Here is a 461,373-nt window from a genome sequence, read left to right as displayed (position 1 = left end):
ATCTCGCCAGTTTTGGTCGTAAAGACATAGCCTTTTATTCCTACGATGTCGCCCAGGTCAAGCAGGTGCTTCCACACTTTGTCGTAGAGGGATTTGTCTTCTCCTGGGCTGATGTCGTCCCGTTTGATATAGATCTGAATACGGCCTGTGCTGTCCTGCAGGCTGGCAAAGGAGGCTTTACCCATGTCCCGGCGGCTCATGAGGCGGCCGGCTACACATACATTGGCAAATTCGGCGGCATTGGATTCCCCCATGTAATGGGCCTTGATATAAGCGGCATTGGAATTCACGGGATACAAAGGGGCGGGGTAAGCGTCCACTCCCAGCTTGTTCAGCTCTTCCAGCTTTTCCCGGCGAATGATCTCCTGCTCTGACAAATTTGATGTGCTCATAGTCCGAAAATGATATAGAAATGGCGGCAAAGGTATAAAAAATGCAGCATAGGTCATCAGTTCAATGCCAGCAGCACCTGCCAGGCTTCAGCCACTTTACCCTGGCTGAGCAGCTTTTTGGCATAGGCATGCAGCTCTTTTTCCATTTCGTCGGGATTGACAGAATAATATTGGAATATATTTTTCAGGGTGTCGTCATGAAAGGCGGGGTCAATGGTGGGTAGTTCGTGCACATTGGCCAGTTGCCCCAGGTCATTGCCGCTGAGGATGGTACTGTTGCGCAGCGGAGACGGCAAGGCGTCGATGCCGATGCCCAGCTTTGTGTTGGGCTTCTCCACCTGGAAAAGATTATGCTCGTCCACCCTGCAGTACCAGTCGCCTCCCAGGCGGGCTATGTGATGGATGCGACGCTGGTCGATCATCTTTTTTTCATCGTCCAGGATGGCGTCATCGATGTGCATGCACAGGGCTTCACAGATGACGAGGTTGCCCGCGCCGCCCTCTTCACCCAGGGGCTTGATCTCGATGACCTTGCATTCGATCTTTATCTTGCTTTCTTTTACCATGGGAGGGCGTACCCGGGTAGCTGGCATTTCCGTAAGTCCTGCCTTGAGAAATTCGTTGGTCCCCTTTGGGTATTCACAGCTGGCGAGGCTCGTCTGCTGCACCATGTCGTAATCCACTATGTTGATTACCACTTCCGGCACGTCCAGCACATTGTGGAGGGTGTGCTTGGTGGTATTGTCCCTTACCCGCCGTGCGGGGGAAAAGACCAGGATCGGAGGGGTGGAGGAGAACAGGTTGAAAAAGCTGAATGGGCTCAGGTTCACCTGTCCGGAGCTGTCGATGGTGCTGGCAAAGCAGACGGGACGGGGCGCCACGGCATATTGCAGAAAATTTTGCCGCAGGACGGGGCTAAGGGAGGCAAGGTCGAGTGTCATAAGCGCTTCTTTTTTGCCAAAAGAGAGAAGGTACTGTCTTCCCGTACGATGGTATTGGCGAGGATCCCCAGTCCTTCTACTTCCAGCTCTATCTTATCGCCTTCCCGCAGCCACTGTTCTGTATAGTTGGGATCGTTGAGCTTGCCGGTGCCGTTCAATTCCAGGAAGCAGCCCGTGCCGACCGTACCGCTGCCGATGATATCCCCCGGGTAGAGGTCCACGCCATAGGAGGCTCTTTCAATGATCTCGGCAAAGGTCCAATCCATATCGGCCAGATTTCCATCGCTGACCTGTATATCATTGACCCGGCACTGCATCCGCAGGTTCCAGTTCTTGCCCGTGTGTCCTTCCTTACAGGGTACTTCGAAAGGCTGCAGCTCATCCAGGGTCACCAGCCAGGGGCCGGTGACGGTGGAAAAATCCTTGCCTTTTGCAGGTCCCAGGTTCAATAACATTTCTTCCATCTGCAGTCGCCGGGCACTCATATCATTCATGATCATCAGCCCCCCGATGTACTCATCTGCCTCTTCCGCGGGGATATTCCTTCCATGGCGGGCGATGACGATGGCTACTTCCAGCTCGAAATCCAGCTTTTCAAAATGATCGGGCATGCAACGGATGTCGCCGGGTCCCTGGATACTATGATGATTGGTGAAATAGAAGATCGGGTATTGATCGAATTCGGGGATCATGGGCGCATTCCGGTTGCGCCTGGCGGCAGCGACATGCTGACGGAACGCATAGCCATCCCGGCAGGAAGAAGGAAAAGGTACGGGGGCCAGCAGTTGGACGCTGTCTGCGGGGACGGCTTTCTTATTACCGATGTGGCCATCCTGTATCGCCAGTTCACCTGCCTGTACCAGCGGGTACAGCTCCTCCCAGTAGTTGAGGAACATGACCATCGTGTTGGGGATGTCGGGATGGATCAGCTCCATATCGTATAACAACCCTTCCACGAAGATGGCCAGTTGTTCATGCTCTTCTTTCAGATAGCTTACGATCCTCATATGCGTATTTTTTTCAGGGAGGTCAAAGGTAATGGAATATTTAAAATGTGCTAGATTTAGGAGATTATGAAGGGAATAAGGTTATTCGTCATTGGTATAATGATATTTGGTACATCCCGGGCGCAGCGGACGGATCATTTCCTGGAGGGGTTGCTGCAAGGCCAGGCTTCTCCGCAGCTGAGGACGATATTAGCGCACCCCGATTCTTTCCGGTACCAGCTTATCTATACACAGATAGACCGGGACGCCCATAACCGGCCACGGTTTCACAGCTATTACTACCGGGTGGACCCATTGGAATATTTTAACCCTGCCAGCACAGTGAAAATGCCGCTTGCCTTCCTTGCCCTGGAAAAAATGAACAATCTTCGAAGCCATGGCATCGACAAGTATAGTCCAATGCTGACGGATAGCGCTTTCAGCGGTCAGCATCCCGTATCCACCGATACCAGCGCGGCTGACGGACGGCCATCTCTGGCGCAGTATATCAAAAAGATCTTTCTTGTCAGCGACAATGATGCGTACAACCGGCTGTATGAATTCTTAGGTCAGCAATACCTGAATGAGCGGCTGTGGCAGATGGGGTATCCCCGTATACGGATCACCCGCCGCTTTGTACCGATGACGGAGGAGGAGAACCGGCATACCAATCCTGTGCGGTTCATGCGGAATGACAGTGTCGCGTATGAGCAGCCGCCTGCTGAAAGTAAAGCAAGGTTCGATTTCAGCCGGCAGGTCTTCATCGGCCATGCTCACCTGGACCGTAACGATTCGCTGGTCCATACGCCCATGGATTTCACCCGGCACAATAATGTGCCCCTGGAAGATGAACAAAGCCTCCTGCAGTCTATATTATTTCCGGAGTCGGTGCCGCCGGCAAAACGGTTTCACCTGACTGCGGAGGATTACGCCTTTCTCTATCGCTATATGTCGCAATACCCTTCGGAGGAGCGGCATCCCCGTTATGACACGGCGGAATACTTCGACAGTTACACGAAGTTCTTCTTTTTCAAGGCGGGCAGGACGCCCATTCCGGGATATATCCGGGTCTTCAACAAGCCGGGCTGGTCGTACGGCTTCCTGACGGATGTGGCCTATATCGTTGATTTTAAGAATAAAGTGGAGTTCATGCTCAGCGGCGTGATCTATGTCAACCGGGACGGCGTTTTGAATGATGATAAATACGAATATGACGAGACGGGCTATCCATTTTTCAGGGAGGTAGGGGAAATCATTTATAGGTATGAACTGGGGCGGAAAAGGAGGCATAGGCCGGATCTCGGCAAATTCAGGCTCTCCTATGCCCCGGAGCGTTGATTGGATGGTTCTTCGTACCTTTGCTGCTTATAACAGGCGAACCATGAAATTCGAAAAGATCCACAATAAAGGGCAGGCTCAGCTGTTCAGGAATCAATATCTGGAAATGCTTACCAAGACGCATCCTTTGGTAATCTGGGGAATGTATATTCCCATTATCAGCTATTTCCTGTATTACAGCTGGGACACGCTGAATAATTCGCTCCCGAGGGTCGCCCTGATCTTTTTGGGAGGGATGTTTTTCTGGACCTTCTTTGAGTACCTGATGCACCGCTGGGCGTTTCATATGGTGGCGGAGAGCGAGCGGGCGAAGAAGTTCATCTATGTCCTGCATGGCAACCACCATCATTTTCCCCGGGATAAAGAACGGCTGTTCATGCCGCCGGTGCCCAGCCTGATCATTGCCTCGGCCCTGTTCGGCCTGCAGTACCTGATCATGGGCACCAATGTATTTATGTTCTGGCCAGGCTTTATTCTCGGATATCTTCTTTATGGCAGCATGCACTATGCCATCCATGCCTGGAATCCTCCTTTCAAATGGATGAAGCCGCTCTGGCGCAATCACCATTTACATCATTACAAGGATGAAAACAAAGGTTTTGGGGTAAGCAGCACGATCTGGGACCGGGTCTTCGGCACCATGTTCGATCTGAAGAAAGAGAAAGAGGATAAAGAGAAAGTAAAAGAGCTGATGTACTAAGTCACCACCTGTCTTCTTCCGGAATATCATTATTTTTTTTACTGAACTGCTTTCGGGTGAGGATCTTTTGCTCCATCCTTTGTATGATCAGTCCGGCGATGATCTTACCGGCGTCTTCCCCTTTGTGATGTTGCAATAAATAACGAAGCCTTGGCTCTTCGATGTCGACGCGGTACAGCAGCTGCACCAGTGCGCCGAAATCGTCCCTGATCAGTGCATTGAGCTTTTCGGCCAGCAAGGCTGTGACTTCTTCCCGGCTGAGGTTTGCTGCCAGTTCCAAACCATAGGTCTGGCGAAGATCCTGCATCCATTCCTTTTGCTGTGTGTTATCGGCCTCCATAGGATAAGCAAGTTAATCATTATTGCTGCATCTTCCCTGCCTCCTGACTATTTTAGAAAGTCTGTTTCCCCTATTGCACCTGATCCCGTCCAATATATTGTATTGATCATTTTAATTTAAAAACATATGGGTATTCCTGTACGCCTCCGCATGCGTGTACCTCATCGTTCCCCGGGCTTATTGATCTGGCTGAGCCTGTTACTGGCGCCGGGTATCCTGTCCGCGCAAAATACCAAGCTCATTATCCAGGGGGGGACGACCTTCTCTGTGACCGGCAACAACCTGGTATTGAATAAAACCGACCTGAAATGCGACGGTGCATTGGATGCATCGAATGCAACGGTGTTGCTCATGGGCAGTAGCAATACGTCGATGGGCGGAACGGGTTCGCCCCTGATAAAAGCGTTGACGCTGAATACCTCTGCTGCAAGTACGCTGACCCTGAACACTTCCCTGCAGATCTCGAATGCCCTGAATTTCGAAAACGGTCTGATCGACCTGAACAACCATCAACTGCAATTGGCGGGAAACGGCGCCCTCCAGGGCGAGAGCGAGGCCAGCCATATTACGGGAGTCACAGGTGGAGCAGTGACTGTATCTGCTACTGGGGTAAACAATCCCAACCAGCTGAATGCGGGCAACCTTGGGGCTGTCCTGACCAGCGGGGCCAATCTTGGTAATCTTACGGTTAGCCGTAGCAGTAAGCCGGCGACGAACCCGGGCAATGGAAGCATTCACGGCATACAGCGGACATTCCTGATACAGCCGCAAAACAACACCGCCCTGAATGCCACGCTGCGATTCTATTACCTGAATGCAGAGCTGAATGGCGATGACCCTTCGACGCTGTCCCTGTGGAAGAGCAGCAATGGGGTCAACTGGATACAGATGGGGGCCGACAGCCGGAATGCCGCCGGCAAATATGTGGAGAAGACCGGGTTGACCGATCTAAGCTACTGGACCCTGACGGACCTGGTCAATCCGCTGCCCCTGGTGCTGCTTTCTTTCAAGGCCTCCTGCGAGGACAGCTATACGCAGATTCAGTGGCAAACGGGCGTCGAGGCAGATGTGGATCATTTCGAGATAGAGAGGAGCACGGATGCGGTGGCCTGGACCACGCTGGGCAAACTGGCTGCAACCAACAATCCCAGCGGCGCGGCTTACAGTTATAAAGACCCGGACCGGAAATCCAGTGTATTCTACCGGCTGAAGATCATAGACAGGTCCGGCAGCTACGGTTATTCTCCCGTGTTCGAGGGGGGGTGCTCGGATATTACGCTGCCATTCTCCGTGTATCCCAATCCCGTACAGTCGGAGGCGGTGGCCCAGGTGGCTGTCAGGGAGGCTTCCCGGGCAACTATCCGGCTATTCAGCATCAGCGGGCAGCTGCTGCTCGGCGCTTCATGGGACCTGCAGCCGGGGATCAACCATTATGTATTGCCTGTCTCGCAACTGGCGGCAGGCACTTATGTGGTGGAGGTACGAATGAATAATGTCTCGCTGCAAACGAAGATCACCAAACAATAAATCAAATACCGCATTAACCTTAAATCTACGAATATGACACAAATCAAGGGATCCCTCCTATCCCTCCTGGCCTTGTTATTGGCGGGGCAGGTTGCCTTACGGGCACAGGTAGCGATCAACACCGACGCAAGCTCACCGGATGCCAGCGCGATGCTGGATGTCAAAAGCACCACGAAAGGGGTGCTGGCGCCCAGGGTAACTACGGCACAGCGTACTGCTTTTGTCTCACCTGCGGATGGGTTGTGGGTCTATGACACGGACACCAAAAGCTTTTGGTATTACAAGACAGGAACGGGCTGGCAGCAGATACCGAACAGCGCCGGTGCGTTGGCCCTGCCTTATTCAGCTACGCTCAATTCTGTCTCCACGTTGTTTGGCCTTACCAATACGGGGAGTGGGATGGCGATAAGCGGATCGAGCACGGGAGGTACGGGCATGTACGGCTCGACCGGCGTCCTCAGCGGGGCCGGCCTGTTAGCTGACAATACCGCCGGAGGGGAGGCTGTGACGGGGAGGACCAGCAGCGGCAGCGGCATTCCTACGGGGGCCGTTGTAGGACGCAATGACGGTCCCGGCTATGGCGTGAGCGGCTTTGTCGCAACGGATAATTCGGGCAACGGCATCGGGGTGATTGGACGGGTAGGCATCAGCGGTAGCACGGGCATTGCCGGTCATTTCGAAAACCTGAATGCCAGCAATGCGGGGACGGCGTTAGAGGTCGTGACCAATGGTACGGGCAAAGGGGCCACGGTGGTCAATACGAACAATGCCAATACTTCGAACATCCTGCATGTGACGTCCAATGGCCCGGGTGTGATCGCCGATCACTCGCAAGGCAATGCAGGGAATTTCTTCATGAACAACACCAGTGGCGTAGGGGCCGGTGTCCGGGGAGAAGTGAATTCCATCTTCGGCAACAACGGCACGGCCGGCGTATATGGGGTGTCTTCCGGCACCGGCGGGTATGGCGGTTATTTCGAGCACAGCAATGCATCGGGGTTTGGGATGGCATTGTATGCCGCCACAGCGGGGCAGGGTGTTGTGGGACATTTCGAGACTTTGCCGTCCGCCAATACACAAACGACCCTGGAAGCCATCACCAATGGCACGGGCCATGGATTGACGGTGGCCAATACCAACACTGCGAATGCATCCAACATATTGCATGTGACGAGCAACGGCCCGGGCGTGATCGCGGATCATTCGCAAGGCAATGCGGGGAATTTCTTCATGAACAACACCAGTGGCGTTGGCGCCGGTGTCCGGGGGGAAGTGAATTCCATCTTCGGCAACAACGGCACGGCGGGGGTTTATGGGGTGTCTTCCGGCACCGGCGGCTATGGCGGTTACTTCGAGCATTCGGAGACGACGGGTTATGGGATGGCCCTGTATGCTACGACCGCGGGGCTGGGTACTGTGGGGTATTTCGAGAATCAGCAGTCCTCCAATGGACAGCCGACCCTGGTAGCCATCACCAATGGCACGGGCTCCGGATTAAGCGTAGCCAATAGCAATTCTTCGAACACATCGAATATATTGAATGTGACAAGCAATGGCCCCGGGGTGATCGCGGATCATTCGCAAGGTAATGCGGGGAATTTCTTTATGAACAACACCAGCGGCGTAGGGGCCGGTGTCCGGGGGGAAGTGAACTCCATCTTCGGCAACAATGGTACGGCCGGGGTATACGGGGTGGCTTCCGGGACCGGCGGATATGCCGGTTACTTCGAGCATTCTGAGCCAACGGGTTTTGGGATTACCCTCCAGGTGGTCAGCTTCGATCAGGGTACGGCAATGGTCGTGGACCATGAAGGCTCCGGTAACCTGGCCATCTTCCAGAAAAGCGGCGCTAATAAGGCCCGCATAGACAATACGGGCAAAGGGTTCTTCGACGGAGGTACACAGAACTCCGGCGCCGACCTGGCCGAAGCCTTCGACGTGGAGGGAGCCTATGCGGACTATGAGCCGGGAGATGTATTGCTCATCTCTACTACTACCGACAGGACCGTGGTCAGATCGAACGAGGCCTATTCTCCCCTGGTGGCGGGCGTCTATGCCACTAAACCGGGTGTGCTGCTGACGGAAGAGTCTGTCACCAGCACTCTGGCGGGTAAGGTCCCTATGGGCGTGGTAGGCGTGATCCCCACGAAAGTGTGTGATGAGAACGGCCCTATTCGCCGGGGGGATATCCTGGTGACTTCCTCGAGGCAGGGCTACGCCATGAAAGCCGACCTGGACAAGGTGAAACCAGGAGAGGCCATCGGCAAGGCCCTGGAAGCATTCGATGGCGCTGCCGGAAAGATCAGGGTATTGGTCAATGTGAAGTGAACAAAGGGCTTTTGTTAATAACGTTCAAATAGAATAGTCATGAAAATCATATTACTCCAGCTTTGTATCGCCTGCATCGCGTTTACCGCGCAGGCACAGGAAACGAATAAACCCCAGCTGCCGCCTGTGCGAACCAGTGATCCTGTGCGACGGCTTGAGGTCGTGCGGACTGCCATCCCGTTGAAAGGCGGGGACCATGCGCAGCAACCAAAGACGGTGCAGCCGGAGGCGGTGCAACCAAAGGCGACGCGCATGGAGGCGGTGCAGACAGTGGCAGTGCCTGTTCGTAAGGCGGATGCGGCTCCTGCCGCTTCTTCCGCCGGAGGGACACAGGATAAGGCGACGAAAGGGAAGGCAGACGTCACGCTGCCATCTTCCCTGTCGGGCAAACAGGCCCGGGAGCAACAGCAGCAGGCTGCCCAACAGCCGCCCGCAGCGGGGGCACCCAAACCATAGGCTCAGAATTTTTCCGCCAGCCCAATGGCCTTTTCGAGGAATTCGTCCCTGCCTTCCCGGATGCCCTGGATGGTGCGTTGCACCGGCACGTCGGGTGTGATGCCTTTCAGGTGATGTTTGCCGCCGTTGTGGTCTTTCACCAGCATTCCTGTCCAGGAGATGCGGTAACCTCCAGGCAAGGTAAAGGGATTGATATTGCCATTGGTGCCGGCCGTGGGTTGTCCTACGATGGTGGCCAGGTGAAAGTCTTTGATAAAGCCCATATAGCTTTCCGCATAGCTGATGGCGCTGCCGTCCGTCAGGAAGAAGATCTTTCCCCCCAGGTGCGGTGATTGGGGGGTCATTTGCCAGCCTCCGCCTTTGTAGGAGACGTGCTGATAATCCGGATAGGTGATCTCGGGGATAAACATCCACTTCGTGTCCTCCGCCGTATCCAGCAGGTGATTGATCAGCTCGTGGTTACTATTGGGATATCCGCGCAGGTCGCAAATAATGGCTTTGGCCTGCGTGAGCTGCGGCATCCAGGCATTGATGGAATCCATCGGCGCTTTTTCGATGTCGATGTAAAAGATGCCGGGCCGGAGCCATCCGGAAGGGCGGTTAGCCTGGGCGCCATACCAGGTTTGCCAGTTGTTGGAGGTACGTACATTGACCGTATGGATGCCATCCGGTCGCTGGATGGTGAGGGTCAGGCTGCTATCCTGGCGACCGATGGGGAGTTCGGCGGCAATCCGGAATGCTCTCAGCTGCGGCGAGCCCGAAACGGTCTGATCGAGGTCCTTGAGATAGGCGGCTGCCGGCTGACCATTGTATGTAGTTACCACATCACCCGGGGAAATGGACGTGCGGAGATTGCTGTCCAGCACCTGCTCGATCAGGAGCTTGCTTTCGGCCTGGACGAAGGTAAGCGGTGCATATGCCCTTTGCACGGTGTCTCTCTGGAAACTGATATAGATGTGACCGTCGTTCAGCGGGGCGGTCATTAATTTAAGGGTTTGCACAAAATCGAATTGCGTCTTGTCCATTGCTGCTTTCCACAGGGCTTTATCCAGCAGCTGCTCCGGCGCGGCGGAGGCATCATCCCAATAGGCAAAGAAGTGGCGGAAAATGTTCCAGGCGATGACGATATCGCCTAACCGGACGGAGAGTGCGTCCCCGCTTACCGAAGCAGGAGCCGCGGCCTGGATGGCCTTTTGAAGGCGGGTAAGCGCAGCCGTATCGGCTGTTGGCCAGGAGTGCTCTTTGTTGCCATACAGGGCAAGGGGAACGTTGCAATCGATGCCGGAGACGAGGGAGGTATGTATCGATTCGCCCGGCCTGGGGTAATGGTCAAATAAGGGCTGGGCGACGGGCCTGTTTTGGAGGCTGGCGCCTTTCACACTGACGATGGAAAAGGCTTTGGCGCCATCCTGGGCATCCTTAGATTCTGTCGCGAATCGATAGCCTGCCAGGTTTTGGTTATAGCGCCATCCTTTGGCTGTCGGGTTGTCATTTTCGAAGCTGCCGTTCTCCAGAGGGACCTCTTTCCATTCTCCGGCTTCTTTTACGGAAAGTCTTATATGGTCTATCAGCAGCGAGCCTTTCCCGCTGAGGAAGGCGCCCATGAACAAAGTATCGGCATTCATATCCGCCTGGCCCGTGAAGCTGTATTCTTTCCATGTACCCGAGGTGGCGGGGCGGTTGTCCATGTTGTAGAAGTAAACCACCTGTCCTTTTTTTGCGATCCTCATCCAAAGGTGACCGGCGCCACCCCAGGTGGAGTCTACTTTCATCCATCCGCTGAGCCGGAATTCTTTTCCTTTGATACGGTCTGCGGAGAAAGTTTGCGAGACGGGAGCAAAACCCTGTACCGCTGCTATTTCCGGTGAAGGGCGATTGACCCGGATGCTTTTATAAACGCTGTTGCTGCTGAGCGCCACGCCCAAATGCTGCCAGGCAATGGGCTTATAATTGTTTGTATCCGGGGGTGTAATGGAGGCGCTGGAAAATGGATCGCCTTGACCTGCTGCATATATGGCGATGGTGGGAGCAAAGGGATGGAACAATTCTTTTAAGGTGCTGATCAGGGCCTTGTCATCCTTTGCTGACATTACTATGCTGCTGCCATAGATGGCAAATTTGTCCCAATCCAGCTCCGCCCCTTCATCGGAGGGGTGGAAATAACGTGCGTAGCCATAGAGGCGGGTGAAGGCAGTAAGATTTTTTTGTTGTTGGTTTGTCATTTGGGCCGGCGACCATTGAGAAAGGAACAGGAGGGCCCATAAAATAAGGAAGGCTTGCTTCATAGTCAAGATTTAGAATTTTTCCATGACGCCCAGTCCGAATAAGGCAAAATCATATTTCACGGGATCGTCTGCGTCCAATGTAATTAAATAACCGGTAAGCTCCAAGGCTGCCTGCCAGTCCGTCTGCGTCCGGGTCATCAATCCGAAGCGGCGGGCTACCCTGGCAACATGAACGTCCAGGGGGCAGATGAGCTGGCTGGGGGAGATCCTTTTCCAGATGCCGAAGTCCACTCCCCTGTCGTCGTCGCGTACCATCCAGCGGAGGAACATATTCAGTCGTTTGCAGCTGGAGTTCTTCTCCGGCGTGGCGATGTGCTTGTAGGTACGGGGTGGGACCTGGTCCAGAGAGAAGAAATAATGATAGAAGCCGGAGAGGTGGTCGGGCGTATGGAGGAAGGCGTCTTCCAGGGAATCGTAATGGGTATAATGATGCCGGAAGAATTCGATGAAATACAGCAGGTCAGTGTCGTTAAAGGTGCGGTGCCGGAAGTTTAACAGTTTTGTTAAATCTTTTTCTTCGTGCTGTAAAATGAATTGATGGGGGGCATTATCCATCAGCTGCATCAGCTGTCGCGACTTGTTGATGATGGTCGTGCGATTGCCCCAGGAGAAGATGGCTGCGAAAAAACCGGAGATCTCGATGTCCGCCTGTTTGGTGAATGCCCGTGGGATGCTGATGGGGTCGCTGGCAATGAAAGATGGACGATTGTATTCATCCACCTTTCTATCCAGGAACGTGCGAAGATCTTGAGGTGTTGTCGTCATGTGGTCGTATCGTTACCCGATGGCTTTGCGGAGATCTTCTATCAGGTCGTCCGCGTCTTCGATGCCCACGCTGAGCCGGATCAGGGAATCGCTGAGCCCGTTCTTTATCCTTTCTTCACGGGGGATAGAAGCATGGGTCATGCTGGCGGGGTGATTGATCAGGGATTCCACGCCTCCCAGGCTTTCGGCAAGCGCAAAGAGGTGGGTGGAAGAAAGTACGCGGGTGGCTGTCGCCAGGCTGTCATCTTTCAAGGTGAAGCTCATCATGCCGCCGAAGCCCCGCATCTGGCGCCTGGCGATGTCATAGGCGGGATGGTCTTCGAATCCGCACCAGTACACCTGCCCTACCTTGGGGTGGCTGCGAAGGAAATGAGCGATCTTTTCACCATTATAACAATGCCGGTCCATGCGTACGTGCAGGGTCTTCAGGCCGCGCAGTACCAGGAAGCAATCCTGTGGGCCGGGGACGGCCCCGCAGCTTTTCTGGATGAAATATAATTTATCGCGGAGGCTGGTGTCATTCATTACCAGGCTGCCGTGAATGACATCGCTGTGTCCGCCCAGGTATTTGGTGGCGGAATGCAATACCAGGTCTGCTCCCAGGTCCAACGGGTTCTGCAGGTAAGGCGAAGCAAAGGTATTGTCCACGCAAAGCAGAATGGAATGTTGTTGGGCGATAGCGGCCACGGCGGCGATGTCGACGATATTCATCAGGGGGTTGGTCGGTGTTTCCGCCCAGATGAGACGGGTCTTTGGGGTGATGTACTGTTTGATATTCGCCGCATCCTGCATATTGACGAAGTGGAATTTGATCCCGGTGGGTTCGAATATTTTTGTGAACAGGCGGTAGGTGCCGCCGTACATATCATTGGCTGCGATGACTTCGTCTCCCGGCAGCAGCAATCGTAATACGGCATCCGTGGCTGCCACGCCACTGCTGAAGCAAAGGCCATGTTTCCCATTCTCTATCGCGGCCATGGCGGTCTCCAGCGCCTGGCGGGTGGGGTTCTGCGAGCGGGCATATTCATAGCCCTTGTGTTTGCCCGGGGCGGACTGTACATAGGTAGAGGTCTGGTAGATTGGGGTCATGATGGCGCCTGTGGAAGGATCGGGCTCCATGCCTGCATGGATGAGTTTGGTTGAAAGCTTCATTGGTGTGGTGTGATTTCTTGAATTTGTAAAGATACCGAAAACCACTAATCCGGTTTAACAAAAGCTTAACCCCGCGGGAGCAACATGACTTTTTACCGTTTCGTCCGATATTTCACAGGTTTCAAATCTTTTTTTACGGTGTTGGGTAACCTAAAGGAGAGTCCGGCATAATACGATGGGTAAAAACTTTATACCGAACGTAAAGTTTGGCTTGACTTGCGCGCTTTGGAACAATAGTTTTACGTTATTAATTGACTTATTCAATAAAAAATTTTAAAAATAACCATTTATGACACCGCGCGTATTCATCCAAAAGACCCTCTTCACCCTCGTCTGTTTTATGACGCTGACGGCTGGAGCCTTTGCTACTGATGGATTTACCATCAGCGAAAAAATACTTAATTCTTTCAAGAAAACCTTTCCTGACGCGCAGCAGGTGAAATGGCTGGAGCAGGCGGACCGATATACCGTCAATTTTTCGGAGAACGGCGTCCTTACCAAGATCGATTATGACAAGGATGGGAACTTTATCAGCAGTCTCCGTTACTACAAGGAGAAGAACCTTCCCATCAACATCCTTTGCCGTCTGCAAAAGAAATACGCCGATAAAAAAGTATTTGGCGTTACCGAGATGACGACGGATGCGGCGGTGGAGTATTATATCAAGCTGGAGGATGATGAGAACTGGATCACTGTTAAATCGAATGCGGACGGGAATATGCAGGTCGTAGAGAAGTATAAAAAAGCTAACTAGTCAGGCACGCTGCCGTGACCAGGTATCGCCAATCGTTGTTTTCAGCCGCATGAGCATCCTGCGGCTGAATTTTTTTGTGCAATACAGCCGGGGCCAGGATCTTCGCCTTCACCAGCTGTCGCCGGGCCTCGTGGATATATTCCTGCAAGGCGGGGTGTTGCATCCAGGAGCGCTGTGGAGGTTCGTAACCTGTCTTATCTTTTCTCCAGACGATCTCTTTGGGCAAATCGTTCTCCATGCTGGTCCGTAGCAGCCATTTTGTCCACCCTTCCCTGATCTTGAAATGGGAAGGAAGGGAGAAGAGGAACTCAACCAGCTCATGGTCCAGGAAAGGCAGGCGCACTTCTACACCATGGGCCATGGAGCTGCGGTCCGCATAGCGCAGCAGCTCTTCCATTCCATTCATGAACGTGTTGTAATACAGTACACCGTTGAGGCGGTCGAAATGCGGGATGTCATAGTAAGAGAACCCGAATTGGCCGACGAAATCCCGGGAAAGGCCTTTGCTGCTGCGTTGTGCGGCTGTTCTTTTTTTCTTCAGGAAGATGCCTGCATAGACCGGGAGGTTGGCGGCCAGCCTGTTACGCCAGGTCCACCGGTCGTCTACTCCGGATTCCCTGGCTGCCTCCAATTCCAGGACGAAGGCTTTCTTGTCATTCCGATACAGCTCCTGCCAGTACCAGTGATAATATTTATGATAGCCGGCCAGGAGCTCGTCGGCTCCCTGGCCGTCCAGTAAAACTTTTACGCCGTGGCTGCCTGCCAGCCCGAATACTTTGAACTGGGCATAGACACTGGAGGAAAGGAACGGCTCTTCCTGGTGGTAGACCAGCTTTTCAAAGTCTTTTACCAGGTCTGTGGCGCAGGGTTCTATCGTGTGGCTGTCGATGGGAAATCGTTCGCTAACGAGCCGGATGAAGCCGGACTCGTCCTTTTCGTAGCCGGGAAAGATGGCTGAAAATGTCTGCAGCCGGCGGGGATGTCCTTTTTGGGCGAAGAGGCTGGCTACGACGGACGAGCTGTCCAGGCCACCGCTGAGGCTGGTGCCCAGCGGCACGTCGCATCTCATCCTGCGCCGGATAGAGGCGGACAGAAGGCCTGTAAACTGTCTGATGGCGTCATCTTCCCCTGGAGAGTAGCTGTCGCCTATCCTGATGTCCCAGTAAAGGGAAGTGGTAAGCTGACCGGAATCGGCCTGATACACCAGAAAACTCCTCGCAGGCAGCTTGCAAATGCCGTTGTAAAAAGTTTCGAAGCCATTGGCGGGGTTCTGGGTATAGCCGATGGTGATGAAGTTGAATATCAGCTTTCTATTGCTTTCCTTTTTTACACCGGCGGCCCAGAGCGCTTTCATCTCGCTGGCGAACAGGAATTGGGTGGCATCCTTAAAATAGAAGAGGGGCTTTTCGCCGAAGCGGTCCCTGGCGGCAAATAACTTTCTTTCGCGCTCGTCCCAGATGGCGAAGGCAAACATGCCGTCGAAGTACTGCAGGCATTCAGAGCCATAATGATCATAGGCCGCCAGGATCACTTCTGTATCAGATGCTGAAGTAAAATGATAGCCTTTGGATTGCAGCAGGCTTCTTAGCTCAAGATAATTATAGATCTCCCCGTTGTGCAGGATGGTATAGCGGTCCAGGTAATGCATGGGCTGCGCGGCTGCGGGGCTGAGATCGATGATCGCCAGCCTGCGATGACCAAGACCTACCTGGCCTGAAGGGTTGATCCAGGCGTCCTCTCCATCCGGGCCGCGATGGGCGATGGCGTCCGTCATTTTCTTCAAGCGCTGCCGGCTGATGTTTGCCGGGTCGGGGGATAAGATGCCTGCGATACCGCACATATTACCAGCTAATGGGGAGTTTTACCAGCACATCATCCCAGTTGATGATGAGCAAGGCGCCCTTTTTAGCTTTTTCAAATTCCATGGAGAAGGCTTCTGCTATTTCAGGCTGCTTTTCCACCGCGACAGTGGTGCGCAGCACGTCTTTGGCCATGTCATAGCGAAAGGCTCCCCAGGTGTCTGTTTCCTTATTCAGGATGATGGTCCATTTGTCCGTATCCACGAGAGCGTAGATCGTGTAGCGGCCTTTCTTTACTTTTTTATTATCGATCTTAACGTCCTGAAAAAATTCAATTTCCGTGGCCTCGTTGGCGCCCAGGCGCCATACTTTGCCATATTCTACCAGGTCGCCGAACAGGTGGCGCCCGTTTTTCTGGGGGCGGCTGTAAATAGCCCGGGCAATGAGGGGGCCGGGGGTCTTATCCTGGATCTTCAGGACGGGATAGTCCACCGGGAAGTAGCACATGTCCATGGGTGATTTGTCCAGGGAGGCGGGTTTGGTTTGGGCATCGGCGTGGTCGAGGCCCATTATCAGGACGGCGGCGAGGACTACATTACGAAGGTTCATAGACATCAATTGATTTATGTATGGCAAAATTATTCAATTTTTCCCACCTAATGGAATAGTGGAGACGGCCGTCAGCTGACTAAAAGCAAAATCCTTAAGCGACGGAAAAAAACGGCTATAACAATCTTTCAGGCTTTCGTATTGTGTTTCGAAGAGCTGAAAGGCCTTTTTTGGGTCGGGCATATGGGTAGCGCGGCGGGCCAGGCCATGGAAGCTGTTGTAGATGCCTTCCCGGGAGCGGTAATGGTAAAGCCAGTTCTGGGACCTCATATAGGGGAAAAGGCGGGCAAAGCGGTCGGGGAACAGGTCCTGACGGCTGGCGAGCTGCTCATAGGTCCTGCCGGTGAAGGCCTCCAGGCTGGCGGGATCGGGGAATTGAGCAGGGTCGTTGGCAAGGAAATGATCGTATACGACATCGATCAGCGGACCGGCATACAGACCATAATCGGCCCTGAAATAGCTTTTGGCTTCACTGGTAATGGGATGCGTGTCGGTGAAAGTGTCGATGGACCGGTGGAGGGCAATGCCGTGGCCTATGGTGACTGGGTAGTCCAGCTTTTTTTTCCCTTTTACAAAGTCACTGATCAGGTTGCCTACTGCTATGTCGGGTATATCGAAGGACAGGTATGCATGTGCCAGATAATTCACAAACACAATTTACTGAATTTCTTTTTGGTGGGACCAACCACCGTTCCTATGGTTTAACAAGATGGTGGCGGATTTTATATTTTTATTAAGAAACCGGCGCTAATGCAGGACTGCAAAGGGTTTCAGGGGTTGTTAAAAATATTCTCCGAAGGACTGTTCACAATTCCTTCATATAGGACGCCGCTCGTGTAGATTGTATTGCAGATGGAGTGTAACCTTTCTAGCTTTGCCTCGTCAAAGGATGTGAGACATTTGATATCGCTCTTTAAAATAAAGAAAAAAAGCAGAAAAAATTTTTGAGGCAGCTGCAACATCGGAGAAAAGGCTGCGTCTTATATGTAGCGTACCGCATGTACCGAAGATGGATACCCCGGGAAAGAACCATCTTCGACAAAAGCAGAGCAGGCTACACGTTCTATACAGGAGGAAATCAAAACAAATTTTAAAAAAATTATAAAAAGAAGAAAAATGAACAAGATTATTTTATCCATCGCTACCGTGCTTATGATGGGACTTAGCGCTTTCGCCAACGGGACTGATGAAACAGATGTAAACCAACTGGCAGTAAAATCTTTTCACAAGGATTTCGGCAACGCAAAAAATATCAGGTGGGAACAGAAGACAGGCTATGTAAAAGTAGAGTTCACCATGAACGACCAGGTACTCTATGCTTACTATAACAATGACGGTCAGATGACGGCCGTTGTCCGCAACATCGTATCCGACCAGCTGCCTATCAGCCTGCTCACGCCATTGAAAAGGGACTATACGGGTTTTTGGATCTCCGATCTTTTTGAGATCGCGGCAGACGAGCAGACGACCTATTATGTGACGCTGGAGAACGCGGACAAGAAGATCGTATTGCGCAGCAACGGGATCGATAGCTGGGAGGTATATTCCAAGACGAAGAAGACAGCGGAACAATAATACACCTATATATACGAACACGAGCTTTATCGTTTGATTTTTAGTTGGACAAAGGCCGGGCAGAAATATCTGTTCGGCTTTTTGTTGTGCGCCTGCACCGGAAAAGCCTGGAATTTAGCGCCCCGTTGATCTTTCAGGCTATTGTCGTATCTTTAAAGACACGACTTTCACTAAAACAGGACGATTAAACCGATGACATGAAACAAAAATTTCTACTTGTCGATGACGACTATGAGGATGCGCATATATTCAGGGAGACATTGGAAAATGTTGACCCGGATATACTTTGTTATTATGCCTTACATGGCCAGGATGCATGGGACAAACTGGAAAGCCAGGAGATCGCCATTCCCGATATCGTTTTCCTGGACATGAAAATGCCTGTCATGAATGGCAGGGAGTTTCTTGAGCTGCTGCGGAACGACGAACGATATGAAAGCATCCCGGTGATCATTTATTCCGATCTTAAGCCGGATGCCTCCTTACTGGCTTATTCCGAAGTTTATCATTATCCGAAGGCGCAGGGTCTGGAAGCATTGAAAAGTATGTTGCGGGAGGCGATGCTTCTGTCCGGGAAAAAAGCTCAGCGGCCGCCGGTGTGTTGAACGCGTGGAAAAGGGGCAGGAAATTTTTCTATGAATTATGATGAAGAAAGCCGGGGATAAAATAAACCGCCCTAGGAATAAGGCGGTTTGTAATGCTATTTTTAACTCAACATGCTAATGTTGGCTAAGGCTTCTCGCCCCCACATACCAGGGGGATTTGGCTACTACTATCAAAGCCCATTACCCTAAACCTTATTCTTTAGACCTGTAAAGTATAATTTCCTATAGAATCCGCCGTAGAATTATGTCTAGGTATAATGTTTTATTCCAATGGAACAAGAAAAAATAAAAGATTTCAGGGCATCTTCTTAGGCGCTCGTATAGAGATAGTATTATAACAAAAATTCATTTTCCCGTTGCACGGCGGATGGCATATTATAAGAAATAAGTGTTATTTTCACAGCATCTATCACCTGACTGCTACTATCCTCTCCTTCCGTCTACTCTTTAAGCCCAATCTATGAACAAGTTAAAAAAACTCTGGAGCTCCCTTGTCTATGCGGGATCTGAAGGACTTGCTGATCACGACTCCAAGCGCGGCATTTGTATTGGCGTAAATCTTATGAGTCTTTGGATCGCGCTGATCAACCTCACTGTCGGATTGCTTTTTTTCATTATGAGCGGCAAACCCCTCGTCCTTTTGGGAAGCTATCTGGAAGCCGCCCTGATCGGCTCGCTGGTATGGATGAATTACCGCAGGTGGTACGATGCCGCCAATATAGGGTTCTACCTGATCCTCAATGCCGCTACTTTTTATTTCAGCAGCCTGATAGGCAAGGCGGTAGAAGCGCAGCTGATGATCGTCTTCCTGATTGGGAGCGTACTCTTCATTTTCGAGAAGATGGCCATACGTGCATTTTGTATCGCGGTGACGATAATGGTATTGGTGCTGCTGGAGATGAACTTCAAGTATGAGTTCGTCAAACCTATCCAGGTGAGCGAGTCATTGAGGTATTTTATGCGGTGGGGTTCTTACGGGGTGATCATTTTCCTGGTGATCCTTATTTTTTATCTGTATGCCAGGAATAATAACCGGCTATTAAACAGGCTGAAGGACTATTCAGGCCAGATCGAGATCAACCTGGAGAAGGAGGAAAAGGAGAACAGGATGAAGACGATCTTTATCAGTAATGCCTATCACGAAGTGCGGGGGTCATTTTTTGGCGTCTTTGTCATCATCCAGATCCTCAGCGAGATGGAGAGTGTTGAGAAGCTGCAGGATTGGAAAAAGCTGATATACAACCTCCGGTCGGCCTGTGAAAACCTGAAAATGGTGCTGAACAATATCCTGGAATATTCCAAGTATTCTTCCGGGATCCATGACCAGGTGTATCCGGAACCGATCAATGTCCGGCTGTTGATACGCAACCTGGTGGATATCGGGCAGTATTCCGCGTCGGAAAAGAAAGTGCATATCCATCTCCATGTGTCGGAAGATATTCCTGAGTTTGTCGATTGCGACCGTTTGAAAATTACCCAGATCGCCACCAATATCATCAGCAATGCGATCAAGTTCACCCGGAAGGAGAGCGAAGTGTTTGTCCGGATCGAAAAAGAGGGCAGCTACTGGAAGATCAATGTGGAAGACGCGGGAGAGGGGATGAACAGTGAAAAGCTGGACCGGTTGTTCGAACAGCCTTTCGTGACGGAAAAGAGCACTGACCAGAACAGGGAGGGGGTAGGCCTTGGATTGCATATCACGCGGCAATTGGTAGAGACACTGAAGGGTAAGATCACTGTCAGCAGCAGCAAAGGAGTGGGGACCAGCATTACTGTTTATATACCGCTGGCGGCGCCGGTGGAAAGGGCCCTGCCCCGCCTGGATAAGCTATTTGTTAATTCTTAGTTTGGGCTATACGGAAACTTATACGAGCGGTGTAAGTAATTGTTTAAGTGTTAAATTCGAACACAAATAAAACCTTATCACTATGCACCTCTACACGATACCGGGGCTGTATTGCCCGTTCTCGTCGACCATCCATCCCGCCATCAATGAAATTGAAGCACATACACAGCAATGGCTCCTCGACTTTAAGCTGATCAGCTCCTATGAGATGCTGACGCAGTATAAACAGCAGCGATTTGCTTCCATGATCGCCCGAAGCTATCCATATGGGGAGTATGTCGATCTTTGTGCCTGGTGCGATCTGAATACTTTATTATTTATTGTGGACGATCAGCTGGACGAGCAGGATATTATAAAAGACAAGCGGGCTTTCCTGCAGTTTGAAAGCGACTTTTTGGAAGTGCTGCAAACCAATAAGATCTGTTCGCTGGAAAAGGACGGTCCCATCCTTACGGCATTGAGCGATTTCTGGCGGCGGATGCTCCTGCGCTCTGGAACGGGCTGGCAGGAAAAGTTCATCCAGGGGATCAAGGATATGTTTGCGGGCGGCATGTGGCAGTTAAGGCATATCATGGATGGCAGGACGCCTGACCTGAATGAATACATCGGCATCCGGCAATACCTGGGGGCGGCCAATCTGGCCACGGATTCGCTGGAAGTGACGGGGAGGATCAACCTGAGCGAAGAAATATACAGGATGCCCCTGGTAACCAAGCTGACGGAGATCTGCCGCAACGCCATTTGTTTTGCCAATGACCTTTTTTCGCTGAGTAAGGAGGTAGCGCAGTCGAACGGCGCCGAATTCAATCTGGTGACCATTTTGAAAAGAAAACACTCCCTCAGCATGGAGAAGGCCATCAGTGAGGCGGCGCGGGTGCATGACAATACGGTCCATGAATTCGTCGATCTGTCAGGAAGGGCGTATATATATGATAAAGAAACTAACTTTATGCTGCATAAATATGTCCATGCCCTTGAATACCTGATGAAAGGAAATATAGATTGGAGCACCAGGGAGACGACCCGGTATCCGCACATTTATCTGAATTAAGTATGGCAAAGCCGAATATTCTACTTGCAGACGATCATAGTATCACCCGAAGAGGACTGAAGCTGCTGTTTGAGCTGTATTTCGGCTACCCGGATATGGGTGAAGTATCCAGCTGCGGCGAGCTGATGAAAGAGCTTTCCAAAAAAACGTATTCTCACCTGGTGCTGGATATCATCCTCTCGGATGGCAGCAGCCTGGAAGTTTTGCCGGCCATCCAGAAGTTGTACCCCGAACTGCGGATCATGATATTTTCCATGCAGCCTGCCGGGATCTATGCCAAGGCGTTGCGGCAATACGGCATCTATCATTATGTGAGCAAAACGATCCATGAGGATGAAACCATTAAACTATTGCGCCGCTTTCTTCAAAATGATCCTCCCGCACCGGATCATGGCGAGTTATCGGGATTCAATAATCCATTCTCCGACTTCACCCCCCGGGAGCTGGAAATACTGCACTATATGCTGAAAGGCACCGGCACCAACGAGATCGCCAGCGCCCTGAACCTGAAATGGAATACGATCTCCACTGTAAAGAACCGGATCTTCGAGAAGACGAATACAGGCAATGTCATTGAATTGAAAGACCTTGCCACCTTATATAAGGTGAATTGATGTTTCAGGATGGCCTGACCAGGCAGATGTCTTTTTGCACTTTAAGATAACGCGTAGGCGAAAGGCCCAGGTAATGCCTGAAGTCATGGATCAACTGAGATTGATCGTAGTAGCCACAGTCATGGATGATGTCGAACCAATCCACTTTTTTATGGCCTGCTGAGATCTGCCGGCCGACCAGCTCCAGGGCTTTCAGAAAACGTTCATAGCGGGTGAGCTCTTTCACGCTGTATCCCAGGCGCTGACGGTGTTTCAATTGTATATTCCTTTTTGTCTGACCAGACCGGCCTGCCATCTCCTTCACGGGACTGCCCTGGATATTCTCTTTCCGCATTTCATCGAGCTGCGCTATCAATGCATCCTGCGGCCGTACATAGGGGCGGGCAAATGCAAGGATACGGCTGATCCTTTCATCCATGGAGGTCATTGGTCTCAATGTTTCCCAGAGCTCCGCAAAACAATTGTCCCGCAGCAGATCATCGGGGTCGGACGGTCGCAGCTCCTGTAGGGCCTTTCCGAAAAAGCGAAAGAACCCGTCCGACCGGAAGTTGACCACCAGCATTTCGGCACCGGGCGGCAGGGTGTAATGTAAGGGTTGTTTTACAGGTCCCAGGATGCTGACCTTATTGATCAGCAGGGTTCGGTGAGGGGAGGTGGTCAGCGCCAGGGGAGCTCCGAAACTGCATACCAGGATGGTCTGGAAGGAAGGGACCAGGATCTTGTGTATAGGTTCTCCGGTGTGATTTTCCGCCACATAAAAGTGGGAGAATACTTCAGCAAACTCGTCAGGGGCGGCGATGCTCCGGGTGAGATATGCATTTTTGCCATCGTCCATTCCGGCAATGTAGTGAAATTCGGGGATCAGGAGAAAAGCGGGGCATAGTCGCGTGCAAAGCTTTTAAAATCGCGGGGAGGATGAGCTGTCACGGCCTCTACAGAAGGGCTGACGGCTGCGGCTTCTCCTCTTGCGTAGTGCGCATAGTCTTCGATCACCCCTTCCGCCTGCCATTGGGGGAAGCCGGCTGACAGCAGGGATTGTTGCATTTGCTCCGGGGTGACATCAATGTAATGCACGGGCTTTTCAAGGACGGCGGAGAGATGGGCAGCCAGCTCTTCGTGGGTGAGGGCTTGAGGACCCGTGATATCATAGGTTTTATACTCGTGTCCTTTATCCAGGAGCGCTGCTGCAGCCATGGCGGCGATGTCCCGGATATCCACCAGGCTGATGCGTGCATTGCCTGCGGCGGCGAAGAATTTTCCCTGCTGTGCAATGAAACCGCGAAAGCCCAGCAGACCTTGCATATAGAGGTTAGGCCGGAGAAAGGTGTAGGCCATGCCGGCATCCTTTATCCTTTGTTCGACCGCGGCATGATAGCGGAGGAAACGGACGGGTGAATCCGGCCTGGCATGGAGCTGGGATAGCTTTACGATGTGTTGTATCCCTGCGGTGGCGGCGATGTCCACGAAGGAGGATTGCAGCTGTTCCGCCTGCTCCGAGGAATTGGTGAGCAGGAAGGCTTTTTCGATACCCTGCAAAGCCTGGCGGACACTTTCGGGGTCACCCAGATCGCCTTGTATGATCTCAGCCTCCGCGGGGAAGGCGTTTGTTTTATCTGAGGTTCGTACCAGGGCTCTGAACGGGATGTGTTTTGCGGAGAGCTGTTTTACGAGTTCGGAACCTACGCTGCCGGTGGCGCCTGTGATCAGGATCTTTGTCTGTGTCATGAATGTTAAATTTTGTCACACAAAGTTCCATCATATGCTGCCGGGAAAATTGTAAGAAAGCGAAGGGGGGGCAGAGCGGCAAAAAAACGTTAGTTTTGCCCCCTTAACCGAACGGGATCGATCCCGGTATTCATCAAGCGGGACAGGGTCCCGCTGGCCGAAAGGCCCATCATTAACCGTGCGTAGGGGATGGGTTAGTTTTCGGAAAAAAACATCCCCGAGCACACAAAAAAATTGTTGAAAATCATGAACAAAGGTCCTATCTCGCAATTCATTCAGCATCATTACCGGCATTTCAACGCTGCGGCGCTGGTGGATGCCGCCAAAGGGTATGAAACGCATTTGCAGGAGGGGGGTAAGATGATGGTTACCCTGGCTGGCGCGATGAGTACGGCAGAGCTGGGCATTTCTCTGGCCGAGATGATCCGCCAGGATAAAGTGCAGATAATCAGCTGTACAGGAGCGAACCTGGAAGAGGATGTCATGAACCTGGTGGCGCACAGCCATTATAAAAGGGTGCCCAATTACCGGGATCTTACCCCGCAGGAGGAATGGAACTTGCTGGAAAACCATTACAACCGCGTTACAGATACCTGTATACCCGAAGAAGAAGCCTTTCGTCGCCTGCAGAAGCACCTGGTAAAAGTGTGGAAAGAGGCAGAAGCCAAAGGTGAGCGCTATTTTCCACATGAGTTCCTTTATAAGGTGGTGCTCAGCGGGGATCTGGAGCAGTATTATGAGATAGACCCGAAGGACAGCTGGATCGTGGCCGCGGCGAAGAAGAATATCCCCATTGTGGTACCCGGCTGGGAAGATAGCACCACAGGTAACATTTTTGCCAGCTATGTGATCAAAGGGGAGCTGAAAGCTACCACCGTGCGCAGTGGTATCGAATATATGGTGTGGCTGGCGGACTGGTACCGTAATAATTCGGAAGGTAAGGGTGTCGGGTTCTTCCAGATAGGCGGAGGCATTGCCGGTGATTTCCCTATCTGCGTGGTGCCGATGATGTACCAGGACCTGGAATGGCATGATGTACCCTTCTGGAGCTATTTCTGCCAGATATCCGACTCCACCACCTCTTATGGATCTTATTCCGGCGCCGTGCCGAATGAAAAGATCACCTGGGGTAAGCTGGATATCAACACGCCAAAATTTATTATTGAAAGTGACGCCACTATTGTAGCCCCGCTGATGTTTGCGTGGATACTGGGGTGGTAATTAAATTAATACCATATGAACGCCAACTCTGAAGAACTATACCTGGAAGCAGAAGCTGATATCAAGAACAACAATTACGCCGAAGCATTCAAGAAATACGAAAGCATCCTGTATGAAGAGCCGGATAGTGCGCCCGCTCATAATTCCATGGGATGGCTCTATAAAACGCAATTTGACGATTATGTCAAGGCGGAAAATCATTTTCTCACTGCCATGCGGTGTGATCCGATGTACCCGCATTCCTATTTCCATGTGGCGGCCCTGCTGATGGACATGGAAAGATTTGATGAGCTGGGGCAGCACCTGGATAAATGCCTGCGCATCCGCACGATCGATAAATCATGGGTTTATGGCCGATATGCCTTATCCGAAGAGCTGAGACAGAACTATAGCAAAGCAGTGTATTATTTCGAAAAGGCGATCCTGGCCAGCCAGAATGACGAGAAGATCAAGGATTACCGCAACGATATCGAGCGGGTGGAAATGAAGACGGAGATAGCGAAGAAGCATACCGCGGCAAATCCCAGTTAGCGACAAGCTGCAAGCTGCAAGCGACAAGCTTGGTTCATTTAAGTTCTTTATGGCTTATTTAAGTCCCACTTGTAGCTTGCAGCTTGAGGCTTGCAGCTCAATTACGACCACTCTTCCCTATCTCTCTTCTCCTGGCGTTTGACGACGCGTTTGGAGATCCGGATACTCAGCTCGTATAGCAGGATAAGCGGCAACGCTACGATGGTCTGGCTCATCCAGTCCGGGGAGGGTGTGATGATGGCGGCAATAAAAAGGATGGCTACATAAGCATATTTCCTGTAGGTCCGGAGAAAGGTAGGCGTTATCAGGCCGATGCTGGTGAGCACATAGCTGACCAGGGGCAGCTGGAATGCCAGGCCCGAGCCAATGATGATGTCTATCAGGTTCTCGATGTAATCGCTTAGCGTAGGCCTTGTAATGATGGTCCCGGGAATCCCGATGGTGTAGTTGAAAAGAAAGCTGAACGTGAAAGGGGCCAGCAGGAAATAACCGAAAGCGATGCCCAGCATGAAAAAAAAGCTCACCCAGAAGATGGCGCCCCGGCTGCTTTTTAATTCTTTGGGGGAAAGGGCTGGTTTTACGAACCGCCATAATTCCCAGAATACGTAAGGGAAGGCCACGATAAAGCCTCCGATGATCCCGACATTGATGCTTGTCATGAACTGGGAGCCGAACTCGGTGGTTTGCAGTTCCAGGCCTTTGACGGATTGCAGGCAAAGGGCATCGCCCAGGTGCAGGGTCTTGCCCAGATTACAGAGGCCCACATAGCTGACAAAGTCATTGCGGATAGGCCCCATGATGATCTTCGAGAAGATCCAGTCTATTTTGATGAAGATGACGATGCCCACGATGACGATGGCAAGCGCCGAGCGGACAATATGCCAGCGCAGCGCCTCCAAATGGTCTATGAAAGACATCTCCTCCCCTTCGGCGTTCCTGTTAAAAAGATTTAAAGCCATAGTAAGCTACAAGCTTCGAGCTGCAAGCTACAAGCCTAGTTTTATAAGCTAACTCATTTATTAATAACCACTTGTAGCTGAAAGCTTGCAGCTTGCAGCTATATTCACTGCCGCGAAGTTAATTTGAAAATACCTTTCTCCGCACGGGTGCATAAAAAAAACAAGCACTCCATTACAGAGTGCATTGTTTACTCCTAACTGACCTATGAAAAAATTCCCCTCTTTTAGCAGAGGAACAATATCTTTTTTCAGGAGTTATCAGATGTTCCGGTTGATTGCCTTACGAGAATAAAGGTGGCCAAAAATTACAGCATGAAAAAGAAATCGGGCCTGTTTAACCACGGGTTAACATACGTTAACCGTAGCCGAGCGCAGCGAAGGGCCACGGGTTGCCTGCCATTTCATAATATCCGGAAGCGTTATTTCAGCACTTTCAGCCGGACCATTTCTATGCGTGTATCGGAGACGTTGAGGATCTCGAATTCGTAATCACCGATGATGATACGATCTTTCAGATGGGGGATGGTCTCATGTTGATTGATGATATAGCCGGAAAGGGTTTCCGAGCCGTTCTGCGGGAGCTCCAAATGGTATTTTTCGTTGAGATAATCCAGCTCCAGGCGACCGGAGAAGATGAATTCATCGGCAGAGAGCTTTCTTTCCTCGAACTCCTCGGTGTCATATTCGTCTTTTATTTCTCCGAAGATCTCTTCCAGCAAGTCTTCCATGGTGACGATGCCGGCGGTGCCGCCGAATTCATCCACTACCCATGCGATGCTCTTTCTTTCGCGGCTGAATTTACTGATCAGGTCGGTGGCGCTCATGCTCTCGGGCACAGCGGGGATGGGATGGAGAATGGTCTTGATAAAAGGCGGCGCTTTGAACAGGTCTAACTGGTGAATATATCCCACTACATGGTCGAGGTTCTCGTCATATACAACCAGCTTGCTTAACCGCGTATCGACGAATTTCTTCCGCGCTTCTTCAATGGGGGCGTTGAGGTCGATGCCGTCGATCTCTTTTCTGGGTACCAGGCATTCCCGGACCTTTACTTTTGGCAGGCGAAGGGCGGCCTCAATAAGGTTTTTATTCAGGCCTTTGGCGTCTTCCTCCGTGTCTCCGGCCTGCTGCATGAAATGCTCCACATCCGTGAGTGAAAAGGCGCCTCTGCGCTCATCCATGCGGACGTTGAAGACATATTTCAGGACCCACTGGGAAATCGCTGCAAAGAATCCGGCGATGGGCGAGAAAAAGCGGCTGAATAGATCCATCGCGCTGGCGAAGAAGCTCAGCAGCGAGTCGCTTTTGCTTCTAAAGAGCGCCCTGGGAATGAATTCTCCAAAAAAGAGGATGAATACGGAGGCCACCAATGTTTCTACAAAAAGGCGGCCTGCATTGACATAGCTGCCGGCATAAGGTATTTTGGTAATGAGCCAGTTCCACAGGGGGAGGAAGGTCTCTCCCACCATCAGGCCAAAAATAACCAGGAAGACATTAAATCCCACCAGGCTGGTGCCCAGGAACTGGGCCGGATGATCCACAAAATTGGAGAGGATGATACCGCTGCTGAGCCCCTGCTTTTTCTTCAGCTCGATGGCCAGCTTGTTGGCACTGGCAAACGCCACTTCGATCCCGGAGAAAAAAGCGATCATTAGCCAGGCTATCACAATCCAGACAAGGGTATGCGTATTGATCATCATAGAGGCTACTAATTTAATCGTAAAAATCGGATTCTCATAGCCCTAAAAAGGATTTGACGGCTTCGTCCGCCTCCCGGCAGGCCTTCTCAAGGTGATCGTTCACAATGATCAGGTCGAAATGATGCTTAAAAGAGATCTCATAGGCGGCTTTGTTGACCCGGGCCATCAGGCTTTCCTGGGTCTCGGTACCCCGGCCTTCCAGGCGCCGGCGCAGCTCTTCCACGGAGGGGGGCTCGATGAAAAGGGACAGGGTGGATTCCGGGAACTGTTCACGGATGTGAATGGCGCCCTTGACCTCGATGTCCAGCAGGGGCGTCTTGCCTGCCGCCCAGATCCGCTGCAGCTCCTGTTTCAGGGTGCCATAATATTTGCCTTCGTAGACCATTTCCCACTCTACGAATTCATTTTGCTGGATCTTATGCTTGAATTCCTCCAGGCTGAGAAAATAGTAGTCGACGCCGTCCCTTTCATGGGCGCGGGGCGACCGGGTGGCCGCGGAGACGGAAAAAGCCAGGAAGTCGTATTTCGCCAATAAATAGCGGGTGATGGATGTTTTTCCCGCTCCGGAAGGAGCCGTGATGATGATGATCTTTCCCTGGCTCATATTCTGGTGATTTGGGCGCCCAGGCGGCGAAGCCGCTCGTCTATATATTGATAGCCGCGATCGATCTGCTCGATGTTCTGGATGACGCTCCTGCCTTCAGCGCTGAGGGCCGCGATCAGCAGGGCCACTCCCGCCCGTATATCAGGGCTGCTCATGGAGATGCCGCGCAATTTCTGTTCCCTGGCCTGACCGATGACAGCTGCCCGGTGGGGATCGCAAAGGATGATCTGGGCTCCCATGTCGATCAGCTTGTCCACAAAGAACAGCCGGCTTTCAAACATTTTCTGGTGGATCAATACAGAGCCCCTCGCCTGGGTGGCAACGACCAGCACGATGCTGAGCAGGTCCGGCGTAAAGCCCGGCCAGGGGTGGTCATAAATAGTCAGCACGGAGCCATCCAGGAAGCTCTGGATCTCATAGATGTCCTGTTCGGGGATATAGATATCATCTCCCCGGAACTCCATTTGAATGCCCAGCTGTTTGAACTTATCGGGTATGACGCCCAGGTTCTCCAGGCTAACGTTGCGGATGGTGATCTCGCTTTGCGTCATGGCGGCCAGGCCAATGAAAGAGCCGATCTCGATCATGTCCGGCAACATGCGGTGCTCGGTGCCGCCCAGGTAGCTGACCCCTTCAATGTGCAGGAGGTTGCTGCCGACGCCACTGATCTTTGCGCCCATCCTGGTCAGCATCCTGCAAAGCTGCTGGATATAAGGTTCGCAGGCGGCATTATAAATGGTGGTGGACCCTTCGGCCATGGCGGCGGCCATGATGATGTTGGCGGTACCGGTGACGGAGGGCTCGTCCAGCAATAAATTGCATCCCTTTAAATGAGGGGCTTCCAGGTGGAAAAGCCCTTCCTCGGGATGATAGTTGAATTGAGCGCCCAGCTTTTCAAACCCGATGATATGGGTATCCAGCCGCCGGCGCCCGATCTTATCGCCCCCCGGCTTGGGGATGAAGGCTTTTCTATAACGGGCGAGCATAGGGCCGGCCATCATCACCGACCCGCGGAGCCTTCCGCTCTTCTGACGGTAGCTATCGCTGCGGAGGTAGTCGATGTCCACGGCATCCGCCTGGAAAGTGCAGGTGTCTGGCGCTGTCCGGTCTGTCTTTACGCCCATCTCTTTCAGCAGCTCGATCAGCAGATTGACATCCAGGATGTCCGGGATATTGGTGATGGTCACCTTTTCCGGAGTGAGCAAAACAGCGCTGATGATCTGCAGGGCTTCATTCTTTGCACCCTGGGGGATGATCTCTCCTTTGAGCTTTTTGCCTCCGATGACTTCAAATGAGTTCATTCTTTTTGCAATAGAAAAAGCCAAGCGGACCATGGGTCCGCTTGGCTTTTATAATTTAATATTAGTATCTTTTTTTCTTGAATTTACCCGGGCGATCGTTGTTCCTGTCGTTGCGGCCATTATTGCTCCGCTGCTGGAATTTCTGATTGCGTTTGCCCCGGTAATCATTGAAATTCTGACGATCCCTCTCCCTGTTCTCGTTAGGGCGGAAGCTCTTCACATACGGCGTGTTGGTGAACTCCAGCTGGCCGGCGGTGAGATTGGTCAGTTCGCTCTGGATGGCGTCATCGTGGACGGTCTCCTTATGCCAGTTGTTATACGCCAGCTTCATATAGTAGGCGACTGCATTGGCAAAGCCATTGCGCTTTTCCGGATTTTCTTCGGCCAGCGCCTTGTTGATGACGATCTCCAGGTTCTTGCCCAGGTGGGAGAACTTGGGATAGCGTTTGGGATATTTCAACGGCTTGGGACGGGCCCGCAGTGTTTCCCGGGTGGGAATGGGATATGGCGAGGATACCTCCAGCTTGAAGTCGGAGATCAGGAAAAGGTGATCCCATAGTTTATGCCGGAAGTCTTCGACGTTCTTCAGGTGCGGATTGAGGAAACCCATCAGCTCTATGACTGCGTACGCGTTGCGTTGTCTTTTTTCTTTATCCTCCAGCGTGACGAGGTATTCGATCATCTTTTGGATGTGACGACCGTATTCACGCATGATGAGGTGATTTCGTGTCGTATTGTATTCCATGTGTTCCATTAAGTCAAAACTACATGAAAATCGGGAATTTCCCAATTGCTGTCTATTGCTGTGGTTTTTGGTTGGATTAGGTGCTTTGCAGGTTTTTGCTTTATTGCTGTTCCCGACAGCTATGAGCCTTCCATCGCTGTACTTTCCTCTCTCCGATCAATTTCAGTAAACATTGAACCAGGACTATAGCCGGGCATTGACGCACTTTTCTCCCGTCGGAAAGTAAGGCTTCTCCAGGCCATAGCTGGTCGGATGGCCGCGGAGGGGGCCAATTGCAGTGGGCGGGATTTGACAAGTGAATGGGCAGTCCAGTGATTTGGCGGATGGGGCGAGTTTGAAGGGGATAAAGGCGGGAGCTTGCCATTCCGGGGCCTTGAGGTCGACCCTGCCCTGGAGGAGCCTTAATTTCGATGGTGGAGATTTTTACATGTGCTCAATAATGTGTTGGCTCAAGTATGATAGGTGCTGACAGAAAGAGAAATTACAGCGACAGAAGGGTTAGGGTCGCCGATAAAAGCGGAGAACGCAAATCCTGGCAAACGCGTAGAAAAACCCAAAAGTCGAAGTACGCACCGCCAGTACAAGTGAGTGACGACTGCCGAATAGCCCCCCCACTGCCGGAAAAAAAATAAAAAAAGCCCCCATGAGCAGGGGCTTTCAAACAGGAAAGGATAACTATTGAACGCTAATTTACATAGACCTTACTGGTGTATTGCCTGTCATGCGAAAGGTCGGTGGCGCGCAGGAAGTACAAACCCTTAGCGGGTGTGGGATGAAGATCCATCCCTATTTCATTGGTTCCTGCGAGCGTGACGGCCATTTGCTGTACGATCAGGCCGGCGGTATTGACCAGTTCCAGCCGGAACCGGCCATTCTGCGGTGTATTAAACCGGAATGACAGGCTATTGGTGATGGGGTTGGGATAAACCTGGTAGCTGATGAAAGCGGCGTCGCCGGGATTCCCGTTCTTACTCACTACCAGCACCTGGGAATAGCCTACTTTTCCCGTGGCGCTGATCTCCCTGAGCCTGAAATAGAGTTTGTCCACATTAGTCTGATCAGGGTTGTATTGATACTGGTATTTTGCTGTAGCACCTGCTGCATCAGGGTTAGCCTGCTGTTCTGCGATGCTGGCGAAGTTCCTGCCGTCTGTCGAGATCTGGATTTCATAGTTTGAATTGTTTGGGTGGATATTGGCCAGCCATTGTAAAAGAATGGCATGACCTTTTGGGGTTGCTGTAAAATCTTGTATGGAGGTGGCCAGTACGATCGAGGGGCACCAATAGTAGGTCAATGTGAAGTCGCCCCAATAGGTGGTCTGGATCTTTTGACTGTAGTTCAGGCCTCCTTCGGTAGTCGTCAGTCCGCCACTGATAGAATAGGACAGGGTCACATTGCCGGCGCCCAGATAGGCCGCATTGCCGCCGAAGCTTTTGGAGCCCGTGATGCCGTTCAGCACATTGTCAGGGCCATAGGTAATGCTGTCATCGGGCTGACCGTATGCGCCCAAAGAATCGGGACCATAATAAGTATGGTACGGCTTGACCACGGTAAAGCCGGGACCTGATACATTCGCCGAAGTGAGCAGGTCGAAAGCATATTCCAGTCTGCCGGTGGGGCTGTATTGGGGGTCCGAAGGATCCAGCAGGGCGGTGGAAGGAGCCAGGTTGCGGGCTCCTGAAATGCTTTGTGCCGACAATTTATAGTCCAGCGTGATGCATCCCAGGTCTCCGATGCTGGGGTTCATTTTTGGAAAAGTGAGACTGGCGCTGGATACTGAAGTAGGGTTGAGTGTAAGGGTATTGACAATGGGAGTGGCGGCTGATCCGTCAGCGCAGGTGCATTGTGCCGCAAGAAAACGAGGAAAAATTACTATCATGCATATACAGACAGTAAAATGGAGCGTGTACACACGGTTCATAAGCACGGATTTTCGTGAGGAATCGGATTAATTAAAATTAAGTTAAATAGGTGCAAGAATGAGGCCAAAGCGGCTTTGTCCGGCCGCGCGGGATCGTAAAAACCACATTATAAGCAATAGCTTAAATTATAAATCATTGATTGTTAATCAGGTTTTTTGCCGATTTTTTATGCACATTACTAGGACTACCTTTGTCTGATGCTCATTCTTTTAGACTGCAGACCTCTCCAGGGGCCCGGCCCTGCCAGTGAAAAGACCCGGTTCCTCCTTTCCTGCGCTGCCGGGCTTACTGAGCAGGAGGGCGTGCAATGGCTATTCCTGCTCAACAAAGGAGGGAGGAGTCTGCCCTTACCGGCGGGGGAGAAGGTGATGACCTGGAAATATTTTTGGGCGATCCCCCGGATCGTGCGGAAGTATCAGGCGGACCTGATCATGATGACAGATGGAAGGCTGGCCGGGGGAACAAAGGTGCCGCAGTGCTGTTGGATACCCGGTAAGGCGGAGGGCAAGGTGATGGAGAAGGTGCGGGCGGCCAGGGCGGTCCTTTGCTTTGCGGATAAGACGGATAAAGAGATTTTTTCGGGGGTCCATGCGGTACCTCCGGCGCCGGATGAGGGGGTGGCGCCGCTGTCTATGGAGGCGCGGGAAGCGGTGAAGGGGCGGGTGTCAGAGGGGAAGGAGTATTTCTATACGGATATTGCAGGGGCGCCGCTGTCGGGCGTGATCAACCTGCTAAAGGCTTTTTCCTTATTCAAAAAGCGGCAGCTTTCGAATATGAAGCTGGTGCTGGCCGGGGAGGGCGATCCGGGGTTGGCGGGAAAGCTGGATTCCTATAAATACCGGCAGGATGTGTGCCTGGTTCCGGCGGTCGAAAGGGATATATTAGGGGCGGCCTATGGGGCCATTAGCCTGGAAAGGCGGGGCAGTCTCAGCATCGATGTACTGAATGCCTGGAAAGTACGCGTGCCTGTGATCACTTCGGCGGCCAGGGAGGCCGTTCTCCGGGTCCCTGCGGGCGATCCGGCTGCCCTGGCGGATGGGCTGAAGTCCCTTTACAAGGATGAAACATTCCGGAACGGGCTGATAGAAAAGGCCGCGCCCGGCGTGGCTGATCTGAGCCTGAGGCGGTCTGTGGCCACGATTTGGGATGCAATCGGGAGAAACCAGTAACTTGCGACTTGCTAAACATTTTATATGGGAAGATCTTCAATTAATATCGATGTTATATTGGATGCCGACAGGGTGCCGGAGCAGATCAGCTGGAACGCGACGGATACGACTGCCGAGGCGGCCCGCAAGGCGAAAGCAATGATGCTGGCCTTCTGGGATGGGGCGGAAAAGACGGCGCTCCGCATCGATCTTTGGACCAAGGACATGATGGTGGACGAGATGGCCGACTTTTTCTACCAGACCTTTATGACCATGGCCGAGACCTACCACAGGGCTACCCAGGATCCGGCGCTTACAAGCGATATGAAGCAGTTTGCAAAGGATTTTTATAATAAGTTCAGGGAACAGCAATTAAAAAGCAACAAGGCCTGAACGGATTCAGTAAATCGCTAAATTTCTTTGGCATGAGTTTAGAACAAAAAGTAATGGCAGAGCTGAAAACAGCGATGCTTGCAAAAAATGAAGGGGCCCTGCGGGGGTTGCGCGCTATCAAGGCTGCGATCATTATTGCTAAAACAGCTGAAGGGGCCGGAGGGGAGCTGAAAGAGGAGGATGAGACCAAGCTGCTTCAGAAACTGATCAAGCAAAGAAAGGATTCCCTGGAGATCTACCAGCAGCAGCAAAGGGCTGACCTGGCTCAGAAGGAGCTGGAGGAGATCGCGGTCATCGAGCGATTCCTGCCGAAGCAGCTGAGCGCGGAAGAGCTGAAAGCGGCCCTGACGAAGATCATTGCCGAGACGGGTGCTTCCTCTCCTGCCGATATGGGCAAGGTAATGGGGGCGGCCACCAAGCAGCTGGCAGGTCAGGCAGACGGCAAAACGATCAGCGCGACGGTGAAGGAATTGTTATCAAAGTAATATGTGGATCGATGTCCTGTTCCTGATCTTTTTGTTGTGGGCTGTATTCAAAGGGTTGCGGCACGGGTTGATCATTGCTGTTGTTTCGGCGCTGGCCTTTATCCTTGGCCTGGCGGCTGCCATGAAGCTATCGGCCACCCTGGCCGGGTACTTGAGGATCCATACTTCCCTTTCGAGCCGGTGGCTGCCGGTGCTGGCTTTTTTGCTGGTGTTCCTGGCCGTTGTGCTGCTGGTGAGGTGGATCGGGCGGCTGATGGAGGCGGCAGTGGATCTGGCGATGATGGGGTGGTTGAATAAACTGGGAGGGATCTTATTGTATGCCATCGTTCATACGATCATACTGAGCGTGCTGTTGTTCTACGCCGTCCAGCTGCGGCTGATTGCGGGGACTACCCTGTCGGCTTCCATCATTTACCCGCATATCCGAAGCTGGGGGCCTGTGGTGATCGACGGATTTGGCGGTCTTATCCCCCTTTTCAAGGGAATGTTCGCCCAGCTGGAGGAATTTTTCGACCACCTGAACAACAGTCTACAAAAGAAGTAGACTATCTGGGCCCCGGATGTGGCCGGAAAGCTTTAGAACTATTTAAAATATTATCGGTTATAGATGTTGTAAATTTGTGGGGTGGGGGGCGCCGGGAATTAAGAAGTAGGTTTTTTTTGCGGTAAATTGCTATTTTTACGAATAATTACCGGGATAGAATTTAATAGCTGATGGAATACGAAATCAAACAAGAAGAAAAATTCAGATTCATCGAGGAAGGGGAAGGCGAGCCGCTGTTATTATTGCACGGTCTGTTCGGTGCTTTGAGCAATTTCACCGGTCAGATCGAATACTTCCGCCAACACTATAAGGTGGTGGTGCCGCTGCTGCCCTTGCTGGAACTGGATCTCCTGCACACCTCGGTGGGGGGGCTGGAGAAATTCGTCCATAAATTCATTGAATACCGGGATTATAAGGAAATCAACCTGTTGGGTAATTCCCTGGGAGGGCATGTGGCGCTGATGTACGTGCTTCGTCACCCGGAGCGGATAAAATCCCTTACCCTGACAGGCAGCTCCGGCCTTTTCGAGAATGGCATGGGGGACACTTATCCCAAGCGGGGAGATTATGAATATATCCGGAAAAAGACCGAATTAACCTTCTATGATCCGAAGATGGCCACCAAGGAGCTGGTGGACGAGCTCTATGAGACGGTGAATGTCCGTCTTAAGGCGCTCAAGATCATTACCCTGGCAAAAAGCGCCATCCGGAATAACCTCGGTGATGAGGTAAGCCAGATCAAACATCCGACCTTACTGGTCTGGGGAAAGAACGATAATATAACGCCGCCTTTTGTAGGGGAAGAGTTTCATAAGCTGATCCCGAACAGCGAGCTGCATTTTATCGACCGGTGCGGCCATGCTCCGATGATGGAAAGGCCGGAGGAGTTCAACGGGATCCTTCATAAATTTTTGCGAAAATTGAACGAGCCGGCAGCGGTAGCCTGATTTATTACGTCTTTGTATAGAGGGATTTTTTACTTTTACTTAATAATACTTCGTCCTGTTGTTAAACAAAGAGATCATATCGGCCTCTATCCCGTCCTTGCACCTGAATGACCCGGTGTCGCAGGCTTTGGATCTGATGGCGGATTTTCATGTCACCCACCTGCCTGTCGTCGTTGAGGATAAGCTGGCCGGATTGGTGAGCGAGGATGCTCTTTTGAATATCGAGGACGATTCCACCCGGCTTTCGCAGCTGGTGGGGAGCTTCTCCAAAATAGCCGCCCATGCCGACGCATTTTTCTTCGAAGCGGTGCAAATGGTGAACGAGTCTGCTTTGACGGTGGTCCCGGTGATTGCCGGTGAGGCGGAATACATCGGATCCATCACGGCTACCGACCTGTTAAGGCAGCTGGGCCGGACCGGCGGCGTCAACGACACAGGGGGCATCATCGTGCTGGAAATGGAAAAGGTCAGCTTTTCCTTTTCGGAGATCAGCAAGCTGGTGGAGACCAATGACGCCCAGATCACGCAGCTGAATACCTATCCGGACGCTTCATCCGGGAATTTCTATATTACTTTACGGATCAATAAGCTCGAGATCTCCGACATTATCGCCACCTTCCAGCGGTATGAGTACCAGGTTAAGTATTATTTCGGGGAAGAATTGTACGAGAACGAATTGCGCAGCAATTACGATCACTTGATGAACTACCTGAACATTTGATGAATTACTAACTTGTAAAGACCTGATGTCCCTCCCCAATATGGCCATAAAGAAGGACCGTACATATTTGATGTTGGCTGTTTTTATCCTCTTCTGTTCTTATTCCCACGCGCAATCTGCCACTGATAGTTCCCGAGCATTTACGGTGGGAAAGATCTATATCACCGGGAACAAAAAAACGAAGAATTACATCATCGAGCGGGAGCTGTACTTCAAGACCGGAGATTCCGTCAGTCTCCATGAGCTGGTGATCTCCTTTCAAAGGGCCCATGACCGGCTGATCAATACCCATCTGTTCAATGACGTGGTCATCTACCTTAAAAGTTTCCGCGGGTACGAGGCGGATATTGCGATAGACGTGAAAGAGCGGTGGTATATCTTTCCCGTTCCTTATTTCAGGCCGGTGGACCGTAATTTTTCAGCCTGGGCCGCCAGGCATTACAATCTCAACCGGGTGAACTATGGCGCAAAATTTACGCACTTCAATTTCACGGGGAGGAACGATCAGCTGACGGCCTGGCTGATCACCGGCTATGCCCGGCAATTCGAGCTGTATTATAACCAGCCTTATGCCGACAAGACCCTGAAGCATGGTTTCGGCGGGGGCTTTAGCTATGCGCAGCAGACGGAAGTAAACGCGCTGACTGCGGGCAACCAGCAATACTTCATCAACTCCGATACCGTCCCCTATGCCGGCAAATACCTTAGCGAAACCTTCTCCGCCTCGGTACGTTATTTCTATCGTCCGGGATTAAAAGTGCGGCATTTGATAAATTTCACGATGGCCAGCGCCCGGATCGACAGTGCTGTGGCAGTGTGGAACCCTCATTATTTCAATCACGACAAGCTAAAGGTGGTCTACCCGGAGCTGGCCTACCGTTTTAACTATACGGACGTGGATTATGTCGCCTATCCGCTGAACGGGATCATTTTCGAAACGGGGCTTACCCGCCGGGGGATCACCAAAGAGATGGATTTCTGGCAATTCTATACCAAGCTGACCCGTAGCTGGCCCCTGGCCAGGAAATTCTGGTTTGGGCTTGAGAATACCAATGTATTGAAATGGCCACTGCATCAGCCTTTCTATAATCAGTCCCTGCTGGGATACGGGGATTTCTTCCTGAGGGGACTGGACCGTTATGTGGTGGATGGTACAGCCGGGATTGTGCTACGCAATACTTTTTTCCGGGAGCTATTCAATTTCAGCATACCTTTCATGCATGTCCGCTCGCATGACCGGATCCCTTTCCGCATTTATGCCACGGCCTTTACAGATTACGGCTATGCGTACAATGCAGACTTTAAAGCTAATTCGTTGGTCAACCGTATGTTATATAGTGGAGGCTTTGGATTGGACATCGTTACCTTCTATGATCTGAACTTCCGGCTGGATTATAGCTTTAATCAATTAGGGCAAAACGGGTTATTTTTACACATCAGAAATGATTTTTAGCTGCAGTAAGCCGTGAGGGAACATTCAAAATGCTTTAGAAATTATAAAAAGTCGGCTTGAAGCTTGTAGCTAACAGCTCAATATGACACGAGGCGAAGCCGACTGCATTTGACCATTGAACAGACATTAATACCAAATGACACGAAGCGAAAGCTGACTGCATTTCACCATTGAAAGACGTTAATTCGAAATGACACGAGGCAAAGCCGACTGCATTTGACCATTGAACAGACATTAATACCAAATGAAAGTAGCCATTTACAGTCGCGTGATCGAATACGAACAGCAGAGCGGGGTTCAGCGATTATTTGACGAATTAATAAGACAGCAGCTTCAGCCAGTGATCCACCAGCCATTCCTGGAAAAGATCGGGTCTGCCTTTATGCTTCCCTCCAATATAGCCAGTTTCCGCGAGTCCAGTGACCTGGACGATTCCATCGAATTCCTCATCAGCTTAGGGGGGGATGGTACGCTGCTGGACACGGTGTCATTGGTGCGGGATAAGAACATCCCGGTATTGGGGATCAATTTCGGCCGGCTGGGTTTTCTGGCGAGCATTGGTAAGGAGGATCTGACAACGGCTGTCAATGCGTTGGTCAACCGCACATTCGTGGTGGACAAGCGCAGCCTGATCCACCTGGATGCCAACAAGCCATTATTTGGGGATGTGCCTTACGGATTAAATGAATTCGCTATCCATAAAACGGATACTTCCCCGATGATCAAGATCCACACGTACCTGAACGGAGAGTTCCTGAATACCTATTGGGCGGATGGCCTGATCGTAGCTACGCCCACCGGCTCCACGGGCTATTCGCTCAGCTGCGGGGGGCCTGTGGTCTTCCCGGAATCGGCCAGCTTTGTCATCACGCCGGTGGCGCCGCATAACCTGAATGTCCGTCCCATTGTCGTGCCGGATGACAATATCATCTCCTTTGAAGTGGAAGGGCGGGCGGAGAATTTCATCTGTGTCCTGGATTCCAGGAAGGAGATCGTGGATAAGCAGGTACAGCTGGCTGTTCGCAGTGAGGCTTTCACCCTGAGCCTGATACGCCTGAATGAAAATAATTTTCTGCAAACCCTCCGCGGCAAGCTTTCCTGGGGGCTGGATACCCGGAATTAGCCGATGCGGCTTGGTTTTTGACCAATGAATGACCTGTAATTTTTACCAGGGCGGACCACAGGTCTGCCGGCCGCAGGCCGATTAAATATGGATTTGAGCCCAAGGGGTTAAATTTTAACAAACCCTTGGGCAAAATGATGTTAGGGATGGGAACGAAAAAAACACAAATTTCGTTTCCTATGAGGACAATGTATTATAATAATTATATGAAGCAGCTGCTGAGTCTTACCGTAATATCATTATTGCTGGGTTGTCTGCGGGTGAATGCACAGGAAGAAGCCATCGTTCAGGAAGGTGAGTATGGTATTTCGGCCGGCGCTTCGCATTATTTCGGGGACCTGAATCCCAATCCACGGTTCAATCGCCCGAATATGGCCCTGGGCGCTTTTTTCCGTAAACAGTTCGGCAATTACGTTGCCCTGCGGATCGCAGGGCATTATGCTTTTCTCGGGTATTCGGACAGGTATAATACCAATAACGAATTCATGCTGCGACGGAACCTCAGCTTCAATACCAATATATGGGAGCTGACGCTGCAGGGCGATTTCAACTTCTACAAGTTCGTACCGGGTAGTCTTTACGACCGATTTACCCCGTATATCACTTTTGGGGCCGGTGTGTTCAATTACGACCCGTATGCTTATTACCGGGGCCAGAAGGTTTATTTAAGACAGCTGGGAACCGAGGGACAGGGTTCTTCGTTGTACCCCGGCCGGAAGCCTTACGGTAGCATGGCGATGTGCTTTCCCCTGGGCGTGGGGGTGAAATATAATCTCAACCGGAATATGAACCTGGGTTTCGAAGTGGTTTACCGCTTTACCACCACGGATTATATAGATGACGTCAGCACCAATTATGCGCCTGACGCGCAGACGCATTTGCTGCCGGATGGCTCTCCTACCCTTTGGTATGCCTTGCAGGACCGCAGTAGTGAGGTGGGGGCCCCTATCGGGATCAAGGGGCGTCAGCGGGGGTATTCCAACCAGCGGGACGGGTATTTGTTTGCGGAAGTTATGCTTTCATTTAATTTGAGTTCGTATAAGTGTCCTGCTCCGGGGGGGCTTTAAGTCTTCTTCCTTTAAGTTTATTGCCATTACTTATTCCCGACAGCTATATGCCTTCCGTCGCTGTACTTTGGGTACCATTGGGCATTTTACCTTTATTGAGCGGATGTCTATTGGGCTATTGTGGCTGGATCGACTAGCCCAAAGTAAGGCTCCTTCAGGCTATAGCTGATCGGCTGGCCGCGGAGGAGGCTAGTGGGGACTTATAGCTGATTGACTAGCCGCGGAGGGGGCCAGTGGGGATTCGATAAGTGGGGGCTCATTGCAGCGGGTGGGATTTGACAAGTGGGACGATTTTGGAGGGAATAAAGATGGCGGCTTGCCATTCAAGGGGCTTGAGAATGTTGATGGAGTTTGCGGCGAAGGCAATGTGCGGAGACGGGGGTTAAGCCATGCCCTGCCGTGGAGGAGCCTTACTTTCCTACGGTAGGGGATATATTTTGATGTTTGGCGATAGTCATCGTTCACAGTAGTAATACTATTAATCGGAGATGGAAAGTACAGCGACGGAACGGTTAGGGCTGGCGAAAAAGCGGAGAAGGCTCAGCGATCTGCCGTGAAAGCAACAGGAGCGGAGAAAGGACGAATCGCCCCGCGACAGTACAAGGGTGCGACGCAACGGCCGCCCAATAGAACCGCCCTGCGGGGCCAATGATGAGAATTTAACAACTCAAACCCCTGAAATCACTATCTTTGAGCCCCTTAAGTGGAACCGAGAAGACCCATCATTAAACGTGCACCGGGGGTGGGCCGAATTTCGGGAAAGTCATACCCGGTGATAAAAAACCATCTATGGAGTCTGAAAAGGCAAAAATAGATCTGCAACGGCTACCCCGTCATATCGCCATTATAATGGATGGCAACGGTCGCTGGGCCCAGGAAAAGGGCCAGGACAGACTATTTGGCCATTTTCATGGCGTCGAGAGCGTCAGGGATATCGTAGAAGGCTGTGCGGAGCTGGGGATCGGTTATCTGACCCTTTATGCTTTTTCCACGGAGAACTGGGATCGTCCGGCTGTCGAGGTCACGGGGCTGATGGAGCTGCTGGTGGAGACGATCCGGAAAGAGGCAGAGACGCTCAGCAGGAATAATATAAGATTGCATGTCATCGGCGATATGACCATGCTACCCGAATATGCCCGTAATGAGCTGAAGGAGGCGTTGGAGATAACGGGAAAGAATACGGGGCTGAACCTGATCATGGCATTGAGCTACAGCTCACGCTGGGAGCTTACGGAAGCGGTGAAGAGCCTCGCCCTGGATGTGAAGGCGGGGAAGCTGGATCCGGCCGCCATTACCCAGGACACCATTCAACAATATCTGTCCACACGGGACTTCCCTGATCCGGAATTGATGATCCGGACCAGCGGAGAGTACCGCATCAGTAATTTTTTGCTATATCAACTCGCTTATGCTGAATTGTATTTTACCAGCGTCCGCTGGCCTGATTTTCGAAAGGAGAACCTATATGAAGCCATCCTCGACTTCCAGGGCAGAGAAAGGCGATTTGGGAAGACTGGCGCACAAATCCAGCAGGAGTCGTCTGCTTCCCAGACCACTTTTTAACAAAGACTTTTAATAAATCCCCTTAATTTGCCGCTCTAAAAACCGACTGGATGCAACGAAGATCACTGATTTGTGTTTTTTTACTAATATCTTACTGCTTACTGAATCTAACTGCTGCAAAAGCCCAGGTTACCGATACGACGCATCCAGTTTCTGTAGATCCCGAATTAATCAACCTTACCAACCCTAAAAATCCTCCCCGTGAATACACTATTGCAGGCATCAAGATAGCCGGAACCAAATACCTTGACGAGACGCTACTCACTTCCATTTCAGGGCTTACAGTAGGTGATAAAGTGACAATTCCGGGCGGTGATAATTTCAGCAAGGCCATTACGAATCTCTGGAAGCAAAATCTTTTTTCCGATATCGAGATCAATTTTACGAAAATTTCCGGCACCAATATTTATATAGAGATCGTTGTGACAGAGCGGCCCCGCCTGTCGAATTTTTATTTTAAGGGGGTGAAGAAAGGTGATGGGGACGATCTAACCACCAAGACCGGCCTGGTCAAGGGGCGGGTGGTCAACGAGAACATGAAGCGTTCAGCCATCCAGGTCATTAAAAAGTTCTATGCCGAGAAGGGTTACCAGGATGCGCAGATAACCATTACCGAAATCAAAGACCCGTCTGTCGCGAATTCCGAGATACTCAACTTCAACATCGTTAAAGGCCCGAAGGTTCGCATCAGCGAGATCAATTTTTTCGGCAACCAGGCTGTTTCGGAGATCAAGCTAAAGAAGCAGATGAAGGATACGCATGAGCAGACCCGGTTCACGCTGTTCCCGCCTCCGGAGGACACGACGTTCGGCGCTCATTCCCGCATGGGCTTCAGAGAATACCTCGATAAATGGGGTTTTTTGTCGTTTACGGGGACGAAGGAATTCCTGGACCCGTACTTCCGGTTCAAGCTGTTCAGCTCGGCGAAGTTCAATGCCACCAAGTATGAGGCGGACAAACAAAAGGTGCTGGACTATTACAACTCGCAGGGCTATCGTGACGCAACGATCGTAGATGACAGGACGATCGTGAAGAAAGGGAAGATGAACGTAGATATCAAGGTGGAAGAAGGGCATAAATATTATTTCGGGAATATTTCCTGGAGGGGCAATACCAAATACTCCGACAGTATCCTCAGCCTGGCGTTGGGCATTCACAAAGGGGATGTCTACAACCTGGATATCCTGAACAAGAAATTGAAGATGTCCCAGGAGGGTGGTGATATCAGTGGTCTGTATATGGATGACGGTTACCTGTTCTTCCATATCGATCCGGTGGAAACGGCGGTATATAATGATACCATCGATTTCGAGATCCGTATGACGGAAGGGCCTCAGGCGACGATCAAGAATATTACGATCACCGGGAATGAAAAGACAAAGGAGTATGTCATCCGCCGGGAGCTGTTCACGATACCAGGGGATAAGTTCAGCCGGCAGGAGCTGATCCGTTCTCAGCGGCAGATTGCGAACCTGGGTTTCTTCAACCAGGAAAAGATCACCCCGGGCGTCAACCCGAACCAGGAAGATGGGACGGTGGATATCAACTGGGGAGTGGAAGAAAAATCTGCCGACCAGCTGGAGCTGTCCGCGGGATGGGGTGGCGGCATTGGTCTCACCGGGACGGTGGGTGTCACGTTCAACAACTTCTCTATGAAGAACATTCTTCATAAATCTGCATGGGATCCGTTGCCCAGCGGGGATGGACAGAAGCTGAGCCTTCGTATCCAGTCCAATGGCAAGGCGTACCAGTCCTATAACTTCTCCTTCACGGAGCCCTGGCTGGGTGGAAAGAAGCGAAATTCACTGACTGTCAGTCTTTACCGCAGCGTCTTCCGTACGGGAGGATACAACTACCGGACGAATACCTATTCGTTCAGCGATACCAACTCATTGAAGAACTTCGGTGTCTCCGTGGCCCTGGGCAAACAGCTGCACTGGCCGGATGATTATTTCACCCTGACGTATTCTGTGAACTATACACAGTACGACCTGAACAACTATCCTTTGTTCACCTCGGCCTTCCGGAACGGCTTCTCCACCAACTTGAGTTTCAAGCTGGCTTTGAGCCGGTATTCGTTGGACCAGCCTATTTATCCAAGGTCTGGCGCCAGCCAGATCCTGAGCGTTCAGTTCACACCGCCTTATTCCGCGTTTGACAGGAGTCTTACGCAGCAGAACAGCTACAAATTGCCGGAATACCATAAATGGCGGTTTACCAGTGACTGGTACCTGCCGATCGGGCAACCGATGGGAGCGGACAAAAGCCGTCAGTTCGTGCTGAAGGCATCTGCCAAGTTCGGATTCATGGGCCGCTATAACAGCAGGCTTGGCTTCTCTCCTTTCGAGCGTTTCCAGGTGGGGGATGCGGGTCTGACCAACAACTTCGGCTTGCTGGGGTATGATATTATCTCCCAGCGGGGTTATCCTGTTTACGAGAACTCCGATCCGAAATTCAACCCTGACCAGCAACAGGCCAGCCAGTTCTTTACCATGTTCAATAAGTATACGCTGGAATTGCGCTATCCTTTCACGACCAATCCCAGCAGCACGATCTATGGGCTGACCTTTTTCGAGGCTGCCAATGGATGGTATAATTACAATGAATACAATCCTTTCCGTCTCCGCAGGAGCGTAGGCGTGGGCATGCGTTTCTTCCTGCCCATGTTCGGCCTGCTGGGTTTCGACTACGGGATAGGCCTGGATCGTATCCAGAATGGCTCTCTGAAAAATGCGACCCGGTTTACATTTATGTTGGGGTATGAACCGGATTAATGCTTATTTTACAGATCCTAAAAATGCACCTATGAGGAAGATAATAATATTTGTAAGCCTGTTGCTGGCCTTTGCGCTGGCCGGGCAGGCGCAACGGATCATCGTTGTAGACACCAAGTATATCCTGGATAAAATGCCGGAATACAAAGATGCCCAGAAAAAGCTGGATCAGATCAGCCTGCAGTGGCAGAAAGAGATCGATGACAAGCAGTCGGCCCTGGATAAAATGTACAAGGATTATGACGCCGAGCAGGTGATGTTGAGCGATACGCTGAAGAAGAAAAGAGAGGATCTGCTTTTCAACAGGGAAAAGGAGGTGCGGGACCTTCAGCGCAAGCGTTTCGGCTATGAAGGCGACCTGTTCAAGATGCGGCAGGAATTGGTCAAACCCATACAGGACAAGGTATACAACGCCATCCAGCAGATTGCGGTCAACAGGATGTACGATTTAATTTTGGATAAAAGTGAAGGAATTACTGTTATATTTGCCGACCCAAAGCTGGACAAAAGCGAGGATATCCTGCGGGCTTTGGGAATTGCCAAATAAGGAGAAGAAGCTTTGGGTGATCGATGTGCCTGGCTATTGTTAAAGTGTCGTTAAGCAAACAACAAAAACAAATAAGATCATGGAACTCCGTTATGTTCCGTGCTCACCAAAAACAAACAACGAACAAATGAAAAAGATTCTTACCGTAGTAGTGGTGGTTATGGGCCTGGTGATGGCGGGCAATTCAACAAAAGCGCAGGCGAAGATCGGCTATATCAGCCTTTCCGAACTGATCCCTGCAATGCCTGAATACAAAAAAGCGGATACGGCCTTGAATGATTACCAGAATGCGCTGGGTCAGAATTTCGAGGACATGAAGAAGGAATATTATGAGCAGGACAGCCTCTTGAACTCAAAGGATACGGCTAAATACACAAAGGCGCAACTGGAACTGAAGAAGAAGAATATGGGTGAAATGCTCATCAAGCTGCAGGGATGGCAACAGCAGGCACAGCAACTGTACCAGCAGAAGCAGCAGGATCTGATCACGCCTATTCAGAAGAAAGCTGTTGAAACGGTGCAGGCCGTGGCCAAGGAAAACGGCTATGCTTATGTGCTGACGAAGGAAGCGCTGCTGGCATCCCCTCCCGCAGATGACCTGCTGCCCCTGGTGAAGAAGAAGCTCGGCCTCAAATAGCGCCACAGGCGCTATGGCCGTAACCGAGCGAAGCGAAGGTTACGAACGAGGAGGAGCAAGGAACGCAGCTCCGACGAAGTTCTCATCATTAGCCGTTCGGTAAATTTCGGAACCCATCGCCGGCGAAATAAATAGGTTCTATTGTACAAATCAGATATTAAATGAAGCGCTGGGCGGCTATTCCCCCGGCGTTTTTTTATACTATGCAATCCTCGCAACCCATCGGTGTATTTGATTCAGGTTATGGCGGCCTCACGGTTCTGAAAGAGCTGGTGGCCCGGCTGCCGCAGTATGATTATACGTACCTGGGAGATAATGCCCGTGCACCCTATGGGACGAGGAGCTTCGAGACGGTGTATCATTATACGCTGGAGTGTGTGCAATGGCTTTTCCGCCAGGGCTGTCCCCTGGTGATACTGGCCTGCAATACGGCTTCGGCGAAGGCGCTGCGGACCATCCAGCAGCATGACCTTCCCCTGATCGCGCCGGATAAAAGGGTGCTGGGGGTGATACGGCCGACCACGGAAGTGATAGGGAAGTATACGAAGACGGGCAAAGTGGGCATTCTTGCTACCCGGGGGACGGTGCTGTCAGGGTCCTATCCTATCGAGATCGAAAAATTCTACCCTTCCATCGATGTGTTCCAGCAGGCTTGCCCGCTCTGGGTGCCCCTGGTGGAGAATAACGAGCATGATAAGCCTGGCGCTGATTATTTTGTGAAAGAGTATATGGAGTTGCTGAAGGCCCAATCTCCTGATATTGACGCTGTGCTCCTGGCATGTACCCACTATCCCCTGATGCGGGACAAGATCGCGCGGCATTTGCCGGCGGGTAGCCAGCTGATCGTCCAGGGCGAGATCGTAGCGGAGAGTCTGGCTGATTATTTGCAGCGTCATCCGGAGATGGAACGCCGGTGTTCCAGGAACGGCCAGCTCCGGTGCTTTACCACGGACTCCGCCGAGGATTTTGACAGCCACGCCAGTATTTTCTATGGGAAAGCTTTACAATCAACGCATATAGTATTACCTTAATAGTTGCATTATGTCCCGTTACCTTTCTCATATCGTGTCCGTCCTGGTGGTCCTGGGCCTTTTCTCCTGCCGGAAAGAGGTCAGCACAGAAAATCCCAATGGTCGCAACGGGACCTTTATGGCACAGATCGATGGGACGCAATGGATAGCTGCTGACAATCAAAAAGGGGCCACCATTGCGGCGGGATTTATCAGCATTACGGGCCTCAGTGCGGACAATAAGCAGCTGGGCATTATCCTCAACGATACGGTCCCCGGGGTCTACACGCTCGACCAGAACACTACTTCCGTTGCCGCGTACGCCAATAAAGACTCCGCCGACCTGTATGCCTACACCTCCAACCAGGGCAGCGACACGTCCCAGGCGGGCGGGACGGTGACAGTGACCGCCATCGACCCGGTGAACAAGACCATTACCGGCACATTCTTCTTCAATGCCTATCGGAACGTCGACGGTAAGGAAAAAAAGATCACAGAAGGGGTCTTCTACAAATTACCCTATAGTTCGTCCCTTCCGGAGGCTAACAAAGGGGATACGATGCATGCAGTCATCGATGGACAGAACTGGATGGCCAGGAGCATCCTGGCTTCAAACTTTTCCAACACGCTGGTTATAAATGGCTCAGCCCTCAATGGGGCACAGGCCATTACCCTTATACTGCCTTTTGATATCGCTCCGGGAGGGCCTTATATGTTCGATAACATGCAATTCACCTATACCGGCGTCTATAGTCCGGTGATCAACTCCACTTTTGGCGCTGCCAGCGGGACACTCAATATCCTGGAAAATGATCCTACTGCCGGAAGGATCAGGGGTAATTTTGAGTTCCTGGCGACTGACCCCACCTTCCAGGACCCCAAGACCTACCAGCTGAGCAGCGGATATTTTTCGGTGCAATATTAGTAAACACTTGGCCGGCCATCTTTTTTTCCCTAATTTTGCCGTCCCTTTCACCGGCGACGGGTATGGTGACCCGTGGTCTTTGATGGAAAAAGTTTTTTCTAATTTATTTAAAATGAACGTATGAAACGTACATTCCAACCTCATAGACGTCGCCGCAAAACTGTTCATGGTTTTCGTAAGCGCATGCAGACTGCCAATGGCCGTAAGGTATTGGCCAGCCGTCGTAAAAAGGGTCGTAAGAAACTGACGATTTCTGACGAATCGAAACTGAAATAGCATTTCCGGCCGGGACGGGTTTTTCCGTCATCGGACCATAGAGCTTATATTGCAGCGAATTAGTGCGAGCTAATTCGCTTTTTTTATTTTAAAATATCTCCCATCCACCGGCGATTCACATTAGGCAGGGGTGAGCGGCTGAAGAGCCGCAAGCAGATCGAGCGGGTCTTCCGTGCGGGCAAGCGCCTGCATGTCTTTCCCTACATGGTCTATTATGTGATAGAACCCCCGGAGGGCGGGCCTGGTCAAGCGGGAAATGTGGGTAAAGGCCGGCCGGGTTTACAGGCCGGATTCGGGGCCAGCAAGCGGAATTTTAAAAAGGCGGTAGACAGGAACCGGATCAAGCGGCTGACCCGGGAGGCTTATCGCCTGCAAAAAGAGCCTTTGGCGCTTTGGGTGGAGGAACGGCGGCTTTCGCTCTGCCTGTTTTTTATTTATACCGGCAAAGAACTGCCCGATCACCGCCTGGTGTCCGGCAGGATAGCTGTAGCTTTGGAAAAAATAGCGAAGGAGATAGGATCATGAGGACCTTACGACGCATATTAAGCCTGCCCCTGATCGCATTGATCAAGCTGTATCAATGGATTATTTCGCCCCTGTTAGGCCCCAAATGCCGCTTTACGCCCACCTGCTCGCAATATGCCCTGGAAGCACTGCAAAAATATGGTCCCCTGAAAGGCGGATGGCTGGCGCTACGCCGCATTGTCCGTTGTCATCCCTGGGGAGGACATGGGGTGGACCCTGTACCTTAGGAAGCTGCAAGCTGCAAGCCTCAAGCTGCAAGCCAGGAGTGCTTAGGTTAACTTTACTTGTAGCTTGCAGCTTGTGGCTTGAGGCTATTTCGCCGGTTTGGCCGGCGAAATGATCCCATTGAATTTATTGATCATTTCGTGCACTTCCTTGACGCTATAAAATTTATAGATCTCCGGGACGGAGCCGGCGTCGAAAGAAGAAGGGATCGTTGTGTAAGGTCCGAATACCTTTGCTGCGGTGGTCTGGCTGACCTTGGCAATATGGTTGGGCAGGATAAAATAATTCTTATTGGCTGCGCTGACGTTCTCGCCGCGAACCAGTTTTTCAAGGCTATCCACCATAGGTTTCAGCTGATCCTGTGTAATACGGTTGCTTCCAGATGCCGCACCTACGCGCTGGAAGCTGCCTACGATGGTGTCATTTTTCAGGTTGGCTATATAAAGCCCATCTTCCGCCACTTCCAGGCTGACCTTACCGGAAGGGGTCTGCGCGTTGAGCGTCACCGGATCGCCGCCGGAGAAGTCCAGGTCCTGTTGATGTAAGGGGCCTCCTTCGCCAACGGTGATATTGGTCTTGGTGTTATCTACCTGTATATCGCTGCCTGCATAGACGATGACCTTTTTCTGATGTCCTTTACAAGCTGCCAGGGAGAGAAGCGCTGCGATCGAAAATGCCGTGGCGGAAAATTGCTGCATATGGTTCTTTTTATCGAATGGTATTCCGGCAGCGTAGTCCTTGCGGGTCACGCTGCCGGTGAGTATGATTTATTTGCCGATCGCGGCCGCATAACGTTCAGCCACCTTATCCCAGTTGACTACGCTCCAGAAAGCGCCCAGGTATTCGGCGCGGCGATTTTGATATTTCAGGTAATAGGCATGTTCCCAAACGTCCACGCCCAGCAGGGGTGTTCCCTTTACTTCGGCTACGTCCATCAGTGGGTTGTCCTGGTTGGGGGTGGAGCTGATCTCCAGCTTGCCGTCCTTTACGATGAGCCAGGCCCAGCCGCTGCCGAAACGGCCCATGCCGGCCGCATTGAATTTTTCCTTGAAGGCGTCGAAGCTGCCGAAGGTGGTATGGATGTCGTCGGCCAGCCTGGCTGAGGGAGCGCCGGTGCTTTTGGGGCTGAGGCTTTCCCAGAAGAAAGTATGGTTCCAGTGTCCTCCGCCATTGTTGCGGACGACAGGGCTGATGGTGCCTGCTTTTGCGACCAGCTCTTCCAGGGATTTTCCTTCGTTGGGAGTGCCGGCGATGGCCTTATTCAGATTGTCAACATATGCCTGATGATGTTTACCATGGTGTATCTGCATGGTGGTAGTGTCGATGTGCGGCTCCAATGCTTCGAATGCATACGGCAACGCAGGAAGTGTAAATGCCATAACGGATGTTTTTAATGTTATCTAAAATTAAGTCTTGTCAATAAGGGCCGTGAGGCCACTGAAGGGGTAGCGAATTTACAGGAAAATGCGCACCCTGCCAAACGGATGGATTACACCCGGAGGTGGGAGGATGTTTAAAGTTTTGTAACTTTCTCGTCTAATCTCTTTTTTATGTATACTATGTTCAAGTGCATTGCAGCTGTCTTTTGTCTGTCGGCAGGGTGTTCTTTCGGGGTAAAGGCCCAGGACAATACGCTTACTGCCAGGGAGAGAAAGGCGGGCTGGAAATTATTATTTGACGGTAAGTCGACTGCGGGGTGGCATACGTATAAGCAGGCGCCCGATGACAGCTGGGAGGTCACTAACGGAGAGCTGCATTGCAAGCAGGAAGGGGTACAGCATCGTGCCGACCTGGTGACGAATGGGAAATATGAGAATTTTGAGCTTGAGCTGGACTGGAAGATTGAAAAGGGGGCCAATAGCGGTGTGCTTTATCATGTGCTGGAGACGCATGAGCATCCCTATGAGACCGGGCCGGAGTACCAGCTGATAGATGATTTCGGGTACCCGGGGAAGTTGGAAGATTGGCAGAAGAGCGGGGCGGATTATGCGATGCATCCTCCGTTGAAGATCGCTACGAAGCCCCAGGGGGAGTATAACCATACACGGATCGTTGTAAATGGAGATCATGTGGAGCATTGGCTCAATGGATTCAAGGTGGCTGATTTTAAGGTCCGGACACCGGAATGGCGGAAGCTGAAGGCCACCGGCAAATGGAAGGATTATCCTGATTATGGCGTGGCGAAGACGGGACTGATCGACCTGCAGGATCATGGTGGTGGGGCGACCTTCAAGAACATCAAGATCAGAAAAATCTAGCTACAAGCTTCAAGCTACAAGCTGCAAGCAAGATCTTTTAAGTCGTGCATGGCTTAATAATGCCAACTTGTAGCTTGAGGCTTGTAGCTTGAAGCTGGAAAGTGCTCGCAGCTATTTCCTGCGTTCGCGAAAGAAGTCCTGCATCAGCGCGGCGCATTCTTCTTTCAGGATGCCTTTTATGAGGGTGGTTTTGGGGTGGAAGGGCCAGGTAGGGATCCGGGCTTCGGGAGATGGGAGCAGGGGGTCATCTGATGGGTTGGACAGGGATGGCAGGCGGATGCCCCGGCGGTAGCCGTTCTTATCGTCATCGGCGCCGTAGATGACGCGGCCGATCTTGCTCCAATAGAGCGCGCCGGCGCACATGAGGCAGGGTTCTACGGTGATATAGATGGAGGCATCCGGGAGGTATTTGCTGCCCAGGAAATTGAAGGCGGAGGTGAGGGCGATGATCTCGGCGTGTGCGGTGCAGTCTGTCAGTCTTTCCGTTTGGTTGTGACCGCGGGCGATGATCTTGTCGTTCAGGACGATGATGGCGCCGATGGGGATCTCTTCTTCGGCGTATGCTTTGCGGGCTTCCTTGAGGGCTTGCTGCATGTAATCGCTGTCATCATTGGTACGCAAAAAAGGAATTTTCCCTATAACGTTGTCATTGCTCATAAAGTCAAAATTAAGCACTAAATCATTGCATTTAATTATGGCGAATTTGCCATAATTAAGCTAAAAGAAAAGAGGCCCCAAGAGGGCCTTTGTTTACATCGGTCAAGTGATTGTCCTTAATTTTAGCGATTCGGATGTTTGTTTAAAGAAGAATAACAGGTTTTTCCGATAGTATCAGTAAGCGGAAATGTATATTCCGGCTTTCTGTCCATACCGAGCTCCCTCATGGTTTCGATGAGTTGCTGAAGTTCTTTAAACTTATTATCACCAAGGTTTTTAAGCTCCTCGGCATTTATTGTTTCCTGAATTTTTTCAGCAATTGAATTCATAATACGAATTTAAATAAATTTTCGTGAATGTAAGAAGGCTTCAGAGCCGTTTCTCAATATGTATTGGCAAATCAAGTCATTATATTCTCTTATAAGTGATTTTAACGCCTTATCGCTGGAGTAATCCTCGATCTTTAGCTTTAAAATATGAGTTAAGGCGGCTACTCCAATTGAAATCTTCAATAAAGTCACGGAAGGGTTTTTCAAGCGAATCGGCGATAGGACCATAATAAAAAATTACGTCCGAATTGAAATATGCTTCTAGCCTTGCCAATCTTTCGTTGAGAATGTCATGAAGCGTTGAATCGAAGATGGGTTTCATCTGATAAAGTTTTCGCAAAATTAAAAAGCAAATCCCGCCGAATTTGAGGAAATTGTTACTGCATTAAACCAGTATAATTATGTCTATCGATCTGCCTGCCATGCGCCGCCATTTCCAGTCGGGGGCTACCCGGTCTTACGATGTGCGGAGAAAGCATCTGCTGTTGTTGAGAGAAAGCCTGCTGCGGCACGAGCAGGCGATTGCGGAAGCGCTGTATGCCGACCTGAAAAAGGGCCGCGAGGAGGTGTATGGCACGGAGACGGGATTGGTGCTGGCCGAATTGAACAATAGCCTTCGACATCTCCGGAAATGGATGCGGCCGCGGCGTGCGGGGACCAACATGGTCAACCTGCCTTCTTCTTCCCGGGTCTATCATGATCCATTGGGTGTCGTGCTGATCATCGCGCCCTGGAACTATCCCCTGCAGCTGGCGCTGGTGCCCCTGATCGGCGCCCTGGCGGGCGGCAATTGCGCGGTGGTGAAACCATCGGAACATGCTCCCGCCACGTCGGCCCTGATCGAAAAAATGCTGGTTGCCCTCTATCCGCCGGAATATGTCTGCGTGGTACAGGGCGAGGGGGCGGGCGTGGTGACGGGGATGATGCAATCTTTCCGATTTGACCATGTTTTTTTCACAGGCAGCATACCTGTCGGGCGGGCCGTGTACCAGCAGGCGGCCAAAGAGCTGGTGCCTGTTACGCTGGAGCTGGGCGGCAAGAGCCCGGTGGTGGTGGAGGCCGATGCCGACGTACCCACCGCTGCCAGGCGTATCGTTCTGGGCAAGTTCATCAATGCGGGGCAGACCTGTATTGCCCCGGACTACCTGCTGGTGCATGCGGATGTCAGGGACCGGCTGATGCATGCCATGCAGGAGACCATGTTGTCTTTTTACGGAGCCAGGCCGGAGGAAAGCAACGATTATGCGAAGATCATCCATGAAAGGAGGTTCGATACGCTGGTGGGCTACCTGTCGGAGGGGAAGATCGTTTCAGGAGGGCGTCATGACAGGACGCGGTTGTTTATCGAGCCCACCCTGATGGAAGATGTTTCGCCGGAGAGCGCCCTGATGCGGGAGGAGATATTCGGCCCTATCTTACCGGTGTTCACCTACCGGAACATGGAAGAGGCGCTGGCCATCGTGCGGCAGCATCCGGACCCGCTGGCTTTTTATCTTTTCACCCGGAACGCCGGAAAGCAGCGCTCCTGGATGGAGCAATTTTCATTTGGAGGAGGATGCATCAACAATACGGTATGGCATTTCGCCAATCATCACCTGCCTTTTGGTGGTGTGGGCTACAGCGGCATGGGAGCTTATCATGGCAAAAATACTTTCGATGTATTTACGCATGCAAAGCCTGTGATGCAAACGCCTGTATGGATCGATCCGTCGATCAAGTATCCTCCTTACGAAGGCAAGCTGAAATGGTTCAGATTTTTTTTCAGGTGAGGGTCGTCGTTAGTATGCGCAATCTTCCAGCTGGCTGGCCGAGAAACTGGTGACGGTGCGTTCTGGGACGAATCCGGCATAGCGCTGCTGCACCTGCAGCAGAATGTCCTCGATCTCCGCAACGGAGGCTTTTTGCACCAGCTGGTTGCGGAACTCCTTGATATAAGGGAAGCCTTTCAGGTAATTGGTGTAGTGCCTGCGCATTTCGAGGATGCCTACGACGGGGCCTTTCCATTCCACGGAACGGAGCAGGTGGTCGCGGATGGCGGCGATCCGTTGTTCGATGGTCGGGGCGGGCAGATGATCGCCCGTCTGCAGGTAATGCTTTATCTCGTTAAAGATCCACGGGTAACCGATGGCGGCCCGGCCGATCATGATACCATCTATGCCGTAGCGGTCCCGGTATGCTTTTGCTTTTTCAGGCGAATCGATGTCCCCATTGCCGAAGATGGGTATCCTGATACGGGGGTTTTCCTTTACCCGGGCGATGAGGGTCCAGTCGGCATCGCCTTTATACAGCTGCGCGCGGGTCCTGCCATGGATGGTGAGGGCTTTGATCCCCACGTCCTGGAGCCGTTCCGCCACTTCTTCGATGTTTTTCGACTGATCGTCCCAGCCGAGGCGTGTTTTCACCGTTACAGGCAGCTTTGTACCTTTTACGACGGCTGCCGTCAGGCGCGTCATGGCTTCCACGTCCTTTAATACGGCCGCACCGGCGCCCTTGCAGACCACTTTTTTCACCGGGCATCCGAAATTGATGTCCACGAGGTCGGGCTGGACGGTGTCGACGATGCGGGCGCTCATGGCCATGGCTTCTTCATCCCCTCCGAAGATCTGGATACCGAAAGGGCGTTCGTACTCGAAGAAGTCCAGCTTCATACGGCTCTTCATGGCGTCGCGGATCAACCCTTCGCTGGAAATGAACTCACTATACATCAAATCGGCCCCATTCTGCTTGCAGACATAGCGAAAGGGGGGATCGCTCACGTCCTCCATAGGGGCCAGGAGAAGTGGAAATGCAGGAAGTTGTATATTGCCGACGTTTATCGCCATCAGGGATGCAAATTTACACTGAAATGCCCAATGGTCAAAGGATAGATGAAGCGTTGTTATTTATGGACAGAAGATTGAAAATACCCTCAGCCTGGAGCCAGCTCGCCTTGTTCCTGCTCCTGCTGGGTGGGAGTATCCTCTTTACGAGCGTGTTTGTAAGCTTGTTGGCGCCCGGCAACCGGAGCGTGAATGGGGAGAAGCTGCTACAGATGATCTCTACCATGGGGATATTTGGCTTACCGGCCTATTTTTATGCAGTGATGACTTCCCGGGAGCCTCCCCTGGACTTTCTTGGACTTCGGAAGACCCCGCACCCGGCTTTTTATGCGCTGGCAGTGGTACTTCTCCTGTTCTCCTTTCCATTTGAGGGCTGGCTGGGGCAGATCAATAAGAACCTGCCGCTGTCCAACTGGATGATCAACATGGAGAAAGAAGCCGAAGTGAAAACGGCAATACTGTTAAAGACCCATTCTGCCATCGACATCGTTATCAATGTAATTGTCATTGCCGCCATTCCGGCTATCTTCGAAGAAGCCTGTTTCCGGGGGGCGTTGCAGCGTATACTGATCCAGATCTTCAAAAGTCCGTGGGTAGGCATTACCGCTTGTGCCATTTTCTTTTCCGCCATGCATTTTCAATTCAGGGGTTTTTTGCCCCGGATGTTCCTCGGGACATTGCTGGGCGCTATCTACTGGTATAGCGGCAGTCTCTGGGCCTCTATCCTGGCGCATTTTTTTACGAATGGCATCCAGGTAGTGGCTGTCTCGTTTTATCCCCGCCTGCTGACGGAGGACCCTTCCGTTCCGCTTTATTGGGCAATTATTTCTTTGGTAATAGTCGTAGGTTTGCTTTCTGTACTACGGCGGCGCTCTACCGCAAACTACGCGGAGGTATATGCGGAGGGCACCAATGACTATGACGGATTTCCGGAATGATGGCCTCCGAGCCGAAGTTCTCAGACGTTTTAACAGTTGACAATGGCATTGAACCCTACTATATTCAAGACCCGATCGCTAACGGCTGCCATATTTGTAGTCGTCATGCTTACCGGGTTGCTTTGGAACCAATGGAGCTTTTTTATTCTTTTTTCCATCATCCATTTCGGCGCCTGGTATGAATACCAGCGGCTGATAGCCGGCATCGACGGACAATATGCCACCATTTCACCTTTTCATCGTTATGGCGTCATGATCGCCGGCTGGTGCCTGATGTGGTATTTTACCAATAAAGGGTATCGCATCGGGAATGTTTCTTTCCATGCCATCGGATGGTGGATGGGGCTGGTGTTTTTATTTGTGCTGCCCCTGGGAGAGATCATTTTTACCCGTGTGCTCAACGTGAGGAACCTATTGTATTCTGCGGCCGGATTGGTTTATATCTCTCTCAGCCTGGGCCTGCTGACACATATGAAGACCATGTTCTACGGGAATATCGTCAGTTTCTGGGGCACTTTGCTCGTGCTGATCATCATTGGTTCCATCTGGATCAATGACACCATGGCCTATATTGTCGGATCGCTGATAGGCAAGACGCCTTTTTCGAAGATCTCCCCGAAAAAAACATGGGAAGGCACCCTGGGCGGCGCTGTCCTGGCGATCGTTGTCATCGGCACCATCGGGTATTTTTTTACCCGTCGTGTCAATGATGGGTTGACAGATTGGTCATGGACGTTGCAATGGGCGGCGATAGCGGCTATTGCCGCCGTTGCCGGTACTGCGGGCGATCTGCTGGAAAGTAAGCTGAAGCGCATGGCGGGGGTGAAAGACAGCGGACAAATCATGCCGGGGCACGGAGGTTTCCTGGACCGCTTTGACTCCTTACTGGTGGCGACCCCTTTTGTATGGCTTTATATGATGTGGCTGTTGTTGTGACAGGACCGCATATGGCTGCCCGGTTGATCCGGCAAATTCCTTAATTTTGCAGGACAAACCACAGGTTTGTCGGCTGTAACCGAGCGAAGCGAAGGTTAAGGACGAGGAAAAACAAGGAACGAAGTTTTGACGAAGTACCTATCTTTAGATTTTTCCGGAAGACGGGCTATATTTTTCAGTTAGCCCGTTTTCCGGACATTTTTCAATTAATTGTAATGACTATTCATCGGGAAGGCTATCAGACGATCACCATTAGCGCACTGGCTTTTGCAGTGATCAACCTGCTCTCTTTTTACTTTATCAGCGCGCATGTGCCCTGGCTCAGCTATCTTATCTTTTTCGTGACGTTGGCCTTGCTGTTATTCCTGATCTCTTTTTTCCGGGTGCCCAACCGGAAACTGTCAAAGGGGGATGACCTGATCATTTGCCCGGCGGATGGCAAGGTAGTGGTCATCGAAGAGATTGTCGACCAGGAGTTTTTTAAGGACCGTCGTATACAGGTGTCCATTTTCATGAGTCCTGCGAATGTCCATCAAAACCGCAATCCCATAGGAGGCGAAGTGGTGTATAATCAATATCATAAGGGAAAATACCTGGTAGCCTGGCATCCCAAGTCTTCCACCGAGAATGAGCGGCACAGCGTGGTGCTGCGCAATGGGCGCGGGGAGATACTGGTGAAGCAGATTGCCGGCGCATTGGCCAAACGTATTGTGAACTACCTGTCTGTGGGACAGAAGGCGGAGCAAAGTGCGGAATATGGCTTTATCAAGTTCGGCTCCCGGGTGGATGTCCTGCTGCCTGTGGGCACCAAGGTGAATGTACAGCTGAACCAGGTAGTGCAGGGCGGTGTTACGGTACTGGCGACGTGGTGATTTAATTGGGATTTTTGAGAGAAATAGGGTATATTTAAATTATGAAGAAGATATTAATACTCGCTACAGCCGCTTTTCTTTTTGCCGGCGTTGCCCATGCTACAAATGGCAAGGAAAAAGGCAAGAAAAAAGAAAAGACCCACAAGACCTGCCCGGGCAAGGAGTGTGGAAAGCAGAAGGGCTAGGTCAGAATATTCTTTCCAGCTCCTTCAATGAACGAATGGTATAGGTTGGTTTTACGGCGGGCTCCTCGCCCACGTGATTGACGTATACCTGGTCGATACCTGCATTCATGGCGCCCTGAATATCCGCCTCCACATTGTCCCCCAGCATAATGCTTTCCCGCTTAGCAGCCCCCGCTTTCAGTAAGGCATATTCGAAGATCTCTTTATGCGGCTTGAGGCTGTTGGATCCTTCCGACGTGATGACCTCCGTAAAATAACCGGAGAGTCCTGCGTGCTGCAGCTTGCTGTGCTGGGTCTTCTCGAACCCGTTTGTTATGAGGTGTAAGACATAACCCTTATCCCGGAGATAGCCCAACACTTCCAACGTATGGGGGAACAGGATATTCCGGGTGGGCAGGGCGTCCAGGAAGAGGACATCCATCTTTCGCGCCAGGGGTTCGTCACCGATCCTGAAATCCAGGAGGGTAAGCCACATCCTCTTCCATCGTAACTCATCCACCTTGATATACCCGTTGCGGTAACGAGCCCATAATTTATCATTATGCACGATGTAACAGCGGTGAAAAAGGTCGAAATCGTGCACACCTCTTTCAGCCAGGTTCAGCGAATGGTATAATTCTTCCAGGGTTTGCCGGCTATTGGCCTCGAAATCCCAGAGCGTATGGTCCAGGTCGAAAAAAAGGTGTTTATATTGCATATTGTATGCCGGGGATATGCCCGTAAATCACGAAGTTATGAATTGTATCATTACCGGAGCCTCCCGGGGATTGGGTAAGGCCATCGCGGAAAAATTCGCCGCCGGCGGATATGACCTTTGTCTTGTATCCCGCAATGGGGACGCCCTGCAACGGACAGCAGATGAGCTGGCGGCAAAATATCCTTCCATCGGGATCCGGTGGCGTGCCTTTGACCTGGCGGATAAGCGACAGGCGCTGGCCTGCGGTGAGTGGCTGTCTGCAGGCGGGGCATCGCCGGATATCCTGGTGAACAATGCCGGGCAGTTCATTCCGGGCAGTGTTCACGACGAGGCCGATGGCGTGTTGGAAAAGATGATGGAGGTCAATCTTTACAGTGCTTATCACCTTACACGTGCATTGCTACCCGCCATGATCGCACGGAAAAAGGGGCATATTTTCAATATTTGCTCCATCGCTTCCCTGAAAGCCTATCCCAATGGGGGGGCGTACAGCATCAGCAAATTCGCCCTGGCGGGTTTTTCAAAGAACCTCCGGGAAGAGATGAAGCCGCATGGTATCAAAGTGACGGCGCTCTATCCCGGGGCGGCCTATACGGATTCCTGGGCGGCCAGCGGGATCGATCCTTTGAGGATCATGGAGGCGGGGGATATTGCGGAGATGGTGTATGCAGCCAGCAGGCTTTCGGCGCAGGCGACGGTGGAGGAGATCGTGATGCGGCCGCAGTTGGGGGATTTGTAGGCATTTATGCAGCGAAACGGCCAGGGCAGCGATCTTTAACTGAGTTTTAACCCTGGCCGGGCGGTGTTGCCTGCCAATCAAAATGTATTTTTACAGTCGTGAGGTATGGATCCTGTTAAATCAATAAAATTATCGGCTATCGGCGCAATTGTACGTCTTCCCTTCATGATCCTGGTCATATTGCTGATGGGCCTTTTTGTGTCCGGCCAGGTGAAGTTCAATACGGTCGTCAGCAGCCAGGAACTCGGCAGGGGTGATTACCTGCAGGTGGAGTACGTCGTTGAGAATGCGCGCCAGATAGATCAGCTGACGCCTCCGGATTTCCAGGGATTCCAGGTGGTGCAGGGACCCATTCAATCCAGCGGGATGAGCATTGTCAACGGCAATATGAGCCAGTACAAATCGCTCTCTTTCGTTTTACAGCCTGTCAGGACCGGTAAGTTTGTCATCGGCGGCGCTTCTGCAACGGTGGACGGCAAGCATATGCAATCCAAATCCATTGCGATCACCGTGAATGCGACCTCTTCGGGCGCGGGGGGCGGCGCTGGCGGCGGCAATACCCGGCCTGTCAATCCCTTTCCTTCCATCAACTGGCCGCCGGATCCGATGGGTGCCCCCAGGGATGTAGAGCGGGACATCGTGCTCAGGCCGGGAGAAAACCCCAAAGAGAAGATCCGCAAGAACCTTTTCCTGAAGGTGCAGGTGGATAAGACTTCCTGCTATGTAGGTGAGCCTATCGTCGCGACCTATAAGCTCTATTCCCGTCTGAGCTCGGAGTCCAGGGTGACTAAGCGTCCTTCGCTCAACGGATTTAGCGTCTACGATATGGTGGACCCCAATACGGATGCTCCTACCGTGGAGCGACTCAATGGCAAGGCATATACGGTCCATGTCATTCGTAAAACACAACTGATACCGCTGCAGCCGGGCACCATCGACCTGGATCCCGTGGAAGTGGAGAATACCGTTCATTTTGTCAAGGGAACAAAGCAGCAGGAAACAAGGCATAGCAGTGGTAACCCATTGCGGGACTTTTTCGACCAGATGTCGGATGACGATGACCTGGGACCGGAGGTGGAGGAAAATGTGACCCTGAATACGAAGCCCGTCTCCATCACGATTAAGCCCCTGCCGGAGGAAAACAAGCCGGCGGGTTTTAATGGCGCCGTGGGCAGCTTCTCTATCCAGTCCTCGCTGGTCAATCGCAATATCACGGCGCAGGATGAAGCGACGCTGCATGTTGTCATCAGCGGCAAGGGCAATCTGCCGGTGATCAATGCGCCACAGCTGACATGGCCTGCGGGCGTCGATGGTTTCGACCCTTCCACCAAAGAAGATATCAATAAAACCGTGGCTCCCATGACGGGGACCAAGTCTTTCGACTATGTTTTTACGCCCAGGGATCCCGGGCATTATACCATTCCGGCCATTCATATCCCTTATTTCGATCCGGCCACGCAATCGTATAAGACGGCGGGTACGGAGCCGCTGGATTTCCAGGTAATGGCAGGCGCTGCAAAAAAGAAAGCACCCGCTGTGAAGGCGGCCCCTGTCACGGAAGAAGAAAGCAATGGCGCGCTGAAGAAATTGATCCAGGATCACCTGGAATGGATCTTTGCCGTATTGATCCTTTCTTTCCTGGCTGTCTACTTATTGAGGCAGAATATGCGTTTGAAAAAGACGGAGCAGGAGCAAAAAGAGGCGGCCGCGAAAAAAGAGGCCGAAGAGCTGTTGGCCGAAAAAGCCCGGCAGGCGATGGCAGCTTCGGTGCAAATGGCCGTTGCGCCCGTGATAGACCCTTTGCAGGAAACCAAACAATTATTTGAGCAGGGGGATTTTCAGGGTTTTTACAGGGAGCTGAACCGGGCCGTGTGGAAAGCGATCTCGAAAAAGCTGGAGCTTCCCGCCAGCGAGCTGAATAAGCATAATATTGTCCGTCAGCTGGAGCTAAAAGGCTGGGACAAGGAAAATATCCTTTCTTTGGAAAGCATCCTGAATGAATGCGAGATGAACCTGTATACGCCGGCGTATGACCCTTATAACATGCAGCTATTGCTGCGGCAGGCGGAACCGGTGCTGCACCGGCTGGCCTGATGATGGAAGGATGTTATTCCGTGTATTTATAGCCCACCCCTCTCACCGAGTGGAAATATTTGGGGTTGCGGCTGTCCTCTTCGAAGTATTTCCGGAAGTTGAGCACAAAGTTGTCGATGGTGCGGGTGGTGGGATAGACGTTGTAGCCCCACACGGCCTGCAGGATCTTTTCCCGGGTGACTACTTCATTCCTGTTCTCGATGAGCAGCTTCAGCAGCATGACCTCTTTCTTGCTGAGCTGGATGCGCTCGCCTTTTTTGGTGGTGGCTTCCTGGGCCTTGAAGTCGATGGTGTTCTTCCCGAAGGAGTACACATCGCCGGCAGAATCCTTTTCCTGCATTTTCTTATTCTTTTCGATCAGCTTGCGGATGCGCAGAAGCAATTCTTCCAGGTTAAAAGGTTTGGTCAGGTAGTCGTCTGCTCCTTTCTTCAGGCCCAGCACCCTGTCGGCACTGGCGTTCCTGGCGCTGAGGATGAGGATGGGCACGTCATTGTTCCGGACACGGATGGTCTCAGTGACGTTGATGCCGTCGATGCCGGGCAGCATGACGTCCAGTATGATCAGGTCGAAATATTCGGAGTCGATCGCTTTCAATGCCTGTGTTCCGTCAAAAGCGGATGTGATCTCATAGCCTTCCAGCTCCAGGTTCAGCTTTAGAGCTTCGTGAAGGTTTTCTTCGTCTTCTACCAGGAGGATGGAGATTTTTGCACTCATAAATATTAAAACGATACTGTAAAAATACTCCCAACCGGGGAATTGTCGGTGACTTTAATCGTTGCTTTATGGTCCAGGGCGATCTTGCGGCAGAGGTAAAGGCCCAGTCCTGTCCCCTGGGCGGTGCGGGTCTGTTCCCGGCCTGTGCGATAGAACTTGTCGAAGATCTTCTTTTTTTCTTCCTCCGGTATGCCGGGTCCTTCGTCTTTGACCTGGAGAAGGATATGGTCTTTTTGTTTCCGCAGCAGGATGGAAATGACGCCTTCCTTAGGAGAATATTTGATGGCATTCTCTGCGAGGTTGCTGACGAGCATTTGCAGCAGGAGGGGGTCCCCTGCGAGACTGCAGCCGGGTTCGATGACGTCTTCCCATTTCCGGTCGGCATAACGGTGACGGAGGTCGTGCACGATGCGTTGTACCAGGGAAGAGAGGTCGAGGTCTTCTTTGGAGCGGGTGTAGCCGCCCCCTTCCAGCTGGGAAGCGATGAGAATATTATTGGCCAGGTTATCCAGCCTGCCTGTTTCCTGGAGGGCTGCCTGGATGATCTTTTGTTGTTTTTGTTCGTCCAGCCGATGTTTCTGAAGGGTCTCGAGGTTGAGCTTGGTGACGGCGATGGGTGTTTTCAGCTCGTGGGTAACGGCCATCATGAAGTATTGTTGTTGCAGCTGTAGTCTTATTTGTCTTCTTACTTCCCGGTAGACAAAGAGGGCGCCTACGAGGATCAGGAGGAGGAAGGTGCTGCCTTCGCCGATGTAACCGGCTGTTTTCCGATCGGCTTCCGCATTGATGGCGTTGAGCCTGGATTCATAGGCGGGATCGTCCAGCTTCAGCTCCTGTAATTTGTAGGTGGCCATCTGCCTGTTCTGTGTTTGCAGGGCGATGAACCACCAGCCCAGCCCGGCAATGATATAGGCGAGCAGCACCCAGTAGACGGTGGTGGCAATGGCAAGGCGTCTTTTTCCAAATAGGTTCATTGCACTTTTTCCAGGCGGACCCCTACGTTCAGGACATGTGGGAGGGGGTCATCGCGCATTATTTGCTGTAGTGTAAAGGAATAGGTACCGGGTTTTGAAAAGCCTGTAAGGGCCAGGTCGCGGACCAGGATGCGGTGTTCGTAAATATCGTCCATGCCACTGCCCTTCCATCCATTGTTATCGGCCAGGGGAAGGTCGGCGCGCAGGCTCTTGCCAACGGTGTCTCCCGGCTTGCGGATGATGCCCTGTATCCAGATATTATTGTATTGGTAAGCATCGGAATGCCGCAGCACCACATAAACGTTGTACCGGTCTGCCGTGTCTTTTGCCTGTATGGTAAAGTCGATGCGGGGCTTGAAGCTGCTGGCCCAGGCCTGACCGGGGATGGTCACGTTCTTTTCAAAAACATCGGAAGGGAGGGGGGTACAAGCTGCAAGCTGCAGGCTACAAGCAGCGAGCAGGGCCATGAGCTTTGAGCTGCGAGCTTTGAGCAAAGAGCTGCGAGCTGCGAGGAAAGCTTCAAGCTTCAGGCTACAAGCTACAAGGGGGGAGAAAAGCTTCGGTTTCAAGGAATTTTATTTGTGTAAAGATAGGTTCAAAGTAAGACTTTTTAAAACGCCTGGCTTGCAGATTGTAGCTTGTAGCTTGTAGCTAAATGTGCTATAGCACATTTAAGACCTGTTCCTTTGCTTTTTCCAGCTCGTCCTTCATCAGCACTACGCATTTCTGGATAGTGGAATCATACGCCTTGCTGCCTGTGGTGTTGATCTCCCGGCCTATTTCCTGTAAGATGAAGGAAAGCTTTTTTCCCTTGCCCTCTTCCGGCTCCTGCAGGATGTTCTTAAAATAATCGCAGTGGTTCTTCAGCCTTACCTGCTCTTCGCTGACGTCTATCTTTTCAATATAATAGATCAGTTCCTGTTCCAGCCTGTTGGCGTCATAGTTCTCCTTGCCGACCTGCTCTTCCAGCAGTTTGGTGAGGCCTTCCCGGATCTTTACCTGCCGGAGGGGTTCCAGGCGGATCACTTCTTCCTGGTGCTTGAGAATATTGTCGATACGGAGAAGGAGGTCTTCTTCCAGGGATGCCCCTTCGTTAAGGCGGTGTCCGTTCAGGTCGTCGATGGCGCTGAGGATCACTTTTTCAAATTGCTGCCATTCTTCATCGGTGAGGGTGTCGCTGGTGGGGGTGATCACTTCGGGTAATTTCACCAGGGTGCTGAGGATATTCGAAGGATCCAGGTTCAATTCTTCGGACAGATCGGCCAGGGCTTTGTAATAAGCTTTGGCGAGGTCGGTGTTGATGCTGACAGGTTTGGCGTTGCCGGTGCCTTTCAGGCTGATGGTACAGTCCAGCGAGCCGCGACCCAGCTTTTCGGAAAGGAGCTTGCGGATGGAGAATTCGAATGGTTTTAGAAAAGCGGGTAGTTTCAGCTGCAATTCAAACTGTTTGCCATTCAGGGATTTGATATCCACCTGGAAGGTTTTGTCTCCTACTGCCTGTTCTGCGCGCCCGAAGCCGGTCATTGATTTCAGCATGTTTATATATTTTATGATGGAAAGTTAACGATTTCCCGCATCTCACCGGGTTGTAAACCATCCAGGGTGATGTTGCCGATGCGGTGGCGTATCAGTCTCAATGTGGGAAAACCGGCCTGCGCCGTCATTTTCCGGACCTGCCTGTTTTTGCCTTCCTGCAGGACGATCTTTATCCAACTGGTAGGAATATGGGCACGATAACGGATGGGGGGATTTCTCACCGGCACCCCTGGTTCGCTGTCGAACAGCTCCACCTGGCAGCGGCGGGTGGTATATGGTTTACCGTCGATATTGATGGTAACGCCCGAACGCAAACGTTGTAAAGCGGCTTCATCGATCTGTCCATCCACCTGTACCCAGTACTCCCGTTCGTGTGCAAATTTTGGATCGAGGAGGCGATGGTTCAGCTGTTTGTCATTCGTGAGCAACAAGAGCCCTTCGCTGTCGAAATCCAGGCGGCCAACGGGATACACGTCGGCGGGCACGGAAAAAAAATCCTTTAATGTCGGCTTTCCTTCATTGGAAGTAAATTGAGACAACACGTTGAATGGCTTGTATACGATGAAATACCGGGACACGATGGTTGAAAAAATTTGAATGAAAATCGGATGGCGGATCCAGGGTTTAAGCAAACAAAAATCCCGCCAGAAGGCGGGACTCTTAGTATATGGATGGGTTAGTAAGTACCGGGAAATAAATTTCCCTACACAATATTAAAAATAATTTTCTCTATCTGAAAAAATTTTCTCATAAATTTTATTCACATTTTTTTTTAGCCTGTGGAAAAGGGAGCGAAGACAGCGTCTTAAAGTCTTCGTTCCGGGCTACCTTCGCACAAATTTTCCATCATGAAATTTCCTTCTCCCGTCTCTGTTCAATGGATCGCCGACTTCCTGGGCGCTCAGCTTATTGGTGATAAGAATGGCCATGCCACCGGCATAAACGAGATCCATAAAGTAGAGAAAGGCGATCTTGTGTTCGTGGACCATCCGAAGTACTATGACAAGTGTATCAGGTCGGCGGCCAGCTATATCATCATTAACCAAGCGGTGGAGCAGCTGCCTGCGGGGAAAGCGCTGCTGGTGGTGGAGCAGCCTTTTGAAGCTTATCTGAAGATCGTCCGTCATTTCCGCCCTTTCGAGCCGGCGGTGAAAATGGTCAGCGATTCGGCCGTCATAGGTAAAAATACGTATATAGCGCCCGGTGTCTTCATCGGCCATCATGTGGTGATCGGTGATGATTGCATTATTCATCCCCATGTCACTATCCTCGACCATTGTGTCATCGGCAACAAGGTGATCATCCAGGCGGGCACCGTCATCGGGAGCGATGCCTTTTACTATAATTCCAAAAAGGACAGGGAGCTGTGGTATAAGAAGATGGAGAGCTGCGGGCGGGTGGTGCTGGAAGATGGGGTGGAGATAGGCGCCAATTGTACCATTGACAGGGGGGTAAGCCATGATACACGCATCGGTGCGGGTACGAAGATGGATAATCTCGTACATATCGGTCACGACACGGTCACGGGCAGGAATTGTCTGTTTGCCGGCCAGGTAGGTATTGCCGGCGCCGTGGAGATCGGCAACGGGGTGATCCTCTGGGGCCAGGTAGGCGTCAGCAAAACGCTGTCTATCGGGGATAATTCAGTGGTATTGGCGCAGAGCGGAGTGCCTGCTTCGCTGGAGGCGGGCAAAGTGTATTTCGGCACGCCTGTGGAGGAGGCTGCGGTCAAGAAAAGGGAGCTGGTGTGGATCAAGCGGATACCTGAACTTTGGAACAGGGTCATGCAAGGTTGAGCACAGCTCAACCGGCCGAAGGCCCATCATAGGCCCTGATAGATGCCGCAGGCATCGGTAGAAGCTCAGCGAGTTCGAGGAAGCAAGGTCTGCTAAGCGGAACTAGCCAGATGAAAGACCATCGAGGGAAGATTGGCGGTTAACAACTCATTCCGGGTTGTAGTCGTACGGCAACGTCTCCGCCAGTTTCTTCCAGGCCCAGTAACCCATATTGATCACGTCCGGCTGGTCGTAAAAATAGCCGTTCTCCTCGATGACGAAGCCATTGAGGAGGTCCAGCGCGGAGATCTCCACTTTTGTATTGAGCGGGAAATTGTGCTCCTGCAGGTATTTTCTGTTGGGTACCTGGTTGGTGTAGCTCACCCTCAGGCGGCCTGTGAGGTTGATCGCCACCTCTCCGCTGTCCACTGAATAGAATTTTGGGTCGTAGGGGTCCTTGATGGTTTTGAGCTTTCCCTTATTGCTGCTGTCCGCCCATTCCAGTATGAACCCTTCGTCCGCCAGCGTGCTGTCGTACCAGCTGCGGATGAAATGAAGCCGGGAGCCGGCATAAGTATAATCCCTGTTGTTCTTCCAGGTCTGCTGTTGCTCAGGCGTTCCCTGCATCTCTTCGAAGAGGGGATAGCCCGCATAGGTGCTGATATTCGTGCCGTACTCGTATACGAAGGAGTCCAGCTGGAATCTTATCTTATAGCCGAGGGCATTATTGGTAACGATCAGCTCTTCTTTCGCTTTTACCCGGAGCTTGTTCCTTTTCTTATAGAAATAAAATTTCAGGGCATCCTTATTCTCCAGGGTGCATTGGGAGGCGAAGGGTGTGGTCCCGATGAAATTATCCAGGAAGAACTGTCCGTATTTATTCCAGCCGTCCTCCACCTCTGCGCTGCCGGTGACGACTGCTTCTCCCAGGCTTTTGTCCGCTTCTTTCATTTCAATGGTGAGACTGTCCTTATCCTTCGTATCCTTATTGATGCGGATGTTTCTCGTCTCATAACCCGTAAAGGAGACGATCATGTCGTATCCCCCATTGGCCAGGCGCATGGAGAAGCTGCCATCATTCTTTGACACGGTGCCTATCGTGGTGTTCTGGCAGAAAACGCTGGCGCCTGCCAGGGCCTGGCCGGATTTTGCATCGATGACCTTACCGGTTATGCTGAAGGTCTTATCCTGGGAATAGAGGGGCAGCGACAACAGGATTAAAGCGCTGTAAAGGAGGGGCCTTAGGAAATGCGCATTCATGGATATCGTTTTATATGGTAAGATAGGCAGGTTATATGGAATTTGAAAGGCGGCAGAGGGATTTTAACATGCGCCAGGCCAGTGTGGATCATTCCGCCTTCAGCAGCCTATACGCGTTGCAGGCGCCCTGTATCGTCTTTTCCAGCGGAGTAAACCGGAAGCCGGGCAGTTGCCGCAGGATCTTGCTATTGTCAAACATGGTCCTGCTTTGTGCAACACGGGCGCTTTCCCGGGTCAGCAGTGGGCGGTGGCCGGAAAACATCGACTTTATCTTTTCCAGTCGCCAGGCGATGGCGCCAAGGAAGGGCGTGGCTTCCCGGTGGGGTGGTTTTTTCTCAAATGCTGCGGCGATGTTATTGAACAGCTGTCTGAAGGACCAGTTGTCTGCATTGAGGATAAAGCGCTGCCCGGTGATATCGCTTTCCAGCAAGGCGACGATGGCCGCAGAGACGTCCGTAACGTCCACGAACCCGTTGATGCCATTGCTGTACCAGGGGAATTCCCTGTATACATTTTTAAAGATCGCGCAGCTGGAGGTATTCCAATCGCCGTAGCCGAGGATGGTGCTGGGGTTTACGATGACGGCCGGCAGGCCTTCGCCGATGGCCCGCCAAACTTCCAGCTCACCGTAAAATTTGCTGATGGCGTAGCTCGTTTGATGCTTGTTGCTTTCCCATTTTTTTTCTTCCGTCACTTTCTCCTCTTTTTTCGTGCGGCCCAGGGCGGCGACGGAGCTGACATGTACGAAACGGTGTATGCCCTGTGCGATGGCTGCATTCACCACATTGGCGGTGCCTTCGATATTGGTGGCATAAAGAGTATGCCTTTCCTTCCTGTCAAAGGAGACCTTTGCCGCTGCGTGGATGACGGCGTCAACGCCCTCCATGGCCTCTTCCATGCCGATGGGGTCCATGATGTCGCCGGGTACCCATTCCACTTTATCCAGGATACCAGGAGCGATATAGAAGGGTTGCCGACCGTCCCGGCGAATGGCCCGGACGGAATATCCTCTTTCTACCAATTCCCTGAGAATGTAAGCTCCGAGAAATCCGGTGCCTCCTGTGACGAGGACCCTTCCTTTGCCCGATGGGTTAAGCGTAATGGGATCCATAGATCAGTGAAGATAGTTATAATATCCTTTTCCGGATTTGCGACCCAGCTCTCCGTCCCGGACTTTCTTTTCCTGGATAGCGGAGGGCCGCAGCCGGGAGGGTTTGCCCATTGCATCATAGACGGAGCAGCTCACGGCATAGTTTATGTCATTGCCGATGAGGTCCATCAGCCGGAAGGGCCCCATTTTAAAACCGGATGCTTCCATTATATCGTCGATGTCGGCGAGGTCGGCGGCGCCATTCTCTACAAGTCGTAGCGCTTCCAGATAGTAGGGTCTTGCAACGTGATTGACAATGAAGCCTGGTGCGTCCTTACACAGGACGGGCGTTTTGCCCATCTGCCTGGCAAGATCCAGGAGGGTGCGGATGACGGTGTCGTCCGTTGTGCGTGCTTTGATCACTTCCACCAGCTTCATGAGGGGGGCGGGATTAAAGAAATGCAGGCCGGCGAATTTTTCCGGATGAGGCAGCTGTTCCGCCAGTGCGGTGATGGACAGCGAAGAGGTGTTGGAGGTAAAGATGGTTTGACTGTCATTGTATTCCGCCAGCCGGCGAAAGAGGTCCAGCTTGGCTTCCTGTTTTTCCACGATGGCTTCGATGATGAGGTCGGCGCGGCAGTCCCGGAGGTCTGCGGCGAGATGCAGGCGTTGGAGGGTCGCTTGTTCTTCTTCGGGGGTGATGCGTCCTTTCTCTTTTAAGGCCCTAACATTCTTTTCGATGGAAGCTTTTCCTTTTTGCAGGACTTCGGCATTAACATCAAAGAGGATCGTTTTGAAGCCGCCTGCCGCAGCTGTCTGAGCGATACCGCTGCCCATGGTGCCTGCTCCGCAAATGCAGATGGAGTGGATCATACAATTAATATTTATACCGCCCCGGTGAATTGCCTGAGGAATCGTACGTCATTTTGCGAATACAGGCGGAGGTCGTTGACCCTGTATTTGAGCTGACAGATCCGTTCGACGCCCATCCCGAATGCGAAGCCTGTATATTTATTGGAGTCGATGCCGAAGTTCTCCAGCATTTTCGGATGTACCATACCGCTGCCGAGGATCTCTACCCATCCCGTGTGTTTGCATACGCTGCAACCGCTGCCGCCGCAGATGCGGCAATTGATGTCCATTTCGGCGCTGGGCTCCGTGAACGGGAAATAGGAGGGGCGGAACCGCACTTTCACATCCTTTCCAAACATTTCCTGCACGAAGAAATAGAGGGTTTGTTTCAGATCGGCGAAAGATACATTCTCATCCACGTACAGTCCTTCAGTCTGGTGGAAGAAGCAGTGGGCGCGGGCGCTGATGGTCTCATTGCGGTAGACCCGGCCGGGGCAAATGATGCGAATGGGAGGCTTTTGTCTTTCCATCACGCGGGCCTGTACGCTGCTGGTATGGGTACGCAGCAGCCAGTCGGGGTTCTGATGAATATAGAAAGTGTCCTGCATATCCCGGGCAGGATGATTTTCCGGGAGATTGAGGGCGGTGAAGTTATGCCAGTCATCTTCGATCTCGGGGCCTTCTTCCACGGAGAAGCCAAGTCGTCCGAAGATGTGCACGATCTGGTTGCGCACCAGCGTGATGGGGTGATGGGTGCCCAGGGGCAAGGGGTCGCCGGGCAGGCTAAGGTCGATGGCGGGACCTGCGGAAGCGTGGGCGCTGTCACCATGGCTCTTCCATTGCTCGTATTTGGCTTCGGCCAATTGCTTGAACTCATTCAATACTTGTCCAAACTCTTTTTTCCTGTCCGCCGGGACATTTTTCATCTCTGCAAACAAGCTCTTCACAATGCCTTTGGTGCCAAGGAATTTGATGCGATACGCTTCCAGGGCGTCTGCTCCGTCGGGTTGGATGCTCCCTATTTCCTGTTTGTAGGCCTCGATCTGTTGTAACAATTGCTCCATGGCGCAAACCTACACCATAATGCCGAATTCTCAATGAGGGGTGAATGGCCGGATACAAGAGAAATATACGTAGGTTTGCTGCCAAAATTGAGAGAATCCATGCCGTCAAACCTGCACATAAGCGATTTCCTGAATCCGGTGAATCTTGCAGAACTATCGCAGGATCAGGGGTATAAGGACGGGCAGATCGGTAAGCTCATCGACGTCCATGATGAATACTTCCCGGATCTGGAAGAGGCAAACCTGGTGATCGTCGGATGCGACGAGGAAAGAGGGATTGGCCGTGACCGCAACCGTCCGCATGCACCGGACACTATCCGGGCGGAGTTTTATCAATTGTACTACTGGCATCCGGACATCCGCCTGGCAGATGTGGGCAATATCCGCTCCGGCGCTACCCTGGCCGACACGTATGCTGCGCTCAAGACGGTGATCGGGGCGCTCACAGATGTAGGAAAGACCGTATTGATCCTGGGCGGATCGCATGACCTTACCATCTCCCAATATTATACGTATGCGGATAGAAAGCATATCATCGAAGCCACCTGCATCGATGCGCTGATCGACCTGGACATCCATTCCCTGCATCGCAGCGATAATTTCCTGATGGAGATGCTGACGGGAGAGCCTAACTACATCCACCATTATAATCACATCGGCTTCCAGAGCTATTATGTGCATCCGCATATGCTGGAGACCATGGACAAACTCCGGTTCGATTGTTTCCGGCTGGGCAGCGTCAAGGACAATATCGAGGAGATGGAGCCCGTCATCCGCAATTCCCATTTGTTCACCTTTGACATCTCTGCGATCGCCAACGCGTTCGCTCCGGCCAACCGGGTGTCTCCGAACGGCTTCAGCGGGGAAGAGGCTTGTATCCTGATGCGTTATGCCGGATTGAGCCAGCATGTCAACACGGTGGGGGTTTACGGCTACCTGCCGGAAAGGGACCGGGATGGACTGACCGCCCGGCAGATCAGTCATATGCTGTGGTATCTCATCGACGGCAAGAGCAGGGGCAGGCGCGAGGCCGCCCTGACGGACCGCGACCTCTTTATAGAATACCGGACGGCTTTTGCGGAAGTGGAGACGACTTTTTTACAGAGCAAGAAAACGCAGCGTTGGTGGATGCAGCTGCCTGACAGCAAATACATCGCCTGTTCCTACCAGGATTACCTGCTGGCCAGCAGCAATGAGATCCCGGAGCGATGGTTAAGGGCACAGGAGAGGGGATAAATTATGAAGCGGGAAATACCTCAATACAAGCTGGATGAGCGGTATCATTCCATCCACCGCACGTCAGAACCGGCGCCGGCTTTCGGTTACCATCAGCTGGAGGCCTCCCTGCGTATAAAAGATTTCGAGCTATATTCCAGTGTGGGACTTACCAGCAGCATGGGCCCTCTTCGCAGTGAATTCTACCGCATCGGGCTAACGTTACGGGGTAGCTGCGATGTTCAGCTGGGTCTGGAGCATTACACCCATCAGCCGGGTACGGTGAATTGTACGTATCCCAATCAGATATTTTCCAAGTCCAATATCAGCAAGGACATCTTTGGCTATTACCTGATGTTCAACCCCACCTTCCTGGAACCCCTGGTTGCGGCCGGGGAGATAGCCGATGAGTTTCCTTTTTTCAATTACTCCGGGGTGCCTTTTTTCCAGGTGAGCCCTTCCGCCGTCCGGCAAATAGAGACCTTGCTGCTGTCGATCAACCGGGAGCTGCAAGCGCACAAGCCGGAAAAAGAGACGGCGATCCGGCTTTACCTTCACCTCGCGTTGCTGGAATTGAAGAGAAGCTACCAGGAGCAGCAGCTGGGCTCCTACAGCGGCGTGCCTGAAGCTACAGCGCTGGTGATGAAGTTCAGGAAGCTGGTGGGGCAGCATTACCTGGAATGGCAGCAGGTGGCTGATTATGCACGTTTGTTATATGTCACACCCAACCACCTCAATCGTACGGTGAAAGAGGTCACCGGACGAACGGCGTCCGCCCATATCGCAGAGATGATCCTGCTCGAAGCAAAAAGCCTTTTGCAATACACCGATCTTCCCGTTGCAGAGATCGCCTGGCGGCTGCAATTCAGTGAACCGTCCTCTTTTCATCGTTTTTTTAAGAAAGGAACGGGTAAAACGCCCCTGGAATACAAGAATGCATGATCGGGTCAATCACCTGCATGATACGGGTAGGGATAAGCCGCGCGGCTTATAGGAAATTTGTATAAAAAATACAAGATGACTACATTAAGTAAAAGCAGGATCGTGATTGCCGGCGGCAGTTCCGGCATCGGATTGGCATTGACAAAAATACTGGCGGAAGAAGGGGCCTCTCTCACCGTATTGGGCCGTGACGTCTCGAAATTACAATCGCTGAAAGACAGTGTTGATGGCGTAAAGACAGTGGCGCTGGACGCGCGTGACCGGGCGTCGCTGGATACCTTTTTCAGCACGGCGGGAGGGGTGGATCACCTTGTCCTTGCGGTCAGCGGGGGTAAAGGCGGCGGGATGTTCAAAGAGCTGTCTTTACAGGAGCTGCAGGAAGGGTTTGACAGTAAGTTCTGGCCACAGCTGCATACGCTGCAGGCGGCGCTGCCATATATGGATCCCGCGGGGAGCGTTACGCTGGTGACCGCCGCCAGTGCGGGGTCTGTGCTGCCGGGTGCATCCGGTCTGGCCGCAATCAATGGCGCTCTGGAAATAATGATCCCCATTTTGTCGGCGGAGCTGAAACCACTCCGAATAAATGCGGTCTCTCCCGGCGTCATCGATACGCCGTGGTGGGATTTTCTGCCGGCAGCAGCTAAGCAGCAGGTGTTCAGCGACTTTGGCGGCAGGGTGCATGTGGGCAGGGTCGGGCGTGCGGAGGAAGTGGCGGCCGCGATCCGGGGTATCATTGCTAACGGCTATATCAATGGCATTACGCTTCGTTGTCATGGGGGACTTCAGTAAGAGGACAGGGGCAAATGTGGGCGATTTTAGGTAGGTTTGAGGAATGAAGCATGTCCCTTTCATCCTGATGGCGGTCCTGTTGGGCCAGGCTTGTTCTCCGGCACGTTCTATCCGCTCTTCCGCGAAGTCCGTATTCTCCCAGGCCGGGTTGGAATCCGCGCAAGTGGGAATCTGTCTCTATGATCCTGCCAGTGCAACCTATCTTTACGAGCAACAGAGCAATAAATATTTCATACCGGCCAGCAATACAAAACTTTTTTCTTTATATGCGGGCCTGAAGTACCTGGGGGATTCGCTGGTAGGGGTCCGTTACCGGGAGACGGACACGGCTATCTTCCTGGTGCCTGCCGGGGACCCTTCTTTCCTCCATCCTGCTTATTCCAGCCAACCTGTGATGGACTTTTTAAAGCGGACAAAAAAGCCGCTGTGGCTTACAGACGCCAATTGGCAGGAGAAGCCCCTTGGCAGGGGTTGGGCCTGGGATGATTACAATGATGATTATATGCCGGAAAGAAGCGCCCTGCCAGTATATGGCAACGTCATTCGCTGGGTGGAGGATACTACCTCGGCATCCTTTTACACCATACCGGACATCAGCTGGGAAGTGCGGTTTTCGCCGGACACGATGAAGAAGTCTTTTTATGTGGAAAGGGACCTGAACAGGAATGCTTTCGAGATCACGGAAGGAAAGGAAAAGCAAAAGACCCAGGATGTCCCTTTTATCACCGAAGGTACGGCCTCGGCTGCCGTCCTGCTGAAGGATACGGTGGGACGGGCTGTTTTTACCCGGCATCAGCTGCCCGGGCCTGATCATCGCAGCGACGTTGTTCCGGGAGGCGCGCATGATCCGTTGCTCCATGTCATCCATAGCCGTCCTGTCGACAGCCTGTTCCGGCCCATGATGTATCGCAGCGATAATTTTTTTGCCGAGCAAACCTTGCTGATGGTGAGTAATGAAAGGCTGGGGAGGATGAATGAAGCCCGGATCATTGACACCTTATTAAGATCCGACCTGAAAGACCTTCCGCAACGGCCGTATTGGGTGGATGGCAGCGGTCTCAGCCGCAATGACCTGTTCACGCCCCGGGACTTTGTCTGGCTATTGAATAAGATGAAGGACGAGTTCGGCCTGCCCAGGCTGAAAGGCATCCTTCCCACGGGCGGGACAGGCACCCTGTCCAGCTATTATAAAAAGGACAGCGGTTATATTTATGCCAAGACGGGGAGTCTCACCGGGGTCGTGGCCCTCAGCGGCTTCCTCATCACTCAAAAGGATCACCTGCTGATATTTTCCATCCTGATCAACAACCACAGCGATCCGGCCGTCCGGAGGAAGATGGAGCATTTCCTGGAGGGGATCCGGGAAAAATATTGACCCGGGAACCCAACGTTGTTTTTCCTGTACCCGTACGTGTTAAGGAGAGGCCGTCCTATTTTTCCGGCTTCCCTTAAACTTTTCTATATGAAAAACAAATTTTACACGCTGATCACCGCTTTTTTCTTTTGCTGTCTGTTGTCCGTCAGGGGCCAGGACAGCTCTTCCTGTACGGCTCAATTCCAGGCATATACCAGTGCCGGGACCGCCGTCAGCTTCCGGGCCCAGGATACCCTGCCCAATATTCAGCATTACTGGTATTTCGGGGATGGGAATGGTACGGGTTTCAGCAGGAACAATTCATTTGTCGTACATGTTTACCAGCAGAATGGCACCTACCGGGTCGTACATGTTATCAGGGATTCGACGGGCGCCGGCTGTTTTGATTCTACCGCGCAGTATGTGGTTGTCAACGCAGCTCCTTCCTGTCCTATCTACCTGTATATACAGGGTGATTCCGCGGGAAATTCACATATATATAACTTTTTTGCCAGCGCTTCCGGATCGTCTACGGATACGATCAGATGGTATATCAATGATACGCTGGTGGGAACAGGCGACAGCCTGCTGAACCGGACCCTGGCTTCCGGACATTATACCATTTGCGCCCGCCTGCATACCGCCTCGGGCTGCACCTCTTCCGCCTGCCAGTCGATCGACGTGTCGAGCGGCTGCGCGGTATCGCCTGTCATTCATTATAGTGTGGATTCCATCGATCCGCAGACGGTGCATTTTACAGCCAGTCCCAATAACTATACTTTTTACTGGACTTTCGGAGACGGGGGGGCCGCATTCGGCAGCCAACCTGTCCATACCTACCCGTTTGGCGGAACCTATATTGTAACACTCCGGCTTTATGGATATAACGGAACCGACAGCTGCATTTCTTTCACCGCCGATTCGGTGCATGTGACGGGAAGGCCTAGCTGTAATGTTCCCTTTTTCTATTTCCACCATCCCGCTGATCCCGGCCAGGTGACTTTCGTCGCCCAGGACAGCACGGTGTCCGATTCGCTTACCTGGGTGATCTGGCGAACCAATGACTCGCTGAACACGGTGATCCTGCATGGGCAGCAACCCACGCATATTTTCACGGATACGGGCTGCTACTATGTTACATTGTATACAGCGACGGCGTCGGGCTGCTATGGTATTACGCAACAGTTGGTTTGTATCGACAGTCTTGGCAATGGGGGCAATAATTCTATAGTCGCTTATCCCAACCCGGCGCCGGGCCAGACGTTCCTGGACGTGCAGCTGGATGAGCGGCATATGATCAATATCAACATATTCAACAGCATGGGTCACCTGGTGCTTGTCAGGAAGCAGGAGGGGTATGCGGGCACGAACCATATCACTTTGCCTACGGCCAGTCTTCCGAAGGGCATTTATTATGTGCAGGTACAGTATGGTGGGATAACCAAGCAAAGCAGGATCCAGAAGCTATAATGAACATTTCGTAACAAGAGCCGATCAATTCTACCATTGCCATCCGGGGAGGACGACATACAAATAGTGATCCGGGGTTGTCAGAAGAACGACCGTAAAGCGCAGGAGCAACTGTACAAGAAGTTCTACCATGCGATGATGACCCTCTGTGTCCGGTATACGGGGAATGGCCAGGATGCGACGGAAGTGATGAATGACGGTTTTCTAAAGGTGTTTAAGCATATCGGAACTTATGAGGCGGGCAAAGCGTCCCTTTATACATGGATCAGAAGGATCATTATCAATACGGCGATCGATTTTCTGCGCAAGCAGCGGGCCTATCTGGATACGGAAGGATTACCGGCCGGAACGGAGGAGCCCGCCATCGATAACGAAGCGCTGAATAAGTTCAGCGGAGAAGCTTTACTGAAATTGATCCGTCAGCTGCCGGATGCCACCGGGCTCGTGTTCAACCTGTATGCTGTGGATGGGTTCAATCACCGCGAGATTGGGACTCTGTTAGGCATCAGCGAGGGCACCAGCCGGTGGCATCTTAGTGAAGCAAGGAAACAGCTAAAAGTACTTGTTAACCTTATGGAAAGCAACCCATGATGGAAAGGCATGACCATATAAATCCATGGGCTGACAAGCTGCAGGACATCCCGGTTCCGGAGATGAATGATGCCTGGAAAGCCATGGAAGGCTTGCTGGAGGAGGAAATGCCTGATCGTGGGAAGAGGGACCGGCGGCGTTGGTTATTGCTGATCATCCTGTTGTTACTGCTGATCGGGGTTTGTAATTGCCCGGGGCGTTTGCACAGGTATATAGGGTTGGGTGGAAGTGGAAGGGATGGTAAGGGCCGGGAAAGCAAGGCGATGAGAGATAGTAGTGAGGGAAAAGGGAAGACTGCCAGCGGGGAATTACAGGGGGACGAGGAGGAGAACAGGAGAAGCCGGGGGAAGGAAGGAAACGTGGCGGGGAATGAGCGGACGACGGGCAGTAGGGAGCATGACGGGCGTAACATAAACAGAGAGACAGCAGAAAATGATACAAGGGCGGAAAAGATGGTGGGGGTCGCCTCAAAAGAGAAACATGCAGGGAGTAATAGAAAGAAGGAGGCAGAAGAAAATAGAGCAAGCCGGAGAAAAGAGGGAAGTGATGTGAACAGGAAGAAGATAGTGGGCAGGAGCGCAAATGGGGAAGAGCCAGGCAGTAACAGAGAGATAGAGGAGAAAGGGGGCAGTACACCTGGAGATAATGTATCCGGCGCCACAGAAAAGAAGAGATCGGAAAGGATCACAGCAAGGAAAAAGAAGAGGCCAGTCAGGGGGGAAAAAATAAAGAGCGCTCCCGCGGGAAAGAACGAAAGGAGCCTGGAAGATGAACTGGCCGGAGGCATTGCCGGGAAGAGGGTCGATGCAGCGGAAGGTAAGGACCCCGGGGGGGTAGCTCCCCTTCCTGTCCGGCCGGCGAAGCCTGACGATACGGCGGGCGGGGGCTTCAAAGTTGGTGATCCGGCCGCCAGGAGGAGCAATATGGATACTGCCGTCCTCGTCAAAAAGACGGTGGCTAAAAAGATGCTGGCGCAAAAAAAGGCTGATAGTGTGGCTGCGGCCGGGAAGAAGGCCGACAGCATGCGGGCCAATTATAAAGGATGGGTAGCGGGCATTGGCCTCAACCAATTCTTTACGGTGGGGCAGCAGGAGCGATCGAACTATAATTCCAGCGGCACTACGGGAGGGATACGCGATTATATCCCTGTACCGATGATCCGTTATTACTTTAATAAAAAGCTTTTTGTCCAGCTGGAAGCGCAATTCAATACGCCTCAGTATACGAAGAAGGACCTGTTGGCCAGCGAGTCGAAGGTGGATACGACGACGATCCCCACCGCAAAGCTTCAAAGCGTCCTCTATATCAAAAAGCTGTTTTATTTCAATGTGCCATTGAGCGTTCATTTTAGTCCGTTCTCTAATTTTTACGTGGGGGCAGGTCTTCAATATTCAAGGTTGACAAATGGCGTTGGGCTTTTCCAGGATAAGGCTTTACCCCGCTATAGCACCGGCGCGGATACTGTCAAAACGTCGAAAGTGCAAAGCTTTAAAAATGACACGACCTATCAGAAAATGAAGACGAATGAATGGCGGCTGCTGCTTGACCTGAGCTATACCTATAAAAAGTTCATTATCGGCGCCCGTTACAACCGAGCGCTCAGCAATTTCATTGATGTCAGGCTCTCTGACACACAGGTGTCCCAGTCGAGGAATAGTTCTATCCAGGTGTATCTCCGTTATATTTTATGGGATGGCCGGAAGAAAAAGCTATCTCCCAAATAGCTTCTCCACGTATTCCTTTCTGAATTCGATATACGTGGGTTCTCCCCCGGGGGTGACATTGGGCTGTTGGGTGGCGAATAACCCTTCTACCAGGGCCTTCATTTCGGAATCTTCCAGGGATTGGCCGGCTTTGACTGCCTGCTGTCTGGCCATGCTGCGGATGAGCTTTTCGCGGCGGGAGAATTTCATGTCGCTGGTGAAATGTTTGAATTGCTCCAGGAGGAGCTCCAGAATTGCTTTTTCATTGCCCTGGCCTGTATCTGCCGGAGTGCCCTGTACGATGAGGCTGTCTTTTCCAAAAGGTTCTATCTGATAGCCCAGGATCTGCAGGTCGGGGGCCAGTTCCTGCAGGAGGATGGCATCCGGAGGAGATAGCTGGAGGGTCGCAGGGAACAGGCTTTTCTGGCTGGGGATCCCTTTACCTGCTGCTGCGGCGGCATAGCGATCATATAGTACTCTTTCATGGGCTGCCTGCTGATGTATCAGGATAAAACCCCTGTTGGTTGGCGTTACGATATAGGTATTGAGCAGCTGCTGGAGGGGGGCCCCTTCGATGGGTGCGATCTTATTACCGGGCCGGGGCATGCCGGGAAGCGACGGCGCTTCCTCCGGAGCTGACACCCTATGAATGGAGGATGCTTCGGCCAGCCCGGGGATGTCCGTATGGGCGGCCTGGGAATGAGCAGGTCCTTCGGTCCTTGCAGGCGCAGGTTCGCCGGGCTTGGCAGGCGTGGATGGCTTTTCGTAAAAGTCTTTCCAGTGTTTCAGCTCGCTTTTTTGCGAGGGCTCGATAAAATGCGCCTGGTTCTTCTTCGTGAAGGTCTGGTAAAGGGAAGAGGAGGTGACGGCCGCTTTTTTCTCGTCGCTAACGGGCTTGCTTACTGCATCGAGCCCCTGGATGGAAGGGTCCAGGTCGAAGTCGAGCGTAGGGGTAACGCTGAATTGTGCGAGGGAGTGCTTTACCGCCGCCTGGACAAAAGCGTAGACGATCTTTTCGTCCTCGAACTTGATCTCCTGTTTGGTCGGATGCACATTGATGTCTACTTGCGCCGGGTCAAGATCGATGAAGAGGACGTATAGGGGGAAGCTGTCCTGGGCGATCATATCCCTATACGCGTTCATGATGGCATGATTGAGGTAGGCGCTGCGGATAAAACGCTGGTTGACGAAGAAGTACTGGTCTCCTCTTGTTTTGCGGGCTGTCTCGGGCTTGCCGACAAATCCATAGATGTTGAGGTAGTCAGTATTTTCCTGGACAGATACCAATTTGGCGTTGTGTGCGCTGCCCAATATTTGTACCACGCGTTGTTTCAGACTGCCTTTTTCCAGGTGCATCAGCTGCTGTCCATTGCTGCTGAGGGAAAAGAAGACGGCGGGGAAGGCCAGCGCCACCCGTGTGAACTCGTCCACAATATGGCGCATCTCCGCTGCATTGCTCTTCAGGAAGTTGCGGCGGGCGGGCACATTGAAGAAAAGGTTCTTCATGGCGATGTTGCTGCCGCGGGGGCAGGCGACGGGTTCCTGGCGGGTGACCCGGCTATTTTCGATCTCCAGGCAAGTGCCCGTTTCGTCCTCTTCTCTTTTTGTTTTCAACTCCACCTGGGCTACGGCTGCAATGGAGGCCAGGGCTTCGCCCCGGAATCCCATGGTGCGGATGTGAAAAAGGTCGTCGATATTTTTGATCTTGGACGTGGCATGCCGCTCGAAAGCCATCCGGGCATCCGTCTCGCTCATTCCTTTCCCGTTGTCCACCACCTGTACGAGGGATTTCCCCGCGTCCTGGATGATGAGCTTTATCTCCGTGGCGCCCGCATCGACGGCATTCTCCAGCAATTCCTTCACCGCACTGGCAGGGCGCTGGATCACTTCACCGGCGGCGATCTGGTTGGCGATGTTATCGGGCAGTAAATGGATGATGTCTGGCAATTCTACCTTAATTTGTGCTGCAATTTACGCCTAATAATTATAAGGCGGCCCAGCATGGAGAAACCTCGCGGATATGAAAATACCTTTTACAGTCCTTTTACTTGTTTTCGGCAGCCTGGCTGCCTTTGCGCAACCTTTAGCCGAGCCGCCCGCCGCCAATGCGGACAGCTGGGTTGACAGCGTTTTCAGGACCTTGTCCCCGGATGAAAAGATCACCCAGCTGATGGTGATCCGGATGTCGGCCATCGACCCGGTGACGCGGGGCCCTCTTTTTTATGATAAGGAAGTGGATTCGGCCGTCCGGAAATACAATGTGGGGGGGATCTGTCTCTTCCAGGGAGGGCCGCAGGCGCAGGCCAGCCGGGTCAATTATTTTCAGGGTATTGCAAAGACCCCCCTCCTTTTCTGCATAGACGCGGAAAATGGGCTGGGAATGCGGATGGACAGTGTCATCGCATTACCCCGGCAAATGATGCTGGGCGCGATGAGCGATCCTTCGGTGGTGTATCAATATGGCCGCCTGGTGGGGGCCCAATGCCGGCGGATGGGCATACAGGTGAATTATGCGCCCGTAGTGGATATCAATAACAATCCGGATAATCCTGTCATCAATGACAGGAGCTTTGGGGAGGACAAGCTGAAAGTGGCCCGATATGGCATACAATACATGAAGGGATTGCAGGATGAAGGGGTAATGGCCTGCGCCAAGCATTTTCCGGGACATGGAGATGTGTCCGTAGATTCCCATCTGGACCTGCCGGTGATCAATAAAAGCATGGCGGGGCTGGATTCCCTGGAGCTCTACCCTTTCCGGGAGCTGTTCAAGGCGGGCGTGGGAAGCGTCATGATCGCGCATCTTTATATTCCTGCCATCGACAATACGCCTAACCAGGCCACCTCCCTTTCGAACAAGGCGGTGACGAAGCTGCTGCGTAAAAAGCTGCACTATGAAGGTATCAGCTTCACAGATGCCCTGGAAATGAAAGGAGTGGCGAAGTTCTATCCTGACGGGAATGCTTCCGTACAATCCCTGATCGCCGGCAATGACATGCTCTGCCTGCCGGGCGACGTGGGCACCAGTCTGGCAAAGATCAATGAAGCGCTGGCCAGCAGGAAGTTGAAGTGGAAGGACATCGATGCAAAGGTAAAGCGGGTGCTATATGCAAAATATAATTACGGGCTGGCGGACCGCAGGGCCGTGGACACGGCACATCTTACAGAAGACCTGAATGAAGGAGTCAGGCATATGCGGCGGCAGGTGGCGGAAAATGCCCTGACGCTGCTGCGCAACGAGGATGCAGAAGTGTTCCCTTTCCAGGCTCCTGCCAGTACGGGCTCGCCTGTTGTCAACAGCCTGGTCGCGCCGGATGGCATGGGAGCACGTCCTGTTATGAAAAAGAAAAAGATCGCTTACATCGGTATGGGGTTGACCGAAGAGAACGAGTTCAGCCGCCGGCTGCGGACGGACTACAATGCGCATGTGTATCTTTTCGATTATTCGCTGGATAGCGTCAAGGCGGCAGCCGCGCTGCAACTGCTGAGCAACCGCTATGACGCATTGGTGATCGGGCTCCACAATTATGCCCGGTTGCCTGCCCGCAATTTTGCCATCAGTCAGTCAGCCGCCTGGTTGTTGCGGCAGCTGGAGGAGCAAAACAAGTCCGTCGTACTGGCATTTGGGAACCCCTATGCGCTGAAAAATGATTGCGGGGCGAGGAACCTGGTGGCTTGTTATGAGGACGATGAGATCACACAAAGCGTGGCCGCGGACTGGCTTGCCGGCAAATTCACGGCAAAAGGCCAGCTGCCTGTCACCGTATGCGAGGGTTATAAGGCCGGTGCGGGGATCCTTCCGGCCCGCGCTATTCTGCCGGCAGCGGATCCCGTGGCCCTGGGGTTCGATGTCCGCCAGCTGGACAAGATCGATGCCATCTGCAAGGAAGCCATCGACAAGCAGGCGGCGCCGGGATGCGTGGTGCTGGTGGCAAAAGGTGGGAAGATCGCTTATGAAAAGGCCTTTGGGTACATGAGCTACGATAAGACAGAGCCTGTTTATACGGAGTCGCTTTATGACATGGCTTCCTGCACCAAGATCTGCGCTACTACGATGGCGGTGATGAAGCTATATGACGAAGGGAAGCTGGACCTGCAGAAGACGCTGGGAGATTATCTGCCCTGGGTAAGAGGAACCGATAAAGCATCGCTGAAGATCTTCGATGTGCTGCTGCACCAGGCAAGGCTGAATGCTTTCATACCTTTTTACAAAGAGACGATCGACAGTGCCCGCCAGGGCGCTCCCCGGCCAGGATTTTATGCTGCCCGGCCGGATAGTGTTTATGGTATCCGGGTGGCGGAGAATATGTATATGCGGAATGACTGGAGAGATACGATGTATACGCGCATACTGCAGAGTAAGCTGGGACCGCCGGACAAGTACGTGTACAGTGACAATGATTTTATTTTTATGGGGAAGGTGGTCGAGGCCATCAGCGGTATGCCGCTGGACGAATATGTGCGGAAGACCTATTATGCGCCTTTGGGCATGAGTTCGTCGGGGTTTAAGCCCAGGGAACGTTTTCCACTGGGCAGGATCGCTCCCACGGCATTGGAGCCTATATTCCGGCAGCAGCAGATCAGGGGGGATGTGCACGATCCGGGCGCGGCTATGTTTGGTGGGGTGGCAGGGCATGCGGGACTGTTCAGCGATGCCTATGATCTGGCTATCCTGGAGCAGATGCTGTTGAACGGAGGGACGATCAATGGGCGTAGTTTTCTTAAGAAGGAGACGATCGATTATTTTACGGCATACCATAGTGGCATCAGCCGGCGGGGTATTGGATTTGATAAGCCGGAGAAGGACAATGCAACGAGGAAGGAGCCGTATCCCTGTTTGTCGGCTTCGGCGCAGACGTTCGGGCATACGGGGTTTACCGGTACCTGTGTGTGGGTGGATCCGAAATATGACCTGATCTTTATTTTCCTGTCGAATAGGGTGAATCCGGTAGAGACGAATCCCCGGCTATCCAACCTGAGCATACGGGGAAGGATACAGGAGACGGTGTACCAGGCGATGGGAGTGGATGCGGGCAAACCGCTGGATGGGCGTGATGCGGGGAAGAAGATAAAGAAGGAAAAGAAGAAAAAGAAAAAATGCTGCGGGATGTAGAGGGAATGTAATGTGTTTTGGGCAAATAGTTTCCAAAATTTTGGCAAGAAGTGTCGCTAGTTTTGCTGGCGGCACTTTTTTATGGGATAAAGCGTGAAGTATGGAATCGGGAACATATGATTTGGAGAGAGGCAAAGAAGACTTTGTTTATTGGTTTTATAGCGAAGGGCCGAGGGGCCGGATAAGAAAGATGGTGCGATTTCAGCCTACGCCGGAATTAGGCAGAAATGCTTTTAATCTTGCTTTTGGAGACTTTGACGAGTCAACGGGGAAAATAAATGATCTGGCAATAAGTAATAATAGCGACCATTTAAGAGTGTTGCATACAGTTGCAGAAGTAATATTGGATTTTATTTGCTTTTGGCCAAAAGCGATCATAAAGATAGAAGGCAGCACCTCATCCCGTACAAGGCTGTACCAAATGGGAATATCTACTTTTTGGCATGAGATCGGCCGGGAGTTTGAGATATATGGTAAAGTTGGGAGGGATTGGGTGCCCTTTAAAAAGGGGGTGAATTACAAAGCGTTTCTCATTTTCAAAAAAATCAGGTAAATTTATAGTGATATGAAGGCCAGGAAAAAAGATGATATTTTGAAACGCAGGGTCACTATAAAGGTGGTTGAAAGTGATTTTGGTAAAATGTTGGATAATGATCCCGTCTTTATCAAAAAAAGAGAGGATGCCGTAAGAGACCTGCTCGAAAACCCTCCCCCCGAGTGGATCCTTAAAAGAATGCGCGGCGAAGACTAGGCGCGATCCTTCTTCTTCGGCGCCGGGATCTTTCCTTCCACCTCCTTCTTATAATACTTACAGGCGGGCCTGAGCCCGCAAACTTCGCATCTGGGCGTACGGGCTACGCAGACATACCGTCCGTGCAGGATGAGCCAGTGATGGGCCACATGCACCAGGTCGCGGGGGATGAGCTCCAATAATTGCTTTTCGGTTGCCAGAGGTGTCCTGGCGTTCACGGTGAGGCCGATGCGGGCAGAGACCCGGAATACATGGGTATCTACGGCCATATTCGGCTGATTGTCCACCACGGAGGTGATGACATTGGCTGTTTTACGGCCTACGCCCGGCAATTCCACCAGCTCCTCCACCGTCAATGGTACTTCCCCATGGAATTTCTCCACGAGCATTTTTGCCATGCCAATGAGATGTTTAGTCTTATTGTTGGGATAGGAAATGCTTTTCACGAGCGGAAACAGCTCGTCAAAAGTGGTTTCAGACAGGGATTGGGGGGTGGGAAACCGCTCGAAAATCGCGGGGGTGGTCATATTGACCCTTTTGTCGGTGCATTGCGCCGACAGTATAACCGCTACCAGCAGCTGGTAAGGGTTGTCGTAGATCAATTCCGTCTCAGCGTCGGGATTGTGTTCCGAAAAGTAGGCCAGTACAAATTGAAAGCGTTCCTTTCTGGTCATTGTCAGCAAATTTCAATGACCGTAAAGTTATGGGGAAATCACGTAAGCATTGCCGGTTCTGGCCAGTGCGTGGAGATCAACCTTAACGAACCGGAGGTTCGTTGTCCAAAGGACAGATATAAGATGTTTCCGGGAAACAGGGTATATTTTTCGGTAACCTGTTTTCCGGAGATCCAACGTTGGTTCAGTGCTGTACAGATTCGGTAGCTGTCTCCCGGGCGTAATTCATGATCTTCAGGATCAATTCCGTGCGGGGAGATACCGTAACTTTATCGAGGCCTTCAGCAGAAGATTGTAATACCTGTAGTTTCTCGCGAAGCATCCAGTCTTCCTTGAGCGCTGTCTCTATAGCAACCGTCAATTCTGGGGAAGACTCTTTGTACAAGTAAAGCAAAAGATCCTCCGGTGTAAAGAGTGTCATAGGCAAAACCATTTAATGTCCTAATAAATTTTCCGAAGCAGTAAAAGTGAAACGTCCAGTATTAAAACGGTTATCGGGTACGCGTTATTGTCCTCCAAAGGGAATTAATTAGGTAGAAAGGGTAATCCTAAAGTGTAAAACTATAAATGTCAGTGTTTTGCAGGAGGGGTGGCTTCCCGGACCAGGAAAAGATCCTCGTTATCCTTTTTCATCCGGTATTTTTCCCTTGCATATTTTTCCAGCAGGGCCGGATTGGATCTTAGCTGTTCCAGCTCGTGCCGGGTGGTAGCGATCTGTTGCTCGTAGTACTTCTTGCTTGCTTCCAGCTTTCTCAGCTCTCCTTTTTCCCTGAAATGGCTGGTGATGAAGTCCCGGGCGTCGAAAAAAAGTATCCAGACGGTGAATCCCAGAGCCGTCAGCACATATTTGTTCTTCAACCAGGCAGGAATATGGGAGAGAAGCTTCATAATAAAAAGCGGTCCCAGGCGCTTTTAGAGCGCCCGGGACCGTAAACTACAAATTATTTCTTGAATTTGATCCTTCCTTTGGGATAAATGCCGCTGTCACCCAGCTCTTCTTCTATGCGGATGAGCTGGTTGTATTTGGCCAGCCGGTCGGTACGGGAGGCGCTGCCTGTCTTGATCTGTCCGCAATTGAGGGCTACGGCCAGGTCGGCGATGGTCGTATCTTCTGTCTCGCCGCTGCGATGGCTCATAATGGTGGTATATCCGTGGGTTTGGGCCAGCTGTACGGCATTGATGGTCTCGGTGACCGTGCCGATCTGGTTTACCTTGATGAGGATACTGTTGGCTACCCCCCTGTCGATGCCTTTTTGAAGGATCTTAGTGTTGGTGACGAACAGGTCGTCCCCGACCAGCTGTACCTTGTTGCCAATGGCTTCCGTCAGCTTTTTCCAGCCATCCCAATCCTCTTCGGCCATGCCGTCCTCAATGGAGATGATGGGATATTTATTTACCCAGCTGGTCCAGTAGGCCACCATTTCATCGCTGGAGAGCTCCTTGCCGCTGCTCTTATAGAATTTATATTTGCCGTCCTTGTACATTTCGCTGCTGGCGGCGTCCAGGGCGATGGCGATCTGGGTGCCGACCTTGTAGCCTGCCGCCTCGATGGCCTGCAGCACTGTTTCGATGGCTTCTTCATTGCTTTGGATGTCCGGGGCGAAACCGCCTTCATCGCCGACATTGGTGCTGTAGCCTTTCTTTTTCAGGACGGATTTCAGCTGATGGAAGATATCCACTCCCCAGCGGAGGCCATCGCTGAAGGTGTCGGCGCCGATGGGAACGATCATGTATTCCTGGTAATCGATCTTGTTGTCGGCGTGTACGCCGCCATTGAGGATATTCATGAGGGGCATGGGCAGCACGGTGGCGTTCACTCCGCCGAGGTAGCGGTATAAAGGCAGCTTGCTTTCCTGGGCGGCGGCTTTGGCTACAGCCATGGATACGGCCAGCAGGGCGTTGGCACCCAGTTTTCCCTTATTGTCTGTGCCGTCCATTTCAATGAGTCGCGCGTCCAGGGAAGCCTGTTCGTTTACAGGGAAACCTATCAGCTGGTCGGCAATAATATCGTTCACATTGGAAACGGCTTTCAACACCCCTTTTCCTCCGTAGGTGCTCTTGTCCCCGTCACGGAGCTCGACGGCCTCGTGAATCCCAGTGGATGCGCCACTGGGCACGGCAGCGCGGCCGCGATGGTTGTTCTCGGTGATCACGTCCACTTCGACCGTTGGATTGCCCCGGCTGTCTAAGATCTGTCTTGCATGAATGTCAGCGATGTAGCTCATGGTTGGTTCGTAGTTTTTTGTTTTGTGTTGGTTGGTAGATTGTAAGCGTAGTCCGTAGGCATCAGGTCGTCAGGTGCCGGAAGATCTCTTCCAGGCTTTGGTTTTCACTTTGCAAAGAAACAATGTTCCAATTGTTTTGCAAAGCCAGCTCCAGCAATTGTTTTTTAACGTCGGTATCCTCCCCTGCCTGTAATTCCCATTCCCGGTCGGCCAGTTTACGAACGGAGGTGACGCCTTTCAATGCCTGCAGCCTGGAAGTCTCCAGGTCCTCTTTGAACGCTACCCGGATGGCGTTGGTGCGATTGTCCAGGCGAAGCTGGCCAAGCGGGCTGTCGGCGATGAGCTTGCCCTTATTGATAATGACGACCCTGTCGCAAAGGGCTTCTACTTCCTGCAGGATATGTGAAGAGAACAATACGGTCTTATTTTGTCCCAGCTTTTTGATGGTATCGCGGATCTCGATGATCTGGTTGGGGTCCAGCCCGCTGGTGGGTTCGTCCAGGATGAGCACTTCCGGGTCGTGCAGCAGTGCGGCTGCCAGGCCGACCCGCTGTTTGTACCCCTTGGAAAGCTGTCCGAGCTTTTTCTTACTTTCCGGGGTGAGGCCTACGGTGGCGATGACTGATTCGATCTTCTGTTTTTTTTCAGGGACGGCGTGGGCATCGGCTATAAAATCCAGGTATTCCCGCACGTACATGTCCGGGTACAGGGGATTAGCCTCGGGCAGATAGCCAATTTTCTTCCGGGTTTCCAGGGGATGCTGTTTAACAGGGATCCCGCAGACGGTGACCTCCCCCTCATCCTGTCCAAGATAGCCCGTGATGATCTTCATGGTGGTGGATTTTCCCGCCCCGTTGGGGCCGAGAAACCCTACAATCTCTCCCTGACCTACTTTAAAAGAGATGCCGTCCACTGCCTTCTGCTCGCCGTAAATCTTTACAAGGTCCTTAATTTCAATCGACATGCTGGTGGTTTACCCCATAAAAATAGGTTAATCCCCCCTATTTATCATACCCGGTCCCGTATTCTCCTTTCAGGGCGTAGTAGCCAAACAGTACCAGGCCGAAGGCGATGGGGATAAAAATACCGATGAAGATGCCCCATTGGAGCTTTGTGCTCGACACCGGATTGCGGGCAATCTCGGAGGAGGCGGTCCTGATGAGATAAAAGAGCGCCACCAGCCCCAGGGCGATCCAGGCTACTCCTAATATCTTCTTTATGGTGTTCATATGCGTTGTTTTTAATGGTTATTCAGCAGATGGGGATTTAGCGGGTATGTACAGCATGCCGATGATCAGGCAGACCGCCGCCACCAGGACGGGATACCACAGTCCCGCCAGCTTATTGTCGGGGTTGATGGTCGTCAGCAGCAGGGCGACATAGGGGGTGAGACCGCCGAACACCCCATTGCCGATGTGGTAAGGCAGGGACATGGAGGTGTAGCGAATGCGGGTGGGGAACAATTCTACCAGGAAGGCGGCGATGGGCCCATACACCATGGTGACATAGATGATCATGATGAAGACGATGCCGATCATTTTCCAATAATCCGCCGTCCCCAGGGTTTTGGCCACCTCGGGCTTTGATCTGGCGCCTGCCTTTCCGCCTGCGTATAGCGTATCTTTTTGCGTTTCGCTGACGGTGAAGCCGTCTTCGTAATGCCGGATGGTGGAAGTGCTGCGCAGTATGTTGCCGGTGGCGCCGATGAAGGCTACATTGCTGCGGATCTCTTTTTCGGCTGTCAGCTCGGTCCGTCCTTTGGTGTCGGAGATGGTCAGCATTTGCCGGAAGAAGAATTGATAGGACAGTACGGCCAGCGCCATGCCCGCGATCATGATCCATTTGCGCCCGATCTTGTCGCTCCATCCGCCGAAGACCAGGAAGAAGGGGCTGGCCAGCACGATGGCCAGGATGAGGATGGTCTTGGCCTGATCGAAGTTGACACGGCAGGTGTTCTCCAGGAAGGTCTGGGCATAGAACTGGCCTGTATAGAAGATGACGCCCTGTCCCATGGTGGCGCCGAACAGGGCCAGCAGGACTACTTTCAGATTGGCTTTATGGCCGAAGCTTTCTTTCAGGGGATTGGTGGAGGTCCTCCCTTCCGTGCGCAGTTGCTGGAACAGGGGGGATTCGCTCATTTTCAGGCGGATGTAGATAGAGACGCCCACCAGTACGATGGAAATGAGGAAGGGGATGCGCCAGCCCCAGTCGTTGAATTTTTCTATGCTGCGGGCCGGGTCCTGGTCCAGGAGGTGCCGGACGAGGAGGATCACGCCCAGGGATACAAGCAGGCCTACCGTAGCTGTCGTCTGGATCCAGGAAGTAAAGTACCCTCTCCGGTGGGCAGGGGAATGTTCCGCGACGTAGGTGGCGGCCCCGCCATATTCCCCGCCCAGGGCCAGACCCTGCAAAAGGCGGAGCAGCAATACGATCAGGGGGGCGGCAAAACCGATGGTCTCATATTTGGGGACCAGCCCGATGGCGAAGGTGGAGCCGCCCATGATGATCAGGGTGAGGAGGAAAGTGTATTTCCGTCCGATCATATCGCCCAGCCGGCCGAAGACAAGGGCGCCGAAAGGGCGTACGATGAATCCTGCGGCGAAGGTGGCCAGGGTAGATAGCAGCGCTGCCGTGGGATTGCCTTTGGGAAAGAACTGAGCGGCGATGACGGTGGCCAGGCTACCGAAAATGTAGAAATCATACCATTCGATGAGGGTTCCCAGCGAGGAGGCGGTGATGATCTTGCGGATGCCGGTGACAGATGTGGAAGCCATGTGATCGTTAGATGATTATTTAGATGATCGTTAAGGTTATGGAATCGTTTGCGTTAAAGCGAAAGTAAATGTAATTAGTTGACGATTAAATTCTAAATTTATGGCCCTTAATTTAATAAACAGTTATCTACAAAAATCTTCGTTCGTCATATGAGCTATCCCTACCAGATCAGGTCCATGGAGCAGTACCAGTCCGAGTATAAGAAAAGTGTCGAGGACCCGGAAGGGTTTTGGGCGGGCATTGCCGGGAATTTCAGCTGGCACCGCAAGTGGGATAAAGTATTGGATTGGAATTTCACGGATCCGCGTGTGAAATGGTTTTCCGGGGCCCAGCTGAACATCACTGAGAACTGCCTGGACAGGCACCTGGCTGAAAGAGGCGATCAGCCGGCCATTATCTGGGAGCCGAATGATCCGGAGGAACATTACCGGATCCTTACGTATAAGGAGCTGCATTTTAAAGTATGCCAGTTTGCGCAGGTCCTGAAAAACAATGGCGCCAGGAAAGGCGATCGTATTTGTATCTATATGCCCATGGTGCCGGAGCTGGCCATCGCCGTTCTCGCCTGCGCCCGTATCGGGGCCATTCACTCGGTGGTATTTGGCGGGTTTTCCGCGCAAAGCATTGCCGACAGGATACAGGATGCGCAATGTAATATTGTGATCACTTCGGATGGGGGGCAGCGGGGGAATAAAGGAATTCCTTTAAAATCGGTGATCGATGACGCGCTGGTGCAATGTCCTTCCGTAAAGAAGGTGATCGTGCTGACGCGTACACGTGTTCCTGTGAGCATGATAAAGGGGCGGGATACCTGGTGGGAGGATGAGATCAGGAAAGTGGAGACGCAGGGAAATCCCGTATGTCCGGCCGAGCCGATGGAGGCGGAGGATATGCTCTTCATCCTGTATACTTCCGGGTCGACCGGCAAGCCGAAGGGTGTCGTGCATACCTGTGGCGGCTATATGGTGTACACCAATTATACTTTTGTCAACGTATTCCAATACCAGCCGGGCGACGTGTATTTCTGTACGGCCGACATCGGCTGGATCACGGGGCATAGCTATATTGTATATGGTCCTCTGAGCGCTGGGGCCACTACCCTTCTTTTTGAAGGCATACCTACGTACCCCGACGCCGGCAGATTCTGGGATATCGTGGATAAATTCAAGGTCAATATCCTTTATACGGCCCCCACGGCCATCCGGAGCCTGATGGGTTTTGGACCGGACTATGTGAAAAGCAAGGATCTCAGCAGCCTGAAGGTGCTGGGCACGGTGGGTGAGCCCATCAATGAGGAAGCCTGGCATTGGTACCATGAGAACATCGGTAAAGGGCGTTGTCCCATCGTAGACACCTGGTGGCAGACGGAGACCGGGGGTATCCTTATCTCCAACCTGGCGGGCATCACCCCGCATAAGCCGGCGCATGCCACCCTGCCCTTGCCGGGTGTTCAGCCTTTGCTGGTAGATGAAAAAGGGGAGCCTGTTCCGGGCAGCGATGCCGCCAGGGACGGTGTGTGGCATGGGGGCGCTTCCGGCGAACCGGTGGCCGGCAATCTCTGCATAAAATTTCCTTTCCCTTCCATTATACGCACGACGTACGGAGACCATGAGCGGTGCCGGCAGACCTATTTTGCCACGTATCCCGGGCTTTATTTCACGGGTGACGGCGCTTTGCGGGATGCGGAGGGCAACTACCGGATCACCGGGAGGGTGGATGACGTGCTGAATGTCAGCGGCCACCGTATCGGTACGGCGGAGGTAGAGAATGCCATCAACATGCATACGGGGGTCGTGGAAAGTGCGGTGGTAGGCTATCCGCATGATATCAAGGGACAGGGGATCTATGCGTATGTCATATTCAACGGGGATAAGAGCGATCCCGTCCATGTTCGGCAAGCGATCGTGCAGACGGTGGCCCGGATCATTGGCGCCATTGCCAAGCCGGATAAGATCCAGCTCGTCAGCGGCCTGCCTAAGACCCGCAGCGGGAAGATCATGCGCAGGATCCTGCGTAAGATCGCGGAGGGAGAGACCGGCAGCCTGGGAGATACCTCCACATTGCTGGACCCCGGGGTGGTGGATGAGATAAAGGCGGGGCGCCTGTGACACCTAGCTACAAGCTTCAAGCTGCAAGCTACAAGGGGGCATAATTAAGCCAAGCTTGCGGCTTGAGGCTTGCAGCTTGAAGCTGGATCAGGTATTAGTGTTGAATGACGACTTTCGTCCCGATGGGTGCAATGGCGTACAGTTCGTCCATGTCCTCGCACTTCAGGGAAATACAGCCATTGGTCCAGTTCTGATAATTGTCCACGGTCATCTCATCATGCGGCCAGGTGCCGTGGATGGCGATGCCATCGCCCGGTTTGGCTGACCGGGGGATCAATCCTTTTGCTTTTCTTTCATTGAACTTAGCCAGGTCTGCCGCGGTGGGGTAATCCAGGTCCATGATCTTATCCCATTTTTCATGGGGTCTTTTCCTCACGATGTGAAAAATGCCTTCCGGGGTTTTCCGGTCGCCCTGCATCATCTTGTCATCCAGGGATTTATTTCCAAAGACTGCCGGGTAGGTGGCGTACCATCCCTGCCTGTCAAAGACTTGCAGCTCATAGTTGCTTTTGATCACCAGGATATATACTTCCCCTTCGGGGTCGGGATGGAAAAAGCGTTTGTGAGCGGTGCGTGTGCGGGCATCTCTGAATCCACAAAGGATCAGCAGGAACAAGCTTCCAAGGAGGATCTTTCTCGAAGTCATTTGCGGCAATTTTACCCTTGGACAACGGCCGCGACATTTGGTTTATTTCTAATGTGGGAAACTTTAACAATATAGCTGCGAGCTGCGAGCTGCAAGCTACAAGCTGCAAGCTACAAGGTTGGTTCTTTTAAGTCTTATATAAGTCTGGCTTGCGGCTTGTAGCTTGTCGCTTGAGGCTTAAAAAAGACAAAACCGGTACTAAGAATAGCACCGGTTACTACTACACATGAGAACTCTTAAAGAATTCTCAGCTTCTTGCTATTGCGTGGGGATCGTCTGAAAATTAACCCCCACGCAATAAGCATCTTATCATCACCAGTTGCCGAACCGTAGTCCTACGGTATAGGGCCGCTGGTCCAATCCTTTCAGGAACATACTTTTGGCGGCATAGGAACCGTACAGCTTCAGCCATCCCATTTGCAATTCCCCGATCCATGAGATCTTCCACGGATCCATGTCGAAGTCGTCGAATGTCTTATACTTTCCGGTTTCCTTACTCTTGAATTTTTGGCGGGAAGAGTATCGATATCCAACGCTCGCGCCTACACTGAATCCGTAGTCATGCCTTCTATGCGGCGTGAAGTTAAAATTAAGCATAAATGGGACAGTTACATAATCTGCGGCCAATTTATTCTTACTATAGTTGATAGTATCCATGACGACTATGGTCGGATTAGTATGAAATTTAATATTTTCCTCATATCGGTAGTTATTCAGTTCGATGCCCAGTCCGTATTTCAGGTTTACCACGTGCTTGATGAGGTTCATGCGCTGCATGAAGATCCAGATATTGACATTCACGGACTTGCCTGTTCGAAGGCGGAACCAGTCCTTGGTGGAGCCGGGTGCGAATTGCTGGGCGGAGGCCGATGAATAATTCGTTTGGTCATTGTAGTTAGCAAACCCCAGGTCCAGGATACCCCAGTTGGTGCTGATATTGGAGGGGCGGTAGGAGTTATGCCGGTGGTAGACGTGAATAGTGCCGTGGTCTTCCTTGTCTATTTTTCCTTTTTTGACGATGATCAGGTTGCCGACGCGGATGGTGTCGCCGGGTGCCGGAGCTACTGTATCCTTTTTTGTGGTCGTGGTTGTGTCCTGTGCATGACCGGACAGGGACAGGCATAAGATTGCTAAAGACAAAAGACGCCTCATATTATTACCTTTTTTTTAGTGAGATCTTAATTTAATGATACTTGAAAGCTTCCGATGAGCACCTTCCGGTCTTCATCTTCCGCGCGGCTGGAGGGTTTTTCCAGGGCCCTGGTCACCTTCCTGAAGATGCCGCGTAACTTATTTTTCTTTGGAGAAGCTCTCTCCTCCATGGATTCGTCCGATGTGTATGCCACCGCATGATCCAGCAGGGCCTGGGTAGCGAAAGAGCCGGCGGCTACTTTTGTGGCCGGGATATTCCTGGTACGGTCAATTGCTTTCGGATCGATGACGGCCAGTTTGTCCGCCGGGTCCGCTTCGCCGACGGGGTTGTTATCCGCCGGCTGAACCTTTATGGAAGCGGTGGCTTTGTCCGGAACGGGCGGGTCTGCTTTCGCCACCACGGGAACGGTTGGATCTGCTTTCGCTGGCGCCGGAACGGCTGCTTCTTTTTCTTCGTTGCCTGTCTGCCGGCGCTTGTATAGGTGTAACGAATCAGCAGCGCGGGGAGTTACAGCGGCCAGATATTTTTTTACGATGGGTTGGCCGGGAGTCGTTTTTTCGCCGGAGGGAGTTGGTAAGGGCGCCTGCGTGGAATGGTTTGTGCTGGCCATTGCTGCAGCCGTGGAATCTTTCATAATGACGGGCGCCTGTGGGGAAGGCTTACCGGCTATGGACCGGCCGGACCGGAAAGGATGAAAGACCTGCAGACCGACGAAGCCCAATACCAGTGCTGCCGCGGCTATACGGGCAAACGGCAGCCAGGCGATCCTTCTCTTTTCGTCCTTTCGGTAAAGGCTTTCTTTGCCGGGGAATACGATGGATGGGTCAGGGATATTGACTGCCAGCTGCAGGCGTTGCAGCTCGATGTTCTTTTCAGGATGGAGGCGGACAAATTCGATCACTGCCTGGCGGGAAGCCTCGTCCAGCTCTCCGTCTACATAGGACAGGAACCACGATTCGTAATTATCCGGGTTGACCAGGGAGAAGTCTTCATGCTGCTGCAGCAGCTCCTTAGCCGGGAAAGCGGGGGTATCATCCGGGTCAATCCTGCATTGCAGCAGGAGCTCCCATTCCTCCTTCAGATCGGGGTGCGCTTCGACGAATCTTTCCACGGCCTGTCTGTCTGCCGGGGACAATTCATTGTCTACGTACAGCAAAAAGAATTCCTCATAATTATTTCGTGTGATCATGAAGTTTATATTAGGTTTTCCAGGCTGACCAGATAATTTTTCAATTGGATACGGGCGCGGTGCAGGTATACTTTTACCTGGCTTTCGTTGAGCCCCGTGATCTGTCCAATCTCTTCATAGGAATATCCCTCATAGTCTTTTAACAGCACCAATGAGCGCTGTGTTTCATTCAGCCGGGCCAGCGCCCGCTCCAGCACCTTCTTCAGGTCCTGCGCGGGAGAATGTCCGATCTTTGCTTCTTCCCTGAACTCATCCCGCAGCTGCACTCTTTTTATTTTCCGGATATGGTCGATCATCTGGTGATAGGCAATGGTGAAAAGATAAGATTTGCTTTTGCCTGTCTCGACGTCGCCCCGGCATTTCCACAGCTTTTCGAAGGCGGTCTGCACCACGTCCCTTGCGTCCTCTTCATGGCGGAGGTTCTTAAGGATAAACCGATAGACGTTGTCCGCGTAGTTCGTGACACAATCATTGAATTCTTTCTCAGTCATAAGCAGCTGCTGTCGGGGAAAGATAAAATTACGCTCATACCGGTAATACGGGCGGATGGAGGAAATGTTACAAAAAGAAGAGGAAAGTAAAAAAAGGGATTATCCCTTGGCGGACAATAGGTTACGTGTAAATGATTCCCAGAGGATGAATTCGGTCTGCGACTTTTTTTCGCAGGATTTGCTGCATTCGCTGCTGCGGTCTGTATCGGGTTCCGCTTTTTTCCGGGAATAGGAAAAAAGAATGAGGCTGGCAGCTGTTACCAGGATCAGAAAGGAAAGACGAAAATAGGTCCTTGATCTCATAGTTAGCCCTGTTTCTCTTATTAGACGAAGGTAGATATTAATTTGTTACAATTCGGGAAAAAATACCCTTAGTTGTACAATCGATGAGAGCTCAACTACTTACCTTTGGCGTCTTAAAAAAACACTCCTTTATGAATCCCTCCTTTGTCAAACGTATAGCCGCGGAATTGGAAGAGATCAAGGCATCCGGCCTTTTTAAAACAGAGCGTATTATCACCAGTGCCCAGGGGGCGGAGATAACGGTGAACAATAAAAGAGTATTGAATTTCTGCGCCAACAATTACCTGGGTCTTTCTTCCCATCCCAAGGTGATCGAGGCGGCGCATAAGGCTATCGATACCCGGGGGTATGGTATGAGCAGTGTCCGGTTCATTTGTGGCACCCAGGATATTCACAGGGAGCTGGAGCAAAAGCTCGCGACTTTCCTGGGGACGGAGGATACGATCCTGTATGCCGCCGCTTTTGACGCCAATGGAGGTATTTTCGAGCCATTGTTCGGGGAGCAGGACGCCATCATCTCGGATGAGCTGAACCATGCTTCCATCATCGACGGCGTGCGACTCTGCAAGGCGCAGCGGTTCCGGTATAAACACAACAACATGGAGGACCTGGAGCAGCAGCTGAAAGCTGCGCAGGGCGCCCGCAGCAGGATCATCGTGACGGATGGGTCATTCAGCATGGATGGCACGATCGCCCAGCTGGACAGGATCTGCGACCTGGCCGATCAATATGATGCCATTGTCATGATTGATGAATCCCATTCTTCCGGGTTCCTTGGCAAGACGGGAAGGGGTACGCACGAGTACCGTGGTGTGATGGGGCGTATCGATATTATCACGGGCACGCTGGGCAAGGCCCTTGGCGGCGCCAGCGGGGGGTTCACCAGCGGGAAGAAAGAGATCATTGAAATGCTGCGTCAGCGGAGCCGTCCCTATCTCTTCTCGAACAGCCTTGCTCCTTCGATCACCGGGGCCAGCATTGCTGTGCTGGACATGCTGAGCGAGACGACGGCCCTGCGGGACAAGCTGGAGTATAATACAAAATATTTCCGCGCTAAGATGAAAGAGGCGGGTTTTGACATCCGGCCCGGAGATCATCCCATCGTGCCTATCATGCTGTATGATGCCGTAGTGGCCCAGAACTTTGCCGCCAGGCTGCTGGATGAAGGCATCTATGTCATTGGCTTCTTCTATCCTGTCGTGGCGAAGGGTCAGGCAAGGATCAGGGTGCAGCTGAGCGCGGGGCATGAGCAGGATCATCTTGATAAGGCGATTGCGGCCTTTACCAAGATCGGGAAGGAGCTGGGTGTTCTGAAGGGGCAGTCTGCTTAATGCAGGAACGCTACCATGCTGATCTCCACGTTGACATTCTTGGGCAGGGTTTTGACCGCATAGGTCTCTCTTGCCGGGAAATCACCTGTAAAATACTTGCCGTATACTTCGTTGACATGCCCGAAATGGCCTATATCGCTCAGCAGGATGGTGGTCTTCACTACATGACCGAAGTCCATATTGGCTGCGGAGAGGATGCTTTTGAGATTGTGCATTACCTGATGCGTTTCCCCGATGATGTCACCGGCAGCTTCCACGTTGCCCGTGGCGGGGTTAATGGCTATTTGCCCGGAGATGAATAGCATATTTCCGGCCAGGACTGCCTGGCTGTAGGGGCCGATGGGAGCGGGGGCGTTGGGGGTACTCACAATCTGTTTTTCCATGTCTCGTAATTTTGCCGTAAGCTACACATAAATCAGCTGCAAGCCTCAAGCTGCAAGCTACAAGCTTTGTTTTATTAAGTGAACCTGGCTTGAGGCTTGTAGCTTGCAGCTTGTGGCTATATTTGCAGTATGAAGATTGCTGTCATTGCGGGAAAGACCGAAGTAAAGGAATGGTTGCCGGGCAAGCTACCGTCTGGATGGGAATGCGTGTGGGTTGACGATGTGGACGGACTGGAACAGCAGCGGGATGCCCACCTTTTTATGGATATGGCTTTTGCTCCTGATGAGATGCGCATTCACCAGCTGAGCCGGCTATTGCCCGCACCGGTGATGATAAATTCCGTGGTGCATACATTACAGGAGATCGGCCAGCCATTCATACGGATCAATGCATGGCCCGGCATGCTGAAGAGAAATATTCACGAGTTGGCGATGACGGCGCCCCCACCGGATTCGGTGCAGGCGTTTTATAAACAATTGGATCTTTCCTATCGTATTGTTTCGGATGTTGCGGGTATGGTCAGCGCGAGGATCCTGGCAATGATCATCAACGAAGCGTATTATACTTTGCAGGAAGATGTCAGCACAAAAGAGGAGATCGATACCGCGATGAAGCTGGGTACGAATTATCCTTTTGGTCCTTTCGAATGGAGCGAATTGATCGGATTGAAAAATATTTATGATCTTCTTAACAAATTGGGCATGACTGACAATCGGTACCTGCCTGCTACGGCTATGAAAGAAGCCTTGGTTGGATTAAAATGTGATTAAAAAAAATTAACAAGAAGCCTGCAAATGGGATTGATCCTGAACATAGACACGGCGACGGAGCAAGGCGGTATCTGTCTTGCAAAAGAAGGGCAGGTATTAGCGATGGCGATGAATCCTGATCAAAAAGATCACGCTTCCTGGCTGCATCCCGCAGTGGAGAAAATAATGCATGATACGGGGCATACCATGAAAGATCTGCAGGCCGTGGCAGTGACGGCCGGGCCCGGTTCCTATACGGGTTTGCGCGTTGGAATGGCCGCTGCCAAAGGGTTTTGCTATGCTTTGAATATTCCTTTGATCACGGAGAATACGTTGAAGGTAATGGCGCTGGCAGCGAGAGAGCAGGTGCCGGCGGATGTGTTATTATGTCCAATGATCGATGCACGGCGTATGGAGGTCTTTACAGCAGTCTACCAAAATGATCTGGAAGAGGTGATGCCTACCGGTGCCATGATCGTGGATGAACATTCGTTTGCACCGTATCTTGCGCATAGACAAATGTCGTTTTTTGGCGGTGGAAGTTGTAAGTGTAAACCTATAATCACTGCATCCAGCGCGACTTTCATTGAAATTAATTACCATCCTGGGTATCTGGGTATTCTATCTTTTTTACGATATTTACAACAAGAATTCACCGGCCTGGCGTATAGTGAGCCCGCTTATACCAAAGAATTCTACACTCATACAAGAAAATGACTATATTGTCATATTGGTAAAAAATGAACATTTTTTTTAAATAGTAGCACCTAATTTTGTTTGATCCGTCTTGTATCTTCTTGAAATCCTTAAAATGGTAATCGCTCATGAGTTTAACGATGAACAACAATAACTATTGGATGGTAGTAAATGCAGAGGGCTCTGACGGGGCTCCTGTAAAAGTTGATTTTTTGAACCTGAAGAAAGGCGCGCTCATTCTTAGGGCGCTGAATCACAAATTGCGTCAGCAGATCATCCGCCTCCTGGATGAGAACAAGAAACTGACGGTGACAGAGATCTACGTTCATCTCCGCCTCGAACAGTCCGTGGCATCCCAGCACCTTGCTATCCTGCGCAGGGCCGGCATAGTAAAAACGCAAAGGGATGGGAAATTCATCTACTACATTATCAACCACGATCGCCTGGGAGAAATTATGAAATGCGTGGATGAGCTGATCGATTAACGTCGGCTTCCTGACCGTCAAATCGGTGAATAATCGCTAATTTTACAGCCATCATTCAAATTATGGCTATGTTTATTAAGCAATTATACACTGGATGTCTTAGTGAAGCCGCCTACTACATCGACAGTGAAGGAGAAGCCGCCATCATCGATCCTTTGAGGGATATCGATGCGTATCTGCAATTGGCAAAAGAGAGAAAGGCAACCATCAAGTACATTTTCGAAACTCATTTTCATGCTGATTTTGTAAGCGGGCACCTGGATCTTTCCAAGGCTACAGGCGCCCCTATCGTATATGGTCCCCGCACGGAGACTGAATTTCCCATTCACCTGGCAAAGGATGGAGAGGTATTTCGTCTGGGCGGCATCACGCTTGAAGTGATGCATACGCCTGGGCACACCATCGAGTCCACGTGTTACCTGGTGCGAACGGCGGAAGGGAGTCCCCATGCCGTTTTTACAGGCGACACGTTGTTTGTAGGTGATGTAGGCCGGCCGGATCTCAGCAGCGGCAACCTCAGCAAGGAAGACCTGGCGGGGATGCTATATGATTCGCTCCGGAGCAAGATACTGCCCTTGCCCAACGACGTCATCGTCTATCCCGCGCATGGGCCGGGCAGCAGCTGTGGAAAGAACCTGGGACCTAACACGTACAGCACCATCGCCGATGAAAAGGAAGGCAATTATGCCTTAAAAGAACAGACAAAGGAAGCGTTTATCAAGGCGGTGACCGAGGGCCTGGACGCACCCCCCAGCTATTTTCACATCAATGCCAGGATCAATAAGGAAGGATATGAAAGCCTGGATGACGTATTGGAAGCCGGGCTTTCGCCCCTGGACCTCCAGGCGTTCCAGCAGCTGGTGAAGGATGAGGAGGCGATCGTCCTGGACACGCGAAAGTCGGCGGTATTCGTCGACGGGTTCATTCCCGGCGCCATCAGCATCGGGCTGGACGGAAGATTTGCCGAATGGGCCGGCAGCCTCCTGCCTTTTGACAAGACCATTTTGCTGGTGACGGCTCCCGGCGAGGAAAAGGAAAGTGTAGTAAGGCTGGCGCGGGTGGGTTTTTCTAAAATGAAGGGGTATCTCGACGGGGGCTATAGCGCCTGGCAACAGGCGGGGCTGCCCATCGATATGATCATCGATGTGGAGGCGGATGAGCTGGCGATGGACATTCCATTTGACGAGAACCTACTGGTGGTGGATGTGCGGCGGGAGACGGAGTTTGCGGACGGGCATGTCAAGGGCGCGCTTAACCTGCCTTTGAATGACCTGGTAGATCCCGGCAGCATGGCTAACCTGGACGAGCATTTCAATATTTACCTGCATTGCGGCGGCGGCTATCGCAGCATCATAGCGGCATCGCTGATCAAGCGGCAGGGCATACACAATATCCGCAACGTGACTGGCGGCTGGGCCAAGATCAAGGACCAGAAAGGCATCGAGATCGAGAAGGAGAACAGTGTGCTGAATTAAAGCGCTACGATCCCATTGCGGATGGCATAGAGCACCAGGCCGACTCTTGTCTTTACATTCAATTTTTCGAACAGGGTATCCCGGTAGCCATCGATGGTACGTGGGCTCAGGTACATTTGTTCGGCAATCTCTTTATAAGTGCATTCCGTGCAGGCCAGCCTCAGGAATTCCAGTTCCCGTTCGTTGAGGGTGAACACGTGGTGTACTTTGTGGTTGACGACGTCAAGGGCGTTGATGGTATGGATCAGCTTGCCTGTGACCATTTCCGAATAATAGAAGCCTTTATTGATCACGGATTCCAGGGCCATCTTCAGCTCGGAGGGTTCCGTGTCCTTGAGGATGTATCCTTTTACACCGTTCTTCAGCATCCGGATAATGGAATTATCCGTGTCATACATGGAGAGCGCCAGGATCTTAATTTCCGGGTAATGCCGTCTGAGCCATAGGGCAGTCTCGTATCCATCCATGTCAGGCATGTTGATGTCGAGCAGAACGATGTCGGGGAGTAAACGCGATTTCAGCTGCCGGATCAGATCATTGCCATTGCCGGCTTCAAATAACACGGAGTATTCTCCAAAACTCCGGATAAGATTAGCTAATCCGTTGCGTAGCAGTACGTGGTCGTCCACCAGAGCGACCGAGGGTTTGAGATTGTTCATTCCGAAAGAGGTTTAGGTTCTGGTATTAGCAGCTTCAACAGGCACGCTGAGTACTACACTTGTGCCATGCCCAAGTGTGCTGCTAATCTTAAAACCTGCACCCATCAGTTGGGCCCGGTTGTACATATTCCTGATACCGAGGCCAAAAGATGCATCCTGATTTAGAGGAGTAAGATCAAATCCTTTTCCGTTGTCTGTTATACTAAGTGTAAGTTCTTCCTGGCTGTAATGTAAATGTATTATAATTTTTTGAGATGCCGCATGTTTAATAATATTGTTAACAGTCTCCTGCAAGATCCGATAAATGATCAGTTCTCGCTGTTTATCAAGGGGATAGCTCTTCCCTTCCGACTCGAAGAGAGTTTCATAATTCCCGGATTTACGGACCATCTCCAATTCGTGCTCAATGGCCCGGACCAGTCCCATGTCGGCGATGTAATCCGTACTGAGGCCATGGGACAGGTTGCGCAGGTCGTAAATAGCCTGCCCCACCAGCTTTTTGGAATCGATGATCTTTTGTTCCAGGTTATCCGGCAGGGAGGGGTCCATGGTGGACAGGTTAAGCTTTGCCAGGCTAAGCATCTGACCGATGTTGTCATGGATCTCCTGGGAGATATGCCGGAAGGTCTGTTCCTGGATCTCCAGCTGGCTTTTCAGTAATTCCCGTTCATAGGAGAGCTTTAGCTGCTCTCTTTCCCGCAGCAGCTTGCGATGACGATTCCGGTAAAGGAATAAAAAGGAGATCATCAGGGCGCCTAAAAGCAATAATGTACTCGTTCCTGCAATCAATGTGATAATGATTTCACGAGACTCCTTTGGCATAGAAACGCTATTATGAAGCAGGAATAAAGTATTAATATAAGATTATTATTAATGCTTGAAAAAAATTCCTTGCCCGTAGCGTCATTCTTCAGGAGGTTGAATAATAAGTCGAAAGACAGGTCGCCCAAGTGAAAGAACAGGATGCCCGTACTGATCCAGAACATGGGGACCTTGCGTAATTCACCTTCCAGGGGATTCAGCAGCAGCTCATAGAAGAACAGGCAGCATAAGATGATCATGAAGAGGCTGCCCAATACGACCGTATAGGAGTGAAACTCAGTGAAGCCCTGTACGAACAGGAGGTTCAGCAGCACTACCATGGGATAGATGGCCATAAAACGGCGGGCCATTGTTTTAAAGGCCGGGTCACGGAGGGTAAGGGAAAAGATATGGGCGTAAAAGATATATTCCAGGGTGGTGGTGATATTAAACAACCAGCTGTTATTTCTCAGACGCAGGATATAAGTCATGTAAGTTCCGATCAATTCCGTGGCTACGATAAAAAGGAGAAAGAAAGGGAACAGCCTGAATGCCGTTCCCTTCAACGCACGATAGGTTAGCAGGCTCACTATAAAGGCGGCCATTTCGAAGTATATAAAAAAGGCAAGGTGGAACATCGTTGATTTGCTTGTTATTGACCGGGGGTTGGGGATGATGGCGGACAATTGGGGGGGCAGAGGCTGCCATGATCGTATCCGGATCCATCGGTGCCGGCCAGCGTGGTGTTTTGCGCGGGCTGTCCGGATGCGGTCGTAGCGTCGGGTGCTACGGGTGGGAATATGTCCTGGTGGCTGCCGTCGGCTGTCGTGACGGTGGGAATGAATACCAGCGTTACCTTACCCTTATAGGCGGGGTCTGGTGTTCCGGGAATGTCCACGTCCTGGGGATATTTCCCAAAATAGATCCGGATACCGTCCCCGCCATGTTCATTGATCAGGGTTTGCATATCGACCAGGGAATCAAGGGAGAACCAGACGGCCCTGGTCTTGTCGGGGGGCCAGCCTTCTTCATTTTTGTAAGTGCCAATGAGCTGCTGTGCAACAGGGGTGGAGATGCGGCTTCCGCCATCGGTGAGTGACGTCATAAAATTCAGGTTTAAATGGTTGACAAATAGGACCTGAATGTAGGAACAAACCGCCGAAAAAAAGCACCTGAACCGTACCCGTTATTTCACCCTTTTTTACACGTATTCCGGCGGGTGGTTTTCGCTGATCCACTTAGAAGCATAATCATTTTTCCACTTATGTTTCCAACGGCGGTGGCTCCAGAGCCACATGTCGGGATTGCGGCGGATGACGTCTTCCAGAAAGCGTACATATCTATGGGTGAGCTCCCCTTCGGGGAGGCTTGCGGTCTCGCAGGATCCGAGCTTCAGGGTTGCATGATAGTAGCCCCGGCGGGGTTTTTCAATATAGGCGAAGACGACCGGTAGCCCGCAGCTGCGCGCTCCTTTTTCCGGTCCGGCGACAAAGGGCGTGGGCTGTCCGAGAAAATCCAGCCACCAGGATTCTTTCGGGTTCCCGGGGGCCTGGTCGGCTACCAATGCCAGCAGGTACTGGGATTGCAGGTGGGGCTGTATCGCTTCCTTCATTTTGTTGGCGGGGAGAAATACATTGCCGGTGCGTGTGCGGAGGCGATAGAACAGCCGCTCGAAAAACTTATTTGTTATAGGCTGGTATACGACCATGATCTTATAATCTGTCAGGCCCGTGAGCACCAGCTGTCCCCATTCCCAATTGAAAGTATGGCCCAGGTGCACCTGGCAGCTGCCGCCCGATGCGTGCAGCTCCTTAAGGACGGTGGTGTCCATGGTAAATCGCTTGTTCAGGAACCGCTGGCTGGCCGACAGCAGCTTGATCACTTCCATGAAAGAGTCGATGAGGTTGCGATAGAATTTTTTGGCGATGCGGGTGCGTTCGGCCGCTGTCTTTTCGGGAAAGGCACGCTGCAGGTTGTCCATCACGACTTTTTTCCGGTAGCCGAAGGCATAATATACCAGGCCATATATTCCGTCAGCCAGGATGTACAATATACGCATGGGAAGAAGGGAGACGAGGTAAAGGAGGCCGTAAAAGAAATAATACATTGAATTTACCCGTTGGCTTGATGTAGGGTTCGGGTAAAGATAGGGCGATCAGGGTTTTATAGGTAACAGAAACCCGTTAATCTATCCACAATTTCCTGTATTCTTCTTTCCAGGGGGCTTTCCAGCGCCGGTGGCTCCAGAGCCAGAGATCGGGGTGCTCGCGGATGGCGTTTTCCAGGTAATCGCGGTAGCGGCGGGTGAGCTCGCCTTCCGGCAGCGCTGCGGGATGGTCGGCCAGGGTGGTAAAGGTTACCCGGTAATATCCTCTGCGGGTCTTGTAAAACTTTACGAACACGGCGGGGATATCGGCTATGCGGGCGCCTCTTTCCGGTCCACGGACAAAGGGGGTGGGACGTCCGAAGAAATTCAGCCAGTAGGACTGTTCGGAATGTGCAGGGGCCTGGTCTGCCACCAAAGTGAGGAGGTATTGGGTATTGCGATAGGGGATGATGGCCCGCTGCATACGGGTGGCTGGCAGGAGGATGGTGCCAGTGCGGCTTCGCAGGTGAAGGAACAGCCGTTCGAAGATCTTGTTCTCCACGGGCATATAGGCCACGATAAAAGGATACCGGCAGAGGAGGGGCATGGCCGCATTGGCGATCTCCCAGTTGAAGGTGTGGCCCAGGTGCAGCTGACATTTGCGTCCCTGGTCATAGAAATTATCCAGGATCTCCGGGTTGTCGATGGCGAAGTGTCGTTTGATAAAAGCAGGGGTGGCGGACAGCAGCTTGATGGTCTCCATAAAGCTATCCACGAAATTCCGGTAGAACTTTTTTTCGATGCGGATGAGCTCTGCCGTTGTTTTTTCGGGGAAGGCCAGCTGGAGGTTGCCCCTTACCACTTTGCGGCGGTAGCCGATGACATAGTACAACACCAGGGCCAGGCCTTCGGCCAGCGGATAGAGCAGCCACATGGGCAGGAGGGACAAAAGATATAGCGATCCATAAACTACATAATACATACGTGTACGATCTACGGTGTATTAACCCAATTCTTTCCTTCTTGTTCGATGTGATGAAGATCTACTTTCACATGAAATTTATTACGCAAATGTCTCGCCAGCGCATCTGCCGCGTAGACGCTGCGATGCTGGCCGCCTGTGCAGCCGAAATTGACGGACAAGCTTTCGAAATCCCTTTTGATATAATCTTCCACTGCGATGTCCACGATGTTGTAGATGCTGTTGAGAAATTCCGGCATACGGGTCTGTTGTTCCAGGAAGTCCTTTACTGCTTTGTCCCGGCCGGTAAGCACTTTGAACTCGGTGATCCTTCCCGGGTTCAGGATGCCCCGGCAGTCAAATACGAAGCCGCCGCCATTTCCGCTGTCATCTCCGGGGATCCCGGTTTTCTTATAGGAGAAGCTGTTGACGTGTACTACCAGCGGCGTCTGTTCTGTGGCCCGCAATGGCTCGAAACGATGGATCACATTCTCTTCCACCATGAGTCCCAGGAGCCTTTCGAACTCCGGCAGGACGATGCCCACCTGCTTGTTGGTGAGGAACCATTTGAAGTTGCGAAGGGCCAGGGGGATGCTGGTGAGGAAATGCGCTTTGCGTTCGAAAAGGCCTCTGAAGCCATAAGCACCCAGCACCTGGAGCAGGCGTATCAGCACATAGCCATTGTACTGGCTGACAAAGCGCAGCCTGTCGATCTTCTTCTCCAGCAGCGTTTCGACGAAGTCCATATAGTGTTCGAGGAGACTGGTTTTCCAGTCATCGGACAGCTCGGCCTTGGCTTGCCATAGCATCGAAGCTACGTCATACTGGAGGGCGCCTTTCATGCCGCCCTGGAAATCGATGAAGTGGGGCTGTTCATCGCGGATGAGGATGTTCCTGCTCTGGAAGTCGCGGAACATAAAATATTTGTGATCCACGTGCGTGAGATAGGTGCTCAGCGCTTCGAAGTCGTCAATAAGCTTCTCCTTGTCGTAAGGGATCTCCAGCGTGTCTAAGAAATAGTATTTGAAATAAAGCAGGTCGCTGAGGATGGCCTGTTTGCCGAATTCCCTGGACGTGATGGACCAGCTGTAGTCCAGGTCTTCGTTGCCTTTGATCTGGAGTTTTGCCAGGGCTTGCAGGCTGCGCCGGAACAGCTCATACACGTGGTCGCCGTGGCCGTGCATTTCCAGTTCGTTCAGCAGGGAGGTGTCGCCAAAATCTTCCTGTAAATAGATGGTGTAGGTCTCGTTGACCGTGTAGATCTCCGGGACGGGGCATCCTCTGGCCCTGAAATGCCGGCTGAAATGAACGAAGGTGCGATTTTCCCGCACATTCTCATTATAGGTGGCGATGTATGATCTTTCGGCTGTGTGGATGCGAAAGTACATCCGGTTGCTGCCTGATTGCGGTATTTTTTCCAGCGTGGTAACAGGGGCCGGATCATAGGTGCGTAATAGCTCCCGGATGTCTTCGATGGTAGTTGTCATAATCGGTTTCTGGGGCGTAAAAATAATGCTATTTGGCGGTGAATTGTCGTTGTCATGGTATCTTTATATGAGGCAATGGATTATATCAGGGAATATAAAAGCTTCATCAATAGCCATAATCTCAACGGGGCTATCCGCATTACGGCGGGGATCACCATTCCGGCCATCCTGCTGAGCTACTTTAATAATCTTTCCGTGGGCATTGCGGTATCTATTGGCGCCATGTGCGTGGCCAATACGGACAACCCGGGTCCCATCCATCATCGCCGTAACGGCATGATCGCCGGCATCATCATTATTTTCATTGCTGCTTTGCTGACGGGAATGGTGTCCGGCTCGGGCCTGCTGACGGGCGTCCTGGTCTTTGTTTTCTGCTTTTTGTTTTCCATGATGAGCATTTATGGCAACCGGGCGAGCTCCATTGGCGTCAATGCTTTGCTGGTCATGGTATTGAGCATCGACCGGCCGCAGCATGGATGGGAAAGCCTTATCAATGCGCTGTATATACTGGCAGGAGGTACCTGGTATACGGTGCTCAGCCTGCTACTCTACAGCTTCCGTCCTTATAAGCTGATACAACAGGCGCTGGGGGATTGTGTGGAGTCCACGGCCGACTATCTCCGTATCAAGGCTTCTTTTTATGCGAAGGAAGTGGACTATGACAGGAGTTACCGGCAGCTGGTGGACCGCCAGATCGACCTGCATGAGAAGCAGGAGCTGCTGAGGGAGCTGCTGTTCAAAAGCCGCGATATTGTCCGTGAGTCGACGCATACGGGCAGGGTGCTGGTCATGATATTCCTGGATATCGTGGACCTTTTTGAGAGGGTGATGACGTCCCAGCAGGATTACCAGCTATTGCATCGCAGCTTCGACGAGAGCGGGCTGCTGTCAGCGTTCCGGGGGGTGATCCTGGACATGGCCATTGAGCTGGATGAGATCGGCGTAGCGGTCAAAAGCGGTAAGCCGTCCGTGGAGACCCCTCATCTTGCCGCCCGGATCAAAAAGCTGAGGGAGACATTTATCCATTACCGGGACCAGCATCGCAGGGCGGAGAACGTGGAGGGGTTCATCGGGCTGCGTCATATACTGGAGAGCCTGGAGGATATCGGGGATCGTCTGCATACCCTGCATGGATATACGACTTATGACCGCCGCCTGAGCAAGGATGATCAGCCGCCCGTGGATTATGAGCAGTTCATCACCCACCAGGACATCGATAAAAAGCTCGTTTTTGAGAATCTCTCCCTGCGCAGCCATATTTTCCGGCATTCATTACGGGTGAGCATCGCTACGATCGCGGGCTATATCATCTCCGGCTTCCTGCCTTTCGGGCATGGGTACTGGATCCTGCTGACCATCATCGTGATCCTCAAGCCGGCCTACAGTCTTACCAAAAAAAGGAATTTCGAGCGGCTGATGGGCACATTGGCGGGGGCATTAGCGGGGCTGCTCATCCTGTATTTCATCCACGACAGGAATGTGCTGTTCGTGCTGATGATATTGTTCATGATCGGGACCTATGTTTTTATCCGGACGAACTACCTGGTCTGCGTGACGTTGATGACGCCCTATGTGCTGCTGCTGTTCCACCTGCTGTACCCCGCCGACTTCAGGAGCGTCCTGTCCGACAGGGTGATCGATACGGCCATCGGCTCGGCCCTGGCTTTCCTGGCCAATATCTTCATCGTTCCTTCCTGGGAGCGGGAACAGCTAAGCGACTATATGATCAGGATCATCGAGGCGAATGCCGCTTATTTACGGGATGTTGCCGGCGCTTTTTTGGGGAAGCCGGCCAGCGTGACACAATATAAGCTTTCACGCAAGGATGCTTTCGTGGCTTTGGCTAATCTCTCCGATGCTTTTGGACGGATCTTGTCGGAGCCTCGGGGCAAGCGGGAAGAGGCGGGGAGGATGCACCAGTTCGTCGTGTCCAATCATATGCTGACCTCGCATATCGCCACGTTGTCTTATTATGCGCTGCCCCAGTCTACGGGATATGCAAATCCCGGGTTGTACCAGCCGGTGGTCGATGGGATACTCGACTGCCTGGAGGATGCTGCTGCAGGATTGAAAGCGTCGGAGAATGGCGTAGATGGGAAAGGGGCGGGGCCTGAGGACAACGGCATGGGAGTGATGGCAAGGCAAGACCTCCGTCTTCTGAACGACCAGCTGAATGCTTTGCTGGAACAACGAAGAGCGGAGCTGGGGAGCGGTCTTATCGACAGCGATACCCGGCGGCAGCTGTCGGGATTAAAGCCTGTGGTGGATCAGTTCAACTTTATTGCAAAAGTGGTATCGAACATCGGCAGATTGAGCCGCGAGCTTTCTCCTGCTAATTATTCCCGCCCAACATCTCCCGGATCTTCAATACCAGTTCCGTCTTCGTGATAGGCACGCCCATGATCTTATGGTAGCCTTTTGCATCCACGAAATATTTGTCGCGGATAATTTTGATCAGCTGGCCATTGTTGATCTCGGGTATCAGCACCTGGCTGAAATTTTTCAGGATGTCGCCCAGGTTCTTCGGGAAGGGGCGCATGTGGCGCAGGTGAGCGTGGGAGACGGCATAGCCTTCATTTTGCAGCTCCGTCACGGCGCTTTTTATGGATCCGTAGGTACTACCCCAGCCCAGGATCAGCAACTCGCCTTTCTCCGGACCGCTGTCCAGCCGTTGTAAGGGGATATATTCGGCTATCTTCTCTACTTTTTCTTCGCGGATCTTTACCATCAGCTGGTGGTTCTCCGGGTCGTAGCTTACGTTGCCGGTGATGTTTTGTTTTTCGAGTCCGCCGATGCGATGTTCCAGGCCGGGGGTGCCGGGTATGGCCCAGGGCCGCACCAGCTTTTCATCCCGGAGATAAGGCTGGAACCTGTCTTCGCCGTGCCCCAGCTCTGTCTTGAATTTCACTTCGATGGGGATCAGGTCCTCGCTTTTCGGAAATTTCCAGGGCTCGGCGCCATTGGCGATATACCCGTCGCTGAGGAAGATGACGGGCGTCATATGGGTGACGGCGATGCGGACGGCTTCGTATACGGCGTCAAAGCAATCGCTGGGAGTAGATGCCGAGATGATGGGCATGGGGCACTCCCCGTTGCGGCCGTAGTAGGCTTGCAGCAGGTCGCTTTGTTCCGTCTTGGTAGGGAGGCCGGTGGAGGGGCCGCCCCTTTGCACGTCTATGATGAGCAGGGGGATCTCCAGCATGACGGCCAGCCCCATGGCTTCCGCCTTTAAGGCCATGCCCGGGCCCGATGTGGTCGTGATGCCCAGGGAGCCTCCGTAAGCGGCGCCGATGGCGGAGGTGATGCCCGCTATCTCATCTTCCGCCTGGAAGGTCCGCACGCCGAATGACTTATGGCGGCTGAGCTCGTGCAGGATGTCGGAAGCGGGGGTAATGGGATAGGAGCCCAGAAAGAGGGGCAGGCCGCTTTTTTGAGCTGCGGCGATGAGGCCATAGGCCAGGGCCTGGTTGCCCATGATGGAACGGTAGACGCCGGGCGCCATTTTTGCCTTTTCCACCCGGTAGGTGGTGGTGAAGGTCTCGGTGGTGTCGCCATAGTTGAAGCCGGCCTGGAGCGCCTTGATGTTGCTCTCGAGGATCTCCGGTTTCTTTCCGAACTTATCTTTCAGGAATTGGATGGTGGTGGCCATGTCGCGGTTGTACATCCAATAAAGGAATCCCAGGACGAACATATTTTTGGCCCGGTCCTTTTCTTTTGTGCCCAGGGTAATTTCCTTCAACGCTTCGCGGGTCATTTTGGTCACGTCGACCTTTATGACCGTATAATTATCCAGGCTGTTGTCTTCCAATGGGTTGATGCCATCGGGGTAATTGGCCAGGCGGAGGTTTTTGCTGTCGAAGCCTTCCAGGTTGGCGATGATCTTCCCGCCTTTTTTGAGGCCTTTCAGGTTGGCTTTCAGGGCGGCGGCGTTCATGGCTACGAGGACATCGCATTCGTCGCCGGGGGTGAAGACCTTGTCGCTGGAGAAACGGAGCTGATAGCCGCTGACGCCGGGGAGGGTGCCCTGGGGGGCGCGGATCTCCGCTGGGAAATCAGGGAATGTAGCCAGGTCGATGCCCAGGAGGGCGGTGTTGTTGGTGAACTGGCTTCCTGTCAGTTGCATGCCGTCGCCGGAGTCGCCGGCGAATTTTATGACTACGTCCTGGAGGACTTCTTCTTTACGGTTCATGAGGCAAAGGTAAGATTTCGGTTGGTTTCGGGATTTCGGGATTTTAGGATGGGGATTTGTTAGGTGCTTTGAAGTTTTTTCTGCTGTGCTATTTGCCGCAGCTATGAGCCTTCCGTCGCTGTACTTTCCTCTCTCCGATCGATTTCGGTGAAACATTGGACCAGGACTATTGCCGGGCATTGAGACATATTTCTTCCATCGGAAAGATAAGGCTCCTTCAGGCCATAGCTGACGGCTTGGCCGCGGAGGGGGCCAGGGGGGATTTCGTAGGGGAGCCGATTGTAGTGGGAGGGATTTGACAAGTGGGACGAGTTCGCAAGTGGGACGAGTTCGAAGGTGATAGAGGTTGGCGGCTTGCCATTCCGTGGCCTTGAGGTCGACCCTGCCCTGGCGTCCGCCTTAATTTCGATGGTAGAGATTTGTACAGCTGTTCAAAAGTACGTCGGCCCAAGTAGAATTGATGCTGACAGAAGAGATAACCGAGCGTAGCGAAGGTTACGGCCGAGGAGGAGCGTGTCGAAGCAGCTCCGACGAAGGACTCAGCGGCAGAAGGGTTAGGGTCGCCGAAAAAAGCGGAGAAGCAAAAACCTTCCAACGCCTATATAAAACTAAGCCCCAGCAAACCTATTCATACCGCAACGCCTCGATCGGATCCAGCCGGCTGGCTTTCAGCGCCGGATAATACCCGAAAAAGACGCCGGTGATAGCGCAGACGAGGAAGGAGAGGACGATGGAAGATTCGGAGATCAGGGTCGGCCAGGACAGCAAGGCGGTGATCAGCAGGGAGGAGACGATGCCCAGGCCGATGCCAATGAGTCCGCCGGTCACGCTGATGACGATGGCCTCTATGAGGAATTGCATGAGGATGTCGATGCCGCGGGCGCCGATGGACATGCGGAGGCCTATTTCCTTGGTGCGTTCCGTCACGGAAACGTACATGATATTCATGATGCCGATGCCGCCGATGACGAGGGAGATGCCTGCGATGGCAGTCAGCAGGACGGTGAGCAGCTGGCTGGTGGAATTCAGGGTGTTCAGCAGCTCCTGCATGGTACGGATGGAAAAGTCGTCGTCCTCGTCGCTGCGGAGCCGGTGGGAGGTGCGGAGGATCTCCGTGATCTCTTTGGTTGCGGTGTCGGAGGTGGCTTCACTGGTGGAGGAAGCATAGATGCTTTGGAAATAAATGGTGGCTAAAATTCTTTTTTGCACGGTGGTATACGGCGCCAGGATGACGTCGTCCTGGTCCTGTCCGAAGCTGCTCACGCCTTTGACCTTGAGCACGCCGATGACGGTGAGGGGGATCTTTCCAAACCGGATAATCTTTCCGATGGGATTGACGCCGGGATCGAATAGGTTATTGATCACCGTTTGTCCCAGGACACAGACCTTGGCAGCTTCGGCTACATTCTGGTCTGAGAAGATGATGCCGTCTCTCAGTATGAGCTTACGAATGTCGAAATAATCCGGGGAGACGCCCTGAAGCTGAGTGGGCCAGTTCTTAGCCCCGTTGATGGCCTGGCCATTGGTGGAGGACACGGGTGACACGGCGCCGAGGAACTCGCTTTTTTTCTGCAGGGCCTTTACGTCCGCGAGGGTAAGGGTCTGCAGGCTGCTGGCGCCCAGGCGGACGCCTCCGGGCATACCCATATTGTTGCTGGCTGGCTGGACGGTGATCATATTGGATCCCATAGATGACAGCTGCTCCTGGATGCTTTGTTTGCTTCCCTGTCCGATGGCTACCATCGCTATGACCGCCGCGACGCCGATGATGATGCCCAGCATGGTGAGGAAGGCGCGGAGCTTATTCCGCTGCAGCGCTCTCAGGGCGACCCGTATGAGATTCAATGGATGCATAGCTGCTGGTATTAATAATCGTCCGATACGGGCAGCGCGGCCAGCGCTTCCCGGGCGGAACGCACATTTTCGTTCTTAAAATCCTTTTGCACTTTCCCGTCGCGCAACAGGACGGTGCGGCTGCTGAAGGCGGCGATATCCGGCTCGTGGGTTACGAAGAGGATGGTCTTACCCTGTTGCTGATTGAGCTCCTGGATCAGGGCCATGATCTCGTAGCTGGTGCGGGTGTCCAGGTTGCCCGTGGCTTCATCGGCCAGGATCATCACCGGCTCGTTCACCAGGGCCCGGGCGATGGCTACCCGTTGCTGCTGGCCTCCCGACAGCTGATTGGGGAGGTGGTCCAGCCTGTCGCCCAGCCTGACGGATTCCAGGGCTTTGACCGCCCGTTCCCTCCGCTGGACTGCGGTGACCGAGGAATCATAGAAGAGGGGGAGCTCTACATTTTCCAGGGCGCTGGTGCGGGCCAGGAGATTGTAGGACTGGAATACAAAGCCGATCTTCCTGTTGCGCAGGCGGGCCAGCTCGTTACGGGACAAGGATCCCACGTCCACGCCATCCAGCAGGTAGACGCCATCGGTGGGCTTGTCCAGGCAGCCGAGCGTGTTGAGCAGGGTGGTTTTACCTGAGCCGCTGCTGCCCATGATGGTGACGAACTCCCCGGGGAAAACATCAAAGGACACGCCTTTCAGGGCCCTGACGACCTCCGTGCCCATCTGGAACTCACGGCGAATGTTCTGTATGGATAGGATCGCGTTGCTCATCTTACTCCACGGCCTCCCGGACGTCTGGTGGGTCTTGCGGGCATGAAAGGACTTTTCGCGGCGGCGCCTGTTTTACCGGAGACTACCTGCTCGGCCCCGGTGACCACCACGTCGGACGGTGTCAATCCTTCCAGCACCTGCACCTGTGTATCGTTGTTGATACCAGTGCGGATCTTTTTCTGCACCAGCCTGGTACTGTCCGTCAGCACCCAGACATGGGCTATCTCCGATGCCTGTGCGCGGGAGCTGTCCCTGACCTTGGCGGTGCTGGTATCTCTTTTCCGCAGCTTGCCGCTGCCTGTGATGCTGTCCGCTCCGGACGCAGCACGATGCATATGGGTTCTTTTTTTCCCGCTGGCGCCGGCCGAGCTGTCGGCAATGATGGTATATTTTTTTGCCAGTGAAGCGTCCGGCTCAAATTTCAAGGCTTTGGCGGAGATAAGCAGCGCGCTGTCGATCTCTTTGGTGTAGATGGTCACATTGGCCGTCATGCCCGGCTTCAGCTTCTGATCGTCGTTGGGGGCGAAGATGATGGTGGTATAGGTCACCACATTGGCCGATGTGACGGGTTTCAGGCGGATCTCTTCCACCGAGCCCTGGAACACATCGTCCAGGAATGCATCCACCGTGAAGGTGACGCGCTGGCCATGCTGTACGTTGCCGATGTCCGCCTCGTCCACGTTGGCCTGCACCTGCATTTTGGTGATGTCTTTGGCGAGGGTGAAGAAGGTAGGGGTATTGAAGCTGGCCGCCACCGTCTGGCCTACGCTGATATTGCGTGTCAGGATTACCCCGTCCATGGGAGAAAAGATATCCGTATAGGAAAGATTTTTTTCGGAGGAGGCCAATTGGGCTTTGGCGCTCTCCACCTGCGCTTTGGCATTATTCAGCAAATAAGTGGCGTTGTCATAATCGGCTTTGGAGATGGCGCCGGTCTTGAACAGCAGCTCCTGCCGGCCGAAGTTGCTCTGCTGGTAAATGAGCTGGCTTTGGGCTGACTGTACCGAAGCCTTATTCTGGTTTACGGCGGCCATGAACAGGGATTTGTCCAATTGCGCCAGCAGCTGTCCCTTCTTAACTTTTGCGTTGAAGTCCGTGTACAGGGCGCTGATGATCCCGGACACCTGCGAGCCTACGGTCACGGTATCCACGGGCTGGATATTCCCCGTGGCCGTGACACTTTGGGAGATATAGCCGATCTGCGGAGCTTCCGTCTGCAATACCACCTGCGCTTCTTTCTTCCGGAAAAAGAGTAGCCATACCGCTGCGATCGCGGCGAGAAGGATAATGATAATGATGATACCGCGTTTGTTCATATTCGTTATAATTTAATCGGCACTCCCCTGTAAAAATCATAGATCCGGATGGTGAGCGCCGCATTGTATTTGGCCTGCACGTATTGCTGATATGCTTGCGTATAGAGGTTCTTCTGAATAAGGTAGTCGACGGTGGCGATGGCGCCCACTTTCAGCTGCTCGTTGGCGATGCGGTAGCTTTCTTTTGTCGCCGTCAGCTGTTCCACCGCCGCGTCGTATTGTCCCTGGGCGTTGACTACATTCACATAGGCCTGTTCTACCTGGAGGCTCAGGTTATTCTTAATGTTCTTTTGATCCAGCTGCGCCTGGTCGATCTGGATCCGCGCTTTTTCCACGTTGGTACGAACGACCCTGCGGGTGAAGATGGGGATGGAGAGGGAAAGGCCTATCTGCTGATAGAAGCTATTGTCCAGCTGTTGAAGAATGCCCGGATCACCTCCGGAATGGTTGGCTCCGATGGAGCCGGAGCCTGTAAGGGTGGGGCGAAATCCGGACTTTGCCAGCTGCAGGTCTGTGCGTGCAATGTCAACATTGATATCGCCGATCTTTACTTCCGGCCTGACTGCCAGGGCTTGCTGCTGGACTTCGCGCAGGTCAGGCACCAGCGCTTTGGATATCAGCGTATCCGGCTCCTGCACCTGAAACTCCACTGCCGAAGGCAGTTGCAGCAATTGCTTGAGCGAGATGATGTTTTGCCTGTGGGTGTTCTGCGCGGTGACCAGCGAATATTTATCATTGGCATTCTGCGCCTGCAGCTGAGCCAGGTCTTTGAGGGCGATGGTACCGACATCATATTTCTGCCGGGCCTGTTTCACCTGTTCGGCCGAGGTGTTCACCAGGTCCTGAAGGTAGATGATGTTTTCTTTTGCCAGCAGGATATTCAGGAAAGCCTGGGTAACGTTGAGCGTAAGGTCATTTTCCTGCTGCAGGATGTCAAGTCCGGCCGTCTGTGTCAGCAGCTGTTTTTCCCGGATATTATTGCGCAGGTACCCACCCTGGTAAACGATGATGGATGAATTGAGGCTATAATTACCATTCTCGGTGACTTTCCTGCCGCCATAGCCGCCGGAGCCGTTGGCCTGTTTGCGATAGGTCAGGTAGCCGGATGCGGCGCCAGCCAGGTCGGGTTCCATCGCGGCTTTTGCGCCGAGCAGGTCCTGCTGTGCGGATGCCTGCTGGAGGCGGAAAGTATTAATGGTGATATTATTCTTAATGGCGTACTCCAGGCAATTCTGCAGGTCCCACCGGGCGGGAAGGTTTTGCAAGGCAGTATCCGTCGTCACTGTCTGGGCTCCTGAGGGATGGATACCAGCAAAAAAGATCAATGATAAGACAGCCGCCTTGCGTTTCCACATATCGACCGGGGTTTAGTTACAGTTGTTGGTGATTGACAGGGAGGGTTTGAGCAAAGGGCAGGCCAGAACGTACCAGGATCCTCCCAGTCCCCCAAATATAGGTCATTTGACGTTTTACACCGGTGGATGTGGCCGCCCTCCTGGCTGCCGGCATGGTATCCTTTTTGAGGCGGTGTCTGAAAAATATATAGGTATGGCAACATTATCAGGCAAGAAGGTCGCTATCCTCACGGAGAACGGCTTTGAAGAAGTAGAGCTTACCAGTCCCAAAAAGGCTTTGGAGGAAGCCGGCGCCGAGGTGAAGATCGTTTCGCCGCAGAAAGAAAAAGTGAAGGCCTGGGACCATGATCACTGGTCCATTGAGCTACCGGTGGATATTCAGCTGGAGAGTGCGCAGGCGGAGGATTTTGATGCCCTTGTCCTTCCCGGAGGGGTATTGAATCCCGATCAGCTGCGGCTGAATAAGAAAGCTGTGGAATTCGCGCAACATTTCCTGGAGAGCGGCAAGCCGGTGGCGGCTATCTGTCATGGACCTCAATTGCTGATAGAGACGGGTCTGATAGAAGGAAGGAATATGACCTCCTATCCTTCTTTGCGTACCGACCTGCAAAATGCGGGCGTGCTTTGGGTTGACAAGGAGGTCGTCACCGACAATGGGCTGGTGACCAGCCGTACGCCCAGGGACCTGGAAGCTTTTAACAGGAAAACCATCGAAGAGGTGAAGGAAGGGCAGCATTCCCCTGTGGCCTATAGCCATTCGACCGCTCACCAGGGGTGAGATTGATCTTTTGGGGGTGTGGATTATTGCCCATAATTTGCTAATTTCGTTAGTATGAAACGCTCGGGCGCCGCAGATCTTCCCTTACATTATGGCTATGTTCCAACCTGGTTGTCCGAACGTATGGCCAAGCTGGGGCTGGCCATTACGGAAGCATTGATCGCCGATTATGGCAAGACGGAGGTGATCCGGCGGCTCAGCGATCCTTTTTGGTTCCAGAGCCTTGGCGCCGTCATGGGTATGGACTGGCATTCTTCCGGCGTTACCACTTCGGTGATGGGCGCTTTAAAGAGGGCTATCAACCCGCACTCGCGGGAACTGGGGATCTATATCTGCGGGGGAAAGGGAAAATTTTCGCGGCAGGCGCCGGAGGAGATACGGAAAGTCTGCGAAAGCACGGGTCTGGATGGCGATGCGTTGGTGAGATGCAGCAAGCTGAGCGCGAAAGTTGATAATACGGCCGTTCAGGACGGGTTTCAATTGTACATGCACAGTTTTGTCCTCAGCGATGAGGGGCAGTGGACGGTGATCCAGCAGGGGATGAGCGAAGGCAATTCGATGGCCAGGCGCTACCACTGGCATTCGGCCAATCTCGCTTCATTTGTAAATGGCCCTCATACTGCCATTTGCGGGGCTAACCAGGGCATGATCCTCAACATGGCGGATACGGCGGCCAACCCTGCCCGTAATGGCGTGCTTACCATCAGCCGGGAGAAGCCGGAGCATATGATGCAGGATATACAGCAGCTGGTAATGCCTTCGCATCATGACGTTCGTACAGAAGATGTGGACCTGAAAAGACTGGGCGCCGTATTATGGCTGGCCCATGAAAAGCAGCCTTCCGATTTCGAAGAACTATTGTTGCTGGAAGGCGTCGGACCGCGTACGTTGCAATCACTGGCATTGGTGAGCGAAGTGATCCATGGAACGCCTGTGCGGTTCAGGGACCCTGCGCGGTTTGCATTTGCGCATGGAGGGAAGGATGGTCATCCCTTTCCCGTGCCTATAAAAGTATATGACGAGACGATCAGCATTTTGCAGACGGCTGTGCATAAAGCAAAGGTCGGGCAGTCCGATAAGAAAGAGGCGATCCGGCAGCTAAGTGAGCTGGCGCGTAAGGCAGAAAAGGATTTTACGCCTACCGGGGGGCTCGACCAGCTCATAGAAAAAGAACGGGACGAGTCCTGGATGCATGGGGGAAGGACCGTTTTTGGCAAAGCACGACCGCCTGCGGGTCGATCCAGGGTCCAGCAGCTGCGTATGTTCTGAGATTGCGTCTGTTCGACGGATACCTATCACCTGGAAGAGGTCTTCCGCTGTCGCCTTACCGGCTTTATTTCCGGATTTTTAGCAATCAATACGTTCGCTTTGCCTTCCGTGGCCTGTACGGACAACCATTTGGACATTAATTTTTTCAATGCCCTGGCCTTTTGCGCCTTTTGTTCAGGGGTGTCAAACATAATCAGAATTCCTTTAACCGTGATCTAAGAGATAAGGCCCTAAAATTAAGGCGCGATCATCGCTTAGATTTTTTCCCCGTGTCGCGATTTAAATTTTTAATGGTTTTATTTAGGGCTGCCCTGTATCGAAACCTTAGATGATTGTAGTATTCGAACGAATGTCCCGGGTCTGGCTTTTGCATTACTTCCAAAAATAATATGTTTTATGCCGGAAGGTCCATCCATTGTCATTTTAAAAGAGCAGGTGCAAGGTTTTAAAGGGAAGAAAATACTGGAGGTCACCGGCAATACAAAAACGATAGATAAGACATTGCTGGCAGGCCGGAAAGTGGTTGATCTCAGGAGCTGGGGCAAGCATTTTCTTATCTGCCTGCCGGAACAAACGATCCGCATACATTTTATGCTTTTCGGGTCTTACAGCATTGATGAAAAGACGAAGGCCCATCCCCGGCTATGCCTCCGCTTTGCAAGGGGCGCCCTGTATTTTTATGCCTGCTCGGTGAAGCTGCTGGAAGCTGCTGCCGATGAGGTCTATGACTGGAGCGCCGATGTGATGAACGATCAATGGGATCCCCGCAAGGCCCGGAAAAAATTAAAAGAGATGCCGGATTCGTTGGTCTGCGACGCTTTGCTGGACCAGGATGTTTTTGCAGGGGTAGGCAATATCATCAAGAATGAAGTGCTCTTTCGCATCCGTGTTCATCCGCTGAGCAAGGTAGGCGCCTTACCGCCCCGCAAGCTGACGGAGATGATAAAAGAGGCCCGGAATTACAGTTTTGATTTCCTGCGATGGAAAAAAGCGTTTGAATTGAGAAAGCATTGGCTGGCGCATACCAAAAAGATCTGCCCCCGGGACGGCAACCCACTGGTGAAAGTAGCCAAACTGGGGAAGCGGCAACGCCGGGCCTTTTATTGTGAAAAATGCCAGGTACTGTATGATTAGTCGGTCTTCAGCAAGCGGACGGTTCCTGTTTTTTCATGTGTGGCAAGGCTCAGCTGGTAGATGCCTTTTCCAAGGCCCTGGAAAAAGAGCAGCGGTAATATATTATTCCCTTTTTGGAGATGCACCGATCGGACGAGTATCTTTCGTCCATACATATCCGTCACCGTGAGCAGGGCGATGGCCGGGGTGTTGGAGGGGACGGTCAGCGTCGTGGTGTTTGTCATGGGATTGGGGTAGGCGGTGAGATCAAGGGCGCCGGAAGGAACGCCGATGCTGATGATGGGGCTATAGGTAAAACGGCCATCCATGTCTGCCATTTTCAGGCGATAAAAATACCTGGGGGCTGCAGGTGCGGGGAGGTCGTCGACGAACGCATAGTTCACCGGGGATCTGCTGTTACCGGATGCCCGGACTTTTCCTACTGCTTCGTAATTTGTTGCGTCTGCCGCACGTTGTATCTCGAACCAGGCTGTATTTTGTTCCAGTAGCGTGGTCCAATGCAGGAGGACGGTGTTGTCCTGGCGCTGTCCGCTGAAAAGGTCAAGGGTAAGGGGAAGGGGGACGGCCGCGGATATATCTATTTCATCGATCACGGCGAAGCTGACGACTGCGCTGGTGCTGCCTGCCTGGGTGAACCTGAATTCCGTGACATTGCTGAAGGCGGCTATGGCGCTGACATCGAAGTTTGTCCAGGTGCTAGTGGTGATGCCCGTAATGGTTTTGATGGCGCCCGTCACGGCTGTGCCGTTGCGATAACCAGTGAGCGTCATGTCTGCGGAGGCACCGGAAAAAAGGTTGACCTTGAGATAAGCATGGTTCAGCTTAAATGCGGAGCCGTCATTACTAAGGGTAGCCAAACTTGTGACGGCGAAGCCCAATGTCGACCGGTTCATCCGGATGCAAACATCACTTGCCCCCGTGACGCCGGCTGAACTTATGGATGCCGATATAAATCCCCCGTCGGTAGACAATGTAAAATTCCAGCCCAGGGAGCCAACATTCGAGGCTGTTGCGGGGGAAGACGCGCCTGCAAAAAGTGCTCCTGTCGTCAGGGAGTTGAAATTCGTGGTGCCTATGGAAGGAGCTGTCGCGTAGCAGGTATGCGCCATCAGGAGGCTGACGGCGAGGATCAGGTGAAATGATGGTTTCATGTTGTTTCATTTTTGTCAAACACACAAGTAAGGGTTTTGCCAACCACTGGAAAAGGGCTGTTGGGTGATGAGAGAAGGGGCATTCCATTCTATTCCGGTCAATATTTCAATGATCTTGTTAGGATGCTGGTCAGCTGCAGGGGCGATGACGGACTGCCTTATATACACGGGCATTTGCGTTTGAAGGGGGCGGGTGGAAAGGCTAAGCTTGCCCCGGGGGCCGGTCGGCCGGGCATTTTCCAGGGCATTGGCCAGGCTGGCGCCGTCGATCTTTCCGGGGATGGTCTGAACGGCGGCGGCCAATGCAAGTCCCGCCTCATAAGCCAATAGGGTAAAAGCATGGGGGTATTCATCAAAGCGTGCCTGGTATCCTTCTACAAATTGCCTGTTGGCTACAGTGTCCAGGTCCCGGGACCAGGTGATGGCGTTGTGCATAGCTGTGCCGTCGGTGATCCCGGAAGGCAAGCCATCCTCCACGATGAAGGGGTTGACCGTCAACGCTATTTTCGAATGCAGGCCCTGTTCGTTGAACAGCCGGAGAAAAAGCTCTCCTTCTTTTCCCGACAACAGCGCATGGGCGTGGGCGGGTTGTTGTGCAATGAGGTATTGAATAAGTGGTCTCACGTCCGGCAAAGGAGCAAAGTTTTTGACGATGTTCAGTTTTACCGTTTCGGCCCCGGCGGCTGCTACGCCCGCCTTAAAAGTCTCATGGAGGCTGTAACCGGCCTCATATATGGACAGATTGATAGCCGGCTCCCCTCCGTATTTCTTTTGCGCCCATCTACCTATTGCCCATTGACTTTTCCAGAGATGCAGGCTGTTGTACAGCAGATAGGGGGACTGCAGGTCGCTGGTAGGGATATCGGCTCCCAGGTTCAGCAAGAGGAGAGGGGTCCGCCGCTGCTCCAACAGCGGTATAATGCTGCGGGCAACTTTAGTGCTGACAACCCCCATCACCAGGTCCACCTCGTCATAGAGCAATAGTTTTTTCAGGGCATCTTCCGTGTCCCTGAGACTTCCTGTCTGGATGAAGGCCGGGTGAGGGGCGAGAACGATGTCCCCGCGCCCGTCACCCCAACCCAGGGCCAACCCCTGCTGAAGATCCTTTTTCAGGTGCGTGAAAATACCCGAGTAAGGGAATAGCCATCCCAGTTTCAGCTGTTGGTTTTTGGGCATACTTATACCTGAAGCCGCCAGAATATCAATCACGGGACGGGAATATGCCCTGGAGGGCGATGATATAATTCACGGCCAGGTAAGATTGCATGATGGTCACCGGCTGGCTGGCTCCCGCAACGGCAGTGACGCCAGAAGCGGCGCCGCCGCCAATATTCAGCGCCGTATTCGGAGCCTGGTTGTTGTAACCGGCGATGGCGCTGGCATTCAGCGTATCGTAAGGCGCCGCCGGCGTATTGACGGTGGCAGTGGGCGCGCTGTCGGTGGCCTGCGCATTAGACGCCTTGACCGTCAGGGTAACTGCAACAGCATGGGTATGCGCAGGCATTTGATTGATCGTGAGTGTTGTGGACTCCGTGCCGCCTACCTGGCCAAGGTCATACATGCTGGCGCCCGGGGCCTGGCCTACGCCCACCGGCACACGGCCTCTGAAGTCCGGCAAGGCAAAAGTGGTCTGGCCATTGCCGCCATAAATGGTGCCCAACAAGGAGAAGAGAGCGGTGTTTTGTGCAATGGACAGCAGCTGTCCCTGGCAGAAGGCCCATCCCCTGGGATTGAAGTTACAGGGCCATAATAGGATCATCGACAAAAATGGTTCCATTTTGTGAAGGTTTGAAAAGTGAGCAAAAATGGTTAGCTGCGAAGGCTGGATGTGGGTATGCGAAGGCGTTAACGCCGGGTCAGGCGGAAAGAGGAAGAATAATGAGAAATATCAGACGGCGTAAATATAGGTTTTTTTCACATATTATAGGCGCCATAATATGCAGCACCCATTAAAGCCATCTTATCGTTTAGAACGACATATACGGGAACTTTTTCCGAGAGGTCGTGCATACGTCCGTTGTTGTCGAAGTTCTTTTCCCAGTTTTCGTTTTGAAGGAGCGGTAAGATCTTCGGGGGAATGCCGCCGGCAAGGTATAGCCCGCCCGTGGCCATCATCTTCAGCACCAGGCTGGAAGCTTCCGTGGCAAGGAAGCGAACGAAGAGGTCCATCACTTCAGCGCATACGGGGTCTTCGTGATGCAAGGCCGCCTGGCTGATGACGGCTGCAGGGTCTTCCGTCGCCATTCTTTTTGTCAGCCATTCGGGAACCATTTCTCTCTTTGCTTCGGTGCAGAAATGGTAGAGGGTTTTGATGCCCATGCCTGAAACCACCCGTTCCCAGCTGACATGTCCGAACTGTTGCTGCAGATAACGGAACAGCTCGATATCTGTTTCATTGCGTGGGGCGAAGTCACTGTGCCCTCCTTCCGTGGCGAAAGGATGATAGGCTTGTCCATCCCAGTAGAGGCCGGCTTCACCCAGGCCTGTTCCCGGGGCGATGATGGCGATGTTGCCACTGGCTGCCGCATCTCCGGGTGCAATGAGGGCCCGTTCGTTTTCCTGCAGGCCTGCCAGTCCGTAGGCTGTCGCCTCCAGGTCATTGATAAAGGCGACGGGTCGTTGTAAAGATCCGCTGAGGGCTTCGCTATCGAGGTTCCAGGAGAGGTTGGTTAATTTGCTCTTGCCTTTGATCACTGGTCCGGCCACGGCCGCGCATATACGATCGGGCAATGCGCCGCCGGAGAAATCATGGATAATATCTTCCAGGGAACGGTAATCTTTCGAAGGGTATCTTTTTTCCTTTTGCAGGGTGAAGGTCCCGTTCTCAATCTTGTACAGCGCTATATTGGTTTTTGTGCCTCCGACGTCGCCGGCCAGGATGGTGGATGAAAGTGTCTTATCATTTTTGAATGCGACAGGGATCCTCAGGTTATTTGCCATGCTGGTGAATTTTGACCGGCGTAAAGTTACATATTGCGGCGGTATTGGCCACCAACTTCATAAAGGGCATGGGTGATCTGGCCCAGGCTGCAATATTTCACGGTCTCCATTAGTTCCGTAAATAAATTCCCGTTATTGACGGCGGCTTCTTTTAGTCTTTTGAGCATCATTCCGCTGTTTTCTTCATTCCTTTTGCGGAAGGACCGGAGGTTGTGGATCTGCTGGTCCTTTTCCTCCGTGGTGCTGCGGATAACCTCTCCCGGCAGCATGGTAGGCGATCCTTTTTTATTCAGGAAAGTATTTACGCCGATGATCGGCAGCTCGCCGCTGTGCTTCAGGCTTTCATAGTAGAGGCTTTCTTCCTGTATCTTGTTACGCTGGTACATTCTTTCCATCGCGCCCAGCACTCCTCCCCTGTCCGTCAGCTTGTCGAATTCGGTCATAACGGCTGCTTCTACCAGGTCGGTGAGCGCTTCCATGGCAAAGCTGCCTTGTGTGAAGTTCTCCGTTCTTGCGCTGCCCAGCTCGCGGTTGATAATGAGCTGGATGGCCATTGCCCTGCGCACGCTTTCTTCGGTGGGAGTGGTAATGGCTTCGTCATAGGCATTGGTGTGAAGGGAGTTGCAGTTGTCATAGATCGCATACAGGGCTTGCAGCGTGGTGCGGATGTCATTGAAATCGATCTCCTGGGCGTGCAGGCTCCTGCCGCTGGTCTGTATGTGGTATTTCAGCTTCTGGCTCCTGCTGTTGCCTTTGTAAAGGTGTTTGATGGCTTTGGCCCAGATGCGTCTTGCCACCCGGCCGATGACGCTGTATTCAGGGTCCATCCCATTGCTGAAAAAGAACGAGAGGTTGGGCGCGAAATCGTCGATGTCCATTCCTCTTGAAAGATAGTACTCCACGTAGGTGAACCCGTTGGCCAAGGTGAAGGCCAGCTGGGTGATGGGGTTGGCGCCGGCTTCGGCGATGTGGTAGCCGCTGATGGATACGCTGTAAAAGTTACGGACGTCTTTTTCGATGAAATAAGCCTGTACGTCTCCCATCAGCCGGAGCGCGAACTCGGTGCTGAAGATACAGGTGTTCTGCGCCTGATCTTCCTTCAGGATGTCGGCTTGCACAGTACCTCTCACCTGGGCCAGGGCTTCCGCCTTTATTTTGCTGTAGACTTCGGGAGGCAGGACCTCATCGGCACTCATTCCCAATAGTCTTAAGCCCAGGCCATTGTTGCCTTCGGGAAGCCGGCCCGGATGGGACGGATTGTAGTAGATGGGTTTGCCGGTCTTCTCATACTTTTTCCGGATGATGGCTTCTGCTGATTCCCATCCACTGATGCTGTCCAGGTATTTTTCACATCGCTGGTCGATGGCAGCATTCATGAAGAAGGCTAACAATATAGGCGCAGGGCCATTGATGGTCATGCTCACCGACGTACGTGGATCACAAAGGTCAAAGCCGCTGTACAGTTTTTTTGCGTCGTCCACCGTAGCGATGCTGACGCCTGCGTTGCCAACTTTGCCATAGATGTCCGGCCGGGGGTCGGGGTCTTCGCCGTACAGGGTGACGGAGTCGAAAGCCGTGCTGAGACGTTTGGCGGGTTGATCGACGGAAACGTAGTGGAACCGTTTGTTGGTGCGTTCCGGTCCTCCTTCTCCTGCAAACATCCGGGTGGGATCTTCTTCTACCCTTTTCAGGGGAAAGCTGCCGGCCGTGAAAGGATATTTTCCGGGAAAGTTCTCCTGGAGCCGCCAGCGCAGGATATCTCCCCAGTCATGGTAACGCGGTACGGCGATCTTGGGTATGGGGAGGTGAGAGAGCGATTCGGTGTACAAGGGCTGCCGGATGATCTTTCCCCTTACATCGTATTCGAAGAACTCCTTTTGATAACGAGCCTTGGTATCTTCCCATTCGTCGATGAGCTTTTTACAGACGGGGAAGAGCTGTTTTTCGAGCTTGGCTTGCTGATCCTGGAGTGTTTGGGCGGCAGGGGACCCGGCGGGCAGGTCTTTGATCACGCCGTCGAGTTTGTAAAGTTTGGAAGCGACGGCGGCCTGTTCGTCCGTCAGCTTATTGTACTCCCTTACCTGGGCGCTGATCTCGGAGAGATAGCGGACCCTGGAAGGGGGGATGATGGTAGATTGGGTGGCCGTATCTTTCAGATGCGGGTGTAATTCGACGGCGGTGAATTTTCCGGATGCTTTCTGGTTTACCAGTCCCATAAGCTTTTCGAAAAGCTCGTTGACGCCGGCGTCATTGAATTGCGATGCGATGGTCCCTATCACGGGCAATTCCCCGTCCCTGGCATTCCAGAGGCCGTGATTGCGTTTGTATTGTTTGCGGATGTCATGGAGGGCGTCTTTTGCGCCGGCCTTGTCGAACTTATTGAGCACGACCAGGTCGGCATAGTCCAGCATGTTGATCTTTTCCAATTGGGAGGCGGCCCCGTACTCGGGGGTCATCACGTAGATGCTCAGGTTGACGTGATCCAGGATGGACGCGTCGCTCTGGCCCACCCCGGCGGATTCCAGGAGGATGAGGTCATAGCCGGCCTGTTTGCAGATGTCGATGGCTTCCTGTACATGGGCGCTGAGGGCTTTGTCGCTGTCCCGGGTTGCCAGGCTGCGCATATAGCAGCGGGGTCCGGCGACGGCATTCATACGGATCCTGTCTCCCAGCAGCGCGCCGCCTGTCTTTTTCTTCGAAGGGTCGACGGAGATGACGGCGATGGTCTTGTCCGTGAAGGTATGGAGATAGCGTCTGACCAGCTCGTCGGTGACGGATGATTTGCCTGCTCCTCCTGTGCCTGTGATGCCAACGACCAGCGGTGCGTCGGCTGGTACTGCGGTGGGATTGCCTTGGGTCCCGTTCTCAGCGTTGGAAATGGCCCTGGCGATCTTTCTTATGTCTTTCCATTCCCCCAGCTTCATTTCGCCTTTAAAGTTCGCCGGGTTGCCATTGAGGGGGAAATCACATTGTTTGATGACGTCCTCGATCATTCCTTCCAATCCCATCCGGCGGCCGTCATCGGGAGAATAGATGCGGGTGATGCCATATTGCTGCAGCTCGTGGATCTCCTGGGGAAGGATGGTGCCGCCGCCGCCGCCAAAGAGGCGGATGTGCCCACAGCCGTTTTGGTCCAGGAGGTCTTTCATGTATTTGAAGAATTCAAGGTGGCCGCCCTGGTAGGAGGTGATGGCGATGCCCTGCACGTCTTCTTCGATGGCGCATTCGACGATCTCCGCCACGGAGCGGTTGTGCCCCAGGTGGATGATCTCCGCTCCCTTTGATTGCAGCAGCCGCCGCATGATGTTGATGGCGGCGTCGTGGCCGTCAAAGAGGGCTGCGGCAGTGACGATGCGGACTTTATGTAAAGGGGTGTAATTCATGGTGTTAATGTTTGGAGCGTCAACAAAATTAAATCAAAAAAACTAACAGTCATTAGTTTTTTAAATGAAGTAATTTTATTTAATGAAAGAGTCAGAATACATAGATAAAAAGTCATTACGTACTGTGATCGGTTCTACTGCGGAGTGGAGCGAACTGGCAAAGGACTGTGTATGCTTTGCCAACGCAAAAGGGGGAAGTATATACATCGGTATTGAGGATGATATGGATGTTCCTTCACCCGATCAGAAAATAGATGAAAATTTACCCGCCAAACTTCGGAAAAGAATTGCAGAACTTACGATCAATGTGGCTACTCATGCGGAAATATTAATAGCAAAAAATGGTGGCCAATTTATTGAGCTTAAAATCTTACAGAGTCTCTCCACAATTGCCAGCACGACTGATGGGCGGTATTACTATCGGGTTTCAGACAAATGCACTCCATTACAACCAGAGGATGTGATGCGGCTGCTTACGGACAAACCTGCATTTGTCTGGGAGACAAAGAAGGTTTCAAATGTCAACAGGACAGATGTTGATGCTCAAAAATTGCAACAATTTGTTGAAGATATAAAGGCCTCAAGTAGAGTTTCTTCATTTGTCAGGGAGAAAACGGCTAATGAATTACTTGACTACTATTTTATGGCAGAAGGTAAGCATTTAACTAACCTGGGAGTGTTATGGATTGGTAAAAGAACAGATAGAGCTAAGTTATTATATGCACCTGTTATTCAATTTTTAAAATATGATGAAAATGCGAATCGAATTAACAAAATTGTATGGGATGATTATTCTTTAAATCCCAAAGAAATGATTGAAGCTGTTTGGTCGCAAATACCGGATTGGAAAGAAGGAATTGAAGTTTCCGACGGGATTTTCCGGAAATTTGTACCAAGTTATGAAGAAGAAGTGATCAGAGAGCTAATTGCCAACGCTTTAGTTCACAGGCCATATACAACCAGAGGGGATGTTTTCATAAATCTATACCCTGATCGCCTGGAGGTTCATAATCCTGGGTTGTTACCGACCGGAGTTACTCCAATTAATATCCTTCATAAAACAGTGAGACGCAATGACCATTTAGCGAAGGTTTTTTATGATTTGAAGTTAATGGAACGAGAAGGCACCGGTTTTGACAAAATGTATGAAATATTGCTCTCTAATGGTAAGGAAGTTCCGGTGCCCACTGAGGGGCATGACAGAGTAACCGTGACTATAAAAAAACGAGTCACAAAAAATGAGGTAATAACGCTGATAAGTCGTGCGAATGATGAATACCAACTCAGGCAGAAGGAAATAATTTGTTTAGGGCTTATTGCCCAGCACACTTCACTTTCTGCCATTGAGTTTTCTAAGATCCTTAACCTTCAACAGCAAAATGCAATTAGAGACTGGTTAGGTCGGTTGCCTGGTCTGGGACTTATTAAGTCCAGAGGCAAAACCAAGGGTGCTGAATACTTTATAAATCCGGATTTCTTAAAAAAGTCAAACTTTAAGGGTAAGACCAATTTGAGAAAGATTGAAGATTATAGATTAAAGGAGCTTATTATCCAGGATTTGGGTGTTTACTCTGCTAGTTCTTTGTCGGACATACATGAAAGGATAGGACGAGAAATTCGAGCCGGAAAATTGAGAGAGCAGTTAAATTCTCTTATTTCGGAAGGTAAAGTAATGCCCAATGGCAGCAAAAAATTCAGAACCTACACGCTTAATTTCTAAAGTATGTGAAATAAGACCAGAAAAACACAACAAAACACAACAAAACCCAAAATGAAAGCTTTTAATTAGTTGATAATCATTATGTTGTGTTTGTAAATATTTGATTAAAAAATAAAAATAAACAGAAACAGATAAGGGTTTTTCAAAACCAAGTCTTTAAAGACTCCTTCATATACCCTAAAAAATCCTTGTTCAATTAACAAAAATCCCTAATTTGAGCTGCGTAAAGTATACATGAAGAAGGTTGCTGCTATACTGCTAATGGGGATTTTGGTTTTCAACTGGTACGGTTACAAGTTGTTGTCCTTCTATTTGGAGAACAGGGCTGACCGGCGGCTGGAAGCAAGCCTGGACGTGGATCGTTATGACGAGTCCCAGCTCATTTCTATTAAGGTCCCTTCTTCGCACCTCTCCTATTACAATAGTACTACTCAATTCGAACGGGTGGATGGCCAGATCGAGGTCGGTGGCATACAGTATAAATATGTCAAGCGCCGGCTGTTCAATGACTCGATCGAGCTGCTGTGCATTCCCAACCATACGGCGATGCGGCTGCAGACCGCACGCAACCAGTTCTTCCAGCTGGTGAACGATATTCAGCAGCATAACGGACAGAGCAAAAAGTCCGATGGTCATGCTGCCCCGAAAGGTTTTTCCCCAACAGATTATGATATGGTGCCTTGCCTGACCATGGGCCAGCCTTGCGCTGTCATCCACTCGCCCGAGATGCGGGCCGGGGCGCCTTCCCTCTCTACCTCCTATCATTTTACGGTGGAGCAGCCACCAGACTTCTTTTCCTGCTAATTATGCCTTGCACAGCGCATTCGTAACTCCGTGAGCAGCGGCGTCGTTGCTGTTTGTCCGGATCATATGCCGGATGCTGTGCGTCGATGGTCTCCCTGTATTAAAAACAAAGTATGTATAGATCCCTGGTGATCGCCTGTATCCTGGCAGGCCTGGTAGCATGTAATAGGAAGAAGGATTATGACAAGGTCTTTAAGGATCCTAACCTGTATTGCGCTACTGTCTACGAATTGAACACGGTGGTGATGGGTAATAATTTTCCACCGATCATTGCTTCCCGGAATTATCTCTACGCCACTGTCGCGGCCTATGAGGTGATAGCGGGCGGCTATCCGGACCAATATTTTTCACTGGCCGGCCAGGTCAATGGGTTGACGCCCCTGCCCAAGCCTGTCGCAGGCAAGCCGGTGGAAGTTGAATTCGCCGCTCTGCTGGCTTTCTGCAAGCTGGGGGAAGCCGTGACGTTTCCCGCGGGAAGCATGAAAGGCTATGTGGATAGTCTGAAAAAGCTGGCAACGGATCATGGCATGCCTGAGAATATGTTTGCGAACTCCATTGCCTATGCCGATACGGTATCTGCCGTCATTATGAAGTGGAGCAAAAAAGACAATTACCTGCAGACGCGGGGCGCCCCGGAATATACCGTTATGGATTCACCCGGACGCTGGGTGCCTACCCCCCCTGCCTATGCATCCGCCATGGAACCGCATTGGAACACGATCCGTCCTGTCGTGATGGAAAGCGCTTCTCAGTTCACGCCGCCCCCGCCTTATAAATTCGACGTGACAAATAAGAACAGCGACTATTACAAAGAAGTGATAAGCATAAAGAATGCAGTGGACAGCCTGACGGAAGAGCAGGCGCATATTGCCGATTTCTGGGATGACAATCCCTTTAAGCTGAACGTGTCCGGTCATCTTATGTTCGGCACCAAGAAATTTTCTCCTCCGGGACATTGGATGAGCATCGTCGGTATTGCCGCCAAAAAAGCGAATGCCGATTTCCCGACCACGGTCTGTGCTTATGCAAAAACCACCATCGCCCTTTTCGACGCATTTATAGAATGCTGGGATGAGAAATACCGGCACAACACTGCACGGCCGGAGACGGTGATCAACAAATATATCGATCCGAACTGGCGTCCCCACTTACAGACGCCTCCTTTCCCGGAATACACCTGCGGGCATTCCACCTGCTCGGCTGCCGCGGCCGAGACGCTTACCAGCATGTTCGGGGACAACTTCAGCTATACGGATACCACGGAGCTGGAGTTCGGCATTAAAAACCGCACCTTCCCTTCCTTCCGGGCCGCAGCCGAAGAGAACAACTGGGCGCGGTACTATGGAGGCATCCATTTTCACCATTCCTGCATCGTCAGTACCGAGCAGGGAAGGAAAATAGGAGAATGGGTGGTGAATAAATTAAAAATGAAAAAGAACGACGTTACATATACAAACCAAAAACTACTACAAAAATGAGAAAGATCGTTTTATCGATGCTGAGTGTGCTGTTAATGATGGTGGCTGCTGAAAAGACGCGAGCGCAGGGATGTGTAGCCATCAAAAGCGCCGGCGGCACTTGTATGCTGTCGCATCCCGATAGCACCGACGAGAGTGGCTGGCAGTTCAGCGCTAGTGGCCGCTATTTTAAATCCTTCCGTCACTTTTCGGGAACTGTTGAGAACAAGGACCGTCAGAAGCTGGGCAATGAAGTGATCAATCACCAATTCAGCCTTGATCTGACGCTGACAAGGATCGTTAACGACCGGTGGTCTTACATGGTAGATGTGCCAATTCTGTCCAACGCCCGTTCTTCGTTATACGAGCATGGGCTGGTGAACGGCGTCAATAACTATAACGAGCGGCATAGCACCCATTCATTCGGGGTCGGCGACATCCGGCTGGCTGTCTATCGCTGGCTGCTGAACCCCAAGATAAGCACCCGCGGGAATATTCAGCTCGGTCTGGGCATCAAGCTGCCTACAGGGGATTACAATTACAAGGACTATTGGTATAATGTAGGGCCTGGAGGTACGAAGGAGCTGCGGACCGTGGATCAATCCATCCAGCTGGGCGATGGCGGCACAGGCTTTACGACGGAGGTGAACGCCTTTTATAATTTCTCTCCCCGGTTTGGCGTGTATGGCAATGCCTATTACCTGATCAATCCGCGGGAGCAGAATGGTACCCGTACCTATCGTGAGACGCTGTCGCCTACGCTGGCCAACGAGGCTATCTGCAGCGTTCCCGATCAGTATATGTTCCGTGCCGGATTCAGCTATAATATTCCCAGGGTCCATGGGTTAACCTTTGCTGCCGGCGTAAGACTGGAAGGGATACCGGTGAATGACCTCGTCGGCGGCAGCGGGGATTTCCGCCGTCCCGGCTATATCTGGTCGGTAGAGCCAGCGCTTACCTACAGGATGAGGTCCACCAGCCTGTATTTGTCCGTTCCCGTTGCCTTTGTTCGTAACAGGACCCAAAGCAATACGGACAAGGAAAATTCTGTAACGTATAACAAACATGTACAGGGAGATGCTGCCTTTGCCGACTATGTGATCAATCTCGGCGTCAGCTTTAAATTATAATAACAGGTACTTTTTGCTTGATTCAATTAAACACCAAAACTGCTAATTAGTATGAAGTGGAAACATTTTAAAAAATTTTACCCGGCGATGCTGACCCTGCTGGTCTTCTATGCGCCGGATGCAAGCGCGCAGACAGACGAGGACGCTATCATGATGACGAAGAATAATTTTTGTGTCGGCGCCACCTATATGCACAGCAGCTGGGACCATTATTGGGAAGGCACGTTCAAGCGCAATAACCAGAATATCGGGACCATGTCCACCCAGATGATCGGGCTGATGGGCACTTATGGCGTCAGCAAAAAATTCAACGTACTGATCAATGCGCCGTATGTATGGACGCATGTTACGGCGGGCACGCTGCATGACCAGCATGGCGTCCAGGATCTTACCCTCTGGCTGAAATGGCTGGCCGTGGAGCAGAACATCGGCAGTGGCGTGCTGTCCGTGTATGCGCTGGGTGGGGGATCTGTTCCCCTGACCAATTATATTGCCGACTATCTTCCCCTTGCCATCGGATTGCACAGCAAGACGCTTTCGGGCAGGCTGATGCTGGATTACCAGCTGGGAAAGTTCTTTACTACCTTGTCAGGCTCGTATACCTGGCGTGACAATATAAAGATCGACCGGCCTTCCTATTACACGACGGAAATGCATTTCACCAATGAAGTGGAGATGCCGAACATGACGCTTTTCAATGTCAGGGCGGGCTACCGCAGCGAGCGCTGGATCCTTGAAGCCGTGGCCACTAAAATGACCACCATCGGCGGATTCGATATCAGGAAGAATGACATGCCATTCCCCAGCAATAAGATGAATGCTACCATGGCGGGCGCTCATTTTAAATATAATTTCAAGCGGGTGGCAGGACTTTCCCTGACGGGAGGGGGCAGCTATACGGTGGCCGGACGAAATGTCGGGCAGGCTACTTCCTATGATGCCGGCGTCTTTTATATCCTGGATTTTTCGTGTAAAAAGAAAAAGAAATAACTATGCGTAACAAGATATTTTTCCCCGCACTCGCTCTCCTGCTGGCAACTGCGGCCTGTAACAAGGATGTCTCGAACAGGACAGCCGATCTGCCAGCCCTGAACCCTGCCGACCAGGATGTGAATGCCGGCACCTGGAAGACCATTTTGCTTTCCCGTGCGGACTCTTTTGCCGTGGCGGCCCCTGCCGCTACCAACTCGACGGCCTATACGGCCGACATGCTGGAGCTAAAAGGCTACCAGAGGAACATGACCAGCGCCCAGGCAGCTGCCATCAAGTACTGGAGCGCCGGCGCTGTCCTGCGCTGGAATGAGGTGATGCGGGGACTGGTGGCGAAATACAATCTTCCGCCTTACCAGCTTCCTGACGGAACCTATCCCATTCCCAGTTCCGCCAATCCTTTTGCCTATCCTTTCTTCCCTTTTTCCAACCCACCCTATGCGGGAAGGGCTTATGCCTATGTCAGCGCAGCCCAGTATGACGCCCTGGTGGCCTGCTGGCATTATAAAATGCTTTATAACAGACCGGCGCCTTACAAGGTGGATTCCACGATCAAGGCGTATGTGACGAAGACTACCCTGCCTTCCTATCCGTCAGAGGCGGCGGTGCTGGCCGGCGTGACGGCGGAGATGATGAAGCTGCTGTTCCCAGGGGAGATTGGCACCATCCAGCAGAAGCTGCAGGAAGCGGAATTGGCCGCGATCATATCGGGCGCTGCTACCCGTAGCGATATTACTGCCGGAGAAGCATTGGGCCGGCAGGTGGCGCAAATGTTCATCACGCGTGCCAGGGGCGATAATGCAGGTAAGGCGGTGGGAACACCTACCGACTGGGCCGGGCTGGTGACCCAGACCGAAGCCAAGAGCCAGGTACCCTGGCTGAGCCTTGAAACGCCGGCGCGCCCTCCCATGCTGCCATTGTTCGGCAAGGTGAAATGCTTTTTATTCGACTCGGCTACGATGGTCAATCTCCGTCCCGGACCTCCTCCCTCCACCAGCAGCGACGATATGAAGTCGGCCACGGCGGAGGTGTATGCCAAAGTGAAATCCCCCACCCGGGACCAGATGAGGATCGTGCAATTCTGGGCGGACGGCGTAGGCACTTCTACGCCTCCCGGCCATTGGAATGCCATTGCTACCGAAGATTTTATCAAGAAGAATTACAGCGAAGTAAGGTGGGCGCGTAATCTTGCCCTGCTGAATTGCGCTGAGATGGATGCCGGCATTGTCTGCTGGGATATCAAATATTTTTATTTCAATCCCCGTCCTTCACAATTGAATGGAGAGATCAAGACCCTGACGGGGGTGCCGAATTTCCCGTCCTATGTTTCAGGACATTCCATGTTCAGCGGTGCGGCTGCCACCATATTGGGGCATATCGTTCCGGAGAGGGCTTCCGCTTACATGGCGATGGCGCAGGAAGCTGCTGATTCCAGGTTTATCGGAGGTATCCATTACAAGGTGGATTGTGAAGTGGGATTGACGGTAGGGCAAAAAGTCGGTAATTACGCCGTCCAACGTGCGACGAGCGACGGTGCTGAATAAACGTTTTAATTGGATCATAAGCAAAAGTTAAAACCCTGCGATTCTTCGCGGGGTTTCTTATGTTTGCCTGGATCGAGGTTGTAGGCTTTTCCGCGGTATTTTCAGCACTTTGCACATTCCCCATTTTAACGTAGGTTTATGATTACATTAACTGTGGAATATGAAATACGAAGTATTGACAACGTCACAATTTATTTCCAAAGGAATTGTCGAATTCGATTTGACGTTGTCAAATCCTCATTTCACGAACTCCATTGAAAAGACGTATGATAGTGTGAGTAAAAGAACCGCCGGCTTACTCCTCCTCTTCCTGTGTTACCTGTCGTCGCTTGCGCAGCCTATCGTTACCACACCTCCCGACAAGATCTACGGGAAATTATTCGTGGACGTACAGATGAACAAAGTATTCGCCGACGGGAAGACCTTTGTGGATTGTATTCCCAAACGCAAGCCGGCGGACATCGTAGCGGATTATGAAACGGGTAAAGCCACTGCGGGTTTTGATCTGAAGAAATTCGTGCAGGACAACTTCGACCTGCCGCTGAACCCTACTGATACTTATAAGACCAATGCCACTGACGATGTGGTGACCCATATCAAGAATTTATGGGCAGTGCTGAAAAGGACCCCGGACAAGGTGGTGGAAGGCAGCTCGCTTTTGCCCTTGCCGTACCCTTATATTGTACCGGGGGGGCGATTCCGTGAGGTCTATTACTGGGACAGCTATTTCACCATGCTGGGTTTGAAAGAAAGCGGCGAGACCGGGATCATCGAGGATATGATCAGGAACTTCGCCTACCTGATCGAGCATTACGGGCATATACCTAATGGTAACAGGACCTATTATTTAGGCCGTTCGCAGCCGCCTTTTTTTTCTGTCATGGTGGAATTGCTGGCGGAGATCAAAGGCGACAGCGTTTACCAGGAGTTCCTTCCTGCCATGGAAAAAGAGTACCAGTTCTGGATGGACGGGAGTGATAAGCTGATGCCGGGTCAGGCTTACCGGAGGGTGGTAAGGCTGAAAGGGGGAGATATACTGAATCGCTATTGGGATGATGCCACCACCGCACGCCAGGAAAGCTGGCGGGAGGATGTGCTGACAGCACAGCGGTCGGGCAGGGACAAAACAGAAATGTACCACCACCTGCGGGCCAGTGCGGAGAGCGGCATCGATTTCAGCAGCCGCTGGTTTGCCGACGGAAAAAATCTTGTGACGATCCGGACGACGGATATGGTGCCTCCTGATCTCAATGCGCTGCTGTACCACCTGGAGCTATCCATTGCCAAGGCCAGGCTGATGAACAAGGATGATTCTGCTGCCGGGGTCTACCGCCGTAAGGCCGTCAGAAGAGGCGAGCTCATCGACAAATACTGCTGGAACAAGCTACGGACCTTTTACACCGATTATAACTGGAAGGCAAAAAAGCAAAGCAATCATATCAACCCGGCTGGGATGTATCCGTTCTGCTTTATCAACGAACACCCGGATTATATGAGTTTTCTGGGAACGAAGGTGGCGGCTGTCATCCGGCAGAAGCTGTTGAAGCCGGGCGGAATTGTTACTACTGAATTCAATACGGGGGAACAATGGGACGCTCCGAATGGCTGGGCCCCGCTGGAGTGGATGGTGATCTGGGGCCTGGACCGTTGCGGCCAGAAGGATCTGGCGGCGGAGATCGCAGCACGATGGGTGAAGCTGAATGAGAAAGTGTTTAAGGAAACGGGCAAGCTGATGGAAAAATACAATGTGGAAGATCTCAATAAAGACGCCGGGGGTGGCGAGTATGCCGGTCAGGATGGTTTTGGCTGGACCAACGGCGTGTTGCTGAAACTGATAAAAAAATACAACCTGCCGAAGGAATGATCAGTAGGCCCAGTAATGCATCAGGCGGTCCCGGTGTTTCCGGAAAAGGTCCAGGCTTTTGTTGACGGGTAAACGCAGCTTGAAAAAAGCCGACTCTGCGATGCCGAAAAGCCCACCTGCCCCGGTCCCGAATGCAAGGCCATACAGGAGCGATTGTCCGAACGGCGGATCTTCCGGCGTCCAGAACCCCTGGTTCCAATAATAACCCACTACAAGCGCACCTGTCAGCGTTGCTGCCACACAGGCGTCCAGCAGCACCGATCTGAAGAATCGTCTTTTGACCTTTATTGTCCCGATGCTGCCTGCGGGGATCTCGATCCTGTCTTTTTCTCTTATGCGCAGGAGCGTGAGCGAAGAATCTGTCATGGCGACGAGCCTGCCTTTAAAATTTCCATTGTCCGTCGAAATGTGCAGCAAGGAGTTGTAGCCAGGGTGATCAAAATCTGTTCCTGACGTGGACTGGCCAAACAACGTATCGGAGCTGCATACTGCGCAGGAAATTAAAAGGGTTATGGCAGCAAGCTTCATGTAGCTGAAATTAGTAGTTTTGCGCAAATTTCCTCATGTCTAAAGTACTTCATTCTGCTTTAATCCTCTGTTTTATACTTACCGGCTGCTCCCAGAACAATGTAACGGAAGACGCTAGTCTGAAACAATATTTCGATGCCGCGGGGGTCTCCGGCAGTTTTGGAATGTTTGACAACGGACAGGGACATTTTACCATCTCCAATCTCTCCCGCTTCCGGGATAGCGCCTATCTTCCCGCGGGGACCTTTGATGTCATCCAGGCGTTGGTGGGGATACAGACGGGGATCGTTAAGGACGAGCATATGCTGATCGGGGTGCTGCCAACGGGAAAAGAGCGGGCGGACAGCAGTCAGCTGCTGATGAGTCATCTGGCAACGGAAGCTGATATGTGCCATGGGGATGAGATGGAGATTCGGGACGCTTTCCGTAGCTCCTGTACGAAGCCATTCCAGGATCTGGCCCGGCGCATCGGTAAGGACAGCCTGAAAAGATGGGTGGATTCCCTGGGATATGGCAATAAGAGCATGGGTAATGCCGTCGATACCTTTTGGCTGGATAACCACCTGACGATTACTTCCGATGAGCAGCTGGGCCTGGTGAAAAGGCTGTATTTCGACCAGCTACCTTTCTACCCCCGTCCTCAAAAGATCGTCCGGCAGATGATGCTGATGGAAAGCAATTCCAATTACCTGCTGAGCTTCAAGACAGGCACGGGTGTCAGAAAGGACGGGCATGCTTTAGCCTGGGTGATCGGGTGGGTGGAGGAGAATAAACATCCTTATTTCTTCGTTTTAAACGTGGATGCGACAGGTGATGGTAAGGGATTGAAAGACAAAGGATTGAGCGTTCTTCGCCAGATCCTGCAGAAAATGGGTTTCTTTCAGGGGAAGAAATAATCGCTTATCTTTCTAAAAAAGGCCTTTATGACAGGCTATATCGTATTTGCCATCGTCGTGGTCACCTGCATTATTGTATTCGCACTTCTGTGGCGGAACAGGAGATCGGAAAGGGCCCGGGCACTGGGAGATATCATTAAGGATCAACCATCTGCGCACGAGCAGGACCTCCTGGATATTTGGCAGGACAATCATTAGTTCATTTGTTGAATTGGGCCCCGGAACGAACCGGAGGTTCGTTGTCTGTAACCGAAAGGTTACGACCGAGAAGGGACAAGGAACGCCGTTGCGCCGAAGGTCTAAGAAACTAGATGTTAGCCCAATTGGGCTAGATTTCCCAAAGCCCAATTGGGCCCAAATTTTGCAAGTTCCGAAGCGCTAAGTTGCTTAAATTGCATCCTATGTTGAAATGGCAACATATTGAATATCTGTTTGGTCTGGGTTCGATTCCCTTGCTGGGGCTGTTGCTGTATACGTTCCTGAGATGGAAGAAAAAGACGAGGGCCCGGATCGGCGATCCTGCGCTGGTGGGGCAGCTGGTTAAGAGTTTCTCGCCCCTTCGTTTTGGAATTAAGGTGGGGCTGGTATTACTGGCCCTTACTGCCGTCATTTTGGGGGCAGCCAATTTCCAAAGGCCGGGCGCCATGCAGAACGTGAATCGCCGTGGCGTGGATGTCATGCTGGTATTGGATGTCAGCAAAAGCATGCTGGCCCGTGATATCAAGCCGAGCCGCCTGGAGAGGGCCAAGCAGCTGCTGACCCGTCTGACGGATAAGCTGGAGAATGACCGTATCGGGCTGGTGGTCTTTGCGGGCAGGGCCTACCTGCAGATGCCGCTGACTACCGACCATGGCGCTACCCACCTGTATATACAAAATGCTTCCCCGGACGTGGTTCCCACGCAGGGCACGGTGATCGGCGAAGCGCTGAAGATGGCCAATACTTCCTTCAACAGTAAAGAAAGAAAATACAAGGCGATCATCCTGCTGTCGGATGGAGAGGACCATGATCCGGAAGCGTTGAAAGTTGCCAGGCAGCTGGCCAGCAACGGCGTGATGATCAATACCATTGGAATTGGTTCGCCGGATGGCTCGCCCATTGTCGATCCTGCCACCAACGAATTGAAAAAAGATGATCAGGGCAATACAGTGATCTCCAAACTCAATGAAGCCGAGCTGCAACAGCTGGCTGATGCAACCAATGGCCGGTATATCCGGATGGATAATCTGGACGATGTGCTGATCACGATGACCCAGCAGTTGGCCAGTGTTGAGCAGAAATCCCTTAGTGATGCGGCATTTATTGATTACATCAGCTATTTTCAGTGGTTCCTGGGAATTGCCCTGGTCCTGCTGCTGGTGGAATATTTTCTTCCGGAGCGCCGCCGGCAAAAGCTGCGTCTTGCCATCAGTACGGTAGTCCTGTTCGTCAGCTGCTCGCTCTCTTCTTCGGCGCAAAAAGAAAATGCGCTGATCCGCAGCGGCAACCGGTATTATAAACAGAAGCAACTGGACCAATCCCAGCAGCAATACGAGGAAGCTGTCAGGAAAGCGCCTGCAAACGCTACCGCGAATTATAACCTGGGGAATGCCCAGTTCCGCAAGAATAACTACAATGATGCGGCCAATTCGTATGGGGCCAGCGTGGAACATTCCACCGACAAGGCTATGCAGGAGAAAGGGTTGTATAACAAAGGGGTAGCCCTTGTAAAGCAGCAAAAGCTCCAGGAAAGCATCGATGCATGGAAGAAAGCGCTGAAGCTGGACGCTGCTGATGAAGATGCCCGGGAGAACCTGCAAAAAGCCCTTCAGCAGCTGAGGCAGCAACAACAATCACAGCAGGAAAAAGAAAAAAAGGATCAGCAGCAGAAGAAAGAGAACAAGGACAAGAAAGATGAGAATAAAGAGGAACAGCCCCAGCAACCCAAGCCGCAGCCCAGCCGGCTCAATAAACAGCAGGTGGAGCAATATCTGAAGACCCTGCAGCAAAAAGAGAAGGAGATCCAGGACAAAATGAACCAGAATAAGGCGAAAGCGCTCAACCAGCCGGAAAAGGACTGGTAATAACTGATAAGAGAATGGTAATTGTCCGGGAGGGTTCTGTATGCTAACTTTACATCATCTATGCAACAATACTGTCATTCCCTTACTGAATATCGTCGGCTGAAGACCCTTGAAGTAAAGATCGGCGATCTGCTGCTGGGAAATTTTCATCCCATCCGGATACAGACGATGACCACCACTGACACGATGGACACCATAGCCACTGTCGAGCAATCCATCCGTTGTATCGAAGCCGGGGCCGAGCTCGTGCGGATCACTGCTCCTTCGAAAAAGGAAGCGGAGAACCTGTTGAACATTAAAAATGAGCTGCGGAGAAGAGGGTATAATACACCCCTGGTAGCGGATATTCATTTTACGCCCAATGCAGCGGAAATAGCCGCCCGCATCGTGGAAAAGGTCCGGGTCAATCCGGGTAATTATATCGACAAAAAGAAATTCGAGTTCATTGAATACACCGATACGGAATATAACGAAGAGATCGACAGGATCCGGGAGCGATTCACGCCCCTGGTGAAGATCTGTAAGGAATATGGCACGGCCATGCGTATCGGGACCAACCATGGCTCTTTGAGCGATAGGATCATGAGCCGGTACGGCGATACGCCGATGGGCATGGTGGAAAGCGCTATGGAGTTCCTGCGGGTAGCGCGGGACGAGCGTTATCACAATATTATCCTCAGCATGAAGTCCAGCAATCCGCTGGTGATGGTACAGGCATATCGCCTCCTGATCCGGACGATGGAAGATGAATTTGGCGCCTGCTATCCGCTGCACCTGGGTGTAACGGAGGCTGGGGATGGCGAGGATGGACGGATCAAATCGGCTATTGGTATCGGTACGTTACTGGAAGATGGCATCGGGGATACTATACGTGTTTCCCTGACGGAAGACCCGGAGTTCGAGATACCTGTGTGTAAGGACCTGGTGAAAAGATATGAGAATGAAAGTCGTTCCGCAAAAACTGCCCCGGCGATACCTCCCGTGGACCAGCTGCCTTATTCTCCTTTTGAATACCGGCGGCGTGCTACGAAGGCTGTCGCGAATATCGGCGACCATCATGTGCCTGTCGTCGTCGCGGACTTTATGCAAGCGGCAAATGTTGACCGGATGGATCTGAAAGCGGTAGGCTATAGCTATGATGCCGTCAGTGACAAATGGAATATCGGCGATGCGGCGGCGGATTATCTATATACGGGCAAGAAGCTGGTCGGCTTCGATCTGCCCGGGACGCTGCGGGTCATCTGCGATCATGCTGCATGGATGCAGACGGACAGGATACATTACCTTCCGTTGTACCAGGGAAAGGAATACCTGGAAACTACTGAGCGTTCCAGCCTGATGAATTTCATTTCCATAGATGCGGCTGACAGTGACCTGTCAGGTATGCTGGAGGCCATCCGTTCTGACGAGACGGCGGTGCTATGCTGCTGGTCCAGCCATCCGCAGCCTATGCTCTCCGTCCGCCGGCTGATGATCGAGCTGATGAGCAAAGGTATTGACTGTCCCCTGATCCTTGCCGTTGAAAGTTCGGACAGCACCATCGACGAGCAGTTGATCCATTTTTCCACGGAGGCGGGCTCTCTTTTCCTGGAAGGTATGGGCGATGGCATCTGGCTGATGAATGACCCGAAAAAGATCGTCAATAACAGGGTCAGCGGACGTACCTACCTGGAGACCAGGAACAATCACCAGTTCATCAATAATACTTCTTTTTCCATCTTACAGGCGACCCGTACCCGTATCTCCAAGACGGAGTATATTTCCTGTCCTTCCTGTGGGCGTACGTTGTTCGACCTGCAGGAAACGACGGCCAGGATCCGGAGCGTCACCCATCATCTCAAAGGCGTAAAGATCGCCATCATGGGATGCATCGTAAATGGTCCGGGCGAAATGGCCGATGCCGATTTTGGATATGTGGGCAGCGGACCGGGCAAGATCACGTTATACAGGGGTAAAGAGGTGGTCAAGCGTGGGGTGGACAGCGCCATTGCAGTACAGGAGCTGATCAATTTACTAAAGGAAAGTGACGCCTGGATAGAGCCGGAGCCGGTGGTCAGCGAAGGGAGGGCGATTTCATGAACCGGATCGACCGACTCCATGCTATCCTGACGCATCTGCAGAGTAAAAGACTGGTAACTGCGCAGGAGATGGCCGACCGATTCAATATCAGCCTGCGGACCGTCTACCGGGACGTGAAGGCGTTGGACGAGTCCGGCGTGCCTGTCATTGGAGAAGCGGGCACAGGCTATACGATCATGGAAGGCTACCGTCTTCCTCCTGTCATGTTCAGCCGGGAGGAGGCAAGCGCCCTGCTGCTGGGTTCCAAGCTGGCCGAACGGTTTGCGGATGAAGCCGCCCAAAAACATTTCAGCGCAGCCCTGTATAAGATCAAGGCTGTATTGCGGGGTACTGACAAGGATTATGTAGAAGATCTCACCGATCATATTGCCGTAGTGACGCGATCGACACCCGTCAGCGAGACCTCTCATCAATACCTGTCTGTATTGCAGCAGGCGGCCGTGCAGAAAAGGGTCATCGATCTGCAATATCACTCTTCCGCCAAGGAAGAGACTACCCTGCGGCAGGTGGAGCCCATCGGGCTGCTGTATTATTCCGCCGCATGGCATCTCATCGGCTGGTGCCGTCTGCGGAAAGGGTTGCGGGATTTCCGGCTGAGCCGAATGCTCAAGGTCGTTGCGCTGGATGAAATTTTCGACGCCTCGTCCCATCCTTCCGTGCATGAATATATGCGTGAGCTGACCAGCGACCATTCCGTCGAGGAGGTCGTCATTCAGTTTGACAAACATGTGGTAAAATATTTGCGGGAACAGAAATACCTCAACGGTTTTGTCTCCGAGGAAGACCTGGGAGAAACCGTTCGTATGAAGTTCATGACGTCTTCCGTTCATTATTTCGGACACTGGCTGCTGACCTATGCCGGCTGTGCCACGGTGGAATCCCCCTCCTCCCTGAAAAACCTTATGAAAGAGCTGGCCGAAAGATTAATTGCCAGGTATGGCAACTACTGACATAGGGCTGTCACTTCTCTGACGTTTCTTTGTAGAAACAAAGAACCATGCACGATCATAAAGAGGAAGTCGCGGAGAAACTCGCTGAAATATATCAGCAGATGGTTGCACATGCCGGCGAAAAGGCAGTGAATACGAAGGATATACATGTTGAAGCATACCTTCATATTGCCTTTAGCGCGCCGGAGAGCAACTGCCGGGAGGTCCGGATGGGCGTCCTTTAACCAAGTCTATTAAAACCTTTTTTATGGGCCTGATCATAAACAATTGCAAGAAAAAAACTTGTGCTGTATTCATTTTTGATGGTTTTGCCGACCAGGAGATCTCCCTTACGACGGCCTGGTTGGGCAGAAAGGGCACTGAGTTTGCCATCGAGACCTTTTCTACCCATGGGCAGCCGGTGACCTCGATGAGCGGGATGCGGGTGACGCCCCATACCAGCCTTAAGATGATGGAGCCGGAGGATTTCGATCTTCTTTTATTGCCGGGAGGCGAGAAGTGGAAAGAGGGGGACAACCTGGAGATCTTCCCGCTGATAAGGGCCACTGTCGGCAAAAGACCCATTGCCGCCATCTGCGGCGCTACCCTTGCCCTGGGTGACCTGGGTTTGCTGGATGATATTCCGCACACCAGCAATTTTCCCGGCTTTTTGAAACATTATTGTCCCGATTATGCCGGGGAGCATCTTTACCAGGCGATGCCCTGTGTCAATGCAGGCAATATCATCACGGCCAACGGGGTGGCGGTGATAGAGTTTGCCTATGAGATCCTCAGGACCTTTGGGGTCTTCGGTGAGCAGAAAGCGCAGGAGTGGAAAGAACTGTATCTCAGCGGCGGAGAAGTAATGTCATTTTTTGAGTAGGGTGGATTAGGTTTGGGAAGGAGAACATATATTGCAGGCATTATGAGTTTTTCCATCCGTCATCTGGAAGAGAATGGTCTGCGCCTTGTGATCCTTAAAGATGAGGCTACGGCGACCGAAGTTGCCTTGCTGCCCGATCATGGCGCTTCCCTGCATGCTTTTACTGTCCGGCTGGCCGCTTCGGCCGGCCTTTTCAATGTGATCGATAATTATCATGACAGCGCTCAGCTGGAGAAAGAGATAGGCATATCCTTTAAGAGTCCCAAGCTGTCTCCCTTCCCCTGTCGGCTGGGGGCGGGCAGGTATACCTTCGAAGGGCAGGAGTACCGGCTGCAGAAGCTGTTCAATGACGGCAATGCCATCCATGGACTATTGTTCAATAAAGCCTTTATTGTCCTGGAGGAGACTGCGGCCGAGACTTCCGCCACGCTGACCATGGAATACCGCTACAATAAAGAAGATGAAGGCTATCCTTTCGACTATGTCTGTGGTGTCCGTTATATATTGCACCCTGACAGTCTGCTGGAAGTGGTGACGACGGTGACCAACCTGGATGAACGGGTCATCCCTATCGCCGATGGCTGGCATCCCTATTTTCAGCTGGGCGGCAAGGTCGATGACTGGGAGATGCAATTTCATGCATCGGCCATCGTGGAGTTCGATCAGCGCCTGGTGCCCACCGGCAAATTGCTGCAATATGATGCCTTCGATAGTCCCCGGCTGATGGGGGACACTTTCCTGGACAACTGCTTTAGCCTGAAACAGGAGATCGTTAGCCCTGCCTGTGAGCTGTTTAACCCGGCCAACGGGCTCCGCGTCTCTTTTTTCCCGGACGCCAACTATCCTTACCTGCAGATCTATACACCGGCCACCAGGCAGAGCATTGCTGTCGAGAATCTCAGCGGCGCGCCCGATTGCTTCAATAATAAAATGGGTCTTACCCTGCTGCAGCCGGGACATTCACAAATATTTACCGCCCGGTATAAGGTCAGCGTCCAGTAAAAAAGTAAATTGCTCACATTAATAATAAAATCGATGAAATTCCTGAAGTATCTTTTTCCCCTATCCTTTGTGTTTTTGATGGCTGGCTGCCTGGACATTGACGAGAAGGTGAATATAAAAAATGATGGCAGCGGTCAGATGGCAATGGATATGGATATGAGCCAGGCCATAGCGATGCTCCAGGAATATATGGGCAAGGATGAGCTGGCTAAAAAGGGGATCAATAAAATGGACACCACGATCCTTATGAAGGATATCGTGGATACGGTGAAATCCCTCAGCCCCGCCAAGAAAGCCATCCTGCGCAATGGCACCATGCACCTCAATGTTGACCTGGAACAAAAAGTCTTCAAGACCCACATGCAATTCCCTTTTAGCAGCTATGGCCAGCTACAGGACTTGTATAAGACGCTGAGCGATGGGTCGCTGGGGAATACCAACCTCTTAGGCGGACTGGGAGGACAGGATATGCAGGGCGCCGGCAGCCCGGATATCAACCAGTTCAACGGTATCTACGACGTCAGCTGTAAGGATGGGGCCATCAGCAAGAAGCTGAACCAGGATAAATGGAAGGCGCTGACCAACGACCCGCAGCTGGCCCAGATGAAGCAGGCTGCCCAGATGGGCGTAGAAATATTATATACTACTACGATCGTGCTGCCCCGCCCGGTGAAGAAAGTGGACAATCCGCTGGCCAAGCTTTCGGAGGACAAGAAGACGGTGACGATCAAATACAATTTGATAGATGTATTCGAGCATCCGGAGCAATTCGGCTACAGTATAGAGTATTGATCCCATAATAAGTACCACGGTTGCCCTGATCTGGCAATTTCCCGCCTGAGGCAGGCGCCATAGCTTTACAGGTATGGGAAAAGGCGCCTCCAGATCTTCTTTTTTTAAGTTTCTCCCTGCCAGCCTGTTTGGCGCCATCATGGCGTTGGCGGGGTTAAGCGCTGGCTGGAAGCAGGCTGCGCGGACCTGGGGGGCGCCGTTGTGGATCAATGAGGTCATCGGCATGGTGGCCATCGTATTATTCCTTGTTCTTGCCGCGGCCTACCTGATCAAGCTAAGACGCTATCCGCCATCGGCGAAAGAGGAGTTCGACCATCCCGTGTCCGTCAGTTTTTTTGCAACCATTCCCATCTCTCTTCTCCTGCTCCCCGGCATTATTCGTCAGTATGACCTTCTTTTGGCCGAATGGGTCTGGGGAACGGGGGCCGTGCTGATGTTCCTGTTCACCTGGATGGTGTTGCGGAAATGGCTGGACCACCGGCAGGATCCGGGTAATGCTTTGCCAGCTTGGGTCCTGCCCGTTGCAGGGACGTTGAACGTACCTATTGTGGGGATGCATCTTCCTATCAGCGGTATCCATGAAATATGCCTGTTGTTCTATGGCATCGGGGTCCTGTTTGCCATCATTCTAACTACGATCATTATATCAAGACTGTTCTTCCAGCCGGCGATGCCTGCGGCGGTGCAACCTACCTTACTGATCCTCGTGGCAACCTTTGCGCTGGCGTTCTCGGACGCTGCGGGGCTTGCGGGACCACAGGATATTACTCCCGGTGTCTTTTTCTATTTCGATCTTTTTTTGTTGCTGCTGTTTGGCAGTAAGATCTTCTTGTTGCCCAAATGCTGTCCTTTCCGGGTAAGCTGGTGGTCGGTGAGCTTTCCGTTGACGGCGATCACGGGGGCTGCTTTCCGGTATAGGGAAATCAATGATGCATGGGTGTTTGGCGTGATCGCCGGCGTGCTGCTGACTTTGTCAAGCCTGGTCATCCTATTCCTCCTGGTACAGACTTTCTGCAAGATCGTCAAGGGGGATCTTTTCCTGCATGAGGCTGCTGCGGAGAAGGCAATGGAAGATCTGTACGGGCCGCCGGCAGGAGGCAAATAGTTGAGCTGTAAATCCCCGGCAAGCGCTAACTTTGCTTTCTTTTAGTAGTTATGATTAAAACAGACTTCCTGGTGATAGGCTCCGGTATAGCAGGCCTGAGCTATGCGATGAAGGTGGCGCAGGCACACCCCGACAAAAAGATCCTTGTCATCACCAAGACAAGAGCGGATGAGACCAATACCAAATATGCACAAGGCGGGATTGCGGGTGTCACAGACCTGGAAAATGACAGCTTCGACAAGCATATACAGGATACGTTGATAGCCGGGGACGGTCTCTGCAACCCTCATACGGTGGAGATCGTCGTAACGGAAGGTCCTGAGCGCATACAGGAGATCATCGACTGGGGGACCCGGTTTGACAAGGATTCCGGCGGAGAGTTCAAGCTGGGTAAGGAAGGCGGCCATTCCGAATTCCGCATCCTGCATCATAAAGATGTTACGGGTAAGGAGATCGAGCGGGCGCTGCTGGAAACGGTGGGCAAGCATTCCAACATTACCATCATCAAGCATTGGTTCGTCCTGGACCTGATCACCCAGCACCACCTGGGCTATCTCGTTACGAAATCCACGCCGGACATTGAATGTTATGGCGTATATGCGCTGGATCAGCATACCAACAAGATCGTAAAGATATTATCCCGCATTACTTTGCTGGCGACGGGTGGTAACGGGCAGGCTTATCGTACGACCACCAATCCGAAAATAGCGACGGGTGACGGAGTGGCGATGGTGTACCGCGCCAAGGGGCGTATCGAGAATATGGAGTTCATCCAGTTCCATCCCACCGCCTTGTATGAGCCGGGCGTCAGCCCTTCCTTCCTCATCACGGAGGCTGTCCGTGGCGACGGAGGGATCCTGCTGAACAACCGGGATCAGGCATTCATGGAGCATTATGATCCCCGGAAGGACCTGGCGCCCCGCGATATTGTAGCAAGGGCCATCGACAGCGAGATGAAGAAAGCGGGTACCGAACATGTCTACCTGGATTGCCGTCATATGGACCAGGTGAAATTCGTGGAACATTTTCCGAATATTTATCAAAAATGTAAATCCATCGGGATCGACGTTGCGCAGCAGCCGATACCGGTGGCGCCTGCCGCGCATTACAGCTGTGGGGGCATTAAAGTAGACGAGTGGGGCCGGACATCCATCAGGAACCTGTATGCGTGCGGGGAATGTTCTTCCACGGGGCTGCATGGATCCAACCGCCTGGCCAGTAACTCGCTGCTGGAGGCGCTGGTGTTTGCCCATCGCTGTTACCTGGACACGGTGGAGAAAGCGGAGAGCATTGAATATAAAGAAAGCATCCCGGACTGGAATGCGGAAGGGACGACGGCGCCGGGTGAAATGATCCTTATTACGCAAAGCCTGAAGGAGCTGCAGCTGCTGATGAGCGACTATGTAGGTATAGTACGGACCAATATGCGTCTTCAGCGGGCCATGACGCGCCTGGACCTGCTGCATGAGGAGATAGAATCGCTTTATGAGACCACCGCGGTCTCGCCTCAATTGTGTGAAGTAAGGAACCTGATCACCGTGGGTTATCTTATTGTTAAGGAAGCGTCTTTCCGGAAGGAGAGCCGGGGTCTTCATTTCAATACGGACTACCCCGAGAAGAGTGCGCTGGTGCAGAATATAGTCTTGTAACACTATATTTGCCCTCATGAACTTTACTCCCATTTCCAAAGCCATGATCTTCGCCGCCGGGCTGGGCACCCGATTTAAGCCATGGACAGATCATCATCCGAAGGCGCTGGCGCCCGTCAATGGGAAAAGCCTACTACAACGAAACATCGAATACCTCCAACAATATGGGATCCGGGATGTCGTGGTGAATGTCCACCATTTTGCGGACCAGATCACAGACGTGCTGGCAGCCAGCAATGGTTGGGGAAGCAGGATCACCATCAGCGACGAGAAGGATGAGGTGTTGGAGACGGGAGGCGGGCTGAAGAAGGCGGGACAATGGCTGAAGGAAGCACCTTTTGTCGTCATGAATGTGGATATCCTCACTGACCTGGACCTGGGCGCCATGATACGGGATCATTTTGAGCACCGGCCATTGGCTACTTTGGCGGTGACGGACCGCGCAACATCCCGCTATTTCCTTTTCGATGACAAGCACCGGCTGCGTGGCTGGAGGAATGTAAAGACGGGCCAGGAAAGATGGGTGGGCGGCGCTTCTTCGGGCGGAGCGGTGATTGAAAAAGCATTCAGCGGCATTCACGTGATCGATCCGGCCATTTTTGGGCTGATGAAACAGGAAGGGAAATTTTCCATGGTAGACGTATATCTTGATCTGGCTGCGGCGCATTCGGTGCGGGGATTCGATCACAGTGGGTCGAAGCTCATAGATGTGGGAAAGCCGGAGGCGGCGGAGAGGGCTTCAAAACTTTTTGTATGAATAAAATTTTCTTACCTCTTCTGTTCGTTGCGTTGTCGGGGCAGGCCTGGGCGCAGCCAGAGGGCCGGCGGCCTGGAACAGGTGCGGATTCCATGATCTTATTGCCCAATGGCTGGAGCCTTACACCGGCCGGGACCAGTCTGACGCTGGGAGACCTGCCTTTGAACATAGCTGTTTCCCCTTCCAGTCGCTGGCTGGCTGTCACCAATAATGGCCAGAGCACCCAGACCCTGCAACTCATAGATGTGGCGGCGGAAAAAGTGGTGGACAGCATCGTCATCCGGCGGAGCTGGCTGGGATTGAAGTTCAGCGGAGATGACAAATTCCTGTATGCGTCGGGAGGCAATGATAACCAGATCCTGAAATATGCGATCGGCGCGGGAGATCATCGGTTAAGGCTTGCCGATAGTTTTATCCTGGGGAAGAAATGGCCGGAGAAGATCTCCCCTGCCGGATTGGATATCGACTATAAGAGGAATATACTGTATGTCGTGACGAAGGAGAACAACGCGCTGTATATCGTGGATCTTTCTTCCAGGGCCGTCGTGAAGAAACTGGAGCTGGGAGGAGAAGGATATACCTGTAAGCTTTCGCGCGACAGGAGAACGCTTTATGTCAGTTGCTGGGGTTGTGACAAGGTATTGATCTTTGATACGGAACGGCGGGTATTTACCGGGGAGGTCCCTGTGGGAGACAATCCGAATGATCTTTGTCTAACGAAGAATGGGCGCTGGCTTTTTGTAGCCAATGCCAATGACAATTCCGTGTCTGTGATCGATCTGCTGCAACGGAAAGTAGTGGAGACGTTGAACGCGGCCCTGTATGCGGATGCCCCACCCGGCTCTACTACGAATGCACTGGCGCTCAGCGCGGATGAGAAGACGCTGTATGTTGCCAATGCAGACAACAATTGCCTGGCAGTGTTTGACATACGAACGCCGGGCGCATGTAAGTCCAGGGGATTCATACCGGTGGGATGGTATCCTACTGCTGTACGGACGATAGGGAAAAAGATCTGGGTAGCCAATGGCAAGGGTTTTTCATCCAAGTCTAATCCGGAGGGGCCCAGCCCGGTGAGCAGGAAGCAGGAAGTGAATTATCAGAAAGGGGATCTTGCAAAGGCGAAGACCGTGCAATATATAGCGGGATTGTTCAAGGGGTCCATGAGCATTATTGCCGAGCCGGACGACCAGCAGCTGGGCGTTTATTCCCGGCAGGTGTACCAGAATACGCCTTACACCAAAGAGGGAGAATTGCTGGCCGCGGGCCAGCCGGGCAATCCCGTGCCGATGAAGGTAGGAGAGCCTTCGCCTATCAAATATGTTTTCTATATAATAAAAGAAAATCGCACGTATGACCAGGTACTGGGAGATATGAAGGAAGGCAACGGGGATAGTAGCCTGGTATTATTTGGCGAGCGGGTTACGCCTAATCTGCATGCGCTTGCGCGCGAGTTTGTGCTGCTGGACAATTTCTACGTGGATGCGGAAGTGAGTGCGGACGGACACAACTGGAGCATGGGGGCTTATGCCAATGACTACCTGGAAAAGACATGGCCTACTTACTATGGAGGAAGAGGGGGGCGATATGATTCGGAAGGCAACAGGGAGATCGCCAATAATAAGGGCGGATTTATCTGGGATCATTGCAAGCGGGCGGGGATATCTTTCAGAACCTATGGAGAGTTTGCGGACGATTATAAGCCAAACATACAAACTTTGAAAGGGCATTTTTGTCCTTATTACACCGGATGGGACCTGACCGTGCGGGATACAACGAGAGTGGGTCAGTGGAAAAGGGATTTCGACTCCCTGCTGGCTGCACAGGCGTTGCCCCGATTTAATACGGTGAGGCTGGGTAATGATCATACGGAAGGAATGAAGAAGGGGCGGCCTACGCCTTTTGCGCATGTCGCGGACAATGACCTGGCGGTGGGGGAATTGGTGGAATATCTCAGCAAAAGCCCTATCTGGAAGGAAAGTGTTATCCTTGTATTGGAGGACGATGCGCAGAATGGTCCCGATCATGTGGATGCGCATCGCAGCCCGGTGTATATAGCGGGAGGATTGGTTAAGCGTCATTTTGTGGATCATACGATGTATTCCACTACTTCGGTGCTCCGTACAATGGAGCTGATCCTGGGGTTGCCTCCGATGACCCAGTATGATGCGGCGGCGACTCCTTTATGGCGATGCTTTTCCGATAAGGCGGATGAGACAGTGTTTCATGCGTTGCCTGCGAATGTGGATCTCTCCGATAAAAATATAGCGTGGAACGAGATGGCTAAGAAGTCTGCGGGCCTTGACCTTACCCGGGAGGATCGGATCCCGGATAATGAGTTTAATGAGATCCTTTGGAAGGGAATAAAAGGGATGGAGGCGAAAGTGCCGGCTCCCAACAGAGCTGCTTTTGTAAGGGTGGCGGAGAAGAGGGATAATGATTAGAGACAAAATAAAGAAGCCGCTTCGTTTTGAAGCGGCTTCTACTTTTAAATATTTTTACCACCGGCCGTGACGGTCACGGTCCCATCCACGGTGTTCGCCTCTGTCGTGGTCGTATCCACCCCGGTCATATCCGCCACGTGCGTACCTTTCCCGTACAAATCTTTCACGGTCAAAACGTCCCCGGTCGAAGTATCCTCTGTTGTCCCTGTAAAAATAAGGGCGATAGTGTTCGTAGTATACCCGGTCGCGGTAGTGGCCGTTCCATACGGGGTAGTTGTAATATGCACACCCGGGGTATTCTGTTTCATAGACGACTGTCGTGGGCGCCTGGGCGCAATTGTCCTGGTTGTAGCCATAATCATCCTGGTACACCGGAGCGGGGGCAGGATATTGCTGATAGACTACCGGCGGAGGAGGGGGAGGTGCAACATACACTCTGCGAACAGGAAGGTTGAATCCGACGTGGATAGATACCTGTGAATAAGCCGAAGTGGCAACCAGGGTGCCGGCGAGGATCGTGGTGAGTACAAGTAGCTTTTTCATAATTGTAGAATTTATTGTTACCGGGATGTTTTTCAAGGTCAGTTCGCATCCTTGTATATAAGAATGAAAAAGCTTTGGGAGATTTAACGGGGGTGTGTTAAAGTTTCCGTAAAGAGATATAATGTATTGATAATGAATTAGATGCGTTAAGCCTTATACCCTGTGATCGCGATGCCAGTGATCGGGTCTGTATCCTTATAACGAATGCGGATGTCTGTCAATCCGGCTGAGAGGTAATCTTCTTCCAGTCTTTCCACTTCGGCGCGGATGGCTTTTTCCTGTCGTGCCCAATCCGGCTGCAGGATCATGACGAGGCGTCCGCCCGTTCTCAGCATGTTGGCAAGGCGGATGAATTCCGTCTGCGGGTCTCTCCAGGACAGATGGGCATTGGTGCCGTAGATGGTATTGAAGTAATGAGACGGATAGGGCAGCTCGTACAGATTGCCTACGTGCAGCTGTAACAGCTGTTGCTCGATGGCGCGTTTGTTCCTTCTGGAGGCGCGCTGGTACATGGTGACGGAGCAATCGATGCCTGCGATGAATCCTGTCTTTAGTTTCCTGGTCACCGCCTGGGTCGTTTTGCCCGGTCCGTAACCAATCTCCAGCAGATGCTGATACGGAAGGATGTTGAGTTGTTCCAGGGTCCAGTCGCTGGCGGCGGACTGGTATCCGGGGAAGAGACAGCTCGACAGCCGGGCCAGGCCGGCGGACGGGAGCGCGTTGGATAAAAGGTTTGCTGACATATGAACGATCTTTCAGTGGTTGGTTGTTTTAATGGCGGCGCTGGTCAGGAGGCGCTTTCTGTGGGTGTATCTTTTTCCGCCTGGAAAGGACCGCGGGGTCCGAAGGGGCCGCCTTGTCCGAAAGGCCCGCAGCGTTTGCCCCATTCCTGCGAAAATTTTTCCCTTTCTTCAGGATTCATGTTCATCCAATGCTGTTTCATTTTGTTCTTCCAATGCTGTTTGGGGCCGCCGCCACCGCGGAAGCCGCCGAACAATATTTTTGAAAGGATCAGCAGTCCCAGGGCCTGGGGGAAAGTGATAGCGGGGAAGTTAAAGAGGGTGGGCAGCAATGCATTCCACAACAGCATAACAATGGTGGAGAAAACGGCTACTCCCACGATAACCATCGCAATAATACCGGCTACCCTTCTCATCCAAAAACGTTTCATGATCTTTTTATTTTAATGATTTATAATTTCGTTGTACAAGGTCATCAGTCTTTCCCGCAGATAGAGCACGGCGTATCTTTTTCTTGATATCAGCGTGTTGATATTTTCTCCAGTATGGTCTGCGATCTCTTTGAAAGAGACATCGCCCATTTCATTCCATACGAATACGTTTCTCTGGTCTTCCGGCAGCTCCTGCAGGGCTTCCTTCAGGGTTTTCCAGAAGAGATTACGCAGGTGAACAGTCTCGGGGTTACTCCCTTTATCAAAGAGGATCTCGGAGAAGTCTGGTCCTCCATCCTCTTCGTTGGGCGTCAGCAGGCTGTCGAGCGAGTCCGGTTTCTTTTTGCGATAGCGATCGATGATCTTGTTACGTGCCACGGCGAATAGCCAGCTACTGACCTGTTCAATGGGTTCTGTGTCCACTGTTGTCGTGAATTGGTACCAGACGTCCTGTAAGATGTCTTCCGCGTCCGCCTCATTGGATACCCGTTGGCGGATAAAGTTCAGCAAGCGCTTGCCGAACGTGCTGATGACCGTCGTGATATTTTTTCCCGTTGGTGAACTCATAACCGGTGATATCGTCAGTAGCTCCTTCATTCTATAAGGTAGACGGATGAGGAGACAGGATATTTTATTTTTCTTGAAAAAAAGTCTAAATAACTCATAACAGGTTGATTTACTGAACTTTTCTTAAATCCTCCCACCGGGTGCTGTACCGGGGGGACCGGAGCTCCTGCCGCATTTTCCAATGTTTATTCATCCCGGAAGAGCCGAATTTGACGCTGTCGTCCCGCATGCTGAAGTTAATATTATCGACGGCATGCATGAGGTTGCGATGCTCATTTTCTGCATGGGGTGCGAAGAGATTACCTTGTATGGAGTCGTCGGGGACCAGGCTGCTGAGCATGATGCCTGCTTTTTTGTATTCTTTGCCGGGTTCGTAGAGTACGTCCACCAGTCCTGTGGCGGCTTTGATCAGTTCGTGGGTGAGGGAGGTGGCCCTGGGGAGGGTGGTGTAGTTGCTGATGGCCGTTCCCCGCCGGAAATCGGTCAGGTGGTCCTGTTCCCTGGGTACGATGAAGACGCTGACCGTGCCGGCTGCGCTTTGCTGGCGCCGGAGCTTTTCGGCGGCCCGGGAGATGTAGGTGGCTACGGCTTCCTTGATCTCGTGGATATCTCTGACGGGGCGGCCGAACATGCGGGTGGTGGCGATCATTTTTTTATCTGTCAGCGCTTCTTCCATTTCGATGCTGGGCTGTCCGCGCAGCTCCCGGATGAGCCGTACGCCTGTGACGCCTCCCATATTGGTATGGGCCCATTCCTCCGGCATATTGGACAGTTCCCAGGCGCTGGTGATACCCCAGTTGATCAGTTTGACCGCATAGGCCCTGCCTACGCCCCAGAGATCGTCTACCCGGGTTTGCCGCAGGGCCAGGCGCTGCTGCTCTTCCGTGGCGAGAACATTGATGCAGCCAGAGCGCTGCTTGTTCTTTTTAGCGAGGCGGTTGGCCAGCTTGGCCAGGGTCTTCGTAGGCGCCACCCCGATGGAAACGGAGATGCCTGTCCATTGTTCCACCGTCTCTTTGATATGCACGGCGTATGCCTGTAGTGCTTCGGGAGGGATATGGCTGAGGTCCATAAAAGCTTCGTCCACTGAATAGACCTCCACTGCGGAGGCTTTATTGCCCATCAGGGATCGCAGGGTCTCCATCACCCGCCAGCTCATATCGCCGTACAGGTGATAGTTGGAGGAGAATACGTTGATATGGTGCTTCTCGATGATATGACGGGCCTGGAAATAAGGAACGGTCATGTCGACGCCCAGCTTGCCGGCTTCGTCGCTGCGGGAGATAATACAGCCATCGTTGTTACTGAGCACAGCAACGGGCTTGTTCCAGAGGTCGGGGCGAAATACCCGTTCGCAGGAGCAATAGAAGCTGTTGCAGTCTACGATGGCCATCATGGTCAAGTAATATTATAGTGAGTGGATGACATAGGTCACTACTCCCCAGACGGAAAATTCCGCTCCGGAGAGGTCGACATCGATGGCTGAAAGCTTGGGTGTTTCCGGCACCAGGCGGATCTTATTGAATGTTTTTTCAAAACGCCGGATCAGCATCTCGCCATTGAGGGTGGCGATGATGACCTTTCCGTTGGCTGCCTTGACGGAACGATCCACGATCACCACATCGCCATTGAAAATGCCGGCGCCGGTCATGGCGTCGCCGCTGACCCGCATAAAAAAAGTGGCGGGCTTGTTCCGCACCAGCTGCTCATTGAGGTCGATGCCTCTTTCCATATAATCGTCCGCTGCCGCACCGAAGCCGGTGGCATTGGCGGCAGGGATCTCCTGTTGCGTGAAATGCTTGCTACCCTTGTAGCTCATGCCAAAAAATTGTTCGAGTTCCATGTGCATCTATTTAGGTTCTTTCCAGGGCAAGAAAAAATAATTTTTAGTATGCTAATTAATTTAGTAAATTTATACTAATTTCCTGATCAATTAAAATTTATTTATGGATACCGGGTTAGTACAACGATCAACTTTTTTCGCCCCGCTGGAGACTATTTCCGGGGGCAGGACGGCAGCGGACCGGCGGGTGGAGTACCTGCTTGTCATCTATCCTTACGGGGACCTGCACGACAAGCTGCTGGAAGAGCAGCAGCAGTTCCTTTTCGACTATGGGCTTGCCATGAAGACGCGGAACAGGCCTCATATCACGGTGGCGGCCTTCCAGGCGAGCGAGCAGATGGAGGAGACGCTGATCCGATGGATACAGCGGATCTGCCGGAGGCATGAAAGCTTTCCCATCACCCTGAACAATTACAGCGGCTTCCCTCCGCATACCATTTACCTGCGGGTGCAGGACCCTCAGCCTTTCCGGCAGCTGATGCAACAGCTGCGGGCGATCGACGATTTTATCCGCAGCTCCGGATGTCCTCCAGTCAACCTGATCAGCCGTCCTTACCTGAGCATTGCGGGAGGGCTGACCGAGCAGGTGTATAATAAGGCGATGGCCGATTATTCCCGGAAGACCTTTCATGAGTCTTTCCAGGTGGAAGAGCTGGTGCTGTTGAGGCGGGAGCACTCTTTCGATGCCTGCCGGACCGTGAATGTATTCCGGTTGCCGCCGGGAACACAGCATTATGATGGGGCAGATCTTTCTGAAACCTATACGGCCTGATGCTGACACTCTTTAAAACAGAAACCATGCAAAAAGCGATCAAACCTGTAGCAGCCGTTCTCAACGAGAACTACAAAAAGCAGCTGGCTACCAACGAATACCTGGTCATCCTTAGTCCCCATGAAGAATTGCGGGCCAGGATACAGCAGGTGAAAAAGGATTTTTCCGAAGCTTACCAGGCTCCGGGCGCTGTCGGTGGTAAGCCGCAGGTGACCCTGGTGCGGTTTACGCAGCTGGCGTTGATGGAAGAGCGCATTGTACAGCGGCTCCGGACCATCGCCATGGGCTATTGTCCTTTCAAGGTGGAGCTAAAAGATTTTGGAAGTTTTCCTTCCCATACCATTTTCATCAATATCACCAGCAAGCTGCCTATCCGCAGTCTGGTGACGGAAGTGAAGGATATTCAACGGCTGATGAAGCTGGACAAGGAGCATAAGCCTCATTTTATCGACGAGCCTTATATCACGGTGGCGCGCAAGCTGCTGCCTTTCCAATATGAGAAGGGGTGGCAGGAGTATAGCCATAAATCATTCACCGGGCGCTTCATTGCCGACAGCATGCTCCTGCTCAAGCGCCGTGCCGGGGACATCGCCTGGCAGATAGCCGAACGGATGGCCTTTCAGAATCTTCCGGTAACTACCCGCCAGGGAGCGTTATTCATGTAGGGACGCTCCGCGTCGACATTTGTTTACCCTGAAAATCGTCACTATGACTGAGCAACAAGGGGATAGGGAGAATACTGCCCTGACCCGCCACAAAATAGTCCGCGCTTCCAGTAAAGAAAAAAAGCCCGAGCCGCCCGAAGAGCAGGATCCGGATCAATATCTAAAAGGAAGGGGCGCCCAATTCAATCCGAAGAACCGGTTCCTTAAGAACGAGCGGGTGAAGGAACATATCGAAGCCATCGACGATTGGTTGGAGCCCAACCCGGAGACCATCTACCTGGAAGAGCATGCTAAAAGCATCGTCAATAAAGTGGATAGCCCGGATGTGGGCATGTGGTACAGCATGAACCCTTACCAGGGATGTGAACATGGCTGTACGTATTGCTATGCCCGTAATGTGCATGAATATTGGGGTTATAGCGCCGGACTGGATTTCGAGCAGAAGATCATCGTGAAGAAGAACGCTCCCGAACTGCTGCGTAAATTCCTTATGCATCCTAAATGGGAATGCCTGCCCATCTCTCTCAGCGGCAATACAGATTGTTATCAGCCGGCGGAGAAGAAGTTCGGCATCACCCGCCAGTTGCTGGAAGTCTGCCGGGAGTTCAACCAGCCGGTGGGCATGATCACGAAGAATGCCGGTATCCTTCGGGACAAGGATATCCTCGCGGATATGGCTAAGAAAAACCTGGTGTCTATCCTGGTGTCGATCACTTCCTTTGATGAGGAGCTCCGCAGGGTGATGGAGCCGCGTACCACGACGGCGAAACAACGGCTGCGCACGATCAGGGAGCTCAGCGATGCGGGCGTCCGGATGGGCGTCATGCTGGGGCCGATGATCCCCGGGCTTAATGAGCATGAGATGCAGCGGATCATGCAGGCGGCGGCCGAGCATGGGGCGACTTTTTCGGCCTATACGTTCATCCGGCTGAATGGGGCTATCAAGCTGATATTTCATGATTGGCTGTATAAGAATTTTCCTGACAGAGCTGATAAGGTGTGGCATTTGATAGAGGCGAGTCATGATGGGAAGGTCAATGACAGCCGGTGGGGTGTGCGTATGCGTGGGGAGGGTAATATTGCGCAGCTGGTGGCGCAGCAGTATGCGAGGTATGCGCAGAAGTATGGGCTCAATGCGGAGCGATGGGAGCTGGATTGTACGCAGTTCAGGAGGCCGGGGGAGCAGATGAGGTTGTTTTGAGGATGATCTTTTCTTCAGGCTAGGATTTCAGGGGCTTTGTTTATTATTGTAAACGTAACTAAAGGATTATCAGCAGATAGTGAAATAGGTCTTTTTGCAGGCTAGTATTTTTTTTGTAATTTACAGACCACAATTAACCCTCTCCATTATGCCTAACAGTAATAGCCAGCCTGCTCCTGATCAGGCACGCGCCTTTGAAAAGGCGGAGATGGATTTGCTGAGAGAAAGCCTTCGGCGTTCATACAAAGAGCGTTTCCTCATGGCTACCCGGTTGTACAAAATCCAGCAGACCATGAGTAAAGCGGTCATAACCCGTAAACCCTATATCAGCAAATAACTTTCATGGATATTTTCGACGAGGAAATATTGAAGTTCTGGGCTGCCTTGCAAAAGAAAAATGTGAGGTATATCATGGTGGGTGGATATGCTACAAACCTTCACGGATACCAACGATTTACAGGAGATATCGATATATGGATAGAAGACACTCCCGTAAATCGACAGCATTTAAGGGCGGCATTTATTGAATGCGGAATGGGTGACTATTTCATGCTTGAGACTATGCAATTTGTCCCAGGCTGGACTGATTTCCGATTGATGAACGGACTTCGTTTGGATATACTGATAAATATGAAGGGGCTCGAAGATTATAGCTTTGATGAATGCCTGGAGATGGCTGCTATCGCCGAGATAGATGATGTCAAAGTCCCCTTTTTGCACATACATCAGTTAATAGCAAATAAAAAAGCAGTAAATCGTCCCAAAGACCAGCTCGACGTAATAGAGCTGGAAAAAATACTTAAAATCCAGGGCGAGGTTTAACCTGATTGCCATAGTAAGGCTAGCCTGTTCTGATAATTAATAGGTGAAGGCAAATGATAAAAGTTATTTTTACAATCAATATTCAACTTTTATATTCCCCCTATAAGCAAATCCTGCATCGGTCCTTTTATATAATTGAAAAAGTGTTGAATAAGCAGGTTTGTATAATGAATCACCTATTTCTACTTTATCCCTGTACTGCTCGAAGTTTGGAAGCCACATATGATTTACAATAGTTCCCCGTTTAAGACTCAAATAGCTATCGCCACGATGCAGATCCTTTAATCCGCTAATAATTCCAGATACTCAACAGCATTAGTTTTTTGATATTTCTTGCTTGAAGGGATTGTAAAACCTTTTGCCGCCAATAAATAAATTTGTTAGAATTGAATTAAATAAAATGCTTTGAAACGCATTTTCTTTCCTTTCCGATAGAACAGAATATTGAACAAATAACCCGCTGTCTAGAAACGAATAGGCAGTCCACATATAAAACATCTTACCATTGCGCTTTTTAGCTGCTAGCCTGGCAATACCTATTTCGCGATTTTCGCTATTCAATTTTGTAAAATTATATTCTGTCATTTGATATTTTTCCTCGCGAAATTCATTTTCTATCTCGGTCCTATAATCTTTCTTTCTCAATGAGTCCTTCATAGCATCATTTACCGCGATTATAAGGCTTAGGTTTCCTTCAGTAGTGGTAAATTCAAAACCCGTGAGCACATCTCCGTATTTAATTGTGTCGATGTGTTCAAAAACATTCGTTTCAAATCTTAAATTCTTATCTTTATAATGCCCCCATTTAATTGTCTTAAGATTTCCACCGACGTTATAAGACCAAAGGCCATTTCGGAACCCCTCATTATAAAATCCCGACTCTTTAAAGGGCATGGCATCATTCTTTTCATAAAAAATAAAGACATTATCTTCAATACCTGAATTAAGCTTTCCTTCGACACAATAATAGTTATCCGCATCCCTATAGGTATAGGCACATTTTTTTTCAGCCTTATCCGTACAGCCCAAAAATGTAATAAGTAATAGAATCGTAAATAAATAAAGAGAAATGGTTATTATGTATGAACTTCTTCTTGCCATGGGTATTATTTTGCCCTTATTTTTGAAATCCCTGCCATCATGCTTAACCAAAGTAATCCAAATGCAATAAGGTCAAAAATAAAGATTGTTATAGCAGGCACGTAAATTTCTCTTACAAAAACCTGGCCCTGCCATTTCGTATAAAGAACCCTGATTTGACCCTGTATATCCTGGGGAAATAACGTTTTTACAGTCGAATATTTAAACAAGATATTTGTCGTATCTATTCTGGATTTATATTCATTAAAATATGATAGACGTATAAAAACTCCATCGCCCTTTTTAGACTCCTTATGCCCAATAATTTCTGCTGTTCCATCTTTTTGCAGTCGCAAAAAAATCAATATGGCCTATAAAAACGAAAAGGTATCCAATTAGTAATATTGATGAGACTATAATAAGGAAATAACCTGTTGCTCTTTCTTTATTTTTCATATGAAGTTTCTGATAAAGACTATTTCACCGCCCCCGGCGTCACCCCAAACTTTTTCTTGAACGCCTTTGTAAAATGCTGTACGGAAGAGTATCCGAAATGTTCGGAAACTTCTTTAATAGGCATGCCGCCCGACAGCAAACCATTGCGCGCCTCATTCAACCTGAAATCGCTGAGATAGCCAAAGACGGACGTATTAAAAACTTCCTTAAAGCCTTTCTTCAGCTTGAACTCATTCAAGCCAGCCACCTTGGCCAGCTCCGTCAATGAAGGAGGGCAGGCCGCATGTTCGACCAGGTAGTCGCGGACAAAATATATGCGTTCTTTGTCATAGGTGGTTTTACAGGCCCTGCGAACTTTCCCGTTGATGTCCTCATAAGCCTGCGCCTGCAGGGACAGTAGCTCTATGCATTTGGATTGCAGGAACATTCGCCGTAGGCCGTCATCCAGCTGCATATGCAGGATCTCGTTGATGCATTGGTGCATGGCAAAGGAGATAGGAAGATTTTGTGCGCAGACATCTACTGCCTTGCTGTTGGCCACCTGGTCCGCAAAATCCATCAGGACGGGGCTGCTGTCTGCCGCCAGTTCGAGAAAGAAATCCTTACTAAACCGGACCTCGAAGAACTTATGAAAAGCGCCTTCATCATATTGGCTGGAGCCAACGAACTGCGGCATATAATGGAGGTTCTGCTGATTGGAAGAAAAGTGATAACTTTTTCCGTTGTTTTCATTCCGGAGAAAACCCTCTCCAGCCAGGGTGAAATGCATTTCAATATGCTCAGGCTCGGAAGAAGTATTAAAATAAGCCCTCTGCCACTCTTTCATCCGCATGTCACCATATAAAATATCAAAATCCTGGACTGACAACTGGACGGACTCGGCGGAGACGAAGGGAAGATCCAGATTTTTGCGCACTTCCCGCACCTTCTGCCGGCCGACCTGCGGAGAAAAGATGCCGGAAAAATCGATGTCTGTCTTTTTCCCATGTTTATCATAAAATGCTACTTCCATAAAAATCCTTTTAATATAAAAAATGATCCGGAAAGTATAAACACTGAGGGGTATATACGCAGTACTTTCGTACGCTAAGATAATCTATCGCCAAAGTTACGATCATGTTTTTTACAGAAGGCAAGTATCACTTTTTTTTCGGAGATGAGACAGGCATCCTGTTCTTTGACGAAGCCCGGAGAGAGATCTGCTATCCCTTTAAGAATTACATCGGTGTGCTGGAACTGGACGAGCGCTATCTCCATCTGCCGGAACAGCTGGGGCTGCTGGTCGACGTGGTCCCACGCAAAGGCGAAAACGGCGAACAGGCTATTCATTTTCTTCATATCCTGGAGCCTGAGTTGTGGAACCTTTGGAAAGACGGCGTCTTCCACCTCGTAGGGAGAAGAAATTTAGTTTATCATTTCCACCAGGCGCTTACTAAAAGGGGAATACCGGACGAGCGGATCTTCACGTACAGTTTAACCCCAGTCAAAGGTCCTCACCTCGCCGTCAAGTTTCCATTTTCGGGGTTGTAAGGTGGTCAGCCAGTCAAGCGGCTCGCCGGGCTGCTGTTTTTTTGCCGCCCTGGCGAAAGACGCACGGATCGACTGCTTTTGTTCACTGCCCAGGATGTCAGGCTGTGCCGAAATGAACAAAGGAGTGCCGCTGCCGGCTACCAGCTCCATCCATTGTTTGTTCCTCTCCCAGGCGATGTCCCTGGTGAGCCCTACGCAATCACCGTCAGCCGCATAGAAATTGTCATGCTGGATCATTCTGAAACCCAATGTGTTGACACCCATTTTACGTGTCCTGTCCCACTCTTTTCCGCTTGTGTCATCCCCGATCCTGCTCAGCTCGAAGACACCGGCGCCCAGATGACTAAAAGTATTGCAGCCTATGATGTAGACGCTGTCACCTGCAGCCTCGCGGATGGCACGGTACAGGTCCAATGCAATCTCCGCTGTGGTGCGGGTCCTATCGTGGAAATGCCATCCGGGGGAAGTAATATCGTCCTTCATCTGGAACCCCCATTTGCCCAGCATGTCATAGGTAGTGAAATCGTGCTTCACCATCTCATAACCCCATTGTTTATATAAGCGCACATTACGCTTGACCCGCTCTACATTTTCGGAAATAGTAGGATCCAGCACGGGAGACTTAGGATCGTCCCTTCCGGGAATGGCTGGCAGTAACAGCGACTTTGGATCGTCATGCGCGGCGCACAATGGCCTCGTCCAGATGCCTGCCCGCATGCCCAGCTTTTGGATATCCGCGGCCAGCTTGTCCATGCCGTCCTTAAATTTATCGTTGGGACGGGAGAAATCATCCATCCACCCGCCATCATTGGGATGCCAGGGTGAATAGTAAGCCCATCCCGCATCTATCACGCTAAATGGGCGGTTGTCGGTATCAGGAGCCAGGTCGGTCATGATCTTCGTCAACTCCAGGATGAGGGCGGGATTGTTATTCCCATAGGCATAGTACCAGTCATTGATGCCATATACGGGCTGACGGCTGAGCCTTGGCTTTTCACATAAGAGATGGCAGAATCGCCTGCCTGTGGCATATTCGTTTTCGTCGCCATGGTTACGGGTGACGATGATCTCCGCGGCATGCAGCGTGCGGTGACCCAGCTGCACTCCCATGCCGCCATTGCGGGTATCCAGCGTCAGCGAGAGCTTATCGGGTTCCGCCTGCCAGTAAGCAATGGACGGGCAACCTGTCTTGACACCCATGCAGGTGGTGGACTTCCCATCATAGGCAATGAAATACCAGGGCATTTTCCTGTTCCTGTCCAGCGGATGGAAGTCCAGGTCACCGTAGGTCCTTTCCCAGTGATCACCCAGGATGCCGGTGGTGCTTTGCCGCGGGTAAGCCCATTCCAGCCGGATAAACTGCAGGGGTTGTGTGGGAGCGTACACCTCTACGGTCATGCCGGCGGCCGAGGACAGACATTTTACCGTGATGTCCTTATAGGTCCAGGAGCTATTGCTGTCCCGATGCAGCACATGCGCTCCATCGTCAAGTATGGCAAAGATCTTTAAGGGCCGTGTTATCTCTTCCGCGGCCGCAGCGGCAAAGCCCGGCCAACGTGAGAATACAAGGGCGCCTACGGCGGTTCCGGACAGCCGGATGAAATTTTTCCTGTTCATAGTTGAAAATACTAAAGAAAAGCATTTGTAGTAACTTGCTGAACGCTAAATATGTCTGCATGCGCTATAAAAGAATGCCCATCGAGATCGAATCCCCGGAGCAGATGGGATATGACAGCATCCGCCATAACCTTTCGGAAAGCTCCTATACGGATACGGTTTTCCGTGACATTGGTGATATGGGCGATGCCCTGAAAGACCTGGTATTGTGCTATGGGTCGCATGCCGGACATGAAGGATTGCGGGACCTGCTGATACAAGGTAGTCCCGTTCTCAAAAGAGAGGATGCGTTGCTTACCATCGGCGCTGCAGGGGGCCTGTTCATCATTGCTACCTCGTTGCTGGAGCCTGGCGATGAGCTGGTCGTCGTCCGGCCTAATTACGCCACCAACCTGGAGACGCCCAGGGCCATCGGCGCCCATCTGCGGTATATCGATCTTCGTTTTGAAGAGGGGTTCGCGCTGGACCTGCAGGCCGTGGAAAAGGCCATGACAGCCAGGACGAAATATATCTCCGTCACCTATCCGCACAACCCTACCGGCGTTTGTTTGGGTCCTGCGGACATGCAGGCGCTGGGGGCCGTTGCAAAAGCCCACGGGGTCTATTTGCTGGTGGATGAAACTTACCGGGATATGACTTTCGGCGAGCCGCTGCCGTTGGCCCCGGAATATGGCGACCATGTGATCAGCATTTCCTCGCTGTCCAAGACCTATGGTCTGCCCGGCCTGCGCATGGGATGGGTCACCTGCCGTGACCAGCGGCTGATGGAGACCTTCCTGGCCGCCAAAGAACAGATCCATATCTGCGGCTCGCCGCTGGATGAAGAAGTGGCTTTTCGCTATGTACGGCATAAAGCAGCGCATTATCAAAGGATCACACAGGACATACGTACGAAGTATGCCATCGTAAAGAGCTGGATGGAACAGCAGGAGGACCTGGAATGGATAGCGCCGCAGGGTGGCTGTGTCTGTTTCCCTCGTATGCGGCGGCCGGAGCGCATAGATATCGACGGGTTCTATCGGCTCCTGTTAGAGCGATACGGAACCTACACGGGGCCCGGCCACTGGTTTGAAATGCCCCGGCATTACATGCGCATAGGATTCGGCTGGCCGGATGCGGGACAATTGGAAGCGGGATTGAAAAGTATAACTGAAAGCATAAAGGCGTCGACAAGGCCATGATCACTACATCGATCGGAGGACGAAGTTCGTCAATCGGGCCTTTTCTGCTTCGATCTGGCTTTTTGCCGTAGTAAGACCGGCTGAAAGGGCGGTGAAGTCTTCGTGCAGGGAAGGAAAGCCGTCCTGCTGGCAATTGTTCTCGAATTGCTGACATCCCGCCTGCAGGGTGGTGAGGCCTACATAGCCCAGCAGGGGTTTTATCTTGTGCACGGCACTCCTGAGGGCGGGGATATCGCCGGAGCGGTAGCATACCATCACTTCTTGCAACAAAGGGCCATATTCATGCAACACATCAGCGAAAGTCTCCTCGATAAGGGCATAATCGCTGTCATACAACTCGTTGATATATTGACTGTTGAAATGTGCGTCAAACGCAAACTCCTGTTCGTTGGGGGTATCGCTCATAGTTGACTAAGGTTAATATCCTAACGCCTAATGTAATATTATTATTACTTAAACCGTTGTCTAAATAGAAATCCTTAATTCCTGTTTTGAGCAACTACTTACTTCTGACCTGTAAATCCTTCTATGAGGATGTCGTCTATTCCGGCCTTGGAGGAGAACCCTCTATTTCCAACCGAAAGCAGACGATTCGTTTTAATCAGTTCATCCTGCTCATCCTGGTCGCCAACTTTGTCTGTGTCATTTCCTATTTCTCTTACGGCTTGTATATCAGCGCCCTGATCAACCTCAGTGCCGCCTATATCTTTATCATGGCCTATCAGCTGAACCTGAGAAGGCATTATTTGTTCGCCCGGCTGCTGTCTGTCCTGAACCTGAACGTTTACCTGGCGGTGATGAACTATATGGAAGGCCTTAACGCAGCGGAATACTTCTATTACTGGCCCTATTTTTTAGTCATCACCTTTATCGTCAGCTTTAAGCGGAATCTGCTGGAGCTGACCTTTGCCTATAGTGTCACCCTTCTTTCCCTGTGGTTCTGCTATACCCAATGCCCCCCGGAAAATCATTACCAGGTGCATATTGCCAATATGTTCACCAAGCTGCATGACAGTAACCTGGTGATCTCCCTGGCGCTTACCGCCTTTTTTTCCTATGCCATCCTGCGTATCAACCGGAACAACGAAGCCGCCATATTAAAAGAAAAACAATTTGTCGATACGATCTACAACACTTCGCTGGACGGCGTATTCATATTGGATGCGGAAGCATTGATCATTACGGATTGCAATAGCCGCGCGGTCGAGTTGCTGGAGATCGGCAACAAGAAAGATATTGTAGGCGCGCCCATGGACAGCCTGTTCACGAAAGAGCATATTAAGATATTCAGGGGCATGGAGCAGCATCCCGGCGAGGCCGGGAAGGGATGGCAGGGCGAATTATCTTTTACCTCTCAAAAAGACAACACGGTGTTCGCCTATGTGAATGTCGTCCCCTTTGTCGATGATACCCATCATTTCTGGAAGATCAGCATCCTGGACCTGTCGGAGATCAAAATGACGAAGTTCGAGCTGATGAAGGCCAAGCAGAAAGCCGAGGTCGCTTCGCTGGCGAAGACCCGTTTCCTGTCCAATATGAGCCATGAACTGCGGACGCCGCTGAACGGCATCATCGGCACTTCCAACCTGCTGCTGCAGGAAGACTATTTGCCGGAACAGAAATCGCACCTGGATGTACTGAGGCTGTCTTCGGAGCACATGATGGTCCTCATCAACGAGATCCTTGATTTCAATAAAATAGAATCGGGGAAAGTGGAGCTGGAGAATGTGCCGGTGAATATCAGGAGCCTGCTGAAAAAGGTGGAAGCGCAGTTCTCCATGCAGGTGCAGGAAAAGGGGCTGACATTTTTGATCGATGTGGATGATAAGCTGGAAGCCGAATTCCTTACCGATGAAACGAGGCTGATCCAGGTGTTGAGCAACCTGCTTTCCAACGCCATCAAATTCACGCAGGAGGGATTCATCACGCTGGGCGCCCGGAAAGTGTCTTCGTCCAGCAAGCGTTCTGTCGTACAGTTCATGGTAAAGGACACGGGCATCGGCATCCCCGCCAACAAGCAGCAGGAGATCTTTGAAAGCTTTACACAGGCGGATACGGATACGACGCGGAAGTATGGCGGGACGGGATTGGGGCTGGCCATTACGAAAAAGCTGGTCAGTTTGTTTGCGGGCGAGCTGCTGCTGGACAGCCGGGAGGGCCTGGGCAGCACGTTCTATTTTTCCGCCGAGCTGGAGATCAACGAAAATGCAAAGCAATATATCAATGACGAAAAGGTCAAGAAGCTGCCTTCGTTCGGAAAGATCCGGGTGTTGATGGCGGAGGATAATGCGGTCAACATGTCTGTCGCCAGGAAGCTGATGAACAAATGGGGCATCGAGGTACATGAGGCCGTCAATGGCCGCGAAGCAGTGGAGAAGTTCAGGAAGGGCGTCTATGAGCTGGTGCTGATAGACCTGGAGATGCCCGAAATGGATGGCGTCACGGCTTTGTCAGAGATCAGGAAAGTGGACCAGGACATCCCTGCCATTGCATTTACGGCGGCAGTATACGAGGATATGCGGGCCGACCTGATGAAAAAGGGTTTTATGGAAGTAGTGCCCAAGCCTTTCAGACCGGAGGAACTGCACAGGAAGATCTCGATGCTGCTGAAGAGCACGGCATGATGCGGGAGTATAAATATATTTTTGAAATATTTTTTGAAATAGTTGGTTAAAAGAGAAAAAGATTTTTATTTTGTACTGTTAAAACAAAAAAATGCCCATGCTTCGACAAACCATTACATACAAACAGGTGATTCGCTGGTCTGCATCAGTGAAGAATCCTATATCCGCGGGGCATGAGGTGCTGTTTAAATAACTAAAAAAAGTTCAGCATACGAAAGCCCCGCCTAAAGCGGGGCTTTTCTGTATAAGAATAATATGGCTACGCAACGAAAATGGAATTGTATTGATCCCATTGTAGGGATACTATGCAAGGGCAGGTGGCCGGGACATGTTCAGATTTGATCTGCAAGCAGCAGCATTGATGATACTGAGACCCGGCGCCATGTGCCGGGTTTATTGTTAATAAATTAAACGGGGGAGGAAAAGATGAAATTTAATTTTAGCCTGAGAGCAAGACAAACAGATGAACGTTATGCATTTGTAAGAACATGGACCGTGGACAAACAGTGGGAGCTGTATGAGGCCCTGCTGTGTATGTCCCTGTATGAATCCTTCTATGACCAGCCGGCAGAGCAGCTTGCCGGGCTGAGGAAACTGATCCGTGACAACGATCCAGTATATGTTGCACGGCTGGCGGTCCATTTCCGGGAGAAGCTGCATCTCCGGACCCTATCTTTTATCCTGGCGGCGGAGCTGTCGGGAATCTGTAAGGATAAAGAGCTCGTCGGCAGACTGACGGGTCGTGTGATACAACATGCGGGTGAGATCCCCGGCTGGCTGGATCATTATGCCCACGTCCACGGGAACAAACGCGGCAAGGGCTTACGGATGACGACGGCGTTGCGGAAGCACCTGGCCATCCATTTCAACCGGCTGGATACCTATCGGTTCGTCCGGCTCACGAAAGCGCAGCAGGCCAGGCTGAGATATGCCTTGTCGCTGGTGCAGCCCAAGGCAGCAGGCAAGGCTCAGCAGGCCTTGTTCCGCAGGATACAGCAGGATAAGCTGCCTGCCCGCAATGCCTGGTTATCCGAATATGAAGCGCTACGCCAACAGAATTATGATAGCCGCGAGATAAAGCAATCCGCTCTCCGGGACAAATGGAAAGAAGGTATCTCTACTTTCCGGATGGGATATGCGGCCTTGCTCGATCATTTGCCGAATATCCTGAAAGCGGGCGTAAGCGGTAAGGTACTGAAGCTGGCGGCGGCCTATCTTGGCAATGAAGCTGCCGTCACGGGCAGCCGGCAGTCGCCGCTGCGATTCGTAGCGGCTTACCGGAAATTACAGGAGATGCCGCAAGGCGGCGCCGCCACGCTGCAGGAGGCACTGGAACAGGCTCTATTGCATAGTGCTCATTACCTGGCCTGCCTGGATGAAAGCGAAAGCACCGTGATCGCCATGGATGTCAGCCCCAGCATGCGGCATCCCGTGAAGGAAGGCAGCCTGGTACAGCGGTACGATATAGCGCCTTTGCTGGCAATGCTGCTGAAGAGCCGGGGTGATAAAGTGACTACCGGCATCATCGGTAATACATGGAAGGTGACTTCCCTTCCCTCCCGGCAGCTGTTGGGAGAATTGGAACGGCTTCATAAAAGAGAAGGCGAAGCGGGATATGCGCTGAATGCCCACCTGGTGATCCAGGACCTGCTGAAGAAAGGAGCGATCGTGGACAAGGTGATGATCTTCACCGATTGTCAGCTGTGGAACCAACGCTCTTTCAATCAGCCCGCGGAAGCGGACCTGGGCCGGCTCTGGAGACAGTACCGCGAACTGGCGCCCAAGGCAAGGCTTTATCTTTTCGACCTGGCGGGCTATGGCAAAAAACCGTTGGAATGCCTGGAAGATGGCGTATACCTTGCGGCAGGATGGAACGAGCAGGTGTTCGGCGTGCTGAAGGCCCTGGAGAACGAAGGCGCGCGGATGGAGACGATTGAAGATATTATAGTATAAGATCATTGGGTTCGAAAAGGAGGAAAATGTAGCCATCCGTCGGCTGGCGGATGCGCTACTTTCCAAAAAATGTATGGTTATGCGTGTTCATGTTTTCAGTTAGGAATAGCACTATAAGTTGAGACGGGCCAAAAGGCCCGAAGGGAAATGTATTGATGAAAATTTAATTGAAAACATGGACACTATAATAGAACAACAAGATCGCATTATAGATGCGAGTAATATTTTTGACAGGAGCTTTTTAGACAGCAAGACACTCTTTATGTTTTGCTATCAACAGCCGCCCTGTATGACCTGGGTGAGCCAGATCGATATGGATAAAGTGCTGGCTTATGTAAAAAAGGTCTACGCACCAGCTGCCGGGGACATTTATCAATATTCGGAATGGAACACGAAAAAACGGCGCCTCGAGGTCTACAGGACCATGATCCTGCTGGAAGGCAGCTATATGATCGAGATCGCTTTCGACTATTGTCAGGTCCTGTATACCTATGGAGATCATGACAAGGCAAAGCAGCTGCTGAGGGAGGTCAGCCGGTTTAAGCGGCGGGAGAAGAAAAGCAGATTCTCCATCGATCTGATCATGAAAGATATCGATGGCATTCAGCTGAAGAACATGGATATCAAGCGGACGAAGCTGGACCTGGGCCTTTATTACGAGGACGATTTCCGGGAAGTGGATGCCCTCATACGAACCCGGCTCAACAAAAAGGAAGATAAAGGCATTGTACTGCTGCATGGCCTGCCCGGCGCGGGCAAGACGACCTATCTGCGGCACCTGGTGGGAACGCTCCGGAAAAAGGTGTTGTTCTTATCTCCTTCCGCAGCGGATCATATCATGAATCCTGATTTTATGGACCTGCTGATCGATAATCCGGACTGTGTGCTGGTGATCGAAGACGCGGAAAATATCATCATGGACCGGAAGGTCAATGGAACCTCATCCGTGTCCAACCTGTTGAATATCTCAGACGGCCTGCTGGCTGACGCCCTTCGGATCCAGATCATCTGTACTTTCAATCAATCCCTCTCCCTGGTGGATGGGGCGTTGATGCGGAAGGGTAGACTGATCGCGCAATATGAGTTTGGTAAGCTGTCCGTTGAAAAGTCGCAGCGCCTGTCGGAACACCTGGGCTTTAAGGGCAGGATCCACCGACCGATGACCATCGCGGAGATCGCTCACCAGGGGGAAAAGGATCAGGGAGAGCTGCAGCGGGTGCAAGTAGTGGGATTCAGACGGCATGCGTATGCTAAGGATGGGGAGCAATTGGTTGAATGATATGTTTGGAATAATGTATGCCCAACCATTATAAAAAAAACGATAAATATGGAAATAGAAATAAATAACCCTATTGAATTAAAAATGAGTGTACTTGAGTCGGAAGATCGACTACCATCAATTAAGTTACTTGTTGAAATAGTAATTAAACATCTGACGGGAACATCATGTTATAATGCTAACGATATATGGGTTGACTGTACTCACTGGGATAAATTTACAAATAAGCTGAACATATTAGGTGATAATACCCAGGAAATAGCACTATTAAATAGCCTGAGCGAGGGTTTTCAAATTAAGATAATTAGCACACCAGAGGGGTATAAGTTTGAATTATTTTGCAAAGAACCGGACATGGGATCAGGTTTATTTGAATTGAGATATTCAAAAAATATAGACGAAGATGAATTGGGGGCAATAAAACAAAGGTTTGATAATTTTCCGCGTTGGTGGTAACGGGGACCACGCAGGCATCCGGCACTGCCATGCACGCAATGACGAACCGGTGGTGGTTGAAAGGACAGACAGGGTACCTTTCCAATACTTCCGCTCCGACTTCAGCGGTGGATGTGACGGGAGCGAACGGGTATTCACAATTAAGAATGCGGACGGCGTATACGCCCAGCTCAACTCCCGCTACCAACGGGAATACCGGGGATATTTCCTGGGACAGTAATTACATTTATATCAAGAGCTCCTGGATGGAAAAGGGCGGCGCTGACTACATTTTAATGAAGGGTGACCTCATTTCTCCACCCGCCTGTACTTCAATTTGTGTAAGGTGGTGTCGCCTGCGATGTTGGTATTAATTATGTTATATTTATCCGCATTCGCTTCATTAAGTACATAGTTGATGCCATAGAGAGGAAGATTCCTGTCAGGATAATGGTAAAAGTTGGATCCTCCTATAAATGTTTTATTATACTTCTGTAAATACGGAATGTCATAAGAGCTGTACATGTCGATCCGCGGAAAACCGTTCACAAACGTATAGTCGGAGAAGCTCCGGCCCGTATTATTGGTCGTGGAAAGGCTGACGGTCTTTTTTCCGGGGTCCACTGCTGTGACATACGTCCCGACCGGCATCATGGGCAAGTCGGGGCGCTCGCCAACAGCGGGGAAAACGCCTTGTACATTCGTCAGCGTATTACTTCCCGCGGCAATGTCTCCTGTAAATGGCGGATTGCAATAGACATAATAGTCCGTATACAGCTCCAGTGCCATGCCGTCATGTATTCCCATAGCAAGATTGTCGAGATAGACCATGTCGTGATCAATGCGTGAAATGATGCCTACGGGATATGTCGGGGCAAATTCTTTGGAGAACTCATGCTGATATGGCTGGTTCCTCGTTAGAATAAAGTCCCCCACCTTAAGTATCCCCGCATCGGAAGGATCGGAGACCTTAAAGCTTGCCGTCCATTTGGAGAGGTCTGTATGGATTACCGGCTTGCCGGATAGAGCCGCTGTCCGCTCATAATGGTTGTTGTACGTGAATCGATACAAAACACCGAGATTGGAAAAAGGGTCCCTGAATGCGTAGCTGTTGCCATAGTATACCGGATCCCGTATGATCCCATTACTGCCTTGCAACGCTGTTTCGGAAGATGATATACCATAATTGTTATTACCCAACACGCCACCGGAATAGTACATGTTGACATTCCTGAAAGAAGGATTGGGGAAGCCGATGCTGCCATTTAGATTCACGGTAACGGGTGGCTCATTGGTATTACCTCCTTCAAAATAATCGTTGGTATTGGAGAGCAGCAAGCGCGTTCCTACATTGCCTGTATAGGACCTGAGCATGCAGTTCCTGAAGGAGACGTCCGAGCCCAGGATAAAAAAATCGGGATAAGGCGTACCAGGCCCATGGGTGGCGAAATCAAATTGACAATCTTCAAAGCTGACAGTGGCATGGCCACTGACGTAGCCGATCCTGAATAACTCTTCCGCGTATATATTGCGGAACGATCCGGGGAAAGATGCGGCATGGATACGGCAAAGCTCTTTTACGGAGCCAGCAAGATTGGCGCCATTGACCAGTGGGACGGCAGCACCATCGCCATTGCGGATCCCGTAACTCATATTATCGAATACGGTATGTGTGCCCCCCCAGCATTTCAGCCTTTCCACGTGACATTCCTTGGATTGGGCCTGTCCCATGGCATAAGCGACTTTATTATAGCTGATGTCGCAGTCGATGACGTCTACCAGCTCTCCGTTTTGCTGGTGGGAAGGCGTTATCATTATCCCCACTATGAAATTGGTGATCGAGCATCCGACGATCTGGACGGCAGTGGACCCGCTCCTGTTCAAGCCGGCAGGGCAATATTTATGGAGCCCGGGGTACATGTCGCTGTTGGAAAGGTAGGCTGTGGAGTCCGAGAAGGGGTCAATCGCAATCCCGGCATAGGGGGAAGCAGGGTTGTCCCGGCATGCGCCATCCGTCCATTTGGAAAGTGGCAGGGTGTCGATCATGATGGAATTGAGCCTGCCTGGAAATTTGAACTGACCCCCTATATAGAGGTCCTTGATCAACACCCCCTTGCCTAGTTGGACCCCGATGGCAAAAGCGTTGTTGAAGGCGGGCATGATATTGGCGGAACCGTTGGCTGCATCCTTGGCATTGATAGGCCCCTGGAGATTAATGCTGACATGCTGGTAGGTATTGCCGGTGAGCCGGGCAATGATGAGGGGCCTGCTGATCTTGTATAGACCGGTGGGAAAATAAAGTGTTCTGCCACTTTGGTCATTACGCAGGATATAGTCAATCCCTTTCTGAATGGCCGCCCAATCGTCGGCTGAGCCATTGCCAATGGCGCCAAACCATTTGACGTTGAGAATATTTTGCTCGATGACCCGCTTGTACCGGAGTCCATTAGCCGCTATAATGGTCATAACGCTGTCATCGGGTGATGTGTGATCCGCCGGGTCCGCGACGAATGATCCCTGTTTCCCCGGGTCTGTCATAAAAAATAACTTGTTTTCCAGGGAGGGTCGGCTGCTCCTGAAACCCGATAGGGTATTACCTATACGTGGAGTACTGTCTGCCGGGTTGCCGGATACGGGTCTTTGGGCACAAAGGGTACCAAATGCAAAGAGCAGCGATAAGAGCCAAACATTGTATTTCATCTAAGAAATGGATTTTTATACTTAACTTAACGTCGCAAAGATAAAAAACAGTCTGTATTACATGGAACCTCCTTCCTGGCCGGCGAGATTAAACCGTCTTCGGCAACTATTCTGGTTGTTTTTCCTGCTTACTATCGCCTACATGATCTGGGCCCGCAATTACCTGCATCCGCTGACCTCAGGAGAGATCGTACAACTGGAGATCGCCAAGACCGTCGATAAAGCCAGTGCCATTATAGATGACTGGAAAAATTCCGGCAAGTACGAGCCGGGGGTTAAGAGCACTTCCCTTGCTTATTTATTCATCGTATTATATACCCTGGCCATCGCGCTGGGCTGCCGGTTTGTTTCCGCCTGCACAGGCAACGAGATATTGACCAGGGGAGGCCGGGGCTTTGGCTGGCTGATCTTTGCGGCTACCATTTGTGATGTCATCGAAAATATCGTCATATCCAGGACCTTGTCCGGACCAGTGTCCCAGGTAAACGTCTCTCTCGCCTATAACCTGGCGCGGGTGAAGTTCTCCATTGTCATCGTTTGTATCCTCTTTATTCTCGCTTCGGCACTCTTCTGGCTGATAGGCCGTCTTTCCAGGGACGAAAAATAAGTACAATCCACTACGGAAATACAATTTTTTGTACTTAGGATCGTTAAATAACTGATCCAATATCACAACCATGTTCAAGCAATTCCTCGTCAATCACTTCCCGGTGCTTGGTAAAGTCAAGCGTTTCGGAAAAGCATGGTATCATGCTTTACAACCAACCAAAAGATCTTATTCCCAGCATGGCGAAGATGTCGTCATCGCCGATTTTCTGAGCAGGTATGACCTGGGGGGGTCTGTTTACGTCGATGTAGGCGCCAATCACCCTTCGGATATCTCCAACTCCTACCTGCTTTACAGAAAAGGGTTTAATGGGATTATCGTGGAGCCCAACCAGGAGCTGGCGGGACTTTTTAAGAAGTTCAGGCCTAAGGACATCGCCCTGGCCATCGGATGCAGCAACGAGAACGCCATCCTTCCATTTCATGTTTCGAAGACCCCGGTGCTGAGCTCGTTCGCCAATACCCGGGATGCCAACGTATATAAGACATTATACCTGCCGGTGATCAGGCTGGATGACGCCATCCGGCACCTGGAATTCGATTTCATCAGCCTCCTGAGCATCGATGTGGAAGGTTTGAACTATGAAGTGCTCCAGGGCGCCCGGAAAACCATCGACAGAGCCCTGATGATCTGCCTGGAGTATGATTCGGACGAAGACCGTCAAAAGTTCAGCCAGGCGCTGGGAGACGGCTTTGAGTTGTATAAGGAAATGGGGTGTAACCTGATCTTTGTCAACAGAAGCCTCAGCGAAAGACTACAAAATGGTGGACAGAAGATCAGGCTGCGGGCCTAGTTTTCAGATACCTCCTACATTATATAATGGCCCGTCTGAACCGGGCCTTTTCCCTTTCTCCCATTCTTTGGATCAGGCCCTATCCCAAGCCCTTTAAAAGACTGTTTTTCAATCGGCAATTAAGATTTATTGAATATTAAAATCCCCTATATTTGCACGGATACGGGAAATCAGTGGAGCGTGTAAGAAATTGTAAGACAATTGGTACAATAAATCCGTGTCAATATTAGTTTTTGTGTCCTATAATCCCAATATTCTTTAAATTTAGTTATTCCTGTGAAGAATAAGTTGAGTGACCTTTTAATATAAACATACTGTAAAGGGTATAAGGAGTAGTTCATATGAATGCTCGCTTGTACCCTTTTCGCTTTTAAGATCCCCCACCCTCTAAAAAACTCATGTTATTGATATTCAATCAGTTATTATCTAAGTATGTGACTGAGGAGGCGAAGCTATGCAAGTAAAGGAGAGAAGCTGGTATGCTGTATATACCAAGCCCCGGTGGGAAAAGAAGGTATATAGCCTGTTGTCGGAGAGCGGGTTTGAGGCCTACTGTCCGCTGAACAAGGTGAGAAAGAAATGGAGTGACCGGGTGAAATGGCTGGAAGAGCCGTTGTTCAAGTCGTATGTGTTCGTGTATATAGGGGAGGACGAACAGACGAAAGTGAGGATGACGAATGGGGTGGTAAATTTTGTCTATTGGCTGGGCAGGCCGGCGATCGTGCTGGATAAGGAGATCCAGATCATCCGGAAGTTCCTGAATGAATATACGGATGTCCGGGCAGAGTCGCTGGACCTGGAAGCGAATGAGAAGATCAAGATACAGCGGGGCGTGTTGATGAACCAGGAGGCAAAGGTGGTCAAAGTACTGAATAATAAGGTGAAGGTGATCATCGAGAGCATCGGCTATTCATTGGTGGCGGTGATCGAGCGTTCGAACGCGATTTTAGTCAGGAAATAAGAATAACAACAATCCTTTTGAATGCGTAATTATCTTTTTTCAAAGTGGAAAGGCGGAGTTGGGTATATGATAGCGATTGCGTTTGCCGGCTGTATCAGTTCCTGCGGCAATACCCGGCAATTGACCTACATGCAGGGCAAATTCGATACCGCAGCTTTAAGCAAAGTTGAGATCGCCGAGCCCGTGATCCAGAAAGGAGACGTACTGAATATCATGGTATATAGCGACAATCCAGTGGCTACAGCCTTGTACAATCAATCTGTCATGGCAATCTCCGGATCAGGCTCTTCGCAGCAAGGAGGAAGTTCAATGGGCGGTGGTGGCCTTTCTTCGGGTTCGTCAGGAGGCACATCTCCCGGTGGAAGTACTCCTTCGACGCCAGGATACCTGGTAGACGAGCAAGGGAATATTCAGTTCCAGAGCCTGAAATTCCTGCATGTAGAAGGATTAACCAAAACACAGCTGCGGGATTCGCTGGATGCCCGGCTGGATGAACGGTTTGGCGGGCCGTTAAAAAATCCATACTACACCATCCGGTTTGTCAATTACCGGTTCACTATGTTGGGTGAAGTCAACAGGCCTGGTGTTTTTAATATTCCGGGTGAGCATATAAACCTTTTCGAGGCGCTTGGTATGGCGGGAGACATGACTTTTTATGGCCGGAGGGATAATGTGCTGGTGATGCGGGTCGCCAATGGGAAACGTGAGTTCCAGCGATTAGATCTTACCAAGCCGGATATCATGATCTCTCCTTATTATTATTTGCAGCAAGGCGACGTTGTCTATTTTGAACCGAATAGGAAGCGGGTGGCGGCCAGTGACCAGGTGACTATCCGTAATGTCAGCATCGCCACCAGCATAGTTTCCACACTCGCTGTCTTGTACAGCATATTCAGAAAATAAATTCGTTTAGCATCCTATGAGTGACAGTGAAATAAGAACGGGCATCCCGGAACATTCATCCCTTCAGGACAACCGATGGAAAATAAGCCCACGGGAATTTATATTCCGGTATCTATGGCTAATACCGTGGATACTGATCAGCGCTTTTGTTTTTATTGTGCTGGCCTATATTAAGGTCCGCTATACGACCCAGATATACCAGGTAAAGGCTTCACTGCTCATCAAGAATGACCGGGATAACGGCGGCGGAGGTAAAGATCCCAGATTCGAGGAATTATTCATGGCTCAGGGGAATGTTAACCTGAATAACGAGGTGGAGATCCTTAAATCAAGGCCAGTTCTAAGTAGGGTTGTGAAAGATATTCAATTACAATCCCTTTGTTATAATAGAGGAAAGGTTAGGAGCAGCCTGATCTACCCGGAGCGGCCGATCAACATACAATTTACCCGTATTGCGGATTCTTCAGCAGATATATCCTACAAGATATTGATGTTGGACAATGGCCGGTTTCTGTTGAATGAGGGTAAGAACCCGATCCCGTTTGGCCAGGAAATTGAGGAAGGTGGAAATCGTTTTCGTATCGATACCACGGCTGGTATGGATTTCAGCAATTATGGCAGCAGGGAGTTCGAGCTGCGGCACCTGTCGATCTCGAGCGCAGTCGAGTCACTTGTCGGAGATCTTAGAGTAGCACAGCCGGCCGATCAGTCCACGATACTGACGCTTACCTTCGATTCTGAAAGTAAGAACCTTGGCAGGGATGTTCTTAATACGCTAATGGCGGTGTATGACACCCTCATCGTGGAAGATAAAACCAAGATCTCCACCAATACGCTGAAGTTCATCAACGATCGATTGTTCGAATTGAACGATACGCTTCGGGGAGTTCAGGGTGTATTGCGCAACTTCATGGTGGAGAACCAGGCTTTTGACATAGAAGGCCAATCAAAAGCGTATTTGGACAAGGTGGGGGAAAGTGGTAAAGAGAAGGTAGCGCAAGCGGTTAAGCTGAGCATAGTCAATTGGCTGATGGACTATGTGGGGGATAAAAAGAATGTTTACGAACTGGTGCCTACCAACCTCGGGATCGAGGAGCCAGCCTTATTACAGATGGTGAGCGAATATAACCGGCTGCAGCTGGAGCGGGATAACTATCTGAAGACAACGTCGGAAAGCAACCAGCTGATACAGAACTTAAATTCCTCCCTGGAGAGGGTCCGAAGGGATATTTACCAGGCGTTGATGAATGTCAAACAGGCATATACGATCGCTCAAAGCCATCTGGAGAAGGAAAATCAGGTATTGCAGGGACACATTACCAGCCTGCCAGGTAAGTCCATGCAACTATTGAATATCGAGCGACAGCAGAAGATCCTGGAAGATCTGTATTCATTACTCCTTCAAAAAAAGATCGAGACGTCCATTTCTTCTGCTTCGACTATATCCAACTCGCGTATCATAGAACCGGCGATCGGATCATCCGTGCCGGTGAGCCCGGATAAAAAGAAGATCTTCACCTTTTACTTTCTGCTCGGCCTGCTGATCCCTGTGGGTATTACGGCGCTCCGCGAGGTGCTGAAGGATAAGGTTAGCGGCAGGGCAGATGTCGAAAAGCAGACCCAGGCCCCTATTTTGGGTGAAATAGGTCATTCCGAAGGTCAGGCAACGCTTGTGGTTGCGCTTAACAGCCGCCGGTTTATCTCGGAACAGTTCCGGATCATTCGTACAAATCTGCAATATATCATCAACAGGAAGGACAGACCTGTGATCATGGTGACCTCTTCTTTCAGCGGAGAAGGGAAATCTTTTATCAGTACCAATATCGGCGCAGTTATGGCGTTATCCGGAAGGAAAACGGTGATCATGGAATTCGATATCCGAAAACCTAAGATCGTTTCCGGATTGGACCTGAAGCGCAAGATGGGGATAACGAACTATATCATCGGAAAGGCGTCGTTCGAGGAGCTGCTGGTGAAGGTAGAGGGCGTTGACAATTTATATGTTATCCCTTGTGGACCGATACCCCCTAATCCCGCAGAGCTTTTGTTGGATCCAAGGCTCAACGAATTAATGGAAGAGGTAATGAAGGCTTTCGAAGTAGTGATCATGGATACGGCCCCCGTGGGATTGGTCAGCGATGCGATCACTTTGGGAAAATATGCAGATTGTACGCTTTACATCATACGGCAAGGCCATACTTTCCGCAAACAGCTGGGAATGATCGAGGACTTATATGTTTCCCGAAAGCTTCCGAGCCTTAGTCTCCTGCTGAACGATGTAAAAGTGGGAGCGGGATATTATGGCGGGTATTACGGGGGAGGATATGGTTATTATGGGGCGTATGGGTACGGTCACGAATCGGGCTATTTCGAAGATGAAAAACGCAAATCAAACACATCCAATATTTTTAGTCCTCTTGCCAAATTATGGAAGAGGTGGTTCGGATAAAACAACACGCAATGTCGGCATTAGAAAGTACCGTTCCGGAACTGGTGATTGAAGCAGGTCATTCGGAGAAACATTACTGGCTGGATCTTTGGCGCTACAGGGAGCTATTTTACATCCTGAGCTGGAGGGACATCAAGGTTCGTTATAAGCAAACAGCTATTGGCGCCGCCTGGAGCATTATCCGTCCTCTGCTCACCATGATCATTTTCACTATCATCTATGGCAAATTGGCTCACTTCGCAAAGGATGAGATCGTGCCATATGCTATTACGGTATATGCAGCGATGCTACCCTGGCAATTTTTTGCCAATGCTCTGGCGGAAGCCAGCAATAGTCTCATAGGCAACTCCAACCTGATCACCAAGATATACTTCCCAAGAATGATCATTCCGGCCAGCTCCGTGATCGTCAGTTTTGTCGATTTTGGAATATCCGCGCTATTGATGATCCTGCTAATGGCCTGGTATCATTTTCTGCCGCCCGTGCAGGTGCTTCTATTGCCCGTGTTTGTGATCATGACCTTTCTTGCTTCTTTCGGGACGAGCTTGTATATCACCGCCCTAAATGTCAAATACCGCGATTTCAGATACATTATTCCTTTTATCGTACAATTCGGCCTTTATATTTCCCCCGTGGGCTTCAAAAGTTCCAAGGTGCCGGAGCAATGGAGGCTGTTGTATTCGCTCAATCCCATGGTAGGCGTCATTGACGGATTTCGCTGGTGTATCGTAGGCGAGCCCATCTATCTTCCCGGCTTCCTGGCATCCTGCGCAGTAATTATTTTCTTTTGCATTATTGGTATCCGGTATTTCCGTAAGACCGAGAAAACTTTCGCAGATAATATTTAAGTGTCATGACCCTTCCAGCAATCAAAGTAGAACAACTGTCCAAAAAGTTCATTATCTCTCATGAAAGCCAGGAACGGTATACATCCCTGAGAGATGTGATCGCCAACCAGGCAAAACGTCTCACCAGGCGTACGCGCAAAGGAGGAAGCGGGCCTGCCAAAGAGGAATTTTTCGCTCTTAATGATATTAACTTCGAGATTTTTCCTGGCGACAGGGTCGGTATCATCGGTCGAAATGGCGCAGGTAAAAGCACGCTGTTAAAAGTGCTGAGCCGGATCACAGAGCCTTCTTCCGGCCGTATTACCATAAGGGGGCGGGTCGCTTCATTGCTGGAAGTCGGCACGGGTTTTCATCCGGAACTGACCGGCCGTGAAAACATCTTTTTAAATGGCGCCATCCTGGGGATGGCCCGTTCCGAAATAAAAAGAAAATTTGATGAAATAGTAGACTTTGCGGAAATAGAGAAATTCCTTGATACTCCGGTGAAAAGGTATAGCAGCGGGATGTATGTTCGGCTTGCATTCGCTGTCGCGGCACATCTCGAACCTGAGATATTGATAGTGGACGAAGTCCTTGCGGTGGGGGACGCCCAGTTTCAGAAGAAATGCCTTGGCAAAATGGAAGACGTAAGCAAGAACGAAGGCAGGACTGTGCTGTTCGTAAGCCACAACATGAATATCATTAAGACGCTTTGCAATAAGTCGATCCTGTTCGCGGGGGGTAAACTTATCAAATCGGGATCTTCTTCAGAAATCGTTAAGTCCTACCTGGATTTTGGCGACCATGGCGACAAAGTCTATACCCATAAAATGGGGGGAAAGGAATTACGTATAAATAATGTAGAAATTAATGGATCCAAAGCTGCGACTGTAGCCCTTCTGTCCCAACTAATTTTTAAAATAGATTTTGAGGCTAGCTCCTTTTCGGGCGACTGTGAATTTTTTATTCTTATTTACAATGATGAAGGCGTCTGTGTACAAGGGATCTTTCAGACGGATACCGGGCAATATGCCGCTGTTCGCTCCGGGGCGGGCAGCATAAAAGTGACGCTTGATAACAACCTCGTTCCGGGCAAATACTATGTTTCGGTGGGAGCCTTCGATCGCTTCAAGAGCTTCCTGGACTGGGTTGAGCTTTGCGAATCATTCGAGGTACAATCTGTATACGATGATGGTCGTATATTCCGCGAACGATTAGGCTTATCACTGGGGAGAGCAACATGGGAGGCGTAGACGTTATACATTGCATAGGAGATAGCCATGCGAGCTTCTTCTCGGGATTTGACGCCATACAACCGGCGTATCCTGAAAGTGCTTCCAATAAATACCCTTTCTTTAAGGGATATCGGCTGGGCTCCGTACTGGCGTATAGCCTGACAAATATCAATACTAAAGAAAAAGGACGGGAAAAGCTTTTTGATCTTGTGAAACAGCTGCCTCGTGCGTCTACGATCATGATGTGCTTTGGCGAAATAGACTGCAGGTGCCACTTGTTAAAACAGGCAGATCTTCAGGAAAGGCCTTTGCAGGACCTGGTGGAGCAATGCGTCAGGCGGTATTTTCAGGTGATCGATGAATTGATCGGCATGGGGTTCAGGATGATGGTTTGGAATGCCATCCCAAGCGCGAACTCCACCAATATAGAATATCCGACCTATGGCTCCATGGAGGAAAGGAACAAGTGCAGCATCTTGTTCAATTCGTATTTAAAAATGGAATGTGAGAAGAGAAATCTTGTTTTCTTGTCTGTATTCAAAAAGCTGATAAAGGGCAATTTAAAAAGCAGGACTGTGTATTTCTTTGACGGAATTCACCTTGGTCAAATGGCAATGCCAATGGTGCTCAGGGAGATCTACAGGGTAGCCCCCGACCTTTTAAAAAAACATTATCCCCTATATGAAATCTTGTTTAAAAACGTTATAGCAAGGGGAAAATGGCTGTTTATGAGTGTTAAACAATTCCTTTCCTTCAGACAAAATGTTCGTTCTATTTCCAGGAAAATTACCGAGGCATACAGGAAGGGATAAGAAAAAACCATTCTAATATTTTGAAGATGGCACTGATCAGTAAAATAGCACATAAGTATAATTATCTCAGGGATTTTTATATTTTCCAGCACCTCGCTATTCCAAGAGTGAGCAAAGAGCGGATCTCCAAATCCATTCTGAAAAAATATCTGCCGGCTTCACCGGTGATCATAGATTGCGGGGCGCATGACGGAACTGATTCTATCGAGCTCAATAGAGTATTGGGCGGCACGCTGCACGCTTTCGAGCCTGTACCTGAGATATTCCAACGGCTGGCGGACAGGACCAGGCAATATCCGCGCATTACGTCTTATCCACTGGCATTAAGCAACAAGTCCGGAATAGATCATTTCTTTGTCAGTGAAGGTGATTCGGATGCCTCCAGCTCGCTGTTACCACCGAAAGATCATCTTATAGACCATACAACAACTTTTTTTAATAAAAAGATAGAGGTTACTACTATCACCCTGGACGACTGGGCGATTAAGTACAATATAGATCATGTCGATATGCTTTGGCTGGACATGCAGGGTTTTGAAATGCAGATGCTGAAGGCTTCAAACAGGATACTTCCTTCCGTAAAAGTGATTCATACAGAAGTAAGTGTTAAGGAGACCTATGAAGGGGTCGGTGTATATGACAAGTACAGGGACTACCTTGAATCATTGGGCTTCAAAGTGGTCGTTGAAGCTATTCCCAAAGGATATGATATGGGAAACGTTTTATTTGTCAGGAGATGAAAAGGGAGATAAAAATTAATTTTACGGATTTTTGGAAGGGGTTCGATAAGGAGAACAATTACTTCGTGCATCTCCTTTCACAACAGTACGAAGTACGAATTGCCGATGAGCCGGACTTTCTGTTCTACTCCTGCTACGGATACGAATATCTCAAGTACAAATGTATCCGGATCAACTTCATTTCTGAGAATCAGCGACCTGATTTTTCGGGATGCGATTACGCGCTCTCCTTTGATATTAATAATGATCCCCGTCATTACCGCCTGCCTTTATATCGCCTTTACATCGACCTGTGGGGGCAGGATTTGAATGTTTTGAAAAACCGCAACGCAGAGGCGATCAGGGAGCAGTGGAAAGCCAAGGACAAGTTTTGCTGTATGCTGGTGTCGAATGGAAATTCAAAAAAGCGCATCAATTTCTTTCACAAGCTGTCTAAGGTCAAGCGGGTGGACTCGGGCGGCAGATATTTGAACAACATCGGGCGGAACGTAGATAATAAGCTTGAGTTCATAAAGGACTATAAGTTCGTATTTGCATTCGAGAATTCTTCTTATCCAGGATATGTAACTGAAAAGGTGATCGAGCCATGCTTTGTAGGCTCTATTCCTATCTATTGGGGAAATAAAGAGATTGCGAAAGACTTCAATCCGGGAAGATTTATCAATTACCATGATTTTAAGGATGAGCGGGCGTTGATCCGACGCATCATGGAGATCGACAATAACGATGAACTGGCGCTGGAGATCATTTCCCAGCCTATTTTTAAGGACGATATGTTGCCGGAAACCATACGGGACGAGAACGTAATGAAGTTCTTCCGTGGGATCATCGAAAGCGGGAAAATGGTTCCAGTCGCTGTCAGCAGTAAGAAACGGCTGCATTTTTTTAAACGAAAGAGCCACCAGTTACGCGAAATGATATTTTCACGTATGGGTATTACGTTCCGGTGAGCAGTTTTATTTTAATATGAGTTTATTCCGTCGCATTCTGACCAGGATAATGGGCGATCAGGGCCCTGCCAATATACGGGACAATGCCCGGTTGATGAGTGATGGTTTCATAAAAGCCGGCGCAGGCTGCAACCTGAGTGCGATGAATGTGATACTTGCAGATAAGCGCCCGGGCAACATTTACCTGGAGATAGGAAATGACTGTTGTATTTGTGGAACGATCGTGCTGTACAGGGCTTCTTCGAAGGTCGTCATTGGAAACAATGTATATATAGGCCCTGGCACTTATGTAGAGTGTTCGGAAAGAGTGACCATCGGGAGCAATGTCCTTATTTCCATGCATTGCAACATAATAGATACAAATTCACATTCGATCCATTCCTCGGAAAGAATGAATGATAGTATAGAATGGCAGAAAGGGCATGCGTACAAAAACTGGAACACAGTGGTGTCATCGCCTGTGGAGATCGGGGACAAATGCTGGGTCGGCCTGCGAAGTATCATATTGAAAGGCGTAAAATTGGGAGAAGGGGTGATCGTGGGGGCCGGCAGTGTTGTAACCAGGTCAGTAAGCGCGTTTAGCCTGGTAGGCGGCAACCCGGCTTGTTTTATAAAAGAAGTAGACTAATAAAAATGGTGTTTTTCCTACCAGATGCGATCGGAGGGGTTTACAGCGTTGTAAACAACCTGCTGGACCATGTTCCTGACCCGGGCAATGTTGCCGTTGTAGCCTACTCCAACGAGTGTGTTCGCCGGGAACAGATAAGTACTGTGAATAATAATGTCAGGCTCATAAAGTTCAGCTATCACTGTAAAGACAATATCTACCACACGGTCGGTGGATTGGGGAGCCTGATCGGCAAAAATAACGACTGTATCATTGCGACGGATATGCTGGAATTGCAAATGGTACAGTTCCTGGGCTTGCGGCAACCGGTGGTTCTCATCGTGCTGGGGGATTTCGGGCATTACTACAGCATCGCAGAAGAGCACGAAGGGGTCATTGACTCATTTGTGGCCATTAGCAGGGAGATCTATGAAAAGCTGTGCCATCTCTTACCGCACCGGAGAAATGATATCCGGCTGGCTTATTTTCCAACGCCCGCCGTCCACGAGAAAAGGACAGCGTCAGCGGCAGAGAACTTACGGGTTGTATATGTGTCCAGGTTGGAGGAAAGAAAGAACCCGCTGCTGATCCCGGAAATCGATGCTATTTTGAAGAGCAGAGGGACGCAGGTAACAATTACCATTGTGGGAGACGGCCCTTTGCGCGGGCAACTGGAGACGGCCATCGGCGGGCGATCTAACTTCAGGCTGACAGGCTTCCTGGACAATCAGCGTCTTCACGAGATCTATAAGGAAAATGATGTTTTTCTGATGACCAGCGAATCCGAAGGTCTTCCCGTCTCCCTGATCGAGGCTATGAAGACAGGCCTGGTTCCTGTCGTAAGTGATATACCTGGCGGGATACGTGAGATCGTGGAGAACGGTAAGAACGGCTATCTGGTAGAAGCCGGTAATGCTCCGGCATTTGCGGAAAGGATCGGGGAACTTGTATCCAACCGTGGACTGTATAATAACCTGTCTGCAAATGCCGTTGAATTTGCCGATAGCACATTTGACCCGATTCGGTGCAGCCGGCTTTATTGGGATATTATTGCAGAGACGTCTAACAGGGATAGGGTCAAGACATACAGGCCGGCACCTCCGGGCGCGCTGGATAAGAAATGGCTACCAAACAGTGTAGTGAGGTTCCTCAGAAATACCAAACTAAAATCGAACTAGATGCCCAAAAGCAGCGCATATATTTCCTTCCTTCGTTCCGCCTATGCTTATGACGGGGAGCTGATGCCCAATGAGCGTTTTTTACAATGGATGGATTCGCGGAGGAATGCTGTCAGGATAGAAATAGAGGAAGTACCCTTCAAAGAGCTGCAGAAATGGTCTTTCGATGAAAAGTCCGGCAACCTGCATCATGAAACGGGGCGTTTTTTTTCCATTGAAGGCATTTGTGTAAAGACGAACTGGGGATTGGTGGAATCCTGGACCCAGCCGATCATCAATCAGCCCGAGATCGGCTTCCTGGGTATCATTACAAAGCATTTCAACGGCGTGCTGTATTTTCTCATGCAGGCTAAGATAGAGCCGGGGAATATCAATTACGTCCAGCTGTCGCCCACGCTGCAGGCCACCAAGAGCAACTATTCAAAAGTACACAAAGGCAAGGCGCCGTTGTACCTGGAATACTTCAACGGAGAGAAAAGCGCGGACGTTTTGCTGGATCAGCTCCAATCGGAGCAGGGTGCGCGTTTTTTGAGGAAAAGGAACCGGAATATCATCATAGAAGTACATGAGGAAATCCCCGTTCATGATGATTTCTGCTGGCTTACCTTGGGTCAGATCAAGAAAATGATGAGTGTCGACAACCTTGTCAATATGGATACGAGGACGGTCATTTCCGGAATAAGCTATGGCACTTTTCCTGTGGAAAGCATTCAGCTCTTCCAGCATTTCATCTCTCCGCCAGACACGCTTGTAAGGGATGGACAGCAGATGTTATTGTCCGCGCTGGATGAAGGCAATGCACTGCTTACGATCGAAGAGATCATTTCATGGATCACCGGGCTTAAAAGTAAATATGAGCTGGAAGTATCGAAGATACCGTTGAATAGAGTTGAAAAGTGGGTGACTACAAGCACGGAGATCCGGCATGAAGCGCATAAATATTTCTCCGTGATAGGGGCGCGCGTGCACATCAGCAACAGGGAGGTGGTGGCGTGGGATCAGCCACTTGTAAAATCAGCCCAGGAGGGTTTGATCGCGTTTATTGTCAAAAAGATCAATGGAGTGATGCATTTCCTTGTGCAGGCAAAGATCGAAGCGGGCAATTTCGATATACTTGAGCTGGCGCCGAGCGTACAATGTCTAACGGGCAATTACAGGAAGGGGTTAAATGAATATGAAGTTCCTTTCATAAATGAGGTATTGAATGCGCGGGCGGAGAATATTCTATACAGGGCAATGCAATCCGAAGAGGGCGGGCGTTTTTACAACGAACAAAATTTAAATATCATCGTGGAGGTAGGAAGCGAGTTTTCCGACGAACTGCCGGAAACTTATTGCTGGATGACGCTTAGTCAGCTGTATTCCTTCATTCGATTCAATAATTATTTAAACATCCAGGCCAGAAGTCTTTTGGCTGCAGTATCATTTTAACATTCGTGAGAAAGATCAGCATTGCAGTAATGGGATGTGCCAGCATAGCCAAACGGCTGATGATCCCCGCTATACAGGGTCTGCCGGAATATTTCGAGCTGGCCGCTATCGGGAGCCGTACCTCCGGAAAAGCCGAAGAGTTCTCAAAAGCGTTTGGCGTGGAGGGTATAGTGGGATACGAGAACCTGTTGAAGAGGCAGGATATCGAGGCAATTTATATGCCACTGCCCACGGGCTTGCATGAGGAGTGGATCACCCGGTGCCTGGAAGCCGGCAAGCACCTCCTGGTGGAGAAGTCCTTTGCCATGGATCTTGGCTCTGCTATGCGGCTGATTGAAATGGCTAAAGAAAGAGAGTTGACCCTCATGGAAAACTTTATGTTCCGCCATCACTCCCAGCATAATTTCACGTGGGAGATGCTTCGGGAGAAAAAACTGGGGGAGATCAGGGTATTCCGGAGCCAGTTTGGGTTTCCTCCGCTGGATAAAGACAATTTCCGGTATGACAAAGCGGCCGGCGGTGGAGCATTATTGGATGCGGGCGCGTATACGGTAAAAGCGAGCCAATGGTTCCTGGGGCAAGGGCTGGAAGTGATCTCGGCAACCTTATACCTGGACCCTGTCACCGGCGTTGATATTTTTGGGAATGTTTCGTTGATCAGCCGGGACAACATCGTCGCGCAGCTTTCATTTGGATTTGATAACTTTTATCAATGCAATTACGAATTCTGGGGTAGCAGGGGGCGGCTGCTGGCTGAACGGGCTTTTACTCCAAAGCCGGCGGAAAGGCCGAAGATATTGCTGGAGCAACAGGGCGAACGCATTGTCCAGGAACTGGAGCCGGACAATCATTTTATGAATATACTCAAGGAGCTTCATAGAAGCGTTGCGGAAAGAGATGGCTCCAGGCACCTGGAGGATATCCTCGATCAAAGTCGCATACTGACGGCCATCCAGGATACGGCAATAAAAATAAAATTATGAAAGTCGCGCTGCTAGGGATCAATGGATATATCGGTAAAAGCCTTGGGTATTATTTGCTTCAGCAGGGATGTGAGGTGCATGGATATGATTTAGCTGACCAGTGCGGCATTCAGGGCATAGTATATGAGAGCCTGGATGTCCGCAGCAAGGAGCAGTTCGCTAAGCTGGATACGACCGTCGACCTTGTCTTTTATTTTTCGGGCATCACCGGAACAGCGAAGGCGTATGAGGATTACGAGGCCTATGTCGATGTCAATGAGAAAGGAATTTTGCATTTGCTGAGCCGCCTGGATGCGACAAAAAGCAATGCGAGGGTAATATTCCCTTCCACACGACTCGTATATAAAGGAGTGAAAGATAAACTATTGGCAGAGGACGACGAAAAGGAGTTTAAGACCATCTATGCTTTGAACAAATGGTTCGGCGAGACCCTTCTTCATCAATACGGCGCCTATTTCGGAAGAGCCTTTACTATATTCCGGATATGCGTGCCTTACGGGAACCTGCTGGATAATTCGTATTCTTATGGAACAGTCGGTTTTTTTATGAATAAGGCAGTCGTGGGGAAAAACATAACGTTATACGGGACGGGCGGCCAGAAAAGAAGCTTTACGCATGTCGGAGACCTATGCAGGCAGATATTTCTGGCAATCAACAAGCCGGAAAGTGTGAACCAGGTCTTCAATATTGCAGGAGAGACCTTCTCGCTTTACGAGGTGGCTGACGCCATTGCAAAAAAATATGCGGTCGGTGTCGAGCTTATCCCATGGCCTGTAATGGATGAAAAACTTGAGAGTGGAGATACCATTTTCAGTGCAGAAAAAATTTCAGGGATAATAGGGTCACCCCTGCAAAATAATTTTAACGTATGGCTGCAAACGATCAAATGAATCCTTTGATCAGTGTGTTAATGACTTCCTATAACCGGGAAAAGTATATTGTGGAAGCGATAGAAAGCGTATTGGCTTCGACATTTAAAGATTTTGAGCTCATCGTTTGTGACGATGTCTCAAAAGACAAGACAGTAGAGATAGCCCGGCAATACGCCGCGAAAGATCCGAGGATAAGGGTTTATGTCAATGAAACGAACCTGGGGGACTATCCCAATCGTAATAAAGCAGCGTCCTACGCCAGGGGGAAATACCTGAAATACCAGGATTCGGACGATCTGATCTATCCACATAGCCTTGAGATCATGGTGAATGTGATGGAGAAGTTTCCGGAGGCCGCTTTTGCATTCTGCGGTAATGAGGTGCAGGACGATTCCAGCCCTTACCCTATCCTGTACAACAGCTATGATGCTTACAGGCAGCATTTCTTCGGCATGGGCGGACTTTTTTATGCCGGGCCCGTAGGGACTATTATACGCCGAAGCGCCTTTGAGGAAGCCGGACGATTTTCCGGAAGGCGGTATATCGGCGATGCCGAAATGTGGATGAAGTTTGCGCTTAACCATCCGGTCGTTAAGATGCAGCCCGGTCTGATCTGGTGGAGGACGCATCCGGGCCAGGAATTTTCTATGGGCAGCCAGGAATATGCCCTGTTGAGATTTGACCTGGACCGGGAGATACTTAACAACCCTCTTTGCCCGTTATCGGAAAAAGAAAGAAAGGCCGCTTTGGGCAATAGCAGGAGGCTGATGGGCCGGAAGATACTGGGATTGCTTGGAAAAATGAACTTTTCGGCTGCCGTCCAGTTGTCGCGTAAGGCTGGAGTCGGCCCTCTTTCGCTGGTGGAGGCAATGATCCCTGTCAACAAGATGAAAGGGACCTATAGAAAAATAGTCAGCAGGCAGTCGCCCGTGTCGATCGTTTAAACCCTTTAAAATATCACAAATGTCTTCTATTCAGACGCTTTTCAGGTATACGGTTTCCAACTTTTTCGTATTTGCGGGGAATCTTCTCCAATACCCTTTTTCCCGCCCTGCCCGCCATCGCCTTTCACAAAGCTATGATGCGCTTATTTATCCTTTTTCGGGCGACAGGAGCGTAGAGCTTTCCGAGATCCTTCAGCATGACGATCTGCAGATCACCGTGGCGCCGCTGAAAGCCCGGCAGCATAACACGACCGAATTCGAGCTGATTAGTGTAGCAGGGATCATCAAAGACAACAAATGTAATACGGTATTCGAAATAGGAACTTTTGACGGCCGGACAACCCGGGCTATCGCCATGAATCTTTCAGGAGGAGAAGGGAAAGTATACACGCTTAATTTACCGCCGGAATCGGACACAGTAAGCCTGCAGACAGGACATATCGATGTCGAGCTGGCTACAAAAGTCGTCAGCGGGGAAAGATTCCTGAATACGCCGCAGGAAAAGCTGATCCAGCAGGTGTGGGGGGACTCCGCTAAATTCGATTTCACGCCTTACGCTGGAAAGATGGATGCAGTTTTCATCGATGGCGCCCACAGTGAAGAATATGCTGCAAGTGATACAAAGAATGCCCTGCAATTGATAAAGCCGGAAGGCGGCGTCATCCTCTGGCATGATGCTCATCTATTTGGCGTCAAACATTTTTTTAAAAAATGGTTAAAACAGCATAATTATCCCGTCTATTTTATCCGTAGGACTACTTTGGCAGTGATGGGGATGAAGAATGGCCAACCTTATGACATCCTGAAAAAATAACCTGTCGAATGAAGATCGTTCATGTCATACCCGGCTTTCTGCCCGAGCATGTAGCCGGAACGGAGGTCTACTGCTGGTCCATCTGCAAATTCCTGCTTGCGCAGGGCATCGATACGGAAGTGGTCATACCCGGTTTCGGCCAGGACCAGAATGCTGAATATGTCTACGATGGTATCCGGGTGATCAAGTATGCAGAGCCAACGAAGCAAACGAGACTACATATTTCCGGGCTTGCCCTGCCAGAAGGGATCAAAGCTTTCCGTGAATATATCCGGGGCGCCCGACCCTCCTGTGTGCATTTTCATGGTATATATGCGGGCATCGGGATCACGGTTCAGCATATTGCGGAGGTAAAAGCACTGGGGATCCCGGTGATATATACAATGCACCTGCCTGGCCATGTCTGCGCCACGGAGACGCTGATCTATAAAGAGAAAAAGATCTGCGACGGCATTATCAGGCCGGTGCGCTGCGCTTCCTGTCATCTCGTACACCAGGGCCACAGCAATACGGTGGCCAACGTAATGGGGGCATTAAGCGGCGTGCTGCAAAAAACAGGGATCGATACGGGATATTGGAACAGTTCGTTAGGGACAGGGCTTGCAGGCGCCAACCGCATAGCGGACATTCAAAAGAAACTGGATCAGTTGGCAGTGAATTGTAACAAGGTGGTACTGTACGCCAGATGGTTCCAGAAAATAATGATCGCCAACGGCTTCCCGGAAGAGAAAACTACCTATGTGCCACCTGCTCTATCCTTTGCCGGTGAGCCGGGCCATACGGCGCCACGTCTCGCTTTCAATTTTACTGGTTCTATAAAGCTGATCTTTATCGGAAGGCTTCACCCACTGAAAGGGGTGGAACTGTTGCTGAATGCTATCGGCAAGCTGCCCGAGGGCAAGATCGAACTAAGCATTTATGGGAAAGGGGACCAGGCTTATATTGACAAATGCCACCAACTGTCCGCTGGCAGGAAAAATATTCACTGGCGTGGATTGCTTTCCAGGGAAGACCTGTTAAGCACGGTGGGCCAGCATGATATGCTTTGTCTGCCTTCAGCTTTCTCCGAAATGTCGCCGCTGGTGATCCAGGAGGCCTTTGGAGCGGGCATTCCGGTGTTGGCGAGTGAAGTATACGGAAATGCGGAATTGATCAGGCATGACAAGAATGGACTTCTCTTCACGTTTAAATCTCTCGATAGTCTTCAGGCCCAGCTACAACGACTGCTGGACGAACCTCAACTTTTGCCTGCCCTCAAATCGGGCGTGAATCCGCCGGTGCTTTTTGATGAAGTAGCCCGACGGTACCTTGAGATCTATAATGAGGTAGGAGTTCTATGAAAAAGATCTGTATCGTTACCACCAGGCATATCAGCTATAACCCAAGGGTCCTGAAGGAAGCGGACACTTTTTACAGCAACGGATATGATGTGGTGGTGGTGACGATCAATAACCATGAACTGCAAAGCAAGTTTGATGAGGAAATGATGCGTGCCAGGAAATGGACCCTGAAAACGGTGAATTTCAGAAAGACCCGGCCGGATGAGAAAAAAAGGTGGCTATACCTATCGTTGAAGCAAAAGCTTTTCCATAAGCTATCCCGATTGACCTTGCATTTTGGGATCGCCGAGCGGGCCGTTGAAAAGGCCTATGACGAATTACTGTTACTGGCGAAGGAGCAGCAAGCTGACATATACATCGCACACCATGCCGAGGCCCTGGGTATAGGGTTTGCCGCCGCGAGGAGCAATCAGGCCCTGTTCGGCTTTGATGCCGAAGACTTTCACACGGGTATGAGCCAGAAGGGCTCCGATCGGATCATTACCTACCTGGAAAAAAAATACCTTCCACATTGTACCTACCTGACGGCTGCCTCCAAAGGCATTGGCGAAGCGTATGTAAAGAAATACGGTATAAAACCTCCTGTCACCATCCTGAATACCTTCCCTGCCTGGCACCGGACGGCTATTGAGCACGAGCCGGTGAGATTCTACTGGTATTCTCAGGTCATCGGGCCTGACCGGGGCCTGGAAGAGCTGATGGAGGCTGCATCCAGGATATCCTCTCCCATGGAATTGCATCTTCGCGGGACATTTAATGATGCAGGGTACAAGGATGTGTTACTCGCGCGGATGGGTACAAAAATGCAGTCCGGGATGGTTTTTTTTCATGAGCCGATACTTGCCGAAGAGATCGTGGCAGACGGGGCTAATTTTGATGTAGGCCTTGCTTTGGAATCATCTGTATCGATCAACAGGGATATCTGTGTCACCAATAAAATATTATCTTATTTAATGTCGGGACTGGCTATTATAGCAACGGATACCTATGGACAAAGGGACGTGCTCAGCCAATTTCCCGGGGCGGGTCGCCTGTGCCGTATGAACAATGCGGATGATCTGGCAACTGCAATGCAGTACTATATCGCTCACCCCTATGAACTGGCGAAGGCAAAAATGGCTGCAGGCCATGCTGCCGACGAAGTCTTCAACTGGGAAAATGAGTCCGAAAAATTATTAAACCACCTTAGGCTTCACCTGTCTTGAAAAAAATTCTCATCATATCCCCTCATTTCCCTCCTTCCAACCTGGCGGCTGTGCATCGCTCCAGGCTTTTTGCACAGCATTTGCCGGAATTTGGATGGGAACCCGTGATCCTGGCCGTGGATGAAAAATATTATGAAGAAAAGCTGGATCATCAGCTCAGCCGGCTGTTGCCGGAAGGATTGCAGATAGAGAAGGTCAGCGCCTTCCCCGTTACCCGGCCAAGGCTCATCGGCGACCTGGGTTTGCGTGCATTCCGGCAGCTGTACAAAAGAGCCAGGCATATTATAAAGGAGCAGGCGATCGACTTTTTATACATCCCGATCCCTTCTTTTTATGTCGCGCTGCTGGGCAGGTGGCTGCATGCTTCCACCGGCGTCAAATATGGCATCGATTATATCGATCCCTGGGTCCATCGTTTCCCCGGCAGCGAGAAATTATTTTCCCGGCATTGGCTTAGCTGGAAGCTGGCCAGTATCCTGGAGCCCATTGCTATAAAGAAAGCTTCCCTGATCACCGGCGTAGCGGAAGGTTATTATAAAGGTGTGCAGGAAAGGAACCCGGAGCTTGCCCCCACCTGTCTGTTCGGCGCCATGCCCTATGGGGGAGAGGCGGCCGACCATTTGAAAGTGAAGGAGCTGCATACGGGTCCTTATCTCTTTCAGCAATCAAAAGGGAAGATACAGCTGGTCTATGCCGGCGCCATGCTGCCCAAGGCCTACCGGCCCCTGGAAGCGATTATGCAGGCCATGGCAAAAGCTCCTTCGGTTTTTGCCGATCTGGAGATCCATTTTATTGGTACCGGGAAGACGCCTAATGATCCGGAAGGATATAATATACGACCCATGGCGGAAAAGTACGGCCTATGGGAGAAAGTAATCTTCGAATACCCGGCACGAATACCTTACCTGGATGTGCTGATCCACCTGGACGCAGCCTCGGGGGTCTTTATCCTGGGTAGCACGGAGCCCCACTACACACCCTCCAAGGTTTACCAGGCGGTACTTAGCCAAAAGCCCGTGCTGGCCGTATTGCATGCACAAAGTACGGCCTGCGAGGTACTTCGAAACACCGGGGCAGGCCTTGTCCTGCCCTTCGAGGGAGAGGAGGGCGTCGATAGTATTTCCGGTATTTTTCCCAGGATATTCCAGGAGTATATTACCTTTCAGCAGCATTTTTCACCCGCCCGCGTTAACTACCTGTTGTTCGACCAGTTCTCAGCGAAATCCGTCACCGGGCAGCTGGCCCAATTATTAAACAAGATCACCGTTGCATGAAGAACCTATTGAATAAGTTCCTGAGACCCTTTCACGCCGAGATCCACGGCATTGGCTATTTAAAGAAACTGGAGAAGAGCGCAGTGAACAGGGACGCCATGCAGGCGCAGGCCGGGATCTTTGGAAAAACAGCCCGCGTCGTATTTGATGTGGGTGCGAACCGGGGACTGGTGACCCGGCAATACAGGGAAATGTTCCCTTCGGCTACCATCCATGCTTTCGAGCCGTTTACGGCGTTCCGGGAAGCTTTCTGGCTGCAAAACCCGGAGAAGGAAAAGATCCATCTGCATGAGCTGGCCCTGTCCGAGAAGGAAGGAGAAGCTGATTTCTTTCTCAATGTCAACAATGACACCAACTCGCTGCTGGAGTCGATCACCATTGGCGCCAGTTCGGATAAGCTCTGCGCAAACGTAGGGGTCCAAAAAGTGCGGACCCTTACCCTCGACAAATACTGTGCGGACAAGGGATTGGATCATATCGATGTCCTGAAGCTGGATACACAGGGAACAGAGCTCTCTATTTTGAAAGGGGGCGAAGCCATGTTACGTGCGCAGAAGATCGGGCTCATCTATACCGAAGCGTATTTTAAACCACAGTACAAGGATCAACCCATGCTGTATGATATCGCCAACTATCTGAAACAATTCGATTATTACCTGGAAGGGATCTATGATCCTTATTACAACGAGCGATTTATGCTTTGGTGCGATGCCATCTTTTTACCGTTGAAAAATAGGGGTTAAATGGCGAAGGGCAAGGTATATGTTCAATTTCCCCGGACGGGCCTTGGCAACATGATGCTGACCTGGACCAGGGGCTATCTTTTCGCCCATCTCAATGAACTGCCCCTGGTGGCGTCTTCGTGGGGAAAGGTCCAATGGGGCGCCTGGCTGCGTTGGGAAAGAAAGAAAAGGACTTATTGGGGATATTTCAGGGAGAGCAGCCTGGCAGAAAAAATAAAGACCCGGTGGCAGAAAAGGAAAGCGCAGATCATAGTAGAGCCGTCTGTCGAGAAAATGGCTGATGCGAACAAGAACGATGCGCTCTATGTATTCGACCAGGTATCTCCCGGCAAAGACCTTTTCGGGCCTTTCCGGGCTCACCGGGACCTGGTGAAAAAGGCGATCTTCGACCAATTGCATCCGACCATGCGGGGGCAACTGGAACGTTACCAGGCGCCAGTCATCGCCCTTCATATCCGGCGGGGGGATTTTAAACTGGGTAATCCTATCACACCTGATTCTTTTTTTATCAATGCCATCCTGCTGGCAAGGGAAGTGGCCGGCAAGGAGCTGCCAGCCACCATCTTTACGGATGCGGCCCCTGAAGAAATAAAGGACGTGCTTTCGTTGCCAGGTGTTGTGATGTCGGAGGACAAGCCGGATATACTGGACATCCTGTTGATGAGCAAGAGTAAGATGATCGTTCTTTCTCAAAGCAGCACTTTCAGCTATTGGGGCGCCTTTCTATCGGATGCGGCTATCGTGCGGCCGGCAGGCGACTGGCAGGGGGAACTGCGTCCTGCAGATGTGAATGAACACATATTTGAAGGTAAAGTTGATTTCAGGGACACGGCTTCCGTACAAAGGCTCAGAGAGGGCCTGCTGACTGTTGCGTGGTGAAATAATATTCCAAGAAACATTGAGAGATTTTTTTCTATACTTAATTTCTGCCGTCATTATTGCCGCCTATATCGGCATGTCCACCCATTTGACCTTTTATGAAGGGGCTTCTGTGGCCTTGCTGATATATAATCTTTTCAGTTTTCTGGGCAATCTGGGCAGAAAGGTGGTGGTGCTGGATATTGCCATCATTCTGGCCAGCTTCACCTGGCTGGTGATGCCCGTGATCTTTTATCACAATTATACGAAGGACGACTATACGGCCCGGATCTTTTACAAGTACATGCCCATCACTTCGGAGGACTATTTTTCCTTTGTTTTTCCCGGAACGCTTGCTATGACGATTGGATACAAGCTGCGGCTGGCGAAATTGCAGATAAATGCTAATTCGGAAGAATATAAGGAAAGGGTCCGGCGCTTTTTCAGGGGGAAAGATAAAATAGGCTATATCCTTATCGGGGTCAGTCTTGTTTCCGGGGTGTTGCGCTATATCTTGCCCGCTTCCATTGGCCGCGTGATATATCTCCTGGAGCACATGTCATTTGTCGGCGTATTCTATATCTTCTTTTCGGAGAACAAGCGGAAAGGGCTTATCCTGGGCGGGGTGATAGGGCTAACGCTTCTGGCTTCCATTAAGACGGGCCTGTTCGGGGAGCTGGTGTATAGTATGGCGCTGTTCTACATATTGATCGCACTGTTCCTGAAACAGATGCATTTCTTTACTAAGCTGACCATTTGCCTTTTGGCCTTTTTTTTCGTATTCCTCATGCAGAACGTTAAAACGGTCTACCGGGCTTATTCCTGGAAGCAAGGGGCCAGCGCGTCCTATTTCCTCGAAGTGATGGGAGACCGGTTAATGGCCCCGTCCATGATGTTCGAAAAAAAGAAATTATTTGCTACGGCGGTACGTATGAACCAGGGCTGGCTGGTGGGGGTAACCATGGACCGCGTGCCCCGGCGTTTCCCTTATGCCAATGGTGAGACCATCGGCGTCTCCATTGCAGCAGCTTTTATACCCCGCGTTTTTTGGCCCGACAAACCTGAATCAGGAGGGAAGTACAATCTGAAAAGATTCTGGGGCTATAACCTGGTGGGCTACAGTATGAATATCGGACCAATTGGCGAAGCCTATGCCAATTTTGGCCGGACGGGCGGCATTATATTCATGTTCTTTTACGGGCTGTTCTTCAATGCCCTGCTGACCTACCTGCTCAAATGGAGCGAGAAGAAGCCTTCCATCCTGTGCTGGATACCCTTCCTGTATTTTTATGCCGTGGTGGTGGAAACGGATGTGCTGACCACCTTCAGCTCCCTGGTAACCGGGGTATTTTTTATGATCGCCTTTATTTATGTATTCAGAAAAGTGACGGGTCTTAACTTATGAGAGTTGCTTTTCTTTTCCGAAAGACGAACCCCATCTTTTTCAGTATCGAGCGCGTCTTTTTCAGTATTGAAGAAGAGCTGCGGCGGCAGGGACTGGAAATTGCAAAATATTATGCGCCCGACAGCGGCCTTTCCCTGAAGAACTTCCGGACTGTATGGCAAGGTTTCGGCGATAAGGGGATGGATATTTACCATGTCACCGGCGATATCCATTATGCCGCGTTGGGTTTTCCAAGCCGGAAGGTCCTGCTGACCATCCACGATTGCGTGTTCATGCGCCAGGCCAGCGGGCTCAAGAAATGGCTGCTGAAGAAACTCTTCCTGGACTGGCCTGTGCGGCATTGCCGGCTGATCACCACCATCTCGGAGGCGACAAAACAGGATATTGTGCGGCATACGGGTTGCAGCCCGGACAAGATCAGGGTCATCCCCAACCCTATCCGGGAAGGCATTTGCCACCGGCCTACGGCTTTCAGGGCAGATCAACCCATCATATTATTCGTAGGCACCACCCCCAATAAGAACCTGGAAAGAACGATCTCCGCCCTGGCAGGCATACCATGCCGGCTGAGGATCATCGGACAGATCAACGCAGAGGTGCTGGGGCTGCTGGAGCAGCATCGCATTGCGTTCAGTACCGGCAGCCGCCTGACAGACGAGCAGATGGCGGAAGAATATGCCGCGGCCGACCTGGTCCTTTTCCCTTCCCTCTATGAAGGCTTTGGCCTGCCGATCGTGGAAGCGCAGAAAACGGGGAGGCCTGTCATCACCAGTGACCTGAGTCCCATGAAAGAGGTCGCGGGAGAAGGCGCTGTCCTGGTAGATCCTTTCTCGGTGGAGTCGATCAGGGCCGGCGTGCTGAAAGTCATCGGCGACCCGGCCTGCAGGGATCAAATAGTAGCTGCGGGGCTGCACAATGCGGAACGCTTTGATGTCGTTAGCATCTCGAAACAATACCTTGCCTGCTATCGCGCCTTGCAGGAAGGTAAATCAGGACCCGTCTAAAACTTTTTTATAATGTGTGGCATTGCAGGTGTTTTGTATTTTTCCAATAAGCCCGTGGACAAAGCTGTCATCCGCCGGATGACGGATGGCATGGCCCATAGGGGGCCCGATGCGGATGGCTTCTACGATGGTTATGAGCTGGGGCTTGGTCACCGGCGTCTGTCCATCATCGATCTCTCTACTGCCGCGAACCAGCCTTTCGCGGACAATTCGGGGCGATATACCATGGTCTTCAACGGGGAAATGTACAATTACCAGGAAGTAAGGGCGAAACTTCCTGAATACGCTTTCCGGACCACGGGGGACACGGAGGTGCTGATCGCCGCGTATGCCAAATGGGGGGCCGACTGTCTGCAGCATTTCCGTGGCATGTTTGCCTTTGCCATCTGGGATCACCAGGAAAAGGAAATGTTTGTCGCCCGGGACAGGCTGGGCGTGAAGCCTTTTTATTATTTCCTCGATAGCGAAAAGTTCCTTTTTGCATCCGAGACGCGCGCCATACTGGCTTCGGGCGCCGTGCCACGAAAAGCTGACCCTGCGGCGATGGCCGATTTTTTCAGCTATCAATCCGTCTCCTTCCCGCATTCGATGATCGCCGGTATACGGCAATTGGAAGCGGGCAGCTGGATGCGGATCAAAGAGGGCCGGACAACTACCCGGGTCTACTGGAAAGTGACGGGTAATCCCGTGGATTTTGATTTCGGCAACCGCAAAAAAGTCCAGGAGAAGATAAGAGCGCTGATGCTGCAATCGGTGAAGAGAAGGCTGGTGAGCGATGTGCCGGTAGGCGCTTTTCTGTCCGGCGGCATCGACTCCAGTGCGGTGGTAGGGCTGATGGCGGAAGCCGGGGATGACAAACCCAATACCTTCAATATTTATTTTTCTGAAAAAGAATTTGATGAATCCGCCTATGCGGAGATGGTGGCCGCTAAATTCAACACGAATCATACACGTATATTATTAAAGCCGGAAAGCTTCCTCGACGAGCTACAGCATGCGCTGGATGCCATGGATACACCCAGCGGGGATGGGGTCAATACTTATGTTGTTTCCAAAGTCATCCGGCAGAAAGGCATGACGGTGGCGTTGTCGGGCGTAGGGGGGGACGAGCTGTTCGCCGGCTATCCATATTTTTCCCAATATCTGCAGCTGCGGCAGAAAGACTGGCTGTGGAAGCTGCCGCGTTTTATCCGGAACCTGGCGACCATCGGTCAGCCGGCCGGCTCGAGGAAACAACGGATGCAGCAGCTGCTGCGCCAGGAAAGCGGTAGCATCGACAAGGCATATCCGGTCTTCCGGCAGATAATTACCCCGGAGTTGATGCGCCGGCTGACGCGCGACGAGGCGTTCACAGCGCCGACAAGTCTTGCAACCTTTCTTGTTTCACATAAAGAGGAGCTGCAGCAGCTGCCCCTGCTGAGCCAGGTGTCTGCAGCGGAATACATGGGCTATACCCAGCATACCTTATTAAAGGATACGGATCAGATGAGCATGGCGGTCTCCCTGGAAGTGCGGGAGCCATTTTTCGACCAGGACCTGGTGGAATTTGTCCTGGCCGTACCTGACGAGCTGAAGAAACCCACGTACCCCAAGAGCCTGCTGGTAGAATCCCTCCATCCCCTGCTGCCGGACGAGATCGTCCATCGTAAAAAACAAGGCTTTCTCTTCCCCTGGGACACCTGGCTCCGGAATGAGCTGCGATCCTTTGGAGACAAACATATCCGCAATATGGCGGAACGGTCATTCATAGATGCCGATCAGCTCCTGCAGTACTGGAAGCGTTTTCTTTCCGGAGACAAAAGTACCCGGTGGAGCGAGCTTTGGCTGTTCATCGTGTTGGAATACTGGCTGGAAAAGAATGGTGTCTCATGCTGAACTTCGCCGTCATAGGATGCGGCGCCATCGGCAGCCGGCATGCCCGGCAGGCTGCTGCTTTCGGCAGGCTGAAGGCCGTATGCGATGTGGTGGAGGAACGATCGGCCCGGATTGGGGAAAGGTATGGTGCATGTCATTATACCCGGATTGAAGACCTGCTGGATGCCGAACAAGACCTGAATGTCGTCGCCATCTGTACCCCTAATGGTTTGCATGCGGCACATACTATCCTGGCATTGGAGGCAGGCTTTCACGTACTATGTGAAAAGCCAATGGCCCTCAGCTCTAATGACTGCCGGCAAATGATCGGGGCGGCCGAAAAGGCTGGTAAAACCCTTTTCGTTGTAAAGCAGAACAGGTTCAACCCACCGGTGGTCGCTGTGAAGAAAATGCTGGACGAAGGGCGGCTGGGGCGCGTTTACAGCGTACAGGTCAACTGCTGCTGGAACAGGGAAGGCGCCTATTACCGGGACTCCTGGCATGGCACCCGCGAGCTGGACGGCGGCATTTTATATACACAATTCAGTCATTTCGTCGATCTGCTGTACTGGCTGATCGGAGATGTGAGGGAAGCCGTTGGCTTTTCTGATAATTTCTCACACCAGGGTTGCGTCGATTTCGAAGATACGGTGGTCTCCTCGTTGCGCTTTGACAGCAGCGCGCTTGCTTCCCTTCACTTCACCATCAACAGCCACAGGAAGAATATGGAAGGCTCGTTAGTGATCGTTGGCGAAAAAGGAACCGTAAAGATCGGCGGGCAATATCTCAATACACTGGAGTACCTGTCTATCGAAGGAGAAGAGCGGGTGGATCTTCCGGCAGGTAATCCTGCAAATTCCTATGGCGACTACCAGGGATCCATGTCCAATCATGACAAGATGTATGGCCATGTCGTCGACGTGCTGACAAACGGGGCGCCTAATCTCTTTGGAGGTAGCGAAGGCTTAAAAACAGTAGAGATCATCGAAAAGATATACCAGGCGGCAAAATGACACCGAAGATCCTCCATATCGGCATCGTGGAAGTGCAGTTTGGCGAAGATGTCACCATCGTGGAGCCCGTGAATCTTTATCGCTGTACGATAGAGGACCACGCGTTCATCGGACCGTTTGTGGAAGTGCAGGCGAACGTCCGGATCGGCAGCCGGAGCCGTATCCAATCCCATAGCTTCATCTGTGAAGGCGTCACCATCGGACAGTCCTGTTTTATCGGGCATGGCGTGATGTTCGTCAACGATACCTTTTCGACGGGCGGACCTGCGGGAGATAGGGAAAAGTGGAAGCCCACTTTTATAGGGGACAGGGTGTCCATTGGCTCCAATGCCACGATCATGCCGGTGACCATCTGCAGCGATGTCGTCATCGGTGCGGGCGCCGTGGTCACCAGGGACATCGATGTTCCCGGTATTTATGCCGGTAACCCGGCGAGATTTTTAAGAGCCATCCATTCATGAACATAGATCAGCGCAGAAAGATATTGGTATTTGCGGATTGGTACGAGCCCGGCTTTAAAGCAGGCGGACCGATCCGGAGCTGTGTGAACTTTGTCCGGTATATGCGGGAAGATTACCTGCTCTATGTTTTTACCACCGACAGGGACCTGGGCTCTACGGCCCCTTATGAGGGGATCAGGACTGACGTCTGGTCGGGTGCCGCTCATCCCCATGTTCAGATCTATTACTGCTCCCCCGCAAAGCTGACCTGGGGAAATATAAAGCAACAGCTGAAGGATCTGCAGCCTGATTTTATTTATCTCAACAGCATGTTCTCTACGCCCTTCACGATCTATCCCCTGCTGATAGCGCAGCTCCACGGCCTGAAAGGCAATATCGTCCTTTCGCCGAGAGGAATGTTAAGGGCAAGCGCCTTACGGTTCAAACCGTTGAAGAAACAGGTGTTCCTGAAGTTATTCCGCTGGACCGGGTTGTACCGTCCGCTGTCCTTTCATGCATCGGACACCACCGAGTTACAGGATGTGCAGCTGCATTTCGGCCGCAAGGCCAGGGTGTCCCTGATCTCCAATTTTCCTGCTGCGCCGCCGGAAACGCTGCGGCCTGTGGAAAAACTGGCCGGCGAGCTTTCCATGATCTTTGTTGGCCGGATCCATCCCATTAAGAACCTGGATTTCCTGCTTAAAGTACTGAAAGATGTGAGGGGCAGGGTCCGGCTGACCATTGTCGGCAGCCTGGAGGATAAGAGCTATTGGGAAGTATGCGATCAGCTGATCCACCAGCTGCCGGGTAATATCGCCGTGTCGTATGCCGGCGAAATACCCAACCAGGAGCTACCTGTCCTTACCAATGCGCATCATATCTTCGTCCTGCCTACCATGGGTGAGAATTTCGGACACGCCATCTTCGAGTCCCTTTCCCTCGGAAGGCCCGTGCTGATCAGCGACCAGACGCCCTGGCGGAACCTGGCAGCAGCCCGTGCGGGATGGGACCTGCCGCTGGATCAACCGGACCTGTTCAGGCAGGCCATTGAAGAAGCCGCAGGATTTGGACAGGAGGAATACAACAGATGGAGCCAGTCTACGTTTACATTCGTGCAGGAACTGATCGCCCAGTCGACCCTGCAAAAGGATTATCTAAAATTATTTAGCCGACAGCCTGGAAGTTGATGAAAAAGCTAGCAATTGTCACCAGTCATCCCATTCAATATAATGCGCCTTTGTTCCAACTACTGGCGGCTCGCGGAAAGGTGGAGATCAGGGTTTTTTACACCTGGGAACAGTCCGGGCAGGGGGCAAAATACGATCCTGATTTCGGGAAGAAGATCGAATGGGACATTCCCTTGCTGGAAGGATATGCATATACTTTTGTAAAGAATACGGCTAAGGATCCCGGCAGCCATCATTTTGGCGGCCTGGTGAATCCGACCCTGCCTAAGGAGATCGCATCATGGCAGGCTGATGCTGTATTGGTATTCGGCTGGAGCTTCCACAGCCATCTCCGCTGTATGCGGCATTTTCATGGCAAGGTGCCTGTAATATTCAGGGGCGACTCTACCCTGCTGGACGAGGTCCCGGGCATCCGGCGGCGGATCAGGCGGTTGCTGCTCCGATGGGTGTACAGCCACGTGGATCATGCCCTGTATGTGGGAACGAACAATAAGCAATATTTCCTGGCCCATGGCCTGAAGGAAAAGGAATTGGTTTATGCGCCGCACGCAATAGACAATCATCGATTCGCCGTGCCGGACGATGTCTATAGCCGGCAGGCGGCCGACAAGCGGTTGCAGCTTGGGATAAAGGAAGATGACCTTGTGCTGCTTTTTGCAGGAAAGCTGGAGCCAAAGAAGAACCCCTTCTTTCTCCTGGAGCTGGCCCGGCGGATAAGCGATCCCCGGTTGAAGGTGCTCATCGTCGGAAATGGCGTTTTGGAAGAGGAGCTAAAGCAGGCCGCGGGCGCCGATGCAAGGATCCTGTTCCTGGATTTTCAAAACCAGCAGCAAATGCCCGTCATATACCGTATGGGCGATATCTTTGTGCTACCTTCCAGGGGACCGGGCGAGACCTGGGGCCTGGGCGCCAATGAGGCCATGGCCAGCGGATGCGCCTTATTGCTGTCCGACAAAGTGGGCGGTGCTGTTGACCTGGTGGATGAAGGACGGAATGGACTGATCGTTGGATCGGAAGATCCGGAAAAAGGCCGGGAATGGGTAGAGGGCCTCCTTGCAGACAGGGTCTTGCTGGGGCGCATGAAAACAGCTTCCAGACACCACGTTCTTCGCTTTTCTTATGAGGCGATTGCCTGGGCCATAGAAAACATTATGACATGGAAGCAAGCAAACAGGTGAACCTGGCCATATACCGGACAACGATCCGGATCGGGGCTTCCCGCTTCCGGCAGGTGAGCTGGTATTTCGTGAATATACTGTTCTTCAAAAATCCGTTGGTTGTCCTCTCGTCTGCCAAAAGGGCCCTGCTGCGCTTGTTTGGCGCAAAGGTCGGCGCGGGTGTGGTGATCAAGCCTTCCGTGAATATAAAGTTCCCCTGGAAGCTGCGGATCGGCGATCATTCATGGATCGGGGAGGGCGTGTGGATCGACAATTTATCGGATGTGGTGATTGGAAACCATGTAGCGCTGTCGCAGGGATGCCTGCTATTGACAGGCAGCCACGACCACAGGAAAGAAACATTCGATTTCCTGACGGCGCCCATTACCCTGGAGGATGGGGTGTGGATCTGCGCCAGGGCTACCGTGCTGGGGGGAACTACCTGCCGGAGCCATAGTATCTTAACGGCCAATTCAGTGTCGGGTGGCGACCTGGACCCTTATACTATTTATAAGGGAAACCCCGCCACTGCGATCAAAACGAGGACTATACTGTGAAAATATCTATCATCACCGCCACGTTCAACAGCGCCGCCACGGTCAGCGACACGCTTACCTGTATCCGGAGGCAACGGTATGCTGATGTGGAGCACATTATAGTAGATGGCAGGTCCACGGACAAGACGCTGGAGATCGTTTCACAATTTTCGCATGTGGCGAAGATCATCTCCGAGAAGGACAAGGGGATCTATGACGCCATGAATAAGGGTATCGGCATGGCTACGGGCGATGTGGTGGGTATACTGAACTCCGACGATATGTATACTGATCCGGAGGTGCTGTCCGAAGTGGCGAAGGCCTTCCTGGACCCGAAAGTGATGACGGTGTATGCCGACCTGCAATATGTGCATGCCGACAACCCGGACAAGGTCCTCCGGACCTGGCATTCGGGAGCATACAGGAAAAGAAATTTTTATTTCGGCTGGATGCCTCCCCACCCTACTTTTTTTGTCCGGAAGGAAGTGTATGACCGGGCGGGGTATTTTAATCTAAGTCTCCGGAGCGCCGCCGACTATGAGTTGATGCTCAGGGTATTGCTTAAACACGATTTCTCCGCACACTATATTCCCCGGGTGATCGTGAAGATGCGGGCCGGCGGAATGAGCAATGCGTCACTGGGCAACAGGCTCCGTGCGAATAAGGAAGATAGATTGGCCTGGAAATTGAATGAATTAGAACCGTATTTTTTCACGCTTTATATCAAACCGTTAAGAAAGATTCACCAATATATAATCAAGTAAATTATGGCAAAAGTCGCGTTAATTACGGGCGTCACCGGACAGGATGGAGCCTACCTGAGCGAGCTGCTTTTAAAAAAAGGGTATATCGTACATGGCATCAAGAGAAGGTCCTCTCTTTTCAATACGGACAGGATCGATCATCTTTACCAGGACCCACATGAAAAAAATGTCCACTTTCATCTTCATTACGGCGACTTGACGGACAGCACGAACCTGATCCGCATCATCCAGGAGACGCAGCCGGACGAGATATATAACCTGGCGGCGATGAGCCATGTGCACGTGAGCTTCGAGACACCGGAATATACGGCCAATGCCGATGGCATCGGAACATTGCGGATACTGGAGGCAGTACGGCTGCTGGGTCTTACGAAAAAGACGAAGATCTACCAGGCGTCCACTTCGGAATTATACGGACTGGTACAGGCGGTGCCGCAAAGCGAGACCACTCCTTTTTATCCAAGGAGCCCCTATGCAGTGGCCAAGCTCTATGGTTACTGGATCACGGTGAACTACAGGGAAGCGTATAAAATGTATGCGACCAATGGGATCCTTTTCAACCACGAATCGCCCCTGCGCGGTGAAACCTTCGTCACCCGTAAGATCACCCGCGGAGTAGCCAAGATCGCCCTGGGGCTGCAGGATAAGATATATCTGGGTAACCTGGATGCCCGTCGTGACTGGGGGCATGCAAAGGACTATGTGGAGGCCATGTGGCGCATACTTCAGCAGCCGGAGCCGGAGGATTTTGTCATTGCCACCGGCGTGACAACGCCTGTGCGTGAATTTGTGCGGATGGCTTTTGCCGAAGTGGGGATCGAAGTGGAATTCAAGGGCAAGGAAGAAAAAGAAGTGGGCATCGTCGTCGCCAGCACCAATCCTGACTTCATCGTAGAAGTGGGCAAAGAAGTGGTAGCCGTGGATGCGCGTTATTACCGCCCCACGGAAGTGGACCTGCTGATCGGCGATCCCACGAAGGCGCATCAAAAGCTGGGCTGGAAGCCAAAGTATGATCTTCCCATGCTGGTGAAGGAGATGGTGAATTCGGATGTACAGCTGTTCCGGAAGGAAAAGATATTAAAAGAGTCCGGGTTTAACATCAAAAATCAATATGAATAAAAGAATCGGCAGTATCGATGGGTGGCGAATTATTGCCGCCATGGGAGTATTGTATGCTCACACCTGGAGCGCTTTCAATACTCCGGCATTCAAGGTAGGCGGTATCGATGTCATGCAGATCCTCAATTTATGGGGGTCCGGCGTGCATCTGTTCTTCGTGATAAGCGGCTTTTGCTTCTACCTGGTCCTTTCCAAACAAGAGACGTATAATTTCCAGACGGCAATAGCTTTCTGGAAAAAAAGATGGCTGCGGATAGCGCCGGCATTTTATGTAGCCTGTACGATATTTGCATTGGCCCATTACGCATGGTTCCCGCATAATCTGCCGTACAGGCTTTTCTTCAATTTTATTTTCCTGCAGAACCATATTCCCAATGCGGAGATCGAAGGAATATTCTGGTCATTGGCGGTAGAATGGCATTTTTACCTGTTGTTGCCCCTGATCTTTGTCCAGATCAACAGGATAGGCATCCTGCGAACAGTTGGCTTGCTTTTTGGCATCCATCTATTCCTGAACCTATTGCATTATAAAGGAATCTTTATGCCGGGAGACGCGTGGTGGTACACTATATTTTGCAATATCGGGCACTTTGGCTGGGGAATATTGATGGGGTACTTTTTCGCCACGCAGAAAAAGGTGCCTTTTTTCTCCAATTGGTGGAGCATATTTGCCGGGTTTGTGATCGCTTATACGGGAAAATTGTTCTTTTACTCGGGGTTTGTAGCCAGAATGCATTCGGCAGGCTTTATCTTTCAGAGCATCGGTCCATTGCTGATGACAATGGGCTTTGCTTGTATGATCTATTCCTGTCTTGAAAACAATACCTTGTCCCGGATCTGGGGGAACAGGTATTTCGCCGGTCTTGGCCGGATCTCTTACAGTTTTTATCTTTGGCACAATTTCATGCTGGAGATCATTTTTACCCACTTTGGAAAATATATGCCCCAGAATGCTGCCGGGGTGTTCTTAACAATATTGCTTGTCCTTGTCGTACTTATTCCTGTCAGTTTTATAAGTTATAAACTGTTTGAATCATTTTATTTTCGACGCCAATTAAATTTAGGAGCCAGAAGAGGATAACAATATGCAACAAAACGATAAGATCTATGTAGCCGGCCATCGTGGAATGGTTGGCTCGGCCATCACCCGGAAATTGAAGAAGGAAGGGTTCTCGAACTTTGTGGAAAGGACCTCCAAAGAGCTGGATCTGCGGAACCAGGCGGCCGTGCATGCTTTTTTCGAAAAAGAGCGCCCGGACCATGTTTTCCTGGCTGCGGCAAAGGTGGGAGGTATTCTCGCGAATAATACGTACCGGGCCGAATTCCTGTATGACAACCTGATGATCCAAAATAACATCATCGATGCGGCTTACCGGGCAGGCGTAAAAAAACTGATGTTTTTGGGGTCATCCTGTATCTACCCCAAGCTGGCGCCTCAGCCGTTGAAAGAGGATTCGCTGCTCACCGGGGAGCTGGAGCCGACCAATGAGCCGTATGCCATCGCCAAGATCGCCGGCATCAAGATGGCTGACGCCTACCGGTCGCAGTACGGCTGTAATTTCATTTCGGTGATGCCTACGAATCTCTATGGGCCCAATGACAATTACGATCTGAACAATTCTCATGTTCTTCCCGCACTTATCCGTAAATTCCATGAAGCAAAGAAGATGGGGGAGCCTTCGGTCGTACTGTGGGGCACGGGCAAGCCGCGCCGGGAGTTCCTTCATGCGGACGATCTGGCGGACGCGTGTTATTTCCTGATGCAGCAATATAATGAACCGGGATTTGTGAACATAGGCACGGGAGAGGACCTGGAGATCGGTGAGCTGGCCCAGCTGATCAAAAGGATCGTAGGTTATGAAGGGGAGGTAAAGCACGATCTTTCCAAGCCGGACGGAACGCCCCGGAAATTGATGGATGTGAACAAATTGCATAAGCTGGGTTGGAAGGCCTCCATCAGCCTGGAGGATGGCATCCGGAAGGTATACGAGGATTTTAAGAGGGATAATCCCTGAGGAGAGATTTTCAGAGAACGCTAAAATTCAATCATGATCAGTGTTTACATTTTTTAAAAGATCCGGCGCTTATATCCCGGACTTCAGCGGGATCGGCTGCGACATGCATTCCCATTTGATCCCCGGCATCGATGACGGGGCGAAGGATATGGAGGATTCACTCCAGCTGATAAGAGGGCTGGTCGATCTCGGCTATCATAAGCTGATCACTACCCCGCATGTGCTGTCGGACTATTATCCGAATACGCCTGCTACCATCGGGGAAGGGTTCCAGGCGGTGCAGGCAGAGCTTCGCCGCCAGGATATGACCCTGGAGTTCCGGGCTGCGGCGGAATACCTGATGGATGAACATTTCACTGATCTGCTGGAGACGGATCAGCCCCTGCTGACCTTGAAGGACAAAATGGTGCTGGTGGAGCTGTCATTTGCTGTTCCGGCCATTAATCTAAAGGATACCCTGTTCCATATTCAGCTGAAGGGTTACCAGCCTGTCCTGGCCCATCCGGAGCGGTATCTGTATTTCGGGGCTAACAAGAGCTGGTATGACCAGCTGAAGGATGCCGGCTGTCTTTTTCAGCTTAATTTATTGTCACTCAAGGGCTATTATGGCAAAGGCTCCCAGGAATTAGCCCAATACCTGATCAAAAAGAAATATGTCGACCTGCTGGGGACTGATCTGCACCACCAAAAGCACCTGGAAAACCTCCGTAGCGCCCGCATTGAAGATGCGGTGAAGAAGCTGCTCGACACCGGAATGATCCGGAATTACACCTTTTAGCCAATTCCAAAAAGTTCATATATTGCCCTTCAAAGCATAAACAAGCTTGCCGCTTCTCTTGTAATAACAGGGTATGAACGTTTTTACGATAAAGGATCTGGAAAATCTATCCGGCATCAAAGCGCATACGATCCGGATATGGGAGCAGCGGTATTCTTTTCTGAAGCCCTGTCGTACGGAGACCAATATCCGTTATTATTGCAGCGAGGAGCTGAAGAGGGTGCTGCATATTTCGTTGCTGAACAAATATGGCTACAAGATCTCGCAGATCAACAAGATGAGCGAGCAGGAGCTGAAGAACAGGATCTTTTCACTTTCCGATGCCGAAGCGCTCCAGGAGAAACTGGTGAATGAGCTGATCGCTCATATGATCGACCTGGACACTGTGTCATTCGAGCGGTTATTGGATGGCTACGTCCTTGGCCATGGGATCAACCGGACCATTTCCCAGATCATCTTCCCCTTTTTGCACCGCATCGGCCTGCTGTGGCTTACCAATCATGTCCATCCTGCCCAGGAGCACCTGGTATCCAATATCATTCGTCAGAAGCTGATCGTAGGCATAGAAAAAGCTGTGCCATTCCGGCAGGCGTCCCGGACGGTGCTGCTCTTTCTCCCGGAGGGTGAGCACCACGAGCTGGGGTTGCTGTATGTACATTACCTGCTGCGGACCCACGGGGCTGGGGTGCTTTACCTGGGGGCGGATATGCCCCTGAAGGACGTGACGTTCGTCAGTAAACACAAGCGCCCCGATTACCTGTATACACATCTCACGGGTATTACCGGCAGTTTCAACCTCGAGAAATTCCTTTCCCAGGTCAGGCAGTGTATCCCGGATATCCCCCTGGTGATCTCCGGTCAGCTGGCCAGGAACCATCTTCGCCCAATACCGGCCGGGATCCATTGCAAGCGGAGCCTTCCGGAAGTACAGGAGTTTATCGCTACGCTTTGATCTTCAATGTGGCAGAGGCTGTCTGCAGGTCTGTCAGCGCTTTTTTCCTCGATTTCCCGCCTTTTTACCTCTTTCGTCAGCCTTTCCCCTTATTTGGCAGTCTTTTTTTTCCTTACCGGCGATCTCGCCGAAGAGGCCTTGTTTTTGCATATTATTCGCAGTAACCAATGCACACAGAAAGGGTGGGAAATAAATCATTGATCTTTCGGCAGTTGTTTTTTTAACTAAACCATTGGACACGAATTATTGTCCTGCATCCGTTTTGTGTTTAAATTTGGGTAGAACTTTATTAAACAATTTTATAACATGGCCACAGTAGAATTCAACCAACTTTTGGTCAATAATGCGGAGTTTTTGAAGCCCTTTGCCATCACTTTGACCCGTGATTCCGAGGCGGCCAAGGACTTATTCCAGGAGACCTTATTCCGGGCCTTAGCTAATAAGGATAAATATAATGTCGGCACCAATATAAAGGCCTGGCTATATACGATCATGCGGAATATCTTCATCAACAATTACCGCCGTAAAGCCAAACAGAATACCATTTTTGATAGTACGCCCAATGATTTCCTGTTAAACTCCGCCCAGCTGGCAGTGCCCGGGGCGGTGGAGAGCAATCTGCGGGTGAAAGATATCCAGACGGCGATCCACAAGCTGCCGGAGATATTCCGTAATCCTTTCCTGCTGTATTTCGACGGATTTAAATACCACGAGATCGCGGATATGTTACAGGAGCCGCTGGGCACCATCAAGAGCCGCATTCACTTTGCCCGTAAATTATTGAAATCGCAAATTCAGCGATTCTAATGTCTAATTGCCCGGGTACTATGCTGGAAGAAGTGATCCTGGTAAACGAGCTTGACGAGCCCCTGGGAGTAATGGAAAAAATGGAAGCTCATCGAAAAGCCCTGCTTCACAGGGCTTTTAGCGTTTTTATCTTCAACTCAAAAAAGGAAATGCTTTTACAGCGCAGGTCGCCGGGAAAGTATCACAGCGCGGGGCTCTGGACCAATGCGTGCTGCAGCCATCCCCGACCGGGAGAAGACACCTGCCAGGCTGCCCGTCGCAGGCTTTCGGAGGAGCTGGGCTTTACAACAGCATTAGAGAAGGTATTCGACTTCACCTATAAATCCACCTTTGACAATGGGCTTACGGAACATGAGTTCGATCATGTGTTCGTGGGATATTATGACCTGGAAGTTCATCCTAACCCTGAAGAGGTAAGTGAATACCGGTTTGTTTCGCCGGAAGCGATCAAGGCGGATCTGGCTGTGCACCCCGCGCATTATACCAGCTGGTTTCACCTGGCTTTTCCGTTGATCGGCGAGTGGACCAAAAGAAACAGGGAACCATAAAGGGTAGTGCTAAGCGCGCTGCTTATTCGCAGAGCTGGATGGTTTCCGTGCTTTCGGTGGTCATCTGGAATTTTATCACCTTGCCGGCCGCCCCGGCGACATTGTAGTGCAGTATCAGCGTGCCGTATTGCATGTCGTAGGCCTCCCACAGATCATCCTTCATCCTGGGGTTGCCCAGGGTTTTGAAAAGACTGCCTCTTTTGGAGCCCAGGAGGGGAATGCTGCATTTGCCCACGAATTTGGCGCTGATCTCTATGTAATGTCTTTTTGTGTAGAAGGAGACGTCCTTATCCTTGTAAAATATGGCGGGGCCGCATTTGGCCTCCGGCGATGATTCATCTACCGCGCTGGTAAAGCAGGGGATCCTGCCTTTTATCTCCGCCCATCCATAGTTGGGCTTCTGGTCATTCACGGTGCCGTTCAGCACATCCACATAAAGGTCGGGGCATTTTACTTTTGCTTTCAGCTGGCCCATGGCAGTCGTTACTGTGATCAGGGAAAGGGTCAAAACGAGTAGTTGCTTCATAAGTATTTATGGCGTTTAGCTATGGGCTTCTACTGCAAATTCCTTGCTAGAGTTGCAGTTTTCCACTTTGGGGAATAATTCCAAAAAGTAAACGGCCACCCTGGGGATGGCCGTCTGTATTTATTTGCTGAGATACATACTTCTGTCTTTGTACAGCTGTCTGAAATAGGGGTCCCGCAAGTCTTTGACGAAGCGGATGGCCTCGCCCGTGGACTTCATTTCGGGCCCCAGCTCCTTATTCACGCCGGGGAATTTGTTGAAGCTGAAGACGGGCTCTTTGATGGCAAAGCCTTTCAGCTTTTTCTCAAATTTGAAGTCCGTCAGCTTATGCTGGCCTATCATGATCTTGGTGGCGACGTTGAGATAAGGGATCTGGTAGGCTTTGGCGATAAAAGGTGTTGTCCGGGAGGCGCGGGGGTTGGCTTCGATGACGAATACCTTTCCGTCCTTGACGGCAAACTGGATATTGATCAACCCTTTTATATTCAGGGCACGGGCGATCTTTTCCGAATAATATTCCAGGGTGGTCACTTCCAGGGGGGTGAGGTTGAAAGCGGGCAGGACGGCATTGCTGTCTCCGCTGTGGATACCTGCCGGCTCGATGTGTTCCATCACGCCCATCACATGGAAGTTCTCACCGTCGAAGATGGCGTCCACTTCGGCTTCCTGGCAGCGGTCGAGGAAGTGGTCGATGAGGATCTTATTGCCGGGAATATGTTTCAGCAGGCTTACCACGGCTTTTTCCACTTCTTCGTCGTTGATGACGATGCGCATGCGCTGACCGCCGAGTACGTAGCTGGGACGGACCAGGACGGGATAGCCGACCCGGTTGGCCACCTGGATGGCTTCATCGACGTCGAAGGCGGTGCCGTAGTCGGGGTATGGGATGCCCAGCTCTTTCAGCATGTCGCTGAAGCGGCCCCTGTCCTCTGCGATGTCCATGCTGTCGAAGGAGGTGCCGATGATCTTAATGCCTTTCTTATCCAGGCGCTCCGCCAGCTTGAGGGCCGTCTGACCACCCAGCTGAACGATGACCCCATCGGGCTTTTCATGCTCGATGATCTCCCAGAGATGTTCCCAGTAGACGGGCTCGAAGTAGAGCTTATCGGCGATGTCGAAGTCAGTGGAGACGGTCTCGGGGTTGCAGTTGACCATGATGGCCTCGTAGCCGCATTCTTTAATGGCCAGCAGTCCGTGTACACAGCAGTAATCGAACTCGATGCCCTGACCGATGCGGTTGGGGCCTGAACCCAGGACGATGATCTTCTTCTTATCGCTGACCTTGCTTTCGTTGGCGTGTCCTCCTTCGAAAGTGGAGTAGAAATAGGGCGTTTTCGCTTCGAATTCCGCCGAGCAGGTATCTACCATTTTATAGACGCGGGTAATGCCCAGGGCCTTTCTTTTTTCGTACATCTGATCTTCCGTGCCGGAGTTCATGATGCGGACGATCTGGTCGTCGCTGAAGCCCTGCCGTTTGGCCGTCTGCAGCAATTCGGTGGGGAGGGTATCAATTTTATATTTGGCCAGCTCCTTCTCGGTGTTGCAGATCTTCTGGATCTCATAGAGGAACCAGCGGTCGATGCCGTTGGTGGCTTTGGAGATGGTGCCCACGGAAATGCCGGCCATCAGCGCATCCTTAATGCGGAAGATGCGGTCCCATTTCGGGGTCTTAATATATTCCAGGAGCTCTTCGGCGTGCATAAGGCTCTTGCCATAATAGCCCAGTCCCACGGCATTGTTCTCCAGGCTCTGGCAGGCTTTCTGCACGGCCTCGGTGAAGCTGCGGCCGATGGCCATGACCTCTCCTACGCTCTTCATCTGCAGGCCCAGGGTGTCATTGGCGCCTTTGAACTTGTCGAAGTTCCAGCGGGGTATCTTCACGATGACATAGTCCTGCACGGGCTCGAAGTAAGCGGAGGTGGTGCCTGTGATCTGGTTCTTCAGCTCATCGAGGGTGAACCCGATGGCCAGCTTGGCTGCGATCTTGGCGATGGGATAGCCTGTCGCTTTGGAAGCGAGGGCCGAAGAACGGCTTACCCGCGGATTGATCTCGATGGCGATGATCTCTTCGGTTTTGGGGTTGAGGGCGAACTGTACGTTGCAGCCGCCGGCGAAGTTGCCCAGGTCGCGCATCATCATGATGGCGGTGTTGCGCATCAGCTGAAAGGCAGTATCGCTGAGGGTCATGGCGGGCGCCACGGTGATGGAATCGCCTGTGTGCACGCCCATGGGGTCGAAGTTCTCCACGGTACAGATGATGACCACGTTGTTGTTGGCATCGCGCAGGAGCTCCAGTTCGAACTCTTTCCATCCCAGGACGGCCTGCTCTACCAGCACCTCATGGATGGGAGAGGCCTGTAGCCCCCTGTTCAGCGCTTCGTCGAGGTCGTCCTTATCATGAACAAAGCCGCCGCCTGTGCCGCCCAGGGTAAAGGAGGGGCGGATCACCAGGGGGAAACCTATGTCCTGTGCGAACTCTTTCCCTTCCAGGTAGGAGTTGGCTGTTTTGGCCGTGGCGACAGGTACGCCCAGCTGGATCATCCACTGCCGGAATTTTTCCCTGTCTTCGGCCTTGTCGATGGCTTTGATGTCGACGCCGATGAGGCGGACCCCATATTTCTCCCAGATACCGAGGTCTTCTGCTTCCTTGGCCAGGTTGAGGGCCGTCTGGCCGCCCATGGTGGGCAGTACGGCGGTTATTTTGTTTTCTTCCAGGATCTGTTCGATGCTTTCCACGGTCAGCGGTAGCAGGTAAACCTTGTCGGCCATCATCGGGTCTGTCATGATCGTCGCAGGGTTGCTGTTGATCAGGATGACCTGTACCCCTTCTTCCCGCAAACTGCGGGCGGCCTGGGTGCCGGAGTAATCAAATTCACAAGCCTGGCCAATAACGATAGGACCGGAACCGATGATAAGTACGCTGGTGATCGAGGAATCTTTGGGCATGTTGGAAAAAATATAAAATTGCGCGAAGTTACGGCAGTGAGGCAAATTTTCCCGATTATTTTATTTCTTTCTGTGTGTGGCGGCCGAGAGCGGCCAGGGTAACCCATGGGAAGGTTAAAAATGCATTAAATGTCTGGTGGACGGGCAAAAAAAATCCGCCTTCAGGCGGATGCGTCTGAATTATAGTATAATTAACTACTAATTGTTGTGATAGGCAGCCAGCTCGATGTCGTCAAGCAGCACGCCGCCTTTCCGGGCAATCGACTTCCGTTCGGCCATCTGGCGACGGTTGTCGTACTTGCTTTTCAGCCGGAAGACCCATTTCTGCTTGGCTTCTTCGCCTTTCAACAGACCGATGACACCTCCTACGGTGACGGCTGCGAAAACTACCATTTTGTTTTTAACCCCTTTCATGACGGTGACTTTATATCCTGGAAAAGTATTCTGATCATAAGACAATATTTCTAAGCCAAAAGCTGTACCAAATTTCAAAAAAGTCCTTCCCTATTAGTAGTATTTTTTCAGGATGGCCGACCTTGACTGATGGAGAATTACTTAGTACCCAAACACCCGGCCGGATCAGGTATATATACGCAGAGAAGATGCATTGGGATTTAACAGCAATGGTTCTTTTTTGTTCAAAAACGGGACGGATTTTCTTGTTTCGGGATAGAAGGCGGTACTTCGGTTCGACTAACTTTGCCTGTATGAAGCATCTACTGATCGTCGCGGCTGCCTTTTACCCTTTTTTATGTTTTGCGCAAGATCTTCCTTCCTCCGGCTATCCTGTGGGCTATTTCCGCAACCCGCTGGACATCCCTATCAAGCTGGCGGCGAATTTTGGCGAGCTCCGGGCCAATCACTACCATATGGGGCTGGACATCCGCACGCAGCAGAAGGAGAACCTGCCTGTGATGGCGGCGGCTGACGGCTACATTGCCAAAGTGGTGATCGAGCCGGCGGGGTTTGGCCAGGCCATCTATATCCGGCACCCCAACGGCTATACCACGCTGTATGCCCACCTGAATAAGTTCTTTCCGGCATTGGCGGCCTATGTCAGCGGCTGGCAGTACAGGACGGAGTCCTGGCAGGCGTCCATCGATATTCCCGCTGACCTCTTCCCTGTGAAGAAAGGCGAGCTGATCGCCTACAGCGGCAATACCGGCGGCTCCCAGGGGCCCCACCTGCATTTCGAGATCCGGCGTACCGCCGACGACACCAATCTGAACCCCCTGTTATTCGGCATGCCTGTGCCGGACAACGTACCGCCCGTCATTCTTCGGTTAGCCATCTATGACAGGTCGCTCAGCACCTATGAGCAGTCGCCGCAGATGTGGCCTGTGATCAGGACTTCGGAGGGAGGCTTCCGGCTGAAGGATAGCCTGGTCGTGGTGACGGCATCCCGGGTAAGCTTTGCCATATCGGCCTTTGACAGCCAGTCCGGCTCCGCCAATCCCAATGGGATCTTCCAGGCCAGCCTCCAGGAGGACGGCGTGCTGCTGACGGCATTCGAGATGAATAACATCAGCTACAACGATACCCGCAAGATCAACGGTCACGTCGACTATAGGACGAAGGAGAAAGGCGGCCCCTGGCTGCAGCACCTGTCCCGGTTGCCGGGGCAAAACGCGCCCTGCATTTACCAAACGGTTGCTGTCGCGGCGGCTGCTCCCGACTTTGCCCACCGGCTTACGCGCCCGGCGACCGACGGCGTGATCGATCTCAGCGACGGCATCCCGCATGCTATCCGTATAACCGTGAAAGATGCCGCTGGCAACACCACCGTGCTGCATTTCCAGGTGCAATATCGTCCTTCTCCCGTGGTGTCGATCATCAGCTCCCCATTGGCCGGGAAGGTCTTTTTTCCGGGTATGCTGGATGGATATGAGGCGGAGGGCGTTGCCTTTTATGTGAGTGAAAAAGCGTTGTATGATTCGGTGCACATCGGATGCAGCATCATTGACTCCGCGCCAGGCAGGCCCTCCCCGGTGTATGCCATCGGCAGCACCGTGATACCGTTGCAGGAGCCTTTGCTCGTGAGGATCAGGTCGGCCAGGGTCAGCAAGGACAGGGTGGTGATGCTGCGTAAGGAAGGGATTAAAAAAGAGGCTGTGCGCCCGGAATGGCTGGGAGATTGGGCTTCCGCCCGTTTCCGGGAGTTTGGGGATTTCTGTCTGGTGGAGGACAAGCTGCCTCCTGTCATTACGCCTATTGGTATACGTGATGGGGCTGTCCTCCGTAAGGTCAGCCGGATCGCTTTCCGGGTGAAAGACGACCTGGGCGGGATTCGGGGCTTCCGTGCCGAATTGGACCCGCCAGCGGACGGACCGGGTGGAAAAGGCGGACACTGGCTTTGCTTTACCAATGACAAGTACCTGGATTTTATTTATATATTGGACGGGCATTGCCCTGCCGGCAAGCATGTGCTGAAAGTGACGGCGGAAGACGTAGCAGGCAACCGTACCATTAAAGAATACCGATTTACAAGATAAACTATGACTCATTTACAGGAAGGAGACAAGGCCCCGGCTTTCACGGGGAAAGACCAGGATGGGAAGAAAGTTTCCTTATCCGACTACAAAGGCAAAAAGGTAGTGCTGTATTTCTATCCCGAGGATGATACGCCCACCTGTACGGTGCAGGCGTGTAACCTGAGGGATCATTATGCGTTGTTGAAAAAGGCGGGTTTTACCATTCTCGGCATCAGCCCGGACGAGGAGAAGAAGCATAAGAAGTTCGAGGGAAAATATGATCTGCCTTTTACCCTCGTGGCGGATCCCGGGCATACGATCATCGATAAGTATGGCGTCTGGGGCGAGAAGCTGCTCTACGGCCGCCGGTATATGGGATTGCATCGCACTACGTTCCTCGTCGATGAAAAGGGCATTATCCGTAAGATCTTTCTGAAGCCTAAAAGCAAGCAGCACGCGGAGGAGATCCTGAAGGCCTGGTCGGAGCTTTAAAGCTGCAAGCTACAAGCCATCAGCTGCAAGCCATAATACCTATAATACGCCACTTGTAGCTGGACGCTTGAAGCTTGTAGCTCCATGTTAAAGCACCCATTCCACTTCCCCAAAAGAGAAATGCCTTTCCAGCACGTCCTGGGTGATGAGTTCGCCTGTTGGGGTGACCCCTTTCACTACTGTTGAGAATACGGCCTGGTCCTTTTTAAGCCGAACGGGTTGGTCCCGCCGGTAGAGGCGATCGTTGTATTGCCGCAACAGGTCGCCTGCGTTACCCTGGATGAGCTCCTGGTAGCGCAGCTCCAGGAAGGTCCCCAGCTCACGCGCCAGGGCGGGGGCATCGAAGCTTTGCCCGGTGATCTGCCGCAACGAAACGGGGTTACGGGCAGTTTCCGGGAAAAGGGTCTGGTTGATATTGATGCCGGTGCCTGCAATGGCATAGGCCCATTGGTCCCCTTTGAAGCTGTTTTCGATGAGGATGCCTCCTGCCTTTCTGTCACGCCAGTAGAGGTCGTTGGGCCATTTAATAGCTGTATCGGCTGCGCCTGCATAGCGGCTGAAAAGGTCATGGCAGGCAAGCGCAACGGCGGCGCTGAGGGCAAATTGTTGTATAATAGGCAGATTAGCAGGCTCTAAGACTGTGCTGAGGATGATATTTTCACCCGGAGTGCTTGTCCAGCGCTTGCCGCGCTGGCCTTTTCCGGCCCATTGATCATGGGCGAAGAACATGGCCCCATGAGAGGCCATTCCCGCATGCACCTGGGCCATGGCATAGTTGTTGGTGCTATCCACTGATCCTAATTCAATAAAAGAGTGCCCGATAGACAAAATGTACTATTTTTGGAATGAGGGGCGCGGGTTAAATAACGCGCTCGCAGCGACTGGACAAAATTAAACCCTGCTTCTCACAATAATTTGATTTGCCGACATTTAAAATATAATTTATCACAAAAACGTTTTGATTATTGGAACAGCTTTCTATGTTAGCTACCCGGAAACGCAATAGTGTAGCCAGATTAACGAGGAATTCGAAAATCTTTAAAACCATCATACAGGCCATTCAGGAGAAAAAAGGAGAAGAGATTGTTTCCCTTGATTTGCGGAAGATCCCCGAAGCTGTAGCGGACTTCTTCATTGTTTGTGAAGCCGGGAGCAGTACGCAGGTGAAAGCGATTGCCGATCATATAGAAGAATCCACGAAGAGCAACTGCGGTGAACTCCCTTATGCGCACGAGGGAAGACAGACCCTCCAATGGGTATTGATCGATTATGTCAACGTCGTCATACATGTCATGCTGCCGGAAAGCCGCCGGTTCTACAAACTGGAAGACATGTGGAGCGATGCACCCCAGGAAAAACACACCGATCAGCATACCAGGTAAGAGAAAAGCCCCGGATACCGACAATTTAACAGGATATTTTACCGTTTACTGGGTTTTTTTTGAACATTTTCGTCATATAGTTCTTATATTATAATTAGCAAAAACAACACGGACAAATACAAATGCCACAGGAAGATTTGAAACAAAACGATAAGTCTGGCTTTCCGCGGTTCAGGCCCAGGGGAGATGACGACAACGGTTCGAGAAAAGGCCCTAAGTTCAGTATCTACTGGATCTGGGGGATCATCGCGGCCGTACTGATCGGCTTCAACCTGTTCGGGGGCCTTTCTCCCGACGCTCATCAGGTGGACGAACTGGATTTCAGGAGGGACATGCTGGCCAACGGAGATGTACAAAAGCTTGACCTGATAAGCAATAAGCAGCTGGTACGGGTGTATATCAAGAAAGATTCTTTGCAGAAACCTTATTATGCCAATAAATTGAAGGGCAGCTGGCCCAGCGGCGTCAACAAGGATGGCCCCCAGTTCGAGTTCAAGGTGACGGACGTAAAGGAATATGAAAAGATATTGCGGGACTACTTTGTGAAGAATCCACAGCTGGAGATATCCGTCAACTCCAAATCGGAAGGAGAATGGTTCGGCCCCCTGCTTAATTTTTTACTACCCCTGCTGATCATTGTACTGATATGGGTGATGCTCATGCGGAAGATGGGCGGGCAGGCCGGCAGCGGCGGGCCCGGCGGGATCTTCAACATCGGCAAGTCCAAGGCAACGCTCTTCGACAAGGGCACGAAGGTGACCATTACCTTCAACGATGTAGCCGGCCTGGACGAAGCGAAGGTGGAAGTGATGGAGATCGTCGACTTTTTAAAGAATCCCAAGAAATATACGGCCCTGGGTGGTAAGATACCCAAGGGAGCGCTGCTGGTGGGTCCTCCGGGAACGGGTAAGACCCTTCTTGCGAAGGCCATGGCCGGGGAAGCGCAGGTGCCTTTCTTTTCCATGAGCGGCTCTGACTTTGTGGAGCTGTTTGTGGGTGTAGGCGCCAGCCGGGTAAGGGACCTGTTCAAGCAGGCACGGGAAAAAGCGCCTTGCGTCATCTTTATCGATGAGATAGACGCCATTGGCCGTGCGAGAGGTAAGAATGCCATCATGAGCAATGATGAAAGGGAAAGCACCTTGAACCAGCTGCTTGTGGAAATGGATGGTTTCGGAGGCGATAGCGGGATCATTGTCCTGGCGGCCACCAACCGTCCCGATGTACTGGATACGGCGCTGCTGCGTCCAGGCAGGTTTGACAGGCAGATCTCCATAGACAAGCCCGACCTGAAAGGCCGTGAAGCGATCTTCAAAGTACACCTGAAACCGATCAAGATCTCCAGCAAGCTGGATATCCATAAGCTGGCCGAGCAGACCCCGGGGTTTGCGGGCGCAGATATCGCCAATGTATGTAACGAAGCCGCCCTGATCGCCGCCCGTAAGGGGAAGGATAATGTAGAGATGGAAGACTTCCAGGATGCGGTGGACAGGGTTATCGGCGGATTGGAAAAGAAGAACAAGATCATCTCTCCCGACGAGAAGAGGATCATTGCATACCACGAGGCCGGTCACGCGATCTGCGGCTGGTACCTTGAGCATGCTTACCCGCTGTTGAAGGTGACCATCGTCCCCAGGGGAGTTGCCGCGCTGGGTTATGCGCAATACACGCCGAAAGAGCAATATCTCTATAACACGGATCAGCTGTTCGACCAGATCTGTATGACGCTGGGCGGACGCGCCAGCGAAGAGCTGAATTTCGGAAAGATCTCTACGGGCGCACAGAATGACCTGCAGCAGATCACCAAGATCGCTTATTCCATGGTCACTGTATACGGGATGAACGAAAAAGTAGGGAATGTGAGCTTTTATGATCCGCAGGCGGAGAATACATTCACCAAGCCCTATTCCGAAGAGACTTCCCGTATGATCGACGAGGAAGTGCGCAACCTGATCGAAAAGGCGTACGAAGCTACCAAGAGCCTGCTGACCAGCAAGGACAGGGAAATGAAGATCCTGGCCGAAGCGCTCCTGGATAAGGAAGTCCTTTTCCAGAGCGATGTGGAAGCCCTCATCGGCAAACGTCCTTACGAGGAAAAAAGGCTGCTGGACGTCGAAGATCATTCCCGTGAAGGTCTGCAGCCTGGCGATAGCAATGGCGTGCCTCCGGCGGTAGTGGTACCCCCGACGGCGGAAGAAGTCAAATAAACAGCGTTGTGATATGAAAGTGTCCTCCGCGAAGGAAAATATTCTAAAAAAGATAAGGCAGGCGTTGAGTCAATCAACGCCTATTCCTTTTCCGCAAAGTGAAGGCCATCATTCTGTCTTTACACCGGCGACGCAGGACCCCGAGATCGAGTTTGCGGAGCAGTTCACCAAATTGCAGGGTAAGTTCATCTTTTGCGTGGACCATCGTGAGCTGGCGGACCAGCTGAAGGCGTTGGTTGTTCATAGCGATCTGACGAAGCTCTACTGCCGTGAGGACCAGCTGAAGGCCCTGCTGAAGGAGCATGCTTTCGATGCTTTTTCCCCGGTGGAGCTGAAAGACTGCGATGCGGCCGTCACCACTTGCGAGTTGCTGATCGCCAGGACGGGCAGCATTGTCATGAGCGCCGGGCAGGTGAGCGGGCGTACCGTCAGCGTGTACGCGCCCATCCATATCTGCATCGCCTATACCGATCAGCTGGTGTATGACATCCGGGATGGTCTTGTAGCGTTGAAGGAAAAGTACCAGGGGCAGCTGCCTTCCCTGATCACTTTTGCAACGGGTCCCAGCCGCACGGCGGACATAGAAAAGACGCTGGTGGTAGGCGTACATGGCCCGAAAGAAGTTTACCTGTTTTTGGTAGACAGGCATTAAATTTATTTCATGGAGATCCCCCCCGGAAAAAAAATCTATTTTCTCTCCGACTTTCACCTGGGCGCTCCCGACCATGCCACCAGCCTGGCGAGGGAAAAGCATATCGTCCGCTTCCTCGAGTCTATCCGGGAGGATGCGGCGGAGATCTTTATCGTAGGCGACCTCTTCGATTTCTGGTATGAGTACCGTACGGTGGTCCCGAAAGGCTATACCCGCATACTGGGAAAAATGGCGGAGATCACGGACTCGGGCATACCGATGCATTTTTTTGTCGGCAATCATGACATGTGGATGAGCGGCTATTTCGAGCAGGAGCTGAATATACCCGTGTATCATGAGCCGAAGACATTTGAGTATAATGGCCGGAAGTTCTACATCGGGCATGGCGACGGGCTGGGCCCGGGCGATCATGGCTACAAGTTCATGAAGAAGATCTTCCGCAATCGTATTTGCCAGGGGCTGTTTGGGATCCTTCCGCCGGCGGTGGGTGTGGGACTGGCCAATTGGGCCAGCCGTCGGAGCAGGGCGGTCACCGGGCAGGCAGACGAGCGGTTCCTGGGAGAAGAGGGGGAATGGCTGATCGTGTATTGCAGGGAGGTGCTGAAGAAAGAGCATTTCGACTATTTTATCTTTGGCCACCGGCATCTGCCCATCGACTTTACGCTCAATGGCAGCCGTTATCTCAACCTGGGTGACTGGATCAGGTACAACACCTATGCTGTATTCGATGGACAGCAGCTGGCCCTGAAGGCGCAATCGCCGGAGATGGACCAAAAGATCATCCGAAAATGAGGGCACTCTATATTACCATACTGAGCATGTTGATCCTGCAGGGTGCATCTGCCCAGCGGGCGTCCGACTTTATGCTGAGCAAAACCATCGTAGGCGACTACACTGATTTTACGGTGGACAACCTGGGCAATATCTATGTGCTGAACGCGGGCAACCAGCTGCGGAAGCTAAGTTCCAATGGAGATTCCCTGGCTATATTCAATGACGTCCGCCGATTTGGAAAAGTCTCGTCCATCGATGTCACCAATCCCCTGAAGATAGTGGTATACTACCGGGAATTTACCATGGTCATCGAGCTGGACAGGTTCCTGAACATCGTCAATACCATCGACCTGAGGAAGCTGAATATCCTCCAGGCCAAGGCAGTAGGGCTGGCCTATGACAACAATGTCTGGGTATATGATGAGCTGGAAGCCAAGCTGAAGCGGATCGGGGATGACGGGACGCTGGTGGACCAGACCACCGATTTCCGGCTGCTGTTTGATTCCACTCCCGATCCATCGCTGCTGCGTGACCAGGGCGGCTATGTGTATCTCTATGACACGGCGAAAGGTGTCTATATGTTCGATCATTATGGAGGGCTGAAGAACCACATTGCCCTCACAGGCTGGAAGGATTTCGACGTGCTGGACAAGAGCATGCTCGGCCGGGACGCTCATTCCTTTTTGCGCTATGAGCAAGGCACGCTGAATTTACAGGAGGAGCCGATCCCTGCTTATGCAGCCGATGCGCGCCGGATCAGGATCACGCCTTCGGCGATCTATGTGCTGAAAAAAACGGGATTGGAAGTGTATTCGAATCGGTAGTGAGCCGGCTCCGGCGTATTTTTGCCCGACAATTGAACTGTAATGCACAATTTCTGGAACCAGATCGTCCTTGGCAATCCGCTTCGCGCCTATATTATTGTTGTCGCCACTATCCTCTTTGTCATCATCCTGAAGCGGTTTATCTCGCGCCTGATAGCCAGGAGCCTTTTCCGGTTGATCCGCCGGATGGGCTCGGGACTGGATAAGTCTGCATTCCTGGACCTGGTGGTGGGGCCTATCGGCACATTCCTGGTCGTGTTCGTATCTGTGTCTTCCCTGGAAAAGCTGCATCTTCCTCCTGACCTGGATTTTGATATTTACGAAGTCAAGTCCAGGACGATCATCCAGGGTATTGCCGTCATCATCATGGTGGTCAGCTTCATCTGGCTGTTGCTGCGGCTGGTGGATTTCATCGCCCTGGTGATGCGTAACAAGTCCCGCCGCAGCGGCGGACCCAGGGATATGCAGATGGTGGTGTTCCTGCGCGATTTCCTCAAGGTGATCATCGGCATCATCGGGTTGCTGATGATCCTGGACTCGGCTTTTAAAGTGGATGTCACCAAGATCCTCGCTTCGCTGGGTCTGGCCGGCGCTGCGGTGGCCCTGGCGGCGAAGGAAAGCATCGAGAACCTGATCGCCAGCTTTGTCATTTTCTTTGACAAGCCATTTACGGCGGGGGACGTGCTGAAGGTGAACAACATTTCCGGTACGGTGGAAAGGATCGGGCTGCGGAGCACCCGCATCCGGACGGATCAGAAGACCTATGTCACGGTGCCCAACAAGCAGATGGTGGACAGCATCGTGGACAACCTTACGCTCCGCACGCAACGGAAGGGCGAGCTGCGGCTGGAGATAGGACTCTCGACTTCTTCGGCGGTATTGGACAAGCTGATAGAAGGACTGAAAGAGATACTAAAGAAAGACACCGTGGAGAAAAGCACGGCATTTCTAAATGATATTACGGCATCGGCCTTTTTGATCAATGTAGATTATTTTACTGCGCCTATCACCCAGGATGAATTCAATGATGTCAAGCAGACCATCAACCTGGATGCGCTGCGTTTGCTGGAGACCCTGAAAGTGGACATTGCCGGAGCCAGTACGGATATACGGCTCAGCGGAGCGGGTCTGTCTGTGGGTTCTGCAAAGTCCTGATCAGCTCTTTTTCCCAGGGGCTGTCTTTGGAGGTGGGTGAGATGCGTCCTATTTCCCTGCCGTTCTTCAGGACGATGAAGGTAGGTATGGCGGTGATATGCATCTCTTCGGTGAGATGACGGACTGTCTTTTTTGCCGGGTCGACGCCTATCAGCGTCACCTGGTCCGCCCGGATGGCGGCAGCATCCGTCAGGGCGCAAAAGCGGGGCAGGAAATATTGCGCTTCTTCGCACCAGGTGCCTGTGAACACGAGGAACTGCAGCTGCGCGGCATTTGCCCGGACTGCGGCTACCGTGGCTGCGTTGGGGGAATAAGCGCGCAGGTTTTGATGAAACCAGGAGAAGGCTGTATCTTTTTCCAGCATATCCCTGCTGATGAGGCCTTTCAGGATCTTATGGGTGCCGTCACTGGAGACGGAGTATTCAGATTCCGCCCGGGTGAGGATGCCCAGGCCGATGATGATGGCGATGAGTAAAAGATGTTTCATTTTCTTTTGGTCTAATAAGGTTTACAATTGCGCTTTCAGTTCGAGCAGGAAGGCCCTGATCTCCTGTAGCCGCTGGATCGTTTCGAATTTCTGGTCTGCTGTCTTGTTCTTCTTAAGAAAATCCTTGGCGCCTTCGATGGTGTATTTCCGCTGCCGGAGCAGGTGATAGATCAGGTGGAGATTCTTGATGTCGATAGGTCTGAAATAGCGATCGCCTTTCTTATTCTTCTTTGGCTGAAGGATGCTGAATTCCGTCTCCCAGAAGCGAAGCAGGGACTGGTTGACACGGAACATTTCGGCCACCTCTCCCATGGTGTAATATTGTTTGCTGAACAGGACCTCGTCTTCGGGGATATTGATCAGATCGGCTTCGGCGGCCACCTGCTTCAGGGATTTGCGTCCTCTTTTGGATTTGGGTTTTTCTTTGAGCTGCGCGCTTTGAGCTGTGAGCTTTGAGCTGCGAGCTGCGAGCTTTGAGTTTTGAGGTGTGGGGGGCGCCTCGGCCTGAGCTGGCGCCGTGGGGGCTTCGAGCGGTGCGCTTTGAGCGGTGAGCACGGGGGCCGGCATTGTTTTGATCTCTTCCGCCTGAGCGATCGGGCGGGGCGTTGGTTCGGGCTTTGGCAGCGGGCCCGGTTCGGGTATGGGTTCCGGTTCGGGAGATGGCTCTGGTTCCGGCGCTATGGGCGGCGGCTCCGGCAGTGGTTCCGGTCTTGGCAGCAGCTCCATTTGCACAAATATGGGCTCTGGCGCAGGACGGGGGGCTTTGAGCTGCGAGCTTTGAGCTGCGAGCTGGGAGTTTTGAGCTTCGAGCTGTGAGCTGTGAGCTTCGAGCTGTGAGTTTTGAACTGTGAGCGGAGAGTTTTGAGCTGCGAGCGGAGCTGGTGCGGCGACAGGAGCCGGGACCGGGGTGGCGCCAGCGGGTGATGCCGTGACCGGGGTTTCTGCCGGTTTCATGGATTTGAAGCGTACCACTACGCCTGCCCGGCGGCCTTCTTCGTGGACGGCCTGCTCTTCTTCCGGCGACAAGCCATGCGCGTTATTTCCCTGTCTCCCATTCTGGGAGGCAGCGGCATTTTGGGAAGGAGCTTGCGGCTCCGCCATAGGAAAATCAAACGCCATTTGGGAAAACTCTTGCTTCATCTCGAAATCATGGGTCAAAAATCGTTCCGGTCCGTTGGTTAATGGCCCTGCGGACACCCGTATCTATTGTGAAGATACGCAGGATTAGTCAAAACTTTGATTGCTGGATGCGGCTAACTTCAACAGCCTGTCGTATTGCTCCGGCGTAATATCGTTGTAGAAATAATAAACGGGATCCACGGGATCGCCGTTGCGGTGGACCTCGTAATGACAGTGGGGGCCGGTGCTTTTTCCCGTGCTGCCTACCCAGCCGATGATCTCGCCCCGTTTGACTTTCTCCCCGGGCCTTACTTTTACCCGGAACATATGCCCATAGAGGGTGCCGTAGCCGTACCCGTGATTGATGACGACGTGGTTGCCATAGCCGTTGCCGGTGTTGCCGGCTACTTCTACGGTCCCGTTGGCCGTGGCATAGATCGGCGTTCCCTGGGGGGCGGCAAAGTCAAGGCCCGCATGGAATTTGGTGGTTTTATATACGGGGTCGATCCGGTAGCCAAAGCCGGACGCTATCCGGCTGAGATCTTTATTGCTGACGGGCTGAATGGCCGGGGTACAGGCCAGCAGCTGTTCTTTATTTTTGATAAATCCGTCTATTGCCGTGTAGGATTTTGCCTGGCTGGCCATGCGGGCGCTGAGCTTGTTAAGGGTGGTAGCCACGGAAGTATAGAGGTTTTCCTGGTCCATGCCCTGCACCAGCCGGATCTCCTGCTCCTGTTCGGCGGCCTTGGCCCGGGCGCTGTCGGGGATGGGCGCCGCCTCGAAAATGGCCCGGTAGACATTATTATCCCTTTTTTCCAGCTCCGCCATCTGGCCCTGGAGCTTTTGCACCTTGTCATTGAGGGTGTAATAGTTATCCTGGAGGGCTTCATTGCGCTGCATGAGCCGCTTCTCGTTGGCGGAGGGGAAATATTTATAGGCTAAAGACACCAGGATCAGCGCGGTAACGACGGCGGCCGACATAAAACCCAGGACACGCAGCAGGGTTACCCGCAGGGGTGTCTCCAGCTTTTCATAGCGGAGCGTATTGGTGTTATAGTAATACTTGATCTTCTTCATCCGCAAACAATGAGATTATCACAGGGTGGGATAGGACAACCAACGGTAAAACAGCTTGATTTAGTGTACATTTGGATGATTCTGCCTTAACCAGGCGCACAAATATAAATGGGGAAAACCAAAAAAAATCAAAAGATTGGATAATCCGTCACTTCAGCCCAACCCGGAGCTGCTCATGGACCTGGTCAAGATGAAGATGCCTTTCGGTAAATATAAGGATACGATCCTCTGTGACTTACCGGTGTCCTACCTGGAATGGTTTCACCGGGAAGGGTTTCCCAAGGGGAAATTAGGCATGCTGCTGGGCACCCTATATGAGATCAAGATCAATGGCCTGGAAAAATTGCTCTGGCCCCTGAGAAAAAGTTTATAATTTGCAAGGCGCATAATCAATTGCTCCATGCAGCCTTATCAAGTGGCCTCAGGTCAATACCCACTATTCGAACGGGCTGTCGACGCCCTTATCGCCGGAGACGCTCCTACCTTACAGGCAATGCTCCGGGAGGACCCTGCCTTGATCAGGGCCCGTTCCACACGCAGCCACCATGCCACCCTGCTGCATTACGTCGGCACCAATGGCGTCGAGGACGAGCGGCAGCGATATCCCCCGAACGCACTGGAAATGCTGCAGCTTTTACTGGCGGCCGGCGCCGACGTGGATGCGGAGGCAGATATGTATGGGGGCGGAGCGACCACCCTCGGGCTGGTGTCCACCAGCATTCATCCTGCTAAATCCGGGCTGATGATCCCTTTACTGGATACTTTATTAGCCGCAGGCGCCGCCATCGATCATCCCGGCGCGGGCGGCAATGGGCAGCTGGCGGTGGTCGCCTGTCTGCGCAATGGGCGACCGGAGGCTGCCGGCTATCTAACGCAGCGCGGAGCGAAACTGGACCTGGAAGGAGCTGCCGGCGTTGGCCGGCTCGACGCGGTGAAGAGCTTTTTCAATGAGGACGGCTCGCTGAAAGATCCGGGTACAAAGACGCAGATGGAATATGGCTTTGCCTGGGCCTGTGAGTTCGGCCATACGGCCGTGGTGGAATATCTGCTGGGCAGGGGGATGGATCCGGATAAGCATATGAACGGGTTGACCGGGCTTCATTGGGCTATCCTGGGCGGTCGCCCGGAGACTATCCAGCTGCTGATCCGACGGAAGATGGATCTTGAAAAGAAAAATATCTATGGCGGAACGGCGCTGGGCGCCGCCTTTTATGCAGCGATCCATAGCGACCCGGTGTACCACTGGCCGGCAGAAAGAGCCGACTATGTCGGGATCATCCGTATCCTGCTGGAGGCCGGCGCACGGATCGAACCGGGGACGCTGCAATGGCTGGAAAGGGAGCCGGGACTGTCTGTCGCTATGAAAAGCCGGATAGGAGAAGTGCTGCGGGAGTTTGGTGCGGGGAGTTAGATTTTAACATTTCCGAAAACTTTCGTATTTCCCGAATTTCCCTATATTTGATCTACGAAAATCAACGTAGATAATCTTCAAAAAAATCAGCTATGATGAAATACCTTCTAAAGACCTCCGGGATGGCAGCCTTGATCCTAATGCTGCATGCTCCTGGTTTCGCACAAGACAAAAATGAGGATGATGCGGACAGCTCCAGCGATAAGCTGGGGAATTATGATGAGATCGTCATCAAGCACAAGAGCAGCAAGGATGCCAAGGTGACGGTGGAGATCAGGGACAATAAAGTCTTTATCAACGGAAAGCCTGTCACCGAATACAATGACGACAATGTATCTGTGCGGAAGAAGAAAGTGATGGTAATGGATGGCCAAACACTCACCTTCGCCCCCTCTCCTTTCCGCAGGCATGGCGGCGCCATGAGCATCGATGGCGAAGGATGGTTAAGCAATTCCAACAGGGCATTCCTGGGAGTGACCACGGAAAAGCCGGATAAGGATGGCGTGGAAGGCGCGGAGATCCATGAGATCTCCAAGGGCAGCGCTGCTGCCAAGGTTGGCCTGAAGGTGGGCGACATCATCACCCGCGTAGATGAGATCACGATCGACGGCCCACAATCCCTATCGGAAGCGATCCACAAATACAAACCGGAGAGCAAGGTGACGCTGACCCTGAAACGGGATGGCAAGGAGCAGAAGATCACGGTGACCCTGGGAAAAGCACCGGGGATGAGTTCCGATAATTTCTACAAAATGCCGGACCTGCAGAATTTCAACTTTGATTATTCGCCAGGAATGCCGGGTGCGCCGGGTGTGCCAGGTGCTCCTATGCCCCGTGGTTACGGCTATTCTTATGGAGGCCCCCGGGCCAGGCTGGGAATCAAGGCCCAGGATACGGAAGACAGCAAGGGCGTCAAAGTGCTGGAAGTAGGTGACGAATCCGCAGCGGAAAAAGCCGGCATCAAGGAAGGCGATATCATCACCCGCTTTGATGGCAAGGAGGTCAATAGCGCTACCGAACTGGCGGAGCTGGCCCGTGCGAGCAAGGATAAATCCAGCATCAAGGTGAGCGTGAACCGCGATGGCAAGGCGCAGGAGCTGGAGGTAAGGATACCGAAGAAGCTGAAGACGGCCGATCTGTAAGGCTGAGGTATATAAAATGAAAGTGGAGGCCCCTCAGTGGGGCCTTTTTTTATACGGTTATGCGGGCAATGCTGGCGTGGGAGGGCGAAGGCAATTCATCCGTCCTGCCGGCATAGTAGGTTTGCCAGGCTTCCTGCGGCTCCAGGATATGGACGGACGAGAACCCCCGAAGCAATAGTTTCTCCCTGAGCTCCTCAGGAGTGAAAAAAGTTTGCCAGGGCTCGCCCAGTGCCGCCGCCTTATCGCCCAGGACGCTGAACTCTCTTTTCCGGGTGAACGTCAGCACCATCTCACTGCCGGCCGGCAGGGCGAACAGCCAGTCGAATACGGCGTCAATGGCCTCCATGGTCAGGTAGACCATGACCCCCAGCCAGGATACAAAGCAGGGAAGTGCGGCGTCAAAGTCAGGACGGCCAGGAGAGGAAGCGGCGGCCCGGTTCAACGCCTCTCCGATGGAGCTTGATTCGAAGTCTGTTGGAATGAAGTATAAGTTGTCGGGGATTGCCAGTCCGGCTTTTTCCAGGAGCTGCCTTTTTTGTTCCTGCGTGGCCGGGTGATCCACTTCGAAGATGCGCAGCTGTGCAAGTCCGGGTGGTTGTCGCCAGGCGTAGGTATCAAGTCCGGCGCCCAGGAGTATATATTGCCGGACACCCCGGGCATAAGCTTCCGACAAACAATCCTCTGCATAGCGGCTGCGCAGCAGGACATGGGAGCGCAGATGCGTGGCTGCCGGATCCTGATATGTGCCCTGGTGCTGAAGGATCTTTTCGTTCCATTCCGGTCCCAGCAGTCGGAGGATAGCGGGGTCATCCAGCAATTTAGGCTGACCATCAATGAGTTGATGTGCAGCCCGCAGACCGGCTACGGCCAGGGAAGTAATGCTGCTTTTATCTTTTTCCATGGGCTAAATGTAGCTCATCTGTTGGGCTGGCGGACCTTCCCCCCAGTTTTTTATCAATTGTTAAATGGGTGGGGAAATCACCCCCGAATATGGTAAATTTGCCGGGATATGTCGATCAACTATGATGCATATGAGATAGTTATAGGCCTGGAGGTTCATGCACAGCTGTTGACCAGGACAAAATTGTTCTGCGGCGACAGTGCAGTCTTCGGAGGAGATCCCAATACGCATGTGAGCCCGGTGACCCTGGGGCATCCCGGCGCCCTGCCTAAATTGAACAGGACGGCCGTCGAGTTCGCCATCAAGATGGGGCTGGCCTGTCACAGCGAGATTGAACGGAATAACTATTTCGCCCGCAAGAATTATTTCTACCCCGACCTTCCCAAAGGATACCAGATCTCCCAGCATACCACGCCTATCTGTATTGGCGGATATGTTCATATCCGCACGGCTGAAGGGGAAAAGGACGTACGGCTTAACCGCATTCACCTGGAAGAGGATGCCGGCAAAAGCCTGCATGATGTGGACCCTGAAAATACCAGCGTGGATTACAACAGGGCAGGCGTGCCCCTGATCGAGATCGTTACGGAGCCGGACCTGCGCAGCGGGGATGAGGCGTATGCTTACCTGACGGAGGTGCGTAAGATCGTGCGTTTTCTGGGCATCTGCGATGGCAATATGGAAGAAGGCAGCATGCGTTGCGACGCGAATGTCTCCATCCGTCTGAAAGGCGTGACTACCCTGGGCACGAAGGTGGAAGTAAAGAACCTGAACTCTATCCGCAACGTGCGGAGGGCGATAGAATTTGAAGCCAGGCGCCTGATCGCCCTGGCGGAAGAAGGCAAGCCGATCCAGCAGCAGACCCGGAGCTTCGATGCGGGTGATGGGACGACATTCCCCCTTCGTACAAAAGAGGAGGCGAATGACTACCGTTATTTTGCGGACCCTGATCTGCCGCCTTTCCAGGTGAGCGACGCTTTCCTGGAAGCGGTCCGTCGTTCCCTTCCCGCATTGCCTGAAGAGCTGGTGGCCCGGTATACCCGTGATCTCCAGCTGCCGGAATACGATGCCAGGGTGATCTGTGATGATAAGGAAACGGTGGATTATTTTGAAAAGCTGATCAAAGAAACCCCTCACTATAAAGCTGCAGCCAACTGGCTTCAGGGACCTGTCTGGTCAGCCCGCAATGAGCAGGGCCTATCGCTGAAAGACTTCCCCGTCACCCCTTCGAACCTGGGCCGTCTGATCCAGCTGGTGGAAGAAGGGCGTCTCAGCTTTTCCATCGCCTCCTCCAGGATCTTTCCCGCCATGCTGAAAGACCCTGCCGGCGATCCTTTGGATATCGCCACGGCCCTCAACCTGCTGCAAAGCTCGGATACCAGCGAAATTGCCGTTTGGGTAGAACAGGCCCTGGCCAAGATGCCCGATAAGGTCACGGAATACCGAAAAGGCAAGAAAGGGCTTATCGGCCTTTTTGTCGGAGAAGTAAAAAAATTGTCCAAAGGCAAGGCAGACCCCCGGCTCACCAATCAGCTATTGCTGGAAAAACTTGAAAACTAAGTCTAATCGGATATACAATGATAAAAAGATATTCAGTCCTTACCCGCAGTGTCGCAGGATTAGTGATCATCGCCCTTTTGTTGTCTGCCTGTCAACAAAAAAAGAAAGGCGGCTTTACTGTCGAGGGAGAATATAAGAATGCGGATAAGCTGGCGTTGATGGCGGGGCCTGTCGGGTATGCCTACCTGCTGGAAGTGCCTTATGGAAAAGAGCAGGCGCCTGTCATACTCGATTCCGCAAAGCTGGCCGGCAACAATGGCCGTTTTTCGCTTTCGGGCACCGTCCGCGCGCAGGAAGTATACGAGGTGGTATTCGGCAATAATGCCCTGGCTGTTCCCCTCGTGAATGACGCGGCCGACGTCAAAATAAATGTGGACCTGGGGAAGAAAGACGATTTTTATGAGACCAGCGGATCGGAAGCCAGCGCGCAACTGAGAGACCTTATCAATTTCTTTGGCAGGAAGAACTTTGAAATGGAGCAATCTATGTCCCAGCTGGACAGCCTGAAAGGCGCCAGTGCCCCGGACAGTGTTTTGCTGGCTGCTACCAATAAGAAGAACAGCGCCATCCAGGAGCTGAATACCTATCTGCGCCAATTCATCAACACGAATAACAATCCGACGCTTTGCGCGCTTGCACTGGGCTGGTCTTCCCGCAGCTTTTCCAAATCCGAGTTCGAGTCGGCGTTGAATGACCTGGTGAAAAAATTCCCCGACCATGTGGCGCTGCGGGGCATCAAGCAGGATTATGAGCAGCAGCTGGCCCAAATGGCCCAGAAGAAAGACAGCACCTGGGTAGGGCGTCAGGCGCCTGACCTGGCTTTGCCGGATCCACAGGGGCGTACGGTCTCCATCTCTTCTTTTAAAGGGAAATACCTGCTGGTGGATTTCTGGGCCAGCTGGTGCGGGCCTTGCAGGGCGGAGAACCCTAATGTGGTGCAGGCTTACAGTGAGTTTAAGCATAAAAATTTTGCTATCCTGGGCGTTTCCCTGGATAAAGAAAAGGATGCATGGCTGGAAGCGATCAAGGACGACCGGCTCAGCTGGACGCATGTCAGCGATCTTAAATATTGGCAGAGCAAGGCCGTGGAAGTTTTCCAGTTCCAGGGTATTCCTTTCAATATACTGATCGATCCCCAGGGGAAGATCATTGCGCAGGGATTGAGAGGGGATGAGCTGGAGAGTAAGTTGAAAGAGGTGTTGAATTAAAAATACCCTTAGGTACGACATAATGTAACATTGCTCCTTGTCATTAACAGGGAAAAGTTAATATTTTGTCGTCCTAAATAAACCTTATGCCTCTAAAATTCAACCTTCTTTTAGTATTTATTTCCATTGCAGGACTTACTCACGCTCAAATCTCCCCGCTGCCGGACGATGCCAATCACTTTTACTGCCCATTACAAGTGGCCGGCGCCTATAATTTTACTACCACCATCGTTCCCAGCCCATCGATAAAGCCCTCTCCGCCCGGGGTAACCATTATTAATAATATAAATGATCGAGGTGAATTCGCTCTTGGATTCCTCGATACGAAAGGAGAACATTCCATCACCATCCACGCTGGTACTGACTTCGGGCCCTACAAATTTAAATATGTGAATACGCTGGATGGCATCAAAGCAAAACTTCCTGCGCCGCCATTGCCGACGCCTCCGCCCAATTACGATGCGGTGGTGACGATCCCGCTTTGTACCACGACCGCTTTTACTTATAACTCACCGCTGGTCTTCTACCAGGATAACACAGGTACGGATTACGGCACGGCTATGAATACTTATGAGTGGCAGGTACCAAAGGGGTGGTTGGTCAACGGTACCGCCTCTACCGGCTCAAATGTTATCCTGGGCGGATCGTTCGCCACCATTACACCGGATGCTCTCTCCACGGGTACCTTCCAGGTCAGGGCCAGGAACAACTGCAGCGCTTCGTTGAAACCCAGCGAGTGGTGGAAGATCAGCATCCAACGGCCGACGATTAGTATTCTGGCCAATAATGTCAATCCATTGTCACTGTCCTGTGGCGATAACAACCCGGTGACCTTCACTATTCAAAACGCTTCGCAAGCTACCTGCGTCACTGGATTCCAATGGAACCTGGGCTCACCTAATGGATGGCTTTATGGGGGATCGGCCGCTCCCGCCACCATAACTACCACTGCCAGCACCATTACGCTGGTGCCTAATATCGGCACCACCCCGCCCGGAAATGTAACGGTAGTGCCGCTGATCAACGGCGCTCCGTCTTCCACCAATTTTATCGAAACTGTCAATTTTTCAAGCGCTATACCTTCCTACGAACTATCGGGAGCCCGTAACGTATGTATCTCCGAGGTATATGCTCTCAACAATTCCCTTGTGCAGGGAAGTTCGGTAACGTGGCAGGTAACGCCCACCGGCCTCGTCTCTGTCACCCCATTAACCCCGACCACGGTGATGCTGACCAGGAATGGGAACCAGGCGGGACCGATTTCACTTGTTGCGTACATTAGCAATCCATGTACTGGTGCGTCTTCGATGGTTTCAAAAGACAATATTTACGTCGGCCTGGCTCCGAGCCTGATAGAAGGGCCCTACGATCCTGAGATAGAGGCAACGGTATCACAAGTCTATACAAATAAGATGTATTACTTTTATGGATATGAAGCGACCACCGATCCGGAGGAGAACTACGCCTGGATGTTGACGCCGCCGCCCGGAAGCGAGAGCTTTCCAATGGGTCTCTCAGGCAACCCGGCCATGACCTCCTTCATCGACCCCGGAAACTATATCCTGACGCTTTCGAAAACGAATGATTGTGGAACAGTTGAAACTACCATAACGATCCATGTAATCAGCCTGGAGGGCTTTTCCGTCAAAGTTTCCCCGAACCCTGTCTCCAATACACTTACCATTACAGCGGAGGCGCCGCCATTCCAGGCTGATGGACAGCGGCCGCTTTCCAAGGCGCCAAAAGCACCATCGAAAAACCAGCTGACTATCGACAGGATCAACCTGTACAATGTTTCCGGAGTGCTGGTAAGATCGATTGTAACCCAATCAGTTCTGAACGTAGATGTTGACGTTAGCAAATTACATCCCGGAACTTATATCGTCGAGGTTTTCAGCGGCAAGAAAAGGAACACTCAAAAGATATCGATCCGGCATTAGTGCAAAGAGGGAGCCTTGTACGAAAGGCTCCCTCTTTTTAAATTCATCTATGCCGGCATTACGGATTCTGATCTCCGGGCTTCAGGCTTTTGTTGGCCTGCATCTCCGCCTGCGGGATCTTTAAATTAAACCTGGGGTCGTTGGCAGGGATCACATAGGCAAACGCAGCCGCATGATTGGAGTTCGTACGATCGATGGGTAGCTGTAATCTTTTCGCATCCAGCCAATCCACACCCAATTCCCCATACAGCTCCTTCCTTCTTTCCAGGAGAATTTCGTCGATGAGGGCCTGACCTGTGTTGGTCGATCTGACGGCGTTGACGTCGCGATCACTTTGCAGGGCGAATAGCACGTCATGGGCATCGGCGTCATCATTTTGCCTGGCCATGGCCTCCGCGTCTACCAGGTACATTTCGGCCACGCGCATGAGGTTGATGGATTCTTCGAGGTCCGTGGTACGCTGCTCCACCACTTCTCCGGTGAACAGCTGTACGCCTTGCCCGGATCCCTTGCCGAACTTATTGGTGGCGGCATAATCAGGCCCTGATGGATCACTGCCGGATTGGAAGAAAGTATTGCGTACATCCGTAGCCGAGAAGTTTTGCACCAGGTCCAGGCTTATATAGAATGCATCATAGCCCGACCTCGTTTGGTCATAGAAGGAGCTGGGGGTCCCATAATAGAGAGACTGTCCGCCATTGGAGGTCGTCTGTGGCAGGCCCCAGATCACTTCCGGGGAGGCCATGTCTTTATAATTGGATCGATAGTGGCTGGCGTCCAGGGCATAGCCGTCTATCGCCTGCTCCGCCGCATGTTGCGCTTCGGCCCATTTTCCCTGCTCCAGGTAGATCCTTGCGGCAAGGCCCCAGGCTACATTGATATTGATCTGATCTTTCAGGTTGCGGGAAGCGCCGAGGTGCTGTAATGCGTAGGCGATATCGCCGTTGATCTGGTCGAATGTCTGCTGCAGGGTACCCCGGGGATTGCCGGGTGTGGAAGTGGTAGCGGGAGTGGTGTAGATGGGAACACCCGGGGCGTTGGGATCCTTGCTGTAAGCCAGCTGGAATTCGCGTGCCAGCTCGAAATAAAAGAAAGCTCTCATGGCGCGCGCTTCGGCAATAATGGTGGCCTTGTCGGCGTCGGCAATGGTAGTGCTGCTTTGCGTGCCGTCGATCAGTATATTCACCTGGTTGATCAGCTCATAGAAATAGTACCAGGTGAACCGGACCCGCCGGTAGGTGGGTTCCCGGTTAGCATTCGCATAATCATAAATGAACCAGTTTTGTCTTGCCATGGTGAGGTCCTTCCCTTTTATGGCACGGGCCAGGCAAATGGAATTGTAGCTGTAGCAGTCATCAGTGCCGCCTGCGCTGCCATCGGTGCTTTGCCACTGAAGACGGAGGTTGCGGTAGATGCCCGTGAAATAGGATCGGACCGATGATACGGAAGCGAATACCTGGGCGCGGTCGCCGCTGTCGGTTGGCAGATTGCCATCGATAAAGCTTTTCTTACAGGCCCCGAACAGCACGGCGAGCGTGAGACCGAGGTATATTGTCGTTAATCTGTATTTATTGTTAAACATACGCATCGTGTTTTGAATTAAAAGGTAAGGTTAATGCCGGCGGACAATGTTTTGAAAGGAAATGCATTGCCACTGGCAAATCCATTGAGGGAAGATTCCGGATCGGAGCCTTGCTTCAGCCCATCGAAAGTGAGGAAATTGTCGGCCTGCACATAGATCCTTGCGTCCTTCACCACTTTCTGCCATTTGTCTGTGCGGATGGTGTATCCAAGCGTGACGTTGCGGAGCCGGAGATAGTCGCCGCTGTACAGGAAGCGGGTGGAAAGCTGCTCTTCGTCGTTGGCGCTGGCGTTCATTTTAGGCACATCGGTAATATCTCCCGCCTTTCGCCATGCTTTTGTTTCATCTGTGTTCATCTGGGCGCCGAAGCCGCTGAATGTGCCGTGCATCAATGAAGCATAATTGTTGTCATAGTATTTTCCACCCAATGCGTAATTGAAGAGGATGCTCAAATCGATGTTGCCGTACTTCAGCCTGGTGGAAAAACCGCCGGTGTATTTGGGAATGCCCGATCCCACCCATTTGCCGGTGGTTTGTGCGAGGGAATAATTATTGGTCTTCACCTGTTTGCCAGTGAGATTGCCGCTGGCATCCCTTTCGTCTGTCCACCAAAGGCCGTGGCCATCGGCAGGATCCACGCCGGCCCACAAAGGGAGATAGTACTCGTAAATGGATTTACCCACCACGTTGCGGAATGCGCCTCTGACAGCGAAAGTGTCGATGCCGGGCAGCAGGGTAATGATCTTATTCCTCAGGTAGGTGATATTCAGATTGACATCCCAGCTGAAGTTTTTGCTTCGAAGGATGGCATAATTAAGGTTCAGCTCTATGCCCTGGTTGCGCACTTTCCCGATGTTAGAGATGAAGGAGCCGAAGCCGACCGAAGGGGATAGGGGCTGGTTGAGGATCAGGTGCTGGGAGTTCTTTGTGAACAGGTCGAGGCTGCCTGTGAACCTGCTTTTAAAGAGCTCGAAGTCGACGCCTATGTTGGCGCTCAGCTGCTTCTCCCACTGGATCTGCGGGTTGGCCAGCTGGTTGAGATAGACGCCCGGATTGGTGAGGTCATTATAACCATAGGCGAAAGTACTGAGATAGGGAAAGTAGGTCCGGAAGCCACTGCCATCCAGCAAGGCATTATTGCCCACGGCTCCATAGGAAGCGCGGAGCTTCAACAGGCCAATCGTTGCATTCCCATTGAAGAGGCTTTCCTTGCTGAGCAGCCAGGAGACGCCGCCGGCGGGAAACACGCCATACCGGTTGCCGGGCGCAAAATTTGAAGAGCCGTCCCGGCGGACGGAGACCTCGGCGAAATATTTGCCCTGGTAATCATACCGGGCGCGTCCCAGCAGGCTCACCAGCGTGTTGGCTACCGTATAGCCGTCGAAGCTTTCCGCCACGGCGCCGCCTATCGGCTGTTGCGCGCCGCTGAATCCAAAGCCCGTCTTTGACCCGTAAAGCGTCTCGAAATTGTATTTGTATGCCTCGTAGCTGGCGATGGCTTCGACGTGATGGTCGCCGAAACGCTGGTCGAACCCCACCATATTATTAAAGGTCCAGGAGGTAGTGAGGTCCTGTTCTTTGTACGTGCGACCGCTGACGGAAGCGGCGTCGCCATAATCCTTGTTCTGGTACCGCAGCTGGTCCACATTGTTCCTGTTGATCCCAAAGCTGGTCCTGAAGTAAAATCTTTTTGTAAAATTCACCTGTGCATATACGTTGAGGTCGGTGAGGAGGCGATCGTAGGTCCAGCTGTCCAGCGCGGTGGTGCCTACTACATTGGCCAGCGGAAGCACGGGCCTGCCTGTGTTGGCGCTCTTGTTGGGATCATAGTATCCGTAATCAAATACGGGATTGCCTTTAATGTCTTTGACGATCCGTCCGCTGTCATCCCGCTCGTAGATGGGGAAGACGGAAGACATGGTCCGGCCGAAGGCTACTACGTCGCTGTAATGGCCGGTGCCCTGGTCGGGATAGTTCTGATGGGAAGTAATGATGGAGGTTCTGGCGCCTATCTGCAGCCAATCGGTGAGATCCGTGGTATAGTTGAGCCTGGCGGTGATTCTGCGGTACTGGCTTTTGGTGATATATCCATCCTGGTCCAGGTAGCCTCCGGAGAAATAGTACCTTGAGCGATCTGTTCCTCCGCTGATGCCCAGGTTGATGTCACGGCGGGCGGGGCTGTTCCTGGTCAATGCTTTTGTCCAGTCGTCATTCCATAGTAGTTTGGCGCTGGCTGCCTCGGCTGTCAGCTTGCCGTCGGGGCCAACCGGCTTGGGGATCGAAGGGCCGAAAGGATTATAACCAAATCCGTAAGGCGAGGTGAGATAGTCGGATGCCTGCTGCGGCGTCATTCCCCAATATTCCATGTAAGGCTGGAAGGTGAGCTCGAACTGTTGTTTGGTGTTCAGGTAGGAATAATCTTTTGTAGCCCGGGAGCTACGTCCATAGAGCGCCGACAAAGTGATGGAAGGGGCTGCATTGCGTTTGCCTGCTTTGGTGTTGATCAGGATGACGCCGTTGGCGGCCCGGGAGCCGTAGAGGGCAGTGGCGGAAGCATCCTTCAATACGGAGAAGTTGTCGATGTCGTTGGGATTGATCATGTTCAGGTTGCCGTCGAAAGGGATGCCGTCGAGAACGATGAGGGGGTCGGCGCTGGCGGCGATAGAGGCGATGCCCCGGATGCGAATGGTGGGGTTCTCACCCGGCTGCCCGTTGTCATTGACCACCATGACGCCGGGAGCTGTGCCCTGTAAGGCTTGTCCAACGGTCGTCACCTGCTGATTGCTGATGGCTTTTGCATCCACTACGGAGATGGCGCTGGTGACCTCGGACCTTTTCTGTGTACCGTAGGCCACTACCACCACTTCCTGCAAGCCGGAGGCCGGGGCCGGCAGCAGCACGATGGTCATCTTCTCTGAAATAGGCAGTTCCTGCGGGGCGAAATTGACGGAGGAGACCAACAACAGTTTTGCATTGGCCGGGGCGGAGATGCTGAATACGCCATCCGCAGTGGTGCTGGTGCCGCGGCGGCTGCCTTTGATCTGTATGCTGGCGCCGGGGACGGGATTGCCTTTTTCGTCCTGCACCTTGCCGCTGATGATCCTGCTTTGGGCCGTCAGTTGGCTGTATAGCAGAATAAGGGTGAAAAAAAGTAAGACTTTTCTCATAAGCTTTTGTTTTTTGAATAATTAGCTAATAGAATGGTTGCCGGTGAGTGGCAACCGGGCAAAGGAGTGTCATGGAAATTCTATATGTCCGTGGACATACGATTATCCTTTTGGAAGTTTAGATAATAACGGACGAGTGAAATACAAAGAAAGGAAGGCGATGTCCGGGGGACTTCGATAGCGTTGATTTGGCATAACAAATAGTTGCTACCGACCCCTCATGTGACCAACGGGTCAGTTGGTTAACAGTGATTTTTCAGGCATGAAACAGCCTGATTCGAAAGTAAAGTATAAAAAATAATAAGGATATGCAATTTTTTAAAATAAGAGGCCGGCTCGTACAGACGAGCCGGCCTCCATGGATCTTTTATGTAAGTGTCCGGATCTTAGTTGTAGCCGGGGTTCTGCTGGCTTTTAATATTGGCATTTGCCTGGATCTCAGACTGACCGATGGGGGATATCCGTCTGTAATCCGCATACGTGATAATCTGTACTTTCGGCGGAATGGACCCGGCATTTTGCGTGCCTCTGTCAATGTCCCATTTCAGCCTGTTGAGATCATAAAGGCGATCGCCTTCAAAAGCCAGCTCTTTTCTGCGCTCAGTCACGATGTCCAGTAAGAGCTGGGCGCCTGTGGAGGCATATCCTCCGAACGACGGGTCACGAAAGGCCATCAGGTCATTCAGGTATGTCCTGGCGTCTGCCTCGTTTCCGGGGAGGGATGATTCGGCGGCGATCAGGTACATTTCCGCCAGCCGGATGACTTTAAGATTATCCCTATCCGATGTGCTGGCGCCATTGGTGTACTTTCCTACCAGGGTGGTAGTCGCTCCTGATTTGGTCAGGCCCGGTATCAAAACAGCTGCCCTGATATCGGTGGCGCTATACAGGTCGACGAGCTGCTTGGACGCATACACGTCCTGGTAGCCTTGATAATAGAAACCTCCCAGGTCATCGGGACCGTTGTTATTAGTGGATGTTACGTCTATTTCGAACAACACTTCCGATTTATCGGATTGGGCAGCCGGGTTTTCCCAGAAGGCCTTGTACGCACCAGCTGAGTTCACCAGGGTAAATCCACTGTTATTGATCACGTCCAGGGCGGCCGTCTTTGCATTGGCGTAGTCGCCCATGTAAAAATAAGTCCGTGCCAGCAACGCCTCGATGGAATATTTGCTCAGGGTAATAGAACTCGTATAGGCAGGGGCGGTCTGGAAGGCTGTCTTCAGGTCGCTGACGATCTGGTCGTAGACCTTCTGGGTAGTCTCTCTTGTAGGAAGCAGCGTGGGATCATAATGCAGGATCAATGGTACGCCCAGGCCCGCCGGATTGTCCGTATAGGGACGGGCATAGATATTAACCAGTTTAAAATAGGTCAGCGCCCGGATGGCATAAGCCTGTGATTTGACGGCATCGACCCCGTTGCCTGTGACCTTGGCATCGATGATCTGGTTGGCGGCGAGAATCGCGCCATAAGCATATTTCCAGCCTCCATCGGGGGTTGCATCGGAAGCGGCAACCTGGTATTGGAACTGGGTCAGGTAGCGTCCTGAATTATTTACTTCAATGAAAATATTGTCGGCCTGCAGGTCGCCGAGGATGGGGAAATCCCTGCCGTACAGGCTGGTTGTCCTAAGCTGCGCATAGGCCCCGTTCAATGCCGTCTGCATGGCCGGGACATCGTTCAACGCCTGTGAGGCAGGGAGCTTATCATGGGGGTCCTGAACCAAGAAATTCTTTGAGCAGGATGTCAGCATCATCGCCGCAATGCTCAGGGTTAGAAATGTTTTATTGACTATATTCTTCATAATGATCTTCTTTTTTTAATTTAAAAATCTCTAGAATCCAACCTTTATACCAGCTGTGACAGATTTCGGCATGAATACCTGCAGATCGGCAATGCCTTCTGCACCTAATTCAGGATCGATGCCAAGGTTCTTGTCGGTGGCGAATGTCAGCAGGTTGGTGCCCCTCACGTACACCATGAGATTGGAGATCTTGGCTTTGCTAAGGATGGCCTTTGGCAGGGAATAGCCGAGCGTGACATCACGCAGACGGATATAATCGCCTTTATACAGATAGCGGGTGGAAGGACGGTTGGAAGACTTATTACCACCGAAGACAATTCTCGGTATGTCCGTATGATCTCCGGGTTTCTGCCATGCCCGCAATTCATTGGTCAGCTGGCCCATGCCGGGCAGCCTTTGTCCCTCGCTGGAAAAATAATTCTCCCAGGTGGAGTAGATATAATTGCCAAAGTTGTAATAGAACTGCGCCGACAAGGAGATCCCTTTGTAGGTAAAGGTATTGATGAAGGACCCGAAATACTTGGGCATCGCAGTCTTACCTGTCAACATGAGGGGGACAATGGCTGAGTTATTGGTAGTTGCTTTATTGGCAGTGTCCGTATACCACAGCGGATCCCCGTTGGCAGGGTCGACACCGGCCCATTTACGGGTGTAATACTCATAAATATTATGTCCTTCCGAAATATTGAACCGGGTATTATGGGGGATGGGCGCTTTGTTATACAGCTTGGTGACCTTGTTCACATTATGCGAAATGTTGAAAGTGGACTCCCAGGTGAAATCCTTCGTCACGACGGGTCTGCCGGTGAGGGAGACCTCGAAACCGCGATTATACATGCTTCCCACGTTCATCAACTGGCCGGAGTTATTAGTGTTCCAGGAAAAGCCTGCGGTGGGTGACAGCGGAACGTTGATCAGCAGGTCCCTGGATTCCTTGTTATAGTAATCGATCGAACCATTCAGACGATCTTTCCACAGGCCGAAGTCCAGGCCGATGTCGGTCTGATAGATCTTTTCCCAGGAGAGGTTAGTGTTGCCTACATTGTCGGGAATGCTTCCGACAGCGCCTCCATAGGCGGTGTTATACGCATAAGTTTGAAGAGCAGAGTAGAAGTTAAAGCCGCTTGTATTGCCCGTGCCGCCATAGGAGGCGCGGAGCTTTAACAGGCTAATCACCGGAATATCCCGAAAGAATTCTTCCTGGTTGATGTTCCATGATCCACCCACAGAATAGAACCCTCCCCATTTATGTTTGTCGGCGAATATGGAGGAGCCGTCACGGCGGTAGCTGCCTGACAGGACATAACGGTCTTTGTAATTCACCACCGCGTTTCCAAAATAGGAATTTAAGGCCATGGCCGTAGGAACGTTATAGGCTGCCGTCGGTGTGCCTGCGTTTGCCAGGTAGATCAATTGGACCGTTTGTGGAAAAGCCTGGCCTGAAGCCTGCAGGTAGGAATTGTTTTGCCTGTGCGCTTCTGTAGCCGCCAGTAGGTCCACATAGAAGTCCTTCGCGCTGGTGAGGTTGACGCGATAGTTCAATTGATTGGTCCAGGTCCAGTTGAAAATTTTCCGGTCGTTTGCCTGTCCCAACCCGCCATAAGTACTACCATCACCATAGATCGGATTCCAGTAAGAATATTCGTCTACATCCAGGTACTCAGCGCTGTAGTTACTTCTGAATTTCAGATTAGGGATGATCTGGTATTCACCCGTGACATAACCCCTGAAATTCGTCTGCTGATCCGAGTATTTGTTCCATTTTGCGGTGACGAGCGGGTTGTAATTGGAGCCTTCAGCAAATTGACCTTCCGGGTCGTGGTAACGAAGGCTTCCGTCTGCATTGTAGGGAGAAAAATAAGGGGGCAGGAAAAAGGCATCGCTGACCGGGCTGGAATATGCCGAACCTCCGGGAGGAGCATGCTGAATACTGCTGCTGCCGCTGACGCCTGCCTTGAAAGTGAGCTGGTCGCTTAGCTTGTTGACCACAGCAATGCTTCCATTGTATCTTTTGAAATAGGTGGCGATGGTGGTACCCTCCTGGTTGAAATAGCCGGCGGAAGCGTAGTATTGCGTTTTTTCGTTGCCGCCGCTCAGGCTTAAATTATATTGCTGCTGCTTGCCAGTGTGGGTAACGACCTTGATCCAGTCCGTATTGGTCTTGGTCCAATTGGGATCCAGGCCCAAGCCGTTGGTGGGGTCGATGATCAACGCGTCCGCCTCTGTATTATCAGCTGCATAACCGGCATTGATCAAAGACTGCCGGAGCAATGTCTGGTATTGTAGTGTATTTACCGGTCTGTTCCTTTTATTGGAAAAGGCAACGCTGTTCTTACCTATTTCCGTGGAGAGGTTAACCTTGGTCCTGCCGGCTTTGCCGCTTTTGGTGGTCACGATGATCACCCCGTTGGCGGCCTGGGATCCATAGAGGGCAGTAGCGGATGCATCCTTCAACACGGAAATACTTTCGATATCGTCCGGGTTCAATGCGCTCAGGGCATTGGCGGTAGTCGTATTGGTCGTAAGATCGCCTTGCAGGGAGTTGACGTTGCCATCAATGACCCACAGCGGGCTCTGCGATCCGGAGTTAAGGGAGCCGATGCCCCTGATCCTGATATCGGTGGCGGATCCGGGAATACCATTGGAAGAAGATACCTGGACACCAGCGGCGAGCCCTTGCAGCGCCTTGTCCACAGAAGCAACGGGTCTGTCTTCTATCAGGTTTCCTTTGATGGAAGCGATCGCACCGGTGACATTGGTCTTATTCTGTGTGCCGTAAGCAACTACGACCACCTCGGCCAGGTCGTTCCTTCCCGCCTTAAGTGTGATGACAAGGGGAACAGAAGACAGGTCGCGTATTTCCTGTGTGGCAAAATTAACAGAGGAAATGACCAGCACTGCCTTAGGGCCGACAGAGATGGTGAAATTACCGGTTTCGTCAGTGGCCGCGCCCTTATTGCCCCCTTTCACCTGGACAGTGGCATTAGCTACGGGTGCTCCGCGTTCGTCTGTTACTTTACCGGTGATTATCCGGTTTTGCGCCCATAACTGGCCGCATAGCAGGATAAGACTGCATAATAATGAGAGTTTTCTCATAAGCTTGCTGATTTTTTGATTATGGTTTAATGTTGACAATAGAATAAATATCCATACGAATTCCTATAGTGCTATAGCAATTCGATGGTGCGCAATAAAAAAACGGGTATTAAAAGATATGGGGGGATGTAACTATCATGTGACTATAGTTTGGTTAATGGTTTATTGACAGTGTGATCTTTCAATGGGGTCTGGATAGTAAAAAAACAATGCTCATCACACGACAAGACATTATTTCAACTGTAAATTAACGAATTTTAACAAACATCCAAGATTGGAGGTTAAGATAAGCCCAGGAGAGCCTTAATTTGTCATTAAAAAGTGGTGGTCCCGTCCAGAATCGAACTGGAATCCAGGGCTTCGGAGACCCTTATACTATCCATTGTACTACAGGACCATATACATTTCCGCTGATCTATTTCAGCAGTTCCCGGAGGTTGCTGCTGAATATTTTTACGGCGATGGCCAGCAAAACTACGCCAAAAAATTTACGTACAGCAATCATACCTGCCTGTCCTAAGATTTTTTCTATAGAATTCAGGGATTTAAGCACGATGAAGATGATAATAAGGTTGATCAGGATGGCGAACAGCACGATGGAGGTCTCAAAATTGGTTTTCAGGGACATGATGGTGGTCAAAGTACCCGATCCGGCTATCAGTGGAAAGGCGATAGGTACGAGGATGGAGGCTTTCGCGTCCGGCTCGCTTTTGAAGAATTCCACCCCGAGCACCATTTCCAGCCCCAGGATAAAGATGACGATCGAGCCGCCAACGGCAAAGCTGCGTTGGTCCACCCCCAGGACCTGCAATAATTTTTCGCCGGCAAACAGGAAGGCTATCATCAGCAGCCCCGAGATCAGCGTGGCTTTCCCTTCGTGCAGGCCGCCCAGCTTTTTCTTCAGGGCGTGAAGAAGGGGTATGCTCCCGATGATGTCTATCACGGCAAATAATGTGAATGTCACGGTGAGGAGCTGATTCCAGTCGAAATCCATCCATTTTCCCATTTTGCGAAGGTACGTGGATCAGCTCAGGCAGGGCCTTTATCGTTGGAATAAAAGCTCTTTGGTTTGTGTTGTTCTTTTTCTGGCGGCGCCAGGTTGGACAGGATCTCGTATCCCAGGCCTTCCGGCGCCCCGGTGTCATACAGGCGTATCACGCACCCGTAGTAGAGGGAAAATACCTTGAAACTGTCTATTAAAGGCGTACCGGTGAGATGGGAGAGGATGCTCCGGATAACCCCGCCGTGCGCTACGATGGCAATGGGGCCGTTGGCGGTATGTGCATTGTCAAGGATCCGGTGGAAGCATCCCGTCACCCGCTGATGCAGGTCGGCATAACTCTCACCCCCGGGTATCCTCACCTGCACGAAATCTTTCATCCAGGGTTCTATTTCCTCCTTTGGCAGATCGTCCCAGCCACGCATTTCCCATTCTCCACAATGGATCTCCATCAGCTGGGGATGAAGGGTCAGGGGGTGTTCCGGGAATAAATGTTCCGCCAGCCGGGCACAGCGTTGCAGCGGGCTGCTATGCACGGCCGAAAATCCGGACGGCAAATGCCGGCGGATGACAGTTGCTTCGTCCATAAAGGTTTCCGTGACATCCAGGTCCGTCTGTCCATAGCAGATGCCCTTGCTTATTGCGGGTGTCGTATGCCGTATCAGATATATATCGTTCATATAGGTGGTTCAGGTATACCTCCAGACGATGATCCAACCCAGGTAGATGGCGATCTCCGTCACTTGCTGGATGGCGCCCATGCAATCGCCCGTATAGCCGCCGATCCATTTTTTAAAATACTTTGTCATTTCAAAGGTAGCATACGCTGCGGGAAGGATCACCAGCCAGAAAGGCCAGGGAAAGAAAGCAAGGGGCAGGACCCCGAACAATATTGCCATCAGGAGCGCCGGCAATGGCAGCCGCCGGTCAGTGATGGGTTTGGACTTGCTATGTTCCGGGTCCGTCACATTGTCTGTCCATTGCAAAGCGACCACGGGCATCAGCCTGCTCAAAGTATGGGCTGTGATCACAGCGCCGATGAAATAGCGGTAGTTGAAAAAGAGGAGGCGGGGTGAGCCGTTGAGCTCGGGTGTAAAAGACGGCAGCTCACGGAGCAGGAGGAACTTACTGCCCAGCATCGCTATCAGCCCGATGACGCCAAAAGCGCCCACCCGGCTGTCCTTCATGATAAGGAGGATCTTTTCTTTTGTCCAGCCGCCGCCAAAGCCGTCGCATACATCGGCAAATCCATCTTCATGAAAGGCCCCGGTCACCAGCAGTCCGGCGATCATGGAAGAAAGGATGCCGATGTCCGTTGAGATGAGCCGGGAGAACACCAGGAACGCGAGGGCCGAGATACCACCGACGATCCCTCCTACCAGGGGGAAATAGGTGGCTGCCTTGTTCAGGTGTTCCGGATCATGCCCAATGTTCTGCGGCACCCTTATCCGGGTGAAGTACATGACGGCCGTAAGGAATATTTTCCATTGCTTTATCATATGATCCTCGTGAGGCTACTCGCGCTTACTCACCCCGGCTGATTCGAACGAAGCCATCTCGCGCAGGAAAGCCATGGCCGACTGTACGATGGGATAGGCCATGGCAGCGCCGGTGCCTTCGCCCAGCCGCATGCCCAGGTTCAGCAGCGGGCGGGCGTTCAGGTACTCCAGCATTCGTTGATGTCCCTGTTCGCCGCTGGTGTGTGAGTAGATACAAAAATCTTTTACTTCCGGGTCCAGCAGGGTAGCCAGCAATAAGGCGGCGGTGGTAATAAAGCCATCCACAAGGATCACCATTTTTAAGGCGGCTGCCTGGAGATAGGCGCCTGTCATCATGGCGATCTCGTAGCCTCCTACGTGCCGGAGGATCGTCACCACATCGGGGGATGCGGCGATTGCCTGCACATGCCGCCGGTGGACAGCGCGGAGGGTTGCTATCTTTGTTTCCAGTTGCTGGTCGTTGACGCCCGTGCCACGCCCGCAACATTCTTCCACCGGGAAGCCGGTGACAAAGCTCATGATCAGCGATGCGGAGGACGTGTTGCCGATGCCCATTTCCCCCAGCCCAATGCAGTTGCAGCCTTCTTTATGCAGGCCGGTCACTATCTTTTTCCCCGCTTCCATGGCCCTTAAGGCGTCTTCCCTGGTCATTGCCTCCCCTTCCAGGTAGTTGCGGGTGCCGGGAGCGATCTTCTCATCGATGAGAGAGGGGGTTCCTTCCGGCAGCAGTTGGGCGAAGTCCACATTCACGCCTGCATCCACCACCTGCAGCCCGATGCCGTGCTGACGACACAATACATTGATGGCCGCGCCGCCCTGGAGAAAGTTGAGGACCATTTGTGCCGTCACAGCCTGGGGATAGGGATTTACCAGGCCGGTGGCGGCGATGCCATGGTCTCCCGCGAACACAACGATATGAGGGTGGGTTAGCCGTGGATGGGCTGTTCCCTGGATCATACCGACCTGCAGCGCCAGCTCCTCCAGTCGTCCTAAAGCGCCCAGGGGCTTTGTTTTGCTGTCGATGCGGCCTTGTAAGGTTTCCTGCAATTGAGCGGTTGTATCAGCAATGTAGGTCACAGAAATAAAATTTTGCCGGACCCTCGGGTCCTTTGTATGTTTTAAAATCGATAGCTCCTTTTTCATAAGGAATGGGATAGCTGAAAATGGGCCCTTCGAAAACGAAGGAATGATATTCTCCATTTTCGCCACAGGGGTCCACGTCTGCGGGCAGGTCCTGCAAAAAAGTCTCATCGATGATCCTTCCGCAGAAGCTTTTGTCCAGCCACCGGGTGTTCACGCATATGACGATTGCTTTAAACCCCTTCTCCAGGAATTCCCGCATCAGCACCGCGGATGGGATTTTCCACAACGGGAAGATACAGGTCAGGTCCATGCTTTCCAACTTTTCTTCCCTGTATCGTCGCAGGTCTTCCAGGAAGATGTCGCCAAAGATAGCGTGGGTACAGCCTTCGGCCTTCAGGAGCGCTACCTTTTCCCCCATGGCGGCCTCATATACATCCATAGCGGGCTGATGGGGCAGGTCCAGTGTCCGCAGCGGAATGCCGATGGATGCCGCCTGCGCTTCCAGCAGCCCCCTGCGCACGTCGTGCATGGAGATCCGGTCTGCTTCTGCATTCATGCTGGTGAGCAGGCTTTGTACCTGACAGGCCGGATCTTCCAGTATCCTGTTCAGGGCAAGCGCGGAATCTTTTCCGCCACTCCAGTTCATATAGGCCCGGGTCATGATGCTTCTTTTTTTACGACGAGGGGGATACCGCTGACCATCAGGAGCACCGTGCCTGCTTTCGATGCAATGTACTGGTTCATCCAGCCCTGAAGGTCCGTGAACTTTCTTCCCATCTCCGTCTCTGCATGTACGCCCATGCCGATCTCATTGCTTACGATGAGGAGAAGGGCATCCTGCAGGCATAACGCATCGATCTCTTTCCGGCAGGCTTCCAGACATGCATCCACGTCATATCGAAGATCGATAAAGAAATTCGTCAACCACAGCGTGATACAGTCGATCACAGCCACCTTGCCTCCCAGGTCAAGCCGGCTGAGCGCTTTTTCTTCTTCGATGGAGGTCCATCGGTGGTCCCTCTCCTGCTGATGACGGCGGACCCGTTGTTTGAACTCGTCGTCGAACTGCCGGGCCGTCGCTATGTAAACAGGATTGTCGCTCCATTGCAGGGCCAGCTCCTGGGCGTGACGGCTTTTGCCGCTGCGGGCGCCGCCAGTGATGAAAATGAGGCCGGATGTCTGTCTATTTTCCTTCATTCGAAAAATATTTTTCCCTGAATAAGGTATACCGCTGTTGCAGTTCCGAGAGGCATTTCCGGCAGAGGCAGTCCTGGTATCTGCCTTCAATAAAGGCCCGTTCTTCCGGTGACAGCCGGATGCCGTAGCACTGGCACTGCGTGATATCTCCTACTTTGCATTCGAAAGGAGTTCCGCAACGGGGACAATATTTTTCCTCGTGCTTACACATGCTGCGGAAATTTATCGGGTACAATGCGGTATTTGGAACGTAAGGTTTCAGGCACGGTGAATATACCGGGATGGAACAGCGCAGCCAGCAGCTCGATCCCATCCGTGAGGGTTCCCGGACTTGGTTGTGTGAACAGGTCGTAGTCAGCGAGGAATACGGCTCCGTTCCTCACGGACTGGAGATCCTGCCACCCCTGTTTGGATTGCAGCAGGTGCAGCTCTTCGGCCGAGCGACCCGTGTGAAACCCGCAGGGGGCGATGACCAATACTTCGGGATCATAGCGTACGATCTTTTCCCAGGGGGTGACGATGCTGTCTCCCGAGGGATTTGATAGCATGTCGATACCTCCCGCGCAGGCTACCTGGTAAGGTATCCAATGTCCGCAATTGTACACGGGCTCGATCCATTCCATCACCATCACCCTTCTGTGCGGAGCCCTGTGCCTGCGTAATTCGTCGATGATATGATCCATCTTTTTTTGCAGGATGGACAGGTGGCGATAGGCTGCTTCTTCGCGGCCCAGGGCCGTAGCGATCAGCACCGCTGTCTGGAAGACATCCTGCAGGCTGGATGGAGTCAGAGGGATCAGCACAGGCCGTCGTTCCAGGCGGGCAATGGCTGCTGCCGTGCATGCCGTATCGATCTGGCAGACATCGCAGACATCCTGCGTGAAGATGATATCGGGCGCAATGGCCTGCAGCAGGTCCTCCTCCACATAATACAGGCTTTTCCCCTGGGCTTTGGAGGCGGAGAATATTCTATCGATCTCTTCGCTGCTGTAGTTATTTCCTTCCAGCATGCAGCGCACCACCGCCGGCTTGCCGGCTGCTTCCGGCGGGCATTCGAAGGTCACTCCATACAGAAGATCTTCTAAGCCCATGTCATAGATCATTTTCGTGGCGGCGGGAAGAAAGGAGCAGGCTTTCATTGTATAATATTTTTACCAACGCAGGCTGACGCCGGCCATGAAGTTAAACTTTTTGGTGCTATAACCGGGTATGTCGAAGAACTGTTGATTGGTGAGATTCTTGCCATCCGCGAACACTTTCAGGAAAGATGTGACCTTGTATTCGGCATAAGCGTCCAGCGTATAATAACTATCTATGTTCACCGGTGCGCCGCCAAATACCGATTCGATACGCTTACCTGTTGTCCGTAAAGCCGTGCTGAGGAAGAGCTTCGAAGTGGCTTGAAAGCCTGCGCTCAGGTTCACCGCATTTTTAGGACGGCGGTAGAGATTATTATAGGTGGTGTCCTTCCCATTCACGGGCGTGGTGACTTTTCCCGTGGTGTACGTGTAATTTCCCGAGAAAGACCACCGATCTATCCTGTAAGAAGCTTCCAGCTCAGCCCCCTGGTCTTGCTGCTTGTTCAGGTTCATATACCAGCTGGTGTAATTCGCATCGGTGTAGAAGATTATATTGTCCCTGGTGTTGCGGTGGAAGTACAGCGCCCTGATGTTGAAAGGAGAAAAGTTGTATTGAATGCCTGTTTCCACGCTGGTGGTCCTTTCCGGCTTAAGGTCGCCGGAGGGGTTTCTGTATTCAGAATACAATTGGTACAAGGTGGGGGCTGAAAAGCCGGAAGAAAGATTAGCGAAGATCTTTACCCTGGAATTGATCAGATAAGAGGGATTGATAGAATAGGTAAAGACGTCGCCATACCTGTTAAAGCTGTTGTAGCGTCCGCCCACTTCAAAATTAAACCCTCCCATATTCTTTACAATGGCGGAGACATAGGCCGCGAACTGCCGGACTTTGGCGCTATCCGGGCTCAGGACAGAAAGAGGTGGCGCGTAGTACTGGGAGATATACAGGCTTGTTTCATTGATCCGCTGGTTGCGGTAATCCACTCCGCCCAACAGATCGAGGTGCCGGGATATGCCGATGTTGGTATACAGCTCCAGGTAATGTGACGTGCCGGTGAATTTACTTTTGCTGAAGCTGCCGCCCTGTGTGATCAGCGTCGCCGAATCGTCCAGGTAACTCCTGGTCACCGTGTTGTAATTATAATTGAAATGGACCGCCGAGTGGAGAATGGTGTAGTCCGCGCCAATGCCGGCCTGGGTGTTCTTATTGGTGGTGGTGTATAATTTATCATCCTTGTATCCACCCGCGTCGAGGTCGTTGTCGTACTGGTTGTATTGGAAATTGCCTCTCAGATTCAGCGCATCGCTGATCTTTTGACCGACATTGACCATTACGAGGTTCTCTGAAAAGCCGTCGTTATCGTAGTGGCTTTTATGGCTGGAGTCATAGGCCGAGGAGATCCCATCGCTGCGGAGGTGGGTGTACATGACATTGTAGGAAGTGTTCTTTATTTTTCCGTCTATGCCGGCGGAGCCTTTGAAGGTGCCGTAGCTGCCTCCTGACAGATGCGCGGAAAGGTTGACGGGCTTGTTCCCTCCTTTGCGGGTAATGATATTAATGACCCCTGCCACGGCGTCGCTGCCATAGAGGGTGGACTGGCTCCCTTTTAATATCTCTACTCTTTCCACCTGGTCTGTGTTGATGAGGTTCAGGTCAAAAGACGTGGCGATACCTGAAGGATCATAAGCGGGGATGCCATCGATGAGGATGAGCGTCTTTCCCCCCGAGGCGCCCTGCAGGAAAACGGTCTGTGTCGATCCCAGCGGACCCTGGGATCCTGCAACGAAGACGCCGGCCTGGGTGTTCAGTACTTCCGTGAGCTGTTTGCCGGCACTTTTTTCCAGCTGCTCTTTGGTGATCACTGTCAGTACTTTACCTGTAAGGCTTTGCTTAACGGGAAATTTGGTGGCTGTCACTACTACTTCGTCCAGCCTGCGGCCGCTGGTGTCTGATGATTGTGCGAAAAGGGCGCTGCTGCCGGCTGCCGACAACATGAAAAGAAAGAAATGTTTCTTGCTCATTACAGTTGGGTTTTAATGAGCCTTCGAGATTAATGAAACAGGGCTGAAATATAAATTGCCTGCCTGTGCGGGACATTTACACTCCATGCTTTTCACCCGAAAGCCTTGAATGATGAAATGATCTGGCAGGTCTTCTGGCTCGTGCCCTACCGGCTGACCTTCCCATCCGTCGGCTGACGGACAGTGGTTTGAAGTTTGCCGGAATCTGAGAATGGCACTTACAGCTACGGGGATAGCGCCGGATTTGCACCGGACTTCCCTTTTAATGATCCGCCTGTAGGCGGATCAACCATGATCGGTGGCAAATGTAGGAAGAGGAGCGGTAACGTGGAAATTTATTACTTATTTCCCCGACGTCTCACCTTTAAATCTTTTGTACAGGAATAATTTCCATTTCTCTTCTGCCACTCCTGCTTTATCCATTTCCGCCCTCGCCAATGTAAAGAAAAGATCGGATAGCCGGTTGATATACGCCGGGATGGCCGGGTGCACAGCATCAGCCCGCATCAGTGTCGTCAGTCTTCGCTCGCCTCTGCGCATCTGTGTACGCACCAGGTGGCACAAGGCCGAGATCTCATCACCGCCCGGCAGCAGGAAATATTCGGAAGGGCTGGTCATTGCCGCTTCCAGCTCATCGATCCAGGCTTCGCAGAGCGCCGCTCCGTCTTCGGGCATGGGATTGTTGTTGACTTTTTTGGCGTCGGAGGGCCTGGCCAGATGCGACATCATATCCATCATGTCCTTTTGGATCTTATGCAGCTTTGGCTGCCATGCATGTTCAGTTCCCAGCTGCACGCGCAGCAGCCCGATGCTGGAATTCACTTCATCCAGCGTTCCGATGCATTCCACCCGGACATCGTCCTTCGCAACACGGCTGCCGCCGAAAAGGCCTGTGGTGCCTGTGTCTCCTTTTTTTGTATAGATCTTCATATCAAATAAATTGATTGCGTAATGTGTCGAGCAGGCCGGATAAGCTGTCAAAGGTTTGCCTGCCCGACGATGAGTCCAGCAGCCATACAGGAGCGGCGCCTTCCTCCACCCGTATGTCCATGGCTGCCTGGCCTGCCGCCGTCACCTCGAAACCTTCCCGCTGCAGGGCTCTCTTTGTCCAGAAAGTAGCCACGCCCTTGCCGGCGAGCCCTATTTTTTTCAGATGACCGGAATGGATATTAAAACTACCTGTTCGTTTGTCAAAGAGAATGCCTTCTTTGTCGAAGACAGACTCGAAGGTGCCGTTGAGCACCAGGTCTTCCGGCATACCTCTGTCCAGCCTGCCGCCCGTCTGGAGCAGCCATAGCTCATCGGCCACCTGCAAAGCCAGGTCGAGCTCGTGGGTGGAGAGCAGGATCCCTTTCTGCGTTTGCCTGGCCATCTTATGCAGCAGCTGCATGATCCGTATGCGGCTGGGGAGGTCCAGGTGGGCCGTGGGTTCGTCCAGCATCATCAATGGCGTGTCCTGTGCCAGGGCGCGGGCCAGCATCACTTTCTGGCTTTCACCGTCGCTGAGCATTCCTATTTTTCGATCGGCATATGATCCAATGCCTGTCACCTCCATGGCCCATGCGATGATACGCCGGTCTTCTTCCTTCAGGGTGCCGAGCCAGCCCGAATAAGGATATCTTCCCAGGGCTACCAGGGAATAGGCCGTGAGGTTGCTGTAGCGAACGGGGTCTGTCAGGACCAGGCTGATCTTTCGGGCCAATGCGGCGGGAGTCCGTTGAGCGGAGCTGGGATCACCCATAATGTGAATGGCGCCGCCCAGCGAGGGTTGTAGTCCGGCCAGGGTCCGCAATAGCGTGGACTTGCCTGCGCCGTTGGGTCCCAGGAGGCAGATGAGCTGTCCTGACCGGATGGTCGCGGAGATCGGTCCTGCAATGGTGACGGGCTTGCCCCGGCGGGATCTGTATCCCACCTCCAATCCCTTTGTTTCTAATAAGGTCTGACGGCTGCTCATCCGAATATGCTTAAATTATTTTTTCTAAGGATCATCCATATGACGGTGGGGGCGCCCACCAGGGCCGTGACGATATTGATGGGCAGGGCCGCCTGGCTGCCCGGCAATTGTCCTATCACATCACATAGCAGCATGAGGATGGTGCCGATGAGGCAGCATGCGGGTATGAGGACGCGGTGATTGGAAGTGGCAAAGAGGGAACGTGCCATTTGCGGTACCGCAATCCCTATAAATCCGATGGGGCCGCAGAAGGCCGTGATGCTGCCTGCCAGCAGGCTCGTGCTGCAGATGATGATCACCCGCGCCCGCTGTGTCGTTACGCCCATGCTTCTGGCATAATTTTCTCCCAGCAGCAGGGCGTCCAGCATTTTGGAGGAAAGAAAGGAAATGACGAGGCCCACGAAGGCCGCCAGTCCTAAAATATACAGCTGCGCCCCCGTCACCCCGCCCAGCGACCCAAAGGTCCACATGAGGTAATCTTTGATCAGCTCGGGGTCGCTGAAGTATTGCCAGATGCTGATGATGGACAAAGTGACGGTGCCGACCATAACGCCGATGATCAGCATCATGATATTGTCCCTGACTGTTCTCGAGATCAGAATCACCAGCAGCATGACGGCTGCGGCGCCTGTGCAACCGGCGACAGTGATCAGCCAGCTTCCGGAGAGACCGAGTTCGCGGATCGTGTACAGCGTGGTGATGCTTCCTCCTGCCAGCATGACGGCGGCTACTCCTAAGCTGGCGCCGGCAGTAACGCCCAGCACCGCTGGTTCGGCCAGGGGATTGCGAAACAGGGTCTGCATCTGCAGTCCGCTGACGGAAAGTCCGCAGCCCGCGATGACGGCTGTAAAAGTCTTTGGTATCCTGATCTGCGTGACGATGTATTGCCAGGTACTGTCCTCTCCGGGCAGGGAAAGGACGATCCTGCAAATGGATCGTAAAGGTATCCTCACCGGTCCCAGCGCAATGTCCAGGAAGAAGGCCGCCAGCAGCAGCAGGCAAAGAAATGCCAGCTGTATGGTTTTGCGTTTTCGCTGGTTGGTTCTCAGCTGCATCATGGTAATTGTTTATAATAAACGAGGGTATGCCCGGGCAGCAGCTCCGGGTGAAGGATGCTGATCATATCCGCCAGCAGTACCTGGGGGTTTACGGCGCCGGATTCCCAATAATCGTTGGACCCGATGTCGTTGGTCCTTTTATTGTTGTTAAACAGCTGCCCTGTACTGAAAGATCTGAAGCTGGCAAATCGGGTGTCCTTTGCCGTTATATCCTGTTTGCGATCCAAATATCCAATATTCAGCCAGAAATCCGCCTTCAGTGCCTCCGGCGCCACGGCTTCGAAATTCAGGGCGAGGCTGCCGACGCCTTTGGTATCAGCCCATTTGTACCCTCCTCCCGCATCCCGGATGAAATGGGCCATATAGCTGTCACCAGCCGGGACGAACCAGGATCCTTTGTAAGGCATTCCGATGATGACGCGGGGATGCTCCTTCACCTGGCTGGCCAGCCGCACCAGGCTGTCGTAAGATCTCGCCACACTATCGAATTTTTTATTCACCAGGTCTTCTTTATTCACCAGCGCGGCCATTAGCTTTACCCACTCGGCCCTGCCCAGGGGAGTGGATTCCAGCCATTCCGCGTTCAGGATGACGGGTATGCCCGCGTCCATCAGCGTTTTATACTTAGCCGTCGTAGCCTCGGGGTTGCTCATGGCTATGATGAGGCCGGGATGGAGGGAGATCAGCAGCTCATTGTTGAGATTGCCGTCGAGGCCCACCTGTATGGTCTTGCCGGCTTTGATATTTGCCCGGACGACGGGGGAGTTGATATATTGTAAGCTGCCCAGCCCGGTGATCCTGTCGGCTATTCCCAGGAAATCTGCCATTCCCACATGCATGGACGACATGGCTATAAAGGAGGAGACAGGGATGGGAATCACCTGCGCTTTGGGATGGCCGGCGGGGGCGGGATGTCCCTTTTGCACCAGGAGGTATTCCAGGGTATCCGTCACCTCTCCTTTCCTGTCCAGCACATGCACCAGCTTGTAATGGTCATGATAGTCGATGGTAAAGCCATGGGCGTATCGTATCGTGGTACTGACCCCGGGGCTGTCACTGTTGTCGACGGCGGGCGGCGGCGTGTTTTGAGCTGTTCTTTCCTTACAGGAAAAGATCGTGAGCAGGAGGGCGCAATAAAAAAGTCTGATGTTGATCATGAAAATTGTTTTTCCTTTCCGGCCAGGGCTGAAAGGGTGTCCTGAATAAATATGATCCGCTGCTGCACCGGGACCAGGGGAAGCGCTACCACCTGATAACCTGCTTGCCGGTAAACTGTCCATATATGATCCGCCAACTGCGCCGCCTCTGCAAATGTCTGCCATCTTTCGCTGTCCTGGATATAGATCTCCTCCCAGGGCGGCAGCAAAAAAACGGTCGGGGCGTAGCGGTACCTTTCCAGCGCCGCGTGATACAACTCTCCCACCGGCAGATGGGCAGCCCTGAGATAGGCGATGATATCAGGGATACCTCTATCGAAAAAGACGGGCCCTGTATTGCCCGCTGCATCGAAGGACGACACCATGCGCTGTAATACCTTTCCGGCGAAGCAGGGCAGGTCCAGCCAGGGCAGGCATCCGGAATCCCGTTCCTTCTCTTCGATGATCAGCTGCCGGGAAGCTTCTGCCTGACAAGGATACCCCGACCGATGCAAGCCTTGCAGCAGGCTTGTTTTACCTGCACCCGGGCCGCCGGTTATAATATATTTAGGCATATGATCAGTATTACCATCAACAAACAGGTTTTATGATTGACGCCGGCGGCTTTTTCTATCTCTTCCGGCGACAGCTCACGCGGGTTGACGCCTATGAAAGGTTTTGTCACGATGACCCCCTGGTAAATATTGGCGCCTCCAAACCGTGCGTCCAGGATACCTGCCAGCGCGGCTTCCGGGTAGCCTGCATTGGGGCTCTTGTGCCGGCGCCCATACCGGAACATAAATTGCGCGCCCCTTCCGCTGGCTGTCACCAGCACCATCAGCAACGCCGTCAGACGGGCGGGGATAAAGTTGGCCACGTCGTCCAGGCGGGCGGCAAACTTGCCGAACTGTTCGTAGCGCGGACTCCGATAGCCGACCATGGAGTCCAGCGTATTGATCATCTTATAGGTCATCATGCCGGGAACGCCCGCCAGCGCATAGAAGAACAGGGGGGCGATGACGCCGTCACTGAGGTTTTCTGACAGGGTCTCCATCACGGCTATGCGGATCTGTGCGGGGTTGAGCGTTGAGGTATCCCTTCCTACGATGCGGGACAATTGTTTGCGACCCGCGTCGGTCCCGTTGCGTTGCAATATGGTAAACACCTGCCTGCATTCGACCACCAGCTGCCGGTTAGCCAGGCCATAGAACACGAAGAGACTGCTGACGATGTAATACAGGGCGGGATGCAGGCGCCATAACAGAATGGATAGGTACCAGAAGAAAACAAACATGGCTCCGCATAAAACCAGGGTCATGGCCATTCCCTTGAGGAAGATCGTGCTGCCTTTATTCAGCCAGGCCTCTCCTTTGGCGATCAGCCATCCGAAGAGCCGGATAGGATGCGGCCACCCGGCCGGGTCGCCCAGGCAAAGGTCCAGCAGATAGCCTGCTGCCAGCGGTATGATCATGCGCATTTCCGTTGCCATTTTTCAAGAGCGGTGATCAATAACTGGTTTTGATGCGGGGCCAGGGTAGCCAACCGGAAATGTCTTTCACTCAGTCCCCTGAAATTGCCCGCGTCCCGGATCAGGATGCGGCATTCATCCAATAGATATTGCTGCAGCGCCCGGGCAGTGCCCGATGATGTTTCACAGACGAAAAAATGCGTATGACTATCCAGGACGGTGAGATGATCCTGCCGCAGCTGCCGTACAAAGCTTTCCTTATCCTGTAACAGGCGATCCAGCGGAATACCGATGGATGCATAATGGTCGAAGATAAAGTGTCCCGCTACCAGGGCCATCGCATTCACTGACCAGGGCATTTTTAAAGATTGCAGCTTGTTGATGATCTCCCGGGAGGCTGCAATGTATCCCAGCCTCAATCCGGGGATGGAAAAGGTCTTGGTGAGCGAGCGCAGGATCGCCAGGTTGGGGTAATGGTGCAGGAGGGAGATCGCGGATGTGATCGTGCGGGTGAACTCAATAAAGGCTTCGTCAATGATAAATAGCGTATCGGGATGATTGCCGAGCAGGTGTTCCATTTGAGAAAATACCGCACCTGTAGGATTATTGGGATTGCCCAGCCATAACAGTTCTTGTTTGCCGGGGACTGCCAGGTGATCCCATTCAATGAGATCTACTTTATGCCCATGCATGCGGCAGGCATCCTCGTATTCCGAAAAAGAAGGGATGACGATGCCCGACCGCCGGGCGGCATAGGCCTGGGCTATCAGATAAATGCTTTCGGTGGCGCCGTTGGTGACCAGTATATTTTCCGATGTCAATCCATGATGACGTGCTGCTTTCACTGCCAGGCTTTCGCCTGCTACTTCCGGATAGCGGTTGATCTGCCGCCACTGGCTGAACAGGTGTTCTTTCAGTCCCGCGGGCTCGCCCCCATGCCAGACATTGGTGCTGAAGTCGGCGATGATGTCGCCGCCCAGCCTGTAACCATTATCACCATGCCCGTATAACATGCGTTTAGCTTTGTAATGTTTGATAGATGCTTTGTATGTCGAGATGCTGCCGCAGCAGGGCCGCCAGCTTGTCGTATTGTTCTTCTTTGAATTGCCGGTGATCCTTTGCTTTACCCGGGAGGCTGGTGTAAGGTGCGAGGAGGGCATCGACGACGGCAGGATTATCCAGGATCCCATGCAGGTAGGTGCCCCAGCATCGTTCGTTGAGAAAATAGCCGTCGGCGAGGCGGCCGTTGTGGCCGCCGTTGTGGTCATCGACGAAGCGGTTCAGGGGACATTCCTTTTCCAGCGCGTTCGTCTCGCCCATATGGATCTCATAGCCTTCACAGATGTCTGTACCATTCCGGAACCGGAACTTCCGCTGCCGGGTGGTCTTGTTTGCCTGCATGGTGGTAGAAACGGGCAGGAGCCCTAAACCTGCAATAGCTCCTGTCTTTGACTCTACCTGCTCAGGGTCGTTTATTTGCAGGCCCATCATCTGGTAGCCCCCGCAAATCCCGATGATGGTTTTTCGGCTTGCATGAGCGCGGTGGATCGCTGCGACGACACCGCCGTCATATAATGCCGACAGGTCTTCGATGGTATTCTTACTGCCGGGCAGGATGATGATATCGGCTTTTTCTATCTCCCGGGGTTCATGGCTGTAATAAAGGTTGACACGGTGATCCTGTTCCAGGTAATGGAAGTCCGTGAAGTTCGACAGGCGATGGAGCAGGACCACGGCTATGTTGACTTTTCCGGTGAGGAAGCCCTTGCTTTTCTGCTGCCGCCCGATGGCGTCCTCCTCCTCTATAAAAATATCACGGAAGAAAGGGACAACGCCAATGACGGGCACACGGCATATTTTTTCCAGCATCGTCCTTCCTTCTTCGAACAGCCGGGCGTCGCCCCTGAACTTATTGATGATGATGCCTTTGATACAATCTCTCTCATCGGCGGTCAGCAGGGCCATCGTTCCATAACAGCTGCCGAATACGCCGCCTCTGTCGATATCTGCGATGAGATAGGTGGCGGCGCCGGCCTCCATGGCCATCCGCATATTGGTGATGTCGAGGTGCTTCAGGTTCAGCTCCGAGATGCTGCCTGCGCCTTCCATGACGACGGGGGAATGGCGCGCGGCCAGGCGACGGTAGGCCTGTTTCACTTCCGTGAACAACGCTTCCCTGCTGCCGGAGAGAAAATATTCGGCGGCGGAGAAATTACCGGTGGGTTTGCCATGTAATACGAGTTGGGCGCTTTTGTCTGTGGTGGGCTTCAGCAATACGGGGTTCATGTCGGTGTGACAGGGAATGCCGCAAGCTTCGGCCTGTACTGCCTGGGCCCTTCCTATCTCAAGGCCTTCCGGGGTGGCGTAGCTGTTCAGGGACATGTTCTGCGCCTTGAATGGGGCAGGGGTATAGCCGTCCTGGCGGAAGATCCTGCAAAATCCCGCCGTGATGACACTCTTGCCTACATCGGAGCCGGTGCCTACAAACATAATTGATCGAAGCCCTTCTTTGTTTTGCATACTTTTCGCCCGAAAGTGATGAATATCGAGTGATGCTGGCAGGTCTTCTGGCTTATGCCGTACCGGTGTACCTTCCCATCCGTCGGCTGACGGACAGTGGTAGAAGCACCAGTCATTTACGGGGGCATTTACAGCTACGGGGATAGCGCCGGTTTTTCACCGGACTTCCCTTTTAATCCGCCTGTTGCGGAACCAGTATCTGCGCAAATGTAAGGCTTACAACAGATAGTTCACCGACACTCCTCCAAAATAATTCACGCGGGGCGCTGCATTATAGTATCTCGCCGGGGGGGCCGCCGCATTGATGTCATTGCCCAGGCTATAGCGGGTGTTGAGCAGATTGTCGCCGCCGGCATAGATGTCGAGCTTCCACCTGGCATGGAAGGCCTTTCTGTAACCGGCGCGGGCGCCCAGGAGGTTGTACGATCCGGCATATGCGGTGTTGGCGTCGTTGAGTGCGATACGTTCTGCGTAGGTGAAGGTAATATTGGTGTAAAATCCCGGCTGCAGGAGGATGTCCGCGCCGGTGACCACCGTATGTGTCGGGACACTGGGCAGGCGATTGCCCGAATAGTCATGTCCTCCGGTGGAGAAGTCGCGGTAGTGAAAGTCATGCCAGGTATGGCTTGCCCACAGGCGGACGCTGCTGAAAAAGCCTTTGGGGGCGTCGGCCAGCTGGTAGGATACAAAGCTTTCTATGCCATGCTGATTGGTGCGGCCTGCATTGATCGAATAGCCCACCCCGTTGGAGTCGATCCGTTGCACGATGGTATTGGACAGGTAGAAGAAAAAAGCATTGACATCGAAGAAAAGCTTTCCATGGAACAGATTGCCTCTTGTACCCACTTCATAGTCTGTGCCATCTTCCGGCTGCAGCCTGGGGCCCAGCAATCCATTGGTCTTTTGTAATTCCTGTGCGGTGGGAGTGGAGAAGCCCCGGGCGGCGCTGACATAGAGGGAAATGTCAGGCAGGATCTTTTTCAGGATGGAAATGCGGGGGGCAAACTTGTTGGCAAAATGGATATCGTTCGTCACCGGTGGGATAATGGATGTCCGGGTGAGCTGCAGGGTATTGCGGTTGAAGCTGGCGCCTGCCGTCACGGTCCAGCCTGCATTCAGCCTGAGGTCGGCCTGGGCGAAAAGGATATACTGCCAGTTGCCGATGCGATCATCAGTCTGCAGCGTGTCCTGCACGCCCTGCTTATTGGCGTAGTCCCTCGTTTCGAAAAATCCTTTTTGCGCTTCAGCGCCGGCATTTATCTGCAGGCTATTCTCTCCCAGTCTTGTCTTATACTGGAATACAGTGCGTCCGCCGAAATGCGGTTCCTGCCGGATCTCATAGACCCTGATCCCGGGATTGCGGAAGTCGGTGTAAGCACCATATACGGCGGTGGTATTCTGCCAGTGCTCATTGAAATGGTATTGACTGCTGAATCCCGCGGTGAAGTTCTTCTGGTAGATGGCTGCCCGGGCCTGTATGGCTCCCTGCTGAGTAGGTGTTGAAGGGCGTGCCTGCCTCGGGTCTTTCAGATATTCTGCCAGGGTGAGGCCGCCGGGTGTCCGGTAATACAGGTCGCTGTACAGGATATAGGCATGGATAGACTGTTTCTCACTGGTCTTCAGCTGCGTCTCCCAACTGGCAACATCCCGCCGCATGGCTGTCCACGACCTGTAGCCATCGCTGTTCTGATGGGTATAGCTGAAGATATTCCGATGGTCTTCATCGCCTGTGCGGATATTTACGTTGATGTTCTGTGCGTTCCAGCTGCCACGGCCGTAATCCACGGTGACCCCTTTCTCCCAGACGGCAGGCATGCTGTTGATGAGCACGGCGCCGCCGATGCCCGCGCCATAGAGGCTGCCCGCGGTGCCTTTGATGATCTCCATCGACTGGAAATTGTAGAAGCCCAGCTGGTTGAGGTAAGTATTGCCCCCGGGATCCGTGAGGGGGATCTCATTCCAGTAGACCTTGATGTCTCTTACGCCGAAGGGGCTGCGCAAGGAGCTGCCCCTGATGTTCAGGCGATAGCTGCCGGGCGAGCGCTCTTCCATCCTGACGCCGGGATTGGCATTCATGGCCGGCAGGATACTGCTGTTGCCAAACCGGTTGAGGGCCGCCTTGCTGACGATGCTGATGGGAGCGCCGACGTCGGATAGTTTCCGGTGTTGCTCATAGGCTTTTACCACTGCCTCCTGCAAAGGTTTCGTGTCAGCCGAATCCGACAGGAATGAGGGTGGCACCGCTTCCTGGGCTGATGCGAAACCATTGATCACAAGGAATACAGGGAGCAGGAATTTTTTCATTGCACCGGATTTAAGTTCTGGTGGTTACGAAGTTAGAACTTATCTTACAAAGCGTATGACTCAGAAAAAGCTAAGTCTGTTCGACCTCACCATGATCGTGGTCAGCCTGACGGTCGGCATGGGCATTTTCCGGACGCCTGTTGTGGCTGCCGCGAATGCGGGAACGCCGGCGGTGTTTTTCCTGGCCTGGCTCACCGGCGGTCTGGTGGCCCTCTGCGGCGCCCTCACTTATGCGGAGATCGGCTCCCGGTATCCTGTCACGGGGGGCTATTATAAGATATTCTCTTACGGCTATCATCCTTCTGTGGCATTTGCCGTCAATTGTATCATCCTGGTGTCGAATGCGGGTTCTACTGCGCTGGTGGCTGTCATCGGGGCGGAATATATCGGGCATTTCTTTTTTGAAGGGCCGCCGCCGGAGATCTTCAAACAGGGGATCACCATCGGCGCCGTCGCGGTATTTTATATCGTGAATATGCTGGGTATCAAAATGAGCAGCCGGGTACAGAATGCGCTGATCCTAATAAAGATCTCGCTCATCCTTTTGCTGCTGCTATCCGTTTTCGGCACCCAGCCTACGGGTCTCCCGGACACCGTCCCTGCGTCTGCCCACTCCTTTTCCGGGCTGCCTGCCTTTCTAAAAGGACTGGGCGTAGGGCTTATCGCCGTCTCCTTCACCTATGGCGGTTACCAGCAATCGATCAATTTTGGAGGAGACGTGCAATCGCCCTCCCGGGTAATGCCCAAAGGCATTACTTATGGCATCACCATCATTATCCTGCTGTATCTCTCCATCAACTTTGTATATGTGAAGGTCATTGGCTTCGAGTCGCTGAAACATGCCGATGCCATTGCCGCCATTCTTATCAATCATCTTTTCGGTCCGATAGGCGAAAATATTCTGCGTGTGCTGATGTTCCTTTCCGTGCTCGCCTATGTGAACGTGTTGCTGATGAGCAATCCCCGGGTGATGTATGCCATGGCGGACGAAGGCATCCTGCCTGCCGCTTTTAAGAAGAAGACGAAGAAACACGATGCGATCGTCTGGTCGCTGACCGCCTTCAGCCTTGTCATCATCATCACGCTTCTTTTCACCAGCGCGGTGGAGAAGATCATCAATTACACGATTTTCCTGGACTCCATCGGCATGTCCACTTCCGCGGCCTGTCTGTTCATCCTACGAAAAAGGCGGGTAGGCGAGGAGAGCGGCAAAGAAATTTACAGGATGAAGCTCTTTCCCTTGCTGCCCCTGATCTTTATACTCGCGTACATGGGGGTTGCCGCCAGCATTGTGCTGAATGACCCGCTGACGGCGGCATATGGCGCGTTGATCCTGGCCATCTTCTTTATAGTGTATTTTGTAGTCCGTTATAGTAAATCCAGAAAGAAATAGATATGGATATCTCTTATATCATCAATGAATTAGGGGAAGACAGGGAGCTTTATTTCAATGCCGTTGCTCCTCCCATCATGCAGACCAGTAATTTCAGGGTGGGGACGGTGGCGGCGTTGAAGGAGCTTTTCGACGACGAGTACAGCGGCTATCTTTATAGCAGGGGGTTGAATCCCACGGTGGAGATCCTCCGTAAAAAGCTGGCGGCGCTGGATGGCGCTGAAGATTGCCTGGTCTTCAACAGCGGGGCGGCGGCCACTTTCGCGGCTGTGCTGGCCAATGTCGGCGCCGGCGATCATATCGTGTCGGTGGAGCGGCCCTATACCTGGTCCGCCAGGATGTTTGACGTGGTGCTCCCCCGCTTTGGGGTGACCACTACGTATATCGACGGAACGCAGATTGAGAACTTCGAGCGGGCAATCCTGCCGAATACCCGTGTGATCTACCTGGAGTCTCCCAATTCCTGGGAATTCAAGCTCCAGGACCTCCGGGCCGTGGCAGAGCTGGCCCGTGCGGAGAACATCATCACCATCGTCGACAACAGCTATTGCACGTCCCTGCTACAACGTCCCATCGAAATGGGCATCGACATCGCTATGCAGACTGCCACCAAGTACATCGGCGGCCATAGCGACGCGCTGGGAGGGGTGCTCACGGGTTCCGGCGCGATGATGAAGAAGATCTTTGACAGCGAGTACCTCAACATCGGCAGTGGGATCCAGCCTTTCAATGCCTGGTTGCTGCTGAGAGGATTGCGGACGATGCCTGCACGGCTGGAGCGCATCGCGGCAACCACCCGGCAGGTGACGGAATTTCTCAAAGGGCATCCCCGGGTGGAAAGGGTCCTTTTCCCTTTCGACGAAACCTTCCCGCAATACGAGCTGGCTACGAGACAGATGCAGGGGGCCTGCGGGCTGCTGAGCTTCTATGTCCGGGCCACGGAGATGGGGCAGATCGTCCGTCTCTGCGAGTCCCTTCGGCATATCATGATGGCGGTGAGCTGGGGCGGACATGAGTCCCTTATCCTTCCCCGTTGCGCCTCCCTTGACCCCGTACAGTTTGACCCTTCCAACGACGAACATCGTATGCTGCGGCTGTACACGGGGCTGGAAGACGCCGGGTACCTGATAGCCGACCTGGAGCAGGCTTTCCTGAAAGCCTGGTAAAATTGATGAGATCAGGCGGATTCTGTATTTTTGGCGGCGAGTCCCTTAAATTTGTCCATGACCATGAAAAAATTGCTGTGGCTACTACCTTTATCCTTGATTAGTTATATGAGTCTGGCCCAGGAAAAATGGGACCTCACGCGTTGCGTCAACTATGCGCTGGCCAATAATATCTCCATCAAGCAGGCTGACGTACAGGCAAGGCTGTCCAGGCTGACATTTGATCAAAGCAAGCTTTCCCAGATACCGACGCTTTCTTTAAGCACTGCGGTTGGCGTCAACAGCGGTAACGCACTCAACCAAACGACGTATACCATCGATAACAAGACGTTTGTCAATAATAACTGGGCCTTGCAGACCAGTGTTGTCCTCTTCAATGGCTTTAATCTCAAAAACGTCATCGCTTCCAACCGGTTTGCCTGGCAGGCGGCCCTGGCTGTCACGGACAAGACCCGAAACGATGTCTCCCTGAATGTCGCGAACGCTTACCTGAATGTGCTGCTGGCGGGAGAGCAGGCGGAGACGGGGCGGGCGAAGCTGCAGCTGTCACAATCGCAATTGGAGATCACGCGTAAGCAGGTGAATGCCGGTACTTTGCCGGAGCTGAATGCGGCCGAGCTGGCGTCCCAGGTGGCGCAGGATAGTTCCAATTACATCACCCTGGTGGGTACCGTCCAGCTGAACGTGCTGACGCTGAAAGCATATATGGGACTGGATGCTGCCGCCCCTTTTGAGGTAGACACACCGCCCGTGGATAATATACCCATCGAGAATATAGATAATTTACAGCCGGAGGCGGTATATGCCACGGCATTGATCAACCAGCCTTTGCAGAAGGCGGACGCCCTGCAGATAGAGTCGGCCCGAAAATATGTATCGGCAACCAAGGGAGCCCGGTGGCCTACCGTCGCGCTGGGAGGCAACCTCGGGACGAACTATGTGAGCAATGCCACGGACCCCATCCTGTCTTCCGCCCAGATGGGAACAGATACGCTGAAAGCTTTGCGTGTATCCGGCACTTCCAACTGGATCGTGCAGGATGGCGTAGTGAGATACCAGTTTCGGAAGACGCCTTACTTCAGGCAACTGGACAATTACTTCAACCAGTATGTAGGGTTGAATATCAGCATACCTATCCTCAATAACGGCACGCTTCGCACCAACTATTCCAAATCGAAGCTCAACCTCCGGAATGCAGAGCTGCAGCGGGAGCAGGACAATCTCACCCTGAAGAACAATATCTACCAGGCATATACCGCAGCGGTGACGGCCCTCCATAAATTCGAAGCCAATAAGGTCACTGCGGAGGCTACGGCGAAAAGCGCGGACTATGCGCAGAAAAGATATGGTGTCGGCATGCTGAACACCGTAGACCTGCTGATCAACCAGAATAATTACTTCACCGCTAAAATAAACCTGGTGTACGCCCAGTATGATTATGTGTTCAAGATGAAGGTGCTGGAATTCTATAAGGGAATGGGCATAAAACTATCAAAATAATAACCTGTTGATCTATGAACAAGAAAGCACTCTGGATAATCCTCGGAATCGTGATACTGGTCATCGGACTGGTGGGGCTGAAGAAGGCAGGTGTGATAGGCAAGGACGAGGGAACAAAAGTTTCGGCCGAAAAAGTTGCGCGCCGCAATATCACGGAGATCGTTACGGCCAGCGGCAAGATCTACCCGGAAAAGGAAGTGAAGATCAGTCCCGATATTTCGGGAGAGGTGGTGGAGCTCAACGTGGTGCAGGAAGGAGACAGTGTCAAGAAAGGGCAGGAGCTGGCCAGGATCTATGCGGATATCTATACTACCCAGCGTGACCAGGCCGCGGCGCAGATGAACCAGCAGCAGGCCCTGGTCTCCAATGTATCGGCTACCCTGCCAGGTCTGAAGACGGCCATGGAGACGACCCAAAGGACATTAGACAGGCAAAAGCAGCTGCTGGATCAGAAAGTGATCTCCCAGTCCGAATACGAGGCCGCGGAAAGCGCCTACAGAACGGCCGAAGCGAACTATATGGCGGCTTTGCAGACGGCCAGAGGGAATGTCGCCGGCGTCGCCAGTGCCCGTGCCAACCTCTCTATTGCGGCCAAGAACCTGAGCCGCACGACTGTGGTGTCTCCCATCGACGGCGTGGTTTCCCTGCTGAGCATCAAGAAAGGCGAAAGGGTGGTGGGCAACTCCATGATGGCGGGCACCGAGATGATGCGGGTAGCGGATATGAGCAGGATCGAAGCCATTGTAGATGTAGGCGAGAACGATATTCCCAAGGTGCACCTCGGGGACTCTGCCCTCCTGGAAGTGGATGCGTACAGCACCCGCAAGTTCAAAGGTATCGTTACGCAAATAGCCAGCAGCGTGACCACCGCCTCCGGCGCTACTACCACCGTGTCCACCAATGACGTCACCAACTATAAGGTGCACATTCGTCTTTCGCCGGACTCTTACCAGGACCTCATCGATCCCCACCGGCCTAAATCTTTCCCTTTCCGTCCCGGGATGAGCACCAGCGCGGATATCCAGACCAGGACGCACGTCAGTGTGCTGTCGGTGCCCATCAATGCCGTGTCCACCCGCGAAAAGGGAACAGATAAAAGCACGCAGGCGGAGGATAAGAAGACGGACGACAAAGGTCCCGATGCCAGCAAGACTACCGCTCCTTCCATGAATGACCTGGATGTGGTGGCCTTTGTGCTGCAAACCGGCGACACGGTGAAAAAAGTCAAGGTTAGGACGGATATACAGGATATTAATTACATTGAGGTCGTGGATGGTCTGAAGGAAGGCGACCAGGTGATCACGGGCCCTTACAGCATCGTCAACAAGACATTGAAGAGCGGAATGAAGGTGAAAGTGGTACCAAAAGAAAAATTGTTCGAAGGCAAGAACTAAAAAGAAGGCAGCATGCGCTTTGGAGTGATAGGCAGTGGCAGTTGGGCTACGGCGTTAGCCAAAATCCTCACCGACAACGGGACTCCCATTAACTGGTGGATACGACACCAGAGCATCATACAGCATATACAATCCCGGCATCACAACCCGCAGTATCTTCCTTCCGTCTATTTCGACACGGGGCTGCTGACGATGAGCGAAGATGTGCGGGAAGTCATCCAGGCGGCCGACACCCTGGTGATCGCGGTTCCGTCTGCTTATGTGGCAGGGACATTGCAGGGCCTTGACAGAACCATTTTCCAGGGGAAGAAGGTTATTTCTGCCGTGAAAGGGATCTTGCCAGAGCAGAACCTGCTGCTCAACGATTATCTCGCCCGGGAGTTCCATACGGACCTTGCCGATTATTACACCGTCATGGGACCTTGTCATGCCGAGGAAGTGGCTGCCGAAAAGCTGTCTTACCTGACTTTTTCCGGTCAGGATGAAACCTCTACGGGCGAGATCGCGTCTTATTTTGCGACGGATTACCTTAATACTGTCATTAACAATGATATATATGGCGTACAGTTTGCCGCGATCCTGAAGAATATTTACGCGCTGGGAGCGGGCATCGCTCATGGGCTGGAATATGGGGATAATTTCCTCAGCGTATTGATAGCCAACTGCGCGGATGAAATGGCCAGCTTTCTGCTGAAAGTAGGTATCCGACACATTGAAGTGGGCATTCACACAGAGGAAGACCCCATTTCTCACCGGAGGAGCGCGAATTATGCCGCTTCCGTGTACCTGGGCGATCTGCTGGTGACCTGTTACTCCCTGTTCAGCCGGAACAGGACATTTGGGAATATGATCGGGAAGGGATATTCTGTCAAGGCTGCTCAGCTGGAGCTGAACATGGTGGCGGAAGGGTACAATGCAAGTAAGTGTATGTATCTGATCAATAAAGAGATAAAGGCAGAGATGCCCATCGCAGCCACTATTTACCGCATCTTGTGGGAAAATGTTAAAGCCGGGGATGGATTTAAACAAATTGAGCCGTACCTTGTCTAACAATGGAGGACGGGATCCCTGGAACCCAGGGAGCCCCATCTGACAAAAGTGGACCACAGGTCCACTGGCTGTAACCGTAAGGTTACGAACGAGAAGGAGCGTGTCGAAGCAGCTCCGCCGAAGTTCCCATCATTAGCCGTGCACCGGGGATGGGTTAATTTTCGGAATAAACCATAACCGGTGCACAAAATTCAGCCATATGCCTCTTTCATTTCAGGGATTCGGAGCCATGGCCATTCTGGGAATGGTACTCATCCTCACCGCGGTGCAGGGCATCCATTATGTGAAGGATAGGTTCCACCGGAAGTAGGTCATTAGTTCCTCTCTGCTATCTCTTTCAGTTTCTCCAAAGCTTTTGGCCAGGTCTGTACGAAGTAGTCCACGAACGCTTCGGGGATATTGCCTTCCATATCTACGATGAGCTCAGTCTTCCCATTCACTGTCCGGAGCGTATAATTCTCCAGCGCGCCTGCCCATTGCCTGCTTTCCGCGCTGTCCAGGTCTTCCACCCCATTATTAATAATGCCCAGGTGCCTGATGGACATGAATTCATTGGGCTTATTGTCAACGATCGTGGATACCATGCCTGAATTCTTTCCATCGAGGAACAGGACCTTGCTTCCTTTTTTCCAGTCCGTCTCCGCCCTGGAGCCGGCGGCAAAAGGCGCCGTCCATTGTTGATAGCTCTCATTTTTCCAAAGCGCATTCCATACTTTTTCCCTGGGGGCGTCGATGGTGATCTTAAATTCTTTTTCCATAGTGCGTTTGTTTTTATACTGTATAAAGGTCCGGCCCTTTCATGGGAACCGGGGGGTGGGATCAGGACGATCCGAAGGGGCAAATACGACAATCCATGGGGGGATATCGCAGGGGGAGTTCATAATTTATTAATACAGGAACTTCCCGGTGTCATTTTAGCTTTACGCTAATATTCCATCTATGAATCGTCGTGAATTATTAAAGCAAGCCGGGCTGCTGGGGCTGCTTGGCTCTTTACCTGGCCTTAGGGTGCTGGCTGCATCGCCTGCTACAGCCGCCGGGGCTTCGAAGAAAAAAGTTCTAAGGTTTGCGCATCTGACAGATGTGCATGTTGAGCCTGAACTCAGGGCTGCGGAGGGGCTTGCTGCCTGCCTGCATCATCTGCAGTCGCAGAAAGAAGCGCCTGCATTTATCTTCAGCGGAGGGGATGCTGTTTTCGACTCATTGGGGGCGACGAAGGAAAGGGTGGAAGTGCAATGGAAACTTTGGCATGAGGTCTGGAAAAAAGAGAACTCGCTACCCATCGAATACTGCATCGGTAACCATGATTGCTGGGGGTTGGGAGAGAAAAGCGATCCATTATACGGAAAGAAATTTGCATTGGACAAGATGCGCCTGGACAAGCCGTACCGCAGCTTTGACAAAGCAGAGTGGCATTTTATCGTACTGGACAGTATCCATCCCAAGCTGGATGGAGGCTGGTATACGATCAGGCTGGACGACGAGCAGTTTGCCTGGCTGGAAAGCGATCTTGCTGCAACGCCGGGCGAGCGGCCAGTGATGGTCATCTCCCACGCGCCTATCCTGTCGGCCGCCGTGCTGGCTGTAGACAAGCAGGTGAAGGATGAAGCCGGGTACATACTGGGAGGGGGTAATATGCATACGGATGCGGCCCGCATCATTGGGCTCTTCGACCGGCATCCCAATGTCCGTCTGTGTCTCAGCGGCCATATTCATCTTAACGAGCAGGTGAGCTACAATGGCGTAACTTATATAAGCAATGGGGCTGTCAGCGGTAATTGGTGGAATGGCAAGCATTTTCGCACAGACAATGGATATGCGATGGTGAACCTGTACGATGACGGCACCTTCGACAATGAATATTTCACCTATGGGTGGAATGGTTAGAAGAAAAGGTCCGCCGAGATCCCATCCGCCAGTAATTTTCCTTCTTTTGTCAATATAAGGCGGCGTCCGTCGTCAATGGCTTTTCCCCCGCGGACATAAGGCGCTATCTTAAGGCGCAGGGCATGGGCTTCGTTGTCTCCGAATCTTTGCGAGACGTGATCGAGGTCACAGCCTTCCATCGTCCGCAGCGAGATCATGATATATTCATTCAGCTGCTGGGTGGATGTGAGCGTTTCCTTTTCGATCCGGGCGGTGGGATCGGCTATATAGAGCGCGTTATTAGCGACATTCCATTGGCGGGAGGCCCTGCCGTCATACGAATGGGCGGAAGGGCCCAGCCCGAGGTAGGGCTTACCCTGCCAATAAGCTGTATTGTGCCGGCTGCGCCGTCCGGGAAGAGAGAAATTGGAGATCTCATAGTGCTCGTAGCCGGCTGTTGAAAGGAGGTCCATCAGCAACAGGAACTGGCGGGCCTGGACATCCGGGTCCACATCTTCTTTTTTGTGCTGCCGGATCATGGTATCCAGGGCTGTCCGCGGCTCTACTGTCAGGGCGTAGCAGGAGAGGTGGGGAATGTTCAATTGCAGGGCCCGGGTCACATTCTTTTCCCAGCGCTGGTCGGAGAGGCCGGGGGTTCCATAGATCAGGTCGATGCTGATATTATCCAGGCCTGCGTCCTGGGCATTACGGATGGCATCCGCCGCCTGTCCAGCATTATGGACCCTGTTCATCCACCGGAGATCCTCTTCGAAGAAGGATTGGATACCGATGCTGAGCCGGTTGATCCCGGACTGTCGCCAGCCGGCCAGCTTACCGGGCGCCGCCATGTCGTCGGGGTTGGCTTCCAGCGTGATCTCCGCCCCGGGAGCCACGGGGAAAAGCGTGTGCAGGCTGTCGAGGATAAGGCGGAGCTCTTCATCCGTAAGCAGGGAAGGCGTTCCACCCCCAAAATAGATGGTGTCCACCTGCGTTGCGGCAAGATAATCCTTCCTTGCTTCCATTTCTTTCAATAAAGCAAGGACAAAATCGTTTTTACGATGCAGGGATGTGGAAAAATGAAAATTACAGTAATGACAGGCCTGCCTGCAAAAAGGAATATGAAGATAGATACCTGCCATGCGGTTTGCTTAATTTTAGCGGACGAATGCGAAGTACAAAAATAAGCCGATATGCCCTTATTGTGGCTGTATTATTGATTACTTCCAGGGGATGGACGCAATATCCCCTGCATATCATGTCTGTTGACAAGGATTCTCTCTTTATTCATAAGCAGCTGGGCCTTCTCAGCTCCTTCAAGAGCAAAGATGCCTGCACGGAGTATATTTTCACCCTACCCGTTCTTCTCCAGGCCAAAGGCTACCTGACGGCTTCGGTCGACAGCGTCGGTGCAGACACTACAGGCACGACCATCCGTCTGTTTGTCGGTGAGACGTACCGATGGGCCCGGATCGATGTCAGCGGGGTCGATCCCACCCTTCTGTCCGGCGTCGCGTGGAATGAACGGTCTTTTTCTCACCGGCTGCTGGATTTCAGGCAGTACCAGGCCCGGCAGCAGCAGCTCCTGAACTATCTTGAGAACAACGGCTATCCTTTCGGTAAGATCAGCCTGGACAGCGTCACGATGGGCGCCAACGGGGAAGTATCAGCGAAATTAAAGGTGGAGAAAGGGCCTTTATACCATATAGACAGCATCCGCGTGTATGGTACGGGCAAGATCTCCAATGAATTTATGCAACGCTATCTGAATATTCCCAATGGCAGCGTATATAGGAAAGAGCGGCTGGAGGCTATCAGCAGGAAGATCCTGGAGCTGCCTTATGTGCAGGAGCAGCAGCCCTGGACGCTGGCCATGCTGGGCACGGGCAGCGTTATCAACCTTTACCTCAAACCTAAGAAAAGCAGCCAGATCAACGCCCTGGTGGGCTTTCTTCCCAGCAGCGATCCCGTGCTGGGCAACAAGCTCCTGGTGACCGGCGAGGCAACGGTGAACCTGAAGAACGCCCTGGGCAATGGGGAGACCATCGGGCTCAACTGGCAGCAGTTGCAGGCCGGCTCGCCCCGGCTGAACCTTTTGTTCCAGCAGCCTTACCTGTTCCATTCCCCTTTCGGCATGAATGCTTCTTTCGATCTGTTCAAACAGGATTCCTCCTACATCAATGTCAATATGTTGCTGGGCGTGCAGTATGCTTTCTCCGCCACCCAGACGGGGGCAGTGTTCATACGGAATATGATCTCCAGCCTGCTGGACGTCGACACGGTGCAGGTGCTGGCTTCCCGCGCTTTGCCCAGCGAAGCGGATATCCGGGCCGTCAGCCTTGGATTGAGCTATGATTTCAACAATACGGACTACCGGTTTAACCCCCGCAAAGGGAATGAGGTCCAGTTCACTGGTTCGGTGGGGACGAAGAAAATAAAGGAGAACCCGCAGATCGTAAAGCTGAAAGACCCCGCTGACCCGGACTTTTCCTATGCCTCTTTGTATGATACGGTGAAGCTCAGCTCTTATCAGCTGTTGCTGAAAGGGGCCGCAGCCCATTATTTTTCTTTATCCCACGCTTCCACGTTGAAACTGGCATTCAATGGCGGCGTTTATAACAGCCCGACTACCTACAGGAACGAGCTTTTCAGGATCGGCGGGTACAAGCTGCTGAGAGGATTTGATGAAGAAAGTATCCTGGCTTCGCAGTATGCGGTGGGGACGTTGGAATATCGCTATCTCATCGGCCTGAACTCTTATTTGTTCACGTTCATGGATGGCGGCTGGGCCAAAAATTCAGTGACCGGCTTCAACCTCAATAGTACTTTCCTGGGCTTCGGTCTGGGACTGGCTTTTGAGACAAAGGCCGGCATCTTCAATATCTCCTACGCCCTGGGAAAGCGGGAAGATACCCATCTCAATTTTCATGACGCGAAGATACATCTGGGATATGTGAGCTTTTTTTAAAATCAAATGATACTTTTGTAACCGTGACCAATATGTACCTGCATAAACTAGTTTCTCTCCTTGTTCCCTGCCTTTTGTTCTTTGGCAACCTGTTTGCTCAAACCGACACGACCTTGCCGCCGGCCCGGCCCGTGCATGACAGCTTGCATGTCACGGCGCATCGTCCGGTGGTGCGATCCGACTCCGCGATCAGGGCTGATTCTGTTGCGAAGGCCCTGCGGCGTCATCGCCGCGACAGCCTGCGCAGGGATAGTCTGCGACGCGATACGGCAGGCCGGCGCGACTCGGCCACGGCTGTCATTGCGAAGATGCGGCCTGATAGTACGGTGCTGGCGGCTCAGCCGGCAGGCGGACCCGCGCCATCCGCGCCTGTGAAGGAGAAAGGACCTGACGCGCTTGTTTACTGGAGGCAGGTGCTGAACATCAATACATATTTTAATTTCCCGGGCAAGCCCGTGCAGCAGCCTTTTCAGCCGCACCGGCCCCAATCAAAGGACAGCTTCTTCTACCTGCTGGTGGGTATCCTGTTCTATTTCGCCCTGGTGCGGATCTTCTTCGAGAAATATTTTTCCAACCTGATGACCTTGTTCTTCCGTGTATCGCTGCGGCAGCAGCAGATAAGGGAACAGGTGCTGCAGGCGCCCCTGCCTTCCCTGCTGCTGAATATCCTGTTCTTCGTCACGGGCGGATTGTATGCCTGTTTCCTGCTGTATTATTCCCGGTTGGGCAGTGGGCTTAACTTCTGGGTCCTCTACCTGGACTGCATCGCCGGGCTGGCCGTCATTTACCTGGGAAAATTCCTGATCCTGAAATTCAGCGGCTGGGTCTTTGGTATTTCACGGGCTACCGATACTTATATCTTCGTGGTATTCCTGGTGAATAAAATGCTGGGAATTTTCCTCCTCCCTTTCTTGATCCTGATCACTTTTTCTGGCCTGGAAGCCCGGGAGGTCTTTATAACTATTTCAGTAGCAATGGTTTTTATCTTGCTGATCTATAGGGTGGTGGCGGCCTACCGGCCCGTAAGGACCGAAATAAAACTAACTCCGTTTTACTTTTTTTTGTACCTTTGCGCCTTCGAAATAGCACCCCTGCTGTTGATTTACAAGGTGTTATTGACTTATTTGGAAAAAGTGTAGTAACTTTACAAATCCATAGGGGAAACACAAATGATTAAAAACGGGGATAAACAAAGGATTTTAATCACGCAACCCAGACCTGAGACAGACAAGTCGCCGTATTTCGAACTTGCCAAGAAATACGACGTGGAACTGGCTTTCCATCCGTTCATTCGCCTGGAACCCATCCCTGCAAAGGATTTCCGGAAGCAAAAGGTAGATATCGCGCAATACACGGCGGTGATCTTCACCAGTCGTAATGCTATCGACCATTTCTTTCGTATCTGTGAAGAGATGAAGGTGATCGTTTCGCAGGACACCAAGTATTTCTGTATCACGGAAGCTGTGGCCCTCTATCTCCAGAAGTTCATCCTCTATCGCAAGCGGAAAGTTTTTTATGGCGCCGATGGATTGAACAAAAGCATGTTCGACGTCATCAACAAACATAAAGAGAACGAGAAGTTCCTTTATCCGTGCTCGGAGAATCAGCAGGATAACGAGATCATCAATTGGCTGAAGCATAACAATTGCGGATTTGCCACCCCGTTCATGTACCGGACCATCAGCAATGATGTGAAGGTCGTCCTCGATCAAAGCGAATATGACATTATTTGTTTTTTCACTCCCAGCGGTGTGAAAAGTCTCTTCGATAATTATCCCAAATTCAAGCAAAACGGCACTAAGATCGGGGCTTTTGGCAGCAATACTTCGAAAGCTGTTGAAGAAGCCGGCCTCACCCTCGATATCAAGGCTCCCCAGCCGCAGGCGCCTTCCATGGTTTCGGCCCTGGAGAAATACCTGGCTGTGGTGGGGAAGAGAATCTGATAAAGCCGCAAGCTGCTAGCTTCAAGCTGCAAGCTCGACTTTTAAGTGCTTTTGATTCTTCTAATACCTAACATTCTTTACTTGTAGCTTGTAGCTTGAAGCTTGCAGCTGTTTTTTTTGCTTGTAGCTTGAAGCTTGTCGCTTGCAGCTAATTTCTGGCCTGAAGCTTGTAACTTTAAGTCCCAGGCTTGCAGCTTGTCGCTTGCAGCTTGAAGCTGAATTATGAACAGACTCTCACAGGAGACCAGCCCTTATTTATTGCAGCATGCCCATAACCCGGTGGATTGGTATCCCTGGGGAGACGAGGCATTGCAGAAAGCCAGGACGGAAAATAAGCCCATTCTGGTAAGCATTGGCTATGCGGCTTGTCACTGGTGTCATGTCATGGAAAGGGAAAGCTTCGAGGATGAAGAGACAGCGGGCTTTATGAACCGGCATTTCATCAACATCAAGATCGACCGGGAGGAACGTCCGGACCTGGACCACATATACATGGAGGCTGTGCAGGCCATCACCGGCAGTGGCGGCTGGCCTTTGAATGTATTTCTCACGCCGGAGGGCAAGCCTTTTTACGGGGGCACTTATTTCCCTCCCCGGGCCATCTACAACCGTCCTTCCTGGCGGGACGTCCTGAAGGCGATTACGGACTCATTCCGGGAGAAAAGGCAGGAGATAGAGCAGCAGGCGCAGCAGCTCACCGATCATGTGGCGACAACGGGATCTTTCGGCGTGGGCGGGGGCGCTCCCCTTCCCGGCGGCGGAGTCTTCCATAAGGATACGCTTCGCCAGGTCTATGAAAGCCTGATGGGCATGGCCGATAAGCAGGATGGCGGCTTTGGCAGGGCGCCAAAGTTCCCCCAGACCTTCTCCATCCAGTTCCTTTTACATTATTATTATTTTACAAAGGAAGCTGCTGCTTTGGAGCAGGCTTGTCTCAGCCTGGAGAAAATGATCCGGGGAGGAATATATGATCAGCTGGGAGGAGGCTTTGCCCGTTATTCAACGGACGGAAATTGGCTGGTCCCCCATTTTGAAAAGATGCTTTATGACAACGCTCTGCTGGTCATCGTGCTAAGTGAGGCGTACCAGCTTACCCATAAAGAGGTGTATAGGGATACGATCCGGCAGACCATGGATTTTGTCCGCCGGGAATTGTCGGATGGCGCGGGGGCATTTTATTCGGCGCTGGACGCGGATAGTGAAGGGGAAGAAGGGCGTTTTTATGTTTGGGACAAGACGGAGATCGATGCGGTGCTGGGGGAAGAGGCTCCTGTTTTCAATCAATTTTATGGCGTGACGGCGGAAGGTAACTGGGAAGGGAGGAATATCCTCATCCGGCCCGGCGACCTGGTGTCCCATGATCCGCGGATCGAAAGCGCCCGTATCCGCCTGCTGGCACATCGTGGGCAGCGCGTTCGCCCGGCCCTGGATGACAAGATACTTTTGGGCTGGAATGCCCTGATGAATATTGCCTGTTGTAAGGCTTATGGCGCTTTGGGCGATGAGCAATACAGGGAATGGGCCGTAGAAAACATGGATTTTATCTACCGGCATTTGAAAGGCAAAGACTTATATTTTTTTTATCACTCATATAAAGCCGGACAGGCCAAATTCCCCGCTTTCCTGGACGATTATGCGGGGCTGATGGCAGCCCTGCTCCAGCTGCAGGAAATAACGGGCGATGCCGGCTATCTTATTAAAGCTAAGGAGATTATGGAATTTACCCTCCATCATTTCTCCGATGAGGATACGGACCTTTTCTTCTTTACGCACAAAGATCAGCAGGACCTGATCGTCCGTAAAAAGGAGATTTACGATGGGGCCACGCCTTCCGGAAATGGGCTGATGGCATTTAACCTGGCGTATATGGGCATTATTTTTAATGAAGGGGCATGGCGGGAGCGGGCGGTCCGGATGGCGGCGGGGCTTCACAGGCCTGTGACACAGTACCCCGGCAGTTTTGGAATTTGGGCAACCCTGTACCAGGCCCTTACGTATATAATCCCGGAGATCGTTCTCACCGGCAGGCACCCGGAAGAGGCCCGGTCAGCACTTTTACAGCAGTTTATCCCCTACCGGGTCTTTCAATCTGCCAACGTTATCAATACCCAATTCCCTTTATTGTCGGATAAGTCTGTGGAAGACTTTCCGTTGATGTTCCTATGTAAAAACTATACCTGTCAACTACCTGTAAATGAAGTTGCTGCGTTCATCCGTCTCCTCGAAAATGTGTAAAAGTTTAGCCCCTTGAATGTACAATAAGTCGGGCATGCCCTGCGTTAATATAACTAGCGTCTTGGCTTAGAAGGTTTCGTCCGGCCTTTGAGAGCATGTTTTGAATGGACGATTCGAGGATTTTGTCCGGCCTTTGAAAATGTCGTAATGTTTGCGTAAACCATTGGGATTTAAAGTGGTAAGCGGCAAAGGACTTTTAATCCGGATCAAAACTTTGACTTTCGAAAAATTAATTTTAAACTTGTAGCGAGATGTTGTCAAAAGATTTTTTTTGCCCAATACCCTTTAATATTATGAAAATGAAAAACCTATCCACTTTGACGGCCTTGTCGGCTTTGATGCTGATGACCGCATGCGGAAAGTTAGGCAAGTCCCACAAGGGACTCCCTGATGACGGGCAGTTGCACGGCGTTTCTCCTGCAAATGCCTATAATCTTTCGAAGCCCCCCGGTATGGTGTATATCCCGCCCGGAACCTTCCACATGGGGCCGAGCGATGAAGACGTCAACTTTGCTTACACTGCAAGGAACAGGCAAACCTCTATTAATGGTTTCTGGATGGATGCCACAGAGATCACTAACAATGAGTACCGCCAGTTTACCAACTGGGTAAGAGACTCCACTGCAGCAACCCTGATGCAATATGGTAAGGATGTGGACGGCCATTTCCAGATCGACTGGAAGAAGGCTTCTACCATCAAATGGGGCGACAAGGCCACGATCGAGAAGATCGATCAGATGGTAGTCGTTCCCGACAACCGTATCTTCGGCAAGAAAGAAATTGATCCCAACAAGCTGGTGTACCATTCAGAGACCTTTGACCTGAAGGAAGCCGCTCAGAAGCAAAATGAAGGCAAGCCCCGTGGTCAGTATATCCGGAAAAAAGACGTTAAGATCTATCCGGATACCCTGGTCTGGATCCGTGATTTCAGCTATTCGTATAATGAGCCCATGACCAAGCGCTACTATTCCCACCCTGCTTTCGGCAATTATCCTGTGGTAGGGGTGAACTGGACGCAGGCGACGGTGTTCTGCGAATGGAGGACGCGCTACCTGAATTCCTTCCTGGAAAGGAAGAAAATGGCTACCGAATCGGATTTCCGTCTGCCTACCGAGTCGGAGTGGGAATATGCGTCACGCGGCGGACGTTCTCAATCGATGTTTCCCTGGGGTAACTATTACCTGAGAAATAAAAAAGGCTGCTTACTGGCAAACTTCAAACCTGGCCGTGGTAACTACCCGGAAGATGGCGGGTTCTATACGGTTCGTGCCGATGCGTACTGGCCTAATGACTTTGGTCTGTATTGCATGGCCGGCAACGTGGCTGAGTGGACCTCCTCCTTCTATTATGAAGGTTCTTACAACTTCCAGCACGACATGAACCCGGATATCCGTTGGAATGCGAAAGATTCCGACCCCCCCCGTATGAAGCGTAAGGTGATACGTGGCGGCAGTTGGAAGGATGTAGGTTATTTTCTGCAGACCAGTACCCGTACTTATGAGTACCAGGATACTGCCAAGTCGTACATCGGGTTCCGGTGTGTGATCGATCTGCCGCCTACAATGACCAACAACCGCAGGTAGGACCTGACAATTTTTTAAAAAAAATTACGTTTTGATTTTGAGAACCTAGAAATCAACAGGAACTCTTTTTTCCATAACCCTTCTAAAATCCTTTCAAAAACACTTAAAAATTTAAACTATGAGCGCTGGTGTATCTAAATCTACCGAAAGACTGATAAACATTATAGTGTGCGTAGGTGCAGCCGTTGTTATCTTCGGAGCCCTGCAAAAGATCCTGCACACGAAACTGGCCGACTTCTTTTTGACTGCAGGTTTGTTGACAGAGGCTTTGATCTTCCTCGTATATGCTTTCTTACCCCCTCCCGGAGGTGAAATGCATGCCCTGGTTGAAGCGCTGCCCAAACTGGCCGGTGGCACCAGCGGTAATCCTGCCCTGGACAAGATGGACAAAATGCTGCAGGAAGCCGATATTACGCCGGCTAACCTGAATCGCCTGAGCGATGGGTTCAAGAAATTCGGTACGACTGTTGAAAAGATCAGCGATGTCTCCGGCGCCCTTGCTGCGACAACCGATTATACCAATAAGACTAAAGAAGCCGCACTGGCCCTGGATAGCATGAAAGGCGCTTACCAGAATGCTACCAATACCATTTCCAGCTTCAACGCTGCCGCTGAAGGCACCAAGCAATTCCATACACAGGTGCAGGTGCTGACCAAGAACCTGGGCAGCCTGAATGCCATCTATGAGCTGGAACTGCAGGATACCAACAACCATTTGAAGGCGATGAACAGCTTCTATGGCAACCTGGTGAAGGCCTCCGAGACGATGCAAGGCAGTGTATCCGACGCTAAGAAGACACAGGAACAAATTGCCCTGCTCGCTAAGAACCTGGGTAATCTGAACCATGTTTATGGCAATATGCTGAGCGCAATGCAAGGCCGCCAGTCCTAATATCATGATATCTACCAGCCCGTTTTGTCCGGAGCACCATTATGAAAAACTACAATTTGGAAAATAAATAATTTACTGACCCATGTCTTTACCTAAAGAACCGCGGCAAAAGATGATCAATATGATGTATTTGGTGCTTACAGCCCTGCTGGCACTGAATGTATCCGTCGAGGTATTGAACGCTTTTAAGACCGTGAATACGAGCATAGAAAAATCCAATGGGGTGGTTAGTCAGAAGAATGACCTCACCTACGCTTCATTCAAAGCAAAGCTCGAAGACCCCCAGACGGCTGAGAAAGCCAAAATGTGGGCCCCCAGCGCTTTCAAAGCCCAAAAGATCTCCGGTGAGCTCACCAGCTATATCGAAGGCCTTAAGAACCAGCTCATCGAGGAGTCCAATCCCCAGATGAAGGATGGCAAAAAGGAATTTACCGAAGGTAACCTGGACGCCGCCACCCGTATCTTCGATACAAAGGGTGAAGGCCCCAAGCTGTACAAAGGTCTTACTGAATATAAGACCAATCTGCTGAACCTGCTGGACCCTTCGAACTATCCGGAACTGACGGACGAGAAGCTGAAGGAAGAGCTCCGCCAGACCAAGGCGCGTTTTGAGAAGGAACTGCCCCTTGACCTAAGCATTCCCAAGTCGGAATCCAACAATACGCCCAGCGGCAATATTCCCAAGGACTGGACGATCAACTATTTCCACATGACGCCGACCATTGCGGCCCTTACGATCCTCAGCAAGTTCCAGAGTGACATCAAGAACTCTGAAGCCCATGTGATCGACGAGCTGCACAAGCGCATCGGCGAAGTGAAGATCGTATTCGACAAGTTCGACGCCCTTGTAGCTCCCAACGCTACGTATTTGATGCCAGGCGATGACCTGGAGATCAAGGCCGGTATCGGCGCTTTCAGTGCCGCCGCCCAGCCGAAGATCACTATCAATGGCTCTGTGCAGCCCCTGACTGCAGACGGTACAGCCCTTTGGAAAACAAAGGTCAGCTCTACCGGTACTGTCAAAGTAAAAATTGATTATGCTAAGCCCGATGGCACCATTGCTACTGTCGAGAGAGATGTAAAATATACTGTAGGCCAGCCTTCCGGCGCCTCTGTTTTCCTGGAGAAGATGAACGTGCTGTATGTGAAGGAAGACAACCCCGTAAGGATCTCCGGTGGCAGCGTAGGCCGCGAGAAAGTGCATGTATCCTTCACCAATGGTGAGATCACACATACCGATGGCGATAACTACAATGTAGTGCCCACCAGCCCCGGCGATGGTAAGATCATTGTCGACGCTGACGGAAAGAGAACGGAATTCCCCATGCGGGTGAAATACCTGCCGAACCCCACGGGTTTTGTAGGTTCCAAGAAGGGTGGCGCCATTTCCTCCGCTGAGTTCAAAGCCATCGGTGGATTGCTGGCCAAGCTGGAAGGTTCTGAGTTCCAGTCAGGCTTCAGAGTTGTCAGCTACAAGCTGGCAGCGCTGGGCGGCAATATCCCTCAATACCAGGAAGCCGTCAATGAAGGTCCCCGCTGGACCGGACAAGCCGCCGGCATCGTGCAGCGCGCCTCTCCTGGCACCAACGTTTTCTTTGACGCGATCACGGTGGTAGGTAAGGACGGAAGAAACCGGGAATTACCTCCGATGGTGTTCAGCCTGAAATAATAAATTTTTGAGATCTGTCCGCCACTGGCGGGCAGATCTTTCTAAAGTATTTAATAAGATAAATCAAGAGAGATGAAAAAGCATTTTATCAGATTATGCTTGTTGGCGCTGGTGGTTGCATTGGCAGCCGGAACAGCTGATGCGCAGACAACCAGGAAGGGAAAGAAGCGGCCCCCGGCTAAAAAGTCCGCTAGTACCAAGAGCCAGGGCGGGAACAACGCCGCCGTAGCCCCTGTGAAGGATACGGTGAAGCCGGCTCCCGTGGCAGACGCGGATATCAAGCTGGTTGACCCCCTGAAGTCCCTCCGTAACGATGCCATCATCGAGCGCAATCTGGTAAAAGACCGTACGCCCCTGACGTATGAACACATCCGTGAGGACGATGCCGTTTACCGTCAAAGGGTATGGAGAGAGATCGACGTGCACGAGAAGATGAACCTTCCCTTCGTGTACAAGGCCACAGAAGACAATGGTAACCAACGCTTCATCTATATCCTGCTGAATGGTATCAAAGCGGGTAACATTACGGCCTTCGACGCCAACGTCGACGATCGTTTTACCACCCCGATGACCTTCCAGCAGATTGCCAACGGCCTGGTGGGTAAGCCGCAGACCATTCAGATCCCCGATCCCGTGAATGACCCGGATGGATCCAAAGGTACCATGAAGGACACTACGATCACACAGGAGTTCAACCCTGATGCGGTGGAAAGGTATCAGATCAAGGAAGAATGGGTATTCGATAAGGAATCATCCCGTCTTCACGTACGTATCCTGGGTATCGCGCCCGAAAAGACGATCCTTAACCCTGACGGCAGCTTCCGCGCCGTATTGCCTATCTTCTGGGTATATTATCCCGAGATCCGCCCTATATTGGCGAAGTTTGAAGCGTATAATGGTAAGAATTTCGGGGCCCGTATGAGCTGGGAAGAGCTTTTTGAGAGCCGCATGTTCGCCAGCCGTATCATCAAGTCCACGGTAGATAATCCTGGTGACCAGTTCATCAGCGGCTATATCAGGGACCCTATCCTCCAACTGCTGGAAGGAGAGAATATCAAAGAGAAAATATTCAATTACGAGCAGGATCTCTGGTCGTATTAATTAAGATAAAAATGTAAATAATTAAAGGGTATCGTAAAAATACGATACCCTTTTCCTTTAGGAGTATCACCTCATTTCCTCCTGGGGTAATACCTTAATAAATAACTAAAAATTAATTAGTTAGTATGGAATTTTTTTTTCTCAAAATACCCAAAAGCGGGTATTGTTAAATAAAATTGTTTTACTATTTTTACACTGGTTTTTCATAGGATATTGGATTTTAAAAACGGGGCTGGATGTCTATCCGGGCCCCTTTTTTTTCTAGGCGCGTCCAGCGCCTTGAAAAAGCGCGCGAAGCGCGCAATAGATTAGCGTCTAACTAAACTCCGGCAGCGCAGCTGCCGAAAGAAACTGCAAGCGCCTGCGAATACGCAGGAAATGGAGGTTTACAAGTTTTCTTCCCGAGGCGGCGGACTAAAATGCGCCTTCACCAGCTTCGCCTTTGCTCCACCTATCACAGCGGCTATTTCTTCTTCCGTCAATAGTTTGATCTTGTTCACCGACCTGAATTCCTTTAGCAGCATGTCTGCGGTGCGACGGCCGATGCCCTGGATCTGCTCCAGCTCATTTACAAAAGTACCTTTGCTTCTTTTCTGCCTGTGAAATGTAATGCCAAAGCGGTGTACTTCATCCCGGATACGGCGGATGAGCTTCAGACTGTCGCTGTTGTATGGCAGCTTGATGGACTCGGTATCGCCGGGGAAAAAGATCTCTTCCTCATTCTTCGCCAGGCCTACCACTGTCATCATCCCGGTGAGTCCCAGCTCCGTAATGCTTTCCATGGCCGCGCTCAGCTGACCTTTGCCGCCGTCAATGATCACAAGCTGTGGAAGGGACTGTTGCTCTTCCAGCAATCTTCGATATCGCCGGTGTACCACCTCTTTCATCGTTGCGAAGTCATTGATGCCCTGTACCGTCTTCACATTGAAATGACGATAATCCTTTTTGCTTTCCACTCCATCTCTGAAGCAGACCATCGCGGACACGGGGTAGCTCCCCTGGAAATTGGAGTTATCAAAGCATTCGATGTGTATGGGCAGTTCCGACAGCTGAAGGTCTTCCATCAGCTGATCAAGCACTTTCTTCCGCTCGTCCAACGTCTTGCCTTCCAGCTGGAGGATCTTCTTTTTGCGCAGCTCTTCCCGGAAATAGTCCACGTTCTTCTCCGATAGCTCCAGCAGCTTTTTCTTGTCACCTCCTTTTGGTATGGTGAGGGTGATGCCTTCTTCGGGGTATTCAATGGGAAAAGGGAGGATGATCTCCCGGGCATGGCTGTTAAAGGTCTCTCTTAATTGCGCCACGGTAAATGCGAGCACTTCCTCGTCCGACTCTTCGAGGTGTGTCTCTACTTCCGTCGTATGTGTCTGTACGATGGTGCCATTCTCCACCATCAGGAAGTTGACATAGGCATGGTCGCCGTCCCGGAGCATGGAGAATACATCCGCGTGGCTGAGATGCCGGCTGACAATGATGGAGCGGGACTCATAGGTCTCCAGGTGCTCGAGCTTTTTGCGGACGATCTCGGCTTTTTCAAAATTCATTTTCTCGGCCAGCTCGCGCATCTCTTTTTTAAATTCCTGCATCAGCGGTCCGAGATTGCCTTTCAGGATATTCTTCAGCTGCACGAGGCCTTCTTTATAATCTTCAGCCGTCTGCAGCCCCTCGCAGGGACCTTTGCAGTTGCCCAGGTGGTATTCCAGGCAGACTTTGAATTTTCCTTTACGGATATTGTTATCAGTAAGATTGAGCTGACAGGTCCGCAGCTGGATATTGCCCTTGACAAAGTCCAGCAGCTCGCGGACCTTTCCCACCGAGGTGAACGGGCCCAGGTATTCAGATCCGTCATTGATCTTGCGGCGGGTGAGGAATACACGGGGGAATGGTTCGTTCTTGACGACGATGAAAGGGTAGCTCTTGTCGTCCTTCAGGTTTATGTTAAATTTCGGCTGGAACTGCTTGATGAGGGAATTTTCCAGCAGGAATGCATCCTGCTCCGAATTCACGATGGTGAACTCGATGCGCCGGATACGCTGCACCAGCTCATGGGTCTTATAAGTGGTGAAGGTCTTGGTGAAATAGGAGCTTACTCTTTTACGCAGACTTTTGGCCTTCCCGACGTAGATCAGCTCATTCTTTTCGTCGAAATATTTGTAAATACCCGGGTCTACAGGTATTGTATGTGCGATATTGCTAAACTGCTCCTGCGTCATATTTTTTAGTCTGCCTCTTCATTGTTCCAGATCACTTTCAGCTGCCGGGTCTCGGGTGTTTTTCCGGTAGCCTGAAAGCTGGTGATCACCAGGAAACTGTGCCTGGACTGCCAGTACATTTTCTTTACTACCAGGGTATCCGACTCGCGGGCGGTGCGTTCCAGGTAGATGCTTTTCACTTTGTCAAATCCTTCACCGGAAGCGACCACTACGTCCACGCGGCGAAGGGGCTGCTCTTTATTCTTTGGAGAATAGGTGAAGCTGAGATAGCCTGTCGTCTGGTCGCCAAAGGAATTCTCCGTAAAACCCTGCTGCAGGCTGTCCAGCTCAGGCATCAGGAAGGAGGACGCCAGCCTGTTGAACTCCTTCGGCGTAAGAAAGGAGGAATCCGTCCTGTTATGCACGGTCTCACATTTCAGTATGGCCAGGGGGGTGGAGTCGACATACCGGATCTCAGACTGCAGATAATCTGCTACGGGAAAGAATTTTTGGGCGGTCGTATCCGTGGCTTTGGATACCTTGTCTGGGGTAGAGGCGGGGGTCTTTTGGTTTCCACAGGCAGCTAAGAGCAGCAGGCAGCCGGCGAAAAAGGATACCGTTATGTTCATGCCCCAAAATTACGATTATGGAATGGCTTTGACAATGCCGATCTTGAAGCCGTATCCCTTCAGGTGTTCCTGGATGGGATAGCCGCTGTTGAAGGAGGACAGCAGCTGGTAGCGGAATTCGGGCCCGGCTTGCAGGCGCAACCCGTTGGGCAGCCTGTAGGAAAGGAAGGTTTCCAACCCTCCGTAGAGATTCCATCTTCTGAACTGGCTGGGGCCTTTGACATAATTGTAGTAATCACCCGTCAGCAGATAGGAGTTGGTATTCATCAGGTAGCTGGGTTGTATGGTGGCAGCCACATTAAGCTGCAAACGCTCGTTGCCCATGATCCTCAGCTCGAAGCCGATGGGTGCGGACAGCTGATAAAAATCGTTGGTGAGGTTGACCTGCGCCCTGCTGTCGAAATTGGTAACGGTGTTACGGGCCATCATGCTGTCGATATAATAGCCGTAGTAGGAGCTGAGGTCGGCGGTGGGCCGCAACGGCTTGCTCGCATAGGCTTTCAAGGTATTGCGGCTGAAATTGAACTGCAGACCTCCCTTGACCGTCAGGTTGCGTGTCAGCCTGTACATGATCATACCGCCCACTTCAAATCCGAGGGAGGGTTTGTGGTCGATGTAATCGGTGGCATCACCGTGCATAAAGTATGTCTTGGATCCAGGTTGTCCGCCTGACAGGCTCCTGTAGGTGAGGGTGGGTGATACGTATAGCTGGAAGTATTTTCTTCCTCTTTTGGCGGCAGCGGGCATATTGTAAACGGCATAATCATACAGCCAGTTGATGCGCTGCTGATCGGCAATGGCTTCGGTGAATACGACCTTACCGCCGGCCGCCTTACCCGCGGAGTCGACCAGGGCTTCGCTACCTGTGACGGCACCGGTGGTGGAGCGGGTTATCGCAAGATTATTCCTGGAGAGCGGGTTGTTCCTGGCTGCGTGTACGGGGGGATCGATGTCTTTAGCATTTTCGGCCGCTGCAGGCGTGTTGGAAATAAAGGTCAGCGACCTGTCCGTGCCTGGTGAGGTCCCCGCGCCTGCCGGAGTATTGCCTGCTGCGATGACATTCCGGCCTGCCTGGGCGGCGGAGCCGGCCGAAGCCGAAGCTGCATCTTCTGTCACGCCGGGTGACTGGAGTGTCGGCATTATGTGCACTGCTGCGATCAGGGGAATGGAAGGGGGCTCTGAAGGGAGGCTGACCACCTGGCTCAGCATCCCGGAAATGTCCGGTTGGCTCTTTGCCGGACCGCTTACCCTGATGTTGATCTCTCTGTAGGAGCGATCATCAGCGCCTGGCGCATTACGTTTATTGGCCTGGAAAGCGGCTGTATTACGGCGTTGGCCCGAAAGGGCCACCAATGGGGAAGGACTTTCATTTTCATCACTGGCGACTGCCGGGTCAGCGAGACCGTGGGTGGCGGCGGCTGATCGCCTGGCCAATTCTGCTTTAGAGGGGGAAAGGAGCTCTCTGCCGGCGAAGAAGAGGATGCCTGTTACCAGCAGGGACATGCTTGTTATGAACCATCTCCTTTTAGTGTGCAATGAACCGTGGATACCCTTCCATACCTTCTCTGAGGGGTACATTTTGTATTGCTCCGTCTTTTCCCTGAGCAGTTGTTCAAATTCCTCACTATAGAAGTTGCTCTCCCGCATTATCAAGCATTTTTAGACATATTTTCATGGTTTGGATCTTTTTATCTTATCGGATAGCAAACAGCCACGTCGACTTTTCTCTTGGTTTTGGTAGTATTTTCTTCCTGATCAGTATATCTTCCAACATTTGTTTAGCTCTGGTGTATTGACTACGACTGGTGCTCTCCTCGATGTCCAGCATCTCCGCTATCTCTTTATGAGAGTACCCTTCGATGGCGTACAGGTTAAGAACGGTGCGATAGCCGATGGGCAGGATCCGAATGCATTCCACGATCTGTTTGGCCTGCACGATGGATGGAACGCTTTCCTCCCGCACCTGGACACCGCTGGCATGGACGATATCCAGGCTCTCATTAAAGCGTTTATTCTTTTTCAGGTTGTTGATACAGGTGTGGACGATGATCCTCCTGATCCAACCTTCAAATGCACCTTTATTCTGGAAAGTATGCATTTGTGAAAAGACCTTAATGAACCCTTCCTGTAACATGTCCTCCGCGTCTTCTCTGTTGTGAGCAAACCGATAACAGACTGCCAGCATTTTGGGGCTGTACCTGTTGTACAGTTCCCGCTGGGCAGCCGCCGAGTTTTTTAAACAGCCTTGTAAAATGGCTTCTTCGGTCATATCGTCACCGGAATTGGTTGCCCTGTAATTTAGACAATTTTTGTGACGCAAAGCTGCATGGCGGAAAAAAAGGTGCAAGCACCTAAATGAGCTTCAAGCTTCAAGCTGCAAGCTACAAGTCGGACCTATTAAGTGCTTATATGTACCTGGCTTGCAGCTTGTAGCTTGTGGCTTGCAGCTAAATAAGCACTTTCCCCGTCATTTCCGGCGGAATGGGCAATTCCATGAAAGTCAATATGGTAGGCGCCAGGTCGCCCAGCTTGCCCGGCTGGACTTTCCCTTTCCAATCCTTGTCGATGATGAAGAAGGGGACCAGGTTCAGGCTATGGGCCGTGTTGGGGCTCCCGTCGTCGTTGACCATATAGTCGGCATTCCCGTGATCGGCCGTGAGGAATACGGTGTAACCGTTGTCCAGCGCGGCTTTTACCACTTTTTCCACGCAGCTGTCCACCGTCTCGGCGGCCTTGATGACGGCCTCCCAGACGCCCGTATGGCCTACCATATCGGTGTTGGCGTAATTCAGGCAGATAAAATCCGCCGATTGTTGCCGGATCTCGGGCAAAATGGCTTCGGTCAGCTCCAGTGCGCTCATTTCGGGCTTCAGGTCATAGGTGGCCACTTTCGGCGAGGGGACCATGATCCTTTTTTCCCCCTCGAAAGGGACTTCCCTGCCCCCGCTGAAGAAGAAGCTCACGTGCGGGTATTTTTCCGTTTCGGCTATGCGGATCTGTTTGAGCCCCAGTCCCGCGATGATCTCTCCCAGCGTATTTTTCAGGTCGTCATTTTCGAATATGACATGCACTCCCTTGAAGCTTTGATCATATTGGGTCATGGTGGTATAGTCCAGGGACAACCGCTTCATCTCCTGTTCGGGGATATCCGTCTGCGTTAGGACCTGTGTGATCTCACGGCAGCGGTCTGTCCGGAAATTGAAGCAGAGGGCGAAATCCCCGTCCTGTATAGTCGCCAGCGGCTGCTGATCTTCATCAATGATGACGGTGGGCTTGATGAACTCGTCCGTGATCCCCGCGGCATAGGCCTGTTCCACGGCAGCAAGGGCGTCCGTGGCTTTTGCGCCTTTACCATGCACCATGGCGTCATAGGCCAGACGGACGCGTTCCCAGCGTTTGTCACGGTCCATGGCATAATAACGGCCGCTTACGGTGGCAATTTTGCCTGTCGTATTGTTCAGGTGCTCCTGCAGCTCGCGAATGAAGCCCAGTCCGCTTTTGGGGTCCGTATCGCGGCCATCCGTAAAGGCGTGGATATATACCTGGTCCAGGCCTTCCTGTTTGCAGACGTCCACAATGGCTTTTACGTGATTGATATGGCTATGCACGCCGCCATCGCTGACCAGGCCAAGGAGGTGGAGCGGCTTGCCTTTGGTTTTCGCGCCGCGGATGGCGTCAAGCAAGATCTTATTTTGGGCGAAAGAGCCATCCCGGATACCTACATTGATACGCTGCAGCTCCTGGTAAACGACCCTGCCGGCCCCCAGGTTCAGGTGGCCTACTTCCGAATTGCCCATCTGGCCTTCCGGCAGCCCTACCGCTTCGCCGCAGGTCACCAGCGTAGTATTGGGATATTGCTGATATAGCGAGCTGACAAAGGGAACCCGGGCATGCTGGATGGCATCCGATGACTTTTTCTTTCCTAACCCCCACCCGTCCATTATGACCAGGATTACTTTCTTTTTAGGCATAAAAACTGATTTTTTACATGATCGTGGCGGGCAAAGTTAGGAAGAATAGCGATTAAAGGGGGCATCTACTTACCTGATAATGGTATTTTTACACATGGAAGATAGTTTGGCATATAATTGGTATTAAGCGAGTCGACTAATATTCTATTCATATGAAAAGCATCCTTGGATTGGCAGTCATGACTATGGCGCTCGTCCTGGTTTCTTTCCGAACTGATTACAGCATTGAGGACATTGCCACTGCGATGCGCTCCGGAAACATTAACCAGCTATCCCGTTATCTTGACACGAGGGTAGATATAGCTCTCCCCGAAAAAAGCGATACTTACAGCAAAAGCCAGGCGGAGATGATCATCCGTGATTTCTTCAAGACCAATGTCGTTCGTAATTTCCTGGTCAAGCACAAAGGCGAGAACAGCGGCCTTGAATTCTGCATAGGCGTCCTGCAGACCCGCAATGGAGATTACCGGACCACCCTATTTATCAAGCAGAAAGGCGACAGGCTGCTGCTGCAGGATCTCCGTTTTCAGCCTGCAGAATAGCTCCTTTTTTTATCGTTTAGCTTCCCTTCCTTTCCTCCGTACCCCGTATTACCGCATGGTGAATTCCTGTATCTTTACCGCATGTCCAACAATTTTGACGATCAATTGCGATTCCTCGTGGAATCTGCCTTGCGGGAGGATGTTGGTGATGGCGATCATTCCACTTTATCCTGTATCCCTCCCGAAGCAAGGGGTAAGGCTGTCCTGAAGATCAAGCAGGATGGGATCCTTGCCGGCATGGAGATAGCAGAAAAAATATTCCGGCTGAAAGAGCCTTCCGCGATTTTTACTCCTTTCAAGCAAGATGGCGAGATCATGAGGGACGGCGAAGAAGCATTCGAGGCTGAAGCCACCGTGCATACTATTCTGCAATGCGAGCGCCTTATCCTTAACTGCATGCAGCGTATGAGCGGTATTGCCACGCTCACCCGGCAATATGTCGACAAACTGCAGAAGTATAAGACGCGCGTCCTGGATACGCGTAAGACCACGCCCAATTTCCGTCTGCTGGAGAAGGAAGCCGTCCGCATCGGCGGCGGTATCAACCATCGCTTTGGGCTTTATGACATGATCATGCTGAAGGACAATCACATCGACTATGCCGGCAGCCTGGAAAAGGCGATTGAAAAGGCCAGCGCTTACCGGCAGGCCTACCGGCCCCATCTTAAGATAGAAGTGGAGACCCGCAATATCGAAGAGGTCCAGCGGGTGCTGGACATCGGCAAGGTAGACCGGATCATGCTGGATAACTTTACTCCCCGCCAGCTGTCCAAGGCCCTGGCCCTGATAGGCGAGCGGTATGAGACGGAAGCCAGCGGCGGCATCAACCTTAACAACGTCGAGGATTATGCCCGTACCGGTGTGGATTATGTCAGCATCGGCGCGCTGATCCACCAGGCAAAGAGCCTGGACCTTAGCCTGAAGGCCATCACCGTACAATAGCTGCGTATGGCCCCAGGGCACCTTATAAACACCAGAACATGAGCAAGAAAAAAACGAATTCCTCCGGTATCGTCTTTTCCACCGACCCTGATTTCCGGATAGACGAGGACCTCCCCCAGGAAATAACGCTGGCGCCCCGCCAGCAGAAATTACGTGTCAAGCTGGATACCCGGCAGCGGGCCGGCAAGGCGGTGACCCTCGTAGAAGGTTTTGCCGGTACGGCGTCCGACCTGGAAGACCTGGGTAAAAAGCTAAAAGCCCATTGCGGTACGGGCGGCTCGGTGAAAGACGGGCAGATCCTGGTACAAGGCGATCAGCGGGATAAGGTCCTGCAATGGCTGCTTAAACATGATTACAGCTCCTCGAAAAAAGCCGGATAATTTGCGGTGATATGGACAGTCCCGTATTGTTTATTTTGCTGGTTGCGCTTTGCATCGGCAGCGCACTGACCACGCTCATCAGCTTTACCCTCTATATCCGGACCAGGCTAACGGAAAGGGATCATCCGGATGAGACAGGACCGGATCAGCATCGCAGGCATGAAGAGCTCGACAGGAAAGAGCGGCTTTATCAATCCATCCACTTCATTTCCCTATTGGCTTTCGTGATGCTGGGAGTATTGATCCTGGTAATAATAGCCCGGCGGATCGATTGATCCGCCGGGAAGATGAATGAAATAATATGGAGGTCCTGTTAGTTGACCAGCAGCTTGAATGTTTTAGGTTTCTCTCCTTCCGTCACTACCATCAGCACATACGTTCCTTTCGTAAGTCCAGTGGCGGGTATGGTCTGCCGGAAATAGGTGGATTGGTTATCCAGCACGACCTGTTTTACCAACCTGCCTGAGATGTCATAGATCAGGAACTTCACGGTACCTGCTTTCATGCCCTGTCCTTCGACGGCAAACTGCTGGCCGGCGGCAACGGGGTTTGGATAAACCTTGAGGCCGGAAGAGGCGCTGTCGAGCATCAGGCTGGTCGCGTTGGCGGCTGATGTTTCCACGGCGCTGGCCGTTGTCGGTTTTACGGTGAGCTTCATCTGGTCGCTGGTCTTAAGTCCTGTTGTGCTGGTGATGTCTACTTCGAAGACATAGGCCCCTGCTATCAGGTTGCTGACGACGGGCTTGATACTACCCCGGCCAGAGATGGTCGCCGCGTTGGGACCGGTGATCTGTTTCCAGGTGCAGGTTTTGACTTTCTGACCTTTCACCGTACATACGCCATTGATCATATAAATATTGAGCGGCAGGGCAATCGTGGCATCGCCGCCGGCGCTTGCGGCAAAAGTGGAAGTGACAAGCGGATTCACCGTCACCGTCGTCTGGTCGGAGGCAGAATTTCCGGACGTACTAGTAATGGTTACCTGGAAGACGTAGGAGCCCTGGATGAGCCCGCTGACGGTGGGGCTGATGGATCCTGCGCCAGTGATCGTGGCCTTCGCCGGGCCGCTGACCTGGGTCCATTTACAGGTGGCTACGGCCTCTCCTTTAACGGTGGCTACGCCTGCGATCTTTGTATTGCTGGTCGGCAGGGTCATGCTGATATCCGGACCGGCGCTCACGGTGAAGACGGAAGTCACCGGTGCGGCGTTCACTTTGACCGTCACCTGGTCGCTGGCGGACTTGCCCGAGGCGGTGGTGGTGGTGAAGGTGAATACATAGGTGCCCTGCACCAGACCGCTGACGTTGGTTTTTCCGCTCCATGCATCTGCAAATACGGCGGTGTTGGGACCACTGGCCTGCGTCCAATGATAGGTCGAGATAGTACTGTTCGTTGCCGAACCTGTACCGGTGAGGGCGGCGCTGGCGGTGGGGAGTGTGATGGACTGATCAGCACCGGCATTTGCAGTGACGGTGACAGCCGGCGCTGCATTCACTACTACAGTCACCTGGTCGCTGGCGGATTTGCCCGAGGCGGTGGTGGTGGTGAAGGTGAATACATAGGTGCCCTGTACCAGACCGCTGACGGTGGTGTTTCCGCTCCATGCATCTGCAAACACGGCGGTATTGGGGCCGCTGGCCTGGGTCCAATGATAGGTGGAAATGGTGCTGTTGGTTACCGTACCCGTGCCCGTCAGCGCGACGCTGGCGGTGGGGAGGGTAATGGATTGATCAGCTCCGGCATTTGCGGTGACGGTGACGACCGTCGCTGCATTCACGACTACAGTCACCTGGTCACTGGCCGACTGGCCCGTGCTGCTGGTGACGGTGAATTTAAACACGTAGGTGCCTTGTATCAGTCCGCTGACGGAAGTCTGCGCGTTCTTTGGAGTGGAGAAAATGGCAGTATTGGGACCGCTGACCTGTGACCACTGGTAGGCGGTGATGGTGCCATTCGGTTCCGCAGCGGTACCTGTCAGCACCGTGCTGGCGGTGGGAAGGGTAATAGCCGCGTCATTCCCGGCGCTGGCGGAAGGCGGCGGCACGGTGGTACCCTGGTCGATGATGACATTGTCTCCGCTCCTTTTATATTGAAGCATCCACTGGTAAATATTGAGTCCGGCGCTGTTCTTGATCCCTGGTACATTGACGGTGCCGTAGGTCTGAAACCAGCCGCCATGGCCGGTGGCAGGAAAGATGGTCTCCAGGGGAGCCGGGGTTTCTTTAAGCCCCTGCAGCAGAGAGATCCAACCCGTCGTATAGGACAAGGGGACCGTAGGGTCGCTCTGGTTGTGGGTGGCCCAGACGGGTACATGCTCTGCCGCTATATTGGAGGCAGGTGAACTTTGCGGATAGGAAGCGCCGGCTATCGGAACAATGGCCGCCAGGCGTTTAGCGTACGCCTTGGAATAGCCCGGGTAGTTCCAGGTGATGCCTCCGCCCATGCTGAGGCCGGTGAGATATATCTTACTTTGATCCACCCTATAGTGACTGATGGCATAGTTGATGACGTCGTTGACCGTGTTGGGCTCATCGGCTCCCGGAGGCCAGGCGTTCAGCTGGGGGGCGATGACGATGAACTCAAAAGACTTGCCGTTCACGACCACCGGATCGGGGAAGTTGGCGTTATAGCCAAGGTTCACCTGCTGGTTGATCTGCTGGGTGGGGCCGTTGTGCAGGACATTGACAAGCTGGGCGTTGCCGTCGCCTATCTCACCCATGCCATGGATGAAGACCAGTAAGGGATAACTCTTACCGCTGGTACTGTAATTGGCCGGAAGGGAATTGTAAAAACCGTTGACGTACTTGTTGATCGGCGTGCTCTTGTACGCTGTCAGCGTTCTTTTGGATTGAGCGAAGATCAGGCCTGGAACCGAAAGGAGCGCCAGGCATAAAATACCTGCCTGACAGAATTTGTACAGTTCTTTCATAATTTACGTGTTTAAATAAGTCTTTAAAAGGAAATAGAAATAAGGTAGCAACGCCGTTCTATGGGTGGGTAAAAGGGGCAACTGTGGAACCGCGGTAACACGGCAAAATCCACGCCAATCTTGGGTTTCTGGCCAATAGGAGCTATAATATTTTCCATGGGGGCTGGCATGATTTTTTCATGCCGGCGCGCACAATAATCTCAGATGCGTGGCATGATTTTTTCACTGCCCCTGCGCCAGCGAGTATGCTTTTTTATTCCCCCACATATTGAGCAGTTCAGACGAGCAGATCTTGAAATCCCCGCTGAGGCTGACATACAGGCCCAGCACGTCCTGCTGGTTCAGGGGTGACCCGTCGATGCTTTCAAAGCGGACATTGTATTGGTTGACAAGATTCGTATAGACGGAGCCGGTAGGCCACACCTGTGTTCCCCTGTTGCTGATGTTGATGAGGTTGAATTTCACGCCTGCATGACGCTGGCATTTTTTGGCGATGGTCTCGGGCTGTTCCGAGCTCTCGATAAAAAGGTCCACGCCGACGATGAACTCTTTCTGCGTTTCTTCGGTGACCATCATTTCATTGCTGGTGAGCTTAAAGGCTGTCTGCGTAACGGGCATATTCGGCAGCAGGGGCCTGGCCATGTGTTCCGGCGTTTTGCCGAAGTTCTTTATGATGGATTCCGCAAAGGCCGTCGTGTTCAGGGAAGGGGTGTTCCTGTCGCCGAAGTCCCCGGTATGTACGCCCTGTTCCAGGGTATACAGCAGCGCATTCTCGATGATGGCGGCATTTTCCATCAGTCCCAGGTGGCGTAGCATAGATATGCCGCTGAGCAGCAAGGCTGTAGGGTTGGCGATGTTCTTTCCGGCGATGTCGGGGGCGGTACCATGGACTGCTTCAAAAATCGCGATGTGATCGCCGATGTTGGCCGAAGGGGCGAATCCGAGTCCGCCTACCAATCCCGCGCAGAGGTCGGAGATAATATCGCCCTGCAGGTTCGTGAGGACTACTACGTCGAATTCCTGGGGACGGACCACCAGTTTCATGGCCAGATCATCCACGATGACGTCATCGGCTTTCAGCTCGGGATATTCCTTTGCCACTTCCTGGAAGCATTCCAGGAACAGGCCGTCTGTCAGCTTCATGATATTCGCCTTGTGACCGCAGGTGATGCGGCGGGCGCCTTTTTTCCTGGCCATCTCAAACGCATACTTGATCACCTGCAGGCTGCCCGGACGGGTGATAAAACGGCGGCTGAGCGCTACGTCCTGGGTCAGCATATGCTCGATCCCGCCGTAAGTATCTTCGATATTCTCGCGTACAATGGTGATATCAATGGGAATGCCGGCCTTGGAAAACACGGTATCCACGCCGTGTAATGTTTGAAAGACCCGTTTGTTGGCATAGGTGTTCCATGTCTTGCGCGCCGTAACGTTCACGCTTTTCACGCCCTTGCCTTTAGGCGTTTCCATCGGTCCTTTGAATAAGATCCCCAGTTCTTCGATCGTCTGTTTGGCCTCGGGCGTCATGCCATTGGAGAATCCTTTGTCGAATACCCACTTGCCCATATCTACGAAAACATATTCCAGCGATACCTTTCCTGCCTTGAATATATTGAGCACTGCGTCCATGATCTCCGGCCCTATGCCATCTCCCTTTGCTACTGCGATCTTCATATTTTGTTATTTTATATCTATGCTGCTACGAATCAGGCGCAAAATTAAGCCAGTTTTTCCGCTGATTTTGATTAATTTTAGACAAAATTGATTAGATGGCAAATAAGATCTCAGAAGGCGTGGAGGTAAGCGTTGAGACCTTTTATCAACCGGATTACTCCAATCCCCTTTCCGGTGAATATATGTTTGCCTATCGCATCACCATCGAAAATCACAACAATTTTTCTGTCAAGCTCCACCGGCGTCACTGGCATATCTTCGACAGCAACGGCAGTTACCGCGAGGTGGAAGGAGAAGGGGTGGTTGGGGTACAGCCCATCCTGAACCCCGGGGAGAGGTACCAGTATGTCAGCGGGTGCAACCTGCGCACCGAAATGGGCAAGATGTATGGCTCCTATACGATGGAGAACCTTAACAACAAGAAAAATTTCGAGGTCAATATCCCGATCTTCGAGATGATCGTTCCTTTCAAAATGAATTAACCCGAACGAACCGGAGGTTCGTTGCCTATAACCGCAAGGTTACGACCGTACCTGAGGAACGAAAGGTACGAACGAGGAAAAAGCGAGGAACGCAGCTTTGACGAAGTTCTGAGTGAGGGCCCGGAACTCCTCCGAAGGTCTCAGATATTAGATGATTCCGGGCAACGCGTTAAATTTTTGAAAAAAGCGTTGACCGGATATTTTTGGGTGCAACGGGTCTCCGGCGGGCGTTGTCTATAGTGGACCTTTATGCAAGTACTATGAAATTTTCATTGATCTTATTGCTGGCCCTGGGCATGCTGGCCTCCTGCCAGAAGAGCAATACCGAACCCGGTGCTTCGACGGTCACCGGACAGCTGAAGTATGGCGGCGATCCCAATGCGGACGGGCTGGGCTATTACATCGTCACCGACAGTACCCATGAAAATCTCCATCTTCAGCATCTTCCGGCCGAATTCAAACATACGGATGTAAACGCCCATGTGGCCATCAACTTCTTCGATACGGGCCGGACATTAGGAATGGAGGCCCTGCCCGGCGTCACGGGTCCCCGGATCGTTGTCGTTAAGTCTATTCGAAAACTATAAGGACTTTTCTTTTGCAATGGCTGTCCTGTAAAGGACATAGCCCATGATAGCGAAGAAGGCGACACCCAGCAGATAGTAGGGCATCTCTCCCATCGACTTACCCAGGGTCTCTTCCAGGCTGAGCTTTTTAAGGAAGTCGGAAACTTTTTCCGGGATGCTCAAAAAGGCAAAGATGACTCCCATCAGGGCGCCGCCTGCCACCAGGCCGGTGGCGAACAGGTTGCCTTTTTCCAACTCTTCTTCACCTTCTTTTGTCTGTAAGCCTCTTCTCTTTTTGGCCTTATCGGCCAATCCGCGGATCATGCCACCGATGTAGATGGGCAGTGTGGTGGAGAGGGGCAGGTAGACGCCGATGGCGAAGCTTAGTGCGCGGACCCCGCAAAGCTCCACGACCAGGGCGAGGAATGCGCCGGCCAGTACGAAGTTCCAGTCCAGCTTTCCACCCTGTATGCCTTTGATGAGGGTGGCCATCAGGGTGGCCTGTGGGGCGCTGAAGGTATAGCCGATGGCGTGTTGGATGCCCTGGGCCCGCAATGCCGCGGTGGGCATATCCAGGATCTTAATGGTGAAGCCCACGGCCAATGCCGAAACAATGACGCCTATGAACAGCGCCAGCTGCTGATAGCGGGGGGTAGCGCCCACCAGGAAGCCCGTCTTCAGGTCCTGGGAAGTGCCTCCGGCGTTGGAGGCGGCGATGCAGACCATTCCCCCTACTACCAGGGCCATGGCTTCGTATCCTTGCCCTCCCCAGCCCACGGCCAGGAAGATAAGGCAGGTGCCCATGATGGTGGCGATGGTCATGCCGGAGACGGGACTATTGGATGACCCGATGATGCCCACGATGCGGGATGCTACCGTGACAAAGAAGGCGCCGAAGACGAGGATCAGCACCCCGATGAGCAGGCGGCTGAAGAAGGAGTCTCCGGGAATGATATTCAGGCAGGCAATGAGCAGCACCAGGCCGATGCTGCCGAACAGTACGACTTTCAGGCTCAGGTCGCGTTCGGTACGGATGCGGCTGTCGGCACCCTTTTCTTTTACGGAGCCAATGCTTTCCTTAAAGGAGGATACGATGGTAGGGATGGTCTTGATGAGGGTGATCAGGCCGCCCATGGCCACGGCTCCTGCCCCGATCTGCCGGATATAGGCCCTGTAGATCGCGGAAGCGGGGTCTGTGAAGGTTTGGGTAACAGGGTTCCATCCACCCGTGCCACCGGCCGTATGAATGTCTTTGAGCATCCCCAGCTTGACCAGCTGCAGCGCGATGACCGAGGGGTTGACCAGTGAAGCCAGGAGCGGCTGCATGACCAGCCAGCTCAGGACGCTGCCTGCCACCAGGACGCCGGCGATGCGTGGACCTACGATATAGCCCAGGCCCATATATTCCGGGGTGATGTCGGCCGAAATGCGGGCGGAAGGAAATACGCTGTTAAGGGATTTGTATTTGGCCGTATCGAACAGCGGTGTTTCGGCGACGACCTTGAACATTTTCTGCAACAGGGCGTAAACGAAGGCGAAGCCCAGGCCCTGAAACGCTGTTCTGGCGAAGCTTCCTCCTTTTTCGCCTGCGATCAGCACGGAGGCGCAGGCTGTCCCTTCCGGATACGGCAGGGTCTCGTGTTCTTTTACGATGAGGCTGCGACGCAAGGGAATCATTAGCAGGGTGCCCATAATGCCGCCGAAGATGGAGAGAATGAAGATGACGGCATAGTTGAAATAATTGCCGGATTCGACGTTGGAAAGAAAAAGGAACCCAGGCAGGGTAAAGACGACGCCTGCCGCGATGCTTTCGCTGGCGCTGCCGGTGGTCTGGATAATATTGTTCTCCAGGATGGTGGTCCTGAATAATTTCCGTCCCAGGGTAATGGCGAGTACCGCTATAGGGATGGAGGCCGACACGGTGAGGCCTGCTTTCAGGGCGAGGTAGACGGTGGAGGCGCCGAAGAGGATCCCGAAGAGGCTGCCCATCAGGACGGCCTTGAAAGTAAACTCTTTCATCTGGGTATCCGCACTGACAAAAGGTTGAAATCGTTTTTCAGCCATTGTTGATTTTTTAGGAGTTAAGCTTCGCCTGTTTTTTCGCGGACGATCCTGTTGAGGGATTTGATGCGGCTAAAGATCAGGAAACTTCCGAGCGTACCTGCGACAAACCATATCAGGAAGAACACTTTTTTGTCGGGGAACTTATCCCAGGAGCTGGTCATCAACCCGGCGAACTTTCCGCCCAGCGACATGGTGAGGAACCAGCCCCCCATCAGCAGGGAGGTCAGCCGGGGCGGCGCCAGCTTGGACACGAGCGAAAGGCCCATGGGGCTTAGGAAGATCTCAGCCACCGTAACGAGAAAGTAGGTCCCCCACATCCATCCCGGCGATACCTTATAATGATAGATAGAGGATACGGAGAGGACGGCAAATACCATCCATAGGGAGGACAGGCCGGAAACAAAAAGGGCGATGCCGAACTTAGCCGGGGTAGTAGGTTCTTTTTTCCTTTTTCTAAGCCAGCCGAACAGGAGCACGAGCAGGGGTGTCAGGGTCACGATGAAGAAAGGGCCGATAGACTGGTATAGCTCTGCATTGGCCAGTTTCTGCTCCTGGCCAGGTGGCGGCCAGTTTTCCCGGGGGACATTATTATAGTAGGGGTCCGGGCCCATGGTCTTTACGATATGGCCGCTGTCATCCGTCACCGGCATCAGGTGATCATCCAGTTTTTCCGTTTCCCGGGGGGTGGTGCTTACCGTTTGCATCAGTCCCATCTGGTCGGCCACTTTTTCCGTGATGGCCGAGGTGATCGTCCTGTCCGTATGCCTTTCCGTCCAAAGGGTATAGGCCGTAAAATTCTGATAATACAGTGACCAGAAGATGACGGAGACGGCAAATATGAACAGCAGGGCGCCGATGCCTTTTTTATCTTCTCCCCTGGCTTTCACCCATAAGGAGATAAAATAGCCTATCACTGGCACGCAGGCAAAAACGAAGGCGTCATTGGAAGGTTTGCCCATCAGGGTGGTATGGAAGACCCTCGACGGCACATAAAAGCCAATGATAGCCGCCACTATGGCGGGTACGAATACGTACAGGGAGATCCTGGACAGGTGCATGTCTTCCGGCTGAGCAGGTTTCAGCACATTCCCTACCCGCACCTTTGAAAGATTCAGTCCGAAAGTGATCAGGGCGATGATCATCCCGATGCCGGCGGCACCGAAAGCATATCCCCAGCCATATTTGTTCCGCAGGTAGGCTGCAACGAAATTGCAGAGTAGGGCGCCGATGTTGATGCCCATATAAAAGATATTGTATGCATTGTCCTTCAGGGGTTTCAGGTCTTCCCGGTTGTAAATATTACCCAGGAGGGTGCTGATATTGGGTTTGAAAAAGCCGTTGCCGACGATGATCAATCCAAGTGAAACGTACATGGTGGTGTCTCCCGGCAAAGTGAGCCCCAGGTAGCCGGCAGCCAATAGTGAGCCCCCGATAAAGATGGACTTGATATAGCCCAGATAGCGATCGGCTATAAGCCCGCCTATGAATGGGGGAAGCCAGATGAGGGCGATGAAGGTGCCGGTGATATCAGCCGCCGTACTGGCATCCATGCCCTTGCCCCCGTTGTTCCTGCTGTCCAGCAAATAGAGCAGCAGGATACCGGCAATGAGATAGTAGGCGAAACGCTCCCACATTTCAGTTAAAAAACATACATACAATGCCTTGGGATGCTTGCCGGTCAGGGTTGTAGGTTGACTCATGGGTTGAATTATTGGTGCCTAAAATACAGATAAATACCTTACGGACGGTGTTGCGCGTCATTTAATGGACAAAAGCGGAGGAATACCGCATATACAGGCTGTTGTACCTTTGCAAAAATTCTTTTTCAGAATGTGCCCATGAAATTCGAATTTCGGGCACTTAAGTTGAAAAGCGCACCATAATTTACACCCCCATGAATATTTTATTGTTAGGCTCGGGTGGTAGAGAGCATGCGCTGGCCTGGAAACTTGCCGGCAGCAGTCTCTGTTCATCACTATTCATTGCTCCTGGAAATGCCGGTACGGCTCAATGCGGCACCAATGTCGATCTGTCTCCTGTAGATTTCGAAGGCGTCCGGAAGTTCTGTTCAAAACAGAAGATCGGGATGGTAATTGTAGGCCCGGAAGAGCCGCTGGTAAAGGGTATTGTGGATTTTTTCGCCACGGACCCGGACCTGCAGCATATTCCCGTCATTGGGCCTTCCGGAAAAGGCGCGCTGCTGGAGGGCAGCAAGGCCTTTTCCAAGAAATTCATGGAGCGGCATCAGATCCCTACCGCAAGTTACCGTGAGTTCAGTACCGCTAATTTCAGCGAGGGTATTACTTATCTGCAGCAGCATAGCCTGCCGATCGTACTGAAGGCGGATGGCCTGGCAGCGGGCAAGGGCGTGGTGATCTGTCAAAACCATATCGAGGCGGTGGCCGAGTTCGAGCTGATGCTGCAGGGCAATAAGTTTGGCGAGGCAGGCAGCAAGGTGGTCGTGGAGGAATTCCTCTATGGCATCGAAATGTCTGTCTTCGTGCTGACGGATGGGCGGCATTACGTCGTCCTGCCGGAGGCAAAAGACTACAAGCGGGTAGGTGAAGGTGATAAAGGCCCGAACACCGGGGGGATGGGCGCCGTCAGTCCCGTACCCTTCGCCGACGAGGTCTTCATGTCCAAGATAACACAGCGGATCATTGTTCCCACCGTGGAAGGCCTGGCAAAAGAGGACATTGATTATAAGGGTTTCATCTTTATCGGTATTATTAAGGTGGGGGAAGAGCCTTATGTCATCGAGTACAATTGCCGGATGGGCGATCCTGAGACGGAGGTGGTGATGCCCCGGCTAAAGAATGACCTGGCGGAGCTTTTCCTGGCCGTGGCTGAACAGCGCCTGGACAAGGTGAAGATCGAGATGGACCCGCGTATTTGCTGTACCATTGTGGCTGTCAGCGGCGGCTATCCGGGGAGCTATGAGAAGGGGTTGCCGATCACGGGACTGGAAGAGCCATTGCCGGAGGACAGCCTGATATTTCATGCCGGCACCCGTATGGAAAAAGGCGAGGTGCTGACGAATGGGGGCCGTGTCTTGTGCGTGTCATCCTTTGCCGAAACTGTTTACGAGGCTGTCGACAAGTCCAGGGACGTGCTGGAAAAGATAAATTACGAAGGCATTTACTACCGGCGTGACATCGGCTATGAATTCCTGTAAAGAACTTAATTGTATTATACCTCCAATATGTCTAATGAAGTCCATTACAACGATTACCTGCAGCTGAACCAGATCCTGAACGCACAATCTCCGGAGAGCGTGCTGCGTGGGGAGCCTGCCCATGATGAGATGCTCTTCATCGTCATTCATCAGGCCTATGAACTTTGGTTCAAGCAACTGTTGTTCGAGACCGGTTCGGTCATCGACATCATGCAGCAACCTTCCCTGAATGACAACGCTCCGGAGCTGCAAACCGTCGTGCACCGGCTTGGCCGTTGCGGAACCATTCTGAAAGTGCTGGTTCACCAGATCGATATCATGGAGACCATGACGCCCATGGATTTCCTGGACTTCCGGGATATGCTCCGTCCTGCCTCCGGCTTCCAGAGCTGGCAGTTTAAGCTGTTGGAAGCCCGCCTGGGGCTTAAATACGAGCATCGGTACGGACAGCAGTATTATGTCTCCCAGCTTCGCCAGCCCGAGATAGATACCATCAAAGCGGCCGAAAACGCCCCTTCTCTTCTTGAACTGGTCAATACCTGGCTGGAGCGGATGCCTTTCTTCCGCCTGCCTGCGGATGGGCCCATACCCGGGGGCGTTATTCCACCGCAGGATCATGGGATTGCTTTCTGGGCGAATTACAGGCAGCGCTACCTGGAATCTTTGGCAGAGCGGGAAAAGTCCAACCTTGACCTCTTCGACAGGATCTTCTTCGGTGCTCCCTCACCGGAGGGACCATTCGCTGAAAGGACTTTTGCGGAAAGTCGCTCGCTTTCTCCTGCTGCGAGCCGCGCTGCGCTTTTCATCATGCTTTACCGGGGATATCCCATCCTGCAGCTGCCTTTCCAGGTCCTGCATCAGCTGCTGGAGATCGATGAGCAGCTGAGCACCTGGCGTTACCGGCATATGAGCATGGTACACCGGATCATTGGTACGCGCATCGGCACGGGAGGCAGCACGGGTAAGGATTACCTGAGCGCGGCGTTAATGAAGCATCATTTGTTCAAAGACGTTGCAGGGCTCACGAGCTTTCTCATTGAAAGGAAGCGATTGCCGCAACTGGATGCTGAAATGGAAAAGAGGTTGGGGTTTGCGCGCTAGGACGAGCCACAGGCTCGGCGGCTGTAACTAAGCGTAGCGAAGGTTATGAACGAGACGGGCCGAGGGCCGAAGGGCCGGCGAAGTTCCCAATTATGAGATCGTTTTCGGAAGGACTTGTCCTTTCCGAAAACAAGAGAGGGACTGCATTCGAAAAAATCTTTGCGGGCACATTGCCCATCACATACGCAACTCTAACTTTTTTCGTTCTGTACAGTGAGTTATACCCTTTGAAGACGGCCTTCAAAAAAAAATTTGGCAGTTAAAGCTTTGTGGAAAATAATCCGATGAATCAAGGGTTTCACCTTTGTAATTCAAATTATTTCCTTCAATTTTGCTGTCCAAGTGGTACCCGAGGGTAACCGAAGGGTACGGACGAGGAGGAGCGTGTCGAAGCAGCTCCGACGAAGTACTGGTACTGCAAGGGTGCACTAATAGCTGAAATTTCAAAAATCTGACCTTTATACTAAAATGGGATTATTCAATTTCCTTACGCAAGAAATAGCCATGGACCTGGGTACCGCCAATACCCTCATCATACATAACGACGAAATTGTGGTGAATGAACCGAGCATCGTTGCGTTGGATCGCAACAACCCGAAAACCGTGCTGGCCGTGGGCAAGCGAGCCCTGATGATGCACGAAAAGACCCATGAAAGCATCCGCACCGTAAGACCGCTGAAAGATGGCGTTATCGCTGACTTCAACGCAGCCGAGCTAATGATCAGGGAGATGATCAAGATGATCTATCCCAAGAAGCCGCTGTTCCCGCCCAGCTGGCGGATGATGATCTGTATCCCTTCCAGCATCACTGAAGTAGAAAAGAGGGCCGTCCGGGACAGTGCCGAGCAAGCCGGGGCCAAGGAAGTATACCTGATCCACGAACCTATGGCAGCAGCCCTGGGCATCGGCATCGACGTGGAAGAGCCTGTAGGTAATATGATCATCGACATCGGCGGCGGTACCACCGGTATCACCGTCATTGCCCTGGCCGGGATCGTATGCGATCAATCCATCCGGATCGCCGGCGACGAATTCACGGCCGATATTATGGAAGCGCTCCGCCGTTACCATTCCCTGCTCATCGGCGAACGTACCGCTGAGCAGATAAAGATCCAGATCGGCGCGGCCCTGAAGGACCTGGACAACCCCCCTGACGATATTCCTGTCAATGGACGCGACCTGGTAACTGGTATCCCCAAGCAGATCATGGTAAGCTACCAGGAGATAGCCGAAGCGCTCGATAAGAGCATCTTCAAGATCGAAGAAGCTATCCTGAAAGCCCTGGAAACAACACCACCGGAGCTGGCAGGCGACATTTACCGCCGCGGCCTCTACCTGACGGGTGGTGGCGCCTTATTGCGCGGACTGGACAAGCGCCTGAGCCAAAAGATCAAGTTACCTGTACACATCGCCGACGATCCTCTGAAAAGCGTTGTCCGGGGTACCGGCATCGCCCTGAAGAATTACGACCGTTATCCCTTCGTCATGCGATAGGAGGATGGCGGCCGAACTAAAACCAGAAAAAGGAACCCGAAATAAATCTACACAGCGGTGCGTAACGTTTTTCTCTTCATCAGAAGGCATTTTAACTTCCTCTTCTTCCTGGTGTTGCAGATAGTTTCCCTTTCCTTCCTCTTCCGATATAACAAGTTCCATGAAGCGGCCTTCATGAATGTCAGTACGGAGCTCACCGGCAGGATCAACGAAAAATACAATGGTATCGAATATTATTTCCAGCTAAAGCGGACCAATGAGTCGCTGGTGAAGGAAAATATCCGTCTGCGCCAGCTGCTGAAAGAGAATTATGAGGCGCCGGATTCAAACAGGCGCCTGGTGATGGACACGATCCGGGTGGACTCGGCCAGGTCTATCCTTAAATACAACTACCTGGAGGCAAAGGTCGTCGGCAATACCACAGCGCTTCAGTTCAATTATCTTACGATCCACCGGGGCTTTGCCCAGCAGGTTCGTCCCAATATGGGTGTGGTAGGGCCGCAGGGTATCGTGGGCACGGTGGTCAATGTCAGTGAGAACTATGCCACGGTGATGAGCCTGCTCCATCGCCAGTACAAAGTGGTTGTCAAGCTGAAGAATGGAGCGGAAAGAGGCGCCATTGAATGGGACGGCCTGAGCCCTCTCTTTGTAACTCTGAAGGATATTCCCAAAAGCGCCAAGGTGGCCAAAGGCGATACCGTCCTCACCAGCCAGACTTCTTCGCTCTTCCCGGCCAATATCATGGTAGGTACCGTTTATGACATTGTCCCGGATAATGCCAGCAATTTCTATACATTGAAAGTAAGACCCGCCACGAACTTCTTTAATATTGAGTATGTGTATGTTATAGATAATATGCAATTCGAGGAGCAAAAACGCATAGAGGACTCTACCCGTAAAAAAGTACAATGAGCGAGCTGCTGAAAAATACTATCCGGTTCATCTTATTCATCCTGGTACAGGTGTTCATCCTGTTCAAGATGCCGCCCTTGCACCGGTTTATCACCCCCTATCTTTATTACCTGTTCATCCTTTGGCTCCCTTTCAGCCTGTCCAGGGCCGGCCTCACGGTGGTGGGGTTCATTTTTGGCCTCAGCCTGGATTATTTCAGCAAAACGCCCGGCCTCCATGCTGCGGCCTGTACCCTGATCGCTTATGTCAGGCCTTTCGTCATTGGTCTGCTCATTTCGCAGGAAGGCGCCGACAAGAACTATATTTCTCCTTCCATCGTCAGTATGGGATGGGCGCCCTATGCGACTTATGTCATCGTTCTTACCTTTCTCCATCATACATGGCTGGTATTACTGGAATGGATGAGCTTTGGATCTTTCCTGTATTTTTTGGGTAAGGTCATCGCTTCGACGGCTGTCAGCCTACTGCTGGTGCTGCTGACAGAATTGCTGTTCTTCCGCAAGCAGAAATTCAGAACCAATACTATCTAGCCTCAAGCTACAAGCTACTAGCTGCAAGCCAGGACTTAAATAAGCGAACTTGTAGCTTGTAGCTTGCAGCTAGTAGCTAAAAGCCAGTCGCCGAGGCAATGATTTTTAGGCGATCAGCGTTAATATACCGTACTTTGTAACCCGTTGGGAGTTCCCTTTATATGTCTGTATTTAACCAGTCCCGTAGTAATGTTGTCCGCCTCATATTTGCGGGTATGTTCCTGATCATCGCGGCGCAATTGTTCCACCTGCAGATCATCTCCAAGAAGTATAAGCAGCAGGCGCAGGAGAACGCCCTGTACCGGAAAAGCATTTATCCTTCCCGGGGGATCATTTATGACCGTAAGGGAAGGGCGATACTCAACAATACCATTCTGTATGACCTGATGGTCACGCCTGCGCAGGTGAAAAATATCGACACAGCGTATTTGTGTCAGCTGATAGGCATCGATACGGTGGAGTTCCGCAGCCGTGTCCTGGATGCAAAAGCCAAGAACGGACCTTTCCGGCCTACTATTTTCGAGGATCTGCTGCCACCGGAGATGTATGCCCGACTGGAGGAGAATATCTGGAAATTTCCGGGATTTAACCTGCAGGAGCGACCGGTGAGGGTCTATCCTTACAATGCGGCGGCCCATATCATGGGTTATGTAGGGGAAGTCGATTCGGCTATCCTGCGAAGATCCAACAATTATTATCAGCTGGGCGACTATGTGGGGCGCAGCGGCCTGGAGCAGTATTATGAAAAGTCGCTGATGGGACAGCGGGGCATTGAATTCTGGCTGAAGGACAATAAGAACAGGCTGGTGAGGCGCTATGGCAATGCGGACCTGGATACGCCCGCCATTGCCGGAAAGAATCTCCATACCTATATGGATATCGAGCTGCAGCAGCTGGCTGAACGGTTGCTGGCAGGCAAGACAGGGGCTATTGTTGCCCTGGAACCATCCACCGGGGGGATATTGGCCATGGCATCCGGGCCGAACTATGACCCCAACTCGCTGACCGGACCGGACAAGCAGACCAACTATGCAAAACTGGCGCTGGATGTTTCGGGACCCATGCTGAACAGGGCAATCAAGGGGCAGTATCCCGCCGGCTCGACCTATAAGCCTGTGGGGGCGCTGATCGGCCTGGACGAAGGGGTGATCGATCCCTCCAGCGGGATTGGATGTCTGGGCACTTATTATGGCTGCAACAAACCGGTGAAATGCCTTGAGAAATGGCCTGGTCACGCGGCCAATTTGCGTCTTGCCATAGCCCACTCTTGTAATTCTTTCTTTTGTAACACTTTCCGGTTGACTGTCGATAATCCGGAATATCATAGCTCGCGTAAGGGACTTCAAAAATGGAAGGAGTATGTCAACGCATTTGGATTGGGGCATCGCATCGGGGTCGATCTGCCCAGTGAGGATGGGGGCAATATTCCGGATACGGCTGCGTATGACAAGGAATACAACCACAGCTGGAATTCCTGTACAATGGTGACCATGGGGATAGGGCAGGATAAGATGACGGTCACTCCGCTGCAAATGGCCAATGCCATGTGCATTGTCGCCAATAAAGGGTATTACTATACGCCTCATTTTGTAAAGGATATCGAAGGCGCTGCGGAAGAAGACACGTTGCTGAACCGTTTTCACCAGAAGCATGAGCCCGTGTCGCATATTACCGATGATGTCTTTGAAGTGGTGCGCAGCGGTATGCAGGATGTGATCGAGATTGGCACAGGCCGCCCGGCGCGGATACCCGGTATTACGATGTGCGGTAAGACGGGGACGGCTGAGAATAAGAAAGTGATCGACGGTCGTGTTCTCAAGATGCGCGACCACTCCTGGTTTGTCTGTTTTGCACCCCGGGAAAATCCCAGGATCGCGGTAGCTGTCATTGTGGAAAATGGGGGATACGGCGGGGCGCAGGCCGCACCCATCGCGTCTTTCATGGTTGAAAAATACCTGAACGACACGTTGCGGAACGAGCGACTGGCGGATGTCAACAGGATAGCCGGCGTGAACCTGATGCCCAAATACCTGGTCCGTCTTCAATTCAAGGCAGATTCCGGCCGCGCGGCCGACTGGGCCCGGCTGACGGGGGACAGCACCCGGCTGCTGAAGTATTTGGACAAGGCCAATCGTACGTTCTTATTGGATACTTCGGAAGGCTCAAGAAATCCTTTGATGCAAAATATCCGGAAGATGCCGGGTTACAAGCCCCTGACACCCAGGCTAGCGCCTGTGGTGCCGGCAGCTGCGGCAGCTACGCCAAGACAGGATTCCGGTCGTCGTGCTTCTGCCCCGCCGGATTCGCCGGCGGCCCATCGAAGGCCGGATACCCCGGTGGTCCACCGCAGGCCGGACACGGGGGATAGCCGCAAGCCGTCATCCACGACTATTAAGAAACCATCGGATCAGAAGGGGGATTCCACCCAACGATAATTATGAGCCAACGTAACCCTACCATATCAAAAGGTGTAGACTGGAGCCTGGTCTGGATCTGGTTTATCCTCTGCGCCATCGGGGTCACCAGCATTTTTGCCGCCTCCTATCATGAAGGTGAAAATGTCATACAGGGCTTTATTTCCCTGAAAACGGACTATAGCCGCCAGCTGCTGTTCTTTATCATCGCGGGTATCATCGGTACCTTCATCCTGCTGACGGATAGCAAATTTTTCACGGCTACGGCTAACCTGGGTTATGCCTTTGGGATTTTCCTCCTGCTGCTGGTATTCCCCTTTCACTCCAAGGTAAAGGGCACGGAGTCGATCATTCGCTTTGGCAGCGCCTTCCAGCTGCAGCCGGCTGACCTTTGCAAGCTTTTTGTGAACCTCGCCCTGGCGAAATACCTATCCAGGGTCGATACTAATTTTACCCGGCCCCGCAGTCAGCTGATCGCTGCCGCCATTGCCCTGGTTCCGGCCATGTTCAGCATCATGCAGAAGGAGACGGGCCTTTCGCTGGTGTATTTCTCCTTTTTCCTGGTGATGTTCCGGGAAGGTCTGCCTGCTTCCGTGCTGGTGATCGGCTTTAGCTTTTCCGTACTGGTAGTGGCGACGCTGCTGCTGGAACCGAATACGCTGGCCATTATCCTCACGCTGATCGCACTATTGGCCATTTATATCCTGCGCAGGCAGGTGAAGCGGAGCCGCAGCATCCTTTTCCTGATCGTGGGTATCTGGTTTGTCTGTGTGGGTGTGCAACGATTTGTCGTTCCCTTTGTCTTCGATCATGTGTTCAAGCCTTACCAGGTGAAACGGATCTATGATGCCATCGGGAAGGATTATGTTCCCAAGGACCAGGCCACGGAAGCGGCGATTGAAAGCGAGCAGAAAGGGAAGAAAAAAGACAACAACTACAATGTCAAGCAGAGTAAGATCGCTATTGGCAGCGGGGGGCTTATAGGGAAGGGGTTATTGAAGGGCACACAGACCCGGTATGATTTCGTGCCCGAACAGAAAACCGACTTTATCTTCTGTACCATCGGGGAGGGGTTTGGTTTTGTTGGCAGTATCCTGTTCCTGGGTATTTATGCATTACTGCTGATGCGGATCGTCTCTGTTGCCGAGCGACAGCGCAGCGTATTCAGCCGTTGCTATGCTTATGGAGTGGCCAGCGTGCTCTTCTTTCACATCGTCATCAATGTCTGTATGACGATCGGCCTGGCCCCTGTTATCGGTATACCCCTTCCATTTGTCAGCTATGGAGGGACGAGCCTGCTTACCTTCAGCGTCATGCTGTTTATCCTGGTGCGGCTGGATGCGGACAGGCAGATGGTATTAAGATAGATAGTAGTAATACCGTTAATTTTGCAGCATGAAGATCATTCCATTGTCCGAAGGTTCTTTCACCATCGATAAGAGCAAGTTATTCGTCCCTTTCGATACGCAGAAGGACGATCTGCAGCAGCGTCCTGTCGGAAGCCTGCTGGTGGAAGTCCAGCCATTCGCGATCATCACCGCGGAGGATATCCTGGTGGTGGATACGGGATTGGGGTTTGAGATAGACGGGGAGCTGCAGATCCATCGCAACCTGCGGGCGGCGGGCATTGACCCGGCCAGGGTCACCAAAGTATTGATGAGCCATCTTCATAAGGATCATGCGGGCGGTGTGAGCAGGGAGGTGAAAGGTCGTCCCGGGACCCGGGAGCTGTCTTTTCCCAATGCCACTTATTATGTACAGCGAAAGGAGCTGGAATATGCCTACGAGAAAGGCCCTACCTCTTACATCACGGACGAGCTGGACATCCTGAAGGATTCTCCAAAAGTTGTTTTCCTGGATGGCAACGGGGTGCTGGATGGTTATATTAAATATGAAGTGACGGGTGCGCATTGTCCCTGGCACCAGGTGTTCTGGATCGTGGATGGAGGGGAGAAGGTATTTTTCGGAGGGGATGTGGCCCCTCAGCTGCAGCAGATGAAAAGCCGTTTTGTAGCGAAGTATGACTATGACGGGAAGAAGGCGATGGAGCTCAGGCAGCAATGGTGGGAGTTGGGGAGGAAGGAAGGGTGGACGTTCCTTTTTTACCATGATATCCGGACACCCTACTTAGCTTCAAGCTGATAGCTGCAAGCTACAAGCTACGCTTAATTAGGTCTCAGCTTGTAGCTTGAGGCTTGAGGCTTGCAGCTCATGGCTGCCGTAGGCGCAAAAAGAAGGCCTGCCCTGGAAAGAGCCGGCCGTTGCTAACCTATGAAAAACACCAGGTTCAAATATCGGTAATAGGCCACCGCCCAATAAAATTAATCGGTAAATAAGTAAAATATAGCGGTCTATGGTGGGATGGCTACCTGCCGCCAAAAGGTCGTCGCTGCATTTGTCGTCGCTGCATTTCCTTTTGTACGAAGCCGGCAAAGTCCTTTTCGGCCCGGAAGAACTGGTTGACCTTTTCGGGAGCGAGTGCCTTTAAAAATTCGGAGTTATACTTTTTCCTTATGGTGAGGAGCGCTTCATCCAGCTCGATCTCGTTTTGACGGTCCCGGTAAACAATGTAGGCCTGTCTGACTTCGGCGGCATAGCGGTTATAGATAGGCCAGAAGCGTTCAGCTTCTTCAGGAGTGAGGTCCAGCCTTTTGGTGATAAAAGCGATCTTCATGGCTTCCAGGGCGGCACCGGGACGCTGCTGCCTTCCCGCCTGGGCGAGGCCCGGCAGTGCGAACCAGCCAAGTAAGATTAATACGGATAGTATTTTTTTAATCATGATCGCTCTTAATTCGTTGGATAATCTTTAAGATCTCCATGCTCTTCCATGTACTGAGTCAATTCATTGTCTGAAAGATCGCCTAAAAAACTCTTTATATCATTGTCCGAGAATTCCAACGAAGCTATGCTCTTGCCAATGGCGTCATCCTGCTGGAGCTGCGCGACATGATTGTCCTGGTTATCCAGATAACTCTCGATATCCTGGTCGCTGACCTTGGCCAATCCCTGGGACACGTCGGTGCCGGTCAATCCCGGCTTGTTGACGGAGGTATGCAGGCGCAGCCATCCGATGCTAAAGACAAATCCTATGATCACGGCTGCTGCTGAATATTGCCACCATACTTTCCTTCTGCTGTTCATGGAAATGACCCTGGCGGTCCGGGCGGGGGCGGCAGCCGCCGGCTGCACCCTGGCGGACAGGATCTCCGGGAATGTCTCAAAGTATCCTTCCGGCGCCTGATAAGTTGGCTGGTTCTTTAGTCCGGCCATCAGGGGGGAGAGGGTTTCTTCCGGGAGTACGGGTGCTGCTTCCAGGGTTTCAAAATAGCCTACGGGCACCTGGAAGGGTGTTTTTTTGGCTATTTGGCTCAGGAAAGGGGAAATGGCGGCCAGTTCCGCGCTTACCTCCTGGCTCACCTCATTGGTTACGTCAAGGGGCTGCTCCCCCAGTTCTGTCTTTATCCTGTCCATCATCCGGGAGGCGAACCCTTCGAAATAGCCGGAAGGGACACTGAAGGCAGGGCCTTTCCCCCATCCGGGAGACAGGGCCGCATCCGCAGTATCCTCAGCGAGGAGGCCTAGCATTTTTTCGGGAAACCCTGGGAAATACCCTTCAGGTACCTCAAAAGGCATTTGCCGGCTGATGCCGGCGACCTTCATGCTCAGCCCCTCCAATTCTTCCAATATTTCTTTCTTCGATTGCATGTACTTTTCAGACCCCGTGGGGTAATTAAAGTTTAATGATTCAGGATATAATCCTCAATTTTTTTCACAGCATGGTGATAAGATGCCTTCAGTGCGCCTTCCGAGGTATCCAGCACCCGGCTCATTTCCTCGTAGGGCATCTCATCATAATATCTTAGATTGAATACAAGTCTTTGTTTTTCAGGAAGTTGCTGGATTGCGAGCTGCAGTTTCCATTCCAGCTTGTTGGGATCGAAATGTTTGTCCGCTATCAGCTTGTTACTCAGGCCCGATTCCGACTCGTCCAGAGTGAGGGTAGATTTTCTCTTTTGCTGGTCCAGGAAGCTGAGGCATTCATTCGTAGCGATCCTGTACAGCCAGGTATACAGCTGGCTATCCTCCCGGAAATTCTCCAATCCGTTCCATACACGTATGAAAACATTTTGCAATACGTCATTGGCGTCTTCATGGTCGACTACCATACGGCGTATATGCCAATAAAGCTTTTCCTGGTATTTTTTTATAATAGCAGTAAAGGCCTTTTCCTTGGTGTCAGGGCTTCTGAACTGAATTAGCAATTCCGCATCATGGATCGTCACCCCCATAGGCATCTTCATTATTTATTTTTCCTGGCTATGACCTTTTCGGCTGCTGCCACGATATTAGGGGTATCCAGGCCGTACTTTTTCAGGAGATCGGTGGGAGTACCACTTTCGCCAAAAGTATCGTTCGTACCGACGTATTCGATGGGTGTGGGAAGATGGCGGGCAGCCACCTGTGCAATGGCGTCGCCCAACCCGCCGATGATGTTATGCTCTTCGGCAGTCACGGCGCAGCGGGTCTTGGTAAGGGAGTTGATCACGGCTGCGGTGTCCAGCGGCTTGATCGTATGAATATTGATGACTTCCACGGAAATGCCTTTTTCTTCCAGGATGCGGCCGGCTTCTATCGCTTTCCATACCAGGTGGCCGCAGGCGAAGATCGTGACATCAGTGCCTTCGGAGAAGACCTGGGCCTTGCCCAGCTGAAAGGGGAGCTTGTCGGTGAAGATGGGCCATACGGGGCGGCCGAAACGGAGGTACACGGGGCCGACATAGTCAGCGATAGCCATGGTGGCAGCCTTTGTCTGTGCATAGTCGCAAGGGACGACCACGGACATACCGGGCAGCATTTTCATTAAGCCGATGTCTTCCAGGATCTGGTGGGTGGCGCCGTCCTCTCCGAGCGTGACGCCGGCGTGGGAAGCGCATATTTTTACATTCTTGCCGGAATAGGCCACGGACTGGCGGATCTGGTCGTACACCCTGCCTGTGGAGAAGTTGGCGAATGTGGTAGTATAAGGTATTTTACCTCCGATGGTCAACCCGGCTGCGATGCCGATCATATTGGCTTCTGCAATGCCGCATTGGACGAATCTTTCGGGAAATTCTTTCATGAACTGATTCAGCTTCATCGAGCCGGCCAGGTCGGCTGTCAACGCTACGATATTCGGGTTCTTACGTGCCGCTTCCGCGATGCCGTCTCCAAAGCCGCTCCTTGTGTCCTTATTGCCACTGACTTGAATCTCTTTTAACATGAATCAGAATTGAGAATTATTAAAATAGAATTGTAAGGGCCTGGGCCCTTGTTTGGTGATGCAAATTAACGGCAAAAATTTAGTTCAGCTCGGAAAATTTTCCGTTGAAGAACTTCTCGTCCGTCTTTAATTTCTGCTCCCATTTCCAGGCGGTGGACATCATATCTTCCAGTCCGAATTCCGTCTGCCATCCCAGCTGTCGTTTAGCCAGGTCGTTGTTGGCGTAGATGGCTATTACATCTCCCGGCCGGCGAGGGCCGATCTGGTAATTCAGCTTTACGCCGCTGACCTTTTCGAAAGCGCGGATGGCTTCCAGCACGGTGACGCCATTGCCTGTTCCCAGGTTGTATACTTCGGCCGCTTTGGACATTTTCCCGTTCAGCATGTATTGAATGGCCAGGGTGTGGGCGTGTGCAATATCGCAGACGTGGATGAAATCCCGGATGCAGGAGCCGTCCCGGGTGGGGTAATCGTCGCCATAGACGGTCATCTGCGGCAATTTGCCGATGGCTGTCTGTGTAATGGCGGGCACCAGGTTGGCGGGTCTGCCGATGGGCATTTCCCCGATGAGGATGGAAGGGTGAGCGCCTACGGGATTGAAATAGCGCAACAGGATGCTCTTCGTGGATTTCGTGGATTTGGAGAATTCATTGATGATCTGCTCTCCCATCTGCTTGGTATAGCCGTAGGGCGACTCGGCGGGCTTGGGGGGCGTCATTTCCGTCACGGGGATCACGTCGGGATTGCCGTAAACGGTGCAGGAGGAAGAGAACACAAAATGCGGGATTTCGAATTCCTGTACGCATTTCAGCAGGTTGATCAGGGACATCAGGTTGTTCTCGAAGTACATCAGCGGTTGTTCCACGGATTCTCCCACTGCCTTGTAGGCGGCGAAATGGATGATACCTGCTATGTTCTCATTTTCCTGGAAGATGGCGAAAGTGTCATCGTAGTTGCAAAGATCTACTTTATAGTTCTTGATCTTTTTGCCCGTGATCTTTTCCACGCCCTCTAAGATCCGTGGAGAGCTGCGGACGTTATTGTCTACACAAATAACTTCAAATCCGTTTGCAATAAGGTCTACGATCGTATGACTGCCTATATAGCCGCATCCTCCGGTGACAAGAATTTTCTCCATAAGCGAGAGTAATTACAGGGGGTTTATGAATGAATCAGATTAATAAGGTATTGGCCGTAACCGCTCTTCAGCAGTGGCTGCGCCATTTTTTCCAGCTGCTGTTTGTCTATAAAGCCTTTCCGGTAGGCAATCTCTTCGATGCAGGCGATCTTGATACCTTGTCTTTGTTCTATGACCTGTACGAACTGCGAAGCCTGCATCAGGGAGTCGAAAGTGCCTGTATCCAGCCAGGCGGTGCCGCGATCCAGGATGGATACTTTCAGCTTCCCTTGCCGGAGGTATTCCTTATTGACGTCGGTGATCTCGTATTCTCCGCGGGGGGAAGGTTTCAGGCTTTTGGAGATGCCTACCACCTCGTTGTCATAGAAATAAAGGCCCGGCACCGCATAGTTGCTTTTGGGCTTTGACGGCTTCTCTTCAATAGAGATGGCTTTATTGTCCTGGTCGAACTCGACAACGCCGTAGCGTTCGGGGTCGCTGACCTGGTAAGCGTATACGATACCGCCTTCGGGGTTGGCATTTTTCTCCAGCTGTTTGCCGAGGCCGGCCCCATAAAATATATTATCTCCCAGCACGAGGGCCACCGGGTCTTTCCCGATGAAGTCCGCGCCGATGACGAAGGCTTGCGCCAGTCCGTTGGGCAAGGGCTGTTCGGCATAGGAGAACTGCAGGCCCAGCTGCGATCCGTCCCCGAATAATTTTTTAAACATCGGGAGATCATGTGGCGTGGAAATGATCAGGATCTCGTGGATACCAGCCAGCATCAGGGTGGACAAAGGATAGTAGATCATGGGTTTGTCATATACGGGCATGATCTGTTTGCTGATGGCGTAAGTGATCGGGTGCAGACGAGTGCCGGATCCTCCGGCCAGAATTATTCCCTTCATAGTTCCTCAATTGGGGATGGTTAAAATAATCCCCCGAAAATAGCAAAGAATTGTTAACCCACCATCAATAATTCGTCCATTGGCTCAATCGTTTGCGCTATCAGCCGTGTACCAGGCGAAGGATGAAATAAACGACGGCGGCCAGCAGGGCGCTGACGGGGATGGTGAGGATCCAGGCCCAGAGCAGGCTGATAGTGACGCCCCATCGTACTGCTGACAGGCGGCGGACAGCGCCGACGCCGATGATGGAGCCTGTGATGGTATGGGTGGTGCTGACCGGGATACCCAGCTTTTCAGTGAGGAACAGGGTGACGGCGCCCGCCGTTTCTGCGGCGACGCCTTCCAAAGGGGTGACCTTCGTGATCCTTGTGCCCATGGTCTTCACGATCTTCCAACCCCCACTCATGGTGCCCAGGGCAATGGCGGAAAAACTTGCCAGCGGCACCCACATATTCGCGTCCACAAAATGAGTGAAAGTCATCACGTGCCCTTTGGACTTTTCATAATAGATCATGGCTGCCCCGATGATGCCCATGACCTTCTGGGCGTCATTTCCTCCATGACCCAGGCTCAGTAATCCTGAGGACACCAGCTGCAGCCTGCGGAACCAATTATCGGCCCGGTAGGGGTTTGCCCGGCGGCAGATATTGAGAATAAGGAGCGTAATGACAAAGGCGACGACCATGCCGATCAAAGGGGCCATGAAAATGAAAAGGAACGTAGGGATCACCTTGGCATAGTTGATGACGTTGACCCCGTCCCTGGACAGGGCTCCCGCGTGGGCCAATGCCGCGCCCATAAAGCCGCCCAGCAACGTGTGGGAAGAGCTGGAAGGGATGCCGAACCACCAGGTAAGGAGGTTCCAGCAGATGGCGGCTATCAGCCCGGAAAAGATGACATCCAGGTTGATGAACCCGGGATTGACGGAGCTGGCGATGGTATTGCCGATCTTGAACTCACCAATAATATAGCGGGAGATGAAAAAAGCGGCAAAATTGAAAACCGCAGCCCAGAGCACTGCCTGAAAAGGGGTGAGGACCTTTGTCGAGACGATGGTTGCTATTGAATTGGCTGCGTCATGGAACCCATTGATATAGTCGAACACCAGGGCAAGGATGATAATAATTACCAGAAAGCTCATAACCTATCAGGCGTATTTAATAATGATGGACTCTATTACGTTGGCAGCATCCTCGCATTTATCTGTAACGATCTCCATTACCTGGTAGATCTCCCTTTTCTTGATCACTTCCTTGGCATCGGGCTCCGTCTCGAACAGGCGTTCGATGCTGAGATCGAAAATGTCATCGGCCTGGTTCTCGATGCTGTTGACCTTTACCAGCGCATCGGTGATCTTGCGCATATCGCGCATATTGCGGAGCTCCCGGACGGCAATCCGGATCTGAGCCGTACCCTGCTCGATCAGGTCGGCCATTTTCTGGATGCCTGTGTCATTGGGGTTGACCTTGTAGAAATTGATCTTTTTGGTGGTGGCGTAAATATAATCGCAGATATCATCCAGCGAGCTGGCGAGATAGTGGATGTCCTCCCGGTCGAAAGGCGTAATAAAGTTCCTGCCCAGCTCGGTGAATACGCGGTGTGTAAGATCATCATTGACGTGTTCCTGGTCTTCCACCTGGGAGATGATGGCCGCCCGTTTGTCAAAATCAGGCTCGGCTACTACTTCTTTGATCAGTTTCCCCATTCTTCCTACGCCCTCTGCTACTTCTTCGAAAAGGGAATAGAAGACACGGTCTTTAGGGGTAAAGAGTTGAACGATTGAGTTAAAGCCCATGCAGCGAAATTTGGGGCGAAAATAGGGCTATTTAACCGTTTTGAATAAAGCTTTTGTGTTAAGTTATCGGTTTCCAATGGATGGGGAGGGACGATCGGACTGCCCGGCGGATGTCCTTTTCCCGGGGGATCTCCCAGCAGGGAAGCCATGGTGGCCGCCAGCTGTCGCTGATAGACCTGTCCGCCGCCCCTCAGCTCACCTTCCGGGGCTATATCCGGTCCCACCATTGCCAGCCAGATGTCCCCCGACCCTTTTGCCCAGAACCCATGCGTGGTCCATTTATTGGGCTTCCGTCCCCTGCCATGGTCGGTGGTAATGAGGAAAGTGGTGCTATCCTTATAAAAGGGGTCGGTCTGGACGGCATACCATAATTCGGCTATCATCCTGTCCGCATCGGCGATATGCTGCAGGTAGAGGTCATATCTTCCGGCATGGGCGCATTCGTCGGTCTCCCCCAGGCCAATGAATACGACAGAAGGATGATGCTGCCGGACATATTCCCTTGCAGTGAGCCAGGTGAGCTGGTCGTGCCGGGTATGCGACGCAGGCATGCTTCCCTGCACGCTGTCGATCAGCCCTGCTTCCGGATCATCCTCTTCCTGAAGCTTTTCATAGCCACTGTTGATAGGCAAACCGTTGCGGGATTCATTCAAAATATAGGGGAAAACGCTCCAGGAAGTGAAAACGGCCACTTTTCCATGATATTCTTTTGTACCATTGAGATATTCCAGCACGTTCGTGTTCTTATTATTGATGGCCAGGTTGGGGCTGATAAAGGCGTCCGTATGTCCTGTGAAGATCTCATTGTAGCCTGGATAGGAGATCTTATAGAAGTTCTTCACATTAACCTTATTATCAAAAGTCCGGTTGCCATATAGACACCCTTTTTTTGCAATTGTATTCCAGAAGAATGGCAGAAGCCTGTGTTTGCGGAGGTCTGCTGTGGTGTCCCAGTAGAGCTCCCGCGTCAGGGCTGTATCCTGTACATAGTCAGTATTGGAGACCAGCTGGGGATCGGCGCCCTCGAATATTTCCTTCCATCTGACCCCGTCGATGGTGATGACAAAAAGATGCCGTGATGATCCTCTCTCCGGAGATTGCGCGCCGGCGCCCGTGGAAATGAACAAAAATGCTATCAAAAAGGGTGTGAAGGATCTCATGATAATGGGTTTATTAAAGGTAAACCCGGCGTATGACCGCATGTTTAACGGAAGATTAAGTCTTTATTACCGCATCCACGCTTTTTTTAACGGAACAATAATGCACCGGCAATCCAGCGGTTATATTGGGATATTAGTTTTAGATAAAATCGGCGCCCATGAACTTCCCTGAATGGCTGGATCATATCGATAAAATTTTATTCACGCTGATCCAGCATGACTCGGATCATGCGGTGCTGGACCGGGTGGCGCCGATCCTGCGTGATCCGTATACCTGGATACCCTTCTATGTCTTCATGCTGTATTATTCCCTGCGGTATGTCCGGCAGCAGGCATTGCCTTTCATCCTGCTGAGCTTATTGACCTTTGCTATTACGGACAGTCTTACGGCCCAGGTGATGAAACCTTTTTTCGAACGGCTCCGTCCCTGTCACGATCCTGATATGGCGCAGACGATCAGGATACTGGGGGATTGCGGGGGCCTTTATTCCATGCCTTCTTCGCATGCCGCCAATCATTTTGGCCTGGCTGCTTTCTGGTATTTTGCCGTACGTACTATTGAACGAACCGGAGGTTCGTTGTCCGAAGGACAGTCATTAGATCTTTCCGGAAGACGGGGTAAATTTTTCAGAAAACCCGTCTTCCGGACATTAACGGGTGGGAAGAAATGGTGGGGCCTTTATGTCTGGGCGGCAGCAGTTTGCTATGCCCAGATCTATGTAGGTAAGCATTATCCTTTCGATACGCTGGCAGGGGCCGGCACCGGGTGGCTTACCGGCGTTGGTATATCCCGTATCTTCAACTACGTGTGGGCCAGAAATAGTGAGGGACGGTATAACTTTATCGGATGGTTTAAAAAAGAAGCCGGCAACACAAATTGATGATCGATCCAAATAGCTCCCCCTGGGAAGCGTGGCTGAACAAATGGTTTCTCCTGCTATTGGCGCCTGGCATACTTGTCAATGCCAGTGGGTTGTTCATACGCATCATAGAACCCGATGGCGCGCTGTATGCGATGATCGCCCGCACCATTGCCGAAACAGGCGACTTCATACATCTCCGTGTCGAAGGAAGGGACTGGCTGGACAAACCCCATTTCCCTTTCTGGCTGGCGGCCATCAGCTTTCGCATTTTCGGTATCAACAGCTTTGCTTATAAATTACCGGCCCTGCTGTTCTGGGCTGCGGGAGGGGGATATGTTTATCGTCTGGCAAAGGATAACTATGGAAGGGCCGTTGCGCAGCTGTCCGTGCTCCTGTATGTCTCGGCGGCGCACCTGGTGATCTCCAACAATGACGTAAGGGCAGAGCCTTACCTCACGGCGCTGGTGATCGGCGCTGTCTATCATTTCTATAAGGCCTCCAGGGTGAGGCCGGGTTGGCACCTGGTCGCCGGGAGCTTGCTGACAGCCTGCGCCATGATGACCAAGGGCCCGTTTGTATTGGTGACCATTGGTGGTGGCTTAGTCCTGGACTGGATAATAAGTAAAGATTGGGCGCAGTTCCGCAACGTCCGCTGGTGGATCGCGCTGCTGCTGACGGGTGTTTTCATCCTTCCGGAATTATATTGTCTTTATGTCCAGTTCGATCTGCACCCGGAGAAGCAGGTGTTTGGCCGAACGGGCGTGTCCGGCATTCGTTTTTTCTTCTGGGACAGTCAATTCGGACGATTTTTTAATACAGGTCCTATCAAGGGCAACGGAGATCCTTTTTTCTATTTTCATACATTGCTCTGGGCTTTTCTGCCCTGGTCATTGTTGTTGTATGCTTCCGTGTTCCGGGGCTTCACCCGCCGAGCTGTTTCGGGCGATCGGATGTTCCTGGCCGGCGCCCTCATCAGCTTTGGTATGTTCTCGCTTTCCCGTTTCCAGCTGCCGCACTATCTGAATATTCTCTTTCCCTTTTTTGCGATATTGACGGCATCCTACCTTTATCGTATCCGGCGCCGGGTCGCTGTCCGGGTCATTACCGTGGTCCAGGGGGCCATCGTTTTCCTATTGCCTGCCATGGTGTTTTTGCTTTGCTGGCTGTTCCATTTTTACGGATGGCTATATGTTCTGCTGGTTTTTTCGGGGCTGTCGATCTTTCCTTTCTATTGGTTCCGGGGCAATCCACTGACGTCGGCTGTGGGGCGCAGCTACTGGATGGCGCTGCTGGCCTTCCTGTTCATTAATTGTTGCCTGTACCCGACGATGCTGCGCTACCAGGCTGGCATGGTTGCGGGGGACTATCTGCGGCATCAGCTCCCTTCCTGTAATATCCTCTACATGCCGGAAAAGGCGCCGGAAAATTATTCCATCGAATTTTACGCACCCTGTCCCGTCCGGCGGATGCCGCTGGACAGCCTGCCCGCCCTGTTGGCCGGGGGGCAGGCGCTTTTCTTCGCCAGGCCGGCATTTTCAGATACTCTTTTACGTGAGGGATATCATGTTGACAGGCTGCAGCGGTTCCCCAACTTTCATGTAAGCCAGCTTTCGGGGGCGTTCCTGGATCACCGCACGCGGGAGCACAGCCTGGAATGGTTTGAGCTGATGCGCGTTAGTCGTTGATCTTCCGCTGCCACGGGTGGTCTGTTTTTTGCATACGGCATTTAAAGGACCGCTATGTCAATACAAAAATTCCACATTTCCATCTCTCCCTTCGTTATTGATGATCTGAGAGAACGCCTGGGGAGAGCCCGTTGGCCAGATGAAATAGAAGACAGCGGCTGGGCGTACGGCACCAATAAAGAGTACTTATACGAGCTTTGTACGCACTGGGGACATGGCTTCGACTGGTATGAACAACAGGATTACCTGAACACCTTCTCTCATTTCCGGGCGGATATCGGCGGCTTTGGCATTCATTTCATCCATCACAAGGGGAAGGGGCGCCGAACAACTCCGATCCTGCTGACACATGGCTACCCGGACTGTTTTATCCGTTTTTTAAAGGTCATCCCTTTGTTGACGGCGGCGGGCTTTGACGTGGTGGTGCCCTCCATTCCCGGATTTGGCTTTTCCGACAGGCCAAAACAACCGGGTATGAATCCCGAGCTGGTGGCCGACCTTTTTGCCCAACTGATGACCGATGAGCTGGGGTATAGGCAATTCATCGCCCATGGCGGGGACTGGGGCAGCAGCATCGCCGAACAGCTGGCCGTCCATCATCCGGAGGCGTTGCTGGGTATCCACCTGACAGATGTACCTTACCATCATCTTTTTACGATGAAGGCGGAAGACCTCTCGGAGGCAGAGAAAAAATATATGCAGGCCGGCCAGCAGTGGCAGATGACAGAAGGAGGCTATGCTATCCTTCAGAGCACGAAGCCGCAGACGCTCGCGTATGCGGTCAATGATTCTCCCATCGGGCTGGCAAGCTGGATCATCGAGAAATTTTACGCCTGGAGCGATACCAAAGGGCAGCTGGAAAACAGCTTTACCAAGAATGAATTGCTTACGAACCTGACGATCTACTGGGTCACGCAAACGGCGGGCTCGGCTTTCAGGATGTATTACGAGGCGATGCGGGACATGCTGAAGAACAAGGGAGCCGGAAGCAGGATAAGCATTCCTACAGCCGTCGCCATCTTTCCCAAGGATATGGTGCCTGCTCCGAAAGAGTATGCTGAGCGCATCTTCAACATACAGCAATGGACCAATATGCCGGAGGGCGGTCACTTCGCAGCCATGGAAAGGCCGATCCTGCTGGCGGACGATATCATGCAGTTTGCTAAAAAGCTGGGTATACCTGCCCAGGTGGAGCTTCAAACCTGATCGGGTCTCCGATCATCTGCCCGCCTTTTTCACTTACATGAATTCCGCTTCATCGGCGCTGGGGCCGTAGCTGCCAGGGATGGGCACATCCAGCAGCCGGAGAAATACGCCCAGCTGGGCTCTGTGGTGCACGATCTGGTTGTAGGCCATGCGGATGACCTCTCCCTTGCTGGATACCTGGTAGACCTGGTCCCCGTTGCGGAGCGTCCAATTCTCTGACAGGGTGCTTTCGGAGGCCTTGGCAAGGCTTTCCCGGCCTCTGGCGAGATTGCGCTCGAAATATTCCATCAAAGCGGCGGTATCTTCCACCACTTCAGGGGCATAGGCATTATGGGCAAAGTCCAGCTCGTCTGTGATCACGGCCATTTCCACCCAGGAGGGTAGCTCGGCTACATGAGTGGCCAGGCGCTGCAGGGTCATGCTTTTCTTATGTGGTTGCCAGTCAAAGTAATGGGAGGGGACACGTTCCAGCATTTTGCGGGTAGTAAGGGCTTCCTGCTCCATTTCTTTCAGTAACATCCGGACGGTGGACATGGTGTAGTTTTTTTTGGTTTGTCAGACAAAGTAAACACCCGTAAGTGACAGCATTATGTCAGCAGGAAAGGCTGCAGGGAAGAAAACTTAACATTGGGTCTGTGGTTTTAATATTAATTTTAAGTTATCTTTTTATTATCAAAAAACGTTATTCGTATGAGTCATCAAGAGACAGAAGCCGTAGCTATCCCGAAGAAAAAGCAGGTCCGGAAGGAGATCGTGGAAAAGTTGACAGGCGCCCTGGCTGATTACAAGCAGGAATTAGGTGAAAAAAAACTGGCTACCCATGTAAAGAATGTCAGCAAGCTCATCAGTCGTGATCTGTTGAAGATCAGCAAGAAAAAGCGCACGAAGAAAACGGTGGCAAAAAAGACCCGTCAAAAAACTGCAAAGGTAAAAGCAAAGAAATAATCCAACGACCAACCATTTGCGCACACGTCCCGGCATCTGTGCCGGGACGCTCCTTTTTATAGTCCAACCTACATTCAACCAGGCACGATTTTTTCGGCATCGCAGGTGAGTCACAGACCTAACAAAATGTTTTCAGAGAATTTATGGTGCGATAACATTAATAAAAGACTTTTACCGACTAAAACGAATGATCATGGCCACTTTCGGAGATCTCAAGCCCAACACCTATTACCTGATCCAGGTAGATGATGAATCCGATATCGAGCTGATATCGGTGCTCCTTACTACTAAAGAGGCGGTGCTACTGCGCAGCTATCTGCCACAGGCCGAAGATTTTTTTCAATATAAGGATGAGGCGGTCTTCAAACTGGTGGAAGAGTTTGACCAGGAGACGGCTGAAAAGTTCCAGGCGCTGTACGAAGAGCCGGCGACTGAAGAACAGCAGGAATATTTTGAGTTCGAGGAAGACGACGAGGAATAACTACGCCTTAACGTAATATTTTCTATCTTAGCTGTTCAATGAGAGCAGGCAGGAATACTTTGATCATAGCATTGCTGGTGCTGATAGCGGGCTTTGTAAAGAGCGCGCAACCGCCTGTTCATGACCTGCCGCCGGCCCAGTCCTGGCGTTCGTCCCTGCATGTCTCCCGGCAACCGCAGCATTTTATATCACTGCTGGCGCAGGGTCAGCCTTCCGATCATACAAGACATGGCGAGAAGCGGCATGGCAAGTCTTTGCTTAGCGAAGCTATTGTGGCTGACTTTCCCCTCGTTCTTCATCCGGATTTCACGTATTGTCAACATCATTATTCTCCCTTTTTACCGGGCGGCTGCATCCGGCAGTTCATTGGTAATTTCCCGCTTCGGGGTCCTCCTTCCCTGGGCTGATCTTCCAGCTATCACTTTTCATTTTTGCAATTATTTCTTTGTAGCAGGACAATCTTATTTGCTGTCCTGAAAAAAACAAGCACATGATCGTGTATGCATTGAAAAAGGATACAGGATGGCGCTGTCCTGGCATTTTTTTAATAGTATTTGTATTTGCCGGACTGCCCATGCGTGCCCAGGTAAGCAGTCCGGGAAGGGCATTATCCATCAACGACGCGGTGTCTCTTGCGCTGCGCAATTATCCTTCCATCCGCGCCCGGGAGGCGCAGGTGAGGTCCGGCATGGCCGCTGTCACGGAGACAAGGGACAGGCGTTTGCCTTCCCTGAATCTTTTCGAGCAGGTGGATGCGGGCACCAGCAATAATCTTGGAGCCGCCTATTTTTCGGGCGGCATTGTGCCTTCTGTATCCGGCGTCAGCGCCCGTCCGGAAAATATCGGCACGGTGTCCTCAGGTAATATCGGCGTTGCCTATCTGCAATGGCAGGCCTCTAATTTCGGTGGTTATAAGGCCGGCATACAGGAAGCTTATTCCCGGCTGAAGGTGGATACGATGGACCTGGGCAGAGAGCGCTTCTACATCGCCTCCATCGTCCTTCAGTCCTACCTGGACCTTATCAGGAATTACGAGCTCAGCCTGATACAATGGGAGAATCTCCGGCGCGCTGATACGATCCGGATGGCTATCCGCAATTATGTAATAAGCGGCTTGCGGCCGGGGGTAGACAGCAGCCTGGCAGAGGCGGAATATTCCAAGGCCCGGCTGAATTATATGGACGTCTACAATGCTTTCCGGCAATCCAAAGTGCAGCTGTCTTTACTGACGGCGCTGGATACCGCCGCTATCAGCCCGGATCAGGGCAATGACAGCCTGTTGCTGGGGTCGCTGAACGTCGCCGGGTATAAGGATACTGCCAGGTCCGGTCATCCCTTTCTCACCTATTTTCATTCCATCTATGAGAACAGCCAGGCGAGGGAGCGGCTGATCAGGAAATCCTATTTGCCCAAATTATATGTGCTGGCTGCCGGCTGGATGAAAGGGTCCAGCATTCAGCCGGACGGGACGATCAATAAAGACCTTGGTTCCGGATTGGGCTATTCACGTTACAATTACCTGTTTGGGCTGGGTATCACCTACGATCTCTTCGATCTCAGGCGCCAAAAGGACAGGTTAAATGTACAGCGGTACCAGACGGAGGTCGCCCTTCATAACTACGAGCAGCAGGAGCAGACGCTGACCAATGCCAGTCTGCAGGCGTCGGTGAACCTCACCACGGCCATCGAAAAATTCAATGAGATCCCGGTGCAGCTGAATGCCGCCAGGGATGCTTATAATCAACGGCTGACGCAATACAATGCGGGCCTTTCCAATATCATCGATGTTACCAATGCTTTGTATGTCCTGAACAGGGCCCAGACAGATGTGGTCAACACGAAGGACGGCGTGTGGAGGGCTATTGTGCAGAAAGCCTACGCGAAGGGAGACATTTACCAACTTTTATCTACTTTAAAATAACTACCGTATGTCATTAGTGTCTTCGGGACTAAAGAAGCCGATCGCCGTGGTCGTGATCACCCTTGGGGTGCTGCTGTTCTCGGTGCTGGCGATCTTTACCATACCCATTGATATATTTCCCAAGCTGAACCTACCTACCATCTATGTGATCGAGCCCTATGGAGGTATGTCGGCGCAGCAGATGGAAGGGTTCTTTGCCACGCGTATGCAGGACCAGTTCCTTTATGTCAATGGCATCAAAAATATTGAAAGCAAGAATATCCAGGGTATCAGCATCATCAAGCTTACGTTCTATGAAACGACGGATATGGCGGAAGCCTCGGCGCAGGTGGCATTGCAGGTCAATCGTGCCTCGGCCTTTTTCCCTCCCGGCGCTTTACCGCCGCAAGTGGTGCGTTTTGACGCTTCTTCCCTGCCGGTGGGTGAGCTGGTCTTCAGCAGTCCGACCAGGCCGCTGAAAGACATCTATGACCTGGCGTTGACGCGGGTACGGCCAATGTTCGCTACCGTGCCGGGCCTTTCCGCACCTCCGCCGTTTGGGTCCAATGCCCGGTCTGTCATCATCAATATCGATCCCGAGCGGATCAGGGGGTTCAATCTTTCGCCGGACCAGGTGGTGGCCGCCATCGCGAAGAACAATTCCATCAGTCCTTCGGGTAATATCAGGATCAACAATACTATGTATGTGACGACCCTGAACTCGCTGGAGCAGAAGGTGGAGGCATTTGACAATATTCCCGTCGTCAACAATGGCAATAGCACTGTCTTTGTCAGGGACATCGGGAGGGTCAGCGACGCGGCGGACATCACGATCGACTATGCGCTGGTGAATGGACGGAGGTCCGTTTATATTCCTGTGGTAAAGACATCGGACGCCTCTACCTGGGATGTCGTGAAAGGGTTGAAGGCCAAGCTGCCGGAGATACAGACCTTGCTCCCGGAGGACGTGCATGTCTCTTACGAGTTCGACCAGTCCGTCTTTGTGATCAATGCAGTGAAGAGCCTTATGACGGAAGGGGTCCTGGGCGCCATCCTGACGGGTCTGATGGTGCTGCTGTTCCTCCAGGACTGGCGCAGCAGCCTGGTGGTCATCATCACGATCCCTGTCTCGGTGCTCAGCGCCGTGCTGCTGCTGAAGCTGGCGGGGCAAACCATCAATATCATGACCCTCAGCGGGCTGGCATTGGCCATTGGCGTGCTGGTGGACCAGGCCACCGTCACCATCGAAAACATTCACCAGCACCTGGAGATGGGAAAACCCAAGCGCCAGGCGATCTATGAAGCCTGCGAGGAAATATCGTTTCCCTTATTATTGATCCTGCTGTGCATCCTGGCGGTATTTGCGCCGGCCCTGATCATGACAGGCGTGCCCAAGGCGATGTTCCTGCCCCTGTCGCTGGCCATTGGCTTTGCGATGATCGCTTCTTATTTCCTTGCGCAGACCCTGGTGCCCATTCTTTCCAACTGGATATTGAAGGCGGAAAAGTTCATGTACCGTCATGGTCACCAGCATGCGCATGCCGGCCTGGCGCTGAACACCGCGGAAGTGGATGAAGTAAGGCTCCACGGCAATAATGAGCGGACGGTGCCGGAAAAGAACGACCGGTTCCAGCGTTTCAAGATGGCCTATACGCGCCGGATCGAAGCGCTGATGCGCTACAAGGGGGCAACGGTGAGCTTGTATTTCCTCGTGGTTTTTGGATGTGCAGGTCTTGCTTTTGTGATGATCGGCAAGGACCTGATGCCCAAGGTGAACACAGGCCAGTTCCAGCTGCGGATCAAAGAGCCCGACGGCACCCGCCTGGAAGTGACTGAGCACAAGCTGCATGATGTACTGGATATCGTCAATAAGATGGTGGACGGGCATGTGGCGATCAGCTCGGCCTTTGTCGGACCGGTGCCTACCAATTTCGGTTCCAGCAATCTCTATGTATTCAACAGCGGCACGCATGAGGGCATATTGCAGGTGAACCTGGATGAGAAATACAAAGTGAATATGGATGAGCTCAAAGATGAGATCAGGAAGAAGATCGCGGCGCAGCTGCCTGAAATGAAAGTTTCTTTCGAGCCCATCGATCTCACTGAAAAGATCATGAGCCAGGGTGCTTCCACGCCTATCGAGGTCCGGGTGGCCGGAAGGGACATGCAGCAGATCGGGCACTTTGCAGGCAAGCTGGTGGACAGGTTGGAAAAAGTATCTTTTCTCCGGGACGTGCAGATCGCCCAGCCGCTTAAATTTCCCGTGATCAATATTAACGTGGACCGATTCAAGGCGGCGCAGATGGGTATCAACCTGTCGGATGTTGCGCGGTCGGTGACGGCTGCCACCAGCTCCAGCCGCTATACGCAGAAGAACCTCTGGCTGGATGACCGCACTTCGTATACCTACCAGGTACAGGTGCAGGTGCCGGAATACATTATGCATGAGGTAGGCGATCTGAAAGAGATACCGTTGGTCGAAGGACAGCCGAGACCCGTCCTGGAGGATATTGCGAATTTTTCGATCGACAGTCTTCCCGGGGAATATGACCGGGCCGGCCCCCGCCGCTATGTCACTGTGAGCGCCAATATCTATAAAAAAGACCTGGGCGCCGCCACGGCTGCCGTTCAGATGGCCATTAAGGAGCTGGGCGCTCCGCCCCGCGGCCTGGTCACGGAGATAAAAGGGACATCCAGCCTGCTGGTGGAGACGCTCAGCGGACTGCAGAATGGCCTGGCCATTGCCATCGTGGTGATCTTTCTCCTGCTGGCGGCCAATTACCAGTCCTTTAAGGTATCCCTGGCGGTATTGACGACCGTCCCGGCCGTGATCCTGGGATCACTTATCGCTTTGCTGCTCACCGGCTCTACCCTGAACCTCCAGAGCTACATGGGGATGATCATGTCCACGGGCGTATCGGTGGCCAATGCGATCCTGATCGTCACCAACGCGGAGAAGCTGCGGATGGAGTATAAGGATGCCTCCCGTGCCGCCGTCACCAGCGCCTCTATTCGTCTGCGCCCGATCCTCATGACCAGCCTGGCCATGATCGCGGGGATGATACCCATGGCTTCGGGCATGGGTGAGGCGGGCGACCAGACGGCGCCGCTCGGCCGTGCTGTTATTGGCGGATTGGTATTTTCCACCCTGGCGGCCTTGCTGATCCTGCCACAGGTGTATGCATTGGTACAAAAGCGAACGAATTTTTCCACACCCTCCCTGATGCCGGAGGCAAATCAAAATATAAACTAAGTATATGACATCGAAGATGCACGAACACCATAAAGAAATCATTATGAACGTGAGTAATGCGATAAAATATTCTTTTTACGGCCTGCTGGTGATGCTGATGGCCGCTTGCAACCAGGCTGAAACAAAGCCTGTCGACAAGGATTCTTCAGACAAGGAAGCGGTGAAGAACAGGTACGTCATCGGCGAGGTGACGGAGGGCCAGCTGGGCGCTTCTGTAAATCTGCCGGCAGTGCTCCGACCTTTCGAGATGGTGGATATTTATCCCAGGGTCAATGGGTTTGTCAAAGAGGTTCCGGTAGACAGGGGATCGCAAGTGAGAAGGGGGCAGGTGCTGATCGTCCTGGAAGCGCCTGAAATGGAACAGCAATACCTGGCGGCCAGGGCCAAATACCTGCAGGTCTATTCGCTTTCGCTGGCCAGTAAAGATAATTATGAACGGCTTGTCCAGGCCAACAGGATGCCGGGGACCGTCTCGGCGCATGACCTGGAGCTGGCACGCGCCCGTATGATCGCGGACAGCGCGACTGCCCAGGGGGAGATGGCGAACTACAAGTCTTTGGAGGTGACAAAGAACTATCTCACGGTGACGGCGCCTTTCGAGGGGGCGATCACGGAGCGCAATGTCCATCCCGGCGCGCTGGTAGGACCCAACCTGAAGACGGACGACCGGCCCATGCTGGTGCTGCAGCAGGAAAGCAAGCTGCGCCTGTCGATCGACGTGCCGGAGCTTTACAGCAACCAGCTGACGGGCCATACGCTCGTCGGCTTCCGGGTAAGCACGCTGCCGGGCAAGGTCTTCCAGGGTACCATCAGCCGGAGCGCCGGTGCGCTCAATATGAAATACCGGAGTGAGGCCGTGGAAGTGGATGTGAATAACACCCAGGGCCTGCTGAAGCCGGGGATGTATGCGGAGGTGATGTTACCCGTGAAGAGGGGTACCAGCTCGTTCATCGTGCCGGCTTCCGCCATTGTGACCTCCCAGGAGAAGAAGTACGTTGTTGCCGTTGCGCAGGGCAAGGCTCATTGGGTTGACATCGTCACCGGCAATTCCAGGAATGACTCCACCGAGGTCTTCGGCAATATTCAGCTGCATGAAAAGATCGTCGTCAATGCCAATGATGAGATCAGGGATGGAGCCGCGCTGCAATGATCTGATGGCCCGGTGCATCCTGGATACCGGGCCTATTTTGAGTATTTAATAATAATAGACTCGATCACGCTGGTGACGTCCACGCATTTGTCCGTGGCGGTTTCCATTGCCTGGTAGATCTCTCTTTTCTTAATGACCTCCTTCGCGTCGGGTTCGGTTTCGAAGAGGCGGTCGATGCTCATGTCGAAGACATCGTCGGCCTGGTTCTCGATGCTGTCGACCCTTACCAGGGCGTCGGTGATCTTACGCATGTCCCGCATATCCCGGAGCTCCCGGACAGCCTTGTTGATCTGTTCCGCACTCTGTTCGATGAGGTCTGCCAGTTTCTGGATGCCCATGTCGTTTGGGTTGACCCGGTAAAAATTTATCTTTTTGGCGGAGGAGTAAATATAATCGCAGATATCTTCCAGGGTGCTGGCCAGGTAGTGTATGTCCTCCCTGTCGAAAGGAGTGATGAAATTCCTGCCCAGCTCGGTATAGATCTGGTGCGTCAGCGCATCGTTGAGATGCTCCTGGGTCTCCAACCCCGCGATCAATCCCTCGCGCTTATCGAAATCTGTCTCCGAGACCACCGCCTTCAGGGCCTTGCCCATGCCATGCACGTTGCCAGCCACCTCTTCAAATAAAGTGTAGAACACCTGGTCCTTGGGCATGAACACTTTCATTATTGAATTAAAACTCATGGGAGAGAATTTTAATAAAATTACAAGGCATTGACCCCGGGATAATCGCAATTAAATATGGTAATGATTTATTAATACAGGGCAGCGGACGCCTGGATACAGGGAATAAGATTACCCCTGCTGCGATAATTCTCCAATAATTGAGGAAGACGGGATGTAACGGTCTTTTTTAGCAAAGTATTTTGTAATCCGTTGTATTATAGATTAATATGGATATGCCTTCTATCATATAAGATTGACTTGTTACACCCTCTTTACAATTTCTTAACACTGGGGTAACCTGCCGGTAACATGCCGGAGCCACCTTTGCAGCAAATTTTAACTAATCGTTATGTCGCGTTTCAGACTCAGACTATTGCTTATGTTCAGCACGATCGCTCTTCTCACCGGGGGACTCGCCCGGGCGCAGGAGACGACCGCCACGCTTAATGGTGTCGTTTATGATTCCAAGGGAGCTCCCGTACCGGGCGCATCCGTTGTAGTAAAACATGAACCCACGGGATACTCTACAGGTTCCCAGACAAACAGCAAAGGAATTTTTGTTATACCCAACCTGAAAGTGGGAGGGCCTTATACAGTAAAGATCTCTTTCACAGGCTATAAAGAAGAGACGATCTCCGACCTCAGCCTCACATTGGGTGAGAACCCTGAGGTAAACGTTGGATTAAAGCTCAATGAGGCTGCCCTGACGGAAGTCGTGGTAGTAGGCGGCAAGAGAGCCCAGACCTCCGGGCTCACCGTGGGCAAGGCGCAGCTGACCACCCTGCCTACGCTGGGTAGAAGCCTTTCCGATTTTACCAGGCTTACTCCGCAGTCGAACAACAACTCTTTTGGCGGCAGTAACTTTCGCTATAATAACATTACGCTGGACGGCGCCATGAACAATGACGCCATCGGCTTCAGCAACTCTTTTGGCGGCACCAGCGGTGGTGGCCAGGCAGGTACGGCCGGATCCGGCACCCGCACCAATCCCTACAGCCTGGACGTTATCCAGGAAGTTCAGGTGCAGCTGGCTCCTTATGACGTAAAGCTGGGTAATTTCACGGGCGGTACGGTGAATGCTGTTACCAAGAGCGGTACCAATGACTTTCATGGTTCTGTCTATGGCTATGGCAGGAACAACGCCCTGGTGGGGAAAAGCCCGGATGCCGCGAAGAAGTCAATCGGTTCCGATTTTTATGACTATCAATATGGTGCGACGCTTAGCGGACCCATCATTAAGAATAAGCTGTTCTTCATCGCCAATGTGGAGCTCACCCGCCGCCAGGAACCTACTTTCTACAATGTAGGTGAAGCCGGCGCCGCGATGACGGCAGCACAGGCTGTGCAGATCACCAACGCCTTCAAAGCCGCCGGATTCGACCCGGGCTCCTATGCTCCGGGCAAGATCTTCACCAACAGCGATAAATACTTCGGCCGCCTGGATTACAATATCAGCCCCAAAACCACGCTTACGCTGCGTGGCATTTATACCAAGGGCTGGGGTAATAACCTGGAGCGTACGCCCGCAGTATACCAGTTCAGCTCGACGGACTTTACCCAATACAGCAAGAATATCAACATCGTAGCTGAATTGAAGACCAAGTTCAGCAATACGGTGAACAACCAGCTGATCCTGGGTTATATCAACGTACACGACTACCGTACCTTTCCCGGCGCTTTTAATAATGTGACCCCCTATGTGGACATCACCAACGGCGCCTCCAATATCTGGTTAGGTACCTGGCGCGAGGCTGCTATCTATGACCAGCGTCAAAAGACATTTGAATTTACGGACAATGTCACCTGGAACAAGGGCATTCATAAATTTACCTTTGGGACGCATAACGAATTCTATAGCTTCGACTATGGATTTGTCAACAGCTGGAACGGTCGCTGGCAGTATGGAGGCGTCGATAGTTTTCTCATCAACCGCCCCAGCCGGATCCGGGGCGCCTATGCTCCCGGTGCAGGTAAGAACGATTATGATGCATTACGTGCCAATACGCCCGGCAGCCATTTCAATGTAGGCCTGCTCAGCGCCTATGTGGGCGATGAGATCTCCATCACCCGCCGTCTGAAGGTTACGCCCGGCATCCGGATCGACTATTCCTATGTAGGGAAGCAGCCTGCTACCGACCCGGAGCTGAACACTACAGTTGACTATGTCAACCCCACCAACCCGACGTATTCGCATACGCCTTATGGCAAATTCGACAACAAATGGTTTGGCAATGTCGCTTTGTCCCCCCGTCTGGGCTTCAACTGGGATATCAAGGGTGATAAATCCGTTGTGCTGAGAGGCGGTACGGGCATCTTCACCGGCCGTATCCCCTTCGCCTGGTTAGGTTATGCATACACCCTCAGCGGTCCTAACTTCAACAATATCGATTACAAGCCTGCAGCAGGTACTACGGTACCCCTGGTTGGACCTGATAACCTGGTATCTACCATCGGTGCGGTGAGCCCGAACTCCATTAAGACACGTGAACTCGATATCGTGGACAATAAGTTCAAGCTTCCTTCTGTATGGCGCAGCAGCGTAGCGGTGGACTTCAAGCTGGGGCATGGTTACAAGCTGACCCTGGACGGTATGTACACCAAGACCATCCATGACGTCCTGTTTCAGCAGATCAATAAGAAGGATGTGACGCAGTTCTATTCCACCGGGCCAACCCAGACGCCGGTGTACACAGGCGGCAATGTCAACGGGGACTTCGCCAACGTTTTCCTGCTGACCAACACCAATAAGGGCTACCGGTATAATCTTACTGCCCAGATCGCGAGGACATCTGATCCTATCCGGGTAGGCAGCACAGCTACCTTCAGCTATAACTGGTCCGCTGCCTATACGTATGGCATGTCGAAAGACGTCGCCAATGGTATCCGCAACTCCATGCAGAGCAACTGGGATTACAATCCGGCCATTTCTTCCAATAATCCCCAGCTGGGTTATTCCAACTTCGATCTGCGCCAGCATATCGTAGCGACCCTGGGTGGAGCGTTGAACTGGAACCCGATGCACACCACTTCCCTGAATTTCTTCTACTCCGGTCAGTCCGGCAGCCCTTACACGCTGATCTATGCCGGCGTACCGGGTAATATCCTGAACCCCAACTCGGCACTGCCTTATATCCCTACAGTAGCTGAATCACAGACGATGATCCTGGATGCGGCTAATCGTGCTGCCTTCAACACTTTCGTGGATGCCGACAGCTACCTGAAGAACAGGAGAGGTAAATACGCAGAACGTAACGGTATGCGTACGCCCTGGAACCATGAGCTGGATCTGAAGCTGATGCACGAGTTCCATCTCAGCAGCAGCAACAGGCAGCATACGCTGGCGATCAGCCTGGACATCTTCAACGTCCTGAACCTGATCAACAACAATTGGGGTCATATCACTTTCGTGAGCAACCTGAACAACTATACGGTCAACTTCCTGAAATTTGCAAAGGATGCCGCAGGCAATGCTCCCGGTAACCCCTACAAGGCTGATGGAGTGACGGTGAACTACACACCTACCTTCCAATTCCAGGCACCCACTTCAGGCGGTCACTACTATTATAATGACCCGATCAACTCACGTTGGCAGGGACAGTTAGGACTGAAGTATACGTTCTAAATAAATAGAGACTCTATAAAAAAAGACGAGCGACCCGCTCGTCTTTTTTTATGCTTACATAAATGAAAAAAGCCACCGTCATGGAAATGAAGTGGCTCTGCATGAGAAAATTCAACTCTACATATATAAACCATCGATTAACGGGTGACTAACCAATTAATGCGGGTATAAAGGTAGCGGGGATACATTATGCGTAGTTTACTGAATGGTTATCCTTACATTAATTGAAGATGAACTCCGGATAGAGCAGGTCCAGCTGGTGTTTTTTCCGGTCTGTGCAGTGATGCATGAGATAGCTGACGATGGACTCGGTGCTATGATCCAGCCGGAGGGCTGGTGATCTCTTATGCTGCATCATTGCCCCGAAGACGGCCGCAAAATTCCCATCCAGCCCTTTCAGGACAGGCACGCCCATTTTTTCAAGGGCTGCCGCATTGCAGAACTGCTCGTATTGTCCCCGGATAGGGATAACCAGGAGCTTTTTCCCGAGATACATGGCTTCCGCGGGTGTTTCGAAACCTGCGCCTGTGATGATGGCTTTGCAGGAGATAAGACTTTTATTAAAGGCGTTCTTATTGACTGGGATGAAGAGGATATTACCTTGCTGTACGGGCTGCTTTACTTCTTTGGAAAAGACCTGGAAGCTGTAATCCTTCAGGGGGCTGAGATAGCGGCTCACAACGGCATCACTGAAAGAGGAGAGATACACCGTGACATGCCCTTTGTCCATCGCATCGGCCTGGAGGATCTCCCGTTTGATCACTGGCGGGAGGATGAAGTCGTCGTATTGTTTAAAATGCAGGCCAATGTATTGCGTGGCCCGGGCGTAGTTGCGCAGGATCCATTCTCCCATCCATTCTTTCCTGGCGGGCCGGGGTACTTTGGGAGAGATAAAGCTGGCCTGGTGGCCGAAATTGACGGAAGGCACTTTTTTATAGGCGCAGGCCAGGGAGGTGATGCTCTCGAAGTCGTTGAGGATAAGATCATATTTTTCCACGGGCAGCTCCTTTACTTCCTTCAGCAGCCGCCGGGGGGAGAATTGCCGGACCGTGTCCACATAATTGAGTCCGCCGACGCTGGTGTAGAAAAGGCTCAGGCCCTTACTGCGATATTTTACGGAAGCATCCAGCTCCAGGGTATTGTTAGCCCCGCTGAGAAAGAGATCTACTTTCCCATAACGTTCCAGGTAAGGGAGGATCTCCATGGCCCTGCTGATATGGCCGTTGCCAGTGGCCTGTACTGCGTAAAAAATCTTCATATTGCTGCTAATGAATTGATATAAAAATTGATCTCGTCCGTAATGACGCTCAGGGATGGCTTCATCTCGACGGTAGCGGCTACCGGGAATTTCTTTTCGTCGTATTCGAAGATGGACCATTCGCCGTGCTGGTATTCCAGGGCCGTCAGGTGCTCCACCCAATCTCCGGAGTTGAGGTAGGTGACCTTGCCGTCCTTTGTTTCCACTACTTTTTTCTGAGGCTGGTGAATGTGGCCGCAGATGACATAGTCGTATTTTTTTTCGATGGCGAGCTCAGCGGCAATGAGCTCGAAATCATTGATCTTGCTGACGGCCTTGTTCACGCCTGCCATCACTCTTTTGGAGATGGAGACCCGCTCGCGACCGAATAGCTTTAAGATGAAGTTGATAAAACGGTTGAAGCGGATCAGCCCCTGGTATCCACTGCTGCCCAGCTTGGCGAGGAACTTTGCGCCTCCCTTGGTCGTATTGTCAAACACGTCGCCATGGAAGATCCAGGTCATTTTATTGTCGATCTCGAGCACCAGCTTGTCTGTGAGTGTAAAGTTGCCGATGCGGGTATCGGTGTACTTGCGCATCATCTCGTCGTGGTTGCCAGTGATGTAGAATACTCTCGTACCATTGGTGATGAATTGAAGGATCTCCTTCAGGACCATGATATGTGCGGGAGGGAAATACCTTTTGGAGAATTGCCAGCAATCTATGATATCGCCATTCAGGATGAGGATATTAGGCGTGATGCTTTTGAGGTAATTCACCAACTCTTTAGCCCGGCAGCCGTAGGTTCCAAGATGAACGTCCGACAAAACAACTACATCCACGGGTCGCTTTTCCATTATTGTGGTTTTCCAAAGGTCCATACTAAGTATTACCTCATTTTTACCTGGTTGTTAAGTAATTGTAAGTTTTGTGTGAACGGAATATTAACAGAGGCGGGAAGGGAATTTTTGTATATACTTGCGAAATGAACTCAGGATCCCTCATCGTCCTGCTGGCGCTGATGACTTTCAGCCTGCAGGCGCAGCCCGTTGCGTATACTTGCAGCAATGCCCATTCCCATAACGATTACGAGCAGAAAGTACCATTCCGGCTGGCCTACAACGAAGGGTTCGGCTCTATCGAGGCGGATATATTCTTGCGCCAGGATTCGCTGGTGGTGGCCCATTCGGAAAAAGAGCTGGCGTTGCAAAGGACGCTGGAGACCTATTATCTCGATCCGCTGCTGGCCTGTGTCCGTCAGCATGGCGGCAGACCTTTTCAGAATGCAACGGCCGGGCTGCAGGTGCTGATCGATATCAAGACGGATTCCATCCGTACGCTTGCGCGGCTGATCGAAGTGCTGAGGAAATACCCGGAGCTGACCGGCAATCCCGCCATCAAATTTGTCATAACGGGCAACCGGCCTGCCTCCTTCCTGTGGCCGTCCTATCCTTCATGGATCTGGTTCGACGGCGTATTGTCGGAGCAATACGGTAAGGAAGCTTTGGATAAGGTGGTTATGCTCAGCGATGATTTTAAAAGTTATTCCGAATGGAACGGGAAGGGCATCATCCCTGCAAAGGAATGGGCCAGGCTGCAGGAGGCGGTGAAGAAAGCCCATCAAGAGAAAAAGACGGTCCGATTTTGGGATGCGCCGGATTTTATCAATGCCTGGTACCAGTTCATGCATCTGCAGGTGGATTATATAAATACGGATCATATTGCCGCGCTGTCCGATTTCTTACGCCGGCTGCCGAAGACATCCTATACGGGAGGGGGGGCTTACCAGCCTTATCAACCGACGTATAAGACGGATGGAGTGGACAAGCCTGTGAAGAATGTCATTCTTCTCATCGGTGATGGTACGGGCCTGGCGCAACTGTATGCGGGTTACACCGCCAACAAGGCCGCACTGAATATATTTACCATGCGGAACATCGGGCTGTCGAAGACCAGCAGCTATGACAGCTATGTGACGGATTCGGCTCCGGGCTCCACTGCGTTCTCTTCCGGCGAAAAGACGAACAACCGTTTTGTCGGCGTGGATCATACCGGCAAGGCCCTGCCCCTGCTGCCCGTGATCCTGGAAAAGCGGAAGATCCGGACAGGCCTGGTGACCTGCGGGGATATCGCCGATGCTACGCCGGCCGACTTCTATGCCCATCAGTCAGAGCGGGGGAATGCCACCGCAGTCCTCCGGGATCTGAAGAACGCGCCCATCAGCGTGCTGATGGGTTCGGGCGATGAAAGCCTGAACAATGTGGCTATCCTGAATGAAGGCAAAAAAGCGGCTGTGACAGACAGCCTGTTACGGGTGTTGCAACCGGAATACACCATTGTTCCTGCGATAGATAGTGTTCGCGCCGGAACGGATAAAAAGTGGATCGTCGTGGAGGCAAGGGCGGGCAAGTCCATGCTGGATGGCAGGGGTGACTGGCTGCAAAAGGCATTTAACAAAACCCTCGATCTGCTGTCCCGCAATAAGCCGGGATTTTTTATCATGACGGAAGGGGCCCAGGTGGATTATGGCGGCCATGCAAACGACCTGCCGTATGTGGCGATGGAAGTGATGGATTTCGATAAGACGGTGGGAGAGGCTTTGCGTTTTGCGGACAGGGATGGAGGGACGCTGGTGATCGTGACGGCTGATCATGAGACAGGCGGACTTACCCTGATGGACGGGGATTACCGGAGAGGATATGTGGGAGGGCAATTCTCGACCAATGACCATACGGCCATTCCCGTGCCTGTATTCGCTTATGGCCCCCGGTCGGGACTTTTCAGGGGTGTGTATGAGAATACCGCCGTCTTCACGAGGATATTACAGGCATTCGGACTTTAATATTCATTTAATATCATTTTGAGTATCTTGGAGTATCTTGGCTGCCTGCAATAAAGGGCATGCTGTATGAATGAAGAACTGATATTACTGCTGGGCGATAAGATCAAGACCAAAAGAACACAGAAGAATGTCACGCTGGAACAGCTGGCCAACAAGGCCGGGGTCAGCAAGGGACTGATCTCCCAGATCGAGAATAACCGTACCGTCCCTTCCCTTCCCGTACTGTTCAATATCATCCATTCCCTTGACGAGGACCTGAAGACCTTTTTCGAAGACATGCACGATGCCGCCAATAAAGGGAATGTCCTCATTATCCGCAAGGGCCAGGAAAAGCTTTTTGAGAAGGAGCCCGTGAAAGGTTTCTCGTACAAACGCATACTTACCCGCAGCGTTGCCAGCCAGGCTGCGGATGTGGTCCTGCTGGAATTGAAACGGAATGCCGGCCGTAAGCAGATGATCAGCACGGACGCCTTTGAATGTAAGTATATATTAAAGGGAAAAGTAGAGTACCAGGTGGAAAAAGAGACCTTCACCCTGGAAGAAGGCGATACGCTTTTTTTTGACGGCCGTGCCCCCCACCGGCTGAAGAACGTCGGTACTACGGAAGCGCTGGTCCTTGTCTTCTATCTCTTCTGATCCTGCGCAGTCTTATCAAGAAAATAATCAATTATTATTTGCCCGCCATACCGTTGGAAGGATTTTATAAATACTTAACATTGGTTTAGTATTTGTAAACTATTAACATTTTCTTAAAGACGGCCTAACCTTCCCTTCATACTGCCCGGATAATTTCGCCGCACAATGATCCATCATTTAGTGCAACTAAAAACTACTGTAATATGAGAAAAAGATCTACCCTTTTGCAAGGGGTCTGGTTATTGCTATTTTGTCTGCCCCTGCTCGTTCATGCGCAGCGACCCGTTAGCGGGCGGGTGTTATCGGAGACGGACCAAAGCCCAGTGGCCGGGGCATCGGTATTGATCAGGGGATCTAAGTCCGGGACCTCCACAGATGTAGACGGCCGGTTTACCATCAAGGCGCGTAACGCGGATGTGCTCCTCATCTCAGGAGTGGGGATCACGTCGAAAGAGATAGTGCTGGGTGATGAAAGTACGCTTACTATTACCGTTAAGGCAGATACAAAGAACCTGAACGAGGTGGTAGTCACCGCCCTCGGCATCCGTAAAGAGGCCAAGCGCATCGGCTACTCGGTCCAGGAAGTGAAGGGCGACGATCTTCTGAAAGCCAGGGAGCCCAACCCCATTAATGGCTTAACGGGCAAAGTGGCGGGTCTCAACGTGGGCATCAGCCAGGAAATGCTGGCCTCCCCCACTGTCCTGCTGCGGGGATCGCCGCTGAATTTCTATGTTGTAGACGGCATTCCCATCAATTCGGATACCTGGAATATCAGCCCTGATGACATCGAAACCTATTCAGTATTGAAAGGGCCCACTGCCGCAGCGCTATATGGCAGCCGGGGCATTAACGGGGCTATTCTCATTTCAACCAAACGCGGAAAAAAGAATGGCAAAGGCTGGACGGTGGAGATCAATTCCAGCACGCAGATGAACAAAGGTTTTATCGCCATTCCCCGTGTACAGAATGAGTACGGCGGAGGTGACAATCAACAATATGCCTTCGGCGACTACCTGGCTAATGGCACCGGTTCCGGCAGGAACGACAAAGACTATGATGTATGGGGGCCCCGCCTGGATGGCAGACTGTTGCCGCAATACGATGGTGCCTATGACCCCAATGCCACTTATACCACCAGCTTCGGTCCTAATGTAAAAACATTTACGGGTAATATCAAACCCACTCCCTGGGTAGCGCGCGGCAAGGACAATCTTCAAAATTTCGTTCAGGCCGGTCTGTTAACTACGAATAATATCAACTTCTCTTCGGTGACCGACAAGTCCACGGTACGGATGTCCGTGTCCAATGGCTACCAGCGTGGCATTACCCCAAACACCAGTCTGAATACGCTGAACCTGAACGTCCTGGGCAGCTACAATGTTTCCGATAGGTTCAAGGTCGAGGCCAATATCAATTACAACCGTCAGTTCACCCCGAATATTCCCGATGTCGCCTACGGTCCCAACAGCATCATCTACAATATCGATATCTGGACGGGCGCTGACTGGAATGTCCAGGACCCCAATATCCGCAATTATTGGAAACCGGGCAAGGCAGGCATTCAATCCAATTTCGCGGAATACAAGCGCTACCACAATCCCTGGTTCAGCAGCTATGAATGGCTGCGGGGTCATTATAAGAACGACCTTTACGGCTGGGCCGCGTTTACCTATAAGATCAACAAGGGCCTGGATATCATGCTACGGAGCAATATGACCACTTATAATGTGCTGCGTAATGAAAAGCTGCCATTTTCCGCGCACCCGTATGGAGACGAGCACAACCACGGTAATTACCGGGAGGACCGGCGCGACCTGTGGGAGAACAATACCGAGCTGCTCCTGCGCCTGAACAAGGAGAATATCAACAACAGCGGCATCTCCATCAGCGCCTTTGGCGGTGGCTCAGCCCGCAACATGAAATACGAGTCCAGCTATACCAGCACGGACCAGCTGGTGGTGCCTAATGTTTATACTTTCGCCAACAGCCTCAAGTCGGTGCGTTCTTATTCGTATAATTCCAATCTTTTGCTCTTAAGCGCCTACTATTCGGTGGACCTCACCTATAAGAATTATTTCACGGTGTCCACTACGGGACGGTTAGACAAGACCAGCGCCCTGCCGGTGGGGAAGAACGCTTATTTTTATCCTTCCGTGTCTCTGAGCACGCCGTTGTCGGACTATATCACGCTGCCATCCGCCATTACCTTCCTCAAACTGCGCGGCAGCTTTGCCACTGTGAAGGATGGAGGTACTACAGCTTATGCGGGCACCGCTTTTCAGAGCCTGGGTATAGCCAGCCCTGTAGGCTACGGAACAGGATATTATACGCCATATGACGGGCCCACTTACTCACTTTCTGCACCGCCTTATACGACCTATCCGGTGTATAACAACGTTTCCGGCGCCGATGCGCCTAACTATACCATCAGCCCGGGCATCAAACCCAGCACCCGTACCAACTATGAGTTCGGCCTGGATGCGCGTTTTCTCCACAATCGCCTGGGCTTCAGCGGTACCTGGTTCCAATACAAGGATGGCCCCAAGATCTCCAATCAATATGTATCGGAAACCAGCGGCATCAGCTATATCGTCACCAATGGGCTTACTACGAAAAGGACGGGCGCAGAACTTTCTGTTACAGGCACGCCCATACAACTGAGCAACAGCTTCCGTTGGGATGTTCTGGTCAACTGGTCAACGTACAAGGAAGTCTTTTCTGCCTTTGCCGGTGGCGCTAAAGAGATGAACAACGGGACTGGTTATCCCTATCATGTTGGAGATCGTGTAGACAAGCTGTTCGGTAATTATGAAGCAATGACCCCCGATGGGAAAGTGATCCATGATGAGTCCGGGTTCCCCATTTATCTGCCCAAAGCCCAATATTTGGGACATGCCGATCCTGACTGGGCCTGGGGTATCAACAATAAGTTCTCCTATGGATCCTTCAGCTTTAGTTTCCAGTTCGACGGCATGGTAGGCGGACGGCTGCAGGACTATGTGCTGCGCAAACTCACGGAAGGCGGCCGCGGACTGAATACCGCAACTGGCAAGATCGGACAGGCAAGGCTTTATGAATCCCAGCACATGGCTGATGCAGGTTATTTCGGTCCGGATCCCAAGAATCCCACACATAATAAGGAGGCAAGAGATGCTAACGGCCGCCCTATCCTCGGCGGCGACGGTGTGCAGGTGGCGGGCTCGGGGGGATCGGGCCAGATCCAGTACGACCCGGCAACAGGGGTCATCAGTAACAGCAAAAGTCTTACGTTCAGACAGAATGATTCTGCCACGGTCTGGGTACAGGATTATGTCAGCAGCTTCTATAACGATCCCCAACATACGATGGTGAACAAGACCTATGCGAAACTCCGTGAAGTGGTCATTACCTACTCACTGCCCGCAAAATGGTTGCATAGGTCCTTTATTAACCGCGTAGATGTTTCCCTGGTGGGCAGGAACCTGCTATACTTTTTCCCTAGTGCGTTCAAAGACCTGGATGTGGACCAATTTCCCGGCCGTGATCAGTTTAATGTGATTTCCCGGGAACATGGTCTCCAGTCGCCCACTACCCGTAGCTATGGCATCAACTTAAATGTAGTCTTTTAAAATCAGTCACTATGCAACGCAACATCATACGATCCACGTTTGTCCTGGCCCTCCCGGTCTTACTGCTGACCATGGGGTGCTCTAAAAAATTCGCGGAATATTCTCAGAACAAGAACCTGCCGCAAACGGTACCTCCCGGTCTGGTCCTTCGTTCCATCCTGAACAGCCTGGTCGTTTTTCCCGGTGATTACGAAGACAAGGCGGACCAGTTCATAGCCTCGAATTATACTTACTATGGCGATAACAAATACTGGACAGGCAGCGCCACCCTCAACTATAGCGCACTGAACAATGTGATCTCCATGGAAGCCGAAGCAAAAAAAGCGGTGGGAACGGATAAGAACCCTTACCATGCCCTGGGGTTTTTCCTTCGCGCCTGGTTCTTTGTCAACATGACGGAAAAAGTCGGGGATCTGCCCATGAGCGAGGCATTGAAAGGCACCGCCAGTCCCACTCCGAAATACGACAGCCAAAAGGATATTTTCAAACAGTCGCTCTTATGGCTGGATAGCGCCAATACCATGCTTGCGGACTTCATCGCCAACGGGTTTGTGGAGTTCTCGGGGGATTGGTATTACCAGGAAACATCCAAATATGCGGATGCCACCGGACGCAACGCGCTCATCGAGTGGCAGAAGGTGGTTAACAGCTACAGGCTGCGCGTGTTGATCGAGCTAAGCAAACGAGCTGACGACGCCGCCGATCTTAACATCAAACAGCAGTTTGCAGACATTGTGGGCACTCCTGCAAAATATCCCGTTTTCAACAGCAACGACGACAACCTGCAGTATGTCTATAACAGCACCTATAATTATTATCCGGACAATCCCGGCAATTATGGGAACAATGCCGGTCGTCTCAACCTGGGGGCCACCCTGTTGACCACGCTGGGGCAATTAAATGACATCCGCGCTATGGTACTGGCCGAGCCCGCCCGCGGACTTGGACTTGCCGACACCGACTATGGGTCTTTTGTCGGCGCCCAGCTGGGAGCCGACCTGAGCGTGCTCTCCACCTTGTCCGGTGCGGGACAGATCTCCCTGTATAATTACAACCATTTTTATGCTACGTATACGGCGGAGCCGACGCTGATCCTCAGCTATGCAGAAGTGTGTTTTAGCATTGCAGAGGGTATCAACCGTGGATGGGCGACTGGTGATGCATCGGCATGGTATGCCAACGGCATCAAGGCCATGTTTGGATTTTATGGCATCAAGGACGGCGACAACCAGGTGGTATTTCGCAATGCAGGCGGGACTGGCAGCGTAACGTACACAGTCCACTTCGCCTTCAGCGATTATCTCAGCCAGGCTGCAGTCCAATACAAGGGAAATACCAACGACGGGCTATCCCAGATCCTTACTCAAAAATACCTGGCCTATGCGCGCAATTCGGGCTTGCAGGCTTATTATCAATGGCGCAGGACGGGCATTCCCGCTTTCAGCGTAGGTTCGGGCACGGGCAACGGGGGTAAGATACCCCTGCGCTTCCAGTATCCAACCAATGAGATCACCTCCAATGGAGATAATTATAAGGCTGCTGTCCAGCGTCAGTACAACGGACAGGATGATATCAACCTGGCCATGTGGCTGATCAAATAAATTTAACTATGCGGGTAAAATTGTTATTTGTAATCTCTATGCTGATCCTGTGCGGCGCCTTTCCCGGCGCCGCACAAGTCGTATCCCACCGTACCGAGAACCTTGTTATCTTCACCCTGGACGGCATGCGCTGGCAGGAAGTGTTCGGAGGGATCGATACCGCACTGGCAGGCAATCAAAAATTTACGAGGAACAAGGACGGTCTGAATAAAATGTTTTACAGCCCGGATATTCGCGAAAGGAGGAAGAAGCTTTTCCCCTTTCTCTGGACCACGGTAAAGGAGAAGGGGCAGCTCTATGGCAACAGGACCATCGGCAACCTGGTGAATGTCGCTAATCCTTACCAGTTCTCCTATCCCGGCTATAACGAGATCTTTACAGGATATCCTGACACGGCTGTCAATTCCAACGACAAAGTGCTGAATGGAAATACCAATGTGCTGGAGTTTATCAGCCGGCAGAAGGGATTCGCCGGTAAAGTTGCCGCCTTCACTACCTGGGATGTATTTCCCTATATTCTTAACACGGGGCGTAGCGGACTTTATGTAAATTCGGGAGTGGATAGCCTCCATTTTCCTGACAAGGGCTTGCAGGTGGTGAATGAAATGCAGTTCCTTGCTCCGCAGCCGCTGGAAGTGCGACCTGACGTGATCACTTATTTTGCCGGGAAAGAATACCTGAAGACCTACCAGCCCAAGGTGCTCTACATTGCTTTCGACGAGACGGACGACTTTGCGCATGCGGGCCTGTATGACCAGTATCTCAGCCAGGCCCATGCGGAGGATGCCATGATCGCGGACTTATGGAACACGCTGCAGTCCATGCCTCAATACAAAGATAAGACCACGTTGATCGTCACCTGCGACCATGGCAGGGGAGATAAGATGAAAGACACCTGGCGGGACCATGGTGAGAAAATAAAAGAGTCCGGTGAGATCTGGATGGCTGTGATGGGGCCCGATACGATGCCGGCAGGGGAGGTCAGCACCCACACGCAGCTGTACCAGAAGCAATGGGCGCCCACCATGGCTGCGCTGCTGGGTTTTCAATTCCGGCCGGACCATGGTTCGGCGGAGCCTGTTCCAACGGTGTTTAAATAATTAAAAGATTTGTTATGGAAAGTGAAAAAGCACGGCAGATCACCGATGAGATCTTCGGCATGTATGAAAGTTACGGCGGCGAAGAATATGCCGGTGAAAAGGTCTCCCAGCTGGAGCATATGGTGCAGGCGGCCCAGCTGGCGGAAGAGGAGGGATATGACGAAGAGGTCATATTGGCGGCCTTTCTGCATGATATTGGTCATATCAGCGAAGCGGCGACGGGGGAGAATGGAATGGATGGGTTCGGTATAAAAGACCATGAGGCCATCGGGGCGGAGTTCCTGCGGGGGAAAGGTTTTTCGAAAAAGGTCATTCGCCTGGTGGAATCCCATGTGGAGGCCAAAAGGTACCTGACGGTGCGGGAACCTGGCTATTATACACAGCTGTCGGATGCGAGCAGGAAGACGCTGGAATACCAGGGCGGCCCTATGACGGAGGAGGAAGCGACGGCGTTCGAGCAATACCCGTTGTTCGGAATGATCGTCAAAATGCGTAAATGGGACGAGCAGGCGAAGATCGAAGGCAAGGCTTTGCCCGATCTCGAACACTATAAAGACATGATGTTCCGACACCTAACTACTATATGATCTTTTATGAGCAATATTCAACTGGTGGTTTTTGACATAGCGGGGACGACCGTACATGACAAGGGCGATGTAGCCCATTCGTTCATGGAGGCTTTTCAGGCGTTCGGCCTTACCGTGCCGAAGGAAGAGGTAAAGAAAGTAATGGGCTTCCGCAAGATCGATGCGATCCGGCGACTGCTGGAAAAATATGCGCCGCACCGTAAAGAGGACCGGGCGCTGATAGACAGGATCCACGACAGGTTTATTGCCGGCATGCTCTCATTTTACCGCACGGAAAAGGAGCTGCGACCTTTGCCTCATGCGGAGGAAGTGTTTTCGAACCTGAAGCGGAAGGGGATGAAAATAGCGTTGAACACCGGGTTCACCCGTACGATCACGGATGCTATCCTGCAGCGGCTGCACTGGGACAATGGGCACGGTGTTATCGACCAGGTGATCTGCAGCGACGAGGTACCTGAAGGGCGACCTTTTCCGTACATGATCCATCAATTGATGCAGCGGCTTAGTATAACTTCTCCCGCCCGGGTATTGAAGATCGGGGATACGGAAGTGGACGTGGAAGAAGGCCGCAATGCTGGCTGCGGAATAGTGGTCAGCGTCACCACCGGCGCGTATACCCGCGTCCAGCTGGAGCAATATCATCCCGACCATATCATCGACAGCCTGGAAGAGCTAATACCCATTATTGAGCATGCCTGAGATGGCCGTCATATCAACCGAGCCCGTGGCTATCGCCGCCGGTGATCGTCCGACGCTCCGGAGCCGGCTGTCGGCCAGTCCTGCCTGGGTATTCATATTATATGTGTCTTTTTCCTCTTTCGTGGTCTATTCCAGCATGTATGGTTTCCGCAAGCCATTCACCGCCGCATCGTATGACGGCGTCCGGCTGTTCGGCGTTTCTTACAAGGTGGTGCTGGTGATCTCGCAGGTGCTGGGCTATATGTGCAGCAAGTTCTATGGCATCCGTTTTATCGCCATGATGCAACCTGCCCGCCGTGCGGGTTATATTATCCGGCTGATGATGATCTCCTGGGCGGCGCTGCTGCTTTTCGGGTGGGTGCCGATGCCCTATAATTTCATTTTTCTATTCATCAACGGGCTGCCCCTTGGACTGATCTGGGGCCTGGTGTTCGGCTTCCTGGAAGGTCGAAAAGTGACGGAGCTGATGGGCGCCATCCTGGCCACCAGCTTTATTTTTGCCAGCGGGCTGGCCAAGACCGTAGGGAAGGCGTTGATGCTTTATGCTGGCGTCAATGAGCAGTGGATGCCCTTCGCGGCGGCCGCTATTTTCCTGGGGCCGCTGTTGCTGGGGACCTGGTTGCTGAACCAGACGCCGCCCCCCACGGCAGCCGATGTTGCGCAACGTACCATCCGGCTGCCTATGGAAAAACAGCAGCGGAAAGCGTTCCTCCGGCAATTCGGCGTTGCGCTTATTCCTGTTATCATCGCTTATGTAATGTTGACGATCCTGAGGGATTTCTGCGAAGATTTCATCAACGAGCTGTGGACGGAGACGGGGTCATTGCAGCATGCGGCCGTATTTGCGCAGACCAGCACCATCGTGTCCCTGATCGTACTGGCCGTCATCGGTGGATTTTATTTAATAAAAAATAATTACAAGGCTTTCCAGCTGAATAATGTCATTATCATCGGCGGCTTCGTGCTGGCGGCGGTGGCAACAGCGGGCTACCATTTGCATATCCTTTCCCCGGTGAACTGGATACTGGTCGCTTCCGCGGGGCTTTATCTGGGGTATATACCTTACAACTGTTTTTATTTTGAAAGAATGCTGGCCGCTTATAAAGTACCAGGAAATGTGGGCTTTCTCATTTATTTCGCCGATGCGTTCGGCTACCTGGGTACGGTGGTCGTCCTCCTGTTAAAAGAATTTGTGCAGATACGTTATACATGGGTGGACTTTTTCACGGCGATCTTCTACGTAGCGGCTACCGTTGGCATAGTGCTGGTGCTATGGGGGGCTGTGCTATATGACAGGATCTACCGGAGCGGATCACAGATCCGCTGACCGAAGGTCAATTATAAGATGTACACCGGGGATGGTTAAGTTTCGGAATAAGCATCACCGGTGTAAAAAGAAATAGGTAATTTATGCAATCATCTCGATCAGCCATTGTCATCGGAGCGGGCATCGTAGGGCTGGCAACCGCCAGGGCCCTTGCGTTGAGGGGATTTTCCGTAAAGGTCTTCGAAAGGAGCGATAAGGCGGTGGGCGCATCCATCCGCAATTTTGGCATGATCTGGCCTATTGGTCAGCCGGCGGGGAAGATGTATGACAGGGCGGTCCGCAGCCGGGAGATATGGAAAGAGCTTGCTCCAAAGGCGGATTTTTGGGCTGAGCCGGCAGGAAGCCTTCATGTTGCTTACCACGCTGATGAATGGCTGGTCTTGCAGGAGCTGGCGGAGATCTTCCGTAAAGAGGGAAGACCGGTGCAATTGCTGGACAGGGCGGGCGTGGCCGGCGCATCGACCGCGGTGGTTCCCGAAGGGCTGCTGGGCGGCCTTTATAGCAGGGATGAATTGATCGTGGATCCCCGGGAGGCTGTATCGGCCTTGCCGGACTGGCTATCCGGGCAGCTGAAAGTAGCGTTCCATTGGGGGAAATGTGTTTCGTATATTTCGGATCAGGCGGTATACATCGGCAATGACGAAGAACATGAGGCGGACCTGATCTTCATATGCAATGGCGCGGACTTTGAAACGCTGTATCCCGAGCATTTTTCACGGCAGCCAGTCACCAAATGCAAGCTGCAGATGCTGCGCCTCGCACCGCAGCCTGCGGAATGGCGTATAGGGCCTGCGCTTTGCGGAGGACTTTCTCTCATCCATTATAATAGCTTTAAGGCCGCCGCATCCCTGACAGGGTTGAAGCAACGTTATACGGAAGAGCTGCCGGATTACCTGGATCGGGGCATTCACGTGATGGTCGCTCAGAATGGCAATGGCGAGCTGACGGTAGGCGATTCGCACGAATACGGCCTCACGCACGATCCCTTTGATAAGGAGCTTATCAACCGGATGATCCTGGACTATCTGCGTACGTTCGTCCAGGTGAAGGACTGGCGTGTCACCCAGACCTGGAATGGCATATATGCGAAGCTGACGGACGGAGCGTCCGATCTGTTCTTTTCTCCGGAGCCTTATGTATATGTGATCAACGGGCTGGGAGGAGCGGGCATGACCCTCTCTTTTGGTCTTGCCGAGGAATTAGTGGAAGGTTTGTAGTAGTTTTGCCGGATGAATAGACTGAGATCAATCATTGCAGTCAATCGCAATTTTCTTCTCTGTTATGGTTTTTTTTTCCTGGTAGGGCTGATATTCCTTCTGATGAAAGGGAAAATGGCCACTTTCTTATTCCTGAACCCTTTTCATCGAAGCCCATTAGACTATTTTTTTATTGGTTTTACCTATCTGGGGGATGGCATTTTCGCGGGCGCGGTGGTTATTCTCCTGATGGTGCTGCGCCGCTGGTCCCAGGCCTGGCAGCTCCTCTCCGCCTTTCTGCTGTCGGCATTGCTGGCGCAGATCCTGAAGAATGTCTTTTCCATGCCCCGTCCCTGGGAGGTCTTCGATCACAGGGAATACGTTTATTTCATCGATGGTATCACCCGCCGCGGGTATAGCAGCTTTCCCTCGGGGCATTCCACTACGGTATTCTCGCTGGCGACCATGCTGGCCATCTTCGAGAAGAATAAAAGGACGAATGTATTTTACGTGCTGACGGCTGTCGCGGTAGGGTATTCGAGGATCTACCTGGGGCAGCATTTCCTGACGGATGTATTGATGGGGTCCTTCCTCGGCGTGACGACGGCCCTTCTCGTCCATTGGTTTTTTATCAAAAAATTCCCGTCCCCGCAGTAGGATTGCAGAATTACAGCTAAAATTTTCTGTATTGATATGATATACGTACGTTTGCGCTCTATTTTTGGAGAAAATTCAACTATTTTAACGTCTTATGCTTGAAGGTAAAAAATTGGTGATCGTGCTGCCGGCTTACAATGCCGAGCTTACCCTCCGTAAGACGTATGGAGAAATCCCTTTTGACATCGTGGACGAAGTGGTGCTGGTCGACGACAACAGCAGCGACCGGACGGTGGCTGTGGCCCGCGAGCTGGGTATTTCCCATATCATCAAGCATGACAAGAACAGGGGTTATGGCGGCAACCAGAAAAGTTGCTATAACAAGGCGCTGGAGCTGGGGGCGGACATCGTGATCATGCTCCATCCCGACTACCAGTATACGCCGAAGCTCATACCTTCCATGGCCTGGCTCATTGCCAATAATGTTTACCAGGTGGTGCTGGGGTCCAGGACCCTTGGCAAGGGCGCCTTGCATGGCGGCATGCCCCTGTATAAATATATCTTCAACAGGATGCTGACGTTCTTCGAGAACGTGATGCTCAAGCAAAAGCTGGCCGAATACCACACGGGCTACAGGGCTTTTTCCAGGGAGATCCTCCAGCGGATAAACTACGACATCAACTCGGAGGATTTTGTCTTCGACAACCAGATGCTTTCCCAGATCATTTACCTGGGCTACGAGATCGCGGAGATCACCTGCCCTACCCGCTATTTTGAAGAGGCTTCCAGCATCAATTTCCGGCGCAGCGTGGTATATGGACTGGGTGTCCTCCAGGTGTCTGTCGTCCACCGTCTCTGTAAATGGGGCGTCATGAAAAGAGAGATGTATAAACCTCTTAAATAGGATATCTTTGCGGCCAAAAGCCTGGTAATGCGTTTGAACAAAACCACCACTATCGTACTCATCGCCATTCTCGGCGCCCTGTTTTTTATACCTTTTCTGGGCCGCGTGCATTTGTTCGACTGGGACGAGATCAATTTCGCAGAATGCTCGAGGGAGATGATCAAGCTGGACGACTATTCCCGCGTATATGTGGATTTCAAACCTTTCTGGGAAAAGCCCCCGATGTTCTTCTGGATGCAAAGCACGGCCATGAAGATCTTTGGGGTGAATGAGTTCGCCTCGCGCTTTCCCAATGCCCTTTGCGGCATCGTCACGCTCATTGTGGTCTTTTGCATCGGCAGGCGGATCTATGACTCCCGGTTTGGCGTCCTTTGGGCCCTGGCCTATGGGGGATCGCTCTTTCCCAATATGTATTTCAAGTCGGGCATCATCGATCCATGGTTCAACCTCTTTACCTTTCTCTCACTTTATTATTTCATATTATACCATTGGAAGCGGAATGGCTTTGACAAGGAGGGATTGACCAGGCCGCTGTATTTCTATGTGTGCTGGTCAGGGGTATTCATGGGACTCGCTGTGCTCACGAAGGGGCAGGTGGCCCTGATGGTCTTCCTCCTGGTGCTGGGGGTCTACTTCATTTATAACCGTTGGAAATTCTATTTCAGCTGGGGGCATGCCCTGCTCTTCCTGGTGATCTCCTTCCTGGTGTTGTCCACCTGGTATGGGTATGAGACGGCCAAGCGGGGGCCCTGGTTCATCAATGAGTTCCTAAAATACCAATACCGCCTGTTCACCACGCACGATGCGGACCAGGCCGGATTCTTCGGGTATCACTATATCGTATTGCTGGTGGGCTGCTTCCCTGCTTCGATCCTGGCCATCCCTGCTTTTTTCAAGAACCAATACGGCAGCCGGTACGACAAGGACTTTAAGAAATGGATGATCTTTTTGTTCTGGGTGGTGACCATCCTGTTCACTATTGTCCAGTCCCGGATCATACATTACTCGTCGCTGGCGTGGTTCCCCGTCACTTTCCTGGCGGCTTATTCCATCTATAAGTGGCAGCGGGGCGAGGCCGTCTACAAGAAATACGTGGGTGTGCTGACGGCAATCCTCGGGGGACTGATCTCCCTGCTATTGCTGGGGGTGGCGATCATCGGGCTGAACGTGAAAAGGCTGGCCCCCTATGTCGACGATACTTTTGCCAGGGGCAATATGGAGGCGGAAGTGCATTGGTCGGGATGGGAAGGGCTGGTGGGCGTCCTGCTGGTCGTTTCGCTGATCGTCGGCATACGAAAATTACGGCAAGGCCAGTTCGATAACGCCGCCCGGACCCTCTTCGTCGGCATGGCGATCGTCGTTTTTTTGGCTTCCGCTATTATTGTTCCTAAGGTAGAGCGCTATTCGCAGGGTGCTAACATCGATTTCTTCATTGCCCGTCAGGGAGAAGATTGTTATGTACATTGCCTGGGCTTTAAAAGCTATGGCGAGCTGTTCTATACGATGAAGGAAAAGCCTGCGAATCCCAATTCATATGATGAGCAATGGCTGGTGTCGGGCCCCATCGACAAGCCTGTTTATTTTGTCACGAAAGTGGACAGGGAACAAAACTATAAGTTCCCGCAGCTGAAGGAGCTATACCGCAAAAATGGGTTTGTGTTCATGAAGCGGGAAGTCCCGGGTCGTTGACCTATTTCTTCTTTCCCGAAAAGAATTTCAGCATATTGCTGACCACCTTGTCATTGGCGCCCAGCTTCCCTTTGATGGCTGTATACATCGAGACGAGGGCGTTGTCCAGCCTGACGAGGATCTTTTTGCTGCCTTCGCCGGGTCTTGCCTGGTAGTAGGTAGCCCTCCGGAAAGGGTTGGCCTCGACCGTATAGTAATACAGCGCGATAGAGCGCCTGAAGACACCTTCGGGGCATGTCATCGGCTCGGGGTGGCCATGGAACGAGTCTGCGTCGGTATTGAAGATGACACAGCGGTTGAATACGGGGGTTACCTTTTCTTCACAGGCTTTCATTTCCTTGTCCCATAGCTCCAGCTTGCCTCCCCAGGACTCTTCCCATTTTTCGTTGAGATAGACCAGCACGTTGACACGGCGCTGCCAGTTGCGGTGATGGGGGTGAACGGTGAAGTCGGCGTGTATGTTGAGATATCCTCCCCTGGTAGACTGGTGGATGCCGCCCCCTTCCAGGCCGTCGTCCTTCTGCAGGTCTTTGATACCTGTCAGCTTGCTGAGGAATTGGAGGAATTCCGGGGAGTTGAGCTCGTTGATCGTGCTTTTGATCGTTGTGGGCAGGAGGTCCAGCTTATTGAGACCTCGCTTGTTCTCATTATAGTGCTTATAATTGATCCAGCCATCTGTTTCGTTGAGCTTGTTGAACTCGGCGATACAATCCTTCAACACTTCGGGATTGACAAAGTTTTCCAGCACGATGTGCGGATAGGGGCTGGCGGTTTGGTACTTTTTGCCTAATTCGTCGAGTTGACTGGTCCATTTGCTATAATCGAATATTTGGGTCGTGGTTGTCACTGCCTCTTTTTTAAGGGGCAAAGGTAGTAAAAAGCTGCAAGCTGCAAGCCCCAAGCTGCAAGCAGACTGCTGTTAAATTCGTTAATAGTTTCTAAAATAGCTGGTTAAGTCCGACTTGTAGCTTGCAGCTTGTCGCTCACAGCTCATGGCTCGTAGCTCGCAGCTGTCAATCGCGGCGTGATTCCAGGGTAAAGCCGATGGTAGTGCCTACGTCGGGGGTGCTCCGGACATGGATGGACTGTCCGTGGGCCTCTATAATATGTTTGCAGATGGCCAGTCCCAGGCCGGTGCCGCCCTTGTCCCTGCTCCGGGCTGCATCCGTGCGGTAAAAGCGCTCGAATATCCTTCCCAGGTGCTCCTCTTCGATCCCGATGCCGTCGTCACTGACCTCGATCAGGACGTTCTTTTCGTCTATTTTATAGACGCTGGCAACGATGGTGCCACCGGGTTTGCCGTATTTGGTGGCATTTTCCACCAGGTTGGTCAGCACCATGCGGATCTTTTCCTTGTCGGCAAAGACGGTGATGGGGGATTCGCATCCTTTCTTGATAGAGGTCCTTATATTCTTTCCCGTGGTTTTAATGGAGAGGGACTCGAAGCTCTCCCTGATAAGGTCCTGTATGATGAAATTCTGCTTGTATAATAATTGCTCTCCCCGCTCCAAGGTGGAGATCTCATCCAGGTCGTTCATGAGGTTTACCAGCCTGTCTACGTTCCTGGCGGCATTTTCCAGGAATTTTTTCCGGATGTCCGGGTCTTCCATTGCCCCGTTGAGCAAGGTATCCACATATCCCTGTATAGCAAAGATGGGCGTCTTGAATTCGTGGGCGAGATTTTGCAGAAACTCTTTCCGGTAAGCCTCATTCTTTTTCAGCAGCTCGATCTCCTCGTTTCGCTTTTCGCCCCATTTTTCCACGTCTTCCCGCACTTCGTCAATGCTTTTCTGAGGGAGGATGTATTTAAAGTAGACTTCTTCCTTTTTCGTAGCCTTCGTCTGGTGGATCAACTTATAGATCAGCTTTATCTTCCTGTATATAAACTTTTCCAATGTGAACTGGATCAGGCCATAGCTGCCGGAAAAGATGATGAGAAGGGAGGCTGCGCCTACGATGCTATTGTTCGTGAGCACGTAAATGCCCGCTGAGATGGGCAGCGCCAGCAGTCCGGCCGTCAGCGCAGAAAGCTGTTTGGGCGATAAATTCTTCGTAGAGGGCATCCTGTAAAATTACGAATCATGTGCGGGAATTGATCTTCCTGTTCAGAGATTGAACTTGTAGCCAACCCCTTTGACGGTGGTGATGCAATCCAGCCCTAATTTTTGCCGGATCTTACGGATATGGACGTCGATGGTGCGGTCGCCCACGATCACTTCGTTCCCCCAGACCTGGTTCAGGATCTCGTTGCGTAAGAAGACCCTGCCCGGGCGGGAGGCCAGCAGGTATAGCAGCTCGAATTCTTTTTTTGCCAGGGTGACGTCCTTGCCATCAACGGTGACCTCGAATTTGGCGGGGTCGATGGTCAGATTCTCTATTTTAAGGACCTTTTCTTCCGGCTCCTTGTTAATCCGGCGGAAAAGCGCATTTACCCGGCTGACGAGGATCTTGGGGCTGATGGGTTTGGTGACGTAGTCATCGGCGCCTGTTTCCAGTCCCCGGACGTGGGAGCCTTCATCGCTGAGGGCCGTAAGGAACAGGATCAGGGTTTCCTTAAAAGCTGGCTGGGAGCGAAGGATCTCACACACTTCTACCCCATTTTTCTTCGGCATCATGATGTCCAGGATGATCAGATCCGGGCGGGTCACTTTAGCCTTGCCGACTGCCTCATCCCCGTCTTTGGCGGTGACGACATCATATCCTTCCTTGCTCAGATTGTATTGTATGATCTCCAAAATATCGGGTTCATCGTCGGCTATGAGGATCTTCTTGCCTTTGGATTCCATCTTTCCTAAAAATTTACGCAAACCTACTGGAAATAAAGCTATGGGCCGATCATCGCCTATCAGTTTACAATTTGTTAATACATAAATAACATCGGGAAATACCCAGCCACCCCTGATACCCTCCCGGGGCTGTCCTCCCGGGGTATTGTCTTAAATTAGCGCACATTTTCCTTTGGTCGTAAATTTGCATACATTACATTCGGAGCCAGCCGATCAAATCTTATGATTATACTTATACGATCCATTCCTCTTGCTGCGGCGCTATCTGTACTCATGATCTCTTCTACTTTGAGCGGATTGGCACAGACCAATGCCTATCCTTATAAGGTGGCGCAGGACAGGATGCTCTGGCATGATAATGTGGACAAAGAGCAGCAAAAGCTGATCATTGCGGGCGGAGGCAAGCGTGACAGTCTTATCCGGCTGGCCAAGGACGAGACGGTGAACCTCCAGGTGACGGATGCCCTGGTGCGGCAGGTGGACGAGCTGCAGCAGCAAATAGAATTTGATTCCACGCTGAATACCAATAACAAGAAAAAATATCTCAGGGCGCTGGAATTCCTTTTAAGGGGCTTTCACCAGGCATACACGACCAAAGAGATCCAGGTCTCCGCCGCCCCGGCGCTTGTTGCCGCTTTCCGGCAGGCGATGGAGCTGGACAGGAAAGGGGAAAGCATCGAGCCCGTCGTCACCGGGGGAAGCTATGAGATAGGGAAGATCCTGGTGGAATGTTTTCTTTATCCGACCGAGAACGCTGGCGTCAAACCTGCCCGTCTTTACCTGGTGCGACGGTATTGCGAGATGCACCCTTCGTTGATCCTCAATTACTTACATAATCATCCCGGGCTGCCATTCGAGGACAGCCTCATTGTCATAGCGGGCCATCATGACGTTCGGCAGCTGTATGATTTTGCGGCTGCCAGCGGCGAGCTGGGCGCCCATATCCGCAGCTGTAAAGATACCCTGGTGCATACAGTGGCCATGATGGCCAACAGCAGGAGCGGCCAGCTGTATTTTCCCTTCCTGGACAACCTGGTAAAGGGGCGCATCACTACGGAAGATATCGATAAGGTAAAGGGCGATGAGCTGAATTATTACCGGCTGCTGGTGAGGACCCGGCTGGACTATGCGGGCAGGATCCTGCCGCCCGAAAGAGATACGCCACTGGAAATGAATGCGTTGACGGATATGCTTATGAAGAAGGGCAAGGAGATCTTCGTGCGTGAGATCAATGCGCTGCATACCGTGGAAAACCCGGCCATCCGATTTAAGATCCTGGACCCGCTGACCCCGGCCGAGCTTTATTACCTGATCGTGCTGAGCGAGGATGAGATCTATACTTCCAGCTATCTGGGCGTCTATGAGCGGATCTTCCAGCGCATGGCCCATCCTTACGGTGACAGCCTGATCATGCAGGTGCATGGCGATTATTTCCGCAAGTTCATCAAGATGGCTGCCGCCTATAACAAGCTGGACCATTTTCTCGGCACCATGGACAAGCAGAATGCGGGCACGATCATGAAGTCCTTTATCATTCACCTGGAAAAGGCCAACGAGGAAGAAGCGGTGGATGTTGCCGACTCCTACAGCAGCATTTTTGAAAAGAACCGGCCGCTGGCCCGCTTTATCCTGGGGGAAGTGAAGGCCAACTATGAGAAGAATATTACGGCAGGCGATAAGAAAGGTATTGTCATTTACAGCCTGCTGGAGACGTTGTTCGAGTCGGCTGATACCACCAATAAGACCGATCTTTCCGCCCGCCTGGGCATCCCGCCCATCTATTCCGTGGACTATAGCTCTTTGGCGGACGACAGTGGCCGGGTGATCCAGCAGGTGTTCTTTTATGGCGACCAGGACAAGGACGGTCAAAACTCTTTTTCGAACTTCATGGCCATGTTCAGGCCCCGGCCGGGCGCGAAGCCTGAATGGAAGATCACCGAGAATCCCCAATGGGTCACCATCACCTCCGTTCGTGGCAAGCCTGTGATGATCTTTGCCAACAAACCGCTGCTGGGGGATGACGACCCGGACGATAAGGCCCAGAAGGCACTGGCTGCTTACCTGGAATCCCGCCATATGAAGCCATCCATTGTCATACACCGGGGGCATAGCTATCACGTAAAATATACCATTTACCAGATGCCGGCTACGGCCCGTATCGTGGTGCTGGGTTCCTGCGGCGGCTACAACAACCTCAGCGAAGTGTTGAAGATCAACGAGGATGCACATATCATCTCTTCCAAGCAGGTGGGCACCAAGACCGTGAATGAGCCAATCCTGCAGGCTATCAACAACACCCTGCTGGCCGGCAGGGACATCGAGTGGCTGCCCATGTGGAGGGAATTGAGCACGCATTTCCAGAATGATCCTGCGGCCAAGGAAAAGTTCGACGACTATATTCCTCCGTATAAGAACCTGGGAGCCATCTTCATTAAGGCCTACCGGAAAGCGATGGACAGTGAGTAGCTTTTGAGCTGCAAGCTGCAAGCTACAAGTGGAGACTTATATGTAATTTTGCGTCTTATTAAAATCAGGCTTGAAGCTGACAGCTTGTAGCTTGTAGCTGTTTTTATGAAAAGAAAGATATTCGATTTCAGCCTGCTGCGAAGAGTATTTCGCTATGCCGCACCGTATAAGAGACGACTGTACGTTTCTATTGCGCTTTCTATCCTGCTGGCCGTGCTGTCCCCCCTTCGTCCTTTCCTGATCCAGGTGACGATCAATGACTATATCCGGAATGGCGCCGGGCCTGTTCTTTCCGTCAAACAGGAGATGGCGAAGCTGGTGATCCTGATCACGGTGCTGCAGATCGCTCTATTGCTGATAGAGACAGTGTCCCGCTTTTATTTTTCTTTCATTACAGCCTGGCTGGGCCAGACAGTGGTGAAGGATCTCCGGGTGGATGTCTATAAGAAGGTGCTGGGCCTCAACCTTTCACAGTTTGACAAGACCCCCATCGGCACCCTGACTACCCGCACGATCAACGATATCGAAGCCATCAATGACATTTTCTCGGACGGGCTGATCCCCATCATTGCGGACCTGCTTTCCATCGTATCGATCCTGATATTCATGTTTGTGGTGGACTGGCGGCTGACCCTCATCTGCCTGACGCCCTTCCCTTTCCTGGTCCTGGCCACCTGGCTGTTTAAAGAGTCCGTGAACAAGTCTTTTATCCGGGTGCGGAATGCGGTGGCGGCGCTCAACGCTTTTGTACAGGAGCATATCACGGGCATGGCGATCGTTCAGGCATTTGCCGGCGAGCAGAGAGAGGCCGCAAAATTCAACAAGATCAACCGGGAGCACCGGAATGCGAATATCAATGCCATTTTTGCCTATTCCATTTTCTTTCCTTTGGTGGAGATCATCCTGGCTGTATCCACCGGCCTGCTGGTGTGGTGGGGTGCGCGCCAGGTGCTGCATTTGCCGGAAGTCCAGGCAAAGGAGCTCAGCGGGAAGATCATCTCTTTCTTTCTTTACCTGAACCTCCTGTTCCGCCCGCTGCGGGTGATAGCAGACAAGTTCAACGTATTGCAAATGGGCATGGTGGCCAGTGAAAGAGTGTTCCGGGTATTGGATAATGACGACACCGTCAGGAAGGAAGGGAATTATGCGCCGGACAAGATCAAAGGGAAGGTGGAGTTTAAGAATGTGAACTTCGCCTATGTCGAGGATCGCTACGTATTGAAGAATGTCTCTTTCACCATCCAGCCTGGTCAAACAGTGGCCATCGTGGGGCATACCGGCAGTGGAAAAACCTCCATTATCAGTCTGATCAATCGCCTGTACCAGATAAAGGAGGGGGAGATCCGGATCGATGACGTATTGATAGAAGACTATAAGCTGGATAATCTGAGGAAGAACATCGGCGTGGTGCTGCAGGATGTCTTCCTGTTCTCCGGCTCCGTAAAAGATAATATTACGCTGCGCAATGAAGATATACCGGAGGAAAAAGTAATAGAGGCCGCCACGCTCATCGGTATGCATGAGTTTATCATGCGGCTGCCCGGCGGATATCATTACAATGTGATGGAAAGAGGTAGCACGCTTTCACTGGGGCAGCGTCAGCTTCTCTCCTTTATCCGCGCCCTTCTGTATGATCCTTCCATTCTCATCCTGGACGAAGCCACTTCTTCCGTGGATACGGAATCCGAGCTGCTGATACAGGAGGCCATCGACAAGCTGATCGCCGGCAGAAGCTCTATTGTCATCGCACACCGTCTTTCCACGATCCGGAAGGCCCACCAGATCATTGTACTGGATAAAGGTGAGATCAAAGAGATCGGGACACACGAGCAGCTGCTGGAGCGGCAGGGGCATTATTTCAGGTTGCACCAGATGCAGTTTGAAAAACAGGAAAAGATCGCATGAGGGGGAAGGTTACGGTAATGTGCTGGAAACCAAGCTGCCGGGAAAGAAATTTATCAGGATCCACCGGAGCTGTATCATTCCCTGGACCAGATGCGGTCCTGGAGCACCCCGGAAGTGGAAATGACAGGGGAGGTGCAGGGATATTCCGTCCCCTTTTTTTAATTCTATTTTCATATTCTCCCACTCCAACCTTATCTTTGCGGCAAAATTCGGGGAAGGTATGTTATCAAGATGCAGCAAATTCACGATGGTCGCGGTTTTCAGCCTAAGTTGCCTGCTTTTTTCGGCGATTTCGTACGGCCAGGAGAAACCCGCTCCCGGCAGCGAGACCGGCAAGCAGGAAAAGCCTAAAATAAACCCTTCCAAGATCATCCTGGAGCACGTTTCGGACGCGCACGAATTTCATTTTTTCAACTATAGCAATCATCCCGTCAGCATTCCTCTTCCGGTGATCCTTTATTCTCCCGCCAAAGGCTGGTCTGTATTCATGTCATCCGCCTTCAAGCATGGGGAGGAAACGTACAACGGCTATCGTTTGCTGGAAGAGAAATATGTGGAAGAGAACAAATTAGACGAAAAGATATACAAACCCGGCAAGATCGTGGCGGTGGACGCTTCCGGCGCGCCCGATGCCAGCGTCAAGGTCTATGATCTTTCCCTGGGCCGCAATGCCGTTCAAATGATCATTTCCGTTATCCTGCTTATCTGGATCATGAGCCGCATCGCCGGAAAATACGCTAAAGGCCAGGGTGTTACGACGGCCCCCACCGGATTCCAGAATGCCGTGGAGCCTGTCATCACCTTTGTCAGGGACGAGGTGGGTAAATCGAACCTGGGCAAGCGTTATGAGAAATACATGCCTTTCCTGCTTACCGTATTCTTTTTCATCCTGATCAACAACCTCATCGGCCTGCTGCCGGGCACAGCCAATGTGACGGGGAATATCGCCTTTACGGCCGTGCTGGGCATCATTTCCTTCGTGGTCATCCTTTTCAGCACGAATAAGCATTACTGGGGGCATATCGCCAATCCGCCCGTCCCCTTCGGTGTGAAGCCTATCATGATCCCCGTGGAGATCATGGGTATCTTTACCAAGCCTTTTGCCTTGATCATCCGTCTTTTTGCCAATATGATCTCGGGCCATATCATCATCCTGAGCTTTATCATCCTGATCTTCATCTTCGGCGCGATGAACACGGGGCTGGGCTGGGGCACTTCCCCTTTCTTCATTGCATTGGCCATCTTTATCTACCTGATTGAAATATTAGTCGCATTTATACAGGCATTCATCTTTGCAAACCTCACCGCCGTCTTTATCGGGCAGGCCTTTGAAGGCAGCCATGATGAACATGCGCATGAGCCGGGCCATCATGATGATGCCGTAATCGTCTAAAAGAACGCTTTTTTAATTATAAAAACCAAGTATCATGACGTTGATGACTATCATGTTGGAAGTACAGCCTGGTTATGGTGCGATTGGCGCAGGCCTCGCCGCAATCGGTGCCGGTATCGGTATCGGTCAGATCGGTAAAGGCGCTGTTGAAGCCATTGCCCGTCAGCCGGAAGCTTCGAACGACATTCGTGCAAACATGATCCTGGCCGCGGCCCTGGTGGAAGGTGTTGCCCTTCTCGCTGCCGTAGCAGGTCTGCTGGCTGTATTCAAATAAGCCGGTTCGCACGTAAAAAACGTACTGCATCCGGAGCACAGGGCCGAGGATGCAGTTACATCAAAAAGAACACTGATCTCAATAAAAGTTAAAAGTATCTATCTGATATGGATTTATTAACGCCCGACTTAGGCCTCTTTATCTGGAACCTCCTGGCTTTCCTCATTCTTTTTTTCATCCTGAAAAAGACTGCCTGGAAGCCCATCCTGAAATCGCTGAACGAGCGGGAGAAAGGGATCTCCGATTCCCTGGCTACCGCCGAGAAAGTAAAGGCTGAAATGGCCCAGCTGAAGAGCGAGAATGAAGCCCTGCTGGCAAAAGCCCGTGAAGAAAGGGCTGCACTGCTGAAAGAGGCCCGCGACACCAAGGACAAGATCATCAACGAAGCGAAGGACCAGGCCAAGCTGGAAGCCGGCAAGATCATCACCGATGCACGGGCTGCCATCGAGCAGCAGAAAATGGCTGCCATTACGGAAGTAAAGAACCAGGTCGGCAACCTCGTGATCGAAGTGTCGGAAAAAATACTGCGTCGCGAGCTGTCCAATAAGAGCGAGCAGGAGAAGTATATCAAGGACTTAGCAAACGAAGTGAAACTGAACTAGCTACAAGCTGCAAGCTTCAAGCTACAAGTCAGATTTTGATATGCATAAAAAAGATTTTTAAACTTAAATAAGGCCAGCTTGCAGCTTGTAGCTCGCAGCTTGCCGCTCAAAACATGCCCAACCCACGTTTAGCCGGCAGATATGCCAAATCACTGATCGACCTGGCCCTTGAAAAAGGTCAGCTGGAGGAGGTTTACCATGACATGTTGTTCCTGCAGCAAGCCTTCCGGAGCAGCAAGGAACTGGTGGTGATGATCAAGAGCCCTGTCATAAAGGCCGATAAGAAAGATAAAGTGCTGGATGCCATTACGGCCGGAAAGACCTCTGTCATCACTTCCACCTTTACCAAGCTGCTGCTGCGTAAGGGCCGCGAATTCTTTCTTCCCGAGATCATCACGGCATTCATCGATCAGTACAAGGAGTACAAGGGCATTCATACGGTGAAGCTGACGACGGCGATCCCTGTCAGCGAAGAGCTGAAGAAGAGCATCGTCGATAAGATCAAGGCCGACAAGCACCTGAAGGATATCGAGCTCCTGACGGCTGTCGACGAATCCCTCATCGGTGGTTTTGTCCTGGAAGTAGGGGATGAGCTGGTAGATGGCAGCATCGCTTTCGACCTTAAGAACATTAAAAAGCAATTCCAGAACAACGACTTTATCTATAAGATCAGATAGATAGCCGAGCAAAACAGATTACATAAAAAACAGACAACAGTATAAATTATGGCAGAGATCAAACCAGATGAAATTTCAGCAATATTGCGCCAGCAATTGGGCAACTTCAATGTTTCCGCTGAGCTGGAAGAAGTAGGCACTGTGCTGCAGGTGGGGGACGGTATCGCCCGTGTCTATGGCCTGAGCAATGTCAGCGCCGGTGAGCTGGTGGAATTTGAGAATGGCGTAAGAGCCATTGCCCTCAACCTGGAAGAGGACAATGTGGGTGTGGTATTGATGGGTGAGAGCGGAGAGATCAAGGAAGGCGCGAAAGTACGCCGCACCGGGAACATCGCCTCCATCAGGGTAGGTGATGGTATGCTGGGCCGTGTGGTCAATACATTGGGAGAGCCTATCGACGGCAAAGGTCCTTTGACGGGTGAGCGGTATGAGATGCCCCTGGAACGTAAGGCGCCGGGTGTTATCTTCCGTGAGCCTGTGAAGGAGCCGCTTCAGACGGGTATCAAGGCCATCGACGCGATGATCCCCATCGGCCGCGGACAGCGTGAGCTGATCATCGGTGACCGTCAGACAGGTAAGACTGCCATCGCCATCGACACGATCATCAACCAGAAAGAGTTCTACAAAGCAGGCAAGCCTGTTTATTGTATATATGTCGCCATCGGTCAGAAAGCATCCACTGTCGCAGGTGTGATGAAGACACTGGCTGACAACGGCGCCCTGGATTACACGGTGATCGTTGCCGCCTCGGCTTCCGACCCTGCTCCCCTGCAGTTCTACGCTCCCTTTGCCGGCGCTGCGATCGGTGAGTTCTTCCGTGACACGGGACGTCCTGCCCTCATCATTTTTGATGACCTTTCCAAACAGGCTGTTGCTTACCGTGAGGTATCGCTGCTGCTGCGTCGTCCTCCCGGCCGTGAGGCTTACCCCGGGGATGTGTTCTACCTGCACAGCCGCCTGCTGGAGCGTGCCGCGAAGGTCATCGGCGATGACAGCGTAGCGAAGAACATGAACGACCTGCCCGAGTCCATCAGGCACCTGGTAAAAGGCGGTGGCTCGCTGACAGCGTTGCCCATCATCGAAACACAGGCCGGCGACGTATCCGCGTATATCCCCACGAACGTGATCTCCATCACGGATGGTCAGATCTTCCTGGAAGGCAACCTGTTCAATTCCGGTATCCGTCCTGCGATCAACGTAGGTATCTCCGTTAGCCGTGTGGGTGGTAATGCGCAGATCAAATCCATGAAGAAGGTGGCTGGTACGCTGAAGCTGGACCAGGCGCTGTATCGTGAGATGGAAGCCTTCTCCAAGTTCGGTGGCGACCTGGATGCCGCTACGAAGCTGGTGATCGACAAGGGCGCCCGTAACGTGGAGATCCTGAAGCAGCCTCAATACACTCCTTTCTCCGTAGAAAAGCAGGTAGCGATCATTTACCTGGGTACACAGGGCTTGCTGCGGCAGGTGGCTGTGCGGAAGGTGAAGGAATTCGAAGATCATTTCCTGCTGGAAATGGAGAACAAGCTGCCTGAAGTGCTGGCAGAGTTTAAGAAAGGCAATCTGCCTGACGACGGTGTAAAGAAGATGGTGGAGCTGGCCAACGGGCTGATCCCTCAGTATAAATAAAAGTATTAAGCATGAAAAAAAACCACGCGAATGCGTGGTTTTTTTTTGAGAAACCCTTGCAGATTCCGAATATTTTGGCAATCTTTACAACGTCAACACGACGCCCTCCAAGCTCCGGAAAAACAATCCGATTCGATTATTTCCAATCTCTTTTCTTCTGATCATCCGTACGAAAGCCACTTATTATTATTTACTGTTTGTTCTCATTTTCGGCTAATTAGTCATTATATAACTATGGCCGTCCCTCATCCTCCGGTGTTCCCGGCAGGCATCAGGCGACGACTGTCCAGAATATTCAAAAGTTTAGTTTTAAAGGGTACGATCAACAACCGCCGGGCTTTTCTAAGCCTGGCTTTTTTTTTGGGCGGCCCCGGTTTACCGACGTTTTGACGGGGTTTACCGGTGTTTTTCGGGTTTTCCGCCGGCGAATGGGCCCTGTAAGGCAGAAGGTGCTCTTCGGGAGTTTGGTTTATAAAATAAACTAGTTTAGTTTTGCTGCAAATCTTTGCGATGACACCAAAAACTGCCTTATTCATTGCTTTTACCTTAATGACCGGCTGGCTGCGAGCCCAGACGGCTATCTCGGGGACGGTGAAGGATACCAAGGGCCATCCTGTCCGCGGGGCCAGCATCACGATTAAAGATTCCTATGATGGGGCTACGGTCGACAGTACCGGGGCATTCCGTTTTAAAACCACCGAAACGGGGCCGCACATCCTCACCATTACAAATATTGGCTATTTCCCTGTGGAGCAATCCATCAATCCTTCGGGAGAGGCGATCACCCTGCATATCGTGATGAAAGAGCAGCTGAGTGAATTGAAGGCGGTGACGATCACTGCCGGGTCGTTTACGGCCGGGGACGCGAAAAGAGGGGCTGTCCTCAGCTCCCTGGACGTGGCCACCACGGCGGGCTCCAATGCGGATATTACGGCGGCTTTGAAGACCTTGCCGGGCGCCCAGCAGGTGGGAGAATCGGAAGGTTTGTTTGTTCGTGGGGGGGCGGGTTATGAAGCCAAACAATATATTGACGGAACGCTGGTCAATAACCCTTATTTTTCCAGCGTCCCGGATATCGCTTCCCGCGGCCGTTTCTCTCCTTTCCTCTTCAAAGGCACCGTGTTCAGCACCGGCGGCTATTCGGCGCTTTACGGCCAGGCGCTGTCTTCGGTAGTACTGCTGGAATCCATCGATCTGCCGGAGAAATCCGAAATAGACGCTTCCATCTCCCCTATCATTGTGGGATTGGGTACACAGCAGCTGGCGAAGAACAAAAAGTCCTCTTATGGTTTTTCGTATAACTATGTCAACGTGGGGCTGTATTTTAAGGCGGTGAAACAGGTGCCCGACTATTATAAGATGCCGCAGTTCCACAACGGCGATGCGAATTTCCGGATCAGGACGAAGAATGGGGGCATGATCAAATACTATACGACGTTTGCCTATAGTGATCTGGGTTTGCGCAGACAAGACGTGGACACGCTGAATGCAAAAGATGCATTCGGTATTGCGAACCACAACTGGTACAATAACCTCAGCTGGCGGGAATACCTGAACAACGGCTGGAAAATGGACCTGGGCGCCAGCTTCAGCACGAACCTGGACAACCTGGGCCAGCAGGTGCAGGACGCGTATAACCAGCCGAAATCCTTTCCCGACAGTGTATTCTGGATGAATTTCAAAACGTTTGGCGTGGACCAGAAGCAGGAGCTTTCGCAGATCAAGGCAGTCTTCGACAAAAAGCTGGGTGGCATCAGCTCCATCCGCTTTGGCAGCGAGTACTGGTATGCCTATAACTATCAACGCTACCGCACACAGCAGTATCATATCGATTCTACCTATAAATTCAAGGATAACTATAATGCCGTTTTTGCCGAGTCAGATATCTTCCTCACCAATGAGCTGGCCGCCAAGCTGGGTGTCCGCTTTGAACACTCTTCGGTGATCCGTCGCAGTGACCTGGCGCCCAGGGTTTCCCTTGCCTACAGGACGGCGCCGGATGCGCAGGTGTCCCTGGCCTACGGCATATTTTACCAGAAGCCGGAGAACAGCCAGCTCTTCTATACTACCCAGGTCGGATTTACCAAGGCGACGCATTATATCGTCAACTACCAGAAGATGTCGAAGGACAGGATCTTCCGGGTGGAAGCCTACTACAAAAAATACGAGGACCTGATCAAGACGGTGCCCGTCTCCTATAACTATTCCGTTTATAATAATTCGGGCAGCGGCTATGCCAAGGGGATCGAGCTGTTCTGGAGAGATAAGAGGACGATCAAGGATTTCGATTATTGGATCAGCTATTCTTTCCTGGACACGAAGCGCAATTATCTCAATTACACGGAGCAGCTGGTGCCTAATTTTGCTGCGAAGCATACGGCGTCCCTCGTGACCAAGAAATTCTTTACGAAGATCAAGTCAGGCTTCAACCTTACCTACAGCTACGCCACGGGAAGGCCTTATTACAATTTCCGGCTGGCGGGCGGTCCCAAGTTCGACCTGGCGGAGCAGGGGAAGACGAAGTCTTACCAGGCGTTGAACTTCAGCGCGGAATATGTGCCAACGATCGGCAATCCCAAGGCAAGGACCTTTGTCGTGCTGTTCGCCAGCGTCAGCAACCTATTAGGATATAATGCGGTGTATGGATATAATTTTTCTTACAGCGGACAGTACAAACAGCCTATCACCCCGCCAGCCAACCGATTTTATTTCATCGGCTGCTTCCTGAGCTGGGGTGTGGATCGTAGCCAGGATGCCATTAACAATAATCTATAATTTAAAATTTTAAATTTACAACTATGACCATGAAGAAAACGTTTCTCGCGCTGACCCTGCTGGTGTCCCTGGCTGTGAGCGCCCAGTCTGACAAATACACGCAGATGATGCAAAAGAACATCTCCCTGCTGGACTCCGCGAAGAGCATCGACGAGCTGCAAAGTCTGGCCGGCACTTTCGACCGGATCGGGGATGCGGAAAAAACAAAGTGGCTGCCTTATTACTATGCGGCTTTGGCCCAGACCTGGGTAGGCTGGAACCCTGCGACCAAGGACAAGGACGCCAATTCCGCCAAGATCAACGCTTACCTGGCAAAGGCAGAGGCCATTGAAAAGAACGCCGAATTATACGCGGTGGAAAATATGTCCGCCACCCAACAGATGCTGGTGGATCCGCAGAGCCGCTGGATGACCTATGGTAAAACGGCCGGCGAAGCCTTGCAGAAAGGTTTGCAGGCGGACCCCAATAACCCCCGCTTGTATTATTTGCAAGGCATGAGCCTTTTCGGCACGCCTCCCCAGTTCGGCGGTGGAAAAGACAAGGCAAAACCACTTTTCGAGAAGTCGGTTTCCCTGTATAAAGCCGCACATCCCGAGCCCCTTGCTCCCACCTGGGGACAAAAACAAGCGGAGGATATGTTAGCTCAGTGTAATTAAATCATTCTATGTCTAAGGAAAAAGAGCTCACCAGCCATGAAAGCCTGCTGCTGATCACCCAAATGATCAGCAGGGCCAAGGACGACTATTTCGAGACAGGCGTCAGCGCGCTGATGTGGGGCGCGATCATCACTTTTTGTGCGTTGGTGAGCTTCATCAACCACTCTTTCCTGCACCTGGATTGGCTGGATGCCGTTTGGCTGCTGAGCTTCGTGGCTGTCATTCCACAGATCGTTATCGCGCGGCGGGAGAGAAGGCAGCGAAAATACAAGACGCATGACGACAACCTCCGGGGCGGCATCTGGCTCAGCTTCGCCGCGGCCGTGTTCCTGTTGAATTATTTTGACATACGGTATAAACTGCCCAACCCGATATCGCTCTATCTTATTCTTTATGGCATTCCAACCTTTGCCATCGGCTATGGCAGGAAGTTCCGTTATATGATCATCGGGGGCATCGCCTGTTGGGTATTCTCGATATTGAGTTCGCTGACGCCTGCGCCCTGGCAGCTGCTGTATCTGGCCGGAGGCGCGCAACTGGCCTGGTTTATTCCCGGCCTGATCCTGAGAAAAAAATACCTGCAAGAAAGGAGTAAAAATGTTTAAGGACCTCGACCCTATATTACATTCTCAGCTTAGGCTGGCGCTGGTGTCGATACTGATCAGCGTAAAGGAAGCGGAGTTTACCTACCTGCGGGAGAAGACCAGTGCCACGGCCGGTAATTTAAGCGTTCAGATCAACAAGCTGAAGGAAGCAGGGTATATCGACGTGGCCAAGCAATTCAAGGACAATTATCCCCAGACGATCTGTAAGATCACGCCCCAGGGCGTGCTGGCTTTCGAACAGTATGTGAAGGATCTGCAGACATACTTAGATATCAAAAAATAGGGGCCCTGCGAAGGGCCCCTATTTTTTAGCTTTTTGCCAGCCGCATCGTCAGCCGCTCGTTGCTATTGATGATCACTTCCAACTGGTACATACCGGGCTGAAGCTGATGGGTATCCTCGATATCGTAAGTATTGGCGCCATTCTCGCCCATGGCAGTCTTGCGGATGATCTCGCTGCCATTGTTGTCCGTCACTTTCATCATGACGAATGCCTTTTCTTTCAGCTGGACATTCACCTGTATATCATTCACGACCGGGTCGGGCGTAACGCTGACGGCGGTGACGCTTTTGGTGCCATAGGTCCGTACGATCAGCATTTTAGAGTAGGTGACGCGATCGGCCGCGTCCACCTGGCGCAGGCGGTAGTAGAGGTCGTTCCCCCTTGCCGTCCTGTCGCTGATCTTATCGGTGAAAGCATACGCTACACCCGAGGCCGCCACTTCTCCCACTTTCTGAAAATAAGTGCCGTCCATGCTTCTTTCTACTTCAAAACGGGCGCTGCCGTTGTCGGCCGAAGCGTTCCAGTTGATATCCACCGCATTCTTCCGGTAGAGCGCCTGGAAGTTGGTGAGGGTGCTCCGGGTGGGGAAGCGGATGGTGGCTGTGGTGTTGATGCTGCAAAGGGAAGGGCTGCCGTTGTCACAGATCTTATAGACGAAGTGCGTGGAGGAACCGGTAAAGCCTTCTTTCGGCGTAAAAGCAAAACCGCCATCCTTCTGAAGGTCTACGTTGCCGTCGGGAGATTCTTCCAGCAGATAGGCTGTCAGTGTTTCGTGATTGGGGTCGTAATCATTGCTCAGCACATTCCCATTGGCAGTGTGGCTGGCGGACCCGATGAACCTGTCGCGGAGCGCTACGGGGGAGACATTACAAGCGGAGCTGTAGTGAGCAGCGGCGCCGATGGAAAGCTCGTCAATCGCGATTCTTTCGTTCCCGCCTATGCCCTGGTAATTGATGTACAATTTATACTGTCCCTTCGTGGCGGCGAGTACCTTATTATAGGTGTAGACGGGCGTATTGTCCAGGCCGGTGAACTCGATGCTGTCCAGCAAGGTGAGGCTCTTGTTGGCGGCATCCGTCGTATAGATCTTTATCCACCTCCTGTCCTTTACGGGGAGGTTGAATTTGTAAGCGAAAGAGACGGTGACGGGGCCGTCGAGGTCCAGCAGGGGGGTAAAGATACCGGTCATTTCGGTGGCGTTGGCGCCGGAGCCGGATACCATGGCCCCATCCCCTTCCATATTGGGGACCCAGCCGCTGCGGTTGACGTCGAAGTCGGAGAAAAACCAGCAATTGCCTTGCAGGAAGCCCTTTACTTCAGTGAGCTTAATGCCTTTGCGGGAATTGAAATTGTCGGAAGTTGCTGCATGCGCCGGTTGCATGCCGATGATCATCGCGGAAGTGACCAACAAGGAGAAGAAGTTCCTTTTCATCTTTGTAATTTTCAGAAGGTGAATAAACTAAAGCTGATAAACACGGCGATTCAAAGGAAGGAACTATATAGCGATACAAATGAGCTTACACTTAACTTAAAGGTTCTGGTGTTTTTCGGGGATAGTAAAATTTAAGAGGGGGATTGTCCGTAGGATGGATAACGAAACAAATATAGACAAGACATTCGGGTTTTGCAAGCCCCCCGGAAAAAAATTGACGTACAGGCCGCCAAACCGCCGTAAATTACGTTGATATTCAAGCGTATGTCTTCTATCATCCGGGTCACGGGCCTTAGCAAGCATTTTGGGGAGCTGAAAGCTGTCGATTCCCTGTCCTTTTCCGTGGAGAAGGCGGATATTTACGGCTTCCTGGGGCAGAACGGGGCGGGGAAATCCACTACCATCCGCATGCTGCTGACCCTTGTTACTCCTACGGCCGGAGAAATAGAGATCTTCGGGATGAATCTGCGGACCCATCGTCGGGAGATCCTGCGCCGGGTTGGCGCGGTCGTCGAAAGGCCGGACCTGTACAAATATCTCACTGCGTACGAGAACCTTTCGTTATTTGCCCGAATGAGCGGCATCCGTCCCACTTCACAGCTGCTGATGCAGCAGCTGGAGCAGGTAGGATTGGCGGAAAGGGCTCGAAGCAAGGTGAAGACCTTTTCGCAGGGGATGAAACAGCGGTTGGGCATTGCTGTTGCATTGATCCATAACCCGGACCTGATCATCCTGGACGAGCCAACCAATGGCCTCGACCCACAGGGTATCGTGGATATACGCAACCTGATCCTGCATCTCAGCAGCCATTTGAAAAAGACGCTGCTCGTCTCCTCGCACCTGCTCAGTGAAATGGAGCTGATCGCGGGCCGTATGCTGATCGTCGATAAGGGGAAAAAGATCGTGGAAGGGGCTGTGGCGGACCTGTTCCATCCGGGACAGACCCTGGTAGAGCTGGATACGAGCGATCCCGCGCTGGCCGCGGAGATGCTCCTCCGGAGCCCTTGGCAGGCGGACCTCCAGACGCACAGGGGCACAAAATTCCTGTTGAAGATGGACAAGGCGCTTATTCCTTCCTTTGTGCGGGACCTGGTAGAGCAGGGCATACCAGTGGATGCCGTGCGACCCCGGCATCCACTGGAAGATTATTTTTTATCACTGACAACCGCCAACCAGCATGTGGAAGCTTTTACAGATCGAGCTGTTTAAAATATTCAAACGTCCCCGTACCTATATCCCTTTCGGGGCGATAGCCGCCATGATCCTTATCATCCAGGTGGGATTGAAATTTGACGGGCGATCGTATGTGGAGCTGGTGTTGACCAGTCTCTCGGACACTTTTAATGTGCCCTATACGCTTATCATGAATGGTTACCTGGCGGCTTTCGTCATTCTCAATACCCTGTTGATCCAGGTGCCCCTGCTGGTGGCCCTTGTCGCGGGTGATACCGTGGCGGGAGAGGCTAATATGGGCACCCTGCGGCTGCTGGTCACCCGCCCGGTGAGCCGTACACAGCTGATGCTGGTGAAGTTCGGGGCGTCCGTCATATACACGATACTGCTGCTGCTGTGGATGGCGATGCTGGCATTGTTCCTCAGCATGTGGGTCTTCGGCACCAACGATATGATCCTTGCACGCGACAATGTGATAGAGCATATCCGTGAAGCGGATGTGCTGTGGCGCTATTTTGCCGCCTTTGGATATGCAACGGTAGCCCTCACCACAGTGGCCGCCCTGGCTTTCCTGCTGTCGGTGTTTGCGGAGAACTCCATCGGTCCCATCGTGGCTACCATCAGCATCGTCATTGTCCTCACCATCCTGTCGCAAATGCGGATACCCTTGTATGATAATACGGTGAATCCCTGGCTTTTTACTTCCCATATGCTGGCCTGGAAAGGCTTCTTTTATCTTCAGTCGGACGGACAGGGCGGGACCATCGACGGCTCTGTGGAGAACCTGTCTTCCATCTTCCGCAGCCTCACGATCCTGCTGGTGTATATTGTTTTGTTTGTGACGGCGGCCATATGGGCATTCAGGAAAAAAGATATTTTGAGCTAAAGTAATTTTTATGAAAAAATATGTATTGGCGTGGGTAATAGTGCTGTTTGCCAACGTCGTGTCTGCGCAATCGGCGACGGAGCTGCTGCAGAAGGTCCGGGCCCGCCTGGACCAGGTGAATGACTACCAGGCGACGGGTACGATGAAGACCAACGTGAGCTTTTTAAAAGAGCCGGAAGCCAATGTGCAGGTGTATTTCAAAAAGCCGGACAAGCTGAAGATAAAAAATGAGAAAGGCATTTCCTTTGTGCCGAAAGGGGCGGTGACCGTCAGCCTCAACAATCTCCTGAAGGGGAACTATACGGTCCTTGACGCGGGCACCGATACTGCGCAGGGACAGAAAGTAAAAGTGATCAAGCTGCTGCCCCAGGATGAAAATGCGGACCTGGTGCTATCCACGTTTTGGGTGGATGAACAACGTCTTGTCATTTTGCGGGCCCGCACCACCACGCGGGACAACGGTACATACGAGGTGGAGATGCGCTATGGGAAATATGTGGGTTATGCGTTGCCGGATAAGGTAGTCTTTACCTTTAATGTGAAGAATTATAAGCTGCCCAAGGGAGTCACGCTCGATTATGACGACGGCTCGCAGAAAAAGCAGCAGGCGCCTGCCAGCGCTAAAGGAAAAGTGGAGCTCAACTACAGCAGCTATACGATCAATAAAGGGGTGCCGGACAGCATGTTTCAGTAGGCCGGGCCGGGTAGCATCAATTCTCTTCGATCTTTTCGTCCACGGCGTTGGCCAGCACGACGGAGCCCATCTTCCTCATGGGGTTCTTCCTGTTGTCCTCAAATTCCTGCCGGTTGCGGATGATGTCGATACAAGTATAGATGGATGCCAGGAAGGAAGCGCTGTCTGCCTTGTTCTTGCCGGCGATGTCAAATGCCGTCCCGTGGTCGGGAGAGGTCCTTACCATGGGCAGGCCGGCCGTATAGTTCACGCCTTCGCCGCTGGACAGGGATTTGAAAGGGATCAATCCCTGGTCATGGTACATGGCCAGGACGGCGTCAAACCGGGAGTGGTAGCCACGGGCAAAGAACGCGTCGGCGCTGTAGGGGCCGAATACGAGCATATTGTGCTTGGCGTCCTTGATGGCCGGCTTGATGATCTCTTCATCCTCTTTCCCAATGAGGCCTTCGTCGCCTGCATGGGGGTTCAGTCCCAATACGGCGATCTTCGGCTTATCGATGCCAAAGTCTTTTATCAGGCTATCCCGCAGGATGTTCAGCTTCGAGATGATGGCTTCCCTGGTGATGAACCGGGCTATTTCTTTGACAGGAACGTGCTCGGTGACAAGGCCTACCCGGAAATTGTCGGAAACCATCAGCATCAGCACATCGCTGGCATTGAACATGTGTTTCAGATAGGGGGTGTGTCCCGTAAAGTTGAAATTAGCGGATTGGGTATTCTTCTTATGAATGGGGGCCGTCACCAGTCCCTGGATCTTCTTATCCCGTAAGGCCTCTACGGCCATGGTGAGGGATTTGATGGCATAGCTGCCGCCGACGTCGGTGAGCGTGCCCGGAACGATGGCGATCTCCTCTTCCCAGCAGTTGTAGATATTCACCTGTTTGTGGGCGATCCGGGAAAAGTCCTTGGTATTTTGGTAGTTGAAGTTGATATCCGGGATGGATTTCCGGTAGAAATTGATGAGTTTGTTCGAACCGAATATCAGGGGGGTGCATAGGTCCAGCAGGCGGGGGTCTGAGAAGGTCTTAATGATCAGCTCGGTTCCGATGCCATTCATATCTCCGGTGGAAATACCTATGACGGGGCGTTGTAATTGGCTCATTCACTTAATTTTCAGGGGCAAGGTAAGAAATTAGCTGCAAGCTACAAGCAATTTCCAGCTGCAAGCTACAAGCTGTTAGCTACAAGCAAAACCGACTAATTAAGTACCTGGCTTGCGGCTTGGGGCTTGTAGCTTGTAGCTGTTTTTATGTAGCTTGCAGCCTGATGTATGTATTGAAAAAATCCCTGGGCCAGCACTTTCTGCGAGATGAGAACATTTCCCGCAAGATCGTGGCATCCCTCCGCGAGACACTTCCTGCCGAAGGCGCCCGGCTGTTGGAGGTAGGCCCCGGAGCAGGCGCCCTGACGAAATATCTCATTGAAATAGAAGGAATTGACTTCAAGGCGGTGGAATTGGACGATGAAAAGGTGACTTATTTGCTGAAGACCTGGCCGGCCCTGGCCGGAAGGATCATCCACCAGAGCATCCTGGATATGGACCGGCCTTTCGAAGGGGCCTTTACCGTGATCGGTAACTTCCCCTACAATATTTCCACCCAGATCCTCTTCAAAATGCTGGAATGGAAAGACCTGCTGTTGAGCATGACGGGCATGTTCCAGAAGGAGGTGGCCCAGCGGGTGGCTGCCGGCCCCGGGAGTAAAGTGTATGGGGTGTTGAGCGTCCTTATCCAGGCCTTTTTCACGGTGGAATACCTTTTCGAGGTCCATGAACAATGCTTTCAGCCGCCTCCCAAGGTGAAGAGTGCCGTGATCCGGCTGGTTCCCAGGGCGGAGCATCCTCCTTACCGGGATGAGCGGAGCTTTTTCCTGCTGGTGAAGACTGCCTTCAATCAGCGGAGGAAGACCCTCCGTAATGCCGTCAAGCCTTTGTTTGAGCCTGCTGAGCTGGAGGACCCGATATTCAATAAACGTGCAGAGCAATTGTCCATCGACGATTTTGCCAGGCTGACCTGCAAAATGCGTTGATCATCTTCTATTTTTTATACAACCACCACCATGCAAAAAGTGATCATTACTGCCAAAGTACATGACTATCTCCGTGAAAGACTGACCCAAAAAGGCTTTATTGTTGAATATGCCCCCCAGATGACCTATGAGGAGCTGTCCGACGCTATAAGGGACGCCGAAGGACTGATCGTCACTACCAGGCTGAAGATCGACCGGGCGATGCTGGACAAGGCGCCTGCCCTTCAATGGATCGGGCGTTTAGGCAGCGGTATGGAGCTGATAGACACGGATTATGCCGCCACCAAAGGAATTAAATGCGTCAGCAGTCCGGAAGGTAACCGCAATGCCGTGGGCGAGCATGTCCTGGGCATGCTGCTGGGCCTGATGAACCGGCTGTACACCAGTTATAATGAGATAAAGGAGGGGAAATGGATCCGGGATGCCAACCGTGGCACGGAGCTCACCGGGAAGACCGTGGGTATTGTAGGCTTTGGTAATGCGGGAGGCGCTTTTGCCAAAGTATTATCTTCTTTCGATGTCACCATACTGGCGTATGATAAATATAAATTCGATTTTGCCCGGGGCAATGTCAGGGAGGCGTCGCTGGAGCAGGTGGCCCGCTATGCCGATGTGATCAGCTTTCATGTGCCCCTGACGGCGGAGACCCTACATATGGCCGGGGACAATTTTTTCGAATCCCTGGAAAGGAAGCCCTGGTTCATCAATGCGTCCAGGGGTAAGGTCCATGATACGGCGGCGTTGATCCGGGCGCTGGAAAAAGGAAAGATCGCGGGGGCCGCACTGGATGTGCTTGAAAATGAGAAGCTGGAGACCTACACCGGGCTGCAACGCCAGCAGCTGGACTGGCTGCTCGCCCGGCCTGACGTCCTTATTACCCCTCATATTGCCGGGTATAGCCACGAGGCTTTTCTAAAGATGGCAACGGTCATATTGGAAAAACTGGGAATCTGAGGGGCGGGAGACATTATCTAGACAATATTCGGTTTATGTAATTTTTCCTACCTTTATGGCAAATAGTGCAATGCTTTTGGATTTCTCCTAAGGCGTTGTATTTTTTTTCTTTATTCGTAGCGGACGGAGGTCCGCTGCCTGAACACATGTAAACCAAAGGAGGCAACTATGAGTGGTTTTACCTATTTTACCAAGGAAGCATTAGAGCAATTGAAGGCGGACCTTCAAAGGCTGAAAGCCGTTGAGCGGCCTGCTGCTTCCAAAGCGATTGCCGAAGCGCGCGAGAAGGGTGATCTACGTGAAAATGCCGAATATGATGCAGCCAAGGAAGCGCAGGGGTTGCTGGAAGCCAAGATAAACAAGCTGGAAGGTGATCTCGCCAATGCGCGGATCATCGAGGAAGGCAGCATCGACACGAGTAAGGTGTCCATATTGACGAAGGTCACGGTGACGAACCTGACCAATAAAAAGCAAATGACCTATCACCTGGTGTCGGAGAAGGAAGCCGACCTTAAGCTGGGCAAGATCTCCGTGACGTCCCCCATTGGTAAAGGGCTCCTGGGTAAAACAGTGGGTGAAGTAGCCGATGTGCAGGTGCCCGCAGGGAGACTCCAATTCAAAATAGAAAACATAACGGTGTGACCATTTTTTCAAAGATCATCGCCGGGGAGATACCGGCTTACAAGATTGCCGAGGACGCTGATTTCTTCGCTTTCCTCGACATATTTCCTTTACGGGAAGGTCATACGTTGATCGTGCCGAAAGTGGTAGTTGACAAATTCTTCGATATGTCCAGTGCGGACATATCAAAGATCCTGTTGTTCGCGCAGCCTATCGCAAGGGCCATCGAGCGGGCTTTTCCCTGCGCGCGCTGTGGCATGGCCGTGATAGGGCTTGAAGTGCCGCACGCGCACCTGCACCTGGTGCCTATCGACGGGGCCGACGACCTGAACTTTACGCGCCACAAGCTAAAGCTAAGCCCCGCGCAATTAAAGGCGGCACAGGAAAAGCTGGTTGCACAGCTGGGCTGATCCATCTACATTTATGGGGTTACTTGAGGAGCGATGGACGTTCCGTGATCTCATGGTATTTCACCACATCCTTTGCATAATAGTGAATGACCATGCTCTTGCGTGTCAGCGCGGGGTTTTGTACGGGCATCCCTCCATGGATGAGGTTGGCATGCCAGATGAGCAGGTCGCCCTTTTTTGCCAGAAATACTTCGGGCTGCAGGGATCGTTCCCGGATCTGCTCCGCGATGCGGTCCTCATAGTCGACATAATCTTTTTTCCCCAGCTGTAAGGCCGTCTCGCCTTCATTGAAATCGCTGTTGAGCAGGTAGGGCAGACGGTGACTGCCGGGATAGTAGAAAAGGGGGCCATTATCAGGGTGCGTGTCTTCGAGGGCGATCCAGACAGCAATGAGATAGCCCAGGGGGTAGGTGGTCATGTGGATGCTGTCGGAGTGAGCGCGCTGATTGCTGCCGTATGTAAAATTGATGGTCTGGAAAGGCACCACTTCCTTATCAAGGATAAAGCCCAGTAGCTCCATCAATCTTTTCTCCCGGGTGACCTCCCTGATGAGGGCTGAATGGCGATTGGCAAACAGCAGCTTGTTGTCATGGGTAGGGCGTAATTTTCCCCGGCGTACGAGGCTGTCCACTTCCTTTTGTATTGAGTCGATCCTGGCGTCATCCAGGAAGCTGTTCCAGACGAGATAGCCTTTGTCGCTCCAGGCTTTCAGCTGCTGTTGGATGGCAGGAGGGAAATGCCGGAAGGCGGGTTTGGCGGAGACCAGCTCCCGGGAATGCCCTGTGTCCAGCCATGCCCTGGAGGTCTTATCAGGGAAATCCTTGCTGGAAATGGAGGCGATCACGGGCTTATGGATGTCATATTTCCTGTAGGCGGCCTTATTGTGAGACAGGCTTCGGTAATGGATCAGGTTGTATGCCCAGTGGAGGAACTTATATCGTTTGAAAGGATTTCCCAAGCGGTGGTATGATTGAATTGGATGACTAGCGTGATCTTACTTTGCCCGGATTTTCGCGGATGAATGCTTCCCATCCGTCAATTTTTTTTCCTGGTTTTGACTGATGTGCCGGATCGGCGATACGGCTGGAGAGCTTATGCTGGAAGTGATGGCAGACGGCGACGGCCAGTGCATCCGATGCATCATAGGCCTTGATCTCCTGGTCCAGGCTGAGGAGTGTTTGCAACATTTTCCAGACCTGTTCCTTTTCAGCATTGCCATTCCCGGTGATGGATTGCTTGACCTTTTTTGGAGAGTATTCCGTGACGGGAATGCCGGCGTTCATGGCGGTGGCGATGGCGACGCCCTGCGCCCTGCCCAGCTTCAGCATACTTTGGACATTCTTACCGAAAAAGGGGGCTTCGATGGCGAAATCATGGGGCTGGTGCAGGCTGATCAGCTCGGTGACCTTCTTATGGATCAGCTGCAGGCGTTGGTAGGCGTCCTTTTTAGCCGATAGCTTGAGGACCCCCATTTCAATGAGGGTTAGGCGGGCGCCTGTACAATGTACCAGACCATAGCCCATTACCAGCGTGCCCGGATCGATGCCCAGAATTATTTTAGATGGCTTTTGCAAGAGGAGACCTATTTTTGACACCTATTGACCGGCGCCATTGAAAACAAATGTAAAGATAATACTCAACTTAGTGGTCGGACCCGTGGTCTTCCTGCTTCTTTCCTGGTTTATCTGGCTGCAGGTGACCCATCAGCCCAACTGGAAGGAGTCGTTGAACCAGGTCTGCAAGGCTATCACGGGACCGTTGTCCTGGCGGATATGGCTGGTGGTGGCATTGATGCCTGTGAACTGGGGCATCGAGGCCCGGAAATGGCAGCTGGCGCTTCGTCCCATTGGCGGCATTGCGTATCCCAATGCATTGAGGGCTATTTTCACCGGCACCACGATGGCTTCCTTTACCCCCAATAGGATGGGCGAATACCTGGGCCGTCTCCTGTATGTGCGATCCGGGCATCGTATTGAATCCATTTCCCTCACCATTGTATGCAGCATGGCCCAGCTGCTGGTGACGCTGCTGTCAGGACTTGCAGGTATTCTTTATTTGCGCGGGTCATTATCCGGGCCTGTTTCTGCCGTGCATCAGAACACGGGTTACTGGCTGAATGTGTTGCTGGGCCTGGTGCTCCTGCTGTTGTTAAGTTTAACAATTATTTATTTCCGTCTTTCCCGGTTGCTGGGGATATTGAGTAAAATACCCGGGCTGGCGAAATACCAGGCATATATTAAAGTTTTGGAAAATTTTGATGCAACGATCTTATTGAAGATATTGTTCTTATCTTTTGGCAGGTATCTTGTATTCATTGCGCAGTATGGTCTGATATTTCCTGTGTTTGGGGTATTGCTCACTGTAGGGCAGCTGTGGGGTGGAGTGAGTGTCGTGTTCCTGGTAATGGCGATTATACCCACTTTTACCTTTTTGACGGAACTGGGCCTTCGGTGGGAAACAAGCATACAGGTGCTGGAAATATTCAGCGCCAACACAATTGGGATATTCGCCGGTTCGTTTGCCATATGGCTGGTGAACTTAATCGTCCCGGCCTTGATAGGCAGCCTGTTGATCTTAAGCATTAAATTATTTAAAAGTAAATGAAAGTATTTTTTACGATTTGCATCCTGCTGGTGACTGGTATCTGTTTTCCCCAGACAGCCGGGGAAGGAGATGACACATGCACGGTACGCAATACGGCTTTTCAGGCGGGGGAATCGCTTACCTATAAAGTCTATTACACGCTGGCCAGCGTATATGTCGCCGCAGGCGAAGCCACCTTCAACACTTCGCTGGATCATTTCAACGGCAAGGATGTTTATCACGTGATAGCCGATGGGAAGAGCTATCCTTTCTATGATAAGTTCTTCAAGGTCCGGGACCGGTATGAGTCGTATATCGACACGGCTACGCTGCAGCCCTATAAGTTCATCCGGAATGTCGACGAAGGCGGGTATAAGACCTACGAGAATGTCACTTTCGTAAAGAACACCGGTACGGCTGTGACTTCGCAAGGAGTATACAAGGTGCCATCCTGTATACAGGATGTGCTGAGCGCGATGTTCTATGTTCGTAACCTGGACTTTTCTCACTTCAAGCCCGGGGACAAGGTGCCTTTCGATATGTTCCTGGACAGGCAGGTGTATCACTTGTATGTGCGCTACCTCGGCAAGGAGACCATTCGCACGAAGTACGCCAAGTTCAAGACCATCAAATTCAAGCCGTTGCTGGTGAAGGGTACGATGTTCGAAGGGGGGGAGAAAATGACGGTCTGGGTGAGTGACGATCCCAACCATATTGCGTTGCGCGTGGAAAGTCCCATTACGGTGGGCAGCATCAAGGTGGATATGAGCTACTATAAGAATCTGCGTTATCCATTGTCTTCGCTGGTGGATCTGTAACATGACACTGTCTTTCTCCAAAAGGATCATCGACCATGGCTGGTATGACTGCCGGTACCACTATAAGTTCTCCCTTTCAGGCGGAGGCGGTGTGTTTTGCTATTTATTCAGGGCTTCATCTGCAGAAGTCTCATTTGATGGGACCATTGAATGTGAAGGGGAGGATATGCCTGCTTTATTGGCGGGGATCTCTTTCATAGATACTTTTCTGGAATTAGACCAAGGATAGAGGAAGTTTGGCCAAATGTGGGTTAAATTGTGCAGATTTGGCCAATTATACGATCATAATTCGCCAAATGTTAGATAAATATAGTAGATTTGGCCAAATTGGGGTTTTATGGAAGTAATAATAGGTAGGGAAAGAGAATCCGCGCTGCTTTCTGCCTTAAAAAACAATATTTCCTCCTCCTTTGTGGCATTATACGGGCGTAGAAGGATAGGCAAGACCTTTTTGGTCAGGCAGGTCTACCATAATCAGTTTGATTTCTACCTGACGGGCATTGCCCACGTGGATACGCAGCATCAATTAACAAATTTTCATGCTGCTCTTCAAAAATATGATACCTCTTACACAAGGTGGGAACCTGCCTCCAATTGGTTTACTGCCTTTCAACAGCTGACGGTGATACTGGAAGCGAGTCCTAATGCGAAGAAGGTAATTTTCCTGGATGAGCTGCCGTGGCTGGATACGCCGAGATCCAACTTTATACCTGCGTTAGAACATTTTTGGAATTCATGGGCCAGCGCAAGGAATGATATTTTATTAATCGTTTGCGGATCTGCTGCCTCCTGGATGATCCATAAGCTGATCAACAACAGAGGGGGCTTGCATAACAGGATCACCCACAGTATAAAGCTGGAGCCATTCACCTTAAGAGAGTGTGAACAGTTCTTTAAGAACAAGTCGGCTGTATTTGAGAGATACCAGCTTGTCCAGCTTTACATGGCCCTGGGAGGTGTTCCCTTTTACCTGGGGTTGGTGGATATCCGGAAAAGCGCGGCGCAGAACATTAATGAATTATGCTTTGATCCGAAAGGGCTCCTGGCAAATGAATTCAACAACCTCTACCAATCGCTGTTTAATAAGGCGGAGAAGCATATTGCTGTGATCGAGGTGCTAAGCAAGAAGAATAAGGGGATGACCCGGGACGTTTTGATCGGCCAGGCGAAATTACCCAGCGGGGGAGGCACCACGAGAATATTAGAGGAACTGGAGGAAAGCGGCTTTATCAGGAAATACGCCTCTTTTGACAAGAAGGGGAAATACAGCTTATATCAGCTAGCTGATTTTTATTCTTTTTTTTATTTGAAATGGATCAGGGATGCGGGGAAACTGGATAAGGATGTCTGGCTACACGAGATAGATAGCCCCAGGCAAAGAGCCTGGAGCGGATATGCTTTCGAGCAGGTGTGCCTGGCGCATATCGACCAAATAAAAGAGGCGCTTGGAATTTCAGGTGTGCAGACTATTACAGGGTCCTGGGTGAGCACGGCTGCTGATGAAACTGGCGTGCAGATAGACCTGGTCATCGACAGGCGGGACCAGGTGATCAATATTTTTGAAATAAAGTTCTCCATTGATGATTTTGCCATCGATAAAAAGTATGCGCAGGAACTGAGAAATAAGCTCTCCGTATTCAGAGCGCAGACCGGTACCCGCAAAGCGATTTTTCTGACCATGATCACTACGTTCGGGCTGCATAAAAATGATCATGCCCTTTCCCTTGTGCAAAGCGATCTCACCATGGACGTTTTGTTTGGCGGATATGGAGATAATCCTATATTTAGTCCGGAAATAAAACCTGCTTCCGTGAACGATCCGCTACTTCGATCAGGCCAGCCGGGGGATAAGGCCCGGATACTTTCCCTTTATAAAAAGGTCAGCCGCAGCAATGACGGACTGGCCAGGACGTATGATGAGATCACGGAGGAATACGTAGAGGAGTTTGTGACGAGGTCCCTCCGGGACGGTCTTGAATTTGTCATGGAAGACCCTGACAGCCACGATATTATTGGAGAGATCCACTGTTATAAGCTTTCCCCGAAAGTTTTTGGCCATATCCTGAGCGAACTTACTGTGGCCGTGGATCCGCAACACCAGGGCCGGGGGATCGGGAAGGCGTTATTCCGGGCATTGCTGAAGGAGGTGATGGAGAACCGGAAGGATATCCTGCGGATCGAGCTGATCGCCCGGGAGTCGAATAAGAAGGCGATTGAATTCTATCAGCGCCTGGGGTTTGTAATAGAAGGGAGATTGACGAATCGGATCCGGAAAGGCGGGATTGGTTTTGAGGCGGATATTCCTATGTCCTGGATGAATCCGAATTATTTGACGGATTAAAAGTCTGCTTCGGAAAACCACATTTTGTTGCGTAAAACTCCTCTATTTTTACGATTGTCTAATAAGTATACATAGTGTAAATACTAATGGTATAGTAGCACGCCGGTTGCTGAAATACACACAGATATTGACAATAGCGACACGGTGATTAGATTTTTCAACACATATGTTGGAAGGGTTTTACATATGCCGATGATAAATGACGGCTACCGTACCTCTAGGTGTAGTTGTTTTTTTTATCTAGTTTGCTTTTAGATTTAATCCTACCTCTTACACAAGTACGACTCTTTAAAACCTTAACATATTCACATGAACCACAAACTTGTCTTAGTACGAGCCTCTATCTCCGTTGCCTCTGTTTGTTCCCTCCGTTATTATTTAAACGTTTGCTATGACGGATCATGGTTTCGTCTGCATTGAGATCATTTAGTCGCTGATCTTTTCCCTATCTCTTCTTGTAACTGACGTATAGAATATTTTAGTCTATGCGTACAGGTATTGCCATGCCGTGTGCAAACGCATCGTTCAAAAACTGCTAAATAGTTATTGATATATGAAATATTTCTTTTTGTATCTGGTACTGATGGGTGCGGGTAATTGTATTTACGCCCAGTCTACCTATTCCATCAGCTCGGACAGTGTTAAGCTTACCGGACCTAATTCCTCAGAGCTTATTATCGAAAATCATACTAAAAATGTGGTGGGATTATTATTCAATACAGGGAATGGAAGGACCGTTTTCAAGAAGTCGGTAACCAAGCTGAGCGACAGCCTTTATCTCATAGGCGCTGACACCTTGAAAATACTTAATCAGAATGCCTGGATACAGGGAGGAAACACCTTTGGGACGACGGGCGTTCTGGGAACCAAGGATAATAACCACCTGGACTTGTATACCAATAACACCAGAAAAGCAAGGTTGGACAGCCTCGGGAATTTGCTCATCGGAACTACAACGAGCGGCTCCTATAAACTGGATGTGAATGGACCGGCAAGGTTCAGTGGATATGCAGATGTTAATAGTGGAGATGTCTATTCTATCCGACTAATTGCAAACTATGGGAATGGCTGGGCAGCTGGGGTGGATGCATCTATGGTGTCTTTTGGGGGCGCATGTGTAGGCACGAACAAGCAGGCCCTGGGGAATATTCCCGTTGGCTCGTTTATCCTCGGACGTGCGTCTCCCGGTAACGTCACGGCCGTCGTGGACTACTACAACAACCCCGTTTTTGTGGTCAACGGAAATGGAGTAGCCACTATTAATGGTGGCTATGGCGGAATAGGATTAGGAGGAACGACGGGCAATCCGAATGGCAATGCACCCAATTTCGCCATCAATGGAGGCAGGGGCACTGGCACCGGAGTCACGGGTGATATTATTTTTTCCACTGGGACCGCACAGGCATCCGGATCTACGATCCATGCAATGACGAACCGTTGGTGGATGAAGGGCCAAACTGGATATCTTTCCAATTCTTCCAGCCCTACTTCCGCAATGGATGTTACAGGCGCCAGCGGTTATTCGCAACTGCGTTTACGAACCACCTATACACCCAGTTCGAGCAGCGACGCGAACGGAAACACCGGAGATTTTTCCTGGGACAGTAACTACATCTATGTAAAAACTGCTTCCGGCTGGAAGCGCGCAGCGCTTACCACTTTTTAGTCAACAGAAAAAAAATTCACATGTACAAGCATCTTTTTACATTTTGTCTGGCGTTGTCCTGCCTAGCCCTGCGTGCACAAAACGTCGGGGGGATCACGGCCAATTGCCTGGCATCTCATATATACAATAACTGCGGCACCACCGGCTATATTACTTTCGGTTTTTCGTCTACTTCCGGGGCCAACACCGTAAGTCCGGACCCACTGACGATCCAGCAATCCAATCTATCAGTAGGCATCAATATCAATACGCCTAAGGCCAAGCTGCATATCAAAGGCAGCGGAACGGATACTACCAGCTCTCTGCTGGTGAACAACAGCGCCAATGCTGAAGTGTTCCGTATACTTAACAACGGCAATATCGGTGTAGGGATCGCCACTCCTCAGACAAAACTGGCTGTCAACGGTACCATCACCACGACGAAGGTAAAGGTCACACAAACGGGCTGGCCGGATTTTGTGTTCAGCAGCAATTACACGCTTCCGGAGCTCCCCCAGCTGGAAAGATACATCGCTACCTATCAGCATTTGCCAGGGATCGTTTCCGCCGCCGAGGTGGAAAAGAATGGCGTCGATCTGGGAGATAACCAGGCGGCGATGCTGCAAAAATTAGAAGAGCTGACCCTTTACGTTATCCGACAGAATAAGGAGATCGAAACATTGAAAGAGGAGAATAAAAAGCTGCTGTCGATGCAAGCCCAGCTGGATGAGCTGAAGAAGCAGATCCAGGCGGGGGCCGGTCGTTAGCGAGGTCTGTTCAATAATGTATAAGCCGGGAAAATATATCATTTGGATAAAGCGGATCGCCTTTTCCTGCCTGTGGTGGGCAGTGGCCTGCAGCGCTGCCCGGGCGCAAACTGACATGTCGGATAGTATCACTCTTAATTTCAGAAAGTTGACCGGTTGTAAATCTTATACGTTGGAGCCTGTTTTTTTGCCCAATCCGTACAAGCAGGATGTGGCGATCGTGCGGGAGGTAGTTGGCGGCAAGCCGATGCAACAGGCGGCGGCATTATTTAGCCTTCACGGCAATATTGCCTATACTTTCGATTACCGGGCGCGGCTGGACACTCCTTTCGCGGCCTCGGACCTGCAGCAGCACAATGAGCAGGTGTATGCGGATGCCGTTGTTAAAGGACGCTATCCTTTCCGGATATTCGTCAACTCTCGGCAATCCAATACGACCTTCTTTAAGAATTACACAGACGTAAATGTCCAGTTCAATCACCAGGTGTATCAGCAGCAACTAAAAGATTCGATCATTGCCGCGATGATCCGAAAGGCGGGCGTGGCAGATAGCGTGAAGAAGCTGGAAAGATTGATGAACGACCGAAGGAACAATTATTATGCACTGAAGAGCTGGGTGGATAATCCTGTCCGTATACAGGAGGCGGTGCATGAAAAGGAGCGTATTTATCAGCAGATAATGCAATTGACGGAACAAAAGGACCGGCTTAAAGCTGTTCAGGATCTGACTGGAATATTGCCTTTACGTCCCGGGAAGGGCAGCTCCGCAGGAGCGCCTGTAAATGTTTCTTCTTTGTCAAAAGACAGCTTGTCCGCAAAATTGGACAGAAGGATCGATTCGTTGACGGCGCAGATGCAGCAACCGGGACCCACAGAAAAAAGGATGCAGGAAAAGCGAAAGCTGGCCGATTCACTTTATAAAGTGGTGCTGGAGGATTATCATCATGTAAATAGTTTTAGAGCCAGTCAGGATTCGCTGATCAGGGATTTTACCACAAAGGTCAGGAATGCCAGATCTGCCAAAGAACTGGAAGAGCTGGAATGTGCCGGAGGGGGTGAGGGAATGAAAAAGATGGACAAACAACTCATGGCGCTTACCCGGTTTGGTATCGGTCGCAACTCCCTGAACTATTCAGACCTGACCGTAAATAATATCAGTATCAATGGCGTCAATATCGAATATAATCCGTCTTTCTACGCGGCATTTGCTGCGGGAACGGTGGATTACCTTTTCCGGGACTTTGTCGTGCAGCCGGGTAATATGCCGAAGCAGAACCTGGTAGTAGGCAGATTGGGCTGGGGCGACAAGGATCGAAGGGTTTTTATTTTCACGGTGTACCAGGGCACCAAGAATAGTTTTGGCGGGCCTGCAGGAACAACCAGTCCGGCTGGTCCGCAGGTAAACAATACTCATTTGTTCGGCTATTCACTGGAAATGAAATATAAGCTGGACCAGAACAAATCACTATCGCTGGAAGCAGCAAAATCTTCCTCACCGTATGTGTCGGCCGGAGACCGGAGCGCGTCCATGCAGCATGCTTTTACTTTTTCCGATCACAATAATGAGGCGCTGGCAGCAAGATTCAATATGGCATTGCCTGTGACCCATACGGATATAGGCGTATTCTACAAATTGATCGGCGCCAGTTTTCAGTCTTATAGCATTTTCCGGTCCGGCACCCGACAGGAAGGATGGGGCATACAATGGAGGCAGCGTTTTTTCAACAATCAGCTGCTGCTGAACGCACAGATCAAAAAGAGCAATTTTGACGATCCTTTGTTGGCGTCCAGCTACAGCAGCTCGATGCTTTTCAAAAGTCTTCAGTTGGTGTACAGAAAGAAGAAGTGGCCTGTATTCACTGCGGGGTATATGCCCAGCACACAGCTGATCAAAAGCTCCGATGGCAGTTTGTCCGAGACCGTCTATTATGCGTTGACGGCGGGAGCGTTTTACGATTATGCCTTTAGGAAGCTCCGGATGAACAGCGCGCTCAACTACTCGCAATTTTACAATAAGGGGACTGATTCCGGATTTGTGGCTTACAATGCCCGGACGATGACGTATAGTCATAGTATCGATCTAGGCCATATACATACACAAACGGATTTTCAATACACGCAGCAACCGGGTTTACGCTATTGGATATTTCAGCAACGTGTCGATCTGACGGTCAACAAATTCCTGATGGTGGGCGGGGGCGTGAAAAATAATTATCTACCCGATAGCCGCGCTGTTTATTGGGGCGGCTCGGCCGAGGTGAACCTGCGGGTTGGCGCCATCGGCAGCCTGCGGCTGATGTATAGTAAAGATTATTTGCCAAATGACGGCAATGGATTAGTGGCGAATGACTGGGGAAGGGCGATATGGACGAAAGTATTTTAAAAACGCATTATGCATATTTCAGGAAATCATTTGAGAAAACCTGTGCTGGTAACATTTTTGTGGCTGCCTTTTATATTGGCAAAAGCGCAGTTCAACGTCGCCATCTTGCCTACGGGGGGTATCTATTTAAGATCTCAGCTGTGGAACGTATCGGTGTCCAATACGAGCACGGCAACGGTGGAAGCTACGCTTCACCTGGATATGAAGGATATTCAAACCCGCCAGACCGTTTTGTCTGGCCAATCAGCGCCATTCCGGGTGACGCCCGGGGTGAAGAAGATCCAAATGTCCTCCATCGAACCGATCGTATACAATTATGGACCGGGAGTGGTGGCGGACAGGTCCGCCAATGGTACGCTGCCTATCGGTAAATATCAGCTATGTTATCGGCTGATCTGGACCTATGGTGAAAACCAGACGGCGGCAGCTGATGATTGTGATGAGATAGAAGTTGAGCCACTGAGCCCTCCATTGCTGACCATGCCGGAGAATGATTCGGTGGTAGCGCGTTCCAATCCTGATTTCACGTGGGTCCCTCCGGCGCCGCTGTCCATGTTTGGCGATCTGCGGTATGACTTGTTGATCTCGCCGGTCTTTGAAGGGCAGTCCATCACGGATGCCATCCAGCAAAACCTGCCGGTGCAGCAGGCGCAGGGGCTGCAACAGCCTTTCTTTTCTTATCCGTTGCAGGGGCCACAGCTGGAGATGGGGAAAAGATATGCCTGGCAGATCATTGCCAGGGACCGTGCGCAGTATGCTGTGAAGTCGGAGGTGTGGACATTCCGGACGGGGGATAAGACAGCTCTTGCCACCGCAGGCAGCGTGGTCTATCTGCTGATGGACAGCAAGACTACGGGAAGGGAGATGGTCGAGGGAGACACGCTGCGCCTTAAATATGTAGCTGCTGCGGCAAGTTCAGCAGACCTGCTATTGACAACGCAAGACGGTAAGGAAATGACCAGGAAGACCATGTCCCTTCGTCAGGGAGATAATTTCCTGATAATACCGCTGAACCGCAAGTTTCAAAGCAAACATACTTATATAGCTGCCCTGCAGGAACCGGGTGGAGCCCGGGCTGCGGTGTCCTTTACGATCCAATAACATCAGATTCAATCCATCGATATGATCCAAACGCTTTCTTTTCGATTCCGGCGACGTATTGCAGTAATGATGTACCTGGTGTTCTATCTGCCGGGGATGGCGCCTTTTTATTCTTTGGCTGGATCGACCCGGCGTCTTTCGTATTTTCCAGCGGCATCCGGGAATTCGGTGACCCCTGTGCGGAGGGTTCCTGCACCGGCGGTCGACCCCCGCGTGTTTTCCAGAGGCGTGCAACAACATCCACGCCAGGCTGCATTTATTGGCGGGCCGGCATCGCCCGAGGCCAGCTCTTTTAAGGCCGTTGGCTCCGACAACCTGGTGAACCTGTTCACGGGTGATTTTTCTTACAGCATACCTTTATTGGATGTGGATGGATATCCCGTGAACCTATTCTATAACGGAGGCATCACCATGGAGCAGGAAGCCAGCTGGGTGGGGCTGGGATGGAATATCAATCCCGGGTCGGTGAGCAGGAATATGAGAGGGGTGCCGGATGATTTTGACGGGACGGACATGCTGGAGCAGCAACAAAATGTAAAGCCTAATAAAACCTGGGGAGGAGAGATCGGGATAGACGCTGAAGTGATCGGCATTAAGAAGCCCGACCTTAATTTCAACGTTGGTTTTTCAATCAACAATTACCTTGGACCCGAGTTGACCCTGGGTGCGGGTATTTCCGTCAGCATTCCCATTATGGAGTCAATTGTTCATGAGAAAACTGCCCCCCTGGACAGTGTACAAGGTCTCAGTATTAATTTAGGTGCGAATGCCAAGCTCAGCAGCAGGAGTGGTCTGACCTTATCGCCTTCTCTGAACGCAGGATTGCATTCCGTCAGCCAAAAGATGGACCTGGGCATTGGGCTCAGCACAAGCTATAACTCCCGCACTGGTATTAAGGACCTGAACATTCATTCGCAAATGAGCGTCTTTCATTCTGTGTTGACAACAAAGGGGTATGGGCACTTGGACAAGAGCTTCTCGAGGGATATAACCAGTACGACGATTAGCTTTGCTCGACCATCCTACATGCCTACACTGCGTATGCCTATGCAGTATAGCAATACATCAGGGCAAGTTGAGCTGGGATCGGGGATGTTTGGCCTGAGAGGAGCCGCAACGGCGCAAGGCTATTATTCAGTATCGAGGGTAGCCGATGGCGCCACTACTATTACCAAACCATTGGTAGGATTTATGTACCTGGAAAAAGCCAATGGACGCAGAGATGCCATAATGGACTTCAACCGTGTCAATGATGGAGAAGTGACGCCGCATACACCAGTTCTCTCGGCTCCGCAGTATGACTATGATATTTTTAGTATCCAGGGTGAAGGCACGGGCGGTTCGATCCGCGCCTATCGGAGCGATCTGGGTTTTATGCGAGACAATGAGACCAATTCGAAGGATGACAATTTTTCTATAGGCGCAGATCTTGCTCCTCCGGGCCATTATGGAGGCAACTTCACCCAGGTTTCCACCCCTACCCGGTCTGGGAACTGGGACGACGGAAACAATACCCTGAACCAGACATTGCAGTTCAAGGCACCCAGTCTCAGCGGCTCATTCGAAAATGTTTATTTCCGCAATCCGGGCGAAACCACCGTTACCAACGACATGATGATTAACAAGATGGGCAGGGACAACCTGGTACGCTTCAGATTAGGCGGATCTTCGGTGTCTCCCCGGCTCCAATCCGAGTTGGAGCAATTTAGTAAGAAGACAAATGCTCCCATGGGCATTATCTCACTTGCGCAAGCCAATGGTGATGATAAAAAGCCTCGTGAAAAGCGCACCCAGGTCATCACCATGCTGAATGCGGGCGACGCAGCCAAGGTTGGCCTGGATACTTCCCTTCGCAGCTATCAGAATACGCTTGACGGAAATAACAACCTTCAATTTACCAGCATTCCACGTGTGGGCAGTTACCGTAAAACCAATCACATCTCGGAAATATCCGTACTGGAGGGGAGCGGCATGCGTTATGTATACGGGTTGCCCGTATACAATGTCCAGCAAAAGGATTTTACTTTTTCAGTAAGGAAGATCGGCAATGCAACGACCAATCTCGTCGACTACGATACAGATGAACCAACTATTAACTCTTCAGCTATTAATGACAATAATGGCCTTGACGGATATGTGAATGTGCAAAATACGCCGGCCTATGCATCCTCATTTATGCTGACTGGACTTTTATCCCCCGATTATGTTGACCGTACCGGGGATGGCATCACAGAGGACGACCTTGGAAATGCGGTGAAGTTCGACTATAGCATGTCCCCTTCCACCCATAAGTGGCGGACGCCACGCAACAATAGCGCGGGTAATAAAGCTCATTTCAACGTGGGTTTGCGTACTGAAAAGAGAGATAACAAGGCGACTATCTCTTATGGGGAGCGGGAAGCCTGGTATCTGCGTGCCATCGAATCCAAGGCGATGATCGCGATTTTCAGCACCAGCCCCCGCCAGGACGCAAAAGGTGTGCAAAGCGACCAGAACGGCATGATCAATGGAGCTGAGAATGCCAATCAAAAACTGGATAGTATCATGCTTTATACCAAATCGGAAATAAAGACCAAGGGTCTGGCTGCAGCAGTACCATTAAAGACAGTTCATTTTGATTATTCCTACGCGCTTTGCAACGGCACGCCGGACGATGCCTCAGGGGGCAAGCTGACACTGACCGACGTGTACTTCACGTTCAACGGACAATCCCGGGCTTCTAAAAACATGTATGTTTTCAATTATGGAACGCTTGATCATACAACCGATAACCCTCAGTATACTTACAACGCTTCGGATCGTTGGGGTACTTATAAGCCTATTACTGATTCAACCGGGGCGGCGGTGAATCCGGCTGGTCTAAGCAATATCGACTATCCTTACACTTCGCAGAACAAAGGTGCAAATGACGTATTTGCAGGAGCATGGGGACTCAAGAAGATCCTCTTGCCTTCAGGGGGACAAATGGAGGTGCAGTATGAGGCCGACGATTATGCGTATGTTCAGAACCGAAGGTCATGCAATATGATGCAGCTTTACGGTATAGGCAACAGCACCACTTACTCAGCAGGTAATATGCTGTACTCCCGCACGGCTAACCAGGATTTGTACTATGCCTATGTGCAGCTGCCATCGCCATTACAGAATACCGACCTGGCGAAGCTTAAACAGGAAATCTACTCCAAGTACCTCGATGGCCTGGGACAGCAGCTGGCTTTCAAGCTAGATGTAAATATGCCAAAGGGGGTTGAGCCACTGACGGTATATGCCAATTTTGACGATTATGGTATTTGTACAAATAGCACGGATCGAACGATCATTTACCTGAAGCTAAGACCGGTGGATAACAAGAGCCCGCTGGCTAATGCTTCGATACATTTCCTGATCGATAATTTACCTGCCCAGGTCTTTTCCGGCTATGATCTGAGCGATGATACCGGAATTGAGGCCTTTTTTGCCATGATCGGCGGCGCGCTGGGTAGTCTGACCAAGGCTTTTACCAATGCCGAAAATCAGGTGCGTGATGCCCAGAAGGGCTGCCTCATTAACCTGGCAAGCTCATTTGTACGCCTGGCGGCTCCTACCTTCTTTAAATACGGAGGCGGGCACCGGGTGAAGCGATTGCTGGTCAAGGATAACTGGAACGCGATGAGCCAGCAGTATGATTCTCAATATGGGCAGGATTATGACTATACCACGACGGCCAAGGTCAACGGGGTCGTAACTACCATCAGCAGCGGGGTGGCTTCTTATGAGCCGGGCATCGGCAGTGAAGAGAACCCATTCCGGGAGATCTTACAGTTCGAGAATAAGCTGCCGCTGGCATCTGCCCAATATGGCGCCATTGAAATGCCGATGTTGGAAGGACTATATCCTGCGCCTGTGGTGGGATATAGCAAGGTGACTGTCCGGTCCATCCATCGGAAAGGCACCCATGCGGATTCTGTCGTACGCTCTTCGATCGGTAAGCAGGTGACGGAATTCTATACGGCAAAGGATTACCCGAGCTTTTCCACCTATACGCCCATGTATAATATGGATTATCACCAGGCGCCTCCGTTCACTTTCTTTTATAAGGAGACAATCGACCGTCGTACCACCTCGCAGGGTTTCCTGGTGGAGACGAATGATATGCATGGTAAGATGAAATCGCAGGCGGCTTATAGTGAAAGCGATGAGAATACTCCTTTGTCGTATACTGTGCATACCTATAAGAACACGGGAGCCAATGGGCTGAATGACCTGGTGGATTTTGTCCATAATGAGCAGGGAGGGGCTGTTATCAGCGGCAATATGGGTGTAGATATGGAGTTGATGACGGACGTGCGTGAATTCAGTATCAGGAGCACGGGGACCAATACCCAGGCGCAAGTGGACTTCTTCTCTTTTGTGCCCTGGCCGATATTCGGTGTGTTCGTTTATCCCCTGGACTCTTATATTGAGAATATATACAGGGCTGTAACGACCACCAAGCTGATAAACTATCACGCTATCGAAGACAGCGTGATAGTCAACGATAAAGGCAGCACGGTGACAACCAGGAACATTGCCTATGATGCTGAGACGGGCAGTCCCATCGTGAATAAGACGCTGAACGAGTTCAATGACCCTGTATATTCAACTAGCTATCCAGCTTATTGGGCGTACAGCGGGATGGGGCCGGCGTATAGTAATATAGGAATGGAGTTCAAAGACGTGAATATCAGCAGCGGGCAGGTAATAAGTGGTATTCCCAACCAAGGCGTGCTGGAAAGCGGAGATGAGCTTTATGTGGAAGGGAAGACAGGTAGTCAGCCGACTTGTCCGGATCCATCGCCCGATAGGAATAAATTGTGGGTCTTTGACTTTAATAAGAATGTGACAGCCCTTACTGTTCCTGTTGCCAACCGGAACCTGTTGCTGATGGATACAGCCGGCCAGCCTTACACTGCATCGGGCGTTACATTAAGAATCATTCGGAGCGGCCACCGCAACCTGCTCGGAGAAAATGTAACTGCTATTACTTCCATGGTGAGCCCGATCGCTACGGTTTCCGGGATCCGAAAACTCGTCATCGACGGCGCGAGCAAGGCCATAGCTGCATCTGCAATTGAATTCAGGGAGAAATGGCAGACAGATAATGATGAGATACTGAAGACATCATACAGCATTGTCAATTGTATCAACGTAGAGAGCCAGGATTGCAACGGCTCGCTGCAAAACCATATTAATCCCTATCTCAAGGGGCTGGTGGGGAATTTTAAACCCTATCGGAACTATGTCTATTACGGGTCTCGTATGGAGACCGATCCTGACGTCAATACGACGATCCGTAAAAATGGCTATCTGTCAGGATTTGGTAGTTTCTGGAGCTTTGACGGCAATAGCAACATGGTGCCAGACAATGTCAATACCAGGTGGGTTTGGAATAGCGAGCTAACAAAAATAAATGCCAAAGGCCAAGAATTGGAAACAAGGGACGCGCTCAATCGGTATACGGCGGCCCAATATGGTTTTGGAAAGGAACTGCCGGTAGCGATGGTCCAGAATGCTCGTTATGGTCAGGCATTCAGCGAAGGGTTTGAAGATTACAGATATTCCGATACGGTGAACGTGATGATCCCGAACCTGTGCGCTAAACGGTATATCGACTTCGTCGGGGTAGGTACTATTCAGAATACAGATGCGATGAATTTCAATGCGCATACGGGTAAATATGTATTAAAGGTAAATCAGGGGACTATTGGGGTCAGGACCATCGATGTTGTTGGCAGCGCCAAGGAAGATTTTCATTTCAATATCTTTAAAGACACATCCCACCGGCCTTATCAAACGGGTGGTGTCATTAATAACGCCCAGGTAGAGCCATTCGTTCCTGCAGATAATAATGTAGCATATCAAACGCCGCAAGCGTTATGGGAAGGAATTACCAACTTTTCAAATGGAGGGTTTCAAGTGCCTTTTGTTGTTATCAGGGATGCTTTTTTCGATAATAATAAAACCAGGAGGCATTTTTTCAATATCTCTAATACATACTATATCGATGTACTGCAGAGCGGATATTACGATTTCCACCTGAGGTATGGTAAGAACGAGACCTGCAATTTCACTGCTTTATCCATTCAGGTTAATATGGAAAGAGTTGACGGTCCGCAAGAAACGCAACATTTTTCACTAATTAATACTACTGGAGTTGATTACACGAACGTTTTGGTTTGCAAGGGTCTATACAAAGTAACGTCAATTATCAAGAATGCCTTGCAGTGGTCTTTATTTGATAGCCCTCCTAATGATTGGGAGTTTGACATTCTTTGGCCAATTACAACCTGTGACTCCTACATCAATTACTCATGGGGATGGTATGTTCCACCACCATCCTGGCCGGATGGTGGAAATAATAGTTGGGGATACACCGGTATTTCCTTTTCGACCAATGCAGCTAATGTCAGTTATAAAACTACCTCAACGGTAAATGGTTGCATCACAACCAGACCAGTTGCTGCCACTGACTCTATGCTCAATCCATCTTTCTCCGTGGCCCCCGGAAGTAGAATGCTTTTCTCAGGATGGGTAAGAGAAAGCTGCTCAACCACGCCCTGTACCAAGGCTAGCTATTCAGATAGTAGAGTAGAATTGAATTTTGGTGGTGCCGGAGCAGCGGTGATGCTTGAGCCAACTGGGGCAATTATTGAAGGATGGCAAAAAGTGGAAGGGGAATTTACAGTGCCGCAAACTGCCACTACCATGCAGCTACGGCTGGTAAATAGTGGTACGGCTGATAATTATTGGGATGATATAAGAATACAACCTTTCAATGCAGATACGAAAAGTTATATATATGATCCCCGGACCCTTCGCCTAACCGCTGAGTTGGATGGGAACAACTATTCTACTTTTTATGACTATGACGAAGAAGGACAGCTGGTGAGGGTAAAGCAGGAAACCTTGCAGGGCATCAAGACTATAAAAGAAACAAGGTCCGCAAAGCAAAAGTCAATTAATACCATACAATGAGAAAATTAGTATATATACAGCTGTTGTTCATTTTGATTGCTAATAATGTGTTTGCTCAAAAAAAGGGGGATACTACGGCTATGATCAGGGAATTTAACCAGGTGATGGCGTTTGCAGTACAGCCTTATCTGCATTACAGCAGCCTCATTTCTCTCCGATCCGGGCCAATGATGGACACGACGAAAACCGGCAATGTCCTGCATAATGAATTTTATAAGGTGCAGGACGACCTTTATTACGGCAACGAACAGGAGGAAATATTCCTGCAGGACAGCCTGATGGTCCGGATCAGTCATTCCCGTAAAATGATCCAGATGAACAAGGTGGACATGGCTACGAAAAAGAAGATCGATATCCTGCCCCTTAAGAATACAGATGTGCAAAGAATGCTACGGGAACGTTGCACGGTGTCCAGACTGCCGGATGCAGGAGATACGGGACAGATCATTATCAGGACCAATGAAAGAAGGACGCCGCAGGGCTTTGCGAATTCAGAGATGGTCCTGATCTACCATCGTGGATCTCATCTGCCCTTGCTGATGGAGGTCAGTATGCATATGCGGAATGAAGCGACCGAACAAATGGGGGACATGTTTAAGGCTAACGGCTTTAATGTAGCGAAGATGGAAACGGAGAAGGATGGTAGGAAAAATCTCGAAATAACGCAGACGGTATCCGTCAGCTTTAGGGAGATAGAGGTGGCGAAAGATAAAGCCGGACAAATGCCTTTATGGAGGGATCGGGTGAATTACGATGCAAAATCGAATAACTACAGTGGAAGAGCCAGGTGTGAAGGATATGAAGTAATAAAGACCTTCTAGTAACAGGAATGCTTTTAAACATCTGTTTATGCAAATTATTTTTCTGAGACGCTTATTCTATGTGTGCTTGTTGCTGTTGATGGCATCGGGATCGCTGCGTGCACAGTTCGAGGAGGGGCAATCTTCGGGGACAATGAACCATTTGCCTTGTACTGGGCCTTTGCCTTCTTCGCCGGATAAGGTGTTCTACACGCCCCTGGGGGCCACTTCCAGGAAGATCAGGAATATTGTGCGATTCAAGATCGATGAGTCGGCGCCGGGGGGCACTAGCGGAACATTCCTGTATTTTAAGTCTGGATTCACCGCTACGGTATCTCTAAAGGTGGAGATGTGGACCTTATTTCCTACCGGCAGCCAGACTCCCGATGTGACCAATAGTAACCTTACGCTGACAGTGAACTATGACCCGGCGACCGGGGTAAAATATAATCCCACATCGTACGTCCTGCTGGATGCTACGGCGGGGTACGAGCAGGTGCAGGTGACCATTAACAGCGTGACAGTCACCGGTTTGTCGAATGGTTGGACGACCGCCGACGTATTGCCGTTGCTTTTTGTTGATAACGAGATAAGCTATCTGCGTTATTATTCTACGCCTGTTTTGGCGGCTCCTGTAAGCTTTAGCCAAAATTATGACGATGTCAATCATCCTGATCAGCTATCCGTAGGATGGAGCTTTCCAGCCGGGAATAACCACAATATGGCGCAGCTGGAGTATGCATGGGTGGAAAATGAGACAAAGGCTTTTTATAATGTGGCGGGAGTATTTGATCCGAATGCATTGTTCATGAGTAATAGCTCCCGGATCGATATAGATATCGCTTCTAACAACGCCTACAATTATAGTGTGCCATTGCTGTATCCTGCCAACCCGCTGAGTGGAGGTACTTTGTATTACCGGGTCCGGGCGGCACTCAAAAGAAATGACGGCAACCTGATAACGGGGCCATGGTCCACTGCACAACCATACCCTTACGCCGGTCATCAGCCGAATATGAACTGGCAGGTATCTACGGTTTTTGCCGAAAACGCCAAAAGCAAGACTGTCATACAGTACTTCGACGGAAGCCTCCGGCCCAGGCAGACGGTGACAAAGGACAACAGCACCGGCAATACAACAGTGGCGGAAACCATTTATGATCTTCAGGGCAGACCCAATGTACAGATATTACCTACGCCTACCCTATCGACTGCAATTCAATATTTTAAGGATTTCAACCGGTTTGAAGGACAAAGCACGAATGATAACCCAGCAAAATATTTCGATCTGGCCGTAGCCGGCAATCAATGTGTCGGCGCACCGGCTTTAAAAAAAGATCGAGGGAACGGGCAGTATTATTCTCCCAATAACCCGTGGATCGCTTCTGAGGCAACCGCCAAACTGGTGCCGGATGCGAATGGCTATGCGTATTCAGAAACGAGATATACGGATGATCCTACCGGGCGAATCACCAGCCAGGGAGGGGTAGGGCAGTCCCACCAGACTGGAAGCGGGCACGAGACCAAATATTTCTATGGTAAACCGACGCAGAACGAACTTGATGCTTTATTCGGGACTGAGGCAGGTGATGCGACCCATTATTTTAAGAATATGATGCAGGATGCGAATGGTCAGATGAGTGTCAGCTATGTGGATATGCATGGTCGTACGGTGGCCACGGCCCTCGCAGGTGACGCGCCCGGAAAGCTTTCGGCCATCAATAATAACGGTACGTTTTATCCCGCCGCTTCAGGTATGCTGACCAGCAACCTGCTTACTCCTACCAGCAATATCATTAAGGATAATTCCATTGAATCCATCAGCACACTGCTGCTGCCAACCTCCACTCATTATTATTTTACCTATCAGCTGACTCCAGCCATTTTGCAACAAATGAGCTGCAATAACCAGTCTATTTGTTTTGACTGTAAGTATGACCTGGAGATATCCATCCGTCCGGAAGGCTGCTCCAATGCGGCGCCTATCGTAAAACATTATAATAACCTGCAGATGGTTGCTGCCGGCCAGGCCTGCGGAAGTTCCATGGGATTCACCGGGGATAATATCGGCACGGCTACCACCCAAATACAATTTGATACTACGCTGGGGGTGGGATCATGGATCGTCAGGAAGACACTCACCCTTAACGACTCGTTACTTAAGATCAGAGAGGATAGTGCCTTGAAAGTATTCCTGTGCAAAACCCAGCAGGATATCGAGGATTCGATCTTCAGCGCGTTGTCTGCTTCAACCAACTGTGGAGTTCCGCGTGCCACCCGTAATTGCAGCGCCTGTCAGGCTCAGCTGGGAGATTATGCCACCTACAAGAGCAATTATATCAGCTCCGTCGGCGGAAGCACTTCCCTGTCTGACTCGGCCTTACATGCGTTATATGCCCAGGATTCTCTGGCCTGCTCCGAGGCTTGCGGCCTTTCGGTGAATCCGGCATTCAGCACACTTGGGATGATACGGGCACGTATGCTCGCCGACATGATACCTTATACGGGGCAATATGCGTTGCCGTCGGCGGATGCAACCAGCCTGTCATCGCGCTACAATATATTCGCCACCGCTTCCAACTATGGCAATATCAGAACCCGGCCTTATTTCAGGAACCCGGTATCAGAGCCTAACGGCGATCCTAATTACTATGTCAATACGGATGGAACGGCAGATATTATGCTTTACCCTAACGGCCAGGCGGATCATGCTACGATCAATGCCCTCGCTGCTAGTGATTTTGCTGTGATGTTCAAGCGTAATTGGGCGGACAGGCTGATCTATTTCCATCCGGAATACAGTAAACTGCATTATGCCGAGACGACAATGGCATCCTCTTACAACTGGCTGGACAATGTGATGCATTGCAATACGTATGCTGACGCATTGGCCAAAGGTTATCTGAATCCTGTGTCCAGTGATCCGTATTTTACTTACAATAGCAACCATGGATATGTGCAAACCGACCGGGACTCCATGCTGTATTATTTGTCTGTCAGCGTCAATCCAAACGAGTCAGGCAATCATACGATCTGGCGGATTGCAAATGGTGTGGCCCTGGTGGATACGACGCTTCCGCAGGCGCTACAGTTCAATTTTATGGCGGGCATGAACAAGGATGGTATCGATCCTTCCGCGGTCACCGATGCCCAGAAAAATGCCGTCTGGCTGGCTTTCCGCAATCAATATCTTTCCTACCGTAATGATATGGTGGTGAAGTATGTCAATGCCCAGATGTTCGGAAGCCTATCCGAGACGCAGATGAACCAGCTGCGGGATGTGGATCATAAGACGCTCTACTTCTTTTCGATGCAGGACAATGCAACCCAAAATGGCTGGACCTGGTGGGGGCAAGCTGCCAATAAAGGAGGTGTTGATCCCGTGTCTCTTGCTACCCAGGCCACGGCAAATGCAGCCCCGTATCTTTTGGACCAATGTGCGGGTCAACGACCTTTCTGGCAAGGAAGACTGATGCAGTGTGAGCAACTCCAGCAGTTCCTTTTAACAGAGACCCATAGCGACTCGGTAAAGGTCACCAATATCATCAATACTATCCTGGATTCGATGGTAATGGTGTGTCACAATTCCATTAATGGCAATAACCCTGAAGGCGCGTCCAATGTCAATCCCGCCTTACGCCCTCTCAATCCCGATAATTTTGAGGCTATCATCAATCATGTTTTTACTGCCAATGGTATTGCTACCCTTCCGGGCGACAATTATTTCTGTAACCCGTATTCCGTGGACTACCCCAAGCCATTTAATGCTAACCCGCCTTTATATGTAAAGCAGGCTGCTTATGCGGATACCTGCAATTGCAGTCAATTTGCGATGTTAAAAGCTGCTGCAAAGGCTGCCGGTTATGATAGCACCAGTTTAAGCAGCATGAATGCATATTTGCTCGCTAACTATGGAGATTCGCTGACCTTGCCACTCTGGCAAGGGTTGGCAAGCTGCAATGGGTTTACTTTCTGGACCACCGGCTGTGTGCCCAGGTCGGGTGGTGGCGATTCCTGTTTCACCTACTACAGGCGTATTCCTATTGGCGCCCAGGTGGTCGTTCCCGCATTTCTGAATTGCGGCTATGTGCGCCCTTGCGTCACCTGCACCGTGCTCAAGAATTATACTGATACCTTCAGACTCTTGTACCCTGCCTATTCCGCAGTGCCTTACGTCGGAGAGACCGATGCCAATATGGTGCGCCAAAATGAATTATGGGCAAGGTACCTTAATTACAAGACAGGATTCAACAAATCGGCCAACGAATATGCGGCAGTTTACCCCTCCTGTTTTTATGCGAATGGCGCCCCAGCCTGGCTGTTGTTGACCGACCGTGCTACCCAGCCCCCTTCGGGTTCGCCGCCGCCGCAATTGTATATTGCCCGGGACAGCATCATCTTCTTCCAGGAGTATAGCAGCCTCAATACGGATGAGTTCGAGACCTTACTGTCGGGCAATGGCGGGGCCGGCGAATATGCGCTCTGCGACTTTTCAAAGCCGGTGACTTCTTTCCCCCTGCCGGATACCACCGACGCCAACCCTTGCCAACAAGCGAAAGATGAGGCTAAGTTTATAGGGATGCTGATCTTCCAGCAGCGCAAGGACTCTTTGATCGGCAATTTTGACAGTCTGTATAAGGCAAAATGTTTTAGCGCGCAGTCTGCCGAAGTATTCTATGCCACGTATCAGCCTTCCGAATATCACTATACCCTGTATTATTATGACCAGGCGGGTAACCTGGTGAAGACGCTGCCTCCGGCGGCTGTCAGACCTAATTTCAATGCGACTTATCTGGCGCAGGTGCAGTCCTCCCGGTTGGCTGCTACGGACCTGTCCAATGGTACGAATATCGAGAACATGGCCACCCAGTATCGGTATAATTCACTGAACCAGGTGGTGGCCCAGCGGTCACCGGATGCAGGGATCGCAAATTTCTGGTATGACAGGCTCGGGCGGCTGGCGGTCAGCCAGAATGCCAAACAGCTGGCGGACCCGTCGTACAGCTATACGATATATGATCAATTGGGTCGTATTAAGGAGGTAGGTCAGAAACCTCAGTCCACGGGTATGACCCAGACCATCAGCCAGGACGAGACAGCGCTGAGCAACTGGCTGGCGGACCTGACTTCAGGGGGTACCAAGGCGCAGGTCACACGGACTGTCTATGATGTGCCGTATGTCGGCTTTAGCGGGTTGGCACCATTGGGACAGGTGAACCTACGGAACAGGGTAGCGTATACGCAAGTGTTTGACGCGGAGAATCTTGCCTATCGTGCCGCCACATATTATAGCTATGACGTGCACGGCAACGTGGATACCCTGGTACAGGATTATGGGGCATCCAGCGTTATGACGCCGAATGGCAACCAGTATAAGCTGATCAAATATGATTATGACCTCGTCAGCAATAAGGTCAACCAGGTGAGCTATCAGCCGGGCCGGATCGATGCTTTCTACCATCAATATACTTATGATGCGGAGAACAGGATCACCGGTGTGCGCACAAGCCGGGATTCCATTCAATGGGAAAATGACGCCACTTATCAGTATTACCGGCATGGACCGCTGGCCCGCGCGACATTAGGCGGACTGCAGGTGCAGGGGATTGACTATGCCTATACGCTGCAGGGATGGCTTAAGTCCGTCAATCCATCGTGGGTAGATGGCGGTGGGGGGGACCTGTATGACTCCGATGGTACGGGCGTGAATTCACCATTTGCCCGGGATGCCTTTAAGTTCAACCTGCATTATTTTGATGACGGTGTTTATACGGATTACAAGCCAGTATCAGCACCTGTAGGATACGTCCAGGGCAATACCTTGCCTTTGGCGTCCAGGAACAACCTGTACAACGGGAATATCAACAGCATGGCGGTGAATATCCGCAAGCTGACGACGAGCACGCCGATGATCTACAACTATAAGTATGATCAGCTGAACCGGATCAGCAGCATGGATGCGTGGGCGGCCAATGGCAGCTTTGGGCCTACGGGTACGGCGCCGATGCAGGATTATGCGGAAAGGTATGGTTATGATCCGAACGGGAATATATTGACGCTAAGCCGGAATGGATTTGGGTCCAACCTGGCCATGGACAACATGAGCTATAAGTATCAGTATGTGAAGGGAGATGGCACCATAGGGGAATACACCCCCGGTCAGGCGGTGTCCGGCAGTGTAGATCATATGACTAACCGGCTGTCTAGCATTGGAGATATTGCGAGCACGGGGTATGATGATATAAAATCACAGGCGCCACTCCATTACCAGTATGACCAGATCGGTAACCTGATCAATGACAGTTCGAGCACGATAACCTGGAATGTATATGGGAAGATCCTTACGATCACGAATGCTTCCGGGGTCATTACTTATACTTATGATGCTTCCGGCAATAGGATTAGTAAGAATGTAGGGGGGATCACCACCTGGTATGTGCGGGATGCGTCCGGGAATGTGATGGCTACGTATGTGCAAGGGGATAATGCGAAGAACAGCGGGGCGTTGACGCAGACGGAGGCGCATGTATATGGCAGCAGCCGATTGGGTATTTTGAATTTAAATGTAAATTGCACGAACCTGGCGGCACCGACGGCTAATGTGTGGGTGCGGGGGAGCAAGCTCTTTGAATTAAGTAATCATTTGGGGAATGTGCTGGTGACAGTGACAGATAAGAAGATCCAGAACTCGGCTGGCCTGTCGGTCGTGGATTATTATTCGGCTGATGTGGCGAGTGCGACGGATTATTATCCTTTTGGGATGCAGATGCCGGGGAGGACGTTTAGTAGTGGGGGGTATCGGTATGGGTTTAATGGGAAGGAGAATGATAATGAGGTGAAAGGGATCGGGGATCAGATTGATTACGGGATGAGGGTGTATGATCCGAGAGTGGGGAAGTTTTTGAGTGTGGATGCGTTGACTAGGCAATATCCAGAATTAACACCGTATCAATATACTGGAAATAACCCTATAGCTGGAGTTGACCTAGATGGCAATGAATTTATTTTTTGGTATCTCAGCGAAAAGGCAGAGAAGTATTTATACGGAACTACTCACTTGAGAGGAGTGAGAGAAGGGTTCTTGGAGCAGGCCGAGAAAAATGTGGATCAAATAGTACATAGTGTAAAATCACTAATTAATACTAAATATAGAGGTCCCATTTATGGAGTCAACACAACATATATTGCTGGTATTCCCCCAGGAGCAAAACCTGAAATTAACCCTGAGCTAGCATCGGCAGCCGAAGCAGTAAAAAAGACTCTTGATGAATACCAAGATTTAGTAAAAAAAGCGGCTAATGGCGATAATAAGGCCGTCGGAGCACTAGCTTTTGAAGCTGGAATACTCTTTTTCCCGGGCGGTGAGGAGGCAAAAGCGGCCTCTATGATTCCTAGAGGGTTTAAAAATGCGGAACAATTTGCAAAAGTTGGTGAAGAATTGGCAGCTGCATTGGATAAATCAGGTATTAATTATGAAAAAATGGGTGTCACGGGGAGCTCTGTTACGGGAGTTTCTTCAAAGGGTGGTGGATTTCGGCAGGTGGCAACTGGAGGTCTTAAAGCCAGTGATATAGATGTCTTTGTAATTTTAAGAGAAGATATTCCAGTTAGCGGGGGAAAAGCAAGGCCTGAATTTATACATCCTGATAAAATGATTAATGCTTATCCCGCTTTACGCGAATGGTCTGAAAAATGGAGTAAAATTTTACAAAGAGAGATCACCCCGGCAGCTATTAAGCCCAAACCAAAAAAGTAATTAATATATGATTGAACATTTATTTTTTTATATGAATAGCGAAATCGAAGACGTGTCGCGGAAGGTTTTCGCCTGCCTTGGGATTGATAGCAATATATTAGAGGGAGATAGCAATCATGTCCTCAATGGAACATATTATTCATATTCGGTATTTGGAATTCAGATCCAGATAGAAAAAAACAACTACGATTATGACGATTCATATAACTATATGATTAAAATAAAGAAGAACGTTTTATTGGAATTGCAAATGGACCCAACAATGATAAAAAAACTGGTTCTCATCATTATTGATTTGCTACAAAAGAATTTAAAAACGACAATTGCATACGAAATGGAGGGTGGTGGCATTCAATTGTTCAATTAGCGTGTTTCTGCGATCTTTATTGTCTTTTCGGACTGACGGAGAATATAGCATTCATTCACCACTGGCGTTGCGGACGGAGGCGGGGTCGGGAAGTTATTCCTATGTCGTGGATGATTCCGAATTACTTGACCGATTTAAGGCTAAAAACATGAGATACCGTGCTAATTTCTTTTATATCCTGACTCCTGTCATTTAAATTTTATTTTACCTTATTGCATACGGGGCGGCTAATTACCTGGCTCATATTTTTAAAATGGTTTATGGGAGAGGTGTGGCATGGGAATATCGGCTGAATGGTATGCTGAAATATGTATTGTTATCATAGCCGCGTTGGCTGCGCTGAATTATTTTTTTCCAAACAGGGTACTATTATTTTCCGTGGTTGCCGCCGTGGTTTTCGGAGCTCTTGTTGCGCCGGTGCTGGAGACTTATCCTTATCGGGGAGGAGTGGTGACCCTGATTGGGTCGATTGGCATTTTTATGAATTATTGGATGCTTTTAAGATATCAGAGTGCCTGCCAGGCTGATAATGCAAGATCCACACCTGGAGAGTAGCATTTCCAAGCTTTTTATGATGACGGAATGCGTTGTATTAGGAAAGCCGAAGCAATTTCTCAGTGTAATCAACCATGAATAGCGGAATATTGAGTAACCCGTCATCCTTCTTTAAGTTTTTCAATGAATACCGAATTCGAAGTGGTGGGTGATATAGTCCATTATAAAGGGTAAGGCTTTTGCTATGTATGCTTTCGTCTGATTTTACCTCTATGGGGATGATGTCATTCTTTATTTGGATTAAAAAGTCTACTTCTGCTTGATTGCCGGAGGTCCAATAACGAGGAATTCCTTCGAAGTGTGCAATCAGATGCTGTAGTATATAGTTTTCGCTCAGGGCTCCTTTAAATTCAGTAAATAGCCGGTTTCCCTCCCTTATTGCAATAGGATCCAAAAACGAAAGCCTACGGAGCAATCCTACATCGAGTAAATAGAGCTTAAAAGCGGAAAGATCGTCATAAGCAGAAAGGGGCAAACCTGGTTTGGAGATACGAAAAATACGATGTACTAAACCTGCATGCGAAAGCCAGAGCAGGGCATCTTCGTATTCGCGGGAACGAGCTCCGGGCTTTACTGCTTGATACAAAAACTTTTTATTATCCCTGGCCAACTGAGAAGGAATGGAAGACCATAGATAGTTGAGTTTCGGAATTTCCTTTTTTTCAGCATGCTTTGAAAAATCCAGCGCATAGGCATTGAGTACATTTTGAAGCACCTGCTGTGTTCTTTCTATATTTTGCTTTTCTAATAATGCTACTACAGCTTCAGGCATTCCGCCGGAAATGAAGAACATTTTTAGTTTGTCGACCAACGGATGAAAGAAAATATCCGGCAGTGGCTCAATCCGGTCAATGCTTTCTAAAAAAGAAAATAACTCCGGGTCGGCAGCGGATAAGAACTCTGCAAAACAGACGGGATTTAAATGCAGAAAATCTACTTTTCCAACAGGAAAAGAATTTCCTTTTGACATGGAAACCCCGAGTAAAGAGCCTGCCCCGGCCACTGCATACTCAGGAGCATTTTCACTAAAATATTTTAACGCGTTCAGTGCATCATTGCATTCCTGGATTTCATCAAAGATGATAAGTGTTCTTTGCGGCACTATTGGCTGCCCATGCACTAAAGACAAATTCTGTAAAATCCGCCTTACATCTTTTGTATTTTCAAAGAACTGTTTCAGATCGGGTTGTTCTTCAAAATTGAAATAGGCGACATTGTCAAACTCTGATGTACCAAAATGCTTCAATAACCAGGTTTTACCTACTTGTCTGGCACCCTGAAGGATGAGCGGTTTCCTCTCCGGTGACTGCTTCCAGCGTAATAATTTCCTCTGTATTGCTCTTTTTATATCCATTTTTCACAATTTATCTGCCGTTTTTGTGTAAAAAATCACATAATTGGCACATAATCCTGTAAAAATAAGACTTTTCCGACTCAAAGAGAGAACGATTCTCCCATTTTAACCCCCTTCTCTGTCTTCTCCAGCGTACAGCACTCATTCACCGCATCATGCTCCAGCATCAACACATACCCACCCGCCGCAGCCTCCTCCCAGAACGACCGCTTCTCTTTTAAGGTCGTCAGCGGGAACATATCGTAAGCCATCACCCAGGGCAGGGGAATATGACCAACCGAAGGCAGCAGGTCTGCCATAAACACATGCGTACGACCCTTGTATTGCATTTGCGGCAACATCATGGACTCCGTGTGACCATTGGCGAGGCGAACGGAGAGGCCAGGGATAATGACGTTGGAAATGGTTTCAAGGGGACCGCCGGCCCAGGTGGCGCCGATGGAAAAAGTGGAAACACTGGAAGCCGGTACGGCGGCATCCACGAATTGCAGTTGCCCGCTCTCCTGGATAGGCAGGATATTCTCCCGCAAAAAAGACGCTTTCTCCCGCTCGTTCGGCTCCGTCGCCCATTTCCAGTGTCGGGAATGGCTCCAATACACCGCATTCTTAAAGGCAGGCACGAGCCTTTCGCCAACCCGGATGATGCTGCCGCCGCAATGGTCGAAATGGAGGTGGGTGAGGAAAACGTCGGTAATATCGTCGCGGTGGAAGCCGTGTTTTGCCAGGGATTTGTCGAGGGTGTTGTCGCCGTGGAGGTAATAATGACTGAAGAATTTTGCATCCTGCTTGTCGCCTATGCCATTATCCACCAGGATAAGCTTATTGCCTTCCTGGATAAGGAGACAGCGCATGGTCCAGGTGCAGAGATTGTTTTCGTCGGCGGGATTGACCTTATTCCAGAGGGTCTTGGGCACCACGCCGTGCATGGCGCCGCCATCCAGCTTGAAGAGTCCTGTTTCTATGAAAATGAGTTGCATATGGTCAATTTGAATGGATGGATCAATAGGGTAATAGCGATCGATCAGGCAGCCACGGCGGACTGCTCTTTGCGCTGCTTCACGAGGGCTGAATACAGCCAGATCAGGCCAATGGCAAAAAAGACGACGAGGAAGAGTATGGAGTTCTTCATACTACCGGTCCTCTCTTCCAGGAAGCCAAAGGTAAACATGCCGATGACAATGGCGATCTTTTCCGTGAGATCGTAATAGCTGAAAAAGGAGGCGGTGTCTTTTGTTTCCGGCATCAGCTTGGAATAAGTGCTCCGGCTCAGGGATTGAATGCCTCCCATGACGAGCCCCACGGCCAGTGCCAGGGCATAGAATGAGTATTCGATAGGGGTTTGCTTGGGCGCAAGGGTAAGGCTGACGCGGGACAGCTCTGCCTCGACCTTGCCTTCGGCCGCATCCAGCGCAGTGACGACAGCGGCAGAGTCCATCTTAGCGGCATTGTCCTTGCGGACCTTGAACGCTGCCTGTTCCTGCTGCAGCAGTGCGATGCGCTCATGATAAGGCTTCAACGGCCCGGCGAGCCCTGCGGTGATATAGGCGGAGATGCAGATGACGATCCAGAAAAGCACGACGCCCATCAGTACGCGAATATTGCCGTATTTTGCGGAGAGCCGGCTCATCCAGGTGGCGCCTACGATGGCCACGAGCTGGATCAGGACCACGGTGACGATGAGCTTGGTATCTTCCAGCCCCAGCAGCTTGCTGCCGAAAAGGGTGGCGGCCAGCATCACTGTCTGGACGCCCATGCTGTAAAAGAAGAAACCGCGGAGGAACCGCTTCAGCACGGCCATCTTTTTTACCTGGCCATACACTTTCTTTATTTCGATGAAACCGGCGGAGAAAACGTTGACCTTATTGGCCTGGGGCTGGCTGGATTTGGGCAATACCCGGAAGGTGAGCTGTGCAAAGCCTGCCCACCACAGTCCCACCAGCAAAAAAGTCAGCTGCGGGCCTAAGAAGGGGTCTTTCTTTTCCAGGATCAGCACCAATACGAAGCCGATGATCTGGAGCAGCACGCTGCCGACGTATCCGTAGGCATAGCCTTTGGCGCTGACCCGGTCCTGATCCGCGGGGGCGGCTATTTCGGGCAGATAGGAATTATAGAACACCAGGCTGCCTGTGTATCCCAGGGAAGCCAGGATAAAAAAGAAGACACCGGATCCCAGGTTCCCTCCATTGAAAGTAAACAGCATGCTGCAGCCGATGGCGCCCATATAACAGAACACCTGCATAAAGATCTTTTTATTCCCGCGGGTGTCTGCAATGGAGGTAAGTATAGGATAAGCCAGCGCGATCAGCAGATAGGCGGCGGCCAGGGAATAATCGTATAAGGAAGAGTTGATAAAGGTCCGGCCGAGGAAGGGGATATTCTCGGAGCCAAAATGTTTTTTTGTCGCCGCAGTAAAGTAGATGGGGAAAAAAGTGGTGGTGATGACGAGGTTGTAGACGGAGTTGGCCCAGTCATACATGGCCCATCCATTGATCACTTTTTTACCGGCGGTCTGCATCAGACAATCCCCCTCCATAGCAGGAAGAGCATCACCAGTCCGACGACGATACGGTAATACCCCCAGACTTTAAACCCATGTTTTTTCAGGAACCCGATGAAATAACGGATGACGACAATGGAAACGATGAACGTAACAAGGCTGCTGACCCCTAAAAGAGAAAGGTTGCTGGTGGTAAGCGCTTCGGGATGTTGTTTATGGAGGTCCATCATGCTTTTTACAGAGGCGGCCAGCATGGTGGGGACTGCCAGGAAGAAAGAGAACTCTGCTGCGGCCCTTCTGCTGAGGCCCAGGCTCATGCCGCCGATGATGGTGGCGGCGCTGCGGCTTAACCCGGGGAACAGGATGGACAGCACCTGGTAACAGCCGATGCGGAAGGCAGTGCCATTGTTCACCTGCGATTCATGCTCGATGGAAGGATGCCGGAACCAACGGTCCACGAAGAGAAAGATGATGCCGCCGACGATCATGACCCCTGCGATGAAGTAGAGGTTGCCCAGGGCATTATCGATATGCTTTTTCAGCAGCGCGCCGAATACGAGAGCAGGGATCACGGCCACCACCAGTTTGGTGTAGAACCGGATGCGGGTGAAGTCGAAGAATTTCTTATAATATACGACCACGACGGCCAGTATGGCGGCCAGCTGGATGACGATCTCGAACATATCCGAAAAAGGCGTGGATTCCACGCCGATGATAGGATTCGTAAATTTCATGTGTGCCGTGGACGAGACAGGAAGGAATTCGGTCAGCCCTTCCACGATCGCGAGGATGATAGCCTGAATAGAAGTCATGATGATGATTAAGCGTTCTTCTTATCCTTACGGAAAATGGCGAAGATCTCGACCACAAATCCTCCCAGGATCAGGATGGGAGCGAGCGTGATCCTTCTGAAGCTGTATACTTCATCCTTGTTGAAGACGTTGGGATCAGGGCTTTTGCCACCTGCCATCAGGATCAATCCCAGGGCAATGAGAACGATGCCGATCAGCATCCACCGGTAGTTTTCCTTACCGAATAAAGGCGTGGTTTGCCTGGGTGCTGCCGGGGCAGTCTTGGCGGTGGCGGGTGCGGCCGGCTTTTTGGTCGTGGTTGTAGCCATGGAGTGAAATAGATTGATTATTGGGGTTGCAATATACTGAAAGCCGAACACAGTTCGGCTGCCCGAAGGGCAATAATTAGCGGGAGTGACGGGACCGCCGGTCCCGGAGCGTTAAAAAGGTGGCTAAAGGGAGCATTGGTCGAATATTTGAGGGACATTGATTTCAATTAAATTGGAAGGTGTCAAATTTATTGCGGCATTGGCCCACGGGTCAATACAGGTCGTCCAGCTTCATTTTCAGGTACTTTATCACGCTGCGGTGGGTGCTGATGAACGAAATACAGATGCCCAGCAGGACGATGACGATGAAGAGGGCGGACAGCAGGGTGTAGTCCCTGAGCGCCCGGATCTCGGGAAGTAGCTGTTCGGTGGCCAGGATCACGCCCAGGATGACGCCGATGGCGATGAGGCCGCTGATGGCCCCGTGCAGGATGGCCTTTATGTCCATGGGCCGGGCGATAAACCCGCGGGTGGCCCCCACCATCTGCATAGTCTTGATGAGAAACCGGTTGCTGAACATGGCCAGGCGAATGGTATTGTCGATGAGGACGATCACGGCGATGGAGATGCCTATCGCCACGGCCAGCAATATCAGGCTGATCTTGCGGATCATATTGTTCAGATTGGTTACCAGCGCCTTGTTGTATTGCACTTCACTGACGGCAATATTGCTCATCAGGTCCTCCTTGATCTTGCTGAGGGAGTCAACCTGGGCATATTCGCTCCGGATCTTGAAATTCACGCTGGCCGGCAGGGGGTTCTTGTCCAGAACGGCCCCCCAGTCCTTGTTGCCATCCGACACAAAACGCTGTTTGGCCAGGTCCTTGGTCAGGTACTCGTAGGATTTCGTATAAGGCTGGCCGGCTATATATTGCACGAGGGTTGCACTGTCCTTTGACGAAATATTCTCCCGGACATATACCTGCACTTCCACATTTTCTTTGAAATTCTGGCCTAATTTATTGGCATTGATCACGATCCAGCCTAATAGCCCTAACAGGATCAGCACCAGCGAAACGCCCACGATAGCCATGAAATAGGAGGGGGTACTCCGCTTAGCATATCCTTTACCGAATTGCGCCATGAGAAAATTTCATTTGAACAAAATTAACGGATTTGCGGGCTTCCGCAGCCATTTTGCAATTGAATTACCCGCCCTTTTCGTATTTTTACACCCCTTTAAACGGTATAAAGAGCGCATTATTTTAAAGATAATGAGGCTTTTAACTTTTTTCCAACAAGAACATCATGGAGTACAATTTCAGCAACATTGAGCAAAAATGGCAGCAGCTTTGGAATGAGCGTGGGAGCTATAAGGTAAGTAACGATCCGGCGAAGCCTAAATTCTATGTGCTGGATATGTTCCCCTACCCCAGCGGGGCAGGTCTGCACGTGGGCCATCCCCTGGGCTATATCGCCAGTGATATTTTTGCCCGGTATAAGCGGCTGAAAGGCTTCAATGTGCTGCATCCCATGGGATATGACGCCTTTGGCCTCCCGGCTGAGCAATACGCCATCGACCATGGGATCCATCCGGCCGTATCCACGGAGACAAATATCAATAATTTCCGGCGCCAGCTGGATAATATCGGCTTTTGCTTCGACTGGAGCCGCGAGTTCAGGACCAGCACCCCCTCGTATTATAAATGGACGCAATGGATCTTCCTGCAGCTGTTCAAAAGCTGGTATGACCGCAAGCAGGGCAAGGCCAGGGCTATCGAAGACCTGGTGAAGATCCTGGAGTCGGAGGGCAATGCGATGCATCCCTGTCCGGGCGAGCCCCGGCTCCGATTGACCGCTGCGGAGTGGAAAGGCCTCGATCACCGCCGCAAGGAGGAGATCCTGATGGGCTACCGGCTGTCCTATTGCGGATATGGAGAGGTCAACTGGTGCGAAGCCCTGGGCACCGTGCTGGCGAATGATGAGGTGATCAATGGCGTCAGCGAGCGCGGAGGGTTTCCGGTGGTCAAGAAGAAGCTGCGGCAATGGTACCTCCGCATCACGGACTATGCGGACCGTCTGCTGGAAGGGCTGGAAAAAGTGGATTTCAGCGATGCGATGAAAGAAATGCAGAGCAACTGGATCGGTAAAAGCTTTGGGGCCGAGGTCACGTTTGAGGTGTATACGGCGGCAACGAGTGAAAGGGCAGGCGCAAATGGGGCCGGCGCCGGCGAAGCGCCCCGCCTGACGGTGTACACCACCCGTCCCGATACGCTGTTTGGCGTGGATTTTATGGTGGTGGCGCCCGAGCATGACATATTGAACAGCATTGTGCCTGCCGACCAAAAGGGGGCAGTAGAGGAATACCTGGCCTATGTGAAGAGTCGCAGCGAGCGGGAGCGGATGGCGGAAAAGAAGATCACGGGCTGCTTTACGGGCGCCTATGCCATCCATCCATTCAACGGGCTGCATATCCCCATCTGGACCTCCGAATATGTATTGGCAGGCTATGGCACAGGCGCCATCATGGCGGTGCCCTGCGGCGACGAACGGGATTTTAAGTTCGCGCAGCATTTTAATATTCCGGTGACCAATATCATCGGAGATGCTTTCAACGGGCTGGAAGCCAACCCTACGAAGGATGCCATCCTGGAGAACAGCGATTTCCTGGACGGTCTTGTCATGAAGGACGCAATCGTCATCGCCATCAAAAAGCTGGAAGAAAAGGGAATTGGTGTCCGCAAGGTTAACTACCGTATGCGGGATGCCGCTTTTAGCCGTCAACGGTATTGGGGTGAACCTTTTCCAATAGTATGGAAAGAGGGGATCGCGACACCCATGGATGAAAAAGAGCTCCCCCTGGAGCTGCCGCATATAGAAAAATATGGCCCCGGCCCTGAAGGGGAAGGGCCCCTGGCCAATATTCCCGCATGGACGGGCCGGCACCTGGAGACCAATACGATGCCCGGCTATGCCGGCAGCAGCTGGTATTTCCTTCGCTATATGGATCCGCATAATGACGAGGTCTTTTGCAGCCGCGCCGCCTCGGATTACTGGGGTCAGGTGGACCTGTACATCGGCGGAACGGAACATGCCGTCGGGCACCTGCTGTACAGCCGTATGTGGACGAAATTCCTTTACGACAGGGGACTGATCGGACATGATGAGCCGTACAAACGGCTCGTCAACCAGGGGATGATCCAGGGCAGCAGCCGGTTTGTATACAGGCTGGAGCTGAAGTTCATAGAAAATGAAGGTCAGGGTAAGACCGGAAAACCCTCCATGGGACAGGATGCTCCTGTTTTTGTGTCCTATGGCATAAGGGCTATAGAAGGCACGCCGGAATTTCATGAGCTGGTGACCCTGGAAGTAAGGAACATTTACAATGATCCATCCATCGAGCTGGAGTCGATCGCGATCTCTACCCTTCATGTGGATGTCAATATCGTGGATGGTGTGGAGCTGGATATAGCAGCCTTTAGAAAATGGAGGGCGGAATATGCCGATGCCCGGTTTATCCTGGAGGAAGGCAAATATATCTGCGGCGTGGAGGTGGAAAAGATGAGTAAGCGGCTGTACAATACCGTGAACCCAGACGACCTGGTGAACAAATACGGCGCTGATACTTTCCGTATGTACGAGATGTTCCTGGGTCCTGTGGAAGCCAGCAAACCCTGGGATACCAAGGGGATCGAAGGTGTCCACCGGTTCCTCCGCAAACTCTGGCGGTTGTTCTTCGACGAGATGAAAGGTGAGATATGGACGACGGAAAAAGCTACCGACGCGGAGCTGAAGCTGGTGTATAAGACCATCAAAAAAGTGGAGGATGCCACGGAACGCTTCTCCTTCAACACAGGGGTAAGCGCGCTGATGATCGGTGTCAACGAGCTCACGGACCTGCGGTGTCATAAAAAAGAGGTGCTGGAAAAGCTGCTGGTCATTCTCACGCCCTATGCTCCCCATGTCAGCGAAGAGCTCTGGCAGCTGCTGGGCAACGAGGGCTCTGTCCTGGACGCGGCTTATCCGGCCGTCGAAGAGAAATACCTGGTCGAGTCCACGAAAAATTATCCCATCGCCATCAATGGCAAGACCCGTACCGAGCTGAATATTGCCCTGGACGCTACCCAGCAGCAGGTGGAGGAACTGGTGCTGGCCGATGACCTCGTGAAAAAATGGCTGGATGGGAAGGCGCCTAAAAAGGTGATCTACGTCAAGCACAAGATGATCAACGTGGTGGTTTAGAATAGCTAAACTTTTGTTTAGCAAAAAAATGCCTGCAAGGGCATGAAAATACCTTCTTCGTATAATGGGAGGTGTTATTATTGGGCAATAGCGTAGTAGCAAAAACGAAGGCCCCTTTATAACTGACCATGACCAATCCATTAGCGGTAGCGGAAAACCAACGTCTCCCCAAAGAGATCGCACGTATCATCCTTTATACACAGGAAAAAGAAAGATTCGAGGTCGGCAAGGAATTGCATGACAATGTCTGCCAGATGCTGGCGACGGTGAAACTATATATGGAGACGGGATTGAAGGACGACAGCCATCTCCGTGAGTTTGTTTACCTGGGCAGGGATCTCCTGATGAAAAGCATGGAGGAGCTGCGCCGCATCTCCAAATCCCTGGCGCCCCCCTCGCTGGGCCACCTGCAGCTGCGCCAATCATTGGAGGAGCTGATCTACTCCATCCAGATCGCACACAAAGAGATCTATCTCGATATCGAAGGACTGGACGAGGATTCGATCGACCAGGAACTGAAGATCTCCATCTACCGGATCGTGCAGGAGCAGCTGAACAATATCCTGAAATATGCGGAAGCCTCGCGCATCGATGTGTTCGTTCATCACGAGGGCAACCGCCTGAATATCCGGGTGAAGGACAATGGGAAAGGGTTTGACGCCTCTCAACAGCGGGCAGGCATCGGGATCACGAATATGATCAGCAGGGTGAATGTATTCGGGGGTAAGCTACAGATAGATACGTCGCCCGGGAAAGGATGTGTGCTCAGCGTGTTTTTTTGCCTTTGAGCGGTTTGGTAATCAAGGGCATCCATCGTACCTTGAAATTACCAAAACAAGGTACACCATGCGCTTTACATGCTTTCTTTCACTGTTGCTGTTGGGTTTACATACCTATTCTCAGGAGAAAGGTCCTTATTTTCTTTCCAACCCCTGTTTGAGCCCGGACGGCGCCACTGTCGTATTCAGTTTTGAAGGTGATCTGTGGCGGGCCGACACAAAAGGCGGGCAGGCTGTACGACTTACTGCCATGCCGGGGTACGAGACCAATCCCCGCTGTTCCCCCGACGGAAAATGGATAGCTTTCACTGGCAGGCAGAATGGCAACGCCGATGTATATATCATGCCTTCGGGCGGCGGCGAGATCCGGCAGCTCACCTGGCATAGCTCCGGCGATGTCGTCAATTCCTGGAGCTGGGATTCCCGGTGGATCTATTTTACTTCCGACCGCATGGGCCGGCAGTCGGGGTTCAAGGTCAGCATAGACGGCGGTACGCCGGCGCGTGTCTTCGGTGACTACTTCTTCCTGTATGATCACAATCTCTTCGAGCATCCTTCTTCGGGGGAGATCTTTTTCAACGACACGTGGGAGAGCAGCAACCAGGTGCAGCGCAAACACTATAAAGGACCTTTTAACCCGGATATCCAATCCTACAATCCCAGGGCACATGCCTACAAACGGTACACCGACTATGCGGGCAAGGATTTTGGCGCCACGCTGGACAGGAAGGGGAATATATATTTCATCTCCGACGAAGGCAACGGCGAGTATAACCTGTATACTTTCAAAGAAGGTAAAAAGACGGCATTGACCAGCTTCAGGTCTTCCATTAAAAATGCCATCGTGAACGCCGGGGGCGGGGAAGTCGTCTTTGAAAAAGACTACCAGCTTTACCTATACGATATCGGGGCGGGCAGCGCGCGTAAGCTGGATATTACCCTTGCCCGTAATTATGTGCTGCCGAAGGAAAAAGAGTTCGATATCAAGGGTAAGATCAGCGCATTGGACCTTTCCCCCGACGGCAAAAAGCTGGCGGTAGTCTCCAGGGGCGAATTATTCGTCAGCGATGCGGAAGGTAAATTCATCCGGAAAATAGAGCGGGGCTCGGCTGAAAGGGTCTGGGAAGTGAAATGGCTTGCCGATAACAGGACGCTTTTATTCAACCAGACGACCGGCGGCTATCTCAACTGGTACACCATTGCCGCAGATGGCAGCGCACCTTTGAAACAGCTGACCAGCGACACGCGCAGCAACCGGGGGATGGCATTCAACAAAACAAAGACAAAAGGCGCCTATCTCAGCGGCCGCGATGAAGTGCGGCTGATGGACCTTAAGACATTTGAGAGCAAGACGATCGCCAGGGACGAGATCTGGGCCTTTCAGACCTCTGATCCGGGATTCTCTCCCGACGGGCGGTATATCTGCTATACGGCGCACCGGAATTTTGAACAGGATATTTTTGTGTATGATATTGTGAAGGGCGCATCTGTTAACCTGACCAATACGGGCGTGTCGGAGGCCGATCCCACCTGGTCGCCGGACGGCAAATACCTTTATTTTACTTCGGCCCGGCTGCGGCCTGCCTATCCTTTCGGCCTGCGGGATCCGAAGGTGTACCGGCTGCCGCTGGAGAAATTCGGCCAGCCTTTCCGGGCGGATAAGTATGATGAGCTGTTCAAAACACAGATAAAGGACAGCACCAAAAAGGATTCGCTTGTGTCTGTTGTCATCGACGCAGCCCGGATCATGGAAAGGATCGAGCAGGTAGGTCCCTCCTTTGGAGACCAATACCTGGTGGACCTTATCCAGAAGGGCGAAAAGACGAACGTGCTTTTCTTCAGCAACCAGGATCAGGGAAAAATGACGCTCTGGAAGACAGTCATAGAACCTTTCGAACAAAATAAGACGGAAAAGATCACGGGCGCCGAAGGAGGGAACATCAATATATCGGTCGCCGGGGACAAATACTATGTCCTGGTGAATGGCACCGTATATAAGTTGAACCTGGATCAGAATAAGCTGGATGCCCTGGCGCTGAGCTTCCCATTCAGGAAAAGCCTTTCCGGCGAATTCACCCAGGTGTTCCAGGAGGCATGGGCCAGGGTGGAGGAAAACTATTACGACGAGCATTTCCACGGCCTGGACTGGAAGGCTGCCCGGGATCATTACAGTACTTTTTTACCTTATCTCAACAGCCGGCAGGACCTGCGGGTGCTGCTGAACGACCTGTTGGGCGAGCTGAACTCTTCCCACCAGGGCTTTAGCTCGTTCGGTGACGAAGAAGAGGTGCAATATGCCGCCAGCACGATGGAGACGGGCATTCTTTTCGCGGACGACGATCCCTATAAGGTGAAAAGCATTGTCGCCCGTTCAGCCGCCGATGTAAAAGAGGCCGGCATCCTGCCGGGGGATGAGCTGGTGAAAGTGGATGGCATCGCTGTCGACAAGCAGACGGACCGCAGCTATTATTTCACCCATCCCTCCCTGGACAGGGAGGTGAAGCTCACGTTCCTCCGGAAGGGGCAGCCCTTCGAGGTGGAGCTCCATCCGCAATCATCACTGGCTGATAATGTGTACGATGCATGGATCGATGACAACCGCCGCCGGGTGACAGAAAAAAGCAAAGGCCGGATCGCTTACACCTGTATGAAGAACATGGGCACACAGGAGCTGGAACATTTCATTGTGGACATGACGCAGGAGCTCAACGGCAAGGATGGCCTGATCCTTGATCTACGATATAATACCGGAGGGAACGTACATGACGAAGTGCTGAAATTCCTCAGCCAGCGCTCGTACCTGCAATGGAAATACAGGGGTGGGCAGCTGACGACACAGGGAAATTTTACGCCTGCCGACAAGCCGATCGTCCTGCTGATAAATGAACAGTCGCTCAGCGACGCGGAAATGACGGCGCAGGGGTTCAAGGCCCTGAAGCTGGGTAAGATCATTGGTAATGAGACGTATCATTGGATCATTTTCACGAGTGGCGCGGGCTTGGTAGATGGCTCCTTTGTCCGGCTGCCTTCATGGGGATGTTATACGCTGGACGGGAAGGACATCGAGGCCGCGGGAGTGGCGCCGGACATCAAAGTGATCAATACGTTCGAGGATAAAATAAATGGGAGGGATCCGCAGGTGGACAAGGCGGTGGAGGAGGTACTGTCGGAGGTAAAGAAATAAAGCATGAACCTGGAGCAACAGGCTATACGAAATATATTAGGGGCGCATACAATGGACTTTCATCCTGTGGTGCCTTTCGATCCCAACCGGGACCGGCTGTATCCGTTTGATTTCACGGAAAATAATAAGGAGCTCCGGCCTGAGCAGATAGCCGATACGGAAAGTTTTGCGGGCTATATCAACGAGACATTACGGCAGCATGGGGCGCGATATGGCATCGGCGGCTATGGGGAACATCGCACGCTGTATGCACGGAGCCGGCATTTTGATGCGGGAGAGGAGCCCCGCCGGCTGCACCTGGGTATCGATGTCTGGGGTCCTGCGGGGACGGCGGTGATGGCGCCGCTGGACGGCATCGTCCACAGCTTCGCCTTCAACAACAACGACAGTGATTATGGCGCTACGCTGATCCTGACGCATCACCTGGATGGGATGGGTTTTCAGATCTTATATGGTCACCTGAGCCTGAATTCCCTTAAGAACCGGCATGAAGGCCAGTCTATCAGCAAGGGGGAGGTGATCGCGGAATTCGGGATGCGCTTTGAGAACGGCAACTGGCCGCCACATCTGCATTTTCAGCTGATCGTGGATATGGAGGGGTGGAAGGGGGACTACCCGGGGGTTTGTAAATTTTCCGAAAAGGATAAATGGCTGGCGAATTGCCCGGACCCGGATCTGGTGCTGGGGATGATGCGGTATATTACTTAGCCCATTAATAAGGTGCTGCAGACGCCTGTGCCGATGAGGAGGGTGATGCCGGCGCTTAAGAGTACAGCTTGCCCGTCCTCCCTGCTTTTCTTGTCAATCATCAGGAAAAGTCCCGCGACCAGGCAACCCAGGCCGCCGAGGCAACAGATGCTGCCAAAGGCAATGACGAATCCTTCCATGCCGGCCTTGAGAGCGGCGAAGATGGCGATGAGGAAGGCAATGGCCATAATGATCAGGGATATCTGAAAGTGTTTTTTCATACCATCGCATTTTTTCTTTCTCGTTGCAATTGTTTAAGGTATTCCTCCTTTTCATCCCGGTAGAACATATTCATCGTCTCGAAGGGAATGATCCGCCCATCCTTATGCACGATGTGCACGCAGCTCTTCTTAATGGCGCGTACGTCGAAATCCCAGGCGTCGATGAACCGCATGATAATGATACGAAATAAATTGTCATATCCCAGGCCCGGGGCTTCCACGAAAGGGAGGCAGCAGAGCAATTGTTTCATGTTGTCCTCTACCCTGTCGACGGAAATGCCGGTGCTGAAGATGTTGATCAGGTGTTTGTGCAGCTCGGTGTCCTGTTCATACACGATGGTATTGCGGCTGTTGTCCAGCAGGTGGGCCGGGTCGATATAACGGGTGAGAGGGAAGGCCTGGCCGGCCAGCTTCAAGGCGTATCCCATGACGAGGGCATCGGGATTGCAGGGGACGGGGATCAGATCGTTGGGCTGGAAGAGGCTGGTTTGCTCCAGGATCTTCGTGCGTACATCCGTCATGGTGATCCTATCCTTTGCGGGATCGAAGTTTTCCATCCGTCCCGCCGCCTGGGTAGGCTGGAGCGTGACGCCCCTGACGCAGCGTTGTTGAAGGCCGAATTCGATGATCTTGCCGATCTCGTCGTCATTGACGCCCTGCTGCAGAGTGACCACGAGGGTGGTGGAGAGGTTCAGCTCGTTCAGGTGCTCCAGGGCTTTCAGGCGGATGTCGGTAAGGTCTTTGCCTCTCAGCTGCTGCAATGCTTCCGGCTTGAAGGAGTCGAATTGCAGATAGATCTCAAAGTCGGGCATGTAGGCCGCCAGCTGTTGCGCAAATGCTTTGTCCTTAGCGATCCTGATGCCGTTGGTATTGACCATGAGGTGGCGGATAGGCTTTTTACGGGCGATGTCCAGGATGGCGAAGAAATCGGGATGCAGGGTGGGTTCGCCCCCGCTGATCTGTACCACGTCAGGCCGGCCTTCATTGGCGACAATGATGTCCAGCATTTCTTCCACTTCGGCTATGGTGCGATGCCGGCCATAATGGGGGCTGCTCATGGCATAGCAGGTGGGACAGGTGAGATTACAGCGGTCGGTGATCTCCACTACGGTGAGACAGCTGTGCTGCTCGTGATCATGACAAAGCCCGCAGTCATAGGGGCAGCCATAGACCGTGGGCGTGTTGAAGCGGAGCGGCGTCTCGGAGGGCTTGTTGTAATTGCGGATGTTCTTATAGTACGCTATATCCGAAGCGATCAGGACTTTGAAAGAGCAATGATGGGGGCAATGCTTCATCATGTAAACTTTGCCCTCTTCGAAGACGATCTTGGCGTCCACGCGGCGCAGGCATTCGGGGCAGATGCTCACCGTAAAATCATAATAGGTGTAAGGTCTTTCGGGCATAACGAATGATATGAGGGTAATAATAGATCAGGCCCGCCATGGCAGTCAATTGTATCGTGGAAAGCCCGAAGGGAAAAGTATAATGCGGTTTGATAAAATCCAGCAGCAGGCGAAATGCACAGTAAGCGATGAGAAAGACCTTGAAGCGTGCGCCTTGTTCGGTGGCCAGCAGGGGATCGATCTTTTTTATGGTCATCCATAGTAAGGCGAGGAACACTATTTCATACAACGCCACGGGATGCCGGCGAATTCCATCGCCCAGGTCCATGCCCCAGGGCAGGGAAGTAGGCGTGCCATAGGTCTCTTCATATACGCCCATGCTGAAACAGCCGATGCGGCCAATGGTCAGGGCCAGCAGGATAGGATATACAAAAAGGTCGCCGGAAGCCTGTTTTTCACCGATGAACTTTTTTGCCAGCTCCACGCCCCATAGACCACCGAGAAAGCCGCCCAGCACAGTCTTGTTCTCATAGAAATAAAGCAATATGTTCCCGGCATGGCGCATGGCCGGCGGGTTTTCCAGGCCTCCTACCAGGCGGCTGCCTATTAATGCGCCGAAAATAGCGCCTATGAATATGCTGGTGCGATTGGACGTGGTGATCGGGTCGCCCTTGCGCGCCCGGAGGTACAAAAAGTAACGGAAGCCGGTGAAAAATGCCAGGGGTTCCAGCAGGGAATGCAGGGGGACCCGGGCATGACCGATAGGTATGGTGTAGGGAAATGTCAAATGCGGCGCATAGTCTCCGCTAAGATAATTTATTTCCGGAGAACGACGCAGGGCCTGCGGTCAGGGCTACCAGAGATCCATCAGGTAGAGAGAACAACCTGTGCGCTCGAATTCCTGCAGCTGCCGGCCCCTTTTGAGCAGGTGTTTTACCATAATGCGTTCTTCTCCCCGGCTGCCATCGCTGGGATGGACATGAGAGAACAGGAGCCAGACATGTCCTTTCACCTGTTGCAGGTCGATGGTTTGCGGCTGACCGACGTACAGGGGCGCATTTCCTACCTGCACTCTGCCTGTCTCATAATAATATGTAAAGGCCGGTCTGCTGTAGTTATAGATGAAGACGGATTCATTGGGCTTGATGTCTGCGTTCAGGCGGGCGAGCAGCGGCCGCATCTCTTCGACGGGTTTTGGAACGGACCGCACTCCTTTCCCCGCAAAAAGGAGGACGCCCAGGACACAGAGGAGCATGGTGAACGGCGGCTTTTTGCCTATGAGGATGGCCAGCTGATAGATCCCATGGGCAAGCACGATGCAATACAGGGGCAGCTGGTAAAGCGTGAGCCGCCCATCGAAAGGATACATCTTCAGGGCGGCTAAGACCAGGTGTATCAGGATCGGCGCGGTCAGCAGATATACGAGCAGGTATCTTTTCGTGAGCAGGAGATGGGCCAGGCCGGCGGCGTAAAGACAGAAAGTAAGGATATAGAATTTAGCCATCCCCAGACTGGGCAGCAGCTCGTCAAATAAGTGAAAGGCCCTGTTCATCAGCCATTTTGCCGTGGCGCCCGGGTGTCCCAGGGGCATAAAGGCGTCCTTCCAGTAGGATTTCATGATCGCTTCGGAGGGATGATGCCAGATGAACAGCCGGAAATTGATCCCAAAGCAGATGGCCCAGATCCCCAGGGCTATCATCACCGGTAGTCTGTCCTGCGGGTGACGCACTGCCCGGACGAACCACCAGATCCCGACGGTGCACAGCGGTATGACGGAGGCATTTGATATGAATATGGCAATAGCGCCGGTGAGGGAGAGCAGGACCCACCTGCGCCGCCGAACAAAATCATTTTCGGAAAATGTGACAAAATAGATCGCAAGGAATACGGTGACATCCGTGGCATATTGCTTGACCTCGGAGGCATAATAAATAAAGGGAGGGGCAAGGCCCACCAGGCAGACGGCCATCAAGGCAATGGACCTGTTCTTGGTGAGGATGCTGGTGCAATGATACACCAGGATGAGCGACGCGATGCTGCAAAGGAACGGAAAGAGGCGAAGCGCCATTTCCGAACTACCCAGGACGGAGGTGAAAAGCTTTTCGATCCACAGAAAAAGGATGGGAGCTACCTGGACATAATCCAGGGGGTGAGTCAGTCCTCCATAATTCTTTTGAATGATATTCAGTGACAGCATGGCCTCGTCCAGCCAAAGGCTCCTGTTGTAAAAGTACTGCCAGGCCAGTAAGCCTGTGAGCAGCAGGATGACAACTTTCCAGAAAATACTATCAGAAAACCTTTGCCGGGAAGAGAGAAGCATAGATTAAATATACTAATAAGGGGAATAGATATGCTTGATTAACGAATTATTTACATGGGTTTGCCGCTGAGAAAACCCTGTACGATGTCTTCCCATTCCTGTTCCAAAGAAAGCCCGGGCATCGGTTGCCCTGCCCGGTTGTACCAATATTGGGCGTTCCACTTATCTCCTTCCTTCCTGTGCAGGTAAGCATGCACCAGCGATCCTTCGCTGGTGGGGATGTCTTGTGCGATGGTATGCGCCTGCTCCCATTCGCCCTTAGCGTCGTACCACATGGCCGCAAGGCTGGCAGTGACACCGGGTGGCGGGTGTTGCCCGTTCAGGGTGGCCTTAAACTCGTCCATTTTCATCTGTACAAAATGTCTTTTACTTCTTCTGCCTGGACATGCAAAATCCGGGCCTATTCGGCTGTTGTTTCCTTATTGCGTAAGTATTTTTTCCCGATGTCGTCGCCGGAGCCGGGCTGCCTGTGGCAAATTTGCCGCTCAAATCATAATCAATTGAAAAATATAATATTCACGACCGTTATTACAGCTGCTTTATTGATTGCCGGCTTGTCCGGATATGCCGCGGGCATTCCCGCCGACTCTTCCCGCATCGGGGAGGAGAACAACGGCTCCATCAAGGGGAAGGTAACTACGTCCGAGGGCCGGCCGGCTGCCTTTGTCACGATCCAGGTGAAAGGTTCGCGCAGGAGCACGCTGACCGATGAGGATGGGAATTTTACCCTCCGCAACCTTGCGGCGGGCGAGTACGAGCTGGAAATATCCATGACAGGTTTTGCCACAGCGAGCCAGCGTGTGACGGTGGAAAGCCGCAAGTCCACTACGGTGGCTATTTTATTGCAGGTGTCCGGCCGGCAGCTGCAGGAAGTGGTGGTATCGGGCGGCCGTAACAAATTTGCCCGTAACAGCAGCGATTATGCGGCTAAGATGCCCCTGAAAAATATAGAGAACCCGCAAGTATATACCACGATCACGAAAGAGCTGATGAACAATCAGCTGGTGTTCTCCGTGGACGATGCCATGCGTAATGCCACGGGCGTTCAGAAGATGTGGGAGGCCACGGGGCGCAGCGGTGACGGGGGCAGCTATTACAATTCCAGGGGTTTTATCGTACAAAGCAACCTGCGGAATGGCATTGCCGGCATCGTCAGCAGCAAGATCGATGCCGCGAATCTCGAAAGGATCGAGGTGCTCAAGGGGCCTTCCGCTACCTTGTTCGGCAGCACGCTGACCTCCTATGGCGGCTTGATCAACCGGGTGACGAAAAAGCCTTATGGATCTTTTGGCGGAGAGGTGACCTATGCGGGCGGCAACTTCGGCTTCAACCGCATCAGCGCGGATCTCAATACACCGCTGGACTCGGCCAGGAATGTCCTGCTGCGTGTGAATACGGCGTACCTGGACGAAGGCAGCTTCCAGGACAATGGCTTTAACAGGACCTTTTCCTTTGCGCCCAGCCTGTCCTATAAAATAAACGACCGGGTGTCCTTCCTCTTCGACGCGGAGATCTACCGAGGCACGAACCTGCTGGCGCCTATCTTCTTTTTCCCTTATGGTCAGACCATCGCTTCGATGGGCTATTCCCGCGCGGACCAATTGCCCCTGGATTATCGCCGGAGCTTCTTCAGCGACGACCTTTCCCAGAAGTCCGCCAGCACGAATTTCTTCGGTCAGCTGCTATATAAGATATCAGACAAATGGAGCACGCAGACGAATATAACGGTGACAAACAGCTATTCTGACGGCCCCGGCCCTTATTTCTATTTGCTGTCCAATGGTGCCGTCACGGGCGACCCGACTGCCATCGGCAGCGATTATATCTCCCGCAACGATCAGTTCACGGCCAACAGCCGGGACAGGATGATGGAGATCCAGCAGAACCTCAATGGCGAGTTTTATTTCGGCGGCGTTCAGCACCGGTTTGTCGCCGGCCTGGATTATTTTAATCACAATTCCAACCAGTTCTTCAGCGGCGGCACGCTGGACACGATCGCTTCCCATGGGGATATTCCCACTTACAGGAACTTCAACCGCGCGGCGCTGGCGAATTTATATGAGACGAAGGGGGTCACTTTTGTCTATCCCGTGGACCTGATCACCAACACGTACAGCACCTATGTTTCGGATGTGGCGAACCTGACGGACAACCTGCTGGTGATGGCGGCGCTCCGGGTGGACCATTTTGTCAACAAAGGTAATTATGACGTGACGACAGGCAAGACGAGCGGTGGTTACAACCAGACCGCGTTGTCGCCCAAGTTCGGGGTCGTCTTCCAGCCCGTAAAGGACCAGGTGTCCCTGTTTGCCAACTACCAGAGCGGATTTACCAATGAGACGGGTACAGACTATAAGGGCAAGGCCTTCCGGCCGGAAAATGCCTACCAGGCGGAGGCGGGTGTAAAGCTCGACCTGTTTGGAGGAAAGGTGACGAGCACGGTGAGTGTCTATGACATTCGGGTACACAACATTGTCCGGGCCTATGTGCCGGCTGTTCCGGACCCCAGCCTGCCACCCTTCCCACAGATCCAGGATGGAACGCAAAGAAGCAAAGGTATCGAGGCGGAGGTGGTCGCCAATCCCCTACAGGGCCTGAATATTGTCGCGGGGTTCTCGTACAATGATTCGAAGTACCTGAAGGCGGATTTGGATGTGGTGGGTCGCCGGCCGGGCACAGCCTCCTCTCCTTATACGGCCAACTGGTGGGTGAGCTATCGCCTGCCGGGGGGATCACTGCAGGGGCTGGGCGTTGGGTTTGGCGGCAACTATGCCAGCGATAACAAGATCATCAACAGCAAGTCGGTGGGGGTGTTTATACTGCCGTCCTATGCTGCGCTGAATGCTTCTGTTTTCTATGACTATGCGAAGTTTCGATTTGCCGTCAAGGCCGATAACCTGACGGATAAAAAATATTGGATCGGCTATACTACGGTCAATCCGCAGAAGCTGAGAAGCGTAGTGGCGAGTATTTCTTTCAAGTTTTAGCCCGTATAAGTGAAGAAGAAAAAGACCTTAAAATATTGGATAGGCCAGCTTCATCTTTGGTTGGGGCTGGCCTCCGGCATTGTCGTGCTGATCGTCAGCATCACCGGCTGCCTGTATGTATTCCAGAAAGAGATCTCCGAGACGGTGAGGAAGGACCAGTATTTTGTAAAGGCTTCGGCGTCTTCCACCCGGCCGTTGAGCGAGCTGCTGCAGACCGCACAGGCGGCCCTGGGCTCATCCATGCCTGTCAACGATGTCACGATCCATCGTCAGCCGGATCGCAGCTGGGAATTCATGGCGTACCATTTCAACGATACGTCGCTGACCTATTTCAGCGCTGTCGGGTATTTCCAGACCGTGTATGTCGATCCTTATACGGGGAAGGTGCTGGGGGTGCATGATTATAAGCATGATTTCTTCCATATCGTCAAATATATCCATTGGAGCCTGCTGCTCAACACGCCTTATGGTCAGCCTATCGTGGGCTGGAGCACGTTTGTATTTGTGCTGCTGCTCATCACGGGACTGGTGCTTTGGTGGCCAAAGAAATGGACGAAGGCGCTGCGTGACCGAAGCTTTAAGATCAAATGGAAGGCCCGCTTCAAGCGGGTGAATTACGACCTGCACAATGTGCCGGGGTTTTACAGCCTTATTCCTGCGCTGATCATCGCGCTGACGGGGATGGTCTTTGCCTTCAGATGGTTCGAGGCGGTGGTATACGTTGCGGCTTCGGGTAGTACCACGCCGCCGCCGCAGGTGAGCGTGGTGTCGGTGGAACCTTTGACCCGGGATGCTACCAGTCACCCGATGGATATTGCTTTCCAGGAAGCGCTGCGGCAGCTGCCGGAGTCAAGGCGGCTGTTGATCATTCCCGCGGCGGGGAAGACAGGGACCATTTATGCGCTGGGCTATAAGGGGCGTGAGACGTATTATGGCGCTGACGCCCTGCAGTTCGATCAGTATTCCGGGAAGCTGCTGCACAGGCGCAACCATTCGGAAAAGAACGGAGGGGAGAAGTTGGTGGAGATGAACTATGATATTCATGTGGGCGCTATTGGCGGCCTCACGGGGAAGATCATTGCGTTTATTGCCAGCCTGATCTGTGCGAGTTTGCCGGTGACGGGTTTTATTATCTGGTGGGGGCGGCGGAAGAAGAAGGGGGGCGCGGAAGGGAAGGATTGAGTTAGCTGTGTCGTAGTATGTTCATACCTATAAGTTTTGTTCGTATTCCGCATCATCGGTACTTTGCAAATAACAAGTAGCTTAGTCAATGCGGGAAGATGATCATACGGAGTTTAAAAGCAGTTTTTCAATCAGCGCGGCTGTACTGGATACAGCTGGGAGTGAGGGATTAAGTGAGGGATTAAAGTCCTTATTGGAAATTGTAATTAAAAACCCAGGCACAAAAGCTAAGGATTTACCAAAACTATTGGACAACAGACCACTAAAGACAATCGAGCGCCAGATAAGGGAGTTGGTGAAGCAACGACTCATAGAGCGGCGGGGAAGCCGAAAAACGGGAGGTTACTGGGCTATAGGTTGATCCATTTCCTCCGGCAGGGACAGCTGTTTCCCTGAAAAGGTGCTGGTATTTTTCCCAGTCGATGGGATGCGGGGTTGTCTTATCTTTACGAGGCGAAGGCATGGTTATTGCTTCATGGGAACATTGCTTTATAAAGATACGTGCTATGACAAAATATGATGCGATCATTATCGGTTCCGGTCAGGCGGGTAATCCGCTGGCAAAAAAGCTGGCAAATGCAGGATGGAAAGTGGCTGTCATAGAGCGTAAGTGGGTAGCGGGCACGTGTGTGAATGTCGGCTGTACGCCTACCAAGACCATGATCGCTTCGGGGCGTATAGCCTATCTCGTTAAAAGAAGCAAAGATTTCGGGATCGATACCTCTGGTTACGCGGTCAACATGGAGGAGGTGGTCCGTCGTAAGAATGCCGTGGTGCTGGCGGCCCGGGAATCTTCCACCCAGGGGCTGCTGCGTACGGCCCATCTCGATCTGATCTTTGGCAATGCGGTCTTTACGGGAGAGAAGGAAGTCACCGTTACGAAAGAGGACGGTTCCCGGTCTGCGTTGACGGCCAACCATATTTTTATCAATGCGGGCACCAGCCCTGTGATACCGCCAGTGCCTGGTCTGGAGGGGACCGGCTATTTTACTTCGGACACGATCATGGACTTGCTGGAAGTACCCCGTCACCTGGTGATCATTGGCGGCAGCTACATTGCCCTGGAGTTCGGTCAGCTATACAGACGATTGGGCAGCGAGGTCACCATCATCGAGGGAAATGCGCAGTTCCTGTCGAAAGAGGATGAGGATATTGCAGGTGAATTGAAGAAGATACTGGAGGATGACGGCATAAAGATATTGATCCATGCAAAGGTGACGCAGGTGTCATTTTCTCCGGGGTCGGGCGGGGTCAAAGTGGACCTCACCATGCCTGCCGGCAGCTATGCTCCGGAGGCGGCTGCGCATTCCGTTGAGGGGACACACCTGCTGCTGGCCACGGGCCGGAGCGCCAATACGGCTGCCCTGAACCCCACGGCTGCAGGTATCCTCCTGGACGAGCATGGTTTTATCAAGGTCAACGATAAGCTCGAAACGAATATCCCGGGTATCTACGCATTGGGAGATGTGAAGGGTGGCCCCCAGTTCACGCATATCTCCTATAATGATCATCTTATTGTATACAAGAACCTGGTAGAGAAGGGAAATGAAAGTATTGCCGGCCGTCTGCCCATTTATTGTCTTTTCACCGATCCGGAGCTGGGTAGGGTGGGTCTTACGGAAAAAGAGGCGCGTGCACAGGGCGTCAATGTCAAGGTAGCCACCCTGCCTGCCGACAGGATCGCCCGGGCATTTGAGAACAGCGAGACCCGCGGCCTCCTGAAGGCCATTGTCGATGCCGATAACAAAAAGATAATCGGTGCGGCCATGTTATCCATGGGTGGTGGCGAATTGATGGGTATATTGCAGATGGCCATGATGGGAGGCATTACTTATGACCGGATCCGTGACGCTGTATTTGCCCACCCTACTTTTGGCGAATCCCTGAACAATCTTTTCAGCAGCTTGTAATAGCCCTTTGTAGCCCTTGTGATGATCGAAGTCAAAAACATTACAAAGACCTTCGACGGCGCCACGGCCGTCGACCATGTCTCCTTTACCGTACAGGAAGGAGAGAGCTTTGTATTGCTGGGACGCAGCGGCTGCGGCAAGACCACTTTGCTGAAAATGATCAACCGCCTCATCGAGCCCAGCTCGGGCGAGATCCGCATCAATGGCAAGCTGACGCAGGAAGGGTCTCCGGAGGTATTACGGCGGAGCATCGGATATGTATTCCAGAATACGGGCCTTTTCCCGCATTACACGATAGCAGAGAACATTGCCATTGTTCCCCGGCTGCTGGGATGGGAGAAGGAAAAGATCCGGCAGCGCACGATATCCCTGATGGAGAAGCTGCATCTTCCTTCCACGTACCTGTCTTCCTATCCGCACCAGCTGAGCGGCGGCCAGCAGCAACGTATCGGGCTTGCCAGGGCCCTCGCGGCCGACCCTCCTATTCTGCTGATGGACGAACCCTTCGGGGCGCTGGACCCTATTACAAGGACGAGCCTGCAAAAGGATTTCAAGGAGCTGGACGAGCTGAAGAGCAAGACCATTATTCTGGTCACCCATGATGTCCAGGAAGCTTTCGAGCTGGCGGACCGCATCTGTCTGATGGATAAGGGGAAGATCGTGCAGGCCGGCAAGCCGGAGGAGCTGCTGTTCCACCCCGCCGACGAATATGTAAAAGGTTTTTTTGACGATCAGCGTTTCCAATTGGAGGTGAGGATGATCGGTCCGGATGATTACCCGGCCCTGGTGAAAGCATTTAATCACTTTAAGACAAGGCAAAGTTGATGGAGCAAGCGCAGTCCCTCTGGCAATTCATGCGGCAGGAGTCGGCTAAGCTGCTGCAGCAGACCTTCGAGCATATCGGGCTGACCTTTATTTCCTTGCTGATCGCCATCCTTATCGGGCTGCCCCTGGGGATCTATATCACCCGTCATAAGAAAGCAGCGGGATCCGTCCTTGGCCTGGCAGGTGTGCTGCAGACCATTCCCAGCATTGCGTTGCTGGGGTTTATGATCCCCTTGCTGGGCATCGGCCCCCTGCCTGCCATTACCGCGCTGTTCCTGTATGCCTTGCTGCCCATCATCCGGAATACCTATACAGGCATCAACGGCGTAGATCCCCTGGTGAAAGAGGCAGCGGTAGCGATGGGAATGACCCGGTGGCAGCTGTTGTTCAGGGTGGAGCTGGTGCTGGCCTTTCCCGTCATCATGGCGGGTATACGTACGGCCACGGTGATCAACGTAGGTGTGGGTACCCTGGCTGCCTATATTGCCGCGGGCGGACTGGGTGAGTTCATCTTTGGCGGCATCGCGCTGAACAATACGAATATGATCCTGGCCGGCGCCATACCGGCGGCGCTGCTGGCCATCCTGCTGGACTTTTTGCTATCCCTGGTCCAGAAGATGGGGCGAAGAAAAAGACAAGCGACCTTGTGGGCCATGCCCATCGTGCTGCTGGTCTTCTCTTCTTTTTATGTGCTGCCCCTGGGCTACAGCTCCCGTCTGCTGGCAGGCTTCACGCCTGAATTTATGGGAAGGAGCGATGGCGACATCGGCCTTCGCGCAGTGTATGGATTAAAGATCCGTACGGTGGTGATCAGCGATGCTGTCATGTACAAGGCGGCCTATGAAAAAAAACTGGATGTCATCAGCGGCTATAGTACGGACGGAAGACTGAAGACCTATGACCTGCTGACCTTGGATGATGACAGAAGAATTTTTCCACCTTATTATGCGGCGCCTGTCATCCGGAAGGAAGTGCTGGAACGATACAAGGATCTCGGTCCTGTGCTGAACAAGCTGGCGGGCCGTATCAATGATTCTGTGATGACGGAGCTCAACTACAAAGTGGAGCACCTGGGCCAGCCTCCGGAAAAATGCGCCCGGGATTTCCTGGTACAGCAGGGGTTGTACAGGGATCCGGCGCCGGCGGCGGAAGGCACGATCCGGCTGGGATCCAAGATCTTCCCCGAGCAGTATATCCTCCTCCATATGTATGCGATGCTGATCCGTGGATATATGGGGCTGCAGGTGGAAACGAAGACGGGGCTGGGCGGGACGAAGATCTGCTTTACAGCGCTGCTGAACAACAAGATCGATATGTACCCCGAATACACAGGGACGGCCCTGCTGGCCATTCTTCAGTCACCGAAGGAGGATGTTCAACGACTGGGAGGCCACAGGGACAGCGTCTATCAGTATGTAAAAAGAAGCTTTGATGAGAAGTACCAGCTGACCTGGCTGGACCCCATCGGGTTTAACAATGCCTATGCATTGATGATGCGGCGAAGCCAGGCACAACAATTGGGTATACATAGTATATCGGACCTTACCACTTACCTGAAAAAAAATAAACGATGAGCCTCTTGGAACAATATCGCACGATACGTCAGGCCAGCGAAGCTATCTGCCGGCCTCTCCGCACAGAGGATTATGTGGTGCAGCCTGTCGCCGACGTCAGCCCTCCCAAATGGCATCTTGGGCATACTACCTGGTTTTGGGAGACTTTTGTGCTGATGAAATATGACCTGGCATATAAGGTCTTCAACGCGGATTATAACTATGTTTTCAATAGCTATTATGAGACGATCGGCGCGCGGGTGATAAGGACGGACAGGGGCAATCTGAGCCGTCCTTCCGTAGAGGATGTCTACGCGTACCGGAAGTATGTGGACGCGGCGATGGAAAGACTGTTGTCCTGCCAGGCGGACGACGTGCTGCGGGATACGTTGCTGCTGGGGTTGAACCATGAACAGCAGCACCAGGAATTACTGTGGACGGATATCAAATTCATCCTGGGGCATAACCCATTGTTCCCGGCCCTGTCGGACAAGGATATCGATGAAGGGGGGGCGGAGTCGGGAGAGGGCTTCGTTTCGATGCCGGCAGGTATTTATGAGATAGGGTTCGAAGGGGAAGGTTTTTGTTTTGACAATGAGCTGGCCCGTCATAAGGTCTACCTGAATGATTTTGCCATCTCGGCTGACCTGGTGACCAACGAGGCGTATCTCGGCTTTATCAAAGCCGGCGGATATGAAAATTTTATATATTGGCATGCGGAGGGCTGGGACTGGGTGAAGAACAACCAGGTCAAGGGGCCGCTGTACTGGCATTTTATCGACGGTAAATGGTATTACTATACGCTGGCGGGGCTGCGACAGGTGGATCCGAAAGCGCCTGTTTGCCACATCAACTATTACGAGGCCGTCGCTTTTGCCGCCTGGAAAGGTATGCGCCTGCCCACGGAGTGTGAATGGGAAGCCTCATCCAGGAAATTCAACTGGGGAAAAAGATGGGAATGGACAGAAAGCGCCTACCTGCCTTATCCGGGATTTAAGAAGGCGGAAGGCGCCATCGGCGAATATAACGGTAAGTTCATGGTGAGCCAGATGGTGTTGAGAGGAGCGTCGGTAGCGACTCCTGCCCATCATAGCCGGAATACGTACCGGAATTTTTTTCATCCTCACCTGCGGTGGCAATTTACTGGCATACGTCTTGCCAGATGAACTAACCCGGGTTGGAATTGTTTGATAAAATAGGGTCTAATCACTAAAAACAGTATTATGTTTTCTGTCACCTCCACCAGAAAGCTGCCAGGTCGCCGTCTATCAGGATTTTACCAGGACGTGATCAATGGGCTCAAGGCATCTCAGAAATATCTATCTTCCAAATACTTTTATGACGAGGCGGGTGACAAGATCTTCCAGCAGATCATGGCCAGTCCGGAATACTATCTTACGCGTTGTGAGATGGAGATCATGCAGCACCAGTCGGGCGCCATGGCTGCCCTCTTCGATGGCGAGCCCTTTGACCTGGTGGAACTGGGGCCCGGGGACGCCACCAAATCCTGGCACCTGCTGCGGGAATTGATACGGACGAAGGCGCATTTCACGTACTATCCCATCGATATATCGTCCAACGTCATTGGATGGCTGGAAGATAAGCTGCCGGTGAGCCTTCCCGGTCTGCAAATGCAGGGGCTCAACGGGGAATATATGGACAGAATGGAATATGTGGAGCAAATTTCCCAACGCAGGAAGATCGTGCTGTTCATGGGCGCCAATATTGGCAACATGACCATACAGCAGGCTACACTTTTTTGCCGGCAATTACATGACCGCATGCGGCCCGGCGACCTTTTGCTCATCGGGTTCGACCTGAAGAAGGACCCGGGGACGATCCTTGCAGCCTATAACGACCGGCAGGGCGTGACGAAGGCTTTTAACCTCAATCTGCTGAAAAGGATCAACCGCGAACTGCATGCGGATTTCGACATCGACCAGTTCGGGCATTATCCCGTATATGATCCGGGCACCGGCGCGTGCAAAAGCTACCTGATCAGCCGGGTTGCGCAACAGGTGCACATCGGAGACGAAGCCGTCATCAGCTTTTCGGAGAATGAGGCCATCTTCATGGAGATCTCTCAGAAATATTCCCTGCAGGAGACTTACTACCTGGCAAGGCAGGCGGGGTTCAGTCCAGTGCATGAATTCTATGACTCGAAGAAAATGTTCTCGGATATTTTATGGAGGCGACTGCCGTGAGCCAGCCGTCAAAGTTTGAGCAGCTTAAATGCATGTGTCCATTGATTGCGGAGAAATCCCGGGATACACCACAGCAGACATAAGGGCTCGATCGCACGGGCTGACGTTGCCTGGCCCATGTCCTCTGTCTCCCAGCCAAATGCCGTGAGGATGTCAGTGACAGTCTGTTTTGCCACAGCGTCGTTCCCGCAGATGAACATGGTCGGTTTGCCCCCGGGGAAAGATGGCTTATACATAAAGTCACTGCCTACGCTGTTAAATGCTTTTACCAGTCTGGCTTCCGGCACCAGCCGTTGCAGTCTTTCCATCAGGGAGTCGTCCAGTGTAGTAAAAAAGGCAAGCACGCCATCGACAGGAGGTTTCTTATCTATTGGATTAGTGGCGTCAATGACGATCTTACCCGTGAAATTTTCCTTTCCTCCCAGAAGAACCGCTTCTTCCGCGCCTTGCCCGGCGACGGCAAGGACCAGGAGCTCCCCAAACTGCGCGGCTTCCCGAAAAGTGCCCGTCTCTCCTTTGGGATTATCCTTCAGCCATTGCGCCAGTTCAAGTTTATGGGCGTCACGCGATGCCAGCATCACGTTGTGCCCCTCTGCAAGGAAGGCTTTTCCCAATGTCTGGCCTACGGCGGCCGACCCAATGGCTCCTATGTTCATATGATTAAGTTTTGTGGATATAAATATAAATAATATCCTGCTGCCCGGTATCTTTGTCCCATGTCTAATCTCAATCTCAACAACGACAAAAATGCTTTGAGTCCCCTGGACAAGGAGTTTGAGAACAATATACGTCCTTCCGCTATCGAGGATTTTTCCGGTCAGCCTCAGCTGATAGACAACCTGAAGGTCTTTATCAAGGCAGCGAAGATGCGGGGGGAAGCCCTGGACCATATCCTCTTTCATGGGCCCCCCGGCCTGGGCAAGACGACCTTGTCGAGGATCGTGGCCAATGAGCTGGGAGTAAATATCAAAGAGACCTCTGGTCCCGTCATTGAGAAGCCAGGCGACCTTGCAGGGTTGCTCACCGGACTGGAAGCCAATGACGTGCTGTTCATCGACGAGATCCACCGTCTGAGCACGGTGGTGGAAGAATACCTGTATGCGGCCATGGAAGATTTCCGCATCGACATTATGATCGATACGGGTCCTAATGCCCGCAGCATTCAGCTGACCATCCATCCTTTCACCCTGGTAGGCGCCACTACCCGCAGCGGACTGCTGACGGCGCCCCTGCTTTCCCGATTTGGCATCAAATCCAGGCTGGAGTATTACAATGCCGAAACCTTACAGAAGATCATCCTGCGTTCTTCCTCGATCCTTAATACGCGGATCACTTCAGATGCTGCGGGCGAGATCTCCCGTCGCAGCCGCGGCACGCCCCGGATCGCCAATGGCCTGCTGCGAAGGGTGCGCGATTTTGCGCAGGTGCTAAGCAATGGGGTCATCGACCTGGCCATCACCCAGCACGCACTGCGGGCGCTCAACGTGGATGAGCATGGACTGGACGAGATGGACAACAGGATCCTTTCGACGATCATCGAAAAATTCAAAGGAGGGCCTGTCGGCATTACCACCATTGCTACTGCCGTTGGTGAAGAGACGGGCACGATCGAGGAGGTCTATGAACCTTTTCTCATACAGGAAGGTTTCCTCATGCGTACGCCCCGCGGCAGGGAAGCTACCGCGAAGGCGTATGAGCATCTTGGGAAAAAAAGTCCGGGCCGGCCGGGAGAGCTGCCGTTGTTTTAGGAATGCTGTATTAGGCTTTTACAGGAGCAACGAGTCTGAAGCCGTTACCATGTATATTTACTATTTCGATCTGATTGTCATCTTTCAGATACTTACGCAGCTTAGCGATGTATACGTCCATGCTGCGGCCGTTGAAATAAGTATCGCTGCCCCAGATCTTTTTCAGGGCCTGTTCCCTGGGTAGCAGATCGTTCATATGTTCCGCCAGCATCTTCAGCAGCTCATTCTCCTTGGGTGAAAGGGTTTGTGTCTGGCCTTTGTGGCTAAGCTCCCGCAATTTTGGGTTGAAGTGGTAGGAGCCCAGATCGAATTCCTTATTATCCGATTCCTTGTTGAGGTCGTCGTTGCGTTTGAGGATCGCCTTGATCTTCATTAACAGCACTTCACTGTCAAAAGGCTTGGTGATATAATCATCCGCACCCAGCTTATAGCCCTGGATGATATCTTCCTTCATCGTCTTGGCGCTGAGGAAGAACAAAGGGATATCAGGGTCTACATCCCGGATTTCCTCCGCCAGGGTAAAGCCATCCATATGCGGCATCATGATATCCAGCAGGCAGAGGTCGAACCGTTCGCGCTGAAAAGCGGCCAGTCCTAATCGTCCGTCGCGCTCCAGGGTCACATCAAAATCACTTAATTCCAGATAGTTCTTCAGGACACTTCCGAGGTTCTGATCGTCTTCACACAATAATATTTTGGGTTTCTTGCCTTCCATGATTGATGTTTTTATATACGCGAAAGATAGATACAAATAAAATTAAATCATTTCCTCTTTGCCAACCACTGCGGCTAATATTTTGTTAATAATTGGTTTTCAATCTAATTTTGTCTTTATGCAGCTGACTTCAGATAACAAATTTAAGAAACTTGTGATCATTGGCGACCGGGTGCTGATCCGGCCATCCAAGGGGAATGAACGCACAGATTCAGGTCTTTATCTTCCCCCCGGCGTCCAGGAAAAGGAAAAAGTGCAGCAGGGTTACGTCATCAGGACCGGACCGGGATATGCCATTCCGATGCCTGTGGATGATGAGCCCTGGAAGCAGAGCGACGAACAGGTGAAATATATCCCGCTGCAGGCGCGGGAAGGGGATGTCGCCATCTTCCTGCTCAGCGGGGCCACGGAAGTGATGTACCAGGGTGAGAAGTACTTTGTCGTACCCCAGAGCGCTATCCTTATGCTCGAAAGAGAAGAGGACTTATGAAAGCTACAAGCTGCAAGCTACGAGCTATGAGCCAGTATTTGATAGGCGTTTATGGATATAAAAAAAACCTAGCTTGCGGCTTGTAGCTTGCGGCTTGCAGCTATATTTGCCAAATGGACGCAAATTTCAACCCTGATAAACAGCATACATTAGCATCGGCAGCGAAAATTTCCGGGACAGGCCTGCATACAGGCATCCAGGTGGATATGACGCTGAAACCCGCCAACCCGGGTTTTGGCTACCTTTTCCAGCGGGTGGACCTGCCAGGACAACCCACCATCAAGGCAGATTGCGACCTGGTGACGGATACTTCCCGTGGGACGACCCTGGAGGAGAACGGCGCGAAGATCAGCACGGTGGAACATATCCTGGCAGCGCTGGTGGGGATGGGCGTGGACAATTGCCTGGTGGAGGTCAATGGTCCGGAGATCCCCATTATCGACGGAAGTTCCCAGCCTTTTGTGGAGATCATCGAAGCCGCGGGGGTGCTGGAGCAGGATGCGGCCAAAGCATGGTACAGCATCGATACGAATATCACCTTTTATGACGAGAAGAAAAGAGTGGAAATGGTGGTCATGCCCGCCATGGAATACAAGGTAACGACCCTGATCGACTTCAACAGCCCTGTTTTGGGGACCCAGCATGCCGGGCTGAAGAATATAGGGGATTTCAAGGCGGAAATCAGCCCTTGCCGTACGTTTTGCTTTCTGCACGAGCTGGAAATGCTGCTGGAGCACAACCTGGTCAAAGGGGGCGATATCAACAACGCCATTGTCATCGTGGACAAGCCTGTCACACAGGAAGAAATGAATCGACTGGCCAAGGCATTCAAAAGGGACAAGATCGAGATCAAGAGCGAAGGATACCTGAATAACCTGGAGCTGCGGTTCCCCAATGAGCCGGCCCGGCATAAGTTGCTGGATGTCATAGGCGATCTGGCGCTGATTGGCTATCCTATCAAAGGCCATATCATCGCGAACCGGCCCGGCCATTCCTCCAATGTGGAATTCGCCAAAAAGATCAAGCAATATATCCGCCGGAACAAGCATGTGAAGAATGTTCCCATATATGATCCCAATCAGCCACCTGTCTTCAATATCCATCAGATAGAGAAGACACTCCCCCACCGACACCCCTTCCTGCTGGTGGATAAGATCATCGAGCTTACAGACAGGCACATCGTGGGTATCAAGAACGTCACCTTCAACGAGCCTTTTTTTGCGGGGCATTTTCCCGGTAATGCCGTCATGCCGGGGGTGCTGCAGATCGAAGCCCTGGCGCAGACCGGGGGCTTGCTCTGTATCAATACGATGCCGGAAGGGCAATACGACACCTACTTCATCAAGATCGACAACTGTAAATTCAAGGCAAAAGTAGTACCGGGAGACACCATGATCCTGAAGATGGAATTACTCAACCCGATCCGGCGGGGCATCTGTGAAATGCGGGGCACTGTTTTTGTCGGCAATAAGATTGCCACAGAAGCCGACCTGATGGCACAATTGGTAAAGAGAAGTTAAGAGGTATGGGGGGAAGTTTATTTTAGTGTAATTGTGTCAAATAAGTTTATTTTTGTAAGATGCTGGGTAAAGCTCAGCATTTTTTTAATAGGCCTATGAATAAGAAGGCGGTAATCCATAAGGAAGATCCAATAATGATCCAAGTAAAAGATAATCAATCAATTGAGCGACCGTTGATCCATGCTTACACCTCTATTCACCCCAATGCCCGGCTGGCGGCCGACGTACGGGTGGATCCTTTCACCATGATCCATCACAATGTAGAGATCGGTGCAGGGACCTGGATTGGGAGCAATGTCACCATCATGGAAGGCGCCCGTATCGGAAAGAACTGCCGGATCTATCCTGGAGCCGTCGTAGCTGCTGATCCTCAGGATCTTAAGTTCGACGGAGAAGAGACGACCGTCGTAATAGGCGATAATACCACCATCCGCGAGTTTGTTACCATTCACAGGGGAACCCGGGATCGCTGGACGACGAAAGTGGGGAAGAACTGCATGATCCTGGCTTATAGCCATATTGCGCATGATTGTATCATCGGGGATAACTGTATCCTCAGCAATAATAGCCAGGTGGCGGGGCACGTCACGATTGGGGATTGGGTTATTTTGGGGGGCATGTGCGCCATCCACCAGTTTGTAAAGATCGGTAATCACGTTTTTCTGGGTGGGGGCTCCCTGGTAGGAAAGGATATCCCTCCTTATATCAAAGCCGCCCGTCTGCCCCTCAGCTATTCTGGCGTCAATTCTGTAGGGCTGAAGCGTCGCGGCTTTACCATCGACAAGATCAATCATATCCTGGATATCTACCGGGTAATTTATAACAAGGGCATGAATACCAGCCAGGCGCTGGAATTCCTGGAAGAGGAGTTCCCCGCCAGCGATGAAAGGGACGAGATCGTTACCTTTATTCGCGAGAGCGGCCGGGGGATTATTAAACGCTTTAGCAAAAGCAGCTTTGATGAAGATTACGCTGATTGATGCAGGTAAACGCTTCAACCGCGATTGGATCTTTCGTCATTTCCATTACGAATTTATTGCAGGGCGTACGTACGCCATCACTGGTGTGAACGGATCCGGTAAGTCGACGCTATTACAGGCTGTCGCGGGAGCTATTGGCATCAGCGAAGGGAGGATCGAGTATGCGCGTGAAGGAACGATCGCGCCGGACCAGGTGTTCCGGCATCTTTCCATTGCGGCCCCCTACCTGGACGTTATCGAGGAGATGACGGTGACGGAGTTCCTGCATTTTCATGCGTCGTTCAAGCCTTTGCTTGCAGACTGGACGGTGAAAGAAATCTTACATAAAGTGGGGTTGGCGGCTGCTGCAGACAAGCAGATCCGTTATTATTCTTCGGGTATGCGCCAGCGGGTGCGGCTGGCCCAGGCTATTTTCTCCGATACGCCGCTGGTGTTGCTGGATGAGCCGTGTACCAACCTGGATAAGGACGGGATCACGCTCTATGATCAATTGATCAGGGATCATTGCAAGGGGCGGCTGGTGATCGTCAGCTCGAATGATGTGCAGGAGTATGAATTTTGCGAGAAAGTCATTAATATTATGGATTACAAGTTGTAATCAAATATGATCAAGAGCAGGTTCGGCTTCTATTATATTTATTTCCCTATCTTTCTTTTTAGCATGCTGCTGATTCCGGGTGTCTTCCTCATGCATCAGCAGGGAAGAATATTTCCAGGGCTGATGCTGGTAGCAGGAGGTGTGGCAGGCGGCTGGCTGGTGGCAAGAAGGATGATCATTATCAGGATATGCCCGGACAGGCTGGAGCTAAAAGGTCTATTCTTTAAAAAGATCATCTACAGGAATGAGATCACTTCCATCAAACTTTTTGCACGAAAAAAGGCGGGCATTCTAAACGGCAATAAGCGCAGCAATGCCATTGTCATTGAATGGAACGGTGGGCAAAGCGAAGTGTTGCCGGACATTTTTTATCGCAATGTCCCTGCGCTTAAACAGGCCCTCCAGGAGGGTTATATTGCAGCTCCGGGAAGCGGCCCCCTTTTTCCGGACCCCTTGGGCGCTGACCCGATCCCTGCCGGAGAAGAGGATCTTGCTGAGACATTTGCTGGTCGTCCTTTACTCAATATGCCGATGCTGCAATTGCTGGTTATGATAGGCGCATTGATCTTTGGGCTACATGCGCGCAAGGGCAGGCTGGACCCCATCAGGGATGAGACCATATTACCTGCCGCTATTATTTTGCCTATTTATCTCATCAGTGGGTTTCAGCTATTCTATTTTAAGGTCTCCGGTAGCTATCTCATTTTGAAAAATTATCTTTTTCCCTGGTATAGGCGGGGATACAGGCTGGAAAAGAGCAGGGAGATCATTTTTGAACAATTTTACAGAGGCGCTAATTCTTTACGTGTCAACATGCAAGGCTTTTTTTCCAAACAATATTCAGCCGGCAGTCTTGGGGACAAAGACTGGAAAGCCTTAAAAGAAAGACTGGAAAGTTTGAAGGTTACTGTGAGGGACGAGCTGTAAGCGTCACCGCTGACTGGCGATCAATAAATTAAGATCCGTATATTTCAGGTCGAAGCGCTGGCTGAGATGGAAGTTCGTCAGCGCTCCCTTGAAGAGGTAGATACCGCTCCGCAGGTGGATCTTATGCCAGACGAGGTTCTCGAAGCCGCCTTCTTCCCCCGCCTCCAGCAGCAGCGGCATCAATACATTGCTAATGGCATGAGAGGCCGTCCGGGCAAAGCCGGAAGGGATGTTAGGGACACAATAGTGGATGACCCCGTATTTCATGAAGATGGGATGTTCGTGGGTGGTGATCTCGCTGGTCTCGAAGCAGCCGCCCCTGTCGATGCTGACGTCGATGATCACGCTTCCAGGGCGCATATTGCTCACCATTTCGTCCGTGACCACCACGGGCGTGCGACCGGTCTGGGAGGAAAGAGCGCCTACGGCGACCTCGCAGGTTTTCAGCTGTTTGGAAAGGATGCGGGGCTCCATCACGGAGGTCCACATACGCTGTCCGATGTTGTTCTGAAGGCGCTTTAGCCTGTATACGCTGTTATCGAATACTTTTACGGAAGCTCCCAGGGCCAGTGCGGCCCGGGCGGCAAACTCACCTACGATGCCTGCGCCCAGGATAATGACCTTGGTAGGAGGGATACCGGAGATGCCACCGAGCAGCACGCCTTTCCCATGATTGGCCGAGCCGAGATATTGGCCAGCGATCAGCATGACGGCGCTGCCGGCGATCTCGCTCATGCTCCGGACGATGGGATAGGTGCCGCTGTCGTCCTTGAGGTTTTCAAAAGAGATGCCCGTTATCCGCTTGTCCATCATCTTCTGCAGGAGCTCCGCCTTCATGGCGGACAGGTGGATGGGGGAAATAACGATCTGGTTCAGCTGCAATAAGGGCAGATCCTCTTCGATGACGGGAGCGCTTTTCACGAGGATGGGCGCCTTGAAGACTTCGGACTTGTCATATACGATCCTGGCGCCGGCCTCGCTGTAATCTTTATCTCTGTAGTGGGATGCCTCGCCAGCGTTGTGCTCGATGATCACATCATGCCCATTGCTGATCAATACGCCCACCGCATCCGGCGTCAGGGCTATGCGGTTTTCCTGGAAGGCGACCTCTTTGGGTATGCCTATGTTGAGAGGAACGCCTTTCGGCTTCACATCCAGGGTTTCTTCCAATGTTTCGTAACTGAAGGAGGTGCTGATTATTGGTTTTTGCTGAGACATGTGCTCGTCAAATTACAATTTAAAATTGGATTTAAAGCGCTAAAAATGCGTGTCTGGATGAGGGACTTTTTCGTGCGCTGTTCATGAATCGGAAATTTGCGTGATTTTCCGTGTTTCGGGATCGATGACCGCGATCTGCAATGCGATGGTTGCCGGCGGAAAAATGCCGGGGGCCCTATCCGGCCACTCCACCAGGCACAGCTCTCCGCTGTACAGGACATCTTCCACGCCTGCCCGAAGGGCTTCCTCTTCGTCCCGGAGCCGGTAGAGGTCGATGTGATAGACCTTTCCGCCCGGATATGCGTATTCATTGATAATGGAAAAAGTGGGACTTCCTACTGTGTCGGTGACCCCTTTCGCCGTGCATAGCGCATGGATGAAGGTGGTCTTGCCCGCTCCCATGTTCCCATGGAAAGCGAAGACCTTTTGCAGGGGCCACTGCTGCCAGAACTTTTCAGCTGCCGGCAGGATATCCTGCAAATGAAAACAGATCTCCATGCTGTAAAATTAACTTAGTTTGCGTTATGTCCAAAGGGGTAATCAACAGGCATCTGCGCTATTTATTCATCTGTCTGCCTTTTACGGCGATACTTTTCGTGCAAGAGATGGGAGCTGGCATGGTCTGGCTGACAAACCCGTGGATACAGCTGGCGATCTGTCTGCCTGTTTATATTACAGGGATGCATTTTTTTGGACGCAGCGCCCTGAAAAGTATCCGGAAGGGCAAACCGAATATGAATGTGCTGATAGCGGTGGGGGCTTCGGCCGCCTTTTTGTACAGTCTCTCCGGCACATGGATGGGGTTAGGGGCGGACTATGTGTTCTATGAAACCGCTGCTGCCATTATTACCTTTGTATTCCTGGGATATTACCTGGAGGATGTTGCTGTCCGGAGCACGCAAAAAGCCCTGGACGGGCTGGTACGTTCTGAAAAGACCATGGCCAATATGGTGGCATACGATGATGAGCAGCAGGAGATGGTCTTCCCGGTGGAGGGTGATCAGCTGCGGAGCGGCGATCTTATCCTTATCCGCAGCGGGGAGAGGGTGCCTGCCGATGCAAAGATCCTTTGGGGAGAGGCCAGTGTCGACGAGTCTATCCTGACAGGAGAGAGCCTGCCATTGGACAAGCGGTCGAAGGATTTCCTGGTTGGAGGCAGCATCCTGGTGGCGGGAACTGTTCGTGCCCAGGTGACGGCGGATGCGGGGGATTCTGTGTTGGCCGGCATTGTCCGGATGGTGCGGGAGGCGCAGGGGGAAAAGGCGCCTGTACAGCGGCTGGCGGACCGGATCAGCGCGGTATTCGTTCCTGTCGTGCTGGGGCTGGCAGTGGCCGCATTTGGGCTGAATTATTTTTTCCTGCATGCACTTACGCCGGCGCTGATGCGCGCCATTGCTGTGCTGGTCATTGCCTGTCCCTGCGCCATGGGGCTCGCTACGCCGGCGGCCATTGCCGTTGGACTGGGGAGGGCTGCCCGGCAGGGTATTCTTTTCCGGAGGGCTTCGGGGCTGGAGGCATTTAAGGGGGTACGGCAGGTAATATTCGATAAGACAGGCACGCTGACAACGGGGGAATTTGCCATCGTCGGGTGGCAGGTGGCCCCGGCCGGGGGGCATGCTCCGGAGCGGGATCGAATGGAGGCGGGTGGGACCGGGTCGGGGGTTGGTCCCACGCCTGTCAGTCCGGAGGAGTTCCGGCGGATCGCCTTTTCCCTGGAGAAATATTCCGCCCATCCCATCGCGCGCGGTATCACCCGTGCATGGCGGGTGAAGAATGACCAGCGGTGGCGCAAGATCGAAGAGATCCGGGGGGTGGGCATGCGGGCAGAGACAAAAGAGGGGGATGTGTATATTGCGGGCTCCTATAAAGTGGCCGCCGGGCTGACGCGGGAAGAGGGTCATAGTGTTTATATCGTTCGCAACGGTCAGCTGCTGGGTTGGATTGATGTGGAAGATACCCTGCGTGCAGAGGCGGCGGCGGTCTTACAGTGGCTGCGGGTCAAGGGTTTCCGGACGGTGTTGCTAAGCGGTGATAAGGAGGACAGGTGTGCCCGGGTGGCGTCCCAGCTGGGTGTCGACGAGGTCTTTGCACAGCAGACACCGGAGCAGAAAGTCGCGGTGGTCTCCCGGCTGAGCGCGGAAGCGCCCACGGCCATGGTAGGGGATGGGATCAACGATGCGCCGGCATTGGCTGCGGCAACCATCGGCATATCGATGAGCGATGCGGCTCAGCTGGCTTTGCAGACGGCAGATGTGGTGCTGATGGGGCATGGTCTGCGGCGGCTGCCCGCGGCCCTGGAGCTGGGTCGCCATACTTTCACCACCATCCGGCAAAACCTCTTCTGGGCTTTCTTTTATAATATCGTGGCCATTCCGGTGGCTGGATTGGGTTTGCTTACGCCAGCGGTGGCGGCCCTGGCGATGGGGTTCAGCGACGTGGTGCTGGTCCTTAATTCTCTCCGGTTGTTTGTGAGAAAAGTGAAGTAGTTTCGATGTAGCTATGAGCTTATCTCCGAGAACCATATTAAAGCAATATTGGAACCACGATACTTTTCGCCCTTTGCAGGAGGACATCATCCGGAGTGTGCTGGATGGCAAGGATACACTGGCCCTCCTGCCCACCGGCGGCGGTAAATCCCTTTGCTTCCAGGTGCCGGCCATGGCCAGTCCCGGTCTTTGCCTGGTGGTCAGCCCGCTGATCGCCCTGATGAAGGACCAGACAGACCGGCTGCGCCGCAAGAATATCACAGCCTTTTCCCTCTATTCGGGCATGAGCAGGAAAGAGGTGGTCAATACGCTCCGGCTGGCAGTTGAAAGCAACTGCAAATTTTTGTATGTCTCCCCTGAAAGGCTGGAGACGGGACTTTTCCAGGAATATCTCCCTTCATTGCCTGTCAACCTGATCGCCGTCGATGAAGCGCATTGTGTATCCCAGTGGGGGTATGACTTCCGGCCGCCTTACCTGAGGATCGCCGCTTTGCGTGAACAGCTGAAAGCGCCCATGCTGGCGCTGACTGCTTCGGCTACGCCGGAAGTCCTGGAAGATATCCAGGAGAAGCTGCAGCTGCGCCAGCCTGCCGTGTTCCGCAGCTCGTTTACCCGTCCTGATCTTTCTTACAGTTTTTTTGCGACGGAAGGAAAGCTCCAGAAGGCGGCGGATATCCTGCAAAAAGTGCCGGGCAGCAGCATCATCTATTGCAATACCCGCCGCGCTACCAGGGAGGTGGCCGAACAGCTGAACCGTCTGAGCATCCCCGCCGGCGCCTATCATGCCGGTCTTTCAAGGGAGGAAAGAGGGACCGTGCAGGATGCCTGGTTAAAAGACCGGCTGCGGGTGATCGTTAGCACCAACGCCTTCGGCATGGGGATTGACAAACCGGATGTGCGGACGGTCATTCATTTTCATCCGCCGGAATCAGTGGAAAATTACTACCAGGAAGCCGGCCGGGGCGGGAGGGACGGGAGTAAGGCGTATGCCGTCCTGTTATGCGACGGACTGGACAGGGACAGGCTAAAGGCCCTGCCCGGGGTTCGTTTCCCGCCGATCGACAAGATCCGGCCGGTGTACCAGCAGCTGATGAACTACCTGCAATTGCCAGTGGGCAGCGGGGAGGGTAATTACTACGACTTCGATCTCTTTCGTTTCAGCGATGCCTTTGGATGCGACACGACGACAACCCTGAATGTGATCAGGACGCTGGAGCAGGAAGGTCTGTTGAATTTTCAGCAGCAGGTGTTCCTTCCTTCGTCGGTGCAGTTTACCACGGCCAAGCAGGCGCTGTATGATTTCGAGCATGATCAGCCTGCGTTGCAGCCGCTGATCCATACGTTGCTGCGGACATACGAGGGTGTGTTTGAAAGGCCTACGCCCGTGAGGGAAAAGCAATTGGCGTATCTCACCGGGAAGGATGTGCCGCAGGTAGTCAAAGAGCTGCAGCAATTGCAGGGGTACCATGTCATCGATTATACGCCGCAAAAGGATAGTCCGCAGCTGTATTTTTTCTATGGGCGTCCGGCAGCGGAGGAACTGTATATCGACCCGGTGGGTCATCGGCTGAGAAAGGAACAATTTGCAGCACGGGTGCAGACCATTCTGCGGTATATGGATCTGTCCGTGGAATGCAGGAGCCGCATGCTGGCGAATTATTTCGGGGATAAGGGCGCGAAGGATTGTGGCATCTGCGACAATTGCCGGAAGGCAGGAAGGAAGACCGGATAAGCTGAGGATGGCCGTGCACTCAGAACAGGCTGCTCTTTCTACGGGAGGTGCGCCCCCCCAGTCCCAATGCTCCCAACAGGCTGCGGGTGATGACGCTGGCCGCCGTCCTGCCTACCTGGCGGGCTGCGGGGCTGTCGAGGAGTTTTTCCAGGGTGCTTTTTTCGGGTTTGCCTGCTTTTTTGCTTTTGCCGGCATCATCATCTTCATTAGCACCTTTTTCTGCAGCCTCTTCCAGCTTGGCATTGAGGATCTCATAGGCGCTTTCGCTGTCGATGGTTTCGTTGTATTTAGCCACCAGCTTCGATTTGCCCGTGATGGCATCGATCTCGGCCGGCTGCAGGATGTCCATGCGGCTGCGCGGCGAGCACAGCATGCAATGGACGAGGGGGGTAGGGATACCTTTTTCGTTGAGCAGCGTCACAAAGGCTTCGCCGATGCCCAGCTGAGTGATGAGGTCTTCGGTCTTATAGAAAGAGGACTCGGGGTAGTTCTCCGCGGCTTGTTTGATGGCCTTGCGGTCGGCCGCTGTAAAAGCCCGCAGGGCATGCTGCACTTTCAGGCCCAGCTGGGAAAGGACGCCGGCGGGAATGTCGGTGGGGTTCTGCGTACAGAAAAAGACGCCTACGCCTTTGCTGCGGATGAGCTTGATGATGGTGAGGATCTGTTGCAGGAGCGCATCGCCGGCTTCCTGGAAGACCAGGTGTGCTTCGTCGATAAAGAGGACTAGTTTGGGTTTGTCGGGATCGCCTTCTTCCGGGCAGATGGCATAGAGCTCGGCCAGCATCTGCAGCATGAAGGTGGAAAATAATTTCGGCCTGTCCTGGAGGTCCGTCACGCGAAGGATATTGATGATGCCCCTGCCATCGTCGCCGATGCGCATGAGATCATCCACTTCAAAGCTTTTTTCTCCAAAAAATGGATCGGCGCCCTGCTGTTGCAGCTCGATCACTTTCCGGAGGATGGTGCCGGTGGAGCTGGTGGCGATCTTTCCGTATGTTTTCTCGATCTCCGCCTTGCCTTCGTTGCTGACATATTGCAGCACTTTTATAAAATCCTTCAGGTCGAGCAGGGGGAGCTTGTTGTCGTCACAGAATTTGAATACGAGGGCTACCACGCTTTCCTGGGTGTCATTGAGCCCGAGGATCCGGGAGATTAGGACGGGCCCGAACTCGCTTACCGTGGCACGTAGGCGGACGCCTTTTTCCTTGCTCAGCGAGAGGAATTCGACAGGATAAGCTGCGGGTGTGTAGGTTGTACCGATGAGCTTATAACGCTCGGTTATTTTCTCATTGAGCGTACCGGCCGCGGCCAGTCCGCTGAGGTCGCCTTTGATGTCCATCAGCAGCACGGGGATGCTGGCATCGCTCAGCGCTTCGCTGATCATTTGCAGGGTCTTTGTTTTGCCGGTGCCTGTGGCGCCGGCGATCAGCCCATGACGATTCATGGTCCGGAGGGGTAGATAAATGTCAGCGCCTGGGACGGCGTGGCCATCCAGCATACCGACGCCGATACGGATGGACGCTCCTTTGAAAGTATACCCATCTTTAATAGCAGGAAGAAAGTTATCGGTATTTGACATAGATGAAAACTATTAGGCTGGCCCTAAGGTATCAATTCTTCCGTGTTTTTACACCTTTTCCGCCAACAATTGACGGACCAGCTCTTCCAGCTCTTTCAATCTTTTATCAAGGTCGGGGAGGTTGCGGCTGAGGGCCTGGCTGCGCAAGGCGCTGGTGTAGTCGTAGGCTGGGCTGCCCGTCACGGCGCCTCCCGGCGTCTTGATGGATTTGGTGACGCCGCTTTGCGCATTGATCTTCGCTCCGTCGGCAATCTGCACATGGCCTACGATACCTGCCTGTCCGCCGATCATCACCTGGCTGCCGATCTTGGTGCTGCCACTGACACCAGCCTGGGCCGCGATGACGGTGTGGTGACCTATCTCCACGTTGTGGGCGATCTGTATCAGGTTGTCCAGCTTGGCCCCTGTCCGGATGATGGTGGAACCGATGGTGGCGCGATCGATGGTGACGTTGGCGCCGATCTCCACATAATCCTCCACGACGACATTGCCGATCTGGGGAACTTTTTTGAAGCTGCCATCGGACTGCGGAGCAAAGCCGAAGCCGTCGCTCCCGATGACGGAGCCGGCATGGATGGTTGCATGCGCTCCTATCGAACAGTCATGGTAGATCTTTACGCCCGCGTGAAGGATGGCATTGTCCGCGATCTTCACATTGTTGCCGAGGTAGACATGGGGATGGATCTTTACATTATTGCCGATGACGACGCCTTCTCCCAGGTAAGCAAAGGCCCCGACGAAAACATGCTGCCCGAGTTTTGCCGTTTTAGCGATATAGGAAGGTTCCTGGACACCGGTGAGCTGCTGGGCTTCTATTTCCTGGTATTTGGCCAGCAGCACGGCAAAAGCGCTGTAGGCATCCGGAACCCGGATCAGCGTGGCGTCGATGGGCTGCTTGAGCTCCAGCGTTTCGTTGACGATGATGACAGAAGCCGCCGTGGTATACAGATGCTCTTCATACTTTGGGTTGGCCAGGAAGGCCAGCTGCCCGGTCACGGCCTCCTCGATCCTTCCAAAAGAGGCGACTGAAGCATTCGGGTCCCCGTCTACTTTCCCGTTGATGAGCATGGCTATTTGTGCGGCAGAAAAGGTCATATTGCTGAGACTGTGTTTAGGTAGCAAAGATAGAATTTTTTCACAGGGCTTGCCAGCGTTTGTTGAATGAGTGCATTGTCCACCTGTGAGATATCCCTTACTTCTCCATTTTTGAAGAGGATGTTGATCTCTTCTTCCAGAGGATCGTAAGTGGTATTTGTCGTCTGTCCCGTAAAGACAAAATAATCCGCCTCCTCCAGGGAGATGCCTTCTTCCCGGCTGACCTGTTCCTTCAATTCCATTACGTGTTCTTCAGGGAAGGGGGTTGCCTGCAGACAGACTTTTAACAGTCGACGGTCGATGAGGCGCCGGCAGAGTAAGGATAAAACCTTATCCGGATGGAACATCCATTGTTTGATGGTGGTCGTCACGTCGTAATCGTCCAGAAGGCAGAACTTATCCAGGTTCCTTTCAATGAGTTCACGGCTTTCCCCGGCTCTCAGGAACAGGTCGAGTATAGGGCTGCAGGAGTTCAGCTGCGGGCCTTTTGCCAGGAGTTCCTTGGCCCTTTCCATGATGCGGACGAGCATTTTTTCCGCGCTGAGCACAGTCTTGTGCAAATAGACCTGCCAGTACATGAGGCGACGGGAAACGAGAAATTTTTCAATGGAGTAGATGGCTTTTTCCTCCACCATTAGCTCCCCGTTGTGAACGACCAGCATTTTCAGGATACGGTCATACCCGATGACCCCTTCGGAGACGCCTGTGAAGAAGCTGTCTCTGGTGAGGTAGTCCATCCTGTCCGTATCCAGCTGCCCTGATACCAGCTGGTGCAGATAGCGTTTTGGGTGTTCGTCCGTAAAGATATGAAGGGCCGTATCCAGCCTGCCGCCAAATTCCTGGTTCAATACTTGCATAATGAGGATGGAAATCTCCTCATGGCGAACGTCCCGGATCAGGACATTTTCCAGCGCGTGGGAAAAAGGGCCATGGCCTATATCGTGGAGGAGAATGGCAACTTTGGCGCCCAGCTCTTCTTCGGGGGTGATAGCGACTCCTTTACGCTTCAATTCGTCCAGGGCGCTGCACATCAGGTGATAGGCCCCCAGGGAGTGGTGCAGGCGGGTATGTACGGCGCCGGGATAGACCAGGTGGGCAAAAGCCATCTGGTGGATGCGGCGAAGACGCTGGTAGTAAGGATGGGCAATGATATCCAGCAACAGCGGGTGGTCCAGTGTAATAAAGCCGTATACAGGATCGTTGATGATCTTGCGGGGCATTTGAGCCATTCTTGTTTGAGTTTTGTTAAAACGATCTTAAACAATCTTCAAATCTACAAATACGGGTCGGATAATATAAATTTACCTTTGATCCCGCCTTCGGCCAGCGATTGTTTTTGAACCGGTGCAAAATAAAATAGAAAAAAATATGTCTCTCGGAAAAATACTATGGGTCGACGATGAAATAGAAAGTTTACGGTCTCAGATCCTTTTTTTGGAGAACAAGGGTTACGAGGTGAAGGGAATGACCAATGGTTTTGACGCGATCGATTTTGTAAAGGAGAACCCCATCGATGTGGTCCTGCTGGATGAGACGATGCCTGGTATCACGGGTCTGGAGACCCTGGCCAAGATCAAGGAGGTCAATCAGCAGATGCCCGTGGTGCTGATCACGAAGAATGAGACGGAGAACCTGATGGACGATGCCATCGGGAGCCAGATCACCGATTATCTGATCAAGCCGGTGAACCCCAACCAGGTGCTGCTGAGCCTGAAGAAGATCATCGATAATAAAAGGTTGGTGGCAGAGAAGACGACCACGGCCTATCAGCAGGAGTTTCGCAGTCTTTTCATGGCGCTCAACAGCAATCCGAACTACAACGAGTGGATGGATATTTATAAAAAGCTGGTGTATTGGGAGCTGGAGATGGAGAAGTCGGATAGCCCGGAAATGCGGGAAGTTTTCCAGACCCAGAAGCAGGAGGCCAATACGGAGTTTTTCAAATTCATCTCGAAGAACTATGCGCGTTGGGTCAATCCCAGGGCGGAGGAAGGGCCTATCATGTCCCATACTTTGTTCCGCTTTAAAGTGATGCCGCATGTGGAGAAGGGGACGCCTACTTTTTTTCTGCTGCTGGACAATCTCCGGATAGACCAGTGGAAGGCCATCCAGCCCATCTTCGCAGAAAATTTTCGCATAGCGGAAGAGGATAGTTTTTACAGCATATTGCCTACGGCGACCCAATATAGCCGGAATGCTATTTTTGCGGGATTGATGCCCATCGACATTGAAAAGCAGTTTCCCAATCAATGGAAGAATGACGACGAGGAAGGAGGAAAAAACTTGTATGAAGAGGATTTTTTCCGCGCCCAGATGAAAAGACTGAAGCGGGACGATCTGAAATTCTCCTATACGAAAGTGCTGAATTACCAGGCGGGACAGGACCTGGTGAACAATATCCATAACCTTTTGAACAATGACATCAATGTCATCGTCTACAATTTTGTGGATATGCTAAGCCATGCCCGTACGGAGATGGAGGTGCTCAAGGAGCTGGCAAGCGACGAGACGAGCTATCGCAGCATTACGGCCAGCTGGTTCGAGCATTCGCCCCTGCACCAGGCCCTGAAGAAGATCGCGGACAAGAAGATCAACCTTATCCTGGCCACTGACCATGGCAGTGTGCGGGTAAAAACGCCGTATAAGGTCATTGGCGACAAGCAAACCACTACCAATCTCCGTTATAAGCATGGCCGTAACCTGAATTACGAGGCCAAAGAGGTGCTGGCCTTCCGGGATCCCAAGGAGGCGGGGCTGCCGGTGCCTACCGTGAATTCGTCGTTTATCTTTGCCAGAGGGGACGGATTCTTATGCTATCCTAATAATTACAACTATTATGTCAATTATTACCGCAATACTTTCCAGCATGGGGGCATCAGCCTGGAAGAAATGATCATCCCGGTGATCCGTATGACCAGTAAGAATGGTTGATATCCACAAATATGGGGATGCTGTGGATAAAATCGAAGGGGCCAAGGGGTAGGTAGGCGGGGTATTTAGTACCTTTAGGCTGTATATGGCACGAGCGGAGCGACTGTGTTCGGCCATTAAAAAAGACATTGAGAACGAATGAAGTATACCCAAACCACATTAGACAAGATCGAGCGGGTGCTGGATGAGGCAGAATACATCGTTCGCTATGAGAGAGGTAATTTCCAGAGCGGCTATTGTATCCTGGAGCAGCGGAAAGTGGTGGTGCTGAACAAATTCCTCCAGCTGGAGGGTCGTATCAATACCCTGGTGGATATTATCCCTCAATTGAAGATCACGCCTGAGAACCTGAGCCCCGAGGTCAAAAAAATATATGACGACATTCTTGCTATGCACCATTCGGTGGACAACGAGTAAAGGAGTGACCGTGGTCTCCGTTCAGTAAGCAAATTCCACTTACCTTTAACCAGTGAGCTATCCATCTTTAAAGATCACTTTTCTGGGCACGGGCACCAGTACGGGGGTTCCCATGATCGCCTGTCCCTGTGCGATATGCGCATCGCTGGATAAGAAGGACAAGCGGCTCCGCAGCAGCATTCTTGTTCAATCGCCCACTACCACCCTTGTTGTAGATACTACGCCTGATTTCAGGTGCCAGATGCTTCGGGCGAACGTCCGGACACTGGACGGCGTCGTCTTCACCCATCCTCATAAAGATCATCTGGCGGGATTGGATGACGTACGCGCGTATAATTATTTCCAGCAGCAGCCCATGAATGTCTATGCGAATGAGATGACGCAGGAGACCATCGTCCGTGAATTCCCTTATGTATTTGCGGAAATGAAGTATCCCGGGATACCGGACATCCGGCTCAACAGGATAGAGAGCGATCCTTTTACAGTAGGGGACATCGGCGTGCGTCCTATCCTTGTATGGCATTTGCAGATGCCTGTGCTGGGTTTTCGATTTGGTGATTTTACTTATATCACGGATGCCAATCGTATTGAGGAGGAGGAGAAGGAAAAGATAAGGGGCAGCGAGGTCATCGTGTTGAATGCGCTGCGTCACGAAAAGCATATTTCCCACTATACATTGCAGGAAGCCATCGATCTTGTACGGGAGCTGGAGATACCCCGGGCTTATTTCACACATATCAGCCATCAGCTGGGTTTCCATGCGGAGGTGAATCATAGTTTGCCGGAGGGGATGGAGCTGGCTTATGACGGGCTGGTGATTGAGCTGTGAGCTGGACTTATTAAAACCTTTGCTCGTAGCTGGTAGCTCGCAGCTCATAGCTGGTAGCTGAATCAAATGGCGAACAGCTTCAGGAAATCTTCCTTTTTTCTCCGGGCTACATCAATGACGTCGCCATTCTCCATGACGACCTGGCCGCCGTCGCCCCGGATATATTTCCTGACGTATTTCAGATTGACGAGATGGGAATGGTGAATGCGGTAAAAATGATACGGCTGCAGCATGGCCTCGAAATCCTTCAGCAGCCGGGTAACCACGAGGTTCCTGCCATCCGTCAGAAAGATCTTCGCGTAATTGGAACTGGATTCGATGCGCGCGATGAGGCTGATGGGTATGAATTCCAGCCCCTCACCTGTCGGGATGGCGATCCTGTCTTCCTGGCTTTTGGCGTCCGTAAATGACTGTCTCAACAATTCAAGCTTTTGCCGGGTGTGCAGATCGTGGGTTGCGATCAATCGTTCCACTGCCTGCTGCAGGTCTTTGATGGCGATGGGCTTGGTGAGGTAGTCGAATGCGCTGATCCGGATGGCGTCGATGGCATAATGGTTATAAGCGGTGGTGAATACAACATCGAAATCATATTCATCCAGCTCGTCCAGCATGCGAAAACCATTCATCCGCGGCATTTCGATATCCAGGAAGAGCACGTCCGGGTGGAGCTGCCTCAGCAGCGTGATGGCTTCTTCAGGCGATTGGGTGACGGCCAGTACCTTAATGTCGGGACAGAACTCGGCCAGCTTCTGGCGGAGGTTTTGGAGGCTATTGAAGTTGTCGTCCACAATAATGGCATTGAGCGGCTGCATGTTACATAGCTTTAATAGTGATCTCAACCCGGGTGCCCCTGGGCATGTCATACTTGTCGTACAGGTCGGTGATAACGACTGAACCATTGCTCCCGGTCTGACGGTTGAATATATTTATCCTCTCTTCGGTGATCTTCAATCCCACGCTTTTGTGAAAGGGCTTGTTGCTGGCCTTGTATTGCTGCGCCTGTTGTCTTCCGATGCCATTGTCTTCTACGATATACCTGATCCTGTCGGCTTCCAGCCTTGCAATGACCACCAGGGCCAGGTCCTCGCTCCGGCTGGGCATCAGTCCGTGTACAATGGCGTTTTCCACGTAAGGTTGGATGAGCAGGGGAGGTACGTGATAGTCCTCATTCAGCAGGACGGGATCGATGATGGCCTTGTAAATGAATTTATTATTACAGGATATCTGCTCCAGATCGATGTACAGCTGCAGGGCTTCCATATCCTTCGCCAGGGGTATCAGTTCATTGCGGCTGCTGTCGAGGATCATCCGTATAAGCCAGGCGAATTTATTGAGATAATCGCTGGCCAGCCTTTTTTCATTCTGCATGATGAAGTTCTCGATGCTGCTGAGGCTATTGAAAATAAAGTGGGGATCCATCTGCGCGCGCAGAGCCTGCATTTCTGTCTCGACGACCTTTTGTCTGAGGGCCGATTCGTTCCGGATGGTTGAGATACGTCTTTTGACAAGGAAGATGACCAGGGCGGCCAGTATCCCCAACGCCGATGTCCTGAACCACCAGGACTGGTACCAGAACGGGGCTATCATGATGTCCATCTTATCTTCCCGGGCATTCAGGTCGCCCGTCTTGTCCTCGCCCTTCACATACAGGGTGTAATGGCCTGGCATGAGGCCGTTGAAATTGATATGTCCATTGTCGTTGGCCCTGAACTCATTCATCAGGGGCTCCAGCTTATAAAGATAATGCAGCGAGGCTGTGTTGTAATAGCCGGGTATGGCAAAGTCTACGGAAAAAGAATTCCGGCCTGCAGGGAGCCGGAGCTTTTTTTCCTGCCCGGTGCCAAGAGGGAACAGCAGCGAACTGTCGGTGGCCGCCGCTTCAGTAATGATGGCAGGAAGCTGGCTGCTGACAAAATTCAATTTTTCCGGGTGGAATACGGCAATGGCTCCTTCGAGCCCGGCGATGATCTCCCCCTTTTTGTCAGGACTGATAAATCCGGCGAAATCGCTGCCAGGGAGACCGTCGCGGCCATTGAAGGTGATCCATTTTTTCTTTGATGCGATGTAACACCAAACCCCGGAATTGCCGTTGGCCCAGGCGTTCTGCGCCGTGTCGAAACATATCCTGAACATGGCGCCCATCCTGCCGTCTGCGGTGAAATGCTCTTCTATGATGTTTTCCTTTGCGTTGTAAATGAAGATCCCATTGCTCGCGGCCAGCCATATTCTGCCTTGTTTGTCCTCCTCCATCCCATAGATCCCTTTCGAGAGGAGGTGATAGATGGAGTCATTAGAAGGTGTTACAGGCACACACCGGCCTTGCGCGGGAACGTATCTTACGAGGTTCCTGCCCTCGTTGCTGCTGAGGAACAAGTCCCCCTTCGATGTCTTCAACAGGTAGTTCAATCTTCCTGGCAGCGCGCCGGCCGTGGAATCCTGGGCGGAAAGATGGCCTATGAATGTCCTGGTGACGGTGTTGAAAATAAACAGTCCTTTGTTCACCGTACGAATGAGTATACGGCTGCTGTCCAGCGCGACAATGGTGCGGAAGGCGCCGTCTTTTTCCGCTGCGGGCGGGAAGTACAATCTTGTCGATGCACGAAGCAGATCATATACGACCAGACCGCTGTCGGTGCTGATGTACAGATCGGACCCTCTTTTGAAGAAATAGTATGCATTGAGAGACCATCTGTTGGCCGTGGCGGACAGTGGATACAGGCTGGTAAAGTATTTCTTCAGCCGCATGTCCTTATCATAGGCAAAAGTCGCTTTAAACCTGGTAGAGAGCCAGGTGGTGCCGCTGTCTTCGAAAAAGCTGAAGGCAATTCCTGTCGATGTCCTTTCGTAGTCGGGCCGGCCGGGTTGGGTCACGGGATGGATATCGAAGATCTTTCCCGAAGCCTGCACGTAATTCACTCCCCGGTTAGTGCAGATCCATAGGTTCTTGCGGCTGTCCGCGTACAGGGAAATGAACAATGTTCCCTCCAGTGAGTGTGGATCGGCGGGATTCCAAGCCAGCTTTTTGAACGATTCGCCCTTCTGATCGAGCAGGTAGACGCCCGAATAAAGGGCTTCGGCCACCAGCCAGTTTTGATCGTTGTAACGCCATTCGAGGATATCTGTTACAGGCAGGTTGTGGGCCAGTTTTAATTTTCCACTGGCAGGCTCGAAGAGCCATAAGGATGCTCCCCAGGTGCTGATCCAGTAGCGGCCTTCCTGGTCTTGCAGGATATGACGGATGGATGCGTGGGCCAACTGGCGGGAGAAGTCAAATGTCTGAATGGGTTGGATGCCGGATGGGTCGAGGAGGTAGATCCGATTGGCACAATAGGCCCATCTTTTTCCATCATGGTCGGACATGATCCCTTCGTATCCTTCTTTGAGGGTCTTTTCGTAAAAAAAGGGCGCTGTTCGTACTTTTATTTCCCGCAGGCTCATGTCGTCCTGCACCTGACAGATGACATCTTTCTGATTGGTAAGGTACATCGTACCGTCCTTCTCTTCCATCACCGAAACGCTGTTATTGTTCCTTAGTCGCCTGGGGGATGGCATTTCCGTGGAATAGTTCACGAAAACATTCTTATCCGGCAGAAAGCAGCTGACGCCGCCGCCGGTGGTGATCCAGATGCGTCCTTTCCTGTCGCAATATAGTGTTTGGATATCGCTAAACACCAGTGAATTACTATCCGCATCGTGGTGGAAATACTGTTTTACCCGATAGCCATCGCAACGGTTGAGACCATTATCGGTGCCGATCCAGATAAACCCCAGTTTGTCCTCCGTCATGCAGGTGGTGGTATTGCTGCTAAGTCCGCCGTCGGTGGTAAGGTGGTTGAATTGCAGCCCGGGAAAGGATTGCCCTGTTGCAACTGCTCCCAATATGAGCATCAATATCGATAAAAAGAAGTTACGCATGTGCAGTCAATGGAGGTTCCACCTTGGAAAAATAATAAAAAGCGCTGATAAAAGACCCGGATAAGGGCAGATGGTGGAAGTATTGCGTAAGAGGCGGATCCGGCTATGCTGCCGGCGCCCGGCTTTGACGGACCAGTTACGCGAAATCTGCCTCCGCCGGCGAAAGGTGCGTTGCAGGAAAAGATGCGGAAGGCTAGTTTCGGGTCCTGAAACAAATAAAACATTGACAATGCATAAATCGATTGTATTGACGGTCCTTGTCGGAGCAACGACCTTTCTATCCTGCCATAAGAGTGATCACCCAGCCAGCAACAACTCCTGCAAGCTGACGGGACTACAGGTGAAAGGCAATGGGTGGTCAGAGAATTATATCATTGCGTATGGAAGCGATGGCAGGCTCAGCAACGTACAGTATTCGGATGGCAGCACTTCCTATACCAGGAGCTTTACCTATGCCAGCGGTATGATCATCATCAACATTACAGGGACATCGCCCGCCATCGACACGGTGTTCCTCAATGCCAATGGGGATGCCGATCACATTATCATGCACATGGGGTCGAGCAATGTCACGGTGTACAGGTTTACGTATGACAGCAACCGGCAATTGACAAAAACTTCTTCACAGACCAACGGCGGTGGTGTCATCGAAGCCACGTATCAATATAACAATGGCGATATAACGGAGGTGGACCAGGCCGGCGGCAGCTATATCTATTCCTACTACACGGATAAGCCGTCAGCGCCGGGCGACCCGGAGGTATTGGGACAGTGGATTCAATTCGGAGTGGTGTACCAGAAGGTGCGGCACCTCGTCAAATCCATCAGTGGCGGAAGCGTTACGGAGAGCATCACCTATACTTTCGATGCGAGTGGAAAAATAATAAGCGCCACACAGGGATCCGGCAGCAATGATATGGCCACCTCTACGTATACCTATGACTGTAATTGATATTTTTCACAGATGAGAAGATGTTTATTTCCACTGAAAGTCCAGTTGTGGGCCTTCCTGATGATCCCTTCCGGGCTTATTTCTACAAACGGGCTGGCGTCTCCGCGCTCAATTAAAAATAACTTTGAGATGTCCAAAGCCGGCACGGCTACCCTCTTCTTTCAACAGGACTTTACGGCCGGCGTGAGCATCTCTTACCTCGGGATTGATCGACCTGAACGGGCGGGTCGAAAAAAAAAGGCCCTCTGTGGAAACAGAAGGCCGTCTAACGATTGCTTGCCATATGAAAGTCTTTCTCCGGCGTCTTGCCGGTCTTTGAGGTCGTGGGCGGATTACCTTCGGTGATCCGTTGTTGGGGGGCTTTCAAAGCCCGCCAAATTCCCTTCGGGAATTTACGAGATGTTGCCTCGCTGCGCCCTTTGAGCAAGCTCAGGGCTCCGCTCATCAACATCTCTGACGCCTCCGGCGTCTTGCCGGTCTTTGAGGTCGTGGGCGGATTACCTTCGGTGATCCGTTGTTGGGGGGCTTTCAATGCCCGCCAAATTCCCTTCGGGAATTTACGAGATGTTGCCTCGCTGCGCCCTTTGAGCAAGCTCAGGGCTCCGCTCAT

Annotated in this window: 407 protein-coding genes, 1 tRNA gene and 2 riboswitches (1 of these 410 only partly in view); of the genes, 247 read left to right on the top strand and 161 right to left on the bottom strand. The window is 51.9% G+C overall.

What is annotated here, in order from left to right; genetic code table 11:
• The 3 genes in view from lysS to Q4E93_RS27245 are tightly spaced (at most 56 nt apart) and all read right to left on the bottom strand, a layout consistent with a single transcriptional unit that may run on beyond the window.
• A protein-coding gene (gene lysS, locus Q4E93_RS27255) for a lysine--tRNA ligase (protein WP_303590792.1) crosses the window boundary here: on the bottom strand, window positions 1-392 show its 5' portion. It extends 1,162 nt beyond the left edge of the window; only the first 392 of its 1,554 coding nucleotides appear in the window; its start codon is at window positions 390-392; the stop codon falls past the left edge of the window.
• A gap of 56 nt (window positions 393-448) precedes the next feature.
• Window positions 449-1,333: a flavin reductase family protein gene (locus Q4E93_RS27250; RefSeq protein ID WP_303590790.1), complete on the bottom strand. Its 885-nt coding sequence runs from the start codon at window positions 1,331-1,333 to the stop codon at window positions 449-451.
• Complete coding sequence (locus Q4E93_RS27245; protein WP_303590789.1) at window positions 1,330-2,340, bottom strand: fumarylacetoacetate hydrolase family protein; 1,011 nt, start codon at window positions 2,338-2,340, stop codon at window positions 1,330-1,332. The genes Q4E93_RS27250 and Q4E93_RS27245 overlap by 4 nt, the downstream gene beginning before the upstream one ends.
• A 66-nt stretch (window positions 2,341-2,406) precedes the next feature.
• On the opposite strand from Q4E93_RS27245, the gene Q4E93_RS27240 reads away from it, so the two are divergent.
• Both Q4E93_RS27240 and Q4E93_RS27235 read left to right on the top strand, forming a co-directional pair.
• Complete coding sequence (locus Q4E93_RS27240; protein ID WP_303590787.1) at window positions 2,407-3,657, top strand: serine hydrolase; 1,251 nt, start codon at window positions 2,407-2,409, stop codon at window positions 3,655-3,657.
• Between the two features lie 43 nt (window positions 3,658-3,700).
• Window positions 3,701-4,357, top strand: a complete 657-nt coding sequence (locus tag Q4E93_RS27235; RefSeq protein ID WP_303590785.1) for a sterol desaturase family protein — start codon at window positions 3,701-3,703, stop codon at window positions 4,355-4,357.
• 1 nt (window position 4,358) lies between these two features.
• On the opposite strand, the gene Q4E93_RS27230 is transcribed toward Q4E93_RS27235, so the two are convergent.
• Window positions 4,359-4,697 carry a hypothetical protein gene (locus Q4E93_RS27230; protein ID WP_303590783.1) on the bottom strand — a complete coding sequence of 113 codons (339 nt, stop codon included), beginning with the start codon at window positions 4,695-4,697 and terminating at the stop codon, window positions 4,359-4,361.
• Window positions 4,698-4,823: 126 nt separating this feature from the next.
• Here Q4E93_RS27230 and Q4E93_RS27225 point away from each other — a divergent pair, with 126 nt between their 5' ends.
• Genes Q4E93_RS27225 through Q4E93_RS27215 form a run of 3 tightly spaced genes read left to right on the top strand, consistent with a single transcriptional unit; the run spans window position 4,824 to window position 9,008 of the window.
• Window positions 4,824-6,224, top strand: coding sequence for a T9SS type A sorting domain-containing protein (locus Q4E93_RS27225; protein WP_303590781.1), 1,401 nt, complete (start codon window positions 4,824-4,826; stop codon window positions 6,222-6,224).
• Between the two features lie 33 nt (window positions 6,225-6,257).
• Window positions 6,258-8,552: a beta strand repeat-containing protein gene (locus Q4E93_RS27220; RefSeq protein ID WP_303590779.1), complete on the top strand. Its 2,295-nt coding sequence runs from the start codon at window positions 6,258-6,260 to the stop codon at window positions 8,550-8,552.
• A gap of 39 nt (window positions 8,553-8,591) precedes the next feature.
• A complete protein-coding gene (locus tag Q4E93_RS27215) occupies window positions 8,592-9,008 on the top strand; it encodes a hypothetical protein (RefSeq protein WP_303590777.1) in 417 nt (138 codons plus the stop codon).
• 2 nt (window positions 9,009-9,010) lie between these two features.
• Here the strand turns inward: Q4E93_RS27215 and Q4E93_RS27210 are convergent, their stop codons facing one another.
• The 3 genes from Q4E93_RS27210 to Q4E93_RS27200 are packed head-to-tail and all read right to left on the bottom strand — an operon-like array spanning window position 9,011 to window position 13,255.
• Window positions 9,011-11,293, bottom strand: coding sequence for a S41 family peptidase (locus Q4E93_RS27210; RefSeq protein WP_303590776.1), 2,283 nt, complete (start codon window positions 11,291-11,293; stop codon window positions 9,011-9,013).
• 9 nt (window positions 11,294-11,302) lie between these two features.
• Window positions 11,303-12,058, bottom strand: a complete 756-nt coding sequence (locus Q4E93_RS27205) for a TIGR02757 family protein (protein WP_303590774.1) — start codon at window positions 12,056-12,058, stop codon at window positions 11,303-11,305.
• A 12-nt stretch (window positions 12,059-12,070) separates the two neighbouring features.
• Window positions 12,071-13,255 carry a cystathionine gamma-synthase gene (locus Q4E93_RS27200; protein WP_317505200.1) on the bottom strand — a complete coding sequence of 395 codons (1,185 nt, stop codon included), beginning with the start codon at window positions 13,253-13,255 and terminating at the stop codon, window positions 12,071-12,073.
• 244 nt (window positions 13,256-13,499) lie between these two features.
• On the opposite strand from Q4E93_RS27200, the gene Q4E93_RS27195 reads away from it, so the two are divergent.
• Entirely contained in the window at window positions 13,500-13,964 is a 465-nt protein-coding gene (locus Q4E93_RS27195) for a hypothetical protein (protein WP_303590772.1), read from the top strand.
• Here the strand turns inward: Q4E93_RS27195 and asnB (Q4E93_RS27190) are convergent.
• Genes asnB (Q4E93_RS27190) through Q4E93_RS27180 form a run of 3 tightly spaced genes read right to left on the bottom strand, consistent with a single transcriptional unit; the run spans window position 13,957 to window position 17,020 of the window.
• Window positions 13,957-15,804 carry an asparagine synthase (glutamine-hydrolyzing) gene (gene asnB, locus Q4E93_RS27190; RefSeq protein ID WP_303590770.1) on the bottom strand — a complete coding sequence of 616 codons (1,848 nt, stop codon included), beginning with the start codon at window positions 15,802-15,804 and terminating at the stop codon, window positions 13,957-13,959. The two genes, Q4E93_RS27195 and asnB (Q4E93_RS27190), sit on opposite strands and share 8 nt — an antisense overlap.
• A gap of 1 nt (window position 15,805) precedes the next feature.
• Entirely contained in the window at window positions 15,806-16,372 is a 567-nt protein-coding gene (locus Q4E93_RS27185; protein ID WP_303590768.1) for a DUF2911 domain-containing protein, read from the bottom strand.
• Between the two features lie 33 nt (window positions 16,373-16,405).
• Window positions 16,406-17,020 (bottom strand): acyl carrier protein phosphodiesterase, encoded by a 615-nt coding sequence (locus Q4E93_RS27180; protein ID WP_303590766.1) that lies wholly within the window; start codon window positions 17,018-17,020, stop codon window positions 16,406-16,408.
• A 468-nt stretch (window positions 17,021-17,488) separates the two neighbouring features.
• On the opposite strand from Q4E93_RS27180, the gene Q4E93_RS27175 reads away from it, so the two are divergent.
• The 5 genes from Q4E93_RS27175 to Q4E93_RS27155 all read left to right on the top strand — a co-directional run bounded on the left by Q4E93_RS27175 (window position 17,489) and on the right by Q4E93_RS27155 (window position 22,063).
• Window positions 17,489-17,947, top strand: coding sequence for a hypothetical protein (locus Q4E93_RS27175; RefSeq protein ID WP_303590764.1), 459 nt, complete (start codon window positions 17,489-17,491; stop codon window positions 17,945-17,947).
• 197 nt (window positions 17,948-18,144) lie between these two features.
• Window positions 18,145-18,552 carry a response regulator gene (locus tag Q4E93_RS27170; RefSeq protein WP_303590762.1) on the top strand — a complete coding sequence of 136 codons (408 nt, stop codon included), beginning with the start codon at window positions 18,145-18,147 and terminating at the stop codon, window positions 18,550-18,552.
• A gap of 460 nt (window positions 18,553-19,012) precedes the next feature.
• Complete coding sequence (locus Q4E93_RS27165; protein WP_303590761.1) at window positions 19,013-20,398, top strand: sensor histidine kinase; 1,386 nt, start codon at window positions 19,013-19,015, stop codon at window positions 20,396-20,398.
• A gap of 82 nt (window positions 20,399-20,480) precedes the next feature.
• Complete coding sequence (locus Q4E93_RS27160; RefSeq protein ID WP_303590760.1) at window positions 20,481-21,449, top strand: terpene synthase family protein; 969 nt, start codon at window positions 20,481-20,483, stop codon at window positions 21,447-21,449.
• A 2-nt stretch (window positions 21,450-21,451) separates the two neighbouring features.
• A complete protein-coding gene (locus tag Q4E93_RS27155; protein WP_303590758.1) occupies window positions 21,452-22,063 on the top strand; it encodes a response regulator in 612 nt (203 codons plus the stop codon).
• A gap of 4 nt (window positions 22,064-22,067) precedes the next feature.
• Here the strand turns inward: Q4E93_RS27155 and Q4E93_RS27150 are convergent, their stop codons facing one another.
• Together Q4E93_RS27150 and Q4E93_RS27145 are read right to left on the bottom strand one after the other, a co-directional pair.
• Entirely contained in the window at window positions 22,068-22,898 is an 831-nt protein-coding gene (locus Q4E93_RS27150) for an AraC family transcriptional regulator (RefSeq protein ID WP_303590756.1), read from the bottom strand.
• Window positions 22,899-22,924: 26 nt separating this feature from the next.
• The gene (locus Q4E93_RS27145; protein ID WP_303590755.1) at window positions 22,925-23,788 is read right to left on the bottom strand and encodes an SDR family oxidoreductase; all 864 of its coding nucleotides are present in this window, start codon (window positions 23,786-23,788) and stop codon (window positions 22,925-22,927) included.
• Between the two features lie 246 nt (window positions 23,789-24,034).
• Here Q4E93_RS27145 and Q4E93_RS27140 point away from each other — a divergent pair, with 246 nt between their 5' ends.
• Both Q4E93_RS27140 and Q4E93_RS27135 read left to right on the top strand, forming a co-directional pair.
• Entirely contained in the window at window positions 24,035-25,009 is a 975-nt protein-coding gene (locus tag Q4E93_RS27140; protein WP_303590753.1) for a deoxyhypusine synthase family protein, read from the top strand.
• A gap of 15 nt (window positions 25,010-25,024) precedes the next feature.
• Entirely contained in the window at window positions 25,025-25,540 is a 516-nt protein-coding gene (locus tag Q4E93_RS27135; RefSeq protein ID WP_303590751.1) for a tetratricopeptide repeat protein, read from the top strand.
• Window positions 25,541-25,641: 101 nt separating this feature from the next.
• Here the strand turns inward: Q4E93_RS27135 and tatC are convergent, their stop codons facing one another.
• The 6 genes from tatC to Q4E93_RS27105 form a co-directional block, all read right to left on the bottom strand.
• Window positions 25,642-26,499: a twin-arginine translocase subunit TatC gene (gene tatC / locus Q4E93_RS27130; RefSeq protein ID WP_303590749.1), complete on the bottom strand. Its 858-nt coding sequence runs from the start codon at window positions 26,497-26,499 to the stop codon at window positions 25,642-25,644.
• 419 nt (window positions 26,500-26,918) lie between these two features.
• Window positions 26,919-28,199 (bottom strand): hemolysin family protein, encoded by a 1,281-nt coding sequence (locus tag Q4E93_RS27125; protein ID WP_303590747.1) that lies wholly within the window; start codon window positions 28,197-28,199, stop codon window positions 26,919-26,921.
• Window positions 28,200-28,233: 34 nt separating this feature from the next.
• Window positions 28,234-28,803 (bottom strand): guanylate kinase, encoded by a 570-nt coding sequence (gmk, locus tag Q4E93_RS27120; RefSeq protein WP_303590746.1) that lies wholly within the window; start codon window positions 28,801-28,803, stop codon window positions 28,234-28,236.
• The gene (gene murA, locus Q4E93_RS27115) at window positions 28,800-30,104 is read right to left on the bottom strand and encodes a UDP-N-acetylglucosamine 1-carboxyvinyltransferase (protein ID WP_303590744.1); all 1,305 of its coding nucleotides are present in this window, start codon (window positions 30,102-30,104) and stop codon (window positions 28,800-28,802) included. The genes gmk and murA overlap by 4 nt, the downstream gene beginning before the upstream one ends.
• Before the next feature lie 61 nt (window positions 30,105-30,165).
• Window positions 30,166-30,849, bottom strand: a complete 684-nt coding sequence (locus tag Q4E93_RS27110; RefSeq protein ID WP_303590743.1) for a DUF4290 domain-containing protein — start codon at window positions 30,847-30,849, stop codon at window positions 30,166-30,168.
• 685 nt (window positions 30,850-31,534) lie between these two features.
• Entirely contained in the window at window positions 31,535-32,728 is a 1,194-nt protein-coding gene (locus Q4E93_RS27105) for a choice-of-anchor E domain-containing protein (protein ID WP_303590742.1), read from the bottom strand.
• 240 nt (window positions 32,729-32,968) lie between these two features.
• Here Q4E93_RS27105 and Q4E93_RS27100 point away from each other — a divergent pair, with 240 nt between their 5' ends.
• From Q4E93_RS27100 to yidD, 18 genes are all read left to right on the top strand, one after another.
• The gene (locus Q4E93_RS27100) at window positions 32,969-33,940 is read left to right on the top strand and encodes a glycosyltransferase (protein ID WP_303590741.1); all 972 of its coding nucleotides are present in this window, start codon (window positions 32,969-32,971) and stop codon (window positions 33,938-33,940) included.
• Window positions 33,941-33,964: 24 nt separating this feature from the next.
• A complete protein-coding gene (gldC, locus tag Q4E93_RS27095) occupies window positions 33,965-34,312 on the top strand; it encodes a gliding motility protein GldC (protein WP_303590739.1) in 348 nt (115 codons plus the stop codon).
• 32 nt (window positions 34,313-34,344) lie between these two features.
• Window positions 34,345-34,797, top strand: a complete 453-nt coding sequence (locus tag Q4E93_RS27090; RefSeq protein ID WP_303590738.1) for a GatB/YqeY domain-containing protein — start codon at window positions 34,345-34,347, stop codon at window positions 34,795-34,797.
• Window position 34,798: 1 nt separating this feature from the next.
• Window positions 34,799-35,341 carry a CvpA family protein gene (locus Q4E93_RS27085; RefSeq protein WP_303590736.1) on the top strand — a complete coding sequence of 181 codons (543 nt, stop codon included), beginning with the start codon at window positions 34,799-34,801 and terminating at the stop codon, window positions 35,339-35,341.
• A gap of 170 nt (window positions 35,342-35,511) precedes the next feature.
• On the top strand, window positions 35,512-36,288 hold the full coding sequence (locus Q4E93_RS27080; protein WP_303590734.1) for an alpha/beta fold hydrolase: 777 nt from the start codon (window positions 35,512-35,514) through the stop codon (window positions 36,286-36,288).
• Window positions 36,289-36,346: 58 nt separating this feature from the next.
• Window positions 36,347-37,009, top strand: a complete 663-nt coding sequence (locus tag Q4E93_RS27075) for a CBS domain-containing protein (RefSeq protein ID WP_303590733.1) — start codon at window positions 36,347-36,349, stop codon at window positions 37,007-37,009.
• A gap of 145 nt (window positions 37,010-37,154) precedes the next feature.
• The gene (locus Q4E93_RS27070) at window positions 37,155-38,462 is read left to right on the top strand and encodes a POTRA domain-containing protein (RefSeq protein ID WP_303590731.1); all 1,308 of its coding nucleotides are present in this window, start codon (window positions 37,155-37,157) and stop codon (window positions 38,460-38,462) included.
• Between the two features lie 244 nt (window positions 38,463-38,706).
• Complete coding sequence (locus Q4E93_RS27065; RefSeq protein WP_303590729.1) at window positions 38,707-39,585, top strand: NAD kinase; 879 nt, start codon at window positions 38,707-38,709, stop codon at window positions 39,583-39,585.
• 206 nt (window positions 39,586-39,791) lie between these two features.
• On the top strand, window positions 39,792-40,652 hold the full coding sequence (porG, locus tag Q4E93_RS27060) for a type IX secretion system protein PorG (RefSeq protein ID WP_303590727.1): 861 nt from the start codon (window positions 39,792-39,794) through the stop codon (window positions 40,650-40,652).
• 789 nt (window positions 40,653-41,441) lie between these two features.
• Window positions 41,442-42,215, top strand: coding sequence for an undecaprenyl pyrophosphate synthase (uppS, locus tag Q4E93_RS27055; protein ID WP_303590725.1), 774 nt, complete (start codon window positions 41,442-41,444; stop codon window positions 42,213-42,215).
• Between the two features lie 50 nt (window positions 42,216-42,265).
• A complete protein-coding gene (locus Q4E93_RS27050; RefSeq protein ID WP_303590723.1) occupies window positions 42,266-44,989 on the top strand; it encodes a BamA/OMP85 family outer membrane protein in 2,724 nt (907 codons plus the stop codon).
• A gap of 31 nt (window positions 44,990-45,020) precedes the next feature.
• A complete protein-coding gene (locus Q4E93_RS27045) occupies window positions 45,021-45,536 on the top strand; it encodes an OmpH/Skp family outer membrane protein (protein WP_303590721.1) in 516 nt (171 codons plus the stop codon).
• Between the two features lie 127 nt (window positions 45,537-45,663).
• Window positions 45,664-46,173 carry an OmpH/Skp family outer membrane protein gene (locus tag Q4E93_RS27040; protein WP_303590718.1) on the top strand — a complete coding sequence of 170 codons (510 nt, stop codon included), beginning with the start codon at window positions 45,664-45,666 and terminating at the stop codon, window positions 46,171-46,173.
• Between the two features lie 203 nt (window positions 46,174-46,376).
• A complete protein-coding gene (murI, locus tag Q4E93_RS27035) occupies window positions 46,377-47,204 on the top strand; it encodes a glutamate racemase (RefSeq protein ID WP_303590716.1) in 828 nt (275 codons plus the stop codon).
• A gap of 10 nt (window positions 47,205-47,214) precedes the next feature.
• Entirely contained in the window at window positions 47,215-48,108 is an 894-nt protein-coding gene (locus Q4E93_RS27030; protein WP_303590714.1) for a Riean_0653 family protein, read from the top strand.
• 120 nt (window positions 48,109-48,228) lie between these two features.
• On the top strand, window positions 48,229-48,384 hold the full coding sequence (rpmH, locus tag Q4E93_RS27025) for a 50S ribosomal protein L34 (protein ID WP_303590712.1): 156 nt from the start codon (window positions 48,229-48,231) through the stop codon (window positions 48,382-48,384).
• 72 nt (window positions 48,385-48,456) lie between these two features.
• Window positions 48,457-48,909 carry a ribonuclease P protein component gene (rnpA, locus tag Q4E93_RS27020; RefSeq protein WP_317505204.1) on the top strand — a complete coding sequence of 151 codons (453 nt, stop codon included), beginning with the start codon at window positions 48,457-48,459 and terminating at the stop codon, window positions 48,907-48,909.
• Window positions 48,906-49,136 carry a membrane protein insertion efficiency factor YidD gene (gene yidD / locus Q4E93_RS27015; protein ID WP_303590710.1) on the top strand — a complete coding sequence of 77 codons (231 nt, stop codon included), beginning with the start codon at window positions 48,906-48,908 and terminating at the stop codon, window positions 49,134-49,136. The genes rnpA and yidD overlap by 4 nt, the downstream gene beginning before the upstream one ends.
• Window positions 49,137-49,220: 84 nt before the next feature.
• Here the strand turns inward: yidD and Q4E93_RS27010 are convergent, their stop codons facing one another.
• Both Q4E93_RS27010 and Q4E93_RS27005 read right to left on the bottom strand, forming a co-directional pair.
• A complete protein-coding gene (locus tag Q4E93_RS27010) occupies window positions 49,221-49,832 on the bottom strand; it encodes a hypothetical protein (protein ID WP_303590708.1) in 612 nt (203 codons plus the stop codon).
• Window positions 49,833-49,901: 69 nt separating this feature from the next.
• Window positions 49,902-50,513: a superoxide dismutase gene (locus Q4E93_RS27005; protein ID WP_303590706.1), complete on the bottom strand. Its 612-nt coding sequence runs from the start codon at window positions 50,511-50,513 to the stop codon at window positions 49,902-49,904.
• A 171-nt stretch (window positions 50,514-50,684) separates the two neighbouring features.
• Between Q4E93_RS27005 and Q4E93_RS27000 the strand changes: the two genes are divergently transcribed.
• Window positions 50,685-51,392 carry a 3-keto-disaccharide hydrolase gene (locus Q4E93_RS27000; protein ID WP_303590704.1) on the top strand — a complete coding sequence of 236 codons (708 nt, stop codon included), beginning with the start codon at window positions 50,685-50,687 and terminating at the stop codon, window positions 51,390-51,392.
• A 111-nt stretch (window positions 51,393-51,503) separates the two neighbouring features.
• On the opposite strand, the gene Q4E93_RS26995 is transcribed toward Q4E93_RS27000, so the two are convergent.
• Complete coding sequence (locus Q4E93_RS26995) at window positions 51,504-52,049, bottom strand: nucleoside deaminase (protein ID WP_303590702.1); 546 nt, start codon at window positions 52,047-52,049, stop codon at window positions 51,504-51,506.
• A gap of 122 nt (window positions 52,050-52,171) precedes the next feature.
• Window positions 52,172-52,378, bottom strand: a complete 207-nt coding sequence (locus Q4E93_RS26990) for a hypothetical protein (protein WP_303590700.1) — start codon at window positions 52,376-52,378, stop codon at window positions 52,172-52,174.
• A gap of 401 nt (window positions 52,379-52,779) precedes the next feature.
• On the opposite strand from Q4E93_RS26990, the gene Q4E93_RS26985 reads away from it, so the two are divergent.
• Complete coding sequence (locus tag Q4E93_RS26985; protein ID WP_303590698.1) at window positions 52,780-54,147, top strand: aldehyde dehydrogenase; 1,368 nt, start codon at window positions 52,780-52,782, stop codon at window positions 54,145-54,147.
• Between the two features lie 9 nt (window positions 54,148-54,156).
• On the opposite strand, the gene dusB is transcribed toward Q4E93_RS26985, so the two are convergent.
• On the bottom strand, window positions 54,157-55,200 hold the full coding sequence (gene dusB / locus Q4E93_RS26980; protein WP_303590696.1) for a tRNA dihydrouridine synthase DusB: 1,044 nt from the start codon (window positions 55,198-55,200) through the stop codon (window positions 54,157-54,159).
• Between the two features lie 23 nt (window positions 55,201-55,223).
• Here dusB and Q4E93_RS26975 point away from each other — a divergent pair, with 23 nt between their 5' ends.
• The 4 genes from Q4E93_RS26975 (at window position 55,224) to Q4E93_RS26960 (ending at window position 58,128) form a co-directional block, all read left to right on the top strand.
• Window positions 55,224-56,135, top strand: a complete 912-nt coding sequence (locus tag Q4E93_RS26975; protein WP_303590694.1) for a CPBP family intramembrane glutamic endopeptidase — start codon at window positions 55,224-55,226, stop codon at window positions 56,133-56,135.
• 42 nt (window positions 56,136-56,177) lie between these two features.
• Window positions 56,178-57,071: a phosphatidate cytidylyltransferase gene (locus Q4E93_RS26970; protein ID WP_303590691.1), complete on the top strand. Its 894-nt coding sequence runs from the start codon at window positions 56,178-56,180 to the stop codon at window positions 57,069-57,071.
• 215 nt (window positions 57,072-57,286) lie between these two features.
• On the top strand, window positions 57,287-57,943 hold the full coding sequence (locus Q4E93_RS26965; protein ID WP_303590689.1) for a phosphatidylserine decarboxylase family protein: 657 nt from the start codon (window positions 57,287-57,289) through the stop codon (window positions 57,941-57,943).
• Between the two features lie 41 nt (window positions 57,944-57,984).
• Window positions 57,985-58,128, top strand: coding sequence for a hypothetical protein (locus Q4E93_RS26960; protein WP_303590687.1), 144 nt, complete (start codon window positions 57,985-57,987; stop codon window positions 58,126-58,128).
• A 1-nt stretch (window position 58,129) separates the two neighbouring features.
• Here Q4E93_RS26960 and Q4E93_RS26955 read toward each other — a convergent pair whose 3' ends face one another.
• Window positions 58,130-58,825 carry a YjjG family noncanonical pyrimidine nucleotidase gene (locus tag Q4E93_RS26955; protein ID WP_303590686.1) on the bottom strand — a complete coding sequence of 232 codons (696 nt, stop codon included), beginning with the start codon at window positions 58,823-58,825 and terminating at the stop codon, window positions 58,130-58,132.
• 37 nt (window positions 58,826-58,862) lie between these two features.
• Here Q4E93_RS26955 and Q4E93_RS26950 point away from each other — a divergent pair, with 37 nt between their 5' ends.
• Together Q4E93_RS26950 and Q4E93_RS26945 are read left to right on the top strand one after the other, a co-directional pair.
• Window positions 58,863-59,564 carry an SDR family oxidoreductase gene (locus tag Q4E93_RS26950; RefSeq protein WP_303590685.1) on the top strand — a complete coding sequence of 234 codons (702 nt, stop codon included), beginning with the start codon at window positions 58,863-58,865 and terminating at the stop codon, window positions 59,562-59,564.
• A 105-nt stretch (window positions 59,565-59,669) separates the two neighbouring features.
• A complete protein-coding gene (locus tag Q4E93_RS26945) occupies window positions 59,670-61,658 on the top strand; it encodes a BatD family protein (protein ID WP_303590684.1) in 1,989 nt (662 codons plus the stop codon).
• Between the two features lie 13 nt (window positions 61,659-61,671).
• On the opposite strand, the gene Q4E93_RS26940 is transcribed toward Q4E93_RS26945, so the two are convergent.
• From Q4E93_RS26940 to Q4E93_RS26920, 5 genes are all read right to left on the bottom strand, one after another.
• Entirely contained in the window at window positions 61,672-62,373 is a 702-nt protein-coding gene (locus Q4E93_RS26940) for a response regulator transcription factor (RefSeq protein WP_303590682.1), read from the bottom strand.
• Window positions 62,374-62,378: 5 nt separating this feature from the next.
• Window positions 62,379-63,347, bottom strand: a complete 969-nt coding sequence (locus tag Q4E93_RS26935; RefSeq protein WP_303590681.1) for a sensor histidine kinase — start codon at window positions 63,345-63,347, stop codon at window positions 62,379-62,381.
• Window positions 63,344-63,916, bottom strand: a complete 573-nt coding sequence (locus Q4E93_RS26930; RefSeq protein WP_303590679.1) for a gliding motility lipoprotein GldH — start codon at window positions 63,914-63,916, stop codon at window positions 63,344-63,346. Before Q4E93_RS26930 ends, Q4E93_RS26935 begins: the two co-directional genes overlap by 4 nt.
• 91 nt (window positions 63,917-64,007) lie before the next feature.
• Entirely contained in the window at window positions 64,008-64,883 is an 876-nt protein-coding gene (locus Q4E93_RS26925) for a YicC/YloC family endoribonuclease (RefSeq protein ID WP_303590677.1), read from the bottom strand.
• 11 nt (window positions 64,884-64,894) lie between these two features.
• Window positions 64,895-65,461 (bottom strand): pseudouridine synthase, encoded by a 567-nt coding sequence (locus Q4E93_RS26920; RefSeq protein WP_303590675.1) that lies wholly within the window; start codon window positions 65,459-65,461, stop codon window positions 64,895-64,897.
• 270 nt (window positions 65,462-65,731) lie between these two features.
• On the opposite strand from Q4E93_RS26920, the gene Q4E93_RS26915 reads away from it, so the two are divergent.
• Complete coding sequence (locus Q4E93_RS26915; RefSeq protein ID WP_303590673.1) at window positions 65,732-66,679, top strand: UDP-3-O-(3-hydroxymyristoyl)glucosamine N-acyltransferase; 948 nt, start codon at window positions 65,732-65,734, stop codon at window positions 66,677-66,679.
• Window positions 66,680-66,826: 147 nt separating this feature from the next.
• On the opposite strand, the gene Q4E93_RS26910 is transcribed toward Q4E93_RS26915, so the two are convergent.
• The 4 genes from Q4E93_RS26910 to pheS all read right to left on the bottom strand — a co-directional run bounded on the left by Q4E93_RS26910 (window position 66,827) and on the right by pheS (window position 70,924).
• Window positions 66,827-67,918: a carboxypeptidase-like regulatory domain-containing protein gene (locus Q4E93_RS26910; protein ID WP_303590671.1), complete on the bottom strand. Its 1,092-nt coding sequence runs from the start codon at window positions 67,916-67,918 to the stop codon at window positions 66,827-66,829.
• Between the two features lie 88 nt (window positions 67,919-68,006).
• Window positions 68,007-69,029, bottom strand: coding sequence for an NAD-dependent epimerase/dehydratase family protein (locus Q4E93_RS26905; protein ID WP_303590669.1), 1,023 nt, complete (start codon window positions 69,027-69,029; stop codon window positions 68,007-68,009).
• A 3-nt stretch (window positions 69,030-69,032) separates the two neighbouring features.
• Window positions 69,033-69,881, bottom strand: a complete 849-nt coding sequence (locus Q4E93_RS26900; RefSeq protein WP_303590667.1) for a 3-hydroxyacyl-CoA dehydrogenase family protein — start codon at window positions 69,879-69,881, stop codon at window positions 69,033-69,035.
• An 11-nt stretch (window positions 69,882-69,892) separates the two neighbouring features.
• A complete protein-coding gene (gene pheS / locus Q4E93_RS26895) occupies window positions 69,893-70,924 on the bottom strand; it encodes a phenylalanine--tRNA ligase subunit alpha (protein WP_303590665.1) in 1,032 nt (343 codons plus the stop codon).
• Between the two features lie 99 nt (window positions 70,925-71,023).
• Between pheS and Q4E93_RS26890 the strand changes: the two genes are divergently transcribed.
• The 7 genes from Q4E93_RS26890 to Q4E93_RS26860 all read left to right on the top strand — a co-directional run bounded on the left by Q4E93_RS26890 (window position 71,024) and on the right by Q4E93_RS26860 (window position 79,009).
• On the top strand, window positions 71,024-72,160 hold the full coding sequence (locus tag Q4E93_RS26890) for a formimidoylglutamase (RefSeq protein WP_303590663.1): 1,137 nt from the start codon (window positions 71,024-71,026) through the stop codon (window positions 72,158-72,160).
• Window positions 72,161-72,163: 3 nt separating this feature from the next.
• The gene (locus Q4E93_RS26885; RefSeq protein ID WP_303590661.1) at window positions 72,164-73,081 is read left to right on the top strand and encodes a helix-turn-helix domain-containing protein; all 918 of its coding nucleotides are present in this window, start codon (window positions 72,164-72,166) and stop codon (window positions 73,079-73,081) included.
• 75 nt (window positions 73,082-73,156) lie between these two features.
• Complete coding sequence (locus Q4E93_RS26880) at window positions 73,157-73,870, top strand: SDR family oxidoreductase (protein WP_303590659.1); 714 nt, start codon at window positions 73,157-73,159, stop codon at window positions 73,868-73,870.
• 43 nt (window positions 73,871-73,913) lie between these two features.
• Window positions 73,914-75,245, top strand: coding sequence for a D-alanyl-D-alanine carboxypeptidase/D-alanyl-D-alanine-endopeptidase (locus tag Q4E93_RS26875; RefSeq protein WP_303590657.1), 1,332 nt, complete (start codon window positions 73,914-73,916; stop codon window positions 75,243-75,245).
• Window positions 75,246-75,332: 87 nt separating this feature from the next.
• Window positions 75,333-76,694, top strand: a complete 1,362-nt coding sequence (locus Q4E93_RS26870) for a T9SS type A sorting domain-containing protein (RefSeq protein ID WP_303590656.1) — start codon at window positions 75,333-75,335, stop codon at window positions 76,692-76,694.
• A 36-nt stretch (window positions 76,695-76,730) separates the two neighbouring features.
• Window positions 76,731-77,285, top strand: a complete 555-nt coding sequence (locus Q4E93_RS26865) for an RNA polymerase sigma factor (protein WP_303590654.1) — start codon at window positions 76,731-76,733, stop codon at window positions 77,283-77,285.
• Window positions 77,282-79,009 (top strand): porin family protein, encoded by a 1,728-nt coding sequence (locus Q4E93_RS26860; protein ID WP_303590652.1) that lies wholly within the window; start codon window positions 77,282-77,284, stop codon window positions 79,007-79,009. Before Q4E93_RS26865 ends, Q4E93_RS26860 begins: the two co-directional genes overlap by 4 nt.
• On the opposite strand, the gene mutL is transcribed toward Q4E93_RS26860, so the two are convergent.
• Entirely contained in the window at window positions 78,995-80,935 is a 1,941-nt protein-coding gene (gene mutL, locus Q4E93_RS26855) for a DNA mismatch repair endonuclease MutL (protein WP_303590650.1), read from the bottom strand. The two genes, Q4E93_RS26860 and mutL, sit on opposite strands and share 15 nt — an antisense overlap.
• A gap of 73 nt (window positions 80,936-81,008) precedes the next feature.
• Here mutL and Q4E93_RS26850 point away from each other — a divergent pair, with 73 nt between their 5' ends.
• The 3 genes from Q4E93_RS26850 (at window position 81,009) to Q4E93_RS26840 (ending at window position 84,852) form a co-directional block, all read left to right on the top strand.
• Window positions 81,009-84,101, top strand: a complete 3,093-nt coding sequence (locus Q4E93_RS26850) for a serine hydrolase domain-containing protein (protein WP_303590648.1) — start codon at window positions 81,009-81,011, stop codon at window positions 84,099-84,101.
• 100 nt (window positions 84,102-84,201) lie between these two features.
• Window positions 84,202-84,654, top strand: a complete 453-nt coding sequence (locus Q4E93_RS26845; protein WP_303590646.1) for a DUF6934 family protein — start codon at window positions 84,202-84,204, stop codon at window positions 84,652-84,654.
• A gap of 12 nt (window positions 84,655-84,666) precedes the next feature.
• Window positions 84,667-84,852: a hypothetical protein gene (locus tag Q4E93_RS26840; protein ID WP_303590644.1), complete on the top strand. Its 186-nt coding sequence runs from the start codon at window positions 84,667-84,669 to the stop codon at window positions 84,850-84,852.
• Here Q4E93_RS26840 and nth read toward each other — a convergent pair.
• The 7 genes from nth to Q4E93_RS26805 all read right to left on the bottom strand — a co-directional run bounded on the left by nth (window position 84,849) and on the right by Q4E93_RS26805 (window position 90,525).
• The gene (nth, locus tag Q4E93_RS26835; protein ID WP_303590642.1) at window positions 84,849-85,526 is read right to left on the bottom strand and encodes an endonuclease III; all 678 of its coding nucleotides are present in this window, start codon (window positions 85,524-85,526) and stop codon (window positions 84,849-84,851) included. The two genes, Q4E93_RS26840 and nth, sit on opposite strands and share 4 nt — an antisense overlap.
• Before the next feature lie 184 nt (window positions 85,527-85,710).
• Complete coding sequence (locus Q4E93_RS26830) at window positions 85,711-85,947, bottom strand: hypothetical protein (RefSeq protein ID WP_303590640.1); 237 nt, start codon at window positions 85,945-85,947, stop codon at window positions 85,711-85,713.
• Between the two features lie 149 nt (window positions 85,948-86,096).
• Window positions 86,097-86,414 carry an FtsB family cell division protein gene (locus Q4E93_RS26825; RefSeq protein WP_303590638.1) on the bottom strand — a complete coding sequence of 106 codons (318 nt, stop codon included), beginning with the start codon at window positions 86,412-86,414 and terminating at the stop codon, window positions 86,097-86,099.
• A gap of 53 nt (window positions 86,415-86,467) precedes the next feature.
• A complete protein-coding gene (gene eno, locus Q4E93_RS26820; RefSeq protein ID WP_303590636.1) occupies window positions 86,468-87,751 on the bottom strand; it encodes a phosphopyruvate hydratase in 1,284 nt (427 codons plus the stop codon).
• Between the two features lie 61 nt (window positions 87,752-87,812).
• Window positions 87,813-88,715, bottom strand: coding sequence for a gliding motility-associated ABC transporter ATP-binding subunit GldA (gene gldA, locus Q4E93_RS26815; RefSeq protein ID WP_303590634.1), 903 nt, complete (start codon window positions 88,713-88,715; stop codon window positions 87,813-87,815).
• Window positions 88,716-88,752: 37 nt separating this feature from the next.
• Window positions 88,753-88,980, bottom strand: a complete 228-nt coding sequence (locus Q4E93_RS26810; protein ID WP_303590632.1) for a DUF6814 family protein — start codon at window positions 88,978-88,980, stop codon at window positions 88,753-88,755.
• 18 nt (window positions 88,981-88,998) lie between these two features.
• The gene (locus Q4E93_RS26805; RefSeq protein WP_303590630.1) at window positions 88,999-90,525 is read right to left on the bottom strand and encodes an MFS transporter; all 1,527 of its coding nucleotides are present in this window, start codon (window positions 90,523-90,525) and stop codon (window positions 88,999-89,001) included.
• A gap of 150 nt (window positions 90,526-90,675) precedes the next feature.
• Between Q4E93_RS26805 and acs the strand changes: the two genes are divergently transcribed.
• Window positions 90,676-92,634 carry an acetate--CoA ligase gene (gene acs, locus Q4E93_RS26800; protein WP_303590628.1) on the top strand — a complete coding sequence of 653 codons (1,959 nt, stop codon included), beginning with the start codon at window positions 90,676-90,678 and terminating at the stop codon, window positions 92,632-92,634.
• Window positions 92,635-92,728: 94 nt separating this feature from the next.
• On the opposite strand, the gene Q4E93_RS26795 is transcribed toward acs, so the two are convergent.
• The 5 genes from Q4E93_RS26795 to Q4E93_RS26775 all read right to left on the bottom strand — a co-directional run bounded on the left by Q4E93_RS26795 (window position 92,729) and on the right by Q4E93_RS26775 (window position 96,416).
• Window positions 92,729-93,280, bottom strand: coding sequence for a L,D-transpeptidase family protein (locus tag Q4E93_RS26795; protein WP_303590626.1), 552 nt, complete (start codon window positions 93,278-93,280; stop codon window positions 92,729-92,731).
• A gap of 312 nt (window positions 93,281-93,592) precedes the next feature.
• Window positions 93,593-94,420: an outer membrane beta-barrel protein gene (locus tag Q4E93_RS26790; RefSeq protein ID WP_303590624.1), complete on the bottom strand. Its 828-nt coding sequence runs from the start codon at window positions 94,418-94,420 to the stop codon at window positions 93,593-93,595.
• Window positions 94,421-94,458: 38 nt separating this feature from the next.
• Window positions 94,459-95,622: a hypothetical protein gene (locus Q4E93_RS26785; RefSeq protein ID WP_303590622.1), complete on the bottom strand. Its 1,164-nt coding sequence runs from the start codon at window positions 95,620-95,622 to the stop codon at window positions 94,459-94,461.
• A 5-nt stretch (window positions 95,623-95,627) separates the two neighbouring features.
• Entirely contained in the window at window positions 95,628-96,113 is a 486-nt protein-coding gene (locus tag Q4E93_RS26780) for an RNA polymerase sigma factor (protein ID WP_303590621.1), read from the bottom strand.
• Between the two features lie 99 nt (window positions 96,114-96,212).
• Window positions 96,213-96,416 carry a hypothetical protein gene (locus Q4E93_RS26775; RefSeq protein WP_303590619.1) on the bottom strand — a complete coding sequence of 68 codons (204 nt, stop codon included), beginning with the start codon at window positions 96,414-96,416 and terminating at the stop codon, window positions 96,213-96,215.
• Between the two features lie 131 nt (window positions 96,417-96,547).
• On the opposite strand from Q4E93_RS26775, the gene kbl reads away from it, so the two are divergent.
• A complete protein-coding gene (gene kbl, locus Q4E93_RS26770) occupies window positions 96,548-97,747 on the top strand; it encodes a glycine C-acetyltransferase (RefSeq protein WP_303590617.1) in 1,200 nt (399 codons plus the stop codon).
• Here the strand turns inward: kbl and Q4E93_RS26765 are convergent.
• Window positions 97,744-98,130 (bottom strand): RidA family protein, encoded by a 387-nt coding sequence (locus Q4E93_RS26765; RefSeq protein ID WP_303590615.1) that lies wholly within the window; start codon window positions 98,128-98,130, stop codon window positions 97,744-97,746. The genes kbl and Q4E93_RS26765 overlap by 4 nt on opposite strands.
• A gap of 129 nt (window positions 98,131-98,259) precedes the next feature.
• Between Q4E93_RS26765 and Q4E93_RS26760 the strand changes: the two genes are divergently transcribed.
• The 4 genes from Q4E93_RS26760 to Q4E93_RS26745 all read left to right on the top strand — a co-directional run bounded on the left by Q4E93_RS26760 (window position 98,260) and on the right by Q4E93_RS26745 (window position 101,536).
• Complete coding sequence (locus tag Q4E93_RS26760) at window positions 98,260-98,901, top strand: 3-hydroxyacyl-CoA dehydrogenase family protein (RefSeq protein ID WP_303590613.1); 642 nt, start codon at window positions 98,260-98,262, stop codon at window positions 98,899-98,901.
• A 24-nt stretch (window positions 98,902-98,925) separates the two neighbouring features.
• Window positions 98,926-99,597 carry a tRNA (adenosine(37)-N6)-threonylcarbamoyltransferase complex dimerization subunit type 1 TsaB gene (tsaB, locus tag Q4E93_RS26755; RefSeq protein ID WP_303590611.1) on the top strand — a complete coding sequence of 224 codons (672 nt, stop codon included), beginning with the start codon at window positions 98,926-98,928 and terminating at the stop codon, window positions 99,595-99,597.
• 107 nt (window positions 99,598-99,704) lie between these two features.
• Window positions 99,705-100,061: an ArsR/SmtB family transcription factor gene (locus Q4E93_RS26750; protein ID WP_303590609.1), complete on the top strand. Its 357-nt coding sequence runs from the start codon at window positions 99,705-99,707 to the stop codon at window positions 100,059-100,061.
• Between the two features lie 68 nt (window positions 100,062-100,129).
• A complete protein-coding gene (locus Q4E93_RS26745; RefSeq protein ID WP_303590607.1) occupies window positions 100,130-101,536 on the top strand; it encodes an MBL fold metallo-hydrolase in 1,407 nt (468 codons plus the stop codon).
• Here Q4E93_RS26745 and Q4E93_RS26740 read toward each other — a convergent pair.
• From Q4E93_RS26740 to Q4E93_RS26710, 7 genes are all read right to left on the bottom strand, one after another.
• Entirely contained in the window at window positions 101,533-102,195 is a 663-nt protein-coding gene (locus Q4E93_RS26740; protein ID WP_303590605.1) for a response regulator transcription factor, read from the bottom strand. The genes Q4E93_RS26745 and Q4E93_RS26740 overlap by 4 nt on opposite strands.
• A gap of 12 nt (window positions 102,196-102,207) precedes the next feature.
• The gene (locus Q4E93_RS26735; protein WP_303590603.1) at window positions 102,208-103,017 is read right to left on the bottom strand and encodes a sensor histidine kinase; all 810 of its coding nucleotides are present in this window, start codon (window positions 103,015-103,017) and stop codon (window positions 102,208-102,210) included.
• Window positions 102,981-103,601 carry a hypothetical protein gene (locus Q4E93_RS26730; RefSeq protein ID WP_303590602.1) on the bottom strand — a complete coding sequence of 207 codons (621 nt, stop codon included), beginning with the start codon at window positions 103,599-103,601 and terminating at the stop codon, window positions 102,981-102,983. Before Q4E93_RS26730 ends, Q4E93_RS26735 begins: the two co-directional genes overlap by 37 nt.
• A 47-nt stretch (window positions 103,602-103,648) precedes the next feature.
• On the bottom strand, window positions 103,649-104,101 hold the full coding sequence (locus Q4E93_RS26725; protein ID WP_303590600.1) for a hypothetical protein: 453 nt from the start codon (window positions 104,099-104,101) through the stop codon (window positions 103,649-103,651).
• 96 nt (window positions 104,102-104,197) lie between these two features.
• Window positions 104,198-105,103 (bottom strand): lysophospholipid acyltransferase family protein, encoded by a 906-nt coding sequence (locus tag Q4E93_RS26720; RefSeq protein WP_303590599.1) that lies wholly within the window; start codon window positions 105,101-105,103, stop codon window positions 104,198-104,200.
• A gap of 76 nt (window positions 105,104-105,179) precedes the next feature.
• The gene (locus tag Q4E93_RS26715) at window positions 105,180-106,064 is read right to left on the bottom strand and encodes a lysophospholipid acyltransferase family protein (RefSeq protein WP_303590598.1); all 885 of its coding nucleotides are present in this window, start codon (window positions 106,062-106,064) and stop codon (window positions 105,180-105,182) included.
• A gap of 11 nt (window positions 106,065-106,075) precedes the next feature.
• A complete protein-coding gene (locus Q4E93_RS26710; RefSeq protein ID WP_303590596.1) occupies window positions 106,076-107,530 on the bottom strand; it encodes a RapZ C-terminal domain-containing protein in 1,455 nt (484 codons plus the stop codon).
• A gap of 54 nt (window positions 107,531-107,584) precedes the next feature.
• Here Q4E93_RS26710 and Q4E93_RS26705 point away from each other — a divergent pair, with 54 nt between their 5' ends.
• Window positions 107,585-109,918: an FUSC family protein gene (locus Q4E93_RS26705; RefSeq protein ID WP_303590594.1), complete on the top strand. Its 2,334-nt coding sequence runs from the start codon at window positions 107,585-107,587 to the stop codon at window positions 109,916-109,918.
• Here Q4E93_RS26705 and Q4E93_RS26700 read toward each other — a convergent pair.
• The 5 genes from Q4E93_RS26700 to Q4E93_RS26680 all read right to left on the bottom strand — a co-directional run bounded on the left by Q4E93_RS26700 (window position 109,863) and on the right by Q4E93_RS26680 (window position 117,005).
• Window positions 109,863-111,719 (bottom strand): 2-oxoacid:acceptor oxidoreductase subunit alpha, encoded by a 1,857-nt coding sequence (locus tag Q4E93_RS26700; protein WP_303590593.1) that lies wholly within the window; start codon window positions 111,717-111,719, stop codon window positions 109,863-109,865. The genes Q4E93_RS26705 and Q4E93_RS26700 overlap by 56 nt on opposite strands.
• A gap of 624 nt (window positions 111,720-112,343) precedes the next feature.
• Entirely contained in the window at window positions 112,344-113,573 is a 1,230-nt protein-coding gene (locus Q4E93_RS26695) for an ABC transporter permease (protein WP_303590592.1), read from the bottom strand.
• A gap of 11 nt (window positions 113,574-113,584) precedes the next feature.
• A complete protein-coding gene (locus tag Q4E93_RS26690) occupies window positions 113,585-114,334 on the bottom strand; it encodes an ABC transporter ATP-binding protein (protein ID WP_303590591.1) in 750 nt (249 codons plus the stop codon).
• Entirely contained in the window at window positions 114,331-115,650 is a 1,320-nt protein-coding gene (locus Q4E93_RS26685; RefSeq protein ID WP_303590589.1) for an efflux RND transporter periplasmic adaptor subunit, read from the bottom strand. The genes Q4E93_RS26690 and Q4E93_RS26685 overlap by 4 nt, the downstream gene beginning before the upstream one ends.
• A 5-nt stretch (window positions 115,651-115,655) precedes the next feature.
• Window positions 115,656-117,005 (bottom strand): TolC family protein, encoded by a 1,350-nt coding sequence (locus Q4E93_RS26680; RefSeq protein ID WP_303590588.1) that lies wholly within the window; start codon window positions 117,003-117,005, stop codon window positions 115,656-115,658.
• Between the two features lie 193 nt (window positions 117,006-117,198).
• On the opposite strand from Q4E93_RS26680, the gene Q4E93_RS26675 reads away from it, so the two are divergent.
• Both Q4E93_RS26675 and Q4E93_RS26670 read left to right on the top strand, forming a co-directional pair.
• The gene (locus Q4E93_RS26675) at window positions 117,199-117,783 is read left to right on the top strand and encodes a type 1 glutamine amidotransferase domain-containing protein (RefSeq protein ID WP_303590586.1); all 585 of its coding nucleotides are present in this window, start codon (window positions 117,199-117,201) and stop codon (window positions 117,781-117,783) included.
• A gap of 54 nt (window positions 117,784-117,837) precedes the next feature.
• Window positions 117,838-119,052 (top strand): DUF763 domain-containing protein, encoded by a 1,215-nt coding sequence (locus Q4E93_RS26670; RefSeq protein WP_303590584.1) that lies wholly within the window; start codon window positions 117,838-117,840, stop codon window positions 119,050-119,052.
• A 26-nt stretch (window positions 119,053-119,078) separates the two neighbouring features.
• Here Q4E93_RS26670 and Q4E93_RS26665 read toward each other — a convergent pair whose 3' ends face one another.
• Window positions 119,079-119,243 carry a hypothetical protein gene (locus Q4E93_RS26665; protein ID WP_303590582.1) on the bottom strand — a complete coding sequence of 55 codons (165 nt, stop codon included), beginning with the start codon at window positions 119,241-119,243 and terminating at the stop codon, window positions 119,079-119,081.
• A 205-nt stretch (window positions 119,244-119,448) separates the two neighbouring features.
• Here Q4E93_RS26665 and Q4E93_RS26660 point away from each other — a divergent pair, with 205 nt between their 5' ends.
• The gene (locus Q4E93_RS26660) at window positions 119,449-120,186 is read left to right on the top strand and encodes a DNA-formamidopyrimidine glycosylase family protein (RefSeq protein ID WP_303590580.1); all 738 of its coding nucleotides are present in this window, start codon (window positions 119,449-119,451) and stop codon (window positions 120,184-120,186) included.
• On the opposite strand, the gene Q4E93_RS26655 is transcribed toward Q4E93_RS26660, so the two are convergent.
• The 5 genes from Q4E93_RS26655 to Q4E93_RS26635 all read right to left on the bottom strand — a co-directional run bounded on the left by Q4E93_RS26655 (window position 120,183) and on the right by Q4E93_RS26635 (window position 127,660).
• The gene (locus Q4E93_RS26655) at window positions 120,183-121,337 is read right to left on the bottom strand and encodes a T9SS type A sorting domain-containing protein (protein WP_303590579.1); all 1,155 of its coding nucleotides are present in this window, start codon (window positions 121,335-121,337) and stop codon (window positions 120,183-120,185) included. The two genes, Q4E93_RS26660 and Q4E93_RS26655, sit on opposite strands and share 4 nt — an antisense overlap.
• Before the next feature lie 15 nt (window positions 121,338-121,352).
• On the bottom strand, window positions 121,353-122,513 hold the full coding sequence (locus tag Q4E93_RS26650; protein WP_303590577.1) for an ABC transporter substrate-binding protein: 1,161 nt from the start codon (window positions 122,511-122,513) through the stop codon (window positions 121,353-121,355).
• A gap of 25 nt (window positions 122,514-122,538) precedes the next feature.
• Window positions 122,539-123,114: a phage tail protein gene (locus Q4E93_RS26645; protein ID WP_303590575.1), complete on the bottom strand. Its 576-nt coding sequence runs from the start codon at window positions 123,112-123,114 to the stop codon at window positions 122,539-122,541.
• 137 nt (window positions 123,115-123,251) lie between these two features.
• Window positions 123,252-124,277: a glucokinase gene (gene glk, locus Q4E93_RS26640; RefSeq protein ID WP_303590573.1), complete on the bottom strand. Its 1,026-nt coding sequence runs from the start codon at window positions 124,275-124,277 to the stop codon at window positions 123,252-123,254.
• 26 nt (window positions 124,278-124,303) lie between these two features.
• Window positions 124,304-127,660: a methylmalonyl-CoA mutase family protein gene (locus Q4E93_RS26635; RefSeq protein ID WP_303590571.1), complete on the bottom strand. Its 3,357-nt coding sequence runs from the start codon at window positions 127,658-127,660 to the stop codon at window positions 124,304-124,306.
• 82 nt (window positions 127,661-127,742) lie between these two features.
• On the opposite strand from Q4E93_RS26635, the gene Q4E93_RS26630 reads away from it, so the two are divergent.
• From Q4E93_RS26630 to treF, 7 genes are all read left to right on the top strand, one after another.
• On the top strand, window positions 127,743-129,380 hold the full coding sequence (locus tag Q4E93_RS26630) for an ATP-binding protein (protein WP_303590569.1): 1,638 nt from the start codon (window positions 127,743-127,745) through the stop codon (window positions 129,378-129,380).
• A gap of 234 nt (window positions 129,381-129,614) precedes the next feature.
• The gene (locus tag Q4E93_RS26625; protein WP_303590568.1) at window positions 129,615-130,184 is read left to right on the top strand and encodes a hypothetical protein; all 570 of its coding nucleotides are present in this window, start codon (window positions 129,615-129,617) and stop codon (window positions 130,182-130,184) included.
• A gap of 113 nt (window positions 130,185-130,297) precedes the next feature.
• Window positions 130,298-131,662 carry a vanadium-dependent haloperoxidase gene (locus Q4E93_RS26620; protein ID WP_303590566.1) on the top strand — a complete coding sequence of 455 codons (1,365 nt, stop codon included), beginning with the start codon at window positions 130,298-130,300 and terminating at the stop codon, window positions 131,660-131,662.
• Window positions 131,659-132,771: a hypothetical protein gene (locus Q4E93_RS26615; RefSeq protein WP_303590564.1), complete on the top strand. Its 1,113-nt coding sequence runs from the start codon at window positions 131,659-131,661 to the stop codon at window positions 132,769-132,771. The genes Q4E93_RS26620 and Q4E93_RS26615 overlap by 4 nt, the downstream gene beginning before the upstream one ends.
• Window positions 132,772-132,822: 51 nt before the next feature.
• Window positions 132,823-133,761: a hypothetical protein gene (locus tag Q4E93_RS26610; protein WP_303590563.1), complete on the top strand. Its 939-nt coding sequence runs from the start codon at window positions 132,823-132,825 to the stop codon at window positions 133,759-133,761.
• Window positions 133,762-133,763: 2 nt separating this feature from the next.
• Entirely contained in the window at window positions 133,764-135,305 is a 1,542-nt protein-coding gene (locus Q4E93_RS26605) for a vanadium-dependent haloperoxidase (RefSeq protein ID WP_303590561.1), read from the top strand.
• 160 nt (window positions 135,306-135,465) lie between these two features.
• A complete protein-coding gene (gene treF, locus Q4E93_RS26600; protein ID WP_303590559.1) occupies window positions 135,466-137,169 on the top strand; it encodes an alpha,alpha-trehalase TreF in 1,704 nt (567 codons plus the stop codon).
• Here the strand turns inward: treF and Q4E93_RS26595 are convergent, their stop codons facing one another.
• Entirely contained in the window at window positions 137,170-137,697 is a 528-nt protein-coding gene (locus Q4E93_RS26595; RefSeq protein WP_303590558.1) for a hypothetical protein, read from the bottom strand.
• A 35-nt stretch (window positions 137,698-137,732) separates the two neighbouring features.
• Between Q4E93_RS26595 and Q4E93_RS26590 the strand changes: the two genes are divergently transcribed.
• From Q4E93_RS26590 to Q4E93_RS26530, 13 genes are all read left to right on the top strand, one after another.
• Window positions 137,733-138,593, top strand: a complete 861-nt coding sequence (locus Q4E93_RS26590) for a penicillin-binding transpeptidase domain-containing protein (protein ID WP_303590556.1) — start codon at window positions 137,733-137,735, stop codon at window positions 138,591-138,593.
• Between the two features lie 27 nt (window positions 138,594-138,620).
• Entirely contained in the window at window positions 138,621-138,791 is a 171-nt protein-coding gene (locus Q4E93_RS26585) for a hypothetical protein (RefSeq protein ID WP_303590554.1), read from the top strand.
• A gap of 203 nt (window positions 138,792-138,994) precedes the next feature.
• Window positions 138,995-140,656 (top strand): VWA domain-containing protein, encoded by a 1,662-nt coding sequence (locus Q4E93_RS26580; RefSeq protein WP_303590553.1) that lies wholly within the window; start codon window positions 138,995-138,997, stop codon window positions 140,654-140,656.
• A gap of 60 nt (window positions 140,657-140,716) precedes the next feature.
• Window positions 140,717-142,735, top strand: coding sequence for a (E)-4-hydroxy-3-methylbut-2-enyl-diphosphate synthase (ispG, locus tag Q4E93_RS26575; protein WP_303590551.1), 2,019 nt, complete (start codon window positions 140,717-140,719; stop codon window positions 142,733-142,735).
• Window positions 142,732-143,685: a helix-turn-helix transcriptional regulator gene (locus Q4E93_RS26570; protein WP_303590549.1), complete on the top strand. Its 954-nt coding sequence runs from the start codon at window positions 142,732-142,734 to the stop codon at window positions 143,683-143,685. The genes ispG and Q4E93_RS26570 overlap by 4 nt, the downstream gene beginning before the upstream one ends.
• 47 nt (window positions 143,686-143,732) lie before the next feature.
• Window positions 143,733-143,909 (top strand): hypothetical protein, encoded by a 177-nt coding sequence (locus Q4E93_RS26565; RefSeq protein WP_303590547.1) that lies wholly within the window; start codon window positions 143,733-143,735, stop codon window positions 143,907-143,909.
• Window positions 143,910-143,932: 23 nt separating this feature from the next.
• Window positions 143,933-144,547, top strand: coding sequence for a DJ-1/PfpI family protein (locus tag Q4E93_RS26560; protein ID WP_303590546.1), 615 nt, complete (start codon window positions 143,933-143,935; stop codon window positions 144,545-144,547).
• 42 nt (window positions 144,548-144,589) lie between these two features.
• The gene (locus tag Q4E93_RS26555; RefSeq protein WP_303590545.1) at window positions 144,590-145,549 is read left to right on the top strand and encodes an aldose 1-epimerase; all 960 of its coding nucleotides are present in this window, start codon (window positions 144,590-144,592) and stop codon (window positions 145,547-145,549) included.
• 33 nt (window positions 145,550-145,582) lie between these two features.
• A complete protein-coding gene (locus Q4E93_RS26550) occupies window positions 145,583-146,341 on the top strand; it encodes a hypothetical protein (protein WP_303590544.1) in 759 nt (252 codons plus the stop codon).
• 73 nt (window positions 146,342-146,414) lie between these two features.
• Window positions 146,415-147,446, top strand: coding sequence for an SLAC1 anion channel family protein (locus tag Q4E93_RS26545; RefSeq protein WP_303590542.1), 1,032 nt, complete (start codon window positions 146,415-146,417; stop codon window positions 147,444-147,446).
• 50 nt (window positions 147,447-147,496) lie between these two features.
• A complete protein-coding gene (gene nadB, locus Q4E93_RS26540; protein WP_303590540.1) occupies window positions 147,497-149,095 on the top strand; it encodes an L-aspartate oxidase in 1,599 nt (532 codons plus the stop codon).
• A 16-nt stretch (window positions 149,096-149,111) separates the two neighbouring features.
• On the top strand, window positions 149,112-149,852 hold the full coding sequence (locus Q4E93_RS26535) for a nucleotidyltransferase family protein (protein ID WP_303590539.1): 741 nt from the start codon (window positions 149,112-149,114) through the stop codon (window positions 149,850-149,852).
• Window positions 149,849-152,296, top strand: coding sequence for a bifunctional YncE family protein/alkaline phosphatase family protein (locus tag Q4E93_RS26530; protein WP_303590537.1), 2,448 nt, complete (start codon window positions 149,849-149,851; stop codon window positions 152,294-152,296). The genes Q4E93_RS26535 and Q4E93_RS26530 overlap by 4 nt, the downstream gene beginning before the upstream one ends.
• A gap of 54 nt (window positions 152,297-152,350) precedes the next feature.
• On the opposite strand, the gene Q4E93_RS26525 is transcribed toward Q4E93_RS26530, so the two are convergent.
• The 6 genes from Q4E93_RS26525 to Q4E93_RS26500 all read right to left on the bottom strand — a co-directional run bounded on the left by Q4E93_RS26525 (window position 152,351) and on the right by Q4E93_RS26500 (window position 156,420).
• The gene (locus tag Q4E93_RS26525) at window positions 152,351-152,839 is read right to left on the bottom strand and encodes a hypothetical protein (RefSeq protein WP_303590536.1); all 489 of its coding nucleotides are present in this window, start codon (window positions 152,837-152,839) and stop codon (window positions 152,351-152,353) included.
• 146 nt (window positions 152,840-152,985) lie between these two features.
• Entirely contained in the window at window positions 152,986-153,582 is a 597-nt protein-coding gene (locus Q4E93_RS26520; RefSeq protein ID WP_303590535.1) for a class I SAM-dependent methyltransferase, read from the bottom strand.
• A gap of 44 nt (window positions 153,583-153,626) precedes the next feature.
• Window positions 153,627-154,010 carry a hypothetical protein gene (locus Q4E93_RS26515; RefSeq protein WP_303590534.1) on the bottom strand — a complete coding sequence of 128 codons (384 nt, stop codon included), beginning with the start codon at window positions 154,008-154,010 and terminating at the stop codon, window positions 153,627-153,629.
• Between the two features lie 12 nt (window positions 154,011-154,022).
• Window positions 154,023-154,577 carry an RNA polymerase sigma factor gene (locus Q4E93_RS26510; RefSeq protein ID WP_303590533.1) on the bottom strand — a complete coding sequence of 185 codons (555 nt, stop codon included), beginning with the start codon at window positions 154,575-154,577 and terminating at the stop codon, window positions 154,023-154,025.
• Between the two features lie 109 nt (window positions 154,578-154,686).
• Entirely contained in the window at window positions 154,687-155,973 is a 1,287-nt protein-coding gene (locus Q4E93_RS26505; RefSeq protein ID WP_303590530.1) for a Y-family DNA polymerase, read from the bottom strand.
• 12 nt (window positions 155,974-155,985) lie between these two features.
• Window positions 155,986-156,420, bottom strand: coding sequence for a LexA family protein (locus Q4E93_RS26500; RefSeq protein WP_303590528.1), 435 nt, complete (start codon window positions 156,418-156,420; stop codon window positions 155,986-155,988).
• Window positions 156,421-156,523: 103 nt separating this feature from the next.
• Between Q4E93_RS26500 and Q4E93_RS26495 the strand changes: the two genes are divergently transcribed.
• From Q4E93_RS26495 to Q4E93_RS26475, 5 genes are all read left to right on the top strand, one after another.
• Window positions 156,524-157,192, top strand: coding sequence for a 2'-5' RNA ligase family protein (locus tag Q4E93_RS26495; RefSeq protein WP_303590526.1), 669 nt, complete (start codon window positions 156,524-156,526; stop codon window positions 157,190-157,192).
• A gap of 26 nt (window positions 157,193-157,218) precedes the next feature.
• Window positions 157,219-157,857: a 2'-5' RNA ligase family protein gene (locus tag Q4E93_RS26490; RefSeq protein WP_303590524.1), complete on the top strand. Its 639-nt coding sequence runs from the start codon at window positions 157,219-157,221 to the stop codon at window positions 157,855-157,857.
• Between the two features lie 43 nt (window positions 157,858-157,900).
• Window positions 157,901-159,058 carry a PA0069 family radical SAM protein gene (locus tag Q4E93_RS26485; RefSeq protein WP_303590522.1) on the top strand — a complete coding sequence of 386 codons (1,158 nt, stop codon included), beginning with the start codon at window positions 157,901-157,903 and terminating at the stop codon, window positions 159,056-159,058.
• A gap of 148 nt (window positions 159,059-159,206) precedes the next feature.
• Window positions 159,207-159,395, top strand: coding sequence for a hypothetical protein (locus tag Q4E93_RS26480; RefSeq protein ID WP_303590521.1), 189 nt, complete (start codon window positions 159,207-159,209; stop codon window positions 159,393-159,395).
• A gap of 5 nt (window positions 159,396-159,400) precedes the next feature.
• A complete protein-coding gene (locus tag Q4E93_RS26475; RefSeq protein WP_303590520.1) occupies window positions 159,401-159,880 on the top strand; it encodes a nucleotidyltransferase in 480 nt (159 codons plus the stop codon).
• A 315-nt stretch (window positions 159,881-160,195) separates the two neighbouring features.
• Here the strand turns inward: Q4E93_RS26475 and Q4E93_RS26470 are convergent, their stop codons facing one another.
• From Q4E93_RS26470 to Q4E93_RS26460, 3 genes are all read right to left on the bottom strand, one after another.
• Window positions 160,196-160,981: a hypothetical protein gene (locus Q4E93_RS26470; RefSeq protein WP_303590519.1), complete on the bottom strand. Its 786-nt coding sequence runs from the start codon at window positions 160,979-160,981 to the stop codon at window positions 160,196-160,198.
• A gap of 5 nt (window positions 160,982-160,986) precedes the next feature.
• Complete coding sequence (locus Q4E93_RS26465) at window positions 160,987-161,316, bottom strand: hypothetical protein (protein ID WP_303590517.1); 330 nt, start codon at window positions 161,314-161,316, stop codon at window positions 160,987-160,989.
• 119 nt (window positions 161,317-161,435) lie between these two features.
• Window positions 161,436-162,428, bottom strand: coding sequence for a helix-turn-helix domain-containing protein (locus tag Q4E93_RS26460; protein WP_303590516.1), 993 nt, complete (start codon window positions 162,426-162,428; stop codon window positions 161,436-161,438).
• 104 nt (window positions 162,429-162,532) lie between these two features.
• On the opposite strand from Q4E93_RS26460, the gene Q4E93_RS26455 reads away from it, so the two are divergent.
• Window positions 162,533-162,946, top strand: a complete 414-nt coding sequence (locus tag Q4E93_RS26455) for a hypothetical protein (protein ID WP_303590515.1) — start codon at window positions 162,533-162,535, stop codon at window positions 162,944-162,946.
• Here Q4E93_RS26455 and Q4E93_RS26450 read toward each other — a convergent pair.
• Window positions 162,890-164,563: an alpha-amylase family protein gene (locus Q4E93_RS26450; protein WP_303590513.1), complete on the bottom strand. Its 1,674-nt coding sequence runs from the start codon at window positions 164,561-164,563 to the stop codon at window positions 162,890-162,892. The genes Q4E93_RS26455 and Q4E93_RS26450 overlap by 57 nt on opposite strands.
• A gap of 59 nt (window positions 164,564-164,622) precedes the next feature.
• Here Q4E93_RS26450 and Q4E93_RS26445 point away from each other — a divergent pair, with 59 nt between their 5' ends.
• Entirely contained in the window at window positions 164,623-165,744 is a 1,122-nt protein-coding gene (locus Q4E93_RS26445) for a pyridoxal phosphate-dependent aminotransferase (RefSeq protein ID WP_303590511.1), read from the top strand.
• Between the two features lie 3 nt (window positions 165,745-165,747).
• Here Q4E93_RS26445 and Q4E93_RS26440 read toward each other — a convergent pair whose 3' ends face one another.
• Window positions 165,748-166,149, bottom strand: a complete 402-nt coding sequence (locus tag Q4E93_RS26440; RefSeq protein WP_303590510.1) for an Hpt domain-containing protein — start codon at window positions 166,147-166,149, stop codon at window positions 165,748-165,750.
• Between the two features lie 86 nt (window positions 166,150-166,235).
• Between Q4E93_RS26440 and Q4E93_RS26435 the strand changes: the two genes are divergently transcribed.
• The 5 genes from Q4E93_RS26435 to Q4E93_RS26415 all read left to right on the top strand — a co-directional run bounded on the left by Q4E93_RS26435 (window position 166,236) and on the right by Q4E93_RS26415 (window position 172,276).
• The gene (locus Q4E93_RS26435; RefSeq protein WP_303590508.1) at window positions 166,236-168,368 is read left to right on the top strand and encodes a hybrid sensor histidine kinase/response regulator; all 2,133 of its coding nucleotides are present in this window, start codon (window positions 166,236-166,238) and stop codon (window positions 168,366-168,368) included.
• Window positions 168,369-168,794: 426 nt separating this feature from the next.
• On the top strand, window positions 168,795-170,321 hold the full coding sequence (locus Q4E93_RS26430) for a TROVE domain-containing protein (protein ID WP_303590506.1): 1,527 nt from the start codon (window positions 168,795-168,797) through the stop codon (window positions 170,319-170,321).
• A gap of 175 nt (window positions 170,322-170,496) precedes the next feature.
• Window positions 170,497-171,600 carry an AAA family ATPase gene (locus Q4E93_RS26425; protein ID WP_303590504.1) on the top strand — a complete coding sequence of 368 codons (1,104 nt, stop codon included), beginning with the start codon at window positions 170,497-170,499 and terminating at the stop codon, window positions 171,598-171,600.
• 48 nt (window positions 171,601-171,648) lie between these two features.
• Window positions 171,649-172,056, top strand: coding sequence for a hypothetical protein (locus Q4E93_RS26420; protein ID WP_303590502.1), 408 nt, complete (start codon window positions 171,649-171,651; stop codon window positions 172,054-172,056).
• Window positions 172,031-172,276, top strand: coding sequence for a hypothetical protein (locus Q4E93_RS26415; RefSeq protein WP_303590500.1), 246 nt, complete (start codon window positions 172,031-172,033; stop codon window positions 172,274-172,276). The genes Q4E93_RS26420 and Q4E93_RS26415 overlap by 26 nt, the downstream gene beginning before the upstream one ends.
• Before the next feature lie 68 nt (window positions 172,277-172,344).
• Here the strand turns inward: Q4E93_RS26415 and Q4E93_RS26410 are convergent, their stop codons facing one another.
• Window positions 172,345-174,735, bottom strand: a complete 2,391-nt coding sequence (locus tag Q4E93_RS26410) for a glycosyl hydrolase family 28-related protein (RefSeq protein WP_303590498.1) — start codon at window positions 174,733-174,735, stop codon at window positions 172,345-172,347.
• Window positions 174,736-174,796: 61 nt separating this feature from the next.
• Between Q4E93_RS26410 and Q4E93_RS26405 the strand changes: the two genes are divergently transcribed.
• The 38 genes from Q4E93_RS26405 (at window position 174,797) to idi (ending at window position 212,840) form a co-directional block, all read left to right on the top strand.
• Complete coding sequence (locus tag Q4E93_RS26405) at window positions 174,797-175,342, top strand: hypothetical protein (protein ID WP_303590496.1); 546 nt, start codon at window positions 174,797-174,799, stop codon at window positions 175,340-175,342.
• A 70-nt stretch (window positions 175,343-175,412) separates the two neighbouring features.
• Window positions 175,413-176,135: an FkbM family methyltransferase gene (locus Q4E93_RS26400; RefSeq protein WP_303590494.1), complete on the top strand. Its 723-nt coding sequence runs from the start codon at window positions 175,413-175,415 to the stop codon at window positions 176,133-176,135.
• A gap of 454 nt (window positions 176,136-176,589) precedes the next feature.
• Complete coding sequence (locus Q4E93_RS26395) at window positions 176,590-177,096, top strand: UpxY family transcription antiterminator (protein WP_303590492.1); 507 nt, start codon at window positions 176,590-176,592, stop codon at window positions 177,094-177,096.
• Between the two features lie 21 nt (window positions 177,097-177,117).
• Window positions 177,118-177,999: a polysaccharide biosynthesis/export family protein gene (locus Q4E93_RS26390; RefSeq protein ID WP_303590490.1), complete on the top strand. Its 882-nt coding sequence runs from the start codon at window positions 177,118-177,120 to the stop codon at window positions 177,997-177,999.
• Window positions 178,000-178,015: 16 nt separating this feature from the next.
• Complete coding sequence (locus tag Q4E93_RS26385) at window positions 178,016-180,448, top strand: GumC family protein (RefSeq protein WP_303590488.1); 2,433 nt, start codon at window positions 178,016-178,018, stop codon at window positions 180,446-180,448.
• A gap of 11 nt (window positions 180,449-180,459) precedes the next feature.
• Window positions 180,460-181,296 carry an ABC transporter permease gene (locus Q4E93_RS26380; protein ID WP_303590486.1) on the top strand — a complete coding sequence of 279 codons (837 nt, stop codon included), beginning with the start codon at window positions 180,460-180,462 and terminating at the stop codon, window positions 181,294-181,296.
• A gap of 5 nt (window positions 181,297-181,301) precedes the next feature.
• Window positions 181,302-182,528, top strand: a complete 1,227-nt coding sequence (locus tag Q4E93_RS26375) for an ABC transporter ATP-binding protein (RefSeq protein ID WP_303590484.1) — start codon at window positions 181,302-181,304, stop codon at window positions 182,526-182,528.
• Between the two features lie 353 nt (window positions 182,529-182,881).
• On the top strand, window positions 182,882-183,322 hold the full coding sequence (locus Q4E93_RS26370; RefSeq protein WP_303590482.1) for a hypothetical protein: 441 nt from the start codon (window positions 182,882-182,884) through the stop codon (window positions 183,320-183,322).
• 26 nt (window positions 183,323-183,348) lie between these two features.
• Window positions 183,349-184,062, top strand: a complete 714-nt coding sequence (locus Q4E93_RS26365; protein ID WP_303590480.1) for an FkbM family methyltransferase — start codon at window positions 183,349-183,351, stop codon at window positions 184,060-184,062.
• Entirely contained in the window at window positions 184,059-185,012 is a 954-nt protein-coding gene (locus tag Q4E93_RS26360; protein WP_303590478.1) for a glycosyltransferase family 10 domain-containing protein, read from the top strand. The genes Q4E93_RS26365 and Q4E93_RS26360 overlap by 4 nt, the downstream gene beginning before the upstream one ends.
• Before the next feature lie 16 nt (window positions 185,013-185,028).
• Window positions 185,029-185,640 carry an acyltransferase gene (locus Q4E93_RS26355; RefSeq protein WP_303590476.1) on the top strand — a complete coding sequence of 204 codons (612 nt, stop codon included), beginning with the start codon at window positions 185,029-185,031 and terminating at the stop codon, window positions 185,638-185,640.
• Between the two features lie 5 nt (window positions 185,641-185,645).
• Window positions 185,646-186,797: a glycosyltransferase family 4 protein gene (locus Q4E93_RS26350; protein WP_303590475.1), complete on the top strand. Its 1,152-nt coding sequence runs from the start codon at window positions 185,646-185,648 to the stop codon at window positions 186,795-186,797.
• The gene (locus Q4E93_RS26345) at window positions 186,798-188,228 is read left to right on the top strand and encodes an NDP-hexose 2,3-dehydratase family protein (protein ID WP_303590474.1); all 1,431 of its coding nucleotides are present in this window, start codon (window positions 186,798-186,800) and stop codon (window positions 188,226-188,228) included.
• A 5-nt stretch (window positions 188,229-188,233) separates the two neighbouring features.
• On the top strand, window positions 188,234-189,211 hold the full coding sequence (locus tag Q4E93_RS26340) for a Gfo/Idh/MocA family protein (RefSeq protein WP_303590472.1): 978 nt from the start codon (window positions 188,234-188,236) through the stop codon (window positions 189,209-189,211).
• Window positions 189,208-190,101: an NAD-dependent epimerase/dehydratase family protein gene (locus Q4E93_RS26335; RefSeq protein WP_303590470.1), complete on the top strand. Its 894-nt coding sequence runs from the start codon at window positions 189,208-189,210 to the stop codon at window positions 190,099-190,101. Before Q4E93_RS26340 ends, Q4E93_RS26335 begins: the two co-directional genes overlap by 4 nt.
• Window positions 190,080-191,027, top strand: coding sequence for a glycosyltransferase family 2 protein (locus Q4E93_RS26330; RefSeq protein WP_303590468.1), 948 nt, complete (start codon window positions 190,080-190,082; stop codon window positions 191,025-191,027). Before Q4E93_RS26335 ends, Q4E93_RS26330 begins: the two co-directional genes overlap by 22 nt.
• 19 nt (window positions 191,028-191,046) lie before the next feature.
• Window positions 191,047-191,841 carry a class I SAM-dependent methyltransferase gene (locus Q4E93_RS26325; RefSeq protein ID WP_303590466.1) on the top strand — a complete coding sequence of 265 codons (795 nt, stop codon included), beginning with the start codon at window positions 191,047-191,049 and terminating at the stop codon, window positions 191,839-191,841.
• A gap of 8 nt (window positions 191,842-191,849) precedes the next feature.
• The gene (locus tag Q4E93_RS26320) at window positions 191,850-193,181 is read left to right on the top strand and encodes a glycosyltransferase (RefSeq protein WP_303590465.1); all 1,332 of its coding nucleotides are present in this window, start codon (window positions 191,850-191,852) and stop codon (window positions 193,179-193,181) included.
• The gene (locus Q4E93_RS26315) at window positions 193,178-194,386 is read left to right on the top strand and encodes a glycosyltransferase family protein (protein WP_303590463.1); all 1,209 of its coding nucleotides are present in this window, start codon (window positions 193,178-193,180) and stop codon (window positions 194,384-194,386) included. Before Q4E93_RS26320 ends, Q4E93_RS26315 begins: the two co-directional genes overlap by 4 nt.
• Entirely contained in the window at window positions 194,383-195,660 is a 1,278-nt protein-coding gene (locus Q4E93_RS26310; protein ID WP_303590461.1) for a glycosyltransferase family protein, read from the top strand. Before Q4E93_RS26315 ends, Q4E93_RS26310 begins: the two co-directional genes overlap by 4 nt.
• A complete protein-coding gene (locus Q4E93_RS26305; protein ID WP_303590459.1) occupies window positions 195,657-196,403 on the top strand; it encodes an FkbM family methyltransferase in 747 nt (248 codons plus the stop codon). Before Q4E93_RS26310 ends, Q4E93_RS26305 begins: the two co-directional genes overlap by 4 nt.
• Window positions 196,404-197,282: an O-fucosyltransferase family protein gene (locus tag Q4E93_RS26300; RefSeq protein WP_303590457.1), complete on the top strand. Its 879-nt coding sequence runs from the start codon at window positions 196,404-196,406 to the stop codon at window positions 197,280-197,282. It begins immediately after the preceding gene.
• A 19-nt stretch (window positions 197,283-197,301) separates the two neighbouring features.
• Window positions 197,302-198,666 (top strand): hypothetical protein, encoded by a 1,365-nt coding sequence (locus Q4E93_RS26295; protein ID WP_303590455.1) that lies wholly within the window; start codon window positions 197,302-197,304, stop codon window positions 198,664-198,666.
• Window positions 198,663-199,670 (top strand): glycosyltransferase family 4 protein, encoded by a 1,008-nt coding sequence (locus Q4E93_RS26290; RefSeq protein ID WP_303590454.1) that lies wholly within the window; start codon window positions 198,663-198,665, stop codon window positions 199,668-199,670. Before Q4E93_RS26295 ends, Q4E93_RS26290 begins: the two co-directional genes overlap by 4 nt.
• A 12-nt stretch (window positions 199,671-199,682) precedes the next feature.
• Complete coding sequence (gene asnB / locus Q4E93_RS26285; RefSeq protein WP_303590452.1) at window positions 199,683-201,545, top strand: asparagine synthase (glutamine-hydrolyzing); 1,863 nt, start codon at window positions 199,683-199,685, stop codon at window positions 201,543-201,545.
• The gene (locus tag Q4E93_RS26280) at window positions 201,539-202,537 is read left to right on the top strand and encodes a Gfo/Idh/MocA family protein (RefSeq protein WP_303590450.1); all 999 of its coding nucleotides are present in this window, start codon (window positions 201,539-201,541) and stop codon (window positions 202,535-202,537) included. Before asnB (Q4E93_RS26285) ends, Q4E93_RS26280 begins: the two co-directional genes overlap by 7 nt.
• Window positions 202,534-202,998 carry an acyltransferase gene (locus Q4E93_RS26275; protein WP_303590448.1) on the top strand — a complete coding sequence of 155 codons (465 nt, stop codon included), beginning with the start codon at window positions 202,534-202,536 and terminating at the stop codon, window positions 202,996-202,998. The genes Q4E93_RS26280 and Q4E93_RS26275 overlap by 4 nt, the downstream gene beginning before the upstream one ends.
• Window positions 202,995-204,164: a glycosyltransferase gene (locus Q4E93_RS26270; protein WP_303590446.1), complete on the top strand. Its 1,170-nt coding sequence runs from the start codon at window positions 202,995-202,997 to the stop codon at window positions 204,162-204,164. The genes Q4E93_RS26275 and Q4E93_RS26270 overlap by 4 nt, the downstream gene beginning before the upstream one ends.
• The gene (locus Q4E93_RS26265; protein ID WP_303590444.1) at window positions 204,164-205,342 is read left to right on the top strand and encodes a glycosyltransferase family 4 protein; all 1,179 of its coding nucleotides are present in this window, start codon (window positions 204,164-204,166) and stop codon (window positions 205,340-205,342) included. The genes Q4E93_RS26270 and Q4E93_RS26265 overlap by 1 nt, the downstream gene beginning before the upstream one ends.
• On the top strand, window positions 205,321-205,878 hold the full coding sequence (locus Q4E93_RS26260; RefSeq protein WP_303590442.1) for a WcaF family extracellular polysaccharide biosynthesis acetyltransferase: 558 nt from the start codon (window positions 205,321-205,323) through the stop codon (window positions 205,876-205,878). Before Q4E93_RS26265 ends, Q4E93_RS26260 begins: the two co-directional genes overlap by 22 nt.
• Complete coding sequence (locus tag Q4E93_RS26255) at window positions 205,875-206,621, top strand: glycosyltransferase family 2 protein (protein WP_303590440.1); 747 nt, start codon at window positions 205,875-205,877, stop codon at window positions 206,619-206,621. The genes Q4E93_RS26260 and Q4E93_RS26255 overlap by 4 nt, the downstream gene beginning before the upstream one ends.
• A gap of 3 nt (window positions 206,622-206,624) precedes the next feature.
• A complete protein-coding gene (gene gmd, locus Q4E93_RS26250) occupies window positions 206,625-207,740 on the top strand; it encodes a GDP-mannose 4,6-dehydratase (RefSeq protein WP_303590439.1) in 1,116 nt (371 codons plus the stop codon).
• Window positions 207,733-208,821 carry an acyltransferase family protein gene (locus Q4E93_RS26245; protein WP_303590437.1) on the top strand — a complete coding sequence of 363 codons (1,089 nt, stop codon included), beginning with the start codon at window positions 207,733-207,735 and terminating at the stop codon, window positions 208,819-208,821. The genes gmd and Q4E93_RS26245 overlap by 8 nt, the downstream gene beginning before the upstream one ends.
• A 4-nt stretch (window positions 208,822-208,825) precedes the next feature.
• A complete protein-coding gene (fcl, locus tag Q4E93_RS26240) occupies window positions 208,826-209,755 on the top strand; it encodes a GDP-L-fucose synthase (protein WP_303590435.1) in 930 nt (309 codons plus the stop codon).
• Window positions 209,756-209,795: 40 nt separating this feature from the next.
• Window positions 209,796-210,533, top strand: a complete 738-nt coding sequence (locus tag Q4E93_RS26235; protein ID WP_303590434.1) for a tyrosine-protein phosphatase — start codon at window positions 209,796-209,798, stop codon at window positions 210,531-210,533.
• A gap of 73 nt (window positions 210,534-210,606) precedes the next feature.
• A complete protein-coding gene (locus Q4E93_RS26230) occupies window positions 210,607-211,485 on the top strand; it encodes a MerR family transcriptional regulator (protein ID WP_303590433.1) in 879 nt (292 codons plus the stop codon).
• A 306-nt stretch (window positions 211,486-211,791) separates the two neighbouring features.
• Entirely contained in the window at window positions 211,792-212,292 is a 501-nt protein-coding gene (locus Q4E93_RS26225) for an RNA polymerase sigma factor (RefSeq protein ID WP_303590431.1), read from the top strand.
• Entirely contained in the window at window positions 212,292-212,840 is a 549-nt protein-coding gene (gene idi / locus Q4E93_RS26220) for an isopentenyl-diphosphate Delta-isomerase (RefSeq protein WP_303590429.1), read from the top strand. Before Q4E93_RS26225 ends, idi begins: the two co-directional genes overlap by 1 nt.
• A 22-nt stretch (window positions 212,841-212,862) precedes the next feature.
• On the opposite strand, the gene Q4E93_RS26215 is transcribed toward idi, so the two are convergent.
• The 3 genes from Q4E93_RS26215 to Q4E93_RS26205 all read right to left on the bottom strand — a co-directional run bounded on the left by Q4E93_RS26215 (window position 212,863) and on the right by Q4E93_RS26205 (window position 216,726).
• Window positions 212,863-213,366: a hypothetical protein gene (locus tag Q4E93_RS26215; RefSeq protein WP_303590427.1), complete on the bottom strand. Its 504-nt coding sequence runs from the start codon at window positions 213,364-213,366 to the stop codon at window positions 212,863-212,865.
• Between the two features lie 120 nt (window positions 213,367-213,486).
• Entirely contained in the window at window positions 213,487-216,312 is a 2,826-nt protein-coding gene (gene carB, locus Q4E93_RS26210) for a carbamoyl-phosphate synthase large subunit (RefSeq protein WP_303590426.1), read from the bottom strand.
• Between the two features lie 198 nt (window positions 216,313-216,510).
• Window positions 216,511-216,726 (bottom strand): hypothetical protein, encoded by a 216-nt coding sequence (locus tag Q4E93_RS26205; protein WP_303590424.1) that lies wholly within the window; start codon window positions 216,724-216,726, stop codon window positions 216,511-216,513.
• Window positions 216,727-217,019: 293 nt separating this feature from the next.
• Between Q4E93_RS26205 and Q4E93_RS26200 the strand changes: the two genes are divergently transcribed.
• Window positions 217,020-218,804, top strand: a complete 1,785-nt coding sequence (locus tag Q4E93_RS26200) for a M23 family metallopeptidase (RefSeq protein ID WP_303590422.1) — start codon at window positions 217,020-217,022, stop codon at window positions 218,802-218,804.
• Between the two features lie 3 nt (window positions 218,805-218,807).
• A complete protein-coding gene (gene bcp, locus Q4E93_RS26195) occupies window positions 218,808-219,275 on the top strand; it encodes a thioredoxin-dependent thiol peroxidase (protein ID WP_303590420.1) in 468 nt (155 codons plus the stop codon).
• Window positions 219,276-219,362: 87 nt separating this feature from the next.
• On the opposite strand, the gene Q4E93_RS26190 is transcribed toward bcp, so the two are convergent.
• The gene (locus Q4E93_RS26190) at window positions 219,363-220,103 is read right to left on the bottom strand and encodes a biotin--[acetyl-CoA-carboxylase] ligase (RefSeq protein ID WP_303590418.1); all 741 of its coding nucleotides are present in this window, start codon (window positions 220,101-220,103) and stop codon (window positions 219,363-219,365) included.
• A gap of 152 nt (window positions 220,104-220,255) precedes the next feature.
• On the opposite strand from Q4E93_RS26190, the gene rsfS reads away from it, so the two are divergent.
• From rsfS to Q4E93_RS26160, 6 genes are all read left to right on the top strand, one after another.
• Window positions 220,256-220,657 (top strand): ribosome silencing factor, encoded by a 402-nt coding sequence (rsfS, locus tag Q4E93_RS26185; RefSeq protein ID WP_303590416.1) that lies wholly within the window; start codon window positions 220,256-220,258, stop codon window positions 220,655-220,657.
• A gap of 122 nt (window positions 220,658-220,779) precedes the next feature.
• Window positions 220,780-222,861: an ATP-dependent zinc metalloprotease FtsH gene (gene ftsH, locus Q4E93_RS26180; RefSeq protein WP_303590414.1), complete on the top strand. Its 2,082-nt coding sequence runs from the start codon at window positions 220,780-220,782 to the stop codon at window positions 222,859-222,861.
• Between the two features lie 13 nt (window positions 222,862-222,874).
• Window positions 222,875-223,513 carry a LutC/YkgG family protein gene (locus tag Q4E93_RS26175; RefSeq protein WP_303590412.1) on the top strand — a complete coding sequence of 213 codons (639 nt, stop codon included), beginning with the start codon at window positions 222,875-222,877 and terminating at the stop codon, window positions 223,511-223,513.
• 9 nt (window positions 223,514-223,522) lie between these two features.
• Window positions 223,523-224,305 carry a UDP-2,3-diacylglucosamine diphosphatase gene (locus Q4E93_RS26170; protein WP_303590410.1) on the top strand — a complete coding sequence of 261 codons (783 nt, stop codon included), beginning with the start codon at window positions 223,523-223,525 and terminating at the stop codon, window positions 224,303-224,305.
• The gene (locus Q4E93_RS26165) at window positions 224,302-225,111 is read left to right on the top strand and encodes a hypothetical protein (protein ID WP_303590407.1); all 810 of its coding nucleotides are present in this window, start codon (window positions 224,302-224,304) and stop codon (window positions 225,109-225,111) included. The genes Q4E93_RS26170 and Q4E93_RS26165 overlap by 4 nt, the downstream gene beginning before the upstream one ends.
• Window positions 225,112-225,153: 42 nt before the next feature.
• Window positions 225,154-226,266, top strand: coding sequence for a mechanosensitive ion channel family protein (locus Q4E93_RS26160; RefSeq protein WP_303590405.1), 1,113 nt, complete (start codon window positions 225,154-225,156; stop codon window positions 226,264-226,266).
• Here Q4E93_RS26160 and Q4E93_RS26155 read toward each other — a convergent pair.
• From Q4E93_RS26155 to Q4E93_RS26145, 3 genes are all read right to left on the bottom strand, one after another.
• Window positions 226,226-226,753 carry a thioredoxin family protein gene (locus Q4E93_RS26155; protein WP_303590403.1) on the bottom strand — a complete coding sequence of 176 codons (528 nt, stop codon included), beginning with the start codon at window positions 226,751-226,753 and terminating at the stop codon, window positions 226,226-226,228. The genes Q4E93_RS26160 and Q4E93_RS26155 overlap by 41 nt on opposite strands.
• A 21-nt stretch (window positions 226,754-226,774) precedes the next feature.
• Window positions 226,775-227,893: a MerR family transcriptional regulator gene (locus Q4E93_RS26150; RefSeq protein ID WP_303590401.1), complete on the bottom strand. Its 1,119-nt coding sequence runs from the start codon at window positions 227,891-227,893 to the stop codon at window positions 226,775-226,777.
• An 84-nt stretch (window positions 227,894-227,977) separates the two neighbouring features.
• Window positions 227,978-228,949, bottom strand: a complete 972-nt coding sequence (locus Q4E93_RS26145) for a M23 family metallopeptidase (protein ID WP_303590398.1) — start codon at window positions 228,947-228,949, stop codon at window positions 227,978-227,980.
• A 136-nt stretch (window positions 228,950-229,085) separates the two neighbouring features.
• Between Q4E93_RS26145 and Q4E93_RS26140 the strand changes: the two genes are divergently transcribed.
• From Q4E93_RS26140 to Q4E93_RS26130, 3 genes are all read left to right on the top strand, one after another.
• Complete coding sequence (locus tag Q4E93_RS26140) at window positions 229,086-229,322, top strand: DUF3820 family protein (RefSeq protein WP_303590396.1); 237 nt, start codon at window positions 229,086-229,088, stop codon at window positions 229,320-229,322.
• 27 nt (window positions 229,323-229,349) lie between these two features.
• Window positions 229,350-230,360 (top strand): ankyrin repeat domain-containing protein, encoded by a 1,011-nt coding sequence (locus Q4E93_RS26135; protein WP_303590394.1) that lies wholly within the window; start codon window positions 229,350-229,352, stop codon window positions 230,358-230,360.
• A 92-nt stretch (window positions 230,361-230,452) separates the two neighbouring features.
• The gene (locus Q4E93_RS26130; protein WP_303590391.1) at window positions 230,453-231,502 is read left to right on the top strand and encodes a PDZ domain-containing protein; all 1,050 of its coding nucleotides are present in this window, start codon (window positions 230,453-230,455) and stop codon (window positions 231,500-231,502) included.
• A gap of 49 nt (window positions 231,503-231,551) precedes the next feature.
• Here the strand turns inward: Q4E93_RS26130 and Q4E93_RS26125 are convergent, their stop codons facing one another.
• Window positions 231,552-232,403, bottom strand: coding sequence for a class I SAM-dependent methyltransferase (locus tag Q4E93_RS26125; RefSeq protein ID WP_303590389.1), 852 nt, complete (start codon window positions 232,401-232,403; stop codon window positions 231,552-231,554).
• A gap of 108 nt (window positions 232,404-232,511) precedes the next feature.
• On the opposite strand from Q4E93_RS26125, the gene gatB reads away from it, so the two are divergent.
• From gatB to Q4E93_RS26110, 3 genes are all read left to right on the top strand, one after another.
• Entirely contained in the window at window positions 232,512-233,963 is a 1,452-nt protein-coding gene (gene gatB, locus Q4E93_RS26120; RefSeq protein ID WP_303590386.1) for an Asp-tRNA(Asn)/Glu-tRNA(Gln) amidotransferase subunit GatB, read from the top strand.
• Window positions 233,964-233,980: 17 nt separating this feature from the next.
• Window positions 233,981-235,171: a TlpA disulfide reductase family protein gene (locus Q4E93_RS26115; protein ID WP_303590383.1), complete on the top strand. Its 1,191-nt coding sequence runs from the start codon at window positions 233,981-233,983 to the stop codon at window positions 235,169-235,171.
• A gap of 86 nt (window positions 235,172-235,257) precedes the next feature.
• Window positions 235,258-237,111: a T9SS type A sorting domain-containing protein gene (locus Q4E93_RS26110; protein ID WP_303590381.1), complete on the top strand. Its 1,854-nt coding sequence runs from the start codon at window positions 235,258-235,260 to the stop codon at window positions 237,109-237,111.
• Between the two features lie 58 nt (window positions 237,112-237,169).
• On the opposite strand, the gene Q4E93_RS26105 is transcribed toward Q4E93_RS26110, so the two are convergent.
• The 23 genes from Q4E93_RS26105 to Q4E93_RS25995 form a co-directional block, all read right to left on the bottom strand.
• Entirely contained in the window at window positions 237,170-238,693 is a 1,524-nt protein-coding gene (locus Q4E93_RS26105; RefSeq protein ID WP_303590379.1) for a RagB/SusD family nutrient uptake outer membrane protein, read from the bottom strand.
• Window positions 238,694-238,710: 17 nt separating this feature from the next.
• Window positions 238,711-241,860, bottom strand: coding sequence for a SusC/RagA family TonB-linked outer membrane protein (locus Q4E93_RS26100; protein ID WP_303590377.1), 3,150 nt, complete (start codon window positions 241,858-241,860; stop codon window positions 238,711-238,713).
• A 386-nt stretch (window positions 241,861-242,246) separates the two neighbouring features.
• The gene (locus Q4E93_RS26095) at window positions 242,247-243,668 is read right to left on the bottom strand and encodes a RagB/SusD family nutrient uptake outer membrane protein (protein WP_303590375.1); all 1,422 of its coding nucleotides are present in this window, start codon (window positions 243,666-243,668) and stop codon (window positions 242,247-242,249) included.
• Window positions 243,669-243,698: 30 nt separating this feature from the next.
• Complete coding sequence (locus Q4E93_RS26090) at window positions 243,699-246,764, bottom strand: SusC/RagA family TonB-linked outer membrane protein (protein ID WP_303590373.1); 3,066 nt, start codon at window positions 246,762-246,764, stop codon at window positions 243,699-243,701.
• Window positions 246,765-247,086: 322 nt separating this feature from the next.
• Window positions 247,087-247,161, bottom strand: a tRNA-Arg gene (locus tag Q4E93_RS26085).
• Window positions 247,162-247,179: 18 nt separating this feature from the next.
• The gene (locus Q4E93_RS26080) at window positions 247,180-247,758 is read right to left on the bottom strand and encodes a MarC family protein (protein WP_303590371.1); all 579 of its coding nucleotides are present in this window, start codon (window positions 247,756-247,758) and stop codon (window positions 247,180-247,182) included.
• Between the two features lie 35 nt (window positions 247,759-247,793).
• Entirely contained in the window at window positions 247,794-248,444 is a 651-nt protein-coding gene (gene cobC / locus Q4E93_RS26075) for an alpha-ribazole phosphatase (RefSeq protein WP_303590369.1), read from the bottom strand.
• Between the two features lie 9 nt (window positions 248,445-248,453).
• Window positions 248,454-249,263 carry an adenosylcobinamide-GDP ribazoletransferase gene (locus Q4E93_RS26070; protein ID WP_303590367.1) on the bottom strand — a complete coding sequence of 270 codons (810 nt, stop codon included), beginning with the start codon at window positions 249,261-249,263 and terminating at the stop codon, window positions 248,454-248,456.
• Between the two features lie 15 nt (window positions 249,264-249,278).
• The gene (cobT, locus tag Q4E93_RS26065; RefSeq protein WP_303590365.1) at window positions 249,279-250,340 is read right to left on the bottom strand and encodes a nicotinate-nucleotide--dimethylbenzimidazole phosphoribosyltransferase; all 1,062 of its coding nucleotides are present in this window, start codon (window positions 250,338-250,340) and stop codon (window positions 249,279-249,281) included.
• Window positions 250,324-251,007, bottom strand: coding sequence for a Dph6-related ATP pyrophosphatase (locus Q4E93_RS26060; protein WP_303590363.1), 684 nt, complete (start codon window positions 251,005-251,007; stop codon window positions 250,324-250,326). Before Q4E93_RS26060 ends, cobT begins: the two co-directional genes overlap by 17 nt.
• Window positions 251,004-251,543, bottom strand: a complete 540-nt coding sequence (locus Q4E93_RS26055) for a bifunctional adenosylcobinamide kinase/adenosylcobinamide-phosphate guanylyltransferase (RefSeq protein WP_303590361.1) — start codon at window positions 251,541-251,543, stop codon at window positions 251,004-251,006. The genes Q4E93_RS26060 and Q4E93_RS26055 overlap by 4 nt, the downstream gene beginning before the upstream one ends.
• Window positions 251,530-251,754 carry a cysteine-rich CWC family protein gene (locus Q4E93_RS26050; RefSeq protein WP_303590359.1) on the bottom strand — a complete coding sequence of 75 codons (225 nt, stop codon included), beginning with the start codon at window positions 251,752-251,754 and terminating at the stop codon, window positions 251,530-251,532. Before Q4E93_RS26050 ends, Q4E93_RS26055 begins: the two co-directional genes overlap by 14 nt.
• Window positions 251,747-252,682 (bottom strand): ABC transporter substrate-binding protein, encoded by a 936-nt coding sequence (locus tag Q4E93_RS26045; protein WP_303590357.1) that lies wholly within the window; start codon window positions 252,680-252,682, stop codon window positions 251,747-251,749. The genes Q4E93_RS26050 and Q4E93_RS26045 overlap by 8 nt, the downstream gene beginning before the upstream one ends.
• A gap of 12 nt (window positions 252,683-252,694) precedes the next feature.
• Window positions 252,695-254,644 (bottom strand): TonB-dependent receptor plug domain-containing protein, encoded by a 1,950-nt coding sequence (locus Q4E93_RS26040; protein WP_303590355.1) that lies wholly within the window; start codon window positions 254,642-254,644, stop codon window positions 252,695-252,697.
• Between the two features lie 107 nt (window positions 254,645-254,751).
• A riboswitch (cobalamin riboswitch) is annotated at window positions 254,752-254,954 on the bottom strand.
• A 32-nt stretch (window positions 254,955-254,986) separates the two neighbouring features.
• Window positions 254,987-255,574 carry a cob(I)yrinic acid a,c-diamide adenosyltransferase gene (locus Q4E93_RS26035; RefSeq protein WP_303590353.1) on the bottom strand — a complete coding sequence of 196 codons (588 nt, stop codon included), beginning with the start codon at window positions 255,572-255,574 and terminating at the stop codon, window positions 254,987-254,989.
• A 1-nt stretch (window position 255,575) separates the two neighbouring features.
• A complete protein-coding gene (locus Q4E93_RS26030; RefSeq protein WP_303590351.1) occupies window positions 255,576-256,598 on the bottom strand; it encodes an ABC transporter ATP-binding protein in 1,023 nt (340 codons plus the stop codon).
• Window positions 256,595-257,656: a FecCD family ABC transporter permease gene (locus Q4E93_RS26025; protein ID WP_303590349.1), complete on the bottom strand. Its 1,062-nt coding sequence runs from the start codon at window positions 257,654-257,656 to the stop codon at window positions 256,595-256,597. The genes Q4E93_RS26030 and Q4E93_RS26025 overlap by 4 nt, the downstream gene beginning before the upstream one ends.
• Window positions 257,653-258,813 carry an ABC transporter substrate-binding protein gene (locus Q4E93_RS26020; RefSeq protein WP_303590348.1) on the bottom strand — a complete coding sequence of 387 codons (1,161 nt, stop codon included), beginning with the start codon at window positions 258,811-258,813 and terminating at the stop codon, window positions 257,653-257,655. The genes Q4E93_RS26025 and Q4E93_RS26020 overlap by 4 nt, the downstream gene beginning before the upstream one ends.
• On the bottom strand, window positions 258,810-259,367 hold the full coding sequence (locus tag Q4E93_RS26015) for an AAA family ATPase (protein ID WP_303590346.1): 558 nt from the start codon (window positions 259,365-259,367) through the stop codon (window positions 258,810-258,812). Before Q4E93_RS26015 ends, Q4E93_RS26020 begins: the two co-directional genes overlap by 4 nt.
• Window positions 259,349-260,269 (bottom strand): adenosylcobinamide-phosphate synthase CbiB, encoded by a 921-nt coding sequence (gene cbiB / locus Q4E93_RS26010; protein ID WP_303590344.1) that lies wholly within the window; start codon window positions 260,267-260,269, stop codon window positions 259,349-259,351. Before cbiB ends, Q4E93_RS26015 begins: the two co-directional genes overlap by 19 nt.
• Window positions 260,260-261,273, bottom strand: coding sequence for a pyridoxal phosphate-dependent aminotransferase (locus Q4E93_RS26005; RefSeq protein ID WP_303590341.1), 1,014 nt, complete (start codon window positions 261,271-261,273; stop codon window positions 260,260-260,262). The genes cbiB and Q4E93_RS26005 overlap by 10 nt, the downstream gene beginning before the upstream one ends.
• A gap of 4 nt (window positions 261,274-261,277) precedes the next feature.
• Window positions 261,278-262,780, bottom strand: a complete 1,503-nt coding sequence (locus tag Q4E93_RS26000) for a cobyric acid synthase (RefSeq protein WP_303590340.1) — start codon at window positions 262,778-262,780, stop codon at window positions 261,278-261,280.
• 20 nt (window positions 262,781-262,800) lie between these two features.
• Window positions 262,801-262,992: riboswitch (cobalamin riboswitch) on the bottom strand.
• Window positions 262,993-262,996: 4 nt separating this feature from the next.
• Window positions 262,997-265,084, bottom strand: a complete 2,088-nt coding sequence (locus tag Q4E93_RS25995; RefSeq protein WP_303590338.1) for a TonB-dependent receptor — start codon at window positions 265,082-265,084, stop codon at window positions 262,997-262,999.
• 55 nt (window positions 265,085-265,139) lie between these two features.
• Between Q4E93_RS25995 and Q4E93_RS25990 the strand changes: the two genes are divergently transcribed.
• The 5 genes from Q4E93_RS25990 (at window position 265,140) to Q4E93_RS25970 (ending at window position 271,587) form a co-directional block, all read left to right on the top strand.
• Entirely contained in the window at window positions 265,140-266,477 is a 1,338-nt protein-coding gene (locus tag Q4E93_RS25990; protein ID WP_303590337.1) for an APC family permease, read from the top strand.
• Between the two features lie 2 nt (window positions 266,478-266,479).
• Entirely contained in the window at window positions 266,480-267,643 is a 1,164-nt protein-coding gene (locus tag Q4E93_RS25985; RefSeq protein WP_303590335.1) for a trans-sulfuration enzyme family protein, read from the top strand.
• Between the two features lie 63 nt (window positions 267,644-267,706).
• Entirely contained in the window at window positions 267,707-269,143 is a 1,437-nt protein-coding gene (locus tag Q4E93_RS25980; protein WP_303590333.1) for a TolC family protein, read from the top strand.
• 14 nt (window positions 269,144-269,157) lie between these two features.
• On the top strand, window positions 269,158-270,537 hold the full coding sequence (locus Q4E93_RS25975) for an efflux RND transporter periplasmic adaptor subunit (protein ID WP_303590332.1): 1,380 nt from the start codon (window positions 269,158-269,160) through the stop codon (window positions 270,535-270,537).
• A gap of 12 nt (window positions 270,538-270,549) precedes the next feature.
• Window positions 270,550-271,587 carry an NAD(P)H-dependent glycerol-3-phosphate dehydrogenase gene (locus Q4E93_RS25970; RefSeq protein ID WP_303590331.1) on the top strand — a complete coding sequence of 346 codons (1,038 nt, stop codon included), beginning with the start codon at window positions 270,550-270,552 and terminating at the stop codon, window positions 271,585-271,587.
• A 314-nt stretch (window positions 271,588-271,901) separates the two neighbouring features.
• On the opposite strand, the gene Q4E93_RS25965 is transcribed toward Q4E93_RS25970, so the two are convergent.
• Entirely contained in the window at window positions 271,902-272,345 is a 444-nt protein-coding gene (locus Q4E93_RS25965; RefSeq protein ID WP_303590329.1) for an SRPBCC family protein, read from the bottom strand.
• A 181-nt stretch (window positions 272,346-272,526) separates the two neighbouring features.
• On the opposite strand from Q4E93_RS25965, the gene Q4E93_RS25960 reads away from it, so the two are divergent.
• The gene (locus tag Q4E93_RS25960; protein WP_303590328.1) at window positions 272,527-273,474 is read left to right on the top strand and encodes a metallophosphoesterase family protein; all 948 of its coding nucleotides are present in this window, start codon (window positions 272,527-272,529) and stop codon (window positions 273,472-273,474) included.
• Here the strand turns inward: Q4E93_RS25960 and hemW are convergent.
• Window positions 273,471-274,592, bottom strand: coding sequence for a radical SAM family heme chaperone HemW (gene hemW / locus Q4E93_RS25955; RefSeq protein ID WP_303590327.1), 1,122 nt, complete (start codon window positions 274,590-274,592; stop codon window positions 273,471-273,473). The two genes, Q4E93_RS25960 and hemW, sit on opposite strands and share 4 nt — an antisense overlap.
• Before the next feature lie 26 nt (window positions 274,593-274,618).
• Here hemW and Q4E93_RS25950 point away from each other — a divergent pair, with 26 nt between their 5' ends.
• From Q4E93_RS25950 to porN, 8 genes are all read left to right on the top strand, one after another.
• The gene (locus Q4E93_RS25950) at window positions 274,619-276,418 is read left to right on the top strand and encodes a BamA/TamA family outer membrane protein (RefSeq protein ID WP_303590325.1); all 1,800 of its coding nucleotides are present in this window, start codon (window positions 274,619-274,621) and stop codon (window positions 276,416-276,418) included.
• A gap of 32 nt (window positions 276,419-276,450) precedes the next feature.
• Window positions 276,451-277,557, top strand: coding sequence for a DUF4271 domain-containing protein (locus tag Q4E93_RS25945; protein WP_303590323.1), 1,107 nt, complete (start codon window positions 276,451-276,453; stop codon window positions 277,555-277,557).
• Window positions 277,558-277,683: 126 nt separating this feature from the next.
• Window positions 277,684-278,361: a uroporphyrinogen-III synthase gene (locus Q4E93_RS25940; RefSeq protein ID WP_303590320.1), complete on the top strand. Its 678-nt coding sequence runs from the start codon at window positions 277,684-277,686 to the stop codon at window positions 278,359-278,361.
• Between the two features lie 222 nt (window positions 278,362-278,583).
• Window positions 278,584-280,596 (top strand): thioredoxin domain-containing protein, encoded by a 2,013-nt coding sequence (locus tag Q4E93_RS25935; protein WP_303590319.1) that lies wholly within the window; start codon window positions 278,584-278,586, stop codon window positions 280,594-280,596.
• 299 nt (window positions 280,597-280,895) lie between these two features.
• On the top strand, window positions 280,896-282,179 hold the full coding sequence (porK, locus tag Q4E93_RS25930; RefSeq protein ID WP_303590317.1) for a T9SS ring complex lipoprotein PorK/GldK: 1,284 nt from the start codon (window positions 280,896-280,898) through the stop codon (window positions 282,177-282,179).
• A gap of 118 nt (window positions 282,180-282,297) precedes the next feature.
• On the top strand, window positions 282,298-283,071 hold the full coding sequence (gene porL / locus Q4E93_RS25925) for a type IX secretion system motor protein PorL/GldL (protein WP_303590315.1): 774 nt from the start codon (window positions 282,298-282,300) through the stop codon (window positions 283,069-283,071).
• 82 nt (window positions 283,072-283,153) lie between these two features.
• The gene (gene porM / locus Q4E93_RS25920) at window positions 283,154-284,740 is read left to right on the top strand and encodes a type IX secretion system motor protein PorM/GldM (RefSeq protein ID WP_303590313.1); all 1,587 of its coding nucleotides are present in this window, start codon (window positions 283,154-283,156) and stop codon (window positions 284,738-284,740) included.
• Window positions 284,741-284,812: 72 nt separating this feature from the next.
• Complete coding sequence (porN, locus tag Q4E93_RS25915) at window positions 284,813-285,841, top strand: type IX secretion system ring subunit PorN/GldN (RefSeq protein ID WP_303590311.1); 1,029 nt, start codon at window positions 284,813-284,815, stop codon at window positions 285,839-285,841.
• A gap of 386 nt (window positions 285,842-286,227) precedes the next feature.
• On the opposite strand, the gene uvrC is transcribed toward porN, so the two are convergent.
• The 5 genes from uvrC to gpmI all read right to left on the bottom strand — a co-directional run bounded on the left by uvrC (window position 286,228) and on the right by gpmI (window position 292,630).
• Window positions 286,228-288,051, bottom strand: coding sequence for an excinuclease ABC subunit UvrC (uvrC, locus tag Q4E93_RS25910; protein ID WP_303590310.1), 1,824 nt, complete (start codon window positions 288,049-288,051; stop codon window positions 286,228-286,230).
• 5 nt (window positions 288,052-288,056) lie between these two features.
• Complete coding sequence (locus Q4E93_RS25905; RefSeq protein WP_303590309.1) at window positions 288,057-288,659, bottom strand: hypothetical protein; 603 nt, start codon at window positions 288,657-288,659, stop codon at window positions 288,057-288,059.
• A gap of 15 nt (window positions 288,660-288,674) precedes the next feature.
• Window positions 288,675-290,306 carry an outer membrane beta-barrel protein gene (locus tag Q4E93_RS25900; protein WP_303590308.1) on the bottom strand — a complete coding sequence of 544 codons (1,632 nt, stop codon included), beginning with the start codon at window positions 290,304-290,306 and terminating at the stop codon, window positions 288,675-288,677.
• Between the two features lie 46 nt (window positions 290,307-290,352).
• Window positions 290,353-290,928 (bottom strand): RNA polymerase sigma factor, encoded by a 576-nt coding sequence (locus Q4E93_RS25895; protein WP_303590307.1) that lies wholly within the window; start codon window positions 290,926-290,928, stop codon window positions 290,353-290,355.
• 178 nt (window positions 290,929-291,106) lie between these two features.
• Window positions 291,107-292,630 carry a 2,3-bisphosphoglycerate-independent phosphoglycerate mutase gene (gene gpmI / locus Q4E93_RS25890; protein ID WP_303590306.1) on the bottom strand — a complete coding sequence of 508 codons (1,524 nt, stop codon included), beginning with the start codon at window positions 292,628-292,630 and terminating at the stop codon, window positions 291,107-291,109.
• 152 nt (window positions 292,631-292,782) lie between these two features.
• Here gpmI and Q4E93_RS25885 point away from each other — a divergent pair, with 152 nt between their 5' ends.
• The 4 genes from Q4E93_RS25885 to Q4E93_RS25870 all read left to right on the top strand — a co-directional run bounded on the left by Q4E93_RS25885 (window position 292,783) and on the right by Q4E93_RS25870 (window position 294,769).
• The gene (locus Q4E93_RS25885; RefSeq protein WP_303590305.1) at window positions 292,783-293,172 is read left to right on the top strand and encodes a DUF4783 domain-containing protein; all 390 of its coding nucleotides are present in this window, start codon (window positions 292,783-292,785) and stop codon (window positions 293,170-293,172) included.
• A gap of 81 nt (window positions 293,173-293,253) precedes the next feature.
• Window positions 293,254-294,114, top strand: coding sequence for a carboxylating nicotinate-nucleotide diphosphorylase (gene nadC / locus Q4E93_RS25880; RefSeq protein WP_303590304.1), 861 nt, complete (start codon window positions 293,254-293,256; stop codon window positions 294,112-294,114).
• Between the two features lie 38 nt (window positions 294,115-294,152).
• Complete coding sequence (locus Q4E93_RS25875; RefSeq protein ID WP_303590302.1) at window positions 294,153-294,494, top strand: translation initiation factor; 342 nt, start codon at window positions 294,153-294,155, stop codon at window positions 294,492-294,494.
• Window positions 294,495-294,505: 11 nt separating this feature from the next.
• Window positions 294,506-294,769: a hypothetical protein gene (locus Q4E93_RS25870; protein WP_303590300.1), complete on the top strand. Its 264-nt coding sequence runs from the start codon at window positions 294,506-294,508 to the stop codon at window positions 294,767-294,769.
• Between the two features lie 38 nt (window positions 294,770-294,807).
• On the opposite strand, the gene Q4E93_RS25865 is transcribed toward Q4E93_RS25870, so the two are convergent.
• Together Q4E93_RS25865 and Q4E93_RS25860 are read right to left on the bottom strand one after the other, a co-directional pair.
• Window positions 294,808-297,423 (bottom strand): PKD domain-containing protein, encoded by a 2,616-nt coding sequence (locus tag Q4E93_RS25865; RefSeq protein WP_303590298.1) that lies wholly within the window; start codon window positions 297,421-297,423, stop codon window positions 294,808-294,810.
• 222 nt (window positions 297,424-297,645) lie between these two features.
• Window positions 297,646-299,097: an NADP-dependent isocitrate dehydrogenase gene (locus tag Q4E93_RS25860; RefSeq protein ID WP_303590297.1), complete on the bottom strand. Its 1,452-nt coding sequence runs from the start codon at window positions 299,095-299,097 to the stop codon at window positions 297,646-297,648.
• A gap of 95 nt (window positions 299,098-299,192) precedes the next feature.
• Between Q4E93_RS25860 and apaG the strand changes: the two genes are divergently transcribed.
• Together apaG and Q4E93_RS25850 are read left to right on the top strand one after the other, a co-directional pair.
• Window positions 299,193-299,579 carry a Co2+/Mg2+ efflux protein ApaG gene (apaG, locus tag Q4E93_RS25855; RefSeq protein ID WP_303590296.1) on the top strand — a complete coding sequence of 129 codons (387 nt, stop codon included), beginning with the start codon at window positions 299,193-299,195 and terminating at the stop codon, window positions 299,577-299,579.
• A 260-nt stretch (window positions 299,580-299,839) separates the two neighbouring features.
• Complete coding sequence (locus Q4E93_RS25850; RefSeq protein WP_303590294.1) at window positions 299,840-300,166, top strand: hypothetical protein; 327 nt, start codon at window positions 299,840-299,842, stop codon at window positions 300,164-300,166.
• Here Q4E93_RS25850 and Q4E93_RS25845 read toward each other — a convergent pair.
• The gene (locus Q4E93_RS25845) at window positions 300,161-302,209 is read right to left on the bottom strand and encodes an OPT family oligopeptide transporter (protein ID WP_303590292.1); all 2,049 of its coding nucleotides are present in this window, start codon (window positions 302,207-302,209) and stop codon (window positions 300,161-300,163) included. The genes Q4E93_RS25850 and Q4E93_RS25845 overlap by 6 nt on opposite strands.
• Before the next feature lie 17 nt (window positions 302,210-302,226).
• Window positions 302,227-303,909 (bottom strand): peptide MFS transporter, encoded by a 1,683-nt coding sequence (locus Q4E93_RS25840; protein ID WP_303590290.1) that lies wholly within the window; start codon window positions 303,907-303,909, stop codon window positions 302,227-302,229.
• Window positions 303,910-304,103: 194 nt separating this feature from the next.
• On the opposite strand from Q4E93_RS25840, the gene purD reads away from it, so the two are divergent.
• The 8 genes from purD to Q4E93_RS25800 all read left to right on the top strand — a co-directional run bounded on the left by purD (window position 304,104) and on the right by Q4E93_RS25800 (window position 313,977).
• Window positions 304,104-305,384: a phosphoribosylamine--glycine ligase gene (gene purD, locus Q4E93_RS25835; RefSeq protein WP_303590288.1), complete on the top strand. Its 1,281-nt coding sequence runs from the start codon at window positions 304,104-304,106 to the stop codon at window positions 305,382-305,384.
• A gap of 27 nt (window positions 305,385-305,411) precedes the next feature.
• Window positions 305,412-306,485, top strand: coding sequence for a tryptophan 2,3-dioxygenase (locus tag Q4E93_RS25830; RefSeq protein WP_303590286.1), 1,074 nt, complete (start codon window positions 305,412-305,414; stop codon window positions 306,483-306,485).
• A 468-nt stretch (window positions 306,486-306,953) separates the two neighbouring features.
• Window positions 306,954-307,979, top strand: coding sequence for a rod shape-determining protein (locus tag Q4E93_RS25825; RefSeq protein WP_303590284.1), 1,026 nt, complete (start codon window positions 306,954-306,956; stop codon window positions 307,977-307,979).
• A gap of 57 nt (window positions 307,980-308,036) precedes the next feature.
• Window positions 308,037-308,891: a rod shape-determining protein MreC gene (mreC, locus tag Q4E93_RS25820; RefSeq protein ID WP_303590281.1), complete on the top strand. Its 855-nt coding sequence runs from the start codon at window positions 308,037-308,039 to the stop codon at window positions 308,889-308,891.
• Window positions 308,888-309,421 carry a rod shape-determining protein MreD gene (locus tag Q4E93_RS25815; RefSeq protein WP_303590279.1) on the top strand — a complete coding sequence of 178 codons (534 nt, stop codon included), beginning with the start codon at window positions 308,888-308,890 and terminating at the stop codon, window positions 309,419-309,421. The genes mreC and Q4E93_RS25815 overlap by 4 nt, the downstream gene beginning before the upstream one ends.
• 161 nt (window positions 309,422-309,582) lie before the next feature.
• Window positions 309,583-311,856 carry a penicillin-binding protein 2 gene (gene mrdA / locus Q4E93_RS25810; RefSeq protein ID WP_303590278.1) on the top strand — a complete coding sequence of 758 codons (2,274 nt, stop codon included), beginning with the start codon at window positions 309,583-309,585 and terminating at the stop codon, window positions 311,854-311,856.
• 2 nt (window positions 311,857-311,858) lie between these two features.
• Window positions 311,859-313,202, top strand: coding sequence for a rod shape-determining protein RodA (gene rodA, locus Q4E93_RS25805; protein WP_303590276.1), 1,344 nt, complete (start codon window positions 311,859-311,861; stop codon window positions 313,200-313,202).
• Window positions 313,203-313,230: 28 nt separating this feature from the next.
• Entirely contained in the window at window positions 313,231-313,977 is a 747-nt protein-coding gene (locus Q4E93_RS25800) for an MBL fold metallo-hydrolase (protein WP_303590274.1), read from the top strand.
• 223 nt (window positions 313,978-314,200) lie between these two features.
• Here the strand turns inward: Q4E93_RS25800 and Q4E93_RS25795 are convergent, their stop codons facing one another.
• The 9 genes from Q4E93_RS25795 to Q4E93_RS25755 all read right to left on the bottom strand — a co-directional run bounded on the left by Q4E93_RS25795 (window position 314,201) and on the right by Q4E93_RS25755 (window position 322,075).
• Window positions 314,201-314,614, bottom strand: coding sequence for a hypothetical protein (locus tag Q4E93_RS25795; protein ID WP_303590273.1), 414 nt, complete (start codon window positions 314,612-314,614; stop codon window positions 314,201-314,203).
• A gap of 8 nt (window positions 314,615-314,622) precedes the next feature.
• Window positions 314,623-315,540, bottom strand: a complete 918-nt coding sequence (locus Q4E93_RS25790) for a hypothetical protein (RefSeq protein WP_303590271.1) — start codon at window positions 315,538-315,540, stop codon at window positions 314,623-314,625.
• A 32-nt stretch (window positions 315,541-315,572) separates the two neighbouring features.
• Window positions 315,573-316,136 (bottom strand): RNA polymerase sigma factor, encoded by a 564-nt coding sequence (locus tag Q4E93_RS25785; RefSeq protein WP_303590269.1) that lies wholly within the window; start codon window positions 316,134-316,136, stop codon window positions 315,573-315,575.
• Entirely contained in the window at window positions 316,136-317,095 is a 960-nt protein-coding gene (locus tag Q4E93_RS25780; RefSeq protein ID WP_303590267.1) for a transketolase family protein, read from the bottom strand. Before Q4E93_RS25780 ends, Q4E93_RS25785 begins: the two co-directional genes overlap by 1 nt.
• A 79-nt stretch (window positions 317,096-317,174) precedes the next feature.
• Window positions 317,175-318,233, bottom strand: coding sequence for a UDP-glucose 4-epimerase GalE (galE, locus tag Q4E93_RS25775; RefSeq protein WP_303590266.1), 1,059 nt, complete (start codon window positions 318,231-318,233; stop codon window positions 317,175-317,177).
• A gap of 23 nt (window positions 318,234-318,256) precedes the next feature.
• Complete coding sequence (gene rfbA, locus Q4E93_RS25770; protein ID WP_303590264.1) at window positions 318,257-319,120, bottom strand: glucose-1-phosphate thymidylyltransferase RfbA; 864 nt, start codon at window positions 319,118-319,120, stop codon at window positions 318,257-318,259.
• A gap of 100 nt (window positions 319,121-319,220) precedes the next feature.
• Window positions 319,221-320,261, bottom strand: coding sequence for an inorganic phosphate transporter (locus Q4E93_RS25765; protein WP_303590263.1), 1,041 nt, complete (start codon window positions 320,259-320,261; stop codon window positions 319,221-319,223).
• A 6-nt stretch (window positions 320,262-320,267) separates the two neighbouring features.
• Window positions 320,268-320,915, bottom strand: a complete 648-nt coding sequence (locus Q4E93_RS25760) for a DUF47 domain-containing protein (protein WP_303590261.1) — start codon at window positions 320,913-320,915, stop codon at window positions 320,268-320,270.
• Window positions 320,843-322,075 carry an alkaline phosphatase family protein gene (locus tag Q4E93_RS25755; RefSeq protein WP_303590259.1) on the bottom strand — a complete coding sequence of 411 codons (1,233 nt, stop codon included), beginning with the start codon at window positions 322,073-322,075 and terminating at the stop codon, window positions 320,843-320,845. The genes Q4E93_RS25760 and Q4E93_RS25755 overlap by 73 nt, the downstream gene beginning before the upstream one ends.
• A 158-nt stretch (window positions 322,076-322,233) precedes the next feature.
• Here Q4E93_RS25755 and Q4E93_RS25750 point away from each other — a divergent pair, with 158 nt between their 5' ends.
• Genes Q4E93_RS25750 through Q4E93_RS25740 form a run of 3 tightly spaced genes read left to right on the top strand, consistent with a single transcriptional unit; the run spans window position 322,234 to window position 325,829 of the window.
• The gene (locus Q4E93_RS25750; RefSeq protein ID WP_303590257.1) at window positions 322,234-322,956 is read left to right on the top strand and encodes a phosphatase PAP2 family protein; all 723 of its coding nucleotides are present in this window, start codon (window positions 322,234-322,236) and stop codon (window positions 322,954-322,956) included.
• Window positions 322,956-324,623, top strand: a complete 1,668-nt coding sequence (locus Q4E93_RS25745) for an ArnT family glycosyltransferase (RefSeq protein WP_303590256.1) — start codon at window positions 322,956-322,958, stop codon at window positions 324,621-324,623. Before Q4E93_RS25750 ends, Q4E93_RS25745 begins: the two co-directional genes overlap by 1 nt.
• A gap of 54 nt (window positions 324,624-324,677) precedes the next feature.
• Window positions 324,678-325,829, top strand: coding sequence for an epoxide hydrolase family protein (locus tag Q4E93_RS25740; protein ID WP_303590254.1), 1,152 nt, complete (start codon window positions 324,678-324,680; stop codon window positions 325,827-325,829).
• Window positions 325,830-325,862: 33 nt separating this feature from the next.
• On the opposite strand, the gene Q4E93_RS25735 is transcribed toward Q4E93_RS25740, so the two are convergent.
• Entirely contained in the window at window positions 325,863-326,363 is a 501-nt protein-coding gene (locus Q4E93_RS25735) for a DinB family protein (protein ID WP_303590252.1), read from the bottom strand.
• A 156-nt stretch (window positions 326,364-326,519) separates the two neighbouring features.
• Between Q4E93_RS25735 and Q4E93_RS25730 the strand changes: the two genes are divergently transcribed.
• From Q4E93_RS25730 to Q4E93_RS25705, 6 genes are all read left to right on the top strand, one after another.
• Window positions 326,520-326,774: a hypothetical protein gene (locus Q4E93_RS25730; protein WP_303590251.1), complete on the top strand. Its 255-nt coding sequence runs from the start codon at window positions 326,520-326,522 to the stop codon at window positions 326,772-326,774.
• Between the two features lie 193 nt (window positions 326,775-326,967).
• Window positions 326,968-327,255: a hypothetical protein gene (locus tag Q4E93_RS25725; protein WP_303590250.1), complete on the top strand. Its 288-nt coding sequence runs from the start codon at window positions 326,968-326,970 to the stop codon at window positions 327,253-327,255.
• Window positions 327,256-327,293: 38 nt separating this feature from the next.
• A complete protein-coding gene (locus tag Q4E93_RS25720; RefSeq protein WP_303590249.1) occupies window positions 327,294-327,662 on the top strand; it encodes a hypothetical protein in 369 nt (122 codons plus the stop codon).
• Window positions 327,663-327,745: 83 nt separating this feature from the next.
• Window positions 327,746-329,176 (top strand): TolC family protein, encoded by a 1,431-nt coding sequence (locus Q4E93_RS25715; protein ID WP_303590248.1) that lies wholly within the window; start codon window positions 327,746-327,748, stop codon window positions 329,174-329,176.
• Between the two features lie 7 nt (window positions 329,177-329,183).
• Window positions 329,184-332,408, top strand: a complete 3,225-nt coding sequence (locus tag Q4E93_RS25710) for an efflux RND transporter permease subunit (RefSeq protein ID WP_303590246.1) — start codon at window positions 329,184-329,186, stop codon at window positions 332,406-332,408.
• 4 nt (window positions 332,409-332,412) lie between these two features.
• The gene (locus tag Q4E93_RS25705) at window positions 332,413-333,558 is read left to right on the top strand and encodes an efflux RND transporter periplasmic adaptor subunit (RefSeq protein WP_303590245.1); all 1,146 of its coding nucleotides are present in this window, start codon (window positions 332,413-332,415) and stop codon (window positions 333,556-333,558) included.
• Window positions 333,559-333,590: 32 nt separating this feature from the next.
• On the opposite strand, the gene Q4E93_RS25700 is transcribed toward Q4E93_RS25705, so the two are convergent.
• Window positions 333,591-334,241, bottom strand: a complete 651-nt coding sequence (locus tag Q4E93_RS25700) for a DUF47 domain-containing protein (protein ID WP_303590244.1) — start codon at window positions 334,239-334,241, stop codon at window positions 333,591-333,593.
• Window positions 334,242-334,572: 331 nt separating this feature from the next.
• On the opposite strand from Q4E93_RS25700, the gene Q4E93_RS25695 reads away from it, so the two are divergent.
• A complete protein-coding gene (locus Q4E93_RS25695) occupies window positions 334,573-337,845 on the top strand; it encodes a TonB-dependent receptor (RefSeq protein WP_303590243.1) in 3,273 nt (1,090 codons plus the stop codon).
• A gap of 220 nt (window positions 337,846-338,065) precedes the next feature.
• On the opposite strand, the gene Q4E93_RS25690 is transcribed toward Q4E93_RS25695, so the two are convergent.
• Window positions 338,066-339,103, bottom strand: a complete 1,038-nt coding sequence (locus Q4E93_RS25690; protein ID WP_303590242.1) for a glycosyltransferase family protein — start codon at window positions 339,101-339,103, stop codon at window positions 338,066-338,068.
• Complete coding sequence (locus tag Q4E93_RS25685; protein ID WP_303590240.1) at window positions 339,100-339,939, bottom strand: UDP-2,3-diacylglucosamine diphosphatase; 840 nt, start codon at window positions 339,937-339,939, stop codon at window positions 339,100-339,102. The genes Q4E93_RS25690 and Q4E93_RS25685 overlap by 4 nt, the downstream gene beginning before the upstream one ends.
• A 128-nt stretch (window positions 339,940-340,067) precedes the next feature.
• On the opposite strand from Q4E93_RS25685, the gene Q4E93_RS25680 reads away from it, so the two are divergent.
• The 12 genes from Q4E93_RS25680 to Q4E93_RS25625 all read left to right on the top strand — a co-directional run bounded on the left by Q4E93_RS25680 (window position 340,068) and on the right by Q4E93_RS25625 (window position 355,868).
• Entirely contained in the window at window positions 340,068-341,924 is a 1,857-nt protein-coding gene (locus Q4E93_RS25680; RefSeq protein WP_303590239.1) for an alkaline phosphatase, read from the top strand.
• Window positions 341,925-341,990: 66 nt separating this feature from the next.
• Window positions 341,991-342,560: a helix-turn-helix domain-containing protein gene (locus Q4E93_RS25675; RefSeq protein ID WP_303590238.1), complete on the top strand. Its 570-nt coding sequence runs from the start codon at window positions 341,991-341,993 to the stop codon at window positions 342,558-342,560.
• 203 nt (window positions 342,561-342,763) lie between these two features.
• Entirely contained in the window at window positions 342,764-346,168 is a 3,405-nt protein-coding gene (locus Q4E93_RS25670) for a SusC/RagA family TonB-linked outer membrane protein (protein WP_303590237.1), read from the top strand.
• Window positions 346,169-346,179: 11 nt separating this feature from the next.
• Window positions 346,180-347,769, top strand: coding sequence for a SusD/RagB family nutrient-binding outer membrane lipoprotein (locus Q4E93_RS25665; protein WP_303590235.1), 1,590 nt, complete (start codon window positions 346,180-346,182; stop codon window positions 347,767-347,769).
• A gap of 38 nt (window positions 347,770-347,807) precedes the next feature.
• Window positions 347,808-348,869, top strand: coding sequence for an alkaline phosphatase family protein (locus Q4E93_RS25660; RefSeq protein WP_303590233.1), 1,062 nt, complete (start codon window positions 347,808-347,810; stop codon window positions 348,867-348,869).
• A gap of 14 nt (window positions 348,870-348,883) precedes the next feature.
• Complete coding sequence (locus tag Q4E93_RS25655) at window positions 348,884-349,456, top strand: phosphonate degradation HD-domain oxygenase (protein WP_303590231.1); 573 nt, start codon at window positions 348,884-348,886, stop codon at window positions 349,454-349,456.
• 6 nt (window positions 349,457-349,462) lie between these two features.
• The gene (locus tag Q4E93_RS25650) at window positions 349,463-350,155 is read left to right on the top strand and encodes an HAD hydrolase-like protein (protein WP_303590229.1); all 693 of its coding nucleotides are present in this window, start codon (window positions 349,463-349,465) and stop codon (window positions 350,153-350,155) included.
• Complete coding sequence (locus Q4E93_RS25645) at window positions 350,148-351,482, top strand: DUF5690 family protein (protein WP_303590228.1); 1,335 nt, start codon at window positions 350,148-350,150, stop codon at window positions 351,480-351,482. The genes Q4E93_RS25650 and Q4E93_RS25645 overlap by 8 nt, the downstream gene beginning before the upstream one ends.
• 83 nt (window positions 351,483-351,565) lie before the next feature.
• Window positions 351,566-352,699 carry a TIGR03364 family FAD-dependent oxidoreductase gene (locus Q4E93_RS25640; protein WP_303590227.1) on the top strand — a complete coding sequence of 378 codons (1,134 nt, stop codon included), beginning with the start codon at window positions 351,566-351,568 and terminating at the stop codon, window positions 352,697-352,699.
• 12 nt (window positions 352,700-352,711) lie between these two features.
• Window positions 352,712-353,335 carry a phosphatase PAP2 family protein gene (locus Q4E93_RS25635; RefSeq protein WP_303590225.1) on the top strand — a complete coding sequence of 208 codons (624 nt, stop codon included), beginning with the start codon at window positions 352,712-352,714 and terminating at the stop codon, window positions 353,333-353,335.
• A 94-nt stretch (window positions 353,336-353,429) separates the two neighbouring features.
• Window positions 353,430-354,179 (top strand): glycosyltransferase family 2 protein, encoded by a 750-nt coding sequence (locus Q4E93_RS25630; protein ID WP_303590223.1) that lies wholly within the window; start codon window positions 353,430-353,432, stop codon window positions 354,177-354,179.
• A 27-nt stretch (window positions 354,180-354,206) separates the two neighbouring features.
• Entirely contained in the window at window positions 354,207-355,868 is a 1,662-nt protein-coding gene (locus tag Q4E93_RS25625; protein ID WP_303590221.1) for an ArnT family glycosyltransferase, read from the top strand.
• Between the two features lies 1 nt (window position 355,869).
• Here the strand turns inward: Q4E93_RS25625 and Q4E93_RS25620 are convergent, their stop codons facing one another.
• The 3 genes from Q4E93_RS25620 to Q4E93_RS25610 all read right to left on the bottom strand — a co-directional run bounded on the left by Q4E93_RS25620 (window position 355,870) and on the right by Q4E93_RS25610 (window position 358,654).
• On the bottom strand, window positions 355,870-356,715 hold the full coding sequence (locus Q4E93_RS25620; RefSeq protein ID WP_303590220.1) for a 2OG-Fe(II) oxygenase: 846 nt from the start codon (window positions 356,713-356,715) through the stop codon (window positions 355,870-355,872).
• Between the two features lie 166 nt (window positions 356,716-356,881).
• A complete protein-coding gene (locus Q4E93_RS25615) occupies window positions 356,882-357,931 on the bottom strand; it encodes a sensor histidine kinase (protein ID WP_303590218.1) in 1,050 nt (349 codons plus the stop codon).
• A gap of 42 nt (window positions 357,932-357,973) precedes the next feature.
• On the bottom strand, window positions 357,974-358,654 hold the full coding sequence (locus Q4E93_RS25610) for a response regulator (RefSeq protein ID WP_303590216.1): 681 nt from the start codon (window positions 358,652-358,654) through the stop codon (window positions 357,974-357,976).
• A 222-nt stretch (window positions 358,655-358,876) separates the two neighbouring features.
• Between Q4E93_RS25610 and Q4E93_RS25605 the strand changes: the two genes are divergently transcribed.
• From Q4E93_RS25605 to Q4E93_RS25555, 11 genes are all read left to right on the top strand, one after another.
• The gene (locus tag Q4E93_RS25605) at window positions 358,877-361,120 is read left to right on the top strand and encodes a hypothetical protein (protein WP_303590215.1); all 2,244 of its coding nucleotides are present in this window, start codon (window positions 358,877-358,879) and stop codon (window positions 361,118-361,120) included.
• A 105-nt stretch (window positions 361,121-361,225) separates the two neighbouring features.
• Window positions 361,226-363,025, top strand: coding sequence for an ABC transporter ATP-binding protein (locus Q4E93_RS25600; RefSeq protein WP_303590214.1), 1,800 nt, complete (start codon window positions 361,226-361,228; stop codon window positions 363,023-363,025).
• Between the two features lie 220 nt (window positions 363,026-363,245).
• Entirely contained in the window at window positions 363,246-364,418 is a 1,173-nt protein-coding gene (gene atpB, locus Q4E93_RS25595) for a F0F1 ATP synthase subunit A (RefSeq protein WP_303590213.1), read from the top strand.
• 34 nt (window positions 364,419-364,452) lie between these two features.
• Window positions 364,453-364,692: an ATP synthase F0 subunit C gene (gene atpE, locus Q4E93_RS25590; protein WP_303590212.1), complete on the top strand. Its 240-nt coding sequence runs from the start codon at window positions 364,453-364,455 to the stop codon at window positions 364,690-364,692.
• A 107-nt stretch (window positions 364,693-364,799) separates the two neighbouring features.
• Window positions 364,800-365,294 carry a F0F1 ATP synthase subunit B gene (atpF, locus tag Q4E93_RS25585; protein WP_303590211.1) on the top strand — a complete coding sequence of 165 codons (495 nt, stop codon included), beginning with the start codon at window positions 364,800-364,802 and terminating at the stop codon, window positions 365,292-365,294.
• Window positions 365,295-365,407: 113 nt separating this feature from the next.
• Window positions 365,408-365,971, top strand: a complete 564-nt coding sequence (gene atpH / locus Q4E93_RS25580; protein WP_303590209.1) for an ATP synthase F1 subunit delta — start codon at window positions 365,408-365,410, stop codon at window positions 365,969-365,971.
• Between the two features lie 48 nt (window positions 365,972-366,019).
• On the top strand, window positions 366,020-367,597 hold the full coding sequence (atpA, locus tag Q4E93_RS25575) for a F0F1 ATP synthase subunit alpha (protein ID WP_303590206.1): 1,578 nt from the start codon (window positions 366,020-366,022) through the stop codon (window positions 367,595-367,597).
• A 510-nt stretch (window positions 367,598-368,107) separates the two neighbouring features.
• Complete coding sequence (locus tag Q4E93_RS25570; RefSeq protein WP_303590204.1) at window positions 368,108-370,372, top strand: TonB-dependent receptor; 2,265 nt, start codon at window positions 368,108-368,110, stop codon at window positions 370,370-370,372.
• Window positions 370,373-370,401: 29 nt separating this feature from the next.
• A complete protein-coding gene (locus tag Q4E93_RS25565; RefSeq protein WP_303590202.1) occupies window positions 370,402-371,028 on the top strand; it encodes a hypothetical protein in 627 nt (208 codons plus the stop codon).
• An 8-nt stretch (window positions 371,029-371,036) separates the two neighbouring features.
• Entirely contained in the window at window positions 371,037-371,633 is a 597-nt protein-coding gene (locus tag Q4E93_RS25560) for a hypothetical protein (protein ID WP_303590200.1), read from the top strand.
• The gene (locus tag Q4E93_RS25555) at window positions 371,626-371,916 is read left to right on the top strand and encodes a winged helix-turn-helix domain-containing protein (protein ID WP_303590199.1); all 291 of its coding nucleotides are present in this window, start codon (window positions 371,626-371,628) and stop codon (window positions 371,914-371,916) included. Before Q4E93_RS25560 ends, Q4E93_RS25555 begins: the two co-directional genes overlap by 8 nt.
• 25 nt (window positions 371,917-371,941) lie before the next feature.
• On the opposite strand, the gene Q4E93_RS25550 is transcribed toward Q4E93_RS25555, so the two are convergent.
• Complete coding sequence (locus Q4E93_RS25550) at window positions 371,942-373,348, bottom strand: Ig-like domain-containing protein (RefSeq protein WP_303590197.1); 1,407 nt, start codon at window positions 373,346-373,348, stop codon at window positions 371,942-371,944.
• A gap of 264 nt (window positions 373,349-373,612) precedes the next feature.
• Here Q4E93_RS25550 and Q4E93_RS25545 point away from each other — a divergent pair, with 264 nt between their 5' ends.
• Genes Q4E93_RS25545 through Q4E93_RS25535 form a run of 3 tightly spaced genes read left to right on the top strand, consistent with a single transcriptional unit; the run spans window position 373,613 to window position 376,101 of the window.
• Window positions 373,613-374,557: an ABC transporter ATP-binding protein gene (locus Q4E93_RS25545; protein ID WP_303590195.1), complete on the top strand. Its 945-nt coding sequence runs from the start codon at window positions 373,613-373,615 to the stop codon at window positions 374,555-374,557.
• Complete coding sequence (locus Q4E93_RS25540; RefSeq protein WP_303590194.1) at window positions 374,526-375,407, top strand: ABC transporter permease; 882 nt, start codon at window positions 374,526-374,528, stop codon at window positions 375,405-375,407. Before Q4E93_RS25545 ends, Q4E93_RS25540 begins: the two co-directional genes overlap by 32 nt.
• Before the next feature lie 10 nt (window positions 375,408-375,417).
• Window positions 375,418-376,101 carry a LolA family protein gene (locus Q4E93_RS25535; protein ID WP_303590192.1) on the top strand — a complete coding sequence of 228 codons (684 nt, stop codon included), beginning with the start codon at window positions 375,418-375,420 and terminating at the stop codon, window positions 376,099-376,101.
• Between the two features lie 16 nt (window positions 376,102-376,117).
• Here Q4E93_RS25535 and pdxA read toward each other — a convergent pair whose 3' ends face one another.
• Window positions 376,118-377,203: a 4-hydroxythreonine-4-phosphate dehydrogenase PdxA gene (pdxA, locus tag Q4E93_RS25530; RefSeq protein WP_303590191.1), complete on the bottom strand. Its 1,086-nt coding sequence runs from the start codon at window positions 377,201-377,203 to the stop codon at window positions 376,118-376,120.
• A gap of 164 nt (window positions 377,204-377,367) precedes the next feature.
• Between pdxA and rsmA the strand changes: the two genes are divergently transcribed.
• From rsmA to Q4E93_RS25510, 4 genes are all read left to right on the top strand, one after another.
• Entirely contained in the window at window positions 377,368-378,129 is a 762-nt protein-coding gene (gene rsmA, locus Q4E93_RS25525) for a 16S rRNA (adenine(1518)-N(6)/adenine(1519)-N(6))-dimethyltransferase RsmA (RefSeq protein ID WP_303590188.1), read from the top strand.
• Between the two features lie 30 nt (window positions 378,130-378,159).
• A complete protein-coding gene (locus Q4E93_RS25520) occupies window positions 378,160-379,083 on the top strand; it encodes an NAD(P)-dependent oxidoreductase (protein ID WP_303590186.1) in 924 nt (307 codons plus the stop codon).
• Between the two features lie 168 nt (window positions 379,084-379,251).
• Complete coding sequence (gene greA / locus Q4E93_RS25515) at window positions 379,252-379,725, top strand: transcription elongation factor GreA (protein WP_303590185.1); 474 nt, start codon at window positions 379,252-379,254, stop codon at window positions 379,723-379,725.
• On the top strand, window positions 379,722-380,114 hold the full coding sequence (locus Q4E93_RS25510; RefSeq protein WP_303590184.1) for an HIT family protein: 393 nt from the start codon (window positions 379,722-379,724) through the stop codon (window positions 380,112-380,114). Before greA ends, Q4E93_RS25510 begins: the two co-directional genes overlap by 4 nt.
• A 19-nt stretch (window positions 380,115-380,133) precedes the next feature.
• Here Q4E93_RS25510 and Q4E93_RS25505 read toward each other — a convergent pair whose 3' ends face one another.
• Together Q4E93_RS25505 and ruvC are read right to left on the bottom strand one after the other, a co-directional pair.
• Window positions 380,134-381,072, bottom strand: a complete 939-nt coding sequence (locus Q4E93_RS25505; protein WP_303590183.1) for a phytanoyl-CoA dioxygenase family protein — start codon at window positions 381,070-381,072, stop codon at window positions 380,134-380,136.
• Between the two features lie 25 nt (window positions 381,073-381,097).
• Entirely contained in the window at window positions 381,098-381,688 is a 591-nt protein-coding gene (gene ruvC, locus Q4E93_RS25500; RefSeq protein WP_303590182.1) for a crossover junction endodeoxyribonuclease RuvC, read from the bottom strand.
• A gap of 37 nt (window positions 381,689-381,725) precedes the next feature.
• On the opposite strand from ruvC, the gene Q4E93_RS25495 reads away from it, so the two are divergent.
• From Q4E93_RS25495 to Q4E93_RS25440, 12 genes are all read left to right on the top strand, one after another.
• A complete protein-coding gene (locus Q4E93_RS25495; protein WP_303590181.1) occupies window positions 381,726-382,718 on the top strand; it encodes a hypothetical protein in 993 nt (330 codons plus the stop codon).
• A complete protein-coding gene (locus tag Q4E93_RS25490) occupies window positions 382,715-383,515 on the top strand; it encodes a DUF3108 domain-containing protein (RefSeq protein WP_303590180.1) in 801 nt (266 codons plus the stop codon). The genes Q4E93_RS25495 and Q4E93_RS25490 overlap by 4 nt, the downstream gene beginning before the upstream one ends.
• 1 nt (window position 383,516) lies before the next feature.
• Window positions 383,517-383,744 carry a hypothetical protein gene (locus Q4E93_RS25485; protein ID WP_303590179.1) on the top strand — a complete coding sequence of 76 codons (228 nt, stop codon included), beginning with the start codon at window positions 383,517-383,519 and terminating at the stop codon, window positions 383,742-383,744.
• 108 nt (window positions 383,745-383,852) lie between these two features.
• On the top strand, window positions 383,853-385,856 hold the full coding sequence (locus Q4E93_RS25480; protein WP_303590178.1) for a GNAT family N-acetyltransferase: 2,004 nt from the start codon (window positions 383,853-383,855) through the stop codon (window positions 385,854-385,856).
• Between the two features lie 553 nt (window positions 385,857-386,409).
• Window positions 386,410-387,522: a hypothetical protein gene (locus Q4E93_RS25475; protein WP_303590177.1), complete on the top strand. Its 1,113-nt coding sequence runs from the start codon at window positions 386,410-386,412 to the stop codon at window positions 387,520-387,522.
• A gap of 20 nt (window positions 387,523-387,542) precedes the next feature.
• Window positions 387,543-388,268 carry a hypothetical protein gene (locus Q4E93_RS25470; protein WP_303590175.1) on the top strand — a complete coding sequence of 242 codons (726 nt, stop codon included), beginning with the start codon at window positions 387,543-387,545 and terminating at the stop codon, window positions 388,266-388,268.
• A gap of 16 nt (window positions 388,269-388,284) precedes the next feature.
• Entirely contained in the window at window positions 388,285-390,651 is a 2,367-nt protein-coding gene (locus tag Q4E93_RS25465) for a hypothetical protein (RefSeq protein WP_303590173.1), read from the top strand.
• Between the two features lie 9 nt (window positions 390,652-390,660).
• Window positions 390,661-391,752 carry a hypothetical protein gene (locus Q4E93_RS25460; RefSeq protein ID WP_303590172.1) on the top strand — a complete coding sequence of 364 codons (1,092 nt, stop codon included), beginning with the start codon at window positions 390,661-390,663 and terminating at the stop codon, window positions 391,750-391,752.
• 21 nt (window positions 391,753-391,773) lie between these two features.
• On the top strand, window positions 391,774-398,745 hold the full coding sequence (locus tag Q4E93_RS25455) for a hypothetical protein (protein ID WP_303590171.1): 6,972 nt from the start codon (window positions 391,774-391,776) through the stop codon (window positions 398,743-398,745).
• Window positions 398,742-399,566 (top strand): hypothetical protein, encoded by an 825-nt coding sequence (locus tag Q4E93_RS25450; RefSeq protein ID WP_303590169.1) that lies wholly within the window; start codon window positions 398,742-398,744, stop codon window positions 399,564-399,566. The genes Q4E93_RS25455 and Q4E93_RS25450 overlap by 4 nt, the downstream gene beginning before the upstream one ends.
• 28 nt (window positions 399,567-399,594) lie before the next feature.
• Window positions 399,595-407,301 (top strand): RHS repeat-associated core domain-containing protein, encoded by a 7,707-nt coding sequence (locus tag Q4E93_RS25445; RefSeq protein ID WP_303590167.1) that lies wholly within the window; start codon window positions 399,595-399,597, stop codon window positions 407,299-407,301.
• Between the two features lie 31 nt (window positions 407,302-407,332).
• On the top strand, window positions 407,333-407,668 hold the full coding sequence (locus Q4E93_RS25440; protein ID WP_303590166.1) for a hypothetical protein: 336 nt from the start codon (window positions 407,333-407,335) through the stop codon (window positions 407,666-407,668).
• 592 nt (window positions 407,669-408,260) lie between these two features.
• Here the strand turns inward: Q4E93_RS25440 and Q4E93_RS25435 are convergent.
• The 6 genes from Q4E93_RS25435 to Q4E93_RS25410 form a co-directional block, all read right to left on the bottom strand.
• Window positions 408,261-409,577, bottom strand: coding sequence for an ATP-binding protein (locus tag Q4E93_RS25435; RefSeq protein WP_303590164.1), 1,317 nt, complete (start codon window positions 409,575-409,577; stop codon window positions 408,261-408,263).
• Window positions 409,578-409,657: 80 nt separating this feature from the next.
• Window positions 409,658-410,554 (bottom strand): MBL fold metallo-hydrolase, encoded by an 897-nt coding sequence (locus tag Q4E93_RS25430; RefSeq protein WP_303590163.1) that lies wholly within the window; start codon window positions 410,552-410,554, stop codon window positions 409,658-409,660.
• A gap of 44 nt (window positions 410,555-410,598) precedes the next feature.
• Entirely contained in the window at window positions 410,599-412,110 is a 1,512-nt protein-coding gene (locus Q4E93_RS25425) for an MFS transporter (RefSeq protein WP_303590162.1), read from the bottom strand.
• The gene (locus Q4E93_RS25420) at window positions 412,092-412,886 is read right to left on the bottom strand and encodes an undecaprenyl-diphosphate phosphatase (RefSeq protein ID WP_303590160.1); all 795 of its coding nucleotides are present in this window, start codon (window positions 412,884-412,886) and stop codon (window positions 412,092-412,094) included. The genes Q4E93_RS25425 and Q4E93_RS25420 overlap by 19 nt, the downstream gene beginning before the upstream one ends.
• Before the next feature lie 8 nt (window positions 412,887-412,894).
• The gene (locus Q4E93_RS25415; protein ID WP_303590158.1) at window positions 412,895-413,194 is read right to left on the bottom strand and encodes a DUF3098 domain-containing protein; all 300 of its coding nucleotides are present in this window, start codon (window positions 413,192-413,194) and stop codon (window positions 412,895-412,897) included.
• A 211-nt stretch (window positions 413,195-413,405) separates the two neighbouring features.
• Complete coding sequence (locus Q4E93_RS25410; RefSeq protein WP_303590157.1) at window positions 413,406-414,278, bottom strand: cell division protein FtsX; 873 nt, start codon at window positions 414,276-414,278, stop codon at window positions 413,406-413,408.
• 164 nt (window positions 414,279-414,442) lie between these two features.
• Between Q4E93_RS25410 and Q4E93_RS25405 the strand changes: the two genes are divergently transcribed.
• From Q4E93_RS25405 to Q4E93_RS25390, 4 genes are all read left to right on the top strand, one after another.
• Window positions 414,443-417,376: a leucine--tRNA ligase gene (locus Q4E93_RS25405; RefSeq protein ID WP_303590156.1), complete on the top strand. Its 2,934-nt coding sequence runs from the start codon at window positions 414,443-414,445 to the stop codon at window positions 417,374-417,376.
• A gap of 128 nt (window positions 417,377-417,504) precedes the next feature.
• Window positions 417,505-418,164 carry a sensor histidine kinase gene (locus Q4E93_RS25400; protein WP_303590155.1) on the top strand — a complete coding sequence of 220 codons (660 nt, stop codon included), beginning with the start codon at window positions 417,505-417,507 and terminating at the stop codon, window positions 418,162-418,164.
• A 58-nt stretch (window positions 418,165-418,222) separates the two neighbouring features.
• Window positions 418,223-421,339: a S41 family peptidase gene (locus Q4E93_RS25395; protein WP_303590154.1), complete on the top strand. Its 3,117-nt coding sequence runs from the start codon at window positions 418,223-418,225 to the stop codon at window positions 421,337-421,339.
• A gap of 3 nt (window positions 421,340-421,342) precedes the next feature.
• On the top strand, window positions 421,343-422,047 hold the full coding sequence (locus Q4E93_RS25390) for a peptidoglycan DD-metalloendopeptidase family protein (protein ID WP_303590153.1): 705 nt from the start codon (window positions 421,343-421,345) through the stop codon (window positions 422,045-422,047).
• Here Q4E93_RS25390 and Q4E93_RS25385 read toward each other — a convergent pair.
• The 5 genes from Q4E93_RS25385 to Q4E93_RS25365 form a co-directional block, all read right to left on the bottom strand.
• Entirely contained in the window at window positions 422,044-422,307 is a 264-nt protein-coding gene (locus tag Q4E93_RS25385) for a hypothetical protein (RefSeq protein WP_303590152.1), read from the bottom strand. The genes Q4E93_RS25390 and Q4E93_RS25385 overlap by 4 nt on opposite strands.
• Window positions 422,304-423,710, bottom strand: a complete 1,407-nt coding sequence (locus Q4E93_RS25380) for a radical SAM protein (protein WP_303590150.1) — start codon at window positions 423,708-423,710, stop codon at window positions 422,304-422,306. The genes Q4E93_RS25385 and Q4E93_RS25380 overlap by 4 nt, the downstream gene beginning before the upstream one ends.
• Window positions 423,682-424,437 carry a prolipoprotein diacylglyceryl transferase gene (locus Q4E93_RS25375; RefSeq protein ID WP_303590148.1) on the bottom strand — a complete coding sequence of 252 codons (756 nt, stop codon included), beginning with the start codon at window positions 424,435-424,437 and terminating at the stop codon, window positions 423,682-423,684. Before Q4E93_RS25375 ends, Q4E93_RS25380 begins: the two co-directional genes overlap by 29 nt.
• Before the next feature lie 66 nt (window positions 424,438-424,503).
• Complete coding sequence (locus Q4E93_RS25370; protein ID WP_303590146.1) at window positions 424,504-425,970, bottom strand: glycosyltransferase family 39 protein; 1,467 nt, start codon at window positions 425,968-425,970, stop codon at window positions 424,504-424,506.
• 50 nt (window positions 425,971-426,020) lie between these two features.
• Entirely contained in the window at window positions 426,021-426,314 is a 294-nt protein-coding gene (locus tag Q4E93_RS25365; protein WP_303590144.1) for a hypothetical protein, read from the bottom strand.
• Window positions 426,315-426,470: 156 nt separating this feature from the next.
• Between Q4E93_RS25365 and Q4E93_RS25360 the strand changes: the two genes are divergently transcribed.
• The 7 genes from Q4E93_RS25360 (at window position 426,471) to Q4E93_RS25330 (ending at window position 436,631) form a co-directional block, all read left to right on the top strand.
• Window positions 426,471-428,957 carry a TonB-dependent receptor gene (locus tag Q4E93_RS25360; protein WP_303590142.1) on the top strand — a complete coding sequence of 829 codons (2,487 nt, stop codon included), beginning with the start codon at window positions 426,471-426,473 and terminating at the stop codon, window positions 428,955-428,957.
• Between the two features lie 9 nt (window positions 428,958-428,966).
• Window positions 428,967-430,139 carry a PepSY-associated TM helix domain-containing protein gene (locus Q4E93_RS25355; RefSeq protein WP_303590140.1) on the top strand — a complete coding sequence of 391 codons (1,173 nt, stop codon included), beginning with the start codon at window positions 428,967-428,969 and terminating at the stop codon, window positions 430,137-430,139.
• 506 nt (window positions 430,140-430,645) lie between these two features.
• Entirely contained in the window at window positions 430,646-432,049 is a 1,404-nt protein-coding gene (locus tag Q4E93_RS25350; RefSeq protein WP_303590138.1) for a mercuric reductase, read from the top strand.
• Between the two features lie 21 nt (window positions 432,050-432,070).
• Entirely contained in the window at window positions 432,071-432,874 is an 804-nt protein-coding gene (locus Q4E93_RS25345) for an ABC transporter ATP-binding protein (RefSeq protein ID WP_303590137.1), read from the top strand.
• Window positions 432,874-434,448: an ABC transporter permease/substrate-binding protein gene (locus tag Q4E93_RS25340; RefSeq protein WP_303590135.1), complete on the top strand. Its 1,575-nt coding sequence runs from the start codon at window positions 432,874-432,876 to the stop codon at window positions 434,446-434,448. Before Q4E93_RS25345 ends, Q4E93_RS25340 begins: the two co-directional genes overlap by 1 nt.
• Window positions 434,445-435,593: an ergothioneine biosynthesis protein EgtB gene (egtB, locus tag Q4E93_RS25335; protein ID WP_303590134.1), complete on the top strand. Its 1,149-nt coding sequence runs from the start codon at window positions 434,445-434,447 to the stop codon at window positions 435,591-435,593. The genes Q4E93_RS25340 and egtB overlap by 4 nt, the downstream gene beginning before the upstream one ends.
• 57 nt (window positions 435,594-435,650) lie before the next feature.
• Complete coding sequence (locus tag Q4E93_RS25330; protein ID WP_303590133.1) at window positions 435,651-436,631, top strand: L-histidine N(alpha)-methyltransferase; 981 nt, start codon at window positions 435,651-435,653, stop codon at window positions 436,629-436,631.
• An 8-nt stretch (window positions 436,632-436,639) separates the two neighbouring features.
• Here the strand turns inward: Q4E93_RS25330 and Q4E93_RS25325 are convergent, their stop codons facing one another.
• Window positions 436,640-437,287: an NADPH-dependent F420 reductase gene (locus tag Q4E93_RS25325; protein WP_303590132.1), complete on the bottom strand. Its 648-nt coding sequence runs from the start codon at window positions 437,285-437,287 to the stop codon at window positions 436,640-436,642.
• Window positions 437,288-437,347: 60 nt separating this feature from the next.
• Here Q4E93_RS25325 and ruvB point away from each other — a divergent pair, with 60 nt between their 5' ends.
• Entirely contained in the window at window positions 437,348-438,379 is a 1,032-nt protein-coding gene (gene ruvB / locus Q4E93_RS25320) for a Holliday junction branch migration DNA helicase RuvB (RefSeq protein WP_303590131.1), read from the top strand.
• Between the two features lie 10 nt (window positions 438,380-438,389).
• Here ruvB and Q4E93_RS25315 read toward each other — a convergent pair whose 3' ends face one another.
• Window positions 438,390-439,094 (bottom strand): response regulator transcription factor, encoded by a 705-nt coding sequence (locus tag Q4E93_RS25315; RefSeq protein ID WP_303590129.1) that lies wholly within the window; start codon window positions 439,092-439,094, stop codon window positions 438,390-438,392.
• Between the two features lie 118 nt (window positions 439,095-439,212).
• Here Q4E93_RS25315 and Q4E93_RS25310 point away from each other — a divergent pair, with 118 nt between their 5' ends.
• The 5 genes from Q4E93_RS25310 (at window position 439,213) to Q4E93_RS25290 (ending at window position 443,609) form a co-directional block, all read left to right on the top strand.
• Window positions 439,213-439,584 (top strand): co-chaperone GroES, encoded by a 372-nt coding sequence (locus tag Q4E93_RS25310; RefSeq protein ID WP_303590127.1) that lies wholly within the window; start codon window positions 439,213-439,215, stop codon window positions 439,582-439,584.
• Between the two features lie 113 nt (window positions 439,585-439,697).
• Window positions 439,698-441,104 carry a bifunctional UDP-3-O-[3-hydroxymyristoyl] N-acetylglucosamine deacetylase/3-hydroxyacyl-ACP dehydratase gene (locus tag Q4E93_RS25305; RefSeq protein ID WP_303590126.1) on the top strand — a complete coding sequence of 469 codons (1,407 nt, stop codon included), beginning with the start codon at window positions 439,698-439,700 and terminating at the stop codon, window positions 441,102-441,104.
• Window positions 441,105-441,238: 134 nt separating this feature from the next.
• A complete protein-coding gene (gene lpxA / locus Q4E93_RS25300) occupies window positions 441,239-442,084 on the top strand; it encodes an acyl-ACP--UDP-N-acetylglucosamine O-acyltransferase (RefSeq protein ID WP_303590124.1) in 846 nt (281 codons plus the stop codon).
• A complete protein-coding gene (locus Q4E93_RS25295; RefSeq protein ID WP_303590122.1) occupies window positions 442,065-442,682 on the top strand; it encodes an ABC transporter ATP-binding protein in 618 nt (205 codons plus the stop codon). Before lpxA ends, Q4E93_RS25295 begins: the two co-directional genes overlap by 20 nt.
• A gap of 6 nt (window positions 442,683-442,688) precedes the next feature.
• Window positions 442,689-443,609: a hypothetical protein gene (locus Q4E93_RS25290; RefSeq protein ID WP_303590119.1), complete on the top strand. Its 921-nt coding sequence runs from the start codon at window positions 442,689-442,691 to the stop codon at window positions 443,607-443,609.
• Between the two features lie 3 nt (window positions 443,610-443,612).
• On the opposite strand, the gene Q4E93_RS25285 is transcribed toward Q4E93_RS25290, so the two are convergent.
• Complete coding sequence (locus tag Q4E93_RS25285; protein ID WP_303590118.1) at window positions 443,613-444,827, bottom strand: alanine dehydrogenase; 1,215 nt, start codon at window positions 444,825-444,827, stop codon at window positions 443,613-443,615.
• An 81-nt stretch (window positions 444,828-444,908) separates the two neighbouring features.
• Entirely contained in the window at window positions 444,909-445,325 is a 417-nt protein-coding gene (gene tsaE, locus Q4E93_RS25280; protein ID WP_303590116.1) for a tRNA (adenosine(37)-N6)-threonylcarbamoyltransferase complex ATPase subunit type 1 TsaE, read from the bottom strand.
• A gap of 26 nt (window positions 445,326-445,351) precedes the next feature.
• Here tsaE and Q4E93_RS25275 point away from each other — a divergent pair, with 26 nt between their 5' ends.
• On the top strand, window positions 445,352-447,313 hold the full coding sequence (locus tag Q4E93_RS25275) for a heavy metal translocating P-type ATPase (protein WP_303590114.1): 1,962 nt from the start codon (window positions 445,352-445,354) through the stop codon (window positions 447,311-447,313).
• A 13-nt stretch (window positions 447,314-447,326) separates the two neighbouring features.
• Entirely contained in the window at window positions 447,327-449,045 is a 1,719-nt protein-coding gene (locus tag Q4E93_RS25270) for a RecQ family ATP-dependent DNA helicase (protein WP_303590113.1), read from the top strand.
• Between the two features lie 19 nt (window positions 449,046-449,064).
• On the opposite strand, the gene Q4E93_RS25265 is transcribed toward Q4E93_RS25270, so the two are convergent.
• Genes Q4E93_RS25265 through Q4E93_RS25255 form a run of 3 tightly spaced genes read right to left on the bottom strand, consistent with a single transcriptional unit; the run spans window position 449,065 to window position 452,948 of the window.
• The gene (locus Q4E93_RS25265) at window positions 449,065-450,624 is read right to left on the bottom strand and encodes a helicase HerA-like domain-containing protein (protein WP_303590112.1); all 1,560 of its coding nucleotides are present in this window, start codon (window positions 450,622-450,624) and stop codon (window positions 449,065-449,067) included.
• Between the two features lie 48 nt (window positions 450,625-450,672).
• Window positions 450,673-451,746, bottom strand: coding sequence for a UDP-3-O-(3-hydroxymyristoyl)glucosamine N-acyltransferase (gene lpxD, locus Q4E93_RS25260; protein WP_303590110.1), 1,074 nt, complete (start codon window positions 451,744-451,746; stop codon window positions 450,673-450,675).
• Window positions 451,716-452,948 (bottom strand): HD domain-containing protein, encoded by a 1,233-nt coding sequence (locus tag Q4E93_RS25255; protein WP_303590108.1) that lies wholly within the window; start codon window positions 452,946-452,948, stop codon window positions 451,716-451,718. The genes lpxD and Q4E93_RS25255 overlap by 31 nt, the downstream gene beginning before the upstream one ends.
• 139 nt (window positions 452,949-453,087) lie before the next feature.
• On the opposite strand from Q4E93_RS25255, the gene porX reads away from it, so the two are divergent.
• The 3 genes from porX (at window position 453,088) to Q4E93_RS25240 (ending at window position 455,896) form a co-directional block, all read left to right on the top strand.
• Complete coding sequence (gene porX / locus Q4E93_RS25250) at window positions 453,088-454,650, top strand: T9SS response regulator signal transducer PorX (RefSeq protein ID WP_303590107.1); 1,563 nt, start codon at window positions 453,088-453,090, stop codon at window positions 454,648-454,650.
• 138 nt (window positions 454,651-454,788) lie between these two features.
• Window positions 454,789-455,067: a hypothetical protein gene (locus Q4E93_RS25245; RefSeq protein WP_303590105.1), complete on the top strand. Its 279-nt coding sequence runs from the start codon at window positions 454,789-454,791 to the stop codon at window positions 455,065-455,067.
• A 52-nt stretch (window positions 455,068-455,119) separates the two neighbouring features.
• The gene (locus Q4E93_RS25240; RefSeq protein ID WP_303590103.1) at window positions 455,120-455,896 is read left to right on the top strand and encodes an MBL fold metallo-hydrolase; all 777 of its coding nucleotides are present in this window, start codon (window positions 455,120-455,122) and stop codon (window positions 455,894-455,896) included.
• 62 nt (window positions 455,897-455,958) lie between these two features.
• Here Q4E93_RS25240 and Q4E93_RS25235 read toward each other — a convergent pair whose 3' ends face one another.
• Together Q4E93_RS25235 and Q4E93_RS25230 are read right to left on the bottom strand one after the other, a co-directional pair.
• Window positions 455,959-456,708: a LytR/AlgR family response regulator transcription factor gene (locus tag Q4E93_RS25235; RefSeq protein ID WP_303590102.1), complete on the bottom strand. Its 750-nt coding sequence runs from the start codon at window positions 456,706-456,708 to the stop codon at window positions 455,959-455,961.
• A 1-nt stretch (window position 456,709) separates the two neighbouring features.
• Window positions 456,710-459,811 (bottom strand): two-component regulator propeller domain-containing protein, encoded by a 3,102-nt coding sequence (locus tag Q4E93_RS25230; RefSeq protein WP_303590100.1) that lies wholly within the window; start codon window positions 459,809-459,811, stop codon window positions 456,710-456,712.
• A 229-nt stretch (window positions 459,812-460,040) separates the two neighbouring features.
• On the opposite strand from Q4E93_RS25230, the gene Q4E93_RS25225 reads away from it, so the two are divergent.
• The gene (locus Q4E93_RS25225; RefSeq protein WP_303590099.1) at window positions 460,041-460,763 is read left to right on the top strand and encodes a hypothetical protein; all 723 of its coding nucleotides are present in this window, start codon (window positions 460,041-460,043) and stop codon (window positions 460,761-460,763) included.
• Between the two features lie 265 nt (window positions 460,764-461,028).
• On the opposite strand, the gene Q4E93_RS25220 is transcribed toward Q4E93_RS25225, so the two are convergent.
• The coding region (locus Q4E93_RS25220; protein WP_303590097.1) for a hypothetical protein at window positions 461,029-461,373 on the bottom strand (345 nt) is incomplete at its 5' end.

Source organism: Flavitalea plasmicola, from assembly GCF_030546645.1.
Taxonomy (GTDB): domain Bacteria; phylum Bacteroidota; class Bacteroidia; order Chitinophagales; family Chitinophagaceae; genus Puia.
This window is presented reverse-complemented; position numbering and strand designations above follow the sequence as displayed.

Excerpts from the sequence above, each read along its gene's own strand:
- Q4E93_RS25480 (WP_303590178.1), top strand. The coding sequence starts at position 383,853 with ATGGAAGTAATAATAGGTAGGGAAAGAGAATCCGCGCTGCTTTCTGCC.
- Q4E93_RS26265 (WP_303590444.1), top strand. The coding sequence starts at position 204,164 with ATGAAAAAGCTAGCAATTGTCACCAGTCATCCCATTCAATATAATGCG.
- Q4E93_RS26505 (WP_303590530.1), bottom strand. The coding sequence starts at position 155,973 with ATGATGGCCATCGTAGACTGCAACAGCTTCTATTGCTCCTGCGAACGG.
- cobC (WP_303590369.1), bottom strand. The coding sequence starts at position 248,444 with ATGAACGATATATATCTGATACGGCATACGACACCCGCAATAAGCAAG.
- Q4E93_RS26950 (WP_303590685.1), top strand. The coding sequence starts at position 58,863 with ATGAATTGTATCATTACCGGAGCCTCCCGGGGATTGGGTAAGGCCATC.
- gpmI (WP_303590306.1), bottom strand. The coding sequence starts at position 292,630 with ATGCCTAAAAAGAAAGTAATCCTGGTCATAATGGACGGGTGGGGGTTA.
- galE (WP_303590266.1), bottom strand. The coding sequence starts at position 318,233 with ATGGAGAAAATTCTTGTCACCGGAGGATGCGGCTATATAGGCAGTCAT.
- Q4E93_RS26845 (WP_303590646.1), top strand. The coding sequence starts at position 84,202 with ATGGAATCGGGAACATATGATTTGGAGAGAGGCAAAGAAGACTTTGTT.
- gmd (WP_303590439.1), top strand. The coding sequence starts at position 206,625 with ATGGCAAAAGTCGCGTTAATTACGGGCGTCACCGGACAGGATGGAGCC.
- Q4E93_RS25990 (WP_303590337.1), top strand. The coding sequence starts at position 265,140 with ATGACTCAGAAAAAGCTAAGTCTGTTCGACCTCACCATGATCGTGGTC.
- Q4E93_RS25720 (WP_303590249.1), top strand. The coding sequence starts at position 327,294 with ATGAGAGCAGGCAGGAATACTTTGATCATAGCATTGCTGGTGCTGATA.
- rsfS (WP_303590416.1), top strand. The coding sequence starts at position 220,256 with ATGTTAGCTACCCGGAAACGCAATAGTGTAGCCAGATTAACGAGGAAT.
- Q4E93_RS26280 (WP_303590450.1), top strand. The coding sequence starts at position 201,539 with ATGCTGAACTTCGCCGTCATAGGATGCGGCGCCATCGGCAGCCGGCAT.
- Q4E93_RS26045 (WP_303590357.1), bottom strand. The coding sequence starts at position 252,682 with ATGAAAGCCTGCTCCTTTCTTCCCGCCGCCACGAAAATGATCTATGAC.
- Q4E93_RS25935 (WP_303590319.1), top strand. The coding sequence starts at position 278,584 with ATGAACAGACTCTCACAGGAGACCAGCCCTTATTTATTGCAGCATGCC.
- Q4E93_RS26125 (WP_303590389.1), bottom strand. The coding sequence starts at position 232,403 with ATGGAAAAAGATAAAAGCAGCATTACTTCCCTGGCCGTAGCCGGTCTG.
- Q4E93_RS25680 (WP_303590239.1), top strand. The coding sequence starts at position 340,068 with ATGAACTCAGGATCCCTCATCGTCCTGCTGGCGCTGATGACTTTCAGC.
- Q4E93_RS26650 (WP_303590577.1), bottom strand. The coding sequence starts at position 122,513 with ATGCCCAAAAACCAACAGCTGAAACTGGGATGGCTATTCCCTTACTCG.
- Q4E93_RS26365 (WP_303590480.1), top strand. The coding sequence starts at position 183,349 with ATGGCACTGATCAGTAAAATAGCACATAAGTATAATTATCTCAGGGAT.
- Q4E93_RS26675 (WP_303590586.1), top strand. The coding sequence starts at position 117,199 with ATGGCAACATTATCAGGCAAGAAGGTCGCTATCCTCACGGAGAACGGC.
- Q4E93_RS25465 (WP_303590173.1), top strand. The coding sequence starts at position 388,285 with ATGTATAAGCCGGGAAAATATATCATTTGGATAAAGCGGATCGCCTTT.
- Q4E93_RS25755 (WP_303590259.1), bottom strand. The coding sequence starts at position 322,075 with ATGAGATCCTTCACACCCTTTTTGATAGCATTTTTGTTCATTTCCACG.
- Q4E93_RS26430 (WP_303590506.1), top strand. The coding sequence starts at position 168,795 with ATGAAATTTAATTTTAGCCTGAGAGCAAGACAAACAGATGAACGTTAT.
- Q4E93_RS26245 (WP_303590437.1), top strand. The coding sequence starts at position 207,733 with ATGAATAAAAGAATCGGCAGTATCGATGGGTGGCGAATTATTGCCGCC.
- Q4E93_RS25295 (WP_303590122.1), top strand. The coding sequence starts at position 442,065 with ATGAAGATTACGCTGATTGATGCAGGTAAACGCTTCAACCGCGATTGG.
- Q4E93_RS25455 (WP_303590171.1), top strand. The coding sequence starts at position 391,774 with ATGATCCAAACGCTTTCTTTTCGATTCCGGCGACGTATTGCAGTAATG.
- Q4E93_RS26110 (WP_303590381.1), top strand. The coding sequence starts at position 235,258 with ATGCCTCTAAAATTCAACCTTCTTTTAGTATTTATTTCCATTGCAGGA.
- Q4E93_RS26300 (WP_303590457.1), top strand. The coding sequence starts at position 196,404 with ATGGCGAAGGGCAAGGTATATGTTCAATTTCCCCGGACGGGCCTTGGC.
- Q4E93_RS27205 (WP_303590774.1), bottom strand. The coding sequence starts at position 12,058 with ATGACGACAACACCTCAAGATCTTCGCACGTTCCTGGATAGAAAGGTG.
- Q4E93_RS26730 (WP_303590602.1), bottom strand. The coding sequence starts at position 103,601 with ATGGCCGCCTTTATAGTGAGCCTGCTAACCTATCGTGCGTTGAAGGGA.
- Q4E93_RS26225 (WP_303590431.1), top strand. The coding sequence starts at position 211,792 with ATGGCCACAGTAGAATTCAACCAACTTTTGGTCAATAATGCGGAGTTT.
- murA (WP_303590744.1), bottom strand. The coding sequence starts at position 30,104 with ATGAACTCATTTGAAGTCATCGGAGGCAAAAAGCTCAAAGGAGAGATC.
- Q4E93_RS27175 (WP_303590764.1), top strand. The coding sequence starts at position 17,489 with ATGAACAAGATTATTTTATCCATCGCTACCGTGCTTATGATGGGACTT.
- Q4E93_RS25545 (WP_303590195.1), top strand. The coding sequence starts at position 373,613 with ATGTCTTCTATCATCCGGGTCACGGGCCTTAGCAAGCATTTTGGGGAG.
- Q4E93_RS26450 (WP_303590513.1), bottom strand. The coding sequence starts at position 164,563 with ATGAACAGGAAAAATTTCATCCGGCTGTCCGGAACCGCCGTAGGCGCC.
- Q4E93_RS26040 (WP_303590355.1), bottom strand. The coding sequence starts at position 254,644 with ATGAGCAAGAAACATTTCTTTCTTTTCATGTTGTCGGCAGCCGGCAGC.
- Q4E93_RS27135 (WP_303590751.1), top strand. The coding sequence starts at position 25,025 with ATGAACGCCAACTCTGAAGAACTATACCTGGAAGCAGAAGCTGATATC.
- Q4E93_RS26890 (WP_303590663.1), top strand. The coding sequence starts at position 71,024 with ATGCCGTCAAACCTGCACATAAGCGATTTCCTGAATCCGGTGAATCTT.
- Q4E93_RS27140 (WP_303590753.1), top strand. The coding sequence starts at position 24,035 with ATGAACAAAGGTCCTATCTCGCAATTCATTCAGCATCATTACCGGCAT.
- Q4E93_RS25565 (WP_303590202.1), top strand. The coding sequence starts at position 370,402 with ATGAAGAAAACGTTTCTCGCGCTGACCCTGCTGGTGTCCCTGGCTGTG.
- Q4E93_RS26145 (WP_303590398.1), bottom strand. The coding sequence starts at position 228,949 with ATGAAGAAGATCAAGTATTACTATAACACCAATACGCTCCGCTATGAA.
- Q4E93_RS27105 (WP_303590742.1), bottom strand. The coding sequence starts at position 32,728 with ATGATAGTAATTTTTCCTCGTTTTCTTGCGGCACAATGCACCTGCGCT.
- Q4E93_RS25485 (WP_303590179.1), top strand. The coding sequence starts at position 383,517 with ATGACACTGTCTTTCTCCAAAAGGATCATCGACCATGGCTGGTATGAC.
- Q4E93_RS26960 (WP_303590687.1), top strand. The coding sequence starts at position 57,985 with ATGAAGAAGATATTAATACTCGCTACAGCCGCTTTTCTTTTTGCCGGC.
- Q4E93_RS26740 (WP_303590605.1), bottom strand. The coding sequence starts at position 102,195 with ATGAACAATCTCAAACCCTCGGTCGCTCTGGTGGACGACCACGTACTG.
- Q4E93_RS26455 (WP_303590515.1), top strand. The coding sequence starts at position 162,533 with ATGTTTTTTACAGAAGGCAAGTATCACTTTTTTTTCGGAGATGAGACA.
- Q4E93_RS26055 (WP_303590361.1), bottom strand. The coding sequence starts at position 251,543 with ATGAAGGAAAATAGACAGACATCCGGCCTCATTTTCATCACTGGCGGC.
- Q4E93_RS26700 (WP_303590593.1), bottom strand. The coding sequence starts at position 111,719 with ATGAACCGTAAAGAAGAAGTCCTCCAGGACGTAGTCATAAAATTCGCC.
- Q4E93_RS26750 (WP_303590609.1), top strand. The coding sequence starts at position 99,705 with ATGAGTTTAACGATGAACAACAATAACTATTGGATGGTAGTAAATGCA.
- Q4E93_RS25950 (WP_303590325.1), top strand. The coding sequence starts at position 274,619 with ATGCGAAGTACAAAAATAAGCCGATATGCCCTTATTGTGGCTGTATTA.
- Q4E93_RS27170 (WP_303590762.1), top strand. The coding sequence starts at position 18,145 with ATGAAACAAAAATTTCTACTTGTCGATGACGACTATGAGGATGCGCAT.
- yidD (WP_303590710.1), top strand. The coding sequence starts at position 48,906 with ATGAGGACCTTACGACGCATATTAAGCCTGCCCCTGATCGCATTGATC.
- Q4E93_RS26270 (WP_303590446.1), top strand. The coding sequence starts at position 202,995 with ATGAACATAGATCAGCGCAGAAAGATATTGGTATTTGCGGATTGGTAC.
- Q4E93_RS27155 (WP_303590758.1), top strand. The coding sequence starts at position 21,452 with ATGGCAAAGCCGAATATTCTACTTGCAGACGATCATAGTATCACCCGA.
- Q4E93_RS26605 (WP_303590561.1), top strand. The coding sequence starts at position 133,764 with ATGCGTAACAAGATATTTTTCCCCGCACTCGCTCTCCTGCTGGCAACT.
- atpH (WP_303590209.1), top strand. The coding sequence starts at position 365,408 with ATGCCCAACCCACGTTTAGCCGGCAGATATGCCAAATCACTGATCGAC.
- dusB (WP_303590696.1), bottom strand. The coding sequence starts at position 55,200 with ATGGCGATAAACGTCGGCAATATACAACTTCCTGCATTTCCACTTCTC.
- Q4E93_RS25445 (WP_303590167.1), top strand. The coding sequence starts at position 399,595 with ATGCAAATTATTTTTCTGAGACGCTTATTCTATGTGTGCTTGTTGCTG.
- porX (WP_303590107.1), top strand. The coding sequence starts at position 453,088 with ATGTCTCTCGGAAAAATACTATGGGTCGACGATGAAATAGAAAGTTTA.
- Q4E93_RS25330 (WP_303590133.1), top strand. The coding sequence starts at position 435,651 with ATGTTTTCTGTCACCTCCACCAGAAAGCTGCCAGGTCGCCGTCTATCA.
- Q4E93_RS26480 (WP_303590521.1), top strand. The coding sequence starts at position 159,207 with ATGCCTAACAGTAATAGCCAGCCTGCTCCTGATCAGGCACGCGCCTTT.
- Q4E93_RS26695 (WP_303590592.1), bottom strand. The coding sequence starts at position 113,573 with ATGCATCCATTGAATCTCATACGGGTCGCCCTGAGAGCGCTGCAGCGG.
- Q4E93_RS26745 (WP_303590607.1), top strand. The coding sequence starts at position 100,130 with ATGTTTATTAAGCAATTATACACTGGATGTCTTAGTGAAGCCGCCTAC.
- Q4E93_RS25740 (WP_303590254.1), top strand. The coding sequence starts at position 324,678 with ATGTCAATACAAAAATTCCACATTTCCATCTCTCCCTTCGTTATTGAT.
- Q4E93_RS27080 (WP_303590734.1), top strand. The coding sequence starts at position 35,512 with ATGGAATACGAAATCAAACAAGAAGAAAAATTCAGATTCATCGAGGAA.
- Q4E93_RS26655 (WP_303590579.1), bottom strand. The coding sequence starts at position 121,337 with ATGAAACCATCATTTCACCTGATCCTCGCCGTCAGCCTCCTGATGGCG.
- Q4E93_RS26955 (WP_303590686.1), bottom strand. The coding sequence starts at position 58,825 with ATGCAATATAAACACCTTTTTTTCGACCTGGACCATACGCTCTGGGAT.
- atpF (WP_303590211.1), top strand. The coding sequence starts at position 364,800 with ATGGATTTATTAACGCCCGACTTAGGCCTCTTTATCTGGAACCTCCTG.
- Q4E93_RS26305 (WP_303590459.1), top strand. The coding sequence starts at position 195,657 with ATGAAGAACCTATTGAATAAGTTCCTGAGACCCTTTCACGCCGAGATC.
- Q4E93_RS26205 (WP_303590424.1), bottom strand. The coding sequence starts at position 216,726 with ATGAAAGGGGTTAAAAACAAAATGGTAGTTTTCGCAGCCGTCACCGTA.
- Q4E93_RS26880 (WP_303590659.1), top strand. The coding sequence starts at position 73,157 with ATGACTACATTAAGTAAAAGCAGGATCGTGATTGCCGGCGGCAGTTCC.
- Q4E93_RS26725 (WP_303590600.1), bottom strand. The coding sequence starts at position 104,101 with ATGACGTCACTCACCGATGGCGGAAGCCGCATCTCCACCCCTGTTGCA.
- Q4E93_RS26355 (WP_303590476.1), top strand. The coding sequence starts at position 185,029 with ATGAGTTTATTCCGTCGCATTCTGACCAGGATAATGGGCGATCAGGGC.
- Q4E93_RS26715 (WP_303590598.1), bottom strand. The coding sequence starts at position 106,064 with ATGTATTATGTAGTTTATGGATCGCTATATCTTTTGTCCCTCCTGCCC.
- ruvB (WP_303590131.1), top strand. The coding sequence starts at position 437,348 with ATGTCTAATCTCAATCTCAACAACGACAAAAATGCTTTGAGTCCCCTG.
- Q4E93_RS26155 (WP_303590403.1), bottom strand. The coding sequence starts at position 226,753 with ATGAAACATCTTTTACTCATCGCCATCATCATCGGCCTGGGCATCCTC.
- Q4E93_RS27240 (WP_303590787.1), top strand. The coding sequence starts at position 2,407 with ATGAAGGGAATAAGGTTATTCGTCATTGGTATAATGATATTTGGTACA.
- murI (WP_303590716.1), top strand. The coding sequence starts at position 46,377 with ATGCAATCCTCGCAACCCATCGGTGTATTTGATTCAGGTTATGGCGGC.
- Q4E93_RS25315 (WP_303590129.1), bottom strand. The coding sequence starts at position 439,094 with ATGGAAGGCAAGAAACCCAAAATATTATTGTGTGAAGACGATCAGAAC.
- Q4E93_RS25735 (WP_303590252.1), bottom strand. The coding sequence starts at position 326,363 with ATGTCCACCGTCCGGATGTTACTGAAAGAAATGGAGCAGGAAGCCCTT.
- rsmA (WP_303590188.1), top strand. The coding sequence starts at position 377,368 with ATGTATGTATTGAAAAAATCCCTGGGCCAGCACTTTCTGCGAGATGAG.
- Q4E93_RS25275 (WP_303590114.1), top strand. The coding sequence starts at position 445,352 with ATGTCCAAAGGGGTAATCAACAGGCATCTGCGCTATTTATTCATCTGT.
- Q4E93_RS25655 (WP_303590231.1), top strand. The coding sequence starts at position 348,884 with ATGGAAAGTGAAAAAGCACGGCAGATCACCGATGAGATCTTCGGCATG.
- Q4E93_RS26320 (WP_303590465.1), top strand. The coding sequence starts at position 191,850 with ATGAAGATCGTTCATGTCATACCCGGCTTTCTGCCCGAGCATGTAGCC.
- Q4E93_RS25860 (WP_303590297.1), bottom strand. The coding sequence starts at position 299,097 with ATGAAGATCGCAGTAGCAAAGGGAGATGGCATAGGGCCGGAGATCATG.
- Q4E93_RS26580 (WP_303590553.1), top strand. The coding sequence starts at position 138,995 with ATGTTGAAATGGCAACATATTGAATATCTGTTTGGTCTGGGTTCGATT.
- Q4E93_RS27085 (WP_303590736.1), top strand. The coding sequence starts at position 34,799 with ATGTGGATCGATGTCCTGTTCCTGATCTTTTTGTTGTGGGCTGTATTC.
- Q4E93_RS25405 (WP_303590156.1), top strand. The coding sequence starts at position 414,443 with ATGGAGTACAATTTCAGCAACATTGAGCAAAAATGGCAGCAGCTTTGG.
- Q4E93_RS26150 (WP_303590401.1), bottom strand. The coding sequence starts at position 227,893 with ATGAAGCAAGAGTTTTCCCAAATGGCGTTTGATTTTCCTATGGCGGAG.
- Q4E93_RS26005 (WP_303590341.1), bottom strand. The coding sequence starts at position 261,273 with ATGTTATACGGGCATGGTGATAATGGTTACAGGCTGGGCGGCGACATC.
- Q4E93_RS26615 (WP_303590564.1), top strand. The coding sequence starts at position 131,659 with ATGAGAAAGATCGTTTTATCGATGCTGAGTGTGCTGTTAATGATGGTG.
- Q4E93_RS25705 (WP_303590245.1), top strand. The coding sequence starts at position 332,413 with ATGACATCGAAGATGCACGAACACCATAAAGAAATCATTATGAACGTG.
- Q4E93_RS26100 (WP_303590377.1), bottom strand. The coding sequence starts at position 241,860 with ATGAGAAAAGTCTTACTTTTTTTCACCCTTATTCTGCTATACAGCCAA.
- Q4E93_RS26995 (WP_303590702.1), bottom strand. The coding sequence starts at position 52,049 with ATGAGCAATGACAACGTTATAGGGAAAATTCCTTTTTTGCGTACCAAT.
- Q4E93_RS25285 (WP_303590118.1), bottom strand. The coding sequence starts at position 444,827 with ATGTCTCAGCAAAAACCAATAATCAGCACCTCCTTCAGTTACGAAACA.
- Q4E93_RS27010 (WP_303590708.1), bottom strand. The coding sequence starts at position 49,832 with ATGCAGCAATTTTCCGCCACGGCATTTTCGATCGCAGCGCTTCTCTCC.
- Q4E93_RS26350 (WP_303590475.1), top strand. The coding sequence starts at position 185,646 with ATGGTGTTTTTCCTACCAGATGCGATCGGAGGGGTTTACAGCGTTGTA.
- mrdA (WP_303590278.1), top strand. The coding sequence starts at position 309,583 with ATGTCTGTATTTAACCAGTCCCGTAGTAATGTTGTCCGCCTCATATTT.
- Q4E93_RS26405 (WP_303590496.1), top strand. The coding sequence starts at position 174,797 with ATGGAACCTCCTTCCTGGCCGGCGAGATTAAACCGTCTTCGGCAACTA.
- kbl (WP_303590617.1), top strand. The coding sequence starts at position 96,548 with ATGAATCCCTCCTTTGTCAAACGTATAGCCGCGGAATTGGAAGAGATC.
- Q4E93_RS27005 (WP_303590706.1), bottom strand. The coding sequence starts at position 50,513 with ATGGCATTTACACTTCCTGCGTTGCCGTATGCATTCGAAGCATTGGAG.
- Q4E93_RS26925 (WP_303590677.1), bottom strand. The coding sequence starts at position 64,883 with ATGCTGAAATCAATGACCGGCTTCGGGCGCGCAGAACAGGCAGTAGGA.
- Q4E93_RS26850 (WP_303590648.1), top strand. The coding sequence starts at position 81,009 with ATGAAAATACCTTTTACAGTCCTTTTACTTGTTTTCGGCAGCCTGGCT.
- Q4E93_RS25345 (WP_303590137.1), top strand. The coding sequence starts at position 432,071 with ATGATCGAAGTCAAAAACATTACAAAGACCTTCGACGGCGCCACGGCC.
- treF (WP_303590559.1), top strand. The coding sequence starts at position 135,466 with ATGAAATACGAAGTATTGACAACGTCACAATTTATTTCCAAAGGAATT.
- Q4E93_RS27230 (WP_303590783.1), bottom strand. The coding sequence starts at position 4,697 with ATGGAGGCCGATAACACACAGCAAAAGGAATGGATGCAGGATCTTCGC.
- Q4E93_RS26090 (WP_303590373.1), bottom strand. The coding sequence starts at position 246,764 with ATGAGAAAACTCTCATTATTATGCAGTCTTATCCTGCTATGCGGCCAG.
- Q4E93_RS26460 (WP_303590516.1), bottom strand. The coding sequence starts at position 162,428 with ATGGAAGTAGCATTTTATGATAAACATGGGAAAAAGACAGACATCGAT.
- Q4E93_RS26590 (WP_303590556.1), top strand. The coding sequence starts at position 137,733 with ATGTCTAAAGTACTTCATTCTGCTTTAATCCTCTGTTTTATACTTACC.
- Q4E93_RS26555 (WP_303590545.1), top strand. The coding sequence starts at position 144,590 with ATGAGTTTTTCCATCCGTCATCTGGAAGAGAATGGTCTGCGCCTTGTG.
- Q4E93_RS25675 (WP_303590238.1), top strand. The coding sequence starts at position 341,991 with ATGAATGAAGAACTGATATTACTGCTGGGCGATAAGATCAAGACCAAA.
- Q4E93_RS26420 (WP_303590502.1), top strand. The coding sequence starts at position 171,649 with ATGGAAATAGAAATAAATAACCCTATTGAATTAAAAATGAGTGTACTT.
- Q4E93_RS25230 (WP_303590100.1), bottom strand. The coding sequence starts at position 459,811 with ATGCGTAACTTCTTTTTATCGATATTGATGCTCATATTGGGAGCAGTT.
- porN (WP_303590311.1), top strand. The coding sequence starts at position 284,813 with ATGAAAAAGCATTTTATCAGATTATGCTTGTTGGCGCTGGTGGTTGCA.
- Q4E93_RS25390 (WP_303590153.1), top strand. The coding sequence starts at position 421,343 with ATGAACCTGGAGCAACAGGCTATACGAAATATATTAGGGGCGCATACA.
- Q4E93_RS26485 (WP_303590522.1), top strand. The coding sequence starts at position 157,901 with ATGACTGAGCAACAAGGGGATAGGGAGAATACTGCCCTGACCCGCCAC.
- Q4E93_RS26560 (WP_303590546.1), top strand. The coding sequence starts at position 143,933 with ATGGGCCTGATCATAAACAATTGCAAGAAAAAAACTTGTGCTGTATTC.
- gldC (WP_303590739.1), top strand. The coding sequence starts at position 33,965 with ATGGGAAGATCTTCAATTAATATCGATGTTATATTGGATGCCGACAGG.
- Q4E93_RS25420 (WP_303590160.1), bottom strand. The coding sequence starts at position 412,886 with ATGACTTCTATTCAGGCTATCATCCTCGCGATCGTGGAAGGGCTGACC.
- Q4E93_RS25570 (WP_303590204.1), top strand. The coding sequence starts at position 368,108 with ATGACACCAAAAACTGCCTTATTCATTGCTTTTACCTTAATGACCGGC.
- Q4E93_RS25410 (WP_303590157.1), bottom strand. The coding sequence starts at position 414,278 with ATGGCGCAATTCGGTAAAGGATATGCTAAGCGGAGTACCCCCTCCTAT.
- Q4E93_RS26720 (WP_303590599.1), bottom strand. The coding sequence starts at position 105,103 with ATGTATTATTTCTTTTACGGCCTCCTTTACCTCGTCTCCCTTCTTCCC.
- Q4E93_RS27160 (WP_303590760.1), top strand. The coding sequence starts at position 20,481 with ATGCACCTCTACACGATACCGGGGCTGTATTGCCCGTTCTCGTCGACC.
- Q4E93_RS25640 (WP_303590227.1), top strand. The coding sequence starts at position 351,566 with ATGCAATCATCTCGATCAGCCATTGTCATCGGAGCGGGCATCGTAGGG.
- Q4E93_RS25385 (WP_303590152.1), bottom strand. The coding sequence starts at position 422,307 with ATGAAAAAACACTTTCAGATATCCCTGATCATTATGGCCATTGCCTTC.
- Q4E93_RS25650 (WP_303590229.1), top strand. The coding sequence starts at position 349,463 with ATGAGCAATATTCAACTGGTGGTTTTTGACATAGCGGGGACGACCGTA.
- Q4E93_RS25965 (WP_303590329.1), bottom strand. The coding sequence starts at position 272,345 with ATGGAAAAAGAATTTAAGATCACCATCGACGCCCCCAGGGAAAAAGTA.
- Q4E93_RS25760 (WP_303590261.1), bottom strand. The coding sequence starts at position 320,915 with ATGGGCTTTAACTCAATCGTTCAACTCTTTACCCCTAAAGACCGTGTC.
- Q4E93_RS25440 (WP_303590166.1), top strand. The coding sequence starts at position 407,333 with ATGAATAGCGAAATCGAAGACGTGTCGCGGAAGGTTTTCGCCTGCCTT.
- Q4E93_RS26290 (WP_303590454.1), top strand. The coding sequence starts at position 198,663 with ATGAGAGTTGCTTTTCTTTTCCGAAAGACGAACCCCATCTTTTTCAGT.
- Q4E93_RS26785 (WP_303590622.1), bottom strand. The coding sequence starts at position 95,622 with ATGATCACACGAAATAATTATGAGGAATTCTTTTTGCTGTACGTAGAC.
- Q4E93_RS25550 (WP_303590197.1), bottom strand. The coding sequence starts at position 373,348 with ATGAAAAGGAACTTCTTCTCCTTGTTGGTCACTTCCGCGATGATCATC.
- Q4E93_RS26885 (WP_303590661.1), top strand. The coding sequence starts at position 72,164 with ATGAAGCGGGAAATACCTCAATACAAGCTGGATGAGCGGTATCATTCC.
- Q4E93_RS25490 (WP_303590180.1), top strand. The coding sequence starts at position 382,715 with ATGAAAGTATTTTTTACGATTTGCATCCTGCTGGTGACTGGTATCTGT.
- Q4E93_RS26095 (WP_303590375.1), bottom strand. The coding sequence starts at position 243,668 with ATGAAGAATATAGTCAATAAAACATTTCTAACCCTGAGCATTGCGGCG.
- Q4E93_RS25520 (WP_303590186.1), top strand. The coding sequence starts at position 378,160 with ATGCAAAAAGTGATCATTACTGCCAAAGTACATGACTATCTCCGTGAA.
- Q4E93_RS25715 (WP_303590248.1), top strand. The coding sequence starts at position 327,746 with ATGATCGTGTATGCATTGAAAAAGGATACAGGATGGCGCTGTCCTGGC.
- Q4E93_RS25415 (WP_303590158.1), bottom strand. The coding sequence starts at position 413,194 with ATGGCTACAACCACGACCAAAAAGCCGGCCGCACCCGCCACCGCCAAG.
- Q4E93_RS26795 (WP_303590626.1), bottom strand. The coding sequence starts at position 93,280 with ATGACTTCGAGAAAGATCCTCCTTGGAAGCTTGTTCCTGCTGATCCTT.
- Q4E93_RS27050 (WP_303590723.1), top strand. The coding sequence starts at position 42,266 with ATGCAACGAAGATCACTGATTTGTGTTTTTTTACTAATATCTTACTGC.
- Q4E93_RS25980 (WP_303590333.1), top strand. The coding sequence starts at position 267,707 with ATGAAAAAATTGCTGTGGCTACTACCTTTATCCTTGATTAGTTATATG.
- Q4E93_RS26935 (WP_303590681.1), bottom strand. The coding sequence starts at position 63,347 with ATGAACCTATTTGGAAAAAGACGCCTTGCCATTGCCACCACCGTCTAC.
- asnB (WP_303590770.1), bottom strand. The coding sequence starts at position 15,804 with ATGTGCGGTATCGCAGGCATCTTATCCCCCGACCCGGCAAACATCAGC.
- Q4E93_RS25840 (WP_303590290.1), bottom strand. The coding sequence starts at position 303,909 with ATGAGTCAACCTACAACCCTGACCGGCAAGCATCCCAAGGCATTGTAT.
- lpxA (WP_303590124.1), top strand. The coding sequence starts at position 441,239 with ATGATCCAAGTAAAAGATAATCAATCAATTGAGCGACCGTTGATCCAT.
- Q4E93_RS25610 (WP_303590216.1), bottom strand. The coding sequence starts at position 358,654 with ATGGAATCCAAAGGCAAGAAGATCCTCATAGCCGACGATGAACCCGAT.
- Q4E93_RS27215 (WP_303590777.1), top strand. The coding sequence starts at position 8,592 with ATGAAAATCATATTACTCCAGCTTTGTATCGCCTGCATCGCGTTTACC.
- ftsH (WP_303590414.1), top strand. The coding sequence starts at position 220,780 with ATGCCACAGGAAGATTTGAAACAAAACGATAAGTCTGGCTTTCCGCGG.
- Q4E93_RS25245 (WP_303590105.1), top strand. The coding sequence starts at position 454,789 with ATGAAGTATACCCAAACCACATTAGACAAGATCGAGCGGGTGCTGGAT.
- Q4E93_RS26570 (WP_303590549.1), top strand. The coding sequence starts at position 142,732 with ATGAACCGGATCGACCGACTCCATGCTATCCTGACGCATCTGCAGAGT.
- carB (WP_303590426.1), bottom strand. The coding sequence starts at position 216,312 with ATGCCCAAAGATTCCTCGATCACCAGCGTACTTATCATCGGTTCCGGT.
- Q4E93_RS25370 (WP_303590146.1), bottom strand. The coding sequence starts at position 425,970 with ATGCTTCTCTCTTCCCGGCAAAGGTTTTCTGATAGTATTTTCTGGAAA.
- Q4E93_RS26400 (WP_303590494.1), top strand. The coding sequence starts at position 175,413 with ATGTTCAAGCAATTCCTCGTCAATCACTTCCCGGTGCTTGGTAAAGTC.
- Q4E93_RS26345 (WP_303590474.1), top strand. The coding sequence starts at position 186,798 with ATGCCCAAAAGCAGCGCATATATTTCCTTCCTTCGTTCCGCCTATGCT.
- Q4E93_RS26380 (WP_303590486.1), top strand. The coding sequence starts at position 180,460 with ATGTCGGCATTAGAAAGTACCGTTCCGGAACTGGTGATTGAAGCAGGT.
- Q4E93_RS25425 (WP_303590162.1), bottom strand. The coding sequence starts at position 412,110 with ATGGAGGGGGATTGTCTGATGCAGACCGCCGGTAAAAAAGTGATCAAT.
- Q4E93_RS25985 (WP_303590335.1), top strand. The coding sequence starts at position 266,480 with ATGGATATCTCTTATATCATCAATGAATTAGGGGAAGACAGGGAGCTT.
- nadC (WP_303590304.1), top strand. The coding sequence starts at position 293,254 with ATGTCCAACAATTTTGACGATCAATTGCGATTCCTCGTGGAATCTGCC.
- Q4E93_RS26230 (WP_303590433.1), top strand. The coding sequence starts at position 210,607 with ATGAACGTTTTTACGATAAAGGATCTGGAAAATCTATCCGGCATCAAA.
- Q4E93_RS26975 (WP_303590694.1), top strand. The coding sequence starts at position 55,224 with ATGCCCAATGGTCAAAGGATAGATGAAGCGTTGTTATTTATGGACAGA.
- Q4E93_RS27100 (WP_303590741.1), top strand. The coding sequence starts at position 32,969 with ATGCTCATTCTTTTAGACTGCAGACCTCTCCAGGGGCCCGGCCCTGCC.
- apaG (WP_303590296.1), top strand. The coding sequence starts at position 299,193 with ATGGCAAATAAGATCTCAGAAGGCGTGGAGGTAAGCGTTGAGACCTTT.
- Q4E93_RS25750 (WP_303590257.1), top strand. The coding sequence starts at position 322,234 with ATGAACTTCCCTGAATGGCTGGATCATATCGATAAAATTTTATTCACG.
- Q4E93_RS26840 (WP_303590644.1), top strand. The coding sequence starts at position 84,667 with ATGAAGGCCAGGAAAAAAGATGATATTTTGAAACGCAGGGTCACTATA.
- Q4E93_RS25785 (WP_303590269.1), bottom strand. The coding sequence starts at position 316,136 with ATGAAGATGCCTATGGGGGTGACGATCCATGATGCGGAATTGCTAATT.
- Q4E93_RS26965 (WP_303590689.1), top strand. The coding sequence starts at position 57,287 with ATGACTATTCATCGGGAAGGCTATCAGACGATCACCATTAGCGCACTG.
- Q4E93_RS25310 (WP_303590127.1), top strand. The coding sequence starts at position 439,213 with ATGCAGCTGACTTCAGATAACAAATTTAAGAAACTTGTGATCATTGGC.
- Q4E93_RS25290 (WP_303590119.1), top strand. The coding sequence starts at position 442,689 with ATGATCAAGAGCAGGTTCGGCTTCTATTATATTTATTTCCCTATCTTT.
- rfbA (WP_303590264.1), bottom strand. The coding sequence starts at position 319,120 with ATGAAGGGAATAATTCTGGCCGGAGGATCCGGCACTCGTCTGCACCCG.
- Q4E93_RS26495 (WP_303590526.1), top strand. The coding sequence starts at position 156,524 with ATGGATACCGGGTTAGTACAACGATCAACTTTTTTCGCCCCGCTGGAG.
- ispG (WP_303590551.1), top strand. The coding sequence starts at position 140,717 with ATGCAACAATACTGTCATTCCCTTACTGAATATCGTCGGCTGAAGACC.
- Q4E93_RS25945 (WP_303590323.1), top strand. The coding sequence starts at position 276,451 with ATGTACCTGCATAAACTAGTTTCTCTCCTTGTTCCCTGCCTTTTGTTC.
- Q4E93_RS26765 (WP_303590615.1), bottom strand. The coding sequence starts at position 98,130 with ATGGAAAAACAGATTGTGAGTACCCCCAACGCCCCCGCTCCCATCGGC.
- Q4E93_RS26735 (WP_303590603.1), bottom strand. The coding sequence starts at position 103,017 with ATGCCAAAGGAGTCTCGTGAAATCATTATCACATTGATTGCAGGAACG.
- Q4E93_RS26680 (WP_303590588.1), bottom strand. The coding sequence starts at position 117,005 with ATGTGGAAACGCAAGGCGGCTGTCTTATCATTGATCTTTTTTGCTGGT.
- Q4E93_RS25225 (WP_303590099.1), top strand. The coding sequence starts at position 460,041 with ATGCATAAATCGATTGTATTGACGGTCCTTGTCGGAGCAACGACCTTT.
- Q4E93_RS26160 (WP_303590405.1), top strand. The coding sequence starts at position 225,154 with ATGCACAATTTCTGGAACCAGATCGTCCTTGGCAATCCGCTTCGCGCC.
- Q4E93_RS27210 (WP_303590776.1), bottom strand. The coding sequence starts at position 11,293 with ATGAAGCAAGCCTTCCTTATTTTATGGGCCCTCCTGTTCCTTTCTCAA.
- Q4E93_RS25895 (WP_303590307.1), bottom strand. The coding sequence starts at position 290,928 with ATGACCGAAGAAGCCATTTTACAAGGCTGTTTAAAAAACTCGGCGGCT.
- Q4E93_RS26915 (WP_303590673.1), top strand. The coding sequence starts at position 65,732 with ATGAAATTTCCTTCTCCCGTCTCTGTTCAATGGATCGCCGACTTCCTG.
- Q4E93_RS26875 (WP_303590657.1), top strand. The coding sequence starts at position 73,914 with ATGAAGCATGTCCCTTTCATCCTGATGGCGGTCCTGTTGGGCCAGGCT.
- Q4E93_RS26585 (WP_303590554.1), top strand. The coding sequence starts at position 138,621 with ATGACAGGCTATATCGTATTTGCCATCGTCGTGGTCACCTGCATTATT.
- Q4E93_RS25265 (WP_303590112.1), bottom strand. The coding sequence starts at position 450,624 with ATGTCAAATACCGATAACTTTCTTCCTGCTATTAAAGATGGGTATACT.
- Q4E93_RS26130 (WP_303590391.1), top strand. The coding sequence starts at position 230,453 with ATGATGAAATACCTTCTAAAGACCTCCGGGATGGCAGCCTTGATCCTA.
- Q4E93_RS26070 (WP_303590367.1), bottom strand. The coding sequence starts at position 249,263 with ATGATAAAGCAATGGAAAATATTCCTTACGGCCGTCATGTACTTCACC.
- Q4E93_RS27185 (WP_303590768.1), bottom strand. The coding sequence starts at position 16,372 with ATGAACCTTCGTAATGTAGTCCTCGCCGCCGTCCTGATAATGGGCCTC.
- Q4E93_RS25600 (WP_303590214.1), top strand. The coding sequence starts at position 361,226 with ATGAAAAGAAAGATATTCGATTTCAGCCTGCTGCGAAGAGTATTTCGC.
- Q4E93_RS25875 (WP_303590302.1), top strand. The coding sequence starts at position 294,153 with ATGAGCAAGAAAAAAACGAATTCCTCCGGTATCGTCTTTTCCACCGAC.
- Q4E93_RS26780 (WP_303590621.1), bottom strand. The coding sequence starts at position 96,113 with ATGACTGAGAAAGAATTCAATGATTGTGTCACGAACTACGCGGACAAC.
- Q4E93_RS26990 (WP_303590700.1), bottom strand. The coding sequence starts at position 52,378 with ATGAATTCAATTGCTGAAAAAATTCAGGAAACAATAAATGCCGAGGAG.
- Q4E93_RS26170 (WP_303590410.1), top strand. The coding sequence starts at position 223,523 with ATGGAGATCCCCCCCGGAAAAAAAATCTATTTTCTCTCCGACTTTCAC.
- Q4E93_RS26385 (WP_303590488.1), top strand. The coding sequence starts at position 178,016 with ATGAGTGACAGTGAAATAAGAACGGGCATCCCGGAACATTCATCCCTT.
- Q4E93_RS27245 (WP_303590789.1), bottom strand. The coding sequence starts at position 2,340 with ATGAGGATCGTAAGCTATCTGAAAGAAGAGCATGAACAACTGGCCATC.
- atpA (WP_303590206.1), top strand. The coding sequence starts at position 366,020 with ATGGCAGAGATCAAACCAGATGAAATTTCAGCAATATTGCGCCAGCAA.
- glk (WP_303590573.1), bottom strand. The coding sequence starts at position 124,277 with ATGGCAAATAACCTGAGGATCCCTGTCGCATTCAAAAATGATAAGACA.
- Q4E93_RS27000 (WP_303590704.1), top strand. The coding sequence starts at position 50,685 with ATGTATACTATGTTCAAGTGCATTGCAGCTGTCTTTTGTCTGTCGGCA.
- Q4E93_RS26630 (WP_303590569.1), top strand. The coding sequence starts at position 127,743 with ATGAAAGAGTCAGAATACATAGATAAAAAGTCATTACGTACTGTGATC.
- Q4E93_RS26175 (WP_303590412.1), top strand. The coding sequence starts at position 222,875 with ATGAAAGTGTCCTCCGCGAAGGAAAATATTCTAAAAAAGATAAGGCAG.
- Q4E93_RS25395 (WP_303590154.1), top strand. The coding sequence starts at position 418,223 with ATGCGCTTTACATGCTTTCTTTCACTGTTGCTGTTGGGTTTACATACC.
- Q4E93_RS26550 (WP_303590544.1), top strand. The coding sequence starts at position 145,583 with ATGAAATTCCTGAAGTATCTTTTTCCCCTATCCTTTGTGTTTTTGATG.
- Q4E93_RS26165 (WP_303590407.1), top strand. The coding sequence starts at position 224,302 with ATGAGGGCACTCTATATTACCATACTGAGCATGTTGATCCTGCAGGGT.
- Q4E93_RS27220 (WP_303590779.1), top strand. The coding sequence starts at position 6,258 with ATGACACAAATCAAGGGATCCCTCCTATCCCTCCTGGCCTTGTTATTG.
- Q4E93_RS26760 (WP_303590613.1), top strand. The coding sequence starts at position 98,260 with ATGAAGATTGCTGTCATTGCGGGAAAGACCGAAGTAAAGGAATGGTTG.
- Q4E93_RS25790 (WP_303590271.1), bottom strand. The coding sequence starts at position 315,540 with ATGCAATCGAAGAAAGAAATATTGGAAGAATTGGAGGGGCTGAGCATG.
- Q4E93_RS26000 (WP_303590340.1), bottom strand. The coding sequence starts at position 262,780 with ATGCAAAACAAAGAAGGGCTTCGATCAATTATGTTTGTAGGCACCGGC.
- eno (WP_303590636.1), bottom strand. The coding sequence starts at position 87,751 with ATGAGCTACATCGCTGACATTCATGCAAGACAGATCTTAGACAGCCGG.
- Q4E93_RS26325 (WP_303590466.1), top strand. The coding sequence starts at position 191,047 with ATGTCTTCTATTCAGACGCTTTTCAGGTATACGGTTTCCAACTTTTTC.
- Q4E93_RS26525 (WP_303590536.1), bottom strand. The coding sequence starts at position 152,839 with ATGAAAAAGCTACTTGTACTCACCACGATCCTCGCCGGCACCCTGGTT.
- hemW (WP_303590327.1), bottom strand. The coding sequence starts at position 274,592 with ATGGCAGGTATCTATCTTCATATTCCTTTTTGCAGGCAGGCCTGTCAT.
- Q4E93_RS25795 (WP_303590273.1), bottom strand. The coding sequence starts at position 314,614 with ATGATTAAAAAAATACTATCCGTATTAATCTTACTTGGCTGGTTCGCA.
- Q4E93_RS25435 (WP_303590164.1), bottom strand. The coding sequence starts at position 409,577 with ATGGATATAAAAAGAGCAATACAGAGGAAATTATTACGCTGGAAGCAG.
- Q4E93_RS26470 (WP_303590519.1), bottom strand. The coding sequence starts at position 160,981 with ATGGCAAGAAGAAGTTCATACATAATAACCATTTCTCTTTATTTATTT.
- purD (WP_303590288.1), top strand. The coding sequence starts at position 304,104 with ATGAATATTTTATTGTTAGGCTCGGGTGGTAGAGAGCATGCGCTGGCC.
- Q4E93_RS26520 (WP_303590535.1), bottom strand. The coding sequence starts at position 153,582 with ATGTCAGCAAACCTTTTATCCAACGCGCTCCCGTCCGCCGGCCTGGCC.
- Q4E93_RS26260 (WP_303590442.1), top strand. The coding sequence starts at position 205,321 with ATGGAAGCAAGCAAACAGGTGAACCTGGCCATATACCGGACAACGATC.
- Q4E93_RS27040 (WP_303590718.1), top strand. The coding sequence starts at position 45,664 with ATGAAAAAGATTCTTACCGTAGTAGTGGTGGTTATGGGCCTGGTGATG.
- porG (WP_303590727.1), top strand. The coding sequence starts at position 39,792 with ATGAAGCAGCTGCTGAGTCTTACCGTAATATCATTATTGCTGGGTTGT.
- Q4E93_RS26635 (WP_303590571.1), bottom strand. The coding sequence starts at position 127,660 with ATGAATTACACCCCTTTACATAAAGTCCGCATCGTCACTGCCGCAGCC.
- Q4E93_RS26670 (WP_303590584.1), top strand. The coding sequence starts at position 117,838 with ATGAAACGCTCGGGCGCCGCAGATCTTCCCTTACATTATGGCTATGTT.
- Q4E93_RS27125 (WP_303590747.1), bottom strand. The coding sequence starts at position 28,199 with ATGATGATCAATACGCATACCCTTGTCTGGATTGTGATAGCCTGGCTA.
- Q4E93_RS25340 (WP_303590135.1), top strand. The coding sequence starts at position 432,874 with ATGGAGCAAGCGCAGTCCCTCTGGCAATTCATGCGGCAGGAGTCGGCT.
- Q4E93_RS25460 (WP_303590172.1), top strand. The coding sequence starts at position 390,661 with ATGCATATTTCAGGAAATCATTTGAGAAAACCTGTGCTGGTAACATTT.
- Q4E93_RS25850 (WP_303590294.1), top strand. The coding sequence starts at position 299,840 with ATGAAATTTTCATTGATCTTATTGCTGGCCCTGGGCATGCTGGCCTCC.
- nadB (WP_303590540.1), top strand. The coding sequence starts at position 147,497 with ATGATTAAAACAGACTTCCTGGTGATAGGCTCCGGTATAGCAGGCCTG.
- Q4E93_RS25255 (WP_303590108.1), bottom strand. The coding sequence starts at position 452,948 with ATGGCTCAAATGCCCCGCAAGATCATCAACGATCCTGTATACGGCTTT.
- Q4E93_RS26115 (WP_303590383.1), top strand. The coding sequence starts at position 233,981 with ATGATAAAAAGATATTCAGTCCTTACCCGCAGTGTCGCAGGATTAGTG.
- Q4E93_RS25470 (WP_303590175.1), top strand. The coding sequence starts at position 387,543 with ATGTACAAGCATCTTTTTACATTTTGTCTGGCGTTGTCCTGCCTAGCC.
- Q4E93_RS26390 (WP_303590490.1), top strand. The coding sequence starts at position 177,118 with ATGCGTAATTATCTTTTTTCAAAGTGGAAAGGCGGAGTTGGGTATATG.
- Q4E93_RS26535 (WP_303590539.1), top strand. The coding sequence starts at position 149,112 with ATGAACTTTACTCCCATTTCCAAAGCCATGATCTTCGCCGCCGGGCTG.
- Q4E93_RS25960 (WP_303590328.1), top strand. The coding sequence starts at position 272,527 with ATGAATCGTCGTGAATTATTAAAGCAAGCCGGGCTGCTGGGGCTGCTT.
- Q4E93_RS26425 (WP_303590504.1), top strand. The coding sequence starts at position 170,497 with ATGGACACTATAATAGAACAACAAGATCGCATTATAGATGCGAGTAAT.
- Q4E93_RS25765 (WP_303590263.1), bottom strand. The coding sequence starts at position 320,261 with ATGAGCTTTCTGGTAATTATTATCATCCTTGCCCTGGTGTTCGACTAT.
- Q4E93_RS27250 (WP_303590790.1), bottom strand. The coding sequence starts at position 1,333 with ATGACACTCGACCTTGCCTCCCTTAGCCCCGTCCTGCGGCAAAATTTT.
- Q4E93_RS26870 (WP_303590656.1), top strand. The coding sequence starts at position 75,333 with ATGAAAAACAAATTTTACACGCTGATCACCGCTTTTTTCTTTTGCTGT.
- Q4E93_RS25825 (WP_303590284.1), top strand. The coding sequence starts at position 306,954 with ATGGGATTATTCAATTTCCTTACGCAAGAAATAGCCATGGACCTGGGT.
- Q4E93_RS26530 (WP_303590537.1), top strand. The coding sequence starts at position 149,849 with ATGAATAAAATTTTCTTACCTCTTCTGTTCGTTGCGTTGTCGGGGCAG.
- atpB (WP_303590213.1), top strand. The coding sequence starts at position 363,246 with ATGTTATCAAGATGCAGCAAATTCACGATGGTCGCGGTTTTCAGCCTA.
- Q4E93_RS26690 (WP_303590591.1), bottom strand. The coding sequence starts at position 114,334 with ATGAGCAACGCGATCCTATCCATACAGAACATTCGCCGTGAGTTCCAG.
- Q4E93_RS27090 (WP_303590738.1), top strand. The coding sequence starts at position 34,345 with ATGAGTTTAGAACAAAAAGTAATGGCAGAGCTGAAAACAGCGATGCTT.
- atpE (WP_303590212.1), top strand. The coding sequence starts at position 364,453 with ATGACGTTGATGACTATCATGTTGGAAGTACAGCCTGGTTATGGTGCG.
- Q4E93_RS26830 (WP_303590640.1), bottom strand. The coding sequence starts at position 85,947 with ATGACACTCTTTACACCGGAGGATCTTTTGCTTTACTTGTACAAAGAG.
- Q4E93_RS26610 (WP_303590563.1), top strand. The coding sequence starts at position 132,823 with ATGAAGTGGAAACATTTTAAAAAATTTTACCCGGCGATGCTGACCCTG.
- porK (WP_303590317.1), top strand. The coding sequence starts at position 280,896 with ATGAAAAACCTATCCACTTTGACGGCCTTGTCGGCTTTGATGCTGATG.
- pdxA (WP_303590191.1), bottom strand. The coding sequence starts at position 377,203 with ATGAGCCAATTACAACGCCCCGTCATAGGTATTTCCACCGGAGATATG.
- Q4E93_RS26410 (WP_303590498.1), bottom strand. The coding sequence starts at position 174,735 with ATGAAATACAATGTTTGGCTCTTATCGCTGCTCTTTGCATTTGGTACC.
- Q4E93_RS25685 (WP_303590240.1), bottom strand. The coding sequence starts at position 339,939 with ATGGAAAAGCGACCCGTGGATGTAGTTGTTTTGTCGGACGTTCATCTT.
- greA (WP_303590185.1), top strand. The coding sequence starts at position 379,252 with ATGAGTGGTTTTACCTATTTTACCAAGGAAGCATTAGAGCAATTGAAG.
- Q4E93_RS26945 (WP_303590684.1), top strand. The coding sequence starts at position 59,670 with ATGGATCCTGTTAAATCAATAAAATTATCGGCTATCGGCGCAATTGTA.
- Q4E93_RS26035 (WP_303590353.1), bottom strand. The coding sequence starts at position 255,574 with ATGAAGATCTATACAAAAAAAGGAGACACAGGCACCACAGGCCTTTTC.
- Q4E93_RS27030 (WP_303590714.1), top strand. The coding sequence starts at position 47,215 with ATGTCCCGTTACCTTTCTCATATCGTGTCCGTCCTGGTGGTCCTGGGC.
- Q4E93_RS26440 (WP_303590510.1), bottom strand. The coding sequence starts at position 166,149 with ATGAGCGATACCCCCAACGAACAGGAGTTTGCGTTTGACGCACATTTC.
- Q4E93_RS25635 (WP_303590225.1), top strand. The coding sequence starts at position 352,712 with ATGAATAGACTGAGATCAATCATTGCAGTCAATCGCAATTTTCTTCTC.
- Q4E93_RS26825 (WP_303590638.1), bottom strand. The coding sequence starts at position 86,414 with ATGAAGCTTCTCTCCCATATTCCTGCCTGGTTGAAGAACAAATATGTG.
- tsaE (WP_303590116.1), bottom strand. The coding sequence starts at position 445,325 with ATGGAGATCTGTTTTCATTTGCAGGATATCCTGCCGGCAGCTGAAAAG.
- Q4E93_RS27065 (WP_303590729.1), top strand. The coding sequence starts at position 38,707 with ATGAAAGTAGCCATTTACAGTCGCGTGATCGAATACGAACAGCAGAGC.
- Q4E93_RS25350 (WP_303590138.1), top strand. The coding sequence starts at position 430,646 with ATGACAAAATATGATGCGATCATTATCGGTTCCGGTCAGGCGGGTAAT.
- Q4E93_RS27195 (WP_303590772.1), top strand. The coding sequence starts at position 13,500 with ATGACACCGCGCGTATTCATCCAAAAGACCCTCTTCACCCTCGTCTGT.
- Q4E93_RS26475 (WP_303590520.1), top strand. The coding sequence starts at position 159,401 with ATGGATATTTTCGACGAGGAAATATTGAAGTTCTGGGCTGCCTTGCAA.
- Q4E93_RS26395 (WP_303590492.1), top strand. The coding sequence starts at position 176,590 with ATGCAAGTAAAGGAGAGAAGCTGGTATGCTGTATATACCAAGCCCCGG.
- Q4E93_RS26060 (WP_303590363.1), bottom strand. The coding sequence starts at position 251,007 with ATGACCCGGGCCTATATGAACTGGAGTGGCGGAAAAGATTCCGCGCTT.
- Q4E93_RS25235 (WP_303590102.1), bottom strand. The coding sequence starts at position 456,708 with ATGCAGCCGCTCAATGCCATTATTGTGGACGACAACTTCAATAGCCTC.
- cbiB (WP_303590344.1), bottom strand. The coding sequence starts at position 260,269 with ATGCGCATGATCATACCGCTGGCAGCAGGCTATCTGCTGGACCTTTGC.
- Q4E93_RS25745 (WP_303590256.1), top strand. The coding sequence starts at position 322,956 with ATGATCGATCCAAATAGCTCCCCCTGGGAAGCGTGGCTGAACAAATGG.
- Q4E93_RS26135 (WP_303590394.1), top strand. The coding sequence starts at position 229,350 with ATGCAGCCTTATCAAGTGGCCTCAGGTCAATACCCACTATTCGAACGG.
- Q4E93_RS26105 (WP_303590379.1), bottom strand. The coding sequence starts at position 238,693 with ATGTTTAACAATAAATACAGATTAACGACAATATACCTCGGTCTCACG.
- Q4E93_RS25725 (WP_303590250.1), top strand. The coding sequence starts at position 326,968 with ATGGCCACTTTCGGAGATCTCAAGCCCAACACCTATTACCTGATCCAG.
- tatC (WP_303590749.1), bottom strand. The coding sequence starts at position 26,499 with ATGGCTTTAAATCTTTTTAACAGGAACGCCGAAGGGGAGGAGATGTCT.
- Q4E93_RS25560 (WP_303590200.1), top strand. The coding sequence starts at position 371,037 with ATGTCTAAGGAAAAAGAGCTCACCAGCCATGAAAGCCTGCTGCTGATC.
- Q4E93_RS25625 (WP_303590221.1), top strand. The coding sequence starts at position 354,207 with ATGCGTTTGAACAAAACCACCACTATCGTACTCATCGCCATTCTCGGC.
- Q4E93_RS26620 (WP_303590566.1), top strand. The coding sequence starts at position 130,298 with ATGTATAGATCCCTGGTGATCGCCTGTATCCTGGCAGGCCTGGTAGCA.
- Q4E93_RS25885 (WP_303590305.1), top strand. The coding sequence starts at position 292,783 with ATGAAAAGCATCCTTGGATTGGCAGTCATGACTATGGCGCTCGTCCTG.
- Q4E93_RS25630 (WP_303590223.1), top strand. The coding sequence starts at position 353,430 with ATGCTTGAAGGTAAAAAATTGGTGATCGTGCTGCCGGCTTACAATGCC.
- Q4E93_RS25645 (WP_303590228.1), top strand. The coding sequence starts at position 350,148 with ATGCCTGAGATGGCCGTCATATCAACCGAGCCCGTGGCTATCGCCGCC.
- Q4E93_RS26565 (WP_303590547.1), top strand. The coding sequence starts at position 143,733 with ATGCACGATCATAAAGAGGAAGTCGCGGAGAAACTCGCTGAAATATAT.
- Q4E93_RS26515 (WP_303590534.1), bottom strand. The coding sequence starts at position 154,010 with ATGAAACGTTTTTGGATGAGAAGGGTAGCCGGTATTATTGCGATGGTT.
- Q4E93_RS26710 (WP_303590596.1), bottom strand. The coding sequence starts at position 107,530 with ATGACAACTACCATCGAAGACATCCGGGAGCTATTACGCACCTATGAT.
- Q4E93_RS26315 (WP_303590463.1), top strand. The coding sequence starts at position 193,178 with ATGAAAAAGATCTGTATCGTTACCACCAGGCATATCAGCTATAACCCA.
- Q4E93_RS25700 (WP_303590244.1), bottom strand. The coding sequence starts at position 334,241 with ATGAGTTTTAATTCAATAATGAAAGTGTTCATGCCCAAGGACCAGGTG.
- Q4E93_RS25325 (WP_303590132.1), bottom strand. The coding sequence starts at position 437,287 with ATGAACATAGGAGCCATTGGGTCGGCCGCCGTAGGCCAGACATTGGGA.
- Q4E93_RS25975 (WP_303590332.1), top strand. The coding sequence starts at position 269,158 with ATGAACAAGAAAGCACTCTGGATAATCCTCGGAATCGTGATACTGGTC.
- Q4E93_RS26970 (WP_303590691.1), top strand. The coding sequence starts at position 56,178 with ATGGCATTGAACCCTACTATATTCAAGACCCGATCGCTAACGGCTGCC.
- Q4E93_RS26660 (WP_303590580.1), top strand. The coding sequence starts at position 119,449 with ATGCCGGAAGGTCCATCCATTGTCATTTTAAAAGAGCAGGTGCAAGGT.
- porM (WP_303590313.1), top strand. The coding sequence starts at position 283,154 with ATGTCTTTACCTAAAGAACCGCGGCAAAAGATGATCAATATGATGTAT.
- Q4E93_RS27165 (WP_303590761.1), top strand. The coding sequence starts at position 19,013 with ATGAACAAGTTAAAAAAACTCTGGAGCTCCCTTGTCTATGCGGGATCT.
- gatB (WP_303590386.1), top strand. The coding sequence starts at position 232,512 with ATGTCGATCAACTATGATGCATATGAGATAGTTATAGGCCTGGAGGTT.
- Q4E93_RS26810 (WP_303590632.1), bottom strand. The coding sequence starts at position 88,980 with ATGAACACCATAAAGAAGATATTAGGAGTAGCCTGGATCGCCCTGGGG.
- acs (WP_303590628.1), top strand. The coding sequence starts at position 90,676 with ATGAGCTATCCCTACCAGATCAGGTCCATGGAGCAGTACCAGTCCGAG.
- Q4E93_RS25845 (WP_303590292.1), bottom strand. The coding sequence starts at position 302,209 with ATGGCTGAAAAACGATTTCAACCTTTTGTCAGTGCGGATACCCAGATG.
- Q4E93_RS25305 (WP_303590126.1), top strand. The coding sequence starts at position 439,698 with ATGGACGCAAATTTCAACCCTGATAAACAGCATACATTAGCATCGGCA.
- Q4E93_RS26200 (WP_303590422.1), top strand. The coding sequence starts at position 217,020 with ATGAAGCATCTACTGATCGTCGCGGCTGCCTTTTACCCTTTTTTATGT.
- uppS (WP_303590725.1), top strand. The coding sequence starts at position 41,442 with ATGGAGTCTGAAAAGGCAAAAATAGATCTGCAACGGCTACCCCGTCAT.
- Q4E93_RS25615 (WP_303590218.1), bottom strand. The coding sequence starts at position 357,931 with ATGCCCTCTACGAAGAATTTATCGCCCAAACAGCTTTCTGCGCTGACG.
- porL (WP_303590315.1), top strand. The coding sequence starts at position 282,298 with ATGAGCGCTGGTGTATCTAAATCTACCGAAAGACTGATAAACATTATA.
- Q4E93_RS26375 (WP_303590484.1), top strand. The coding sequence starts at position 181,302 with ATGACCCTTCCAGCAATCAAAGTAGAACAACTGTCCAAAAAGTTCATT.
- uvrC (WP_303590310.1), bottom strand. The coding sequence starts at position 288,051 with ATGACGCAGGAGCAGTTTAGCAATATCGCACATACAATACCTGTAGAC.
- Q4E93_RS25970 (WP_303590331.1), top strand. The coding sequence starts at position 270,550 with ATGCGCTTTGGAGTGATAGGCAGTGGCAGTTGGGCTACGGCGTTAGCC.
- Q4E93_RS26500 (WP_303590528.1), bottom strand. The coding sequence starts at position 156,420 with ATGGAACTCGAACAATTTTTTGGCATGAGCTACAAGGGTAGCAAGCAT.
- Q4E93_RS26910 (WP_303590671.1), bottom strand. The coding sequence starts at position 67,918 with ATGAATGCGCATTTCCTAAGGCCCCTCCTTTACAGCGCTTTAATCCTG.
- rpmH (WP_303590712.1), top strand. The coding sequence starts at position 48,229 with ATGAAACGTACATTCCAACCTCATAGACGTCGCCGCAAAACTGTTCAT.
- Q4E93_RS27110 (WP_303590743.1), bottom strand. The coding sequence starts at position 30,849 with ATGGAATACAATACGACACGAAATCACCTCATCATGCGTGAATACGGT.
- nth (WP_303590642.1), bottom strand. The coding sequence starts at position 85,526 with ATGACCAGAAAGGAACGCTTTCAATTTGTACTGGCCTACTTTTCGGAA.
- Q4E93_RS26020 (WP_303590348.1), bottom strand. The coding sequence starts at position 258,813 with ATGATCAACATCAGACTTTTTTATTGCGCCCTCCTGCTCACGATCTTT.
- idi (WP_303590429.1), top strand. The coding sequence starts at position 212,292 with ATGTCTAATTGCCCGGGTACTATGCTGGAAGAAGTGATCCTGGTAAAC.
- Q4E93_RS25780 (WP_303590267.1), bottom strand. The coding sequence starts at position 317,095 with ATGTTAAAAGAGATTCAAGTCAGTGGCAATAAGGACACAAGGAGCGGC.
- Q4E93_RS26015 (WP_303590346.1), bottom strand. The coding sequence starts at position 259,367 with ATGCCTAAATATATTATAACCGGCGGCCCGGGTGCAGGTAAAACAAGC.
- Q4E93_RS26330 (WP_303590468.1), top strand. The coding sequence starts at position 190,080 with ATGGCTGCAAACGATCAAATGAATCCTTTGATCAGTGTGTTAATGACT.
- egtB (WP_303590134.1), top strand. The coding sequence starts at position 434,445 with ATGAGCCTCTTGGAACAATATCGCACGATACGTCAGGCCAGCGAAGCT.
- Q4E93_RS27235 (WP_303590785.1), top strand. The coding sequence starts at position 3,701 with ATGAAATTCGAAAAGATCCACAATAAAGGGCAGGCTCAGCTGTTCAGG.
- fcl (WP_303590435.1), top strand. The coding sequence starts at position 208,826 with ATGCAACAAAACGATAAGATCTATGTAGCCGGCCATCGTGGAATGGTT.
- Q4E93_RS26985 (WP_303590698.1), top strand. The coding sequence starts at position 52,780 with ATGTCTATCGATCTGCCTGCCATGCGCCGCCATTTCCAGTCGGGGGCT.
- Q4E93_RS26905 (WP_303590669.1), bottom strand. The coding sequence starts at position 69,029 with ATGGATCCCATTACGCTTAACCCATCGGGCAAAGGAAGGGTCCTCGTC.
- Q4E93_RS25905 (WP_303590309.1), bottom strand. The coding sequence starts at position 288,659 with ATGAACATAACGGTATCCTTTTTCGCCGGCTGCCTGCTGCTCTTAGCT.
- Q4E93_RS25605 (WP_303590215.1), top strand. The coding sequence starts at position 358,877 with ATGATTATACTTATACGATCCATTCCTCTTGCTGCGGCGCTATCTGTA.
- Q4E93_RS27150 (WP_303590756.1), bottom strand. The coding sequence starts at position 22,898 with ATGGACGATGGCAAAAATGCATATCTCACCCGGAGCATCGCCGCCCCT.
- Q4E93_RS25670 (WP_303590237.1), top strand. The coding sequence starts at position 342,764 with ATGAGAAAAAGATCTACCCTTTTGCAAGGGGTCTGGTTATTGCTATTT.
- Q4E93_RS27225 (WP_303590781.1), top strand. The coding sequence starts at position 4,824 with ATGGGTATTCCTGTACGCCTCCGCATGCGTGTACCTCATCGTTCCCCG.
- Q4E93_RS26625 (WP_303590568.1), top strand. The coding sequence starts at position 129,615 with ATGAAGAAGGTTGCTGCTATACTGCTAATGGGGATTTTGGTTTTCAAC.
- Q4E93_RS26685 (WP_303590589.1), bottom strand. The coding sequence starts at position 115,650 with ATGAACAAACGCGGTATCATCATTATCATTATCCTTCTCGCCGCGATC.
- Q4E93_RS27145 (WP_303590755.1), bottom strand. The coding sequence starts at position 23,788 with ATGACACAGACAAAGATCCTGATCACAGGCGCCACCGGCAGCGTAGGT.
- Q4E93_RS26860 (WP_303590652.1), top strand. The coding sequence starts at position 77,282 with ATGATGGAAAGGCATGACCATATAAATCCATGGGCTGACAAGCTGCAG.
- Q4E93_RS26705 (WP_303590594.1), top strand. The coding sequence starts at position 107,585 with ATGGTATCTTTATATGAGGCAATGGATTATATCAGGGAATATAAAAGC.
- Q4E93_RS25665 (WP_303590235.1), top strand. The coding sequence starts at position 346,180 with ATGCAACGCAACATCATACGATCCACGTTTGTCCTGGCCCTCCCGGTC.
- Q4E93_RS25730 (WP_303590251.1), top strand. The coding sequence starts at position 326,520 with ATGAGTCATCAAGAGACAGAAGCCGTAGCTATCCCGAAGAAAAAGCAG.
- Q4E93_RS25660 (WP_303590233.1), top strand. The coding sequence starts at position 347,808 with ATGCTGATCCTGTGCGGCGCCTTTCCCGGCGCCGCACAAGTCGTATCC.
- Q4E93_RS25365 (WP_303590144.1), bottom strand. The coding sequence starts at position 426,314 with ATGGACGAGTTTAAGGCCACCCTGAACGGGCAACACCCGCCACCCGGT.
- Q4E93_RS26030 (WP_303590351.1), bottom strand. The coding sequence starts at position 256,598 with ATGAGCAGCCGTCAGACCTTATTAGAAACAAAGGGATTGGAGGTGGGA.
- Q4E93_RS26275 (WP_303590448.1), top strand. The coding sequence starts at position 202,534 with ATGACACCGAAGATCCTCCATATCGGCATCGTGGAAGTGCAGTTTGGC.
- tsaB (WP_303590611.1), top strand. The coding sequence starts at position 98,926 with ATGGGATTGATCCTGAACATAGACACGGCGACGGAGCAAGGCGGTATC.
- Q4E93_RS26050 (WP_303590359.1), bottom strand. The coding sequence starts at position 251,754 with ATGTGTAAGCACGAGGAAAAATATTGTCCCCGTTGCGGAACTCCTTTC.
- Q4E93_RS25900 (WP_303590308.1), bottom strand. The coding sequence starts at position 290,306 with ATGCGGGAGAGCAACTTCTATAGTGAGGAATTTGAACAACTGCTCAGG.
- Q4E93_RS25870 (WP_303590300.1), top strand. The coding sequence starts at position 294,506 with ATGGACAGTCCCGTATTGTTTATTTTGCTGGTTGCGCTTTGCATCGGC.
- Q4E93_RS26940 (WP_303590682.1), bottom strand. The coding sequence starts at position 62,373 with ATGAGTGCAAAAATCTCCATCCTCCTGGTAGAAGACGAAGAAAACCTT.
- Q4E93_RS25400 (WP_303590155.1), top strand. The coding sequence starts at position 417,505 with ATGACCAATCCATTAGCGGTAGCGGAAAACCAACGTCTCCCCAAAGAG.
- Q4E93_RS25695 (WP_303590243.1), top strand. The coding sequence starts at position 334,573 with ATGTCGCGTTTCAGACTCAGACTATTGCTTATGTTCAGCACGATCGCT.
- Q4E93_RS26510 (WP_303590533.1), bottom strand. The coding sequence starts at position 154,577 with ATGAGTTCACCAACGGGAAAAAATATCACGACGGTCATCAGCACGTTC.
- Q4E93_RS25450 (WP_303590169.1), top strand. The coding sequence starts at position 398,742 with ATGAGAAAATTAGTATATATACAGCTGTTGTTCATTTTGATTGCTAAT.
- Q4E93_RS27045 (WP_303590721.1), top strand. The coding sequence starts at position 45,021 with ATGAGGAAGATAATAATATTTGTAAGCCTGTTGCTGGCCTTTGCGCTG.
- Q4E93_RS25380 (WP_303590150.1), bottom strand. The coding sequence starts at position 423,710 with ATGCCCGAAAGACCTTACACCTATTATGATTTTACGGTGAGCATCTGC.
- Q4E93_RS26490 (WP_303590524.1), top strand. The coding sequence starts at position 157,219 with ATGCAAAAAGCGATCAAACCTGTAGCAGCCGTTCTCAACGAGAACTAC.
- Q4E93_RS25540 (WP_303590194.1), top strand. The coding sequence starts at position 374,526 with ATGTGGAAGCTTTTACAGATCGAGCTGTTTAAAATATTCAAACGTCCC.
- gldA (WP_303590634.1), bottom strand. The coding sequence starts at position 88,715 with ATGTCGATTGAAATTAAGGACCTTGTAAAGATTTACGGCGAGCAGAAG.
- Q4E93_RS26595 (WP_303590558.1), bottom strand. The coding sequence starts at position 137,697 with ATGAAGCTTGCTGCCATAACCCTTTTAATTTCCTGCGCAGTATGCAGC.
- Q4E93_RS26665 (WP_303590582.1), bottom strand. The coding sequence starts at position 119,243 with ATGTTTGACACCCCTGAACAAAAGGCGCAAAAGGCCAGGGCATTGAAA.
- Q4E93_RS25865 (WP_303590298.1), bottom strand. The coding sequence starts at position 297,423 with ATGAAAGAACTGTACAAATTCTGTCAGGCAGGTATTTTATGCCTGGCG.
- Q4E93_RS25995 (WP_303590338.1), bottom strand. The coding sequence starts at position 265,084 with ATGAAAAAATTCCTGCTCCCTGTATTCCTTGTGATCAATGGTTTCGCA.
- Q4E93_RS25535 (WP_303590192.1), top strand. The coding sequence starts at position 375,418 with ATGAAAAAATATGTATTGGCGTGGGTAATAGTGCTGTTTGCCAACGTC.
- Q4E93_RS26080 (WP_303590371.1), bottom strand. The coding sequence starts at position 247,758 with ATGGATTTCGACTGGAATCAGCTCCTCACCGTGACATTCACATTATTT.
- Q4E93_RS25830 (WP_303590286.1), top strand. The coding sequence starts at position 305,412 with ATGTCTAATGAAGTCCATTACAACGATTACCTGCAGCTGAACCAGATC.
- Q4E93_RS25710 (WP_303590246.1), top strand. The coding sequence starts at position 329,184 with ATGTCATTAGTGTCTTCGGGACTAAAGAAGCCGATCGCCGTGGTCGTG.
- Q4E93_RS26545 (WP_303590542.1), top strand. The coding sequence starts at position 146,415 with ATGGGAAAAGGCGCCTCCAGATCTTCTTTTTTTAAGTTTCTCCCTGCC.
- Q4E93_RS26645 (WP_303590575.1), bottom strand. The coding sequence starts at position 123,114 with ATGGAACCATTTTTGTCGATGATCCTATTATGGCCCTGTAACTTCAAT.
- Q4E93_RS25800 (WP_303590274.1), top strand. The coding sequence starts at position 313,231 with ATGAAGATCATTCCATTGTCCGAAGGTTCTTTCACCATCGATAAGAGC.
- gmk (WP_303590746.1), bottom strand. The coding sequence starts at position 28,803 with ATGAGCCAGGGAAAGATCATCATCATCACGGCTCCTTCCGGAGCGGGA.
- rodA (WP_303590276.1), top strand. The coding sequence starts at position 311,859 with ATGAGCCAACGTAACCCTACCATATCAAAAGGTGTAGACTGGAGCCTG.
- pheS (WP_303590665.1), bottom strand. The coding sequence starts at position 70,924 with ATGGAGCAATTGTTACAACAGATCGAGGCCTACAAACAGGAAATAGGG.
- Q4E93_RS25815 (WP_303590279.1), top strand. The coding sequence starts at position 308,888 with ATGAGCGAGCTGCTGAAAAATACTATCCGGTTCATCTTATTCATCCTG.
- Q4E93_RS25555 (WP_303590199.1), top strand. The coding sequence starts at position 371,626 with ATGTTTAAGGACCTCGACCCTATATTACATTCTCAGCTTAGGCTGGCG.
- asnB (WP_303590452.1), top strand. The coding sequence starts at position 199,683 with ATGTGTGGCATTGCAGGTGTTTTGTATTTTTCCAATAAGCCCGTGGAC.
- Q4E93_RS26900 (WP_303590667.1), bottom strand. The coding sequence starts at position 69,881 with ATGATCCACTCCATCTGCATTTGCGGAGCAGGCACCATGGGCAGCGGT.
- Q4E93_RS26335 (WP_303590470.1), top strand. The coding sequence starts at position 189,208 with ATGAAAGTCGCGCTGCTAGGGATCAATGGATATATCGGTAAAAGCCTT.
- Q4E93_RS26445 (WP_303590511.1), top strand. The coding sequence starts at position 164,623 with ATGCGCTATAAAAGAATGCCCATCGAGATCGAATCCCCGGAGCAGATG.
- Q4E93_RS26215 (WP_303590427.1), bottom strand. The coding sequence starts at position 213,366 with ATGAAGCAACTACTCGTTTTGACCCTTTCCCTGATCACAGTAACGACT.
- Q4E93_RS26775 (WP_303590619.1), bottom strand. The coding sequence starts at position 96,416 with ATGAGATCAAGGACCTATTTTCGTCTTTCCTTTCTGATCCTGGTAACA.
- Q4E93_RS26370 (WP_303590482.1), top strand. The coding sequence starts at position 182,882 with ATGGGGTTCAGGATGATGGTTTGGAATGCCATCCCAAGCGCGAACTCC.
- Q4E93_RS26025 (WP_303590349.1), bottom strand. The coding sequence starts at position 257,656 with ATGATGCAGCTGAGAACCAACCAGCGAAAACGCAAAACCATACAGCTG.
- Q4E93_RS26805 (WP_303590630.1), bottom strand. The coding sequence starts at position 90,525 with ATGGCTTCCACATCTGTCACCGGCATCCGCAAGATCATCACCGCCTCC.
- bcp (WP_303590420.1), top strand. The coding sequence starts at position 218,808 with ATGACTCATTTACAGGAAGGAGACAAGGCCCCGGCTTTCACGGGGAAA.
- Q4E93_RS26360 (WP_303590478.1), top strand. The coding sequence starts at position 184,059 with ATGAAAAGGGAGATAAAAATTAATTTTACGGATTTTTGGAAGGGGTTC.
- Q4E93_RS25475 (WP_303590177.1), top strand. The coding sequence starts at position 386,410 with ATGAAATATTTCTTTTTGTATCTGGTACTGATGGGTGCGGGTAATTGT.
- Q4E93_RS25270 (WP_303590113.1), top strand. The coding sequence starts at position 447,327 with ATGAGCTTATCTCCGAGAACCATATTAAAGCAATATTGGAACCACGAT.
- Q4E93_RS25690 (WP_303590242.1), bottom strand. The coding sequence starts at position 339,103 with ATGAAGATTTTTTACGCAGTACAGGCCACTGGCAACGGCCATATCAGC.
- Q4E93_RS25430 (WP_303590163.1), bottom strand. The coding sequence starts at position 410,554 with ATGCAACTCATTTTCATAGAAACAGGACTCTTCAAGCTGGATGGCGGC.